The sequence below is a fragment of the Acinetobacter sp. NyZ410 genome, assembly GCF_022828975.1.
In the GTDB taxonomy this organism is placed as follows: Bacteria; Pseudomonadota; Gammaproteobacteria; order Pseudomonadales; family Moraxellaceae; genus Acinetobacter; species Acinetobacter guillouiae.
The window spans coordinates 1,903,161-2,364,533 of record NZ_CP094620.1 but is presented as its reverse complement, the minus strand read 5'-3'; the positions used below and the strand labels follow the sequence as shown (position 1 = coordinate 2,364,533).

Annotated in this window: 439 protein-coding genes, 2 tRNA genes, 6 pseudogenes and 1 CRISPR repeat array (2 of these 448 running past the window's edge); of the genes and pseudogenes, 170 read left to right on the top strand and 277 right to left on the bottom strand. The window is 37.3% G+C overall.

Annotated features, from left to right (window positions below):
- Both MTO68_RS11115 and MTO68_RS11110 read left to right on the top strand, forming a co-directional pair.
- Positions 1-31, top strand: partial view of an ATP-binding protein gene (locus tag MTO68_RS11115; RefSeq protein WP_096734050.1) — the 3' end only. 1,010 nt of this gene lie to the left of the window's left edge; only the last 31 of its 1,041 coding nucleotides appear in the window; its start codon lies beyond the left edge, outside the window; it ends in the stop codon at positions 29-31.
- Between the two features lie 40 nt (positions 32-71).
- Positions 72-614, top strand: coding sequence for a CbrC family protein (locus MTO68_RS11110; RefSeq protein ID WP_244015900.1), 543 nt, complete (start codon positions 72-74; stop codon positions 612-614).
- A gap of 22 nt (positions 615-636) precedes the next feature.
- Here the strand turns inward: MTO68_RS11110 and MTO68_RS11105 are convergent, their stop codons facing one another.
- The 6 genes from MTO68_RS11105 to MTO68_RS11080 form a co-directional block, all read right to left on the bottom strand.
- Positions 637-1,248, bottom strand: a complete 612-nt coding sequence (locus tag MTO68_RS11105; RefSeq protein WP_244015899.1) for a GNAT family protein — start codon at positions 1,246-1,248, stop codon at positions 637-639.
- Positions 1,249-1,398: 150 nt separating this feature from the next.
- Complete coding sequence (locus tag MTO68_RS11100) at positions 1,399-2,007, bottom strand: GNAT family N-acetyltransferase (protein ID WP_244015898.1); 609 nt, start codon at positions 2,005-2,007, stop codon at positions 1,399-1,401.
- 104 nt (positions 2,008-2,111) lie between these two features.
- Positions 2,112-2,963, bottom strand: a complete 852-nt coding sequence (locus MTO68_RS11095) for a DMT family transporter (protein WP_004821356.1) — start codon at positions 2,961-2,963, stop codon at positions 2,112-2,114.
- A 116-nt stretch (positions 2,964-3,079) separates the two neighbouring features.
- On the bottom strand, positions 3,080-4,117 hold the full coding sequence (fba, locus tag MTO68_RS11090; RefSeq protein ID WP_004720677.1) for a class II fructose-bisphosphate aldolase: 1,038 nt from the start codon (positions 4,115-4,117) through the stop codon (positions 3,080-3,082).
- A 128-nt stretch (positions 4,118-4,245) separates the two neighbouring features.
- The gene (locus MTO68_RS11085; RefSeq protein WP_151803120.1) at positions 4,246-4,524 is read right to left on the bottom strand and encodes a hypothetical protein; all 279 of its coding nucleotides are present in this window, start codon (positions 4,522-4,524) and stop codon (positions 4,246-4,248) included.
- A 148-nt stretch (positions 4,525-4,672) separates the two neighbouring features.
- Entirely contained in the window at positions 4,673-5,860 is a 1,188-nt protein-coding gene (locus MTO68_RS11080) for a phosphoglycerate kinase (protein WP_004720679.1), read from the bottom strand.
- A 139-nt stretch (positions 5,861-5,999) separates the two neighbouring features.
- On the opposite strand from MTO68_RS11080, the gene MTO68_RS11075 reads away from it, so the two are divergent.
- A complete protein-coding gene (locus MTO68_RS11075; RefSeq protein ID WP_004720680.1) occupies positions 6,000-6,383 on the top strand; it encodes a DUF2237 domain-containing protein in 384 nt (127 codons plus the stop codon).
- A 21-nt stretch (positions 6,384-6,404) separates the two neighbouring features.
- Complete coding sequence (locus tag MTO68_RS11070; RefSeq protein WP_244015969.1) at positions 6,405-6,998, top strand: Maf family protein; 594 nt, start codon at positions 6,405-6,407, stop codon at positions 6,996-6,998.
- Positions 6,999-7,590: 592 nt separating this feature from the next.
- On the opposite strand, the gene MTO68_RS11065 is transcribed toward MTO68_RS11070, so the two are convergent.
- From MTO68_RS11065 to MTO68_RS11055, 3 genes and pseudogenes are all read right to left on the bottom strand, one after another.
- Positions 7,591-7,884 carry a type II toxin-antitoxin system RelE/ParE family toxin gene (locus MTO68_RS11065; protein ID WP_056510969.1) on the bottom strand — a complete coding sequence of 98 codons (294 nt, stop codon included), beginning with the start codon at positions 7,882-7,884 and terminating at the stop codon, positions 7,591-7,593.
- Positions 7,877-8,119, bottom strand: coding sequence for a type II toxin-antitoxin system ParD family antitoxin (locus MTO68_RS11060; RefSeq protein WP_004821348.1), 243 nt, complete (start codon positions 8,117-8,119; stop codon positions 7,877-7,879). The genes MTO68_RS11065 and MTO68_RS11060 overlap by 8 nt, the downstream gene beginning before the upstream one ends.
- A gap of 560 nt (positions 8,120-8,679) precedes the next feature.
- Positions 8,680-9,112 (bottom strand): annotated as a pseudogene (locus MTO68_RS11055) (contractile injection system protein, VgrG/Pvc8 family); the annotation flags it as partial.
- A gap of 321 nt (positions 9,113-9,433) precedes the next feature.
- On the opposite strand from MTO68_RS11055, the gene MTO68_RS11050 reads away from it, so the two are divergent.
- On the top strand, positions 9,434-10,597 hold the full coding sequence (locus MTO68_RS11050) for a cupin domain-containing protein (protein WP_244015897.1): 1,164 nt from the start codon (positions 9,434-9,436) through the stop codon (positions 10,595-10,597).
- Positions 10,598-10,657: 60 nt separating this feature from the next.
- On the opposite strand, the gene MTO68_RS11045 is transcribed toward MTO68_RS11050, so the two are convergent.
- From MTO68_RS11045 to MTO68_RS11035, 3 genes are all read right to left on the bottom strand, one after another.
- A protein-coding gene (locus MTO68_RS11045) for an IS3 family transposase (protein ID WP_244012906.1) occupies positions 10,658-11,874 on the bottom strand; the annotation gives its coding sequence in 2 pieces (ribosomal slippage) (positions 10,658-11,529 and positions 11,529-11,874; 1,218 coding nt in all).
- A gap of 258 nt (positions 11,875-12,132) precedes the next feature.
- Entirely contained in the window at positions 12,133-12,588 is a 456-nt protein-coding gene (locus MTO68_RS11040; protein ID WP_004821343.1) for a hypothetical protein, read from the bottom strand.
- Positions 12,589-12,687: 99 nt separating this feature from the next.
- A complete protein-coding gene (locus MTO68_RS11035; protein ID WP_244015896.1) occupies positions 12,688-12,903 on the bottom strand; it encodes a hypothetical protein in 216 nt (71 codons plus the stop codon).
- A gap of 186 nt (positions 12,904-13,089) precedes the next feature.
- Between MTO68_RS11035 and MTO68_RS11030 the strand changes: the two genes are divergently transcribed.
- The 3 genes from MTO68_RS11030 to MTO68_RS11020 all read left to right on the top strand — a co-directional run bounded on the left by MTO68_RS11030 (position 13,090) and on the right by MTO68_RS11020 (position 16,193).
- Positions 13,090-14,760: an FMN-binding glutamate synthase family protein gene (locus MTO68_RS11030; protein WP_004821337.1), complete on the top strand. Its 1,671-nt coding sequence runs from the start codon at positions 13,090-13,092 to the stop codon at positions 14,758-14,760.
- Between the two features lie 209 nt (positions 14,761-14,969).
- Positions 14,970-15,593 carry a hypothetical protein gene (locus tag MTO68_RS11025; RefSeq protein ID WP_244015895.1) on the top strand — a complete coding sequence of 208 codons (624 nt, stop codon included), beginning with the start codon at positions 14,970-14,972 and terminating at the stop codon, positions 15,591-15,593.
- Positions 15,594-15,605: 12 nt separating this feature from the next.
- Entirely contained in the window at positions 15,606-16,193 is a 588-nt protein-coding gene (locus tag MTO68_RS11020; RefSeq protein ID WP_244015894.1) for a hypothetical protein, read from the top strand.
- A 56-nt stretch (positions 16,194-16,249) separates the two neighbouring features.
- Here MTO68_RS11020 and prpC read toward each other — a convergent pair whose 3' ends face one another.
- On the bottom strand, positions 16,250-17,386 hold the full coding sequence (gene prpC, locus MTO68_RS11015) for a 2-methylcitrate synthase (protein WP_244015893.1): 1,137 nt from the start codon (positions 17,384-17,386) through the stop codon (positions 16,250-16,252).
- A gap of 4 nt (positions 17,387-17,390) precedes the next feature.
- Positions 17,391-18,275 (bottom strand): methylisocitrate lyase, encoded by an 885-nt coding sequence (prpB, locus tag MTO68_RS11010; RefSeq protein ID WP_004720700.1) that lies wholly within the window; start codon positions 18,273-18,275, stop codon positions 17,391-17,393.
- A 236-nt stretch (positions 18,276-18,511) separates the two neighbouring features.
- Between prpB and MTO68_RS11005 the strand changes: the two genes are divergently transcribed.
- The 4 genes from MTO68_RS11005 (at position 18,512) to ppk1 (ending at position 23,093) form a co-directional block, all read left to right on the top strand.
- Positions 18,512-19,165, top strand: coding sequence for a TetR/AcrR family transcriptional regulator (locus MTO68_RS11005; RefSeq protein WP_004720703.1), 654 nt, complete (start codon positions 18,512-18,514; stop codon positions 19,163-19,165).
- A gap of 128 nt (positions 19,166-19,293) precedes the next feature.
- Complete coding sequence (gene argF / locus MTO68_RS11000) at positions 19,294-20,214, top strand: ornithine carbamoyltransferase (RefSeq protein WP_004720705.1); 921 nt, start codon at positions 19,294-19,296, stop codon at positions 20,212-20,214.
- A gap of 95 nt (positions 20,215-20,309) precedes the next feature.
- Entirely contained in the window at positions 20,310-20,780 is a 471-nt protein-coding gene (locus MTO68_RS10995) for a hypothetical protein (RefSeq protein ID WP_347814810.1), read from the top strand.
- Positions 20,781-20,987: 207 nt separating this feature from the next.
- The gene (gene ppk1 / locus MTO68_RS10990; RefSeq protein WP_004821325.1) at positions 20,988-23,093 is read left to right on the top strand and encodes a polyphosphate kinase 1; all 2,106 of its coding nucleotides are present in this window, start codon (positions 20,988-20,990) and stop codon (positions 23,091-23,093) included.
- A 149-nt stretch (positions 23,094-23,242) separates the two neighbouring features.
- On the opposite strand, the gene MTO68_RS10985 is transcribed toward ppk1, so the two are convergent.
- The 3 genes from MTO68_RS10985 to MTO68_RS10975 all read right to left on the bottom strand — a co-directional run bounded on the left by MTO68_RS10985 (position 23,243) and on the right by MTO68_RS10975 (position 27,337).
- The gene (locus MTO68_RS10985) at positions 23,243-24,472 is read right to left on the bottom strand and encodes a CaiB/BaiF CoA-transferase family protein (RefSeq protein WP_244015891.1); all 1,230 of its coding nucleotides are present in this window, start codon (positions 24,470-24,472) and stop codon (positions 23,243-23,245) included.
- A 77-nt stretch (positions 24,473-24,549) separates the two neighbouring features.
- Positions 24,550-25,866 (bottom strand): MFS transporter, encoded by a 1,317-nt coding sequence (locus tag MTO68_RS10980; RefSeq protein ID WP_244015890.1) that lies wholly within the window; start codon positions 25,864-25,866, stop codon positions 24,550-24,552.
- A gap of 247 nt (positions 25,867-26,113) precedes the next feature.
- The gene (locus MTO68_RS10975; RefSeq protein WP_004821319.1) at positions 26,114-27,337 is read right to left on the bottom strand and encodes an acyl-CoA dehydrogenase; all 1,224 of its coding nucleotides are present in this window, start codon (positions 27,335-27,337) and stop codon (positions 26,114-26,116) included.
- A gap of 345 nt (positions 27,338-27,682) precedes the next feature.
- Here MTO68_RS10975 and MTO68_RS10970 point away from each other — a divergent pair, with 345 nt between their 5' ends.
- Positions 27,683-28,636 (top strand): LysR substrate-binding domain-containing protein, encoded by a 954-nt coding sequence (locus MTO68_RS10970; protein WP_151803114.1) that lies wholly within the window; start codon positions 27,683-27,685, stop codon positions 28,634-28,636.
- A 210-nt stretch (positions 28,637-28,846) separates the two neighbouring features.
- Here MTO68_RS10970 and MTO68_RS10965 read toward each other — a convergent pair whose 3' ends face one another.
- On the bottom strand, positions 28,847-29,182 hold the full coding sequence (locus MTO68_RS10965; RefSeq protein WP_244015889.1) for a hypothetical protein: 336 nt from the start codon (positions 29,180-29,182) through the stop codon (positions 28,847-28,849).
- Between the two features lie 121 nt (positions 29,183-29,303).
- Between MTO68_RS10965 and MTO68_RS10960 the strand changes: the two genes are divergently transcribed.
- The 5 genes from MTO68_RS10960 to MTO68_RS10940 all read left to right on the top strand — a co-directional run bounded on the left by MTO68_RS10960 (position 29,304) and on the right by MTO68_RS10940 (position 33,640).
- Positions 29,304-29,732, top strand: coding sequence for an HD domain-containing protein (locus MTO68_RS10960; protein ID WP_004720720.1), 429 nt, complete (start codon positions 29,304-29,306; stop codon positions 29,730-29,732).
- A gap of 88 nt (positions 29,733-29,820) precedes the next feature.
- A complete protein-coding gene (locus tag MTO68_RS10955) occupies positions 29,821-30,720 on the top strand; it encodes a LysR family transcriptional regulator (RefSeq protein ID WP_004821316.1) in 900 nt (299 codons plus the stop codon).
- 162 nt (positions 30,721-30,882) lie between these two features.
- Positions 30,883-31,965: a tRNA (uridine(54)-C5)-methyltransferase TrmA gene (gene trmA, locus MTO68_RS10950; protein WP_244015888.1), complete on the top strand. Its 1,083-nt coding sequence runs from the start codon at positions 30,883-30,885 to the stop codon at positions 31,963-31,965.
- Between the two features lie 242 nt (positions 31,966-32,207).
- Positions 32,208-32,438, top strand: coding sequence for a hypothetical protein (locus MTO68_RS10945; protein ID WP_004720727.1), 231 nt, complete (start codon positions 32,208-32,210; stop codon positions 32,436-32,438).
- 134 nt (positions 32,439-32,572) lie between these two features.
- A complete protein-coding gene (locus tag MTO68_RS10940) occupies positions 32,573-33,640 on the top strand; it encodes a hypothetical protein (RefSeq protein WP_244015887.1) in 1,068 nt (355 codons plus the stop codon).
- A 13-nt stretch (positions 33,641-33,653) separates the two neighbouring features.
- Here MTO68_RS10940 and MTO68_RS10935 read toward each other — a convergent pair whose 3' ends face one another.
- Positions 33,654-34,007 carry a YnfA family protein gene (locus MTO68_RS10935; RefSeq protein ID WP_004720731.1) on the bottom strand — a complete coding sequence of 118 codons (354 nt, stop codon included), beginning with the start codon at positions 34,005-34,007 and terminating at the stop codon, positions 33,654-33,656.
- Between the two features lie 220 nt (positions 34,008-34,227).
- Here MTO68_RS10935 and MTO68_RS10930 point away from each other — a divergent pair, with 220 nt between their 5' ends.
- Positions 34,228-35,136: an alpha/beta hydrolase gene (locus MTO68_RS10930; protein WP_004821308.1), complete on the top strand. Its 909-nt coding sequence runs from the start codon at positions 34,228-34,230 to the stop codon at positions 35,134-35,136.
- Between the two features lie 60 nt (positions 35,137-35,196).
- On the opposite strand, the gene clpA is transcribed toward MTO68_RS10930, so the two are convergent.
- The 5 genes from clpA to MTO68_RS10905 form a co-directional block, all read right to left on the bottom strand.
- Positions 35,197-37,473, bottom strand: a complete 2,277-nt coding sequence (gene clpA / locus MTO68_RS10925; protein ID WP_004720735.1) for an ATP-dependent Clp protease ATP-binding subunit ClpA — start codon at positions 37,471-37,473, stop codon at positions 35,197-35,199.
- Positions 37,474-37,482: 9 nt separating this feature from the next.
- Entirely contained in the window at positions 37,483-37,908 is a 426-nt protein-coding gene (gene clpS, locus MTO68_RS10920; protein WP_004720737.1) for an ATP-dependent Clp protease adapter ClpS, read from the bottom strand.
- 21 nt (positions 37,909-37,929) lie between these two features.
- Positions 37,930-38,673, bottom strand: coding sequence for a DUF6776 family protein (locus tag MTO68_RS10915; protein ID WP_244015886.1), 744 nt, complete (start codon positions 38,671-38,673; stop codon positions 37,930-37,932).
- Between the two features lie 82 nt (positions 38,674-38,755).
- On the bottom strand, positions 38,756-39,805 hold the full coding sequence (gene argC / locus MTO68_RS10910; protein WP_224965425.1) for an N-acetyl-gamma-glutamyl-phosphate reductase: 1,050 nt from the start codon (positions 39,803-39,805) through the stop codon (positions 38,756-38,758).
- A 120-nt stretch (positions 39,806-39,925) separates the two neighbouring features.
- On the bottom strand, positions 39,926-40,915 hold the full coding sequence (locus MTO68_RS10905) for a GGDEF domain-containing protein (protein ID WP_244015885.1): 990 nt from the start codon (positions 40,913-40,915) through the stop codon (positions 39,926-39,928).
- Positions 40,916-40,982: 67 nt separating this feature from the next.
- On the opposite strand from MTO68_RS10905, the gene MTO68_RS10900 reads away from it, so the two are divergent.
- Both MTO68_RS10900 and MTO68_RS10895 read left to right on the top strand, forming a co-directional pair.
- Positions 40,983-41,387, top strand: a complete 405-nt coding sequence (locus MTO68_RS10900; RefSeq protein ID WP_008942454.1) for a transposase family protein — start codon at positions 40,983-40,985, stop codon at positions 41,385-41,387.
- 37 nt (positions 41,388-41,424) lie between these two features.
- Positions 41,425-41,817, top strand: a pseudogene (locus MTO68_RS10895) (transposase family protein); the annotation flags it as partial.
- A 26-nt stretch (positions 41,818-41,843) separates the two neighbouring features.
- Here MTO68_RS10895 and MTO68_RS10890 read toward each other — a convergent pair.
- Positions 41,844-41,978, bottom strand: a pseudogene (locus MTO68_RS10890) (GGDEF domain-containing protein); the annotation flags it as partial.
- Positions 41,979-42,569: 591 nt separating this feature from the next.
- Between MTO68_RS10890 and MTO68_RS10885 the strand changes: the two are divergent.
- Positions 42,570-43,322, top strand: coding sequence for an HD domain-containing protein (locus MTO68_RS10885; protein WP_244015884.1), 753 nt, complete (start codon positions 42,570-42,572; stop codon positions 43,320-43,322).
- Between the two features lie 3 nt (positions 43,323-43,325).
- Positions 43,326-44,147, top strand: coding sequence for an alpha/beta fold hydrolase (locus MTO68_RS10880; RefSeq protein ID WP_244015883.1), 822 nt, complete (start codon positions 43,326-43,328; stop codon positions 44,145-44,147).
- On the opposite strand, the gene MTO68_RS10875 is transcribed toward MTO68_RS10880, so the two are convergent.
- The 5 genes from MTO68_RS10875 to rpiA form a co-directional block, all read right to left on the bottom strand.
- Positions 44,137-44,568, bottom strand: a complete 432-nt coding sequence (locus MTO68_RS10875) for a GNAT family N-acetyltransferase (protein ID WP_244015882.1) — start codon at positions 44,566-44,568, stop codon at positions 44,137-44,139. The genes MTO68_RS10880 and MTO68_RS10875 overlap by 11 nt on opposite strands.
- Positions 44,569-44,622: 54 nt before the next feature.
- A complete protein-coding gene (locus MTO68_RS10870) occupies positions 44,623-45,045 on the bottom strand; it encodes a VOC family protein (protein WP_244015881.1) in 423 nt (140 codons plus the stop codon).
- Between the two features lie 29 nt (positions 45,046-45,074).
- The gene (locus MTO68_RS10865; protein ID WP_004821295.1) at positions 45,075-45,431 is read right to left on the bottom strand and encodes a VOC family protein; all 357 of its coding nucleotides are present in this window, start codon (positions 45,429-45,431) and stop codon (positions 45,075-45,077) included.
- A 53-nt stretch (positions 45,432-45,484) separates the two neighbouring features.
- Positions 45,485-46,156: a YgjP-like metallopeptidase domain-containing protein gene (locus tag MTO68_RS10860; protein WP_244015880.1), complete on the bottom strand. Its 672-nt coding sequence runs from the start codon at positions 46,154-46,156 to the stop codon at positions 45,485-45,487.
- 100 nt (positions 46,157-46,256) lie between these two features.
- Complete coding sequence (gene rpiA / locus MTO68_RS10855) at positions 46,257-46,928, bottom strand: ribose-5-phosphate isomerase RpiA (protein ID WP_244015879.1); 672 nt, start codon at positions 46,926-46,928, stop codon at positions 46,257-46,259.
- A gap of 115 nt (positions 46,929-47,043) precedes the next feature.
- Here rpiA and ilvA point away from each other — a divergent pair, with 115 nt between their 5' ends.
- Entirely contained in the window at positions 47,044-48,582 is a 1,539-nt protein-coding gene (gene ilvA / locus MTO68_RS10850; protein WP_004821288.1) for a threonine ammonia-lyase, biosynthetic, read from the top strand.
- 83 nt (positions 48,583-48,665) lie between these two features.
- Here the strand turns inward: ilvA and MTO68_RS10845 are convergent, their stop codons facing one another.
- Entirely contained in the window at positions 48,666-49,163 is a 498-nt protein-coding gene (locus MTO68_RS10845; RefSeq protein WP_244015878.1) for a hypothetical protein, read from the bottom strand.
- Between the two features lie 48 nt (positions 49,164-49,211).
- Positions 49,212-49,757 (bottom strand): hypothetical protein, encoded by a 546-nt coding sequence (locus tag MTO68_RS10840; protein ID WP_004821284.1) that lies wholly within the window; start codon positions 49,755-49,757, stop codon positions 49,212-49,214.
- A 245-nt stretch (positions 49,758-50,002) separates the two neighbouring features.
- On the opposite strand from MTO68_RS10840, the gene MTO68_RS10835 reads away from it, so the two are divergent.
- Positions 50,003-50,653, top strand: coding sequence for a TrkA family potassium uptake protein (locus MTO68_RS10835; protein ID WP_004821282.1), 651 nt, complete (start codon positions 50,003-50,005; stop codon positions 50,651-50,653).
- 8 nt (positions 50,654-50,661) lie between these two features.
- The gene (locus MTO68_RS10830) at positions 50,662-52,014 is read left to right on the top strand and encodes a potassium transporter TrkG (RefSeq protein ID WP_004720769.1); all 1,353 of its coding nucleotides are present in this window, start codon (positions 50,662-50,664) and stop codon (positions 52,012-52,014) included.
- 203 nt (positions 52,015-52,217) lie between these two features.
- Here MTO68_RS10830 and zapE read toward each other — a convergent pair whose 3' ends face one another.
- Positions 52,218-53,366, bottom strand: a complete 1,149-nt coding sequence (zapE, locus tag MTO68_RS10825) for a cell division protein ZapE (protein ID WP_004720770.1) — start codon at positions 53,364-53,366, stop codon at positions 52,218-52,220.
- A 108-nt stretch (positions 53,367-53,474) separates the two neighbouring features.
- Positions 53,475-54,485, bottom strand: coding sequence for an AraC family transcriptional regulator (locus MTO68_RS10820; RefSeq protein ID WP_244015877.1), 1,011 nt, complete (start codon positions 54,483-54,485; stop codon positions 53,475-53,477).
- Between the two features lie 154 nt (positions 54,486-54,639).
- Here MTO68_RS10820 and MTO68_RS10815 point away from each other — a divergent pair, with 154 nt between their 5' ends.
- Positions 54,640-56,163: an NAD(P)/FAD-dependent oxidoreductase gene (locus MTO68_RS10815; RefSeq protein ID WP_244015876.1), complete on the top strand. Its 1,524-nt coding sequence runs from the start codon at positions 54,640-54,642 to the stop codon at positions 56,161-56,163.
- A gap of 88 nt (positions 56,164-56,251) precedes the next feature.
- On the top strand, positions 56,252-57,160 hold the full coding sequence (locus MTO68_RS10810) for a lysine exporter LysO family protein (protein ID WP_034610237.1): 909 nt from the start codon (positions 56,252-56,254) through the stop codon (positions 57,158-57,160).
- Positions 57,161-57,364: 204 nt separating this feature from the next.
- Here the strand turns inward: MTO68_RS10810 and pyrF are convergent, their stop codons facing one another.
- Complete coding sequence (pyrF, locus tag MTO68_RS10805; RefSeq protein WP_004821273.1) at positions 57,365-58,060, bottom strand: orotidine-5'-phosphate decarboxylase; 696 nt, start codon at positions 58,058-58,060, stop codon at positions 57,365-57,367.
- Between the two features lie 103 nt (positions 58,061-58,163).
- Complete coding sequence (locus MTO68_RS10800) at positions 58,164-58,712, bottom strand: XRE family transcriptional regulator (protein WP_004821271.1); 549 nt, start codon at positions 58,710-58,712, stop codon at positions 58,164-58,166.
- A gap of 116 nt (positions 58,713-58,828) precedes the next feature.
- Here MTO68_RS10800 and MTO68_RS10795 point away from each other — a divergent pair, with 116 nt between their 5' ends.
- The 3 genes from MTO68_RS10795 to MTO68_RS10785 all read left to right on the top strand — a co-directional run bounded on the left by MTO68_RS10795 (position 58,829) and on the right by MTO68_RS10785 (position 61,350).
- Complete coding sequence (locus MTO68_RS10795) at positions 58,829-59,491, top strand: AzlC family ABC transporter permease (protein WP_244015875.1); 663 nt, start codon at positions 58,829-58,831, stop codon at positions 59,489-59,491.
- 1 nt (position 59,492) lies between these two features.
- On the top strand, positions 59,493-59,828 hold the full coding sequence (locus tag MTO68_RS10790) for an AzlD domain-containing protein (RefSeq protein WP_034610229.1): 336 nt from the start codon (positions 59,493-59,495) through the stop codon (positions 59,826-59,828).
- Positions 59,829-60,909: 1,081 nt separating this feature from the next.
- Positions 60,910-61,350, top strand: coding sequence for a fimbrial protein (locus MTO68_RS10785; RefSeq protein ID WP_244015874.1), 441 nt, complete (start codon positions 60,910-60,912; stop codon positions 61,348-61,350).
- Positions 61,351-61,389: 39 nt separating this feature from the next.
- Here the strand turns inward: MTO68_RS10785 and MTO68_RS10780 are convergent.
- Positions 61,390-62,522 (bottom strand): IS3 family transposase gene (locus tag MTO68_RS10780; RefSeq protein ID WP_223235881.1). Its coding sequence is split into 2 segments (ribosomal slippage): positions 61,390-62,270 and positions 62,270-62,522, totalling 1,134 coding nucleotides; the frame shifts between segments, so codons are not numbered across the junction.
- A 59-nt stretch (positions 62,523-62,581) separates the two neighbouring features.
- Here MTO68_RS10780 and MTO68_RS10775 point away from each other — a divergent pair.
- The 4 genes from MTO68_RS10775 to MTO68_RS10760 all read left to right on the top strand — a co-directional run bounded on the left by MTO68_RS10775 (position 62,582) and on the right by MTO68_RS10760 (position 67,135).
- On the top strand, positions 62,582-62,731 hold the full coding sequence (locus MTO68_RS10775; protein WP_244015873.1) for a hypothetical protein: 150 nt from the start codon (positions 62,582-62,584) through the stop codon (positions 62,729-62,731).
- An 87-nt stretch (positions 62,732-62,818) separates the two neighbouring features.
- Positions 62,819-63,523 carry a molecular chaperone gene (locus tag MTO68_RS10770; RefSeq protein WP_239045722.1) on the top strand — a complete coding sequence of 235 codons (705 nt, stop codon included), beginning with the start codon at positions 62,819-62,821 and terminating at the stop codon, positions 63,521-63,523.
- Positions 63,524-63,547: 24 nt separating this feature from the next.
- Positions 63,548-66,052, top strand: coding sequence for a fimbria/pilus outer membrane usher protein (locus MTO68_RS10765; protein ID WP_244015872.1), 2,505 nt, complete (start codon positions 63,548-63,550; stop codon positions 66,050-66,052).
- Positions 66,053-66,067: 15 nt separating this feature from the next.
- Positions 66,068-67,135 carry a fimbrial protein gene (locus MTO68_RS10760; RefSeq protein ID WP_244015871.1) on the top strand — a complete coding sequence of 356 codons (1,068 nt, stop codon included), beginning with the start codon at positions 66,068-66,070 and terminating at the stop codon, positions 67,133-67,135.
- A 140-nt stretch (positions 67,136-67,275) separates the two neighbouring features.
- Here MTO68_RS10760 and MTO68_RS10755 read toward each other — a convergent pair whose 3' ends face one another.
- The 27 genes from MTO68_RS10755 to MTO68_RS10625 all read right to left on the bottom strand — a co-directional run bounded on the left by MTO68_RS10755 (position 67,276) and on the right by MTO68_RS10625 (position 88,705).
- The gene (locus tag MTO68_RS10755) at positions 67,276-67,641 is read right to left on the bottom strand and encodes a lipopolysaccharide assembly protein LapA domain-containing protein (protein WP_004821255.1); all 366 of its coding nucleotides are present in this window, start codon (positions 67,639-67,641) and stop codon (positions 67,276-67,278) included.
- Between the two features lie 21 nt (positions 67,642-67,662).
- Entirely contained in the window at positions 67,663-67,965 is a 303-nt protein-coding gene (locus tag MTO68_RS10750) for an integration host factor subunit beta (protein WP_004720793.1), read from the bottom strand.
- A 159-nt stretch (positions 67,966-68,124) separates the two neighbouring features.
- Positions 68,125-69,807: a 30S ribosomal protein S1 gene (rpsA, locus tag MTO68_RS10745; RefSeq protein ID WP_004821252.1), complete on the bottom strand. Its 1,683-nt coding sequence runs from the start codon at positions 69,805-69,807 to the stop codon at positions 68,125-68,127.
- Positions 69,808-69,925: 118 nt separating this feature from the next.
- On the bottom strand, positions 69,926-70,615 hold the full coding sequence (gene cmk / locus MTO68_RS10740; RefSeq protein ID WP_004821249.1) for a (d)CMP kinase: 690 nt from the start codon (positions 70,613-70,615) through the stop codon (positions 69,926-69,928).
- 11 nt (positions 70,616-70,626) lie between these two features.
- Complete coding sequence (locus tag MTO68_RS10735; protein ID WP_004821248.1) at positions 70,627-71,061, bottom strand: SRPBCC family protein; 435 nt, start codon at positions 71,059-71,061, stop codon at positions 70,627-70,629.
- A gap of 86 nt (positions 71,062-71,147) precedes the next feature.
- A complete protein-coding gene (gene tadA / locus MTO68_RS10730) occupies positions 71,148-71,672 on the bottom strand; it encodes a tRNA adenosine(34) deaminase TadA (RefSeq protein ID WP_034610219.1) in 525 nt (174 codons plus the stop codon).
- A gap of 6 nt (positions 71,673-71,678) precedes the next feature.
- Positions 71,679-72,800, bottom strand: coding sequence for an enoyl-CoA hydratase/isomerase family protein (locus tag MTO68_RS10725; RefSeq protein WP_034610216.1), 1,122 nt, complete (start codon positions 72,798-72,800; stop codon positions 71,679-71,681).
- Entirely contained in the window at positions 72,797-73,510 is a 714-nt protein-coding gene (ung, locus tag MTO68_RS10720) for a uracil-DNA glycosylase (protein WP_004821244.1), read from the bottom strand. The genes MTO68_RS10725 and ung overlap by 4 nt, the downstream gene beginning before the upstream one ends.
- A 74-nt stretch (positions 73,511-73,584) precedes the next feature.
- The gene (locus tag MTO68_RS10715; protein ID WP_244015870.1) at positions 73,585-74,181 is read right to left on the bottom strand and encodes a 6-carboxytetrahydropterin synthase; all 597 of its coding nucleotides are present in this window, start codon (positions 74,179-74,181) and stop codon (positions 73,585-73,587) included.
- Between the two features lie 232 nt (positions 74,182-74,413).
- The gene (gene gspK / locus MTO68_RS10710) at positions 74,414-75,370 is read right to left on the bottom strand and encodes a type II secretion system minor pseudopilin GspK (RefSeq protein WP_244015869.1); all 957 of its coding nucleotides are present in this window, start codon (positions 75,368-75,370) and stop codon (positions 74,414-74,416) included.
- A gap of 47 nt (positions 75,371-75,417) precedes the next feature.
- A complete protein-coding gene (gspJ, locus tag MTO68_RS10705; RefSeq protein WP_081407352.1) occupies positions 75,418-76,074 on the bottom strand; it encodes a type II secretion system minor pseudopilin GspJ in 657 nt (218 codons plus the stop codon).
- Entirely contained in the window at positions 76,074-76,457 is a 384-nt protein-coding gene (gene gspI / locus MTO68_RS10700) for a type II secretion system minor pseudopilin GspI (RefSeq protein WP_004821236.1), read from the bottom strand. The genes gspJ and gspI overlap by 1 nt, the downstream gene beginning before the upstream one ends.
- Entirely contained in the window at positions 76,444-77,010 is a 567-nt protein-coding gene (locus MTO68_RS10695) for a prepilin-type N-terminal cleavage/methylation domain-containing protein (protein WP_004720822.1), read from the bottom strand. The genes gspI and MTO68_RS10695 overlap by 14 nt, the downstream gene beginning before the upstream one ends.
- Positions 77,011-77,015: 5 nt before the next feature.
- The gene (locus MTO68_RS10690) at positions 77,016-77,630 is read right to left on the bottom strand and encodes a TetR/AcrR family transcriptional regulator (protein ID WP_004821232.1); all 615 of its coding nucleotides are present in this window, start codon (positions 77,628-77,630) and stop codon (positions 77,016-77,018) included.
- 87 nt (positions 77,631-77,717) lie between these two features.
- Positions 77,718-78,491, bottom strand: a complete 774-nt coding sequence (locus tag MTO68_RS10685) for a TatD family hydrolase (protein ID WP_004720827.1) — start codon at positions 78,489-78,491, stop codon at positions 77,718-77,720.
- 27 nt (positions 78,492-78,518) lie between these two features.
- The gene (locus MTO68_RS10680; protein ID WP_004821228.1) at positions 78,519-78,860 is read right to left on the bottom strand and encodes a PilZ domain-containing protein; all 342 of its coding nucleotides are present in this window, start codon (positions 78,858-78,860) and stop codon (positions 78,519-78,521) included.
- 26 nt (positions 78,861-78,886) lie between these two features.
- Positions 78,887-79,867 carry a DNA polymerase III subunit delta' gene (locus MTO68_RS10675; RefSeq protein WP_244015868.1) on the bottom strand — a complete coding sequence of 327 codons (981 nt, stop codon included), beginning with the start codon at positions 79,865-79,867 and terminating at the stop codon, positions 78,887-78,889.
- A 65-nt stretch (positions 79,868-79,932) separates the two neighbouring features.
- On the bottom strand, positions 79,933-80,694 hold the full coding sequence (gene kdsB, locus MTO68_RS10670) for a 3-deoxy-manno-octulosonate cytidylyltransferase (RefSeq protein WP_004821225.1): 762 nt from the start codon (positions 80,692-80,694) through the stop codon (positions 79,933-79,935).
- Between the two features lie 4 nt (positions 80,695-80,698).
- Complete coding sequence (gene lpxK, locus MTO68_RS10665; RefSeq protein WP_004821223.1) at positions 80,699-81,715, bottom strand: tetraacyldisaccharide 4'-kinase; 1,017 nt, start codon at positions 81,713-81,715, stop codon at positions 80,699-80,701.
- 6 nt (positions 81,716-81,721) lie between these two features.
- Positions 81,722-83,452 (bottom strand): lipid A export permease/ATP-binding protein MsbA, encoded by a 1,731-nt coding sequence (gene msbA, locus MTO68_RS10660; RefSeq protein ID WP_244015867.1) that lies wholly within the window; start codon positions 83,450-83,452, stop codon positions 81,722-81,724.
- Between the two features lie 3 nt (positions 83,453-83,455).
- Entirely contained in the window at positions 83,456-83,878 is a 423-nt protein-coding gene (locus MTO68_RS10655; protein WP_004821219.1) for a biopolymer transporter ExbD, read from the bottom strand.
- 20 nt (positions 83,879-83,898) lie between these two features.
- Entirely contained in the window at positions 83,899-84,531 is a 633-nt protein-coding gene (locus tag MTO68_RS10650; RefSeq protein WP_004720849.1) for a MotA/TolQ/ExbB proton channel family protein, read from the bottom strand.
- Positions 84,532-84,566: 35 nt separating this feature from the next.
- Complete coding sequence (locus MTO68_RS10645; RefSeq protein WP_004720851.1) at positions 84,567-85,457, bottom strand: ParB/RepB/Spo0J family partition protein; 891 nt, start codon at positions 85,455-85,457, stop codon at positions 84,567-84,569.
- Positions 85,454-86,236, bottom strand: coding sequence for a ParA family protein (locus MTO68_RS10640; RefSeq protein ID WP_004720853.1), 783 nt, complete (start codon positions 86,234-86,236; stop codon positions 85,454-85,456). Before MTO68_RS10640 ends, MTO68_RS10645 begins: the two co-directional genes overlap by 4 nt.
- 24 nt (positions 86,237-86,260) lie before the next feature.
- A complete protein-coding gene (rsmG, locus tag MTO68_RS10635; protein WP_004821214.1) occupies positions 86,261-86,893 on the bottom strand; it encodes a 16S rRNA (guanine(527)-N(7))-methyltransferase RsmG in 633 nt (210 codons plus the stop codon).
- 106 nt (positions 86,894-86,999) lie between these two features.
- On the bottom strand, positions 87,000-87,689 hold the full coding sequence (gene murU / locus MTO68_RS10630) for an N-acetylmuramate alpha-1-phosphate uridylyltransferase MurU (protein WP_004821212.1): 690 nt from the start codon (positions 87,687-87,689) through the stop codon (positions 87,000-87,002).
- Positions 87,686-88,705, bottom strand: a complete 1,020-nt coding sequence (locus MTO68_RS10625; RefSeq protein ID WP_151801683.1) for a phosphotransferase — start codon at positions 88,703-88,705, stop codon at positions 87,686-87,688. Before MTO68_RS10625 ends, murU begins: the two co-directional genes overlap by 4 nt.
- A 119-nt stretch (positions 88,706-88,824) precedes the next feature.
- Between MTO68_RS10625 and MTO68_RS10620 the strand changes: the two genes are divergently transcribed.
- Positions 88,825-91,251, top strand: coding sequence for an LPS-assembly protein LptD (locus MTO68_RS10620; RefSeq protein WP_244015866.1), 2,427 nt, complete (start codon positions 88,825-88,827; stop codon positions 91,249-91,251).
- Positions 91,252-91,274: 23 nt separating this feature from the next.
- Positions 91,275-92,591, top strand: a complete 1,317-nt coding sequence (locus MTO68_RS10615; protein WP_004821208.1) for a peptidylprolyl isomerase — start codon at positions 91,275-91,277, stop codon at positions 92,589-92,591.
- A gap of 133 nt (positions 92,592-92,724) precedes the next feature.
- Here the strand turns inward: MTO68_RS10615 and hfq are convergent, their stop codons facing one another.
- The 4 genes from hfq to tsaE form a co-directional block, all read right to left on the bottom strand.
- On the bottom strand, positions 92,725-93,240 hold the full coding sequence (gene hfq / locus MTO68_RS10610; protein ID WP_004720864.1) for an RNA chaperone Hfq: 516 nt from the start codon (positions 93,238-93,240) through the stop codon (positions 92,725-92,727).
- 90 nt (positions 93,241-93,330) lie between these two features.
- Positions 93,331-94,275, bottom strand: a complete 945-nt coding sequence (gene miaA / locus MTO68_RS10605; RefSeq protein ID WP_244015865.1) for a tRNA (adenosine(37)-N6)-dimethylallyltransferase MiaA — start codon at positions 94,273-94,275, stop codon at positions 93,331-93,333.
- A gap of 6 nt (positions 94,276-94,281) precedes the next feature.
- Positions 94,282-96,291, bottom strand: coding sequence for a DNA mismatch repair endonuclease MutL (gene mutL, locus MTO68_RS10600; protein ID WP_244015864.1), 2,010 nt, complete (start codon positions 96,289-96,291; stop codon positions 94,282-94,284).
- A gap of 65 nt (positions 96,292-96,356) precedes the next feature.
- Positions 96,357-96,815, bottom strand: a complete 459-nt coding sequence (gene tsaE, locus MTO68_RS10595; RefSeq protein ID WP_004720868.1) for a tRNA (adenosine(37)-N6)-threonylcarbamoyltransferase complex ATPase subunit type 1 TsaE — start codon at positions 96,813-96,815, stop codon at positions 96,357-96,359.
- A gap of 147 nt (positions 96,816-96,962) precedes the next feature.
- Between tsaE and MTO68_RS10590 the strand changes: the two genes are divergently transcribed.
- The 3 genes from MTO68_RS10590 to MTO68_RS10580 all read left to right on the top strand — a co-directional run bounded on the left by MTO68_RS10590 (position 96,963) and on the right by MTO68_RS10580 (position 98,837).
- Complete coding sequence (locus MTO68_RS10590; RefSeq protein WP_244015863.1) at positions 96,963-97,880, top strand: pseudouridine synthase; 918 nt, start codon at positions 96,963-96,965, stop codon at positions 97,878-97,880.
- A gap of 107 nt (positions 97,881-97,987) precedes the next feature.
- Positions 97,988-98,299 carry a type II toxin-antitoxin system RelB/DinJ family antitoxin gene (locus MTO68_RS10585; protein ID WP_004720870.1) on the top strand — a complete coding sequence of 104 codons (312 nt, stop codon included), beginning with the start codon at positions 97,988-97,990 and terminating at the stop codon, positions 98,297-98,299.
- A gap of 94 nt (positions 98,300-98,393) precedes the next feature.
- Positions 98,394-98,837, top strand: coding sequence for a GNAT family N-acetyltransferase (locus MTO68_RS10580; RefSeq protein WP_004821200.1), 444 nt, complete (start codon positions 98,394-98,396; stop codon positions 98,835-98,837).
- A 22-nt stretch (positions 98,838-98,859) separates the two neighbouring features.
- Here MTO68_RS10580 and MTO68_RS10575 read toward each other — a convergent pair whose 3' ends face one another.
- The 3 genes from MTO68_RS10575 to MTO68_RS10565 form a co-directional block, all read right to left on the bottom strand.
- Positions 98,860-99,195, bottom strand: coding sequence for a peptidyl-tRNA hydrolase (locus MTO68_RS10575; RefSeq protein ID WP_004821198.1), 336 nt, complete (start codon positions 99,193-99,195; stop codon positions 98,860-98,862).
- A 2-nt stretch (positions 99,196-99,197) separates the two neighbouring features.
- Complete coding sequence (locus MTO68_RS10570; protein ID WP_151957096.1) at positions 99,198-99,920, bottom strand: pseudouridine synthase; 723 nt, start codon at positions 99,918-99,920, stop codon at positions 99,198-99,200.
- 107 nt (positions 99,921-100,027) lie between these two features.
- Complete coding sequence (locus MTO68_RS10565; RefSeq protein WP_244015862.1) at positions 100,028-100,936, bottom strand: NAD(P)/FAD-dependent oxidoreductase; 909 nt, start codon at positions 100,934-100,936, stop codon at positions 100,028-100,030.
- A 101-nt stretch (positions 100,937-101,037) separates the two neighbouring features.
- Between MTO68_RS10565 and MTO68_RS10560 the strand changes: the two genes are divergently transcribed.
- From MTO68_RS10560 to MTO68_RS10550, 3 genes are all read left to right on the top strand, one after another.
- Entirely contained in the window at positions 101,038-101,496 is a 459-nt protein-coding gene (locus MTO68_RS10560) for an Rrf2 family transcriptional regulator (protein ID WP_244015861.1), read from the top strand.
- Positions 101,497-101,604: 108 nt separating this feature from the next.
- On the top strand, positions 101,605-102,063 hold the full coding sequence (locus MTO68_RS10555; RefSeq protein WP_244015860.1) for a DUF441 domain-containing protein: 459 nt from the start codon (positions 101,605-101,607) through the stop codon (positions 102,061-102,063).
- Positions 102,064-102,666: 603 nt separating this feature from the next.
- The gene (locus tag MTO68_RS10550) at positions 102,667-103,575 is read left to right on the top strand and encodes an alpha/beta hydrolase (protein WP_244015859.1); all 909 of its coding nucleotides are present in this window, start codon (positions 102,667-102,669) and stop codon (positions 103,573-103,575) included.
- A gap of 223 nt (positions 103,576-103,798) precedes the next feature.
- Here MTO68_RS10550 and MTO68_RS10545 read toward each other — a convergent pair whose 3' ends face one another.
- From MTO68_RS10545 to MTO68_RS10530, 4 genes are all read right to left on the bottom strand, one after another.
- Entirely contained in the window at positions 103,799-104,812 is a 1,014-nt protein-coding gene (locus MTO68_RS10545) for a sensor domain-containing diguanylate cyclase (protein ID WP_244015858.1), read from the bottom strand.
- Between the two features lie 459 nt (positions 104,813-105,271).
- The gene (gene gltS / locus MTO68_RS10540) at positions 105,272-106,492 is read right to left on the bottom strand and encodes a sodium/glutamate symporter (RefSeq protein ID WP_004720888.1); all 1,221 of its coding nucleotides are present in this window, start codon (positions 106,490-106,492) and stop codon (positions 105,272-105,274) included.
- Between the two features lie 301 nt (positions 106,493-106,793).
- Positions 106,794-107,393: a hypothetical protein gene (locus MTO68_RS10535; RefSeq protein ID WP_244015857.1), complete on the bottom strand. Its 600-nt coding sequence runs from the start codon at positions 107,391-107,393 to the stop codon at positions 106,794-106,796.
- 8 nt (positions 107,394-107,401) lie between these two features.
- Positions 107,402-108,385 (bottom strand): ion transporter, encoded by a 984-nt coding sequence (locus MTO68_RS10530; protein ID WP_244015856.1) that lies wholly within the window; start codon positions 108,383-108,385, stop codon positions 107,402-107,404.
- An 808-nt stretch (positions 108,386-109,193) separates the two neighbouring features.
- On the opposite strand from MTO68_RS10530, the gene MTO68_RS10525 reads away from it, so the two are divergent.
- Together MTO68_RS10525 and mqo are read left to right on the top strand one after the other, a co-directional pair.
- Complete coding sequence (locus tag MTO68_RS10525) at positions 109,194-109,679, top strand: Lrp/AsnC family transcriptional regulator (RefSeq protein WP_004720894.1); 486 nt, start codon at positions 109,194-109,196, stop codon at positions 109,677-109,679.
- 320 nt (positions 109,680-109,999) lie between these two features.
- On the top strand, positions 110,000-111,646 hold the full coding sequence (gene mqo / locus MTO68_RS10520; RefSeq protein WP_244015855.1) for a malate dehydrogenase (quinone): 1,647 nt from the start codon (positions 110,000-110,002) through the stop codon (positions 111,644-111,646).
- A gap of 354 nt (positions 111,647-112,000) precedes the next feature.
- Here the strand turns inward: mqo and MTO68_RS10515 are convergent, their stop codons facing one another.
- Positions 112,001-112,333 (bottom strand): helix-turn-helix transcriptional regulator, encoded by a 333-nt coding sequence (locus MTO68_RS10515; protein WP_244015854.1) that lies wholly within the window; start codon positions 112,331-112,333, stop codon positions 112,001-112,003.
- Positions 112,334-112,461: 128 nt separating this feature from the next.
- Here MTO68_RS10515 and MTO68_RS10510 point away from each other — a divergent pair, with 128 nt between their 5' ends.
- Positions 112,462-112,890, top strand: coding sequence for a hypothetical protein (locus tag MTO68_RS10510; RefSeq protein ID WP_244015853.1), 429 nt, complete (start codon positions 112,462-112,464; stop codon positions 112,888-112,890).
- A gap of 649 nt (positions 112,891-113,539) precedes the next feature.
- Here MTO68_RS10510 and MTO68_RS10505 read toward each other — a convergent pair.
- From MTO68_RS10505 to MTO68_RS10490, 4 genes are all read right to left on the bottom strand, one after another.
- Positions 113,540-116,179: a bifunctional aconitate hydratase 2/2-methylisocitrate dehydratase gene (locus MTO68_RS10505; RefSeq protein ID WP_004720906.1), complete on the bottom strand. Its 2,640-nt coding sequence runs from the start codon at positions 116,177-116,179 to the stop codon at positions 113,540-113,542.
- 384 nt (positions 116,180-116,563) lie between these two features.
- Positions 116,564-116,833 (bottom strand): hypothetical protein, encoded by a 270-nt coding sequence (locus tag MTO68_RS10500; RefSeq protein WP_004720907.1) that lies wholly within the window; start codon positions 116,831-116,833, stop codon positions 116,564-116,566.
- A 318-nt stretch (positions 116,834-117,151) separates the two neighbouring features.
- Positions 117,152-117,526 (bottom strand): hypothetical protein, encoded by a 375-nt coding sequence (locus tag MTO68_RS10495; protein WP_004720910.1) that lies wholly within the window; start codon positions 117,524-117,526, stop codon positions 117,152-117,154.
- 71 nt (positions 117,527-117,597) lie between these two features.
- Positions 117,598-118,362: a glutathione S-transferase gene (locus MTO68_RS10490; RefSeq protein WP_004821170.1), complete on the bottom strand. Its 765-nt coding sequence runs from the start codon at positions 118,360-118,362 to the stop codon at positions 117,598-117,600.
- Positions 118,363-118,758: 396 nt separating this feature from the next.
- On the opposite strand from MTO68_RS10490, the gene MTO68_RS10485 reads away from it, so the two are divergent.
- From MTO68_RS10485 to MTO68_RS10445, 9 genes are all read left to right on the top strand, one after another.
- On the top strand, positions 118,759-119,964 hold the full coding sequence (locus tag MTO68_RS10485; protein WP_244015852.1) for an SfnB family sulfur acquisition oxidoreductase: 1,206 nt from the start codon (positions 118,759-118,761) through the stop codon (positions 119,962-119,964).
- 35 nt (positions 119,965-119,999) lie between these two features.
- The gene (locus MTO68_RS10480) at positions 120,000-121,232 is read left to right on the top strand and encodes an SfnB family sulfur acquisition oxidoreductase (RefSeq protein WP_244015851.1); all 1,233 of its coding nucleotides are present in this window, start codon (positions 120,000-120,002) and stop codon (positions 121,230-121,232) included.
- The gene (locus tag MTO68_RS10475; RefSeq protein WP_244015850.1) at positions 121,232-122,665 is read left to right on the top strand and encodes an LLM class flavin-dependent oxidoreductase; all 1,434 of its coding nucleotides are present in this window, start codon (positions 121,232-121,234) and stop codon (positions 122,663-122,665) included. Before MTO68_RS10480 ends, MTO68_RS10475 begins: the two co-directional genes overlap by 1 nt.
- A 55-nt stretch (positions 122,666-122,720) precedes the next feature.
- Entirely contained in the window at positions 122,721-123,602 is an 882-nt protein-coding gene (locus MTO68_RS10470) for a MetQ/NlpA family ABC transporter substrate-binding protein (protein WP_244015849.1), read from the top strand.
- A 10-nt stretch (positions 123,603-123,612) separates the two neighbouring features.
- Complete coding sequence (locus MTO68_RS10465; protein WP_244015848.1) at positions 123,613-124,449, top strand: MetQ/NlpA family ABC transporter substrate-binding protein; 837 nt, start codon at positions 123,613-123,615, stop codon at positions 124,447-124,449.
- An 11-nt stretch (positions 124,450-124,460) separates the two neighbouring features.
- On the top strand, positions 124,461-125,531 hold the full coding sequence (locus tag MTO68_RS10460) for an ATP-binding cassette domain-containing protein (RefSeq protein WP_244015847.1): 1,071 nt from the start codon (positions 124,461-124,463) through the stop codon (positions 125,529-125,531).
- Positions 125,512-126,171, top strand: a complete 660-nt coding sequence (locus MTO68_RS10455) for a methionine ABC transporter permease (protein WP_244015846.1) — start codon at positions 125,512-125,514, stop codon at positions 126,169-126,171. The genes MTO68_RS10460 and MTO68_RS10455 overlap by 20 nt, the downstream gene beginning before the upstream one ends.
- Positions 126,172-126,521: 350 nt before the next feature.
- Positions 126,522-127,613: a redox-regulated ATPase YchF gene (ychF, locus tag MTO68_RS10450; protein ID WP_004720929.1), complete on the top strand. Its 1,092-nt coding sequence runs from the start codon at positions 126,522-126,524 to the stop codon at positions 127,611-127,613.
- A 463-nt stretch (positions 127,614-128,076) separates the two neighbouring features.
- The gene (locus MTO68_RS10445; protein WP_239045752.1) at positions 128,077-128,688 is read left to right on the top strand and encodes a superoxide dismutase; all 612 of its coding nucleotides are present in this window, start codon (positions 128,077-128,079) and stop codon (positions 128,686-128,688) included.
- A 222-nt stretch (positions 128,689-128,910) separates the two neighbouring features.
- On the opposite strand, the gene MTO68_RS10440 is transcribed toward MTO68_RS10445, so the two are convergent.
- Positions 128,911-129,453 (bottom strand): Mpo1-like protein, encoded by a 543-nt coding sequence (locus tag MTO68_RS10440; RefSeq protein ID WP_244015845.1) that lies wholly within the window; start codon positions 129,451-129,453, stop codon positions 128,911-128,913.
- 333 nt (positions 129,454-129,786) lie between these two features.
- Between MTO68_RS10440 and MTO68_RS10435 the strand changes: the two genes are divergently transcribed.
- Both MTO68_RS10435 and MTO68_RS10430 read left to right on the top strand, forming a co-directional pair.
- Positions 129,787-130,488 (top strand): Crp/Fnr family transcriptional regulator, encoded by a 702-nt coding sequence (locus MTO68_RS10435; RefSeq protein WP_209826274.1) that lies wholly within the window; start codon positions 129,787-129,789, stop codon positions 130,486-130,488.
- A gap of 168 nt (positions 130,489-130,656) precedes the next feature.
- A complete protein-coding gene (locus MTO68_RS10430; protein ID WP_004720938.1) occupies positions 130,657-131,064 on the top strand; it encodes a hypothetical protein in 408 nt (135 codons plus the stop codon).
- Positions 131,065-131,139: 75 nt separating this feature from the next.
- On the opposite strand, the gene MTO68_RS10425 is transcribed toward MTO68_RS10430, so the two are convergent.
- Entirely contained in the window at positions 131,140-131,622 is a 483-nt protein-coding gene (locus MTO68_RS10425) for a hypothetical protein (RefSeq protein WP_209826275.1), read from the bottom strand.
- Positions 131,623-131,724: 102 nt separating this feature from the next.
- Between MTO68_RS10425 and MTO68_RS10420 the strand changes: the two genes are divergently transcribed.
- The 6 genes from MTO68_RS10420 (at position 131,725) to dapC (ending at position 138,755) form a co-directional block, all read left to right on the top strand.
- Positions 131,725-132,462, top strand: a complete 738-nt coding sequence (locus MTO68_RS10420) for an AzlC family ABC transporter permease (RefSeq protein ID WP_004720941.1) — start codon at positions 131,725-131,727, stop codon at positions 132,460-132,462.
- A gap of 1 nt (position 132,463) precedes the next feature.
- A complete protein-coding gene (ygaH, locus tag MTO68_RS10415) occupies positions 132,464-132,799 on the top strand; it encodes an L-valine transporter subunit YgaH (protein WP_004821146.1) in 336 nt (111 codons plus the stop codon).
- Positions 132,800-132,967: 168 nt separating this feature from the next.
- Positions 132,968-133,465: a metal-dependent hydrolase gene (locus MTO68_RS10410; RefSeq protein ID WP_244015844.1), complete on the top strand. Its 498-nt coding sequence runs from the start codon at positions 132,968-132,970 to the stop codon at positions 133,463-133,465.
- Positions 133,466-133,655: 190 nt separating this feature from the next.
- Positions 133,656-134,864, top strand: a complete 1,209-nt coding sequence (gene purT / locus MTO68_RS10405) for a formate-dependent phosphoribosylglycinamide formyltransferase (RefSeq protein ID WP_244015843.1) — start codon at positions 133,656-133,658, stop codon at positions 134,862-134,864.
- 26 nt (positions 134,865-134,890) lie between these two features.
- The gene (glnD, locus tag MTO68_RS10400; RefSeq protein ID WP_004821140.1) at positions 134,891-137,557 is read left to right on the top strand and encodes a [protein-PII] uridylyltransferase; all 2,667 of its coding nucleotides are present in this window, start codon (positions 134,891-134,893) and stop codon (positions 137,555-137,557) included.
- A 28-nt stretch (positions 137,558-137,585) separates the two neighbouring features.
- Positions 137,586-138,755, top strand: a complete 1,170-nt coding sequence (gene dapC, locus MTO68_RS10395; RefSeq protein WP_244015842.1) for a succinyldiaminopimelate transaminase — start codon at positions 137,586-137,588, stop codon at positions 138,753-138,755.
- A 53-nt stretch (positions 138,756-138,808) separates the two neighbouring features.
- Here dapC and MTO68_RS10390 read toward each other — a convergent pair whose 3' ends face one another.
- The gene (locus MTO68_RS10390) at positions 138,809-141,031 is read right to left on the bottom strand and encodes a TonB-dependent receptor (protein WP_244015841.1); all 2,223 of its coding nucleotides are present in this window, start codon (positions 141,029-141,031) and stop codon (positions 138,809-138,811) included.
- Between the two features lie 413 nt (positions 141,032-141,444).
- On the opposite strand from MTO68_RS10390, the gene MTO68_RS10385 reads away from it, so the two are divergent.
- Complete coding sequence (locus MTO68_RS10385) at positions 141,445-142,638, top strand: efflux RND transporter periplasmic adaptor subunit (protein WP_244015840.1); 1,194 nt, start codon at positions 141,445-141,447, stop codon at positions 142,636-142,638.
- 1 nt (position 142,639) lies between these two features.
- Positions 142,640-145,810 carry an efflux RND transporter permease subunit gene (locus MTO68_RS10380; protein WP_244015839.1) on the top strand — a complete coding sequence of 1,057 codons (3,171 nt, stop codon included), beginning with the start codon at positions 142,640-142,642 and terminating at the stop codon, positions 145,808-145,810.
- Between the two features lie 245 nt (positions 145,811-146,055).
- Here MTO68_RS10380 and MTO68_RS10375 read toward each other — a convergent pair whose 3' ends face one another.
- The 4 genes from MTO68_RS10375 to msrB form a co-directional block, all read right to left on the bottom strand.
- On the bottom strand, positions 146,056-146,676 hold the full coding sequence (locus tag MTO68_RS10375) for a LysE family translocator (protein ID WP_244015838.1): 621 nt from the start codon (positions 146,674-146,676) through the stop codon (positions 146,056-146,058).
- A 72-nt stretch (positions 146,677-146,748) separates the two neighbouring features.
- Complete coding sequence (locus tag MTO68_RS10370) at positions 146,749-147,594, bottom strand: AraC family transcriptional regulator (protein ID WP_244015968.1); 846 nt, start codon at positions 147,592-147,594, stop codon at positions 146,749-146,751.
- Positions 147,595-147,629: 35 nt separating this feature from the next.
- A complete protein-coding gene (locus tag MTO68_RS10365; RefSeq protein ID WP_096733977.1) occupies positions 147,630-148,112 on the bottom strand; it encodes a glutathione peroxidase in 483 nt (160 codons plus the stop codon).
- Positions 148,109-148,528, bottom strand: a complete 420-nt coding sequence (gene msrB, locus MTO68_RS10360) for a peptide-methionine (R)-S-oxide reductase MsrB (protein ID WP_004720961.1) — start codon at positions 148,526-148,528, stop codon at positions 148,109-148,111. The genes MTO68_RS10365 and msrB overlap by 4 nt, the downstream gene beginning before the upstream one ends.
- A 151-nt stretch (positions 148,529-148,679) precedes the next feature.
- Between msrB and MTO68_RS10355 the strand changes: the two genes are divergently transcribed.
- Together MTO68_RS10355 and MTO68_RS10350 are read left to right on the top strand one after the other, a co-directional pair.
- On the top strand, positions 148,680-149,915 hold the full coding sequence (locus tag MTO68_RS10355) for a pyridoxal phosphate-dependent aminotransferase (protein WP_004720962.1): 1,236 nt from the start codon (positions 148,680-148,682) through the stop codon (positions 149,913-149,915).
- Positions 149,916-150,221: 306 nt separating this feature from the next.
- Complete coding sequence (locus MTO68_RS10350) at positions 150,222-151,280, top strand: type II asparaginase (protein ID WP_004720964.1); 1,059 nt, start codon at positions 150,222-150,224, stop codon at positions 151,278-151,280.
- A gap of 127 nt (positions 151,281-151,407) precedes the next feature.
- Here MTO68_RS10350 and MTO68_RS10345 read toward each other — a convergent pair whose 3' ends face one another.
- A complete protein-coding gene (locus MTO68_RS10345) occupies positions 151,408-152,754 on the bottom strand; it encodes an esterase-like activity of phytase family protein (protein ID WP_244015837.1) in 1,347 nt (448 codons plus the stop codon).
- A gap of 110 nt (positions 152,755-152,864) precedes the next feature.
- On the opposite strand from MTO68_RS10345, the gene MTO68_RS10340 reads away from it, so the two are divergent.
- A complete protein-coding gene (locus MTO68_RS10340) occupies positions 152,865-153,404 on the top strand; it encodes a hypothetical protein (protein WP_244015836.1) in 540 nt (179 codons plus the stop codon).
- A gap of 69 nt (positions 153,405-153,473) precedes the next feature.
- Here the strand turns inward: MTO68_RS10340 and tsaD are convergent, their stop codons facing one another.
- Positions 153,474-154,490, bottom strand: a complete 1,017-nt coding sequence (gene tsaD, locus MTO68_RS10335) for a tRNA (adenosine(37)-N6)-threonylcarbamoyltransferase complex transferase subunit TsaD (RefSeq protein WP_004720969.1) — start codon at positions 154,488-154,490, stop codon at positions 153,474-153,476.
- Between the two features lie 145 nt (positions 154,491-154,635).
- On the opposite strand from tsaD, the gene rpsU reads away from it, so the two are divergent.
- A complete protein-coding gene (gene rpsU, locus MTO68_RS10330; RefSeq protein WP_001136722.1) occupies positions 154,636-154,851 on the top strand; it encodes a 30S ribosomal protein S21 in 216 nt (71 codons plus the stop codon).
- A 38-nt stretch (positions 154,852-154,889) separates the two neighbouring features.
- On the top strand, positions 154,890-155,336 hold the full coding sequence (locus tag MTO68_RS10325; protein ID WP_004720970.1) for a GatB/YqeY domain-containing protein: 447 nt from the start codon (positions 154,890-154,892) through the stop codon (positions 155,334-155,336).
- 125 nt (positions 155,337-155,461) lie between these two features.
- Here the strand turns inward: MTO68_RS10325 and MTO68_RS10320 are convergent, their stop codons facing one another.
- The 6 genes from MTO68_RS10320 to MTO68_RS10295 all read right to left on the bottom strand — a co-directional run bounded on the left by MTO68_RS10320 (position 155,462) and on the right by MTO68_RS10295 (position 160,213).
- Positions 155,462-156,022, bottom strand: coding sequence for a GNAT family protein (locus tag MTO68_RS10320; protein ID WP_244015835.1), 561 nt, complete (start codon positions 156,020-156,022; stop codon positions 155,462-155,464).
- Between the two features lie 38 nt (positions 156,023-156,060).
- The gene (locus MTO68_RS10315; protein WP_034612790.1) at positions 156,061-156,420 is read right to left on the bottom strand and encodes a hypothetical protein; all 360 of its coding nucleotides are present in this window, start codon (positions 156,418-156,420) and stop codon (positions 156,061-156,063) included.
- Positions 156,421-156,570: 150 nt separating this feature from the next.
- A complete protein-coding gene (locus MTO68_RS10310; protein ID WP_224965516.1) occupies positions 156,571-157,968 on the bottom strand; it encodes a M48 family metalloprotease in 1,398 nt (465 codons plus the stop codon).
- 172 nt (positions 157,969-158,140) lie between these two features.
- On the bottom strand, positions 158,141-159,106 hold the full coding sequence (locus MTO68_RS10305; RefSeq protein ID WP_244015834.1) for a D-glycerate dehydrogenase: 966 nt from the start codon (positions 159,104-159,106) through the stop codon (positions 158,141-158,143).
- A gap of 34 nt (positions 159,107-159,140) precedes the next feature.
- Complete coding sequence (locus MTO68_RS10300; protein WP_244015833.1) at positions 159,141-159,848, bottom strand: hypothetical protein; 708 nt, start codon at positions 159,846-159,848, stop codon at positions 159,141-159,143.
- A gap of 152 nt (positions 159,849-160,000) precedes the next feature.
- Positions 160,001-160,213, bottom strand: a complete 213-nt coding sequence (locus tag MTO68_RS10295) for a hypothetical protein (RefSeq protein WP_004821110.1) — start codon at positions 160,211-160,213, stop codon at positions 160,001-160,003.
- A 735-nt stretch (positions 160,214-160,948) separates the two neighbouring features.
- Between MTO68_RS10295 and MTO68_RS10290 the strand changes: the two genes are divergently transcribed.
- Positions 160,949-162,577, top strand: coding sequence for a long-chain-fatty-acid--CoA ligase (locus MTO68_RS10290; RefSeq protein WP_244015832.1), 1,629 nt, complete (start codon positions 160,949-160,951; stop codon positions 162,575-162,577).
- A 358-nt stretch (positions 162,578-162,935) separates the two neighbouring features.
- On the opposite strand, the gene MTO68_RS10285 is transcribed toward MTO68_RS10290, so the two are convergent.
- On the bottom strand, positions 162,936-167,477 hold the full coding sequence (locus MTO68_RS10285) for a translocation/assembly module TamB domain-containing protein (protein WP_244015831.1): 4,542 nt from the start codon (positions 167,475-167,477) through the stop codon (positions 162,936-162,938).
- Positions 167,478-167,512: 35 nt separating this feature from the next.
- Positions 167,513-170,257, bottom strand: coding sequence for a BamA/TamA family outer membrane protein (locus MTO68_RS10280; RefSeq protein WP_244015830.1), 2,745 nt, complete (start codon positions 170,255-170,257; stop codon positions 167,513-167,515).
- 175 nt (positions 170,258-170,432) lie between these two features.
- Between MTO68_RS10280 and MTO68_RS10275 the strand changes: the two genes are divergently transcribed.
- A complete protein-coding gene (locus MTO68_RS10275; RefSeq protein ID WP_244015829.1) occupies positions 170,433-171,752 on the top strand; it encodes an MFS transporter in 1,320 nt (439 codons plus the stop codon).
- A gap of 1 nt (position 171,753) precedes the next feature.
- Positions 171,754-172,389, top strand: coding sequence for a 2-polyprenyl-3-methyl-6-methoxy-1,4-benzoquinone monooxygenase (gene coq7 / locus MTO68_RS10270; protein ID WP_244015828.1), 636 nt, complete (start codon positions 171,754-171,756; stop codon positions 172,387-172,389).
- Between the two features lie 120 nt (positions 172,390-172,509).
- On the opposite strand, the gene MTO68_RS10265 is transcribed toward coq7, so the two are convergent.
- From MTO68_RS10265 to MTO68_RS10245, 5 genes are all read right to left on the bottom strand, one after another.
- A complete protein-coding gene (locus MTO68_RS10265) occupies positions 172,510-173,034 on the bottom strand; it encodes a hypothetical protein (RefSeq protein WP_244015827.1) in 525 nt (174 codons plus the stop codon).
- Between the two features lie 26 nt (positions 173,035-173,060).
- Positions 173,061-173,492, bottom strand: a complete 432-nt coding sequence (locus tag MTO68_RS10260; RefSeq protein ID WP_244015826.1) for a 2-amino-4-hydroxy-6-hydroxymethyldihydropteridine diphosphokinase — start codon at positions 173,490-173,492, stop codon at positions 173,061-173,063.
- On the bottom strand, positions 173,449-173,829 hold the full coding sequence (gene folB, locus MTO68_RS10255) for a dihydroneopterin aldolase (protein WP_004720998.1): 381 nt from the start codon (positions 173,827-173,829) through the stop codon (positions 173,449-173,451). The genes MTO68_RS10260 and folB overlap by 44 nt, the downstream gene beginning before the upstream one ends.
- Positions 173,830-173,937: 108 nt before the next feature.
- A complete protein-coding gene (locus MTO68_RS10250; RefSeq protein WP_004721001.1) occupies positions 173,938-175,236 on the bottom strand; it encodes an AarF/UbiB family protein in 1,299 nt (432 codons plus the stop codon).
- Between the two features lie 39 nt (positions 175,237-175,275).
- The gene (locus MTO68_RS10245) at positions 175,276-176,058 is read right to left on the bottom strand and encodes a HesA/MoeB/ThiF family protein (RefSeq protein WP_244015825.1); all 783 of its coding nucleotides are present in this window, start codon (positions 176,056-176,058) and stop codon (positions 175,276-175,278) included.
- Between the two features lie 299 nt (positions 176,059-176,357).
- Between MTO68_RS10245 and MTO68_RS10240 the strand changes: the two genes are divergently transcribed.
- Both MTO68_RS10240 and MTO68_RS10235 read left to right on the top strand, forming a co-directional pair.
- On the top strand, positions 176,358-176,831 hold the full coding sequence (locus MTO68_RS10240; RefSeq protein WP_004721004.1) for an Lrp/AsnC family transcriptional regulator: 474 nt from the start codon (positions 176,358-176,360) through the stop codon (positions 176,829-176,831).
- A 164-nt stretch (positions 176,832-176,995) separates the two neighbouring features.
- The gene (locus MTO68_RS10235; protein WP_244015824.1) at positions 176,996-177,469 is read left to right on the top strand and encodes a GrpB family protein; all 474 of its coding nucleotides are present in this window, start codon (positions 176,996-176,998) and stop codon (positions 177,467-177,469) included.
- A 245-nt stretch (positions 177,470-177,714) separates the two neighbouring features.
- Here the strand turns inward: MTO68_RS10235 and MTO68_RS10230 are convergent, their stop codons facing one another.
- From MTO68_RS10230 to MTO68_RS10220, 3 genes are all read right to left on the bottom strand, one after another.
- Positions 177,715-179,169 carry a hypothetical protein gene (locus MTO68_RS10230; protein WP_034612843.1) on the bottom strand — a complete coding sequence of 485 codons (1,455 nt, stop codon included), beginning with the start codon at positions 179,167-179,169 and terminating at the stop codon, positions 177,715-177,717.
- Between the two features lie 560 nt (positions 179,170-179,729).
- Positions 179,730-180,479, bottom strand: a complete 750-nt coding sequence (locus MTO68_RS10225) for a YebC/PmpR family DNA-binding transcriptional regulator (protein WP_004821088.1) — start codon at positions 180,477-180,479, stop codon at positions 179,730-179,732.
- Positions 180,480-180,585: 106 nt separating this feature from the next.
- A complete protein-coding gene (locus MTO68_RS10220; protein ID WP_004721021.1) occupies positions 180,586-181,149 on the bottom strand; it encodes a 1-acyl-sn-glycerol-3-phosphate acyltransferase in 564 nt (187 codons plus the stop codon).
- 694 nt (positions 181,150-181,843) lie between these two features.
- Between MTO68_RS10220 and MTO68_RS10215 the strand changes: the two genes are divergently transcribed.
- From MTO68_RS10215 to MTO68_RS10205, 3 genes are all read left to right on the top strand, one after another.
- Entirely contained in the window at positions 181,844-182,272 is a 429-nt protein-coding gene (locus tag MTO68_RS10215; protein ID WP_244015823.1) for an MAPEG family protein, read from the top strand.
- Positions 182,273-182,738: 466 nt separating this feature from the next.
- Positions 182,739-183,845, top strand: coding sequence for an OmpW family outer membrane protein (locus tag MTO68_RS10210; RefSeq protein ID WP_004821080.1), 1,107 nt, complete (start codon positions 182,739-182,741; stop codon positions 183,843-183,845).
- 211 nt (positions 183,846-184,056) lie between these two features.
- Positions 184,057-184,290, top strand: a complete 234-nt coding sequence (locus MTO68_RS10205) for a DUF2171 domain-containing protein (RefSeq protein WP_244015822.1) — start codon at positions 184,057-184,059, stop codon at positions 184,288-184,290.
- Positions 184,291-184,717: 427 nt separating this feature from the next.
- On the opposite strand, the gene MTO68_RS10200 is transcribed toward MTO68_RS10205, so the two are convergent.
- Positions 184,718-184,888, bottom strand: coding sequence for a hypothetical protein (locus tag MTO68_RS10200; protein WP_004821078.1), 171 nt, complete (start codon positions 184,886-184,888; stop codon positions 184,718-184,720).
- Between the two features lie 311 nt (positions 184,889-185,199).
- Here MTO68_RS10200 and MTO68_RS10195 point away from each other — a divergent pair, with 311 nt between their 5' ends.
- The 5 genes from MTO68_RS10195 to MTO68_RS10175 all read left to right on the top strand — a co-directional run bounded on the left by MTO68_RS10195 (position 185,200) and on the right by MTO68_RS10175 (position 188,889).
- The gene (locus MTO68_RS10195; protein ID WP_167468940.1) at positions 185,200-185,346 is read left to right on the top strand and encodes a hypothetical protein; all 147 of its coding nucleotides are present in this window, start codon (positions 185,200-185,202) and stop codon (positions 185,344-185,346) included.
- Between the two features lie 595 nt (positions 185,347-185,941).
- Positions 185,942-186,018, top strand: a tRNA-Ile gene (locus tag MTO68_RS10190).
- Positions 186,019-186,242: 224 nt separating this feature from the next.
- Positions 186,243-186,887, top strand: a complete 645-nt coding sequence (locus tag MTO68_RS10185) for an SOS response-associated peptidase family protein (RefSeq protein WP_234623963.1) — start codon at positions 186,243-186,245, stop codon at positions 186,885-186,887.
- A 92-nt stretch (positions 186,888-186,979) separates the two neighbouring features.
- On the top strand, positions 186,980-187,597 hold the full coding sequence (umuD, locus tag MTO68_RS10180; RefSeq protein WP_234623962.1) for a translesion error-prone DNA polymerase V autoproteolytic subunit: 618 nt from the start codon (positions 186,980-186,982) through the stop codon (positions 187,595-187,597).
- Entirely contained in the window at positions 187,594-188,889 is a 1,296-nt protein-coding gene (locus MTO68_RS10175; RefSeq protein WP_244015821.1) for a Y-family DNA polymerase, read from the top strand. The genes umuD and MTO68_RS10175 overlap by 4 nt, the downstream gene beginning before the upstream one ends.
- 186 nt (positions 188,890-189,075) lie before the next feature.
- Here MTO68_RS10175 and MTO68_RS10170 read toward each other — a convergent pair whose 3' ends face one another.
- From MTO68_RS10170 to MTO68_RS09930, 49 genes are all read right to left on the bottom strand, one after another.
- Positions 189,076-189,741, bottom strand: a complete 666-nt coding sequence (locus MTO68_RS10170) for an HNH endonuclease (RefSeq protein ID WP_244015820.1) — start codon at positions 189,739-189,741, stop codon at positions 189,076-189,078.
- Positions 189,734-191,008, bottom strand: a complete 1,275-nt coding sequence (locus tag MTO68_RS10165) for an AAA family ATPase (RefSeq protein ID WP_244015819.1) — start codon at positions 191,006-191,008, stop codon at positions 189,734-189,736. Before MTO68_RS10165 ends, MTO68_RS10170 begins: the two co-directional genes overlap by 8 nt.
- 131 nt (positions 191,009-191,139) lie before the next feature.
- Positions 191,140-191,580: a hypothetical protein gene (locus tag MTO68_RS10160; RefSeq protein ID WP_244015818.1), complete on the bottom strand. Its 441-nt coding sequence runs from the start codon at positions 191,578-191,580 to the stop codon at positions 191,140-191,142.
- Positions 191,581-191,638: 58 nt separating this feature from the next.
- Positions 191,639-192,142 carry a lysozyme gene (locus MTO68_RS10155; RefSeq protein WP_244015817.1) on the bottom strand — a complete coding sequence of 168 codons (504 nt, stop codon included), beginning with the start codon at positions 192,140-192,142 and terminating at the stop codon, positions 191,639-191,641.
- Entirely contained in the window at positions 192,129-192,401 is a 273-nt protein-coding gene (locus MTO68_RS10150; protein ID WP_004823278.1) for a holin, read from the bottom strand. Before MTO68_RS10150 ends, MTO68_RS10155 begins: the two co-directional genes overlap by 14 nt.
- A 58-nt stretch (positions 192,402-192,459) precedes the next feature.
- A complete protein-coding gene (locus MTO68_RS10145; RefSeq protein ID WP_244015816.1) occupies positions 192,460-192,690 on the bottom strand; it encodes a hypothetical protein in 231 nt (76 codons plus the stop codon).
- On the bottom strand, positions 192,683-194,698 hold the full coding sequence (locus MTO68_RS10140; protein ID WP_244015815.1) for a hypothetical protein: 2,016 nt from the start codon (positions 194,696-194,698) through the stop codon (positions 192,683-192,685). Before MTO68_RS10140 ends, MTO68_RS10145 begins: the two co-directional genes overlap by 8 nt.
- Positions 194,699-194,710: 12 nt before the next feature.
- Positions 194,711-195,112, bottom strand: coding sequence for a hypothetical protein (locus MTO68_RS10135; protein ID WP_244015814.1), 402 nt, complete (start codon positions 195,110-195,112; stop codon positions 194,711-194,713).
- The gene (locus MTO68_RS10130) at positions 195,109-195,369 is read right to left on the bottom strand and encodes a hypothetical protein (RefSeq protein ID WP_244015473.1); all 261 of its coding nucleotides are present in this window, start codon (positions 195,367-195,369) and stop codon (positions 195,109-195,111) included. The genes MTO68_RS10135 and MTO68_RS10130 overlap by 4 nt, the downstream gene beginning before the upstream one ends.
- Positions 195,366-196,616 (bottom strand): hypothetical protein, encoded by a 1,251-nt coding sequence (locus tag MTO68_RS10125; protein WP_244015813.1) that lies wholly within the window; start codon positions 196,614-196,616, stop codon positions 195,366-195,368. The genes MTO68_RS10130 and MTO68_RS10125 overlap by 4 nt, the downstream gene beginning before the upstream one ends.
- Positions 196,617-196,666: 50 nt before the next feature.
- Positions 196,667-198,283 (bottom strand): hypothetical protein, encoded by a 1,617-nt coding sequence (locus MTO68_RS10120; RefSeq protein ID WP_244015812.1) that lies wholly within the window; start codon positions 198,281-198,283, stop codon positions 196,667-196,669.
- Between the two features lie 2 nt (positions 198,284-198,285).
- Entirely contained in the window at positions 198,286-200,244 is a 1,959-nt protein-coding gene (locus tag MTO68_RS10115; RefSeq protein ID WP_244015811.1) for a hypothetical protein, read from the bottom strand.
- Positions 200,234-200,647 carry a hypothetical protein gene (locus MTO68_RS10110; RefSeq protein WP_244015810.1) on the bottom strand — a complete coding sequence of 138 codons (414 nt, stop codon included), beginning with the start codon at positions 200,645-200,647 and terminating at the stop codon, positions 200,234-200,236. The genes MTO68_RS10115 and MTO68_RS10110 overlap by 11 nt, the downstream gene beginning before the upstream one ends.
- Before the next feature lie 3 nt (positions 200,648-200,650).
- A complete protein-coding gene (locus tag MTO68_RS10105) occupies positions 200,651-203,764 on the bottom strand; it encodes a tape measure protein (protein ID WP_244015809.1) in 3,114 nt (1,037 codons plus the stop codon).
- Between the two features lie 178 nt (positions 203,765-203,942).
- Positions 203,943-204,494: a hypothetical protein gene (locus MTO68_RS10100; RefSeq protein WP_244015808.1), complete on the bottom strand. Its 552-nt coding sequence runs from the start codon at positions 204,492-204,494 to the stop codon at positions 203,943-203,945.
- 2 nt (positions 204,495-204,496) lie between these two features.
- Entirely contained in the window at positions 204,497-204,781 is a 285-nt protein-coding gene (locus MTO68_RS10095) for a hypothetical protein (protein WP_244015807.1), read from the bottom strand.
- Between the two features lie 60 nt (positions 204,782-204,841).
- Positions 204,842-205,396 (bottom strand): hypothetical protein, encoded by a 555-nt coding sequence (locus MTO68_RS10090; protein WP_244015806.1) that lies wholly within the window; start codon positions 205,394-205,396, stop codon positions 204,842-204,844.
- A gap of 62 nt (positions 205,397-205,458) precedes the next feature.
- The gene (locus MTO68_RS10085) at positions 205,459-206,193 is read right to left on the bottom strand and encodes a hypothetical protein (protein ID WP_244015805.1); all 735 of its coding nucleotides are present in this window, start codon (positions 206,191-206,193) and stop codon (positions 205,459-205,461) included.
- Positions 206,186-206,353, bottom strand: coding sequence for a hypothetical protein (locus MTO68_RS10080; RefSeq protein ID WP_171501869.1), 168 nt, complete (start codon positions 206,351-206,353; stop codon positions 206,186-206,188). Before MTO68_RS10080 ends, MTO68_RS10085 begins: the two co-directional genes overlap by 8 nt.
- A 2-nt stretch (positions 206,354-206,355) precedes the next feature.
- Positions 206,356-206,808, bottom strand: coding sequence for a hypothetical protein (locus MTO68_RS10075; protein WP_244015804.1), 453 nt, complete (start codon positions 206,806-206,808; stop codon positions 206,356-206,358).
- Positions 206,795-207,295, bottom strand: a complete 501-nt coding sequence (locus MTO68_RS10070; protein ID WP_244015803.1) for a phage virion morphogenesis protein — start codon at positions 207,293-207,295, stop codon at positions 206,795-206,797. The genes MTO68_RS10075 and MTO68_RS10070 overlap by 14 nt, the downstream gene beginning before the upstream one ends.
- Position 207,296: 1 nt before the next feature.
- A complete protein-coding gene (locus tag MTO68_RS10065) occupies positions 207,297-207,746 on the bottom strand; it encodes a phage protein Gp36 family protein (protein ID WP_244015802.1) in 450 nt (149 codons plus the stop codon).
- A 7-nt stretch (positions 207,747-207,753) separates the two neighbouring features.
- On the bottom strand, positions 207,754-208,089 hold the full coding sequence (locus tag MTO68_RS10060) for a hypothetical protein (RefSeq protein ID WP_244015801.1): 336 nt from the start codon (positions 208,087-208,089) through the stop codon (positions 207,754-207,756).
- Positions 208,090-208,099: 10 nt separating this feature from the next.
- Positions 208,100-209,173, bottom strand: a complete 1,074-nt coding sequence (locus MTO68_RS10055; protein ID WP_244015800.1) for a major capsid protein — start codon at positions 209,171-209,173, stop codon at positions 208,100-208,102.
- A 2-nt stretch (positions 209,174-209,175) separates the two neighbouring features.
- Positions 209,176-209,562, bottom strand: a complete 387-nt coding sequence (locus MTO68_RS10050) for a hypothetical protein (protein WP_244015799.1) — start codon at positions 209,560-209,562, stop codon at positions 209,176-209,178.
- Positions 209,563-209,576: 14 nt separating this feature from the next.
- Positions 209,577-210,524, bottom strand: coding sequence for a hypothetical protein (locus MTO68_RS10045; protein WP_244015798.1), 948 nt, complete (start codon positions 210,522-210,524; stop codon positions 209,577-209,579).
- Positions 210,525-210,578: 54 nt separating this feature from the next.
- Positions 210,579-211,838: a phage minor head protein gene (locus MTO68_RS10040; RefSeq protein ID WP_244015797.1), complete on the bottom strand. Its 1,260-nt coding sequence runs from the start codon at positions 211,836-211,838 to the stop codon at positions 210,579-210,581.
- A 2-nt stretch (positions 211,839-211,840) separates the two neighbouring features.
- Positions 211,841-213,340 carry a DUF935 family protein gene (locus tag MTO68_RS10035; protein ID WP_244015796.1) on the bottom strand — a complete coding sequence of 500 codons (1,500 nt, stop codon included), beginning with the start codon at positions 213,338-213,340 and terminating at the stop codon, positions 211,841-211,843.
- A gap of 1 nt (position 213,341) precedes the next feature.
- Positions 213,342-214,880, bottom strand: a complete 1,539-nt coding sequence (terL, locus tag MTO68_RS10030; protein ID WP_244015795.1) for a phage terminase large subunit — start codon at positions 214,878-214,880, stop codon at positions 213,342-213,344.
- The gene (locus MTO68_RS10025; RefSeq protein ID WP_154130593.1) at positions 214,881-215,348 is read right to left on the bottom strand and encodes a DUF2280 domain-containing protein; all 468 of its coding nucleotides are present in this window, start codon (positions 215,346-215,348) and stop codon (positions 214,881-214,883) included.
- 238 nt (positions 215,349-215,586) lie between these two features.
- Positions 215,587-216,528 (bottom strand): Hint domain-containing protein, encoded by a 942-nt coding sequence (locus MTO68_RS10020; RefSeq protein ID WP_244015794.1) that lies wholly within the window; start codon positions 216,526-216,528, stop codon positions 215,587-215,589.
- 23 nt (positions 216,529-216,551) lie between these two features.
- Entirely contained in the window at positions 216,552-217,067 is a 516-nt protein-coding gene (locus MTO68_RS10015) for a hypothetical protein (protein WP_244015793.1), read from the bottom strand.
- Between the two features lie 135 nt (positions 217,068-217,202).
- Positions 217,203-217,844 (bottom strand): putative metallopeptidase, encoded by a 642-nt coding sequence (locus MTO68_RS10010; protein ID WP_244015792.1) that lies wholly within the window; start codon positions 217,842-217,844, stop codon positions 217,203-217,205.
- Between the two features lie 161 nt (positions 217,845-218,005).
- The gene (locus MTO68_RS10005; protein ID WP_244015791.1) at positions 218,006-218,395 is read right to left on the bottom strand and encodes a hypothetical protein; all 390 of its coding nucleotides are present in this window, start codon (positions 218,393-218,395) and stop codon (positions 218,006-218,008) included.
- A 35-nt stretch (positions 218,396-218,430) separates the two neighbouring features.
- A complete protein-coding gene (locus MTO68_RS10000) occupies positions 218,431-219,120 on the bottom strand; it encodes a hypothetical protein (RefSeq protein ID WP_244015790.1) in 690 nt (229 codons plus the stop codon).
- 72 nt (positions 219,121-219,192) lie between these two features.
- Entirely contained in the window at positions 219,193-219,363 is a 171-nt protein-coding gene (locus tag MTO68_RS09995; RefSeq protein ID WP_244015789.1) for a hypothetical protein, read from the bottom strand.
- Entirely contained in the window at positions 219,363-219,548 is a 186-nt protein-coding gene (locus MTO68_RS09990; protein WP_244015788.1) for a hypothetical protein, read from the bottom strand. The genes MTO68_RS09995 and MTO68_RS09990 overlap by 1 nt, the downstream gene beginning before the upstream one ends.
- Before the next feature lie 64 nt (positions 219,549-219,612).
- On the bottom strand, positions 219,613-219,984 hold the full coding sequence (locus MTO68_RS09985; protein WP_244015787.1) for a Gp49 family protein: 372 nt from the start codon (positions 219,982-219,984) through the stop codon (positions 219,613-219,615).
- 72 nt (positions 219,985-220,056) lie between these two features.
- Positions 220,057-220,860, bottom strand: a complete 804-nt coding sequence (locus MTO68_RS09980) for a hypothetical protein (protein ID WP_244015786.1) — start codon at positions 220,858-220,860, stop codon at positions 220,057-220,059.
- A gap of 103 nt (positions 220,861-220,963) precedes the next feature.
- Complete coding sequence (locus tag MTO68_RS09975) at positions 220,964-221,137, bottom strand: hypothetical protein (protein ID WP_234622618.1); 174 nt, start codon at positions 221,135-221,137, stop codon at positions 220,964-220,966.
- A gap of 296 nt (positions 221,138-221,433) precedes the next feature.
- Positions 221,434-221,622: a hypothetical protein gene (locus MTO68_RS09970; protein ID WP_244015785.1), complete on the bottom strand. Its 189-nt coding sequence runs from the start codon at positions 221,620-221,622 to the stop codon at positions 221,434-221,436.
- A 181-nt stretch (positions 221,623-221,803) separates the two neighbouring features.
- Positions 221,804-222,223, bottom strand: coding sequence for a hypothetical protein (locus MTO68_RS09965; protein WP_244015784.1), 420 nt, complete (start codon positions 222,221-222,223; stop codon positions 221,804-221,806).
- Between the two features lie 225 nt (positions 222,224-222,448).
- Positions 222,449-222,955 (bottom strand): hypothetical protein, encoded by a 507-nt coding sequence (locus MTO68_RS09960; RefSeq protein WP_244015783.1) that lies wholly within the window; start codon positions 222,953-222,955, stop codon positions 222,449-222,451.
- A gap of 2 nt (positions 222,956-222,957) precedes the next feature.
- Positions 222,958-223,371: a DUF559 domain-containing protein gene (locus MTO68_RS09955; protein WP_244015782.1), complete on the bottom strand. Its 414-nt coding sequence runs from the start codon at positions 223,369-223,371 to the stop codon at positions 222,958-222,960.
- Positions 223,372-224,292 carry a helix-turn-helix domain-containing protein gene (locus MTO68_RS09950; RefSeq protein ID WP_244015781.1) on the bottom strand — a complete coding sequence of 307 codons (921 nt, stop codon included), beginning with the start codon at positions 224,290-224,292 and terminating at the stop codon, positions 223,372-223,374.
- Complete coding sequence (locus MTO68_RS09945; protein WP_244015780.1) at positions 224,289-224,585, bottom strand: hypothetical protein; 297 nt, start codon at positions 224,583-224,585, stop codon at positions 224,289-224,291. The genes MTO68_RS09950 and MTO68_RS09945 overlap by 4 nt, the downstream gene beginning before the upstream one ends.
- Positions 224,582-224,827 carry a hypothetical protein gene (locus MTO68_RS09940; RefSeq protein WP_244015779.1) on the bottom strand — a complete coding sequence of 82 codons (246 nt, stop codon included), beginning with the start codon at positions 224,825-224,827 and terminating at the stop codon, positions 224,582-224,584. The genes MTO68_RS09945 and MTO68_RS09940 overlap by 4 nt, the downstream gene beginning before the upstream one ends.
- 167 nt (positions 224,828-224,994) lie before the next feature.
- Complete coding sequence (locus MTO68_RS09935) at positions 224,995-225,492, bottom strand: phage regulatory CII family protein (RefSeq protein ID WP_244015778.1); 498 nt, start codon at positions 225,490-225,492, stop codon at positions 224,995-224,997.
- 42 nt (positions 225,493-225,534) lie between these two features.
- The gene (locus MTO68_RS09930; RefSeq protein ID WP_244015777.1) at positions 225,535-225,798 is read right to left on the bottom strand and encodes a helix-turn-helix domain-containing protein; all 264 of its coding nucleotides are present in this window, start codon (positions 225,796-225,798) and stop codon (positions 225,535-225,537) included.
- 116 nt (positions 225,799-225,914) lie between these two features.
- Between MTO68_RS09930 and MTO68_RS09925 the strand changes: the two genes are divergently transcribed.
- From MTO68_RS09925 to MTO68_RS09870, 12 genes are all read left to right on the top strand, one after another.
- Positions 225,915-226,682 carry a S24 family peptidase gene (locus tag MTO68_RS09925; RefSeq protein ID WP_244015776.1) on the top strand — a complete coding sequence of 256 codons (768 nt, stop codon included), beginning with the start codon at positions 225,915-225,917 and terminating at the stop codon, positions 226,680-226,682.
- A 52-nt stretch (positions 226,683-226,734) separates the two neighbouring features.
- On the top strand, positions 226,735-227,733 hold the full coding sequence (locus MTO68_RS09920; protein ID WP_244015775.1) for a hypothetical protein: 999 nt from the start codon (positions 226,735-226,737) through the stop codon (positions 227,731-227,733).
- A 26-nt stretch (positions 227,734-227,759) separates the two neighbouring features.
- Entirely contained in the window at positions 227,760-228,362 is a 603-nt protein-coding gene (locus MTO68_RS09915) for a hypothetical protein (protein ID WP_244015774.1), read from the top strand.
- 199 nt (positions 228,363-228,561) lie between these two features.
- Entirely contained in the window at positions 228,562-229,029 is a 468-nt protein-coding gene (locus MTO68_RS09910) for a hypothetical protein (protein ID WP_244015773.1), read from the top strand.
- Entirely contained in the window at positions 229,029-229,337 is a 309-nt protein-coding gene (locus MTO68_RS09905) for a hypothetical protein (RefSeq protein ID WP_244015772.1), read from the top strand. Before MTO68_RS09910 ends, MTO68_RS09905 begins: the two co-directional genes overlap by 1 nt.
- A gap of 12 nt (positions 229,338-229,349) precedes the next feature.
- Positions 229,350-230,468, top strand: a complete 1,119-nt coding sequence (locus MTO68_RS09900) for an ATP-binding protein (protein ID WP_234623916.1) — start codon at positions 229,350-229,352, stop codon at positions 230,466-230,468.
- Positions 230,465-231,151, top strand: coding sequence for a 3'-5' exonuclease (locus MTO68_RS09895; protein WP_234623915.1), 687 nt, complete (start codon positions 230,465-230,467; stop codon positions 231,149-231,151). The genes MTO68_RS09900 and MTO68_RS09895 overlap by 4 nt, the downstream gene beginning before the upstream one ends.
- Positions 231,151-232,239 carry a hypothetical protein gene (locus MTO68_RS09890; RefSeq protein ID WP_234623914.1) on the top strand — a complete coding sequence of 363 codons (1,089 nt, stop codon included), beginning with the start codon at positions 231,151-231,153 and terminating at the stop codon, positions 232,237-232,239. The genes MTO68_RS09895 and MTO68_RS09890 overlap by 1 nt, the downstream gene beginning before the upstream one ends.
- Positions 232,236-232,475, top strand: a complete 240-nt coding sequence (locus MTO68_RS09885; RefSeq protein WP_234623913.1) for a hypothetical protein — start codon at positions 232,236-232,238, stop codon at positions 232,473-232,475. Before MTO68_RS09890 ends, MTO68_RS09885 begins: the two co-directional genes overlap by 4 nt.
- Positions 232,476-232,478: 3 nt before the next feature.
- Positions 232,479-233,078: an HNH endonuclease signature motif containing protein gene (locus tag MTO68_RS09880; protein ID WP_234623912.1), complete on the top strand. Its 600-nt coding sequence runs from the start codon at positions 232,479-232,481 to the stop codon at positions 233,076-233,078.
- Complete coding sequence (locus MTO68_RS09875) at positions 233,078-233,356, top strand: response regulator (protein ID WP_234623911.1); 279 nt, start codon at positions 233,078-233,080, stop codon at positions 233,354-233,356. Before MTO68_RS09880 ends, MTO68_RS09875 begins: the two co-directional genes overlap by 1 nt.
- A gap of 144 nt (positions 233,357-233,500) precedes the next feature.
- On the top strand, positions 233,501-233,719 hold the full coding sequence (locus tag MTO68_RS09870) for a helix-turn-helix domain-containing protein (protein WP_234623910.1): 219 nt from the start codon (positions 233,501-233,503) through the stop codon (positions 233,717-233,719).
- Here MTO68_RS09870 and MTO68_RS09865 read toward each other — a convergent pair.
- Positions 233,716-234,336: a hypothetical protein gene (locus MTO68_RS09865; protein WP_244015771.1), complete on the bottom strand. Its 621-nt coding sequence runs from the start codon at positions 234,334-234,336 to the stop codon at positions 233,716-233,718. The two genes, MTO68_RS09870 and MTO68_RS09865, sit on opposite strands and share 4 nt — an antisense overlap.
- Before the next feature lie 77 nt (positions 234,337-234,413).
- On the opposite strand from MTO68_RS09865, the gene MTO68_RS09860 reads away from it, so the two are divergent.
- A complete protein-coding gene (locus tag MTO68_RS09860) occupies positions 234,414-235,382 on the top strand; it encodes an IS30 family transposase (protein ID WP_235663160.1) in 969 nt (322 codons plus the stop codon).
- A 75-nt stretch (positions 235,383-235,457) separates the two neighbouring features.
- Here the strand turns inward: MTO68_RS09860 and MTO68_RS09855 are convergent, their stop codons facing one another.
- Positions 235,458-236,741 carry an integrase family protein gene (locus tag MTO68_RS09855; protein ID WP_244015770.1) on the bottom strand — a complete coding sequence of 428 codons (1,284 nt, stop codon included), beginning with the start codon at positions 236,739-236,741 and terminating at the stop codon, positions 235,458-235,460.
- 501 nt (positions 236,742-237,242) lie between these two features.
- Between MTO68_RS09855 and MTO68_RS09850 the strand changes: the two genes are divergently transcribed.
- Positions 237,243-237,515, top strand: a complete 273-nt coding sequence (locus tag MTO68_RS09850; RefSeq protein WP_244015769.1) for an antibiotic biosynthesis monooxygenase — start codon at positions 237,243-237,245, stop codon at positions 237,513-237,515.
- Positions 237,516-237,562: 47 nt separating this feature from the next.
- On the opposite strand, the gene MTO68_RS09845 is transcribed toward MTO68_RS09850, so the two are convergent.
- Entirely contained in the window at positions 237,563-238,102 is a 540-nt protein-coding gene (locus MTO68_RS09845; RefSeq protein ID WP_244015768.1) for a type 1 glutamine amidotransferase domain-containing protein, read from the bottom strand.
- A 278-nt stretch (positions 238,103-238,380) separates the two neighbouring features.
- Here MTO68_RS09845 and dctA point away from each other — a divergent pair, with 278 nt between their 5' ends.
- On the top strand, positions 238,381-239,664 hold the full coding sequence (gene dctA, locus MTO68_RS09840) for a C4-dicarboxylate transporter DctA (protein ID WP_244015767.1): 1,284 nt from the start codon (positions 238,381-238,383) through the stop codon (positions 239,662-239,664).
- A 262-nt stretch (positions 239,665-239,926) separates the two neighbouring features.
- Here the strand turns inward: dctA and MTO68_RS09835 are convergent, their stop codons facing one another.
- The gene (locus MTO68_RS09835) at positions 239,927-241,138 is read right to left on the bottom strand and encodes an MFS transporter (RefSeq protein WP_244015766.1); all 1,212 of its coding nucleotides are present in this window, start codon (positions 241,136-241,138) and stop codon (positions 239,927-239,929) included.
- Positions 241,139-241,272: 134 nt separating this feature from the next.
- On the opposite strand from MTO68_RS09835, the gene MTO68_RS09830 reads away from it, so the two are divergent.
- The 3 genes from MTO68_RS09830 (at position 241,273) to MTO68_RS09820 (ending at position 243,542) form a co-directional block, all read left to right on the top strand.
- A complete protein-coding gene (locus tag MTO68_RS09830; RefSeq protein WP_244015765.1) occupies positions 241,273-241,866 on the top strand; it encodes a TetR/AcrR family transcriptional regulator in 594 nt (197 codons plus the stop codon).
- Positions 241,867-242,065: 199 nt separating this feature from the next.
- Positions 242,066-242,581: a GNAT family N-acetyltransferase gene (locus MTO68_RS09825; RefSeq protein ID WP_244015764.1), complete on the top strand. Its 516-nt coding sequence runs from the start codon at positions 242,066-242,068 to the stop codon at positions 242,579-242,581.
- A 151-nt stretch (positions 242,582-242,732) separates the two neighbouring features.
- Positions 242,733-243,542, top strand: coding sequence for a siderophore-interacting protein (locus MTO68_RS09820; RefSeq protein ID WP_244015763.1), 810 nt, complete (start codon positions 242,733-242,735; stop codon positions 243,540-243,542).
- A gap of 127 nt (positions 243,543-243,669) precedes the next feature.
- Here the strand turns inward: MTO68_RS09820 and MTO68_RS09815 are convergent, their stop codons facing one another.
- From MTO68_RS09815 to MTO68_RS09795, 5 genes are all read right to left on the bottom strand, one after another.
- A complete protein-coding gene (locus MTO68_RS09815) occupies positions 243,670-244,857 on the bottom strand; it encodes a glycosyltransferase (protein WP_244015762.1) in 1,188 nt (395 codons plus the stop codon).
- Positions 244,858-244,958: 101 nt separating this feature from the next.
- Positions 244,959-248,873, bottom strand: coding sequence for an autotransporter outer membrane beta-barrel domain-containing protein (locus MTO68_RS09810; protein WP_244015761.1), 3,915 nt, complete (start codon positions 248,871-248,873; stop codon positions 244,959-244,961).
- Positions 248,874-249,362: 489 nt separating this feature from the next.
- Entirely contained in the window at positions 249,363-250,142 is a 780-nt protein-coding gene (locus MTO68_RS09805) for a TIGR03915 family putative DNA repair protein (protein ID WP_244015760.1), read from the bottom strand.
- Positions 250,143-251,402, bottom strand: coding sequence for a putative DNA modification/repair radical SAM protein (locus tag MTO68_RS09800; protein ID WP_244015759.1), 1,260 nt, complete (start codon positions 251,400-251,402; stop codon positions 250,143-250,145).
- 200 nt (positions 251,403-251,602) lie between these two features.
- Positions 251,603-252,025 carry a PACE efflux transporter gene (locus tag MTO68_RS09795; RefSeq protein WP_004821026.1) on the bottom strand — a complete coding sequence of 141 codons (423 nt, stop codon included), beginning with the start codon at positions 252,023-252,025 and terminating at the stop codon, positions 251,603-251,605.
- Positions 252,026-252,118: 93 nt separating this feature from the next.
- On the opposite strand from MTO68_RS09795, the gene MTO68_RS09790 reads away from it, so the two are divergent.
- Together MTO68_RS09790 and trmB are read left to right on the top strand one after the other, a co-directional pair.
- Positions 252,119-253,042 carry a LysR family transcriptional regulator gene (locus MTO68_RS09790; RefSeq protein ID WP_244015758.1) on the top strand — a complete coding sequence of 308 codons (924 nt, stop codon included), beginning with the start codon at positions 252,119-252,121 and terminating at the stop codon, positions 253,040-253,042.
- 139 nt (positions 253,043-253,181) lie between these two features.
- A complete protein-coding gene (trmB, locus tag MTO68_RS09785; RefSeq protein WP_004821023.1) occupies positions 253,182-253,898 on the top strand; it encodes a tRNA (guanosine(46)-N7)-methyltransferase TrmB in 717 nt (238 codons plus the stop codon).
- A gap of 126 nt (positions 253,899-254,024) precedes the next feature.
- On the opposite strand, the gene MTO68_RS09780 is transcribed toward trmB, so the two are convergent.
- From MTO68_RS09780 to MTO68_RS09755, 6 genes are all read right to left on the bottom strand, one after another.
- Positions 254,025-255,287 (bottom strand): carbohydrate porin, encoded by a 1,263-nt coding sequence (locus MTO68_RS09780; protein ID WP_244015757.1) that lies wholly within the window; start codon positions 255,285-255,287, stop codon positions 254,025-254,027.
- 267 nt (positions 255,288-255,554) lie between these two features.
- Positions 255,555-256,262 carry a YoaK family protein gene (locus MTO68_RS09775; protein ID WP_004821011.1) on the bottom strand — a complete coding sequence of 236 codons (708 nt, stop codon included), beginning with the start codon at positions 256,260-256,262 and terminating at the stop codon, positions 255,555-255,557.
- 48 nt (positions 256,263-256,310) lie between these two features.
- Positions 256,311-256,988, bottom strand: a complete 678-nt coding sequence (locus MTO68_RS09770) for a YoaK family protein (protein ID WP_004821010.1) — start codon at positions 256,986-256,988, stop codon at positions 256,311-256,313.
- 39 nt (positions 256,989-257,027) lie between these two features.
- Positions 257,028-257,192, bottom strand: a complete 165-nt coding sequence (locus MTO68_RS09765; RefSeq protein ID WP_004721074.1) for a DUF1427 family protein — start codon at positions 257,190-257,192, stop codon at positions 257,028-257,030.
- Positions 257,193-257,248: 56 nt separating this feature from the next.
- Positions 257,249-259,123: an amidohydrolase gene (locus MTO68_RS09760; RefSeq protein WP_244015756.1), complete on the bottom strand. Its 1,875-nt coding sequence runs from the start codon at positions 259,121-259,123 to the stop codon at positions 257,249-257,251.
- Positions 259,124-259,162: 39 nt separating this feature from the next.
- Complete coding sequence (locus tag MTO68_RS09755; RefSeq protein ID WP_244015755.1) at positions 259,163-259,849, bottom strand: hydrolase; 687 nt, start codon at positions 259,847-259,849, stop codon at positions 259,163-259,165.
- 167 nt (positions 259,850-260,016) lie between these two features.
- Here MTO68_RS09755 and MTO68_RS09750 point away from each other — a divergent pair, with 167 nt between their 5' ends.
- On the top strand, positions 260,017-260,901 hold the full coding sequence (locus MTO68_RS09750; RefSeq protein ID WP_244015754.1) for a LysR family transcriptional regulator: 885 nt from the start codon (positions 260,017-260,019) through the stop codon (positions 260,899-260,901).
- A gap of 118 nt (positions 260,902-261,019) precedes the next feature.
- Here MTO68_RS09750 and MTO68_RS09745 read toward each other — a convergent pair whose 3' ends face one another.
- Positions 261,020-261,874, bottom strand: coding sequence for a hypothetical protein (locus MTO68_RS09745; RefSeq protein WP_244015753.1), 855 nt, complete (start codon positions 261,872-261,874; stop codon positions 261,020-261,022).
- A 155-nt stretch (positions 261,875-262,029) separates the two neighbouring features.
- On the opposite strand from MTO68_RS09745, the gene MTO68_RS09740 reads away from it, so the two are divergent.
- Both MTO68_RS09740 and MTO68_RS09735 read left to right on the top strand, forming a co-directional pair.
- A complete protein-coding gene (locus MTO68_RS09740; protein WP_004721084.1) occupies positions 262,030-263,433 on the top strand; it encodes a PLP-dependent aminotransferase family protein in 1,404 nt (467 codons plus the stop codon).
- A gap of 129 nt (positions 263,434-263,562) precedes the next feature.
- Complete coding sequence (locus MTO68_RS09735) at positions 263,563-263,721, top strand: hypothetical protein (RefSeq protein WP_004721086.1); 159 nt, start codon at positions 263,563-263,565, stop codon at positions 263,719-263,721.
- A 42-nt stretch (positions 263,722-263,763) separates the two neighbouring features.
- Here MTO68_RS09735 and MTO68_RS09730 read toward each other — a convergent pair whose 3' ends face one another.
- From MTO68_RS09730 to MTO68_RS09695, 8 genes are all read right to left on the bottom strand, one after another.
- Positions 263,764-264,543: a Rossmann-like and DUF2520 domain-containing protein gene (locus MTO68_RS09730; RefSeq protein WP_244015752.1), complete on the bottom strand. Its 780-nt coding sequence runs from the start codon at positions 264,541-264,543 to the stop codon at positions 263,764-263,766.
- 91 nt (positions 264,544-264,634) lie between these two features.
- A complete protein-coding gene (locus MTO68_RS09725) occupies positions 264,635-265,669 on the bottom strand; it encodes a DUF1311 domain-containing protein (protein WP_244015751.1) in 1,035 nt (344 codons plus the stop codon).
- A 144-nt stretch (positions 265,670-265,813) separates the two neighbouring features.
- The gene (locus MTO68_RS09720) at positions 265,814-267,364 is read right to left on the bottom strand and encodes an OmpA family protein (RefSeq protein ID WP_244015750.1); all 1,551 of its coding nucleotides are present in this window, start codon (positions 267,362-267,364) and stop codon (positions 265,814-265,816) included.
- 193 nt (positions 267,365-267,557) lie between these two features.
- Positions 267,558-268,793: a dihydroorotase gene (locus MTO68_RS09715; RefSeq protein ID WP_244015749.1), complete on the bottom strand. Its 1,236-nt coding sequence runs from the start codon at positions 268,791-268,793 to the stop codon at positions 267,558-267,560.
- 16 nt (positions 268,794-268,809) lie between these two features.
- The gene (locus MTO68_RS09710; RefSeq protein ID WP_034612902.1) at positions 268,810-269,826 is read right to left on the bottom strand and encodes an aspartate carbamoyltransferase catalytic subunit; all 1,017 of its coding nucleotides are present in this window, start codon (positions 269,824-269,826) and stop codon (positions 268,810-268,812) included.
- A gap of 94 nt (positions 269,827-269,920) precedes the next feature.
- Positions 269,921-270,514: a hypothetical protein gene (locus MTO68_RS09705; RefSeq protein WP_244015748.1), complete on the bottom strand. Its 594-nt coding sequence runs from the start codon at positions 270,512-270,514 to the stop codon at positions 269,921-269,923.
- Positions 270,515-270,625: 111 nt separating this feature from the next.
- A complete protein-coding gene (locus tag MTO68_RS09700) occupies positions 270,626-270,985 on the bottom strand; it encodes a hypothetical protein (protein ID WP_004820990.1) in 360 nt (119 codons plus the stop codon).
- Positions 270,986-271,773: 788 nt separating this feature from the next.
- The gene (locus tag MTO68_RS09695; RefSeq protein ID WP_244015747.1) at positions 271,774-272,385 is read right to left on the bottom strand and encodes a LysE family translocator; all 612 of its coding nucleotides are present in this window, start codon (positions 272,383-272,385) and stop codon (positions 271,774-271,776) included.
- A 189-nt stretch (positions 272,386-272,574) separates the two neighbouring features.
- Between MTO68_RS09695 and rlmKL the strand changes: the two genes are divergently transcribed.
- Positions 272,575-274,779 carry a bifunctional 23S rRNA (guanine(2069)-N(7))-methyltransferase RlmK/23S rRNA (guanine(2445)-N(2))-methyltransferase RlmL gene (gene rlmKL / locus MTO68_RS09690; RefSeq protein WP_244015746.1) on the top strand — a complete coding sequence of 735 codons (2,205 nt, stop codon included), beginning with the start codon at positions 272,575-272,577 and terminating at the stop codon, positions 274,777-274,779.
- 18 nt (positions 274,780-274,797) lie between these two features.
- Here rlmKL and MTO68_RS09685 read toward each other — a convergent pair whose 3' ends face one another.
- Positions 274,798-275,262, bottom strand: a complete 465-nt coding sequence (locus MTO68_RS09685) for a hypothetical protein (protein WP_004820988.1) — start codon at positions 275,260-275,262, stop codon at positions 274,798-274,800.
- A gap of 506 nt (positions 275,263-275,768) precedes the next feature.
- Entirely contained in the window at positions 275,769-278,348 is a 2,580-nt protein-coding gene (clpB, locus tag MTO68_RS09680) for an ATP-dependent chaperone ClpB (protein WP_004820987.1), read from the bottom strand.
- 267 nt (positions 278,349-278,615) lie between these two features.
- Between clpB and MTO68_RS09675 the strand changes: the two genes are divergently transcribed.
- Entirely contained in the window at positions 278,616-279,764 is a 1,149-nt protein-coding gene (locus MTO68_RS09675) for a hypothetical protein (protein WP_244015745.1), read from the top strand.
- A gap of 57 nt (positions 279,765-279,821) precedes the next feature.
- On the opposite strand, the gene epsC is transcribed toward MTO68_RS09675, so the two are convergent.
- Positions 279,822-280,730: a serine O-acetyltransferase EpsC gene (gene epsC, locus MTO68_RS09670; protein ID WP_004820985.1), complete on the bottom strand. Its 909-nt coding sequence runs from the start codon at positions 280,728-280,730 to the stop codon at positions 279,822-279,824.
- A gap of 605 nt (positions 280,731-281,335) precedes the next feature.
- On the opposite strand from epsC, the gene MTO68_RS09665 reads away from it, so the two are divergent.
- From MTO68_RS09665 to MTO68_RS09650, 4 genes are all read left to right on the top strand, one after another.
- Positions 281,336-281,824, top strand: coding sequence for a rhodanese-like domain-containing protein (locus tag MTO68_RS09665; protein ID WP_004820984.1), 489 nt, complete (start codon positions 281,336-281,338; stop codon positions 281,822-281,824).
- A gap of 210 nt (positions 281,825-282,034) precedes the next feature.
- Complete coding sequence (locus MTO68_RS09660; protein WP_004721119.1) at positions 282,035-282,967, top strand: family 2A encapsulin nanocompartment shell protein; 933 nt, start codon at positions 282,035-282,037, stop codon at positions 282,965-282,967.
- Complete coding sequence (locus MTO68_RS09655) at positions 282,942-284,909, top strand: family 2A encapsulin nanocompartment cargo protein cysteine desulfurase (protein WP_244015744.1); 1,968 nt, start codon at positions 282,942-282,944, stop codon at positions 284,907-284,909. The genes MTO68_RS09660 and MTO68_RS09655 overlap by 26 nt, the downstream gene beginning before the upstream one ends.
- 233 nt (positions 284,910-285,142) lie before the next feature.
- The gene (locus tag MTO68_RS09650; protein WP_244015743.1) at positions 285,143-285,955 is read left to right on the top strand and encodes a peptidoglycan DD-metalloendopeptidase family protein; all 813 of its coding nucleotides are present in this window, start codon (positions 285,143-285,145) and stop codon (positions 285,953-285,955) included.
- A 184-nt stretch (positions 285,956-286,139) separates the two neighbouring features.
- Here the strand turns inward: MTO68_RS09650 and MTO68_RS09645 are convergent, their stop codons facing one another.
- Entirely contained in the window at positions 286,140-286,562 is a 423-nt protein-coding gene (locus tag MTO68_RS09645) for an OsmC family protein (RefSeq protein WP_004721138.1), read from the bottom strand.
- 151 nt (positions 286,563-286,713) lie between these two features.
- On the opposite strand from MTO68_RS09645, the gene crp reads away from it, so the two are divergent.
- Both crp and MTO68_RS09635 read left to right on the top strand, forming a co-directional pair.
- Positions 286,714-287,424, top strand: coding sequence for a cAMP-activated global transcriptional regulator CRP (gene crp, locus MTO68_RS09640; RefSeq protein ID WP_004721139.1), 711 nt, complete (start codon positions 286,714-286,716; stop codon positions 287,422-287,424).
- Between the two features lie 329 nt (positions 287,425-287,753).
- Positions 287,754-288,803 (top strand): NADP(H)-dependent aldo-keto reductase, encoded by a 1,050-nt coding sequence (locus MTO68_RS09635; protein ID WP_244015742.1) that lies wholly within the window; start codon positions 287,754-287,756, stop codon positions 288,801-288,803.
- 94 nt (positions 288,804-288,897) lie between these two features.
- Here MTO68_RS09635 and MTO68_RS09630 read toward each other — a convergent pair whose 3' ends face one another.
- From MTO68_RS09630 to MTO68_RS09610, 5 genes are all read right to left on the bottom strand, one after another.
- Positions 288,898-289,683, bottom strand: coding sequence for a M48 family metallopeptidase (locus MTO68_RS09630; RefSeq protein ID WP_004721143.1), 786 nt, complete (start codon positions 289,681-289,683; stop codon positions 288,898-288,900).
- 111 nt (positions 289,684-289,794) lie between these two features.
- Positions 289,795-290,100 (bottom strand): hypothetical protein, encoded by a 306-nt coding sequence (locus tag MTO68_RS09625; protein WP_239045800.1) that lies wholly within the window; start codon positions 290,098-290,100, stop codon positions 289,795-289,797.
- A gap of 140 nt (positions 290,101-290,240) precedes the next feature.
- Positions 290,241-291,032 carry a M48 family metallopeptidase gene (locus MTO68_RS09620; RefSeq protein WP_004820958.1) on the bottom strand — a complete coding sequence of 264 codons (792 nt, stop codon included), beginning with the start codon at positions 291,030-291,032 and terminating at the stop codon, positions 290,241-290,243.
- Between the two features lie 176 nt (positions 291,033-291,208).
- On the bottom strand, positions 291,209-292,528 hold the full coding sequence (locus MTO68_RS09615) for an adenylosuccinate synthase (protein ID WP_004721148.1): 1,320 nt from the start codon (positions 292,526-292,528) through the stop codon (positions 291,209-291,211).
- A gap of 70 nt (positions 292,529-292,598) precedes the next feature.
- Positions 292,599-293,765, bottom strand: coding sequence for an ATP phosphoribosyltransferase regulatory subunit (locus MTO68_RS09610; RefSeq protein ID WP_004820956.1), 1,167 nt, complete (start codon positions 293,763-293,765; stop codon positions 292,599-292,601).
- 316 nt (positions 293,766-294,081) lie between these two features.
- Between MTO68_RS09610 and MTO68_RS09605 the strand changes: the two genes are divergently transcribed.
- Positions 294,082-294,591, top strand: coding sequence for a hypothetical protein (locus tag MTO68_RS09605; RefSeq protein WP_244015741.1), 510 nt, complete (start codon positions 294,082-294,084; stop codon positions 294,589-294,591).
- A 71-nt stretch (positions 294,592-294,662) separates the two neighbouring features.
- On the opposite strand, the gene MTO68_RS09600 is transcribed toward MTO68_RS09605, so the two are convergent.
- Positions 294,663-295,205: a cysteine hydrolase family protein gene (locus tag MTO68_RS09600; protein WP_244015740.1), complete on the bottom strand. Its 543-nt coding sequence runs from the start codon at positions 295,203-295,205 to the stop codon at positions 294,663-294,665.
- Between the two features lie 124 nt (positions 295,206-295,329).
- Here MTO68_RS09600 and MTO68_RS09595 point away from each other — a divergent pair, with 124 nt between their 5' ends.
- Both MTO68_RS09595 and MTO68_RS09590 read left to right on the top strand, forming a co-directional pair.
- The gene (locus tag MTO68_RS09595) at positions 295,330-295,740 is read left to right on the top strand and encodes an AsnC family transcriptional regulator (protein WP_004820950.1); all 411 of its coding nucleotides are present in this window, start codon (positions 295,330-295,332) and stop codon (positions 295,738-295,740) included.
- A gap of 37 nt (positions 295,741-295,777) precedes the next feature.
- Positions 295,778-296,350, top strand: a complete 573-nt coding sequence (locus MTO68_RS09590; protein WP_244015739.1) for an RNA 2'-phosphotransferase — start codon at positions 295,778-295,780, stop codon at positions 296,348-296,350.
- On the opposite strand, the gene MTO68_RS09585 is transcribed toward MTO68_RS09590, so the two are convergent.
- Entirely contained in the window at positions 296,347-296,808 is a 462-nt protein-coding gene (locus MTO68_RS09585) for an Lrp/AsnC family transcriptional regulator (RefSeq protein ID WP_244015738.1), read from the bottom strand. The genes MTO68_RS09590 and MTO68_RS09585 overlap by 4 nt on opposite strands.
- A gap of 151 nt (positions 296,809-296,959) precedes the next feature.
- Here MTO68_RS09585 and MTO68_RS09580 point away from each other — a divergent pair, with 151 nt between their 5' ends.
- On the top strand, positions 296,960-297,703 hold the full coding sequence (locus tag MTO68_RS09580) for an AzlC family ABC transporter permease (protein ID WP_209826327.1): 744 nt from the start codon (positions 296,960-296,962) through the stop codon (positions 297,701-297,703).
- Complete coding sequence (locus MTO68_RS09575; RefSeq protein WP_004721162.1) at positions 297,700-297,999, top strand: AzlD family protein; 300 nt, start codon at positions 297,700-297,702, stop codon at positions 297,997-297,999. Before MTO68_RS09580 ends, MTO68_RS09575 begins: the two co-directional genes overlap by 4 nt.
- A gap of 49 nt (positions 298,000-298,048) precedes the next feature.
- Here MTO68_RS09575 and MTO68_RS09570 read toward each other — a convergent pair whose 3' ends face one another.
- Both MTO68_RS09570 and MTO68_RS09565 read right to left on the bottom strand, forming a co-directional pair.
- A complete protein-coding gene (locus MTO68_RS09570) occupies positions 298,049-298,345 on the bottom strand; it encodes a hypothetical protein (RefSeq protein WP_347814812.1) in 297 nt (98 codons plus the stop codon).
- A gap of 83 nt (positions 298,346-298,428) precedes the next feature.
- Positions 298,429-299,451, bottom strand: coding sequence for a type I glyceraldehyde-3-phosphate dehydrogenase (locus tag MTO68_RS09565; protein ID WP_244015736.1), 1,023 nt, complete (start codon positions 299,449-299,451; stop codon positions 298,429-298,431).
- A 136-nt stretch (positions 299,452-299,587) separates the two neighbouring features.
- On the opposite strand from MTO68_RS09565, the gene MTO68_RS09560 reads away from it, so the two are divergent.
- The 5 genes from MTO68_RS09560 to csrA all read left to right on the top strand — a co-directional run bounded on the left by MTO68_RS09560 (position 299,588) and on the right by csrA (position 305,972).
- Positions 299,588-300,391 carry a hypothetical protein gene (locus MTO68_RS09560; protein ID WP_244015735.1) on the top strand — a complete coding sequence of 268 codons (804 nt, stop codon included), beginning with the start codon at positions 299,588-299,590 and terminating at the stop codon, positions 300,389-300,391.
- 29 nt (positions 300,392-300,420) lie between these two features.
- Entirely contained in the window at positions 300,421-301,197 is a 777-nt protein-coding gene (locus tag MTO68_RS09555; RefSeq protein ID WP_244015734.1) for a hypothetical protein, read from the top strand.
- 243 nt (positions 301,198-301,440) lie between these two features.
- Positions 301,441-304,134 (top strand): alanine--tRNA ligase, encoded by a 2,694-nt coding sequence (gene alaS / locus MTO68_RS09550; protein WP_244015733.1) that lies wholly within the window; start codon positions 301,441-301,443, stop codon positions 304,132-304,134.
- Positions 304,135-304,197: 63 nt separating this feature from the next.
- Positions 304,198-305,478: an aspartate kinase gene (locus MTO68_RS09545; RefSeq protein WP_004721171.1), complete on the top strand. Its 1,281-nt coding sequence runs from the start codon at positions 304,198-304,200 to the stop codon at positions 305,476-305,478.
- Positions 305,479-305,720: 242 nt separating this feature from the next.
- Positions 305,721-305,972, top strand: a complete 252-nt coding sequence (gene csrA, locus MTO68_RS09540; protein WP_004721174.1) for a carbon storage regulator CsrA — start codon at positions 305,721-305,723, stop codon at positions 305,970-305,972.
- Between the two features lie 79 nt (positions 305,973-306,051).
- Here csrA and rnhB read toward each other — a convergent pair whose 3' ends face one another.
- Both rnhB and MTO68_RS09530 read right to left on the bottom strand, forming a co-directional pair.
- Positions 306,052-306,621 (bottom strand): ribonuclease HII, encoded by a 570-nt coding sequence (gene rnhB, locus MTO68_RS09535; RefSeq protein WP_004820802.1) that lies wholly within the window; start codon positions 306,619-306,621, stop codon positions 306,052-306,054.
- Between the two features lie 249 nt (positions 306,622-306,870).
- Positions 306,871-307,248 (bottom strand): hypothetical protein, encoded by a 378-nt coding sequence (locus MTO68_RS09530; RefSeq protein WP_004820799.1) that lies wholly within the window; start codon positions 307,246-307,248, stop codon positions 306,871-306,873.
- 224 nt (positions 307,249-307,472) lie between these two features.
- Here MTO68_RS09530 and MTO68_RS09525 point away from each other — a divergent pair, with 224 nt between their 5' ends.
- Complete coding sequence (locus tag MTO68_RS09525) at positions 307,473-308,024, top strand: cytochrome b (protein ID WP_004721181.1); 552 nt, start codon at positions 307,473-307,475, stop codon at positions 308,022-308,024.
- Between the two features lie 99 nt (positions 308,025-308,123).
- On the opposite strand, the gene MTO68_RS09520 is transcribed toward MTO68_RS09525, so the two are convergent.
- The 7 genes from MTO68_RS09520 to MTO68_RS09490 all read right to left on the bottom strand — a co-directional run bounded on the left by MTO68_RS09520 (position 308,124) and on the right by MTO68_RS09490 (position 320,708).
- Complete coding sequence (locus tag MTO68_RS09520) at positions 308,124-308,477, bottom strand: hypothetical protein (protein ID WP_034611944.1); 354 nt, start codon at positions 308,475-308,477, stop codon at positions 308,124-308,126.
- 70 nt (positions 308,478-308,547) lie between these two features.
- Positions 308,548-309,549, bottom strand: coding sequence for an adenosine deaminase (locus MTO68_RS09515; protein WP_004721186.1), 1,002 nt, complete (start codon positions 309,547-309,549; stop codon positions 308,548-308,550).
- 121 nt (positions 309,550-309,670) lie between these two features.
- Positions 309,671-310,990: an NCS2 family permease gene (locus MTO68_RS09510; protein ID WP_004721188.1), complete on the bottom strand. Its 1,320-nt coding sequence runs from the start codon at positions 310,988-310,990 to the stop codon at positions 309,671-309,673.
- An 884-nt stretch (positions 310,991-311,874) separates the two neighbouring features.
- Complete coding sequence (locus tag MTO68_RS09505; RefSeq protein WP_244015732.1) at positions 311,875-313,272, bottom strand: efflux transporter outer membrane subunit; 1,398 nt, start codon at positions 313,270-313,272, stop codon at positions 311,875-311,877.
- An 18-nt stretch (positions 313,273-313,290) separates the two neighbouring features.
- On the bottom strand, positions 313,291-316,386 hold the full coding sequence (locus MTO68_RS09500) for an efflux RND transporter permease subunit (RefSeq protein WP_244015731.1): 3,096 nt from the start codon (positions 316,384-316,386) through the stop codon (positions 313,291-313,293).
- Positions 316,383-319,496: a multidrug efflux RND transporter permease subunit gene (locus MTO68_RS09495; RefSeq protein ID WP_244015730.1), complete on the bottom strand. Its 3,114-nt coding sequence runs from the start codon at positions 319,494-319,496 to the stop codon at positions 316,383-316,385. Before MTO68_RS09495 ends, MTO68_RS09500 begins: the two co-directional genes overlap by 4 nt.
- A gap of 3 nt (positions 319,497-319,499) precedes the next feature.
- Positions 319,500-320,708, bottom strand: a complete 1,209-nt coding sequence (locus MTO68_RS09490) for an efflux RND transporter periplasmic adaptor subunit (protein ID WP_244015729.1) — start codon at positions 320,706-320,708, stop codon at positions 319,500-319,502.
- A gap of 297 nt (positions 320,709-321,005) precedes the next feature.
- On the opposite strand from MTO68_RS09490, the pseudogene MTO68_RS09485 reads away from it, so the two are divergent.
- Positions 321,006-321,526: pseudogene (locus MTO68_RS09485) on the top strand (RNA polymerase sigma factor).
- A gap of 254 nt (positions 321,527-321,780) precedes the next feature.
- Entirely contained in the window at positions 321,781-323,997 is a 2,217-nt protein-coding gene (locus tag MTO68_RS09480; RefSeq protein WP_244015728.1) for a TonB-dependent siderophore receptor, read from the top strand.
- Between the two features lie 325 nt (positions 323,998-324,322).
- Positions 324,323-325,790: direct repeats of the CRISPR family, unit length 28 nt; unit sequence TTTCTAAGCTGCCTATATGGCAGTGAAC.
- Between the two features lie 326 nt (positions 325,791-326,116).
- Here the strand turns inward: MTO68_RS09480 and MTO68_RS09475 are convergent.
- From MTO68_RS09475 to MTO68_RS09465, 3 genes are all read right to left on the bottom strand, one after another.
- On the bottom strand, positions 326,117-328,174 hold the full coding sequence (locus MTO68_RS09475) for a TonB-dependent receptor (protein WP_244015727.1): 2,058 nt from the start codon (positions 328,172-328,174) through the stop codon (positions 326,117-326,119).
- A gap of 505 nt (positions 328,175-328,679) precedes the next feature.
- On the bottom strand, positions 328,680-328,859 hold the full coding sequence (locus tag MTO68_RS09470; protein WP_004721206.1) for a ribbon-helix-helix protein, CopG family: 180 nt from the start codon (positions 328,857-328,859) through the stop codon (positions 328,680-328,682).
- A 262-nt stretch (positions 328,860-329,121) separates the two neighbouring features.
- On the bottom strand, positions 329,122-329,478 hold the full coding sequence (locus MTO68_RS09465; RefSeq protein WP_004721210.1) for a hypothetical protein: 357 nt from the start codon (positions 329,476-329,478) through the stop codon (positions 329,122-329,124).
- A gap of 1,129 nt (positions 329,479-330,607) precedes the next feature.
- Here MTO68_RS09465 and MTO68_RS09460 point away from each other — a divergent pair.
- Positions 330,608-331,159 carry a DUF2799 domain-containing protein gene (locus MTO68_RS09460; protein ID WP_244015726.1) on the top strand — a complete coding sequence of 184 codons (552 nt, stop codon included), beginning with the start codon at positions 330,608-330,610 and terminating at the stop codon, positions 331,157-331,159.
- A 235-nt stretch (positions 331,160-331,394) separates the two neighbouring features.
- Here the strand turns inward: MTO68_RS09460 and MTO68_RS09455 are convergent, their stop codons facing one another.
- The 3 genes from MTO68_RS09455 to MTO68_RS09445 form a co-directional block, all read right to left on the bottom strand.
- Positions 331,395-331,802 carry a hypothetical protein gene (locus MTO68_RS09455; protein ID WP_244015725.1) on the bottom strand — a complete coding sequence of 136 codons (408 nt, stop codon included), beginning with the start codon at positions 331,800-331,802 and terminating at the stop codon, positions 331,395-331,397.
- Between the two features lie 81 nt (positions 331,803-331,883).
- Positions 331,884-332,087: a hypothetical protein gene (locus MTO68_RS09450; RefSeq protein WP_035371157.1), complete on the bottom strand. Its 204-nt coding sequence runs from the start codon at positions 332,085-332,087 to the stop codon at positions 331,884-331,886.
- 355 nt (positions 332,088-332,442) lie between these two features.
- Positions 332,443-332,703, bottom strand: a complete 261-nt coding sequence (locus tag MTO68_RS09445) for a hypothetical protein (protein ID WP_004820770.1) — start codon at positions 332,701-332,703, stop codon at positions 332,443-332,445.
- Between the two features lie 1,736 nt (positions 332,704-334,439).
- Between MTO68_RS09445 and MTO68_RS09440 the strand changes: the two genes are divergently transcribed.
- The gene (locus MTO68_RS09440) at positions 334,440-335,318 is read left to right on the top strand and encodes an ATP-grasp fold amidoligase family protein (protein WP_239045815.1); all 879 of its coding nucleotides are present in this window, start codon (positions 334,440-334,442) and stop codon (positions 335,316-335,318) included.
- A 123-nt stretch (positions 335,319-335,441) separates the two neighbouring features.
- On the opposite strand, the gene MTO68_RS09435 is transcribed toward MTO68_RS09440, so the two are convergent.
- The 6 genes from MTO68_RS09435 to MTO68_RS09410 form a co-directional block, all read right to left on the bottom strand.
- Positions 335,442-335,699, bottom strand: coding sequence for a hypothetical protein (locus tag MTO68_RS09435; protein ID WP_004820762.1), 258 nt, complete (start codon positions 335,697-335,699; stop codon positions 335,442-335,444).
- 1,297 nt (positions 335,700-336,996) lie between these two features.
- Positions 336,997-337,608 carry an NAD(P)-dependent oxidoreductase gene (locus MTO68_RS09430; protein WP_004820758.1) on the bottom strand — a complete coding sequence of 204 codons (612 nt, stop codon included), beginning with the start codon at positions 337,606-337,608 and terminating at the stop codon, positions 336,997-336,999.
- 585 nt (positions 337,609-338,193) lie between these two features.
- On the bottom strand, positions 338,194-338,394 hold the full coding sequence (locus MTO68_RS09425; protein WP_004820756.1) for a hypothetical protein: 201 nt from the start codon (positions 338,392-338,394) through the stop codon (positions 338,194-338,196).
- Between the two features lie 23 nt (positions 338,395-338,417).
- Positions 338,418-338,687 (bottom strand): hypothetical protein, encoded by a 270-nt coding sequence (locus MTO68_RS09420; protein ID WP_004721225.1) that lies wholly within the window; start codon positions 338,685-338,687, stop codon positions 338,418-338,420.
- Between the two features lie 102 nt (positions 338,688-338,789).
- Entirely contained in the window at positions 338,790-338,948 is a 159-nt protein-coding gene (locus MTO68_RS09415; protein WP_239045817.1) for a DUF1328 domain-containing protein, read from the bottom strand.
- Positions 338,949-339,136: 188 nt separating this feature from the next.
- The gene (locus MTO68_RS09410; protein WP_004820751.1) at positions 339,137-339,481 is read right to left on the bottom strand and encodes a hypothetical protein; all 345 of its coding nucleotides are present in this window, start codon (positions 339,479-339,481) and stop codon (positions 339,137-339,139) included.
- Between the two features lie 566 nt (positions 339,482-340,047).
- Between MTO68_RS09410 and MTO68_RS09405 the strand changes: the two genes are divergently transcribed.
- Together MTO68_RS09405 and MTO68_RS09400 are read left to right on the top strand one after the other, a co-directional pair.
- The gene (locus tag MTO68_RS09405; RefSeq protein ID WP_244015724.1) at positions 340,048-340,497 is read left to right on the top strand and encodes a BLUF domain-containing protein; all 450 of its coding nucleotides are present in this window, start codon (positions 340,048-340,050) and stop codon (positions 340,495-340,497) included.
- A gap of 39 nt (positions 340,498-340,536) precedes the next feature.
- Positions 340,537-341,004 carry a BLUF domain-containing protein gene (locus MTO68_RS09400; RefSeq protein WP_004820747.1) on the top strand — a complete coding sequence of 156 codons (468 nt, stop codon included), beginning with the start codon at positions 340,537-340,539 and terminating at the stop codon, positions 341,002-341,004.
- Between the two features lie 329 nt (positions 341,005-341,333).
- Here MTO68_RS09400 and MTO68_RS09395 read toward each other — a convergent pair whose 3' ends face one another.
- The 10 genes and pseudogenes from MTO68_RS09395 to efp all read right to left on the bottom strand — a co-directional run bounded on the left by MTO68_RS09395 (position 341,334) and on the right by efp (position 350,722).
- Positions 341,334-341,594 carry a hypothetical protein gene (locus tag MTO68_RS09395; protein WP_244015723.1) on the bottom strand — a complete coding sequence of 87 codons (261 nt, stop codon included), beginning with the start codon at positions 341,592-341,594 and terminating at the stop codon, positions 341,334-341,336.
- A 336-nt stretch (positions 341,595-341,930) separates the two neighbouring features.
- A tRNA-Val gene (locus tag MTO68_RS09390) sits at positions 341,931-342,007 on the bottom strand.
- A 44-nt stretch (positions 342,008-342,051) separates the two neighbouring features.
- Entirely contained in the window at positions 342,052-344,067 is a 2,016-nt protein-coding gene (locus tag MTO68_RS09385) for a DUF3488 and transglutaminase-like domain-containing protein (RefSeq protein WP_244015722.1), read from the bottom strand.
- 9 nt (positions 344,068-344,076) lie between these two features.
- Positions 344,077-344,985, bottom strand: a complete 909-nt coding sequence (locus MTO68_RS09380; protein ID WP_244015721.1) for a DUF58 domain-containing protein — start codon at positions 344,983-344,985, stop codon at positions 344,077-344,079.
- A 12-nt stretch (positions 344,986-344,997) separates the two neighbouring features.
- Positions 344,998-345,957, bottom strand: a complete 960-nt coding sequence (locus MTO68_RS09375; protein ID WP_244015720.1) for an AAA family ATPase — start codon at positions 345,955-345,957, stop codon at positions 344,998-345,000.
- A gap of 141 nt (positions 345,958-346,098) precedes the next feature.
- Positions 346,099-346,596, bottom strand: a complete 498-nt coding sequence (locus MTO68_RS09370; RefSeq protein ID WP_244015967.1) for a ketopantoate reductase C-terminal domain-containing protein — start codon at positions 346,594-346,596, stop codon at positions 346,099-346,101.
- Between the two features lie 126 nt (positions 346,597-346,722).
- Positions 346,723-347,123: pseudogene (locus tag MTO68_RS09365) on the bottom strand (2-dehydropantoate 2-reductase N-terminal domain-containing protein); the annotation flags it as partial.
- A gap of 196 nt (positions 347,124-347,319) precedes the next feature.
- Positions 347,320-347,622: a YbdD/YjiX family protein gene (locus tag MTO68_RS09360; RefSeq protein WP_004721243.1), complete on the bottom strand. Its 303-nt coding sequence runs from the start codon at positions 347,620-347,622 to the stop codon at positions 347,320-347,322.
- 32 nt (positions 347,623-347,654) lie between these two features.
- On the bottom strand, positions 347,655-349,754 hold the full coding sequence (locus tag MTO68_RS09355) for a carbon starvation CstA family protein (RefSeq protein ID WP_244015719.1): 2,100 nt from the start codon (positions 349,752-349,754) through the stop codon (positions 347,655-347,657).
- Positions 349,755-350,152: 398 nt separating this feature from the next.
- Entirely contained in the window at positions 350,153-350,722 is a 570-nt protein-coding gene (efp, locus tag MTO68_RS09350; protein WP_004721246.1) for an elongation factor P, read from the bottom strand.
- A 340-nt stretch (positions 350,723-351,062) separates the two neighbouring features.
- On the opposite strand from efp, the gene epmB reads away from it, so the two are divergent.
- Genes epmB through MTO68_RS09335 form a run of 3 tightly spaced genes read left to right on the top strand, consistent with a single transcriptional unit; the run spans position 351,063 to position 356,064 of the window.
- Positions 351,063-352,079 (top strand): EF-P beta-lysylation protein EpmB, encoded by a 1,017-nt coding sequence (gene epmB / locus MTO68_RS09345; protein ID WP_034611889.1) that lies wholly within the window; start codon positions 351,063-351,065, stop codon positions 352,077-352,079.
- A 14-nt stretch (positions 352,080-352,093) separates the two neighbouring features.
- Positions 352,094-353,845 (top strand): hypothetical protein, encoded by a 1,752-nt coding sequence (locus MTO68_RS09340; protein ID WP_034612070.1) that lies wholly within the window; start codon positions 352,094-352,096, stop codon positions 353,843-353,845.
- The gene (locus tag MTO68_RS09335; protein ID WP_244015718.1) at positions 353,827-356,064 is read left to right on the top strand and encodes an EAL domain-containing protein; all 2,238 of its coding nucleotides are present in this window, start codon (positions 353,827-353,829) and stop codon (positions 356,062-356,064) included. Before MTO68_RS09340 ends, MTO68_RS09335 begins: the two co-directional genes overlap by 19 nt.
- Positions 356,065-356,208: 144 nt before the next feature.
- Here the strand turns inward: MTO68_RS09335 and rpmE are convergent, their stop codons facing one another.
- The 4 genes from rpmE to MTO68_RS09315 form a co-directional block, all read right to left on the bottom strand.
- Positions 356,209-356,433: a 50S ribosomal protein L31 gene (gene rpmE, locus MTO68_RS09330; protein WP_004721254.1), complete on the bottom strand. Its 225-nt coding sequence runs from the start codon at positions 356,431-356,433 to the stop codon at positions 356,209-356,211.
- A 238-nt stretch (positions 356,434-356,671) separates the two neighbouring features.
- Positions 356,672-357,652 carry a bile acid:sodium symporter family protein gene (locus MTO68_RS09325; RefSeq protein WP_244015717.1) on the bottom strand — a complete coding sequence of 327 codons (981 nt, stop codon included), beginning with the start codon at positions 357,650-357,652 and terminating at the stop codon, positions 356,672-356,674.
- Positions 357,653-358,001: 349 nt separating this feature from the next.
- Positions 358,002-358,403: a lactoylglutathione lyase gene (gloA, locus tag MTO68_RS09320; protein ID WP_004820725.1), complete on the bottom strand. Its 402-nt coding sequence runs from the start codon at positions 358,401-358,403 to the stop codon at positions 358,002-358,004.
- 289 nt (positions 358,404-358,692) lie between these two features.
- On the bottom strand, positions 358,693-360,888 hold the full coding sequence (locus MTO68_RS09315; protein WP_244015716.1) for an MFS transporter: 2,196 nt from the start codon (positions 360,886-360,888) through the stop codon (positions 358,693-358,695).
- Between the two features lie 181 nt (positions 360,889-361,069).
- Between MTO68_RS09315 and MTO68_RS09310 the strand changes: the two genes are divergently transcribed.
- Entirely contained in the window at positions 361,070-363,709 is a 2,640-nt protein-coding gene (locus MTO68_RS09310; RefSeq protein WP_244015715.1) for an ATP-binding protein, read from the top strand.
- 238 nt (positions 363,710-363,947) lie between these two features.
- Here MTO68_RS09310 and grxD read toward each other — a convergent pair whose 3' ends face one another.
- A complete protein-coding gene (grxD, locus tag MTO68_RS09305; protein WP_004820720.1) occupies positions 363,948-364,289 on the bottom strand; it encodes a Grx4 family monothiol glutaredoxin in 342 nt (113 codons plus the stop codon).
- Between the two features lie 165 nt (positions 364,290-364,454).
- On the opposite strand from grxD, the gene MTO68_RS09300 reads away from it, so the two are divergent.
- Entirely contained in the window at positions 364,455-365,666 is a 1,212-nt protein-coding gene (locus MTO68_RS09300; RefSeq protein ID WP_244015714.1) for an aspartate aminotransferase family protein, read from the top strand.
- Positions 365,667-365,797: 131 nt separating this feature from the next.
- On the opposite strand, the gene MTO68_RS09295 is transcribed toward MTO68_RS09300, so the two are convergent.
- The 3 genes from MTO68_RS09295 to surE form a co-directional block, all read right to left on the bottom strand.
- A complete protein-coding gene (locus MTO68_RS09295) occupies positions 365,798-366,730 on the bottom strand; it encodes a LysR substrate-binding domain-containing protein (RefSeq protein ID WP_004721269.1) in 933 nt (310 codons plus the stop codon).
- Positions 366,731-366,825: 95 nt separating this feature from the next.
- The gene (locus tag MTO68_RS09290) at positions 366,826-367,662 is read right to left on the bottom strand and encodes a peptidoglycan DD-metalloendopeptidase family protein (RefSeq protein ID WP_004820715.1); all 837 of its coding nucleotides are present in this window, start codon (positions 367,660-367,662) and stop codon (positions 366,826-366,828) included.
- Positions 367,663-367,768: 106 nt separating this feature from the next.
- On the bottom strand, positions 367,769-368,554 hold the full coding sequence (gene surE / locus MTO68_RS09285) for a 5'/3'-nucleotidase SurE (protein WP_244015713.1): 786 nt from the start codon (positions 368,552-368,554) through the stop codon (positions 367,769-367,771).
- A gap of 116 nt (positions 368,555-368,670) precedes the next feature.
- Here surE and MTO68_RS09280 point away from each other — a divergent pair, with 116 nt between their 5' ends.
- From MTO68_RS09280 to MTO68_RS09265, 4 genes are all read left to right on the top strand, one after another.
- A complete protein-coding gene (locus tag MTO68_RS09280; RefSeq protein ID WP_034613664.1) occupies positions 368,671-369,036 on the top strand; it encodes a hypothetical protein in 366 nt (121 codons plus the stop codon).
- Positions 369,037-369,219: 183 nt separating this feature from the next.
- Positions 369,220-369,594: a hypothetical protein gene (locus MTO68_RS09275; RefSeq protein WP_004721274.1), complete on the top strand. Its 375-nt coding sequence runs from the start codon at positions 369,220-369,222 to the stop codon at positions 369,592-369,594.
- Between the two features lie 141 nt (positions 369,595-369,735).
- Entirely contained in the window at positions 369,736-370,884 is a 1,149-nt protein-coding gene (gene dacC / locus MTO68_RS09270; protein WP_004820709.1) for a D-alanyl-D-alanine carboxypeptidase PBP5/6, read from the top strand.
- Positions 370,885-371,018: 134 nt separating this feature from the next.
- Positions 371,019-371,561, top strand: coding sequence for a gamma carbonic anhydrase family protein (locus tag MTO68_RS09265; protein ID WP_034613668.1), 543 nt, complete (start codon positions 371,019-371,021; stop codon positions 371,559-371,561).
- 127 nt (positions 371,562-371,688) lie between these two features.
- Here the strand turns inward: MTO68_RS09265 and MTO68_RS09260 are convergent, their stop codons facing one another.
- On the bottom strand, positions 371,689-372,171 hold the full coding sequence (locus MTO68_RS09260) for a hypothetical protein (protein ID WP_004820707.1): 483 nt from the start codon (positions 372,169-372,171) through the stop codon (positions 371,689-371,691).
- Between the two features lie 607 nt (positions 372,172-372,778).
- Between MTO68_RS09260 and MTO68_RS09255 the strand changes: the two genes are divergently transcribed.
- The 5 genes from MTO68_RS09255 to MTO68_RS09235 all read left to right on the top strand — a co-directional run bounded on the left by MTO68_RS09255 (position 372,779) and on the right by MTO68_RS09235 (position 377,358).
- Complete coding sequence (locus tag MTO68_RS09255) at positions 372,779-373,264, top strand: NUDIX hydrolase (protein ID WP_004820704.1); 486 nt, start codon at positions 372,779-372,781, stop codon at positions 373,262-373,264.
- Between the two features lie 4 nt (positions 373,265-373,268).
- Positions 373,269-374,405, top strand: a complete 1,137-nt coding sequence (gene mnmA / locus MTO68_RS09250) for a tRNA 2-thiouridine(34) synthase MnmA (RefSeq protein WP_034613669.1) — start codon at positions 373,269-373,271, stop codon at positions 374,403-374,405.
- A 30-nt stretch (positions 374,406-374,435) separates the two neighbouring features.
- Positions 374,436-375,167 (top strand): high frequency lysogenization protein HflD, encoded by a 732-nt coding sequence (gene hflD, locus MTO68_RS09245; protein WP_244015712.1) that lies wholly within the window; start codon positions 374,436-374,438, stop codon positions 375,165-375,167.
- A 56-nt stretch (positions 375,168-375,223) separates the two neighbouring features.
- Positions 375,224-376,612, top strand: coding sequence for an adenylosuccinate lyase (gene purB, locus MTO68_RS09240; protein ID WP_244015711.1), 1,389 nt, complete (start codon positions 375,224-375,226; stop codon positions 376,610-376,612).
- 101 nt (positions 376,613-376,713) lie between these two features.
- A complete protein-coding gene (locus MTO68_RS09235) occupies positions 376,714-377,358 on the top strand; it encodes a DUF2238 domain-containing protein (RefSeq protein ID WP_244015710.1) in 645 nt (214 codons plus the stop codon).
- Positions 377,359-377,426: 68 nt separating this feature from the next.
- On the opposite strand, the gene MTO68_RS09230 is transcribed toward MTO68_RS09235, so the two are convergent.
- The gene (locus tag MTO68_RS09230) at positions 377,427-377,801 is read right to left on the bottom strand and encodes a helix-turn-helix domain-containing protein (RefSeq protein WP_004721299.1); all 375 of its coding nucleotides are present in this window, start codon (positions 377,799-377,801) and stop codon (positions 377,427-377,429) included.
- A gap of 126 nt (positions 377,802-377,927) precedes the next feature.
- Here MTO68_RS09230 and MTO68_RS09225 point away from each other — a divergent pair, with 126 nt between their 5' ends.
- Positions 377,928-378,779, top strand: coding sequence for an SDR family oxidoreductase (locus tag MTO68_RS09225; RefSeq protein WP_244015709.1), 852 nt, complete (start codon positions 377,928-377,930; stop codon positions 378,777-378,779).
- Positions 378,780-378,839: 60 nt separating this feature from the next.
- Here MTO68_RS09225 and MTO68_RS09220 read toward each other — a convergent pair whose 3' ends face one another.
- The 9 genes from MTO68_RS09220 to uvrB all read right to left on the bottom strand — a co-directional run bounded on the left by MTO68_RS09220 (position 378,840) and on the right by uvrB (position 389,216).
- Positions 378,840-379,520, bottom strand: a complete 681-nt coding sequence (locus tag MTO68_RS09220) for a hypothetical protein (protein WP_096733850.1) — start codon at positions 379,518-379,520, stop codon at positions 378,840-378,842.
- Positions 379,521-379,532: 12 nt separating this feature from the next.
- Complete coding sequence (locus MTO68_RS09215) at positions 379,533-380,267, bottom strand: hypothetical protein (RefSeq protein ID WP_056512445.1); 735 nt, start codon at positions 380,265-380,267, stop codon at positions 379,533-379,535.
- A gap of 130 nt (positions 380,268-380,397) precedes the next feature.
- Positions 380,398-380,859, bottom strand: coding sequence for a hypothetical protein (locus MTO68_RS09210; protein ID WP_244015708.1), 462 nt, complete (start codon positions 380,857-380,859; stop codon positions 380,398-380,400).
- 274 nt (positions 380,860-381,133) lie between these two features.
- On the bottom strand, positions 381,134-381,619 hold the full coding sequence (locus MTO68_RS09205; protein ID WP_244015707.1) for a hypothetical protein: 486 nt from the start codon (positions 381,617-381,619) through the stop codon (positions 381,134-381,136).
- Positions 381,620-381,767: 148 nt separating this feature from the next.
- Entirely contained in the window at positions 381,768-383,225 is a 1,458-nt protein-coding gene (locus MTO68_RS09200) for a glyceraldehyde-3-phosphate dehydrogenase (RefSeq protein ID WP_004721304.1), read from the bottom strand.
- A 354-nt stretch (positions 383,226-383,579) separates the two neighbouring features.
- Positions 383,580-385,280 (bottom strand): hypothetical protein, encoded by a 1,701-nt coding sequence (locus MTO68_RS09195; protein WP_244015706.1) that lies wholly within the window; start codon positions 385,278-385,280, stop codon positions 383,580-383,582.
- 112 nt (positions 385,281-385,392) lie between these two features.
- Positions 385,393-386,322: an EamA family transporter RarD gene (gene rarD / locus MTO68_RS09190; RefSeq protein ID WP_244015705.1), complete on the bottom strand. Its 930-nt coding sequence runs from the start codon at positions 386,320-386,322 to the stop codon at positions 385,393-385,395.
- Positions 386,323-386,466: 144 nt separating this feature from the next.
- Positions 386,467-387,057, bottom strand: a complete 591-nt coding sequence (locus tag MTO68_RS09185; protein WP_239045892.1) for a lipocalin family protein — start codon at positions 387,055-387,057, stop codon at positions 386,467-386,469.
- Between the two features lie 137 nt (positions 387,058-387,194).
- Positions 387,195-389,216, bottom strand: a complete 2,022-nt coding sequence (gene uvrB, locus MTO68_RS09180; protein WP_244015704.1) for an excinuclease ABC subunit UvrB — start codon at positions 389,214-389,216, stop codon at positions 387,195-387,197.
- A gap of 129 nt (positions 389,217-389,345) precedes the next feature.
- Between uvrB and MTO68_RS09175 the strand changes: the two genes are divergently transcribed.
- From MTO68_RS09175 to MTO68_RS09150, 6 genes are all read left to right on the top strand, one after another.
- Positions 389,346-390,281 carry a hypothetical protein gene (locus MTO68_RS09175; RefSeq protein WP_244015703.1) on the top strand — a complete coding sequence of 312 codons (936 nt, stop codon included), beginning with the start codon at positions 389,346-389,348 and terminating at the stop codon, positions 390,279-390,281.
- 734 nt (positions 390,282-391,015) lie between these two features.
- Entirely contained in the window at positions 391,016-391,684 is a 669-nt protein-coding gene (locus MTO68_RS09170; RefSeq protein ID WP_244015702.1) for an acyltransferase, read from the top strand.
- Positions 391,572-392,222 carry an acyltransferase family protein gene (locus MTO68_RS09165; protein WP_347814809.1) on the top strand — a complete coding sequence of 217 codons (651 nt, stop codon included), beginning with the start codon at positions 391,572-391,574 and terminating at the stop codon, positions 392,220-392,222. Before MTO68_RS09170 ends, MTO68_RS09165 begins: the two co-directional genes overlap by 113 nt.
- A 307-nt stretch (positions 392,223-392,529) precedes the next feature.
- A complete protein-coding gene (locus MTO68_RS09160; protein WP_004721311.1) occupies positions 392,530-393,309 on the top strand; it encodes a hypothetical protein in 780 nt (259 codons plus the stop codon).
- Positions 393,310-393,417: 108 nt separating this feature from the next.
- Positions 393,418-394,821, top strand: a complete 1,404-nt coding sequence (locus MTO68_RS09155) for a GGDEF domain-containing protein (RefSeq protein WP_244015700.1) — start codon at positions 393,418-393,420, stop codon at positions 394,819-394,821.
- Between the two features lie 187 nt (positions 394,822-395,008).
- A complete protein-coding gene (locus tag MTO68_RS09150; RefSeq protein ID WP_105712947.1) occupies positions 395,009-396,460 on the top strand; it encodes a GGDEF domain-containing protein in 1,452 nt (483 codons plus the stop codon).
- A 101-nt stretch (positions 396,461-396,561) separates the two neighbouring features.
- On the opposite strand, the gene MTO68_RS09145 is transcribed toward MTO68_RS09150, so the two are convergent.
- On the bottom strand, positions 396,562-396,741 hold the full coding sequence (locus MTO68_RS09145) for a hypothetical protein (RefSeq protein ID WP_004721316.1): 180 nt from the start codon (positions 396,739-396,741) through the stop codon (positions 396,562-396,564).
- 221 nt (positions 396,742-396,962) lie between these two features.
- Between MTO68_RS09145 and MTO68_RS09140 the strand changes: the two genes are divergently transcribed.
- Positions 396,963-398,198: a pyridoxal phosphate-dependent aminotransferase gene (locus MTO68_RS09140; RefSeq protein WP_004820670.1), complete on the top strand. Its 1,236-nt coding sequence runs from the start codon at positions 396,963-396,965 to the stop codon at positions 398,196-398,198.
- A gap of 98 nt (positions 398,199-398,296) precedes the next feature.
- On the opposite strand, the gene MTO68_RS09135 is transcribed toward MTO68_RS09140, so the two are convergent.
- Together MTO68_RS09135 and MTO68_RS09130 are read right to left on the bottom strand one after the other, a co-directional pair.
- Positions 398,297-398,674 carry a hypothetical protein gene (locus MTO68_RS09135; protein WP_244015699.1) on the bottom strand — a complete coding sequence of 126 codons (378 nt, stop codon included), beginning with the start codon at positions 398,672-398,674 and terminating at the stop codon, positions 398,297-398,299.
- Positions 398,675-398,904: 230 nt separating this feature from the next.
- Positions 398,905-399,801, bottom strand: a complete 897-nt coding sequence (locus MTO68_RS09130) for an AraC family transcriptional regulator (RefSeq protein ID WP_244015698.1) — start codon at positions 399,799-399,801, stop codon at positions 398,905-398,907.
- 201 nt (positions 399,802-400,002) lie between these two features.
- On the opposite strand from MTO68_RS09130, the gene MTO68_RS09125 reads away from it, so the two are divergent.
- On the top strand, positions 400,003-400,698 hold the full coding sequence (locus MTO68_RS09125) for an alpha/beta hydrolase (RefSeq protein ID WP_244015697.1): 696 nt from the start codon (positions 400,003-400,005) through the stop codon (positions 400,696-400,698).
- A gap of 173 nt (positions 400,699-400,871) precedes the next feature.
- On the opposite strand, the gene MTO68_RS09120 is transcribed toward MTO68_RS09125, so the two are convergent.
- The 11 genes from MTO68_RS09120 to MTO68_RS09070 form a co-directional block, all read right to left on the bottom strand.
- Positions 400,872-402,362, bottom strand: a complete 1,491-nt coding sequence (locus tag MTO68_RS09120; protein WP_244015696.1) for a surface lipoprotein assembly modifier — start codon at positions 402,360-402,362, stop codon at positions 400,872-400,874.
- Between the two features lie 67 nt (positions 402,363-402,429).
- Positions 402,430-403,191: a Slam-dependent surface lipoprotein gene (locus tag MTO68_RS09115; RefSeq protein ID WP_004820661.1), complete on the bottom strand. Its 762-nt coding sequence runs from the start codon at positions 403,189-403,191 to the stop codon at positions 402,430-402,432.
- 202 nt (positions 403,192-403,393) lie between these two features.
- Positions 403,394-406,528, bottom strand: a complete 3,135-nt coding sequence (locus tag MTO68_RS09110; protein WP_244015695.1) for a TonB-dependent receptor — start codon at positions 406,526-406,528, stop codon at positions 403,394-403,396.
- Between the two features lie 263 nt (positions 406,529-406,791).
- Positions 406,792-407,805, bottom strand: a complete 1,014-nt coding sequence (locus tag MTO68_RS09105; RefSeq protein ID WP_244015694.1) for a FecR domain-containing protein — start codon at positions 407,803-407,805, stop codon at positions 406,792-406,794.
- A complete protein-coding gene (locus tag MTO68_RS09100) occupies positions 407,806-408,327 on the bottom strand; it encodes a sigma-70 family RNA polymerase sigma factor (RefSeq protein WP_209826368.1) in 522 nt (173 codons plus the stop codon).
- 277 nt (positions 408,328-408,604) lie between these two features.
- A complete protein-coding gene (locus tag MTO68_RS09095; RefSeq protein WP_244015693.1) occupies positions 408,605-409,042 on the bottom strand; it encodes a transcriptional repressor in 438 nt (145 codons plus the stop codon).
- 17 nt (positions 409,043-409,059) lie between these two features.
- Positions 409,060-409,485 carry a YbaN family protein gene (locus MTO68_RS09090; RefSeq protein ID WP_034615170.1) on the bottom strand — a complete coding sequence of 142 codons (426 nt, stop codon included), beginning with the start codon at positions 409,483-409,485 and terminating at the stop codon, positions 409,060-409,062.
- Positions 409,486-409,516: 31 nt separating this feature from the next.
- Positions 409,517-410,113: a biliverdin-producing heme oxygenase gene (locus MTO68_RS09085; RefSeq protein WP_004721344.1), complete on the bottom strand. Its 597-nt coding sequence runs from the start codon at positions 410,111-410,113 to the stop codon at positions 409,517-409,519.
- Between the two features lie 41 nt (positions 410,114-410,154).
- On the bottom strand, positions 410,155-411,012 hold the full coding sequence (locus tag MTO68_RS09080) for an energy transducer TonB (protein WP_244015692.1): 858 nt from the start codon (positions 411,010-411,012) through the stop codon (positions 410,155-410,157).
- Between the two features lie 890 nt (positions 411,013-411,902).
- On the bottom strand, positions 411,903-415,019 hold the full coding sequence (locus MTO68_RS09075) for an efflux RND transporter permease subunit (RefSeq protein ID WP_279578605.1): 3,117 nt from the start codon (positions 415,017-415,019) through the stop codon (positions 411,903-411,905).
- Positions 415,016-416,260: an efflux RND transporter periplasmic adaptor subunit gene (locus MTO68_RS09070; RefSeq protein WP_244015691.1), complete on the bottom strand. Its 1,245-nt coding sequence runs from the start codon at positions 416,258-416,260 to the stop codon at positions 415,016-415,018. The genes MTO68_RS09075 and MTO68_RS09070 overlap by 4 nt, the downstream gene beginning before the upstream one ends.
- Before the next feature lie 136 nt (positions 416,261-416,396).
- Here MTO68_RS09070 and adeR point away from each other — a divergent pair, with 136 nt between their 5' ends.
- Both adeR and adeS read left to right on the top strand, forming a co-directional pair.
- Positions 416,397-417,128 carry an efflux system response regulator transcription factor AdeR gene (gene adeR / locus MTO68_RS09065; RefSeq protein WP_244015690.1) on the top strand — a complete coding sequence of 244 codons (732 nt, stop codon included), beginning with the start codon at positions 416,397-416,399 and terminating at the stop codon, positions 417,126-417,128.
- The gene (gene adeS, locus MTO68_RS09060) at positions 417,118-418,209 is read left to right on the top strand and encodes a two-component sensor histidine kinase AdeS (protein ID WP_244015689.1); all 1,092 of its coding nucleotides are present in this window, start codon (positions 417,118-417,120) and stop codon (positions 418,207-418,209) included. The genes adeR and adeS overlap by 11 nt, the downstream gene beginning before the upstream one ends.
- 176 nt (positions 418,210-418,385) lie before the next feature.
- Here adeS and mobR read toward each other — a convergent pair whose 3' ends face one another.
- Positions 418,386-420,068, bottom strand: a complete 1,683-nt coding sequence (gene mobR, locus MTO68_RS09055) for a phenol degradation transcriptional regulator MobR (RefSeq protein WP_244015688.1) — start codon at positions 420,066-420,068, stop codon at positions 418,386-418,388.
- Between the two features lie 404 nt (positions 420,069-420,472).
- Between mobR and MTO68_RS09050 the strand changes: the two genes are divergently transcribed.
- From MTO68_RS09050 to MTO68_RS09015, 8 genes are all read left to right on the top strand, one after another.
- The gene (locus MTO68_RS09050) at positions 420,473-420,763 is read left to right on the top strand and encodes a phenol hydroxylase subunit (RefSeq protein ID WP_004820638.1); all 291 of its coding nucleotides are present in this window, start codon (positions 420,473-420,475) and stop codon (positions 420,761-420,763) included.
- Between the two features lie 18 nt (positions 420,764-420,781).
- Entirely contained in the window at positions 420,782-421,783 is a 1,002-nt protein-coding gene (locus tag MTO68_RS09045) for an aromatic/alkene monooxygenase hydroxylase subunit beta (protein ID WP_244015687.1), read from the top strand.
- Between the two features lie 12 nt (positions 421,784-421,795).
- Positions 421,796-422,065: an MmoB/DmpM family protein gene (locus tag MTO68_RS09040; protein WP_004721361.1), complete on the top strand. Its 270-nt coding sequence runs from the start codon at positions 421,796-421,798 to the stop codon at positions 422,063-422,065.
- Between the two features lie 67 nt (positions 422,066-422,132).
- Complete coding sequence (locus MTO68_RS09035; RefSeq protein ID WP_004820631.1) at positions 422,133-423,659, top strand: aromatic/alkene/methane monooxygenase hydroxylase/oxygenase subunit alpha; 1,527 nt, start codon at positions 422,133-422,135, stop codon at positions 423,657-423,659.
- A gap of 94 nt (positions 423,660-423,753) precedes the next feature.
- Entirely contained in the window at positions 423,754-424,116 is a 363-nt protein-coding gene (locus tag MTO68_RS09030; RefSeq protein WP_244015686.1) for a phenol hydroxylase subunit P4, read from the top strand.
- Between the two features lie 11 nt (positions 424,117-424,127).
- Positions 424,128-425,189 carry a phenol 2-monooxygenase domain-containing protein gene (locus tag MTO68_RS09025; RefSeq protein WP_096733830.1) on the top strand — a complete coding sequence of 354 codons (1,062 nt, stop codon included), beginning with the start codon at positions 424,128-424,130 and terminating at the stop codon, positions 425,187-425,189.
- 124 nt (positions 425,190-425,313) lie between these two features.
- Positions 425,314-426,234, top strand: a complete 921-nt coding sequence (catA, locus tag MTO68_RS09020; RefSeq protein ID WP_244015685.1) for a catechol 1,2-dioxygenase — start codon at positions 425,314-425,316, stop codon at positions 426,232-426,234.
- Between the two features lie 74 nt (positions 426,235-426,308).
- Positions 426,309-427,190 carry a transporter gene (locus MTO68_RS09015; RefSeq protein ID WP_244015684.1) on the top strand — a complete coding sequence of 294 codons (882 nt, stop codon included), beginning with the start codon at positions 426,309-426,311 and terminating at the stop codon, positions 427,188-427,190.
- 192 nt (positions 427,191-427,382) lie between these two features.
- On the opposite strand, the gene cntB is transcribed toward MTO68_RS09015, so the two are convergent.
- The 6 genes from cntB to MTO68_RS08985 all read right to left on the bottom strand — a co-directional run bounded on the left by cntB (position 427,383) and on the right by MTO68_RS08985 (position 434,972).
- Positions 427,383-428,339, bottom strand: a complete 957-nt coding sequence (cntB, locus tag MTO68_RS09010) for a carnitine monooxygenase, reductase subunit CntB (protein ID WP_244015683.1) — start codon at positions 428,337-428,339, stop codon at positions 427,383-427,385.
- Between the two features lie 111 nt (positions 428,340-428,450).
- Entirely contained in the window at positions 428,451-429,902 is a 1,452-nt protein-coding gene (locus tag MTO68_RS09005) for an NAD-dependent succinate-semialdehyde dehydrogenase (RefSeq protein WP_004721374.1), read from the bottom strand.
- A gap of 127 nt (positions 429,903-430,029) precedes the next feature.
- Positions 430,030-431,145 carry a carnitine monooxygenase subunit alpha gene (cntA, locus tag MTO68_RS09000; protein ID WP_004721375.1) on the bottom strand — a complete coding sequence of 372 codons (1,116 nt, stop codon included), beginning with the start codon at positions 431,143-431,145 and terminating at the stop codon, positions 430,030-430,032.
- Between the two features lie 66 nt (positions 431,146-431,211).
- Positions 431,212-432,165, bottom strand: a complete 954-nt coding sequence (locus tag MTO68_RS08995; protein WP_244015682.1) for an alpha/beta hydrolase — start codon at positions 432,163-432,165, stop codon at positions 431,212-431,214.
- Positions 432,162-433,817, bottom strand: a complete 1,656-nt coding sequence (locus MTO68_RS08990; RefSeq protein ID WP_244015681.1) for a BCCT family transporter — start codon at positions 433,815-433,817, stop codon at positions 432,162-432,164. Before MTO68_RS08990 ends, MTO68_RS08995 begins: the two co-directional genes overlap by 4 nt.
- Before the next feature lie 42 nt (positions 433,818-433,859).
- Complete coding sequence (locus MTO68_RS08985) at positions 433,860-434,972, bottom strand: tartrate dehydrogenase (protein WP_004721382.1); 1,113 nt, start codon at positions 434,970-434,972, stop codon at positions 433,860-433,862.
- A gap of 100 nt (positions 434,973-435,072) precedes the next feature.
- On the opposite strand from MTO68_RS08985, the gene MTO68_RS08980 reads away from it, so the two are divergent.
- Together MTO68_RS08980 and MTO68_RS08975 are read left to right on the top strand one after the other, a co-directional pair.
- Positions 435,073-436,053 carry a LysR substrate-binding domain-containing protein gene (locus tag MTO68_RS08980; RefSeq protein ID WP_004721384.1) on the top strand — a complete coding sequence of 327 codons (981 nt, stop codon included), beginning with the start codon at positions 435,073-435,075 and terminating at the stop codon, positions 436,051-436,053.
- 75 nt (positions 436,054-436,128) lie between these two features.
- Complete coding sequence (locus tag MTO68_RS08975) at positions 436,129-436,962, top strand: DMT family transporter (protein ID WP_244015680.1); 834 nt, start codon at positions 436,129-436,131, stop codon at positions 436,960-436,962.
- Between the two features lie 112 nt (positions 436,963-437,074).
- Here MTO68_RS08975 and MTO68_RS08970 read toward each other — a convergent pair whose 3' ends face one another.
- From MTO68_RS08970 to MTO68_RS08905, 14 genes and pseudogenes are all read right to left on the bottom strand, one after another.
- Positions 437,075-438,259 carry a hypothetical protein gene (locus MTO68_RS08970; RefSeq protein ID WP_244015679.1) on the bottom strand — a complete coding sequence of 395 codons (1,185 nt, stop codon included), beginning with the start codon at positions 438,257-438,259 and terminating at the stop codon, positions 437,075-437,077.
- Between the two features lie 376 nt (positions 438,260-438,635).
- Positions 438,636-438,998, bottom strand: coding sequence for a hypothetical protein (locus MTO68_RS08965; RefSeq protein ID WP_244015678.1), 363 nt, complete (start codon positions 438,996-438,998; stop codon positions 438,636-438,638).
- Positions 438,999-439,029: 31 nt separating this feature from the next.
- Positions 439,030-439,371, bottom strand: a complete 342-nt coding sequence (locus MTO68_RS08960) for a hypothetical protein (protein ID WP_244015677.1) — start codon at positions 439,369-439,371, stop codon at positions 439,030-439,032.
- Entirely contained in the window at positions 439,371-439,850 is a 480-nt protein-coding gene (locus tag MTO68_RS08955; RefSeq protein ID WP_244015676.1) for a hypothetical protein, read from the bottom strand. The genes MTO68_RS08960 and MTO68_RS08955 overlap by 1 nt, the downstream gene beginning before the upstream one ends.
- A 109-nt stretch (positions 439,851-439,959) precedes the next feature.
- Complete coding sequence (locus tag MTO68_RS08950) at positions 439,960-440,394, bottom strand: hypothetical protein (RefSeq protein ID WP_244015675.1); 435 nt, start codon at positions 440,392-440,394, stop codon at positions 439,960-439,962.
- Between the two features lie 39 nt (positions 440,395-440,433).
- Positions 440,434-440,688, bottom strand: coding sequence for a hypothetical protein (locus MTO68_RS08945; RefSeq protein ID WP_244015674.1), 255 nt, complete (start codon positions 440,686-440,688; stop codon positions 440,434-440,436).
- A 293-nt stretch (positions 440,689-440,981) separates the two neighbouring features.
- Positions 440,982-441,449: a hypothetical protein gene (locus tag MTO68_RS08940; RefSeq protein ID WP_244015673.1), complete on the bottom strand. Its 468-nt coding sequence runs from the start codon at positions 441,447-441,449 to the stop codon at positions 440,982-440,984.
- Between the two features lie 658 nt (positions 441,450-442,107).
- Complete coding sequence (locus MTO68_RS08935; RefSeq protein WP_244015672.1) at positions 442,108-443,277, bottom strand: tetratricopeptide repeat protein; 1,170 nt, start codon at positions 443,275-443,277, stop codon at positions 442,108-442,110.
- 178 nt (positions 443,278-443,455) lie between these two features.
- The gene (locus MTO68_RS08930) at positions 443,456-444,607 is read right to left on the bottom strand and encodes a tetratricopeptide repeat protein (RefSeq protein WP_244015671.1); all 1,152 of its coding nucleotides are present in this window, start codon (positions 444,605-444,607) and stop codon (positions 443,456-443,458) included.
- A gap of 141 nt (positions 444,608-444,748) precedes the next feature.
- Positions 444,749-445,885: a tetratricopeptide repeat protein gene (locus MTO68_RS08925; protein ID WP_244015670.1), complete on the bottom strand. Its 1,137-nt coding sequence runs from the start codon at positions 445,883-445,885 to the stop codon at positions 444,749-444,751.
- 176 nt (positions 445,886-446,061) lie between these two features.
- Complete coding sequence (locus MTO68_RS08920; protein WP_244015669.1) at positions 446,062-446,517, bottom strand: hypothetical protein; 456 nt, start codon at positions 446,515-446,517, stop codon at positions 446,062-446,064.
- A gap of 229 nt (positions 446,518-446,746) precedes the next feature.
- Positions 446,747-447,493, bottom strand: a complete 747-nt coding sequence (locus MTO68_RS08915) for a tetratricopeptide repeat protein (protein ID WP_244015668.1) — start codon at positions 447,491-447,493, stop codon at positions 446,747-446,749.
- 294 nt (positions 447,494-447,787) lie between these two features.
- Positions 447,788-452,569 (bottom strand): annotated as a pseudogene (locus tag MTO68_RS08910) (RHS repeat-associated core domain-containing protein).
- A 69-nt stretch (positions 452,570-452,638) separates the two neighbouring features.
- A complete protein-coding gene (locus tag MTO68_RS08905) occupies positions 452,639-456,223 on the bottom strand; it encodes a type VI secretion system Vgr family protein (protein WP_244015667.1) in 3,585 nt (1,194 codons plus the stop codon).
- Between the two features lie 702 nt (positions 456,224-456,925).
- On the opposite strand from MTO68_RS08905, the gene sbnA reads away from it, so the two are divergent.
- The 4 genes in view from sbnA to MTO68_RS08885 are tightly spaced (at most 22 nt apart) and all read left to right on the top strand, a layout consistent with a single transcriptional unit that may run on beyond the window.
- Positions 456,926-457,930 (top strand): 2,3-diaminopropionate biosynthesis protein SbnA, encoded by a 1,005-nt coding sequence (gene sbnA / locus MTO68_RS08900; RefSeq protein WP_004820582.1) that lies wholly within the window; start codon positions 456,926-456,928, stop codon positions 457,928-457,930.
- A 22-nt stretch (positions 457,931-457,952) separates the two neighbouring features.
- Positions 457,953-458,966 (top strand): 2,3-diaminopropionate biosynthesis protein SbnB, encoded by a 1,014-nt coding sequence (sbnB, locus tag MTO68_RS08895; protein ID WP_004820581.1) that lies wholly within the window; start codon positions 457,953-457,955, stop codon positions 458,964-458,966.
- Between the two features lie 17 nt (positions 458,967-458,983).
- Positions 458,984-460,678 carry an IucA/IucC family protein gene (locus MTO68_RS08890; protein WP_244015666.1) on the top strand — a complete coding sequence of 565 codons (1,695 nt, stop codon included), beginning with the start codon at positions 458,984-458,986 and terminating at the stop codon, positions 460,676-460,678.
- A gap of 3 nt (positions 460,679-460,681) precedes the next feature.
- Positions 460,682-461,373: the 5' portion of an MFS transporter gene (locus MTO68_RS08885; protein WP_244015665.1), read on the top strand. 514 nt of this gene lie beyond the right edge of the window; only the first 692 of its 1,206 coding nucleotides appear in the window; it begins with the start codon at positions 460,682-460,684; the stop codon falls past the right edge of the window.

Sequence of the window (461,373 nt, the reverse complement as noted above, 5' to 3'; positions counted from 1 at the left end):
TGAAAGTTTTCGTGTAGAATTTTATTGTTAGCATTCAATAGTTAAAATCTCTACCTAGAAGAATCAAAAATATGAATTATCCTCAGTTTAAATATCATCCCAATGCATACAAACTTGATCTGTTTGAAAAAGAAGATGGCATTTGTTCAATTTGCAATCAACAACGCGATTTAAAGTACGTATGTTCTTTCTATAGCGTAGATGAACCCGATTATATCTGTCCGTGGTGTATTGCCAATGGTGCAGCAGCGCAAAAATACGATGGAGAATACAATGACTATTGTGGCATTGAAGGTGTTTCTTCAAACCCAAATGATCCATCCGAAAAAATCAACTCTGAATTTTTAGATGAAATCTGCTTAAAAACGCCAAGTTATCATAGTTGGCAACAAGAAGTTTGGCTGGTGCATTGCAATGAACCATGTCAGTTTATCGCTTATGCGGATAGTGAAACGCTTAAACCAATTTGGGATGAGGTCAAAGCCGATATCGAAGAAAATGGTTATCCAGTAGAGCTTATCCAAGATCACCTCAGTATCGACGGTGATTTAACAGGCTATCTGTTTCAATGCATTCATTGCCAACAACATCGCTTGCATATAGATTGTAGTTAAATACATAATCAAAACTTATAGGTCAAACCTTATAGCTTTGGCTAAGTAACTGGCTTAAATGCTGTTTAATGCCCTGCCATTCATCTTTGATTATGCTGTATATAACAGTATCTCGGACAGTTCCATCTTTTCGTAGCGCATCTTGACGTAACACACCATCATAATGCGCACCTAGACGCTCAATAGCACTTTGACTTTTAATATTGCGAATATCCGTCCTTAATACAACCGAGTTAGCTTGTAGTTTTTCAAATGCATACTCAAGCAACAACAACTTACAACTGCTATTGATATGACTGCGTTGTGCTGATTGTGCATACCATGTATAGCCAATCTCAACACGGCGCACCTCCCAAATAAAATCACGAAAACTGGTGGTTCCTACAATACGACCATTTCGCTGATTTAAAACAACAAAAGGTACGCGTATTCCCAAAGATTTTTGTTCAAGTGCCTTGGCAATATAAGCCTTGATCTGAGAATAATGTGGAACCGATGTATATTCCAATTCCCACAAGCGGCCATCTTTACATACCTCAACTAAAGCATTTTCATGTTCTATTTGTAGTGGTAAAAGCTGCACTTTATGGGTTTGTAATGATGTATAAAGCGTTGAAAAGATATCTTGATTCATAGCAATTACACCAATGTAAAGAATGCTCCTCCATTGTCCGCTATGTTTTTGAAAGTTTTATGATCAAAATATGAAATCACCATGACGATCTTTCAAATGATTTCAAAGGCATTTGCATGCCCTTGAATCGAATATAATTCAACAAAATAGTTATTTTTTATAATGTGCCAACATGTCTTGTAAATGTGCTTTTACATTGTTCCACTCACCTTGAGCAATACTGTACAACACCGTATCTCGAATCGTACCATCTTTACGCATTTGATCACCCCGAATAATGCCATCTTTTTTAGCACCTAAACGTTCAATGGCTTTTTGGCTTTTAAAATTAAATTGATCAGTCCGCAACGCCACGGTATTGGCTTGAAGTTGTTCAAAAGCGAACCCTAATAGCAATAGTTTACAGCTTGTATTGACATGGGTCCGTTGTGCCGATTGTGCATACCATGTATAGCCAATTTCAAAACGTTTTACGTTTAATAAAATATCGTGATAACTGGTCGTTCCCAAGACTTTCCCTGAACTTTGCTCTATGACAACAAAGGGATAACGGCTGCCCTGTGCTTTTTGGATTAGTGCTTTTTTAATATAATTTTTAACTTCTGTGTAATGTGGTGTAGAGGTAATTCGTAAATTCCACAATTCACCATCACGACACGCTTCAGCGAGTCCTTGCTCGTGTTCAAAAGACAGTGGTACTAAGCGAATATTATTTAGTTGTAAATCTAAATGAATAAATAATTGTTCAAATGCATCCATCTCATAATATCCACCAAGTTAATCTATAAAGTTACCGTTTGATGTCATTCTAAAGTGATCAGCATCAATCGTATTAACAACGAAGCTTTCTTACTGTTAAGTCATTATATTGCCAAGGCTAAACATACCACTCCAGCCAAACCTAAAACCAGTCCTAGAGCGGTAATCACTTTAAGCTTTTCTTTAAAAATTAACAGCCCTGCAATGACCCCAAATAACACCACAAGGATATTCATCCCTGCAAAAACGATGGCTGGAGAATCTTTTAATAAAATATGCGCCTTGACATATAAAGCAATATTGGCAAAATTTATGATCCCCAAGGCCAAACCAGCAATACAGTTCTGAAGCTTCCACTGAGTTTTTCGAATCAGTAAGTAACCGACAGATAATAGGAATGAACAGATAAACATCAAGGTTAATGTAACTGGAAACTGTAAGCCCAAGCTGGTTGTATATTTCAATAAAACATCAACCAAAGCATAACCTACCCAAACACTGAGTAAATAAAGGATCCCTTTCTGATTGAGGGATGAATTTGATGGGCTCGACTGGGAAAGTACAATACATAAAACTGCCACGATACCTAAACCAATACCAAGCATTTTTAATTGGTTAAATTGTTCTTGGAATAAAAAATATGCAGCCAATAATGATAAAACCACAGATAATCGCTGTGCAATTTCAGTTTTTAAAATTCCTGCACTATGTAATGATTTTGCTAGACATAAAAAAATACTGGGTAATACAACGCCTAAACCAAGAATCAACCACCATGGTGTATTTGAGATTGAAATATGGGCCAAATCAGGCTTAAACCAAATATAGCTCAATACACTGGCGATTGCGTAATTCCAAGCAATCATTTGCAATGCATCAAAACCTTTTTGTTTGGTCCATTTTAAAAGCATTGAAACCAGCACACTACAAAGTGCTGCTGAAAATATGAGTTCCATAATTTACTTCTTATCTTACCAATCACTGCAAAATTTATGCGGAACCGAGTCCCTATGATTCAAGAAAAAGCCCACTAGTATGAGTGGGCTTTTAGGTGATCAACAACCATCAAAGATTATTTATAACGATCAACCATTTTTTCTAAAGAAATTGGGCGAATCTTGTCTGCATTGCCCGCAGTACCAAATGCTGTATAGCGATCTACACAGATTTGTTTCATTGCTTCAACAGTTTCACCGAAGAATTTACGTGGGTCAAATTCACTTGGTTTTTCAGCCATCATACGGCGCATTGCACCTGTAGATGCTAAGCGTAAATCTGTATCGATGTTGATTTTACGTACACCATGCTTGATTGCTTCAACCAATTGCTCAACTGGAACACCATAAGTTTCTTTGATGTCACCACCATATTGGTTAATGATTGCTAACCATTCTTGTGGTACTGAGCTTGAACCATGCATAACAAGATGAGTATTTGGAAGTGCCGCATGAATTTCTTTAATACGGTCAATTGCCAAGATATCGCCTGTAGGTGGACGAGTAAACTTGTACGCACCATGAGAAGTACCGACTGCAATTGCTAAAGCATCAACATTGGTATCTGCAACGAATTGACGAGCTTCTTCAACAGAAGTGAGAAGTTGAGAATGATCAAGTACACCTTCTGCACCAACACCATCTTCTTCACCAGCCAAACCTGTTTCAAGACTACCCAAACAGCCAATTTCGCCTTCTACAGAAACACCACATGCATGTGCCATTTCAACAGTACGACGTGTTACATCAACGTTATATTCATAAGACGTTGGTGTTTTACCATCTGCACCTAAAGAACCATCCATCATTACAGATGAAAATCCAAGCTGGATCGAACGTTGACAAACATCTGGGCTTGTACCGTGATCTTGATGCATTACCACTGGAATATGTGGCCATTCTTCAATTGCAGCTAAAATTAAATGACGTAAAAATGGAGCACCTGCATATTTTCGTGCACCAGCAGAAGCTTGCACAATTACAGGTGAATTTGTTGCGTCAGCGGCTAACATAATTGCGCGCATTTGTTCTAAGTTGTTCACATTAAACGCTGGAACGCCGTAACTATGTTCACCGGCATGATCCAAGAGTTGGCGCAATGAGATAAGAGCCATAATATCCTCCCAAGTAATGCCCCATATTCTACATGTTGCTTTATTTCAATTCAGCAACAATATTGACTATTTCATAAAAAATCCCCGCGTTTGCGGGGACTTTTAACAAATAACAACATTTAGAAAGATTATTGAGCTTTAGGTGCTTCTTCTTCAGTCGCTGGCGTAGCCGCATCTGCTGGAGCATTTGCTTTTTCAGCAGCTACATCTGTATTTTTTTCATCCAAAACAGGTTGATCAAGCGCATCAATCACAGCTTGTTGTTCTGCAGATGTATTTGCTGATTCTGCTGAAGTAGCTTCAGAAGAAGATGTTTGTTCTGAGGCTGGTGCTTTTTCTTGTTTAGAACATGCAGTAAATGCCAAAGGAGCAATAAGAAGTGCTGCAAGTGTAAATTTAAATTTCATCACATTTCCCAGTGTTGGTGATTGGATTGGATCTAGTTTATTGCAGTTATATTTCATTTTTATTACTTTACAATGAATCTCTCAGATAAAAAAGGCTGACACGAGGTCAGCCTTTCATATAAACGTCACAATTAAAATAATTTTTCAATTAAGCACGTTCAAGCAATACCGCTACAGCAGGAAGTGTTTTGCCTTCAACAAATTCAAGGAATGCACCACCACCAGTTGAAATATAACCAATTTTGTCTGCAACTTGGTATTTATCAATCGCTGCCAAAGTATCACCACCACCAGCGATAGAGAATCCTTCAGATTCTGCAATCGCCAAAGAAAGTGTTTTTGTACCTTCGCCAAATTGATCCACTTCAAATACGCCAACTGGACCATTCCAAAGGATCGTTTTAGACGTTTTTAAGATTTCAGCAAAAGCTTTCGCAGTTTCAGGACCGACATCCAAAATCATGTCATTGTCTGCAACATCTTCAACTTTTTTTACAGTTGCTTTAGCATTTGCCAATGAACCTAAGAAATCTGCAAAATCGATTGCAGATGCATCTGCCACAACAACATCGGTTGGAAGTGGAACTGATACTTTTGCCGCAATCGCTTTCGCTGTGTCAATCAAATCATGTTCACACAATGATTTACCGACATTGAAGCCAGCTGCGGCTAAGAATGTATTGGCAATACCACCACCAACAATCAATTGATCACAAATATCAGAAAGTGAAGTTAAAACATCAAGTTTAGTAGAAACTTTAGAACCAGCAACAATTGCAACCATTGGTTTTTCAGGTGTTTGCAACGCACGACCTAAAGCATCTAATTCAGCTGCAAGCAAAGGGCCCGCTGCTGCAACTTTTGCTAAGCGTGCTACGCCTTCAGTTGATGCTTCTGCACGATGCGCTGTACCAAATGCGTCCATCACAAATACATCACAAAGCGCTGCATATTTTGCCGAAAGTTCAGCATTATTTTTCTTTTCACCCACATTGAAACGACAGTTTTCAAGTAATACCACTTGCCCTGCTGCAACTTCAACACCATCTAAATAATCTGTAAATAATTTAACGTCTTGACCAAGTGCCTCAGTTAAATAAGCTGCTACAGGAGCTAATGATTGTTCCGCTTTTGGCTCACCTTCAACGGGACGACCAAGATGAGAATACACCATGACCGCAGCACCTTTCTCAAGTGCCAATTTAATTGTCGGTAATGCAGCACGTAAACGTGCATCACTCGTAATCACACCATTTTTAACAGGTACGTTTAAGTCTTCACGAATAAGTACACGCTTGCCTGCTAAATCGAGGTCAGTCATACGCTGAAAATTCATGTATAGCTCTCTTATAGATATTAAAAATCGCGTAGATTCTAAATGATTACACAAAAAAAGGTTAGATACTTTTGTAGAAAAGCTGTAGAAAAGTTGAGATTTGATTATTATAGGGCGAACTTTTAAATTCTATACGCTTATGTCTTTTCATCCCGATCCTAAAATCAATGGTTTAAATGTCTTAGGTGAACCTTTAGCAAGTTGTTGTTTTTCTCCAATCACAGGTTATTTTCGTAATGGTTTCTGCCATACAGCAACAACCGACCTCGGCCAGCACACTGTATGCGCTGAAATGACTTCAGAATTTTTAAATTTTTCACAAAAAGTGGGAAATGACCTAATTACACCGCTGCCAGAACACGGCTTTCCGGGACTACAACCTGGTGATTTTTGGTGTTTATGTGTGACGCGTTGGGTTGAGGCCTATCAAAACGATATGGCACCTCGTGTAAAACTACAAGCCTGTCATCAAGCTGTTTTGGCGTATGTTCCCTTAGATCTCTTGATGGAATATGCAGTATAACTAGGCATGAATTATTCAAAGATGAATCACCCTGAAATTATTTTGGCTTCATCGAGCCAAACCCGTAAAGATTTAATGAATCGTTTGCGCTTAGACTATCATTGTATCTCTCCTGAAATCGATGAATCACCACAGGGTGAATCTCATGCCGATGATTTGGCTAAACGCTTGGCTTTTGAAAAAGCCCAAGTCATTGCACAAGATCATCCAAATGCAATTGTGATTGGGTCAGATCAGGTGGCTTGGCGTGAACATGCGCCACAAGATTTTATTGGAAAACCTCTATCTGTAGAAAAAGCCATTCAACAGCTACAAGCCAATTCAGGCAAAAATGTCTTTTTTAGTACTGCCTTAAGTGTGCAACATTTGGCTTCAGATTTTGAACAAACCTTGGTCGAGCATTATCATGTGAAATTTCGTGACTTAACTTTGGCTGAAATTGAGCGTTATATCGAAATTGATCAACCTCTGCATTGTGCGGGTAGCTTTAAGTGTGAAAGTCTTGGTATTGGTTTATTTGAACAAATGATTGGGCAAGACCAAACCACTTTGATGGGTATGCCAATGATTCAGTTATGTGTAATTTTAAGGAAGTTGGGAATTCAACTACCTTAATCATAGTTTTTGATCATTAATTTTCTATGAGTTTAAAGGTGCTAGCATTATTGTAAATTTACCCAGCCTTTTACTGTTGAGGTTTTTTCTGCTTTCCATACACGTTTAGAGGAAAACCCTCGAAAATTAATGTACATACTCCAACTGCTCTCCAGCACCCCTGCTTGATAGTCTAATAAAACATAACCCTCTTTAGTTCGATTACCATCTATCAGTCCCGTATTAGATCGAAATTGAATATATTGATAAGGAACTAAAAAGCGAAGTGTTCTTTCAGAGTTGGACTTAACAATAAAATAGTTGGGATTGCTTAAAGTAACATCAAATGGTCCTACATTTTTTAAATGTCAGAATTACTTCTAAACCTTCTTTTTAGGAATAATATTGGTTGACCCATAAAAATCAGCAACTTTAACTAAAAGGTGTCTACAAAATCAGTGGCTATTCATAGTTTCTACTAAAATTTACATAAATAGATTGGAATAATAACTGAAATAAGCAAGAGTACCTTGCAAATTTCTATAAATAACCAAGAGTTGATATCAGCAGTTCTAGGGTAATTAGCTAGGTAACCTCACTCTAATCTCTTATTCTATAGATCAAAAAAGTGCTTCATTGGGTGCATTTGCTGATGAAGTATTCTAATAATAAAAATATTTTGATCTTGGATGCGATAAAAAACAGCATGTTGATGATGATCATGCCGACGTACACTCGCTCCTATTTCTGCGCATTCATACCCTATTAGTGGTGAAGTGGCTAAAAGGTTAAATGTACTCTCTAAATGTTCAGTGTACTTATCAGCTTGCATGACACCAAAGTTAAGCAATGTATATTCATAAATTGCTGTAAAGTCTTCTACCGCCAAATTAGATAGTTTATACATTGTGTTTCAGTTTAACTTTGGCAGCTATATCTTTTAAGTTGAGATCACTTTCTCCACTTTCATCACCCGCTTCAATAGCCCTTCTTAGAGCCATCGCTTGATTCTCTTGGTGTTCTAATAACCGTAATGCTGAACGCATAACTTCACTCGTTGAGCCATAACGCCCCGATTCAATGAGTCTGGTGACAAACTCATCAAGTTGTGAGCCAATAGTTACACTTGTTGTTCTAGGCATAAGACTCTTCTTTTGTGTTAATAGATAACACAATTTAGCATGTATAGTGGTCAATTAAAAGAGAGTAGGCACTCCAATCTAATTTATTTGTGTAATCGCTTATTTATTGCCGTAACTGATACTAACGACTAACCCAAACTGAGTAATCACCTAATCATAATCAATTATAATATATTAAAAATCAATTATTTAAAGTTTATTAATTTGCATTAAAGCTTTAAACCATATAGTTACTAAAGAAAGCCAAAACACTCTTCTTTTGGATTTTTTGTTAAAATAGTCATTGATATTTAGCTTTCAACATTTGCTGGTGGGTGTTGAATCACAACTACACTGTTAAATTTTAACTTTGGTAAAAATTATTATTTAAACACAATATTCCAACTCATATTAGGTGTCAAAATATGCCGCTCATCAAAATTTCATCTTATGTATCGTTTTCCTCACAAAATGTTATCTTATTAGTCGTATTTTCATGAAACTGGTTGTCGCGAAGCTATCTAACTATCTGTTTTATAGAACACACCGATGTCAGCTCATGTGTCGCCTGACGTGAAATCCGATACTTTAAGCTGTGCTTCATCAATCAACCAGCTAATATTTTCACTTCTCATCAAACGAGTAAGGAAATCTATGTCTCGTTCATTATAGTGCTGTTGGGTCTTCTACAGTCAGGCGAAAAATTGTAAGAGATCCATCACTTGCACCCACTTCAGCTTGGGTCACAATCCCTGAAATTCGATTGAGTTCAGATTTATCATTCACAATACCCACAGCCACTTGGCTACCGATAAATTTCTTTAAGGAAATATTCATTGACGTAGACAAACAAATCAGTTGTAAACTGACCCCATTGTTAATGGCATGTGTTCCATCAATACGTTGAAGGAACACTTGGGCTGTCAAATCAGGATTGCTAAACTGGATATGCAAAACTCGTTTTTGGGCAGATAACCCAAGTTGCTCTAAAGCAGAGTAAATATTATTCGACATCAGTTATTGTTAAGTTTTCTAAATCTTACTCAGTAGACTTAAAAGTTTATTTGTTTATCTATACAGATCTGTATATATCTTATTTGTTATTTAAGTAGCAATAAAGTTAATTAAACTTCATAAGCGAAACCGATTGATTCAGCTTGTAGCAAATCGTAATTTCAATTTGGATGATTTGGAAACAACTCAACTTTTGAATGTATATGTAACAAAACCTGCTATCAACATTTAAAAATTATGGTTTAGAAATCAACTTGCACCCTTTTACTTAACATAAGACAATAGCCATATTATAGATTCAAATTTGCTTAGGCTATTTTCATGTCCCTACCTTTAGATGTTCTTGGCGGAATTACTGCTGAACTATTCCTCTCAGAATACTGGCAAAAAAAACCTTTATTGGTTCGTAATGCTTTACCTGAAATTGCCAATATCCTTGTTCCAGATGATGTCATGGAGCTTGCTCTGGATGAAAACATCACAGCACGCCTGATTAAGCAAAAAGACAAAGATCCAAATCAATGGTCAGTAAAATCATCACCACTCATCAAAGGTGATTTTCAAAAAATGCCAAAGCTTTGGACCTTATTGATTCAAGCTGTTGATCACTATTCATTTGATTTAGCAGAGCTTTGGAAGAAATTTCCTTTTATTCCACAGTGGCGTCGTGATGACATTATGGTCTCTTATGCTGCTAAAGGTGGTTCTGTAGGTCAGCATTTTGACTTTTATGATGTATTTCTTGTACAAGGTTATGGACACCGCCGTTGGCAACTTGGACAAATGTGTGATGCTGAATCTGAATTTGTTGAAGGACAGCCGTTAAAGCTACTTCCAGAAATGGAGATCAATTTTGATGAAGTTTTAGCGCCAGGCGATTTACTTTATGTCCCACCAGGATTGTCGCATTACGGTGTCGCAGAAGACGATTGCCTAACCTACTCTTTTGGTTTCCGTATGCCAAATATTGCCGACATGATGGACCGTGTCAGCGATAAATTTGTCGAAGACCAGCAACTACGTAATCCGCTTATCGACATCTTACGGAATAAACAAAACCCGATTGGGCAAGTGACACAAGTTGAACTCGATTATTTAAAAACTGAATTGTTGGCAAAATTAAATAATTCTAAAGTGTTAGAAGATGCCATTATGAGTCTAATGGCTGAAGCAAAGTACCCTGAAAATATTCCAGATGCTGAAGCGATTGGCACTGGAGATTTAGAAGAAGTTCTTGAACAAGGCTATTTACTACAAATTGAGCCAGCCTCTCGATTAATTTATCTTGAACAGGATCATGAATTATTATTCTGGGCAAATGGTGAATCGATCTGTATTTCTGAACAATTTGCACCCCATTTAAAGCAGATTGCAGATGGACAAAGTGTCAAACTCAATCATGAATTGTCTGATGATGAAATATTAGAGGACATTGCTGGATTATTAAATGAATCTATCTTGATGCTTGTTCCAACTGACGAATAAAATTCGTAATCTAACTCTAACAATGTAACTGTCTAGTCCTGAAATAGGTTGACACTTATTTCATACAAACGCTCGATGCATTTCATCGGGCGTTTTGTATTTTAGCGACATATGCGGTCTACGGACATTATAAATTTCTATAGACTCTGCAACCATTCGCCTAGCTTCTTCAAGATTCTTTGGTTTATGAAGTAAATATTCATTCTTCAATATACCGTTGACCCTTTCAGCTAAAGCATTCTGATAACAATCATATCCATCGGTCATAGAACATCGAATATTATGTTTCTGATGTAATTCCTGATATTTCTTTGAACAATATTGTATGCCTCGATCTGAATGATGAATTAGTGAATATTGTGGTGCTTTACGTTCCTTTAATGCCTTGATATATGCTTGGCTAACAGCTTCCGCACCTAAATTGTCATCCACATGATAACCCACTATTTTTCTAGACCAAGCATCAGTGATTAGGCTCAGATAAGCTTCTCCTGTTTCTATAGGAAGATAGGTTATATCTGCAACCCAAAGTTGCTCTGGTTTCTGTGGTATCACTTGCCCAATTCCAAACTTAACCAAGTTAGGATGCTTGTGAAAACGATGGTGGCTATTTGTTGTCTTATGATATGCGCGTTTAGGTTGTACTAATAAACGATGATCTCTGAGTAAATCAAACAATCGATCTCTACCAATAGTGATACCTATTATCGTATTCAGTAAATAATGGAGTTTCCTTGTTCCAATACGAGGCTGAAACATTCTTTCTTGTCGAACTTGCTTTAATACATTTTGTTCATATCTATATCTTAGGTTCGATTGCTGGCATTGTTTGTAATAAGCTTGTCGAGTGATATCAAGATAATGGCAACATTCAGTGATACTAAAACCTATCGCTTGTTTTTCTTTAATGGCTTGCCTTGTGGCTTTTTTGTAGTGCTTACTCCGTAATCTCGTTCGAGTATATTTATAATGGATTCAAATAACTCTGCTTTTCTTTTTGTTTCATATAACTGTTGTTCAAGCTCTTTGATTCTTTGTTCGGGTGTGAGTGGTAAAGGATCAGACATTTGTTTTTCTCCATGACGTAATGGGGTGCCTTGACTCCAATCTAATCTACCATGCTTTCTTAACCAAGCTAAAACAGTTGAACGCCCTTGAATACCATATCTACTCTGAGCTTGTTTATAAGTCATTTCACCTTTTTCAACTTGATCTACGACTGATAATTTAAAAGCTAAGCTGTAATCTCTTTGTGTTCTTTTAACTATTGTTTTCATTACACTCTCCAAATTTAAGTTTAGAAAGTGTCAACCTTATCTAGGACGGGACAAACGCTTAAATAAAGCCTGAAAATTCAGGCTTTATTTCTATCAATTTACTTTCAGCATAATTTTAAGAAATAACTCCCTCATCCTTGCTCAAGCTGATATTTGAGTGAGCTTGAGGACTTAACCAAAGTAAAATTAAACACTTCATCCCACTAGAGATAAAGACTTTGCTGTGACTTTATTGTCCTTTTATCAGACTATTTTTTCTCATAGTTTTCGATAAACTCCGAAATCTATTGTCAATATTTTTTGTCGTTCAAGTTTTTCAAAAAAGTCTAAAGTACTACTAAAGGGATTAACGAAGTATTTTGTTAAGTGATTGAATTCAACTGTTGTCTTGAGAAAATTATAAAAGAAATATGGGTCAAGATTGCCAATACTTTCTTTGTTTCCAAGCGAAACTTCAAGAATTTGTCCTGTTATTAAATTCTCAAACATACAGTGTTCTCCATGCACAAAAAAAGACCAATCTTCCGATAGCGTTTTTTGTCCATTTAAAAAATCAGCATCTTGTATTTCGTAATAGTGTCCTGCGTTAATTTTTTCTTTTTCAGGCTGGTCTGTTTCTGTAATTAATTTATCAATAAGCACTTCAGCAATGGCTTTATAGTTGTCCATTGCTGTTAATAATTCCTGTTCTACATCAGAAGTAAGGTCGATCATATAATTACTGTCAAAATTTCAAAGCTAAATAATTAAAACTTATCAAATAAAGCCTGAAAATTCAGGCTTTATTTCTATCAATTTACTTTCAGCATAATTTTAAGAAATAATTCCCTCATCCTTACTCAAGCTGATATTTGAGTGAGCTTGAGAACTTAACTGATGCTTTAATGTCTCATTTTCCTGCTTTAGATTTTTTATTTTAAAAAACTGGAAGAACAGCCCGATATAAGCAATAGCAACGATCACAGAAACATAAATGGCTAAAAAACTGATACTAGGGTTTAACAATTTTGTCAGAAACTCTTCAAACATTTTCGATTCCTTTTTGTTTTCATCGCATATTGAATAAATATTTCAGTTAAATTAACTCAAATTGTTTAGAAAATAAATCATTCAATTATTAATCTAGAACCATTCTCAAGTCTAACAAATCATTACTTGAGCTTTTTCATCAATTTGGGCAATTTAGCGCTATATAAAGAATGAGATATTTACTTCATGGCAAGTCCTGCTCAAGCAATTCGACATCAACTTCTCAATACTTTTTTCTCCCGTTATTCCGTTTGGTTCCTTTGTATATTTGTATCTTTATATTTGACTTGGATTATTTTCTTTAACGAAGGTCATTATATTTATTACTTTTTTTCAGATACTGTACTGAATTTAGCTTGGATTATTTCATCCATATTGGCCGCAATTGGCTTTGCCGATATCATCCAAACACAGCATTCTATTTTAAGAAATTACCCTTTAATGGGACATTTCCGATTTTTCTTTGAAGATATACGTCCTGAAATTCGTCAATATTTCATTGAATCTGATGATGATGCCTTACCTTTTTCACGTGCACAAAGAAGCTTAGTCTATCAACGTGCTAAAAATGAAAATGCAGATAAGCCTTTTGGTTCAATTATTGATGTCTATCAAGATGACTATCGTTTTTTAACCCATTCGATGACACCCAAAACACCTGCTGATTTTAATACATTTAGAATTAGTATTGGTAATGATCAGTGCTCACAACCTTATAGCGCTTCGATCATGAATATCTCAGCAATGAGTTTTGGTAGTTTGAGTGCAAATGCCATTCTTGCTTTAAATACTGGTGCAAAAAAAGGCAACTTTTATCATGACACAGGTGAAGGCAGCTTAAGTCCTTATCACCTTGAACCGGGTGGTGATATTGTTTGGGAAATTGCCAGTGGCTATTTTGGTTGCCGTACTTTAGATGGTAAGTTTGATCCTGAAAAATTTAAGCAACAAGCGGCTTTGCCTCAGATCAAAATGATCGAAATCAAACTATCACAAGGGGCAAAACCAGGGCACGGCGGTATTCTTCCTAAAGATAAAATCACCAAAGAAATTGCCGAAATACGCGGGGTTTCTATGGATGTGGATTGTATTTCTCCAGCAACACATTCTGCTTTTAGCAACCCTATTGAAATGATGCATTTTATTCAGCAATTACGTGAGCTATCCAACGGTAAACCGGTTGGTTTTAAATTGTGTATCGGGCAACCTTGGCAATTTATGAGCATTGTAAAAGCCATGCTGCTGACCAAAATCACCCCAGATTTTATTGTAGTTGATGGTTCAGAGGGCGGTACAGGTGCTGCCCCTATTGAACTGATTGATCATATGGGTACGCCTTTACGTGAAGGCCTGCTATTTGTAAACAATACCTTAATTGGCGCAGGTTTACGTTCGCAAATCAAGATTGGTGCAAGTGGTAAAATTATCAGTGCCTTTGATATTGCCAGTACGATGGCTATGGGTGCCGACTGGGTCAATTCTGCACGTGGCTTTATGTTTGCGGTGGGTTGTATCCAAGCACAAAGTTGTCATACCAACCAATGTCCTGTTGGCGTTGCAACACAGAACAAAGAACGTCAAAAAGCACTTGATGTGCCATCTAAAGCAGACCGTGTGTTTAGTTTCCAAAAAAACACCTTAAAAGCGCTTGCGGAAATGATTGCTGCAGCTGGCTTACAACATCCTGCTGAGATTAAAGCACATCATTTGGCACAACGAATTAATGACCGTGAAATCAAAAACTATGCTCAATTGCACTTTTGGATGAAAGACGGCGAATTGCTCAGTTGTGAAAATAAAGATGAAGAAAACTTCTATTTTAGAATGTGGAACTTAGCAACTGCTGAACATTTCTAATTATTTGCAAGCGAAATTTCATTAAGGAGATCATCATGATCTCCTTTTTTTATATCTAGCATTTATATAGTTAAAAGAAGCCTAATCTTCTGTTTTTGATTCTTCCGCATTTTTTAAGTTTATATTGGCTTTTATTTTTACTCAAACACCATTTTAATTTAAACAATATTTAAGCAAGATATCTTAAAACACATCAAGAATATTTGCGGATGAAATTTCTAAAACACATAATCACCACCACTATCCTTACAACGTCATTACATTGTTATGCAACTGTCGGTGGTGGACAAACAATAGAAGTATTGGGTTATGAAGCAAAACAACAAAAACTTTATCTGTTAAGACACTATGAAGATGAGCGTGGGCGCTTGCCGCAGTTATACTATTATCAGCTCAACAGTAAAACACCTGACAAGTTGATTGAAGTACAATCGTTATATATCAATCCCAAAACGCATCAAATTGACTATGATCAAGATGCTATCCAGTTTGAAAAAGACCTAAATAAAATTAAAAAGCGTTTAACACCGTTACTTATAGGAAATGCCAATACTGCAAAAGTTCAGATCATCAAAAATCAAACCAAAAAAATCAGTGCATGGTACGATGATTCGCAGAAGATTACAGAATATAAAACCACATACAACCTTAAATCAGCATCTCTGCAAAGTCATAACCAAGTCGCTTTAAACTATGGCAATGCAGTGAAGATTTCTCAAACTTATAGTGTACCAAAACAAAATAAGCTACTGATTGTGGTTAAATATTTCGGCATTCCAGAAGAAACAGGCTATGATGTTGAAGATGCTATTTTGCTCTTACCAATACAATAATGAGGATAAATCGTGTTAAAAATAATCACATCAACGCTCTTACTTAGTTTTAGCGCTCTCGCTTTTGCAAAAAGTGATAGCAATATTTCACTTGAAGTCCTCGGCTATGATTCAGATAAAAAAGCGGTTTTAATTCTTGAAAACTCAGCAAGCTATGACATTCCAAAAGTTTATCGCTATTCACTGAGTGAAAAACGCTATGATCTGCTCAAATATGATGAAAATTTTACAGGTATTACAGATCAACAAAGCTTTCAGCAAAAACTTTCAAGCATAAAGACTCAGCTCAAACCGCTAAAAAAAATCGCGCTTCAAGACTTTAACGTTAATCTACTCGAACAAAGACCTTCTGATACTGAAAGCTCTGACTCATTTAAAACAATTTATGGCTCGATATTTACAATATCCAGTCCGCAATATCAAAGTATTCAACAGAATTTAACCAGTTACAGTCCAGAAATTAAACTTAAACAGGCTTTTGAACTGCCAAAAAACAAAGGGGCGCTGATTACTTTTGAATCACTCAGCTTACCTTTTGATGAAGGATATAGCCGTGAAGAAGCTGTTGTTTTATTTCCTACCGGTCAACTTCCCCAATAAATAAAGCCTCTTAGGAGGCTTTATTTTTACTGCTTTTATCAATCTTGATTAATGGACTATGCTGCTGAACGTTCAGTGATCGGTACAACTTTACGGAGCTCTGGACCAGTATAATCTGCGCTTGGACGAATAATACGATTGTCAGCACGTTGTTCCATTACATGCGCTGCCCAACCCGTAACACGAGACATCACAAAAATTGGTGTGAATAGTTTTGTTGCAATATCCATGAAATGATATGCAGATGCATGGAAGAAATCTGCATTACAGAACAATTTCTTCTCACGCCACATCACTTCTTCACAACGTACTGATACTGGGTAAAGCACTGTATCACCAACATCTTTTGCTAAACGCTCAGCCCAAATTTTGATGATGCCATTACGTGGGTCATTGTCTTTATAGATCGCATGACCAAAGCCCATGATCTTTTCTTTACGTTCAAGTTTACCCAGCATTTCACGCTCAGCTTGTTCTGGAGATGTCCAGTTTTCAATCATTTCCATCGCAGCTTCATTTGCGCCACCATGCAAAGGACCACGCAGTGAACCAATTGCGCCAGTAATACACGAGTGCATATCAGACAATGTTGAAGCACATACACGTGCAGTAAATGTTGAAGCGTTAAACTCATGCTCAACATAAAGAATTAATGAAACATTCATTACTTGTTCATGTAATTCATTTGGCTTTTCGCCACGTAGTAAATGCAAGAATTGTGCACCGATTGAATCGTCATCGGTATTTTCTTCAATACGTACACCATCATGACTAAAACGGTACCAATAACAAATGATCGCTGGCAAAGTTGCAAGAATACGATCTGCCACATCTTGCTGTTGATCAAATGATTTTTCAGTTTCCAGATTTCCTAACATTGAAACCCCTGTACGCATCACATCCATTGGATGTGAATCAGCAGGAATACGTTCCAACACTTCTTTTAAAGCTTGCGGTAACTGGCGAAGTGATTTTAATTTGGCTTTATATGTCGCCAACTGTTCTGCTGTAGGCAATTCACCAAAGAAAATAAGGTATGCAACTTCTTCAAATTGGCAATTTTCCGCAAGGTCTTGCACATCATAACCACGATAAGTTAAGCCTGCGCCACTCTTACCTACTGTAGAAAGTGCTGTTTTACCTGCAACTTGACCGCGCAATCCAGCGCCTGTAAGTACTTTTCCTTCAGCCATTTTATTATTTCTCCTGCGTGAACAGTTTGTCTAGGGTGTTTTCGAAAGTGTGATAATCAAGGAATTCGTAAAGTTCTTTTCGTTGTTGCATGCTATCCAGTACATTAACTTGTGTACCATTTTCACGAATTGAACGAAAAACTTCGAGGGCTGCTTTTTGCATTGCACGTGTTGCAGACAATGGATATAGCACCATGCTGATGCCCTGTTCAGCTAACTCTTGGGTGGTGTAATAAGGTGTATCACCAAACTCTGTAATATTTGCAAGAACAGGGACACCTACTGCATCACAGACTGTTTTATACATGGTAATGTCGGTCATTGCTTCAGCAAAGATCGCATCTGCACCCGCCTCGACACATGCACAAGCACGATCAATCACGGCTTGCAAACCTTCTTTTTGCAATGCATCTGTACGTGCCATCACAACAAAGTTTGAATCTGTTTTTGCATCAACTGCTGCTTTAATGCGATCAACCATTTCTTGTTGAGAAACAATTTCTTTATTTGGACGATGGCCACAACGCTTTTGTGCAACTTGATCCTCAATATGGACAGCTGCCGCACCCGCACTAATCATTTGTTTAATTGTCCGTGCAATATTAAATGCACCACCCCAACCTGTATCGATATCAACAAGTAATGGTGTATCTACACGTTCTGTAATACGACGAACATCTTCCAATACGTTGTCTAAGCTGGTCATCCCTAAATCAGGTAAACCATAAGAATAGTTTGCCACACCAGCACCTGAAAGATAGATGGCTTTATAACCCACCTGTTTCGCCATCATCGCTGCATAAGCGTTGACTGTACCAATGATTTGTAATGGTTTTTCCACTTCTAGAGCTTGTCTAAATCTTAAGCCTGCAGACGTCTGTTGTGTCATATTCCCTTCCACAGTGGTCACTTGTTTATTGAGTTTTGAGTATAGCCATAATTTATATTTCGCATATGACCATTTAGGTATATTACTCTAAAACTTTAGTCAAAGAAAAATGAATTTTGATTCATTTTTTCATTTTTATGCACTTTTTTTAATCATTTTTTCCAATAGCACGTTTGCTAAGAAATTTATTGACATCTTTGATATAATAGTGACAACCCATTTTTCCTCAGTAATTTATGAACGAAGATTTAGCACAAGTTGAAGCTACAGGATGTGATTTTCCACAAACTAAACGTGGGCATGAGCGTCGCTTGGCATTACTGATTAGTGCAAACGATCTTTTTTTAGAGCACGGTTATGATGCGGTATCTTTAGATGACATCGTGAATCATGCAGGCGGATCAAAAGCCTCGATTTACAAATATTTTGGTAGTAAAGAAGGTCTATTTACAGCGATCTGTGACTATCGTCGTGATTTATTCTTTAAAGATATCTGCATTCCATTTAACCCCGCGTTGAATGAGCTCAGAGCATATTTGATCAATACCTTGATTAACTTTTATAAGCATATGATCATTCCGGAAAATATTGCTTTTATACGCTTGGTCTTAGAACGTTCACAAAAAGACCCTCAATTGGCCGTCTATATTCATGAAAAAGGACCAAAGCAAGTACAACACTCTATTGCATGTGCCTTGGAACGTTGTGTAGAAAATCAAATATTAACCTGTGCAAATCCTTTATTTTCAGCACAATTTTATTTTGGAATTCTTAGAAATTTGGAATGGCGAATTTTAATGGGGATTGAAATCAAAGAATCTGATCAAGAAATATTCAATTGCGTAAGTTATTGTGTAGATCGCTTCTTAGAGGGCCATCAAAAGGTCTAATTTTTTTGCGTTTTCATATTCATATAGTATATTAGCTGATTCTCCTTTTTATTTTCATCAACCACCAACAATGAATTGTTGGTCAATTTCCCTATTGGTTTTGACTAAACAATTATTGTGGAGTAACCATGGCTCTACGACATTTTCTTACTTTACGTGATTTATCCACTGCTGAACTTAACCGTATCATTGAACGTGCTCAAGAGTTAAAGCGAAAACAACACAACAACGAAGTATTTCAACCCTTTGTTGGAAAAGTCATGGGGATGATTTTTGAAAAGTCGAGTACCCGTACTCGTGTATCTTTCGAAGCTGGTATGAGCCAATTTGGAGGCAGTGCAATTTTCCTTTCATCACGCGACACTCAATTGGGTCGTGGTGAGCCAATTGAAGATTCTGCACGTGTGATCTCGAGCATGCTTGATATCGTGATGATTCGTACATTTGGTCATGATATTGTTGAACGTTTTGCTGAATATTCAACAGTCCCGGTTATCAATGCATTAACTGATGACCACCACCCTTGCCAGTTACTTGCGGATGTACAAACATTTGTTGAACATCGTGGTTCGATCAATGGTAAAACTGTGGCTTGGATTGGCGATGGCAATAATATGTGTAATTCATATATTGAAGCTGCGCATATGTGGGGCTTTAAGTTAAAAATCGCGTCACCGAAAGGTTATGAACCAAAACCTGAATTTCTTTCAGAATTTGCACATTGCGTAGAACTTTTTGAATCAGCAGAAGACGCAGCGGTCAATGCAGATCTGATCGTGACGGATGTTTGGGCAAGTATGGGCCAAGAAGAAGAACAAAAAATTCGTGAAAAAGCGTTTGCTGCGTATCAAGTGAATGAAAAATTAATGGATTTAGCACATCCAGATTGTCTATTTATGCATTGCCTACCTGCACATCGCGGTGAAGAAGTTTCTGAAAATATGCTGGATCACAAAAATGCTGTGGTTTGGGATGAAGCAGAAAATCGCCTACACGCACAAAAAGCCTTAGTTGAATTTTTAATCAATGAAAATTTAAACAAAGACTAATTTGTTTTGTTTTAAGATAAATAAGCACCAACTATGGTGCTTATTTTTTGTTTCAGTATAATAAAATCCATATTTTTAATATGTGTATAATTCAAATGAAATTTAAAATAATTTCTTTATTCGCAATGTCAGTGTACATGCTCATTTCTCAAAGTAGTTATGCAACTGAATTAGATGATTATTTGATTCAAAAGAGTTTGGTTGGACAGGATTATAAAATTTTAGATCAACAAAATTTAGATGATGTTTTAACTGCGTTAAGTGAAGAAGACTCTCGCGTGCTGCCTGTACAAGTCGACCAAAACACAGTGATTGAGAAAATTCATATGTATCATGATCATGTTGATTTGCAAGGTTTAATTACATCTAAAGATTTTAATCAGTTTTCAAATAGTATGGGTAAAGAAAAAACTCAGCAACTTTTGATGGAAGGAATGCTTGAAAATTGTCATTTACTTTTTGAAAATGAATTCCAACGCCAAAATCCTTATTATGTAAAAATAAAACTGATGTCTGAACAGAAAGCATATGAGCTAAAACTCAAAAATGAGCAATGCAAATTTTAATTTGTAATAATATTGTCTTGGTGCATTGTATCAGTTCACATTTTGTCTAAGCAGATTCGGTTTTTTTTCAAGTTGATCTAACGATTAAAAAATTAATATTTTTTAATCGTTTAAGATTAAGACAATTTTCAAAATTTTAACTATCTGTAACAATTTTGTCATGTAGAATACTTACTATGCCCTTCAAGGTCGTTAAGACAGTTTCAAATGACGCAGATCATGCCCGCTTCAAAAAGTTTAACCACGCCTGAATTTCAACATAGCTCTAGCAGCTATATTAATCGTGAAATTTCCTTACTGGAATTTCATAAACGTGTGTTAGCCCAAGCAAAAGATGAAACTCATCCTTTGCTTGAACGATTGAATTTTCTCATTATTTTTTCACGTAATTTAGATGAGTTTTTTGAAATTCGTGTCGCTGGACTAATGAAACAACTGGACTTCAAAACCATTACCACAGCGCCAGATGGTATTCCAAACGAAGTCATTCTTGAGCAAATTTCACATAACGCACATCTTGCGATTCAAGAGCAATACGACACCTTAAACCATGTGTTATTGCCTGAGTTAGAAAACTATGGCGTCAAATTCATCCAATATAATGATATTTTAGAAAAACACGCGGAATGGATTAAAAATTACTTTTTTAAACAAGTACAACCTGTTGTAACACCAATTAGCTTAGATCCTGCTCACCCTTTCCCGCGTTTGGTCAATAAAAGCTTAAACTTTATTGTCACCTTAGAAGGAAAAGATGCTTTTGGTCGTCAGATTGAACTGGCCATTGTACCCGCACCTCGTTCCTTACCGCGTGTTGTACGCTTACCAAACGAGCTCACAGACGGCGCAGAACATTACATTTTATTGTCAGCCATTATCCAACAGCATATCAGTGATTTATTCCCCGGCATGACGGCAACGGGATGCTATCAATTCCGTGTTACCCGTAATGCTGACTTAACGTTGGCAGAAGATGTCGATGATTTGGCAGTCGCATTGAAAGATGAATTATCTTCACGTCGTTTTGGTCGTGCAGTTCGTTTAGAAATCGCAGATAATTGCCCAAATTCAATTAATAATTATTTACTAGAACAATTTGATTTAGATCCACAACATCTTTATCAAGTGAATGGTCCTGTCAATTTAACACGTCTGATCACTGATTTTGATATTCCAGAATTAAGGTTTAAGCCGTATCAAGCCGTTATTCCCAAAGCCTTAAGAAATTCAAATAAAATATTTGAAATACTAAGCAAGCAAGATTTGCTATTACATCATCCATTTGATTCTTTCCAGCCCGTTATCAATCTACTCAAAGAAGCGGCAAAAGACCCCAATGTTTTAGCAATTAAACAAACTTTATATCGTAGTGGTCCAGACTCAGAAATTGTACAAGTGCTGGCAGAAGCTGCTCGCAATGGGAAAGAAGTTACAGCGATTATCGAATTACGTGCGCGTTTTGATGAAGAATCCAATATTATCGTCGCAAATCTTCTACAAGAAGCTGGCGCAGTTGTGGTGTATGGTATTGTCGGTTATAAAACCCATGCCAAAATGATTTTAATTGTGCGACGTGAAATCGACAAACTTAAACGTTATGTACACCTTGGCACAGGCAACTACCATGCTGGAAATGCACGGATGTATACCGACTATGGTTTACTGACTACAAATGATGAAATTTGTGAAGACGTACATAAGATCTTCCAAGAGCTGACAGGTATGGGTAAATTGTTAAAGTTAAAAAAACTCTTTCATGCCCCCTTCACCTTACACTCTCAGCTGTTACATTTGATTGAGCAAGAAACAGCACATGCAAAAGCGGGTAAAAAAGCCCGTATCATCATTAAAGTCAATGCATTGACTGAACCTAAGCTGATTACAGCTTTGTATAAAGCATCTCAAGCTGGGGTTAAAATAGAGCTGATTATTCGTTCGATTTGTTGTTTAAGACCACAAATTGAAGGACTTTCGGAAAATATTAAAGTTCGTTCTATTGTCGGGCGCTTCCTAGAACATACTCGTGTTTATTATTTTTATAATGATGCCAATGAGGACTTATACTGCGCAAGTGCTGACTGGATGGGTCGAAACTTATTTTCTCGGGTCGAAACTTGCTTTCCAATTGAAGATAAAAAGCTTAAAAAACAGATTATTGAATATGGGCTACTCAGTTATTTAAAGGACAATATTCGTGCTTGGGAACTCGATGCCAATGATCAATGGCATGCAGTTCAACCTAAAGATGATGAAAAACCTTATATTGCGCAACAGGTGTTGATGCAACAACGGATTATTCCCACTACAGCGTAATTCTTTCATATTGTTATTATCAATAATTCATAACAACCCTCCTTAAAAAGGAGGGTTTGAATGATTAATGCGGCATTGCAGCACCCTAATCAAGCTATTACTTTGATTGATCCTATGCGTTGATTTCAATATTCTTTAAAATCAGCTGACTATAAGCCAATACCCTCAATAACCCCTTGTTGCTTTAACTGTAACAATTCATCATCTGAACAAAATTCTTCTAAAATCGCTTTGGTATGCTCCCCTAAGCGTGGCGGTGCATTACGATATTCAACAGGTGTTCCTGTCATTTTAATCGGTGAGCCAATCACATTAAAATCAGGATTATCTGTATGTGGAATATTGACCACCATTTTACGATATTGAATTTGCGGTTCATCTAAAGCATCTGCAACTGAATTAATCACGCCAACAGGTACTTTCATCGCATGAATTGCATCGACCCAATGCTTCGCGGTATTTGATAAAAAATATTCAGACAACAAAGCAACCAATTCTTGACGATATTTCACCCGATCTTGATTACGGAGATAGTTTGGTTGATCTAACAATTCAGGTTTTCCAATCGCAATACATAAATCTTTAAATTGTTTATCATTGCCACAGGCCAGAATAAACTCCTTATCTCGCGCTTTAAAAGTCTGATAAGGCACAATATTGGGATGATGATTGCCCATTCGTTGAGGTGCGATACCTGAACTTAAATAGTTCATACCTTGGTTGGCGAGTCCAGCAACCTGTACATCTAACAACGACATATCAATATACTGCCCAACACCTGTTTGCTGACGAGAAATCAGTGCTGCCTGAATCGCAATTGTTGCATATAGCCCAGTCTGAATATCAACCACCGCCACACCAACTTTTTGTGAACTTGCCCCTAACTCTCCTTCTTTCTCGCCAGTAATACTCATCAAGCCAGACATACCTTGAATGATAAAGTCATAACCCGGTTCTTCTGCACGTGGCCCATCTTGACCAAAACCAGTGATAGAGCAATAGATCAATTTTGGATTAATATGCTTGAGGGTTTCATAATCCAATCCATATTTTTTCAATGAACCTGCTTTAAAGTTTTCAATCACAATATCTGCAGTTTTCACCATGTGTTGTAGTAATCGCTGCCCATCCTGCGTTGCCATATCAATTGCCACTGAGGATTTATTGCGATTCGCAGATTGATAGTATCCAGATTCTCGTGTCGCTTTACCCTGTTGATCAAGCATCCACGGCGGGCCCCACATACGGGTGTCATCACCAACTTTAGGGCGTTCAATCTTAATCACTTCGGCGCCTAGATCTGCAAGAACTTGTCCACACCACGGACCTGCCAGTACTCGACTCAGATCTAAAACTCGAATTCCTTGTAATGCACCCATATGTTTACCTCTATGTCAGGAGTAAGTGAATACTCCTCAATTTTACGATTTACTGAATCTGTTTAAACAAGCGTTGACTATTGTTGTTGTGGGTCATATTGACGATCTTTGATAAATAAGCCAGGCAGTACCCCTGCAACAAAGTAAGCTGCGCCCATCACGATAAATGCCGTCATAAATGTACCTCCCGAAGCAAGGAAACCAATGGTTGCTGGGGCAATAGCTGCACCTACTCGCCCAATGTTATATGCACCACCAATTGCTGTACCTCGGACATCGGTAGAAAATGATTCCGCCATATAGGTCGCATTTACGCCATAAGGAATGCCATATAAGAAACCAAAAGTGATCAATAAGTACAAAATATTGTCTGGTGTATTAAAGATAATAATCACAGGTAAGAAGACAGCGCTGGCTATGGTACCGAACACAAATACTGCACGACGATTAAATTTATCTGCCAAATATCCCGCTAAGATCTTGCCTAGAATCATCGCTGTATATGAACCCACCATATAACTGGTCATGTTTTTAAAGTTCATATGCACTTCTGTTTCTAGATAACTTGGCATCCAATTGTTGATTCCGTAGTAACCAAATTGTAAGAAGAAGGCCGTAGTCATCCACAATAAAAACATTTTACGGTGCTTAAAGTTGGCAAAAATTTGTTTATAAATACTGCTACTTTTTGCTTTCTCGGGAACTGTGGCTTCAACTGGTTTCTTGCCTTGAAGCTGATTGATTTTGTTGAGCTGCCAAGACTTTGGTTCAGGTACAAAGCGTTGCAAGAAAATATTGATGAATGCTGGAATAACCGTGATAAAAAACAAGACTCTCCAACCATGATCAGGAATAATCGCACCTGCTAATAATGTAGCAACAATATATCCAACGGTTTGCCCGGTTTGTAATGTACCCAATACCGTAGTTCTATATGTTGTAGGAACATATTCAGCCATAAGAGTATTGCATGCCATATAAAGCGCCCCAATCCCTAGTGCACCAATAAATCGTAATGCCATAAATTGTTCAAAACTTTGGGTAAAGCCTAACAAACATGTTGCAACTGAGAAAAACGATACAGAATTGGCAATGGTACGTACGCGGCCAAACTTATCACAGGCCCATCCACCTAGAATCCCACCAATCCCCATACCTGCCAGAGAGGCACTGCCTAAGGCGCCAGCCTGAAAAGTAGATAATGCAAACTCACCTTTTAAACTGGTTAAGCTATAGGACAACAACATGATATCTACGCCATCGACGACCATAGCGAAATAGGCGAATAAAAGTGCCCATTTCCAAGTATTTGGGCCTATTTTTTCAAAGGTTCCAATATTGGATGGCATGGATAATTTTGTTGAAGTTGTAACTGATCGAACATCATTGTTCATTTTTCCTCTACCTCATTTTCCCAAATGAGTCATCGGTCACTTTTTATCTTTCTCTCTACTTATTTCTTTGTTATTTTTATTGCATCAATCTAGAGTTAAGTATGAGAGTTAAAAGAATAATCAGATATTTTTCACGATGAATCCTTTTATCATTGATTTATTTTTACCTTAGTTTTTATAAAATTTAAGGCAAAAAATCCTACAAGGGATGCTAGATTTAAGCATCCCTGTTTTAAAACAGTTGATTTTAGTTACTAAAGGCAGCAATACCAGTTTGTGCACGCCCGAGAATTAAGGCATGTACATCATGGGTACCTTCATAGGTGTTGACCACTTCCAGATTGACTAAATGACGAGCGACACCGAATTCATCACTGATGCCATTACCCCCCATCATGTCTCGAGCAACACGCGCAATATCTAAAGCTTTACCACAATTGTTGCGTTTAATCAGTGAAGTGCCTTCAACAGAAGCAATGCCTTCATCTTTCATACGACCAAAACGTAATGCGATTTGCAGCCCTAAAGCAATTTCAGTTTGCATATCTGCAAGTTTCTTTTGCACCAATTGATTCGCAGCCAATGGGCGTCCAAATTGTTTACGATCCATCGTATATTGATGTGCAGTGTGCCAGCAAAACTCTGCCGCCCCCATCGCGCCCCATGCAATACCGTAACGTGCACTATTTAAACAAGTAAATGGTCCACGCAAACCACGAATTTCAGGAAATGCATTTTCTTCAGGGACAAAAACATTGTCCATCACAATTTCACCAGTAATCGATGCACGCAAACCGACTTTGCCATGAATCGCAGGCGCAGAAAGTCCTTCCCAACCTTTTTCTAGGATAAAACCACGAATTTCACCGACATTGCCTTCAGCAGAAACTTCTTTGGCCCAGACCACAAATACATCAGCGATTGGACTATTGGTAATCCACATTTTTGCGCCAGTTAGACGATAACCACCTTCAACCTTTTTGGCACGGGTGATCATACTGCCTGGATCTGAACCATGATCAGGTTCTGTTAAACCAAAACATCCAATAAACTCGCCAGTAGCTAATTTAGGTAAGTACTTTTGTTTTTGCTCTTCAGAACCAAATTCATTGATAGGCACCATCACCAATGAGCTTTGTACACTTGCCATTGAACGATAACCCGAATCTACGCGTTCAATTTCACGGGCAATAAGACCGTAACTGACATAGTTTAGACCTGCACCACCGTATTCTTCAGGGATTGTCGGTCCCAGCAAACCTAGCTCACCCATTTCACGAAAAATAGAAGCATCTGTTTTTTCATGGCGGAATTGTTCCAAAACTCTTGGCATCAGTTTGTCTTGTGAATAGGCATAAGCAGCATCACGAATCATGCGTTCTTCAGAACTGAGTTGCTGTTCCAATAAAAATGGGTCTTGCCAGTTAAATTGAACGCGTGCCGTTTTTGTAGAATTAACCATTTGATTCATAGCATCCTTTGCTGAACATATCTTGTTGTCTTAGTAGTGATGTTAGGTGTGAAAATTCATACTTTCAAACGATTAATTCTCACTCAGATATTCCATTTACGCATATCTTGTGTTTTTATAATATGGCTCGCTCAATGACTACGGTTCAAGTATGCGGGTATTAAACGAGGCTTTTTAACAGATTTTTATCATCTTTACATCCTCTTATAAATTTCCATTCGAGATAAAACCAAGTGGTTTGATGGAAGATTCATTACATACATCTGCTTTGCTTTAAGTTCTTTTTGCTAGATATGAATAGATTAAATTTAGTCTTAACTAAACTTTGATATTCAAGGAATGAATATGCGTAGAATGATTCCCTCATTACAATCATTGATATGTTTTGAAGCGGCGGCCAAGCATCTAAGCTATACCTTTGCAGCTCAAGAGCTGCATCTTACTCAAAGTGCCATCTCTCGCCAAGTACAACAACTCGAAGATTTTTTAGGACTCAATCTATTTAACAGAACACGGCATGGCGTTGAATTAACACAAGCGGGTGAACATTATTATAAAAACATCAAAGCTCATTTATTGGGTATTGAGCAAAGCACACTCGATTTAATGAGCCATAAAGGTTTAGGCGGTACGCTAAAATTAGGGGTTGTACCGACATTTGCAACACGCTGGCTGTTACCCCGACTGTATAAGTTCAATGAAATATACCCTGAAATTACCATTCATTTAGAGACCAGTACCAAACCCTTTTTATTCAGTGAGCATATTTTTGATGCAGCAATATATACAGGTACACCTGCGCAAATTGAAAATTGGCCAGGTGCAAAAGTCCACTATTTAATGAATGAAGATGTTGTTCCTGTGTGTTCTGCTGAGTTAATTTTTAAGCATTTTCCAGAGCTAAGAGGGCCTTCCGGAGATTTACGTCGAAGCTTAACGGCGGAAGAGATTGCCACGCTGCCCTTACTCCAACAAACCACACGCCCCTATATTTGGAAAGAGTGGTTTGAAGTTTCTGGTTATGAGCATCCTTTTGCATTAGAAGGACAACGGCATGAATTATTTTCGATGCTTGCGGTGGCAGCCATACATCATATGGGGGTTGCACTTATTCCACAAAAACTACTGGAAAAAGAATTGCGCTCAGGTGATTTAATTATCGCCTCAGAAATTAAGCTAAAAGGTTCACGTGCCTATTATTTTGTCTATGCAGAACAACAGCAAACACCTCTCATTGCTAAATTTGTTGAATGGTTATTGGCAGAAGTTGAACAATCACAAAGTACTTTTTTAAAATAACGCGATTTCAAGTTAAACAATAGTTTGTTGAAGATTTATAGAATGCAGTTTAGCTTCTATATTGTGATGAAAAAACTCAAACAGTAGGAGATGAAAGGAACAGCGCCTACAACAGAAAATACAAGCCTACTCCGCTATTTTTAATACCTATACAGCATTTTTAATAAGGATAGGCTAAAGAAACAAATGAATGACAACCGATCTTAAAATTTAAGCGCTAAATCCAATATAACGATAAAAATCTTGATCCCCTACAACACCTAAGCTTGTTTTATAAATCAGGTAATGAGGATAATTACTCTCAGATAATTCATTGAAAATATTCAATCCCTGATCATCATGAGCATGGATTTCATCGACGTTACGGGGCATGGTCGCTTCAAATTCATCGGAAATATATTCAAAGCCCAAATCCATCGCAATAAACAAGGTATGTATACACGGTTGTAGATATTGTTCTTCATTCCAATCAATGACCGCATGTTGGCAATGTGGGCATGTAACATTTTCTTGAGAATTTTCTAAAGTGATCAGTTGAAATGGCATACGCTTTGGAACAGAATAAAATTGTATTTTAAACGAGTTAGGGAAATTAAACACTCGTTTTAGATAAATCTAAAACTGCTTTTCATATTTTATAAATACACGAAACAAAGCTAAGGATATTATGTCAACGATTGAAAAAGCGATTGCTTTAGCAGCTCGTAAACACGCAGGCCAAAAAGATAAAGCGCAACAGCCTTATATTTTTCACCCTCTGAGGTTGATGTTCAAAGTTAAAACACCCAATCAACAGATTGTTGCTGTATTACACGACATCTTAGAAGATACCGACACCACTGTGGTCGATTTAATCTCACTTGGCTTTAGTCAAGAAATTGTCGATGCCGTTGTTGCCTTGACCAAAAAAGAAGGTGAATCTAGAATCGAAGCCGCCTACCGTGCAGTAAAAAATCCAATTGCACGTGTGGTAAAACTGGCAGATGTTGCTGATAACATGGATATCACCCGTATTCCACATCCGACCACTAAAGACCTTTTAAGATTAGAAGAATATAAGCAAGTTCAAAATATTCTCATGACAGGCAATGCCTAATCTTAGAAAATTTTCACAATTAACAAGTTGACTTGATGCAACAATTAAGTTTAATAGTGCGTCATTGTTGCAATTATGGAATGTATTTATGCTCACTGATTTGGATGACTTTTACTGCTTTGGTTTGGTTGTAGAGCATGGGGGATTTAGTGCGGCTGAACGTGCAACGGATATTCCTAAATCCAAGCTCAGTCGCCGTGTATATAATTTAGAAGAAAAATTAGGGGTTCGTTTAATTCAACGAAGTTCACGTCATTTCGCAGTTACAGACATTGGCATGAATATTTACCGCCATGCCCAAGTGATGATGAATGCAGCACAATCAGCACATGATCTGGTCGATCATCTCAGTGAACAACCACGTGGTGTGATTAAAGTCAGTGTACCTGTGACCGTTGCGCAAAGTGAATTGTCAAAAATCCTTCCTGACTTTTTAAAAACTTATCCTGAAATCAGAGTACAACTTTTAGTCAGTAATCGTCGAGTAGATATCATCAATGAAGGTTTTGATGTTGCCTTGCGTGTGCGCGCAAATCTGGACGATGACCCGAGCTTAGTGCTGAGAAAGTTTGGACATATTGAACAGCACCTTCTTGCAAGCCAAGCCTATTTAAATGAATTTGGTATGCTCAAAAAACCAGAAGATTTATCTGAACACCGAATTTTAAGTATGGTTGATGAGCACTTAGATCAACAAATGGTGTTACATGATAGTGAAAATCAACAGAAAAAAATTAAAGTTAACCCGATACTCATGGGATCGGATTTAATGATGCTGGCAAAATTAGCCAGTCAAAATTGTGGTATTGCTTTACTTCCAGATACGATTGCTAATGATTTTGTCGCCACAGGTGAATTGGTTCGTGTCTTACCTGAATGGAAAGCACCGCACGGGATCTTTCACGCTGTTTACCCTTCTCGCCGAGGCTTACTCCCTGCGGTAAGAGTCTTTATTGACTATTTGGTTAAGCACTTAAGTAAGTGTTGAGTAACTTATCTTCATCGTCACTTTGATTAAAGAATCCTAGGATTATTTCAATAGACAAACCGATCTAAATAAATTGACAAAGATGGACTGCAATCTGGTGTCCATCTGGTGCTATTTTTGATACCATCGCTACTGCTTAATTCCAATGTTTTTCTGATTTATATGACTTCATCTTATCAACAACAGCTTGATGCCAAAATTGAACGAATCCAAACTCAATTCGCAGAATTTAATCCACCTTCGTTAGAAGTATTTGCTTCACCTGAACAAAACTTCCGTATGCGTGCAGAATTCCGAATTTGGCATACTGAAGATGATATGTTCTATGCCATGTTTGAACGAGATGAAAATCAACAAAAAACTGTTGCTCGTATCGATGAATTTCCGATCGCAGATCAAAGTATAAATCAGCTTATGCCAGTTTTATTGGCTGAGCTAAAAGCCAATTCAATCTTATCAAAACGGCTTTTTGAAGTGCATTTTCTAGCAACGCTCAAGGGCGAAATGCTGGTTTCATTGATTTACCGTGCGCCACTGAGTGAAGAATGGGAAGTTTTAGCAAAACAATTGGCTGATAAGCTGAATGTTAAAATCATTGGTCGCAGTCGCGGACAAAAAGTTGTCTTAACCGATGAATTTGTTGTTGAAGAATTACAAGTCTTTGAGCGTAAATTTCAATATAAGCAAATTGAAAGTAGCTTTACTCAACCCAATGCACAAGTTTGCCAAAAAATGTTGCAATGGGCGTGTCAGTCCGTTGCAGGTAAAAATAAAGACTTACTCGAATTGTACTGTGGTAATGGTAACTTTACCCTTCCCTTATCTTTGAGTTTTAACCGTGTTTTGGCAACTGAATTAGCGAAATCTTCGGTCTATGCGGCACAGTGGAATATTCAACAAAATCAGATCAACAATATTCAAGTTGCACGCCTGTCAGCAGAAGAGTTTACTCAGGCCTATAACGGCGAACGTGAATTCCGTCGTTTACAAGAAGCAGAAATAGACATTCAGGGCTATGAGTTTGATACAGTTTTTGTTGATCCACCACGAGCAGGGATTGATGACGATACCTTAATGCTATTGCAAGGTTTTCAACGTATTCTTTATATTTCATGCAATCCAGACACATTACATGATAATTTAAAAACCTTGCTTAAAACCCATAAAATTGTGAAATTTGCGATGTTTGATCAATTCCCCTACACCCATCATGTAGAATCTGGGGTTCTTCTCGAAAAAATTTAAACAATTTATTACAAGATTAGACTGCCATGTAAATTAGCATGGCAGCTACTTCTTTAAATTATTTATTGATATATCATTAAGTTATAAATCATTTAAAACATGGCCTTTTAACAAACCGTTTAAAACATATCAAATCATCGAAAAAATCAGCCTATAACTCGACCATCTATTTCGCTCAGATCTTGTATTTTATTAAAAAACGGCTATATTTCGAACTATGTTAGGTTGTGTATGAAGGCTCTATGAGTTTTTGGCAAAAGCTGTTTACGGCTGAAGATACATTGCAAAATGAACATAAAAATCAAATTGCATGTGTTGAAAATGATTGCTCTTGTAAATCCAATGATCAACTTTTATCAGCGTTGATGAAAGCGACAGATCAGGATGTAATTACTGGGATTAAAAAGGTACTTATCTCTAGAGGTTTCAGTAAAAAAGAGTTAAACCAATTACAGCATCCACCTATTCAATAGTCATGGATGACCGCTAAGAAAGAAAAAGCATTCAGTTTACTGGATGCTTTTTTAATTCCAATAGAACAACTTTTGATGTTTTTCCTTGGCTTGTATACAATTATTTCAAAGAATAGATAAATGCAGAATCAACAATGAAAATTAAAATTCTAATTTTTTTATTATCACTCAACGCTTCAATTAGCTATGCAGATATCAACAATGATGAGATTCAAGCCATAGAAGATTTAAGTGATCAAGTATTGGCAACCAAAAATCTAGCCAAACTTGAACCACAGATTAAGGCTCAAATCCAGAAAGCCCAACCCAATGTGCAAAAACTGTTAAAAGCCAAAGACATTGAATATAACGATTCTGTCTATTTACACAACTATGCGATTCTGACTTCTGGATACGCTGAATATTTGCTTGAACAACACTGCACCACGCTCTCTCAGCCTTTTCAAGAACTTACTGAGCAGGCGTATTTTGCGTTAAAAAAACGTGATCCTAACGATACAATCGCAATCAATAATTTAGGGTTATTCTACGCGCAAATGTCGGTGTATTATCGGAAAAACATAGACCCAACGCCACGTCTAAACTATTTGCTAAAGGCTGAACAACTATTTGAGACCTTAATGAAGTTACAACCAGACAATGAGGAGTATGAGAAAAATTATTATGCTGTACTCAGTGACAAGCTGATGCTGTTACAGAAATATCATCGTGATGAGAATGAGCAAAAACGCCTCATCAATATACTTAAAAAGCCTTTATTTCACTATTTATCTGATCCCAATCAAGCTTTCGATGCAGGAAATTTTATTATTTTAGCGCAACAGTATTTTAAATATCTCTATCGTGAAGACCCGAAACTTGCTGAAAAATGGTTGCGTGATAATCAGGCTAAAATTGAAGCTGTGGTGAATAAGAATCGTAAGCAAACTCAGCGAGAAAAGGAATTCCTCGCTGAATTCTATGCGCTGCTTGGTCAAACGGATCGAGCATTGTCCTACTTAAAACAATTAGAATTTTCTGATGAGAACAATACAGAACCATCCTCATTTGAAAATGAACCCAATCTTGCCAATTTAAGGCTAAATCCTGAATATCAGAAATGGTTTAAACAATATAAACAGGATTATGCTGCATATCGTAAAGCAATTCCCAAAGTATGTAAGATCAATCAACTTGAAACAATACAAGATACGTTAGAATAATGCTGTTGGAGACTTAACGAATCAAACCTTGCGGTTGCAGAATAATCACCAAAGCCCCAATGATTACAATACATCCACCAAACAAATCCCAGCGAGTTAAGCTGACTTGATCGACAAATTTCAGCCACATCAGTGCACTAAAGATATAGATACCGCCATATGCGGCGTAAATACGCCCTGAAGCAGCCGGGTGCAAGGTTAATAGCCAAACAAATACCGCCAAACTTAAAACGGTAGGTATCCATAACCAATGACTTTTATTTTGATTCAGAATCAAATAAGGAAAATAACAACCTAAAATTTCTGCAACAGCTGTGACAAGAAATAATAAAATCGTAGTTAAAATTTTAGTAAATGCAATGTCCATTGATACTCAAAGAATAATCATGAAGTTAGAGTATATGTGATTTTCACACGAGCTAAGCAATAAAATTTTGAGCAGACTAAAACAACTAAGCTTTTATCTATAAATTGTAGTTGTTGTTTGCCTCATCCACAAAAGCATACATTTTTAAAATATGTTGATGAATGTGCCTTGTTTAAAATAGGATAAAATATCAGCATCTACATTTTTTGGTTTTTTATGGATGAAAATAAATCATTTCGTGTTTAATTTCTTCATTTTCCTCTGGCTTAGCCAAAATGTAGATGCAGCAACACTGAGTCTTCCCCTGTGGCCCAATAGTGCAACACTGGCACCATCCAGTGAACAATATACGATAAATAAGCATGGTGCTATTGAGTATATCACCTCTCCTCAACTGCGCGTATATTCCCCCAAACAGAGCAATCACATCGCTATTTTAGTTATTAGTGGTGGGGGTTATGCCAGAGAGGAATTGGCCAAAGAAAGCACGCCAACTGCACAGTTTTTACAAGAACAGGGATTTACCGTATTTGAATTAATCTACCGCTTACCTAATCAGGATGGCAATAATCTGCTTGCGCCCTTTCAAGATGGCCAAAGAGCCCTGCGTATCATTCGTTATCATGCACATCAATTCAACATTGATCCAGACAAAATTGGTGTATTGGGTTTCTCCGCAGGTGGGCATTTAGCTGGAATCATTGCGACACAATGGCAACAACAATTTTCGAGTTTAAATGATCCGATTGATCAAATTTCCGCTCGGCCTAATTTTGTGGCGCTACTCTATCCAATCATTAGTATGCAAGCGCCGCTAGATCATACCCATGCTTATAAAAGCTTATTTGGATCAAAACATGATTTAGCCAAACAAATCTTGTTTTCAGTAGATTTACAAGTCAAACAGAATACACCTCCAACCTTTTTAGCCCACGCCATTGATGATCCGATTTCACCTGTTCAGAATAGCCTCAATATGCAAACCGCTTTGCAGCAACACAAGATCGCTTATGAATTACATCTTTTCAAAAATGGTGGACATGGTTGGGGCTTAGGCAAAGCCAATACTGAAACAACACAATGGCCGACATTATTCTTAACTTGGTTAAAGAAAATTGATATTTTATAAGCGTCTAATTCAAAAAAATAACCCGCAATCAATGCGGGTTATTTTAAAGCTCATTCACAACTATGCTGGTTCAGCAGTCTGATCTTCAAAGACTTCTAATGTAAGCCCTACCGCCTTACCATTTTCTTTCTTCACAGAGACAGCAACGTTACCACCATGATCTGCAAGCTCACCAAATAGAATCATCTCAGCAAGTGGTTTCTTCAAATGTTCTTGAATCAAACGTTGCATTGGGCGAGCACCCATTAAACGGTCATAGCCATTCTCAGCCATCCAATCGCGAGCAGATTGATCAACTTCCAGTACCACTTTTTTATCATCTAACTGCGCTTGGAGTTCGGTTAAGAATTTATCAACAACAGACTCAATCACTGTGGTAGGCAATGCTTTAAACTGAATTACACCATCTAAACGATTGCGGAACTCTGGTGCAAATGCACGTTTCATCGCTTCTTGATTGTCATTACTATTGTCTTGCTCAGTAAAACCGATACTGTTACGAGAAATACTTTCAGCACCGATATTGGTAGTCAATACAATAATCACATTACGGAAATCAGACTTACGTCCATTGTTATCGGTTAAAGCACCATGATCCATAACTTGTAATAACAAGTTAAAGACATCTGGATGTGCTTTTTCAATTTCATCTAATAACAAGACACAGTGCGGATTCTTATGAATCGCGTCAGTCAGTAAACCACCTTGATCATAACCAACATAACCTGGAGGCGCACCAATCAAACGAGAAACCGCATGACGTTCCATATATTCAGACATATCGAAACGAACAAGCTCTACACCCAACAATTTTGCCAATTGCTTGGTCACTTCTGTTTTACCAACACCTGTAGGACCAGCAAAAACAAAACTACCCACTGGTTTATCTGGCGCTTTCAAGCCTGCACGTGACAGTTTAATCGCAGAAGCCAAAGCTGTAATCGCTTCATCTTGACCAAATACCACACGTTTAAGATCACGCTCTAGATATTCAAGTACCGATTTATCATCTTTAGATACTGTTTTTGGCGGGATACGTGCAATCTTCGAAATAATATCTTCGATATTTTCAACTGTAATCAAGGTATCATCTTGTTCAGCTTTTAAACGACGCTGTGCACCAGCTTCATCAATCACATCAATCGCCTTATCTGGCAAGAAACGATCATTAATAAACTTAGCAGACAACTCAACCGCTGAAACTAGCGCAGTATCTTCATATTTAACATGATGGAAATCTTCAAACTTGCTTTTCAAACCACGCAAAATATCAATTGTCTCTGAAATAGAAGGCTCATTCACATCAATTTTTTGGAAACGACGTGATAGTGCATGATCTTTTTCAAATACTTGACGATATTCTTGGAAAGTGGTTGAACCAATACAACGTAAACTACCATTCGCCAACGCAGGTTTGATTAAATTCGATGCATCCATGGTACTGCCCATACTTGAGCCAGCACCAATGATCATATGAATTTCATCAATAAATAAAATTGCTTCTGGTTTCTTTTTCAAAGCATTGAGAAGCTGTTTCAAGCGTTTTTCAAAGTCACCACGGTATTTTGTACCTGCAACCAATGCACCAATGTCTAAACTAAACACTTCAGCAGTCGCAAGTGGTTTAGGTGCTTTACCATTCACAATCAACCATGCCAGACCTTCAGCAATGGATGTTTTACCCACACCAGGATCACCCACAAGCAATGGGTTGTTTTTACGTCGACGGCAAAGAATTTGAGCAGTTCGTTCAATTTCTTTTTCACGCCCGATTAAAGGATCAGTTTTGCCTTTTTGCGCTTCAATATTCAAATTCAAAGTATAAAGTTCAAGTGGTCCAGCATTTGCTGAAGCATTTGATTCACCTTCTAAATCATCAGATTCTTCTTCAACTTGAATTTCTTCTTTACGCGCACCGTGTGACAAATATTGGGTTAAAGTCAAACGATTGATTTGATGTCGTTTTAGCAAATAAACGGCAAAAGAATCTCGCTCAGAGTACATCGCAACCAGTACATCTGCACCCTCTACTGTGCGATCACCGCCACTTGACTGAACGTGGAAAATTGCACGTTGTAAGATACGGTCAAAACTTTCAGTTGGATGAGGGGCTTGGTCGTTGTTTTCTCCTAGTTTAGGGGTATGTTGTTCTACATACTCCTCTAACTCTTTGCGCAAACTGATAATTTCAGCACCGCATGCTTTTAAGGCATTTACCGCTGAATCGTTATCAAGTAAAGCCAATAATAAATGTTCAACCGTAAGAAACTCATGTCTCTTTTGACGAGCCATGCTAACAGCCAAACGGAGTGAAACTTCTAATTGACGACTGAGCATGAAACCCCCTTATTCTTTTGGCTCAATCTGACAAAGCAATGGATGACCTTGAGATCGAGCGTAGTTATTAACTTGGTTGGCTTTAGTCTCCGCAATGTCTCTTGGATAAACACCAGCTTCACCTTTTCCTTCATAATGTACTGTTAACATTACTTGAGTGGCTTGGTCAAGATTCAAAGCAAAGTATTGTTGTAAAATTTCAATAACAAAGTCCATCGGAGTGTAATCATCGTTCAATAAAACGACAGAATACATCGGTGGTCGCTTCACTTCAGGTGGTGCAGTTTGTACTGCAACATCTGCTTGATCATGGTCTGGATGGTTTGGATCTTCTGAATTACTTATACGAATACTCAAGTGCCAATCTATAAATCCTGAATCACGGAATGATGATTTCACTTCATTTAAACTCATTTGACGTTTATTAGTTCGCATATTTTTCAAAATACTTATGATTTATTGAGAATTAGCCGCAGCTTGAGGAACCTCTGCAGCAAACGCTGCTGCACTGTCTACAGCTTGCCCACGTGACCAACTAAAGCGTTTAACCACTGGCGTGGCACCATTTAGACGGATTTCGATAAATTGTGGATTAAAGCCCTTAGGCATGGTCCAACGACCAGTTAAGCGCTCATAATCAGTAAAGTTATAATTCTCATCTGCCATTGGCACTGTTAACACCTCAGTACCGCTAATCAAACGAATTTCAACAGAACCCGTCGCACGTCTTGGACTGACTTGAATAAGATCAAGCTGATATTCATAAGCGTTTTCTGGTAATGGCTTAACGGCCAAGTTTTGAATGGTTAAACTCAAACCGCCACGTTGTTTTAACACTTCACGATAAATCGCACTCATCACATCAACTTGTGATTTTTCAGCATTGGCTTTGTTCAATGACTCTAATAAATCGTTAGAGTTCGAAACAGCCACGTCTCGTTCCTGTACAGCAGCATTTAGGCTTTTATTTAAATTAGCCAGCGTTGTTTTTTGTTGCTTCACAACTTCTACCAACTGTTCTGCATCTGCATCAAAACCGACTACCGTTAGCCCTTGGCGATGTCCAACCGTATAACCTAAAAGTACACTGCCAGCACATAATACAACCCCACCGATCACCAAAGGCATATTCCCTTTTAAAAAAGGCTTTTTCGGTGCTTGAGCTGGTTGTGACGCGGTATTTGTTTCTGTGTTCTGCATCATCATCTCTAAGTATTATTGATAGAATCAAAACACACATTTAACCGCAAAGTTATATGTGTGTGAAGCCATAAAGCGTTTTTTATGGTAATAATCCGATACCTTGTAAACCAGCATCTTCAGCAAAACCAAACATTAAGTTCATATTTTGTACAGCCTGTCCTGCCGCACCTTTGACTAAATTGTCTTGAACAGACAAAACAATTAACTTGTTCGGATGCGGTTTATACAGTGCAATTCTGAGTTGGTTTGCACCACGTACAGAACGTGTTTCTGGTGAACTATTTGCAGGCATTACGTCTACAAATATTTCATTTGCATAAAATTTTTCATAAAGACTTTGTAAATCTGCTGCTGCACCTTGCTCTGTCAAATCAACATAGATTGTACTGAACATACCACGAATCATCGGAACCAAATGCGGTACAAAAAGAATCTGATCAAATACATTTTTTTGACCCGAAATATTTTCTAATGCTTCTACAATTTCAGGATGATGACGATGTCCAGCAACGCCATAGGCTTTAAAATTATCTGCATTTTCAGAATAAATCATGCCTAGACTAGCTTTACGCCCTGCACCTGATACACCCGATTTCGCATCAATGATAATACTTTCTGGTTTAACCAATGTTTCAGCTTGCTTAAAAAGTGGCGCTAATCCCAACTGAACAGTTGTTGGGTAACAACCCGGGTTACCGACAACATTGGCATTTTTAATTTGTTCACGATTAAGTTCAGATAAACCATAAACAGAGTCTTTCAGTATCTCTGGGCAGGCATGCTGCATCCCATACCATTTTTCAAACTGTGCTAAATTCTGCAAGCGAAAATCAGCGGCTAAATCGATAACTTTGGTATTTGCTGCCAAAAGTTGTTGTGCATGCTGCATTGCCACACCATGTGGGGTCGCAAAAAACACAACATCACATTTTTTTAATTCATCAATGTTTAAATCTGAATACTTAAGCTCGGTGTGCCCACGTAAGCTTGGAAACATATCATCTACACGGCGACCATCTTCGGTACGTGATGTCAGTACATTCACTTGAACATTTGGATGTCGTAGTAAAAGACGCAACAATTCAACGCCTGTATAACCTGTTCCACCGACAATACCCACTGAAATCACGTTTTTTACCTCGATTTAAAAGTATCCATTTTGTAGTGCTGTAGTATGACAGGAAGTTGATGCTTTCTAAACTATTTTACTGGGTTTTTATGATATTTTAGCATTATGACAAAGTTAAATTCACATAAGTTCGATTGATGAATCTTGCGCAATACAGTTGCGCCCTCTACGTTTGGCAACATACAAAAGTTTGTCAGCAGCTTCTATACCACTCGCTAAATTACGATGTCTCACTTGTGTTAAGCCAAAGCTGGCTGTCAATACGATGGATTGAGTTAAAAATTGCTCAGTTTCAATAGCAGTCCGCATACGCTCAGCAATTTTATAGGCATAATCGAGATCTTCAACTTGTAATAAAACAATAAACTCTTCACCACCAAAACGCCCCACTAAGCCCTTTTCAACGACATGCTGACTAACAAGACGACCTACGCTTTGCAAAATCTGATCACCGACCAGATGCCCATGGGTATCATTAATTTTCTTAAAATGATCGACATCACACATCAGCAAAAAATATTGTTTTTCTGGCAAATCGATTAAATTGATTTTAGCTGCATCATAAAAGCCACGGCGATTGAGTAAATGTGTTAATGGATCTCTAGAACGTTCATCATTTAATTTTAAAATAATGTCTCGTACTAATGTCCCTAAAAGTACGATCGCAAACCACATGCTCAGGATAATACTGGCAGCAAGCATCATTAACCACCATACTGAATTTACAAGCATGCTGGCTTCAATATTTTTCAAAAACAAGAAAATAATAATGACGCGGACAAAAGTATATAAAACAATAAAAAGGTAAGAATAATCGACCAGCTTATTTAACCAATCACTTTGCTTATCATCTTTAAAAATAGATACTAAAACTAAGGATTCAACTGTGGCAATGCTCAGGTTTAAAATTAGCATTCGCATCCATAGCTGTTCATCGACAAAAGAATAATAGACCAGCAGACATATTGTGATAAGGATCAAAATGAAAGCCACTAAAGTGTGCGCACTGGCTTTCTTTCTCAATGCCATAGTATATGCACTGGCCCATGCACCAAATAGGTATAAACCACCAACAACAGGGGCAGAGAATAGACTTCCGTCATAAATCAAAAAACGTACAATTTATTTGATCTTAAATTAATCAGCAAAATTATTTAATTCAAGGGATAATCCTTGGATGAAATTCAAAGATATTCAAAAATTATCAGACGTTAAGTTTCGTAGGCTTACCGGTGTTAGTTGGGCTACATTTAACCTCATGTTGGCCGAGCTAAATAAGCATTTACCTCGTCATATTGGTAAAGGACGACCGCATAAATTACCGTTGGAAGATCGCTTGCTCTTATGTATAGAATATTGGAGAGAATATCGAACATTTTTCCATCTTGGTATGAGTTACGGTGTATCTGAAACGAGTGCAATTCGTATCACACGTGTTATTGAAGATACCTTAATCCGTTCTGGAAAATTTAACTTGCCAAAACAACTTCCTAATCGAGATGAAGTGGATTGGGAAGTTGTTGTGATTGATGCAACTGAAATATTAGTTCAACGTCCAAAAAAAACAGAAGAAATGGTATAGCGGTAAAAAAAAGCGACATACCTTTAAATTTCAGCTATCTATGCACTATACAACAGGTGAAATACTGAGTGTATGTGGAAGTCATGGAAGCATGCATGATTTTAAAATATTTAAAAAAAGTATGAGGAAATTAAAATTTAAGCCCTTTTTTATCGTTGATAAGGGGTATTTAGGGATAAAAAAATTGGGTTTTGGATGCCTCATGCCATCTAAAGCAAAGAAAACTGAAAAATTAGATTCTGAATTAAAAAAGTTAAATAGAGAGATTGGTCGTAGACGAATTCAAGTAGAGCATGTATTTGGAAGGATGAAATGTTTTAAGATTTTATCTTGTGTATATAGAAATCGTCGTAAAAGATTAAACCTGCGGTTTAATTTACTTGCTGGCATATACAATTTAGATTGGGTGAAAGATAAACAATTAAATTGATTGAAAAATGATTTATGAAGGAAGTCTAATGTTAATTGTTGGTTAGACATAAAACTTTGTGCAGCTAAAGCAAAAGACGGCACGATATATCCAAGACCCAACCAAAATAAATAAGTAGGTGCTTTAAAAAAATAATGGCAGATCAAAAGTAAACTGCCCATTAATATCAGGCAGATCGGTACAATCAAAATAAAGTAATGAGTATCTGCAAAATTCACGTCTGATATCTTTATGATAAGAAATAGGAAATATTGGCAAGTCGCCAAGTTTAGTGTATTTTTTTATTCACTCCCAACTTATGCTTAAAATAATCAGACTATTTTGTAATTTAACTGTTTTTATTAAGAAATACTTTTAAGGCATTATACCCTTACTTAAAATTTATGATGATCAATATACACACGCAGACTATTCAATGACATTGTCATAAATCTATCAACTTAAATGTCTAAGAAAAATAGGTTTCGTTCATCAGTCCTTTTTAAGACCTAAATCAACATAAAAACCTCATCCTAACTTTCGTCCAAAAGGAGAAGCAACGTTCAATACCAATATTAATAAGTTCACTTGAGCGCTGTTTGATTTATGAAAAAATTTGATGATAAGGAAACAAACCTTTTCATTTTAATTCTCGTTTTTGGCATAAAAGACTATTCAAACAAATTCAAAGAAAACGGTCTTGTCTTGCTAAATGATCTATGCATAATAATTTAGAGTAATTACTCTAAAGTTAACAAAAGGACGCATTGGTCATGATTGGATCACGAGCGTGGATGAATACAAGTAATGGAAAACTTAGCTTTAAAGAAAAAACTCAGCTTATAAAACAAGTTCTAATCCCTGTCACATTAAACTATGGCAAAACATTTCTCAAAGCACATCATGATTCAACTTCATTTACACTGGATAATTTTCAGATTCCTGACACAGCAATTGTCAAAGAAGCGATGGACGAATTAGAGCAAACAGCCTCTCAAGCGATCATCAATCATTCTTGGCGGAGCTATTTTTGGGCTGTTGCTATCGCCCACACCAAACAATGGCAATTTGATCAAGAGAGTCTTGTTATTTCATGTTTGATGCATGATTTAGGACTGGTTAATCATTTGGATCAATATGCATGTCAATGTTTTAGCTTTGAAAGCGCCTTAAGAGCTGAAACACTCTGTAGCAAACACCATTATCCCGAAGACAAAATGGTTAATATTTCAAATGCGATTTGTTTACATATGAATGGCAGTTTAGATGAAAGTGATCACAGTCTTTCTAAAGAAGTGCTATTACTACAAAAAGCCACTTCCTGTGATGTAATTGGGACTGATCTCTACTTATTTTCAAACAGTTTTAAAAACCAAATTTTAAACCAATATCCACGGGTACATTTTAATTCAGAAATGCGTAAACTTATCTCAATTGAAGCAAAAGGAAACCCTCAATCACGGACTGCTTTAATGCACAAACTCGGACTTTCAAACATGATTCAAATGAATATTTTTAAGGACTAAATCATGAAAAATACCTCTTTTACCCAAAAGAATATTAATTTTGGTCAATATCCAATTGTAGTCGATATTTATTCAAACCCTGAAAACAGCCATAGTGTTATTTTGCTGGCTGCGCTAGGCATAGCAATCAGTAAATACGAGGTGCTCATTACCGCTTTAAGCCAAAGTGGCTTAAATGTTATTGTGGCTGATTATCCACATTGTGGGCGTAATACTCCGCCTGTTTCAGCAAAGATTGATTATGGTTATGCTGATTTACTCAATGACTTTATTCCTCAACTGGAAAAGCTGGCCTTAGAACTAAACCAACAAGTTCCAATCTTATTTGGACATAGTTTAGGTGGACATTTAGCAACACTTTATGCACAAAATTATGCAAACAAAGTCATTGGTGTTGCCACAGGCAATATCGGTTTAAAAAATTGGGACTTAAAAGGTAAAATCAATATTTTAAAAGCAGTCACAGTGATCAACGCCATGATTTTAAAAGATGGTTATTTTGCAGGCTATAAAATTGCTTTTGGGAATAAAGAGACAAAATCCTTAATGCGTGATTGGTCTAAAGTTATCTTTACAGGAAATTATGCACATATTATTGGGCAAGAAAACGTGGTGAATAACGCTGCCTTATTTGTCTATTTAAATGGCGATGATTTTGCACCAATGTCTTCAATGCTTGGCCTCAGTGGTTATTTTAAAAACCCACAAATAAACACGCTGGATTTAACCCATAAAACCCAAGGCAATCAACATAGTGCATGGATTAAACAGCCTGATCAAGTCGTCGAAATAATTATAGAATGGATCAATAGTTTTACTGAATAAGTTTTGCCTTTGACATCAAAATATATCCACCTTCTTCACTTTCTCCAGTGCTGATTGCTTCCCAGCCATGACCTAAATAAAAAGACAAAGCTTTTTTATTTTCTGATAAACATTTGAGATAGCCTGTACCCGTAAACAGTTGTTCTGCTGCGTGTAGCAATGCTGTTCCTACACCCTGATTTTGAGCATTTGGGGCAATAAATAGATGATGTAAAAAGTTCTCTTGCAGAAAAATAGATGCAAATCCCAAATATTCTTGGTCTTTTTCAGCCACTAAAATCATTTCATTTTCGGTATATTTTTCAAAATCACTCAGTCCCCATTTTGAAGAATCTAACCACGACCAACTTAATTTTCTGGTATTTAAAAAAAGTTCACTCAATGGTGCTCGGTCATGATTTTGAAAAGATCTGATGTGCATCACTGTACCTCAATTAAAGTCCTTATAACCTTAGCTTATTTAAGCCAGCCTTATTTAATCTAACGTTATTGCTCTTTCTCCAATCACCTCAACAATGCGCAATAAATAACCATCTGGATCTTGAACTAAAAATTGCCTTTGCCCATGCTCTATATTTTCTGCACGGTACCAACGTTCTTCTAACGCTTCAAACAGCGGCCATTGTGCGACATCCAAACGATTTAAAATACTGTCGAGTTGGTCTACTTCAAACTGAAAGTTAATCCCTCTTCCCAATGGGTAGGCCAATACTCCTGTTAACCATTGCCCTTGTTGTTGTTGCTCCAACATAAACTGAACACCATCAAGTTCCACATAGATAAATTTTTCTTCAGCCCGTTGATACATTACAGAAAAACCCAGTATTTCCACCCAAAAATGATAACTTTTATCTAAATCGGTGACGATCAATTCTGGAACCAATTTATTCCACTGCATTTAAAAATCCTACTTAATTCATTAATTTTTTAATATTCAATATGTTGCAAAATATTTACAACCTTTCCAAATGGATCTTTGACATAGAATCGTCTAACACCCCAGTCTTCATTGGTTAAGGGATAGAGAATGTCTAAATCTAATTTTTTGGCTTTTTCATAAAGTTCATCCACATTGTCAACCTCGATTGAAAAATCGGGTACATCTGTTTTATTTCCCCCTTCCGAAGCAATACTGATTTGTGGATGCATGATTTCCTGACTGGCAAATGTTTTGATCCAGCCGTGATCCATCACCAAATCCATCGCTAAAAAATCACCATAAAAAGCTTGGGCACTGGCTAAATCTAAAGCTTTAATATTACTTATGATTCTTTTTACACTCATACGCTTTTCCTCATTTTTTTGTTTTAATGCAATCTAGAAATTTAATTATTTTATTAGACCCACCACCAAGGCATTACGCTACTTTTTAAAACTTTACGATGCTGCTGATAGTGTTGATCATGCTTTTCAACTTCAGACCAAAAAGCAGCGCTATGATCAAAATGTTTGGTATGTGCCAATTCATGTACACAGACATAACGGGTAATTTGTTGATCACATAAAACCAAGGCACTATTGAGCATAATATCATGACGGGCTGTACAACTTCCCCAACGCGTTTTCGGGTGTCGAACAGCACACTGTCCAAATTTTAAACGGGTTTCATCACTGACTTGCTTTAAATAGATTGGTAAATAATGCTTTGCATAAGCAATCACAAAAGCTTTTAAGTAGCTTTCAGGCTGACGCTCGCTGATAAATAACTGATGCTTTTGCTCATCTAAAATATAGCTATTTTTCTGAGTTTTATAAATAATTTCTAAGGGCTGTTTTAAATTAAACAGTTGCAAGCTTGTCGGTAATATCTGATCAACTTGCTGTATTTTTTCCTGCTGTTTATGCCATGTCTCAATCATCCATTGTTCAGACTCGTGTAAAAAATGCTGAATCTGACGTTGGGTACAATATTTGGGCACAGTTAGGCGAATCTGCGTGGGTTCAACACGTAAACGCAAGCGTGTTGCACGTGCATGATGTGTGATTTTTATTTCAGGAAGATTTGCCATCTTAATACGCTTATTTTTAGAATCTCCCCCAACGCTTACTTAAAAAAGGTAGGTAGTAAACCTCGTCTTTACTCAAGCAGAAGTTAGGGGAAATTTTTTCTTATCCTGCGGTACGCTCTTCAATACCATCATTGGTGGCGACTACAGCGACATCAGCTTTATTGATCGCAAAAATACCATTACACACCACACCAGGAATATCGTTAATGGTTTTTTCGACCTCTAATGCATTCAAAATATTTAAGTTATACACATCTAGAATGACATTACCGTTATCCGTTACCACACTTTCACGATAAACTGGGTCACCGCCTAAAGATACAATTTTACGCGCAACTGCTGAACGTGCCATAGGAATCACTTCGATAGGCAATGGAAATTCACGGCCTAATTGATCGACCCATTTCGAGTCATCGACAATACATACAAACTTTTTCGCAATAGATGCCACGATTTTTTCACGTGTGAGTGCAGCACCACCGCCTTTAATCATATGTAAATGACGATCAATTTCATCAGCACCATCTACATAAGCATCTAAACCACCAACATGGTTCATATCAACCACTTCAATGCCTAATTTCTTAAGACGTTGAGCTGTTGCTTCTGAACTAGCTACGGCTGCTTCAAGTTGTAACTGAGGTAATAATTCAATTAAGAAGTTCACTGTACTACCAGTACCGACTCCCAAAATGCCCCCTCTTGGTAAGTGTTTTAAAGCGGCTTGGGCTGCAGCTTGTTTTTTCTCGTCCTGGGTTGCATAAAGGCTCATGACATCTCTCAATAAAATTTCAATTTCCTGCACATTTTGCATAATTTTAAAACGCAAAGGTACAACGGTTTGTTACAATGAGCGCTCATTTTAAACTGTTAGATGGAAAATTAACATGCTGTCTCGTTTGGTTCGACAAATATTACAGGCAACGGTGTATGACGTTGCAATCGAAACCCCACTCGAAGCAGCGCCACGAATTAGTGAAAAACTAAACAATAACATTCGCTTTAAACGCGAAGATTTACAACCTGTCTTTTCCTTCAAACTACGCGGTGCGTATAACCGTATTAGTCAATTACCGAAATCTCAGTTGGAACGTGGCGTTATTACTGCTTCAGCAGGTAACCATGCTCAGGGCGTGGCTTTATCTGGTCAAAAGTTAGGTATTCGCGCCATTATTGTGATGCCGAAAACCACCCCTGACATTAAAGTTCAAGCAGTAAAGCGTTTGGGTGGTGATGTTGTGCTTCACGGCGACTCATTTGATGTTGCTAACAAATATGCCATTCAACGTGCAAATGACGAAGGTTTAACCTTTATTCCGCCTTATGACGATGAACTGGTTATGGCCGGCCAAGGTACAATTGCCAATGAAATATTGCGTCAATGGCGTGATGTTGAATATGTATTTGTTGCTGTGGGCGGTGGTGGTTTAATTGCTGGTGTAGCAGCATATCTTGGTGATGTTGCCCCGCATGTCAAAGTTATTCCTGTCGAATATGATGAATCTGCATGTTTAAAAGCAGCATTTGAAGCCAATCAACGTGTGATACTCCCTTCTGTAGGCTTATTTGCAGATGGTACAGCCGTTGCTCAAATCGGTGAAAAGCCATTTGAAGTCATTCAACTACAAAAATCTGATAACTCAGGTCCAATTGTTGAACGTGATGTGGTACTGGTCAATACAGATGAAATCTGTACGGCAATCAAAGACACTTATGATGAATGTCGTAGTATTGTTGAACCATCAGGTGCTATGGCGCTCGCTGGTATTAAAAAATACGTCGCGGCACACGGTCTTGAAGGCAAAAATATGGTGTCGATTGTTTGCGGTGCCAACATGAACTTTGACCGTTTACGTTATATTGCTGAACGTACCGAACTCGGTGAACGTAAAGAAGCCATTTTTGCAGTAACCATTCCAGAAGAAAAAGGTTCTTTCCTGAATTTCTGTCGTGCTTTGCAAGGGCGTAATATTACGGAATTTAACTACCGTGCCAGTGATGCATCTGCCGCTCAAGTCTTTGTCGGTATTAGCTTAAAGGCAGGTGAAAAAGAACGCCATGACATCTATGAAGCAATGAAATTACATTATGATGTCGATGATTTATCGGATGATGAAGTTGCAAAATTGCATATCCGTTATTTGATTGGTGGTCATGCCGATATTGCCAATGAACGTCTGTTCCGTGTTGAGTTTCCAGAACGCCCAGGTGCTTTATTAACATTCTTAGAGCGTCTTGGTCCAACCCATAACATTAGCTTATTCCATTATCGTAATCACGGTGCAGCAGAAGGACGTGTTTTGGTTGGCTTGGATGCAGAAGATGCGGTACAGAACCCAGATGGACTGATTGAGACGTTGGAAAATATCAATTACCCATATCAAGAAATTACCAATAACTTAGGTTATCAACGTTTCTTAAAATAGAAATAGCTTCAAAATAGAAATAGCCTATAAATTTTTTATGGGCTATTTTTTTATAAAATCAGAACAATTCGAAAAAAGTTAACTTAATAGACCGCCATATTTAAATCACCATCATCATTAAATGCGTCATTAAAAGCATCCACAATCTGATTTAATTGTTGCTCATCTTGTGTGGGCACAAGCATCCAATACGGATTTTCACGATATATAACCAATAAAGAAAGCTGATACTGATTTGCAACCAGTTTAATTTGATCAAAAATGATTTCTTCTGTTTGTTGCATTGCGTCCATTTGATCAGCTAATGAAACATCATCATCTTCATCGTATTGATCAAATACTTCAGCTATTGCGACTTCGATTTCATTTTGCAATTGCTCAGCATCAATATTGTGCTGGTTAAAGTAGAAATCGTTTTCAATTCCATTGTCATAATATTCTTTTAATTCAATATAATGCAAGAAATCATGCTGTTGATTTATCCATTCACTAAAACTATAAAATTCAGTATCTTGAGGAATTTGTTGTGCATTTAGCTCGGGAGTTAAATGTTGAAGTAATGAATATATTTTCTGTGACATGGATATCCCTCTATTTTATTATCAATATGTTGAATTAATCGCAAAAAACTAAGTCGATCTTGAACAATCAAATAATGCGTAATGTTCTATACTGACATCTTCATCATGAAATTGTTTGTTAAAACACTTGCAGAACTTTTCAATTTTATATTCATGATTTGGTACGATCAACCAATAATAATCTTCAGCATAAATCAGCAACAGTTCATGATCATGTTGTCTGGCTTGTTTTAATATTTCCTCGAATACAACATCATAAACCTGATCTTGAACATTATAATAGCGCCCAATAACATCTTTGTGTACTTCATAATGATCAAATAAAGGCTTCACTCTTTCGCGAATTTGAGTTTGAATTCCCAAGCTATCGACTGCATATTCATGAAAAATCGCACAACGCTCAATCTCATTTTCATGAAATTGCATACGGTCAATTTTCATTAAATATCCACGAAATCGCCCACCAAACTTTTCAGCTTCGATCCAATTGAGGAACTCGACAAAACGTTTACGATGTTTCTTTTTGGGAATATCTCTTTGCTCCAACGCTGGGAACCAATGTTGGAGAATTTTAAAAATTTTCTTATCATCCATTTTTTTATCATCCATTTTTTATTCTTGGATCGAAAGCTCAATCTTGGCTTTGCATTTTTAAATTTCAAAGCAATGATATCGGATCAATTTTAAGTTTTTATGACATAAATCTGGTTTTATTTACATTTATCGCTTTTTATTCTCAGTTTGTAGATTGGCGTTGCAATACTTTAAAGATAAAATATATAAAAATTGAATATGATCATACCAACACAAAATCAGTGTCGGGATAAGGACTTTGTAGAATGGCGCAATTCGCTGTCATCGGTTTAGGCAGTTTTGGTGAAGCAGTTGCACTAGAACTCACCAACTTAAATCACGATGTAATAGGTATTGATACATTAAAGAAAAATGTAGAAAACATTGCCGATAAAATCAGTCATGCAGTTATTGCAGATGCTACCGATGAACATGTGTTAGATGAACTGAATATCAAAAATTGTGATGCCGTGGTGGTTGCCATTGGTGAAGATATTGAAGCCAGTATTCTATGCGTATTGCATTTAAAAAATTTGGGTATCGAAAAAATCTTTGTAAAAGCCAAATCTAAATCACATCATATGATTTTGTCTCATTTAGGCATTACAAAAATCATTCACCCTGAAGAAGACATGGGGATTCGTGTTGCGCAATCACTCAGTTATCCAATGGTGAGACGTTATATGGCATTAAATAATGATCGCTATATCGTCAAAATTGAAATAGGTGCAAATTTACAAGGCGCGCAATTTCAAACGGTCATGGAAAATACCCCCGAAATTACAACCTTGTTATTACAACGCGGTTCACATGTACTGTATGATATTGCACCGGGGACGATTTTACAGGAAAAGGATATTTTAATTCTTGAAGGTCCTGTAGAAATGTTAAGACAATTTTCGATTCGTTTCTTATAGTTATAACTATGCGTTTATCTAAAAAAGAACTAATCAACAAAAAACACAACAGTATTAATCTCAGTCCACCGAGCTTACTTGCTTTAGGTTTTTTAAGCTTTATTATCATCGGAACATTGTTACTTAAACTTCCTTTTGCTAATCAAGGCAATTTGACATGGCTAGAGGCCCTGTTTACTGCCACGTCTGCTGTAACCATTACTGGGCTGTCTGTCGTCAATATTGGCGACTCCTTAACCACTTTTGGTCAAGTTGTGGTGATGATCCTGATCCAATGCGGCGGCTTAGGTTTTATGACGTTTGCAATCTTAGCTGCTTTGAGTCTTTCCTCAAAAGTTGGTATTCGGCAGCAAGTTATGGCACAGGAAACCATTGGTCAAACCAGTTTAGCCAAAGCAACCTTTACAGTAAAAGGGGTTTTTCTTTACTCATTGTTCTTTGAAGCGATTGGTACAGGGATTCTAACCATGGCTTGGTCACATCACTACGACCTTGAACATGCATTTTTCTACGCACTGTTTTATAGTATTTCTGCGTTTAACAATGGTGGATTTTCATTATTTCCCAATAGCTTAATGAGTTTCTCTGACCAGTATATGGTGACATTTACCATCAGTATGCTGTATATCATCGGTGGGATTGGTTTTGTTGTGTTGATGGATATTAAAAGAGCCAAGCGTTGGAAGAAACTCTCTACCAATAGTAAGTTAATTCTGTCTACGATTGCGGGCTTAAACCTTTTTGCCTTTATTGTTATTTGGGCAATAGAAGCGTCCAATCCTTTAACACTGGCTCCAATGTCTGTTGGTGATCAAGCTTTAAACGCGTGGTTCCATGCTACCGTACCTCGTTCATCAGGTTTTAACAGCTTGGAAGTCAGCAGCATGACCAATGCATCAACCTTAATTACCATGGTATTGATGTTTATTGGTGGTGGTTCTTTAAGTACTGCTGGTGGAATTAAAGTCGGCACATTTATTATTATGATTTTAAGTGTCATTACCTTCTTAAAACGTTCAGATGAAATTACCATTTTTGGGCATTCTGTTTCTCATCAGGCCACCTTTAAGGCAATGGCGGTCATTTCAATTACTTCACTGCTGATCCTGATTGGCTTTTTTACTCTACTGATCCTTGAGCCTGATAAAAAGTTTTTAGACTTATTATTTGAAGCCGTTTCTGCAGCTTGTACTGTCGGCTTATCACGCGGAATCACTGAAAATTTACATGCTGGCAGCCAAATTGCTTTAATTTGTCTAATGTTTGCTGGACGCTTAGGACCACTAACACTGGCTTATTTGATTGCTACACCGAATAAAAGTCGTGTTCGTCATCCAAATACTGAAATTCAGGTGGGTTAATTGTTTTTAGTCATCAGACGAATACAACTTAAATAGCTTTGTGGGATCATTTTAATCTTATCGCATATATCTAATATTGGCTGAGACTCCTTAAATAGATTGCTCAGACAATCCTTGCAAAATGCATACTGATGACAGTACCACCCATAAAAAAGCGATCTTATCAATGATAGGATCGCTTTTTTACATCTTTCTAAGAATGATTATTCTACTTCTAACTCACTATTGCCTTTAATCAAACGATGCTCTGACTGCAAATATTCATCTGATTGCATTTCGAGTAAACGAGAGCGTGTACGTTCAATTTCGAAAGCCAGCTTCTCTCCGTCATAAATCTCAATAATCGAGTCTTGAGATGTCAGTAGCAGTTTTACGCCACGGTCATAAAACTCATCTACCAGATAAATAAAACGACGTGTACCTTCTGACAACAAATCAGTTAAGTGCGGAACATTACTCACTAAAACAGTATTATAAATATTTGCAATTTCAATAAAGTCCGATGGGCTACGCGGTTTCATACAGAGTTCTCTAAACTCACACCACAATACATCTTCTGTATGGCCTAAAGTTTCAACAACACGGTTATTAATCGTAATTGGTTCTTCTGACACTGTCTGCGATGTGGTTAATGCATTAAAACGCTTTGCCATCCAGACTTTATTGTCATCTGTCAGTGGCGATTTAAACAATTGCGCTTGTTTTAATACCCGTAAACGATAGTCAACACCCGCATCAACATTCAATACCACACAATGTTTTTTTACCATTTCAATCGTTGGAATAAAACGATCACGATGGATTCCATTTTTATATAAACCATCTGGGGCAATATTGGATGTGGCAATCAAGGTAATGCCACGGGTAAATAATTTTTGGAATAAATCACTGAGAATCATTGCATCAGTTACATTTGATACAAAGAACTCATCAAAACAAATCACCACAGCTTCTTTATAAATTTGATCTGCAACGATATCTAAAGGATTACGCTGTCCAGAAAGCTTGTTTAACTCTTTATGCACAAATTGCATAAAGTGATGGAAATGCATACGGGTTTTACGGCGAAAAGGAATCGAATCGTAAAATTGATCCATGAGCCATGTCTTTCCACGCCCTACACCGCCCCACATATATACACCTCTCGGTGCAGTTTGACGGCGGAAACGACGAAAAGCTTTTTTTGATGCTTTATAACGATTGATCAATTCTTGCCATACCCGCTCCAACTCATGTACTGCTTGAGCCTGAGCATCATCTGGTAAAAACTGTCCAGATGACAATGCTTTTGCATAACGCTCAGCGGGTGATACGGGAGTAAATGCTGTTGAAGTTGTATTCTGATCTAACATATCATTTTGTTACTTTTAAAGGCTAAAGGAAGTATATCGAATATTCATTTTTGATAAATAAAACTTTGGGATAATTCTAACTCTATATCTCATATCAGCACTACCTGTTTATTTACCATATTGACGCGGGCTTTGCCCAAACCAACGTTTAAAAGCATGATTAAATGCAGCGGGTTCTGAGTAGCCGAGTAATTCCGCAATCACCTCAATTGAGTATTCCTTATATTCAATCAAGCGCAAAGCTTTGTGCTTAATCAGCTGTTCCCGAATTTGTTTATAGCTGGTATTTAATTGCTGCAACTGATGGCGTAAGGTTCTTTCAGGCACATTCAACGCCTGAGCCACTTCGGCCATCGAAGGAATAATCCCTTGCTGTAATTCCAAATAATCATTTACCCGTTGAATCAACGGCGCAATTTTCTGTTCTTCGGCATTCAATCGCTCGATTTCAGCAATACACTTGGCTTCGTAAACCCGATGTGTAATTGGATCTGCGGATGGAATCGGCAGTTGCATCACATCTTCATTGATCCAAAAAGCGGCTTTTTCACAATTAAAATGTAAATCTGAACCGTAATAATCATGATATTGCTTTAATACACTTAAATCCTGAGGCTGCTGAAAGGGTAACTCGATTCTCACGCTGGGCGCTGTAAGTCCCATCATTTTATAAATATCATCCAGAAATTTATAAGTTCCAGAGATTTCATATTGCGCTCTCAACAAACCCATTTCTGTTTCTAAATCTACAGGCTTATAGGTTAATGCGACTTGATGATCGCCTTTCTCAAGCCCTAAGACACCATATAAATAGGTTAAACCCTGATAATGCACACCATTTTGAATCGCATCACCAACATTACTACATGTCACCAAGAGCATAAGCAACGGGCCATAGCCCGCTAAAGAATAATGCTGGCCGATAAACAAGCCTGTTTCTGGCTGTACACCCTGCCCAATCACTTTTTGTATATCCCACTCTAAGCTGGGATGAATGATAGAGCTCGGATCAAGTGCATCTGCTTTGATCCCAATACTTGCAAGTCGTGAATCTACATCGATTCCAGCATTACGCATACCATGAATTAAATACATTAAACCGAGAATCGAGCGTTTCATTGGATCATCATTTGATTTCTACCCAAACTTTGTACTACAAAGTCGGTTTTTTGCAAATTGCCGAATATATCAATTTTTGTGTCAGTGCAATCATATTTCAAGCGCTGCATTTCCGATATTCTATGCAAAACTGGAAAAGTCAGAGCGAACTAAAATGAGTACAGCCCCTACGACTGAAGTAAAAACTCAATCAACGCAAGTTGCAATTATTGGATCTGGATTTGGTGGTTTAGCCATGGCAATCCGTCTATTGCAAGCCAATATTCATGATTTTATCATTTTAGAAAAAGCAGATAATGTTGGTGGTACATGGCGTGAGAACCAGTACCCAGGTGCGGCTTGTGATGTTCAATCACATATGTACTCGCTTTCCTTTGCAGCAAAAACAGATTGGTCAAAACGTTATGCCGAAGCGCCTGAAATTTTTGACTATATACAAGATTTAATTCAGCAATTCAATTTAAAGAAATACATCCAATTTAATCAAGAAGTGGTGTCTACACGTTATGATGAGCACAATTTCAATTGGCATTTAACACTAAAAAGTGGACAAAAAATTGATGCTCAATTTGTTATTTTTGCATCAGGGCCATTGCATGTACCACAGATTCCTAAAATTAAAGGGGTTGAAAAATTCAAAGGTGAAGTTTTCCATTCATCACACTGGAAGCATGACTATAATTTAAATCAAAAAAATGTAGCATCCATTGGTACTGGTGGTAGTGCAATTCAATATATTCCTGAAATTGCTGCAAAAGTTCAAAATCTTTATGTATTTCAAAGAACCCCTGCTTGGGTGATTCCTCGTGATGAACGCGCCTATAATGCACTTGATAAAAAACTATTTAGTCGCTTTGAATGGTTTAGAAAATTACACCGTGCTCGTTTGTACTGGTCAAATGAATCACGTGTCGTCCCCATTGTAAAACCACAAATCATGAAATATGGTCAGAAACTTGCTGAAGCTTATATAAAATTCCAAGTCAAAGACAAAGAAATCGCCAAAAAACTGACCCCTGATTATATTATGGGCTGTAAGCGCATTCTGATTTCCAACAAATACTTTCCAACATTTAATCGTAAAAATGTCGAATTAATCACCGATGGAATTCAGGAAATTACAGAAAATAGCATCATCACTAAGGATGGCAAAGAACGTCAAATTGATTGTTTAATTTATGGTACTGGTTTTATTACAGACCCACGCATCTATTTAAAATCATTCGATTGCTATGGTGAACACGGCGTTGAATTAAAAACCGCATGGAAAGACGGTGCAGAAAGTTTTTATGGGATCAGCACCAAAGGCTTTCCTAATCTATTTCAATTGCTTGGTCCAAATACCGTACTGGGTCATAACTCTGTAATTTTCATGATTGAATCTCAAGTGAATTATATTTTGCAATTGATTCAAATGGTTGCAAAAACACAGACGCAAGCGGTAGCGGTAAAAGCTGAAGTACAAGATCAATTTAATGAAGATGTACAGCAACAGCTTGCAGGCACGGTATGGCAATCAGGCTGTGTCAGTTGGTACCAACAAGATGGCGGTAAAAACTTTGCATTATGGCCAACCTATACCTGGAAATTTTGGCTCAACACCCGCAAAGTAAACCCAGCAGATTTTCGCTTATTAGGCCGTGAGCAAAGTGCCAAGCAAAAGTCAAAAGCTGCATAAACTTGCTTGATATTCTTCTATAAATTTTCAACCGCTTTTCTTCGCTTCGACTATAATAGATAGGTATCCATTGCCTATCTATTTTTTCATGCAATCACTTTGGCTTATTTTCCAACTTTTATTTTGTTTATGTTTAGGGTTTATTTTAGCCCGCAGAATTCCACAATCCATTGAAAAAATAGCTTTTAAAATACTGCCTTATTTTACCTATATTCTTTTAATTGCGATTGCAATGGAGTTTTCTCAAACAATTCATAATATTGCCAGCCCTGCACAGATTCTCACCAGTTCAATCACAATTGCATTCACCACATCAATGGGTGCATTTTTTTGTTGTTATCTAGTATTTACAGCGATTGGCTACAAACCATCACAAGGTAAAGTTTCTGCTGAATTATTGATGGGTTCATTACTCAACATCAGCTATGCATTTATTGCACTAGCTGTAGGTTATGGCTTAGCAGAGTTGGCCCACCTTTTCCATGTTCCACTACATGTCAGCACATGGAATTTACTTTTAGTTTACATGTTACTGATCGGCTTGGATCTGGCTTACTCGCCACTGGATCGTTCTTGGTTAAACTGGAAAATTATGCTGGTACCGATTGCCTGCGTGATTGGCTCACTATTGGGTGCTGTTGCGGCATTTTTCTTGATTCAAGACATCAGTATGAAAGATTTAATCATGCTATCGCAAGGTTACGGCTTCTATTCGATGACAGGGATTGTGGTGACTGAATTAAAGAATGCCCATCTGGGAAGTATTGCGTTAATGAACGATTTATTTAGGGAGATTTTTGCCATTTTATTTATGTATATGATTGGATGGCGTTATCCACGTTCAGCAATTTCTTCTGCTGGTGCAACCGCAATGGATGTCACCTTACCTATGGTGAAACAAGCTTGCGGCAATGATTATATTCCACATGCAATGGTCAGCGGTTTTGTTCTGTCAGTATTGGCGCCAATTGCGGTAAGTGTTCTGGCTGCACTTTAAAATTAAGTGCTGAATGTGGCATCCATCGTGCTTTATCTGACAAAATAGTAATACTGATCAATAGAATCACTGGAATAAAAAGTTTTTTAAACTTCTGAAAAAAAGATCTAGTAGCGCAGGTACACTACAGTGTATACACAGCAATTTTTATTATATAAATTAAAGAAATCACCCTCTTGATCAACTGAAAAAGAGGGTTTGTTTTTATAGAGTCGCTAAAATATCTTGCAGGGTTTTACTTGGATGTTCAGATTGAGTAATTGGACGACCAATTACTAAATGAGTAGAACCGTCAAGCATGGCCTGCTTAGGCGTTACAATACGCTTTTGATCATCTGCATTTGCACCAGCTGGACGAATCCCTGGTGTTACCAAAGCAAATTCAGCACCCAAATCCTGACGTAACATTTTGGCTTCCTGAGCCGAGCATACCACGCCATCCAAACCACTCTGTTGCGTCAATTTAGCCAGACGTTTCACTTGTTCAAATGGCTCTATGTCTAAACCAATATCACGCAAGTCTTCACGTTCCATTGAAGTAAGTACAGTAACCGCAATCAATTGAGTTTTATAGTTACCTGCTTTTAAGCGTTCTACGCAAGTTTCCATCATTCTACGCCCACCTGAAGCATGGACATTGACCATCCATACGCCCAAATCAGCCGCAGCACAAACTGCCTGCGCAGTTGTGTTCGGAATATCATGAAATTTTAAATCGAGGAATACTTCAAAGCCCTTATCATGTAGTGCTTTCACAACCAGAGGGCCTTCATGGGTAAATAATTCTTTACCGACTTTTAAACGACATAGTGATGGGTCAAGCTGATCAGCAATTGCTAGGGCGTCATATTGGCTTTTTGCATCTAAGGCAACAATAATACTCACGAATCTCAGTTCCATCACATAAATTTGCGCTCATTATAAAGTGATTCACGCCATGTACAAAGCCAGAAAATCGACTTCAGCACAAAACAATCAACTATTCTTAGATCTTGCTCATAATTTATCTCTGCTCTGAGATCAAAATTGCACGTGTGTCTTGCTCCAGTGCTTCAAAAATATGCGCTTGATCTGCTGGATAGGAAATATAGTCCCCTGCTTGAAGTAACTCAGCACTGTCTAATAAACCGACTTTGGCAGAGCCCTGCATGATAATAATATGCTCCACACTGCCAATAGGATGCGGTTTACTGCAACGCGGCTCACCCGGTTGGGTTGTAAGCATATACACGTCTCGTCGTGCATTGGGTGGGCATGTCGCCAACAAAACAGCCTGATAATTTGATATTTCAGAAACAACTGAAGCGCCCTCGCCATAACGAATCACTTGTGTAGCTTGGGTTTGTGCTTCCATAAGTTTGGCAAATGGAATATTTAAAGCCACGCAAAGTGCCCATAAAGTTTCTAGACTCGGATTACCCTGCCCAGATTCAAGTTGCGAAAGTGTGGATTTCGCAATGCCTGCACGTCGAGCAACTTCTCCCAAAGATAATGCAGCACTTTTTCTTTCTTTTTGCAGATTATTTGCAATGATTTCAATTGGTATAGACATTACCCTTCCAAAAAATACGATCGTTCGATTTGACGAACAACAATAATAAAACTATTATAACAAATGATCGTTCACTTTATCGAACGATCTTATTACCCCAAGCAAGGCTCATCTCAATGAAGTATAAAGAAATAAAAAATTTACCCAAGCCCCTGATAAAATCAATCATGATTCTCTGCATCGCAACCGCATTGATCGGGATTTCATTAGGTACGCTTGCAGTCAATTATCAACTGCCGATCTGGATACCTTTACTACTTTCAATCTGTGTCTTGGCTGGTGCTGCCGAGTTTACTTTCATTGGCATGATTGCTACTGGAAGCAGTCCGATTACAGCTGCGATTGTCGGATTACTGATTAATTTACGACATCTGCCTTTTGGTTTAGCGATTACCCATTTTATAGAAAAAAATAAATTAAAATATTTTGCTACACATATTATGAATGATGAAAGTGTTTTATTTGGTTTAAGCCAATCTTCAAATGAACTAAAACTGAGTGCTTATTGGCTGTGCGGTATCGGAATTTTATTTGCTTGGCCCATAGGCGTTTTAAGCGGTTATATATTGGGAAGTCATTTAGCTTATGCAAAATTACTGGGTATCGATACGATTTTTCCTGTCGTACTGTTTGCACTTACCTTTAAAGCATTAAAAAGAAAATCTGCTCGAAAATCGGCAATGACTGGTGCAGTCATCAGCCTCGCTACTTTTCCATTTCTACCCTTAGGGATTCCGATACTTATGTCATTATTTGGCTTGCTTGTAGGAAGAAAATAACATGCATCAGCAATTTATCATTTTAATCGGGATCATGCTGCTGGCGATGGGGACTTATCTGATCCGATATGCAGGACTTTCACTCGGCCAATATTTTACGATCACTCAACAACGCGAGCAACTTTTTAATGATGCCGCAACAACTTTACTGTTTTCTATTGCGATTCTCAGCACTTTTTTTGAAGGTGCGGATTGGGCAGACTTAGGCAAAATCATGGGGGTATTGGTAGGCTTATTTCTGATTTGGAAAAACCACTCACTTATCACGACAATTGTAATAGCAATGCTGGTCACCACAATATTCCGCTTTGCTGAATTTTTCTGGTTAGCCCAATAGAATTGTTAAAGCTTACAAAAAGCGTTTTACAACAATCAAAGCGCTTTTTTTAACAGCATAATGCAAGTATTACGCATGCTTAATTATTGATTAAAGATAATGTTTTAATCTCTATGCTTATTTTTTATGGATACTTAATCAATCAATCTTAAAGCGCTTAAAATTCATTTTATATTTGATCATTGTGAAACACGTCACTCACTCCAACAAATAAAAAAACAAAACACAGTCTTCTATTTATCATTCTTTATGCTTACAACAGATAAATTCTTTTTCATATATTTAAAAACCTATAAAAACTTAAAACAATATTAAATTAAAATTATATTTTTCTCATTCATTGCATCCATGTTTACACTAAATTTTTTATTTTTAATTTATCTATCTGCGCTATTTCTAAATATATTCTTTATAACTAAACAAACATTACATCATAACTAAACAATCAATCTCTTTGATAAATCAAAAAAGTAATTATATTAAGTGAAGCAAAGTCGCATTAAAAAACCTTCTGTTTTTAAAAGCAATCTAGGATGAACGCGATTTTATGTTGATTTAAGCATTTAAAAATAATTTACAAATAAGCTAAATAAATATTAAAGAAAATCCTTTAAATTCAATCTTATAAAATTTATTGATGAAAATGATCAATTACAGTGCAGCGTATTAAAATAAAATCCAATATTTAATTAACCATGATAATAAATTATTTTAGAAAATCTTAAAAACATACTCACGCTTAATATAAGCAGATCAAAATAATTTGCTATAATATGACGTTATTCACAAAAAGTGACATTTTTTGTCACTTTTTGGTAAACAGAACCAAATTTTCCTTTAATTAAATAAACATGTTAATTATAAATATACTCTTGTATTTAAATAATAAAAAACAAATCTAAAACAAATAACATTATATTGTGCTTATAAGATAAAAATAATGTGATATTTGTCTCTTTTTTTCATTGTTTTTATTTAGGAAAAATTTATAGTAGCCCTTATTGTTTAGCTCCTAAACACTTCCCCTTTATTAGGAAAGTACCAGTAAAGGGCAAATCAACGCAGTATTGAGAGAAATTCTATGAAAAATATTCAATTGGGTTTAGCGATCATTGGCTTAGGTTTAGCATCTTCAACAGTTTTTGCGGCTGCTGATGGTACAGTAACAGTTACAGGTAAAATCGTTGATCAAACCTGTACAGTTGGTGGTACTGCTGGTAACTACACTGTTGTTTTACCGACTGTAGGTAAATCAACTTTAGCGACAGCGGCGACAACAAATGGCGACACTAAATTTACGATTAATTTAACAGCATGCCCTGTAGGTAATGTGGGTGTTTATTATGACAATACCAATGCAAATATTAATACTGCAGGTCGTCTAAACAACACCGTAACCACTGGCGGTGCAACAAACGTAAATATTCAATTATTAAACTCTGCAAAAGCAGTGATTGACCTAACTAAAGATCGTACAGGTCAAAACATTGTGACTTCAAAAGAGGTGGTCCCACATGTTTGAACAACTAAAAGCTTATTTATAAGTGATACTCTGCTCTAGTTAAGCTACCTTATTTTGTTGTGGTAGCTGGTCATAGTAAAACTCATCTGGAGTCATTTTGTCCAGACTCGAATGAGGTCGTTTCAAATTATAAAATTCAAAATATGCGTTTAATTGCTTCTTCGCATCCAAAACATTGCTGTAGGCTTTGAGATACACCTCTTCATATTTAACGCTCCGCCATAATCGTTCAACCATCACATTATCAACCCATCGACCTTTACCATCCATACTGATTTGAATGCCATTTGATTTCAATACATCAATAAATGCATCACTGGTAAACTGACTGCCTTGGTCTGTATTAAATATTTCAGGTCGACCATATTTTTCAATAGCTTCATTTAATGTTTCTATGCAAAATGTAACCTCCATACTAATCGATACTCTATGCGCAAGTACCTTGCGGCTATGCCAATCAATCACAGCACATAAATAAACAAAGCCTTTTGCCATAGGGATATACGTTATATCCGTAGACCACACTTGATTACTGCGCTGAATAGCCAATCCTTTGAGCAGATATGGATATTTGCGGTGAGCTTGATTAGCCTGGCTTAAATTTGGTTTGCAATATAACGCATTAATGCCCATTTTCTTCATTAAAGTACGTGTATGACGTCGTCCTATATGATGTCCTTGACGATTCAACAAATCACGCATCATCCGGCTACCTGCAAAAGGGTATTGCATATGTAACTCATCCATACACCGCATTAGCTTCAGATCTGATGCACTCACAGGTTTTGGGCGATAGTAATAACAACCACGGGAGACTTTCAGCAGCTGAGCTTGCTTAGATACTGAAATCTGAAGTGAGTCATCGATTAACTTTTGTGGTTGAAGCGGCCCAGTTTCTTCAACACACCTTCTAAAAAATCAATTTCTAATGCCTGCTCACCGATTTTTGCATGTAGTTTTTTTAGATCGATGGGTGGTTCTGTTGGAGCTTTTGATTGATCGAAAGCTTGCGAGGAAGCTGAAATCAGTTGATTTTTCCAGTCGATAATTTGGTTTTGATGAACATCAAATTCAGCACTCAATTCAGCAAGTGTTTTTTCTGCTTTAATCGCAGCAAGTGCTACCTTAGCTTTAAAATCATTTGAATGATTTCTTCTTGGTCTACGTGCCATAAAATACTCCATATATTGATGTTTATAACATCATTTGGGGAGCAAAATATCACTTATAAGTGTTGTTCAAATTTCCTGATCCACCTCTAAATGTTGCAACTGCAAACGGTTCTGCAAATCTTGATTTTTATGCACGTTACTATGCAACAGGTGCAACAACTGCTGGTGATGTAAGCACGACTGCAACTTACTATGTTGTATATCAATAATTAAACATTTGGGTCTGTAAGTTTTTTAAACAGGTCTGGTTAATTTTCACATCTTAACCAGACTTGCATCTCCCCAAGGGTCTTTCAATGAAAAAACCATTTTTTATTTCTAGCTTGTTAATGCTCAGTACTTTGATCACATCCGCGCATGCTGGTATTGTGATTACAGGTACCCGTGTAATTTACCCAAGTGATAAAGAATTTGTATCTGTGCAATTAACCAATGTAGGTGATCAAATTGCATTAGTACAATCATGGGTGGACAGTAAAGACATTATTGCAGATCCAACCACAACCCAAGCCCCATTTATTGTTACCCCTCCGATAACGACGATTGAAGCAGCGAAAGGACAATCTTTACGCGTCATTTTCAATCAAAAACAAAAGCTTGCTACTGATCGAGAAACATTATTTTGGCTTAACGTGCTTGATATCCCTGCCAAGCCAACAGCTGAAGCAAATTATTTACAATTTGCGATACGTAATCGCTTAAAACTGTTTTACCGACCAACTGGCATCAAAATGGAACAGCAACAAGCGTTTCAAAAAGTTGAAGTACAGCGTGTAAACAGCCAACTACAAATCAATAATCCAACACCTTATTACTTAAATTTTGGTAAATCGAATCTGGTTTTAAAAAATGGTACGCCAAGCGAAATTAAAAATCTAAGCTTTATAGAACCGTTTTCAAAACAACAAATTGAGGTCGAAAATTTATCAGACGCTAAGTCCGTACAGCTTTATTTAATCAATGACTACGGCAGTTTATCGACAATAGAGAAACAGTTTTAATCTAAATTATTGGGAGAATTGTGCTTGAAACATTTCACACTTAGGTATAGTGTTTTGGCGCTAAGTCTATATCTATGCAATCAAAATGTTATAGCGCAAGCACCACAATTCGATAATAGTTTTTTATACGGCCAAAATTCTAAAACCATTGATCTTGAAAAGTTTGTTTCAAGCGATAAAGTCGCGCCAAATGATTACATCCTCGATATTTACCTAAATGATCGTTATATCACCCGCTCTATTGTGCATATTTCAGATGATCCCGAATCACCTGAAAAGCAACGTTATTGTATTCCACGCAGTACTGTTAAGCAGCTTGATTTCAATCATAAACTTATCGATTTAGATAAAGTCACTGGTGACTGTATCGATACACGCTTAATGAATCATGTCGTGTTCTGGAAGCTGAATATAGCGGAACAACGAGTGGATGTTTCAAGCCCTCAATCGATGTTAAATGAACGACCATTTGGCTATATAGATCCATCACTTTGGGAAACTGGTGGAAATAGCGCTTTTCTCAAATATTACTACAATTACTATAATTCAAATTATGGTCAGGACAATAAACAAGATTCTAGCTTTCTGAATATTAATTCTGGTATCAATATTGATGATTGGCAATTCCGTCATTCTGGTAGTACTAGTATGGGAGACAGCAATCATTCAGGCCAATATACCAGCTATGAAAACAAGCTTATGCGAGTACTACCTAGTTTAAAAACTCAGCTTACTCTTGGTGATTTCTATACCAATACCAAAACCATCAATAGTAATTCGAGTATCGCCATTCGTGGGGTACAACTTGCCAGCGATGACAGAATGCTTCCGGTTTCATTGCAAAGTTACGCACCCACAATTTCAGGTTATGCAAAAAGTAATGCTTTAATACGCGTTCGCCAAAATCAACAAATTATTATGGAACGCACTGTTCCTGCCGGCGCATTTAATATTACAGACCTCCAAACACCTGGGACGGGTGGTACATTAAATGTAGATATTATTGAAGCAAATGGTGAAATCCGTAGTTTTGATTTGCCTTATAATAATTTTATTCAATCTATCCGCGCAAAGCAGTATCGTTATCAAATTGCAGCAGGTACTTTTCGTCAAAATAGCAAATCCTATGATGAGAAGTTAATCAATGCATCTTTTGATTATGGATTAAATGATTTTATCTCAGTGAGCAGTTCAGCGCTGGTCAGTGATCATTATCAATCCTATATTCTAGGAACCGCGTTAAATACCAAACTCGGTGGTATCGCTTTAGAAAGTAATTTTGTTAAAGCAGATATTAACCAATCCAACCAAAATTTAGACAGTTCTTTGCTTACGCTGCGCTATAACCTTGCTCTAAACGGTGCAAAAACAAATATCAGTTTAAACAGTACTGTTTATGGAAATGATCAATATTATTCCTTCGATGAAGCTATGCAGAATCGTTATATTCAAAACAACAGTTCTGCATTAGTACTTAATGGTCGGCCCAAGTCATCAAACTATATTCAACTGAGCCAGAACCTAGGTCATCAGTTTGGTGCTGTTTCAGCCAGTTTTTCACAGTATGAATTCTGGCATCAAATCAATACACAAAAATTTTATCAAATTAGCTATAGCAATAGTTATAAAGGCATCAGTTACTATGTGGGTATGCAACATACTCAAAATGATCAATACAAGTTAGATAAAGACACTCAATACTTTGTGAATGTGAATATTCCTCTATCGTTTAAAAAGAAAAATAGTAATTTACGCCTAAGTAGTGAAGTCTATCCAGATAATAATGCACTCAATACCAATCAAGTCGGCATATTTGGAAATTTAGGTGAAAATCAGCAGTTCGGCTATAACTTCAATTATTCAAATAGTAAAGATAAAGATCTCTTCAGCAGTTCTTTGAGTTATCGAACCAATCCGGTTTATTTAGCATCGACTTATGCAACCGACTTTGATCAACAACGTCAATACTCTTTACAAGCTCAAGGTGCAATTGTTGCACATCAACACGGCATTACCTTAGCCAATGATTTAAATGATACTTTTGCAATTATTCATGCCAAAGGTTTAGAGGGAACCAGCCTCTCCAATGGAAATAATATTAAAATTGATCGCTGGGGCAATGCGATTATTCCCTATCTAAATCCTTACCAATACAATAGTATCAACTTAAACCCAAATACAATTCCATTAAATACCGATGTTGATGCAACCCAATTGCAAGTTGTACCTAAATCGAACGCAAGTATTTTAGTGGATTTTAAAGCGTTAAAAACCACAAAAGCCTTAATTGAACTTAAACACGCAAATGAAGTGCTCATTCCAATGGGTGCTCAAGTGAAAGATGCTTTGGGTAATGCAGTGACTACAGTAGGACAAGGTCAGCAAATTTTTATGCAAAATATAAATCCTGGACGCTATAGCGTCTCTTGGAGTAATACTGATTCTTGTCAATTCGATATTTCAAAAGAAATATTGCAACAAAGTAAAACTCAAATCCCTTTTGCAAGCTTTAGCCTAAATTGCAAATAAGCACGGAGTAATTTTATGCTGAAATATAAATTGTTATTTATGTTATCTACACTCCCTGCAAGTTTTGCAGTATTTGCAGATTGCAGTGTAGGCAGCAATTTCACCAGCGGCTATAGCATGCCAACGATGAATGCCAGTACCATGAATATCAATAAATATGAAGGGACATCAGTACAGTCCAATGTATATTCCCGCGAAGTTGCTTCAGCAAATTTTGATATTTTCCGTGTTTACACTGGATGTACTGTTGGCACAAATAGAACCATTTTTGGGAATGTTTTTGCTGCCAATGTGACTCCTTATGATGCCAATATTTCGCGTTTAAATGCTTACCCAGCTTTAGGGATTAAAGTTGAAATGGGCGATGCACCGGCGAGTGGTACATTAAAAACACTAAATACCACTGAATTAGCAATTTATAGTTATAGTGGTGATACGCATGGTGTAAAAATGAGGGTGACATTATATGTTTTACCTAGAACATCAACAATGACCTCATACCCCACAACGATCAATGTTTCGAATCTAAGAATAGCAACCATCAGTTTAAGACGTGTTAGTGATAATGTTCTTATTCCTGCAAATACACAAATTCCCGTATATTTAAATGCAACAGTCAATATCTCTGAATCCACATGCTCACTGAGTCAAAGTAGCTACACCATTGCACTGCCTGATGTTAGTGTACGAAACTTGGGTTTAGTCGGAAATGAGACCGCATTAAGCTCAAGCAATACAGCAACCCTCAGTATAAATTGTGCAAATTTAAATGATGGCGCAGGTCGTGAAATAAAGGCTTATACCACGGATGCCTTAAATCAATCCAATGCAACAAATATATTAGAGAATCAAGTCGGTGCAGGTTATGCGACCGGTGTAGGTATTCGTTTACGTGATAAAAATAATGCGATAATTAGTCTAGATCCAAACCAATCAAAGAGCACCAACAAATGGACCTTTGGTAATTTAAGCACTGCTCAGCTGATTCAACATGTGATTAAAGCCAATTACGTAAGAACAGCAAATACGGTGACACCTGGTCTGGTCAGATCTCAAGCTTATTTAAATATCGTATATGATTAAAAAATAGCGAACTTATATTCTTTTATTTGTTTGATGATATTGAACAAAGTTTTTGATGTTGAATAATCGACACAGTCAAAAATCATTACCAACAAAAAAGCGCTTTACACTGATGGTAAAGCGCTTTTTTATCATAATGATTAAAGCGTATTGATATTCTTATTTTCTGGTTGAATATCTAATACTGTCTTTTCATGACGAGCACTTGCGGCAGCTTCAGCAGCGGCCAATTGTGCTGTCTGTATTTGTTCTTTTCGGAGATGATCAATATCTTTACGAAGACGCTTAACTTCCCATGCGTTTTGGAATACACGGAAAACCTGTACACCAAGCAACAATCCAAGAACAATCCCAAGCACTAAAGTTAATAGTAGCAATAACCCTAAACGCATTGCTGGTACTTGAGTAAACAATAAATCTACAGGTAGTTCAGCTGGATTCTGCAAGACTAATGCTAAAGCATAACCAAAGACTACCAGTAGTAATGCAACTAAGAAATAGCGCATACTCACCTCATTCGAATTTTATTAATTAGCAGATTCGTTTACTGCATCACGGAGTGCTTTACCAGGTTTAAAGTGAGGTACAGCTTTTGCTGCAACTTCTACTGATTTACCTGTTTTAGGATTACGACCCACACGTGGCTCACGGTGATGTAAAGCAAAACTACCAAACCCACGAATTTCAATACGGTCATCTGAAGATAATGATGCAATCATTTGATCGATCATAATCTTAACTGCTTCTTCGACTAATGGCTCTGCTAAATGCGGATTTTTAAGAGCAATTCTTTCTATTAAGTCAGACTTATTAAGTGCTTCAGTTGTCATTTAAGACCTCATTAATTTTAATGCTAATTGATATACACCAGATAATATCCTTTTTAAATACAAAAAGGTAGCGCAGTAATCATATACTACGCTACCTTTTACACTATTTGAATAAAAAATATTAATTAATTACATTAAATAATACTTCTTAACAATCACTTAGTGGTTCATCTGTGCTTTGATCAAATCACCAATTGTCTTAGGACCATTGTCTTGACCAGTAGGCGCAGTTGTAGTTTTCAAGTTTGCTACAGCTTCTTTCTCTTCAGCTTCGTCTTTTGCTTTAATCGACAAGTTGATAGAACGTGATTTACGATCTACATTGATGATTTTAGCTTCAACTTCTTGACCAACTTCTAAGAATTTAGTTGCATCTTCAACGCGATCGCGGTTGATTTCAGATGCTTTCAAAGAAGCTTCAACTTCGTCAGCTAACTTAATTGTTGCGCCTTTAGCATCAACAGCAGTTACTGTACCTTTAACCAACGCACCGCGTTCGTTAGCAGCTAAGAAGTCATTGAACGGATCGCTGTTCATTTGTTTGATACCAAGACTGATACGGTTGCCTTCAGCATCTACAGACAAGATAACTGCTTCAACTGTATCACCTTTCTTGTAACGACGAATAGCGTCTTCGCCTTGTTCGTTCCAAGAAATATCAGACAAGTGAACTAGACCATCGATACCGCCAGGTAAACCGATGAAGATACCGAAGTCAGTGATAGACTTGATCGTACCAGAAACTTTTTCACCTTTGTCGTGTGACTTAGAGAACTCTTCCCATGGGTTCGCACGAGTTTGCTTGATACCCAATGAAATACGACGACGTTCTTCATCAACTTCAAGAACCATAACATCAACTTCATCACCAATCTGAACAACTTTAGATGGGTGGATGTTTTTGTTAGTGTGATCCATTTCTGAAACGTGTACTAAGCCTTCAACGCCTTCAGCGATTTCAGCAAAACAACCGTAGTCAGTTAAGTTTGTAACACGTGCTTTAACGATAGAACCTTTAGGATAACGGTTCATGATCGCTAACCATGGATCTTCGCCTAATTGCTTAAGACCTAAAGATACACGATTACGTTCTTTGTCAAACTTAAGTACTTTAACAGTAACTTCTTGACCCACTTCAACAACTTCTGAAGGGTGTTTGATGCGTTTCCAAGCCATATCTGTGATATGTAGAAGACCATCAATACCGCCAAGGTCAACGAATGCACCGTAATCAGTAAGATTTTTGATCGTACCAGTAACTGTTTGGCCTTCTTCCAATTGAGAAAGAAGCGCTTCACGGTCAGCTGAAGATTCAGCTTCCATTACAGCACGACGAGATACAACAACGTTGTTACGTTTAGCATCAAGTTTGATTACTTTGAATTCTAACTCTTTGCCTTCAAGGTGAGTTGTATCACGAATAGGGCGAGTATCTACCAATGAACCTGGTAAGAATGCACGAACTGGACCGATGTCAACAGTGAAACCGCCTTTAACCTTACCAGAAATAACACCAGTAACGATTTCGCCGTCTTCAAAGATTTTTTCAAGTTTAGTCCAAGTTTCAGCACGTTTCGCTTTTTCACGTGATAAAACTGTTTGACCCATACCGTTGTCAAGCGCTTCAACAACAACATCAACTTCATCGCCAACTTGAACTTCAAGTTCGCGTTGTTCGTTTAAGAATTCTGAACGTGCAACAACACCTTCAGATTTAAGGCCAGTGTCAACAGTAACCCAGTCAGAGTCGATGCTAACAACGATACCTTTAATAACGGCACCTTTGTCGATATTGAGAGTTGATTCGCTTTCTTCAAAGAGGGCTGCAAAAGATTCGGTCATGATATACCTAGTAAAGTCAACGGTCTTGGATCAGACAAGGCCGGTTTAGTTAAGCCATCCACATAGTCCGTATAAACTGATCAAGCTATGCTTTGGCTAATATTTGGTTAAATATTCTTTATTTAGCTAAATGTAACTCGACATAATCAGTCATCAGTTTAAACACTTCATCGATGTTCATTTCTGAGCTATCAATGATATAAGCGTCTTCTGCTGGCTTGAGTGGAGCGACTGTGCGTTCCATATCTCTTTTATCTCGAGCTTGTATATTTGCTAAAATGTCGCTTATTTTAACATCCAGCCCCATTCCCTGCAACTGTTTTACACGACGCTCTGCACGGGACTCAGCTGAGGCAGTGAGATAAATCTTTGCTTGTGCTTGTGGAAAAATAGAAGTGCCCATATCACGCCCATCGGCAACCAAGCCAGGCAACTGGGCAAAAGCATGTTGTCGATCTACCAATGCCGCTCTAAGCGCTGGAATTGCTGCGACTTTTGAAGCAAATTCACCAACGCGTTCAGTACGAATCGTTTGTGAGACATCTTCACCATCCAACAAAATCATGATTCCGTTGTCAGCACTCTTAAATACGATATCTAAATTTGTTGCAATCGTCACACTTTGTTGCAATACAGATTCAGTGTCTAATGCGTCCAACAATTCTTTTTGATGCAATGACAATCCAAGCAAACGATACAGCGCACCAGAGTCTAATAAATGGAATTGATAGTGATGCGCAAGCTTTGCTGCAAGTGTTCCTTTACCAGAACCACTTGGCCCATCGATTGTGATAATTTGAATTGTCATTGAATTTCCAATTAAGCTACAGACTTAGCAAGTTTCTTAAATCCAAGTGTAATCGCTAGTTTAAGCTGTGCAAGTATTAATTTACTCACAAATGGTGCACGTGCTTGTAATTCGATCGTATAGTCAACACGCGTTTTGTTTGCAGCAAGCGCTGTAAACTCAATAATTCCAATATGATGTTTAATCAATGGATTGTTAATTAACTTATATTCGATACGTTTATTGACATCCAGATGCGTAATTTGCTCTTGAATCGGCTTGATCGGACCGAACCCCATACGACGGATAGAACCCAATCCATCTGGGCGTTCAGGATCAGCAGCATCTTTTACCCGTACAACTTGAATGGGAGCAAAAGCCACATTATAGGTTGAATGTTTTGATAACAAGTCAAAGACCTGATCGATTGGTGCATTAAACTCTTGTTTTACTTGAATAGAATTCATTGTTATACCCTTTTAAACTTTAACTATATTTTTAAAACCCTTATTTTGACAATTTTCATTGTCACTAAAATCTTGTGTATTCTAGATCATTTTAATGAGTCATTTAAGGTCTTTTGTTGTAACTTTAATTGTTTTTTTTGCTCACGGCGCATTTTAAAAAAATCAGACAGTTGGCTTGAGCACTGCGTTTGTAAACAACCACCTTCAAACTGAAATATATGATTGTAATAGCCAATCTCTAACAGTTGACGACTACTGATGAGTGAACCCGCTTTAGGTTCGGTCGCACCAAAAACCACACGTTTGATTCTTGCATGAATTAATGCGCCGACACACATGGTACAAGGTTCAAGTGTAACGTATAACGTTGCATCTTCTGGTAGGCGATAATTTTCAATCTTTTGACACGCATTGCGCAGTGCCTGAATTTCCGCATGGGCTGTTGGATCATGCTGAGCAATCGGTTGATTATAACCTTCACCGATGACTTGGCCCTGACTTACAATCACAGCTCCTACTGGAATTTCACCGATAGATGCAGCAAATGCAGCTTGCTCTAAAGCCAGCTGCATCCATTGTTGATCTATGTAGTGTTGAGTTTCTTCAGTCATACGACCTTAAATAATACCGTACTGACTTAGCAACGTATTCCAACTGTCAATTGTTGTTACAGGTGGGTTTTTCGCAAGGATTCCACGCAATGTTCGCGACTCAACCTGTTCCCACTCTGGTGATAAATCTTTATCCACCAAGCGTGCGCGTACACCTTCAACAAAATCAGGATGACGAATTTTCCAATCAGAAATTTGTTTTTCTAACTCAAAAACCTCAGACCACGGATGAACTTGACGTCCCCACTGCCATAACAACCAAGTAATCGCAGCAGTACTTGGTGAACCTTTTTGTAGATTCTCACTGGCTTGACGCAACCAATCACTACGCGCATCACTTAGACCAATAATCGCTTCATAATCATGTTCAAAGTTTACACCACGACAAACACTATGAATCACATCCAAAGAGTTTTGCAACGGTCCAGGTGAAACAGGACGATGTAAACTATTTAAGGTGTCATCTAAAGCACGGAAATCGCCAGCAGGATAATGATCCCAATCGATATCAATCAGTTTCTGTAAAACCACATCACGTTGGGCATCACAAATATGGGTTGCCCAACCAATCCCATAACCACCCGCTGCAGTCATGATCGATCCAGTTAAACCCGTAAATAAACCAATCGGACCACGATCTGCTAAGAAACGTGTAGCACCTACATCTGGGTATAGACCGATATTCACTTCAGGCATAGCAAGACGCGAATACGGTGTAACTAAACGGAAAGGCGCTGCCATGAATAAGCCTAAGCCACCACCCATGACATAACCTTCACCCCAAACCACTACAGGTTTAGCATAATTATGCAACAGTAAATCTAAAGCATATTCGGTTTCAAAAAACTTATTGGCTGTTTCAACTTCATTGTTGATCACCAATTGACGCAATTTACGAACGTCACCGCCTGCACAAAAAGCTTTAGGCGTGGTTGAATCTAACCAAATTGCCTTAACTGAGTCATCATGATGAAAATCCTCAAACAGCTTCAATAATGCCGCAACGATAGATTCATCAAGTGCATGAAGCGACTTAGGACGATTTAAGCGAATAATTCGCCATCCCTTTTTCGCTTCTTCGATAATCAGATCTGGGTGATAATTATTTATTTCGGGAGAGTTTGTCATGCGTCCAGCTGCCAGTCGATTGGCTCAATGCCATATTGTTTCAGATAATTATTTGTTTTTGAAAAAACCTTACAACCAAAAAAGCCACCACGATTTGCTGCCAATGGAGATGGGTGCGCAGCTTTTAATACCAGATGCTTCGTTTGGTCTATACGTTGTCCTTTTTTCTGAGCATATGCGCCCCAAAGTATAAATACAATGTGCTCTCTATGCTCATTCAACACATCAATCACATGATCTGTAAAATTTTCCCAACCGCGTTTTTGATGTGATGTCGGTTGCCCAGCTTCCACTGTCAACACACTATTTAAAAGTAATACACCTTGTTGAGCCCATTTGGTGAGATCACCATGACGGGATACAGGTACAGCTAAATCTGTATTTAATTCATGAAAGATATTACGTAAAGACGGAGGCAATGCAACGCCTTTTTGTACGGAAAAACTCAACCCATGCGCTTGATCAGGACCGTGATAAGGATCTTGTCCTAAAATCACCACTTTTACATGATTCAATGGCGTTGTGTCTAATGCATTGAAAATAAGTGAGCTCGGTGGGTAAATGGTTTTATTTGCATTTTTTTCAGCAACTAAAAAAGAACGCAAATCATCCATTTGCTGACTCAAAAGAAACTCAGCTAAACCTTCTTTCCAACTTTGATCTAACCGAACTTGATTTAATTTTGTTTGTTCGAGTTCAGATAATTGCATCAACTTTCATCCTAAATTTCATTTTCCTAAAAATTTATTTGTCCTAAAGATGGATTTCACTCAAGAATCATCATTTAAATTTTAACCTGTAAATCCACTTCAGGGTTTTGAAACGGAATGCCCTGTTTCAATTTTTCATACATTTCTGCGTCAGACCATTCAGATGTGACCTGCTCAGAAAAAATAATTTTATCCAGACTCAACAGTCCCATCTGAGCATTTTCAATATCTTCTTGAAAACTTTGCGCATAACCTGTATCGGTTTCATGCACAATCACAGAATAGACTTCAACATCCCCTTCCCCATTTTGGGTAATGGTTGATTTTAAAATCTGTTGCGCGAGGAAAAAGAATATCCGTGAAAACTGTTCAGCTGATGGAGAAACTGGCAAAGCCACCCAACGAGCACTAAAAGTTTTACACGCCTGAATATATTCAGGGTTATCTTCTTGCCAAAAACAGATCGCATGGTCAAAACTGTCGAAAATTTCTTTGATTACACCTTTAAGCAAGCCAAAGTCATATACCATTTGACCATGATCAAGTTTTGAAGCTTTAAGTAGTAATTCAACTTTATAGCTGTGCCCGTGTATAGACCGTTTGCAACGATCTGACGTGCAATTCCGCACAATATGTGCATTTTCAAACTTAAATAACTTACGAATTAACATGAGCCAAATTTTATAAACAAATCGGTAAAGAATCTCGATTATAAAGCAAAACTCGAACCCTGAGCATTAATTTTCACGTTGATTGCAATTAGCCAAAAGGATGATCTGCTTTTTTAGGCCTATTTAGCTTATCGAATCATGTTTAGTCAATCAACCAACCTTTTAACTACCTTTTAACTATCTTTTATAGTTATTTAAAATCATATAGTTAAAAAAATATTCACTGAAATTTTCAAAATGGTGCAAGGCTACGCGAATAAACATAAACTTGTGATTTATCATTACGCATAAAGCGTGTAGTAAATTGACGCTTGCGATTGCTTAAAGATACTTCGATCTTGGCTTTAAAATAACTGGATGTTACTCCAAAAATCTTGTCTGCCTCTGTTTTGCTTGCAGCTTCCAAGCTGTCAAATGGTGCGATTTTCATTAGCTCGCCCACATTGGCAAAATGCTCAAGTTTTTCTTGTCGCGCTTTTAAAGCTGTTTGTACGCTATTTACGTCTAGTTTCTCATCCATGGCTGCCAAAACCATTGCAGGTGCAGTATTGACATTAATTTTTGTTGCAATATCAGGCAGTGCAGATATATAGGGTGCAATTAAATCATACTTCTTTTCTTCAAAACCACGTACTTGTTTAAGTTCTTCAACACTGGAAAATTTTCGATTTGCAGCCAAATATGGTTTAGGCAAACCTTGGTAATAACTTGTTTCAGCGCCATATGAACCTATGGTTTCATTGTCTGGATCTTGCCAATCAATCACTGCTTGAACAGCATCAGCAGGTAAACCGACACGAACCAAAAGCTTAGAAAAATATTTCTGTGCCGCGTCGTTGGGCTTACCTTCATTATTTAATAAACTGTTTAAATTGAATTTACCTGACTCATCTTCCAACACACCTGTGACATATCCATCTTCAACCGGAAATGCTGGCATTGGTTTTGCCCATGTTTCTTGTAAGTAATCTGCCTCTTTGCTGTTTTCGCTGTCTTGTACCAATATCTCAGAATAAAATGCTTCCGCACTCTTTGCATAAAAAAGTGCTTGGCTTTGCCGTTTTAAAAACCCTGTACTTTCATTGGTGTAATTTTGACGTTTAGCAATCGTCGCAGCAATGATGGTTGCCAAAGCGACCATCACTAAAATCGTAATTAATGCGATACCTTTTTGCTGCTTTAATTGCATGAATGATTTACCTAAATTTATTGATCCGCATCGACCACAATACTGATTTAATTAGCTGCGCCGTTATTGATCAGATAGTCAGAATTGAGCAAACTAAAAATCCATTCATATTCTATATCACGAATCGTGACTTTAATTTTAATCCCACGCGGTAATTGCCTATCATTTTTAATCATATCATTTGGCCAACGATCTAATTCTGTTGGATTTAAAACATCAATACGATACTGATCCACATCTGCCAATAACACACTCGACAAGGGCTGTTCTGAATTATTTCGATTTAAATTTGAATATTTTAACCGATAAAGTTTTTTCTCTTGCGCATTGTAAACATATTCAATTCGTTCATAGGGTGACAACCCCTGTTTAAGCGGGTCGGTTACACCTGTTTTACTGAAAGAAAGTTTTTGATTATCTAAACCTAAAGCAGGTTCAATTTCCTCACCACTTCTTGCAGAAATCGGAACAATCTGTAAGGTATCACGCTGAATCTGTTGATACGCACCTTGTAATTGGCCTAAATTTTCCTCATGTATGACATTACGATCTTTAACTTTAATCAGGTAGTCAAATATTTTCCAGCCCAATGCTGACAAAACAGCAAAGATTGCTATGGCCACCAAAAGTTCAATTAAGGTAAAGCCTGTGCTTTTCTGTGCATACACAGTTTGATTTTTTTTATGCTTGATTAGATTCATCATTATTTTTCTTTGATCGGATAATTAAAGAACACCATATTGGTAATCCCTGCTTCTACTTTACCCGTATCAGGATTAAAAAGGCTCACTTGCACATCTATTTTTTGTACATTTGGGCTCAGTGTAGATTCTGCTTTTTTATCTACCTGCCAAGTTTCACCTTGTGTGGTGACTTGTTTGGATGACGTTCCTGACAGCCATTCACGATTAATCATCATCATTGAGATTTCATTCTGTGCAACAAACTGAGCCTTGGTTCGTAAAATCGCATTGGCTGTCGACTGCGTATATTGCATCGCGACTTTGGTCAAAGCCATTGCTGCGACTGCAAAAATCGCCAAAGCCACAACTACCTCAATTAAAGTAAAGCCTTTATTTTTCTTCATCTACTTTACCCAAATAATCAACTCGAATTACCCCACCCACTGGCTTTTGCTGATAATACATTTGAATTGTGACAGGTTTGACCTCACCATTTCCAAACCAAATCAATTTAGGTGCATTATTTCCCAAGAGTTCTGAGTTATTTGCATTTTGGAATTGATGATCTTCCGTTTCAATAGAAAATGAAACGTATTCTGGCAATGCTCTTTTAGGAAAGTCCGTCACTTCTTTCCATGGTTTATTGTCAACCACTCGAATACGTTGCTCAGCGTCTTCTTTGACTGGAATATACTCAATAACACCATACTGTGCAGCTGCAACATCGGTAGCATTGTGTAAATCAAGTGCATAAATACGCGCTTGATCATTGGCTTCACGATTAATCTGCTTTAAATCGAGCAATAACATCTCACGTGCTTGCATAGCTTTACGCTGATCTACGCCATCAATATTTAAAATGATCAATGAGGCAATAATACTGATGATGACGATCACCACCATCACCTCAATTAAGGTAAAACCTCGCATTTTTTGAGATGATCGTAGATTTTTCATTGCAGCTAAGCCACCTGTTCTGAGGCTTGTGGATGTTTTGGCACAGCCAATGCCTGATCAATCAATGCGACACGTAAGGTATCTCGACAACCTAAATAACGCTGATAGAAGCTGGAATTCAGTATCGCTGCTCCACCATGCGTAATTGACCAAATCGAAGCCAAATAATCACGTACCGACATCAAACTTTGAATCGATTCTAGATAGCTCTCTGTCATGCGAATAATGATACGTAACCGTTGTTTACGCACTTGATAGAGTTCGCTAAATAAATGATGGATGCCTTGTCCAGTGGTGGATAATCGCTCTTCGATCTGATGGAATAACACTGCACGTTCAGGATGATGTAAATGGTGCAACATAAAAAAAGCCAAATGCTCAGGAAATGCTTTTTCAGTATCACGTACCATTTCAAGTAACATACGTTCATTACGAATGATGAGCAGTATATACAACTCATCTTTACTCTGAAAATGCTTATAAAGTGTTCCCTTGGCTAGATCTAATTCTGCAGCTAGGGCATCCAATGTCATCCCTGCTTCACCATTTTCTAAAAGCAGTTGTTCAGCAACCTGAAAAATCAATGCTTCTCTTGCTCTAAACTGAGCCTGTCGATCCATCTTCACCCGATAAACTCTCTTGTTAATTCTATCCGTTAATAAATTGACGCACTTCTATTGATTGCTTTTTAAATCAGTGCTTTTCAATCACTTTTGTTGAAGCAGATTTTCAAAATTTTGTGTGGTAATGAAAGCAATCTCTTCAAGCGTTTTATCATATACATCACTCAGCGCTTTGGCTACATAAGGAACGTATTTTGGTTCATTCGGTTTGCCACGATAAGGCATCGGTGCCAAATAAGGACTATCCGTTTCAATCAACAAGCGATCTAAAGGCACTTGCTTAGCAACATCTCTTAAATCTTGCGCATTTTTAAATGAAACAATTCCAGAGAAGGAAATATAGTAGCCACAATCTAAAACGGCCTTTGCAGTCTCCCAATCTTCTGTAAAACAATGCAAAATACCATGTGTTGATTTTTCAGCCCGAATAATATCTACGGTTTCATGCTTTGCTGAACGGGTATGCACAACTACAGGTTTTTTAAGCTGTTGCGATGCGTGAATATGTCGTGCAAAACAGGCTTTTTGTTCAGCAATAAATTCAGTACTATGAAAATAATCCAAGCCTGTTTCACCCAAGGCCCAAACTTTTTCAGCTTGCGCCAGTTCAACCAGTTTTTCAACACTTGCACGTTGCATCACAGCTGGATCTTCACATGGGTGTACACCGACACTATAGCCCACATCTGAATGTCTTGCGGCAATTTCTGCAAGTGCGATATGGTCATCCAAATCTACAGAAATCCCCATAAACTTGGACACACCAGCATCTCTTGCTTGTTGTAATGCGGCATCGAGATCCCCAGCATAAGGTTCAAGATTTAACATGGTTAAATGGCAATGCGTATCAACAAACACAGAAATTCCTAAATATTGAAAATTGGCTTACATTGTAAAGCTAGGACGGTCCAAAGACATACTGCCTGCGAGTAATTTTTCTGCTTCCATTTTGTAATAGATGCCTTTTTCACCAGTAAGTTGAATTGCAAAACCTTGTGGCTTAATTCCATTTTGCTTTTGCGAAATCCAAATGACTTTCCCTGTTAAAGGAACTTTCTGTGATTGATCTGGCAAACCTGCCAATACAAACACTTCATCGCCCATTTTTACAGGATTCTTTGATGGTACAAATAAGCCACCGCCTAGAATATAAGGCATATAACTGGCTTGTAAAGTTGCACGATCATTGATGTTGACTTGAATCAAACCGCCCATACGTGGTTGCATGATTATTCCCCCTGAATATTCAAATTTTATGTCACATTCATTAACTGAATCGACAATTGATCAATAATTAGATTTGTTTGTACATTTTGATCAACTTTTAGCTTCGATTGTTGTAAATCTTCATAAATAGAGAACAAGCTTTGCAATTGATACTGCGCAGCAAGCTCATCTAATTGCAAATCTGAATTCTTTACAACTTGATTCAGCTTGACACAAATTATATCTGACAACAAGTATTCAAACATTTGTAAAAAATCATAAAAGCTCAGTTCTTTATTCCATTTTGAAGCAAACTGTAAAGGCATGCTTTTTTGACTGACCAATTTTTGCCAATCTTGTAAAAACTCCCCACGTCGGTTTAACCAATCTAGCTCAGCAAGCGCCAATGCTTGCAATGGCATATTATTGGATAAATTCATCAACAAGTTAATTTTAGAATGCATTTCAGCAGGTAAATGTTGTTGCAAATATTGTTCTGAAAGCGTGGGGCTAATACGATCCATGGCAAAGTGCTGTAATCGACTACGAATCGTTGCTGGGAGCTTTAGATAATGTTCCGCAAGTAAAATAATCTGTACCCGATCACCTGGCTCTTCTAGCGTTTTTAATAATGCATTTGCAGAAGCAATGTTTAAAGCTTCTGCAGGTTCAATCACAATAACGCGCCAACCATCTACTGTTTGCTGCACAAATGGTAGTAAATCACGGATCTTCTCGATCTTAATTTTCGCGTTTTGCTTCTTATTCTCTTCATCGGTCGTGATATTAACATAGTTAGGATGGGTATCCGATTTGAGCCACTGGCAACTTGCGCACTCGCCACAAGCAGCTTGTGGTGTTTTATTTAAACACAAAACCCATGATAAAAAATGTTGGGTAAATGCATGTTTACCACAGCCTTTTTTACCATAGAACAATAAACCATGCCCTAATTTTGGAAAGCGACCAGTTAAGGTTTCCCATGTTTGTTGCTGCCAAGGATAAACCTGAGAATTAGAAGCATCCATGAATCAAAAACCTAAATACAAGTGAGGTAAAAACAAGTGACGCAATATAAATAACGCAAGACAAACTATTCAAAAACCGCTACATCTAAAGCGTTTAAACGATCCAAATCTGCTTGAGTATCAACACCAGGTGGTAAGTTTACTTGTGCGATATCAATCGCAATACGATGTCCATTTTCTAAAACACGTAATTGCTCTAAACTTTCCAACTGTTCTAAAATCCCCATATCCCAAGTGACATATTCTTGTAAAAGCTTGACACGGTAAGCATATAAGCCCAAATGGCGATAAGCATGCTGATGTAGCTTTTGCTCAACCTGTTTAACACCCTCTCGATCGTAAGGAATTTGTGCACGACTGAAATAAAGCGCTTCGTTGAACTTTGACATCACCACTTTGACGATGCTGTCACGCTGAAACTCGTCAAACTGATGTATCGGCTCACATAAGGTCGACATTGAACAATCCGCTTTCTGTGCCAGCAACTCAGCAACTTGAATCACCAATTGTGCAGGCAACAAAGGCTCATCCCCTTGTACATTCACAATAATATCCTCAGCATCCCAACCTTTGACCCGAGCAACTTCACTTAAACGGTCTGTGCCCGAAGGATGATTCGGATCAGTCATCACAACATCCACACCTTCTGCTCGGCATAGCGCTGCAATACGTGGGTCATCTGTCGCCACACAAAGATCATCAAATCCCTGTACTTTTTTTGCTTGATCGACCACACGTAAAATCATGGCTCGCCCATGAATTTCTAAAAGAGGCTTACCGGGAAGGCGTGAACTGGCAAAACGCGCAGGAATAACAATATGTTTCATCAAATTAACCTTGTATTAGATCAATACCAAGTTGAGTAAGTTGTTGGTTGAGCAATAGATAACATTCATCAGACAAGACCGCTCCCACCGGAACCACCCAAATCTCACGACTAAATGTAGAATGATTTTTCAATAATGGTAAAAGCTTTACCGCATCTTTTTCAGTGGTAATAATTGGATTGTTATCTTCAAACTGCAAATCATCAATTTCATAATCATAATGGTCTGGAAATTCATGACATTGAAATTGAGTTACACCAATACTTTCCAAGGTGTTATAAAAGCGTTGCGGAAAACCAATTCCAACGACTGCATAATAATCAAGTGCAGGATCAAACTGTTCAGATTGGTCAAAACTTGGATTTAATAGATAAGGTTCAGTCACTTCTAAATGCATATTGAGAGCTGAATGCGGCTGATGCGCATGCTCAATCACGGTACCGTGTTTTAAGCGGCTCACAGGCTCGCGTAAATAACCTTCAGGAAGTAGCTTCTGATTGCCCAAACCTCGGTTATTATCCAGTACAATCCATTCGATTTGACGCGCCAAAGCCCAATGCTGTAAACCATCATCACTGATGATTAAATCAAGTTCATAATGTTGCAGTAGTAACTCAATATTGGCTTGGCGATTACCACCCACCACCATGGGAACCTCAGTAGACTGAACAATCAAACAGGGTTCATCGCCCACTTGATCAGGCACAGAATCTAAAGTAACCAGTGCAGGGAAAGGCCCTTGCCCCCCATAACCACGACTAATCACGCCAACGCGAACATGGTGATGTTGCAAATATTTCACCAACTGGATCAATAACGGTGTCTTTCCACTCCCGCCCACAGTAATATTTCCAATAATCATCACGGGGACAGGTGCTTGATAGGTTTTTTTTATACCTTTTTGATACAGTTGCTTATTTACCGTAAAACCGAACTGATATAACCATGACAATGGCCGCAATGCAATCAACCACTTGGACTGTTTATTCCAAGCATCTTGAATGATTTGCGCAATAGACATGTTCGATTATTCCTCAAAGTTACGTTCATACAATTGATAGTAAGCGCCATGCTTCGCCAATAACTCAGTATGAGTACCTTGCTCTATGATACGCCCTTTATCCATAACCACAATCTTATCCGCTTTTTCGATCGTGGATAGACGGTGAGCAATCACTATCGTGGTTCGATTTTGATCAAGCATCGCTTCATCAAATGCTTTTTGAATAAAGTGTTCAGACTCATTATCCAAAGCACTGGTGGCTTCATCAAGGATAAGAATTGGTGCATTTTTAAGGATTGCACGTGCAATGGCGATACGTTGACGTTGACCACCTGAAAGACTTAAGCCCTGCGCACCTAAAGGTGTGTCATAACCTTTTGGTAACTCCATAATAAAGTCATGTGCATAAGCTGCTTTAGCAGCGGCAATAATGGCTTCCTCAGAGGCTTTTTCTAATTGGCCGTATGCAATATTTTCACGCACTGTTCGATCAAATAACACAACTTGCTGGTTGACCATCGCAACTTGGGTACGCAAACAACTGAGTTCAATATCTTGAATAGGCAGTTGATCTAGATAAATCTGCCCTGCACTAATTTCTTGAAAGCGCACTAACATATTCACCAAAGATGACTTACCAGCACCTGAACGCCCAACCAAAGCAATGGTTTGGCCTGCTTGTATGTCTAATGAGAAATCATCAATCCCTTTTACATTATTTTTATAAATCAAAGACACATGATCAAACTTAATATTACCCAACAATTTTGGCGTTAAAGTTCCAGTATTTTCTTCTTGAGGCAGGTCTAGAACTTCAAATACAGAATATGCAGCCGCAATACCACGTTGTAATTTTTCATTGATATCTGTTAAATTTTTAATAGGCTTCGCCAATAACCCAGCTGCTGTAATATAAGCAACAAACTCGCCAGCTGAAGTATCGCCTAAAATTTGTGGACGTAATGCCAACCAAATAATGATACCTAGAGCAAAAGCCATGACCAATTGTACAAGTGGACTATTTAAGTTTTGTACAACCACCATTTTCAAACCACGTTTTAAGTTTTCTTCTGAAGACTTATAGAAACGTTTTTGTTCATTTTCCTCGCCAGCAAAGCTTTTGACAACCGCATTCGCACTGACTGTTTCTTGCACAATATGATTGACATCCCCCATGGTATTTTGCACTTGAATAGACAGCTTACGCATGCGTTTTGAAGCTTTACGCACCAATAAACCAATAATCGGCATAAAGATAAAAATACACAAGGTTAAACGCCAATTGGTATACAGCAAATAACCCAATAAACCTAAAGCAATTGCACCATCACGAATTAATGTTTTTAACGATTCAGAGGAAGCTGCGGTTAACTGCTCCACGTTATACATGATTTTTGCAGTGATGTGACCTGATGAATTATCCAAATAATACTGTGCGGGTAGTTTTAACAGTTTGGCATAAACTTCTTGACGAATACTAAATACCAAACTTCTTGAGATGACTGCAGTAAAGTAGCCACCCATAAACAATCCTAAGCCACGGAAAAAAATCAACAAGATAATTAGCGCTGGAAACCAATCAAGATCTCCACGATTACCATCTTGAATTGCATCAATAATATATTTAAGTAATTTCGCTACAGAAACTTCAGTTGCCGCATTTACGCCAAATCCAATAATAACGAGTAAGGCTGCCCCCCAGTACGGCTTTAAATACGCCAAAAGACGGACATAGACCTTAAAATCTTGATTCACTAATTAATAACCTCGAGATGGAACTTTGGTACTGATATTGATGTTAACGAAACCGAGCTGTCCTGCGACATCCATCACTCGTATAACATCTTGATGCGTCGCTTTGGCATCTGCAGCAATCACAAACATCAGATCACGATTGTCATTTGCTGCTTGCTTAATTGCAGTACTTAAATCAGCCGACTCTTTACTCGAAAGTGCCTGCCCATTTACTGCATAATGCCCTGCCGAGTCTACCATGACTTCAATTTTATTTTTGTATTCTTTTGGCGGAACACCTTGTGCATCCGGTAAAGAAAGATTGATCCGACTTTGCTGGTTAAAGGTGGTGGTCAGTAATAAAATCACCAATATAAATAACAAGCAATCAATCAATGGCGTAAGATTGATATGAATATCTTCAACTGTTCTGCGTCTAAATTTCATGAAACACCCCTAAAACGGATTTAACCAGCTTTCTTTTTTTCATTTTCAAGGTGTTTCTGAAAAAATAAGGCGGCATGAAATAAAGTCGACTGTTGCTCGAGTTCAGCCACATATTCCTGAACTAGGCGCTGAAAATAACGGTAGGCAAATAGTGCTGGAATAGCAATTACCATACCCGCAGCTGTGGTAATTAATGCCTTAGAAATACCTGGAATCATCATGGTTGGATTGGCATTCGTACCTAAATCAATCACCAAAAAGGATTCGATAATCCCAATCACTGTACCCAATAGTCCCAATAACGGTGCAACAGCGCTCAATGTACCTAAGAAATTGATATTTTTTTCTAAATATCCAATTTCGCGCGAAGCAGTCGCTTCCATCTGAGCACGTGCAAATGCCTCGCCTTGAGCGTAAGCATCAATACCATCTTTAAAAATATAGCCCAATGCCGTTTGGCAAACCGCTTGATCTTGTTCCATTTCATCTAAAACATCGTCAACATTGCGGCCTTTTTGCATCATAAGCGACTTAGGTAGAACTAAAGATCGTTTCAGCCGTATAAATCTCTCGATTGAAATCGCAACAGTAAAAATTGAACATAAAACCAATGGCAGCATTAACCAACCGCCGGCTTTAACAAGTTCCCACATCTTTAGTTCCCCAAATTAATTAAATCGCTTAAACATTATTGTTCTGGTAAACAGATATTTAAAATTCCATCTAACTCATCAAGCGAGTTATAACTGATGACCAGCTTGCCTTTACCCTGTTTGTTATAGTCTAATTTTACACTGGCACTAAAGCGCTCTGACAGTTTCTGAGTCAGTTGTTGCACATCTGGCGCAAGTGGATCTTTAGATTTTTCCTGCTTTGGCGTATTCCAATCACGCACCAACTGCTCGGTTTGACGAACAGACAAACTCTTATCAATCACGATTTTTGCAATTTGCAATTGATCTTTAGCTTTTAGGGTCAATATCGCACGAGCGTGCCCCATGTCTAACAGGCCTTGTTGCATTAAATCTTTAATTTCATCTTCAAGACTTAATAAACGCAATAAATTACTTACGGTAGTCCGTGCTTTACCTACAGTGTCTGCAATTTCTTGATGACTTAAGCCAAATTCTTCATGAAAGCGTTGTAATGCCAGTGCTTGATCAACTGGGTTTAAATCTTGACGCTGAATGTTTTCGATCAATGCCAAGGCAATCGCAACTTGATCGGTCAAATCACGCACAATTGCAGGGATTTCAGTCAAACCCGCCAATTGAGCAGCACGCCAGCGACGTTCACCTGCAATGATTTCATAGGGAGTTTCGTCATTTTCAATCGGACGAATCACAATCGGCTGCATTACACCATGTTTTTTAATTGACGCTGCAAGTTCTTGTAAATCTTGCTCACCAATAAAACGACGGGGTTGATATGCGCCGCGTTTTAATTGGGTTACATCCATCTGTTTTAATTGGCCATGATCCAATGCTTGAACTTCAAGTTGTAATTTTTCTTTTTGGATTGAACCTAATAATGCATCTAAGCCACGACCCTTTGCCAACCCTCTTTTTTTCACGGTCATGCTTTATTTCCTTTTTTCACTTTACTCTTTTTCAACATTTCAGCTGCTAAATTTAAATATGCAATTGCACCTTTAGAGCTTTTCTCAAAATAAATAATCGGTAATCCATGTGCTGGCGCTTCGGCCAAGCGCACATTACGCGGAATCACTGTATCATAAAGTTTCTTACCAAAATATTGTTCTAATTCGGCAGAAACATCACGGGTGAGTGCATTACGTGCATCATACATGGTACGAAGCACCCCAATAATTTCCAATTCAGGGTTTAACGCCTGTTGAATTTTATCAATGGTCTGGGTCAGATCTGCTAATCCTTCTAATGCATAATACTCACATTGCATTGGAATAATCACTGCATCGACTGCGGCTAAAGCATTGACTGTAATTAAACTTAAACTTGGTGCACAATCAACAATAATATAATCAAAGTCTTTTTCAATTTGCTGTAAAGCGTTACGCAAAATAAACTCACGTCCATCTTGCTCTGCGATTGCCAGTTCAACACCTGCCAAATCACGATTTGAGCCAAGCACTTTATAACCGACTTCAGCTTTACTAATTGCAGTTTCAATCGGCACTTCACCCAGAAGTACATCGGTGACTGAATACAACAAATCATTTTTTTGAATACCAGACCCCATGGTAGCATTACCCTGAGAGTCCATATCCACCAATAAAACACGCTTTTTCAACACTGCCAAAGAGGCAGCCAAATTCACGGCTGTCGTGGTTTTACCTACGCCACCTTTCTGGTTTGCGATAGCAATAATTTGAGCCATGGTAACCCCAACCCTTAGTCTGTTTTAAATCTGTTTTAATAAAAGTAAATGACGTTGTTCGTCCAACCGAGGTACATGCAATTCAATAATGTCACAACTCCACTTGTCTTTTAAAGCATCAACTTCTTCAGTGGGAATCAAACCTTTCATTGACGCAATGATACTGCGTTCATGCATATAAGGTTTTGAAGCTGTCACAAAATCTGTCAATGAAGCAAATGCACGACTGGTGATCACATCAAATTGCCCTAGATCATGGATACTATCTTCATTTTCTACACGTGTCTGAACTGCGACAACATTTTTTAGTTTTAAATCTGCAATAAACTGTTTCAGAAAACGAATTTTCTTACCATTTGAATCCAACAAAACACATTGACGTTCAGGTTGGCACAGTGCAATGATCATCCCTGGCATACCCCCGCCTGTACCAATATCGAGTAAACGACCAGCGGGTAAATCATTTAAAATACTTAAGCTATCCAATAAATGTTTAACCAACATTTCTTTTGGATCGCGAATCGCCGTTAAGTTATAAGCTTTGTTCCACAGGACGAGTGCATCTTGATATTGTAACAATAATCCTAATGCTTCATCACTAAGTTTTAAGCCAAGCTTTAGACTGCCTTGCTTTAACTCTTGAAAAAATGGATGCATGATCAAATAACATCTCTAAAAAGTTAGCTGAAAGTATACCTATTTCTCGCCCGTGGAACAGTAGTTAACGATGAGTTAATACGCACTTAAGCGTATTTATCCTCACTTAACTATACTCACCCTGTCTTATTTGCCAATCCAAGGCTGTTAAACGCTCAGGTGTACCCACATCAACCCATGCTGCCTGCATTTTCTCAGCCGAGATTTTACCGTCTAGCATGCCTTGTTTAAGCAAGGGTGCAAGCGGTCTTTTACCCTGTTCCAGACCATCAAACATTTTTGGGTTAATCACAGCGACACCACTATAAGTTAAATTTTCACCTTGCTGATTTTGCTCAAAGGTATAAGCACGACCATTTGCCAAGGTAAAATCGCCCTGAGGATGCTGTTCAGGATTATTGACAAAAACCAAATGTGCAAGATCATCGGCAAGATTGATATCTAATAATGATGCAAAATCAAAAGTGGTCCATACATCACCATTGACCAGAATAAAAGGTTGATCACCGAGAAGCGCTAAAGCATTGATAATCCCACCTGCGGTTTCCAAGCCCTCATCTTCACGCGTCCAGCGAATAGTCACACCAAATTGTGAGCCATCACCCAAGGTACCAATCAGAATATCCGCTAACCATGCAGAATTAATCACGATTTCAGTCACACCAATTTTTTTTAATTTTTCTATATGCCATACAATCAGTGCTTTGCCGCCAACTTCTAATAAAGGCTTTGGCTTATAAAGGGTCAAAGGTCGCATTCTATTGCCGAGCCCCGCAGCTAAAATCATTGCTTTCATGCTGCAATCACCTCATATACACCATATTTTTCTTCAAATTTTGGTAAAACCCGTGCATGAATAAAATGCATAAACGGTTGTAATTCTGGGTAAGGTTTTGATTCTTCCAATAAATACCACATGACACGAGGCAAGTCTTTGAGATAACCAGATTTACCATCACGCTCAAACAAACGCACAAAAATACCTAAAATTTTGATATGGCGCTGAATTGCCATAAAGTCAGCATCTTGTTTGAATTGATCAAAATCACGATCTTGCTTGGCAGATTCAGGTAACAAGTCATAAAACACTTTAAACCATCCATACACACGCTCAGGACCCCACTGTACGTAGGCATCACGGGTAATCGAAATCAAGTCATAGGTGTCCGCACCAATCACTGCATCTTGAAAATCAATCACGCCTTGGTCTTTCTCAGCTTCAAGAATCATCAGATTACGACTATGGAAATCACGATGTACGATTACTTGAGGTTGTGCCAAAGCTGCATTGGCAAGAATAGCAAAAGTTCGTTTAATTAACCCAAGCTCTTCATCTGTTACTTGAATAGCTAATGATGGCAACAACCAATCCGTTAACAATTCCATTTCTGAGATCAGCTTTTCATAGGCATATGCTGGCAAGTGCGATGAATCAGCAGCAATAGACTGCAACTGCACCAACTGCTTAAAACTTTGCGCATAATGTGCATCTACCGTTTGATCATTCAATTGTGTAGATAGCAAGACATCGCCAAAATCTTCAAGTAACAACAAACCTTGATCTAAATCCTTGGCAACAATATGAGGTACACGCACCCCATTTGTGTCAAAGAATTCATCAATCGCAACAAAAGGACGACAATCTTCCTTCTCAGGAGGTGCATCCATAAGCATAAATGTTTTATTATTCAAGGTAATTCGTGCATAACGACGGAAACTCGCATCGCCTGCTAAAAAATTGATTTCAAATTGATCTGAACTGAGTACAGATGTTAACCATGTTTGTATCAATTGTTCACGTTGTGTATTCATTTGCAATTTAATCTAATTCAGGCTGAATTTTTGAAGTGCTAAGTGTAGCTACTTATCGACTTTTTCTCTATGATGCGACAATAATTAATTGCGATTAGCATATTTGGTTAACGAGACAAATGAAGCATCAGTTTAAATTTAATCCTTTAGCGACTGCTATTTTGACACTTCTTTGTGGAAGTTCAGTATCCAGCTATGCTGAATCGACAGACACTGTTTCTGAAGTTAATAATAAGCAACTGAATGCAGCCATCAAAGAAAGCTTTGCAGGGCAAAATTTCTTTGAACAATATTATGTGGACAAAAACTCACCTGAAGCACAGGTACGTGATTTAAAAAATCCAAGTACCCGTTATTGTGAAGGTGTCTGGGTTACACCTTTTAGCACTCAAGCTAAATCAACAAACCCAGAAGAAGCGTCATCTGTGATTACCGCAGATAATGGTTATTACAATCCCAATGGTGACTCTTTCCTGTCTGGTGATGTAGTCATTGATCAATCTGGACGTATGATTCGTGCCGATGAAGTGACCATTGATAAAACACAAACTTTCGCCAAAGCGAAAGGCAATGTACAAATGGCACAAGGTGGTATCATCGCGCAAAGTGATCAGATTGATTACAACCTGAAAGATGAAACTGGGCAGCTAAATAATAGTTTCTATATTGCAGAATTGACCCACGCACATGGTCATGCAGAAAAAATAGAAAGAACTTCGCCAACCAATATCGTCCTTGAAAATGCCACCTATACCACCTGCCCACCCGATGAAAAACCCACTTGGAAAATTCAGGCCAATAAAATTGAATTGGATCAAGACACTGGTCGAGGTGTAACGCGTGGCACCAAACTCTATGTTAAGGATGTGCCTGTACTCGCAGTTCCATATTTTAACTTCCCGATCGATGACCGCCGTACTACAGGGATTTTAAATCCTAGTTTTGGCTTTACCAATGATGGTGGTTTTGAACTCGCAGTTCCCGTTTATTTAAATTTGGCGCCCAACTATGATGCCACCATTACACCACGGCTGATTACTGACCGTGGTCTTATGGCTCAAGGTGAGTTTCGTTATTTAACTGAGAACTTTGGTGCTGGTAGCGTTTGGGGAAGTTACTTACCTTCTGACCGTGATTATAATGATGAAGATCGTAAAGACCTGCATTTCCTACACAAGTGGGATATCACTAAACAATGGTCAACCAATTTAGAATATAACTACGTTTCTGATAAAGATTTTTTCTCAGATCTAGATAACAACCCAAACACTCGTACAGAGCTGAACCAACGTCGCGCATGGGAACTCAACTACAATCACGGTATTCCAGGCTTAAAAGCTCAACTTAAAGTTGAGGACTTCCAAACCCTTGATAAAACCATCAAAGATGTAGATAAACCATACGCCCGCCTACCTCAGTTTTTACTGAACTATGTCGCTGGAAATCCGCAAGGTTTGGAATACGAATTTAACAACGATACTGCGTATTTCCAAAAAGACATCAATGATGCCGATTATAACAACCAGCCAAGTGGTACACGTTTATATAACCAATTTGCGACACGTTATAATTTCCGTAATCCATGGTCTTTTGTGATTCCCGAAGTCTCTGTTCGGAGTTTAAATACTTTCTATGATCAAACCACTGTAGATCAACTTAATTTAAATAACCAAAGCCAAGATAGCAAAAATAAATCCGTTGTTGTTCCTCAATTTACCTTGGATACGGGTCTAACTTTTGAAAAGGACGGAAAATTCCTCCAGACCATTACACCTCGCGCTTTCTATGCGTATGCACCATATAAAAATCAAACAGGTTATCCAAACTTTGATTCAACTACAGCTTCTATCAGCTATGATCAATTGTTTAGCCCATACCGCTTTTATGGACATGACCGTTTAGAAGACAATAACTTTTTATCTCTTGGTTTAAGTTATAGCTTATTTGATACAGTCGGCTTAGAGCGCTTAAGAGCCAGTATTGGTCAAAGTTATTATTTTGATGATCGAAAAGTTACTTTACTCAACAATACAGATGATTTAGACAGAGAAAAACATACTGGTCCTGTGCTGAGTCTTTCTAGCCAACTTTCACAAAACTTCACACTAAGTACCAATTCAGCGTGGATGTCAAATGGTGATAGCGCTCAACATGACTTCCAATTGTATTATACAGGCCAACGCGGAAACCTTTATAACGTTGGTTATTTTTATCGCAACAACCTCCCTGACCGTCAACGTGCATATGATCAAGCAGTTGCATCATTTATACAGCCTGTAAAAGACAACTGGCGTATTATGGGACATGTTCAATATGACCTTGACAACCATGTCGCACGTGAATATTTATTGGGTGTGAATTATGAATCTTGTTGTTGGGGAATTTCCGTCTATGGTCGCTCGTACTTTAATGATCTAGATGACGTTTCTCTTCCTGATACAAAGCCAAAACGCGCAGTGATGGCTGAGATCACACTAAAAGGACTTGGTGGTTTGAACAACAAGTTAAGTTCATTACTTGAAAATCGTATTTTAGGTTTTGATTAAGCTAATCAATCTTGGACATATTAATGAAGACGCAAAAATTTAAAAAATTATTTAAAGCATCAACCTTAGCTTTACTCATCTCCACCTCGGTATCAGTTTATGCTGCTCCGCAGGACCAAATCATTGCAATTGTTGGTTCTACAGCAATTTTAAAAAGTGATTTAGACCAAGGTGTTGCTGAAGCGACACATCGACTTCAGGCACAAAAGAAAGAAATCCCACCACAAAACATTCTGCAACAGCAAGTACTGAGTCAGCTCATCACCCATGATGCACAGCTTGAACAAGTGAAGAAGTATGGCTTAAAAGCAGATGAAAAAAGCTTAAATGAAGCCGTATTGAAAGTTGCCCAACAATCTGGTGCAAATTCTTTAGAAGCTTTTCAAAAAAAATTAGATGCTGTTGCACCGGGTACCTATGAATTACTGCGTAACCGTGTTGCAGAAGATTTACTCATTCAACGATTGAGTCAACAACAAGTGATGTCTCGTATCAAGATCACTGACCTTGATGTTGAAAACTTCTTAAAATCACCTGAAGGTCAAGCTGCTGTTGGTAGTCAAGTCCATGTACTACATATGCGTATTTCAGGAGAAGCGCCTGCAAGCGAGTTAGAAAGTATTGCAAAAGCAGTCCGTACTGACTTAAAAGATAGCAATGACGTTAAAAGCATAGAAAAGAAATTTAGCACAGCTCAAGTTAAAGTTGATGGTGCTGATATGGGCTTCCGTCCGCTTTCAGATATTCCAACAGATCTTGCTGCACGTGTTACTACCCTTGAGCCAGGACAAACCACTGACTTAATTCCAGCAAAAGACGGCGTTCATGTTTTAAAATTATTAGAAAAAAAATCGAATGAGCAAAAAGCTTTAGTTCCGCAATTTAATACGCGTCATATTTTGATTAAAACATCAGAAGTTGTTAGCCCTGAAAATGCAAAGCAAACCATTGACAGTATTTATAACCGCTTAAAAGCGGGCGATGATTTTGCTACGCTTGCTTCAACCTATTCAAATGACCCTGGTTCTGCTCGTGATGGCGGAAGTCTTGGCTGGGTAAGCCCTGGCATGATGGTTCCTGAATTTGACAAACTCATGCAGAGTTCACCAGTCAACGAAATCAGCAAACCATTTCAAACTCAGTTTGGCTGGCATATTCTCCAAGTTACAGGCACACGTCAACAAGATATGACCTCAGAGTACCAAAAGCGTATGGCTCGCCAAATTTTAGGAGAACGTCAATTCGAATCAGAATATGACGGCTGGTTAAGAGAGTTACGTGCAAATACTTACATTGAAATCAAAGACCCAAGCCTAGATCCAAAGAAAAATGAAAGTTAAGTCTATGCTAAGTCGTTAAATTAAAAACCAGTGCTTTTGCACTGGTTTTTTTCTCTCTAAATTTAGCAGCACCAATAAAAAAGAGACGCCAATTTGGCGTCTCTTTTACAATCGTTCTTGTTAAATCAAGAAATTAACGATTGTTTTCATCTTCTTGTGAATCTTCAAATTTTGTTTCGCCGCCAAAGTCAGTACCTTGACCGCCGAAGCCACCTTGACCACCGAAGCCACCTTGACCACCGAAGCCACCTTGACCGCCGAAGCCACCTTGGCTACCGAAACCACCTTGACCACCGAAACCGCCTTGTTGACCACCAAAGCCGCCTTGTTGACCACCGAAGCCACCTTGACCACCGAAGCCACCAGCTTGACCGCCGAAGCCGCCAGCTTGACCGCCGAAGCCACCAGCAGCGCCTTGAGCACCAGCAGGAGCACCAGCTGGACGTGGATTACGTGCAGGTACTACAGTTGAAATAGCATGCTTATAAACCATTTGGCTTACTGTGTTTTTCAACAAAACAACATACTGGTCAAAAGATTCAATATGACCTTGTAATTTAATACCGTTTACAAGAAAAATAGAAACAGGAATACGTTCTTTACGGAGAGAATTTAAGAACGGATCTTGTAAAGTTTGACCTTTAGACATTTTATACTCCAAAAAAAATTAAAATCAGCGCAAAAACTACCTTTATTTTTCAATTAAAATTTATAAAAAAGGTAGTTGTTAAATTTTGCTTTATCCGTATAAGTTTCGCAAGTCTTCTTGTGCTTGGTTTATCGTAAAAAAAGTTTGAAAAGAGTGTGTTTCTTGCAAAGATCGTAACCATGTGTATTGACGTTTTGCTAATTGTCGTGTCGCAAATAGTGCTTTATCCTTCATTTGACGCTCACTTTCTTGACTCAAATCACTGTTTTTTAAAAAATCTATCGCTTGTCGGTATCCAACAGAGCGTGAAGAAGGTAAATTTTCTTCGAGATCGTATTTTTTCATAAGATTTTCAACCTCATTTAAAAATCCGATTTCCCACATTTTTTCCAAACGAAATTCAATTCGCTTGTGCAGCTCTAGGCGATCAGGCAATAAAGCATAATTATGAAAATCATATCGGTACGGTTGATTCTTCGGTTGTTCCGCCTGTAGTTGAGTAATCGGACGACCAGTAATTTTATACACTTCTAAAGCGCGAATGATTCTTTGCTTATCACTGACTTTAAATTTTTCACCTGCCAATACATCAACAGATTTTAATTCATCATACACCGATTGCCAGCCTTCCGTTTCACCTTTTAACTCAATCGCAGCACGAATCGCGTAATCAGCACTCGGTAAATTTGTAGAAAGCCCCTCAAGCAACGCTTTAAAATATAGCATTGTACCGCCAACTAAAATAGGTGTTTTACCGCGTGCATGGATATCATCAATCAGTTGACAAGCATCCTCGACAAATTCAGCAGCGGAATAAACCTCAAGTGGGGTAATAATATCAATCAAATGATGCGGATAACGCTCCTGCTCCGCTTTGGTTGGCTTTGCTGTACCAATATCCATATCTTTATAGACCAAGGCAGAATCTACAGAAATGAGCTCATAATTCCCATGATCATACAATTCACATGCCAAAGCAGTTTTACCGCTTGCGGTTGGTCCCATTAAATTGATGACGGGCAATTGATTTGACATGTACAACTACTCTCCTCGAGCAAATAATTTATCTAATTGGGGTAATGGAAATGCACGCCATGTTGGTCGACCATGATTACACTGACTGGCAAATTCTGTGTGTTCCATTTGACGCAACAAAGCATTCATTTCGGAAAGACTCAGCATTCGATGAGCACGCACTGCACCATGGCATGCCATGCCTGCTAAAATTTGATCACGTTTTTGCTGTAGCGCCTGCGCTTCATCATTTGGATCTAAATCATTGAGTAATTCAGGTACCAAGGATTCAAAATCTGCTTTATGTAAAATCGCAGGCACACCACGTACAATCACTTGATCATCACCATATTGATCGATTTCTAGGCCTAAGCGTTCCAACTGTGGTTTTAAATCATCAACACGGGTTGCCTGCATACGGGTAATCGAAATGACTTTAGGAATAAGCAACTGCTGTGAGGTCCAAAATTCTGGTTTATCCCATGCAGATTTCATTTGTTGTAGCAAAATACGTTCATGCGCTGCATGCATATCAACAATAATCAGGCCTTCCGTATTCTGTGCAAGAATATAAATTCCATGTAATTGCGCTATTGCAATTCCCAACGGATATTCATCAACCTGATGGGCCTGTTTATTTTGAATCTCTTGTACAGATCGCTCATAGGACGCTTGATCTGTTAATTCTTGATCAGCATCCCCAGACTCACGTAAGGGGGCTAAATAGCTTTTCAAGGCGTTATTGAGTTGCTGAGTACCACGATACTGCTGTTGTGGTTCATAGTGGGAATAATTGACTGTTTGGGCTTGTGTATCACTAAAATCTGTTAAACCACTATGCTGTATAGACCCATCTGAATTGCTTCGGCTATTTAGATCACTTACATGTTGCTCAGTTGGTACATTGCGATGTAAAGGAAATTGTTCCTGATAACGTGGCTGCGCTGGCAATGCTTGATTTTCTGTTGCTCCATCCTGCTTCATTGCAGAAGATAAATCCGCAGTTGCAGTTTGGAATTGAGATAAGGTGTCTTTAGCAAAATGTCGCACAAACTCATGCACTTCACGCTGGTTGAGGAAGCGGATTTCATGTTTAGTTGGATGCACATTCACATCAATATTTTCAGGATCAACTTCTAAAAACAGCAAATACGCAGCATGTTGATGCCCATGCAAAATACCATCGTATGCCATACGCAAAGCATGAGAAATGGTTTTATCTTTGACGATACGACCATTCACATAGACATATTGCAAATCGGCTTGTGCACGCGCATCTGAAGGATGTCCTAACCAGCCTGATAAACGCATACTAATACTGTCTGCGTCTATCCAATAAGCATTTTCAGTGAATTGGCGACCTAATAATTGCTGTACCCGTTGAAATCTTAACTCACCACTATCTGCAATCGGCAAATTAAGGCGAATATTGTCATTATGTTCTAAAACAAAGCGGATATCGAAATGCGTAAGCGCCATTCGACGTACAATTTCTTCAATATGACCAAATTCAGTACTTGGTTTCTTTAAAAATTTACGCCGCGCAGGCACATTAAAAAACAAATCCTGAATACGGATATGTGTACCTTGTTGGGTTGCTACCGCTTGAATATCTTGATGGTCAAATGCTGTACCATTAACTTCCAGTTGGTAACCGACACCTGAATCATCCTGACTACTGGTTAAGGTTAAACGCGAAACCGCTGCGATTGAGGCAAGCGCCTCTCCACGAAAACCCAAACTCACAATTGCATGTAAATCTTCAGCAGATTGAATTTTACTGGTTGCATGACGTGTGACTGAAAGTGCTAGATCCTCAGCGTGAATACCTCGACCATTGTCAATAATTTCAATCAGGGTACTGCCGCCATTTGCCACACGAATAATCAGCTCAGTCGCACCTGCATCAATCGAGTTTTCAAGCAACTCTTTTACTACAGATGATGGTCGCTCAATCACCTCACCTGCAGCAATTTGGTTGGCCAGTGCTGGATCTAAGTTTTGGATACGTCTTAAACTGATATCTTCGCGTTGCATTCAATTAACCTAAAAATTTAAATAAATTAAAATATATGATGGGCTTAAAATGCTGAAAACATTGATCAAGTCAACGCTTCAATCAATTCAGCAGAAATACTTTCAATGACCACTTCTCGTGCAGCTTCATCTTCTGTTTTTAAAATGCGAATGACATGATCTGGCTGTGGAATTTCATCACCGCCCTTAGAAGGCCATTCAAACAAGAATAAAGCATTCTCGACCTCTAAATAATCACGAATACCCATCAATTCAAGCTCATAAGGATCATTTAAACGGTATAAGTCAAAATGAAACACCTCTTTCGCATTGATATTATAAGGTTCCACCAAGGTATATGTTGGACTTTTAACCGCACCCTGATGACCTAAACTTTGCAACCAATAGCGTGTAAGTGTGGTTTTACCTGCCCCCAAGTCACCGATTAAATAAATCACGCCTTTTGCAATATGTTGAGCTAACTTTTGTGCCAACATTTGGGTGTCTTGTTCATTGCTCAGACTTAATTTATATGAATATTGCATAACGCTCACGACATGATTCAAACCAGACAATATGATAGCATTGCGTGACTTTAAAACCTATGTTGCATTGTTTAGAAATCATGTTTTGATACTTTCCAACACGCTTAGACCACTCACTTTAAACTTATCTGCATAAAAAATACGCTTATGAAACCCGCCACCCCTGTTTCAGAATATCAACCGCCAATGAGAGATGGTGTAACTGCATCAAAAGTTTATCTCCCCAAGCGAGCAGATTTACCTAAAAATTTATTCAGTTATTTATGTGAGCATTTTCCACATATTTCAGCCAATGAATGGCAACAACGTTTTCAAGACCAACTCATCATCGATATGCAAGGTCAAGCATTAACCGTTGATCAGCCTTATCTAGAAAATACCCATCTTTACTACTATCGATTTCTCCCCCATGAAATTCATGTGTCATTTCAAGAAAAGATATTGTTTGAAAATGAAGATTTAATCGTGGTAGACAAGCCTCACTTTTTAACCATCAGTCCTTCTGGGCAATATCTACAAGAAACCTTATTAGTTCGTTTAAAAAAAACCACAAACAACCCAGACCTTACCCCAATCCATCGCTTAGATCGGGAAACTGCTGGCGTTGTATTGTTCTCAAAACGGTCTCAAACACGTGGTTTATATCAACAAATGTTTGCTGAGCGACAAGTCAAGAAAACCTATCAAGCGATTGCTCAATTCAATGCTAATTTAAAATTTCCATGTGCTGTGGACTTGAGAATGGAAAAGGGCGAACCCTTTTACACCATGAAAGTTGTTGAGGGAAAATCAAACTCATATACCGAAATTGATCTGATTGAACACAATCAAATTTGGGCAAAATACTTATTAAAGCCGACTACAGGTAAACAACATCAATTACGGGTGCATTTAAATTGGTTAAATATTCCAATTAAAAACGATCCTTTTTATCCGCAAGTTCTACATAAAGATGCTGCTGATTTTTCACAACCTTTACAGCTATTAGCCAAGAAAATTGAGTTCCTTGATCCGATTACACAAGCCGAATATTGCTTTTGTTCTGACTATGAATTGACACTGTAATTTTGACGTAATGACAAATATATGACTTTTTGACGATTAAGCATTGAAATTCCGAAAGCTTTGATTAAAATAAGCATTCAAACTCAAATTTTGTTTGGTCACTATTCATGAGAAAAACCGAAGTCTATCAAGTACGTCTTGATTCACAAGAAAAAAAACTAGCATTTGCTGTTTTTAAACAATTGGGGATTACGCCTGCACAAGCAGTTCGACTGTTTTTTAAACAAGTTGTCATTACAAAATCCATCCCTTTCGCCATAGAAAATCAAAATATCAATATGGATCAGTTATTCAAGCTGAGAAAACTTAAGCAAGACCAACAAAACGGACAACTGAATTCTTCTGTTGATTTAAATGATGACGATGAAGATCTATTTGCAGAGTTAAATGCCATCTTGGGTGAAAGTGACAAAAAATAACACTGTCGCATTTTTAAACAAATAATTAAGTTTACTTTTCTATTTTTTGGTTATGCTCTTTTGCAAAGATAAAAATCATTGCAAGGAGTAATAAATGATCGTTAGACGAGCGACCAAAGAAGATTTAAATCAACTTGCTACTTTATTTGATGAATATCGCCAATTTTACGGTGCATCTTCCAATATCCAACAGTCCTTTAATTTTTTAAAACAACGTTTTGAAAATAAAGAAAGTGTTATCTTCATCCATGTAAAAGATGATGTTTTTACAGGCTTTGTGTTGTTATACCAAGGCTTTTCATCTGTTTCCTGTTCAAAGTACTATATTTTAGATGATGTGTATGTAACACCTGTTTTTCGTCGACAAGGTTCTGCCAAACAACTGATTGATACTGCAATTCTGTTTGCACGCCATGAAGATGCGCAACGAATCAGTTTAGAAACCCAGAAAAACAATTACCATTCACATCAGCTCTATGAGCAAATGGGCTTTGTTAAAGACAATGAATTCCAGACATTTCATTGTTTCCTCAAGTAGTTTTTTACAATGCATTTTTTAATCAATTCAACATAGGTTTCCACATCTTTGCGAATTTAAGTACATTGGGTATCGTATCCTGTGAAATAGGAAAAACCACAGCACAGGATTTTTTAGCATCCAATACTGTACTTTCATGTCCTAAATAACACTTTAATTGAGCAATTTTATCAAATTCTTTTTGATTCACCTTGACCACAACTTTACGAAAAGAATGTTCTAACCAATTTTTATAACTTTCAGCATCAGCATCTTGAACAAATTGTAAGTGCGCAGCCAAGACTGCATGCGCAACAAGGGTTGGAACCATAAAGTCTGGCATTTCATCTAAAACAGCAATATAGAGCTTTAAAGCCATGATCAAATCACTATTTGTTCATTTTGACTATTTCTAGCAGCATTCACCTGATCTTCTGTCAAATAAACCCACTCACCTTCAACTAATTCTTTGAGTGCTAATTGCCCGACTTGTGCACGATGCAAGCTTTCAACCTTATTCCCCACAGCAGCCAACATCCGTTTGACTTGATGATAAACCCCTTGGTGCACAGTGATTTGTAATGCATATTCAGCCAAGCGCTGTACATCTGTTGCTGCAAATGTACCCTTTTCATTGCGTAATTCTACACCCTGTTCAAGTTGTTGAATCTGATCATCTGTAATCGGATCCGCTGTTTGTATTTGATAAACTTTAGCCACATGCTTTTTAGGATGAGTCAATGCTTGCAAAAACTGTCCATCATCCGTCAGTAGCAATAGCCCCGTCGTGTCCTGATCTAAACGACCAACAGTTTGTAAACCACGGTTCATAAGGACATCATCGAATAAATCAAAAACACTAAAATGGTGTGTTGATTGATGGGAACATTCGTAGTCCTGCGGTTTATTTAAGGCAATATAGACTTTTTCACGGTATTGAAATGTTTCGGTATACACTGAAAATACTAGGTTTTGAGTATCAAGTTTAAATTTGGGGTCAGTAACAACCTCGTTTTGGATTTGAATTGCACCATTTTTAATGAGTTGTTGGCAATGCTTACGTGAGCCAAAGCCTTGTGATTGCAACATTTTTTCCAAGAACATAAATCAATACCTTAAAAATTCACGATACATTTTAAAGTATCATGAATTGAAACCCAAACAACATTCAGGCTTTTTTAGCCTTATTGATTAATCAATAGATGCTTTTATCAGGTATTAAAGATAAATGACTTATGTACAGCAACACCTGCTAATGCCCCATCTGCGACTGAGAAAGCAACTGACCCACCTGAACGGGTAATATCGCCACAAGCATATATCCCTTTAAGATTGGTTTCTTTCATGGCTGTGGTTTGAATGGCTTCACTATATTCATTTACATCAAGCACTATCCCCAGTTTTTTAATCCAAGGCGCGCTGATACGCATAAAAGTGGAGACGAATAATCCATCTAATTGAACCTGCTCACCATCTTCAAAGACTAAATCACAATGATTGTGTATTTTGACAATTTTGCGTGTATCCAATTTCACATTTCTTTGTTTAAGCTGCTCAAGTGTGACGGGATCTAATTCAGCTTGTGAAATTACATCATTTAAAAATAAAGTGGTATTGCCCCAGTCGGGCAACATCAATGCCATATGAATCGAATGTAGACCTGAACATAACATTCCAAGTGTTCCAAGATTTAACTCATAGCCATCACAGTATGGACAATGAAAAATGCTTTTCCCCCACCGTTCTGCTAAACCATCGATTTCAGGCAAATCATCTTGAATACCTGTAGCAATAATTATTTTTTTGACTTGAATGGTTGCAAACCTGTCATCGGCTTGGTCTATTTGAACCTCATATTGCTGTCCGACAGCGCCCACATCGGTGACGGATGCGTTAATACATGACAAAGTTTGGTATTTGTCTAACTGTAATTTTGCATCACGAATAATTGCTGCTGGCGTATTGCCATCTTGGGTTAAGAAATTATGAGAATGTTCAGCAAAACGATTACGACGCATGCCTGCATCAATCATTAACACTTTTTTTCTAGCACGAAGCAATGGTAATGCTGCGGATAAACCTGCATAACTCCCACCAATAATTACGACGTCATAGTTCATTTTCAACACCAATAGGTAACTTTTAAAGTTACTATATTGAGTTATTTTTATAATTGCAACTTTTAATGTTACAATTAAAAAAAGAGCGTTGACTAAAAACTATGCGTAAAGACAGTAAGCTTTCTCGGATGTTGCATGTGCTATTACATATAGCCCGTGAAAAAAAACCGTTCACCTCTGAACAAATTTCAATCATGTTAGACACCAATCCTGTCGTAGTACGTCGTACCATGTCTGGTTTAAAAAAAGCAGGCTTTGTGCATGCAGACAAAGGCCCCGGTGGTGGCTGGACCTTAGTACAAGCTTTAGAGGAAATATCTTTATTTGATATTTATCAGGCTGTTGGAGAACCTACTATTTTTGCCATTGGCAATGAACAAGAAACACCCAACTGTCTGGTTGAATTGGTGGTGAATAAAGCTTTAAACCAAGCCATGCAAGAAGCACAAAACATTTTAATACAACAACTTAAATCAACAAATCTGTCTAAACTGGCCCAAGACTTTGAGTATGAATGGAATTTATTGGGTGCTGAAACTCAAAAATTTATTGTTCACTAAATCCACACTCGACTGAATTTAAATGTGAATCATTGCCAGACAAGGCAAATTCACATACCGCTTTTTAGTATAATGAATGGATATATTAATTTTTAATGCTGAATATTGATGAGTCTTTCTAGTCTAGACCTAAATTTAATTGTGCTCCTTGTTTTATTGGCCTGCGGCATTTTTAGTCACAATACTGCGGTCACCATTGCAGCTGGTGTTTTGATCATCTTTAGAATCACACCTTTAAGTGAATTTTTCCCATTACTACAAACCCACGGTTTAGAAGTCGGCATTATTATTTTAACTATTGGCGTGCTTACTCCAATTGCCAGTGGCAAAATCCCCGGTGATGTCATCTTAAAATCATTTATGCACTGGAAATCATTAACAGCCATTGCGATCGGTTTATTGGTCGCATGGTTAGGTGGTCGTGGCGTTTCTTTAATGACCAGCCAACCCAATGTCGTTGCAGGCTTATTGATTGGAACAGTTGCTGGAGTTGCATTACTCAGAGGTGTTCCTGTGGGTCCTTTGATTGCTGCAGGAATCCTATCTTTACTGATTGGAAAAACTTAAAGTTTTTTAAAATCACCAATTGTGTATCTAAAAATCATGTGCTCGCTGAACTTTATCAATGGACTTACTTTCGCCAGTAATTCTATTGATAAAGCACAAATTTAGAATTTTTCACACATCATTGATCATCCTTCCACTGCTTTAATAAGATTAATTTTTTAAAATTTACTTATTATATTTGGACTCTTGCATAAGTCCTTTTTAAAACCAAAGCTCAGCATAAAATCCCCGCATCCTAGCCTTCTCCCAAGGGAAAAAAGAACGTTCAATCCCCATACAACTTACTTTCCATGAACACTTTCTGATTTTTAAAAGATCTCTACTCATTAGATAAATAACAATCTGTTATCATAAAATAAGTGAACAAATCACCGTTTTCAAAATAGAAACTCAAGATATTTTAATCAAACAATTACAAGTCATTGCTACGTTTGATTTTTTCTTAGCCCATTCATCGGGTTTATCATCTGGTATAAATAAGCTACTATATAAGCTTGTATAAAAATACTTTTTAAAAATCAGAATCAATACAGAAACATTTCTAGATTGGTTCACCTTACCATTTTTTGATTTGCTCAAATAAAATGAGGCACCATATTGGACATGAAAAATAATGAAAATTCGATAGAAATACAGTCTTCTACGCTGCAATCAGCAAATTATAAGACACAAATGCAAAGCAACATTGTCGATCATAATGGAAATACTTTATTTAGTAATGTTTATCCAAATCCAGACAAAGAGACACTAATTTTATTGCATGGAGGACCAGGTTTTCCAAGTGATCTCTCTGCCGTTGCCGATCTTTTAAAAGATCATTTCCAAGTGATCACATTTCATCAAAGAGGAACCCAAAAATCTCCTTGTCTTGATAAAGACTATTCTATGCAGGCTTATTTAAGCGATATAGAAACTGTTCGAGAGTTCTATAAAATCAATAAGTTTCATTTATGGGGCCACTCTTGGGGTGGACTTTATGCACAAATCTATGCTGAAAAACATCCCGAAAACTTACTCAGTCTTTTTTTATGTAGCCCAGGTTCAGGTACCAATACGCAATGGAAACAAACTGAGAAAGAAGTCATGCAACTCAACAAGTCCAAAACAAGTGCTTGGGCATGGACAAAAATGGGATTAAATAGCCTTTTAGGCGCACTTGGAAGCGATGAAGCTTATAAACGTCTCTTTAAACAAGTCATGAAAAACTATAATGAAGGATTTATAGCAACAGATCATTCAGATCTCACTGATGATTTTGATTTACTGAAAGCAGAGCCGATCAATAAAACCAGACCTGAAATCATCAAGTATCCACTGTTAACTGGATTAGAAAAACCAGATTTTAAGATTACCATTGTCTATGGGGATCAGGACATTTATACAACAAGTAAAAACTTCGTGATCAATCGATACCCTACAGCACATTTATTTACACTTTCAAACTCAGGGCATATTCCTTGGTTACATCATCCAGAGGCTTATAACGATGTAGTGAGGAATCATTATCAGTAATGAGTTATTATCAGCGCTAATATGTATAGCTCAAACCTGATCTGACAGTTACCGATATTTGATTGAGACTGTCAGGTTAAATTTGAGCTACATTCAATTCATAAAATTGATAAATGCGTGTACATAATGATTGCAGATACTTTCAATGCATATACTCAACATAAATGATATTGATGAGATCCAAACCTCACTAAAACTTATTCCCTATCAAAGATCTTAAATTTCAAGTGTTTAGATTAATCATTTTTCTAGAACGTTTATGTTCATACATTTTAAGGTCTGCAAATTCAATCAACTTATTGAGTTCAATACCATCTTCAGGAAATAAAGCCAGACCTACACTTGCACCCATGGTTAATTTGACATTTTCAAATACAAACGGTAATCCACACGCCTCAACAATACGATTCATGACTTTTTTTGCCAGCTCTTGATCGCCAAGACTACTTAATATCACTGCAAACTCATCACCACCTAAACGCGCAACCAAATCATCGTGTCGGGTAATATTGACGATACGTTTACCTATTTCTTTTAATGCCTCATCACCTAAACGATGTCCATATTGATCATTGATTGGTTTCAAACCATCCATATCAATGATCAAGATTCCAAGTAACTTTTGTGTACGTTTAGCTTGTTCAACACCTTGTCTTAAACAATCGAGGAACAAGGCACGGTTGGCAAGTCCTGTTAACTGATCCTGTGTCGCAAGCTTATAGAGTTCTTGAGCACCAAACTTACTGGCATGATACATTGCTGCAGCAATCAGCTCAGACATGAGTGTAAGTAAATTGATATCACTTTCTTTAAAGGCATTTACCTGTTCTGAATAAATTTTTAATACACCAATCGGTTCATCACAATGAATTAGCGGTACAACAGCCATAGAACGCAGTCCAACCCGTCTACATGCTTCACGATCTACCCGCTCATCAGTTTCACTGTCTTTGCAATATAAAGTCGTATTCTGCGCAATACAAAGCCCTGAAAGGCTAGAATCCATCTTTAAGCGTAGGCCTAGAAATTGATTTGCACCATTCGAAACGGCACGATAGACCATATCACCTTCTTCAGCGAGCTCTACAATTGCACCTTTTGCATGGGTAATCAATTGAACTTGCTCTGCCACTAAGGTCATGACAGCATTGATATCTAAGCCTAATTTTGCAATTGCTGTCTGTGTTTGAATCACTGACAGTAATTGTTTTGAGGTTGGTTGTTTCGTTTTAGACATACATCATCCTAGACGAGTGTGATCCAATTTAAGTATATAAGCTCAAACTCTACACTGATGAAATAAATGCAAGTGTCTAGCGCTGACTTAATTTCAAAGCTTGAACACGTAAAATATATCAAATACAGAGTTTGTGGCATACATATTATGATGATTCATATTTAAAGTATATTACTGTGTTCATTAAATTTTTGAGTAAAACTTCAATCCGTTACATCCTTTAAGCGTTGATCTCGCTCAAATATTCAATTCCTCATCTAAGTGTTTTTGAAAGTTTAAAGTCACTAACAGAAAACCTTAGTCTAAATCACGATTTATTGCAGCCATATGAATTGTATAAAACAGTGTGAGATTCAAAAGAATAATGATCAAACTGATTTAAATACAAAAAAAACAGCCACTTTTTGTGGCTGTTTCCCAAATGCCTAAGTCATCACATCGCTTTTTCTAACAGAACATTTAAAAGAACTTTGTAATGGTTTGAATAACAACGGCATTCACAATATCAACAAAAAATGCGCCAGTTAGAGGAATAATTAAAAATGCTTTATGCGATGGCCCATAAGTATTAGTTACAGCTTGAATATTGGCAATAGCAGTCGGTGTTGCGCCTAAATTTACCCCACACTGACCTGCACACAATACTGCTGCATCATAATTTTTACCCATAACTCGGAAAGTAACAAAAAACAGATATAAAGCAAGAAAAACCGTCTGAACGATCAGAATGATCACCAATGGACCAGCTAAATCAGCAAGTAACCACAATTGCAAAGACATCAAGGCGATAGCTAAAAATAAAGCCAACGAGGCATTACCAAATACATCGATACAACGGTCAAACAGTTCAATTTTAAATACATATTCCAGTGTATTCCTTAAAAACACCCCACAACCCAATGCCCATACAAAAGTCGGCAACTCAAACCATTGTCCTTTGGCAACACCGGTCATGAAATTAGCAAAGACGATACACAGTGCAAACATTCCTATGGTTTTAACCGCATCATCAGCGGTAATCAAACGGGTTTTTTCTGGATATTCAAATGGCGCTGTTTCAGCAGATGGAGGAGCTTGCATACGCGCTGCAGATGGTGCTATTTCTTCAGCCAATTGATAACGACGAATCAGAAATTTTGCAACTGGACCACCCATCATTCCACCAATGACCAGACCAAATGTCGCACTCGCCATTCCTAAAACAATCGCACCTTTGATACCATAATTTTCTTCAAAAATACTGCCCCATGCTCCAGCTGTACCATGCCCACCAGTTAAAGTGACGGATCCTGCAATCAAGCCAATCAAAGGATTTAAATCGAGTGCGGTTGCCAAACTTATCCCAACAGCATTTTGCAGTAGCACATAAATCACTACGCAGACCATAAAAAGAAGCAGCGACTTGCCCCCTTCTTTTAACTTAAGCAGACTTGCACTCAGTCCAACAGAAGTAAAAAACATCAACATAAAACTTTGTTGAATATTGGCATTAAAATTTACGGTTAAATTAAATTGCTTAAAAAGCACAAAAGTTACAGCGGCAGCAATTAACCCACCCACGACAGGTTCAGGAATATTATATTGCTTCAATATACTGATCTTATTTACAAGAAAATAACCAATAAAAAGAACGGCTACAGCAATTGCAATCGTGCCAAAAATATCAACATTAATGTTCATTGTTAACCATTCAAAACTTTTATGGCGTTATTAATACTTAAATTACTCAATAATTCATTAAAAAATATGTAAAAAATAAATTTAAAACTCTTATTCGGCTATTCGTTGTTCAAAATATTTAGAAGAATTTTCATCATTATATAGATTGAATTTATCGTTGTTATTGTGAAGCACTCAGCGCAAATAAAGCGAGCATTGATTCGTCTCAGCCAAATTAAGAATGGATAGTGCTATGCAGATGATGACTACGGATCCAAGATAATTCACTACTTATATTTTTATAAATGACGGTCACTCATCTTCATTTTAGGGTCAATTCATTATTAAAAAAATTTTCACGCTGAATCAATTGACTCCATTCACGATAGCTGTACAACTTCAAATTTTCGACTTTATTACCTGTTAACAAATAACGCCCATCCCATGACAATACTTCGCGACAATCATCAGGTCGAATTTCCGAAAATTTCGGTAATTGAAATAAATGCTGTTCTAAAATCATTCCTAATTCTAATAGCTCTTTGAGAGTTTTCACATTTTTGGGAATCATTGAAAACAAAGGACACAAAGTTAAAATCTCTGCTACGATTTCGATTGGTTCTTCATACAAATCATCTAGACACCAGTTTCCATCCAAAGTTCTCCAGATATAGATATTCCAATGTCCTATACCAATACTTAATGTTTCAGGATCGGCATCAGGTTCTTGACAATACACTTGATATTTTAAAGATGCTGTAGACACGATATTCATTTGAGGAAGTTTTAAATATGAATAATTTTGAAAAACTTCCTCAAAAAATGATTGCAATCGGTTTTGTAAAATATCTAGACCTAAACTTTCAGAAAAAATACTCACGAATTTAGCTTTCTGCTGTTCTGAAAGATTAAGTTGATTCATCTAAATACTCACTCAGGTAACTTATAACCGCAATTTGGACAGAAACAATACTTGTTTTTTTCTCTTTCCAATTCCTGTTCTTTACGTTCACGAATCAGTTGTAAAACAATATCTCGCGTCTGTTCAGCAGATAAGCCAACATCTCTACGAATATCATCAATCTTGTCTTCATCATGAATAATGTCAATTTCACAGCTTTCTAACAGATCTCGAAACTTTAACTCCAGTTGTTGCTTTCTTAATTCCAACTCATTGGCTAAACCATTTGCCAAGATACCAGCGGGTAAAGCAGCCAATCCAACACCGAGTATGGTAATCAAAGCACCAAGGAAACGTCCAAGTGGGGTAATTGGCGTTACATCACCATAACCCACAGTAGTGAGCGTCACCACCGCCCACCACATAGATGCAGGGATTGAGCTAAAGACATCGGGTTGCGCACGACCTTCGACAACATAAATGCCTGCTGCCGCCATCACGATCATAATCACCAAAATAAAAATCACGGCTTGAAATGAACCCTTTTCACGTTCTATAACGCGCAGTAGAATCTGTAATGAAATAAAATATCGGGTAAGTTTTAATAAGCGCAGTAAGCGCAGAATCCGCAAAAATCTCAAATCAATATGTACAAAGAAGTTGATATATGCTGGTAAAATCGCCAGTAAATCGATAATCGCAGCACCACTGGTCGCATATTTCCAGCGTACTCTCCACTCAGAATCAAACGGTTCTTTTTCTGCAACACTCCAAAAACGTAAAATATATTCAACGGTAAAGACAATGATTGAAAAATCCTCAAATGCATCGAAGTAAAGCTGATAGGCTTTATAAACATCATTGATTGACTCTAAAAGTACCGCGACAACATTACCAATGATTAGAAAAATCAAAGAGAAATTGATCGCACGACTAAACCACGTTTCATAATCTTCATTATGCAAATTGTCATATACAAATTTTCGGAGTGTGTACCAAGCTGTGAATCGCATGCATTATTCTTTATTTTAAAGATAAATCATCTTAATACTTCTCGATTTAATTGCACATCTTCAGCTGCTTGAGTTTACAATTTTGTTGATTATTTTGACTGTTTAAGCATCGAACTCAAAGTATAAATATATCTTATTCATTGTATAATTTTTTGTTATACAATAGGGTCTGTTGACAATTCGTCTATGTTTGCGACTACGTGTGTTTTTTAGGCGATACTAGGCGCGAAATACGAAATTTAGTCATTCTAAATGATGAGAAACACTGTTTCGCAAGGTAACGACGTAGCGGTAAAAAACACGCTAGTCCCCCGCTGCGCCTTGCGCTGCAAACAAAGCAGTACTTTGTTCTTGCTCAGGGTTGTGGCTAAAATTATCTCAGCCTTCGTTATGAAACTCGAAAATAGTCTCGCTATTCTCTTCGTTTCATGCCTTGCCTGCTCAATTTTAACCTACAACGCAAGCCATTTATGAAATGTCTACAGACCCTAAATAAGATTACAATGTCTTATTTGAATCATATGCAATTTGTGAAGGCGCGGTTGAATTTTATCGTTTTAAAGCTATTTTTATAATTTTTTTAAAGCGTAGAATAAGGTCGCGGACAGTATCGTTAAAGGCACCCTTTCCTCTAAAGATACTATCCGCTAAATCAAAGCCAGTCTCCCAAATGTCTTTGATTTGATAAGTTTATTCTAGCGTTCTACTGAATAGAATGTTTCCCGTATTTAATATAAATCTCCAGTATTTTCGGAATGATTTTTCATATATTCCATTATTCTCGAAAATATTTTCTGTGGTAAAGCTCATGAATGAAAGTCAGTACACTTTAGATAGGATTGATCGCAAAATTTTATCGGCACTTCGAAAAGATGGTCGTTTAACGGTCGCTCAGCTCTCTGAACTGGTTGGGCTCTCCTCTTCGCCATGTTGGACACGTGTTAAACGTCTAGAATCTTTAAATGTCATTGAAGGCTATACTGCAACCATAAATGCCAAAGCCATCGGGATTAATGAACTATTTTTTATTGAGATCACCTTAGAACGTCATGATGACGAGATCTTAGAGCAATTTAGTGATGCACTTAGTCAAATGCCTGAAGTTGTAGAAGCGCATTTGGTAACAGGTGATTATGATTATTTGGTCAAAGTTGCGGTGAAAAATGCTGAACATTATGAGCGCTTTTTACGTAAAAATTTATATTCAATGAAAGGTATTCGTCATACCCGCTCTATTTTTGCTTTACGCCCTTTAAAGCTTGAAAATAAATCAGACCTCATGATGATTGAATAAGCAAAAAAATCTTAAGAAGAGTTTTCATATTGAGGCTGGAAAACTCTTCTATTCAGTGTATTTTTTAGCCAATTTAAAGTTACAAAAAGCTTAACACCTACAAAAAATAGTACTTTAGTCTAAGACTTTTTTGAATATTTATTACACAAAAATACTAATCAAATTTTAATCTGATTGTTTTTTGTACACATCTTTACAAATTTAAAAACAAATTATTTCATATATTTAAATCATTTACGAAAAAAATCATTACACAAACTAACATTTATGTAACTTTTCTACATTACAATATTATTAAAACTTGATGAAACAGGAAATATATGAAGAGATTTTTTAAATACCTACTGATTGCCATCGGGGTTATATTTGTTATTGGATTGATCTTTTTATTCAGACCAATTGCTTCTAAAAAAGTCAACACAACAGCAGATGAACCAGTTGTAGATGTGGTACTTGTTGGTGGCGGTATTATGAGTGCAACCTTGGGGACTTACCTCAATGAAGTTGAACCAGACTGGACCATCAATATGTATGAGCGTTTGGATCAGGTAGGTCAAGAAAGTTCTGCAGGATTCAACAACGCAGGAACGGGACACTCTGGCTTTATGGAAATGAACTATACCCCTGAGAAAGACGGTAAAGTTGATATTAAAAAAGCCATTGATACTGCTTCACAATTTGAAGTAAGTAAACAATTCTGGGCTTATCAGGTCAAAAATGGCGTGCTGGGTCAACCAAACAGCTTTATTAATCCTGTACCACATATTGCCTTTGTTTGGGGCGATAGCGTGAACTACATGAAAAAACGTTATGAAGCGATGAGCCAAAGTCCAATGTTCGAAGGATTAAAATATACTGAAAATCCTGCTGAAATTAAGCAATGGGCGCCTTTAGTTATGCAAGGCCGTGATGCAAACCAAAAAGTTGCTGCAACACGTATGGACGTAGGTTCTGATGTAAATTATGGTTCAATTACAACCCAATTAATTGATCATTTGAAAAAACAACCTAAATTCAAACTTGAAACTTCATCTGAAGTAACAGGTATTAGTCAAAATGCAGACAAAACTTGGACTGTATCGTTTAAAAATCTAAAAACCAACACAACCAGCCATGTTAAAACTCGTCATGTGTTTATTGGTGCGGGCGGTGCTGCGATTAGATTATTGCAAATGACAGGTCTGGAAGAGACTAAGCAATATGCTGGCTTCCCGATCGGTGGTATTTTCTTGATGACAGACAATCCAGCTGTTACATCGCAACATACTGCAAAAGTATATGGTAAGCCTGAATTAGGTGCACCTCCAATGTCTGTACCACACATTGATACTCGTTATGTTGATGGTAAAAAGTATGTATTGTTTGGTCCATTCGCAACCTATTCAAACAAGTTCCTAAAAAATGGTTCTCAGTTTGATTTGATTGATGCGACCAACAAAAACAATGTGATTCCAATGGCAACCATTGGTATGGAAAATCTGGACTTGGTGAAATATTTAGTCAGCCAAGTGGCAATGTCTAAGCAAGATCAGTTCAATGAATTGAAAAAGTATTATCCAGATGCAAAAATTGAAGACTGGACTTTAAGCCAAGCTGGCCAACGTGTTCAAATCATCAAAAAAGCACCGGGTAAACCTGCAACACTTCAATTCGGTACAGAGATCTTCACCTCTAAAGATGGTTCAATCACTGGCCTTCTTGGTGCTTCACCAGGTGCATCAACCTCTCCATACATTATGTTGAGCTTGATGGAAAAAGCATTCCCTGAGCAAGTGAAAGGTAAATGGAATCCAAAATTGCATGAGATTGTGAAGTCTTATCAACAGGATTTAAATACCAACCCGGCTCTGCTTGATCAAGTGCGTACATATACCAGCTCGACTTTAGGTTTAAACTACACACCTACTCGTAAAGCTGCAAATGATGCGACAGCCGCTGCTGCACCTGCTGTAGCAAATGCACATTAATTTTCTTGTGTAAAAAAGATGAGCTACGGCTCATCTTTTTTATGGCTGAATATCTCATTTTGTGTTTTAATACAACCAGTATGAGATGAGCCTTATATAAGTATAGAGTGATCTATACGACTAGCCCCTGAATAAGGGGCTTTTTATTGTCTGATCATTTGATCAATAAGTTAAATGAGTATTATTATTTTAAAACGCAGTTAGTATATAAAAGTGATAAATTTCAAAGACACATACCGGGTTGATTTCAATTATATCAAGTTAGATTAAATTGCTTAAAATCATTATGCATAATGAAATAACTATAGAAGCTGAAGATCAATCGTATAATATTAATAAATATGAGATATAGAATTAGGACTTATTTTTAATCAAGCTATGTATAAGCTGTTTTAAATTATCTTGAATATCTTTAGGCAGTTGTATAAATAGTGCATCTATGGGCATCTGATCCCAGTTCTCAGCAATGTTTTCATCATCATCTAAGCTTTCTGCCAATAAAAACAATTGCGCTACAGTGCAATTAAAAGCCCCAGCAAGGTACTGGAGTATTGCAGGACTGTACCCTTGATTGCCATTCTCAAGATTGGAAATATTACTTTTTGAAGTATTGGAAAAATCGGCTAATTGCTGCTGAGTCCAGCCTTTCCGTTTTCTCAAATAACGTATTGCATGACCTATATTCATTCTTTGATATTAGCTTAACAAAGTATCTTAGACGTATTGCAATGCAATATATTCTGCACCATAAGTATTGTTTTACAAAACAATAGTTTTGCAATACAATACCCATTGATTCACTAAAACTTAAAAAAATGATGACGTATTCTAATATTATTCAAAATTTATCTGCGGATTTAGCAAGTTCATTTGCCTTGATTCAAAGTATGCTAAAAAACTATTTTATGGATTTAAATATTTTAGTGGTTAATAAAGATGAGTTTGACTACTTCTGTATGGCATTATTATTTACCATATGTTCAAAAAATCTAAGCAATGATGATCAACAACTCATTTTATCTGGTTTTAAATACTCAGAATATGCAAAAATAAAAGTTAATTATTATATTGAGTATTTTAATTTAGATTCATCTTGTCTTGTCGATGACCTAGAAATCAACTCACTAACAAATGCATTATTTGATTCTGTAAACACTGATTTTGATTCATCGAGCATCAATCATTATGTCGTTATTTTAGATTTTAAAAATATGATGGCTGATATTTTAAAAATGTATAGTTAAAAATTATTATTTTTATCAAAAAATATCTGTACTAAATTCCTAAATGAACAATATACAATTGCCCCTTTGAATCAATGACTTGTTTAATACATCCTTTCAGTTGGTCAAACTGGTCGTCGACCACATTATATTTCTGAAATATTAATTTTTCTTGCCCTTCAACAAATTTATAAGTATATCCTTTACTAAATTTTAGAAATTTCGGAGATAGTTTTATAACATTTACAATACTGCTGATTATGTTATATGCGACTAAGGCCCCTTCAGAATCAATAATCGTTATACCATAGTAATTTAAACCAGTATGTCTAATCTTTTTAGATGGATTATAAGTTGGTATCTGTTGTAAAAAAACATAATTAGATCATCATGTATAGATACATCATAAGGTACTTGATTAACCAGTTGCATATGATCTTCATATGCATATGTTTCTTTATTTAAAACAACAAAATCATGTACTTGAGCCGTTTCTCACCAGTTTATATAAAATTGATGCAATTCCTTTACCCTATTATATAAACCATTCGAATATCATTTTAGCCATTATATTTAAGTAAATAGCACATATAAGCTTTTTTATACATAAAACTAAGGGCTGAATAATCAGCCCTTAGTTTTAACTCAATTCAATCTATTTTTCAATAGATTAGCTTAATTGAGCAGCAGCAATTTTCTTAGTATCGATGTCTTTAGCAGCATCTGTATACTCGCCCATCTTGTCGAAGTTCAAATATTGATAGATGTCAGCAGACATGCTGTCGATTTGAGCAGCATATTGTTGATACTCTTCTGGAGAAGGTAATTTACCAAGTACCGCAGCAACAGATGCAAGCTCAGCAGAAGCTAAGTAAACATTTGCGCCTTGACCTAAACGGTTCGGGAAGTTACGTGTAGAAGTCGATACACAAGTAGTGTTCGGAGCTACACGTGCTTGGTTACCCATACATAATGAACAACCTGGCATTTCAGTACGCGCGCCAGCTTTACCATAAATGTTATAGAAACCTTCTTCCATCAATTGATGCTCGTCCATACGTGTTGGTGGAGCCAACCATAAACGAGTAGACAATGAACCACCTGGTACTTTATCAAGTAATTTACCAGCAGCACGGAAGTGACCAATGTTCGTCATACAAGAACCAACGAACACTTCATCGATCTTAACGCCTTGAACGTCAGAAAGAAGTTTAGCGTCATCTGGATCGTTCGGGCAGCAAAGAACTGGTTCTTTAATGTCAGCAAGGTCAATTTCATACACTTTAGTGTATTCAGCATCAGCATCAGCTTGAAGAAGTGATGGATTCGCTAACCATTTTTCCATGTTCTCAACACGGCGCGCCATAGTACGTGCATCGCCATAACCTTGAGAAATCATCCACTTCAACATGGTGATGTTAGAGTTCAAGTATTCAGCAACTTTCGTTTCAGAAAGTGTGATTGAACAACCAGCAGCAGAACGTTCAGCAGAAGCATCAGAAAGTTCGAATGCTTGCTCTACAGTTAAGTCAGTTTCCATTTCTGTTAAGTCGATTTCTAAGATACGACCAGAGAAAATGTTTTTCTTACCTTTTTTCTCTACAGTTAAGTCACCCGCTTGAATCGCGTAGTAAGGAATTGCATGTACAAGGTCACGTAGCGTGATACCAGGTTGCATTTTACCTTTGAACTTAACAAGTACAGACTCAGGCATATCCAACGGCATAACACCAGTTGCAGCAGCAAACGCGACAAGACCAGAACCCGCTGGGAATGAAATACCAATTGGGAAACGTGTATGTGAGTCACCACCAGTACCAACTGTATCTGGAAGAAGCATACGGTTTAACCAAGAGTGAATAATACCGTCACCTGGACGTAATGAAACACCACCACGGTTCATGATGAAATCAGGAAGCGTATGTTGCATTTGAACGTCAACTGGTTTTGGATATGCAGCTGTGTGACAGAAAGATTGCATCACAAGATCAGCAGAGAAACCTAAGCAAGCTAAGTCTTTCAATTCATCACGAGTCATCGGACCAGTCGTATCTTGCGAACCAACAGTCGTCATTTTCGGTTCACAGTAAGTACCTGGACGAACGCCTTGACCTTCTGGAAGACCACAAGCACGACCAACCATTTTCTGAGCTTGAGTAAAGCCTTTACCAGTGTTTTCAGGTTGAACTGGAACACGGAATAAAGTAGATGCTGGAAGACCTAAAGCTTCACGCGCTTTAGTTGTCAAACCACGACCAACGATTAAGTTGATACGACCACCCGCACGAACTTCGTCAAGAAGAACAGGCGTTTTCAACTCAGATTCAGCGATTTGCTCGCCTGCTTTAAATGCAGTGACTTTTGCAGCAGCATGATCAATTTTAAGAACGATTTCATCGCCCATGTTCATGTTAGCAACATCAATTTCTACAGGTAACGCACCAGCATCTTCCATTGTATTGAAGAAAATTGGAGCGATTTTAGAACCTAAGCAGTAACCACCGTCTTTTTTGTTCGGGATGTGAGCAATGTCATCACCAAAGAACCAAAGCACTGAGTTAGTCGCAGATTTACGAGAAGAACCCGTACCAACAACGTCACCAACATAAGCAACTTGGTTGCCTTTTGCGATGAGTTCTTTGATTTGGTTTAATGGACCAACTTCACCAGGAACTTCTGGGTTGATACCATCACGTACGTTTTTAAGCATTGCATTTGCATGCAATGGGATATCTGGGCGGCTCCAAGCATCTTGTGCAGGAGACAAATCATCAGTATTTGTTTCGCCAGTTACTTTGAAAACAGTAAGTTTGATTTCTTCTGGAACATCTTTACGGCTAGTAAACCATTCAGCATCAGCCCAAGATTGCATAACGGCTTGTGCATTTGCATTACCCGCTTTGGCTTTTTCAGCAACGTCATGGAACGCATCAAATACAAGAAGCGTTTTTTTCAATGCTTCAGCAGCTAAGCTTGAAAGTGCAGCATCATCAAGTAATTCAACCAAAGGTGCTACGTTATAACCACCAAGCATAGTACCTAGTAAGTAAACCGCACGCTCTTTAGAAACCAATGGAGAAGTCGCTTCACCTTTAGCTACAGCAGTCAAGAAAGCAGCTTTTACATATGCAGCTTGGTCAACACCTGCTGGAACACGGTTTTCAAGCAAATCTACTAAAAATGCTTCTTCACCCGCTGGTGGATTTTTTAGTAATTCAACCAAGTCAGCAGTTTGAGCATCGTCAAGTGGCTTCGGTGGGACTCCGAGTGCGGCACGTTCTGCAACGTGTTGGCGGTAAGCTTCTAGCACGGTGTAATTCCTCTTTTTAAAAATTTACCTGTGAATTCCTGCTTATTAAAGCTTCACAGGCAATATGGACTGTCAAATTTTACTAAAAATCAAGCCAAAAGTTAATGCAATGAGCGTATTAATTCGTGATGACCATTATTTTATAAATAAATACTCATCACTTTTTGCTTCATTTAACTACAGATCTACACAGTACGCTTTCATCAGACGTTTATGTAAATTATTTCTCAAATTAATTTGAAAAAGCTCTAAAAATATTATCTTTGTAAAACATGAACTTCACTTTAATAAGATTGAAGTTATGTTTACCTTGCCTTTAGACTGTTTCAGCCATAAAAAAAGCAACATATGTTGCCTTTTTTTTAGAACAAAGTACATTCCACCTTAGTGGACTGTCGTACTGTCTACATACTTTTGGAATTCCGTACGACAACCTTCAAATTTCATTTGCACTTCATCTTCATGAAACATTGAATGTTCAGTACACGCAAATGAAATTTTTACTTGGTATAACTTCGCTCGTTCATCAATGACTTCCTGAAAAAAAACTTGATCGCCTAAACTCAGCACATAATGACTTCCGCTAATCACAGCGACACCATTGTCATCTTCTAAGAGCAAATCTGCATTATGTAAATAAGCAACTACTTCCATTGTCTCACTCCTATGCTACTTTTTATTTTCTATTTCTATAGTGTATATATGCTTTTCAATTTTTATGCTAATCATTTTTTGTGACGAGGTTTGACGATTACTTATATTTTTTCGATAACTCAACATAAAAAACCATGTCATCGTGAACTTCATGCCAAAAACACACATAAACGATTTAAAGGGATGGACACTCAAAAGTGTGCATGTCTTGACCATTCACGATTCGGATTTCTAATTTACACAAATCGTATTCTTTCATTGTCTGCTAACCAAGCATATCGCCTGCTGTAGTGCTTTAAGCCATAAAAAAACCGCTCCTTAGAACGGTTTATAATCTGGCATTTTTGTCGGATCATGGGGGGTATTTAAACACTGTTCAAATGCTTCGTTCTTAAACTTTGCTTGAACTGCATCTTTATCCGCTTTTAGCTCTGCATCTGATAATGCATAGACTTTCTCTAAATACTCAAGTACAAAGCCCTTAGTTGTTGGATCAGTGACTTTATTTGCATATTCAATTGCTTCTTTCTTGGTAATCCCATTTTGACGATCTAAAGTAATAGAACGTGCAGCATTACCAATACTGGTACAGTAACCTTTCCAAATTTCTTCAGGAGTTGCAGGCTTTTTCTCAGTACAACCCGCCATCAATAAAACAGTGCTTATCGCACCTAAAATTACGAACTTCTGCATTAAAAAATCTCCAATTCCACACTATGATACTTAATTTTTCAGTAAATTGGAGAGTTTCTTGCTTTGAAATCTTACATTCCTCGCCAATCCACACGTGCATTGCGCTCAGTGGCGTAAATTCTTTTCACGTATTGCCCTAAAGGCAGTTCTAACAAATGTTGGCTAAATTCGGTAAATTCTTGAGAAATATTTTCTGCATATTCCTTTTCCCATGGTGTCGCAGGTAATTCTAATAACGGTGCAAGGATTGAACATACTGAAATATCTGCCAAACCAAGACGATCGCCAACAAAATAACGGCAACCGTTATCAATCAAAATCTTATTTAAACTGTCGATAGTCAGCTCTAAATTGTATTTAGATTCTTCGACTTTTTCTTTGTCCAATTGATAACTTTTTGAAACCATGGTTTTTAGAATAGGCTTTGAAATTTTTTCAAATTGACGTAAATAGCCTTTTTCACCAATCATAATTTCTAGCGGTTCATCGCCTTCTGCTAAAGCATGTGCCAATCCCCAACGACGTACATGAATACCTAGCTCATTGGCGATCAAATCAATTTCTAAGGTTTTTTCACGAAGCGTGTGATCTGTACGAAGCAGTCGATGTTCAGGATAAACGTCATCTAAATACAATGCGATTTGAGTCGACCCCGCAATAAAGCGTTCTCCATCTTTTAAAATAGGCAACTTGTTTTGCCCTGTTTTAAGTTGTGCAAATGCACGATGGACACCTGGGATTAAATTCTGCGCAACAAAATCCAATTCTTTATGATCAAGCAACCAACGGGCTTTTTCACAGTAATGCGAGAGTGGGAATTGGTACAACGTACGCATGTAATCTCCAAATTATTTTTTTAATTAAAAGCTTAGATAAATCTAAAAGTTAAGATTAATCCTGAGTAATCTTGTGTACTTTAGACATTCATCGCTTGAATTACAATGTACTTTTTACTTCAATCGCTCGTCATATGACCCAATGCTTATTCTATGGTTATATCAGTTTCTTTATTCTTTATTCGTGATAGGAATAACAAAGCTGCTTCAGACTAAGAGCTCGACCAGAGGAATTCAAAACAAGTTATAAATTTCAATTATTTAACATATATTCAATATTAAAAAACTTTGCGATTTTTATCCTAACAATATTTTTAGATAAGTTAAGCACAATAGTTCGTTTAATTTTTACCGCAATATTGCTTAGCGTTTTGGTATCTATTGAAAGGTGCCAATATGTCTAGTTTGAATTCTTCTACCTCAGCCTTTGTGATCCAAAACGATCAACAAGCAATAAATGCAGCTTACCAAGTTGCTGATTTTGCTTTGGTAGAACGAAATATACGTGATCAACAACGAATTTTACCTGTTGATGTCATACAAGAATTAAGTCTCAAAGGATTAGGCGGAATTCGTATTGCCAAAAAATATGGTGGCGCTCAAGTTTCAAATAAAACCCTTGCGCATGTTTTCCGTATTTTATCCAAGGCAGATGCCAGTGTTGGTCAGATTCCTCAAAATCAATTTGGCTTGTTAAATGCCATTGAGCATATTGCCAATGAACAGCAAAAACAGTTTATTTATACTGAAATTTTAACTGGTAAACGGCTTTCTAATGGTGGCCCAGAACGCAATACCAAAGATACCCGCACCATTGAAACACGTTTAGAACAGATCAATGGTCAATACCTTTTAAATGGTGAGAAGTTTTATTCAACGGGTTCATATTTTGCCGATTGGTTGGCGATACGTGCAATTCACCCAGATGGTCATATTGTTTTAACGATTATTGATGCAAAAGCTGACGGTGTTGAAATTGTTGATGATTGGGATGGCTTTGGACAACGTACAACAGCAAGTGGCACAGTGCGTTTAAAGAATGTTGTGGTTCATCCAGATCTTATTATGGATGAAAAACCACTTGCCGATGCGTCAAAATATCGTGGTGCGTACTCACAACTGATTCAGGTTGCGATTGATGTGGGCATTGCAGAAGCTGCATTTGCAGATACTTTATCTGCAATCCATAAAGCGCGCCCAATCATTGATGCCAATGTGGATAAAGCCAGTTTTGAAGCATATACCCTACAAGAAGTCGGTAAGCTCAATATCTTACTCGATGCATCGATTTTATTGCTTGATGAAGCCGCAGAATATTTAGATCAGTTAGATTCACAAGACATCGTCAGTCCTGAACAAGCCAGTAAAGCCTCCATTATCGTTGCTGAGGCAAAAGTGTATGCCAATGATGCAGCACTACTTATTTCTGAAAAATTACTTGAATTGGGTGGTAGTCGTTCAAGCCTAGAAACTCATAATCTCGATCAACACTGGCGTAATGCTCGTGTGCATACCTTACATGACCCTGTGCGTTGGAAACTTCATGCCATTGGAAACTATTACTTAAATGGTACGCAAAATCAGCGCCATGCGTGGATTTAAAGTTAAACGACTTTGTTACTCATCAGGGAAATATTATGACAACTTATCAAGATATCAATAAAACATTGGATGTACACAATCATCCCTTTGCGCAAGCACATATTATTCAAAATGATCAAGAAGCTTTAGAAATCGCGCAACAGTTGAGTCAGCAATTTAAACAAAATGCGGTACTCCGTGATGCTGAAAGAATTTTACCATTTGATGAGGTTGAAGCTTTTAGTCAATCAGGGTTATGGGCGATCACAGTACCGCGGCAATATGGTGGTGCAGAAGTATCTAGTCACACTGTTGCTAAAATAATTGCATTATTCAGTGGCGTAGATGGCTCTATTGGTCAAATCCCACAAAACCATTTTTATGCATTGGAAGTATTACGTAATACGGGTACAGAGCAGCAAAAGGAAAAACTCTATAGCGAAGTACTTCAAGGCGCACGTTTTGGCAATGCCCTCGCTGAATTTAAGACCAAGACTGCTGCACAAAAGCATACCCAAATTAGTCAAACTGAACATGGTTATGTGGTCAATGGGGAAAAGTTCTATTGCACGGGCAGTCTATTTGCCCATCGCATTCCGACATTAGTCCGTGATGCTGAAGAACGTGAATATTTAGCTTTTATTTCTGCCGATGCACAAGGCTTACAACGTATCAATGATTGGTCAGGCTTTGGACAAAAAACCACAGGCAGTGGCACCGTTAAATTCAATCAAGTTTTTGTGGAATCTGAATATGTCATTCGTTTTGACACCGCATTTTCTGAACCCACCCTCGTTGGGCCATTTGCACAAATTATGCATGCTGCGATTGAAACAGGCATTGCGCGTGCAGCATTTGAAGAAACGATAGAACGGGTTAAAAAAGCGCGCGCATGGATTGATGCCAATGTAGAACATGCAGACCAAGATCCACTGACCATTTATGAATTAGGCCGTGTTGCTGCGGATGTAAGAGCAAGTGAGGTTTTATTAAAACAAGCTGCTCAATCTATTGATGCAGCAAAACCACAACCTACAGTTGAAAATATTGCCAAAGCCTCACTAGATGTGGCTAAAGTCCGTGCACACAGTACTGAAACAGCATTAAAAGCCTCATCCAAGCTAATTGAACTTGCGGGAAGTCGCGGTAGTCAACGTGCCGATGGCTTAGATCGACATTGGCGCAATGTACGGGTACATACACTGCATGATGCATCACGCTGGAAATATTATTTTATTGGAAACTATGTATTAAACAACATCCTTCCACCACGCAGAGGGACATTGTAATGACAAATACATCTCAACATACAGCACCTAAAAAACAAATCTTACTCAATGCTTTTGACATGAACAGTGTCGGCCATATCAATCACGGCTTGTGGACCCATCCGCGTGATGAATCTCATCGTTTTAATGAGCTCAATTACTGGACTGATCTCGCTAAGACCTTGGAGCAAGGTTTATTTGATGGGTTGTTTATCGCAGACATTACTGGTGTTTATGATGTCTACCAGAATGGTATAGATTTAACATTAAAAGAGTCGATTCAACTGCCGAGTCATGACCCATCTACCCTGATTTCAGCAATGGCAGCGGTAACCCAAAATCTAGGTTTTGGCGTGACCGTAAACTTAAGTTATGAAACACCGTACCAATTCGCACGGCGCTTCGCGAGTTTAGATCATCTGACACAAGGTCGGATTGGCTGGAATATTGTGACGGGGTATTTGGACAGTGCTGAACGCTTAATTGGGCAAAAAGGTTTAAAAGATCATGACTTACGTTATGAACAAGCTGAAGAATTTTTAGAGCTTTGCTATAAGTTTTGGGAAGGTTCTTGGGAAAATGATGCGGTACAAAAAGATAAGCAAAAGCGTATTTTTACTGATCCTAAAAAAGTTCATCAAATTAACCATCAAGGGCGCTTTTATCAAAGCCAAGGTGTTTTCCAAGTCTCACCTTCACCACAGCGTACTCCTGTGCTCTTTCAAGCAGGCGCTTCACCACGCGGTTTAGCATTTTCCACACGTCATGCGGAATGTGTCTTTATTGGAGGTGATCAACCTGCAAAAATCAAACAACAAGTGGATAAGATTCGAGAATTGGCTGTGCAGCAAGGCCGTAATCCAGAAGATATTAAAATCTTTGTGGGAATCACAGTGGTTACAGCAGAAACAGATGAATTAGCTCAAGAGAAATTAGCTGAATATGCCCGCTATGCAAGTCCAGAAGCAGGTTTAGCACATTTCTCAAGTTCAGTCGGTATCGACCTATCCAAATATGCTGATGATGAGGCCATCCCATATCAACAAACCAATAGTATTGCTTCAGTCAATAATAAATTTAAGGAAAACCAGATCACGCCTAACGATCTTAAAGCACAGCATCAACTCGGTGGTCGTTATCCACTGATTGTTGGAAGTGGTGAAACAATTGCTGAAAAATTAATTCAGTTGATTGATGAAACAGGTATTGATGGTTTTAACCTGACTCGTACTGTTGCGCCTGAATCACATCATGACTTTATTCGTTTTGTGATTCCTGAACTGCAACAACGTGGCAGATTTAAAACCAAATATGAAAATGGTTCTTTACGCAACAAAATCTTTAAACAGGGTGATCATTTAACCCAACAACACCCTGCTGCTGATTTTCGATGTCAAAACTCAAATCATAACAACAGCATCGAAACGGCAGATCAGCAAAAGCAAACTGCCTAAATATCCTAATCAGCAAACATGATGAATTGAATAATTTCACTTTAAGGGGTGTCACATGACTCAAATAAACTCACCTGCAAATGGTAAGCCATCCAAAAAATCAGGCTCCAAGAATAAATTTATTTTGCTTGGCGTGATCATTATTGCCGTGATTGCAGGACTTTTTTATTGGAACCAACATAAAAAAGCCGGTTCAGAAGAAATCACCATTGGTATTAGCCCACCCTTTGCCAAGCCTTTACAAGTTGCAGCAGAGGAAGCCAAGAAACAAGGGATTCATATTAAACTGGTGGAATTTTCAGATTGGAACACACCGAATATCACACTGAATCATGGTGATATTGATGCAAACTATTTCCAACACCAACCATTTTTAACCAATGCGTTAAAAGAAACTGATTTTAAACTGAAACCGATTGCCACAGGTGTTGCAACTCATGTGGGTTTGTATTCTAAAAAATATGATTCTTTAGCGGCGGTACCTGAAAATGCACGTGTGGTGATTCCAAATGACCCAGTCAACCAAGGTCGCGCACTGTTGCTTTTACAACAGGCAAAACTCATCACCTTGAAAGATCCAAATAACCACTTATCAAACTTACAAGACATTAGCTCAAATCCTAAAAACTTTAAATTTATTGAAGTTGAAGGACCTCAAACTGCGCGTGCTGTAGATGATGCTGATTTAGTATTTAGCTACCCGCTTTATTTACGTCTTGCAAAAACCATTGATCCAAACAAAGCATTATTACTCGATGATAATACCAATACACGTTATGCGATCTTGTTTGTTGTAAAAGATGACTATGAGCAAAAGCACCCAGAAAAAGCCAAACAGTTAAAAGAGTTCATAAAAATTTACCAAACTTCAGACAAGGTCAAACAGGCTTTAAATGATGATATTGGTGAAAATTTATGGTTCCCTGGTTGGAAATAAGGAATAACTCATGTCCCAAGTTTCCAAGCTCAAAAAAAAGAACCTGCTGATTGGTCTTGCTGTTGTCATCGTATTATTAGGACTTTTTGCCTATCGTTATGTACAAAATCAACAAAAGGATAATGTACTCACGATTGGCATTAGCCCACCTTATGCCGAATTACTACAAACGGTTGCCAAAGAGGTAGAGAAAGATGGTATCCATGTCAAACTGGTCGAATTTTCAGATTGGCAAGCACCCAATGTTGCGGTACAAAACCGTGACATTGACGCTAACTTTTTCCAACAAAGTGTTTTTTTAAAGAATGCCATTAAACAAACCAATTACGATTTGCATGCTTTTGGTACAGGTAGCGGCAGTCATGTTGGTTTATATTCAAAACATTATAAATCCTTAGCGGCTTTACCTCAAAATGCTCGTGCTGTCATCCCGAGTGACCCCGTCAACTCTGCGCGTGCTTTGATCTTGTTACACCGTGCGGGGTTAATTCAAATCAAAAACATCAACAATGAACTTTCCACACTTCAAGATATTGTTTCAAACCCAAAACAGTTGAAGTTTTTAGAAGTTGAAGGTCCACAAACAGCTTTAGCTTATGATGATGCAGATCTAATTTTTGGTTTTCCGCATTACTTAAATATGGCAAAAAAAGCCGATCCGCATAGTGCCCTGTTTTTAGATCCCGTTGATAAAAAGTACGCCATTCTTTTTGTGACACGTACCGATTATCAAGACAAAAATCAAAAGTTAGAGAAATTTATTCAAGCTTTCCAAAACTCACAGCAAGTTCGAGATATTTTAGATAAAGATTTCGGCAAAGATATGTGGTTTGCAGGCTGGAAATAAGGAGAATAGAAATGGTGAGTTTCGGTTCGCATGTTGATTTTTCAGTCCCTCATATCAAAATTCGTGATTTGAATAAATACTATGATGGGCAAGATCAACAGATCCATGCATTAAAAAATATCAACTTAGATATCCCTCAAGGCAAGATTTTCGGCATCATCGGTAAAAGTGGCGCAGGTAAATCTTCCCTAATCCGAACCTTAAATGGTTTAGAAGGTATTTCTGAAGGCAGTATTCATATTCATCAACAGAATTTGGCTGAACTCAGTCATGCTGAATTGATTCAAACACGTCAAAGAATTGGGATGATTTTTCAGCATTTTAATTTAATGTCTGCCAAAACAGTTTGGGACAATGTGGCATTGCCTTTAAAAATTGCCCATGTCGATAAAGCTGAAATTGAAACACGTGTTAACGATGTTTTAGAACTGGTCGGTTTGGGAAATAAAGCACATAACTACCCTTCACAACTGTCTGGTGGTCAAAAGCAACGTGTTGGTATTGCTCGTGCGCTGGTACATCATCCTGAAATTTTATTGTGTGATGAAGCAACGTCTGCACTTGATCCTGAAAGTACCTCAGTGGTGTTATCCTTGCTGAAAAAAATCAATCGAGAATTGGGGATTACCATTGTTTTAATTACCCATGAGATGCAAGTGATTCGTGAAATTTGCGATCAAGTGGTGGTAATTGAACATGGTGAAATCGTAGAGTCAGGACAAGTCTGGTCCGTGTTTTCACAGCCTCAGCAGAAAATCACACAAGAATTGTTAAACCTAGAACAACTCGATTTGCCCTTTCCAGTGCATACAGCGTTGCAACAAGATTCAACCCATAGCATTTTAAAACTACGTTATGAAACCGATCCAAAAAACTCACCTGATTTAGTTGAACTTTTTCAGGTTTTTGAAAAATCGGTACATTTATATCAAAGTCATATCGACAATATCCAAAACCATTTGATTGGAACGCTGATTGTCGGTACTGAACAAACCCATTTAGACCTGCATAATTTACAAGAAAGGTTAAAACATCAAATTGCGCAAATAGAGGTACTTGGCTATGCAAGACCAACTCATTGATTTATTGCTGACAGGAACCATAGATACCTTACTGATGGTTGGCGTATCTGCCTTTGTTGCTTTTTTGATTGGCTTACCTTTGGCGGTAATTTTGGTCAATACATCTGAACAAGGGATTTATCCATCTAAAAAGATTAATCATGCATTGGGCACGGTGATTAATATTACCCGATCGGTTCCCTTTTTGATTTTAATGGTGGCGCTGATTCCTTTAACCCGATGGATTGTCGGAACCAGTTATGGAGTCTGGTCAGCTGTTGTTCCCTTAACTTTAGCAGCGACACCTTTCTTTGCCCGTATTGCAGAAGTTAGCTTACGTGAAGTCGATCAAGGTCTAATTGAAGCTGCACAAGCGATGGGCTGTAATCGTAAGCAAATCGTTTGGCATGTGCTTTTACCTGAAGCGTTACCCGGCATTGTGGCAGGTTTTACAGTTACAATTGTCACCATGATTAACTCCTCTGCAATTGCGGGTGCAATTGGTGCTGGTGGCTTAGGTGATATTGCCTACCGTTATGGTTATCAACGCTTTGATATGCAAATGATGTTTGCTGTGATTGTGGTCTTGGTGGCTTTGGTTATGATCGTTCAAGCATTTGGTGACAGTTTGGCAAGCCAGTTGGATAAGCGGAAGATTTAAGTTTTTCCAATTAACTTCATTTGCATCAATATAAATAAAATAGATTCCGCTTTTGCCTTGTTGAATTATACAAGGCTCATCCATCTGTAGGGCGACATGGATGTCGTTGTTGGATGCAGGACAGTAACTTTACTTAATTTGATCCACTTATAAAAATCATATTAAAACTATTGTCACTCCCCTAGAATGCTCATTTTGTTCAATAAAAGTGCTGATCTCAGGCAAATATGTAGCACTTGATATATTTGAGATGATCTGATTTTAAAACTTATAGGTCGCAGACCTGACTTTGTCATGGCTTTCATGTAAAATCATCCGCAATTTTTATATAACACTTTGTGAGTTATTTCATGGGTTTTAATTGCGGTATTGTCGGCTTGCCGAACGTTGGTAAATCTACACTTTTCAATGCATTGACTAAAGCTGCTATTGCTGCGGAAAACTTCCCATTCTGTACCATTGAACCAAATACAGGTATCGTACCTGTACCTGATCCACGTTTAGACAAATTAACTGCCATTGTTAAACCACAACGTGTTATTCCAACTACGATGGAATTTGTGGATATTGCAGGTTTAGTTGCAGGTGCATCTAAAGGCGAAGGTTTGGGTAACCAATTCCTTGCAAACATCCGTGAAACTGATGCAATTGCACACGTTGTACGTTGTTTTGAAGATGAAAACGTAATTCATGTAAATGGTAAAATTGATCCATTAGATGATATTGCAACGATTAATACTGAACTTGCACTTGCTGACTTAGAAACCGTAACGAAAGCAGTTACCCGTTTGGCAAAATCAGCTAAAAGCGGTGATAAAGAAGCGCTTGCAACAAAAGCAGTTTTAGAAAAAATTCTACCTTTACTTGATGAAGGCAAGCCAGCTCGTGCAGCTGATTTAGATGATGATGAACGTAAACTTGTGCGTGGTTTTGGTTTAATGACATTAAAACCGACCATGTATATCGCAAACGTTGCAGAAGATGGTTTTGAAAACAACCCACATCTTGAAGCTGTGAAAAAGTTAGCTGCTGAGGAAAATGCAATCGTTGTTCCGCTTTGCAACCAAATCGAAGCTGAAATTTCATTGTTGGATGATGAAGATCGTGCTGAATTCCTTGAAGCATTAGGCATGGAAGAACCAGGTCTAAATGTGGTAATTCGTGCAGGTTATAGCTTACTTGGCTTACAAACTTACTTTACAGCGGGTGTTCAAGAAGTTCGTGCTTGGACTGTAAAAGTGGGAGCAACTGCACCTCAAGCTGCGGGTGTAATCCACACTGACTTTGAAAAAGGCTTTATTCGTGCAGAATGTATTGCATATGATGATTTCATCCAATACAACGGTGAAAACGGCGCTAAAGAAGCAGGAAAATGGCGTTTAGAAGGTAAAACTTACATCGTTCAAGATGGTGATGTATTGCACTTCCGTTTTAACGTATAAACGGATCTCATGCTTTAATGAGACAGGTTGAAGACTTCTTCAACCTGTTTTTTTCGTCATAGAATCTTTCGCTGGTTTTCGTTTAGTTTATAAATGTCTGACGAATATTTAAAACTTGTTTTCTAAGTGCAGATTCAACGATCTATTGATTAATTTGTGGACCATCTCGATCATTCATCTCATCTCTATAAGGTCAGCCCTGTTTTTTAATGAAATACGTATTCAGGTTTTTATAAAAAATTATCAACATTTAAAATTATAATATTCCAGTAAATATACAAGATATTTATTTACATCTTAAAACGCGCCAAACGTCTATTGCTAAACCCTGCCTCAATTCAGCATCTCTATTTTGAAATCAGCTACACAATAATAAAGTTAAGTAGGTTGCACTTTTGATGCTCATATATAATAATGATAATTATTAGCATTATCACTATACTTAACACCACAGGATTGCTTCATGGCTTACTCTCTACCACAACTGCCTTATGCATACGATGCACTTGAACCTAATATTGATACAAAAACAATGGAAATCCACCATACCAAACACCATCAGACCTATATCAATAATATCAATGCCACAGTTGAAGGCACAGCATGGGAAAAGTTGTCGATTGAAGAACTGGTTTCAAAAGTGAATGAAGTTCCTACTGATCTTAAAAATAGCGTGATTAATAATGGCGGTGGTCATGCCAATCACTCTTTATTCTGGACAGTAATGAGCCCTCAAGGCGGTGGAGAGCCAATTAAACAAATCGCTGAAGCAATTGACAGAGATATTGGTGGTTTTGAAAAATTTAAAGAAGCCTTTACCAAAGCAGCACTGACACGATTTGGTAGTGGCTGGGCATGGTTAAGCGTAACCCCTGAAAAGAAAGTCATCGTAGAAAGCAGTGCCAATCAAGATTCACCACTGATGAATGGCAATATCCCGATTCTGGCTTTAGATGTCTGGGAACATGCTTATTATTTAAAATACCAAAACCGTCGTCCCGAATATATTGCGGCATTTTATAATGTTGTGAATTGGGAAGAAGTAAATCGCCGTTATTTAGAAGCAATCCAATGAAATACTATACAGACCATATGACGATGCCAATGTTCAACTCTATACTGATTAAAAAAATAAAATTTTATATTGGTTGCGCCATTTTTTTCTTTGGTTTAGTGATATTTATCAAAGAATTCTTATTCTAAAATAAACAAAAATATAGAAGTCGATACCCTTTAAGCCAGTTTAAATTACTGACTTAAAGGGTTTTATCTTGATTTGGATTGGTTATCTTTCAGATTATTTCGCGTGTAAAGCCTGTAATGATTTTTCATCCATTGCAGTACGTTGCTTTCTGGCTTCTGCTAGCATTTTTTCTTGTAGATCTTTACGAAAACCCAGCAAGAATACAAATTCAGCCAAGACAAATAATGGACCAATCGCTAAACCAACTAAATCGTCAACAAATGCAGGTTTTTTCTTTTCATAAAAATGCCCTACAAATTGGAATACCCATCCTACAACAAAGGTACCAATGCTGATACTTAGCCAAGTTCCCATGCCTAATTGGGCAATTTTATAGGCAAATGGATAGGCCACTGCATAAATAAGCAACATTAAAAAGCCGAATGATTTATCCAGACTTAAATAATAAATCACACTTAAAACCAGTAGAATCAATGCCAAAGTGATTTCAAAACCCGAAAACATCACCCCTGCTCTAGCCATTAAACACATAATTGAAAATACGATCATCGGAATACCAATAAAATGCGTAAATACATTTTTATGGTCTAAATGATAAGCTGCGTACTGGCTAAGAAGTTGTTCTAATCTGTTCATTTTCAGCGTCCTTGTTAATCTCTTCATTTCACTATATAAAAACGCTAAGATAAAAGTTGTCGTCTAGCTGACAAGTTGAATTGATTTTTCATTTAAATTTGCAAAGAAGTAGATAACAACAGCTTTCACAATAAATTTATTGATACATTATGCCCAGTGACTCTGTCATATTCACGCTAAATTGTTGCTCTTAAAGGAGGATTGTAAATGGTTCTACTCTGCGCTTATCGCCACTGATTTTATCTAATGTAATTTCTACCCTACTAACTATGCAGTTAGATATATTTAGAAAATCAAAGCAAAGATTAACAATGATACATAAAAGGATATATTGTGCTGAATTCAACGGACCTTGAATTATTATCAAAGAATTTATGGTATTCACAACTGCCTATTCCTTTTCAACAATTGATTCAACAACAAGCCCATTATCAAAAATTTGAGCGTGACCAAGCGATTTTCAGATCTGGCGATCTATTTAATGGTATCTATGCGGTCTTAGATGGTCGGGTACGCTTAGGCTATATTGATATTGAAGGAAATGAATCCGTTGCTGCTATTGCAGAACCGATTATGTGGTTTGGAGAAATTTCTTTGGTGGATCAGCAACCACGTTCTCATGATGCCATTGCTGTTGGAAAATGTTTAATTTTACATTTACCCAGCCAAGCGATTCAGAAAATTCTAAATGACTATCCACAATATTGGTTCCATATCGCCCAATTAACCAGTCAAAAACTTCGCTTTGCTTTTTTAGAACTCATTTCAATTCAAACCCAGCATATACAACAACGATTGGCTCAGCGTTTGATGTTTATCTTAAACGGCTACGGCAATCATATCCGTATTGAAAATAACATCATTCATTTATCTCAAGAACAATTGGCATTGCTGCTCAAATGCTCACGTCAAACTATTAACCAAGAATTACATTTACTCGAACAACAAGGTGTTTTAAAAATTGCCTTTAAAAAAATAGAAATATTAGATATCAATCAATTACATTCTATCGCCCACTCACTCGGCCAACTCTAATTTAACATATCACTTTTCTACTTTTAGACAAATATTAAATTCACCTTAAACGGCTGGAATATATAATCATTTTATAAATAAAATATACAAATTATTTATTCTACTTTGTGAAAAATACAATTATATTTTAGCTAGGCGCTAATGCCATCTTAATAAAAGTTGAAATAAATGAAAAAAATCACAACATTGCTCACAGCGGGATTATTCACTGTACTTAGCGCTTCTGCATTTGCATGCCCTAAAGGTACAACATTGGTTGGTGGTACAGGCCCAAACCATAAAGGCGGCAAATGTGTTGCGGCAAATCCTGCAGCTCAAGCGACTCAAAAAGCGACGGCTGCAAGTACAAAAGCCAAAGCTGATGCAACTCAAGCAAAAGACAAAAGTGTAGCTGCAACCAAAGCTGTTGAAGCGAAACCGAAAGAAGCAGCGACAAAGCTAAAAACTGAAACTGCTGCAAGCAAAGCAAAAGCTGAAGCAACAACCAAAGCAGTAAAAAATGACGCTGCTGCAAAATCAACTGCTGCCAAAGACAAAGCAGTGAAAACTGCATCAACCAACCCATTAAAACCTTAAGTAACACTGAACGTACTTAACCTAGATCTGTATCAATAAAAAATGGCGCATATTTGCGCCATTTTCTAGGGTCTGTTAAAAAATATTATTATTTGCTTTGGTATTACCTAAACTTGGATTTTCAATTGCATCTTTGCACTGGGCTTTATCACGTTCATATTGCGCTTGATTTTTTTGCATTTCACCATCTTTTTCCAATGTCGATCTTGCCCAAGTATCTAAACTGGTCATGGCCTTACGACACAACGCGTATTTACCTTCTGTCACCGAATCGGTCATTTTGACATTGATACGCCAGTCTGTACTGAGTTTCCGTAAAGGTTTACGTACATTGTCTTCAATCAAATTTAATTGCTTACGATAGACAAAGGGCTCCACCTGATTAATCAATTTCCATGCTTCGTTGGCATAGGTTGTCGCATCATTGGTTAGTTTTGGCGCAGCTTTAATTTCAACTTTTTCTTTAGGTTCAGAAGATGAATTACCACATGCTTGTAAACCTAAAATACCTAACACCAAGGTCATACTCAATAATAATTTCGACTGATTTGCGAACATAAAGTTACGCCTAAATAAACATTTCGCTACTATGCTAGTAAATTCGGGTAGAATACACAATCTTGATTTTACCTTTTGTTTTACTCTCGTTTTAGGTGTCCTGTGTCAGAGCACAATCCCTCAGTCCAAACTGCTGGCTTTTGGCAAGGCGCTAAAGACAGTCAAGCCATCATCTTTACTTATCTGCCTGTATCTTTTGCCTTTGGTGTATCCGCGACCCAATTTGGTTTTAGTGCATGGGAAGCCTTATTTCTGTCTTGCTCTATGTACGCTGGTGCTAGCCAATTTCTTGTGGTTGCATTATTGGGCAGTGGTACATCTATTTGGATGACAGCACTTACAGTCATTGCACTGGATATTCGCCACGTACTTTATGGGCCAGCCTTACAAAACCTGATTCAAGACCGTTTAAACCTAAAAAAGACCGCAGTATGGGCATGGGGTTTAACCGACGAAGTTTTTGCGGCTGGAATGATTAAACTTTCCCAACGTCGTCAAGAATGGTCAGAGTCTTGGATGCTCGGACTCAGCTTGTTTAGCTGGATGTCATGGGCCTTGGGTTCATTTTTAGGTGGTTTATTTGCAGATCAAGTCAGCGACTTGCCGCAATTTTTACAAGCCGCTTTAGACTTCTTGTTACCTGCATTGTTCTTAAGCTTCTTACTGGCAGCTTTTGAGAAAAAACATACTTTTGTGGTTGCTGTATCTTTAGTGGTTTCCGCATTGGCCTGTTATTTTATCAACATGTCTGCTGCAATTTTTATTGGTATTGCATCTGGGATTTTAGCGGGATTATTTAAACATTATGTTTTAAAGCAAACTGATGAAGTGAGTATTTAAAATGGATTTACAGATTATCTTGGTGGGGATATTGGTCGGTATTGCAAATTTTGCTTCACGCTTTGGTCCATTCTATCTGCTGCAAAAAAGCCAACAACACACACAATCTCGTGGCGCAACATGGTTAAAAATTGCATTAGGCAGTATCGGAATTGCAGCAATCAGTTCAATGTTAATTGTCGCCACTCTCCCACCATTGATCGAAACGCCAAATAAAAGTTTTGCGATGCTGGTGGGCTTTATCGTACTCACAGGATTGTATTTTAAATTTAAAAGAATTGTTTTAGCGACACTTACAGCAGCATTGGCCTATGGTTTGGTCTACACCTATCTGTAGTTTTGTTGTTTGAAATATATTTTAATGCATTAGCAAATCAGCGTTTAAATTTAAAGTCTCTAGGATTTAAAATGCTTTTATCTAATCAATTTACAATAATAAACTATGTAAATTAATTAGTTGTGTATGATTGCTTTCAAATATAATATTTAAAATACGCAACTCGATATGTTTATCGCACACTTACCTTCTGGCTATATCTTGGCTAAACTTTTACTCAAGAAATTTAAACAGACAAAAATCACCAATAAAGCTTTTTTTACGCTGATTATGCTTGGTGCAGTTTTTCCTGATATTGATCTATTCTATTTCTATTTATTCGATCATAGGTCGGTACATCACCATAAATATTTTTTACATTGGTTTTCATTTTGGATTCCAATCTTTCTAATCGCTTTATGTTATTTCATCCATTCTAAATACACGGCTAAACCTGCCCTGATGATCAGTCTTTTTTCGGGTGCTGCCCTGCTACATATCGGCTTGGATACTTTTGTAGGTGATGTTTGGCTTTTTGCACCGTTTATTGACCAACCCTATGTGTTTTTTGAAGTCAGCTCACGTTATCAGCCGTGGTGGCTAAACTTTATTCTGCATTGGTCGTTTTTTGTAGAATTATTGATCTGCCTCATTGCGTTGATTCTATGGGTTCGTAAAAAGAATTAATTAAAAACTCTTAATCAGTTTTCTTGCGCAAATTCAAAGCCACTTCATTTGTAGTGGCAAACCACCGATAAGCTAAAAACTTTATAAAAAAATCTGTTAGACAATATCATTATTTTATGTCAATCAGCCCTTAACACACGCCTGAGTTCTGCTATGCTAACAGTCCATAAGACAAGCATGGAAGAATAGCATGAGCGTTACTATTGGTACCCCACTTCAATCATCTGCATTTAAAGTTTTACTATTAGGTTCAGGAGAGCTTGGTAAAGAAGTGGTGATTTCATTACAACGACTTGGTGTCGAAGTTCACGCGGCAGACCGCTACGAAAACGCACCTGCCATGCAAGTTGCTCATTTCTCTTATGCCTTAAACATGGCAGATGCAACAGAATTAAAAGCTTTAATTGAAAAAGTAAAACCCAATCTTATTGTTCCAGAAATTGAAGCGATTGCTACTCAAGTATTAGTCGAAATCGAACAACAAAATATTGCAACCGTGATCCCTTCGGCAAAAGCAGTGAATTTAACCATGAACCGTGAAGGGATTCGTCGCTTAGCGGCGGAAGAACTTGGTTTACCGACTTCCGCTTACCGTTTTGCCAATACTTTAGAAAGCTTCCGTTCTGCATGTGATGACATTGGTTATCCGAACTTTGTTAAACCTGTAATGTCTTCTTCTGGTAAGGGGCAATCTCGTGTCAAAGAATATGCAGAAGTAGATGCGGCTTGGGAATATGCTCAAACGGGTGGTCGGGTAAATCAAGGTACGGTCATCGTTGAGTCACAAATTGACTTTGATTTTGAAATTACCTTACTCACTGTACGTTCGAAAAACCCAGAAACAGGTGAGATTGAAACCGCTTATTGTGATCCAATTGGGCATCGTCAAGATTCAGGCGACTATGTAGAAAGTTGGCAGCCTCAAGCAATGACTGAAACAGCTTTAAATGAAGCCAAACGCATTGCCAATAAAGTCACTGTAGCACTTGGTGGCTGTGGAATTTTTGGGGTAGAACTGTTTGTAAAAGGTGATAAAGTATGGTTTAGTGAAGTATCACCGCGTCCACACGATACAGGCTTAGTCACACTTGCATCACAATTCCAAAGTGAATTTGAATTACATGCACGTGCGATTTTGGGTTTACCTGTCAATACTGAACGGCATAGTATTGCTGCAAGTGCTGTAATCTATGCAGGTATGGATGCAAACAATCTTTTATACTCTGGCTTAGATCTTGCTTTGCAAAATCCTGCTACAGACTTACGCCTGTTTGGTAAACCAGAAGGATTTAAACGTCGTCGTATGGGCGTGGCAACAGCGCGTGCTGAAACAACAGACCAAGCACGTGAACTTGCACAAGAAACGGCTGCAAAAGTCACTGTTCATTTAAACAACTAGCCAATATATTTGCGGACAAGACATCCATGATCAACACCTCTCCTCTGTTGGAATATGTAACTGATATACATGACATTAAAGCGATTAATCAATGGCGTAGCGATGTCGAACAACAGTTAAATGAGGCCTATGATCATGGTACAACGATACGCGAAATTGTGCGTACCCGTTCAAATGTGGTGGATGAAGCCCTTATGTTTCTATGGAAGCATTCAGGGCTAGATCAAACAGATCTCGGTTTATTTGCTGTTGGTGGCTATGGGCGACGCGAAATGTTGCCCTATTCCGATGTCGACATCATGATTCTTTCAGAAGAAGATCTTTCTCCTGAACAAGAACAAACGGTGACGCAATTTATTTCCACACTTTGGGATGTGGGGAATTTTAAACCGGGTGTCAGTGTACGGAGTATCCGTAGTTGTTTTGAACAAGCCACCAATGATCTTACTGTGGCAACCTCGCTGATTGAAGCGCGATTAATTATTGGCAATCAACATCTGGCAAGATGGCCTCGTCGTGTCGTTTCCCAAACTTGGACAGATAAGACGTTCTTTGATGCCAAGATGGATGAACAAGCGCAACGCTATGCGCAACATAACAATACTGAAAGCAATTTAGAACCCGATATTAAAAATGCACCCGGTGGTATTCGGGACATTAACCAAATTGGCTGGATTGCTAAACGGCATTTTCGGGTCAATCGTATTTACGACTTGGTTCATTTGGGTTTTATTTCTGAATTTGAATTGGGCGTCCTAGAAGAAGCTGAAAACTTTCTTTGGGAAATCCGCCATCATTTACACCGTTTAACCAAACGTGATGAAAATCGCCTATTGTTTGATTATCAACGTGATATTGCAGCTAAATTTGGCTATACACGAGAAGATGATCATCATCCAAATTATCCAATTGAACAGTTCATGAAGCGTTATTATCGTACCGCGCAACAGGTTTCGACCTTAAATGAAATGTTATTGGCTTATTTTAATGAATCGGTGATTACCCCACGTTTACCCGACTATGAACGTAAAATCGAAAATATTAACGAACATTTTAAATTGGTTGATGGCAAGCTTGCCGTTCAACAACATAAAACCTTTTCCGAAAATCCAAGCGCTATTTTAGAGATTTTTTATATCTTGGCGAATCGCCCTGAAATCGAGGGTATTCGTGCACGTACATTGCGTCTTTTGACTTTAGCAGCAAAACGCATTGATCAAGCATTTCGTGATAATCCGACCCATCAAGCATTATTCATGGCGATCATTCGCTCTCCATATCGTTTATATGAAACCATGGTGGCAATGAAACGTTATGGTGTATTAGGAAATTATATCCCTGCATTTGGGCAAATCATGGGACTGATGCAATATGACTTGTTCCATATTTATACCGTCGATGCACATACCTTACTGTTAATTCGTAATTTAAATCGTTTTAAAGAACCCGGCTTTGCCAAAGACTACCCTGTTGTCAGTTCTGTATTTCAACGCTTAGTCCGCCGTGACATCGTATTCCTTGCTGCATTATTCCATGATATTGCCAAAGGCCGTGGTGGAGATCACAGTGAACTTGGCGCCGAAGATGCAATTGAATTCTGTCTTGCGCATGGATTTACTGAGCGCGAATGTAATCTGGTTGCTTGGCTCATCCAAAACCATTTATTGATGTCGATGACCGCACAGAAAAAAGATATTTCAGATCCAGATGTGGTGAAAGAGTTTGCTGAAAAGCTTGGTGATATGGAGCATTTAGATTATCTCTATACGCTGACGGTTGCCGATATCAATGCCACCAATCCAAAACTTTGGAATACATGGCGCTCTTCTTTGATGCGTCAACTCTATACCCATGCGCGCGATGTAATTCGTTCTGGTTTGGGTCGTCCTGTTGATTATCAAATGCTGATTGAAGATACCAAATTCTCTGCAAGCGAAGTCTTGGTAGATGAGTTTCCACTTGATCAAGTTGAAAAGGTTTGGCAAGAGCTTGGGGACGAATACTTCCTTAAAGAATCCGCAGATGAAATTGCATGGCATACCCGCGCGATTTTGCAACACGGCGACAACCCTGCACCATTAGTGCTCATGCGTGCGCACCGTAAAGCAGCACAAGATGCTGTACAGATCTTTATTTATACTCAAGACCAACCCAATCTGTTTGCCACCACAGTGGCAATTTTGGATCGTATGAATCTGGATGTCCAAGATGCACGGATTATCACTGCAACCAAAGCCTTTAGTTTAGATACTTATGTGGTCTTGGATCGTTTCGGTACCTTATTAACCGATCCTGAACGTGAAGAAACAGTCAAACAGGCGTTAATTAAAGCCTTAAGCGAATCAGATAAATATCCGGGTTTGATGCAACGTCGTATTCCACGTCAACTTCGCCACTTCGATATTGAAAATACCGTGGATGTAACACTTAACGAAGCTTTGCAGCAAAATATGGTAGAAATCTCTACCCTCGACCAACCGGGCTTACTTGCACGCGTTGGGGGTTTATTTATGATGCAAGGTTTAGACATACATTCTGCTAGAATCGCCACGCTGGGTGAAAAAGCAGAAGATATTTTCTTTGTCACCAAAAAAGATGGCACCCCCCTCACTGAAGCTGAGGCTGAAGTCTTTACCGCAAAATTAAAAGCGGCATTAGATGAAGCATCCAATCAAATCTGTGGGCAACATTAATCTTACTTTCTATCGTGGTAATTGTTTCATGAACTCTAGTTTGTCTTTATTACATCCTTATCCATTTGAAAAGTTAAGCCAGCTTTTTCAGGATGTAAAACCTGCAGATTTACCTTTGATCCCACTTTCAATTGGAGAACCAAAGCATCCTGCTCCTGAGTTTGTGAAGCAAGCGATCATTGATAATTTTCAGCACCTTTCAACTTATCCAAACAGCAAAGGTTTACCAGAACTTCGTGAAAGTATTGCTCAGTGGCTAACCCGTCGTTTTAAACTGAATGCAATCAGTGCCGAAGATCATGTCCTTCCAGTAACAGGTACACGTGAAGGGATTTTCTCTTTTGTACAAGCCTTGATTAATCGTGATGACGCACCTTATGTGGTAATGCCTAATCCGTTCTATCAGATTTATGAAGGTGCAACACTTTTAGCTGGCGCCAAGCCATACTTTGTTAACTGTACCGAAGATAACAATTATCTCGGTGATTTTGATGCTGTACCTGCTGAAGTTTGGGAAAAAACTGCACTTTTGTTTGTTTGTACGCCGGGAAATCCTACTGGTGCGGTACTTTCAAAAGCACAATTTAAAAAGCTAATTGCACTTTCTGACCAATATGACTTTGTGATTGCCTCTGATGAATGTTACTCAGAATTGTGGTTTGATGAAGCACCGATCGGTTTATTGGAAGTCTGTGCTGAATTAGGTCGTGACGATTATAAAAATTGTATCGTATTCCATTCTCTGTCTAAGCGTTCAAACCTACCGGGTATGCGCTCAGGTTTTGTTGCTGGGGATGCAAACTTACTTAAACCTTATTTAAAATTTCGTACTTATCACGGCGCTGCAATGCCAGTCCAACATCAATTGGCTTCAATTGTTGCTTGGAACGATGAAACACATGTTGAAGAAAATCGCAGACTGTATCGTGCCAAATTTGATTTGTTCCAAAATGAACTCGGTCATCTTTTAGCATTACAAAAGCCCGATGCTGGTTTCTATTATTGGTTAAAAGTCGATCATGATGAAAACTTTGCCAAAATGTTAATGGAAAAAGCCAACATTAAAGTTTTACCGGGGCGTTATTTGTCTCGTGATACTGAACAAGGCAATCCTGGTGAAGGTCATGTTCGTATGGCATTGGTCGCAGATATTGCTCAATGTGAACAAGTGATTCAACGTCTAAAAACCATTTTATAAAAATATACTGTTATAAAAAAATGCCCCAAATTTGGGGCATTTTTTTATGGTGTTTAAAAATCAAATGCCGCACTTAACATGAATGTACGAGGTTGCCCAGCAACCAAATAGCCGTTCTCGGTATTGGAGCTACTATTGATGTTGTCGAATAGACCAACTGATGACCAATAGTTTTTATCGAAGACATTATTTACACGGAAATTAAAAGTTGTCGGTGTCTGCCCCAACTGAGTTTTATATGTCGCGCCAAGATCTAAAGTCGTCCAATCACCTACTTTCAATTTATTGTTTAAACTCGCATAAGTCGAACCTGTATAAGTAACTTGAGCATTTAAAGACACATCTTGAACTGTTGGCAATTTCCAATCAGCACCAACATTTGCTTGAAATTCTGCAACACCCACTTCCTTTTTATTATCGTAGTTAGCATTACCTGTATTTTTTTGCTTTGCATCAATCCAAGTTGCACCACCCAACACTTTTAAAGAATCCGTCAATTGACCAAAAGTATTGAGTTCAACACCACGATGTACATATTTACCCGCATCACTAAAAACACTGTTTTCAAGTACTGCACGCTGCTTATCGATATCAAACAAACTTAGGCTTGCGCCAAACTGATCATTTTCATATTTGGCACCAATTTCTTTTTGTTTAGCAACGAATGGTTTGAGTGTTGTAGTTTCTTTCGTCGTTGAATTGGTATTACTCAAACCTTTAGCTAAAGATTCAATATAATTTGCATAAACCGAAACTTCAGGCAGAATTTTATAACTTAGCCCCAAAGCAGGGGTAAACTTACTTTCATCATACCCACCTGATTTAATTGAAGTTCCATAATTATAATTTTCTTGCATGATGGTTTGATAACGTCCACCGAGCATGACTGTTAATTTATCATCTAAGGCTTTGAGGTTATCGCCAATGGCAATACTTCTTAAACGCGTCCGAGTCGTTAATTTAGGTGTATCTAAATTATTCCCAAACAACGCATTTTGTGAATAAGCAGGTTGATCATACTGGATTGGATTATAGATATTGTTGGCTAACGTATTGTTATAGTCCATCACATAAGCATTGCGGGTGTTCTGTTGAAATGCCGATGCAGATAGCACTAAATTATGTTCAATTGAACCTGTGTTTACTTTACTACGCACACCAACTTCACCAGTATTGACCATATCTACACGCGCATTGTCAAATCGATAAATGGTTCCCGCACCTGTTGTCTGATTGGTCAATGTCATATTTGCTAAACTGTTTTGCTCTTCGCCATGTCGAAAACCATAAGCAGCATAAGCTGTTAAATTATCTGCTAAATCATATTCAGCACGATAACTTCCGAATACATCCTCTTCATTTGAATACGTCCATTTTTGTGCAAAGTTATCTGAGCCATCAATTGCTTTCGGAATCTCGGTAATACCCGCGCCTAAAGTCACGTTTGGACGAGTCGCTTTTAAACGATTATTCACATAACCCATATCGCCAGAAAGACGTAAACGATCACCACGGTAATCCAAACCTATAGAAGCTAAGCCTAAAGATGCTTCTTCATTATCAACAGCAGTATCACCGCCATGATATGCTGTGTTTACTCGTACGCCGAATTGTTGATCTTCACCAAAACGGCGAGAAATATCATTGGCAATATAACCGCCATTAAAGTCCGTACCTACTGTGACACGATTAAGTGGTTCGTTACTTGCACGTTTCGGCAATAAGTTAATTGCACCACCAATCCCACCATTACTTGGCATTGCTCCATTTAAAAATGAGGATGCCCCTTTTAATACTTCAACACGTTCAAACAGCTCTGCAGGAATATACTGACGTGGTAAAATTGAATATAAGCCATTATAGGCTGTGTCGTCTGAGCCCAAGTTAAAGCCACGAATATAATAATTTTCTTGGAAATTACCAAAACCGCGTCCGACACGAACACTTGGATCCGCTTTTAAAACATCCCCAACACTTTTTGCTTGTCGCTCTTGAATATATTGATTGGTATAGCTGGTTAGATTAAACGGTGTATCTATATTTTTCTGATTGCCAAATATCCCAACTTTACCACCAGAAGCCACCTGTCCTCCAGCAAATGCTGGCATTAAACCCTCTGCTGATGCATCTGCACTTGCGACTACTGTAATCGTACTCAGTTGTTTTGCATTACCATTGCTCGACTGAGACAATGAAGCATCTTGTTGTTCAGCATGCGCAATTGCAGCACTTGTCGCCACTGCCATCATCACAATTAAGGGTTTAATTTTTCGCATAGGAGGCTCTAAAACAGTCATCTAAATTAAGCCGCCATATTAAATGATAATCACTCTTACTTAAACTTGCTTTCTCATTTTATAAGCGTGATTTTTTAAATAAAAAAGCAATATCTCATGGTATTTATTTATTAAAAAATATTATAAATTGTGAATGGTCTTGTAGTTTTTATACAAAATTATGCTGATCTTGATGGTTTCTATATTAAAAACATATAAATAATTTTAACCGCTCAAGCCATCTAATAATCAAGGCCTTAAAACAACAATTATCACTAACTTCAACGGCCTCTCTATAGCAAAATTTAACCGCTTAACTTTCAAAAAATCACATTAAGCGCTGTATTGCAACTTGACCAAACATAGAGCCTTTAGAGATACTCAACTTATCTCTACTCATTTAAAAAACTAAAATGAAATCGCATGACCCAATGAAAAAAAAGCGCATAAACTCAAAACTCGGGATCATTATTGCAATTATTTTTATTGTGCTAATCGTGGCTTTTATTGGATGGAAATCTTCAAATAAAAAGCAGCCTTCTCCAGAAAATGCAGCAACATCCGCTTCTAGCGCAAAACCAGCACTGACTGTAACGGTGATACAACCCGAGCTACAAAACTGGAAGCAAAACTTTACAGCCAATGGCAATATTGCTGCATGGCAAGAAGTGGTGATTGGCAGTGAACTTTCGGGGCAACGAATTACCAAAGTCAATGTCAACGTTGGAGATAGCGTACAACGTGGGCAAGTTTTGGCTGAAATTAACAGTGAAAGTATTCGTGCTGAATTGGCGACAGCAAAGGCCAATTATGCAGAAGCGAAAGCTGTTCTAGATGATGCCAGTATCAATAATCAACGTATTCAACAACTCAAAAATACTGGTGCAATTTCACAACAAGAAGCGACAAAATACCTGACTTCTCAAAGTACAGCACAAGCCCGTTTAGATGCTGCCAAAGCCCAAATTGACAGTAATCAGCTTCGTTTAACACAAACCCAAGTGATTGCACCCGATCATGGGGTTATTTCAGCACGTACAGCAACAGTTGGCTCATTGGCACAAACAGGGCAAGAACTGTTTCGCTTGATCCGTGATAACCGTTTGGAATGGCGTGCCGAAGTAACCTCGACAGACTTATATAAACTTAAAAAAGGCATGACAGCGCATATCACCTCACCTGATCCTAGCCGTTCAGCCGTTTCAGGTAGCGTTCGGATGATTGCACCAGTCATTGACCCGCAAACACGTTATGGCTTGGTCTATGTGGATATACCTACCACTGATGCTGTTCGTATGGGTATGTTTGTCAAAGGTGAGTTTGATCTAGGCGAAAAGCCAGCACTAACAGTGCCTCAAACCGCAGTACTTTTACGTGATGGTTTCTCTTATGTGTTTATTGTCAATAAAGATAATCGAGTAACTCAACAGAAAGTCACACTTGGTCGACGTTTAAATGATCGTGTTGAAATTGTTGATTTAGCAGCAAACACTCAACTGGTTGCATCTGGAACAGGATTCTTGTCAGATGGTGATTTAATCAAACGTGGGCAAGCGATTCCAGATACACCATTGACCAAACAACTCGTTAGCACGCAGGAGAAATAACATGAATTTCTCCGCTTGGTCGATTAAAAATCCGATTCCCGGTATCTTGCTTTTTATCATGCTTGGTTTAGCGGGTTTGATGTGTTTCCATTGGATGAAAATACAACAATTTCCCGATATTGAATTACCAATGGTCACGGTCACAGCGGCTTTACCCGGTGCAGCACCGCCGCAACTGGAAACAGAAGTTGCACGTAAAATTGAGAACTCGATTGCAACTTTACAAGGACTTAAAAATCAATATACCAATATCCAAGATGGTGTAGTCACCGTAACTGCAGAGTTTCAACTGGAAAAACCACTGCAAGAAGCTGTTGATGATGTCCGTAATGCGGTTTCACAAGTACGTTCAGATTTACCCGCAGATCTTCGTGATCCAATTGTCAGTAAAATCAACCTTTCAGGTTCACCAATTCTCACCTATACCATTCAGTCCCCTCGTATGGATGAGGAAGCGTTGTCTTGGTTTGTGGATTACGATGTTGCACGTGCAATGTTAAAAGTCAAAGGCGTTGGTGCGGTTTCTCGTGTAGGCGGCGTCACGCGTCAAGTTGATGTTGAATTAGATCCTGAAAAACTCTTAGCATTAAATGCCACAGCAACAGACATCACCCGACAATTACGCCTTGTTCAACAAGATGCATCTGGCGGACAAACCAAAATAGGCGGCAGTGAACAGTCTATTCGTACCATTGCCACAGTAAAAACTGCTGCTGAAATTGCAGCAATGGATATTGCCTTGAGTGATGGTCGCCATATTCGGCTGGATCAAGTTGCTAGCATTCGCGACGGCATTGCTGAACGACGTTCTGCTGCACTGTTAAATGGCCACCCTGTGATTGGCTTTGAAATTACTCGCAGTAAAGGTGCAAGTGAAGTTGATGTTGAAATCGGAGTAAAAGAGGCACTTGAAACATTAAAAGCGGCGCATCCTGATATTAAAATCACTGAAGCATTTAACTTTGTAAATCCTGTGGTTGATAACTATAAAGGCTCAATGTCCTTGCTGTATGAAGGCGCACTTCTTGCAATCTTGGTGGTTTGGTTATTTTTACGAGATTGGCGTGCCACGATCATTGCGGCTACTGCCCTGCCTTTGTCCATTCTACCTGCCCTAATTGGCATGTATTACTTAGGTTTTACTTTAAATATTGTCACACTGTTAGCCATGTCGTTGGTTGTGGGAATACTGGTCGATGATGCCATTGTAGAAATTGAAAATATCATACGGCATCTTCGAATGGGGAAAACGCCTTATGAAGCGGCCATGGAGGCAGCCGATGAAATTGGTTTAGCCGTGATTGCCACCACTTTCACCTTGATTGCAGTGTTCTTACCCACTGCCTTTATGAGTGGTATTGCAGGTAAATTCTTTGTGCAATTTGGCTGGACAGCGGCTTTGGCTATTTTTGCCTCACTTTTGGTGGCACGCTTACTGACACCTATGATGTCAGCCTATATTCTTAAACCTTGGGTTGGCAAAGTTGAAAGTCATCATGACAACCAAGTATTAGATGATCAAAGCCAAGCAATCAAAGATCATGGTGATCTTGAACTTCAACATGATCGTGCCAAAGATGGTCGGGTGATGCGCGCCTATATGCGGATGGTGACTTGGTGTTTAAATCATCGTTGGATCACCTTAAGCAGTGCCATCATATTTTTTATTGCTTCACTGATGCTCATTCCATTACTCCCTACAGGCTTTGTTCCACCACCTGACACTGGGCAGACCCAAGTGCGTGTCGAGCTTCCACCAGGTTCACAATTTCCAGATACCTTAAAAGCAGCAGAATACGCGCGTAGTTTAATTAAGGATCATCCTGAAATTAAAAGTGTCTATACCACGATTGGTGGTGGTTCAGCAGGTACAGATCCTTTTGCGGGTGGTGCATCAAGTGAACCAAGAAAAGCAACCTTAACCATTCAAGTCACAGCACGTTCAGACCGTGCTGCAAGTTTGCAAAAAATTGAAAACGACTTGCGCCAACGTTTAGCTCCATTGCCTGGTGCACGGATTCAAGTCGGTATTGCAGGCAATAACAGCCAATATCAAATTGCCCTGTCAGGTGATGACCCAGATGTATTAATCAGTACAGCACGTCAAGTAGAACGAGAAATCCGGACTATTCCAAATATTGGTAGTATTACCTCAAGCGCAGCATTGATTCGCCCTGAATTGGTGATTCGCCCTGACTTTGCAAAAGCTGCGGATTTAGGCATTACCACACAAAATATCGCTGAAACTGTGCGTATTGCCACGGCGGGAGATTTTGATCAGAATTTGGCAAAATTAAACCTTTCGCAACGGCAAATTCCGATCGTCATCAAACTGCCCCTGTCTGCACGTCAAGACCAAGACCTGATTAAACGCTTGATGATTACAGGCAGTAAAGGTCCAGTGATGTTAGGCACCATTGCACAAGTTAATATTGAAAGTGGTCCTTCACAAATTGACCGCTTTAACCGTTTACGTAACATCAACTTTAATATTGAGCTCAATGATCAGCCTTTAGGCGATGTTGCGGCTGCTGTAGATAAACTTCCAACCATCAAAAACTTACCTCCGACGGTAAAACGTACCAATCTGGGTGATGCCGATGTGATGGAACAGCTCTTTGCAAGCTTTGGTTTAGCTATGCTCACAGGCGTATTGTGTATCTATGTGGTCTTGGTGCTCTTGTTTAAAGACTTCTTACAACCAATCACCATTTTAGTAGCATTGCCTTTGGCACTGGGTGGTGCGTTTGTGCTACTGCTTTTAGCAAAAAGTAGTTTTTCGATGCCAAGTTTGATTGGCTTAATCATGTTGATGGGAATTGCCAGTAAAAACTCGATTCTTTTGGTCGATTATGCAATTATCGCCCGCAATGAACGGCAGTATTCACGTATGAATGCGCTCTTAGATGCCTGCCATAAGCGTGCACGACCGATTATTATGACCACTTTAGCGATGGGCGCAGGTATGTTTCCGATTGCGTTAGGAATAGGTACAGATCCAAGTTTTAGAGCACCGATGGCAATCTCTGTAATTGGTGGACTGATTACCAGTACCTTCTTGTCGTTATTGGTTATTCCTGTTGTGTATACCTTTATTGATGATATTCACAACATGTTATTTAAGCCCAATAAAGCCAATAAATCGAAAGAAGCAAGCGTATCTCATTCTTGATTTTTAAAATTGAATGAGATGACAACATAATGTAAAAGAGAAAGCCTATCTAGATCTTTATTAGACTTCTTTCATAAGTCCTTTTTAAAACCATAAATCAACATAAAAGCGCCCTCATCCTAGCCTTCTCCCAAAGGGAGAAGGAACTTTCAATACCAATATGATTCACTCCACATGATCATTTTTTGATTTATCAAAGATCTTTATTAGATAGACATTTTTTTATTTGGGCTAATTTTATTTGATTAATTCAGCAACAAAACTGCGGCAAATAAGCCAAAGCATAAGGATGAAAGATAATAAATATATTTGATTTTGGTTTTAAACCAATGCATAGCTTTATTTTGAGTCATCAATCGCACCAGAAACAAGTTCCAGATCAAAACTACACTCACCATCCACAGACAGGTTAAAGTCAGTTGAACAACATTATAGTGTTGATAAATTGCCATAATAATACTGCTATAAAACAGAATATTTTTAGGATTTAATAAACTCGACTGTATCCCCAGTAAGACATATTTTATCCATGCAAAAGTGGGTTTATTTTGGTGCTCTAGATGGTAATCCACTGTTAGCTTAGCTTGTTGTGCAAATATGAAACACCGATAAGACAAATAACTTAAATAAGCAATACAGCCCCATTTTACCAACTTTAAAATTTCATCATCGAGTTTGCCAAGAAAAAACAATGAGCTCAAAATAAGACCAATCACGGCAACATTTCCCAAGACGATCCCTAAGCAAACAGCCCTCGCTGCATGTGGTCCATTTCGAAACAACGAAGTTAAAATAAGAAAAAAATCAGGGCCCGGCGAAAGCAAAGCAATGAAATGGGTGACAATCACAATAATGAACAGTTGCATTACTCGATCCAAAAAATATTTAGATAAGCTTAAATATTTTTAGAACCTATTATCTTGTAGATAATTGCGCAGTTAGAGCATGACAAACTGAGCTTGAAACTGCTTTGGTGTGATTCCAGTATGCGATTTAAACACATGATGAAAATGACTTTGGTCTGTAAATCCCAAATCATGTGCAACTTGAATAATTGCTTCTCCAGACTTCAAACGCTTTCTGGCTATATTTATTTTTTGATTTAATTGATACGCATGTGGTGTTAAACCAAAATTATTTTTAAACAAGCGAATAATGGCATAACGACTAATCCCGAGGCTTTGACTGAGATCTTCTAAAGAAAGCATCTGTTTACTGTGATTCATATCATCAATTATTGCACCCAAATGCTTTTGAAAATAATCAGACTGCTTTAATAAGGTAAATTCAAAATTGGGCAATAATATTTCACTCAGCACTTCAATTAATTGTTGTTGTTTGAATAAAATCGATATGGTTGGATCAAATAACAGCTGATTTAACTGCGTAAATGCTTGGTATATATGTGGGTTTGTTAAAATTTGTGGTTTTAGCAACGGAATATGATGAGGATAAAGCTGCTCAATATCTTTGACTAATTCTGAAACGAGTTGAGCAACCCAATGTGCATCTAAATGCATCATCTGATAACTCCATGCTTGATTTTCCAGTGGATTACATGCGTGTTCCACCTCAGCAGGAATGATCACTACGCTTCCTGTTTGAATTTGCTCCTCACTGGCAAAATAGCTACTAAAGCGGCTTATCCCACAATCTACAGCACCAATCGAAAAGGTCGGATGGCTATGTGATTTATAGCAAATACGGCTTTGACATGCCCTACGTGTTTCGACATAGGGCATTTGCGGATCAGTCCAAAATTCAACTGCAGTGTCTAATTGCATCATATCCTCAGTCTTATTTTGGTCTGTACAACAGGTTATTCTGCTAAAGCTTTTTCAATATCCTGTTCTATATCCTCAGGCTTCGTGGTTGGTGCATAGCGGTTAATCACTTCACCTTTCTTATTTATTAAGAATTTGGTGAAATTCCACTTAATGCCACTGCCGAGTATGCCCTTACTGTTATTGGTTAAATAACGGAATATCACATGCGCTTCAGGTCCTTTTACATTCACTTTAGCGAACATTGGAAAAGAAACACCATAATTGCGTTGGCAATAAGCGCCGATTTGCTCATTTGTACCGGGGTCTTGTCCACCGAACTGGTTACAAGGAAATCCTAAAACTTCAAGACCTTGGTCTTTATATTTCTCGTAAACCTTTTCTAATCCTGCAAATTGTGGAGTAAAGCCACATTTACTTGCAGTATTTACAATCAATAAAACTTTTCCTTCATAATCAGAAAAAGATTTATTTTCACCCTCTAACAGCTCAGCCTCAAACTGATAAATGTTGGTCATGGATACGTTTCCTCGTCGCCTTTTTCTTGTGATTTTAATTCTAAAGAAGCGGAATTTACGCAGTAGCGTAAGCCCGTTGGTTGTGGTCCATCTTCAAATACATGCCCCAAATGAGCGTCGCAATGATGGCATATAATTTCTACACGTTCCATACCATGCGAATGATCATCTTGTTCTTCTATAACAGTATTATTGATCGGTTTAAAAAAGCTCGGCCAACCACAACCACTGTCATATTTGGTTTCTGAAGAGAATAATTCTTCCCCACAACATCGACATACATAGGTTCCATGCTGCTTGGAATTCCAATACTTTCCAGTAAAGGCAGGTTCAGTGCCCTTTTGTCGAGTGATTTTAAATTCCTCTGGTGATAACTCTCTTTGCCATTCTCGGTCTGTTTTATTGAGTTTTCCCATCATTAAACTCCTTTAAATCTTTGACATTCAATGTCATGCTTCAGTACTTCCATATTTACGCTAGAGCTTGGAAAATTTCTAGCTAAATTTCAACATAGATTGTGATATTTCAGTAATCTATTTTTTTAACTCAAAATAATTGGATAAAATTATGTCCGTTTTAGGTAACACAACCCCACGTGAAATCAAGAAATCGTCAAAGCTAGAGCATGTTTGCTACGACATTCGTGGACCAGTGTTACGAGCGGCCAATGAGATGGAAGAAGCCGGTCATAAAATTATTAAATTAAATATCGGTAACCCCGCCCCGTTCGGCTTTGAAGCCCCGCAAGAAATTATCAATGATGTGGCTTTAAATTTGCCTAATGCTGTCGGTTATACAGATTCAAAAGGAATCTTCCCTGCGCGTAAAGCCATCTGTCAGTATTATCAGCAAAAAGGTATCTTAGATTTACATGTCAAAGATGTGTATATCGGGAATGGTGTATCTGAACTGATCGTTATGGCGATGCAAGGTTTATTGGATGATGGCGATGAAATGCTGGTTCCAATGCCGGATTACCCATTATGGACGGCAGCCGTCAACCTATCAGGTGGTACAGCGATTCACTATAAATGTGATGACCAAAACTACTGGTATCCTGATATGGCGGATATGGAAAGTAAAATTACCCCAAATACTCGTGGTATTGTGGTGATTAACCCAAATAATCCAACGGGTTCAGTCTATCCGCGCCATGTTTTAGAACAGATCGTCGCATTAGCAAAAAAACATGATCTAATTTTATTTGCAGATGAAATTTACGACAAAATTGTGTATGACGGTATCGAACATGTCTCTGTTGCAGCATTAGCAGGAAACCATTTATGTGTTTCTTTTAATGGTTTATCTAAAGCCTATCGTATTGCCGGCTACCGTTCTGGTTGGATGGCGATTACGGGTGATAAGTCACGTGCAATGGATTACATCGAAGGCTTGGACATGCTTGCCTCAATGCGTTTATGTGCCAACCATCAAGCCCAATATGCGATTCAAACTGCTTTAGGTGGCTATCAATCAATTAATGATTTGATCCGCCCAGGTGGTCGTTTATATGAACAACGCAATATTGCTTGGGAAATGCTTAACGATATTCCTGGCGTGTCGTGCGTAAAACCAGAAGGTGCAATGTATTGTTTCCCTAGGCTAGATCCTGAAATCTATCCAATTGAAGATGATGAAAAATTCATGTTAGATTTCCTCAAAGCTGAAAAAGTTTTACTGGTTCAAGGTACAGGTTTTAACTGGCCTACACCTGATCATTTCCGTGTGGTATTCCTCCCCGCAGAAAATGAATTACGTGAAGCAATGAACCGCTTAAGTCGTTTCTTGGCAAAAATGCGTTAATCTTTATAAAGTAAAGATAAGCTCAAAAAGGCATTCAAAATTGAATGCCTTTTTTATTGCTCAAGCATCTGTACAACTAAAAACTTAGTCATTGACGTTATATTGCACAACATCTTCATTGAATGCTGAAAAAACACACTGGCAAGCACTTTATCCAGTTTTAATAGTATGTAACTATAAATTTGAGTGATTATTTGAAAAATTACATTTTTAAATAAGTATGGGCAACAGCTCAGTATTTATATAGATTGAAAAACTGGTACAAAAAATGCTTATGACCAGAACAATGATTGAAAAGGATAGTTTATGAAAAAGACGGTTACTGCACTTACACTTGCAATTGGCATGCTTTTACCCTTTACGAGTTATGCAAAAAATAATGTCGTTGTCGTCGCAACTGGCGGTACGATCGCGGGTGCTGGAGCAAGTTCTACAAATAGCGCAACATATACTGCTGCGAAAGTTCCTGTAGATGATTTGTTGAATGCAGTTCCGCAAATTCAAAATCTTGCTAATGTTACAGGCGTACAGGCTTTACAGGTTGCTTCAGAAAGCATCACTGACAAAGAGCTTTTAACCATTGCACGTAAAGTAAATGAATTGGTTAAAAAGCCTGATGTGAATGGCGTGGTGATTACCCATGGTACAGATACTTTAGAAGAAACTGCTTATTTTCTAAGTCTTACGGTTCATACAGATAAACCAATTGTCGTTGTTGGTTCTATGCGTCCACCTTCAGCGCTTTCAGCTGACGGCCCTTTGAACCTGTATAGTGCTGTTGCGCTTGCTGCCGCAGACAGTGCCAAAGGCAAAGGCGTTTTTGTGTTAATGAATGATGATATTTTTGCAGCACGTGATGTGTCAAAGACCATCAATATTCATACCGATGCTTTTGTCAGCCAATGGGGTGCTTTAGGTACACTGGTTGAAGGTAAACCTTATTGGTTTAGAAACGTTGCAAAACGTTTTAACAATAGTTCTGAGTTTAATATTGAAAACATTCAGGGTGATGCGTTACCAATCGTTCAAATCGTTTATGGTTCAGGCAATATGCTTCCAGATGCCTATGTGGCCTATGCGAAAGCGGGTGCTAAAGCCATTATTCATGCGGGTACAGGTAATGGTTCCGTTGCCAACTATATTGTTCCGACATTAAACCAACTCCAGCAACAAGGTGTACAGATCATTCGTTCTTCACGCGTTCCACAAGGTTTTGTGTTACGTAATGCTGAACAGCCTGATGATAAATATGGTTGGGTGGTTGCTCACGATTTAAATCCGCAAAAAGCAAAACTTTTAGCCGCTTTGGCACTCACTAAAACCAAAGATGCAAAAGAAATTCAACGGATGTTCTGGGAATACTAAGTTTAATCTTTGAATCAAGCTTAATACTTGAATCAACTTTAAAACCAGCACAAAGTTAAGCGTGAAACTATGCATTAAACCGTCAAATAAATTTGGCGGTTTAATTTTATCTTGAATGGATAATGATTTAATCCGCTGTTAAATCCAATTGATCAAGGATATAAAGTGTATTGCCATCGATGATAGTTTTATCTTGATCCAAATACTTTTGTTCCAGTACCCCATCTGTTTCAGAAAAAGCATAATCATCATCATTGAGCACTGCTAAATGCTGTTCATCAATCACCCATAGACCTTCAATTTTATCGTGCGGATACTGTAAACGCGCAACCAAATCCACCACTAAGGTTTTTTCTACCGGATAGATACCCTGTTGAGCCAGACCACTCCAGCCTGCTGTTAACACATATTGTTCTAAGGTTTGTTCCGCTATCAACAGGCCGAATTGTTCATCTTGCCGAATCGTCGAAGTTGGCTTTAGCTTTTCCAAATCAGTGGCATGTTGCAAATTGATTTTATAAATCCGTTTAAATGCTTGAGAATTATCTTTATAGAAATCATCATCACGTTCTGCGACTAGAAATTGAGTGGAACTCAAGGCTGTAATTGCTGTATTTGAATAGGTCTTTGCACCCCCTTCTTGTTGATACAAATACTGAGAAACGACTTTGCTTTCTAAATCAATCGTCACAATACGCACAAGATCTGATTTGCTTACCGATGCATCGGGATTGCTCATGGTGGATTGCATGATGCCCACCAGCTTTTTTTGATCAGGTGTAATGGTTAAACCTTCCATCCCTCGATTTTGGCGTCGATTGGCATATTCTTGGGGCAATAAATACCCCGATGTTCTGCGCTCATCTAAGACATAGGCATTGATCCGGTCGATTTCCAGCCCATCTGCATTAAAATGCACAATATGAGGACCATATTCATCACTGACCCAGAAAGTACCATCTTTGAGTGCAACCAAACCTTCAGCATCCAATCCAAATTCATCTGTGCCTATGGCTAATTTCTTGCCATCTTGGTCATAGGCGATTTCTTTACTTGCACCAAAATGCTGATTAGGCAAACCAGTAATATTTCTGCCCGTTGGATCTTTTAATAAAATTTCTTTTATTTTCTGAATAGTTCCATCTTTTTTTAACTCAAATAATCCAATTTTAGGGGTATAGTCAGGCTCTAAAAAGATTTTGCCATGATCCTGATTGACGTTATACGTGGTATTCGGCCCACGATCTGTAAGTGCATAGAATTGATACTTTTCTGTAGGGTGTGCTGAAATTTCTGAACCAAACCCACCACAACGAACCTCGATAAAATGGCCTGGTTTTGCACCATCAGGAATATTGTGAATGTTTAAAACTTCATAAGGTAAACGCACGCCTTGGCTAAATTTTTTATAAAGCTGAGGATCTGTACCAATATTGTTTGGGTGGATATGCTGTTCAGAAGACAATAAGTCCATGTTCCAATCTCATTTTTTAATATTCTGATTATTTTTTATCATGAAATCAGATAAACCACAGTAAAAGAAATGCGATAAACTGTGTAGAAACACCTTCAAAGTCAATATAAATGAAAAGATTTTTCGCCCTATCACTGATTGTTTGTTCTGCATCGCTACAATTGGCATATGCTGGGACGACGTTTAAAAAAGTTTCTGAGTGTCAGAGTGATTATTTTAATGGCGATTATTGTTCTAAAGCCAATCTTGCCAAATATAAAAATGCGCTTAAAACAATGCAGCCCAATTTCGATAAAAAATATATTTTACTCAATACGGGAACTCCAGATTCTTTAGAAATGGTTGCTTTAGATACCCAAACGGGTATTGCCTATCCACTCAATTATCAGTTTACGGGTTGGGAAGATAATGAAGGCAATGTCAAAAAGAAGCCCACTTATACATTTTCATTGAATGATGCCAAATTATGCTTAATGGGTTCACAATTCGATGGTGATCACCCTGGCACACATGAAACCTATAGCAATATTAAAAATTGTTTTAGCATCAATCATCAATATGGCCATACAAACTTTGAATCAAATTACGATGATCAGGTTCAATATCACTATGATAACAAAAGCAAAACATGGAAGCCTTATTCGCGTTAAATTTTAGATCCATAAAAAAAAGAGGCTTTCGCCTCTTTGCTAAATTTAACAATCCGTTCAATATCGGACTTAAACTAATTCAGGTTTCGTCAATTCAGTCATTGGCCAGCGTGGTGTTGTCGTCACCGATAAACCATCTTTTTGTCCAGCTTTTAAACGCTGATAACCTGCAAACGCAATCATTGCGCCATTATCTGTACATAAAGCAGGTTCTGCATAATAAACTGTTGCTTTAATTTTAGCTAAGTCTGCTTCTAAGCGCTCTCTTAAACGTTTATTGGCACTGACACCGCCCGCAATCACCAAACGTCTTAAACCCGATTGTTTTAAGGCTTTAATCGACTTTTTAACCAAAGTATCCACTAAAGCTTCTTGGAATGAAGCTGCAATATCTGCATCACGTTGTTCTTCACCTAATTTTTTTAACTGCACTGAAACAGCAGTTTTTAGACCACTAAATGAAAAATCTAGCCCTTGATGCAACATTGGACGTGGAAATTCAAACGCGTTTTTGTCACCTTGTTCCGCCAATTTTGAAATATTTGGACCACCCGGATAAGGTAATTTCAACATTTTTGCGACTTTATCAAAAGCTTCACCAGCGGCATCGTCAATCGACTCACCTAGAATTTCGTACTCACCTATTGCATGTGCTGCCATCAATTGAGTGTGTCCACCTGACACTAATAATGCGACAAACGGAAATTCAGGTGGATTTTCGGATAATAATGGAGCAAGCATATGACCTTCCATATGATGCACGCCAATTGCGGGTTTATTCAGCGCAAAAGCCAAGGTGCGACCAAATAATGCCCCTGTCATCAGTGCGCCCATTAAGCCAGGGCCGCGCGTATACGCCACTGCATCGATCTCTGATTTTTTTACACCGCTTTGCTCAAGCAACTGATTAATCAAAGGAATTAACTTACGAACATGATCACGAGAGGCCAACTCAGGGACCACACCACCATACTCTGCATGCAATTTAATTTGACTATATAACACCTGTCCTCTTAAGCCGACTTCATTGTCATAGAGCGCTAATCCTGTTTCATCACATGAAGTTTCTAAGCCCAGAACGATCATTAAATTGCCTTTTACCCATTTCAAAATATTGCTAAAGCTATTATAGACTTGTGGTATGAGATGTAAATGAGTAAAATACTGACCTTCACTTGTGATCTAGGGTAATTCGACCCTGATCTTATCCATAACTTAATGAGGATTCTTCATGCCACAAGTTAAATTGAAAGAAGGCGAACCAGTAGACGTAGCTATCCGTCGTTTCAAACGTTCATGCGAAAAAGCTGGTGTTTTAGCTGATGTTCGTAAACGTGAATTCTACGAGAAACCTACTCAAGAACGTAAACGTAAAAAAGCTGCTGCTGTTAAACGCTACCAAAAGAAATTGGCGCGTGAATCAGTACGTACTACTCGCCTTTACTAAGATTAATTTGTGATTGATTGACTCACCTGGACAGATAAATGACTACTTTAAAAAACCAAATAACTGATGTTTTAAAAGCAACAATGCGTGCTAAAGAAATGGGTAAGTTAACGGTAATTCGTGGTCTACAGGCAGCAATCAAGCAAATCGAAGTCGATGAGCGCATAGAGCTTGACGATACTCAGGTTCTTGCGGTCATTGAAAAGCAAATCAAACAACGTAAAGAATCGGTCAAAGCCTTTGAAGGTGCAGGCCGTGAAGATTTAGCTAGTAAAGAACAAGCCGAAATTGAGGTGTTATCTCAGTTTCTACCTGAAGCTATGTCAGAGGACGAGCTTGATTCTCTCATTGCGCAAACTATTACTGCGCAAGGTGCAACTAGCATGAAAGATATGGGTAAGGTGATGAATTCTCTACGTCCGATCATAGCCGGACGTGCCGATCCAGCACAAGTTTCTGCAAAAATTAAAGCAAAACTTGGCTAAACCCAACGTTCTTAAATCTGAATTTCTGTTTGATTTGGTCTATTTAACAACTTAAATAAAAATTATTTTGCAATGAAATAGTTTCTTGTTAAATAGCCCAAAATCGTCAATCTACAAATCTCACTTCATTTATTTTCTATCTGATAATGGCAAATATCTCTAAAGCCACCATCGACTGGATTCTGTACAGATTGATATTGAATATCTTTAAGCAAAAACCCTGCTTTTTCACATAATTTTCGTGCCAATATATTTTCTACATCGACATAAGCATTTAAACCCAAAAAATTCCATTTCGAGAATAAACTACCTACAAATAGTGTTAGCGCTTGTGCCATATAACCTTTTTGTTTAAATTTTGAGTTTCCCCAAAACCCAATAGATGCAGTATTTTGCAACCAATCAATTGCATGGATATCGATCACCCCTAAAAAATCATCAGTTTCTTTTAAACGGATAATAAATACAAAGTTCTCTTTATTTAACAACGCCACCAAACGAGATTGGCAGAATGCCATTGAAGCTGGCAAATTAGGCTCTTCCAATGCCCATGCGAGACTTGCAGGAAACTTTCTAAGCTCGGTTAAAGTATTTTTTATTGCACTATATAAATCTTCAGCATCAGATACTTGAATGATGTTGAGAACAATCTGCTCATTCTCAATTTGAAATTGGGTAAAATCCATAAATGATGTGGCTCAGATGTAAGATGTTAAAGATAAACCTATTTCAAATCACACTGAATATTATATTTTTTTAGTAACTGCATTTCAGGTGACAACATCACTTTATCAATCACATTTTGTTTGGTCATAGATTGCGCTGATGGTGGGAGGTATCGACGATTTTCATCTGTCGTTTTATACATATCATCGACATATTTTTTAACAATGCCACAGAATTGTGACTCTTGTTGCGGGTTAAACTGACTCAATTTAGGATCTAGACTACGCAAAAAAAATTTCATGTCGGCACTGTATTGCGTCGAAATACGCTCAACTTCTCGAACATAGCTTTCTGGTACTGCTGCAAATGTTGAGTGAGCATAGAAAAAAATGCTGCATGCGATTAAAATTTTCTTCATGTGAATCAAATACTTTATTATAACTTTAAGTGATTTTAGCTTAACCTGTTCACGCAAGAATAGAAAGTAAATTTTCTTTAATGGTACATTTAAAATCACCCATTATTTTTAGTTTTTTAACTCAAGCTTTAAGTTCTTTAAATCTTATTTTTAAATTTTTAACTTCCGCTCATCTTGCATCACTTTTAAGCGTGTATCGATACGGGCACTCATCGCATTGTTCTCTTTAGCCAAGCGCTTGGCATGTAAAAGTGATTTAATTGCATTTTCTTCATCACCAGACCAATATTGAACTTCCGCCCGATTTCTCAGCACATTGACTGTACGCATTGGATTCTTTTTATCTAAATTTGCCGCTTGTTGTAACAGTTGCCAGCCAATAATATCTTTATTATTTTTATTCACAAAACGATTAACCAATTGCTCAGCTTCTTTGGGCTTCTGCTGTCGAATATAAACTTCGGCTAATTTATAACTTAATGCACGATTTTCTGGGGTTATGATTTGCTTACTGATGATGGTTTGATAGGCATCATCTAATTTATTTCGCCCTAAATAAATATCAGTTTGAATCAAAGTAACCAAAGTATGCTCAGCGTTGACCTTCTTGGCTAAATTCAGCTGCGTCTGCGCATTGTCATAATCACCTTGCAGCAAATAAAATTCACTTAAAGCCAATAAACCCGCTAAATTATTCGATTGTGCTAAAGCCAGCAATTGACGGTCAGTGGCTTGTCCCGAAATCACTGCGGTATACCATTTAATAATATCAAAATCAGATTGCTGAGCACGAAAAGGAACTTTTGGAAATTGATTTGCCCTTAATCTGGCTTCACTCATACGCTCTGTTGTTAAGGGATGGGTTAACCAAAAATCAGGTAAAAAACTTAACCGACTGGTAGAACGATGCATGGTTTCAAAGAAATCAGCCATACTTTCTGGGTCATATCCAGCCCCATACATAAACTGCATCCCGATCCGATCAGCTTCACGTTCTTGATTTCGGCTATAACTGAGCTGCTTGTCCATCAATGCAGCTTGTGTACCCATCATCACCGCACCACCAATATCACCATCCGCTTTGGACGCCAATGCAGCGCCAACAATGATTCCAGCAAGCGCCAACAAACCTTGACCTTTAAATGCTTCCTGTGAACGGCTGTAATGACGTTGTGTGACATGGGCAATTTCATGTCCCATTACACTGGCAACTTCATCCATGTTACTTGAAGCTGTAATCATCCCACTATTTAGGGCAAACATGCCCCCAGGTACTGCAAATGCATTGATCTGAGCATCTTTAATCACCACCAAGCCTACTGGCTGTGAAAGCTGGGTCTGACTGAGAATTTTTGAAAAAACCAGCATAAACTGATCTTCCAGCCAAGGATCTTGCAGAACTGGCATTTGCTGTTGCACTTGACGATAAACTTTTTCACCAATGGTTTTTTCTTTTTGTTGATCAATAAACCCCACCCCACTGCCAATCTCAGGTACTTCAAATTGAGTACTATTCTGAGTTTGCAGAAAATCATCAGCTGAGCTAATTGAAGTGCTTAAGCAGAGACAAAGGCTGAGGAAGGTCTTGTTCAATTGATCGTCCCAATTATTTTAATATTCTAAATATAACATTGAATTTAGTACAAATTCGCAATGAAGTGTTAGGTGGCTGTAAACACTTCATATGTAATTTGCATTGTCAGCAAACATTCAACATCAACTAGAAGTTTTCATTGACTAAATATCTTGGTGTGCGTTGTTCCAAAGCATCGGCTAAATTTTGAAAAGCCAGTTCCGCCATTTTCTTGCGCGTCTCGGCGGTTGCTGAACCGATATGCGGTAAAGTCACGACATTATCCAACTCAAACAATGGCGATTGTTGCAACGGTTCTTTTTGGTATACGTCTAGACCCGCAGCAAAAATTTGGCGGTTCTGTAAAGCCTCTGTTAATGCCTGTTCATCCACCACCGAACCACGTGCAATATTGACAAAAACAGCATGCTTTTGCATCAAAGCAAATTCTTGAGCACCGATTAAGGCTTTAGATTGGCTATTTAAATCTACCGCAACCACAACAAAATCAGCTTGTTTTAACAGTGCTTCAAGACTTTTATATTGTGCATTAAACTGTTGTGCAACTTCGATTTTTTCACGGCGATTATGATACACAATATTCATATTAAAGCCATAAAATCCACGTCGTGCAATTGCCGCACCGATATGACCTAAACCGATTATTCCTAAAGTTTTACCAAAAATTTCTTGACCAAATTGTGTCGCATTGACTGTACGTTGCCACTCACCTTGTTTGGTCCAGTGATCTAAACTCGGTACTTTACGTGCAGCACTCATCAACAAAGTAAAGGCTAAATCCGCTGTCGTTTCGGTTAATACGTGTGGTGTATTCGACAACCAGATTTTCTTTTGATTTAAATAATCAACATCGTAATTATCATAGCCCACACTGACAGAGGAGATAATTTTTAATTTTTCTGCAGTGGCTATATTACTTTCATTAAGCAAACGACCCGCACCAATCATTGCATCTGCATCAACAACCGCTTGACGAATTTGTGCATTGATATCGCCTTGCTTAGGATTCAATACAACCAACTGATATTTTTCTGCTAATTTTGCTTGAACTTCTGAGTCGATTTGACTAAATACAACCACTTTTTTATTCATATCCCAGAAAACCTCTCAGTACAGATCTTGAAAACTAATTCAGTTTATTTTGCATAAATTGCCATAGACGGCGTTTTAATAAAGGTTGCTCAATCATCTCTTGTAAACTTGCCAATTCAAACATTTCAGTATTGTTTAAATAAGGCAATTGACCAAGACTGATGACTTTACGCTCTTGCCTTAAAGCATCAACAAATCCTTGGATATACATCGCAGCCCCTCTTCCATCTTGAAGTTGCAACATTGGAAAAGGCCATTTTAAATCATAAAACTGACCTACAAGCGCCTGCTGTATATTGCCCCATAGCGTGAATTGGTCAGCGCTGATTTGAGTACAATCGACAAAAATGACACAGCTTTCAATGCAATAGGCTTGGATTTCAAATGGCGCAATTTGTAATGCAGGCTCAACAGTAAAGTTTGTCTGTTGCTGAATTTGCTCAGGTGCCGAAACTTCTTCAGTTTGCTGTGTTTCTGGATTGCGTTTTAATAAAGAAACTTCAGGCTGATGAGCTTTTTCAATCTGTGGCGGCTGTACTTTTTGATTTTCTAATTTTGCATCTGATTGAGTTGAATACGTGTTCAACTCAGGCACAACAGCAATATCCTGTTCAACTTGAGCAATATCACGGTATAGCGCATTTTCATAATGACGTGTTTGAACATCAACCTTGGGGATCCAAAGCTCTATTCCCATCGTAGCCAAAATGCTACGCTGATGTTCTGATACATTCATATTCATTATGGATTCAATACACACTATTCAAGCTATATTTTAGCTGTGTTTTGCCTTTTTTGTCGCACTAATCAAAGTAAAAAAACACGATAAATTAAATTTAAACGCAAGAATATGTTACATGCTGATTTTAGCGACAATCATTGAGCACCAATTCACTATAAGGATGTGATTAAAATTCCGTACTTTGCCGTAAGATACATCCCCTGACGAATGATATCTGTACCATTGGCATGATGAACTTTGAGTTCTTGAGTCAACACATCAAATTGAAAAGCATCATAACAATCTTGATGTTGGCATAACCAATTTAAAGTATCAGCAAGATGTTCATCGACAATATAATTTTCAGCTAAAAAATTTTTAGACATTATGATTCAAAGACAATAAAACAAGAATAGGGTTATTCTAACGTAAATTTAACCATACTGAAAAAACCAAGACAGCCTTAAACAATAAAATAGAACAATCATAAGCAATCAAACAATGACATCTATCAGCATAAGATTGAATGAATCAGCTTGCAAAACTAGATTTTTATTATTTTCATTTAGAGATATAACGCTTTCTAAATATCACCATATTTTATCCAATGATCATAATATAGTGATATTTTGAGATCGCTTCTAGAAAATTAATGATGAGCACCACACTTACGGCACTCTTTAACCACAATATTATGTCCAATTTCATATTCAAAACTGTGGATACACAATAATTTTCTGATTTTTTGAAACATTCTAAAACTCCTTTTAATATCTCACGTCAATATAGTTTCATCCTAAAACATCAATGCCTTAACAAGACATGTAATATGTTTAGCACATATACATATATCTGAGTAATACTTTTCCCTAGTTCTTTAGTCTGATACCCCACATTTCTTGATCAAATTTTCAAATCGTGATAATCGAACTAAGCTATTGTTTTTTATTGGTTAAAATAATAAAAATGTTGCAAAAATATATTGTTTTTAAGCTTGATTTAATCTGACTTTTATATAGGATGAAATGATAGCTTTTTCTATTTAACAATTTTTTTCACTTAGAAAGCTTCTGAGAAAAATACAATTTAAGCCTATCAACAAGATTATAAAGGAATTTTATATGCAAGGACGTATGATGCAGCAACCATTATTAATCAGTAGCCTCATTGAGCATGCTACGCGTTATCATGGTGATACTGCGATTATTTCAAAAAATACCGATGGCACGATTACAAAGACAGATTGGACACATGTAAGTGAAAACGCGAAACGCTTTGCCAATGCACTTGCTGGACTGGGTTTAGGCTTAGGCGACCGAGTTGCAACGATTGCATGGAATAATCATCGTCATCTTGAATCTTGGTATGCAATTTCCGGAAGTGGCTTGGTCTGTCACACCATCAACCCTAGACTTTTTCCTGAACAATTGATCTTTATTATCAATGATGCTCAAGACAAAGTGGTGTTATTTGATAAAACCTTTTTACCGCTAATCAAAGCAGTGAAAGCCCTTACCCCTCATGTCGAACATTTCGTTTATCTGGGTGCTTTTGACCAAGATATTGCCGATGCCCTCCCAGGTGTTAAATTCTATGATGTGCTGATTGCAGAACATTCTGTACAGTACGAGTGGCCAAATTTTGAGGAAAATACCGCAAGCTCGCTTTGCTATACCTCAGGAACAACGGGCAATCCAAAAGGCGCTTTGTATAGTCATCGCTCAACCATTTTACACACCTATGCGATCGCACTACCCGACTCACTAAATTTATCTGCAAAAGATATTATGTTACCTGTGGTTCCCATGTTCCATGTCAATGCTTGGGGTACACCTTATGCCGCAGCAATGGTCGGTTGTACATTGATACTCCCGGGGCCGGGTTTAGATGGTGCCAGCTTAGTACAAATGATTGATGAATATAAAGTCAGTATTGCGCTCGGTGTACCAACGATTTGGCAAGGCTTGCTTGCCGCAGCAAAACAATCTGGTAGCGCTCTTGAAAGCCTTAAACGCAATGTCGTTGGCGGTTCAGCTTGCCCACCTGCGATGATGAAAGCATTTAGAGACATCTATCATTGCGAAACTATTCATGCATGGGGCATGACTGAAATGAGCCCATTGGGCACAGGCAACCAACTTAAAGCCAAACACCTAAATTTAAGTGAAGAAGAACAATTTAAAGTTCGCTTGTCTCAAGGTCGCCCACCTTTTGGCGTAGATTTACGTATTACCGATGAAGAAAATGGCACACATGAAGTTGCTCGTGATGGACATAGTACGGGGAATCTGCAAGTCAAAGGCCATTGGATTATTGAATCTTATTATGGCAAATCTGAAAAAGCGTTAAGTGCTGATGGTTGGTTTGATACCGGTGATATCGCCACGATTAATGAGGACGGCTATCTGCTGTTAAGTGATCGTGCCAAAGATTTAATTAAATCAGGAGGTGAGTGGATTTCTTCTGTTGAACTTGAAAACATTGCCATGAATCATCCTGAAATTGCGATGGCTGCTGTGATTGCAGCAAACCACCCGAAATGGGATGAACGCCCAGTGGTGATTGCGATTAAACAGCAAGGTAGTCACATTACTGAGCATGAACTATTGGATTACTATGCAGATAAGATTGCGAAATGGCAAATCCCAGACAAAGTTATTTTTGTTGAATCCATTCCTTTAACAGGTACCGGTAAAATGTTAAAGCGTGATTTACGTGAACAATATGGTGATGTGCTATTAACTGAATAACGCCATTGAAGCGTGTAACGCCTTCCTCAAATCAGTTTTGAAAGCCCAATATTTCATTGGGCTTTTCTACTTCTAAAAAATTAAATATTCAACCCATGATCAGTCTTAAACAATCAGTATAAATCAGCAAGACAAGTGCAATATAAAGATCTTTAATATACTCGCCTATTGGCTTTTAATAGCTATGTACAAGATCTTTGCGCTGCTCACATTCCAAGCATTTTACGATGCGCTTTGTTTAGCTCAATGATTCATCTCATTTGATTTAAGCATAAAAAACTCGGATCGTAATCCGAGTTTTTCAATATTGATCAACTACATTTCAATACCGATTGCATTTAAAATGTTTTATCCATGGCTAGAATCTCCAATGATAGAACACATCAATGGCTTTTTCTAAAGACTGGCTAGCTTCCAGATATAAACGTTTATTCATTTGATAACGTAAAGTCAGTTTATTCACTGGTGTAAATACCCCCACACCATAGCGAATATACAAGTCAGGGGTAATATAACCCGTCAAACTGACCTGCGTATCATCCCCAGTCCCTTGTGCATCAAAAGACAAACCACTTAAACCAAATGTACGTCCAATTTGATTGGTAAATGCGCGCGTTCCCCCTAGCCCCAAACTGATCCCTGCTGCTGCAATCGTATTGTTTACATCCGATTTAAATCCTTCAGCATTACTTAAGCCACTAGAACCTTCATTAATACGTCCTGTAATTAAAGCATTCATCGCTTCCTGATCTGACAAACCAGCATCATTATAAACTTGAATATTTGGACTAGAAGCTGTGCCTGTAATACGTAGACCTACGGTACTTCCAGAAATACTCTTATTGGTATCAACATCCAATGTAGGATTAGACAATGGACCATTAAAACGAGCAATGGCACGATTTAAGTCTAAGCGCTGACCATAAGCTTCAACGGTTACTTTTTGACTGACACCAATCGCACCATTGGCACGCATTGCAGTTTCCAAACCACGTTGAGAAAGGTAAAGACGGCCCACCAATGGAATACGACTATTAAAGCCTTGGAAAATAACTTTATCGCCCAAGTTTACTGAAACATCTGCACGTATAGACCACGGCTGTGCTGCTTTAAGCACTGCTAGCTGATTTTGACCTTCTTTTACAATACGGACATCAGGTGACACATTGACTACGGTTGCACTGGATTCAGGCATTGAAATTAATGCACTAGGTACATCAACTTTACCTTTAACCGTAAGTTTCTTACTTAAAGGTAAAGCATCCAATTCAATATCAGTATCGACAACTGCAGTGATCAACGGTGCTTGACGAATCAGCAATTTATCGCCATTGAGACGTAATTGTATATGTGGATCATTTTTCCAATCGATACTGCCATTAATTTTACCGACACCACGACCACTGTTAAATGCACCATTAATTGTTGCAACGTCTTGACGAATTGAAGTGTAAATCTGAACATTATTCAAATTCACAGGCAGTGAAATCATACTAATTTCACCATTTTTCAAGCGCATTTCACCATCAAACAATGGTTGTGTCAGCGTACCGTTAATTTTTCCTGCAAGTGATAAAGTCCCATCAAGCTTACGTACATCAGCAATAAATGGTTTTAAGATTTTCAGCTGAACTTCATTAAATGCCACCTCACCACGCATCGGCTTAGACTCGACATATGGATTGACAATGACACTGGCATAACCTGTTCCAACATTCGGCGCTTTTAAATCAACACGCAATAGCAAACCATCTTTTATGCTTTTTGCAATTACGCTGGCTTCGTCATAGTTCATTGAAGTTGAAGGATCATTCGGATCTTCTGCCGCAATACCAATTTGCCCATTACGAGTAACCAGCTTGGCATCTAATTTAGGCTGTGCACCTTTCGCCCATGATGCTTTTGCATAACCATTTAATTTCCCCGTCAGTGCCAAACCTTCTGGCATAAACGCAGCAAAATCATTCAGATCTAGGTTTTTAGTAACAAAAGAAACATTACCATTTTGCTGACTTGCGCGGATCGGTTGATCAAAACACAATTGGCTTTGCTGACTTGACCAACAATGCTGCCCAACATATAACTCCGATTTTGACGCGTTAAAAATAACCGGCGCATTTTGTTGTTGTAATAAGTGCGCTCTTACTGAGTCAAACTCACCTTTTTGAATCTGACCCAACCAATCATTTTGCGCATTAAATCCACCTGCAAGCTGCACATAGAACTTAGAATAATAGTTCCATGCCTGAAGCTGTAATAAATGTGCTTTACGTGTGCCAGAAAGTGTAATCCCTGCATGCTGAATCTCACGGTTTCCACTGCGCAAAGTATCCATTTGCGCCACCATTTTCGACGCTACAGTTTCAGAAGTTGGTAATTCACCTTTTAAGCTTAATTTTTTAATGCTTAGGCTATCATTAAAACTAAAATTATCGACTGTGAGGTTTGCAGTTGCACTCAGACGTGGCTGTGCTTGTAGATTCAAATAACCATATGCTGTGCCACGTAATCCCGGATAAAGCTCATATAATGCAGGTGCATTGACTTTTAATCGTAGATTCTGTGCATTTCCTGTCGCTTGAACTTGGTTATTGGCATAAGACAAAAATAAGTTGTTGGCTTCAAATTGCTGTGGCATCAAGCCTTTTAAATCAGAATTTAAAACAACTGCAAGGTTACCTCGTCCTCTTAAGGGTTTGTTATTGATCATGCCTGCAATATTCAATTGTTGAATATTAATTCTCTTCAGACGATCTGACCAATTCCCCTGAGTCTTCACATTCCCAGAAACTTCACCACGGACAGAAGAAACAAAATATTGTGGTTTAAAACGCACCAAAGATGCGTTGATATCCCAACCGATGCCATTGCTGATATGCACCAAGCCATTGGCTAAGATTTTTCCAGCAACACCATCATGCTGTAGCTCAGATATTTTAATTAGCTCTGGTGTACCTGCAACTCTGATCTTTAACAAGCCACTGCCTTGTTTTAGCTGTGACGCATTTAATGCCCCGTCATAATTCACAGCAAAGCCTTTAAACGCTCCACCAGCATTAGCATCATTGAAAATAACTGCGGCTGTACTTTTACCTGTCAATTGGATTGTTTCAGGGTTGGCTTGATTTGCAAGTCGCCCAGTTAAATTAATCGCATCAAAATTAATCAATTGTTGATTTGGTTTTGCATAACCATTGGCTTTTATCTGCCCATTGATTAAATCTACTGGTGCAGTTGCGACAATACTTTGTGGATTAAAATCTTTTGCATTGAGTAAGGCATTCCATTTTAACTGGCGTTTTTCAGTAGGTAATTCAACAACTGCGTTTCCAGATAAACTGCCTTTCGTTGCCACATATTCAAATGCTGGTACGTGTAAATCATTGCCTTTTAGGTCTAACTGAGCTGTGTATTTGCCCTCAGGTAAACTGCCTTTTTCATGTTGACGTACAACGGTTGCCACATGAATATTTTGCTGATCGTCAACCAGTGCAACTTCAACCTGACCTTGTTCACTGCTCAACCAGCCCACATAAGGCACTGCTCGGTCAATATTTTCCCAGTTAACGCCCAATAACATCGGTTCAGGCTTTTTACCCTTTTGTTCAGCTTGATCTAATTTAACGTTCCAAGCTTCATATTTATCAAAATCAACATTGGCGGTTAAATGCATGCCTTGTTTTAATTCGCCCACTGAACCAATTTTGGCATCAAGGGAAACAGGTAAAAAGTCTTGAATCACTTGTGGGATAATTTTATCTTTTGGATTGATTCGATCTAAACGGCCTTGCACATCCCAATGCACATGATCTTGCCAGCTGACCAAACCTGCAAGATTTAAAGCACCACCCATCAATTGACCATTTAAATTATTAATATTCAACTGATTGGTTAAATCGGTATGTGCTAAAGCGGTATATTGACCTTGTGGGATATTTTTACCACTAATGTCTGTATTGATATCTAAGCTTAAGCCTTTAACATCGCCTTGAAATTTCGCCAAGCCATTTTTAGACAGTAATTCTTGTTCCTGCAACAACGGCCAATGATAATCTTTAAAAACCAAAGCACCATTCATTGGAACATCATGACGCATCGGATGGATCACTGCCCAACCCGTTAAAAGATCGGGCGTTTTAGTCGCAACACCTGCTTTAATTGTGTCGAGTGAGCCACGCGCATGTACATAAATATCTTCAACATTTAAACTTTTTAAACTTGGGATCCGCAAAATTGCCTTGGCATTCAGCGGATAATCGCCTTGTTTAAAGTTCATATTACCTGTCGCGTCTTTTACAGATAAATAGCCCATGTCCATTTTAGAGTTTTCAAACTTCAACTCTGTACCCGACCACAATGCATTTTCTAAATGAATATCGTTAAAATCAATTTTTGTAGAGGCAGTTTGCAACTGCATATGATCTACATTCGCTTCATCTAAACGTAAAACAAAGGGTAACTTGATTTCGCTAAACTTAAAGGGTTCATCGCTTGGTGGTGTTTTGCTGATAATTCTTAAATTGTTAACATCAGCATGGCTCAAATGAATTTCTTTATCTAATATTGCGCGCCAACCCAAGGAAACATCCGCACGATCAATTTTGACATCAACCGCAGCGAGAGTGACCAAAACATTTTTAAGTATGATCCCTTGAAGCAAGTTACCGCTTTCATATTGGTAATCAATAATTTTCTGGCTTGAAGCAACCCGATCCAATAAAAACTTACTGCCTTTATCGGTACTAAACATCACAGCCAATGCAGCAATCAATAAAATAATGACCAAAAGCAATGACATCAGAATATTACGCAATATATTGCGCTTCTTCGGTGTCTGCTCTTGCTTTAGTTGATCATTTTGCTGTTCATTTTGAACATCTTGATGTTCTTCATCAGCCATAATATTTCCAGTAATTCTCTTATATTTTTAGTTAATTAAAGTTGTGAACCAATAAAGAAGTGCAGTCGAATTGGGCGAGCAGGATCTGAAACACCTGATGCAACATCAATTCGAATCGGACCAATTGGTGACTTCCAACGGATTCCTAAGCCTAAGCTATATTGGGTATCGTTACTAAATGATTTATCGTAAGCATTACCAAAGTCACTGAATATTGCGCCACGCCAACCCTCTTTAAATTGGTAATTGTATTCCACTGAACCGACAGCCAAACCTTGACCACCGACTTTATAGCCATATTCCGTTGGGGATAGACTCTTATAATCGAAGCCTCGTAAACTCTGATCCCCACCAGCGAAATATCTTAAATTATAAGGAACTTGTTCAAAATCTTTGGCAAAAATATAGCCGACATTCAAACCACCAACCACCTGATGATTATCATTTTGACCAAAAGAATATAAACCTTTCCAATCTGCACTGGTGATCGCCATATCTGTATCTGAAAGTAAAGACTGACTGCCAAGCTGAATTTTATAGCTTTGCTTATATCCGCGTGTTGGATTGATCCGATTATCACTGGTTGTTTTGGTTGCTTCATAACCCAACAACAATGATTGCTGTTCTTGATTTGAACCAGGAATTAAAAAAGCATCAGGAATATTGGCAATATCTACAGGACCATTTTGAGTAACACGGTCTAAACGGTAACGCACGCCAAGAATATGCTGCCACTCTTTTCTGGAACCTTTAATAATACGGTCTACCCCAGCTACCGCAGATTCAATGACCAAATCCATGTCATTACCAATACCATCACGGGTTTCTCGTTCATAACCCGCAACCAAACTGAAGTAATCATTTAATGGATGTTTATAAGGAATGTTATAGCGAGCATCAATGGCTTGACGAATTTGTGATAATTCCATATTGGCATCAAAAGAATGCCCTAAATGGTTGACGATCGCACGTCTATATTGGCTACGTAAACGTACCCCTGTATCAGTCCCATAACCAATACCTGTTTCTAAACTGTTTAAGCGATCCGCATTTAAAGTCACAATCACAGGAATCTTTTTATTCTCACGTGCCTGATCTTTTAATAGATCATCATCAGATTCTTTTTCTTTCTGTTGTGCTTGAAGCTGCTTTAAGTTCGGATTGACTTCTTCACCTTGCGTTCCCGCAAACTGATTTTCATTGACCACATTTTGGGTTACTTCTTTATCTGACAAATGCGCTTTATCGGCATTGGTTTGCGCAGACAATGTCGTTTCAGTGATTTTTTGCTGATCTACTAAAGCTTGCAGATCTGCGGGAAGCTCAAGTGGTTTTACGATTGCATCCGGTTTAATCGCATCAACCAAGGTATAGTTAAAATAACGTGAGTTGGTTAAGTTATTGGCCAAACCATTGACACGCCATGCGGTGTAATCCGCACCATCTTCCCACGGCGCTAAGGTTTTTAAGATTTTTAAATCGATCGGAAGTGGCTTAGAAGGATCACTCATTCTAAATTCAACATCTTGCAATTTATAACGATCGCCCGTTTCGTACTTTAAATCAATTTTGGCTTTGTTTTGCGGTTGTTCAACTTTGACATCATGTAAACGCCAATAACCATCAAAAAACCCGTTATTCGATGCTGCATCTACTATTCGGCTTTTGGTAGACTCATAAGCACCATGATTGAGAATATCACCTTCTTCTAAATCAGGAAGTACGCCAATAACTTGGAACTGTGCCAGTTTAGCACCTGCCCCTGTAAACTCGATATTTTGTTCAGTCACTTTGACTGGATCATGTGGGGTGACTTTGACCCCTAAATGGGTATCATCGATTTTAGTAAACTTAAATTCTGCATTGTAATAACCTACTGCTTGGGCAGCTTGTACTGCCAGTGTTCTTAACTGCGGCACCGAGCCATTAAAGTCAGAATATGCTTCTTGGGTAAAGGTTCCTAATTTTGCTTTTAAGTTAGTTGCAAGAACCGTAGGCGCCCCCGTCACGGAAACACTGATTTTTGGAATTGGTACGCCGTTGTCTTGCGGCCCACGGATTTTATTGACTAAACTTTTAAAGAAACCAGGTTTAGCCTTTTCTTCATCGCTATTACTCTGTGTATTATCAACCAAGGTTTTACCCGATTGATTTTCCTCTACAGAAATTTTATTGTCCGCACGAATCGTTTGTATAAGCTGATCAACATTGACTGGCGCTTGCGTAATTTCATTCAATTCTTGCTGGGTCGCATTAGTCACTTCAACTTGAGGTGCTTTGGTCACCCCATTACGAAAATTCTGCGCATCCGTTTTTGCATCTTCTGCAACTTTATAAATTTCATTTGCTAAAGACTGATCCACAGCAACAGCAGGTAACTCTTCAAGATCTTCAAATTGGATCGGCTTAAAATCATCTTGCACCCCCATATTTTTTTCTTGTTGCTCAAGCATTTTAACGCTATCGACTTGATCAGTTTGTTGAGCTTGTTGAATTTTCTGATCTAACTGGTCGATCTTTTCGTTGGGTACACCTTGTTGAATGGCTGCTGATTCTAATTGTTCTTGAGTATTGCTGATTTTTTCAGAACTTGTACCGATGGTTTCAGAGCTTGATGGCAAGTTCTGATTGCTTTGTATTTGATCGGCATAACTGACAGGGATCGCAAAAACACTTAAAAAAACACTTGAACATATCAGTTTATTGATATGATAACGGTCAAAGTGTAAATGTACACTATGTGAAAGCACAGATTTTTTAAAATTAATTTTTGCTGGCATACCAAGCTCGAATGACCTAAATTTATTTGTAGAAAGATCAATTATTAAAAATCTTTCAAATACCCAAACCAATTGGTTTTACACATGATTTAAGTTAAAAACATGATACATGATTTTGAGAGATAGTTACCATTTCAACACATTTCTTATATATAACTAAATGAAGTCGTCTACAATGGAAAAAAATGAGCATATTTTAGGGACCCGACGTTTTTTACCGATGTTCCTTACCCAGTTTTTTGGCGCCCTGAATGATAATGTTTATAAACAATCATTATTACTCGTCATTACCTATGGTTGGATTCATCATCAGTCTGCCAATATCAGCACACTCAACAATCTCGCTGCGTTATTGTTTATTCTACCCTATTTCATCTTCTCTGCGACCGCGGGTCAAATTGCAGATAAATACGAACGCTCATTTTTAGTCCGAAATATTAAAATTTTAGAAATCATCATCATGCTGATCGCCTCGGCGGGTTTTTTATTGGGCAATCTTTGGATTTTACTCTTCGCCTTATTTTTAATGGGTACGCACAGCACTTTTTTTGGGCCAATCAAATATGCGATTTTGCCTGAAATCTTAAAACCCAATGAATTGATGTCTGGTAATGCCCTATTTCAGTCAGGTACATCAATTGCAATTCTAATTGGGATGATTTTAGGCGGTGCAGTTATTTCGCTGTCACAAGGCAATATGATCTGGATTTGCTTAACCATCGTCTCTATTGCAGTGGTGGGTTATTTATCCAGTCGTTTTGTCCTTAAACAGTCTACTTCAAATGAAGATTTAGAAATCGATTGGAATTTCTTCCGGACCAGTTTCCAAACCATTCGTTATGCTAAAAGTTTACCGTTAATTTTTATCGTACTTTTAGGCAATTCTTGGTATTGGTTTTATGGTGCAACATACCTCACCCAAATCCCCCAGTTAACCCAGCAAAACCTGCATGCCAATGAAAATGTCGTTAGTTTATTGCTTACCTTTTTTTCTGTCGGCATTGGTGTAGGCTCGTTACTGTGCCGTAAAATTGGCGGTGCTGAGGTGAATATCAAAATGGTACCGCTTGGTGCAGTTGGCTTAACGGTATTTGCGCTCTATTTAGCAGGCAGTTTGGCCTTTGTTCCAGAACGAACGGGTGATCTGATTGCAATTCCTGATATGTTTAACTCAGGGGCAATTTATTATCATGTCATGCTTGCGGTGACCTTATTGGGTATAAGTGGAGGTTTTTATATCGTTCCCCTTTATGCCATGATGCAAGCCTATGCCCCAAAATCACACCGTGCGCGTGTGGTTGCGGCAAACAATATTTTTAATGCAATATTCATGGTTTCATCGGCAATTTTTTCTATTCTCATCTTAAGTATTTTGAAAATAGATATTAAAATCTTATTCTGTATCACAGCTGTGCTGAGTGCTATTTTTAGTACTTGGTTATTAATTCGTTTAAAACCATTAATAGCGACAACTCAGGTTTCTTTGGAGGACTAATATGCGTCAATATACTGGCATCGATAAATTGATCAATTCATTTGACCAAGCTTTAAGAAGTTTAGTACCTGGTGCAACTTCGGCACAAAGAAGCAATCCGTCCAATGCAGTCGAAACCAAACTGGCTGTCAGTGAAGCACGCCATGTTGCAGGCTTAATGCGCGTCAACCATAGTGGTGAAGTCTGTGCTCAAGCGCTTTATCATGGGCAAGCATTAACGGCCAAACTTCCAAATGTACGTCGTGAAATGGAATTTGCAGCAATTGAAGAACAAGATCATTTGGCTTGGTGTGAAGATCGTTTAAAGGAACTCGACAGTCATACTAGTTTGCTGAATCCTGTATGGTATGGTCTTTCTTTTGGTATGGGTGCGCTTGCTGGCATTGCAGGCGATAAATACAGTTTAGGTTTTGTGGCTGAAACTGAACACCAAGTCAGCTTACATTTACAACACCATATCAGTCAGCTTCCAGCTCAAGACGAACGCTCACGTAAAATATTGGTGCAGATGAATGAAGATGAACTGCATCATCGTGATACAGCATTAACTGCTGGTGGTATAGAGCTGCCTATTCCAGTAAAGATCACCATGACTGCTATTTCTAAACTGATGACCAAGACCAGTTATTTTATCTAATTTATCTAACAGTATGATTTAACTGATTTACAAGCCCACTTGCTGGCCTTGTTTTTTAGCATTTTACTAGGGTCTGCCTAACTCACATTTTGATGTAGCAATGTGGATTAAAATAAAAAATTACTCAGCATCGCCCAAAAGTAATTTAGCTGTATTCGGTGCCAACTTTACAGTTGCAACAGGCAATAAAGATGGATTAAGCGGATATCGAGTTCCATCAAATTTCAACATCACTTGTCCATGCTTTCGGCTATAAACCAGCAATTGCTTCCAACCATTATGCAGATATGTTGTGGCGTAAACTGGCGTATCCACCAAGGTTGTTTTACTTAAAAAGTCAAACTGTTGATTGGGTTTGCCTTGAAAGATCAGCATTGTACAACCACCGGACCCACACCAATCTTGTCCTTTTAAAAGCACGATGGCTTCATCTTGCCCATCTTGATTGAGATCATCAAATGCCACATCCAATAAAGCTTGATCTTGTGTATAAGCATTCACTTTTTGCTTAAGATTGTTATCTCGCTGTTGTAAGATTTGTACTTCACTTACAGCTTGTGCTGGTGTAACGGATTGTTCAGGTAAATGGCGACATGCACTGAATAAAAGTACGCAACTGAATAATGCCAAGGGCTTAAAATACATTGTTTTTAACCGAGTTATTTTAAAGACTATAAAATGATAACTGGAAATTGATCTGTGGAATGTGTGAATAATGCATCTTCCCAAAGATCATACATCGGCACTTTAACATCCAACGCCAAGGGTAGTTTCTTTGGATTAAATTGCATTGCAGTTAAATGAGATCCCCATGCAATGAGATCAATATCCAAGGAAATTTGATGTGATGGGCGTACACGACCTGAGTCTGCTTCCATCTTTTTTAATAAAGATAGCATTTCATCTACAGACAGCTGGCTTTGAACCAAACATGCAGCATTCCAATAATCTGCACCAATTCCATCACGGCATGGAATTAAATAGATTGGAGAAAATGACACCATTCCCAAAAGGGCAATCTGAGCAAATGCTTTTTGAAAATTTTGTTGTGGATCGCGATTACTCGCTAGAGCTAGGGCGAATATCATTTCGGTGTCGTTCAAGACGAATTCCTACAGAATTGGCTTGCGGGATAATGGCAGGCTTACGGATCGTAATCATAATCGATTCAATAGGCGGAAAGGTAGAGAAAAGCGTATTCAACACCAATTTGGCTGCATGTTCGATCAATTTTGGCGCAGCATCCTGAATCACTTTGGCAGAAATTTCACAAATTTCAGCATAGTTCAACGTATCGACCAATTCATCTGAGTTAGACGCTTGTTCTAAACTGGTTTGAATGTGGAGATCCAACATTAAAGGTTGGATAATTTGCCGTTCCCAATTGAAGCAGCCAATCACCGTCTCAACTTTCAACCCTTCAATGATAATTGCATCCATGACGTTTATAAATTCTCAATGTAAATAAAAAAATGCCCTTTTAAAAAGGGCCAAGTAAGATTTTACAATCAAACTCAACCAGCTTTTCACAAAGGGAAAACATCTATATCAATGTTTTAACAGCGACACAGGATCAATATTTTGCACCATCTGTAAACGTTGGTCAGCATAAATATCGGTATATGGCGCAAGAACACGCATAAAACGATCAAAATAAAGCATTTGCTTAAATAATAAAGCGAAGTCACGTGGGAAACGAATACCATGACGCTCGCCCACACCCACCATGTCCATCATGATGTCATTTAAATCCGATGGATTAGACGTCATAATTTTTTGTGGATCTGCAAGCAGTACTCCACTAAATAAACGTTCTAAATCTTCTGCCAAAACCTGCGTATCGACTTGAGTGCTGGTCATGCCCATACCCAACATATTTTCAGCCATCAATTTGTAATCAGTCTTTTGCAAAGCATCCATAAATGCCATACATGCTTGCCAAACTTCAGGTTTTAACTGCCCAACGATACCAAAATCAATAAAACCAATACGGCCATCTTCAAGCAACATTAGATTACCTGCATGCAAATCGGCATGGAAAGACTGGCATAACATCAAACTACCAAACCAAGTATTCATGGCGGTAATCAGCACTTGAGATGGATCTTTCGCGACCTTTCTCACCACATCAAAATCAGTCAATGGCACACCATACAAGCGTTGCATGGTAAGTACCCGACGTGTTGAAAATTGATGATAGACCTTTGGTGCGGTTGCTGCGGTGTTTTGCGACACATTAAGATAATTCACAAAATCATCTAAATTTTGTGCTTCTTCAATAAAATCAACTTCACGTACCATCCGAGTTTTAATTTCATCAACAATATCTGCCAATGAAGCGAATTTTACTTTTGGAATCGCTTTTTCCAACACCTTTGTTGCCCAGTGCAATACATTTAAATCAGTATAAAGAATAGTTTCTACACCTGGTTTTTGCACTTTAATTACAACATCTTCACCGGTCACCAATTTGGCCGCATGAACCTGAGCAATAGACGCTGAAGCAAGAGGCTTTTCATCAATAGATGCAAAGATTTCACTTAAATTACGTCCAGCAAACTCTTGTTCCAACACGTCCTGAACATAGCTAAATGGTAAATAAGGCGTTTGATCTAAACAGCCTTGAAACTCTTCAACATATTCACGAGGAAATAAAGATGGTGTGCTGGCAATAAATTGACCCAATTTAATATAAGTTGAGCCTAATGATTCAAAGGTTTCACGCATCAATTTGGCATTACTTGGTTTTTCAGTGGCGTATTTAATGCCAGCTTTGGCAGCGATGACAGCAGTTTCCCCAACTCGGGCAACTGAACGCAGACCATCTAAAAAGATATTATTTTTCATAATGTCAACATTAAATTGAATTTGTATAAGTGTAGCAAATTAATCAGCATTTGCAGTATGGCTTGCCTGACAGTTTGTACAATCTCTATCTTTTTCAAAGGCTAAAATTCGTTGTTTCATTGTTAATCCATCCCAAATCATCAGTTTTTGTTTCAGTGGGGTTTTCGCCAAACCTAAATATAGAAGTGCATGATGTGCCTGTAAACTTGCCATGACATTGGGTGTAGTGGCCAATACACCAGAGTCAGCACAACGCAGACTTTCATTATGCTGTTGCGCTTTGGGAAATAAACATTCATAACAAGCTGAATCACCGTCAACCATAAAAAGCTGACCTTGGAAACCAATCGCGGACGCACTAATCAACGGGATATGCATTTGGGTACAGATATGGTTCACTAGATAACGGGTGGTAAAGTTATCGCAACCATCTAAGACTAAATCTTGCTGAGCAATCAATGCTTGCGCATTATTTTCATCCAATTTACTGGTATAGCTTTCCACTTGGATAAAAGGATTAATTGTTTGTAATCTCTTGGCCAAGATCTCCGATTTATAAAACCCGACATCTTGCGCAACATAGGCAATTTGTCTTTGTAAATTACTAATTTCAACCGTATCAGCATCAATCAGACTAATTTTTCCAACACCTGCTCGCGCCAACAATTCGGCAGTGGTACACCCTATTCCACCGCAACCAACAATCAGTACATTGGCGAGTTTTAATTTTTCCTGCGCCTCAATATCCCAACCATCCAGCAGAATTTGACGGGAATAGAGATGCATTTCAGATTCTGTAAGTTCTAGATCGTGTTCAAGCATGGGTGGATAAACTTTTCAATTTTAATCAGTATAAAGTAAAAATTTTATAGAGGAGCAATAACTAAAAATAATCTTTAATCCTTTGGGTTAAGTTTTAGCAATTCGCTCAATGTTTTCAACAGGTCATTTGCAAAATCATCATGATATGGTTCAACACAGTATACAATCAGATTTAAACTGTTTCATTTTCCATAACCTAGCGTTTTATGATATTTATTCTCAAAAATGATTCAAATATTGAAAAACTATAAAAATCAATCTACATTAATACAGAAAATTTTTTCAAGCTGGATAAAAATATGGAACTGGATCGTTACGATAAACAAATTTTAGAAATTTTAACCCATGAAGACATCAATCTAAATGAATTGTCAGAACGTATTAACCTATCGGTAAGTTCTGTCCATCGTCGTATCAAACACTTGATCGAAACCGATATCATGACCAATCTAAAGCGTGATATTAATTTTGAAAAATTAGGCTTTAAATTACATGTCATTTTACAAATTTCCCTAAGCAAACATGACACAGATACCTTTGCTAAATTTTTAGAAGAACTCGAAAACATCCCAGAAGTGATTAACGCCTTTTTAGTCACTGGGCAAACCGCTGATTTCCTTGTCGAAGTTATCGCAAAAGATATGGAGAATTACAGTGAAATTTTACTCAAACGGATTGGTAAAATTGAGCATGTGGTTGCACTACATTCAAGCTTTGTGATTAAAGAATATAAACGCGTGTTTAATTGTACTGGCCTACTCAATCGAATTTAAATTATGTATTGAACCAGTTTAGTTTCTACACGATGAATAGAATGCACTTAAAAGTCTACGAAGCAAAGCTACTCTCATTGGTCTTAAACATTGGTTTTATGATGTTTTAAATAAGTAAAATTTAAAAATCAAAGATATCAGATTGTATTTGAATGGGTCTTTTTATGAGATTTTATTTTGCCGAAGAATATCAACCACAATGCAATGCACGGTTTGCGTATTATCAAACTCAAATCAAAGCACTTTTAACCAATGCAGAGATTGAGCACATTGGCGCCTCTTCGATTCCAAATGCAATCTCTAAAGGAGATTTAGATATTTATATTGCAGTGGATCAATCTGAATTCAATGATGCAATTCAAAAACTTTATGGCTTAAATTTTCAAGAAAAATTAGCAACACTGAGAACGGATCAACTGTGTATGTTGGAATCACTTAATGGTGATGATGTCGCCTTTCAATTGGTTGTCAAAGGTTCTGAATTTGAGTCATTTATTCAGTTTAGAGATAAACTCAGACAATCGCCTGAACTAGTGCAAACGTACAATGATCTAAAAAAGCGTTGTGAAAATTTAGATATGATCGATTATCGGATTAAAAAAAATAAATTTATTTCCGCAATTTTAAATCAGCAATAAATTCTCTCAATAAAAAACGCACCCAAAGGTGCGATTAACATTCAATTAAATCAATATGTTGCATTTTTGTTGCACTCAATATTTTCATTTATTAAATTAAAAAAATAATCATGTTTTATTAAAAATTTATCATTATTGCACTGCCTGAATCACTCTTAACCAGATAAGATTTATTACTGATGCTCAGATTGTCAGTATCCGTAATGTTCTCTTTTAAATTCTGTACGAATTCCAGTAAATTAAGATTAACAAAATTTAAGACTACCATAACAATTTGGGGCAAAATTTTGCCCATTAAGCTGAAGGTTAGATAGATTCATTTGTAGGGGAGCAACATTTGATAAATTTACATTTCCAATATTTGCATCAAGTCCATTTCCACTAATAATTCCACCAAGATCATTGGTTCTAGCAGGATATTGCTGTAAATAATCTCCAGCTTTCGTAGCAAATTGACCAAGCAATGGCTCAATACTTAATTTTTGGGTTGGTTCTACTCGACCTATACTGATAGGATCTGCAAGTGCTAACCACCAACCTGGCTGTGCAATATTTAAGGATTCAGAACCTGGCCACAATAAACTCTGATTTTGTAAGCTTAAAGATGCAGCCGAATTCACCTGTAAGCTATGAATAAAGCCAAGAGCTTCTTGAAAATTTACAGTCGCTTTCGCACCACTTACTGAACCACTCATTTTGATATTAGTAAATTGACGCCCTGTTGGTGCTGCTAAACAAGCTGGAATTAAAAAAACCGTGTTTTGACATCCTGTTATCTTAGCGTCTACGGGATTACCAGCTGTGTATACTGCTGTTGTGGTTCCATTTGCATCAAAGGTTGTTCTACCTATTGCTGGATAATCATTTCCTGTCCCTAAATTGATAGTTGGAATATCAACAGATGCAGATAAACCAACTGATGTCTTACGATTTCCTACAACAACAATTTGGGAGGTTTCAAAAGGAAGGTTATTCATTTCTGGAATACTGAATCCCCCTCCAGTTGTGATGAAACTTGCATTTGCTAATCCAATTGCAACTAAGTTGCCTTTAATTGGATATGTAGCTAGATTCATAAACTGTGCAGCAGTATCGGCATATCCTTTAATTTTACTTTGTTCTGCAACAGTAGTACCAATACCTGACTGTACTTTCATGTATCCAGAGAAACTATTTAGTCCATTAGCAACAGATGAATTTTCTGTTCCCAAAGTCATCAGACCTAGTATTTTCTCGGCACTCAGCCTCAATCCTACCATTTCTCTTGTTGATGACTGACCAGGATTTTTAATTGCAAACTCAATGAAAGGGTTGGTTAATTTTGCACTCGAACTTGCTCTACCAGAATTAGTATCAGAAATACCACTTAAACTTAAATTATCAATATCAATGTCACATCCACCAGCCCCGTTCAATCCCCCACAACCTAGCTGTAATTTTTTAATATTAGCATTCAACTCTAGTTCTGCTTCCAAACCTAAGCGATAAAAACCGATATTCTGGCTACCGCCAGTACGCTGTCTTTCCAAGTTATCTGAATCATTAGGTGCAATAAAAGACATACTCATTAAAGCCTGACCAGTAGTCGCTGACATTTCACTTTCTGACATAGGTTGAAAAGTTTCAGAACTTGCATAAACTAAATGGTTGCTAAAACAGATTAACCCCAAAAAAGCATTTGATAAAAATACCTTTTTCATTATAAAAATCCTTTTTTCATTGTAAGAATACTTATTAGTTTAAAAATTCAAACAATTACTTTTATTAATAATTGCAATGTAATTTTGATGTAATTGTATACTTTTTTTTATTCTTCTCAAACTCTTTTTAATTTACCTAAACATTCTAATGTATAAAAATTTTGACTATTGAAGACTGTGGTCCATAACTAAAAAGAGAACTCCAGCATTGCCCACCGTGAGTGGGTTTTCATCTCAAAATCCGATCTTAAATTCACCATACGCAAGCTTTATAATTGTTTTGGCAAAATTTTCAGTGTTAACTAAAATCGACAGTGCATCAGAAATTTCATTCAGGCTAAAAGAGTATTCAAATCGTCCAATTTCCATTAAATCTTTGATTGATTGATCAACAGAAGCAATATTGATCTCATCTTGTTGAAGGATTTTATTTAAGTAATTTAAATTTAGTCAAATGAAAAATAACTTATAAATTATTGTTTTTTATTTAATAAATTAATTTTAAACACGTAATAATAAAAAACGCACCCAAAGGTGCGTTTTATCAACTCAAATCAGACTTAACTGTCTAATTCAGCCAATACTTCATCTGTGAATTCAACGTTGGTATATACGTTTTGAACATCATCAAGATCTTCAAACATATCAATCATTTTCACAATGAGTTTTGCTTGATCCACATCAGCAATCAATGCTTTTGTTGATGGGCTCATAACCACTTCTGCATTATCAGATTTTAAACCAGCAGCAGTCAAAGCATCTTGTACATCACCAAAACTTTCTGGTGTAGTGATCACTAAGATTTCATCTTCGTTCACTTCGATATCTTCAGCGCCAGCTTCCAAAGCCACATCCATGATTTTGTCTTCTAAAGAAACATCTTCAAAAGTAATCTCACCACGTTTGGTAAACAAGTATGCCACTGAACCCGCAGTACCTAAGTTACCATTGGTTTTAGAAAAACAATGACGTACATCAGGCACAGTACGATTAAGGTTATCTGTCATGGTTTCTACGATAACCGCAACACCACCCACACCATAACCTTCATAAGTGACTTCTTTTAAATCATCGTTGTCTTCACCACCAGCACCACGTTGGATAGCACGGTTGATCGTGTCACGTGTCATATTCACTGAAAGTGCTTTTTCGACAACAGCACGTAGACGAGGGTTACTTCCCACATCAGGACCGCCAAGTCTTGCTGCTGTGGTTAATTCACGAATATATTTGGTAAAAACTTTACCACGACTTGCATCTTGTTTTGCTTTGCGATGCTTAATATTGGCCCACTTGGAATGACCCGCCATGCGAAATATGCTCCTGTAGATTGGCTTTATGCCATATCAAATTGCGGCAATTCTACCATAAGCACTTTTTTATGAGAAAGTGCTTATTTTTTAGATTTAATGCAAATTAAGAATTTTTTGCTTCAGGAATCACAATATCGAGCCCTGTATGTTGTTTATATAGACGTTTAATTTCTGCTAAGTCTTGATCTAGATCTGTTGGGTAAATTTTACCAAAGATTCCACCCTGTTTTGTTTTTGAGTTTGCATACATCAAAACAATAGGAACACCAGCTGCTTTTGCGATATGCCAAAAACCAGTACGGATCGGTTTACGTGCTTGCCCACGTTCTGCGCGAGTCGCTTCTGGCGCAATCACCAAATTAAATTCTTCATTACTCTGAAACAGATCAACCATTTGTGAAACGATGTCTTTGTTTGACTTTCGATCTACAGGAATACCACCAATTTTTTCTAAAATCGGTTTCAATGGCCCTTTAAATAGTTCTTTTTTAATTAAAGTATGGATTTTAATGTCATGAATTTGAAAAATTGCTAATGACAATACAGCATCCATCATGGATGTATGTTCAAAACCGATAATGACTTGTTTTTTTTCTAATACACTTTGATCAACTTCATATGACCAACCTGAGAGCTTAAAAGTAAGTTCTCCCAACATCTTTTTCATAAATACCTAACATCATAAAATCATAATTTGCGAATTGTCCGAGTAAAAGCTTAAAAAGACAATCTCTATTGTGCTTATTTTTTACATTTGTATATTTATTTTTGTCATTTTAAAGACTTGTTTTGCTATACCGAAATGGGTGATTAAAATGTAAAGTCGTTAAATGCACCAATGTCATCTAACTCACTTTAGAACAAAAATATAAATTCTTCATAAAAAACATTCATATAAATCATAGTCTCAGTAATAAAACTCAAATCAATATTTTTTATCTTGTTAAAATCATTTAGACTTTAGTCTTAATTGCGCCATAAGCTCCAAAATTTTATCTGCAAAAGGATTGCAATATGTTGATGCCTCTCTTTGGCGTAAGTGCCTTAGTCTTTGTTTTGATTTGCACATGGAGTGTATTTGAAATTTATTTAGAAAAACGAAAAAAGTAATACTGCATATTATTCCCGCTCAATAGCCACAAACTTCGCTAGATCATCGTTAAAAGCACTCGATTAATTTTCAATTGTGGTTAAGTTTCTAATCATTCGACTCTATTTCAGTCATTCTCACCAAAAAATAAATCAGAGTCATCAAGCATTAAAACTGCTTCTAAAAATTTCGCTCGACAAAGTTAAAAAATCACTTTAAATAGATACACTTAATTAAGTACTTCTAAAGCATATAAAATAAATGGGGATCTATGAATAATTTACTACATATCTATGCATTTTGTGTGGTTTTGCTTTTTTTTAAAATGCTTGCAATCTCTTGTTATCAAGGATTTTATCGTATAAAGAATAAAGCGTTTAAAAATACCGAAGATGCTAATTTTGTCAGTGTTCAAGCCAGACCTGAAGAACTACCACAAGTGAGCAGAGCCAGCCAAGCTTGGGCAAATGATCTAGAAAATATTCCCGTGTTTTGGGTGCTTGGAGGGCTTTGTATAGCATTAAATCTTAGCAGTGATTTTATTGTCTGGATCTTTTGTATTTTTACGATTGCAAGAATCACACATACAGTCACCTATCTCAGTGCAATTCAACCATGGCGCAGTATTTCTTATGCTGTTGGAATAATCTGCCTTATTATTTTGGCAATTCAAATCGTAATCACATGTATTGCATTTTAAACAAATGCAAATCAATAGGCATTAACTGATATTTTTATGCTTTATTCGCTGTTTTATAACCGTTCATTTCTTTATAAGTTGTATTTTATAGCTAGGAAAATAATACAACTTATATCAATAATTCATCCAAAATATCCTATGAATAATAATTAAATTTAGATTTACTAATTTATCTTATAATTTTTTCAATATAATCAAAAGTAAAGTAAATTTATCAAAAAGTAAAACTATGTCACTATTTTGTAATACTTTATTTATATGAAAAATATAATTAAAAATACATTATTTTCAAACAACTCTATGATTTTATGTTTTTTATATTACTTTTCAATCATTATTTATTAACTTTTAAGTCTTAATACCATTTTTAAATTAGAGTTTCTACTCTACTTATTGGTTGTTTTATGTAATTTTAATAATCTCATTGTCAAGAAGACAGTGATTGTATTTAAAAGGATGAATCAAAGTGAAAATAAAAAAGATCTTTCAAAAAGCCATCGTTACTACCTCACTCTTGTGTATTGCCGGAATAAGCCAAGCTGAAGATTTTAAACGCTTCTCGGTTTCTTCGGGTTGGTTGCATATGTCATCAATGGGGAAAGCACAACCTTTTAGGATTAATACCTCTGTGGGTAATGGTACTAAAGCTGCTGTGGGGGTAATTACAGGCCAAACCATTTTAAATAATGTCGATCAATCTCGTATTGATGCAATGGATCCCAACCTAATTAGCTTGCTCAATGCACCAAGTAATGAAGAAGGACGATATTTATTTGATGACCTGCTGGATGTAATCATGGCAGACGACCCAACCTTAATCGACCAATTAACAGGAATTGCTGAAATCAATGGGATTGCCAATTGGTCAGCGGATGCTGGTTTGGAAGTTGAGGATGTAGACACGCTAGGTATGATGTTTACTTATAATGTCACTGACAATGTTGCCGTTCAATTGATTGCAGGGATTCCACCAAAAGTTGATCTAAAAGGAAAAGGTACTGTCTATGCACCCTTTTCAGCAACATCTCAGCCACTTCAGGGCTTAGTAGGTGATTTGTATTTAAAAAACAATCTTTTGATTACAGATTTGGATAGTTATAACACTGCTGCATCTGCTAGAGCTTGGACGCCTGCCATACAAGCGCAGTACTATTTTGGTAAATCTGGTGTCAATAAGTTCAGACCATTTGTAGGTGCTGGTTTAATGTATGCCTACTTCAACGAGATCGAAATCAATTCAGGGATTGAAAATGATTTGATACGTGCTGGACATATGATTCAAAACATTCATGATGGTAAAGCAGGTGCTTCTCTAGAAGGAAAGCAATCAAGCGGCAACATGAAAGTTAAGGTAGATGCTACTGATGCCATTGCACCGATTGTTACTGCTGGTTTTACCTATGACTTTAAACAAAACTGGTTTGCGACTGCCTCTATTTCGTATGCGAAGTTAGACAATACTGCAACCATTACAGTCCTCAACACCAACAACAATGCAAAGCTTATTCAGGCTAAAACTAAAATTGAGATCGACCCACTAATCACTTACCTTGGTGTAGGTTATCGTTTCTAAGTCTATCTGTTAAAACCTGCGGCCATTACAGCAACTTAAATACTGTAATGGCTTCATTTATCATTAATTTCAAAAAATTACCATGTATAAAATTTAATTCATTAAGTAATTATTTTGGCTGTCTTGTAGCCTTTTCATTTCAGACCAAGACTCACCTACCTATTTCATATAAGGTAAATATTCAAATCACATTTCAATAGGAAAGTATCAAATGACTTCTATCAATGTTGAAAGTATTAAGAATCATACCGATGTTATTGCGTCTTGTGGAACCAAAGTTGGTGAGGTAGATCACCTTGTTGGAGCAGACCAAATTAAGCTGACCAAACATGGCGATGGACATCACCATCTCATCCCAACATCTTGGGTTGGTGAGATAAAAGGCGAAAAAGTTATCTTAACTAAAGATTCTCAAGAGGTTAAAGACACTTGGCTAGAAGTATAGATTTGGCCTATTACAACTGAGTTATATTCAATTTTATAGGTGTCTCGTTCCGAAGTAGATTGACACTTATTTCATATAAAACGCTCGATGAATTTCATCGAGCGTTTTATATTTGATTAAATCTTATTTTTTAAGACTTTCGTATCTTCATCTAACCTTAATTGGCGTTGTCTTTCGCCTTCATTGATAAGATCAAGGCGTTTGCCCCAGTATTGAATTGCATATTGATATTCACTCTTTTTGCTTGTTGATATATTTTCTATTCTAGAATTTATAAGTAGTAATATGGATAATGACTAACGGTGTAATATTTCAAATAACCCTATAAGTAAACTTTAAAAATCATCTTTAGGATGCTCTCATTTAGTTTTTGGAAATTAATAGTTTATTTAGCAAATAAAAAATCCACCGAGATGGATTTAATCAGTTAAGAATGCTGCGTTTTTCTTTTCCCACCACCATCCTGCTTATTTACAGTCGCCCAAGCAATACGTTCTGCATCTTCATCTGAGCGACCTTGTTTTTTCTCACTTTCATAAATATGTTGTGCTTGTCTTTTCTGCTTTGCTGTATATGCTGATTTATCACCTACAGACATAATCACTTCTCCATATAATGTTAAATAAAAGCATTGTTTTTATAGCATGGATTATTTTATTCGCTGTTTAGTGTTGTAAGTACTTGTGAATTTAAACCCTGCTTGTTTATTTTAACTCAATATATAATACCAATTAACACTATGTTTTTATTTTAAAAATAACTAGCCATTATTTTAAAGCAACATTTCATTTAATACTTAATCTTTCATTTAATCTACATTGATCACTTTTGAACAACATTTATTCACACAGTATTGATGAGATTAGTCCACCATATAAATTAATCACTTGATAAATCTTAGAGGTTAATATGCAACATGATAACAACCCATCAACCGCTCAAGAAAGATCTGAAAAAGCACAAGAAAAGCGTAGAATCCCTAAATATATTTTACTCTTAGTGGGTCTATTTTTAATTGCGATTGTGATCTATATGCTTGCGAGCTGGCAGGGCTAAGTTAGAGTAATGTGCAGCTATTTTTAAACGACCTATTTTTGATTGTATTGTATAGTCCATAATTGATCTTGATTGAAGAGGCTTTACATTGAGGTAATCCATAAAAGCTTGGTTTGCTATAGCTACTGTAGACTTCTTTTTCTCGATATTTAATTGTTGTTGCTGCTCTAATATTTTTTGCTTTTTATGGTTGGGATTTATTCCTTATGCCATTTGTAGCAATTTCCCCTGTGCTAAGTCATGCGCTTTCCCTAGACTGATATTTCCATATAATCCAAAGTCGTGTGCACAGATTTACCAAGAACTTTCTTTCAGCGATAGTAAGTTTTATCGCTGTTATGTACACGTACAACAAAGCCAATCAACTCCTTGTCTCGATAAATCGCAGATCTAAGCTCCAATTGATCAATAAATGTCTTTGTCAGCTTTACTCTTGGTGTTGACCTATATAGAATCTCTAGCTGTCGCAATGCTAAACACTATATCAAGCTATTCTCTACAGTCTACTTGTAAAAAAAACTTGATAAACTCTAAAATCTTAGATAGTATTGCACACGTTCCAAGTAGTTGATAATTAATCAATTCACTTGATGAAGGGCCTGTAGCTCAGTTGGTTAGAGCAGCGGACTCATAATCCGTTGGTCCCCAGTTCAAGTCTGGGCGGGCCCACCAATTAAAACAACCACTTAGGATGATTATCACCAAGTGGTTTTTTTGTGCCTACAACCATGTAAGCATTATGTAAGCAATAAAAATAATTATGGAATTATCTAAAAAATGAAAAACTGGCTCTACTTCTACATTAAATACGTTTTACAAATTGGTGTACCTTTCAAACAATATCAAGGCTATGGTATTTATAACGAATTGTTTGTTTTTTGGTTGGAGAATAAGAAATGTGCTCAAACTATGAAATTCCCACCAGAGAAGCCCTCGCCTTACTTGATGTCGAAGTTGATCAGTTAGAGCTTGATCTAAAATCACATGTTTATCCCGGTTACCATGCCCCGATTATTATGAAAGGTTTTGATTTAGATTTTGGCAAGTTTGGGCTTTTACCTCAATGGGCCAAAGATTTCAAATTCAGCTCTTATACTTATAATGCCCGAACTGAAACTGTCGCAGAAAAACCAAGCTTTCGACACGCATGGAAGTACAGCAAATTTTGTCTTGTGCCTGTGCAAGAATTTTACGAGCCAAAATATATCGATGGCAAGGCTCACTGGTACACGATCAAGCGTGAAGATGGTCAACCGTTTACAGTTGCAGCGATTTATGATGACGCAGTGATTAAGGACTCAAAAGTCAGGTCGTTTTCAATGCTTACGATCAATTCAGATAATCATCCATTCATGAAGCAATTTCACGCCCCTGCCGATGAAAAAAGATCAATCATAGTTATACCAGAAGAATATAGGAACGATTGGCTAAACGTGGATCGTGAAAACGCACATGAATATTTCTTTGAAATGCGTGATGAGTTTGTCACTTTTCCGCGTGACCATTCATCGGATGAGACAAAACAAAGTGACCTATTTTAGATCAAGTATGATTATCCACAGCTTTTAAATTTGAAATTTTAAAACATACAAACTAAACTCTTGAATATGTAACGTAATCAAGTGGTGTTTTTATGGATATTAAATTAGATGACGGCTCATCAAAAGCTAAACTTCAAAGGCTTAAAGATGCAAATCTAGATCACTTGAAAAATTCAAAAGTTATTGATATCAAATCATATTCATCTAAAGCGCCATGTCTGTCTGACATATCAAGAATATCGTCATTTCAGGCAATCACGAAGTATTCTATTCCACTTGTTTTAAACAAAATTGCTGCAGGTTTCCCCTCCCCGGCAGAAGACTATATAGATAAAACTGTCGATATGAATGATCTGCTTATTTCAAATAAAGAAGCGACATTCATTGTTCAGGTTGAGTCTTTATCAATGAAAGATGTAGGTATAGATATAAATGATTATTTGATCGTTGATAGAAGCATACGTTCACAGCATCAAGATATTGTTATCGCATTCATTGATAATGATTTCACTGTAAAAAGAATGATGATTACACAGCGAATGTCTCATGATGAATTGTTTAATATTTTTCATAATGAAAATGATCTTAGAAATTTACCAGCTGTTTGGCTCAAACCTGAAAACATCGAATACAAACCAATTCTCCCCCGCAATGAGCAAGAATTAGTAATTTGGGGTGTTGTCACAAAAGTTATTAAGAACTTCAAATGAAACATGAAGAAAAGATATTTGCTCTTATTGATATCAATAATTGCTATGTCTCGTGTGAACGGTTTTTTAATCCCAAGTTGAATAATGTCCCTGTAATCGTTCTTTCTAACAATGACGGTTGCGCAGTTGCCCGTAGCAATGAAGCTAAACAAATGGGGATTAAAATGGGTGTTCCGCTATTTCAGATAAAGGATGTAGTCCAAAAAAATAACCTTCAAGTACTTTCAAGCAACTATGCGATATATGCGGAAATGTCGCGTCGATTTCACTCAATCTTAGCCGGGTATGTTGCACCACACGAACAAGAGATTTACAGCATAGATGAATGCTTTCTAGATCTGACAAGCTTTAAACATAACTATGATTTGGTCGAATATTGCCAAGGCATGCGCGAACGTATTCAGGAGTGGATCGGATTGCCTGTGTCAATTGGAATTGGCCGTAGTAAAACCGAAGCCAAAATCGCCAATCATATGGCCAAGAAAGGAAAAAGATTTAATGGGGTGTGTGACCTAGCGACCATGGATCCAAAATATCGTGATTATTTTTGGTCGTTGGTTGAGGTCGGTGAAGTATGGGGTGTAGGCAGAAAGCAGAATAAAAAGCTTAATGATATGGGGATTAAAACTGTTTTAGATTTATCAAAATCGAATCCACCTATCATGGGAAAAATGTTCACTGTCTGCATACAAAGAACAGTGTTAGAGCTTCAAGGCATTTCTTGCATGCCCATCGATGACCAACCTAAGCCAAAGCAGCAAATTGTAGCAAGCCGTTCATTTGGTGTGAAAATCACTGAGCTGCAAGACTTAAAAGAAGCAATGTCAAAATATGTTCAAGATGCAGTTGGTAGGTTGAGAAAAGAAAAACTTCTATGTGGTGTTATTACTGCTTTTATTCAATCAAATCCTTTTGATGCATCCGTGCCGTATTACAGCAAAGCTCAAACTTATAAGTTTGCAGAACCCACCGATTGTGTTCTTGATCTTGTTGAGGTTGCTTACTTACTACTGGAAAGAATTTATAAACCAGACGTCAAATATAAGAAATGCGGTGTGTTTTATTCAGAGTTAATTCTGAAATCAAATCATATCCCCGACTTGCTTTCAGTTCATGAAACAAGAGCACTAAATGAAAATTTAATGCAAGCCTATGAAGAAATACAAACAAAGTTTGGCAAAGCAAAGATCTCTGTAGGTCCGTGTTACTTTAAAGATCGTAAGTGGTCTATGAGTAGAGATATGTTGTCTAAGAATTTTTTTACAAAGAATGGGATGATTAAAGTTCGATAAATATTTAGATAAATTCAACTTACTCATTGAATAATGTTAAAAGAATATGCGAGAAACGTTAATAGTCACAAAAAAACCATGATGGTGTTTTAAACTCCATCATGGTTTAATGTAAATTATTTATACTTATGTTGAAGTACAAACTATTTTCCTTAAGCCTTATTATTTTAATATTTCTAACAAAACCTATGTCACAATGTCTTTAGGTAGATTAGATTTAATTTGCATAATAAAAGATCTAACCATAGCAGTATACTCACTAGAACTATCTGCTTCCTGTGTTACCAAGTCGTTATAAATATTTTGTCGAACAGACTGAGGAAGGGACAAATTAATAGTATTTTGGAATATCAACTTTATTTTTTCCAACCTTTCTAGTCTTCGCTCAACTAAATCATCTCGATTTAATTTCAATATGCTTTCAGTACATATACCTATTGTGTTTAAACCTACAACTAAAGTACCTGCAAATAAAAAACTTTTTTCAGGATCAGAAACATATGGATCTTGAATATGAGTTAGCAAAGGATCTTTATTAGATTTATATTGATTACATATTTCACATGCTAAGGTTAAATTATTCCATTCAAATCGTTTAGTTTCATCTAGAGACTTTGGAAAAATATGCTCAATATCTCCATGGTGAACATGTCTCAATTTACTTTCACAGTATGCACACTTTCCATGAGTTTCTTTAACTATTTGATATTTAATATCTTTATGATTATATCTGGATTTCAAATAGGCTGAAGATTCTACGCCATTAGCAATATTTTCTAGATGTTGTCTTGTCCATTCGCTACCATTATCAATAAGAATTTGAGGCTCATTAAGTTTATTGATCTTAATCATGAACTTTCCCTTTAACAACGGTGTTTAATGCTTCTGGATAAAACTCTCCTAAACCTGCTTGATTTAATAAATTTCGTAACCGCTCCAATCCATCAGTCTTAAAGTCTTCTACTGTAAAACTAGAACAAATTGTCTGTAAATCATCAGCAGCCCATTTAGGGAGAGTTACAGGCACTCCTAAAACATCACGTAAGATCTCACTTGCTGTGGCCGCTTTTTGATTAAGGTCTAATTTTTGAGACACAACTTTTTTTATAGCTTTGTTTTCATCATCATGAAAATTTTCATATTTTAATGCGTACACATTCGATTCACGAATAGATGAAACGATAAATGGGCTATGTGTTACTACAATAAATTGGGCATTAGGGAATGCTCTAACAAAATCATTGAGCAGAGAGCGCTGCATAGATGGATGCAAATGGTTTTCGGGTTCATCAATTGTGATAACAAATTCTTTTTTATCATGTGAATAAAGAAATATTTGCCACGCTAAATCAATAATAGACATAATGCCTCCAGAAGAAGCATCTAATAAAAAATCACCAGAATCAGTTTCTAAGACAATATCAGGCATTCTAATACTTAAATCTTTAAATCCTAATTCATCAGGCAAAATCTGCTTTAATATTTCCTTAAAATCATAAAATTGTTTTTCAATTTTTTCATTTTTTTGTACGAATTGATTTCCTGGACCAAATGCTGCCATGGAAACTATAGCTTCTTTCATCCTATAAGTAGGAGAATGTTGCGTATAATTACTAGTAAATAAACTTAGAGTTTCTTGCAGATAACTATTAAAAGCTTGTGACGCATCCATAGGATTAGTAGGAATGTTTTTCAATCTTTCATATCTAGGTACAGGTCGATGAGAGTTAATGTGCACTCCATCAATCTGTAATTGATTTTCTATATGTAGTTCAAACTGAACGTTTTCTTGTACCTGTTGATTAACAAAAATATCTGCTATAACATTGTTTGAATAAATGATTTTACCTAGTAACTCACCAGAATGATGATAATTACTTTCATTTGATTTCTTTAATGGTTTAAAAAAAGATTTATATTGAAAAACACCTCGTTCTTTAGATAAAAATGGCGTCCCTAAAAATGGATGATGCCATCCAAAATGTTTAGATAATAATTTTAATATTGTAGATTTACCTGCACCATTTGCACCGGTAATGATTGTCACGTTAGGATGAAAGTCAATGTCTATCTTAGAAAATTGTCGCCATTCTGTAAGAATAATTTTTTCAAATTTCATTTTGAAGCTCTCTATAAAAGATATTTTAATAACTATATGAATCTATTTATTTTACATTAAATTAATATTATTTTTTTAGTCTTTTATAGATCATAACTATTTAGCAGGAAATCTCTTATAAGAATTAGCCCTCACTCAGAGGGCCAAGCTTCCCTCAATCTATCTGCATCAGCTGCGTGTCCATCAGCTTTTTCTGCCACTGTTCGATATTCAGTGATGCAGTTTTCGAGTATGTCACTGTTGGCAATGGTGTACTCAATGATGGTTTCTTTGGTAGCACTGGACAAGCGACTGCTTGCAACTTTGAGTTGCTTTGACAAGCTGTCAGCACTGGCACTAGCAAGACGACTATCAGACTCAATTTGTTTAATTTTGGCATTATAGTTTTGCTCCGCTTTTAACTGTTGATCAGACCATTGTTTTTCTTTGATTGCTGCAGAAGATTTTGCTTGTTCTGCCAATGCTTTGGCTTCAGCAACTTCTGTTTTGTATTTTGCATCCAGCAATGTAAATTCACTTTTAAAATGATTTACGCGCCATGATTGGATGCCAAAAGCCGTTATGGCCAACAATAAAAAACCGCCAATATAATAATGACGGTTTCATAAAATTTCGCTAAGAATGCTTGCATTACTGCACCCCTATACACTTGCTATAACGATCTTGTTGGCGTGTCCAAACACCATAGCAACCATTAGATCGGATTGAGCAATCACGCTTGGCAACGTATTTGTATTTAAGTAAAGATGAACAAGCTTGCATATATTGCTCTGCTTTCAAATTACGAAGCATCGATGACCCACTCCAATTTGCTTGACCGTAGTTGTAAACGAAGTCTAAGTACAGATCATATTCAGTCTGAGTAAGCTTCACGCCTTGTAATGACTTACGAAATGCTACTTCATCTTTAGCTATGTGAGCCTTGGCAATTTGAACTGCACGTTCTTTATTGATCGGCTTGTCAGTCATTTTGACTTTTGTGCCGTTTTCATATGATGTGGACCCAATACCGATTGTTGCCACTTTTGCACTATCTAAATATGGCTTTGGCTCATAGCCCTCATACTTAATTAAAGACGTAAAAAAAGCAGCACCGGCTGCTAGACCAACCGCCCAAACTTTAGTTTTTGACATTGCATTCGTCCTTTAATTTTAAGATTCGTAATTGATGTTCTGCTTTACGCATTTCGTGCTCTACTTTTTCACGTCTATTTTTAGCTATCGCAAAGTACAGCTGAATAAATAAGCCTATCAATGCCACGCATAAACCGCCCCAAGCGATTACATCAACCTTGGCCAAGAATGCGAAGAATGATGTAGCACCACTTGTAACTGTAACTTTCTGAGTAATTGCGACCGCACTCGCTTCAATTGCTGCCTGTGTTTCAGACATGTAACCCCCTATTTTTGGCAATAAAAAAGCACCCGAAGGTGCCTGTATCTGATTAATTTCATACTTCTATCTGAACCACAGTGCCCTCCGGTGCGGATCTTTTGATTTCATTATTTGAGATAAATACTCGATCACCAGTTTTGTATTCAACTGAACTGGTGCACATCACTAGACCTGAGTTATCAGAAACCAATACTTTGTAATTTGGGTGATTTGATGAAGTGATTACACCAACGAATTCAGGATTCTGCGGCAACAAAGCTAGAAATCTTGTGTAAATATTACTCATTCACTATCCTTTCAACACTTATTGATTGATTGACTGTTGAATAGGTAAAAGAAACACTTACTGAGTCAACAATCCCCCACCACTCACCATTAAATACAATAACTTCACCTGGCACACATTCGCCTATTTCTTCAATCAGTGGTAATTCAAAATCATGACTTTGAACTTGAGCTGACTTTGCTAACTTTGCTTTACCAAAACCACCCATACTGACAGCATTAAAAAGAGGATTACTAACAGGCTCCAACAAGACATCTCCTGCAGTATCTCTTCTTTTGACCTGCCCAACATTCCCATTCCTTGGATTGGTTAGTGTGATTGCATTGAAATTGAGTAACTCCTCATAACTATCAGAATGTTTTAAAACCAAACTTTCAGGCAACAAGCGATCATAATCTAATGTCTTAAGTTTCTCCCAAAATGCTTTTTTATATAGTGGGCGAATTGAAAGTCTATTGTCTTTCTTTTCACTATATATAAATCCTCCACCAGCTTCAGCGATAAGCTTAATCGCATCTATTGGAGGAAGATTTGTATAACTCAGACTCTCAGTTTCAACAATCCAACCAAGATCATCGATTAACTGCCAATCCAGAACAACATCACTGTTTACTCGATCTAATTCCGCTTGAACAAGTTGAACTGATGATCTTTCATTTTCTTGAAGATATGAACGAACAGGTGAATATTTTGATTCAAGCAAAGCGGTTTGACTTCGACCAGTCAAGGTGAATGTAATCGTTGGAAATTGGCGACTGCGAGAATATTCCTCATACATCATGTGATGTACTGAACCATTGACTTTGATCTCTAAGATATCGAATTTTTCAATTTTCGAGATTTCAGTTTGAGGAACCAATAAGCTATATGACCAACACCATTGGCTTCGGTCAGTGCTATAACTGCCACTAATGACTTTAATTTCTTCCCCAGTTCGAAGACTGACTACAGATATATTGTTCACGATGTACCACCATTTTTTATTTTCAACTTGAGGTAGTGAGGGTTTGGGTTTGCAATGATCAACATCAAAATTGAGTAGTATATTGCTTCGCCTTACATTTGATCTTTTGCAACAAAAGTTTAGATTAAACTTTTTGCTCTTCGTATCGGGATTTTCAGGCTTTGGCCAAGGATCAATTTTAGATTTTCGATAGTAAATTGAACTCGCTATCTCCCAATTCAATGCGTATTGAGAAATAATCTCTAAGCCATCATCCCAATGAAAGCGATACACAGAAGTAATTTTTTGTGTAACCTCATGAGAGAATGTTAGATTTTTGCGCTTTCTAACAAGCTCTTTCCATTGATCATCAATATTTACTCTCAAGCTGATTGCTTGTTCTTGGGAAAACAGAAGATTTAGATATCGCTTCTCTGTTTCATTCCAAGCTGTATTTAATGAATTAAGTCTTTTATAGGTTTCATCAAAATCGGTTTTGAGTGCAGTGTTTATCGAAATACCACGCTCAAAATTCAAATCTCTTGAAAAACTTATTTCTATACTTGGGTCATAAGAAAATACTGAACTTAATGCTTTTAATATCGGTTTTGAGAACCTTACCCTTTCGTTAAATAAAATCGCTGAAGCAACTAAATAATCAGTTTTAAGCTCACTAAAGACACCAATATTAAAATTAATATCAAAGCGAGCTGATACACTTGCATCAAAGTGAGTATTGATTTCTGAATTTACGCTACAAAACTGGCTAATTTTTACAGCTTCAATATTCGAAATAACTGAACTTGAAATGAATGAATTCAGTTGAGCTAACTGACCATTTTGAGCTAATATTTCAGCATCTAAACTAGTACTTAATACTACTTTTAATTGATTAAAAGTATCTACATGGGTGAATAATAATGAGGAGAATGAAGTGTTAAAAACTGCATTTAATTCAGCCTTGTTAAGCTCATTCTCTCCAAAGTTTAAATTATTTGTCCCAGTATCTTGCTTTGAAAAACTCAGTTCGACATTGGTTTTTCTTTGCGGTTGGTACTTCGACACATGACCACCTCTTTATACAGGTAATGGAGTGGGCTTTAAAACAATTGAATTTAACATGAGTGTTGATCCTTCAATTAAATTTGGCTCCGCTATGGTTATATCTGTTCCCACTAAAAAATCTGTAACTGCAACTCCAGCACCGCTATAAAGCCTAGCCCATTTTGCCGCCCCACTCTTCACTACTAGCGCTGCATCAGTCTGATTCAATTCTATGCTATCTGCATTTAGCTTTTTAAAGCATGGCTTTGGAAGTGACAGAGTAACAAGCCTTTTGCTTTCATCGGCAGCTATAGAAACATTCACTGGTTTAGTATCACTATAAAAAACAAAGGTAGCAAATGCGCTACCTTGATCCAAATATTCAGTAATGGCTTTAAGCTGAATTAACCCAACTTCAATAGATGTAAAATTCATTGAATATTATCCCCTGTTGCTAAGTTATATTCATTATCAGGATCAATAGCTACAACATAATTTGCAGAAGTGTTTGATCCAAAAATAATGTATGAACCGTCCTTTTTAGACTTGGCTTGACTTAGCAACTCTCCTGTTTCCCTGTCATAGGCTCTTACTTGACATGAAATTGGTTTATTTAATTTAGTTGTTTTCCCATATATTAATGAAAGAGCTCTACTTGCTTTAGCCAGCGCAATATTCCTGTTTAAGTTCATAAATCACCTACCTTAAAAATGAATGCTCCCTCATTATTTGCTTGCGCAACTTTTTTAAGCAAAAAACACTCACTCTCCTCAACAAAAACATGCAAATCACCATAGCCGCTGCTTGAGGTTTGCATGCTATAAAGTAGCGGGTACGCCCCCATATATGAATTGTATGAAGAGTGAAGCATAATTTTGCTAAAATAAATTCCTGCTTCAGGGTTGGTGAAAACTAGATACCCTGATCTCATTATAGTTTCATCTGTAGCCTTACTAGGCAAGTAATACTGTGGATACGCTTGTAAATCTTGACTATAGGTGCCGCTATTCGTTGTCATTGTAATAGTGTTTGGGCTCCAGCTATACCGCAACGGATTGCTATTAAAGAAGAATTCACTTGAATTCGCAGCTACATTTCTCATATGGGCCAAAAGAAACGGAACTTTAAACCCCTTTTTTTCGGACACTCCAAATCCATACAAATAGGTTGCAATAATCTTAGAAGTATTGGTTTTATTTATAGGAGTAGTTACTATATAGAAAGAACTCCCATTCCCCACCACAACCCACTCGCCTTGAGTCATGGATGGTGAAAACGTTTCATTAATTTGGCTCGATGGTGCCGATTCACTAATAGCGTGATACCATTTCGCCCATCCATTAATTGCTGATGTGCCAGAACCAGTCCCAACCCAATTTTTATTAGGATTTGAACTGTCAAATGGGACTTGATTTCCACTAAAATCTTCAATTCCATTACATGATTCTAAAATTCCAACTTTTGCGTATTTAGCATAAGTATCTGTGTATACTGGATCTCGACTATTATCTACACGCAAGTAATAGGGGTTTGCAGTTTTATCTTTTGCTTGAAATACAGCTTTCTGTGTTCCAGCAAATGCTTTAGTCCAGCCTAGTGATGCTAATTTTGCAGAAATTGTTCCTGTGACAGTCTGATCTGGTAAATTAACAATAAATTCAATTTTGTTAGATGTAATTCCAGGAATTTTGAATTCTTTATTTAACTCTGGAATTGTTGAGCCATTAAATTCAATAACTTGGAATTGCTTAAAGTTATGATTTGAGCCAAATGTTGCGGTCCCAACACCATCTATAATTTTTAAGTTTGACACGAGCTGTGAACCAAATCCACTAATAAGGCAAGCATCAAGTACATCAATTAAACCTCCCCATGTATTTGTTAATTGTGGGGCGTTTGTATTGTCGAAACTAAACCATTTAATATCTGTATTTGCCATTATATCGAATCCATAAAAAAGACCGCGAATGCGGTCTTTGTAAAATACGCTTAGATCTCTCGATCAATATCACCACGAAGCATGATTTGAAACTGATCAGTTAATTCTGTCGGTTCTGATTGTTTAACAGTACGTATCACCCAAACTGGAAACATTGCTGCATGAGTATCAAAAAACACCACATTGTTATTTAACCAACCTGAGCCCCACCCTTCTTTTTTGATTTTGAAGTACGGAACACCTGTAACTGGGTTAATTGGTTCACAATCTGTATTAATATTTGCTGTGCCAATTTGTCCAGAATATTGCCCAATAATTCGAAAATTCGTATTGTCTGTAAATACCAATGCCCAACGCTCTTGAATAGCCCCCTTATTGGTTGTTGCAATCGGGTAAAGCGCATCATTATAACGAGCTGAAATTGGTGCTCCTGTTGGCTCTTCAACCCACACATTACCCCACGTTCCCTGTGAAAACATATTGGAATAACGTGCTTGCATGTCACCAATAACCAACGCAGAACCGACGATTGTATTTTCAGCACTGTAATTGTGGGTCAATGGCTTGGTGAAGGTTACCTGTCCACTGATCTGCACATCTCTAATTAGCCCCATATCTTGATAGCGATATTTGATATTTAAAGGTGGTGTTAGAGAATTCAAGGCAAAATCACCGCTTAAAGTGACTTCGCCATAGTCGTGATTCACGATATACATATCAAAAGGAACCTTCACGCCTTTACTATCTTGAAGCTCACACCAAGAAATGCGCTTATCATCTAAAATATAGGTTTTGCCCGCAATGTGATCGGGCATCACCATAGATTTGGCAGCACTGACGATGCCAATATCACCAACTCTGAAAATAGGTACACGACCATTCGGGGGCAAGCGTGTTGCGGATAAACCTAAAATCGATGCATCAAGCGGAATATAGGTATAAGCCACGGCATTGTATTTCACCGAGTCAGGAACAACCCAAACAGGTACATTAATGTACTTCTTATTCAGTTCTTCATATTCTAAAAGTACGTCATACCAGTCTTTAGCTTCAATTCCCGGTCTATTTGCTGCAGTGATTTCTGTTTTTGTATAAAAGAATATATCTACAAATCCAGTTTCATAATTCACAGAACCATGTGCTTTTGATGTTTCAACTTTTCCTTGCTCATCAAACTGCAAGTTTAAAGTGCCAAATTCAACAGTGCTCAAAACCACAGTAACTGAAGATGGTCGAACAGGGATAACTGGAATTCTAAAGCTTATATGATTGATTTCAATTGCATCTGTAGTGGTTGTTAATGACTGTAGAGAAACCGTGCTTTCAGTTAAAGGTGTCCAAGAATCAATTTCAACCATACCAGTGCCATAGTTCACAGAGCCAGCAGTAATACCTGTATTAGTAGAATTATTGATATTTCTATAGATTATTCCATCTCGATCAAGATAAACATCACTCCCAAGCTTAAAGCGTACTGAATTTGTCAGCACCAGTTCGGTAAACTGGGGTGTTAAATCAATTTTAAGTTTATCTGCAGTCATCTGCTTGACATTCGGACTTATATCGGGAGAATCACGATATTTAATATTAATGTTAGTTGGAAAATAAGGTCTTAATTTCTTCTTTTCAGAAGCTATTGATTCAGTTTGCGGTGAATAAAAACTCATGATTAATTACTCGCAAATACTTGAGGTGTATACATTTTTTGATAAACCATTACTTCTAAATATGGCTTTATCACGACAACACCTGAGCTGTAATTGATTGTTCCGTGAATATTGCCTAACTTGTCGTGTAAGTTACCTACAGTGTTATCAACCTTGGAATCTGTCAGGACCAATTCACTCAAATTCTGGTTAAGCTGATCTTGTAACTCCATTCTTAATTCAATACTACCTGGTTGAAGTGCATTACCTGTTCCCACATTAAAACTTAACTCTTGCTCAACAGTAGGAGTGATTATTGCGCTTTGATTTAATGGGAAACCCGTGTTGTAGTTAATTGTAAAAACTGTGCCCTTTTGGGGTAGGACTTTGGGTATAAATCTACCAACTCCAGTTGCATAGTTTATAGATCCCGTTGCATCTCCATTAAACTTGCCCTGAGCATTACTTGTAGCGGTTTTCTCAATGTCACCTACATTCCACTTCACGACAACACTATTTGCTGCAACGGCTTCACCCAACAGTAACTCGAATGAAGGGCTTTCAAGAGTTAGATTTGAGCGTACAAAAGTTGAAATCGGTGTACACCACAACACCAGAATATTACTCCCCACGTCCGCAAGCTCACCTGTAGTCAGTAACCATGATCCTGTTTCATAATTGATTGAGCCAGATCCAATAGACGTTGCACCAGCTTTAAGTTGCCCAGATCCATCGTCTTTAAGTTCATAAAACTTACCTTTCACCATGAATGACACAGAAACACTGCCTGGTGCAGGTGGAGGAATTAAAACTCCTGTCCAATTTGATCCTTGATTATTTTGTGTCACTTGAATCGATTGGCTTTGGGTGTTTTGTAAAGGTGTCGAAGCTGGCTTAAATGCAATGTTTAAAGTCGTATTCCCTGAACCTGCAGCAGTGGTCCATTGAATCAAACCTTTTTGATAATCGATCGTTCCCACTTGAGTGCCAGCATTAGTTTTTAATAATCCACCACTATCGTTTACTTGTTGATTAAATAGAGAAAAACTTAGAGTAGAAGGCATGATGCTTGAACCTAAGTAAAAATTTTGAGATGGTGAAATAACAACTTGATAGCTTGCAGATACAACTCCATCATTACCTGAAACTAAAGTAGACTTCTCACCTGAAGCATTTACATCAATGATCGCTGTTTCGCTTTGAGCGCTAGGGATAATCTGAGTAAAAACATCTTTTACATTTATTGTAAACTGGCCTAATTGAGCATCCTCAGTAGCTTGAGTTGAAGAGTAATATTTACCCGTATCAGCGACCAAAGAATCATGGATTTCTGTTGTAGATTTTTGGCCTGCATACCAGTTTTTTGCAGATAACCCTATAAAATCAATTTCTAATGGGTCGCTAATACTATAGGTTGCAATCTTATATTCAATCTCTTTTTGATCAATAACGATTTTTGAAATACGGGTTTCAACTTTTAGTATTCGAACATATTGCTCATGGCTATTTATAAGCCCACCATTTGAAACCAATACGATCGCATCACCCACATTACTTTCTATTTCACTGGTAAACATACAGACCTGAATCTGTTTCATACCCTGCCAAAGTGTATCTAGTGGCGTTCCTGCAATTTGAGTGCCCTTTGATAAATATGACTCAACTCGATTTTGCGCAGATTTACGTTGATCCGTATAACTTCCAGTGCTAAATAAAAGTGCAGAAACAGCAGGATCTTTAGGATTCTCAGATATAAACACGGTTGATCCCATCAATAAATCAGTATCAATAGTTGTTACCGCAGGAAATATCTTTCGCATTGATACATCGCCAAGGCTTCGATCTAATTCTGAAATATCATTAAACAAGTTGTTACTCTGTCCATCAATGATGACTTGCCCATTGTATTTACCACCCCCGTCATCATTATCACTTAAGCGCTCAGATTCATATAAAACTAAATCTTTAGTTTCAATCGGCATCGTTTATCTCCAAAAATCTTAGTGTCACGTTATATTCGTCATCGTCAGAAACAGTCGGATGCTCAAGCACAGGATTTGCTTCTATTGCTTTATCTTGATGATTAAAAACTACTTTAAACGTGCGCTTGTCATGAAAATAGTTAAATTGAAGTTCAAATTTTTCTGGAAGAATTGACCAGTCTTTTAACTTGCTAACAATATGTCGTTTAAGCCATGCCATGTTTTTATCAGCTATCAAAGTAACTGGACGACCCGATTTCTTTTTACCCTCCTGAATAATCAAAGCTCCGTCTACTGCGCGATCTTGTTTTTGCTCAATAGGATTCCAGTCAAATTCATCAGACCATAAAAAACCGTCAGACAAAGTGACGGTTTCTGAAGTTGAGATACGTTTTAATTTCATGTTTTAACCACTCTTTTTAAGTGTTTCAAGCTGTCTAAACAGTTCATTCAATGTGCCTTCTTGACTCGCATTTCCTATCAAAGAAACATCCTGCCCATTAAAATTAAAACTATATTTAACTGTTTTGCTTGGATCAGAATTGCTTGAAAGCGCAGCTGAGGTATTCTTTTGAGTGTCTGCATAAACATTTGGCGCCAATGCTTGCATTGTAGATTGCCCTTTTCCGTCAGAATAACGCTGTAATGCTTGTTCGATATACCTTGAACCGTCATAGCCTGCTAATCCTTTCTTTCTTAGCTCTTGATACAACATACCTGAAATATCCGTAAGCCCACCAAGACTGCGATTCTTTTGCAGAACGTCTTGGTCTTTTGCGAGTGCGGTACCAAAAATATTTTGAGCAATTGACTCAGCTTGAGCATCGTCATAACCCATTTTTTTAAGCTCATCCCGGACATAACTCTTCGTATAGGATGTACTTGAAACAGCATTTGATTTTTTGGATTTTTCTTCTTTCGTTTTGGCCTCTGCCTCAGATTTTGCACTTAAAGCCTCATTCCATGCATCAATTGAATTTTGAGCCTCTTCTCTGGCAACCGCACCCATTTCACGATAGGCACTTGTTACACCGCTTGAAACAGTTGAAGCATGAGACGAAGCAGCTTTATTCATTTCATCATAAGACTGTACAACTGCCTTTCCTGTATCATCAATTTGAACAGATAAACCAAGTGATGCAGCTTTTGCTTGAGTATGAGCAATTACAGCTTGATCACCTGAAGCAATCGCTGCTTGAATGGTTCTTTCATAAGCTTGTCTTAAACTTTCAGCCGTGGCTTGGCCACTACTTTGAATGGTATTAAAATCTGCCAAAGCTGATTGGGCTGCAAGCTTTAACTGTTCTTTAGTTTTAATCCCCAGACGTTCAAATGCTTGCTCAACAGGATTAAGATCACCTGGTAATTTCTGAACAACTTGTCGGATGGCTTGCACTCCCATTGCGACCTGTTCAGTAGATAGTTTTCCTTGTACACCAAATTCTTGAAGTTTTGATTTTGCATAATCAATTTCAGTTTGTGACTTTGCTGTTTCTAACCATTTTACCCACACTTGATATGTGACTTCGCCAGCTTGCTTGCCCTGAACACCCAAAGCTGTGAGATTTTTTGAGAAGTTAACAACATTTACTTCCCCAGCTTTGAACTTTTCTGAAATTCTACTTAATAGAATATCTAAGTCTAGATCTAAAGCAGTAGCTGCTTTCCTTGCAACATCAACGGAAGATTTCAAACCTGATGCAACCTCGGCTGAACGCGATTTTCGAGCTATATTTAATTCTTCTTCCTTTGTGTTAATAGCTGCCAATGCATCTTGCGCAGATTTTAAAGCATTTAAATCCCCAGTTTTTCTGGCTTCTTCAAATTGCTTTGTTAAGCTAATTCTTTCAGCCGCACTACTCTTAACAAAAGTTTGATAATCCTCCTCAGCTTTAATTGATTGTTTCTTGGCTAACTCGATAGCTTTTGCATTATCTTCAGTTGCCTTTTTTGCCTCGAGCATTGATGTAACTACAACCTTACCTGATGCCTCTAAAGTCACCATGTAACCTTTACTAATTAAATCAGCTTGCAATACACCATCCATTACACCTTTGTTAGCTTGAATGGCTGCTTCAGCATATGTTTGAACAGCTTTTAGTTTTTCATCCTCACTTGCTTTTTTACCTGTCGTTTCAGTTTGTTGGTCAGCTAGAATTTGATCAAGTTTCACTTTTGAAGAAGCAACAGCTTCTGCATCTTTTTGTTTTTGAGTTTTAGAAATTGACTCAAGAGCTTCAATTCCTTTGGATTTAAATTCTAGTGCTCCTTCTGAAGCTTTTTGATAATAGCCTTGAGCTTTTTGAGATAATTCTTCATATTCTTTTAAAGCGGCATCTTTGTATTCACCAAAAAGAAGTTTAGATTTCCAATAGGTAAATGCAGCAGCCACATCATATACAGCACCAGCCAATAAACTAATACCAATTTTTAGACCACTAAATCCATCACTTATAAAGCCAATTACGACATTTAATGCTTGAAATAGTTTGGTTAGACCGTTGGTTTTATCGGTTAAACCATCAACACCACTTTCGAAATCAAACACACTTGAAAGTGCCGTATTAAGTAAATCAAAAGTGACTTCAAAAGTACTGCCTAAAACACTTCCTATATTTTTTAATGCTTCATAAGCTGAAAGCAATGCAGTTTTTAGTGCCTCAATTGTTGCAGGGTCAATTTTTTTAAGTTGATCACCAACCCAAACAAATCCCTCCCCAATGTCATAAAGCACAACATCTAGATCTTGAATATTATCGGCAAGTATTACAAGCCACTGAGCAACGGTAGATGAAGCACCATTTGCCTGATCCATTTGACCAATTAGAATCTCCCAACTTGTAGATATTCGTTGTAAAGCATTACTGATCGTTGTTGGGAATTTATCATATGTTGCTTGCACTGATACGGATTGACTTTGAAGCGCCTTTACTACACGTTCAGAAGAAAGCTCGCCAGCTTCAGCCATCTTGCGAAGCTCACCTGTAGTTACACCTAAGCCTCTAGCTAAAGCTTCAGCTAATCCATAACCACCTTCCATGATGCTGTTAAATTCTTCACCTCGAAGAACACCACCTTGCATTGCTTGAATAAATTGAGTGACTGCACCATCTGCAGCTTCTGCTGTGCCACCACCAATCTTAATCGCCTGGGTAACCGTCTTTGTTAGTTCTAACGCTTGTTGTTGCGTCATCCCCATATCTTTACCCACAGTGTTTAAACGAGTGAATAAATCAGCTGTTGTGGTCAGATTTGAATTGGTAGCTAAAGCAACTTGATGGACACCAGCCATTGCTTGGTTAAAGTTACCACTATCTTTAGTGGCAATATTTATACGTGCTGATAAGCTTGTATATGAATCGGCAGCCTGAGCTATTCCTTGTACACTTAGGCCAACTCCCACAGCAGCCATTGCAGCAACTAGTGCATTTACAGCGAACTTAGCACCATTCATTCCCTGCTGTAAGCCAGTAGTATTGGCTAACAGGTTTAAGCGAAAATCCATTGATCCTGAAGCCATATATTCCTCAACTTTTTAGCAGGCAATAAAAAACCACCCGAAGGTGGTTATTGTTTTTATGTATAAAAAACGTATCAAATAGGATAGGTAAATATACAAGTAGGTGTATTTTAAGTATTAAATTAAAATACTTGCTTTAAAATACTTAAAAAAAATGGGGTACTCATCATCATTTGTGCTACTTATAACAATACTCAGTTAAGATTAAAGAATTGTTCATGTACTTTGAACTTAACTCGCTACTCAATTCTGATTTAAACTTATTGTCTCGCATAAAATCTATGAATCCATCTACACCATAGTCAAACGACTTATAGAGGTTCTGCTTAATAGTCTCATCACAATAATTGGTAGTTTGTCTTACTTCTAAATCTCTTCGTATATTTTGTAATTCCTTAACAGGTTGAGCCAAGGCCATTCTAGGCGTAGATGCTGCGATCTTAACTGCATCAGCCCAACGTCCAGCTAAATCTGAATAGAATTTTCTACCTTCGCTAGAAATTTTTTCAGATTCAATTATCTTCTTTGCTTCATTTTGATCAATATCGATTTTTGATTGAATCTCTTTTATTTTAAGATTTAGTTCAGCGGTATATTTCTCATTCTTAATTTTTTGCTGTTGATCAACCTCAGCTTGCTTTAATCGTGCCATATCCTCTTTATTACTTTTGTTGATAAAATAACCAACAAATAAAACAATAATAATTAGAGCACCTACAAGGTATTTCACAATTAACGCTCCCAAACAATTCTAGTTATAACTCCACCAATAACTGTAAGCGTGTACCTCACACCATCAATCGTATAGTGGTAATCTGTAGCAAAAGCTAAACGCCCGTTTGCATCCCTTGTTTTATATTCATAAGAAGATTCAGGATTACCTAGTGTTTGAATCATATTGCCTTGAGAATCACCTTTACTCACAAAACTATTTGATGATCTAACACTTTGTGCTTCAGTAGCAGCATATATATTGGTAGAAGCTAAAAATAAAAAAGCTAAAAGTAATTTTTTCATGATATTCCCCTCATTATTTGAACAGAATATATATTGCTTAGAGGTTGTGCAATGTGAAATTCAGAATTTATTCATACTATCTATATACTTACTAAATCCATTTTTGTCAGCGTGATAAGCAACACGCATGTTATTTCCCATGCTTAGCAAGCTATTTCTTTCATTTCGTTGTGCTGCCTTGAGGTACTCTTTAAAAGTTCCAAAGCTATAATTTAAAATATCTAAATGTCTATGCCCTTTACTTATTAAAAACTGAAATGAATCAAACCAGGTGTAGTTCTCTTTAGAATCGATTTTCTTATTATTTTCTTGGTTGAAATATGCATTGTTTACCCTGATCACGTTTTTAAATAGCTCAAGTAACTCGCCTTCATTTTCTAATAATTTAGGATCTAAATCTGAAACATTTGTTGCTAATGAAGCAACCATGATTACTTGAAATTTAAGTTTTTTAAAAACATCAGCAAATACTTCATCACTAAAATTATTGTTAAACATAATTCTAATTGGCTCAGCAAATTCGGACCACTGATCAAAATCTTTCATTAAAACTTGTCGAATTTCAATTTCGTCATTAAATACTGATCTGTTTGAAGCTAAGAAGAACTCATTCATTTTTAATCCTAAACGCAGGCACAAAAAAAGACGCTTATGCGCCCCTGTGCCTGTTGTCTTAATTACGCTGCTGGAATTGTCACAACATGGCCATATAAACCAAGTGTAGGATCTAAGCCTTTTTCAGTGTCTGAAAGTGATTGACCTGAGATTTCGTATTGACCTAACTCTTCATGGATCAATGGGAAAGTTGTTTCAGGTGATTTTTTAGTACGCCACAAACGTACAGCAATATTTTCACCTGTTGCAGTATTAATTCCTTTAAAGAACAACTCGTATTCTTTATTGAATTCACTCGCGATCGTTGTGTGACTTACTTTACCAGTAGTGAAGCTGGCTGTTACTGGGTCCGCAATTAACTCATTAAATGTAATCGTACCAAATACTGCATCAAGCGTATATTTATCAGCTGCGATCGTCGTAGATCCCGTTTTAAAAGATACTTGAGTTAAGTTGTAGCCATCAAGTTTAATTTCTTGGCCTACTTTAATTGTTCCAAGTCCTTGGTCTGTAACTGTAACACTGGCAACCTCCGATTTCATACCTGACAAGATGTATTGCAGATTTACTTCATCTACTTCTTCAAGTTGCCCTTTGAAATTAACACCTGTTGTCTTGGTTAATACAAAATCGGTGGTCCGTTGTCCTGATGTGCTTTCTTGGTGTTCAACTTGGTCTGTAGTGATTTCAAGTTCGAATTCAGGAACGTTACCAAGATGACGCATACCCCCAGCAACACCATTCGCAATCTCAGATAGATAAAATTTACCCTGAAGCGAAATATATTTTTTAGCCATCTGTTTTGACCTCTTTAGCTGGTTTTGTTTGTGCAGATGGTTTCACTTCTTCAATGATCTTATCTGCTTCTAATCGTTTAATTTGGTCATCTGAAAGACCACCAATAGTGTCACCTTTTACAAAGCGGCCTACAGGCTGTAAAGCTTTATATGTTTTCATAGTCACCATGATTTAATCATCTGTGCTTCAAATAAGAATGGGAAAAATGCCCGTCCTGCAGTTGTCTTACCTATAGGCACTCCAGCATCCACACGCAGAAATCGTTTGTATCCGACAATCTGCGGTTGGTAACCTTGCATTGCCGTAAGAATTTTTCTGATATATGGGTCAGCTAATTGGCGAATCGACATAGTTTCACTAAGTTGAGCTGATGCATCAGAAACACCAAGCGCGATCAACCACTGTTGATAAATTGCATTGGCTTTGCCATCTCCTGATGTATCAGAGATGCGGTCACCAACATAGATAATGCCTATACCCACATCACCAATAAGACATTCAAAAAGATCATCCACATTGAACGGCGTAACAACTTCATCAATATCAGGTAGTTCAGTTTTAATACGCTTCAAAATATCCTCTTCAAGCGCAAAATAGTTATCAATGATTTGCATCAGTTAAAACCTTGTATAAATATTCTTCAATTTCAAAGAGAATTTCTTGTGAATCATCAACAGAAATTCCCATAAATGGACGAGGCGGAATATAAACGGACTTAACCTTTACCCAACCACCTGTTGGTGTTTTAAAAGTTAAATACTTACCTGATTTTGGTTTAATCGTGCCCCCAAAATGCAAAATAGGTGCATATTTAACATTTGTTCCAACACTAATCGTATTACCCTGAACCTTTGCGATAATTGAATTATGCAATCGACCAGTATCACGTAGAGTTTGCCCACCTTGGACTTTAGCTCGCCATGACTTTTTCCAAGGCTTATCATCAGTACCAATTCCTGTGCGAATTCTTTGTTGCACATTAAATTCGAGAATATCTGAGATATCCTGCCAAAGTCCCGATGGATCCTCTACACGATCAACAACTCTTCGCATAAACTCCTGCAACTTATTTTGACCATGCATCTGTATAGAGTCAGTCATATCAAATACTCGGCATGTTATCTAAAATACAGTCTGAGAAAACTCCCCCTTTATACGTTGTACCAATTGGCATAGTTTTCGGTGATGTATCTGCAATAGCCGTCTCTTCTTCACCAGATTCATTGATGATTTTGATCGTCAGAATCCCCCGACCTACTGATACTCGCTCTAGAAACGAAATTGCATCTTCATAGCGTTGACGCACTTCTTCACTAGCCTTCGTCTTCCAAAGCAAGTATCGGGCAATATCACAGATATAAATTTTGAGATTTTCAGGAACTTCAGGTAATGGGATTGGATACTTCAAACCAATATATCCGTCGGCAATATTTGAAGCATCTTGAATTGCTGATTTAACAGACTCATTAGTTGTTAAAGCTTTTTCTAATCTACTGATCTCTAACTCACCGAAGCGCAAGACGAGATCTTCACGACTTGCATACTCAGACATATATCACCTATTTAGCTGATTCCTTTGGCTTCGCAGCAGGTTTGTTATCTGCAGGTTGAGATTTTTCAAACTCGGCAACTTTAGCTTTCAACTCTGCATTTTCAGCTTCTGCTTTATTTTTAGCTTCTGTAAGCGAAAGTTCATTTGCTTTCAACTCTGCATTTTCTGCAGCAAGAATAGCCATTTGAGATGCATAGCTATTCTCTTTAGGCTGTTCAATGGCTTGCTCTTCTTCAATAGCCCCAGATGCTAAAAGGGCCTGAAGTTGTTTAGCTTCAAGCCCTTTGATTTCATCACCCGGTCGAAAGTGACCGATGGATTGTTTTGCGATGAACTTTGGCATGTAATTCCCCTTATACAAATCCATGACCACCCACCAAGCCATTTTTGTTGTTTGGCACGGCTAGAGGTGATGATTCAGCAAGAAGCTCAATGCTTGATGGATTCTTTTTCTGATCTTGTGTTAAGAAGAATTCAAGTGCTTGACCGAATGCCTCAAGATTTTGGATGGCGCAATGAGCAATCCATCCATTTGCATCATTGATCATTCCGAAGAAATCTTCAGGAATAAAACGACCTGCAGCACCATACATATTATGTTGAACGTCATAAGTCCAGATTTCAATATTGTCGACAGTTCCACGAAATTGAGGTTTATCTTTATGATCAAAAGAAGGTGTTAGCGGAACACTAATACCTGCAAATGGGGCAATAAATTTTTCCTTGAACTCAGGATCTTGTCGCATTGCATTAAAGACTTTAGAGCTCGTCACAATCATGTGAGGGGAACTACCACCATGCTCGATTGAAATATCAATCATGGCTTGCAGATCATCCATCACTTTGGCACCAACTTGTCCCCATTTAATCAATGGAGAAAAATTACAAGCAGGGTTACGGCGATAATCGACTTCATATTTTGGAAAATCCGCTGACGCAAATGTTGTTTTTCCATAGAGAAGAACATCACGCGCAATCAACAATTTACGATTTTCAATGGATTGACGTAAATAAATTGCTTTCTGAGCTTGATCAATAAGAAGAAGATCTGCATCACTTAAACGATTGGAACCTGTTGCAATGATCCCATGTTGACGCAATTGGTTGACTAAAGCTGAATCCTGAATTGTCGCAGGGGTTACCGTCATCATTGGTTTTAGATAAGCAGGTTTAACAAAATCTACTTGCGCTGTTTCAGCTACATCAATAGGTCGAGCACCTGTGCTTGGGGTTACAAACGGTGCTAGTGGGGTAGCTGTGTTTAGCTCACCTACTGGAACAACTGTCTTATTGTAGGCAACACGTTGAGGATAAAAGCGATCTATAATCCAAGTGTCCACTTTCTTCATCTTGTCAGTGATTAAAACCAATTGAGGAATATCAAGTAACTCAACAGGGGCATTTTGAAATGTAAAAGTTTGGCTCATTATTAATTCCCTACCACTTTTCGTAATTCAATTTTGTTTTTCAATGCTTGTGCTCGCACTGAGTCTATTTGTGCAGTGGTTAAAGAAACGCCATTAACCGTGACCACAGCCACATCAAATGGTCCTTGCACGTATAAAGGCATTTCAAGATTATTTGCTGCGTGGTATGTCGATTGATCTTGAGAAAAATCTTCAACCACAATCGCATCCCAGTCGCCTAACTTATCTCCCGTAAAAGTAGGATGAGTAACCATGTTATTTTCATCAACATGAACTAAGTCACCACGCTTATAGGCAATTCCTGAAGTTGGCTTCGCATTTTCTGTACGAACCCCATTACCGACAATGAGTTGACGGCTTTCGATTTTTTCTGTAATTGTCTTACCCATGATTAATCACCTTTTTATTTGGCTGCAGCAAATTTATTAAATGCATTATCAAGTGCTGAACCTTGTGCTTGCCCATTTCCACCCTGCCCACCATTCGCTTGATGACTGAATAAATGAGCAAATTGATTAGAAATATTATTTCCCTTTGATTGCTCTGTAGGTGGTTGTGTACCTGCTGAAAATTGTTTTAATTGCTGAGATAAGAAATTAAAAGATACGTCATCCATATCTGTATAGGACTTCTTTTCTTCAGCGCTAAATTGCTTGTTTAGAGATGTTTCCAAAGCTGCAATATCATCAGCACGTTTATCAACTTTGAACTTTTTAAGTTCATTTTGTGCCGCGTCGCGCTCTTCTTCAGCTTTCTTTTGAGCGGCTTTCGCCTGTTCGAGTTCAGTCACGTTAGTGTCCTCTTTGTTGAAAGTTTTTGATTTTGGGTTGTGGTTTGCTGCTACGGCGTTTGTATTATCATCAGCACCTAATGCACAAAACGATACTTCACGAATGCGACCACTACGAAAAACAGTAATTGGCCCTTGATGAATTTTTCCATTTACTGCGACCGATGCGCCTGCTTGAATCTCTTCTATTGCAGATGGCTCGATACGAACAGACATTTGCCATGGAAAACCATCATCTGAGTCTTGAGCAACCTGAGTACCAAACTCATTACTCATCAAATCACCAGTAACCTTTAATCCTGTTTGATGATCTATGGAATGTGTATTGATTGCGCCTGCTCTTTGACTGGATCGGTGTTCCAGTAATGCAGGTATTCGACCTTTTAACTGCATTGAATCAAGATCAAAGATGATTCGATCCCAAAACCAGTGGTCAGTAATAACTTCACCGCTATAAGCGACTCCTGAAAACGTTCTTTTCTTTTTGCCATCCTCAGCACTGTCAACACTCAGTTGCCCGAGCTGGAAACAATACTGATTAGGCTTTTCAACTTCTGGCATTTTCATGCTCCAATAAAAGACCACCTATTAAGGTGGTCTTGAATTTTCAATAATTTAAACACTGTATATTGTATTTCGGGCTATAAATAACCGAGTAGCTTTCTCTTCAGTGCGCTTGAGTATGATTGATTCACTGGTCACATCAACCACTTGTAGATTCAAATCAGGTGCTAACAGAGCACCATCTAATCCTTGAATTTTCGATAGATCAATTGCATGGCCTTTCATATCCAAAATTGTGATTGTTTTACCTGCATTTTCAGCTGTTTTAAACAAAGTAGGTGTTTGAATACCGATCACATTATCCTTCTGCAAATTGAATGAATCAAAACCTTTGATATTGTTTCCAGTGATCTTATTTTTAAGGTTCTTTGCAAATCCAAGCATTGATTGAAATGAATCATTCATCCAATCCCAAATAGATTTAGATTTTCTATCAGTGCCTTTCTTGGTTACAGCATCTTTCAATAGTTTGGTTAGATTCTCATCTTCAGCTGCAAGCTCCACAACAAAGCGCGGTGCAGATGGTGCTATATCTTTGCCACTATCAATCACTGTATCTAAAAAATCATCTAAGATTTTTCGGTTAGATTCCTCAAGTGGTTTAAATGAATCAACAATTGCTTTTTCAACATCTTGCTCAAGCAAAGCAGTATTCTTAATATCAAGAATTTCAGATGTGTATGGAAGATCTAAAAGATTGTCTGCTATTTTTTGATCAAGCACTTCATTTAAATTCGAGCCCCAAGTCGCAGGATTAAAACTCCAACCTAAATTGCGTGCAACTTCTGGTAGATCTTCATCTGAGGTAATACCGTATTTCTCTGCTTGCTTCTTAGTTAAAGCAATTACATGGCAACGACACATAAAATCCCACGGCGGGTAATACAGAGTCCAAAGTGGATCATCAATGTGCCTAATGATGTTGTTTAACTTAAGGTGAGTTGGTCTTACCCGGCTATCATTAATCGCAACATACATCAAATATGGTCGTGATTCCTTGTTAGCCTGTTGCTGTGTCCATCTCCCATGTGCATAGGCCATCTGCATGTTAGTACGATAGATATTTGCTAGATGATGATCTGAGAGATCAATGCCCTCCTTAGCTATAAGTTTCTTAAACTCATCAAAAGTTGAACCATCTTCAGTTGATTTATTTACCAGCTCCAAAACAGTCTTGATTTGATCGATAGAAGCCAATCGACTTACTGTAGCTGAGTAATGCCTTGTTTTAAGATCAAGCAAGTAAAACTCTTCAGGTAAAACGACATTGCGACTGCGCGCATACTTCAAGGCTTCTACATAATCAGTCATGTCTATTTTCCTTGCCTGGCATGTATATATCCCATCACATCAGACATAAATAATGCTCTCGACATCGTGAGTTCGAAATCTTCCACTGATGAACCTTTAGTTGCTGAATACAACTTAGATACCAAATCGTTTGTGTCCGCTGATTCAGATACGATTAATTCAAGTTCTGATTCAGATAAAAGAACCTTAGACTGATTTTTAGCAATATCTTCAAGCTCAATCTGCTCAGGCTTTAAGTTTTGACTATGAGCTTTAAAATTGAATGAATTTTTAGGGAGTGCATGAAATTGAGGAGTAGGCAAAGTGTTGGTTTCACTTGCAACAGCCACATCACCGTCAATCAGATCATATTCACGTTGGAAATACTGATTCGTTAAATTTGCCCCAGCATTTTTAAGTTTTACATCACGCTCAGCTTGATCTGCTTTTAATGATTTTTCATCACCAATCACTACCGTATGACGTTCCCATCCATTCAATGCACATAGTGCATCTATGATTGCTTGAATCGTCGATGTAATCATTCGAATGTCAGCATTGACTTTATTGTTTTGGACTTCTAAGTGAACCTCTCCTAGTGCTCTAGATCCTGCACCATCTGTACCACTCGTAAGAGTTTGTCCCAATACAACTTTTTGAATGCTTCTCTCAATCTTCTTATCAAATGATTCAAAGGCCGCAGATCCACCATTACCACTTGAAGCAGATGAAAGTAACTCAACTGATTCATTGTTGTTTATCGATAAAACAGAGCTTGCATGAGCATTTAATAATGCTGACATCATTTCTTTGACTTGTGCTGATTTACCCAATAGCAATGGATTACCAAAGCGCTCAACAAATTTAGCCCAAAACTTAGTCGTTCCATTTTTAAAAAACCACAACCAGTACAAACGACTGAAAAGTGCCTCACCTAACGGATTCTCATAAGTAGGCTTACATTGAGTTAAAAAATGTTTGAATTGTTGATTACACTCAATATCACGATTTTGATCATTAAAATTTTGCAATAGTAATAATCTTCCATCATTCTTAGGATCGAACCATTGCATAGGCTTTACGCCTATCCATTTCCATCCAACGAAAGGCGTAATCACATCACCTTCAACATGTAGCATATCCTTATCATATACAGCTTCAATTACCGAAAAACCGTACCACCGCGCATTCTGAGTGCCTAAAACTAACTCAGACCACCATCTGGTCAATTGTTGAATCAGAATTTTGGTTTGAATACCGTCTTTTACACCGCTTTCAGGGTCTAGTCTAAACGGCGAACTCTCAAGTTTATCCTGACGCTTTTCGACACACTGATAAATTTCATCATCGTACATCAACACAGATAAACGATGACGAGATACGCCAGCCTTTCTTAATACTTCATCAACATCTGGCATACGTGTTAAGAAGTTTAAAAATGCTGTTTCCGCTTGTTGAGTGTATAAATGCCCACCAACAGATAGAGGGCTATCTACTTCCTTTTTCTTACTTTTCTTAGCCATTTTAGCCTGCCATTGGAGGTTGATAATTCAGCATGACTGTTGCCTCTTCGACTGCATCGATTAAGGTATCAACTTGGTCATCATGATCGTGAGTCATCGCAGCATTGAATGCCTCACACTCTTCAGTGAAATCAGCAATCCATTTTGAGTTCATTGGTAGCATTACGAACCGGTCTTCTGGTTTATTTTCATAGTCATGTTCAAGTGGTACCTGTATATCCATAAAGCGAGTCAATTTATCCGTACCGCGCTGCACAGGTAATACTGGAACACCTGAATAAGTACCTAGATTTTGAATAAGTTGAGTTCCATGGGCTTTATCTTCGACCTTCATCCAGCGGATTGGTCTTAACTCATAGGTATAATCTTTGTGTTTATCGATAAACTTCTGCGCCTGACGGTTCATTTCAGGGGCTTCCCATTTACCACGTAAAAGATCTATCAAATAGAGCTTCCCATCAATCCCAAGCCCAACGAGTAGAAAGACGGTATAGTCGTTATGCTCTTTAGTTTTTTGAGCTGTATCGACATAGATTGCACGCCACTGTAACGGCGGTAATTCTTTGTAATAACCGAACCATTCTGCTTTGATTAAATCACCACCTAATTTCTTAGGTTGTTGCTGGTATTGACTGCCAAATGTATATCTAGAAACGATTGCACCATCTTTATCCTTGCCACCTTTCTCAAGTTGCAGTAAGGAATTTAATGATTCTTTTTGTGGCCAATAGCTTTGTCGGCCCTTTTCATCCCTTTCAACATTTCTAGGGACAAGCATTTGAATATGATTAGGCAGTGACTGAATGTATTCATCATCAATCAAAGCGGGAATCGAAACTTGAGCCCAATCCCCTGGTACATTTCCAGACATAACGAAATTTGTAGGATCTTCTGAATGAAGACGCTGCATGATCATAATGATTGGTGTTCCTGACTTTGCTTTTCGTGAATTGACGGTGTTAAGAATTTTTCGATTAGCCTTATCTCTTGCAGGCTTACTAAATGCGTCTTCAGGCTTTAACGGATCATCTAGAATGATGCAGCCAGTAAAACCATCATCAGCTAAGGTCCCAGCACGGCGACCCGTTACCTGACCACCCATTGAAGCAGCATAAATATGTCCTGCTTCATAACCATCTACAGTGGTTTTCCAGCTTGCCTTAGCATCTGTGCTTGTCGATATATTTGTCTTCCACATTTGCTGGAAATCATCTGATTTCACTATGTTTCGAGCTGTGGATGAAACATCCTCCACCAGCGACTGAGAATAAGATAAATACAAGAACCTTGAGCGTGGATTTAAACCAATACCCCGTGCAATTAGATTTGTAGTTAATTCGGTTTTACCAGCACCTGGTGGAACGTTAATAACAAGGTTTGCAATGTTACCCTTAACTACCTCATCTATAAGCCAAGCAACATATTCATGGTGCCAATTCACAATGAACTTAAACCCCATTCTTGGTTTGAAAAAACGGCGTGTGAAATACAAATGCTCTTGCTCGCACAAAGTCTTTTCTACATGTGTTTGCAGATTCATTTAATACTCCTCTTGTGCCCTCCTAACCGCTTCATTTACTTGTTCTTGGGTAGCTTGCACTAGAGAGGTTTGAAGTGGCTCACCTCCCTTACCAGTGATTTCTTGACGATTGGTATATTTACCACCCACATCTTCTGCAGCTTGTTTAAGAATATTTAAAGCAGCTACTCGATTCTTTGAGTGCTTTTGGTATTGATTCTCTAATCGTTGAAGTCGCACTGCTAAATTTGCTATAGGAATACTTTCAGGTTTACCTAAAAACATTTCACGCGTCTTTTCAAAATCTTTTTTTAATTCTTCACTCAGATTCTCGCCAGCCCGTTTTGTTGGGTCATATTTTTCACATTGCTGTTTAGTAACAACTACCCCGTATTCTTGGTTGACGAGCTCTACTGTTTCAGTTGGTGTGTTAAATACGGCAAGTGAACGAACTATAAAAAGTTTTACCTCTTTTTTTAGTGCCGCCATAACCTTTATCCTGTCAACCTACGTCAACCAAAATAGATAAAAAAAATCCCCTATTAAGGGGGTGCTTGATAAATAATAGACCTCTTACAAAAGTCAAAAAATGATCAGGCGTCAATGTTGATTTTATTAAGTTTCATCAATTCTAAAGCTATCATTTATCCAATATTTCATTACGGCAGGAAACAATTTCTGAAAGTTTTCAACAGTTAGACTTTTCGAAAAATGTTTCCTATCCTCCTCAGTTGTGCACCCAAATTCCCGCATCACCGACAAAGTAAGTATGAGTGTCCTCAACTTCAATATTATAAACCGTCATGGTGAGAGGGCCTTCACCTTCACTCCATTCTACTGTATCTGGGTCGCGCCAATGACCCTGTCTAAATCCATAAAATTCAGCATCTTCTCGATGTTCTTCTGGAGTCTGATCAATTAAACGTTGTTCCCATTCATGATCATTTATCCAGAGTTTATCAATTATTGGTCTATAGGCTGGGTCACTGTAGTCTCTCTCACCTGTGATTAAATCAATAAAGCGTCCTCCTGATTGCCCAGTCTCATCACTATAGTCAACAATATAACCAAAACCGGCTTTATTCGTTTTTAGTAACGGAGTTATGCCTTTATATTTACCATCATAACCGCCTCCACCATAGCTAATAAATTTGTTACCATCTTTAATCACCATAGGATCTTGAGGAGTTAAATTTTCTGCTGGTAACCAGCCTTGATTAATTGTCCAAAATGGGTGACAAGCTGTAACAAATAATGAAGATGGTATTGCCTGTTGATCTAGAGTTCTTCTTAATTTAAAACGCTCTTTAATCGGTAGCTTCGGATCAACGTAGTGATCAAACTCCATAAGGAATATTGGAACATTATCTGTAGTCGTGGTTTTACGAATTCGTTTATAAACAAGTTCACCACTACCATCTGCAGCCTTAGATAAAACTTTATCTCCAACCTTAAGTTGTTCAATAGCGATAAGCCCTTGCTCAGTATGTACCATAGTGCCCGCAGCAAAACAGGTATGTGATTTATTATTGTCCCCAACGTTACTATCCTTGATTGGTACTACCCCCCTGTCAGTTTGAACCAATCTACCTCCATTAAAAGAGGTTTGGTCAGGTATTATCGAAGCTTGTACTTTCTGATAATTGATTGTTAATTTATTTTTTTTCATCTCTAACAATACCTATTTAAACATTAGAACAATCCAAAAAAACGCTTTTTAGGTTTAATCAACTCTTCTATGACGATTGTAATAATCAGGGTGTTTTCATTTTCAATTCTTGCACCTTTAAAATACTGGTAAAAAGTTTTACTTGGATCAACCATATTAAATTTTACATTGGTATCAGTAAACTTCATTAATTCTTCAGCTAAGGTTTTCATTAATAAATCATCATTGGGAAGAAAACCAAGCTTTTCATTAATCTTATCGATTGCGTAATAAGAGTCAGAGCCCCTTTGCATTGTTTCAACTGCATCTGGAGTCACAGCAAAAAGTTGGTGATTAGCAAAATCAGTACCGCACAATTGATGTAAGAATTCTTTTAGTTCAATCAACTGTTGGTCACTAAGTTGTTCTAAACGTGAGGTTTTCAGGAAGTGAGAATGTGAGGTTATTTTCCCAGTATAATTTATCCAGTTATCAAATACTTGAGCTTTAATCGTCCCAGCTAAAGAAAGATATTCACAACTTTCAACATCATATTTCATTAATAAATCCAAAGATCTTTTAAAGGCGATTATTTAATAAATGCTTTACAAATACAATCTCATTTTTTCTATATAAATCAAACTCAAATGATTTTAAGTCCAGAAGTTCAAAAATTAGAAATTAATTTGAATATTTCATTTAATCAAACATGTTCCACAGCACTTGGAAATATTTAAATCTGATACAAACGGCGGGTTATTAGCGACTTCTACCATTCGCTTGACGTTTTCGCTTGCTCCCCAGCGTTTGACAACGCCTATAAACTCTTCTACATCATGGCCAGCTAAATAATGCTTAGGTAAGCCTGTATGATCGCTGTAAAGGATTTCCCCATCCTCATCACGCTCTACACCGATATGGTAAAGCTCATGCTCAATCAAAGCACAAAATTCACGGTCGTTCGCACGTTCACAAAAACTGGCATCGACAGTTATTAAATAAATAGGAACAAATCCAAACCAGTCGCGCATTTGCTGCTCTTGCCGAGCTTTGCGCCATCCCCCCTGGTTAAACATCACCTTTTCACACTGGCCTAACACCATCCGTTTTTTAGCTACGGCGGCAGATGACGCCCAAGCGAAAGCTAAAAAGGTTTCATCGTCGTGTAATAGCTCTGCTATGTGGTCATGGTCGGGATTATGAAGTGTACCGCCAAGCATAAGAAAGTTGTTTACCACCCATTCTTTTAGATCCACGGCAGGTGCCAAGCGAATCGCTTCTTCTTCCTCAGCTTGATCAATAAAATCAGTCGGTGGAAATGGTCTGATCTGTTCCATACATCACCCATAAAAAAACCCACAATCTTGGGGAAGCCTGTGGGTATAAAATTATATAGGCAATTGGGGAATTACCTATACCAAGTATGTTACTAGGAATTAAACGCACTTAAAATAGCAAATTAAATCATGTAATAAAATTTAACAAAGGATATAAAATATTAATCAAATTTATTACTGATAAATTTTATAACGTAACCAGATAGGATTTGATCAGGATGAAAGCGCTCAATCTTATAGCCCATATCTTCAGCCAAATCATATTTGTTAAATGAATTTGCTATCTTCTTACCGCCACGACCCATTGCCCAAGGGCTACCAACTATTTCAATGAGTAAATTCAGTTTCACAATATAAAAATCAAACCGCCAATTCCGAGTTGATTCGAACTGAAATTTACGGCGATAACCAATTAAGTACTCTTCTAGTTCCTGAAATAGAGTTTCTTCAGCTTCTAAATACTTTTGAGTTGCCTTAGGTAAAGGTCTTGTTCTAAGTTTTGTTTTAAGTGGCTTCTTTTTAGTAAGGTTGGTGTATTGGTTAATTTCCATAAATAAGACCCAATAAAAAACCTCCCGGAGGAGGCTTATTTTAAATGACCATCTGTATAATATTTTTCCACCCTAGCCCTTATTTCAGGATCTACATCTTGATCTAGATAAAAACAATTTCTATATTTTTCATGAAGGTAATGTATGAATTTCTGTTTATCTGGAACTGTAAGAGTAAGCATAATTTGTGCAGCAGCAGTCACTAGATTATTAGATTGCTTCATTAATATAATTTGCATCTCATCTTTAACACCCATAATGCCTCTAGTAAATGACTGTTTACCTGTATGCACAAAAGAGTTTAACTGCTTAAGATGGTATTTTTTAAAGTCGCACAAATGATCTATAACTGGCTTTGCAGGTAAATTTGCTTTACTCAATTTATCTAACATTTCAGTAAGCCCAGGACAAGTATCACTTATAAACTGCTCTTCGAATGTGTTGCTAAAGTTCAACTTTGAAACTTGGTTTTCTGATGCTAAGAAAAATAACCAATAAGCACGAACAACAGATTCAAACTGAGCCCTAAGCAGAACCATAGCTTGAATAGGTAAATTAAATGCTAAAAGATTATTTACCCCAATCCCATGGTCAAAAGAAATATAAATACACTGTTCTACCAATTCCAATCTTGGCCCACAATCTACTACATCGCTGCAAATAATTTCTTCTTTGAGTTCACTAATCATTTCTAGCGATGATTCAAAAAGTTTTATTTTATCCATTTAAGTTTTATAAGAATAATGACTTGTCTATATTAATATATTTTTCAGCCATATATCCACACATTCGACCTCTTACATTCTTAGACTTTCCTCTAGATTGCGTATGCATTCATTAATCGGCTTCACTCTCAACTCACACTGATTCTTAAACGCCCAAGTGGAATTGAGATGATTAAGTGAGAGTAAGCGTGCTTTATCTTCTTCGAGTAGTTTGAGGTTCTTTTGTGCTTCGACTCGATTCATCACAACCGACCTTGACGTTTATACTTACGTCTTTTGGCTTGAGATACCTTGTTGGGTTTTGATTTAGTTTCTTGGCTTGGTGAACGAAGAAAGACTGGTGAATAACTTGTCAAACCTGAATATGTAGCACTCATGCCTAAACTACTAGCAGCCAATCCAATCAATGAAGCAATTTTTGAACGCATGACTTTCTCCAAGACAAAATAAAACCCCTTTCGGGGCAAAGTAAACGTAGCTAAAGGTTCTGAATTATTTATTTAATTCAGCCTGATACAGCTTTTCTTTAAGAAGATAGCCTTCCAGTTGCCAAATCTTGTTACGGGAATTTTCGTACGCAATCTTTTTGCCAATTTCAGGATCAAAGTTTTCAGGACTTGCACATGCAGACTCACCAGTAACTGTGAAACCATTCTTTAAAATCAAAACACAGAAAGTTAATGTTTCAAGTTGCTTATGCATCCCAATCAAGGCTGTCGTATTTGGATCAGCACCCCATTGTGCATTTGCAGCTGTAAAGAAATATTTATCAACAATCACACTATCAATAAGATCAGGCGTTAATCGTGGTGCGTTCAGACCTTTGTCTTGAATTTCTTGTTCAATTTGCTTTTCGTTTGGCATCTTTACTTTCCTCTAGGCATTAAAAAACCCCTCGGAAGGGGTTGATATTCAAAATTAATATTAAACTTAACTTTATTTCAGTTTATATAAATCCGATTTGACACACTCAATTCCGTCTAAATCAACAAGTTTTAAGACTTTTTCTACTAGATCATGAAACAAAGGACTTGCTGTAGGCGAAATATAGATTTTTTTAACCAATTGAATGACATTAATATCTAAGCAAAATCCATCTTCATTTATTCTTTTCAGATTTTCTTTAGAGGGTATTTTGTGATTTGGCCAACTTAAACATTTTAGTCCATCATTTAAAACAAATAAGGCTCTGAATTCATTTTCATGTGCAAAACTTTCTCGCTTTTCAAACATTGGTTTTAACCAATTTTTTGGACTAGGTTGAGAGGAATGATTTATGTAATCCACTTTTTGTAAATACAAACAGCCAGTTTCTACTTCTTCATTATTTTCGTCCAATGTTACTGCTAAATCATTTACGGTACTACAAATAGCAATACAGTCTGAAGTAGCACCATACAATTTCCACATAGCCGCTGATTCAGAAACACCCAAATACCAACAACTTGCATATGAGTTCAAAGGGATTAACTCTAAACCATTAAAATGACTCGAGACTAAAGATTTATGTTCATCATCTCGAAGGTTTAAATCGGTTTTAATTTCTAGGTAATCTTTTTCCACTCCTGCTTTATAGGCATCCCTAATGTATCCTTCATAGGGGTCTTCAAATAAATCAATTCGTCTAAAGTAAAGTCTTTGATTAATAATTAAATCTAAAAATTTAGTAAAATCCATGTATCGCCAAATTTTAGTATTGTTATCTAGCTTGTGATTTTGTAATTCAGGTATAACTTTCATGCTAACTTCTACATTTTCTATGTAGATTAATTATACATAAATCCCGAAATTAAAAGATAAAATTGGGAGTATTCAATAAAAAGACGCCTAAGCGCCCTTTATTTCAACCCTGCCTTGCCAGCTTCTCAGCCTCAACAAACGCATCATGAAAACTTACTTTATCTGAAAACCAAAACTTATATGTCTTTTCACCAATTACGATTGACTGTTGAAAGTAATCGTTCGGGCTTTTCTCTACAACTTGACCGTTCTGTTCGCCACCGATGCAAATGTTCATGTGTTTTCCTATTTATCGGTGGGAGTTTAACATTAATGTTTTTATTGATTCGTCTAAAATATAAATTAAAGGAAATGTATTCCTATCGCAAAAGCTAGCAATATCAAGGATAAAAACAAATATGTATTAATACAATTAAAACTTTTGATGAAATTCCACATAAAACACCCCAAAAAACTTGGCGCATTTTACATAAAACCAACTATAATGCAAACCAATTCTTACTATACGTGGCAAAAAAAGCCCACTTAAAGTGAGCTTTTAAATAGTAATCACTTATGTGATAACTAGTTGGGTTATCCATACATGGATTTGTATTCTTCATCCATCAAAACCGAAACAAAATCATCATTAACTACAACCCATCTATTGACTGGAACTAGAAGCATTTTGCCTTCTTGTAATGTAATAATGAAGTGTTCTGGATAATCAACACTCATTGCTAGATCAATACCCAATGTCATTGCAGCATTTAGAATATTCATGTTCTGTCTAACAAAAAAGGATTTCATTATCTCACCAAAAAAATACCCACTAGAGATGGACTTAGTGGGTTTGAAAATCAACTTTTAAACTGTGTGGATTACCATAACTTCGTCCACTATAGCTGAAATATGCCATATACATTGATCAAGGTCAAGCCAATAAAAACAAAACCAAAATCAATTATTTCATTTTGATTGATTCAGCTATTTGTACAGCGGATAGAGCAGAACCGAAGAAAACAAATACTAAAACACCTATTGTTAATGTGATGATAAAGCAGTATTCAATTGCTATTTTTCGATCTATATCCCATATATCCATTACCATTATTTTATCTGATGTTTTTACTACAGTTGGTAGTTTTGATTTTATGTAATTTTGGAATGCTCCAACAAAATCTTTGTAACTACAAACTATCCATAATGCGAATAGTGCCCATAAGAAAGATGTAAAGCCATAAAATACAAAAGTTCTAAATTCTATTGGTAATTGTACAGCTCTATATAAAACTAACAGTGAAATTCCACCAAACAAAATTTGGGAAAGTACTGTTGTCATAAATTTATTAAAAGCATCTCGACCTTCTCCTAAAATAAACATAAAACCTCCAAAATAGTTATAAATTTCAATATTTTAAAAAATGTAATACTTGCAAGTATTTTTATAAGTTATTTTAATTTTTATAGTTTTTCAATTGATTAGCACCCCCTTTGAATAACAAAAACAATCAAAAATACAACTGAAAAACAATAATATTTTTGCTTTAATCATAAGATAAGGCGCCTATTTTTCGAAATCGGCGCTTTTTATTTTTACAAATCTTTTTTATTTTTTTCTAAATTTTATAAAAACATATCTGCTGTGCAACACAGCTAAACCACATCTAACATCAAATTTTGCATCAACACCCGTTCTTTTTTCAGTTACCATCTCTGACCAGGAGCAACTATAAAAATATCTACTGATCACGGCATCCATCCAATCATCCAATATTTCAGATTGCCCTTGTAGGTCTAAAATTAAACGTTGTACGGCTCTTGCTTCATTGTCATTGATTTCGCAAGTAAGGCGTGTTTTTCTAGGTTTTGGCTGTTCAAAATCATCTAACATGTAACCAGCAATAATTTTTAATTTTTGCTCTGCATTTAACTTTTTATATTTCTTTACCTTTACAGCATTATCCATTGCCACAGCGATCGGATTTACACTTTTTCCTGATTGAGATGTATTGATATATAACCAAGCACCAAACTGGTATAACCAGCCTTCTAAGTCAAAACGGGACCAATCAACTGCCTGTAAAATATGTTGTGATGCAACTACAGTACCCATCGTTATAAATCCCCTACCATTGCTTCTATCTGTTGAACCGCTAAACCTGATTTCACTTGCTCTGTACTAAACCGTAATACCTGGTATCCCATTACCACAGCAGCATTGTATTTCTCCATGTCACCGATATAACCTTTTCCTCGTGTATGACGCCCACCGCTCCATACACCGCCTTCAACCTCAACCAATATCTTCTTGCCCACAATGTGAAAATCAGCACGCCACTTACGTTTAGGATGGAATTTATATTCTTGCTCAAAACCAATTTTCAAAACTCGTAATTGGTTGGCCAATGTTGATTCACCGATACTTTCACCTTGATGAGTTTTAACTCGAGTACTGCGCTTCGAGTTAGATTTCTTCTTGGTTCTACCACCGCAAAGTTTTTGGTATTCAGCGATTGAGATACTTTCCACCTACGCAGCACCTCTGCCCTTAGGTTTAAATCCAACTGCCTGCAGATGTGATTTCCAGTTTTGGAGTTCATTTGGATCTGAGAGTTTTGCAGCAATGCGGCTTGCTAGTTTTTCAAAGGATTCACCAGGCATACTGAATTTATCGATGACATCAGGAAGTTGAGCAAGTTTGTTTGCAAACACGTAAATCTGTTGAGGTGATGAGAAAAATACTAAATCAGATTCACCGCTTGATTTGCCATTTTGCGCTTTGTCGTATTTGTGACGGTTTTTCAAAAGAGTGTCAGCAAAGTGGTAAATCAAAAGATCATCACAAAGATTATTTCCAGCATTGAAAAGTTCGAATGCTTTTTTCTCGCGTTCAAACCAACTTGCTTCGATAATCGACTTTGGCACTACCGTGGGATCGGCTTGATCTAATTCAGAACGAAGTTTTTTCAAACAAAGCCAGTCTTTTTTATTTTTAGATTCTAATGAGAGATTCCTTGGGAGGTTCTGTGTCCCAAAATTGGTACTGGTCTCGGTACCAATATCGGTACTGGTTCCAGTTCCATTATTGGTACTAGTACCGTTTTTGGAACCAGTGCCTAAATCAACACCAGTGTCATTTTTGGTACTAGTCCCCTTTTTGGTATTGGTATCTGAACTATCTTCACGTCCAAATACACCAATTAATTGATAGACTTTTACGCCATTCCCTTTAATTTCACCTGTAAATTTAATCAACTTTTTAAGCTCAAGTTCGTCTAAAACTTTGATAATCGTTTTTCGATTTAAAGTGGTGTCTTTCTCTAACCGTTTTAAACTTGGAAAGCACTTATGGTCGTCACCAGCTCGATCAGCAAGTGATAGAAGTACTAGCTTTTGACTAGCACCATCTACAGTTGTTTTCCAAGCCCATACAGTTGCGTCAAGGCTCATAATTCACCGACCTTAGGCTTTACGTACCCACCAAATGAAATGACCTGTTCAGCTTTGATCAAGCTCGTAATAACCTGATGCGCTAACCAAATCGTGATCTTGAATCGATAAGCCATCTTTTGGGCCAATTCTTCCTTGGTTACAGCTGCATTCTCTTCGTTGTAACCACGCATTCTTAAATTTCCTTTTTTGATGTCATGAATGTGGTCCAACAAAAGCAAAGTTGGTTCATAAAATGATTGGATTTCCTGTGTCTGCTTATGCTCAGGTTTAATTTGAAAATGGCTATTCATGGAACCTCCGCAATCGATTGCTCGATTTCATCTAAACGGCGTTTATGAAATAGCTCTGGCAAAGTGGCTGTACGTATATCAGCTTCCTTTACCAACTTACCGCTTTCTAACCAGTAATGATTGTTCGGTTGATACGCTTCTACCGTTTGTAAGTCTTTTATTTTGATGTGATTCAAATACACAACCACATCGCCATTCATGTATTTGCCTGGCTCTTTTTCTTGTGCTAGATTGATGTCCATTCGATACTCCGAAAAGTCGTTTAGGGTGTATTGGGTACGCGGTGAATTACGGGAAGCCTGATCTGATACATCAGGCTTCTTCTTTAAAATGAGTGAAATTTGTGCTAAATTTGAACTCATATTCATTCCACCTCGTTATGGATATAGGAAAGCCTGGGATATGAGCCTCAGGCTTTTTCTTTTTCAGGGCCTGATGTATATCTTTTCATTTGTTTTAAAGCTGCTTGGTCTACAGCTGTAGCCAATTCAATTAAATGCAATGTCAATTGATGGATCTCTTCATATTCTTGTGGTGTTACTACACCATCCTCATACGCTTCATATACAGCTTTGTTAGTCTTTCCTGACTTAATGTTGTGCTGCATCATTGCTTCAAAGATTGACAATTCGTGGTGTTTACTGCGGTCACATGTCACAGGAACTAATGCAAAGCCAAGTTCATGAGCCCAAATTTTTAAAAGCGCTGGGTTTTGGGTGTAATAAAGAATTGCTTCTAACTTTTTAATACTGGGTAAATGGTTGGGCATATTGATATTTGCGTAATTGCAAATAGTGTTGTGCGAATCACCCAATACCTGCGAAATATCTTTGGGCGTGAAGCCTGGTGTATTGCTTATCATTTGCCAGATTGCGTTTTGAGCTTCTCGGCTTAAATTGATTTCCATATGTGAATCCTTTTATTTCTTCACGTTTATTAATTTTTCTGCCTAAGAGATACTTAATAAAGGGGTTGGATTTTGATGTCTGATGTAATTGAAGTCAGCATCTGGGCAAAGCAGATCACAACTAACCAACCCATTGCTCTCTTTATCAATCTTGATCGCAAGTGATGCGCTGCATTTGCTGTTGCCGTACATGATTTGGTTTAAGTAACCCACCGTTGTTGAGCACTGCTTGGCAAAAGCATCTTTTCCCTGAGGAGTAAGATTTGCTAAAAAAGATTTGAGTTGATGTGTGTTTCTAGAAGACATCTGGATCTCCTTTTTGGTTATATTTAGTAAATACTAATTTCAATCATTAAATATGTCAACACATATTTAGCAAATGCGAATTTACTTTTTACTAAAAACTATATGAAATATTACCCATGGATATAACTGCTTTAAGACGCACAAATTTGCGCACAGCTATCAATGCTGTTCTTGCCTCGAAGGGGTTTAAGTCAGATGTTGCTTTTTGCGAACACTATGACTTAAATCCTAGCCACATCTCTCAACTATTAAATGGGCATGGTAGTTTTGGTGAAAGAGCTGCTCGAAATTTAGAGCGCAAGGTTGGCTGGGAGGAGGGTTTGCTGGATAGAGATCAAGCTAAAGCTGAAAGCTCAGCACATTTCAAAAAGCTAGATATCGAAGCGTTCAAAAAGCAATACAACATCCCCGATAGTGAAGATGCTGTTTTATTCTCCAATGTTATTGAAAAGCCTTTAGTTATAAGAAAAAGATGGGTTCCAGTTAAAGCCTATAGCAAGATGGGTATGGACGGTTTTTTCACAGATATGGGATATGATGGCAATGGTGGGGATGGTTATGTTCCAACCCACTCTGCTGGCGAGAAGGCCTACGGTATTAAAGGTACTGGTGATTCAATGTATCCAGCGATCCGCAATGGCTGGTACGTTGTATGTGATCCAGATGCCGAGCTAACACCGACTGAATTTGTTCAAGTTTGCTTAAAAGATGGGCGTTGTACGATTAAAGAATTCATTGGAATAAACAACAATGTTCTTAATTTACTTGCAGTCAACGGCGGCGACAGGTTGACTTTTGACATGGATGAAGTTGAAAGCATCACAGCTATCACTGATATTGTCCCACCAAGTCAACACAAACAAGAACATCCAGACGCTAATTAACATAAACTGCGAACCCGAAGCAGTCTCTATAATAGATCGGGAGGGGGAAAATATGGCTGTTAATATTAGATTTGATTATTATCATTTGCGAGCCGATAAATCGCGACTACGCAGAAAAGATAATGCTCAGTATTTTTTTGGAGAAATTTCAATTTTAGATTTTTGCCAAAAACTCGAATCATATTTAACGCTCAATAAAAAAGACTTTAATATTCATGGAAAAATAATTAAAGAATTTAATAGTGGTAAAAAGTGGATAAAATGGGTTTCAATTGACAAAATTAAAGATGGTTATAAACTTTTATTTACTTTTAATGATTTAGAAGTTGATCCTCGAATACTTGAAAATGCGAAAAATAATGTTTTAACTCAAAAAATTCCAAAAGAACATGGTCTTAGAACACTATTACATGTAATTATAAAAACGAATCCCGTATCAAAAACAGAATCTAATTTATGTGTTCAAGCAGTTGCGGGAATGAGCTTTAAATTTCTACCTGCTCTAATAACTGAACTATTTAATCTAATCTATCCTGATAATTTTTGGTCTGCGAAAGATCCAATGAGTCAAGAAAATATTAAGTGTAAACCTCAAGTCGATATTTCGGCTGTAACTACTAGTAGCATCATTGAGGCGGTAAATCGTGGTCTTCTTCAGAGTATTACTCTAGTTGAGGAAACAAAAGTTACTCAATCCTTTGATCAAAATAGTGTATTAAAAAAACAGACTAAGAGCGTTGGGATAACTGTTGAGGATAACCACTCATTTTTAAGTAAGCTCACTCCTATAACTTTTAAAAAATGGTTAGATCAGACAAAGAATAACTATAAAAAAGAATTTAGTTCGTCACCAAAAACCTATCTTATGATCAAAAATCTTCATAATGATAGTGAAACTAAGTATGAGTTTATTGATGATGTAACATTAGGATTAACCAAAAGAGCTTATCTTAATTGGGCAGATCGTGATATAAATACGATCAATGGATTGGAATCTGAGCAACCAAATTCAATCAGACAATGCTTCGCAATTATGCAGTCTAATTTTTGAAGTGTGTTAAATTTTAAGGAGGTCTTATGTTAAATCAAGCGATTAGAGTGTTTGATTTTCTTAAGATAAAATATCCTGATAACTCTCATTTGAAGGCAATATTATATTTACCTCTAGGATTAGCATTGGTGTTTAGCATTCTTTCAACATGGGGTGCTTTTAATCTAAAGAACGGTAATTATTTTACAAATGAACGTTTTGGAGATTTATTTACATTGTTAGCAATATTGCCGGGGTTTTATATTGCTTCATTGTCTGCAATTGCTGCAATTAATAAAAGAGCAATTGATCGAATCATTAATGAGAAAAACGCCCCATATATCTTAAAGATAGAGCCAGACCGTTCAGAAAATTTTAAACAAAAATTAACTAGACGTGTTTTTCTTACAATGCTTTTTGCTTACCTAGCAAGTATAAGTTTATTGCTAGCTTTAACCTTGGCTCTTTTAAGATTTTTATTTTTCTTAAATCAAGATGTTGGTCTGATAGAGTTTGTATGTTCAGATACGTTAGCGATATGCATTTATTTCCTTGTTAGTTTTATACCCTTATTTTTTATTTTCCAAATTTTAATTCTCACTTTAATTGGTGTTAATTATCTAGGATACAAAGGACTGGTTGATAACTAGGCATTTCAATGTTGTAAAACCCACCTTGTGTGGGTTTTCTTTTGGCTTTTAAAACATAAAAATAAATTTATTTGCTAAGTATTTAGTAAATACTATTGACATTATAATTAGTAAATACTAAATTAAATATCACCAGACAATAAAAAAGCACATTGGACCTCTAAATCAAATGTGCTTTTACTCAATGAGTGAGATTAGTATGAACACAAATCCAAATTCTATCAACCCTGCTGTTACACATCGTGTACAGCCATCCAGCTTTATTAAAGTAGCAGCAATTAGTGGTTTATTCACTGTTGGCGTTATAGGTCTTGCATACGACCAAAAAGCCACTGAATACAAACCTGCAGTAGTTATTCCAAACACTGCCCCTTCTTCATATAGCATCCAAGCTTTAAAGGTCATTTCTGATTCATCTGGCCTGGCCGTTATAAAACTTGATAGCTTCTTACTTAAAGTTAGCTTTGATTTTGAAACTCATCCCGATAACTACGGAGTTCCTGGTTCCGAATTTACTGCAGTTGATATCACCAACTTAGCAATTGATGAGATCCACGACATTAACGGCAAGGAATATAACGACTTCACTGATTACAACGATCACCGAATGATTAATCAAATTATTGTCGGATATATAGAACGTAATAAATTAGTGGAGGCAATCTAATGAATACATCTACTCCAAAAAAATCAGAATTCATAAGCGATGAAAACGGCGAGTTCCGCATGCGTATTTATTCATCTGAATATATACAGAAAAATGGCGAAATTTACCGGGTTAGTAAATCAGGCTATTTGTTTCTTATTGAATTCGCAGAGCACTTAGAGAAACCTTGGATTCTTATAAATTTCGAACGTGAACGCAAATTCCAAAAACTTAAAGCTAAAGCTGAATTATTCAACAAACCTTGCTTTAAGCGCACTCCATATTCCGCAAATCAACGCATTGCTCACAACAATGCTAAATATAATTAAGGGGTTAATACCATGGCTCTAAATATTATTACACCAGCTCAACCTATAGTAGTTAATGCAATTAAGGTTTACTTCTATGGTGACCCTGGTATGTACAAAACAACACTGGGTATGACTGCAAATAAACCTTTAGTTATTGATGCAGATAAAGGTGCTTATCGTACTGGTGCAAATCGTCGCGGTGATGTTGTTGTTGCTGAAAGCTGGATGGATATTGCAAATATTACTGAGGCAGATTTGGCACCATACAATACAGTGGTATTTGACACCATAGGTCGTGTGCTTGATTTAATTAAATCACACCTTGCTAACAATAATAAAAATACTAAGAGTGACGGTTCGTTAAAGCTAAATGTTCAAGGTGTAGCTAATAATATGTTCAGCTTGTTTGTAAATAAGCTGATTGGTTATGGCAAAGATGTAGTTTTTATTGCACATGCAACTGAGGATAAAAACGACACTTTAACTCTTGTACGTCCCGATTTAGGTGGTAAGAACCGTCAGGAAATTTATCGCCTTGCTGATGCTATGGCTTACTTGGCAGAGGAAACAGATAGCCGTGGTAATTCCAATAGAGTTCTTAAGTTCAAAGGTGGTGAAGGCTTTCATACAAAGGATTCAGGAAATTTGGGGAATGTGATTGTTCCTGATTTACGTAAACCTGAAAATTCTCAATTTATGGCTAATCTTATTCAAGCGACCAAAGATCATCTAAATACCTTAACACCTGAACAACAACAAACCATGAAGCTTCAAATGGAATGGGAGCAATGGCAGAAATCTTGTAGCGAGGCTCAGTACCCTTCTGAATTTAATGTTCTATTAGAGGGTTTGGACCAGCAACACCCATTCTTTAAAGATATGTGGGAATGTATGAAGCATTTTGCGTATCAAATAGGCCTAACCTATAACAAAGAAAAGAAAAAATGGCTGGAGTTGGAAGTTTTACCTTCAATCATTTCAGATGCACAGCGCGATGAGCTTCAAACATTTATATCTGAACGTGGTTTAGATATTAAAGATATCTGTGAGCATTTTGGCTTAGATGCACTCACCCAAATTGAAGCAAGCAAACTGGAAGCCGTTAAAGCTGAAATCGATCAAATGGCTAAAACGAGTATGTCTGCATGAGCGCATTAATTTTAGATACTGAAACCAATAGCTTAAATGGCTATCCAATTGAAATTGCACATATCTCCTGTTCTTTTGAACAAGGGATATTGCGGATCGATGGTAATTCGGCCTTTGATGAGTATTTTTCTTGCCCTGAGCCTATCGAATTAGGTTCCATGGCCACTCACCATATTTTGGAAACTGATATCACAGGCAAACCAAGTTATGAAGTATTTCGCTTACCAGAGAATACAGAGTACTTGATTGGCCACAATATTGATTACGACATTCAAGCAATCAAGCTTTGTGATCCATCAATTAGTGTTAAGGGTATTTGTACATTGGCTTTGGCTCGAATGGTTTGGGATGAATTAGAAACTCATAACCTTACAGCAATGTATTACCACGTTATGAGTGCTGATTTAGAAAAAGCTCGTAAGCATTTACGTAATGCGCATAACGCTCGCTGGGATATTTATTTCACTGGTGTGGTTCTACAAGCAATCGTCGAAAAGCTTGCAATTAAAGACATGAATTCACTTTATCAAATGTCTGAAATTGCCCGCATTCCTAAGCGTATTAACTTTGGTAAACACAGAGGTGAGCTCATCGATGAGTTACCAGATTCATATATTGATTGGCTACTCAAACAACCCGAACTGGATCCATATTTTATCAAAGCTTTAAAAGGACAAAAATAATGCATACTTTTAATGGTGTTGAAGCAATATCTGCATTGCAATCAGGAAAAAAAGTTTTATGTCGCCATATTGGTGGATTGCTAGATTTTGATGAGCTAAATCAATTCCCTGCTACAGTGTTTTTTACAAATGATCATGAATTCTGTATTAAACGAGAACATCTAACTTTAGCAGATATTCAATTTACTAAACCTGTTCAACCGCATGATTTAGAAACTGGCCAAGAAATTTTTATTGTGATGCCTACCTGTATTCTCCGTACTAAGTATGATCATGAACATGGTGATATTTGTCTAAGCATAGCTAATGGCTTCGCTCAGCTTGACGAAGAAAATGCGAAATTACAGCTGCAGGCGTTTGGTAAGACTTTTGGCAATATGATCACAGAAATTGAAGTCAAAGACGGTTTTAGTGAAAAGCCAAAAAAAGCTAGAAACACCAAGAAGAATGTTGAGCAAGAATCGCCACAAATAGTGGAGACAAAGCCTGTTATATCTATAGAAACCGAATTGCAGCTTTACCTAGATGGCTTGCGTGCCTGCTCTACTGCTGCTGAGGTTGAAAGCACTTTATTGAATGTTGATAAGGTGGATTTTTCAGCAGAACAAATTCTTGAAATTACGATGACCAAAGAAAGCAAATTAGCTGAATTTAGCCAACCTACCACAATCGTGTCTCAGGAAAATTTGACCACCTCAGAAGACTCATTAATTACAGATGTTAGTTCGCCTGTATTGCATCCCTATCAATCTGTTCTTGATGAGTTATTAGAGCGATTAAAGATAGTCAAAACTCCTAAGGAAGCCAACGCCCTTTATAAATATACCTTGCACTGGACTGAGGAAGAGCGCAAGCCAGCTATGGATGCTATTCACAAACGTTTAGCTGAATTCAACCCACCAGAAAAATCACAATCATCATTAATGGTAAGGATTGAAGAAGCCAAAACTTTAATTGACCTTTCCAAACTTGAAGAAGAAATAAACGAATGTGATCCGCTAATTCAGGAACGTTTAACAAGCTATGTAAGTCAACGGCGATCAGATTTGACAATGGCAAGCGATACACCGTGGGAGATACAACAATGAATACACCTATAGATTTAAATTCTATTTTATTTGCACAACTTGATCGTTTAAGTAATCCAGATCTTAAAGGCGATGACCTACAAGCGGAAATCCAAAAAGCCGGTGCAGTTGAAAAAATCAGTAAACAGGTTATTGAGAACAATAATATGCGCTTAAGTGCTGCCAAGCTTGTTGCTGAACATAAGGGATTGAAAAATGTCGATCCAATTGAAGTTCCTCAAAATCTGATTGGGTGATTTATGTCAAAAGGTATTGCGGTTAAATATACCCAAGCTCAATTGGATTTTATTAAATCAAATTCCATCTTGGGGCGAAAAGAGTTAACTGAGAAGACTAATGCCCTATTCGGTACATCTTTCAGTGTTGAACAAATCAAATCCCTTTGTAAGAGAAAAAAATGGAGCACAGGTAGAACCGGTTGCTTCGAGAAAGGCTCTAAACCGTGGAATACTGGTACCAAGGGCCTAACCAGCGCAAACAAAACTAGTTTTAAAAAAGGCCGTCCCACTTGGAATGCTAAGCCCATCGGCTATGAAAGAATTTGCTCTAAAGATGGTTATGTCCTGGTTAAAACATCTGAGCCAAGCGTGTTTGAATTAAAACATAGAATAGTTTGGGAAAAGGAAAAAGGCCTTATTCCTGAAGGCTATGTTGTGGCCTTTAAGAACCAGGATAAAACAGATTGTCGAATTGAAAATTTGATTCTAATGAGCAAGGCTGAAATGGTTAGATATAGTCAAAGCTATCATGAATTGGCTACACCAGATAGCAATGAATCCTGCCTATTACTGGCTAAGATCAAAAACTTGAAACATCAATTACATAAGCAGGTGGACTGATGAATCAAACAGTAGTGAAGACGAAAAACCTACTTGCTTTCAAAATTTGGTTGGAAAAGCTTGGCTATGAAGTTAAAAATCTCAAATTTAAAGGTTTCACGGCCCGCACTAGCGATCGTGGAATCAAAAAGAAACATCACTATGTATTGGTAACAGATGCCCTAAATGGGAACACTGCTGCTTTCGAATTAGGTAAGGAATTCGAGGAGCATTTAGCTTCACCCGATTACATAACAGCAGAGGTAAATCCTAATGGAAATATTTCTCTTGTTGCTTGAAATCATGATTTATACGAACAGTTTAGTAATTATTAAATTTGAAATGTGGAGTTGGTGGGATGAATTCAGCTGCAGAATTAAAAAGACATAATGAATCACAGGCATTTGCACAAGCCAAAAGAACGGATAGTTGAGGAGAATAGTATGGGAGCAATTAAACTAAAGCCTGAAGAAAAATTAGCCCAACTCATTAATTCAGGCGCTAGTCTTGTAAGCACCACGGATGCAGCAACTATACTTGGTTATAAGCCAAACACTCTTAGAGTCTGGGCAAGCCAAGGTAAAGGTGATTTAAAACCTGTAATGACAGGAAATGGCGCTAAGTGGCGATTGACAGATATTCGAAATTTGGTAGGGGCTTAAAGCCCCTTTTTTATATTTATTTTATTAATTATTTTCGAAACCTCACCCACATTGATTATATGAAACATTGAAACTAAAGATGTAATTGATGCTAACGAGAAAATTACGGTGATTAATATGTATGAACTTATAAAATTTAAATCACTTTTTCCTGTTGAAAATGTCTCTAGGTACCAGCTGTAAGTTTGTATAAGATAAACTGCAATACACCCAAAGATCATATACAGAACACCCCAAAAAGCTCCCTTTTTAAATAATACTTTTTCTGTATATTTACAGCTAATAACATTATCATTTACCTCAAAATACCTTGAAGTCCTTTTTAGTTTTGAAACTAAATAAAAGTATTCAGACGCATATTTTGTTGTCAAACTATCAGTAATTTCTAGTGGTAGATCTACACCATCGTTAAAAGATAACATTGCAGTTTTTTTAAGTAATTCGTTAGTTTTTATACTTGGTGGGATATTTATAAAATTTCTATAATATGCTTCAATTTCTAAATATTTCTTTCCTGTATCTTTTTTAGAATTTGTTGATAAAAAATAAGATAAATACGTATATAAAGCAGCAAATATACCTGGGCAGAGTAAAACTTGAAGTGCGACATAAACCACCTAATTAATTTAAAGGGTTTATGGAGTATATAAAATTGTCATACCATCATCTTAACTTTGAAGATCGTACTGCATTAATGCTTGAATCAAGAAAAGAAGGCTTTTCACCCAGAAAATTTGCTGAACTTATTAAAAGACATCCTAGTACGATCTATCGTGAACTTAAAAGAAATAGCATCAATGACGTTTATCAAGCCCGATATGCTTCTGATCACACCTTCGCTAGACGTAGACGTGGTCATAGAAAACTCAAAATCGATTCAATCCTTTGGAAATTTATTGTTGAAGCGATCCGTTGTTTATGGTCTCCTCAGCAAATAGCAAAGCGTTTAAAGACATTTCCTGATTTGGATCAAACAATGAATGTAAGCCATACAACGATTTACTCAACTATACGAGCATTACCAAAGGGTGAGTTGAAAAAAGACTTATTATCCTGTCTGCGTCATGAAAATAAAAAGCGAAAAGCTAACGGTGAACCTAAAAAAGATTCTATATTACAGGATATTAAAACTATTCATGAGCGCCCAGCCGAAGTTCAAGAAAGAAAAATACCGGGTCATTGGGAAGCCGATTTAATTAAAGGTAAAGACAATAAAAGTTCGATAGCAACACTTATTGAACGAAATACACGGCTCTGTATCTTGGCAACATTACCTGATGCAAAGGCAGAATCCGTGCGCAAGGCTTTAACTGAAGCTCTGAAATATTTACCTGCAGAACTGCGTAAAACGTTGACCTATGACCGTGGACGTGAGATGTCAGAACATAAAAAACTCGAAGAAGATTTAGGCATAGATGTATATTTCTGTGACCCACATTCACCCTGGCAAAAAGGCACATGCGAAAATATGAATGGTTTAATTAGGCAATATTTACCTAAAGGGATTGATTTAAATCAGGCAGATCAGCATTATTTAAATCAAGTTGCCATGTCACTGAATACTCGTCCTAGAAAAGCGTTAGATTGGCTTACACCATTAGAGAAGTTTGCTCAGCTTGTTGATTATCATAAGGCTTTTGAAACTGTCGCACCTCATGTTTGAATTCGCCCTGCTAAACAAGACATAATCGTTAAAAATAAAGTTATATACTCAAATGATGAAAATGATGGAAATAAATCAGGCATTTTTGTCTCTCATGTTATATATCTTAGCTTCTTCTAGAATCCAATTTTCTATTTTTGTATGATGCATTCTCAAAAGATCGACTGGTCTATCTTTATAATGCTTCTCTGCTGTGGCACTTGGCTTATGCCCCATAATTTGAGCAACCACACCAGTTGGTATATCTAACCACTCTGCTAAGTTTGAAAATGATCTACGCAAATCATGGATAGTAAATTTTGGTAGGCCCTTTTCTGCGAGAGCTGCATAATAACTGTTTCGAATATCTGTAATATGTCCTGACTCTGATAGCTCAGACCAAAAGACAAAATCTGACTCAGGGTGTTTTGGCAATTGTGATAAAAGCTTTTCAACATAAGGAGTCATCGGGATAATACGATTTTCCTGCTCTACTTTGTCCCAAATGCTTATTGTTTTCCATTTAAAATCAACTTGCGCATAGGTCAAAGAACGCATTGATTCAGAACGAGGCCCACATAAAATACTAATTTGTAGAAAAGTTTTATGCATTATGTTTGGGATTTCATTTACAGCTAAAAACCAATCTTTTAATTGATTGCGCTGCACAGAATTTTTTACAGGCTTCAAAACTGGCACTGCTCGACGCACTCGTTTGGCTTGATGCACTTTAGCATCGATCAAGTGCATATATATGTCATGCTCTTGACACCAATTTATACAAGATCTAGCAATTCTAAATCCTAATGCTGCCCTTCCAGGTCTTGATTCTGCTTCCTTTGTTTGCCAAGCAATCAATGTATCTGATGATACCTTTACTAGTGGCACATCAAGTATTGAAGCCAAAACCCCTGGTATTGTTAAACCTTTTCCGCGTACTTTTTCTTCACCACCACGGTGTGAAAGATCAAGATGATCTCTAAGGTGCCTCTCCGACCACAGGTGCTTATTTGCGGTAACATATTCAAAAAAGACATCACCAAAAGTTATTTTTTCATTTTGCTTTTCTTGAGCAAAATTTTCATTTTTCTGATCTTCTTCAGCCTTGTTTCTTCTTGGATCTATCCCTTGATCGCAAAGTTGCTGTAAGCGTCTTGCTTCTTTTCGTGCATCATCTAGTGACCAGACATTTACATCACCCACAGTTATGCGTAAACTTTTGCCTGTAACTCGACTTTGAAAAATGTAAGATCTATTCTCGTTTTGGGTAACACGCACAGAAAGACCCGGCGTATCAATATCCCAGTAAAAAACTTGATTCCTACCTTCTCCTGGTTTTTCTAGCTTAGCTACCTTATTTGTTGTGAATTTTAGCTTCATTTGCTTACATCGAACTCTGTGTAAGCGGTATGTAAGCAAATTAAATCAATATCAGTCAACACTGATAAATACAGATATCAAGTAAACAATTAATATTAAAGATAAAATATAATTTTAATCAACACTCGTAAACAGTAGTAAACTCGAAAAATTCAGGACTCATAATCCGTTGGTCCCCAGTTCAAGTCTGGGCGGGCCCACCAAATAAGACAACCACTTAGGTGCATTAATCCTAAGTGGTTTTTTAATATCTGCTTCTTTATTAAGTTATCTATAAACAATTCAATAGGCTTCTTTCATAAGTCATTTCTAAACCATAGATCAACACACTCCTTGATTCTAACCATCAATACCAATATAAATCACTCAACATGATCATTTTTGATTTATGAAAGATCGAATAAAATGCGCATTAAATTTTTACGCAAAGAATAATAATATATGCAAGACTAGTACTACGCCTACATAAAACAACAGCTATATTTTATCAATGAGAATGCGATGGTTAAGCTATGTGGTCAATTAATCTGTGTGTCTGAACAAGAATTAAATATCGTAATCAAGTATCTTCCAGAATATATCAAGTTAACCAGACAAGAACAAGGTTGTGTTTCTTTTGAGGTCAAACAGAGTCAAAATCTCTTAATTTGGGATGTCTATGAAGTTTTTGAGAATCGACAAAGTTTTGAAAACCATCAACATAGAATATCAGGTTCTGTGTGGGGAATTAAAACCCAACATATTCAAAGATTTTATGAAATAACCCTCGATTAAAGGGCTATCTCAAAAAATTTAAACTCTGCCTAGCCTTGCCCTATTACTTATTCCAACTCTTTTAATATCGCCTCATTAAAGGCAGGAATATCATCTGGACTACGCGATGTAATGAGTACCCATCCACCTGTATTACAACGATGAACTTCTTCATCTACCCAATTTGCACCAGCATTCTCTAAATCTATGCGAATACTTTTATATGAAGTCAAATTTTTATCTTTAATTCTTTCTGCATTGATTAAAGCCCATGGTCCATGACATATGGCAGCAATCGGTTTCTTATGTTCTGTAAAGGATTGAATGATTTTCTTAGCATTGTCATCAATTCTCAATTGATCGGCATTGACCGTTCCCCCTGGAATAACCAGCAGATCATAATCACTTGGATCTACTTTTTCCAAAATCGCATGCGGACTATATGACACCGATTTTTCATCATCATGAACTACGGTTCGTACATCTTTTAATTCAATTGCAGCGTGAATGCTTTCTATGCCCTTGCTCGTCAAAAAGTCTAAAGGTTTTTTAAGCTCATCATGCTCAACGCCAGAATTTGAAGTGATGAATAGTACTTTTTTAGTCATTTTCTTACTCCAACAATACGGTATATTTCAAGCTAACAAAAAATACGATTGTAGATGTACAAGTTTTAGCTTCTTATTGTTAAATGTTTTAGGATATTGTTTTAAGGCTTGTTAGATATCCTTTTTGTTATTCTATCTATACTGCTATTAAGCAACCTATGTATCAAACGATCAAATAACACTACAACAAAAACTACAGAAAAGACCAAAAATTATTCATTCAAAAAATGGCATAACTATTGCTTTTTCAAGTGACCTTTTAGTTATGAATCTCCTCAATGAAGCTCATTAAACGCTCTTTATTTTTACAAGTAATGATTGCATTGGTGATTGGCTGTTTATTCGGTTACTTTTTGCCTCATATTGCGATCAATTTTCAAGTGTTTGGTAATGGCTTTGTCAAACTTGTCAAAATGTTGATTGCTCCACTTATATTCTGCGTCATTGTGTTAGGAATCTATGGTGCAGGAGACTTAAAAAAAGCTGGGAAAGTGGGAATAAAAACGCTGATTTATTTTGAAATCATGACCACTATCGCTCTAATTTTAGGCTTAGCCGCAGCCTATATATTTAAACCTGGGCATGGTATGCACGTGGATATTTCGACTTTAGATGCGTCCCAAATGACCAAGTACAATGAAAATATCCATGCAGTTACAGGTGTATCTGATTTCTTTTTAAATATGATTCCTCAAACTGCTGTGGGTGCATTTACGGGGAATGATATTCTGCAAGTGGTTGTCTTTTCAATTTTATTTGGCGTTGCATTATCTATGCTGTCTAAAGATGTCAGTGAACCTGTCGCCTCTTTTATCGATAAAATATCTCAAGTTATCTTTAAAATCATGTCCATTATCATCAAATTGGCCCCTATTGGCGTTTTTGGTGCAATTTCTTTTACCGTGGCAAAATTTGGAATAGAAACCTTACTTAATCTGGGCTATTTGGTCTTAATTTATTATGTAACTGTGATTTTCTTTGTGATCGTCATACTTGGTCTGGTATTAAAATTCTTAGGCTTCAATATTTTTAAGCTCATTCGCTATTTTAGAGAAGAAATCACCATCGTATGTGGAACATCATCTTCTGATTCTGTGCTACCGCAAGTGATGTATAAACTAAAAAAATTAGGGATAAAAGACTCCACGGTAAGTCTGGTCATTCCATCGGGCTACTCTTTTAACTTAGATGGCTTTTCAATTTATCTCACCCTTGCTGTTGTATTTATTGCACAAGCGACAGGCGTTCATCTAACAATTTCAGACCTTATCATGATTCTTTTAATCACCTTGTTTACCTCAAAAGGAGCACATGGCATCCCCGCATCAGCGATCGTTGTACTCGCTGCGACCTTATCCAGTTTTCCTGTTATACCGGCCATTGGCTTGGTATTGATCCTTTCAGTGGATTGGCTGATTGGTATTTTAAGAGCAGTAAGCAACTTGATTGGTAATTGTGTCGCAACTTTAGTGATTGGTGTATGGGAAAATGATGTTGATAAGAAACGTGTCCATCAAATGTTAGATGCCCCAAACTGGGCAAAAAGTGAATTGGGCAGTTAAAACCGAAATTAACACATAGTCATGGTAAAAATTAGAGTTTTATCTTACAGCAAAACCAACGCGCTATTACCAACATACTATAACCAACAGAATACGCTTTAGATAAAATCATTTAACGCTATCTTAAGCACACATATTTCATAAAAACCATTTCCGCATTGAATCGCTGAAATAGTTTTTATGAATCATGGCATTTACTTAAACTAAAGTCCTCAATCGAAGACCTCTCCAGAAAGCACAGCAAAAAGAATCGTACTGATCATCATGACGGATCATTTGATATGGCTATGCTGTCATTAGCCATATGATAATGTGCCCATAACACAACCACCAACACCATACCTCCTGCGCATAATGCAACGAGAAAACCTGATCTTAGCCCATAGCCATCAACCATCTGTCCAGAGATTGCTGCGCCTAGTGCCACGCCAACATTTAACCCAGCCAGTAACCATGTCATACCTTCCGTCAGGCGATGTTTTGGCACAATGCGCTCAACCAGTGCCATTGCGACGATCATCGTCGGTGCAAAAAATACCCCTGCAAGTAAAACACTACTTGCCAACATCGTAATACTATTCACCCATAATAAGGGTAATGTACTCGCTGCAGTTGCCACGCCTCCGAATAATAAAAGATGCTGTAAAGACATTTTCAATTTAACTGCACCAAATAATAAGCCAGCTAAACATGAACTTAACGCATATGCAGAAAGCACCAAACTGGCAGCTGCAGGCTGACCAAGATGTTCAGCAAAGGCGACACTAACGATATCAATCGTGCCTACAATGATCCCCATTCCAACCATTAACAATGTCAGCAAGCGTATCTGAACAGGCATAGTGATTGAGCCTGAACGCTTATGAGTTAAATCTTGTGTGTCGATTTGGGGTTCTGTACCCCGTTGTAACACCAGTAAAAATACACCGATAATCAACAACAATGTTGCAACCAGTAAACTTGCTTGTGCTAACACTGCTACCGATAAACCAACAGACAATGGCGGACCGATAATAAAGGTGACTTCATCTAGTACTGTTTCTAGTGAGTAAGCGGTTTGTAATTGAGCTTGTCCAGCATATATTGCTGTCCAACGCGCCCTTACCATGGCAGATATACTGGGCATAAAACCCGCCAATAATGCCCCCACAAACAACGTCCAATCAGCAGCCTGCCACCATGAAGCAAATACCAATATCAATAAACCAATACTGCTGATCGTTGTTACGATAGGCAGTATGCAACTTTGTCCATATTGATCAACTAACTTTGATACTTGTGGCGACACTAAAGCGTATGTCAATACGAATACCGCAGACACGGCACCAGCCAGCGCATAGCTCCCCCTCAGTTGAGATAACATAACAATGATACCAATGCCGGTCATCGGTAAGGCAATCCGAGCCAATAAGCCAGCCAAAGCAAAACCTTGGGTACCCGCGACACAAAATAGTTCTCTATATGGACCAATCATCAGACTCTCCTGAATACAATCTCTTGCAAACATATAAGGATTCAGCAAAAATACATACACTTCGTATGAATAAAGCATACATTCATACGAAGTGTATGTAAATAATCATACGAAACGTATGTAAGGAGAAGTTGATGGTTCGTCGTACACGTATTGAAATGGAAGAAACCCGTGCTGCACTGATCGCAATGGCTCGAAAAGTCTTTAGTGAACGCGGTTATGCCGATACCTCAATGGATGATCTCACCGCACAAGCAGGTTTCACTCGTGGTGCGTTGTATCACCATTTTGGTGATAAAAAAGGATTACTGGCTGCAGTCGTCGCACAAATCGATCATGAAATGGATCAACGTTTAGATGTGATCTCCGAACAAGCTAAAGACATTTGGTCAGGATTTAGTCAGCGTTGTCATATTTATCTGGACATGGCAATAGAATCAGAATATCAACGCATCGTACTGCGCGATGCACGAGCGGTATTGGGTAGTGCATCTATAGATTCGCAACAACACTGTATTGATTCGATGCAAAGACAGATAGCGCAACTTATCCAGCAAGGAATCATTGAGCAAGCTGATCCACAAGCACTCGCCTGCTTAATTTATGGCAGTTTAGCTGAAGCCGCGTTTTGGATAGCTGATGGTGAAGACCATAATCAAAGACTCAAGTCTGGAAGAACAGCACTAAACCTTTTACTCCGCGGGTTATTGATTAAAGTAGATCAATAAAAGTTCTGATTGCTATGAGTACAAGCATTAAATTGAAACTCGATATTCAGAATAATAAAGTCAGAGAATTAGGATCGATATCCCTATTGATGACTTCAATTTAAGATAGTTTTTAGCTTAAACCGATCCTGATTTTAACCATGTATCTTTTGTCTGCTATACGATAAATTAACTGTAATTTTGAATTTTCGAGGTTTTTTTGAACTGGAATAATATAGAGATCCATTTTTTTCAAGTTGTTTTAAAACCATTTACATCTTTAGATGCTGATGAGGTATTTCAGTATATTACTCCCACCTTGACTCGATATATGGCTTGGGATCTTCCGCAAAGCCGTCAAGAGTTTGATGAGATTTGGCATAAATGGCTAGAGAATATTAAAGATGGGAATGAGTTAATTTTCGTCGTCAGAAACATTGCTAATCATGAGTTTCTTGGCCTTGCAGGATTGCATCAAATACAAACGGAAACACCTGAATTAGGCATTTGGATTCGAGAAGATCGACATAAGTTAGGATTTGGTAAAGATGCGGTAACAAGCATGGTTCATTGGGCTTCAGTCAACTTGAGTTTTAAAAATTTTATTTATCCTGTAGCTGTCGAAAATTATGCCAGTCGCCATATCGCGGAATCTTTAGGTGGGGTTATTTCTGAGTATAAAAAGAAACCTAAATATGATTCTGTAACCTATACTATTCCCCCTCATACTGAATAATACAAAAGATAGATTAAATTGTTTATGATTTATTGATGCAGGATATAGAGCATCTTTGCAGTTTTATCATCAACTCTCGCGGTAATAGTGGCATTTTCATGTAAAAGCCGATACGATAATGAGAATTATTGTTATTTATATGGAATAAATCATGGCGCTGAATGCACATCGCACTTTTATTCAAGTGAAAGAGAAAATATATCTAGGTCCAAACTATGTTCGTATTATTTTTGACTGTGCAGATGTAGAGAAATTCAAATACACCAGTATTGGTGATAACAATAAAATTTTTATTCCAAGGCATGATCAAACTGCGATAGAAATTCCTGATTTTGATTTTAATCAGCGTAAATGGATTGTCAGTAATCCTGAGATGATGCCAGAAATTCGGACTTATACCCATCGAGATATTGATTTAGTCAACAAAACCCTAACCATCGAGTTTGCAATGCATGGTACAGATACCGTGGCTTGTCACTGGGCAGATCGTGCTCAACCTGGAGATCAAATTGGCGTAACCATGTCTACTGCCGCTAAAAATTCAATCCCTACAGGGCTGAATCATTATCTCATTATCACTGATGGGACTGGACTTGCAGTTACTCAAGCGATCTTAGAAAAATTAACAGCTGATGCCAAAGTATATGTCATTGCAGAAGTAGCAACTGTAGAAGATCAAATCGAACTACATACACAAGCTGATTTAGAGCAAACATGGCTGTTCAATCCGAACCCGCTTCAGCAAAGTTTATTGGCTGACGAATTGTTACGCCATCCTGAATTCATTAATCTACCAGCAAGCCGTTTTGCACATATTACCGCCGAACTACAAGCCGTACGGGCATGTCGTAATATCTTAAGAAAGCAAAGTGATTGGGGCAAAGAAGATTGCTATGCCTGTTCTTACTGGCAGATTGGGAAAGCAGATAATGAACGACAGTCTAAAGTGCTAGATGATTAAGCCCAAAGTGAATAAATGATCAATCCCGAAATCTGATTTATATTATTCTGAGTAGATGCGTTAAAACCTTATAAACTAGGGTTTATAAGGTTTTTCATTTAACTTACTCAACAATGAATATCGGTTTTTAATTCCCGTTTAAAATTTTTTCTAATAACGCTTTTTTTCCAACTCGATGTAAATTCAGTGCCAACAACTGCCCCTCATAAAAAGAGTCTTGCATAATAAAACAACGATATTCATTGATTTGATCTGTTAAACGATTGACAAGGTCTTCTGGACAATGTTCAACTAATTTTTTAAAGGCTTGATAGGACTCTTCAATTTTTCCAAGTTTGTATGCATTTAAGCACCATTCATATAGTGACCAAAATTTATAAATATCTTTCTTTAAAAATAAACGATTACCTTCCGGCATTTTTATTTCACTGGCTTGTTTGGCAAAACAGTAAGCCAATTCAGGATGATGATCCCAACTATGCCGTCTAGCCAAATGATACCAACACTCAGCTCTATGTGGATCATGGGCTATTCCCATCTGCCAATACGATAGTGCATCTTTGTAATTTTTTTCACTTTCATAAAGTAAACCCAATTGCTCAAAACTACAGTATTTTTCATCATACCAACCTGTATCTAATTCAGCCCGCTTTAGATACCATTCTATTGCTTTATCTATCTGTCCTGCATCTTTATATGATTGTGCACAATAGAATGCATAACGTGGTAATAAATCTGGATCATCACCAGAGATATAAGCCATTTCAAGGATTTTGGCATCTTTTAAGTATTTGTCTTTATCTAAACTCCGATTACCCTTTCGACCTGAAATAACGACATAAGCGCCTTGAACTTCCCCTACCTCTTGCTCATTTTTATTTTCTAAATATTCATGTAAAACACCGCGCCAATGATACTGAGCATTATTTTTAATAATGAGTTTTCTTAAATATTTTACCGAGAGATCTTCATTGGAAAGTTGAAAATAATAAGCATCTTTCTGTAAAGTCGGTAGACTTAACTCACCTGTTACTGAATCATCTGCATCAAAAATAAGAATGTAATCACTTTTTCCAAGACAAGCTTTTAAAGCAATATTACGGTTATAACTAAAATTTTGCCAAGCTTCATAAATTATCTCACCTTGAATATTTTTCGCTTTAAAAAAGTTTTCGATAATCTCTGGTGTACGATCACTAGATCCAGTATCTGAGATCACCCAGTAATCCAACTTAAAATGTTGACATATATTTTCTAATGTTTGTTCAATGATATGACTTTCATCTTTTACAATCATATTTAAGCAAAGTGTCATATTTTTTCTCTTTGATTCTATTTACATACTTCTATATGAAAGAAACCTTGCATTGCAAGGCTTCTTGATGGATTTCTTTTAAGAACACTTAAATACTAGAATTAGAAATTCACTTTCCAACCAATATTTCCAATGAAATCGCTATAGTTATTACTACCCATCTGATATGAAAGATTAAACCATGCATAACTGTTTTTGCTTGTTTGCCCTTCAACACCAAATTTAACTTCACCCAAATTTGAGTTGCCAGAAATACCATAGTAACTATTATCTAACTTCACAAGTTTGTCTTCAGAATTATAAATCCAATTTAATGCGACGTATGGGCGATAGTTTGAGCTAGCTGCAATATCTGTAGGGACCACAAGAAAGGCTTTTGCTCCAAGACGAGTTTGAATATTGCCCTTGCCTTCATCAATTAACGTACCTGTAGATTTTTCTTTAAATGAATCTAATCGAACATCTTGGTAAATAAATTGACCTTGTGGTTGAATCCAATAACTAACGCCTTCACTTTGTCCAAGTTTATAGCTAGAACCTGCTTCTATTGAGGCCGTAATTCCTGAAGAATCATATTTTTCTGTTCCAAAATCTTGTCCAGATACTTCATTTTTAAACTTACTCCACATTGCCCATGTATCGACATATGCACCAGTTTTTTCAGTCGGATTTTCAAACCAGGTTCCATATAAACCAAAGCCATAACCATCGAGTTTTGAAGATGATTTGTAATTTGTAATTGATGATTTGGAATCACTGCCTGCATTACCATAAGCAGCCATTAAGCCGACATTATATTCATCTTTTTCGCCAAAGTTTGCCAAACCTAAACCTGCATGTAAAACATAATGATGACCATCGGTATCAATCTGTCCAGATTTATCTTCAAATTCATTATAGCCCCCTACAGCTCTTAACCAGAGTTGACCGACATCATCTTTATTCATATTGGTGTATTCACTTGCACCAATACGATCTTCTAAACGATGGACAAATAAGTTATTGGCAATATTGGCATTAAAAGTATAACTACCAACCTCTGGGCGAATGACTGGTTGATGTGGACCTGTACTGCCTGTTGGACCAGTTGCTCCTGTATCCCCAGTTGCACCTGTAGAACCTGTGGCTCCAGTATCACCCGTTGCACCTGTAGAACCAGTTGCGCCCGTAGAACCTGTGGCTCCAGTATCACCCGTTGCACCTGTAGAACCTGTGGCTCCAGTATCACCTGTTGCACCTGTAGAACCAGTCGCTCCAGTATCACCCGTTGCACCTGTAGAACCTGTGGCTCCAGTATCACCAGTCGCTCCGGTAGAACCAGTCGCTCCGGTAGAACCCGTTGCACCGGTAGAACCTGTGGCTCCAGTATCACCCGTTGCACCTGTAGAACCTGTGGCTCCAGTTGCACCTGTAGAACCAGTTGCGCCCGTAGAACCTGTGGCTCCAGTATCACCCGTTGCGCCCGTAGAACCAGTCGCTCCCGTAGAACCCGTTGCGCCCGTAGAACCTGTTGCACCCGTAGAACCCGTTGCACCTGTAGAACCAGTAGAACCTGTGGCTCCAGTAGAACCCGTTGCACCTGTAGAACCAGTCGCTCCCGTAGAACCCGTTGCACCTGTAGAACCTGTCGCCCCAGTAGAACCTGTGGCTCCAGTATCACCCGTTGCGCCTGTAGAACCCGTTGCGCCCGTAGAACCAGTCGCTCCAGTAGAACCAGTCGCTCCAGTATCACCCGTTGCGCCCGTAGAACCCGTTGCACCTGTAGAACCAGTTGCGCCCGTAGAACCTGTGGCTCCAGTATCACCCGTTGCGCCCGTAGAACCTGTTGCGCCTGTAGAACCTGTGGCTCCAGTATCACCTGTTGCTCCAGTAGAACCCGTTGCGCCCGTAGAACCCGTTGCACCTGTAGAACCTGTGGCTCCAGTATCACCCGTTGCGCCCGTAGAACCTGTTGCGCCTGTAGAACCTGTGGCTCCAGTATCACCCGTTGCGCCAGTAGAACCCGTCGCTCCAGTATCACCCGTTTCACCTTTCATATTGAAACTTTCAAGATACCAGTCACCATTCGCATGCTTATTTAACAGATATTCATAGCCGCCTTTTACAACACGGCGTTGTAAAAGAAATTCACCATTAGATGCACCATCGATGTCATACATCAAAATGGATTCTTTTCCAGTTGGATCAACCAGATTTAAGTTATTGACCCAAACCCAATCAATACCTTTATCAATCACATTACCCGTAATTTTGACGTTATCTGTATATGATTTACCATCTACACCTAAATCACCACTCTGTCCAAGACCCGTTAAATAAGAGTCCATTAGCCAAGTATTATTTCCAGTTGTATAGTCGCCAGTAATGGTTAATTTGTCTCCAGCCACACCATTAGCCAGATCAATTTGAGAGTTGGATGCAACAACGTTTCCTTTTAAGTTAAAAGCAGATTGTGTATTTGTAAGTAGATTACTGCGATTCACATCATGAGCAACAAGTTGTGAATTTATTAAATTTAATGTTGTAAAGTTCGCTTGAGTACTATTTCCATTCGCTTCCAATTGCCAAGTCGCGTTATTTTTTAAATTGAGATTTAAAGTAGAGCTGTCTGTTTTATTTACAAGTCCCTGCATATATCCGTTTTCAAAATGATAATTGACTTGGCTTGGCGTTGTACTTGCTCCTTGAACATCAATCAAATACGCATTATTTCCCGTATTAGAAATCAGTGATGTGTTATCACCTCTAGCAGAGAAAATATAGTTTTTTTGGTTTGTTCCTACAGTAATTAAACTTGCCGTACTTGTAGCTGTTTTATTAATGATTAAATTATTAAATGTTGTAATTGTTTGATCTGTAGCTTGACTTGAATTACCACTAATATTAATAGCTTCCCTGCCTGCTTTAATCTCAGTACTAGAGGTAGCGGCATTGGCATCCAGTAAAGCGCCCTGCCAAATAATATCAATTGCAGAATCATTAAGCGCTTTAGTCGTATCTATGATCATTTTTCCTTTGGAGTATAAACGACCTTCGCCTGTACCAATTGCTGCTGTTTTCCCTAAACGAATAGCGTTTGCGCGAGTGGATGTACTCTCAATACTGATATTGCTATTATTTAAATGAACTTCTGGTACCATGCCACCTTGTTCAGAACCAGAAATATAAATTCCTATTGCATCATTTTTTTGATTTTTAATATCAATGTTTAAATCTTTATTCACCTCTACATAGCCAGCAGCACCATTACCAGAAGATTGTGGTGCTCCTTGAATTGCACGAATACCGACAACTAACGGATAATTTGATAAAAAGGATGGGTTATTATTTGCACTCATTTTAATATTTAAATTATCAAATATAGCTTTGGACCTCATCCCATTAAAAGCAGCTGTTTCTGCAGAATTAACACTTGACCCCACAACTACACCATAGTGCTCAAATCGTTCATTAAATGTTGGCCCTTTGGGTAAATCTAGCATGGTAAGATTCAATGTACCAATAGTTGAAGTACCCCCATGCGATACTCCCAGTCCTATTTTTGCAATATTATCCCCATTTGGATTGCTACTATTACTATCTAAATTTGTAATCGTGAGATCGAGTTTTTTCCCAGCGGCATTAAAAGAAGATGTAAAATTAGGTGCAGTTCCATAGACTGAAATCCCCCCCGATCCCTTGAGTGTTGTGGTTAAATCATTGGTCAGCGTTATGCTTCTGTTGGCATTTTGGCTATAAACTAAAAACCCCGTATTCCAAATACTTGTATTTCCTATTTCAGGTAAAATAGTAGATACCTCACAGTTAATATTTGCTCCAGTATTATTTGTATTATTAACCGTAACAGAGCCATTTGTTCCTTGCGTACACTCTACAGCTAAACTCGCTGAGGAAATCAGAACACCACCAATCAATAAAGTCACTTTCGATGATGATTTCCCTTTTCTCCCAAGCTCTGAACATACTACCCAAGCATTTAGGCTTACATTCCATATTAGTTTATAAATTCTATTCATGTGGTATTTCCTTGTATATTATTCTGTGATGTATTTTGCATTTTATAATTAACATATCAACAAAATAAAAACAACACAAATCACATACCACTATAAAATCAACATAAATTACAATTGCTTATACATGAATAAATTATACCATTTGATAGTATTTTCAAATAAAATAGAAAGCTGAAAAAATAAAAAAACTGTATAAGATTTATTCAAAAAATAAACATAAAACCTTTGCCTGTGTAAAGAGTGAAGACCTTAAATCATAAGCATTACAGTGTTTAAAATAGACAGCACACATGTTTTTTGTATTCATGTAATCGCTCCCTCTTTTGAGACGTATAAAGATTAAATAAAAAATTCGGGAAGAAATAACTGTTGTGGCGCCGCTCATATAATCCATAGCAATACCATAGACAAAGCCAGCTAAACATCAAAACCAAAACTATATTATTCAAGATCCAGCTATAGATACAGGCGATATCATTAATTTAATCTTTAAACCGTTTTCTCATTCATATAACGCCAATATCGCTTTGGTACATATTGAATATGTAGTTTAATGTTTTTCCGCGCTGAAATATTTACACTGTTAAAATAATCTTTCCAAAGCTGATCATATAGAACCTCTTGATGATCTAATTCAACACTAAAATCTTGACTAGAACCTTGATGAATCTTTTGATCAATCTCTAAGACATTCATATTGACTTGATGAACCTGTCTTAAATCATAATAGATACCAAAATCTCGTTTTTCATCATAAATAAGCCAGCGCTGGTCTTGATATCTGGCTTTAAAATGCTTTTCGATCAAAGGCAAAACATTGAAATCTGGCTTAACCAAGCTTAAAAATAATTCATCTTTACATTTTTTAAAGCGAACAAAAGCTTCCATACGGTGCTTTTCTCTTCCCACTTGTTTGGCCCATTTTGACAGTGCCAAAACATCTTGATGACCAAAATCTCGATCAATCGCTTTTTGAGCGAAGAATGCATAAACACTAAAATTAAACAGATGTTGAAAAGCATCTTCCTGTTCAGATAAAAAAGTATAGTAAAAGTTACGTAACCCACTTGCTGAAACTTTTAACTTTAGGCCTTGCCAAACTCTGTTGGCTTGAGCGTCATTGGATTCAACAAAAATCGTTTCATCAAATAAAGCGGCTTGAGTGTTGTTTTCACTTGAGACAATGACATCAAACTCTTTAAATTGAAATGCACGAAATACACAGCACAAAACCCCTGTCATGGTCCCATCAAAAATATATTTCGCCATTTAGAATAACAAATCCAACTGGGGTGAAAGTTGTTGAGTATATTTTGAATGTCCTGTCTGTAATATTTTCTGGCGAATTTGGCTGGGTAATTGATCTTTTAAAAATGGAGGGGTATCAGCACAACGAATAAAATGCATTGCCCTGTTATACGCAATTCCCAGTTTTTTGATTTGATCAATATGAATTTTACCAAAGCGACGTGCTTGAACAATCTTTTTAGCTGAACGTACCCCAATTCCAGGAACTCTTAAGATCATCCGATATTCAGCTTGATTGATATCGATAGGAAATTGTTCAGGATGACGTAATGCCCAACTCAGTTTTGGGTCGATATCTAAATCTAAATTTGGATGCGTTGCATTAACAATTTCATTTGCTTCAAAGCCATAAAATCGCATTAACCAATCCGATTGATACAATCTATTTTCACGCAGTAATGGCGGTGCTGAACCCACTGAAGGCAATGCTTTTTCTTCATCATTAATCGGAATATAGCCCGAAAAATATACCCGTTTGAGTTTAAATTCTTTGTAGTGATGATCAGCCATTAAGATAATATCCTGATCCGTTTCATTATGTGCGCCCACCACCATTTGAGTTGTTTGTCCTGCTGGAACAAACTTCGGCACAGTTTTTATAATTTTTCTTTCATCTTTAAATTGAATCAAACGATCTCGAACAATGCCCAAATCTTTTTGCACTTCATCATGGGTTTTTTCAGGAGCAAACTTTTTAAGGCCTTCCGCGGTAGGCATTTCTAAATTGATACTCATCCGATCTACATAAAGCCCTGCCTCATGGATAATCTCCTGTGAAGCACCTGGAATCGTTTTAAGATGAATATAGCCATTAAAGTTTTCTTCTAATCGTAGCTTTTTAACGACTTGTAGCATGCGCTCCATGGTATAGTCTGCTGACTTAAAAATTCCTGAACTTAGAAAAAGGCCTTCGATATAATTTCTTCTATAAAAATTAATAGTTAAATCAACAACTTCTTGTACCGTAAAAGCAGCTCGTTTGACATCATTAGAACGGCGAGAAACACAATATGAGCAATCAAAAATACACACATTGGAAAATAAGATTTTAAGCAGCGACACACATCGACCATCTTCGGTATAACTATGGCAAATTCCAGCCCCCGTATTGCCTAGCCCAATGTCTTTGTTTTTACGGTTACTGCCACTGGATGAACATGACACATCATACTTCGCAGCATCTGCTAAAATTTGCAGCTTTTCTCTAATACGCTCTGTCATCACTCACACCTAATTTTCCGAATGAACTTTAGTGATTATATAAATTATGAGCGGTCAACAACGGCGATTTCTTTATTGTTGCGACATGAGCTGTCGTATAAATTTAAAGCGTTAAATAGAAATTATTGTGCTAGAAAAAACCTAAATTATTGCCCATTCAATTGAATGGGCAAATAACTTAAGCAGAAACAATTACATTTTTAAGCTTGAGCGGAAAGTGGAACACCAAATAATCGATCAAAAGACCAATTAAAAATAAAGGTATAAATTGGAATGATAACAATTAAAGCCGCATCTAATAAAAATGCCTCTAGAAAACTAATATTCATCCACCATGCAATCAATGGAATAAGAAAAACTACTAAGGTTAATTGAAATCCGATCGCATGAGCTACACGGCGTTTTACTGTACGTTGACGTAAAGTTTGGCGTTTTTCCCATGCTTCAAAAATTAAGTTATAAATAAAGTTCCAGCTCACAGCAATCGTGGTAATCAGGAAAGCCAAAGGCCCTGTATGGGTTAATTGTGTACCCGAAAGTAGTGCCAGCCCCAAAGAAGAAATACCCAGTCCAATGATTTCATAGGTACTTACATAAATTACTCTACGTTTAAGACCTTGCATAAACTTACCCAAACAGATTTTCAAAAAAGCCATTTTAATTTCAGTTATAATAATAGATAAAGACAATAGCTTTCAGTTTGACTGATACCAATTATGAATTTCACCAGCGAAAATATAGAATTATTTGTAAAAGTACTGGATACAGGCTCTTTTTCTGCTGCGGCTCGTGCCTTAAATCGAGTACCATCAGCCGTCAGTATGGGTATCGCAAATATTGAAGCAGAATTAGGCTTACAACTGTTTGAAAGAACACCCCGCAAAGTGATTCCAACAGCGTCAGCACTTGCCTTAGCCCCACAAGCAAGAATCATCTCAGAACAATTAAAACAATTAAGTAAACATGCTTATGAACTGTCCTTAGGTTTGGAGAGTACTTTAAAAATAGGTGTTGTATCGGATGTAAACAATCAAAAACTTTTACAATCTATTGATAAACTTGCAGCAAAATACCCACTGCTCAATATCGAAATCATTACTGCACCACAAGATGATATTTTGCATTTACTGTATTCAGAACAAATCACAATTTGTTTAGCGGGTTCAGGGCAACATATTAAAATGCAAGAACATTTACAGTTAGTCAGCATGGAGGTTGTTGTTGCAACGATATCTGCAAATCATGCTTTGATGAATCAAGCAGTTCATCCTATTTATATCGAGGATTTGGTTAATGTTCGGCAAATTGTTGTTGCGAGTAGTGCGCTTGATATTGCAGATTTGAGATCGGTAATTGCTGCATCTTATTGGCGAACCAATGATCTACAAACGGCGATTGATATGGTTGAGATCGGCTTAGGATGGGGAAATTTCCCATATTCATTGGTCAAATCACATATTGATGCTGGGCGTTTAATCCAAATTGATTTTAAAAATACCTACAATCAACTTTCTGTTCCGATTTATCTGATTTGGTTAAAAGATAAAGCGCTACCTAAAGCATCCCGTGAATTAATCGAGTTAATTAGACAAAGTCTAAATGAACATAACGACGTATTGAATAACAAGAATAGTCTTTGACTCAGTGCTCGATAATGATTTTATTTTATCCAGTTTTCATTGTAAATTTATTAGAATTGAATGAAATTCTATAAAAAATTTGACTTGCGAAGCTCAGCACTTACAATACGCCTTTTAGATTTCTAGTATTACCTAAATCATGTCAAACGATCAAATTGAAGCACAAATTGTAGAATTAGACAATTTGCAAGAACACCGTGAAATTGTGACATTTATGCGTAGATCGTCACCGCTCAATACTTCACAACGTACTGCGCTTGAACAACATCGTGATTTAATTTTGGAATACCCTGTCGGCGATTTACGTCAACACTTTGAACATCCTGAACGCCCACTTACGGTAGAAATTGGTTTTGGTATGGGCCGCTCTTTGGTTCTGATGGCAAAAGCCAATCCTGAACGTAATTTTGTTGGAATCGAAGTGCATGTGCCTGGTATTGCGCAATGTGTTTATGAAGCAGGTATGGCAGAAGTTAAAAACCTCCGTGTTTTAGATGCAGATGCAATCCAAGTTCTGCGTGAAATGCCTGACAATAGTATCAATACAGTTCAACTTTATTTCCCTGATCCTTGGCAGAAAAAACGTCATTTTAAACGCCGTTTTGTTTCTCATGATCGTATGCCATTGGTTGAAGAAAAACTCGAAATCGGTGGTACATTCCATGCTGCAACAGACTGGGAACCGTATGCTGAATGGATGCTCGATGTTTTAGACAATCGTCCTCGTTTAGAAAACTTAGCAGGCAAAGGCAATAGCTATCCTCGTCCTGAATGGCGTCCACAAACCAAGTTTGAACGTCGTGGTATTGAGGCAGGTCATAAGATTAATGACTTTATTTTTAAGAAAATAAATTAATCCAAATCACCCTCCTTCTAAATTTATCTATAGCATTAAATATCAAATATTTAATGCTATTTTTTTGTCTAATGTTGTCTATTTAAATTGGACTCATCCTAAAATATTTTAGCTAGATTTTTTATGCTAAAAGTTAAGCTTTGTTCCCAATGCCAAGACCCAAGCATTGTTGACATCATGTGTTGCACCAGGATGAACGATATATTGCAGGCTTGGGCGTAACATCAGCCATTTTGTTGGATAATAACTATAATTTAATTCAATATTATATTCGGCATCAGCATTAAATTGTTTCTTGTCTTCTGCAAAACGATCATTGATATGAATACGATTAAGCGCAAAACCCAAATTATCCTCAGCTCGGCTGCTTATCACCCCATAATACTTTAAACCGATCTGTTGAGACTGATCCACCTTGTTGGTGGTACGGCTATGGAATGTAAAATTGGCAAAACTATGTAAGCCCTGCTTTCCTACACCAACTGAAGTAAGTTGCTGGTCAAAATTAAACCAAGCGCCATAAGTATGATTTTGTTGCTGTCCCGTCCGTATATCCTTTTGATTTTTAGCTTCATCTGCGCTGTTATACATTGCACCTACACGATAAGTCCCTGCTAATCCATTGATCAATGATTTCGGTTGCCAGATCATCTCTATGGGAATGGTGACACCATCGGCGTGATGGGTACTCAGATTCCAGCCATGACGTTCTAAAGCATTTTGAGGGTTATATTCATAAACGCCGATTTGTACGGCCAGATCTGGGTGAAATTGATATTTTAAACGACCACCCCATTGAGAAATTGGAGAGTTATACCAAATTCCGCTTTGCCATTTCCCCATTTGCGCAGCACAAAATGAATTATTTTGAAATTCACAAGACATCACATTGAAATCGGTACCCATTCCCAAACGCCCTAATTTAATACTGAGCCCCTGTTGTTTAAAGTTTTTCTCCAAAGAAAACTCGGTCAGTCGACTTTTACTGTTGCCACGACCATAATTTGCTTGAACATTGGCAAGCTGTGGTGCAGATGGATCAGAAATATCTTCCAAAGATAAACTTTGTCCTTGTCTTGCTGTGATTGTTACTTTTAATGTCATCCCCTCCCAATTTGCCAGCTTTTCTAAATCTAAAGTTGAACCAATTAAAAATTGACTGGCATATTTAGGATCATTCCCCGAATTGTAGCCACCATCGGCTAAATAAGCGCTGTCTACAATCAAGTTTGCATCTAATTTAATCCCTTGCGTTAAAAGTTCAGTCCGCATCCCCTGCCAATCACCAAACAAATAAGGACTATTTTTGTCTAAGCTTTGTTGAGCAGCGTGCAACTGCATACTGAGCATTGAAACAAAAGGAATCATACATTTAATTAAATTTGACATAGGTTTACCTTAATTTTGCAAAGTCCATAATTAAAATAAATGACAGATGCTGGCTTTGCTGTTTGACAAGACATGGCTTAATTTTTGGATTTTTCAAAAATGTGGATGATGAATACGAGTTAAATTAATCAAGGTTTGATTTAACTAAAAAATGATTGTTCCAATAAATATTTGAAGGAATTTTTAAGCGCCGACATGGTCACAATAATCATGACAAAAACACCATCAAGCATGATTACTCATTGAAGTTTATTCATCATTAAGCCACTAGCTTGGTTGGACAAATCTTTGCTGGGCTGCGAGATAAGACAGATACAACACGGGTGCGACAAAGAAAGCGACACTCCAAAAATCTAGATACACATATAAAAAAGCACCTAAAAATGCGCCAATCACAAACCCCACCACAATGCTGAAACTATGCTGTAGCTTTTGCATATTGTTAGGGTTCCGATCTCTTAAATAATTAGAAATATCTATACCTAACTGTGTTGTATTTCCCGTCATCATGGTACTCGGACTAATATGTTTAATTAAGGTTTTACTTGAAGTGTTACGAATAGCTAAGGCGATCAGCCCTAAACCACCTGTAATTGCGACAGTGACACTATTGGCATCTTTAAACGGTTCAAAATATAAACCCGTAAGCATAAACCCAATTAAAAAAATTGCTTCCCCCAAAAATAAATAACTTAAAGTGGTATGTTTCTCTACGCTGCGATCAATCCAATATTTGGTAATGGCAACAGTCAGAATAAATAAGGGAATTGCCCCAAGCTTAATCCAAATCCCAGGCCCACCTTTGACCCAAGCAGCACCAGCTAAGACTAAGTTTCCTGTGACATGCGCAGTAAAAAAACCAAACAGTGCGATAAAGCCAATGGTATCAATTGCGCCACCCACAATTGTCAATAACAAAGGATCTCGACATGTTTTCCAAAACCCACTCGGTGGCGTCGTTTGTATATTTTCCATGTTCTACTCGTCATTCAATAATTAATTAGAATTAGGATCTGTCAAAACCTAAGCTTTTTTATAGTTGTCCCGATTGATGAAAATCATCAGTAACAAAACTGGGGGAAGCAAAAATAACCATAGCAATGCAAATTTATATACGATTGCAGCAACTGCGCACCCCAGTGCAAAACTCAACATGGTTGGGAAAATTGCAACAATACTCTGTCGAATTTGCAGTCTTTTTTCCTGAGAAGGTTTAGAAAAAAGCTCAGCAATATTTAACATCAATTGCGTTGTAGCACCCGTCATCACAGTTGTTGGTGATTCTTTCGTCCAATGGATACGATGCATCGCATTTTGAATCGCCATAGCCGCCACTAATAACATACCGACAGAGAAACTCATGACGGTATCGTATTTAGGAAAGGGTAAATAAAAATAGGAGCATACGGCGACAATACTAAGAAGCAAAAACATCAGCTTGAGAAAAAACGCATATGAACTGTTTTGATGGCGGATAAACTTTTGATCCAACAATTTGACCGATAAAACTGTAATACAGAACATCGGTAGTGCTGCCAATTTGGCCCAAGCACCTGTTTGGCTCTCGGAGACTAAAGCCGCGCCTAATGTTACAAAATTACCTGTCACGTGGGCAGAAAATAAGCCATGCAATGCGAGAAAGCTTGCAGTATCGACATAGCCTGCATTGAAGCTCAATAACTTACTTAGTCTAAATTGCATCGTTTGCCCCCTTTCTCCTGTTATTACTTCACCCTATCGTTAGGATAATAAGTTTTTAATCATTGGCATGAGTTGTTCGCCAATAACCATCCCCAATAAACCGCATAGGGCCACAAAAGGCGGGGCTGGAGATTTCACATTTAATAGGTAATACAACACGCCAACCAACAACCCAACGGCCAAAGAGATCAGATAGATTTTCATAAATTTCTCCCCAATAAAATTCCACCTAGTTTCAGATGGAATTTTTTAGGTTGGTTTTAAAAAGCAAAACAAGAACAGCCTAATGCGCCCCAAAATGATTTTTTATCCTGATCATTGATAGGAACGTCAAGCATCCATGCATGCGAATGTCCATGCATGCCACAGCTGCTAGAACATGCACACACTGCTGAATCTTTTTGTAAGGGTTGTAAGGAAGGCGCATTACGATTTTCAAAGTGGCGCCACTGCCCGCCAAATCGCTTGACTGGTGACCAATCAGGCGATGCGGGTGGAATCGGTGGATCTTGTTGCTTAAATTCGGCACCCGCATAGACCACTTTACCGTCCATCACCGTCATGACTGATTCAATAAATTGAATTTCATCGCCCTCAACAGAAAGATAGTCATCTGAAAGTACAACAAGGTCCGCATGTTCACCTGAGACTAAAGCGCCTTTATTACTTTGCTCGCCTGAAAACCAAGCCGATCCTTTGGTCCATAGTCTTAGCGCTGTCTGACGATCAAGTAAGTCTTTCTCATCATATAAAGCAAAGCCACCCACAGTTTTACCTGTGGTTAACCATGCCAAACAGACCCAAGGATTGTATGATGCAACACGCGTCGCATCTGTTCCTGCTCCCACTGGCACACCCAACTCAAGCATTTTTTTTACCGGAGGCGTGTCTTTGGCTGCATCAGCACCATAACGCTGAACAAAGATTTCGCCTTGATATGCCATACGGTGTTGAATGGCAATTCCACCACCAAGTGCACCGATCCGTTCTATGTTTTTTTCTGAAACCGTCTCTGCATGGTCAATAATAAAACGGGTTTCAAATGGCTTTTTACCATTGACACGTTCAAAAACACTGAGCAATCGACTAATGCTTTCATCATAGGTGGCGTGAATTCGAAACGGCCATTTCTTCTCAGACAAATGTTCAACAATGGCTTCTAATTCCGTTTCCATTTTTTCTGGAAGATCTGGGCGAGGTTCATAAAAATCCTCAAAATCACCAGCTGACCAAGTCAGGTTTTCCCCCGCACCATTCATCATCAATAATGCATCGCCATCACCGGGAAACGTCATTTCTGTCCATCGTTGATAATCTTCTAACTCTTCACCGGCTTTTTGTGCAAAGAGGTTATAAGCAATACGAACGGTCATTTGATCTTTTTCATGCAATTGATTGATCACTGCATAATCATCTGGATAGTTTTGCCCGCCTCCTCCGGCATCAATCGCAGAAGTGACACCGAGTCGATTTAACTCACGCATAAAATGTCGGGTAGAATTCACTTGATCTTCGACAGGTAATTTGGGTGCCTTACCTAGTGTTGAATACAGAATTGCAGCAGAAGGCGTTGCCAATAATAAACCTGTTGGCTCACCTTTTTCATTGCGTTCTATTCTACCCCCGGGTGGATCAGGAGTATCTTTATTAAAACCTAAGACATCTAATGCTGCTCTGTTCAGCATTGCGCTTGCATATAAGTGCAGAATAAAAACTGGAGTATCAGGTGCAGCTTTATTGATTTCAGCTAAAGTTGGTAAACGCTTTTCTGCAAATTGGAATTCAGTCCACCCACCGACAACACGGACCCACTGTGGTGCTGGCGTATTTTCTGCCTGCTCTTTGAGTAAGTTTAAAGCATCTTTAACAGTCGGTACCCCTTCCCAACGCAACTCCATATTATAGTTAAGCCCGCCACGGATAATATGGAGATGGCTATCATTTAAACCGGGAATAACGCGACGACCATTTAAATCAATCACTTTTGTCGAGGCTTTGGCCAACTTCATGATGCTATTTTCATCACCCGTGGCAAACACTTTTCCGTCAACGATCGCAATTGCAGCTATTTCTGGTTGTTTCGGGTCGAGTGTAGTAATTTTGCCGTTCTTAAGAATTAACTGTACATCTGTCATGATCATCTCCATGTAGATGAATATTTATATCCATAAGGTTTATTTTGCTGACACAGGTGCAATAACTTCATGTTGCGTTGTGGTTCTTTCTGGCGCTTTATGTACCATAGTATATGCATAATCTACGCCCATACCGTATGCACCCGAATGTTCACGCACAATGTCCATCACTGCATCATAAGTTTCACGATGTGCCCAATCACGTTGCCACTCAAGTAAAACTTGTTGCCAGGTTACAGGAACCACGCCTGCTTGAATCATCCGTTGCATCGCATAATCATGTGCTTCTTTTGAAGTTCCACCTGAAGCATCGGCAACCATATAAATTTCATAATCACCTTCCAGCATCGCGCCAAAAGCGAATGTAATATTGCAAACTTCAGTCCATAAACCAGATACGATAATTTTTTTACGATGATTGGCTGCCAATGCATCACGAACCTTTTGGTCATCCCATGAGTTCATAGAGGTTCTTTCGAGCAAAGGTGCTTCAGGGAACATATTTAATAATTCTGGAAAAGTGTGTCCCGAAAAACTTTCTGTTTCTACTGTTGTAATGGTGGTTGGAATATTAAAAACCTGAGCGGCTTTAGCCAACCCCACCACATTATTTTTTAAAGTTTGACGATCAATCGACTGTACGCCAAAAGCCATTTGTGGTTGTTGATCAATAAAGATGATTTGACAGTTTTGAGGTGTAAGTTGTTCTAAAAATGCTTTATTCATTTTGATTCGCAACACATTTATAAAGGAATTTATATAAAAGCAAAAATACACGTAAACCACTAGACACTATTTTAAATACAAACTGTATCCTAAAAAGATACAATGATTGATCAGCATAGGATGATGCGTTACTTTAATCATTCAAGTGAAGAGTACTTTAAAATTAAATGGATAAATTAGACTGTATCAATACGTTTATTAGTGTCGTTGAATATGGAAATTTCAGCAGTGCATCACGTCACTTAGGCATTACCAGAGATCAAGTTGCGAAAAGAATTTGTCATCTGGAAACTATTTTTAATACAGTCCTGTTCATCCGCAATACCCGCAAAATGGATTTAACTCATTCAGGTGAAAAATTTTATCAACACTCTAAAGTCATTATGAGTGAGTTTGAATGGGCAACCAGTGACTTTACCCATGACCAGAAATATCCTGAAGGTAAACTCAGAATCAATGCACCTCATTCATTTAGACATGCGCATCTTACCGAGATCATTTCTAAATTTATGACACAGTATCCCAACATCAAAATAGACTTGTTTCTTTCAGATAAGTTCTTAAATATCAGTGAAGATCAATATGATATTGTGCTCAGAATCAGTCAAGATATTGATCAGCGTAATGCCCACCTGTTTAGTACCTATCATCGACATTTTTATGCAACTACAGCTTATTTTGAAAAATTTGGCGTACCCAATACAATTGATGAGTTAAAACAGCACAGTCTATTGTTGTATTCACAAACCGATTCAAGCACTAAAATTGTGTTGAGTAAGAATAAAAAAGAAGAAACTATTTACTGTACGCCAAAATTGACATGCAACAGTGGCGATTTCCTTTTAGATTTTTGTAAACAAGATCAAGGCATTATATTTTTGCCCGATTTTTTAGCCAAAAAAGATCAAGATGCCGGAAAAATTATGCGTTGTTTAGAGGATTATCATTCAAAGCAACTTTATTTTTATGCAATTACGCCTTCTCAACAAAAGATTCCAAAAAAAGTGAAGCTCTTTTTAGATCATCTCAAAAAATATTTATCTGATCGCTAATATATAAAGCTTTAGACCAGACTTTTACCTAAGAACTAAGTATTCACGGCTCATATTGTATCTTTATACAAGACATAAAGCAGTTCAATAAAGCGTTGTGTATGCAAATACTCAGCATCTAAGCTTGCAAACTTGACAGAGATTTGAATTTTGGACTAAACACATTGTTCTGTAATCGGGTCTGCATATACTCAGCATAAACCGATAATTTTTCATAAATATGTTCAGAATAAAACATATCTTCGACTAAGTTTTGCGCTTGAGCTAGATCATAAAGACCTGATAAATTTAAAATTTTAGCATTTATTTCTGAAAATTTACGACATAAAGCCACATGAAAATCATCTTTATATTTAAACAAAAGCTTCTGCATATTTAATTTATGATCATGATGATCTAATCGCAGATTTAGACCATCTTGATCATTTTCGGGATTTACCAAGAAAATTCGAACCTTAAAAAAACATTCTATTTCAAACAAATAATCTGGATTGATCCGCTGATCTGTAATTAAAAAGATACGATCAACTTCTGCCTGAGTCAGTGCTTTGAACAACTGAAAATAAACAAATTCCTGCGCATCCCATGTTTGATCTTGTAGATCTAAAAATAAGTTTAAACTTTCTAACACGACATCATCCTTGGTCAAGTTCATGGTTTTTTCAACCTGATAATAAGGTTTTAAAATATCTTGAACTTGTGCAGTCAGAAGCGTTGAGTAAAGCACTGTTTGATTTAAATTCGCCAAAATAAACGGTGAAAACAAATAAGCCAGACTTAAATGATTTGAAGCAATTGCAGATTGGATAATCGCTGTACTTTTCTTTTTTGAAAATTCACGTAAGACTTTGGCACGCAACAATGTTGCTTCTAAGTTTACAAATCTTTGATTGAGATGCTCTATCACATTTTCAGAGCAACCATGCTCACATAAAACTTGTGTGAGCACATTCAACTGAGTCGTCACAAACATATCCCTGCCTCATTCTATACTGCATCGCGTGCGACTATTTTGGAAAGAAATCAAAAAGAAATATAGCCACAAAATTTTAGAAAAAATATATAACAGATAGAGCTGTGCTGATTGCTTCTGTTATAGTTATTTTAAATACCCACTTGCATTGACCTATGTATAAATCTGAACAACTGGCCCATAGCCTAAAATTATTGATTGAAAATGGGACGTGGAAAGCACATGAAAAGTTACCCTCACTACGTCAACAGGTTGAACAGTCAGGTTTAAGTCTGATTACGGTGATGAATGCTTATCAAGAGCTCGAAGCGCAAGGTCTGATTTATTCAAAAGAAAAGTCAGGGTATTTTGTTGTAGAACAAAGCTCAGATCACCCGACTACATTACATGTGATTAATGAAACAGTTGAAATTAACTCCGTTGTTTTTAAATATTTAAAATCAACCCAGTCTGAACACATTATCCCTTTAGGTTCTGCCTTTCCCAATAGCCAATTGCTCTACTCCGCTAAACTGATACAAACGCTTGGACAACTTGCTCGACAACGGCGTAGCTATGAACAAACACCCAGTCTACCACCCGGAAATTATCAACTGAGAAAAATTATTGCTCAAAAATATGCTATGCAAGGCATCCCCACGGATCCATCTGATATTGTGATTACGTCTGGAGGTTTAGATGCATTAAATCTTTCATTGCAAGCACTTACACAAGCTGGGGACTATATTTTATTACAGCAGACGATTTTTTATGGGGCATGGCAAGCGGCTGAACGACTTGGATTAAAAGTAATTACCATCCCAGAACATCCTGAACATGGCATTGATTTAGACGCATTCGAACAGGCAATTTTAAAATATCCAATTAAAGTATGTTTGATGATGTTAAACGGTCAGAATCCAATTGGCTTTACCGTGAGTGATGAAATTAAATTAAAATTGGCGAAGTTACTCAACCAATATCAGATTTATTTGATTGAAGATGATGTCTATGAAGAACTTTACTATGATCAGAAAAAACCCCTCTCGATGAAGTATTTTGATCAACAAAATTGGGTACTACATTGTTCTTCTTTTTCCAAAACATTAGGTGCAGGTTTTCGTATCGGTTGGGTCTATGCAGGTAAATTCTCTGAACATATTCAGCACACTCAACTTATGAGCACCCTTTCAGTCAACTCATTTATCCAAAATGCCTTAGTTGAATACCTCTCTCATCGTCATTATGAAAAACATTTAAAAACTTTACGATCCACCTTACAACGCTATAAAAAACAATATTTTAATTATTTAAAAACCCATTTACCTGAGCAATGTCATGTCAATTATTATCCTTCAGGGTACTTTTTATGGATTGAATTGCCTGAACAAGTCGATAGTAATGAGATCTATCAGCACATGTTAGAACACGGTGTTAGTGTCGCGCCGAGCAGCTTATTTAATATTAGCAATCAACAAAATCACTTTATTCGGATGAATTGTTCATTTGAAATGAATGAAAAGATTCAAAATGCATTAAACCAATTGATTTATATTATTGGTAAATCAGTGACGACATAAGCTGAATTTTTATAACAGATTCATCATTGCTTACTTATCTGTTATAGTTTTTTTCTAATTTTTTGTATCTACAGTGTGAATATGTTTCTATCCATAATGAACCTATATTAAGCAGAAAGAGATTTTGCGATGAATGATGACAAAAGCCCTAAAAAACCACAATATGCTGATAGCTCGATTTCAGACAAAGCTTTTAAACGCATGATCATCTGGTTTTTTATCTACTGTAGCCTGTTTTGTATTGGTGTTATTGTCACAATCGGTGCAGATCACGCTGCTTTAAACTAGATCTCAATTGATTTCAAAAGATACGATTGATAAAACACTCACTTAATCAAGTGAGTGTTTTTTCTGTATCTGTTGGCTTAAAAGTGTATAGGCATCTTTAAGATCTTCCCGCCCCATATCCTGTAACATACGCTGATGCATATCTAAAATATTCACATCTCCACGTCTTGCAGGACCCGTCTGCATTGTTTCAGGATCATTTTGAGTGGCTTTTTTTGCTGTTTCCAAAATTAATGGATACAGTAAATTAAAATCGACCTGCTGTGCATCGACCACTTGTTTAGCCATGTCATAACAATAATTTGTAAAATTACAGGCAAATACTCCTGCTAGATGTAAGCTCAGCCGCTGCGCTGAATTATATGGATAAACCTGATTACTTAGACTATTTGCTAGCGTCGTTAAAATAGACAAATCTTCTTGCAAAGCCGTTTCAATAAACAACGGGGTATTCTGCCAATCCACTTCACGTTCAAAGCTAAAAGTCTGTAAGGGATAAAAAACCCCAGATTTTACATGGTGTTCAGTCAATATATTGAGATTGGTACTGCCAGAAGTATGAACAATCAAAACATCCGAAAGTTGTGAATGAATCGTTTGGATGACTTGAGCAATGGCCTGGTCACTTACCGCAATAATTAATAAATCAATTTCAGGTTCTATACAATGCACAGCATCAATAGCCTGAGCATTCACCTGCTGGGCTAAGCGTTGTGCATTGTTTAAATCACGACTATAAATCTGAACAATATGATGTTGTTTTGACAATGCTTTTGCAAAATGTGTAGCAACACGACCTGAACCAACAATACTAATACGCATATCAACATCTAAAACTTTAAATATATGTACAGCATGCCAATAAAAAAGGGATGAATCAATTCATCCCTCTCAGATTATTTTGATGACTACATCAATTTAAGGCATTGTTTAAATAAATAATTCGCTCAGCGGTACGTTTATTAAAACACTTGGTATATTGCATCTCTTTATTTTGTTGAGACATCGCATCATCCCAATATTGACGTTGTTGCTGATAGGTTTCAATTTCACTGTCTGGAATATCACCAAAACTTTTCTGTGAAATGACTTTACAATCAACATCACGTTTTTCAAACCATTCTGTTTGATCTTGCTTAAATTGTGCTTTTTGTTCATCACTCAAACTATCCCAAGTCTGGTTTAAACGATCAACTTGTTTGAGCTTTTCTTCATCTAGCTCTTTTTTACGGATATCCATGGCTTTTTGTGCAAGCGCTGTTTGCTCTGCATTTTCAATTTGGTTGACCTGCTCGCGTTCACGCATATCTTTATTTTCTTTCATATAGGCTGCGTATTGCACCGCTTTTACCGTAACAAAAGTTACCCCTTGAATAACTGCATCCTGATTAAGCACATCAAGGGTTAAACCATCTTTGTCTGTTTTCACAACATTGTAATTAAACTTGCCTTTTAACTGATCATTGGCTAGTACCAATTTAGATTCACCAGCTTCGATATACTCACGTATACTGCGATAGCCATCACCTTCACATCCCTCCTCACAATCTTGCCCAAATTCTGCATATGAATTTTCAGCACGCTGTTGTAAGCCTTTCGGGAATTGAACCACTAACTGACTTTCACATTCCAGTTGATTGGTTTTAGACGAGTCTTCAGTAATCGTACGAACATTCTTCACTTCAAACTTTAAAGCATTGTTAATTTTCTGAAGTAGTGCTTGGTCAGCTTCATAACCAGAATTTTTAATATTGTCTGCGACTTCACGCGAATACTCATCTTTCAAATATTTCTGAATTTGATTGATATTATCTTGATTGGTACAGCTCCACTCTGCAAGTTCAGCATTACCTTCATCTTTTTTCTTTTTGAAGTAATCACAGCCTGACAGCATCAAAGTACTAGAAATTGCAGCAATCATAAATAATGGGTTTAATGATTTATTCATTGTTTATCCGATCATATTTTTATGTGGCTCATTTAACCAAATAATTGAAGAATTTTCGAGTAAAAAATAAAAAGCTTCTGGATATTCAGAAGCTTTTTATACAATTTATGCCTGTTTTAGCACCGAACATACCACTTTAAAAGATTATGGTGTCGTTGCACCAAGTACTTCAAACTCAATACGACGGTTTTTAAATTGCCCTTCTTTGGTTGAATTATCTGCAATTGGATTGTCTTGACCATGTCCTTCAGCAGTTAACTGTGAGGTATGTACGCCCTTTTCAACCAAATATGCAACAACCGATTTTGCACGTTTTTCAGATAATTTTTTGTTTGAATCCGCATTCCCAACATTATCGGTATAGCCTTTAACCACGAGTTTTGCATCTGGTAGTTGTTTTAACAAATTCGCTGCTTTATCCAAAATCGCTTTATTGGCTTCTGGAATACCTGAAGAACCTGTCGCAAAATTAATTACCTGTAAATTCAATGCAGCTGCAATATCATTTACATTGGCTTTATCTGCCTGAATGCTTGACAGTGCTTGGTCTGCTTGTGAGTTACTTGTATCTACATTTGCAGCACTGCTTGTTGCAGCTGCATTTGCATCGGCTGTTTGCTCTACAGAAATATGTAGATTAGGAGCAATAGCTTTTAACTCATCTGCCAATTTTTGTGCTTGCGCTAAATCTGCTGTTTGAATGGTAAGTTGATCACCGATCCAAGCCAATGAAATGTTTGGAATACCTTTAATTTTAGCCAACACCTGATCTACAGCATTTTGATCCGGCAAATCAGCGGCATAAGCACTGCTGGCTGTGAGTTGACAATGATCGGTTTGACCAAACACAGAGGCAATACTGGTTTTTAAACTGTCCAATAAAGATTGACTGCTCGATTGTGCCTGACAACTTGCTAATTTACCTTCAGCATCTGTTGAAATTTGCAGTTCAGCGGCTTGCACATCAGCAACAGCTTGTGAAGCTCCACTGCTTACTGGATCACCCCCTACTGGTGGTTTGCTACTGCATTGTTTAAATAACAATGCGGCCAATCCTGCAATCACCAACAAAGCAATAATTGGCAATAACCAATTGGATTTTTTAGGTTCATCTTGGATCGAATTTGTTGTGATTGTAGACGTATCAAGGGGTACTGGTGTTGGAGATACACTTTGTACAGGTATCGGTGCCACAGGTTCTACAGGGGGAATAACTGCCTCAGCCACGGGTGCAGCTTGAGTCGTGGCTGCGAAACCAAGACCACCTACACTTAAACCCAATGTGGCAAATAATCCTGTTGCCCAAGCTGGCAAAGCATCCTGAATATTGTTCCATTGCGCTTTGATAAAATCAAAAATTTCATGCTTATCATCTGAGCCTGCTTGATCTGCAAGCAATGATAAAGTTGGAGCAATAGAGTGGTTTAATGTGGTTTCAATTTCTTGGGTTGGTGCATTGCCCGCAACCAGTCCTAAAAAATGTGTGACTGTTTCTGGTTGATGACTGAAAATATCGCCTAAGCGAGGATTTAGATTTTGTTGAAGTGTATTAATAAGTTCTGGTTTTGATTTTAAAACAGAGAGGAGAATGGGATAAAAGGCACTTAAAGCACCGATTTTTTCATCTTGAAACTGAAGATCACCCTGTAAAACTTTTGTGGTCACCCGTTCTTTTAGAAGCTCAATAATATTCATAATTTTGGACACTCCGATTTCATTGTTGTATTTGTCACATTAAAAATCATTTTATTGATCATTTTTTATTCTAGTGATTAAGTTCTAATAGTTATAATAGCTTTTTGTAGCACAGCGTGTTCAATATCTATTTGAAAAGCCAGCTTATGCTGGCTTTTTGTTTCAATTTTTGCGCTTATGTAAATTTTACAGCTTATGCAGTAAACGTTTGCAGTACTTTACCGACCATTTTTTGATTGATTAATGGCGTATTTTTTCCATGAGATAAAATACTGTCATTGTTAACAACCCATTCTAGATCTGGATCAACCAAAGCCCAACCCGACTCTTTGACCCAACGATCCGTCATATTGGCCACTTTTGCAGGGGCAAGCGTAACTTTTTCAACCCATTCTAAAGGTTCAAACAAACTTTCACGAACCAATTGCACCCCAAAAGACACATAGGTATCAAATGCGCTAATACCGGGTAAAGTCTCAGCAAAAGGTGCTAATTTCGCAGAACCACTCAAAGGTTCATGATGGGTACAAATCGCATCAATCACACCGTCTTTGACACCTTGACGCAGTAATTCTTTGTCTTTTTCAGCACGCAATGGTGGGCGCACATGTGCCAAAGAATTAAAACCATCAATCAAGTGTTCTGTTAAATGCAATTGATGCATTGCAACATCTGCCGTCACAGGCAAACCTTTGCTTTTTGCAATTTTAATCAACTCTACAGATGCACCACTTGAAAGCAAACCAAAGTGCGCTTGGACACCTGTTGCTTCAATCATCAATAGGTATTTCGCAATAGCAACTGTTTCAGCCAGTGCTGGAATCATCGGTAGTCCCTGACGTGAGGCAATAAACCCCTCATGTACACAACCATCTTTTGCGATCTGGTGCTCTTCTGGATAAAACACCACGGTCATGTCTAAACCAGCTGCATATTCCAAGGTACGCAGAACCACATCATCATCTTTAAAAGTTGCATAGGCGTTTGAAACGGCAGTACAACCACCCTTTTTTAAACCTGCCATATTTGCGGGTTGTTTACCATTTAAACCTTGAGTTTGCGCACCAATCACTTGTAAATGAATACCACCATCTAACATGGCTTTTTCTACAAGTCCATGAATCAAAGCGCCATTGTCTTGCACGATTGGCTTTGAATCAGGTGGAGTAAATACATGCAAAATACCATTTTCACGTGCCGCTTTACCTTCTGATTTCAAGGTACCATGCTGTTGCTGACCTGGTTCACGTAATCGTGCACACAAATCCACCATGGTCGGTATCAACCATTTTCCTTGTCCGTCAATGGTATCTACGACATTGGCAGATGATTCGACTATTTTTCCATGTTCAACATAAACCGTTTGTACAGTGTCAATTTTTTTAATTGGGTCTAAGACACGTACATTTTCAATTTTTACACTACTCATGACTTTATCCTTAACCTTAAACCGCAATTGCTTCTAACAAACCTTTCTCTTGCAACTGACCTTGCATTGCCAAAGCCAAAACAGCCATTCGCACTGCAATACCATTGGTCACTTGATGCAAAATTACCGACTGTGCACCATCAGCAATACTAGAATCAATCTCTACACCGCGGTTCATCGGTCCCGGATGCATAACAATACAATCAGGTTTAGCCATGGCAAGCCGATCTTTATTTAAACCATACATTTTGTAAAATTCAGCTTGTGACGACAAAGCTGGTGAATCAATACGTTCATTTTGAATACGTAGAGTAATGATCACATCACAGTCTTTAATGCCTTCATCCATTTTATTGAACAAGCGAACGCCTTCACCATACTCATCAAAACCACACGGAAGCAAAGTATTTGGTGCAATTACACGGATATCTTTACAACCTAAAGTCTGTAACGCTGCGATATCTGAACGTGCAACACGCGAATGCTTAATATCACCAATAATCGCCAGACTAATGTCTTCAAAATTCTTTTCCGTTTCACGGCGAATGGTTAACATATCTAACATTGCTTGAGTTGGATGAGCATGACGCCCATCTCCAGCATTGATGATTGCAACATGCGGACAAACTGTTTCAGCAATAAAATGTGCTGCGCCTGATGAAGAGTGGCGTACAACAAAAATATCTGCTGCCATCGCTTCGAGGTTCCATAGTGTATCGCGCAATGTTTCCCCTTTTGAAGTACTTGATCGTGCGATATCAATGTTCAATACATTTGCAGATAAGCGTTTTGCAGCCGCTTCAAAAGTAGTTCGTGTACGTGTGGAATTTTCAAAGAATAAGTTCATCACTGTACGACCTTCTAAAAGTGGTGTCGTTATCAGTTGATTTTGATCATTTATAAAGGAATGGGCTGTATCTAGAATTTTGGTGAGGGTTGCTTTAGAAAGACCTTCGATGGTCAGGAAATGCTTTAAGTTTCCGTCATTATTGAGTTGAATCTGACTCGGTGTATGCAATGCCGCCAAGTGCATGAGAGATTCCTTAGAGGTTAAGTTAACGTATTATACAGATTTTCTTTTTCTTTGGCAGTTGAAGTTTTGGACAAATAGTCATAAAAGTCAGCGATCAAATTTTAAATTTGATCTGCTTTAAATCTGCCAGTTTGAGCGTTAAGTTGATCAATTTTTCTCGAAGTTGCTGAATCATATTGAGGTAGTCAATATCTGATTGATCTTTTAACAGCTCAATATAAGCATCTATTCTCAGCAAGGCTTGATTACGCCATTTAAGTAATTCTGCTATTGGATGATACTTCTGTGAATCAAAATCATGCAGTTGATATTCCGATATTTGTATATTGGTTAATGTCACATCATATTCATTTACATGTTTTAAGCACTTTAAGGTATCTTCTAAACGAAAGCGGATCTCGTGTTCACAAAGAAATTTTAAATGTGGCAAATCCTGTTGAGCAGCAAAATATTGTGCCAATGGCAGAGTAAAATCCTCATAAGGATACCAACGCCCGTGCGCACAGGAGATCAATTCTTTATATTTTTTCTGTTCAATCCACAGTTTAAACACAGCAGCCTTTGCCTGATGATAATGACTTAATCGCAGTTCAGTTTGCTGTTCCGACTCATCAGCTGTACCCACGTAAATCATTTGGTTGTTTTTTAAATATTTGCTAATTTCTGCATTGAATTTCGTATAACTCAAGTGATTGTCTCACAGCTTATCCTCAGCTTAAAAATACTATAAATGAGTTTTAATTTTAATCACACTGTATCAATTAAGCTCTAACGCTATAGTTAGAGCTTATTGCCCGACTTATCTCAATGCACCAATATAGTGATGTGAAACTTGTGCTCGATAAATTTCTTCTTCTGTTGCACCAGAAACATATGCTTCCTCGCTTTGTTCAACTTGGGTTGTCGTTACTGTATTCACAGAGGAAGCTGGTTGTTCCTGTTCTAATAAATGCTGTAAGCGCAAGGCATGACGATTTAATTCTGGATCTTGAGTCGCCAATGACATATCAATCACATACTGTGCATAGCTTTTATTATCCACTAAATACATCACATCAATCACACGCCCTGTCACACGTCTTAATCGCGTTAAGATTAATGCCCCAATGGAAAACGCATCTGCATGTGCAATAAATCTGCTGTTGTTAAGATCTTGCATAGAAATCCCCGTATTTATTAATTCATTAAAAATTCAATTAAATTTCTGAGCCAATACGATGAATAATTAAGCAAATTGTGTACCAAAATCACGCCATTAAATGAATTAATAATGCATACACATTATTCTCTATTTAAAAGTTTACCGACTAGAACTCAACCCACATATTGAGGACCTTTAAATAGATCTAGAAATTGCCCCGTATGCACTTTGCGTTCATCATGAACTATATTCAATCTGTCAAAAAACTCAGACACAAGAATATAATTTCTCTTAATCAATATTTTAAATTAAATCAATTACATGAGAAAAATAAATTGTTTAATTCTAAAAATCTTGCAATGCCACACCTTATATTCAAAGTTTAAATAGCTTTGCGTAGGCGATGCCTCACTTTTCAGAGATGAAAAGTGACAAAAATCTTCCGTCGTGCGAGGGGTACGTCCTATACCCCCGCCCAACGGCGACATCCCTGTCGCCTCACGATAGGATCACCATCTATGATTCAAAAGTACAAAAATGAATTGATAACCAAGAGTTTCTAAAAGTTCATACAAAAACATAAGCTTCATTTATGATCAATGACTTGATGCAAATCAGTAATACCTCAAATATTTCAGAGCTTTGCTCAATGTTTCGATTTTTTTGCTTTTTAGTCATTTGACCTAGCCGATCAACTAAAGCATCATGATTATCAGCGACACTATTCTGTTCAATACATCAGTGCAATTGTAAAAATAAATCCATGTTTAAGCCTTACATTGAATGTAAGAAAGTTAAATCAAATTTTAATGATAAAAATAGCGCCAACACATTTCCAATGAAATCAAAATTAATAACACACCCATCACGATATTAAAAAGACGCGCCCGATTTCCTGTATTTAAAAAACTTGCTAACTTTTCACCAGCAATCCCCCACAGCAATAAAGATAGATAACAGACAACAAAATAAATCGCTACAAAAACCAATAAAACAGCATGGATATGCCCCGTTGAAAATAGCCCTGTACCCGCCACTGCGGCAATCCATGCTTTAGGATTTAGCCATTGCATCAATGCACCTTGTATAAAGGTTGGTATTTTTGCTTCATCATGGGGTTGACTTGAGATAACAGTCCCTTTTGCACGTAGAATATTGAGTCCAATCCACAACAATAAAACTGTACCCAAGATCGTGATCACATCAAGAAGTACAGGATAGATCACAATCATTTGATACAAACCAAAACAGACTGATGCCAATAACAAGGTAAAACCAATGGTCGCCCCTGAAATAAATGTAAAAGTTGCTTTTACACCATAATTCATACTGCTGGTTAAAATGGTCAAATTCACAGGTCCCGGTGAAATCGACATAGACAGCGAAAAAATAAACATTGAAACAATAAGACTGAGCATTTTTTAAAATCGTTATTTGATCTTATCTACATATTGATATTTGAATATATTTCAAGCAAAAAAACCGAATTTTTAACTGAATTTAGTACTTTTTATAAAATTTCGGACTTAAAAGGCCATTCTATAAGTTTTCGTCATCAAAATACGCTAAAATACGCGATTGCTTTTTTAATGTCTTTGGAAATATTCATGAATTCGAAACCACGTCTTTCTACATATTGGGTTACCTGTGCAGATGGACTAGAAACCTTACTGCAAGAAGAAATTCAAGGTTTAGGGATTCAAGATATTGAAAAATTTCCTGGGCGTTTGATCTTTAAAGGCAAACTCGAAGATGCATACCGTGTTTGTATGTGGTCACGTTTGGCTTCTCGTGTACTAACACCGATTCATGTTCATGAACTTGAATTTACCCATGACGCACGTGACGTTGCAGAAGAACTTTATGAAGGTGCGATCAATTTTGATTGGTCACTTATTTTTGCACCACAAAGTACTTTCGCAATTCGTCTTCACGTAGAACGTGATATTAAAGTCAACACACAGTTTGCGACTTTACGTGTTAAAGATGGTGTGGTTGATTCCTTCATGGAAGCTGTAGGAAAACGTCCAAGTATCGACATTAAACAGCCTGAAATTACTCTGTATGTGCTTGCTGGAAAAACTGAACACACCTATTGTTTAGATTTATCTGGAGATTCTTTACATAAGCGTGGCTATCGTCGTTTTATGACAGATGCGCCGATTAAAGAAAACCTAGCCGCCGCTATCCTACAAAAAGCACAGCTTAAACAACGCAATCCAGAAATTATTCTTGACCCAATGTGTGGTTCAGGAACCTTTATTATTGAATCATTGATGATCCTAACTGATCGTGCACCTGGTTTGGTGCGCCGTTTTGGCTTTAATGGCTGGAATGGGCATGATCATGAGTTATGGATGTCGATTAAAGCTGAAGCAGCTGAACGTCATAAAGTTGCCCTAGAACAACCTTTACCTAAATTCTATGCCTATGATGCAGATTGGGAAGCAGTAAAAGCAACCAAACAAAATATTATTGCTGCTGGATTTGAGCAACAACTGGATCAAATTCAAATTGAAGAGCGTACTTTAGCAGATTGGCCTGATTTCCAAGCTGAAGGCAAAACTTCATTTATTGTCACCAACCCACCTTATGGTGAGCGTTTAGGGGAAAAAGCCTCTAACCGAGCTTTATATCTGGGTCTGTCAGCACTTCTACAAAAGAATTTCCCCAATCAACATGCTGCCGTTATCGCAGCGGCTGTTGAACAAGCTGATGTATTGGCATTTAACAATCCACAAATCTTACGTTTAATGAATGGTAAATTGCCAATTTATATTCGTTTTGGTGATATTAAGCCAGCAGCTGTGGTTAAACCTTTCCTTGCAGATTGGCAACCTCAACAATTTGAAAAAATTGAAGGTGCAGAAGACTTTACCAATCGTTTGCAAAAAAATATGCAAGCTTTGAAAAAATGGGCTGTAAAAGAAGATATTTATTGTTTACGTCTCTATGATGCAGATTTACCAGACTTTAATGTCGCTGTAGATTTGTATGGTGATCGTTTACATGTTCAAGAATATGCACCACCAAAAACCATTGACCCAGAAAAAGCCAAAAAACGTTTTAACCTTGCTTTGGCTTCAATCCGAGCTGTGACTGGTTTAGGTCGTGATGCGATCTTTATCAAAACTCGTGCCCGTCAAGAAGGTAAAACTCAGTACGCAAAACAAAGTACTGCATCTAAACGTTTTATTGTGCAAGAAGGTAAAGCCAAAATTTTAATCAACTTGACTGATTATCTGGATACTGGATTATTCCTAGATCACCGTCAAATGCGTCTACGTATTGCAGCTGAAGCTAAAGGAAAGCATTTCCTGAATCTGTATAGTTATACCTCTACAGCAAGTCTACACGCTGCTTTAGGTGGTGCTGCAAGTACGACAAGTGTTGACTTATCCAATACTTATCTAAATTGGTCTAAAGAAAACTTTGTCTTGAATGGCTTAACGGTTGATCACCCAGATGAACAGCATCAATTCTTCTCAAGTGATTGTTTTGAATGGTTAAAAGAAGGTCATGAACAATATGACATGATTTTTATTGACCCACCAACCTTCTCAAACTCAAAGAAATTCTACGGTACTTTTGACGTGCAACGTGACCATATTTCTTTACTTAAACGTGCAATGAATCGTCTAACCACAGAGGGAACGTTGTATTTCTCAAATAACTATCGTGGTTTTGAGATGGACGAAGAAATCGAGGCAATGTTTGATGTACAAGAGATCACCAATGAAACGATTGGCTTAGATTTCAAACGTAATCAAAAAATCCATAGAGCATGGAAAATTAAACACTTCCCTGTTTAATCATACTAGACCTCGGGCTTATTTATAAGCCACGGGGTCAATTTCATGTCCTATATAAAGTGTGACACGATCTTGGGTTGTAATTCGAACATCATGGCGTTGATATGGATTATAGCCAACCTCAATTATTCTATATTTTTCAAGTGGTTTTAAATATTTATCCCCAGGTTGATTTGGATCTGGGTCTTTTTTCTGCCACTCGAAATCAGTTAATACAGTAGAATAAATTTCATCTTTTTTAGCATCGTCTGACCTTTCCTGAGCAACTTGTTTATGCAGGTTATTTTGCTCTTCGACAGGTTGTTGTGCATTATCCTTGACAGCTTTAATAATAATGGGTGACAGTTTAACCACACCTACAGATTGCTCCGCAAGATCTTGATCATCTAATTTATCTGCCAATGCCTCTATCGAACTAAATGCCATCAAGAGAAAACCGAGTATTTTTAAATAATCAGATTTGTCCTTATCTTTGATCATCATGATCAACTTTTCCTTTCTTATTATTCCTCATTGAAAAACTATCAATTTTTGACCGTTTTTTCAATAAATTCATGAAAAACCCGATAATAGGTAAAACCTAAATAAACACGCATAAATATCTGATGATTAAAATAATATGATGAAGAGCCAAGGCTATGCCGATTGCTGGTTTGGGATGGTTTATAAATCTATGCATCCCTAATAGCTCTGGATGCTTGATTGGGGGAATTAAACAGGCACTAAACCTTTGCATCAATTCTATGATGTGTAGTGTTTTCCCTATTATGCGAAAGTCTTAATGTGGCATTCTGCTGCTCAATCAACCTCATTTCCCCTTCTCAAGTGCTATCCATCAAGATTACTTCCCCTTGCACCAATGCTTACACTTATGTAGAACGCGAAAGTCCTACTGATCGGAATCTGTAACACGCAAAAATATAAATGCTTATCCAATAAAAAAGCCAACCACCTTACGGTAGTTGGCTTCGGTTATACTGCTGGATAAATTAACTTAATTTTAATTTACCAAAATCAAGTTGACCATTTTCAGCACTGATTAAGATGGTATCACCTGCTGTAAATTGACCGGCAAGGATTTGCTGAGCCAATGGATTTTCAACCTGTTGTTGAATTGCACGTTTAAGTGGACGCGCACCATATACAGGATCAAAACCAGCATCAATCAGAATATCAAAGGCCTGATCATCGACTTTCAATCCAATGTCTCGTTCAGATAAACGTGAACGTAAACGATCCAATTGAATATCCGCAATGCCACGAATTTGTGATTTTTTCAACGAGTGGAACACCACCAATTCATCGATACGGTTAATAAACTCAGGACGGAAATGTTGTGATACGGCATTCATCACCGTTAAACGAACATCTTCATCACTAGCACCTTCACCGAGTTCACGTACATCACTTGAACCTAAGTTCGATGTCATCACAATCACGGTATTTTTAAAGTCAATCACACGGCCTTGTGAGTCTGTTAATCGACCATCATCCAACACTTGTAATAAGATGTTGAATACATCTGGATGGGCTTTTTCAACTTCATCAAATAACACCACACTGTACGGTTTGCGGCGTACTGCTTCAGTTAAAACACCACCTTCTTCATAACCCACATAACCCGGAGGCGCACCCACCAAGCGACTCACCGAATGCTTTTCCATAAACTCTGACATATCGATACGAATAATCGCATCATCACTGTCAAATAAGAAGTTACCTAAAGCCTTGGTTAACTCAGTTTTACCCACCCCTGTTGGTCCAAGGAATAAGAACGAACCACTTGGACGATTTGGATCAGATAAGCCCGCACGTGAACGGCGAACTGCATTTGAAACAGCTACTACAGCTTCATCTTGTCCCACCACACGGTTGTGTAAGAAATCTTCCATATGAAGCAATTTCTCACGCTCGCCTTGTAGCATTTTTGACACAGGAATACCGGTTGCAGCACTAACCACTTCTGCAATTTCATTTTCAGTCACTTTGGTACGAATCAGTTTCGGCTCTTCATTGACTTCCGCAACCTCTTCTTCATTTAAGCGTTTTTGCAACTCTGGAATCACGCCATATTGCAAACGACTTGCTTCTGCCAAATCACCTTCACGTTGCGCTTTTTCAAATGCAGTACGTGCTTTATCAAGTTCGATTTGCGCCTGATTTGTACCATCGACTAGACGCTTTTCTGCAATCCAAATTTCTTCCAAATCACTATATTCTTTTTCAACATCTGCAATTTGTTTTTCCAAATGCTCAACTTCAGCTTTACTGACTGAATCTGCATCTTTTTTCACCGCTTCCAATTGCATTTTTAATTGGATTAAACGGCGGTCTAAACGGTCAAGTGGCTCAGGTTTTGAGTCAATTTCCATTTTGATACGTGATGCTGCTTCATCAATCAAATCAATCGCCTTATCTGGCAATTGACGATCTGTAATATAGCGATGTGACATTTTCGCGGCTGCAATGATTGCAGAATCGAGAATTTGCACACCATGATGCGTTGCATATTTGTCTTTTAGACCACGTAAAATTGCAATGGTGTCTTCAACACTTGGTTCATCCACCAGAACTTTTTGGAAACGACGTTCCAAAGCTGCATCTTTTTCAATAAATTGGCGATACTCATCCAGTGTTGTTGCACCGACACAACGTAATTCACCACGTGCCAATGCAGGTTTTAACATATTACCTGCATCCATTGCGCCATCACCTTTACCCGCACCAACAAGCGTATGTAGCTCATCAATAAACAGGATGATTTCGCCATCAAATTTAGCTAAATCTTTGAGTACTGCTTTTAAACGTTCTTCAAACTCACCACGGTATTTTGCACCAGCCAACAACGAGCCTAAGTCTAACGATAAAACACGTTTACCCTTTAAGCCTTCAGGCACTTCACCATTGATAATACGCTGTGCCAAACCTTCCACAATCGCTGTTTTACCGACACCCGGTTCACCAATCAATACAGGATTATTTTTAGTTCGACGTGACAACACTTGGATGGTACGACGAATTTCTTCATCACGGCCAATTACAGGGTCGAGTTTGCCTTCCGCAGCACGTGCCGTAAGATCTACAGTATATTTATTGAGTGAATCTCGCTGATCTTCATGGTTATTTGCCATAACTTGTTCGCCACCTCGAATATTTTCAATTGCTTTGCGTAGTTTGTCAGTTGTTACACCTACACTGGTTAACAATGTTTTGGTTGCACCTGTTTCAGCAAGTGCCAAGATCACCCAATCCGTAGATAAAAATTCATCTCCGGCTTTTTGAGCAAAACTGTCTGCCAAATTAAGCGCACGCACAGCTTCAGGATTTAAATTGATATCCCCAGTTGGTGTTCCAATTTTTGGCGCGTCTGTTAAGGCTTTTTGCAGTTTTGTTTTTAACTCAGGTAGATTGGCGCCTGACTGTTGCAACAGGCTAAGATTGGATGGTTCTTCCAATAAAACAGAAAGAATATGAATACCCTCAATTGCGGTATTATCATTACCCATTGCCTGAGATTGTGCATCAGATAAGGCTTGCTGCAGGCGGTTCGTAAATTTTTCAAATCGCATTCTTGTTATTCCTCACAACAAATTTTGTACTTGAATAATAAATGGGAACGTTTTTTTCGATTTCAATAGCAATAGTGAATTAATTTATATATTTTTCAAAAGCTTACCAAAACACTTGGAATAGATTTCAGTATTAATATCTGTGCTGAAACGTTATTTTTCAAGTAAGATGATAGAAAAATATAGAAGATTAGTTTTTTAAGCGTTTGTATTTTCAACGATATGCTTTTAGAGTAAGGAGTATTGAGAGATTTTAGTATAAGAACAATGTTGACTTTCGGTAAATCATTATCTGTATTAATTGCAGCATCTGCACTGTATGCCTGTGGCTACAAATCGCCAAATAGTGAAAAATTTCCGCACCAACATATCCAGCAATTAACACCGAATATATCAGGCATAGAATTCACATGGTTTAAAACGTCTGATGATATGAATAGAAAAGCCATCAATGAAAATTTTATTGTCTACAATTGCCCTGAAAGTCATGTAAAACAGAACCCTGTAAAGAATTTTAAAATATGTACTTACGATCTAAATCATGATCAACAGATTCAGCCTCATTTCATTGCTGCACAAACAAATCAATTGATCGATCAAATTGTCACCTTAAATCACAATCACTTTCTCATCACTATAAAAACCTTTCAATCTGGTGTGAATGATCCAATGCAAGCTTATTTGTTCAATGCACAGACACAAAATTCAACGGCCATGACTTCATTTTCCTATACTGCATTTGCTCAGACAATTTTAGAGCAAATGGTGCAAGAAAAAACATATCAAAAGAAAGTCTTAGAATATGGCACAACGGGTTATTTTGATCCTCAATATATTTCGGCCAAAGCAGCCGCACAAGCTCAAAAAGAACTTAAACAACAGCAGCAATCTGTAATCGAAAATTTCAAAGATATTTTTAGAGACAAGCCTGAACAACCAAAACGTGATTTTTCACCAGATGATTATACTGCTCAACCTGCCGAACCTTTTAATTTAAAACTAATTCAACAGTTAAAGCTTTATCTACAACAGCACCAAGCAGAATGTTATTTAATTCTTGATCACGAAACACAGCTCTTAAAAACACCACAAAGTTATCTCTATAGTCGCGATTTTTCCAAATTTCTGCCGCAGTTGGAAGATGAGATAAGACTGCCTGAATGCAAAAAGCCAGTAGAGTTATCCACTGTAAATACCAAATATCTAAAATATCAAAGTATTGATGACGTTCAAGGTTCAGGAAATCATTATATATTCTGGTTTACACCGATTGGCTATGATGTATTTGAAATCAAACAACATGGGCAAAATAAACAATTTAAGCTGCCCATTGACACTGCTTGGATATATCAAATTAGAAATAAACTGATCATCTCGGTTGATCAAACTTACTACATCATTCCACTTTCTGAATGAAGCATTTTAACCGCATAAAAATTTTAAGCCACGCAACCTATTAAGCTTTCAATGCATTTACACTTCTGACTTGGTTGCAGAACTTTGAGAAACCGCACTATTTGCTGCAACGCTTTGAGTAATCCATACATTCCCACCGATTACAGCGCCTTGACCAATAGTAATACGCCCAAGAATAGTTGCACCTGCATAGATCACCACATTGTCTTCTACGATTGGGTGACGTGCATATTCTTTCTGTAAACGCCCAGAATCATCAATTTCAAAACGTTTAGCACCAAGCGTTACGGCTTGGTAAATCCGCACATTTTTACCAATAATACAGGTTTCACCAATCACCACACCTGTACCATGATCAATAAAGAAACCTTGATCAACTTGTGCACCCGGATGTATATCTATGCCAGTTTTTGAATGTGCAATCTCAGCAATTAAACGTGCCAACAGTGACAAGTCTTTTTTATAAAACTCATGTGCAATACGATGGTAAATAATTGCCAAAATACCCGGATAACACAATAAAACCTCATCGACACTTCGCGCTGCTGGATCACCATCATAGGCCGCAATCACATCTGTATCTAAAATACGGCGTAAATCTGGTAATTTTTGCGCAAATTCACTGACGATACTTTGTGCCAATACCTCAATCACATCAGCATTTTCGTTGTGCTTTTTATATTTATAATCATAGGTTAAATTGAGTTTGACTTGCTCCAATAATGAGTGCAAAGTTTTCTCAAGTGCATGTGCAATATAAAAATTTTCACTTTGTTGGCGTAGGTCAGGTGGCCCCAGTCGCATGGGGAACAAGATGCCACACAGATCATTCATGATTTTCTTAATTTCATCTTTTGAAGGTAATTCCCTACCGCCAAAGTCTTTTAAGCTTTTACGTTGAGTACGCCATTCATTTCGAGCTTGTTGTAGCTCATCCACAATATTGGGGATATTCCATTGGGTCATATATTTACCTACTGAAATGACTTTTCACAATCCATGCGCTTAACATGAAATTTTATTATTCACTTTGAATGAACAGGGTCTGTTGGCAATTCGTTTATGTTTGCGAAGACGAGTGTTTTTTAGGCGATCCGAGGCACGAAATACTAAATTTAGTCATCTAAATGGGTAGTTCGTAACGAAGTAGCGGCAAAAAACACTCTAGTCTCTCAACTACGCTTTAGACTGCAAACAAAGCAGTGCTTTGTTCTTACTCTCGGTTATCGTTAAAATTATCTCAGCCTACATTATAAAACGCAGAAATAAGCTGGCTATTCTCCTTATCCCATGCGTTACGACATATACGCCTCATGCTCATTTTAACCTACAACGCAAACTATAATATGAAATGCTAGCAGACCCTTGATACTATTTTATTAGCAATCTTGTAGATAAACATTCTTCGTATAAAGATATCTTTAAAAATCATTTAAACCTTATTTCAAAATAAGAATAAGCAATTCAATTTTTATTAATTTATTGAATATATAAAATCATTATAGTTGTTATCAATACATCTGATACATGATGACTTAGACGTGATTTAAGTCTGAAAAAAGGCAAATGAAATGACAAGTTTAAATCAACAACACTTTACCGAATTAACAACGGCTCAAATTGAAAATATCTTTGAACAAGCAAAACAACGTGTTGAAGATCATTATCTAGAATTTACGGGAACGATTTTGCCTCATGAAGCATGGGCTTTGTTTAAAGCAGGACATGTGGTGATTGTCGACGTACGCACCAACGAAGAACGTAAATTTGTCGGCTATGTAGAAGATACCGTGCATATCCCTTGGGCAACAGGAACTGCGCTGAACCGCAATCCACGCTTTGCCAAAGAACTTGAAACTAAAATTGGAAAAGACAAAATCATTCTACTGCTTTGTCGCAGTGGTAAACGTTCCGCTGCTGCTGCAAATGTGGCTTTTAATGCGGGTTTTGAAAATATTTACAATATTGAACAAGGCTTTGAAGGCGACCTTGATGAAAATGATCATCGTGGTTCTTTTAATGGATGGCGTTTCCACAACTTACCTTGGCGTCAGGAATAAGGCTTTTGCTTTATTCCCTTTATGATTTTTTATCAATCCTCGAAAATGGCAATAAAACGCACGCAATAAACCTCAAATTAATCCAATAAATATACAGCGCAATTAAACCCCAAGAGCAAAATTTTTACTTTATTGGAGAAGATAACAACAGCATTTTTAAATCAAACCAGTAATCAATAATTAATTTCCAATACCACCAAGGATTAAAACATGGCTAAGAACCAAGAAGTCACACGCCAAGCGTTGAATGATCAAGCAGCTCGTCAACTTGCCAATGCGACAAAAACAGTACCACAACTCTCCACCATTACACCACGTTGGCTAACACATTTATTGCAATGGACCCCTGTTGAAGCGGGTATTTACCGTGTCAACAAAGTCAGCAATACCGATGACATTCAGGTGGCGTGTACACAACGTGATGAAGCAACACTTCCACAAACTTTTGTCGATTATGAAGTTAATCCACGTGAATACTTTTTAAATGGTGTCTCTACAGTTCTGGATATTCATACCCGTGTTTCTGACTTATATAGTAGTCCTCACGATCAAATCAAAGAACAGTTACGCTTAACCATCGAAACTATTAAAGAACGTCAAGAAAGTGAATTGATCAATAATCCTGAATACGGCTTATTGGCAAGTGTTGCAGATGAACAACGTATTTCCACTTTGACAGGTGCACCCACACCAGATGATTTTGATGATTTATTGCGCAAAGTTTGGAAAGAACCGGGCTTCTTCTTAGCACATCCCGATGCGATAGCTGCTTTTGGACGTGAATGTACCCGTCGTGGTGTTCCACCACCAACCGTAAGCCTATTTGGTTCACAGTTCATCACTTGGCGCGGTATTCCACTGATTCCTTCAAATAAAATTCCAGTTGAAGACGGCAAAACCAAAATTATCTTGTTACGTGTCGGTGAAAAGCGTCAAGGTGTTGTTGGCTTATTCCAACCAGGTCTTGCAGGTGAACAGGCACCGGGCCTATCTGTACGCTTTATGGGCATCAATCGTAATGCAATCGCCTCTTACTTAATCTCCTTATATTGTTCTCTTGCTGTGTTGACAGATGATGCACTCGCTGTGCTCGAAGATGTGGAGGTAGACAAGTACCATGACTATCCAACAACTTACAAATAATCAAGCCACTCCAGATATTTCTTCTGATCATATTGCTGATGCACCCATCAGTGAATCTGTCATTGCTCAATTGGCTGCTGAATTTTTTTCGGCTTTACCCAAACAAAACCCACAAGGTTTTAACTTTGATCTACCCGATCAACGATCTCAAGGTGTTAGCCATCAACCACAGCCTAAAGATCCTATTGCTGCATTGTCTGGACGTATACCTGCCATTGTGCAACAGGCAAATTTAAATCCAGATTCTACACATCACTATGTAGAACCGACCGCCGATCATCCTGAGCGTAGAATTCTATCTTCTTCGCCCATCGTTGGTGGTGCAAATACTCCTGATCCATTTGCTATCGGACAAAAGCTAGATTTGTCATTGAATCCTACACCAATCACACAACAGACTGCTCCATCAAACCTAACAACGACTGCGCCACATCAAACGCAATCGAGTTATTACTTTTTGGATCTGCCTCACCCTGAAGTTGCCAGCGCCCAAACAGTAAATACAAATGTGGCTCAAACTGATGTGCTTAAAAATCCATATGCGTTTGATGATTATCATGTGACAGATGATCAGCAATTAAAAAGTGTATTACAAGATCGTAATGACAAACCTGCAACAGCAGCATCTGGTTATTATTTTCTTCAATCACCTTCCATTGAAGCTGTTCGTCCGCATTCAGATGTGCAAATACCAGCGAATACTCAGAACTATCAACCCATTGATATTTTGCAAATCCGTCGGGATTTTCCCATCCTACAAGAGCGTGTAAATGGTAAGCAATTAGTTTGGTTGGATAATGCAGCCACCACCCATAAACCTCAGGCGGTCATCGATCGAATTTCATATTTCTATCAACATGAAAATTCGAATATTCACCGTGCAGCACATGAACTTGCAGCACGGGCCAGTGATGCTTATGAGCATGCACGTGATGTTGTTGCTCGCTTTATTGGGGCCGCTTCAGCAAAAAATATCGTCTTTGTTCGAGGTACAACAGAAGGCATCAACTTAATCGCAAAATCGTGGGGTAAACAGAATATTCAAGCGGGAGACGAAATTATTGTGTCCCATCTTGAGCATCATGCCAATATTGTGCCTTGGTACCAACTCAGTAAAGAAACTGGTGCAAAACTCCGTGTAATTCCTGTAGATGATACTGGTCAGATTCAGATTGAGGAATTTGTAAAATTGCTCAATCCTAGAACCAAACTGGTTTCAATTACACAGGTTTCTAATGCCTTGGGTACTGTAACGCCTACTCAAGAAATTATTGCATTGGCGCATGCAGCAGGTGTGCGAGTTTTGATTGATGGTGCTCAGTCTGTTTCGCACATGCCCACCAATGTTACTGCCTTAGATGCCGACTTCTTTGTGTTTTCTGGACATAAAGTTTTTGGCCCAACGGGTATTGGCGCTGTCTATGCCAAGTCTGAATTACTTGATAGCATGCCTGTATGGGAAGGCGGCGGAAATATGATTCAGGATGTGACGTTTGAGAATGTGGTCTATCAACCTGCACCAAATAAATTTGAAGCAGGTACAGGGAATATTGCTGATGCTGTTGGCTTAGGTGCTGCTTTAGAATATGTAGAAAGTATTGGAATCCATAACATTGCACGTTATGAACATGACTTGCTTGAATATGGTCAACATGCACTACAAAGTGTTTCTGGTCTACGTCTGATAGGTACTGCATTAAATAAAGCCAGTGTGATGTCTTTTACACTAGCAGGCTATGAAACGGAAGAGGTCGGGAAAGTACTCAACCAATATGGTATCGCCGTGCGTACAGGGCATCATTGTGCTCAACCGATCTTACGCCGTTTCGGTGTTGAACGTACGGTACGCCCTTCTCTTGCGTTTTATAATACCACTGAGGAAATTGATTTATTGGTTTCAGTATTACATCAGCTGCGCCGTGCTAAACCTTATAAATCCTAATTTTAAACTTTAGCGTTTAATTTTTAGTTCTTAATGATTTTATTGATCGATCATAATCACATGCTTAATTAATTAGGCATGCGATTTTTCGAAGTGAAACTCGTATAGTCCATCTTTAAGACTTGATGCTTTGATGAAATTAGTGATTTAAAAATACTCTACTTATAATTTAACAATCACATGCTTGAGCATCTGAATAAAAAAGCGAGATACTACAAAAAATTAAACCTTGTATGTTATTTATGCCTTCAATCAAAAAACTTTTCCTACTATCTAGCTTAATTATAGCAACTCAAGCCTTCGCCTTACCTCAAGACTCACGTCGTGCAGGTGGCATAGCGGTTATTCCTGTTGCTAAAACTGTGTTAAATGTCACTTACCAAGATAAACCTGTCTTGGTCGTGGATGGTGAAAATTCAGTAAACCATATTGTTTTTGGTATTCCGCTTTCAGCACCATTGGGTACACTGCAATTACAGAGCTCTACAGGCCCAATTAATATTGAAGTGAAGCCATTTAAATATGCTGAGCAGCGCCTCAATGTAAAAAATCAGGATTATGTCAATCCAAATCAAGAACAACTTGATCGTTATAGCCAAGAAGCGAAAGAACAAAACAGTGTTTACAGCTCTTTTAGCCCTGCTCAATGGAAAGACTTTCCAAAATTCATTAGACCTACAGCAGGAAAATTTAGTAATTCATTTGGTCGTAAACGTTTTTTTAATGGTGAAGAACGTGCTCCACATTCTGGTTTAGATATCCCTGCCCCCATCGGACAAAAAGTTGTTGCGCCAGCTGCGGGAACGGTGGTTGCGACAGGCAATTATTTCTTTAATGGGAATACCGTCATGATTGATCACGGACAAGGTCTGATCAGTATGTTTTGCCACCTCAGTAAAATCAATGTAGAAAAAGGGCAAATCTTGAAACAAGGTGAATTATTGGGATTGGTGGGTAAAACAGGGCGAGTAACAGGTCCACATCTACACTGGGGAATGAGCTTAAATAATGCCAGAGTTGACCCACAATTATTTTTATCACCTTAATTTAGCAAGAAAAATGCTAAGAATCCGTTGAACGGTTGTTCCAAAAATGCTTATTTTTGAACAAATACACATTTTGTAATAATTTATTTTTTTTAATTTTGATCGGATAAGTCACCAACTTAAGCAGCCAAAACGCGTTAAAAAAAAGCCAATCTTTTGATTGGCTTTTTTAAAATTAATTCAGTTATTCCGCGGAAATAATTTCAAAATCATGGGTGATTTCAACACCACCATCGGACAGCATTTTACTTGCTGAGCAATACTTTTCGGCTGATAATTCAACAGCTTTAGCTACTTGCTTCTCTTTTACATCATGCCCTGTTACCACAAAATGTAAATGTATCTTCGTGAATACAGCTGGAATCGTGTCTGCGCGATCCGCTTTGAGCTGACAAACAACATTTGTTACATTTTGCCTAGATTTCTTTAAAATGGTCACAATATCGAATGAAGCACACCCACCAAGTCCCATTAATATGAGTTCCATAGGACGTGGTCCACGGTTTTCACCACCATATTCAGCAGAACCATCCATCACAATTTGATGACCACTTTCTGATTTTGCTTCGAAAGCAACATTCTCTAACCAATGAACGCTAGTTTGCATTGCAACTACCTAAAAAAAGCTATAAATTTACGGGGTACCTGTACACTAGCATAAAATGAGTTGATAAGGAATTTCATCTCTACTGCTTCTACGTGACGAGTTCAATTTAGATCAACAGATCTAGTTATTATCCAATTCGGAATTTTTAAGCATGTCTTCTAATTTTGCACAACTTAGTACAGATGCTTTGTCTCCTGGTCAACTACCTGAGTCAGTCAAAGCTTTGCTCAAAAGAGCCCACATCAATCGTTTTCCAAAACGCTCAACGATTATTGATGCAGGTTCAGAGTCAAAATCACTGTATTTAATTTTAAAAGGTTCAGTTTCAATTATTTTACGTGAAGATGATGAGCGTGAAATTGTTGTTGCATATTTGAACCCTGGGGACTTTTTCGGGGAAATGGGATTATTTGAGCAAAATCCACAACGTACTGCGGAAGTAAGAACCCGTGACGTATGTGAAATTGCTGAAATTTCATATGATAATTTCCACGAAATTAGTAAACAATATCCTGACTTAAGTTATGCTGTATTTGCACAACTTGTTCGTCGTTTAAAAAATACAACACGCAAAGTAACTGACCTTGCATTTATTGATGTATCTGGTCGTATTGCGCGTTGTTTAATTGATCTTTCAGCACAGCCTGAAGCGATGATCTTGCCAAACGGCCGTCAAATCCGCATTACTCGCCAAGAAATTGGTCGTATCGTGGGTTGTTCCCGTGAAATGGTTGGTCGTGTTCTAAAAACACTTGAAGAACAAGGCATGATCGAAACCGACGGTAAAGCCATCCTTATATTTGATGTATCTTTGGAAGAATCTAATTTTTCTGAAGACGAACTAAGCACAGATGATGAATAAAGCTTGAGAACAAATTTGAGAATTTAATTCCTTAAAGAATTATGTTGAATGGGATAAATATCAAATATTGTTAAAAAGTTAAAATATAGTTTAAAAGCAAACTCCCGAGTTTGCTTTTTTCATGTTGCGATAAATACACAGAGAATTACTGTGAGCTGGTCTCATGACCATGTTATAAAACAAGACCAAGCTAAAATGAGCATTTTATAAAAGAATCAGATAACTTTATCTTATTTTGATAATTAGAAACATTCTTTCACTTAGTTATCAAATTTAAATTACGTTATTATTCTCATAAGATACTGAATATTAATTTTGAAGGACATAAAATGAAGTCAAATCGTTTAGGGCATTCTGATCTTGTGGTCCCTGAAATTTGTTTAGGTACCATGACCTTTGGTGAACAAAATAATCAGAATGAAGCATTTGAACAACTTGCTTATGCACTCGATCAAAATATTCATTTCTGGGATACTGCTGAAATGTATCCCGTACCCCCTAAACCAGAGACACAGGGGTCGACTGAAAGCATCATTGGGAATTGGATTGCTCAAAACGGTCAGCGTGACAAACTTATCATTGCCACAAAAATTGCAGGCCCCCAACAAGGTGGTAGTCAAATTCGTGATGGGCATACCAAGTTTATAGAAGCAGAAATCAGTAGTGCTATTGATAGCTCGCTCAAGCGCTTACAAACAGACTATATAGACCTTTATCAACTGCATTGGCCACAACGCCCTGTTAACTTCTTTGGCACGTTGGGCTACAGCAATCAGCTTGCGGCACGTACACAAGACATCACCCCGCTTGCTGAAACCTTAGAAGCACTCTCGAAAGAAGTTAAAAAAGGGCGTATTCGTCATATTGGCTTATCCAATGAGACACCTTGGGGTACCTTAAAGTTTTTACATCTAGCTGAACAATTGGGCTTAGAAAAAATAGTGAGCGTACAAAACCCTTATAGTTTACTTAATCGTACTTATGAAATTGGGATGTCTGAGATCGCACAACACGAGGGCGTTGGCTTACTCGCTTACTCCCCCTTAGCCTTTGGTTACTTAACTGGAAAGTATCGCCACGGCGCACGCCCTGAAAAAGGACGTATTACGCTTTTTTCTCGCTTTAGCCGCTATAGCAATCCACAAAGTGATTGGGCAACTGAACAATATGCACAGCTTGCAGAAAAACATGGTTTAACACTTACCCAATTGGCTTTAGCATTTATTAAACAACAATTTTTTGTGAGTAGTACCATTATTGGTGCGACTACGCTCGACCAACTAAAAGAGAATATTCAGGCCTTTGATACCCAATTGTCTGAAGAAATTTTATTGGAAATAGATGCGATTCATCAGCAGCAGCCAAACCCCGCACCTTAAGTACTGGTTTTAAAACACGTGTTGTTCTACATTGTTTTCAATAAAAAAGGATGCATAAGCATCCTTTTCTATTCGATAGGTTTTATCAAAAAACTTATCTTCCGCCTCGCGCAGTATAAACTGCCATTGCAGCAGGTAAATTCTTTTTCATTGCATTGATACGATTGACATCAGATGGATGTGTTGACAGTAATGCAGAACCTTTTCCTCCACCCTGTTTCGCCATTTTTTCCCACAAGGTAATTGCCGCTTGAGGATTATAGCCAGCTTTCGCCATCATCATTAAGCCGCCCTCATCTGCACGACTTTCTAAACTACGTGAGTATGGTAAGCCTACCCCGACTTGGCTTCCCAAATCGAGCGCCGCATTGCCTAATTCACCAATTTGGCTGCCTGCATAAGATTTACCAATACCAACTGCAAGATTGGTCAACGCTTGCGCACCTAATTTTTGTTTAGAATGTTCCTCTAAAGCATGGGTCATTTCGTGGCCCATCACCGCAGCAACTTCAGCTTCAGATAAATTGAGTCGATTTACAATCCCTGTGTAAAAAACCACTTTACCACCAGGTGCAACATAAGCATTGATTTCATCTGACTTAAGTACTGCCAATTGCCAGTCAAATCTTTGACCCGTTTGGTTCATTTGATCAGCAAAAGGTTTTAATCGAATAAATGCTGCATTCACTTTTTTATAAGTTGCAGAAGTTGTATCTAGAGTCTTATTCAAACGTGCTTCTTGCACTGTTTTATTAAAGCCTTGTGTTGCATTTAAATTAAGCGTTGCAGAATCAGCACCTGCCATATCCGCAATAGTTGAGCACCCTGAAATTGAAATGGCAGTCGCCGCACAAAGACTAAGCATTAATTTATTGTTCATTATAATCAACTCCATGGAGAACAAATAAAAGCATTGTGGATTATATGCAAATGTTACATAAGGATAAATCAATAAAATCCATTAATTCATATTAATTATGTAAGTGAAATATCACAAAAATTGAATTGCCAACCAATATATGAGACAAATTACATTCAGCGTCAAATATATGTTTTTCAATGGAATAATCTTTTGTTCTAAATATTGATCATTTCTTTTGATAAACAAAAATGCATTCTGGATCAAAATAATAGGAACCAGTACGCATGCAACCATCACACTCAGACCAAGCAATGCATTATTGATGATATTCAGATCATTGGTTTGAGCCTGAATAATCAGCATTGCGATCGTTGGAGCACCGCCCATAGCAAAAATCAGAGAATAAAATATCGTGCTCGATATATTCTTTTGCATCCTACAAACTCAATGTGTATCTAAAAATACATTTTAACAAGCTAAACTTGAAAACCTAGTCTAATTGATATCGACTTTAGTCTTTTTTAGCTGTAAATAAAAAGCCCGATTTACATCGGGCTTAGCGTTCTACAATCAAATTACTTTTTAATCACAGATTGATAGATTTGCTTTGCTTCAACCATGTTTTTGTTTAAATCTGAAATACGGTCGTTATTTGATGGGTGTGTTGAAGTGAACTTCTGTACTCCATTATTACTGCCGCCATCGATCTTGTTCATTTTTTGCCAAACACTGATTGCTGCTTCAGGATTATAGCCAGCTTTCGCCATAAGCATTAATCCACCACGGTCAGCAGATGACTCTAAACTACGTGAATATGGCAAACCTACACCATATTTACTTCCGATATCTAAAGCTTGAGTGCCGACTGAGCCCAATTTATCGCCCGCATAAGTTTTGCCCATTTTCACAGCAAAATCTGTAATTGCAGTTGCGCCAGCACCACGTTTAGAATGCTCTTCTAAGGCATGGGTCATTTCATGTCCCATAATGGCAGCAATTTCAGCATCAGTCAGTTTCAATTGATTGACAATACCTGTAAAGAACACAACCTTACCGCCAGGCATGACAAATGCATTGAGTTCATTGGATTTAAGCACGCTCAATTGCCAGTCAAATTTTTGACCCGTTTGATTTGCTTGATCAGCAAAAGGTTTCATCTTTAAGAAAACAGCATTGACTCGTTTATATGTTGCAGATGTTGTATCAAGTGCTTTTTGTGCCTTTGCATCTTCAACAAGAAGTTTATAATCTGCTGCTGCATTGAGGTTTAAAGTCGCAGAATCATTACCCGTTAATTCAGCAACAGTGGTACACCCTGTTAAGCCTATAGCCAACCCTAAGCCAAGTAATAGTTTCTTGTTAATCATTATTTTCACCAAATTTCATAGATCTTATTGCAAGCTTCAAAACGAAGCTCAGCTCTTAGCGGCTGAATTATGTTGTATTTTACAAAAAAAATCAAAATATAATCACACTTTATTTAAAACACCTAAAAAGAATAACAAAAAAAGCTCCCGAAGGAGCTTTTTAAAGATTGAATCAATTAAGCATCAAATGGATGACGCATCACAATTGTTTCATCACGATCTGGACCTGTTGAAATGATGTCGATAGGACATTCAATCAACTGCTCAATACGTTTTACATAGTTAATTGCATTTTGTGGCAATTGATCCAATGATTTCGCACCAAACGTAGACTCAGACCAACCAGGCATAGTTTCATAAATTGGTTTTAATGTTTCAAATGCAAGCGCATCTGTAGAACCCACACAACCTGAATCCGCAGCTTCATAACCGATACAGATTTTTACTTCTTCCAAACCATCTAAAACATCAAGTTTAGTTAAGCAAATACCTGATAATGAGTTTACATCTACAGAACGACGTAAGATTTCAGCATCAAACCAACCACAACGACGCTGACGACCAGTCGACGCACCGAATTCTGAACCCACAGTACCCAAATGTTTACCAACTGCATCGCCAACATCATTGGCAGCATCATAAACAAGCTCAGTTGGGAATGGACCTGCACCTACACGAGTTGTATAGGCTTTGGTGATTCCCAAAACATAGTCAAGATGCAATGGACCAAGACCTGAACCAGAACTTACCCCACCAGCAGTAGTGTTCGATGAAGTTACATACGGATATGTACCATGATCGACATCAAGAAGTGAGCCTTGCGCACCTTCAAACATGATGTTTGCACCATCTTTACGATAGTCATGCAATGTTGTAATCACATCTAAAACTAATGGCTTAACCACTTCGCGCCATTGATCACAAAGTGCCAACACATCTTCAACTTTAACTGCTTCAACACCGAAGAATTGAGTCAATTGGAAGTTATGGTATTCAAGAAGCTCTTCAAGCTGTGCTTTAAGATGTTCGCCACCACGAACTAAATCCGCAACACGGATCGCACGACGCGCTACTTTATCTTCATAAGCAGGACCAATACCACGACCTGTTGTACCGATTTTGGCATTACCACGTTTCTTCTCACGCGCTTGATCAAGTGCAATATGGTGAGGAAGAATCAACGGACAGTTTGGAGAAATACGCAGACGTTCACGAACGGGTACGCCTTCTTTCTCAAGAATATCCATCTCTTTGATCAATGCTTCAGGTGAAAGTACAACACCATTACCAATTAAGCAAAGTACGTTTTCACGTAAAATACCTGATGGAATGAGGTGAAGAACTGTTTTCTTACCACCAACGACGAGCGTATGCCCTGCGTTATGTCCGCCTTGATAACGTACTACCGCAGCTGCTTGATCTGTGAGCAGGTCAACGATTTTACCTTTACCTTCGTCGCCCCATTGGGTACCGAGTACCACAACACTTTTGCCCATAATAGCCTCATTACATCATGCTGTTAAAATAGAAAACCAAATCGAATGACATGAACATTCAATCTGATACTTAAATTGTTTCGATTTTCCACTCACCTGCAACATTCACCATCTGGTGGGTTGCATTTGGAACTGAGTTTAAATCGTCATTACCCAATAACTGAATTACACTTAAACCTTGTTGACGTGCTACGGCAATCGCATCCAGCAAAGTGGATTCGGTACCTTTCGGTGCAACCACTTTTTCAATCTGCTGACGTTGACCCGCACTTAAGGAATACAAGTCACAAGAAAAGCCTGTTGCAGGACGCGCGCGTCCAAAGTGTTCACCAATACCATCATAACGACCACCTTGTGCCAACGGTGCAGCACGGTTCGGTGCATACACGGCATACATTAACCCAGTGTGGTAATGGTACGAACGAAGCTCTACAACATCGATACCAATATTGAGTTTTGGCCAACGTGCTTGAATTTCTGTATATGTTGTTTTAAGTACCTCAAAAGCATTTTTAAATGCTTCATCAGCAAAAATCTCTGCGCTAATATTCGCTTGCAATGCATCCAGATCACTTGCATAACGACCTAAAGCATAAAAATCAGAACCGAATTCTAAATCTTGAGTGAATTCAGCAAGTTCTGGTAGTGCTTTGCGCTGATACAAATCAGATAAGTGGCTTTCTGTTGATTTGTTTAAACCCACATGTTTTACCAGACTTCTAAACAGTCCTACATGCCCTAAATCAAGATGGATACCATCAGCTAAACCCGCAGTATTAAGCAGATTGAGCATCACGTCGATCATTTCAACGTCTGCGTCAATACTGTCTGAACCAAATAACTCTGCACCTAACTGAAGTGGTGCACGCGTGGTATTAAAACCTTGTGGTTTAGTATGAAGTACAGTTCCTGCATAGCAGTAACGCGCCACACCTTGTACTTGATGTACATGGGCATCAATACGAGCCACTTGTGGTGTCATATCGGCACGCACACCAAGTAAACGACCTGAAAGTTGGTCGATGACTTTAAAAGTGGCTAAGTCTAAATCTTGATTCGATTCGGAGAGAGAAGAAAGAGATTCGATGTATTCGATGAATGGCGTATACACCAGCTGATAACCTCGTGATGCGAGGAAATCTAAAGCTTCACGGCGCAATTTTTCAATTACTTGCGCTTGCTCTGGTAATACATCAGCTACACCATCAGGTAATAACCATGTCTCTGAAATGGGCATGTTGTAAACCTAAATCCTGTCAGCGCGGAAGTAATCCGCATAAAAAAATCGGGAACACACCCGATTTCTCTTATTTTAGCACGATCATCTGCGCCATGCATTAATAAAATAACTTTTGATGCCTAGATAATTTGACCACTTATGCATAATTTAGGCAAAAAACCATCTATTACACACTATCCCACTTCAATTCTTTGTATTTATTTAACTTTTCACACAAGTGTTGATTGCTATTTGCGTTGTTGAAAATATAATTTATTCGTTTAGAAAAACAGCATCTATTTAAAGCAACTGAAATACTAAAAACTGGGGAAGTATGGAACTACATAGCAACTTATATTACACGCATCCAAATACGGAAATCATGCAAAAGCTAGGCCGTTTATTTCAAGAGCATCGCGGTGAACAAGATAGATTTATTGCTGTTGCAGTTGAGCTAAACTCACAATTGGGGCAAGAACTTGCAAAAGATCTTTTAAATACAGTTGACAATATTGAGTTTGATTTGGGTCCTGAATCATTACACGCTATTGCAGGCTATTCAGTTGCCCATTTTGTGCATGGTTCTTCGGGTGATGAGTTTATCGAAGCAATCCTACTTTTCTTAAAAGCATTGCTCCCTGAAATTCACACACTGGCTTGGGGTTGTGGAGATGATGACCCGTGGGAATTCTGGTTTAAATTTGAAGACGATGAATTGATTCGCGAAGATGATGAACCTTTCAATGATCCTGAACAAGATGACGAAATAAAATCCTCCATTTATACATGGTGGCATACAGGTTTACCTGAAAAAATCAAAGAAGGTTTCTTAAACCAAGCATAAATTTTTATTCAGATTTAAAGGGAAGTACAAAATCGAATCGCTGTACTTCCCTGTTATTTTGACTCTTTCAACTATTTTAAATAGCCCTCAATAGTGACCACTTGTGAAAACATTTGAAAGGCTGACAAACAGGCTGTTTGTACATCTTCTGCCTCAACCGTTCTGCCTGAATAGCTCAATGGACGCGTCGCTGTCGCATCTGCAATGATCGTCGGTTGATAAGCGAATTCTGCTGCTGCACGTGACGTCGCATCAACACACATATGCGTCATCATGCCACTAATCACCAATTTATCAACATTCAGTCGCTCTAATTCTGCTTTTAAAGTGGTTTGAAAAAAGCTATTGGGATAGTGTTTTTCAATCACAATTGAATCGGTCTTAACGCGTAAACCCGAATGTAGTGCTACACCCGACGTTCCTGCTTGAAAAAATGTAGCATTAGGTTGATTGGCAATATGCTGTATATAAATAATCGGCTGCTCACGCTTTATAAATAGATCTTCCAAACGATTGATGTGTTTTAAAGCCTGTTCCGCACAGAACAACTCCATCTTCCCTTGAGGAAAATAATCGTTTTGTACATCTATCACTAATAATGCTGTTTGACTCATGGTGTATCCCTAACCCTTGTGTTGATGTTTTTATAAGATTAATCAAAACAGCTGGCGATTTGCAGTCACTCATGAAAGAATAATCGATTAGAAACTTTCAAACTGAAAATTTGTTCAATTCACTATGTTGCCAAATGACCCAATTGATCTCAAAATTTTAAAAATACTAAAAACTGATTCTCGCTTAAGCAATAAAGAGATCGGAAAATTAGTACACCGTACAGGGCAAGCTGTAGGAAGTCGCATTGCGCGAATGCAAGATGAAGGAACGATTCAGAAATATACGATTACGCTACAGCATCAATCTACACAATTTATACGTGTGATGATGCAGAATAATGAATTTGAACAGTTTGAAGCATTTATCGCTCAATTTGAGTCAATTGAAAGTTGCTATAAAGTCTGTGGTTCCGCTTGCTATATGCTGGTTGCGCATTTTGATAGTCATGCAATCAATTTATTTATCGAGCAACTCTCTGAATGGGGACAATATTCAGTAGATAGTGTCGTAAGAGCAATTGAAACTCAGCCTTAATTTTTATACCCAAATCTAAATCATGTAAGAATAACAAATGAAATCTTCAGAAAAAACATTACGCGAACATAGTAAATTTCTAAGTTTAGTACTTCGACATCAACCAGAAACCATTGCAATCCAACTCGATTCCGAAGGCTGGACGGATGTACATATCCTTTTGCAGCAAATGATCAAACACAAAAGACCGCTTAAACTCGTAGAGTTGATCGAGATTGTTGAAAGCAGTGATAAAAAACGCTTCCAGCTCGCACCTGACCAAAGCAAAATCCGCGCAGTACAAGGTCACTCTAGTGCTCAAGTTCAACGTGAGTATGCTGCTATCACGCCGCCCGATACACTTTTTCATGGCACAGCAACTCGCTTTGTCGACAGCATTTTAGAAAAAGGCTTAATTTCAGGCGAACGTCATCATGTGCATTTATCTGCTGATTTAGTCACAGCACAAAAAGTGGGACAACGACATGGCAAAGTCATCATTTTCATATTAGACACCAAACAGATGCATCAAGATGGTTTCCGATTTTATTGTGCTGAAAATGGGGTTTGGTTGACGGAACAAGTGCCGATAAAATATTTAAAGTTATTCGAAAACGAATCAAAAAACTAATCCAGCGGTAAGGCTGTGGTCTGTTTAATCTTCTGTAAAGGGATTTCAGTTTTGACATTCTGGATCCCTGGAATTTTATTCAAATGATTAATTTGAAATTTACGATATGCCTCTAAATCAGAAACCACAATACGTAAGAAAAAATCACAATCACCTGCCATAAGTTGACATTCAACAATTTCAGAAATATTCATAATGCTTTCGATAAATTGATTGACCGCTTGTTCATCCTGACTCTTTAACCAAATTCGTGCAAAGACTGTCAAACTAAGATCTACTTTGTGTGGATTGACCAATGCAACATATTGGTCAATGACCCCCTCATCCTCCAGTTGCTTTACTCGTCTTAAACAAGGTGAAGCGGATAAACCTATCTGTTCTGCCAATTCATTATTTTGTAGTTTTCCATTACGTTGTAATGCACACAGAATACGCCGATCTATCTGATCCAATTTCATAAAATTATTTCTAGCAGATAAAACTAAAAAATAACATATTCCAGCAATAATATTGCAAAAATTATTTTACAGGCAGCAAGTTTAGCGAAATATAGCGAATCATTTGGCATAAAATAAAAATCACCTTGTTTTAGCGACCATTGAGCGACTCATGTTAAGTTTTAAGAACACTACGACTGAACTGACCTATTCAATTGAATTTAGAGAGTTTGTACGTGGGCTTAAAACCTCTATTCCAATGCTACTGGGTATTATCCCTTTTGCACTGGTTTTAGGAACACAAGCAGCGCAAAAAGGATTTTCTGCCTTAGAAGTTCCATTGTTAACAGGACTCAATTTTGCTGGTGGTTCTGAGTTCGCCATTATTGAAGTTTGGACGCAGCCTCCTCAATTATTGTTTTTAATTCTGATCACTTTTCTGGTCAACAGTCGCCATATTTTAATGGGCGCAAGTTTAGCACCCTATATTCGACATTTGCCCAATCGCAAAGCCCTTCCATTATTATTTTTTATGTGTGATGAGAGTTGGGCCCTTAGCATTACGGATGCACACAAACAAAACCCTCGCAATCCCTATGCAGGATTTAGTGTGTTTTTTTATATCGGCCTTTGTTTTGCGTTATATGTGATGTGGGTGGTTTTTACCACGATGGGAGTCGGCATTGGTTCTTTCCTTGGTGATGTCACAAAGTTTGGTTTTGACATGGCATTCCCCGCAGTTTTCCTGGTGCTTTTACGTGGAATGTGGAAGGGCTTTAAACCCGCTCTGCCTTGGTTGATTAGCCTGATCGCGGCAGCACTGGCCTATTATTATCTACCCAAAGGCTGGTATGTATTGATTGGTTCTATTTCAGGAATTTTTGCTGCTTTTTTACTGATTGGAGATGAAGAATGATTCATATGACGACATTCATCGCCATTGTTTGTGTAGGATTAACAACCTATTTAACTCGAATCTTAGGTTATTTACTGTTAAAAAATAAACACCTCAGCAAAAGAACCACGCGAATTTTACAGGTTATTCCCGGCTGTGTTTTGATTTCAGTGATTGCCCCCTACTTTGTTACGGACCAACCAGCCAACTTGATTGCAATTATCATCACACTGTTCGCAGCTTGTTATTTTTCATTATTGCCCACTGTACTGATCAGTATTATTGCAACAGGGATCTTGCGATACTTTATGCTTTAAGTGATCTGAATAGCCAATATCCCTGACTTGATGCAATTCAAAACCTCAATTAAGGTTTTGAATTTTGCTGTAATATTTTAATTAATTCAGCGTTTTGAAACTCAACTTGAGTCAAACGTGTTGAGGTATTGTCTAAAACTTGCTGCTGTACATGCATTTTTTTAGCCAAATCTTGCATAATTTGTAAGGTCTGTTTGAGATGTTGCTCTTGTGCATGGATCTGTTGCTCATGATTCTGCACATGCTTAAGCCATTCAAGGTTTTCTTTCTTTAACTTTCCCATTTGCCAAATCACAAACATCATGGCCAGATAAAGAATCACAATAACCAAATATATATAAAACATCATTCACCCCCAACAAAACACGTCAATCTTCGTCTCGATTAAACTCAAGTCATTAAAGTTATTTTAAAGTGATAAATATTAGATTAATAAAATGATTCACACAAATCTAGCAAGCGATTTGCATAGCCCCATTCGTTATCGTACCAAGCAAACACTTTCGCCTGTTGCCCCACGACCATGGTTTGAGTCAGATCAACAATCAGTGAATAAGGTGAATGATTAAAATCACTTGAAACCAATTGCTCATCTGTGACAGACATAATTTCAGCATAATCATATTTTGCTGCTTGAATTAAGGTTTGGTTAATTAAATGAGCTGTTACTGGCGCTTTAGCAATAAATGTTAAATCAATGGCGGCAACATTAATTGTTGGTACGCGGATTGAAAAACCATCAATACGGTTTTCCATTTTGGGCATGACTTGTTTTAATGCACCCAAAGCAGAAGATGTAGTTGGAATAATATTTTGTCCTGAAGCACGTGCGCGGCGTAAATCTCGATGTGCATGATCCAATACAGATTGATCCGCAGTGACCGCATGGATTTCAGTCATTAATGCACTGTCAATTCCAAATGCATCATCAATAATTTTGACCAAAGGAACTAAAGCCTGTGTGGTACATGACACACCCGAAATAATTTGATCACTAGCTTTAACATCATGATGATTTACCCCATAAACAATGGCAGCATCAACAGTATCAAAAGGTGCTGCACCGATAATCACGCGTTTTGCACCTGCTGTTATATGCTGCGTTGCAGCAGCTCTTGATCGAAACAGCCCTGTACATTCTAAAACAACATCAATATTTAAATCTTTCCAAGGCAATAATTCAGGATTGGCTTGTCTTAAAATTTGCACTTTCAGTTTAATTTGTCGCGCGTCAATCGACATATAAAGCTGTCCATGTTCTTGTACGATATTCACTGCACCGTCAAAGCGACCATGGGTAGTATCGTATTTAAATAAATGAACCAGCGTTTCAACATCTGCAATATCGTTAATGGCAACAATTTCAAAATGGAAGTTTTTCGGATTTTCAAACCAAGCGCGTAATACATTCCGTCCAATTCGCCCGAATCCGTTTATTGCCACACGTTGCATCAGATGTCCTTTTACAGCCAAACTACTTTATGCGCTATATGTTATAAGATTTAGCGTGACTACTGTTAGAATATGCTTTATTTAGTCATAAAAATTTCTCAAAAATAATTTTTTGATTCAGCTAGGATAAAAATAAATGTATCCATCCATTAAAAATATTTTTAAACTAAATCAATTATTTTATCTTTACTACATGATTTTACTAGCCTTTCTATATACACAACCAACACATGCACAAAATCTCTATTCAAACTGCTCAGAAACACTGACTCAACAACTCATTCAAAAATTCAACTTAAACACACAACAAAATTTAGATGCACGTTATCCTGTATTCCAAACCTGCTTAACGATCAGTAAACACCAACAGATTATTGCAATCAGCAATCCTGTTGCTATGCAATCTGACTTTGCGGATTATGATTTAAATTTATATTTGATCGATACCGCATCTTCAAAAATTTTAAATCATTATACTTATCCGAAAACCGTCTCTTCAGATGCCAGTCAGTTTGAAAATTTAAAATTTGATATCAATCCTTACTCTAAAACTCCTGATACTCATGTTATTGGATTGGCCTTAACTTATGGGCATTCTGGGGGAATGTATTATACAATTCGTGAATTAAAACTATTTCAAATCAATTCTGCTAAAGTTCAGCTCGTTTTAGATAATTTTATGACTAATTTTTCAGGTGGTAATACGCCGTCTATATGTGAAAATAATGCACAAACCGAGACTCAAATTTTGCTTAATCCCTTAAAACAGCAAAGTCATGGTTTAGCAGATATTCAATTAACTGAAAAATCCGAACGTATAACACTTGATGAGAAAAACTGTAAAACACACCGTATCGTCAAAAAACAAAACCATATTATGAAATTCGATGGGAAAAAATATCGTTTTAAACATCTTAAATTTTTAGACTTTGGAATTTGATTAAATTTTGCAATTAAAAAGGTTAGATCATGAAAAGATTACAAATTGTATTAAACACTGCACTGCTTTTGATTGCTGGAAATAGTTTTGCAGCACCTTACCAAACTTGCTCAGAACAATTACAAGACTCTTTAATTCAAAAATTTAAACTAACCAACCCACGTTTTGCCAATACTGAAGCCAAAACATATCAAAGCTGTATCCATTTAGACAATCAACAAAAAATTCAGCTTATTGCGATCAGTCAACCGATTGCTTATAAATCTTATGATGATATGGAACATGATCTATATTTATACTTAATTGATTCTTATCAGGGTAAAATTCTGCAAAAGTATAAAGCACCAGAAACTTTTTACTCAGATGCAGATCATTATGATGGTGCACAACTCCATACGACCCGTTTTTCAACATTAACTGATATTGATGTCGTGGGAATTGAAACTTCATCGTCGCATCAAGGTGGTTTCACTTATAGTCACAGTAATTTAACTTTATTTAAAGTTAATCCTAAACACCCCATTAAAGAAATTGGCGGTATCAGTATGAATGATAGCGGCGATGAACGAATTGGAAACTGTCCAGAGAATAGTAATTCAGAGGTCAGAAGTATCCTCATTTTATCAAATAAAACGACACATGGCTTACAGGACATGATTTTAAAAGAAACCAAAAACCAGACCAAAACCAACTATAAAACCTGCACTTCGGTGAAAAAACAATATAAGCAACAACAAACGCTTAAATTTAATGGTCAAGTATATAAATTTCAGCATCATAACTTTTTAAGTATTGATCCTTTTTAAGCAAGCTTAAATCCGATAATGGCAATGTGGCTATGTTTTAAATTTATACAACCAAAATTTACCCCAGACGAAAGTTGAAAATGTATAGAAATACCAATAATTCACCTTAAAATCATTGGTGGACACTACATTTTCCGTTATACTTTGGCGTTTTTAAAAATAAGCCCGTGTGGTGACTGAGCGCAAAAATCAGACTCAGCAACGCACTTTTAGCCAATACGAAAATTAAGGAGTGACTTGGTTGTGAGTACTCGTTTTATGACAACTGCTGAAATACGTGAAGCATTTTTGCGCTACTTTGAATCGCAAGGACATACACGTGTCGCGTCAAGTTCACTTGTACCTGCCAATGACCCTACTCTGCTTTTTACCAACGCAGGGATGAACCAGTTTAAAGACTGTTTCCTTGGATTAGAAAAACGTGACTATGTTCGTGCAACGACGTCGCAAAAATGTGTCCGTGCAGGCGGTAAGCACAACGACTTAGATAATGTCGGTTATACAGCACGTCACCATACATTTTTTGAAATGTTAGGTAACTTCTCTTTTGGTGATTACTTTAAGCGTGACGCGATTCGTTTTGCTTGGGATTTCCTTACAGGCGAAGAATGGTTAGCACTCCCTAAAGATAAATTATACGCCACTGTTTATCATTCAGATGATGAAGCGTTTGACATTTGGAACAAAGAAATTGGCTTAGCTGCAGATCGTATTATCCGTATTGGTGACAATAAGGGCGAAAAATACGCTTCTGATAACTTCTGGGCAATGGGTGATACTGGCCCATGTGGTCCTTGTTCTGAAATTTTCTTTGACCATGGCGATCATATTTGGGGTGGCTTACCGGGCACACCAGAAGAAGATGGCGACCGTTTTATTGAAATCTGGAACAACGTTTTCATGCAGTTTAACCGCACTGCTGATGGCGTACTGCATAATCTTCCTGCACCATCTGTAGATACAGGCATGGGCTTGGAACGTATTTCTGCTGTTTTACAGCATGTCAATTCAAACTATGAAATTGATCTGTTTCAAGACCTATTAAAGTCTGCTGCTGAAATTATTGGTGTTGATACATCTGAAGCGGTTGCAACAGCACAAGCAAACAATAAACCCATTGAATACCCTGCTTCACTTAAAGTGGTCGCAGACCATGCACGTTCATGCTGTTTCTTGATTGCAGATGGCGTTAACCCTTCAAATGAAGGTCGTGGTTATGTATTGCGTCGTATTATTCGTCGCGCAGTACGTCATGGCAATAAAATGGGCGCAACGGGTACATTCTTCTACAAAATGTTGCAACCTTTAATCGATGCCATGGGCACTGCTTATCCTGAGCTTGAACAACGTCGTAATGTGATTGAAGCAGCTTTGATTCGCGAAGAAGAATTATTTGCCAAAACGCTTGAACAAGGTTTAAAGCTGCTTGAAGGTGAGTTAGCCAACCTCAAAGGTAAAACCATTCCGGGCGAAACCGTCTTTAAACTTTACGACACTTATGGCTTCCCTGCTGATTTAACCGCAGATATCGCACGTGAACGTGAACTGGAAATTGACGAAGCTGGTTTTGAAGTTGAAATGGCAGCACAACGTCAACGTGCACGCGATGCAGGCAAGTTTGCTGTTGACTATAACAGCATTGTGAAAGTAGATAGCGAAACTCAGTTTGATGGCTATGAAGCAACTCAAGGTCAAGGTCAAATTATTGCGATCTATAAAGATGGCGTACAAGTTGATGAAGTCGTTGAAGGCGATGAAGCACTAATCGTATTGAACCAAACACCGTTCTATGCAGAAAGCGGTGGTCAGATTGGTGATACAGGTCTGTTCAAAAACGATACTGGTATTTTTGAAGTTCAAGATACTAAAAAATCTGGTGGCGCGTTTGTTCACCAAGGTATCGTGACAATGGGAAGCCTAAAAGCGACTCAAAATGTTGAAGCAATTGTAAAAGCAGATCTTCGTGAAGCAACTGCACGCAACCACTCTGCAACTCACCTTTTACATGCTGCTTTACGTCAAGTATTGGGCGAGCACGTACAACAAAAAGGTTCGTTGGTCGCTTCTGACATTTTACGTTTTGACTTTGCCAATGACCAACCAGTGACATTCGAACAAATTCAACAGGTTGAACGTATTGTAAACCGCGAAGTGATTGCAAACACCGCCGTTTCTACTGAACTTTTAGACATCGATGCTGCCAAAGAAAAAGGCGCAATGATGTTGTTCGGTGAAAAATATGGTGATGAAGTTCGTGTACTTTCTATGGGTTCAATCCAAGATGAGAAAAATTTCTCTATCGAACTTTGTGGTGGTATCCATGTAAAACGTACTGGCGATATTGGTCTGTTTAAAATCACTTCTGAAAGTGGTGTTGCAGCAGGTGTTCGCCGTATTGAAGCTGTTACAGGTACCAAAGCGCTTGAAATCGTTCAAAAATTTGATGCAGATATTTTGCATATCAACGATTTATTAAAAGCACAGAAAGATCAAACTGTTGAAAAAGTTCAATCAACGCTAGAAACAGCACATCAATTGCAAAAACAAATTGAGCAATTGAATCAAAAATTGGCGAATTTCCAAGCCTCTGATTTAATCAGTCAAGTGACGGAAATTGCGGGTCGCCAAACACTTATTGCCACAGTTCAAGGACAAGATGCGAAGTCTGTTCGTCATCTTCATGACAGTGTCAAATCAAAATTAGATAATGCAGTGATTGTGCTTGCGGCTGTAGAAGGTGACAAAGTTAGTCTTATCGCATCTGTAGCTAAAGATTTCACTGCAAATCTAAAAGCGGGTGACATCATCAAACACTTAGCAACTGAGCTTGGTGGTAAAGGTGGTGGTAAACCTGACTTAGCACAAGGTGGCGCGCCACTAAACGAGAAGTTTGAACAAGTGATGGCAGATTTAACTGCTTGGCTTGCTCAAAAATAATACTTCACCTTTTGTGTAACTGACCCTAATGCCGATTAGGGTCATGGCTTATATGGAACAACTATGGCATTAATCGTTCAAAAATATGGCGGTACTTCTATGGGTACTCCCGAGCGCATTTTAAATGTTGCTCGTCGTGTAAAGCGTTGGCATGACCACGGCCACAAGGTTGTAGTGGTTGTATCCGCAATGAGTGGTGAAACAAACCGCTTATTGGCTTTAGCGAAAGCCATTACCGAAACCCCTGATCCTCGTGAACTAGACCAAATGGTGTCTACGGGTGAACAGGTAACGATTTCAATGTTAGCAATGGCGCTCAATTCAATTGGTGTTGAAGCTAAGTCACTCACAGGTCGCCAAGTCGGTATCAAAACTGACAGCGCGTTTACCAAAGCCCGTATCGAATCTATTGATACAGATGTGATGACAAATCATTTGGATGCAGGTCGTGTCATTGTTGTTGCAGGCTTCCAAGGTTTCGACATTGATGGCAATACAACAACTTTAGGCCGTGGCGGTTCTGATACTTCTGGTGTTGCACTTGCTGCGGCATTAAAAGCAGATGAATGTCAGATTTATACAGATGTGGATGGGGTTTATACCACTGATCCCCGTGTTGCACCTAAAGCAAAAAAAGTTGATCGTATTTCATTTGAAGAAATGCTTGAAATGGCATCTCTCGGTTCTAAAGTATTGCAAATTCGTTCTGTTGAATTTGCAGGAAAATACCAAGTGCCTTTACGCGTATTATCAAGTTTTGATAATGACAATGATGGCGCATTCGACGAAGATTTCAAAAACAATGTCGGAACACTAATCACTACTGAAGCGGAAGACAATATGGAACAGCCAATTATTTCTGGTATCGCATTTAACCGTGACGAAGCTAAATTAACAATTTTAGGTGTACCTGATGAACCAGGTATTGCGTCTAAAATCTTATCGCCTATTGGTGCTGCAAACGTTGAAGTGGATATGATCATCCAAAACGTTGAAGAAGATGGCACAACTGACTTCACTTTTACCGTGAATCGTGGTGAACTTAAAAAAGCCAAAGCAATCCTAGAAGAAACGGCTACAGCGATTGGTGCGCGTGAAGTTGCTACGCGTGATGACATTGTTAAAGTGTCGATTGTTGGCGTTGGTATGCGTTCTCATGCAGGTGTTGCAAGTAAAATGTTTACTGCACTTGCAGATGAAGGGATTAATATCCTGATGATCTCGACTTCTGAAATCAAAATTTCTGTGATTATTGAAGAAAATTACTTAGAACTTGCGGTTCGTTCACTCCATACAGCCTTCGGTTTAGACCGTGAACATGGCGAATCGAGTGCGCGTGCATAATTTTTGATCAAATATAGCTACTTATTCGCTGTTTTGACCAAGAAAAAATCAGAGCCACTATAGTGTTTTCTATAGTGGCTCTGTTATATTAGTTTTGAGGTTTTAGAGAAATTTCAATAGAGCAATGTGAAAATGAAAAACTTGTCACATTATTCTGTTAAAATTATCGGTGCTATTTAAAGTTGTGTTTTCTAGTTTTTAGAAATTCATCGCAGGTTTAGCGTTTAAGCAAGGAGATAAACATGCTGATTCTGACCCGCCGTGTCGGAGAAACTTTGATGATTGGGGATCAAGTCAGTGTTACTGTGCTTGGTGTTAAAGGCAACCAAGTTCGTATTGGTGTAAATGCCCCAAAAGAAGTTTCTGTGCATCGCGAAGAAATTTATCAACGTATTCAACATGAGCGTGCTATGCACGAGCATTTGCAACATATTGATCAAGATTATCAGCCTTCTTTTGAAGATGATAATTCGCAAAACACCTATAATCGTTAAGATTATAGTGGTTTTGGAAACTAAAGCGGCTTTTAAGCCGCTTTAAATTTTTATTGATCAGTAAAAAACATCATCCGTTTTATTCAAGACCTAGTGCTTTTCTGACTGGTGAATAGCTACGACGATGTTGATCAATCACACCATGTTCAGCAATGGCTTCAAAGTGTGCTTTGGTTGGATAACCTTTATGTTTTGCAAAACCAAATTGCGGATATTGTTTATCTAATTCAACCATTTCATGATCACGCGTTACTTTGGCCAAAATACTTGCCGCACTGATCTCAGCATGTAAAGCATCCCCGCCTACCACCGCATCACAGCTCATGCTTAAGCCTTTAGGAACTTTATTGCCATCTACAAGCACATGTTCTGGTACCGTTTTAAGTGCCTCTACAGCACGTCGCATCGCCAATAATGAAGCTTGTAAAATATTCAGTTCATCAATTTCTTGATGTGTTGCTTCAGCAATTGCCCAAGCAATCGCTTTTTCCTGAATTTCAATGAATAACTTTTCACGTTTTTTTTCAGTTAATTTTTTAGAATCATTTAAGCCTTGAATTGGCTTGTTTGGATCTAAAATTACTGCAGCCGCGACCACAGAGCCAACCAATGGACCTCGTCCTGCTTCATCTACACCAGCAACTAACATTTTCTTTCCTATCATAAAAGAAGCTCAACAGGTTTTATCTGAGTTTATACATCATCATCTTGAAATGATGACAGATTGAAAGCCCTTTTCTTTGTACATAAATTCAATCGGCTGATCAAAATTTAGAATATTTTGCTTCATGTGAATGACGCCATATAAAGAAAACAGCATCACTCCTAAGACCATGAATTTATCAATATAGAAAAATCTGTATCAATAAATTCATATGTCTTTGATACTTTAATGCAATTATCTCATCGCTTCCGCAACACATGCATTAATTGTTTTTGTCACCACATTTGAAACAATCGTAGCACGTGCTTGAGGGTCTAAAGCAGCTGTTGCCAAATCTACAGTGCTGACACTTTGTGGTGCTTTTTCACTGACACAACCACAAATTTCACTTTGTACATTGTTTTTCTGATCTGCAGTCATGACTTTTGTTGCAGTCTTCCAAGCAGGTAAATTATTCAGTTCAGTTGTGCATTTCGCATTGATCGCAATTTTAAGCGCAACACCACCTAACTGCTGAGTTGTTGACGCTGCTGCAGCACCTGTTGGGTCATTGGTCGCGCAAGCCGATAGAGCTAAAGCGATTGAAGCAAGAAAGACAACGCGTTTTTTCACAATTTTTTCCTTTTTATGAGATAAAGCTGGACTATTTTGCCTAAACTTATACTTGGATTAAACTAAAAATTTGAATAATCACCTCATTAGACGCTAAATGGATAAATATTTCACAATTATTGCTTTAAGCGTTGCAAATTTAAAACAATACGTTGAGTTTTTAGAACTGATTTCTTTTAATAAAATCCATATTATAAGCACTAAATTAAATCGGAATCTGTGTCATGCAACAAAAATCACAATACTATACAAGGACAGCACAATGGTTGCATTGGATTATGGCAATCATCTTTATTACCGCTTGGGTCATTGGTTTTTATAGTGGCAATTTTTTAAGCTATGATGTCGATGGGCCGTTTAAAGGTGATGTCATTACCTTACATAAGAATATTGCATCGGTGATTATCTTTTTGGTGATTATCCGCATCTTTTGGCGTTACACCCACCCTGCACCTGAACTACCTGAAACCATGTCACCATTGATGAAAACTTTGGCTCATTTAGGTCATTTGGGTTTATATTTCATGTTATTGGCATTGCCAATCACAGGATGTTTATTTAGCTGGAGTGCTGGTCATCCCGTACCAGTATTGTACTTATTTGAGATTCCAAGACTTGTACAAGATAACCCCGATTTAACAGCGATTGTAAAACCTTTACATATTTATATTTCATGGGCTGCAGGCTTACTTCTTGTCGGACATGTTCTGGCCGCGCTCAAACACCATTTCATTGATAAAGACAATGTATTGAAAAGTATGACACGACAAGGTTAGTCGAATATAAATTAAAAAATCTAGCAAGGCACATCAAAACGGTGTGCTTTTTTATATTTTTATTGTGGTTTAAATTTATGCTGCTTAAATTCTAGATCTTTACTTTAATGCTTCCTTTGCACAACCTTTTAAACTATTCATCACCGCTTGTTGAATCAACTTATTTTTTGCAGCTTCATTAAACGTTGCCATAACCAGCTGTTTAGCAGGGACATCATTCAAAGCATTCTCACTGACACAGCCACAGATTTTTTGCTGTGCATGTTGCTGTTGTGCAGCTGTCCATAAAAATGAGGATACTTGCCAAATCTTTGACGCTTTTAATTCACTGGCACACTGCTGTTCGATTAAAGGTTTTAACATCTTATGCGTAATCGTTTCTGTACTTGAATCAGCACATGCAACAGTCACAGGTAAAATAATGAATAAGGTTAAACTTGTTAAAAATTTCATTCTATTTTCCTCATGAAAAAAAAGCAGTGTTCACACACTGCTTTTATAGGCTTAAAGAATATAGCTTGATTTAAGCCAATTGATCAATTTGATTGTTCCATTTTTGCTTTTCTTCATTTGAAATAAATGATGCTTCAAATGAATTTTTTGCCAATTGCTTTAACTCTGTATTGGAAAGATCTAGCGCTTCAGCAATCGAAATAAAATTATCATTCATATAGCCACCAAAATAAGATGGGTCATCTGAATTGACAGTCACATGTACACCTTTTTGCAATAAACGGTGAATATTATGCTGTGCCATATCATCCACCACACATAATTTTAAATTGCTCAGTGGGCAAACAGTCAAAGGCATCTTTTCTGCAATTAAACGTTGCATCAGTGCTGGGTCTTCTTCTGAACGCACCCCGTGGTCAATACGGTTTACTTTTAATAAATCTAAAGCTTCCCATACATATTCAGCAGGCCCTTCTTCTCCCGCATGCGCAACCACCAAGAAACCTTCTTTACGTGCTTGAGCAAAAACTCGTTCAAACTTAGCTGGTGGATGCCCAACTTCGCTTGAATCTAAACCTACAGCAATAATTTGATCTTTATATGGCAAGGCTTGCTTTAACGTTTCAAATGCTGCTTCTTCACTTAAGTGACGTAGGAAACACATGATCAAATGAGAGCTTATACCCAACTTTGTTTGAGCATCATCGCATGCGCGCTGTAAGCCATTGATCACCGTTTCAAAGGCAACCCCACGGTCGGTATGTGTTTGTGGATCAAAGAACATTTCAGTATGTACAACTTTATCCTCTGCACATTTTTCAAAATATGCCCAAGCTAAATCATAAAAGTCTTGTTCATTGATCAGTACATTGGCACCTGCATAATAAATATCAAGGAAAGACTGTAGATTATGAAAGTTATATGCTTGTTTGACTTCTTCTACAGATTTATACGGGATATCAATTTGATTACGCTGAGCTATCGCAAACATCAGCTCAGGCTCAAACGTGCCTTCGATATGTACATGGAGTTCTGCCTTGGGTAAGGCACGAATAAGTTCTAATCTATTCACGTTTTTCCTCAAACTTATTAAATTAAATTTCAATCATCCAAATCGCTTGGATTCATTTCAATCTGATTAAAACAAAAAAGGGTGCAAACTTGAGTTTACACCCTTTTCTTACTTAAATTTATTAACCACCAAATGCAACGAATTTAATCACCCAGAGCACAGCAATGATCCAAACCATATATGGAACTGTTTTGGCTTTACCTGTAAATAATTTAACCAATGCATAGCTGATAAAGCCCATTGCAATACCGTCTGCAATAGAATAAGCAAATGGCATAAATACAATGGTTAAAAATGCTGGAACTGCCTCGGTAATATCATCCCATTCAATATTGATGATGCCTTGAATCATCAACACACCAACGAATAATAATGCTGGAGCAGTCGCAAATCCAGGAACAGATTGAGCCAGTGGTGCTAAAAATAAACACGCTAAAAATAAAATACCGACAACAACTGCAGTTAAACCTGTACGACCGCCTGCAGCAACGCCCGCAGATGACTCAATATAAGGCGTTGTTGATGATGTACCCAAAGCAGCACCGGCAACAATTGCAGTTGAATCTGCAAATAGCGCTTTTTTCAAACGTGGTAATTTACCGTCTTTCAATAAGCCAGCACGATGTGAAACCCCGACCAATGTTCCTGTTGAGTCAAATAAATCAACCAAGAAAAATACGAAAATCACGCCGACTAAACTTACCGTAAATAAGTTTTCAAAATTCATTTGCATGAATGTTGGTGCAATAGAAGGGATTGAACCAACAACCCCTTTAAATTCATTTAAACCTAAAGCTGTTGCAATACCAGTGATTGCTAAAATACTGATAATAATTGCGCCACGAATTTTATAGTGGTGCATAATCACGATCAGGAAAAAACCCAATAAAGTCAGTAAGACTGTAGGTTGTTTTAAATCACCCAAACCCACCAAAGTTGCTTGATTTGCAACAATAATGCCTGAGTTTTTCAATGCAACCAGTGCAAGGAATAATCCAATACCACCACCGATTGCAAATTTCAATGACATTGGAATCGCATTGACAATGGCTTCACGGATTTTAAACATGCTAATTGCGATGAAGACAAGTCCGGAAACAAATACAGCAGCCAAAGCGGTTTGCCATTCAACGCCCATACCTAAACAAACGGAATAGGTAAAATAAGCATTCAGCCCCATACCTGGTGCAAGTGCAATCGGATAGTTTGCAACAACCCCCATGACCAAACAACCAATCGCAGCGGCCAAACACGTTGCCACAAATACGGCGCCATGATCCATACCTGTTTCTGAAAGAATCAATGGGTTAACAATGATGATGTAGCACATTGTTAAAAATGTCGTTAAACCTGCCAGTATTTCGGTTCTAAACGTTGTTTTGTTTTCGCTCAGTTTAAATAAGCGTTCAAGCAAACCCGCTGAAGGATTTGGATTCGTCATTGTTGAGCCCCTGTTAAGTTTGAGCTATTCGTTGATAAAATCGAGTTCATTTAAAAAAATGCTAAATGCCGTCAATTAAGGCCATAATTCAGCATTCAATAAACATACCAAAATGACATTTCCGATAAAAAACTTGAATTAAAAAAGCTGCAGATTAGCAGCTTTCGTTTTCTAGAAGGTTTAACGGTCGTTATCGATTACATATTACAAATTATAACATACAGTTTAAATAATTTTATCAATCTGACGCTTTTAGTCATCCAATTCATGTGAACTCAGAAGTTTAATGCTTTAAGGATATACAGTGCCTAAATCAAATCACAGTATTACTTACTTTGAGATGATTGTGATTATTAGGATTAGACTCAATTTTCCGAATGGTTAAATTCGCATCTTTGATAATATCTTGCATTTCTTGTTGTTTTTTTTGTTGCGAATCGACATAAGAAAAATAGCCTAGAAATATCACACTACTCAACACGAAAAAAGTTACAAGCTTTACCATTTCAAAATCAAATCAAGGTATAAATTTCGCTGATTATACACATAAACGTGACATAAATAACACTTTAACAATAAAATTGTCTGACAAATCACAAGTATTAACTTGCGCTTTCATAGTGCATACTAAATTTTAGAGCCTGCTATACATCTAAAATGGTGCTATTTATTTTAAATAATGATTAAAAAACAACATTAAACTTAATCAATCAAAGACAGCTTTTAAATACATAAAGTTTTCAATAACAATAGCTTAGACGGCTTAGCTTACACACTTTAAAATGCATGTAAGCTTTTAAAGTGTGTAAGCTTTTAAATCAGTAATGTTTAAATACGCTATTCAAAGATTTAAGCCAAGTCACTTAAGTTTTTACATCGTGCCTTCAACTTATATTGCCACCTAAGGCTGCAATCAGTTGGGCTGTATTTTTTAACTGCAACTGCTTGAGCTGTAAAGTTGCCTGTTCCGCCTGTAAGGTTAAATTCTGTGCTGTAACCACCTCTAAATAACTGACTAAGCCGGCATTATAGCGACGAGTTACAACTTGTTCATTTTCTAAAGCAAGTTTAAATAGTTGAGCCTGCTCAGATTGTTGCTGTTTAAAACTGGATGACTGTAAAAGCGCGTCTTCCACCTCTTTCCAGCCCGTTAAAACAGCCTGTCTATACGCTGCTGCTTTTTCAGCATAACTCGCTTGTGCTTGTGCAATCTCAGCCTTACGTTTTCCACCGTCAAATATCAATGCCGTTGTTTGTAAGCCCGTTGACCACAAATACTGTGGTGCTTGAAACAGTTGACTCAACACGCGGCTATTTAATTCACCGGTTAAACCAATACTGAGATCAGGTAACCATGCTGTTTGAGCCAAGCCCAATTGGGCATGTGTTGCCGCCAATTCACGTTCAGCACGGATTACATCAGGACGCTGGATCAGCATCCGACTTGGTAATTGAGTGGGTAATAGTGGAACTTGAAAGTGCTGTTCCTGTTTGGCCAATTGAAATTGAGCAACTGTTTTACCTTGTACCACAGCTAAAATATTTTCTTGTAAATCACGTTCCCGCTGGGTTTCTATCTGCTGGATTTGCACTTGCTTGAGCTGTGTTTCAGCCTGTATCACATCCGCGCGCGCGATCATCCCTGCAATATATTGGTTATTTAAAATTTTGACGGAACGCTGATAACTGTGTTGGGTTTGTCGTAAAACATCTAATTGTGCATCCAGTACTCGGATATTCCAATAGGTTTCTGTGCCCAATAATTGTTGATTGAGTTTAATTGCGGCTAAGTCAGCCTGTGAAGCCTCTAAATTTGCCTGTTGCCCTTCAATCGCTTTAGCGACTCTGCCCCATAAATCAGGAATCCAACTGACCTGAACACCCGTCGTAAATTGGTTGTTTGGCGTACTGTCCTTTGTTCCACTCCGTTGTGCAGAACCATTTAACTTTAAATTTGGCAAACGGTTAGCGCGTTGCTGCTCAAGTAAGGCATTGGCTTGTTGATAGCGTGCTTCAGCTTGTTTCAGACTCAAATTTTCTTGATTCAATTGTTGCATCAATTGACTGAGAATAGGATCTTGAAAGATTTCCCACCAAGTGTTGGCATTGACGTCTAAGCTCGAGGTTTTTTTCCAATTTAGAACAGCATATTTATAATGATCATCCGTTTGAAGGACTGGCACTTTATATTCAGGTGGATGCAACACAACAGTAGAATTGCATGCAGTCAATATCAAGAACACACTAAGGCACATGACATTTTTAACGATTAAACTCTGCATTATATTTTCCTATTTACCTCAATGAAGTGCGTATTTATTTTTTAATTTCAAACAAGATTCAGCACATTTTTCCAACACCAAATACAAGACAGGCGTTGTATACAACGTCAACAATTGACCCAAGGCTAAACCACCTACAATGACCACCCCCAAAGGCTGACGTAGCTCTGCCCCTTCTCCCCAGCTAACTGCCAATGGAATTGCACCCAGCAACGCTGCGGTATTGGTCATCAGAATTGGACGGAAACGGAGAGCTGCGGCAGACAAAATAGCCTGATATGCAGTCTTGCCTGCTCTTCTTTCTAATAAAGTAAAATCAATTAAAAGAATGGCATTTTTTACAACAATTCCGATCAATAAAAACATGCCCAAGAGCGCAATTAAGGTGAATTGGAAATTAAATAACCATAAAGTCAGCAAAGCCCCCAAAGCCACTGCGGGTACTGTCGATAAAATTGTCAACGGATGAACCAGACTTTCATAGGTAACCCCGAGAACGATATAAATAAGTAAGATCACCACACAGACAAGTAACGGCGTAGATAAACCAGCCTGCAAACTTTCTGCCTCGACATCTTTATCTGTCATGATAAAAATTTCATTGGGTAACATCACTTCGGGTAAAACACTACGAATAGCTGCATCCGCTTGTTCATAGCTATAGGCTTGTTTAACCACATAACCAATCCCCATTGCGGCATATTGGTTGCGTCGATAAACCCGATCATTGGTAATACCATAAGACCATGTGGCAAAATTACTGAGTGGTACAGCAATACCTTGTTGGTTTGGAATGCGTACATTTGCCAGCGCTTCAGGATGTTCAGTAAAGTGTTTATCGACTTCCATCACCACATAAAACTGTTGGGTTTGATCATAAATAGTCGAAATTTGGCGCTGTGAAAATGAGTTATTGAGTACGCTTGAAATATTGTCTATATCCACACCCAAACGACGTGCTGCTTCACGGTCAATGTCTAAAGTCACATGCTGGGCACCTTCATCGCCCATGGTTTCAACTTCTTCTAACTCTGGAAGCTTCTGCATTGCCTGAGCAACTTTAGGTACCCACTGACGTAGCAACGCAACATCATCAGATTGCAGTAACAACAAATAATCTTGCCCACTTCCACTTGAAAAGGGATCATCCAATTCTAGCTCCTGTTTGACTTGTGCAGAAAAAATCGCACCTGCCAGCCATGGGGCATTTTTTTTAATTCTATCTACAATTTCATGTGAAGATTTGCCATCTCGCTCTGCTTTGGGTTTTAAACTCACCATTAAAAAAGAATTGGTGATTCCGCCAGCACCACCAGACGTACCAATCACATCTTTGACTGCGGGATCCTTTAATACACTTTCACTAAAGGTGGCGATTTTAGGCTGCATAATTTGAAAGGAGAAGCCGTCATCCCCCCGAATAAAAGCTTCAACCCGTCCAGTATCTTGCTCAGGTAATACCCGTTTGGGTAATGTTTGATAGACATATACAGAAGCAGCGATTGCACCGCCCCATAGCAGAATGACCAAATAACCATGTTTAATCATCCATTTCAGTGAATGTAAATAAAGCTGACTCAAGCCTTGCATCAAACGATGGCTATAGCGATATAAAGCCTGATGTTGATAACGCTCCAATGGTTTTAAACAGCGTGCAGATAAACTTGGCGTAAGGACAAGGGAGACAAATACAGATAAAATAATGATAAAAATCAGTGTTAAAGAAAACTCCCTAAATAATCGTTCGATCACACCACCCATAAATAGCACTGAAATAAAGATCACCACCAAAGCCAAATTCATTGCCAGCAAGGTCAGACCAACTTCTCGAATACCATTTAAGGCAGCTTGTATAGGCTGTTCACCTTGTTCTATATGACGTTCTATGTTTTCCAAAACCACAATTGCATCATCAACCACAAGTCCAATTGCAACAATCACCGCCATAATCGACAAGTTATTCAATGAAAATCCAGCGAGATAAACCAGACTGCATGCGCCAATCAAAGTCACCAGCAAAGCAATACTTGGAACAAGAGCACTTTGCAGACGACCTAACATCAGTGCGACCACAATAATCACCAAAAGCATGGAAAATAATAAAGTATCCCTCGCCTCATTTAAGCCTGCCCGAATAATTTCAGATCCATCCATCACTGTGGTCAGTTGCGAATCTGCTGGAATTAATCTGCTTAACTCAGGTAGTTTTTCTTTGATCTTTTCAATTGTGGCAACGGTATTTGCATTGGGCTGACGGCTGATTTTGATAATGACCGCGGGTTTACCATTGTGAAAACCACTTACATAACGGTTTTCGACCGAATCCTGTACCTCAGCCACATCTTTTAAACGAACAACTGTCTGACCATTTTGATGTACGATCAAATTGGCAAAATCACCCGCTTTTTTTAAACGACTTGGAAGCTCAACTTGCCAACGCAACTGTTCAGTTTCAATTACCCCTAAGGCTTGTACTGTATTACTTTTTACAATCGCTTCACGAACTTGCTCCAAAGACACCCCTTGTGAAATCAAGGCATTTGGATTGAGCCGAATCCGCACAGCTGGCATAGACGCCCCGTCAATGACAACTTCCCCAACCCCATTAATTTGCGCAAGATTTGGCTGCAGTTGATTGCTGGCAATTTCATAGAGTTTGCCCGCAGAAAGATGTTCTGAACTCAATGCCAAATAAAAAATTGGACTCTGGCTTGGATTGATCTTGAAATATTCAGGAGGGCTTGGCATTCCAGAAGGCAGCTGTGACATCGCAGCATTGATTGCAGCTTGGACCTCTCTGGCGGCTTCATTGATGTCAGTGTTTAAATCAAAATGCAAAACCACTTGGGTTGCGCTTTGATTACTTGAAGAATTAATCGCTTTTACCCCTGAAACGCCCATCATGGCACGCTCTAATGGCGTCGCCACGGTGGCAGACATACTTTCAGGACTTGCACCCGGTAAACTTGCTCGCACCACAATCGTTGGAATATCTGCCTGTGGTAAAGCGGCTACAGGTAAGCGGAAATAGGCCAATACACCCAATAATACAATTGCGATTCCCAGTAAAATACTGGCAACAGGTCGGTGAATAAAGGTCGAGAGAAAGGTCAAAACTCTCTCCTTGTCGTATCATGATCTGTGGGTAAATCATCTACAGATAAATCTGAATTGGTATGTTGCAATGAATATTGCAGACGATCAAAAAATAAATAAACCACTGGAGTCGTAAATAACGTCAGGACTTGGCTTAAAATCAAACCACCCACCATGACGATCCCAAGAGGCTGACGTAATTCAGCCCCTGAACCCGATGCAAGCATCAATGGAATTGCCCCAACCAGTGCCGCAAGTGTGGTCATTAAAATTGGGCGAAAACGCATCAGTGCGGCTTGATAAATCGCTTGCTGTGGTGACAATCCGTCATTACGTTGTGCAGCCAAAGCAAAATCCACCATCATGATGCCATTTTTTTTGACCAGACCAATCAATAAAATGATCCCAATCAAGGCAATCATGTCCAACGGCCGATTAACCATAAACAATGCCAACAAAGCACCAATTGCAGCAGATGGCAAGGTAGAAAGAATGGTTATCGGGTGAATAAAACTTTCGTACAGAATGCCTAACACAATGTACATGGTCACTATTGCTGCAATCACCAACCAAAAAGTATGTTGTTGCGAGTTCTCATAGGCAGCGGCTGCACCTTGCAGTTTTACTTTGACTTCTGTTGGTAGATTTAGACGCTGTTGTACGCGATCAATCGCTTTGATCGCATCCCCGAGCGCGACCCCTGATGCAAGATTAAAAGATACCCCATTGGCTGGAAATTGTGATTGCTGTTGCAGAATAATAGGCACGCGTTTTTGCACAATATTGGCAACAGAACTGAGTAATATCGGTTCTCCTTGCTTATTGTGAATATAGGTTTGCCCTAAAGCATCTATACCTTGAGTGAATGTTGGGTCAAGTTCTAAAACAATACGATATTGATTAGATTGCGTGTATAAAGTTGCAATCTGGCGCTGCGCAAATAAATTTTGTAAAGCTAAACTGATATCTTCAATGTTTAAACCCAAACGTGCTGCAGCATCTCGATTGACATCAATAAATGCTTGTAAGCCTTGTCCACCCTCTTCACTGGTGACTTGGGCAAATTCAGGTTGTTGTCGTAAAGCATCAACAAATATAGGGGTCCATTCGGCTAAATCTGTCGTTTTAGCAGCGCTTATACTTAGTTGATATTGAGTACGACTAATTTTATCTTCAATACTCAACTCTTGTACTGGTTGCATCCAGCCTTGAATCCCTTCAACTTGAGCGAACTGTCCTCTAAGTCGTGCCATAATTTGATCTACAGGATCTCTTTCAGCATGCGGCTTTAGATTAATTAAAATACGCCCATTACTCAGTTTTGGATTATTGGTATCTATACCAATAAATGAAGACAAACTTTCCACAGCAGGATCTTTTAATATCTGCCCCGCGAGTGCTTGTTGACGCTCACTCATGGCTTGGAATGAAATATCATCAGGCGCTTCAGTCACCACCTGTATGACCCCACTGTCCTGTACAGGGAAAAAGCCTTTGGGAATCATCCAATACAGCAGACCCGCTAAAATGACGGTACTCAACATCACCGCAAGAGTCAGTACTTGATGCCGAAAAACCCACTGTAAAGCTTTACCGTATTGCTGGATAATTCGGTCTAGACTCCAGCGACTGTGTGAACTGGGATGTTCGGCATTTTTTAATAAATATGCGCACATCATTGGCGTCAATGTGAGTGATACCACCAATGAAATTGCGATTGCTGCTGCTAAAGTGACAGCAAATTCATGGAACAGACGCCCAACCACATCCCCCATAAACAGTAATGGGATTAATACTGCGATTAGGGAAATCGTCAGGGAAATTAAGGTAAAGCCGATTTCTTTAGACCCTTTAAGCGCGGCTTGCAATAAGCTTTCGCCGGCCTCTCGATGTCGTGCAATATTTTCCAACATCACAATTGCATCATCGACTACAAAACCTGTCGCAATGGTGAGTGCCATTAAAGTCAGATTATTGACAGAAAAGCCTAAAAAATACATGACGACAAAAGTACCAATAATCGACAGTGGTACGGCAATGCTGGGAATAATCGTAGCGGATAAATTTCTTAAAAATAAAAAAGTCACCATCACCACCAAGCACACGGCAAAAACCAATTCTTTTTGCACATCATCAATGGAGCTGCGAATACTCTCAGTTCGATCGGTTAACACTCGAATTTTGACATTTTCAGGCAGATTTTTTTGTAGCTCAGGCAATATTTGCTTAATCTGATCTGCAACTTGAATCACATTGGCATTCGGTTGGCGCTGTACATTGACCAAGATTGCAGCTTGACTGCCTGCCCAAGCCGCCATATAGCGATCTTCGCTCCCTTCTATGACTTTTGCCACATCTCTAAGACGTATCGGTGCGCCATTGTTCCAGCGTAAAATTAGATTTTCATAATCTGCAATCGAACGAATTTGATCATTGGCATCCAACATGGTGGTGCGATATGGTCCATCAAAGCTGCCTTTGGGTTGATTTGCATTGGCAGAATTAATTGCGGTTCGCACATCTTCAGCACTCATTTTATAGGCAGCGAGTGCCGCAGCATTCATTTGCACGCGTATTGCTGGACGTTGCCCACCCGCAAGGCTAACCATCCCGACACCTGAATGCTGAGAAAGCTTTTGTGCAACTCGGGTGTCCACCATGTCGTAGACTGTTGTTAAAGGTAAAGTTTCTGAGCTGATGGCAAGGGTAATCACAGGAACATCAGCCGGATTTACTTTACGATAAATCGGTGGTGCTGGTAGATCATTGGGTAATTTACTGCTGGCGGTACTGAGTGCTGACTGTACTTCTTGTTCAACGACACCAAGCTCTGCGCTCAGTTCAAACTGCAAGGTAATAACAGATGCGCCCACTGAACTACTGGAAGACATTTGCTTTAAACCAGCAATTTTGCCCATTTCTCGTTCGAGTGGTGCGGTGATTGTGCGTTGTACCGTATCGGGATTGGCACCAGGTTGAAAAGTATAGACTTGAATAATTGGATAATCGACCTGTGGCAAGGCAGAAACAGGTAGCAATCGCCAAACCAAGAAACCACTCAACAGCAGTGCTAACATCAATAATGTGGTTGCGACTGGACGTAAAATAAAGAACCGTGAAATATTCATGATTTATCCAGCAGTTGGCTTGGCCGTAGAAATTGGCTGTTGATTTTCTGCAACAATTTGAACTTCTTTGCCTTCCGAAAGACGATCAATTCCTTCAAGTACTACTTTTTCGCTCCCCTTTAATCCGTCTAAAACTTCAATTTGACCATTTGAGGTCACCCCCAGTTTTAACATGCGAATTTCGGCTTTGTTTTGCGGATTGATAATATAAACATAGCTGCCTTTTGCACCATGTTGTACGGCATCACTTGGGATACTGATTGCATTTTGAATGGTTTGAGTCTTTAAACGCACATTGACAAACTGATTTGGAAATAAAGCATCATCCTGATTTGTAAAAATTGCTTTTATTTTTAAAGTTCCAGTACTGATATCAATCTGATTATCTATTGCTTGTACATGCCCTAGCGCAAGTTGTTTTTGTTCTGTTTTATCCCAAGCACTTGCCAACACCTTATCGCCATTTTTTAAGGATTGACGCAGATTTACTAAATGGTTTTCTGCCACTGCAAATTGCACAAAAATTGGATGCACTTGAGTGATACTGACTAAACCAGCACTTTCATTGGCTTGAATAAGGTTGCCAGCATCTTTCTGTCTAAATCCAACCCGCCCCTCAATAGGTGCATAAATTTTAGTATAAGACAGCTGTAGTTTTGCAGCATCTACTTGCGCCTTGTTCGCCTGTATCTGACCTTTAAGCTGGTTGACCAGCGCCAATTGCTGTTCTACTTGTTGTTTCGCAATCGAATCTTGTTTAAACAGCAATTGATAGCGCTGCAACTCTGTTTCAGCATTATGCAACTGTGCTAAATTCTGCTGCCGTGTTCCTTCAGCCTGTGCAAGTGCAACCTGAAATGGCGCTGGATCAATTTGTGCAAGGAGCTGTCCTTTTTTTACGGTTTGCCCTTCTTTAAAATAAATCTGCTGTAAAACCCCAGCAACCTGACTTTGTACATTCACAGTATGCGTAGGAATGACTGTACCAATTGCTTTGATTTCAACCTGTAAATCTTGTCGTTGTACTGGCACAGTTCGTACGGGTACAGGTTTACTCCATTGGCTATATTCCTCTGCGGGTTTGGATGAGGTTTTTTTCCAATAGAAGCCTGCTAGTCCGAAAATAATCAGCAGCATAAATCCAATTAAATATTTAAACTTACGGCCAATAAAACTTTTTTTTGGGTTTACATTTACAGATGGCTTACTCATAAAAACTCTTATTCATACAGTCGCAGAACGATCAAAATTTACAATTGCGAAATAAATAAAGTGAAATTTCAAAGTTATTCATCATTTATCAATTAGATAATAATGTGAAATTTCACAATTACTAACCCCCATCTCATTAATAATCAAGAAGAAATAGTCTTTTAGATCGCTAATTATCATGTTGCATTTTGTAATTCTTATTATTGCATTTAATAATCATTATCACTATCATTATTTTCAACACCTCCTTTAACCAATAAAACTCCATGTTGTTGGCTTTTCAAACAGGCAACGCTTATGAATTTGAAAGTACAAAAGCAGCAATGGTTTGATCATATTTATCAAGACCATCAAAATACTTTACTTTTGTGGTTCAAACATAAACTTCACAACCATCACCACTCTGAAGATCTTAGTCAGGAAGTTTTTTATCGTGCATTAAAAGTAACTACTGTTTTGAAAATATTAAAGAACCCAAAGCATGGTTATTGGGAATTGCGAAACACGTGATTATTGATCATTGGCGCCACCAACAAGTTGAACACTTATATCTAGATGCACTAATACATACACCACAGGATGGCTATCCATCTGTAGAACATGAAATATGTATTCGAGAAAGTGTCTATCAAGTTCAACAAACGCTAGAAAAGCTACCCGAACGCGTCGCACAGGTTTTTTTATTATCACAAATGGAAGATATGACTTACCGTGCAATCGGTGAAAAACTTAATATTTCTGAAGCCACAGTAAAACGAGATATGAAACAAGCTTTTTTAGCCTGTTCTAGTATTTATACTACGACATTTAACTCATAATCTTTTTACTTATAAAACAAACGATTCAATAAAAATAAGTAGATAAAGCCGATTAGGTATATTTAAAAATCCATCTCGAACTTACATGACATCGATCTATTGATCATACAAATAGTTATAACCCTCTCCCCTATTCGCGCCTGCTCGCTATTGTTGTTACATCCAACGATATCTCTCATTTAAATCATAAAAAAATGAGCTTTTTTTAAAATAAAAACGACTAAGTAGATGAATATGACTCATACGAGAATCTAATGAAGGAACATCAAAGTAAACATGCATTAGCAATTGCAATTCGAACTGCAATTTGGGGCGGATCTATTTTTTTAATACATGGATCTGTAGTTGCAGCACCGAACCCATCTGATGGCCAAGAACAAAACTCTACTCAGCTTCCTACCATCACTGTATCTGCCAATAATACCAATAGCCTTACAACCGAAGGCTCTGGTTTATATACCGCTAAAGCTACTACCGCATCAACAGGCTTGGCACTCAGCCTAAAAGAAACACCGCAATCGGTTAGTGTGATGACCCAGCAAAGAATGCAAGATCAAAACCTTACACAACTGACTGATGTTGCAAACCAAGTTGCAGGATTAACCGTTAGCCAGTCTGGAAATGTAGGTTCCGATACTTCACCAATTTATTCACGCGGTAAAAGTGTAGATAGCTATTTACTTGATGGTGTAAAACTCCTAAGTACCTACTCTTCTATTTTTCAAAGCCAAGACACTGCACTTTTCGATAGAATTGAAGTGGTACGAGGAGCGACAGGTTTAATGACTGGTGCAGGTTCCGCCAGTGCTAGTATTAATATGGTTCGGAAAAAACCATTACAAGATTTTAAAGCATCAATCAGTACAGATCTTAGTTCATGGGATTCATACCGTTTCGATGGCGATATCTCAACACCTCTTAATCAATCGGGTACGCTTCGTGGACGTGCTGTCGTTGCTTATCAGAACTCGGACTCATACATAGACCGCTTCAATGAAGAACGCAAAGTGGCCTATGCGGTTGTTGACACTGATTTGTCAGATAAGACTCAAGCAAGTCTAGGCTTAAGCTATCAACAAATTTATATTACTGGACAAGCTCGTGGTGGTTTGCCTGCTTTTTATAGTGATGGGACACGAACAAACTGGTCGCGATCAGATTCAGCAGCACCCAGTTGGTCTTACTCAGATCGAACAACCACTTCACTCTTTGCCGATGTCAATCATCAATTTAATGATAACTGGAAATTAAAGGCTTCATTAGCACGTATCATTACGGACTCAGATGAATTAGTTGGCTATGCAAGTGGTGGAACACCCAACAAACAAACTGGTAGTGGGGTTTCGATTTATTCTACTCACTGGGCTTATAAACCAATTCAAGACTTGTTTAATGTCAGCTTAAACGGCTCATTTGATTTATTGAATCAAACCCATGATGTGATCTTTGGTTCAACATTAACCAGAAGTGAAAATAGCCAGCCGTACTTTACCAATTGGTGGATTGATGGTTGGAGTGGAAATATTGATAATATATATAAATGGGATGGGAATACACCGGAACGTCCAAATAACCCTGCCGTAGGATGGACCAAAGAAAATAATACAAGTTCATCATTTTATACCGCAGCTCGGTTTAAATTAAGTGATGATTTAGCACTGTTGTTGGGATCACGCTTAGAAAATTGGAAGTTAAAAAAAGAAGACAATAGCTATGAGAAAAACACAATTACAATAACCAATCGAAAAGAAGAGAATAAACTGATCCCTTATATTGGCGTAGTTTATGATCTCAATCAAAATTGGTCTGCTTATGCAAGTTATACAAATATATTTTCTCCACAAGATCTAAAAACAAGAGCTGGGGATTATATAGACCCATTAGAGGGAAATAGTACAGAACTTGGAATCAAGGGTGCTTTTTTTGACAATCAACTTAATCTAAGTGCAGCAATCTATGAAAATAAAGAAGATAATTTTGCGGTCGCGATTCCTGAACAGCCAGATGGCTCGCATTTAGCACCTGATGGATCTCAAGCATATATAGCAGAATCTGGAACCAAGAGTCGCGGTATTGAATTAGAAGCCACAGGAAAACTCTCAGATACTTGGCAAATCTCCTCAAGCTTTGCCCGAAATTTAAGCCGAGACCGTAATGGCAAGCTATTAAACTCTAATATTCCAAGTAATACTGCCAAACTTTATACAACCTATAAACTTCCTTATCTTAATGAAGCAATAACCGTTGGCGGAGGTATTCGTTGGCAAAGTGAAATTCAATCAGCAGATCAGAAATTTACCCAGAGTGAATACAGTGTTGTTGATTTAATGGCACGTTATAAAATAAACAATAAATTAACAGCCAATCTCAATATAAATAATCTTTTTGATAAAAAGTATTATTTAACAACAGGTAATAGCTACTACGGTGCACCAATTAATTTTAGAGTGGGGTTAAAATACGATTGGTAATTCTGAAGTCTATTTATAATTAGTTAAACATTAGACTTCTTTCATAAGCCCATTTTAAAACATAGATTGAGATAAAATCCCCCTCATCCTAGCCTTCTCCCAGTGGGAGAAGGGACTTTCAATACCAATATGATTCACTCTACATGATCATTTTTTGATTTATGAAAGATCTTTATTGATTTAGCTTTAAATAAACCAATGAGTTAGATGAAGAGAAAGTTAGCTTAAAGGGGGCTTTCTCTACAAACTCAAATGTTATCAATATAACTAAAATTAACTCCTCTGCTGGTCTAGTAGTAAACCTCATCTATTGTTTTTCCATTGATTGTTAAACTACCTATATGGCAGTGAACGATCCCAAGAAGACCAACCCAGAACAGAAATATTTCTAAGCTGCCTATATGGCAGTGAACTTTGACATGCTGAACCCCTAAATTTAAAAAAGTTTCTAAGCTGCCTATATGGCAGTGAACAACAGATTCGCAAGTAACTGAACTAAATCAGTTTTCTAAGCTGCCCATATGGCAGTGAACAATCACGCTTGATTCAGGCAAATTAATGTTGATTTCTAAGCTGCTTATATGGCAGTGAACTACATTCTTCTGAGCTAAGTTCTCCAGTAGTCTTTCTAAGCTGCCTATATGGCAGTGAACTTACAACGGCTTTGGATATTTTGATAGCAGATTTTCTAAGCTGCCTATATGGCAGTGAACAGAATCTGCGACACAGGTAATTGTTACGCAGCTTTCTAAGCTGCCTATATGGCAGTGAACTCCCAATCGAATACCTCACTCAAGGCGAACTTTTTCTAAGCTGCCTATATGGCAGTGAACTTGCTCCTGCTCTTCGCGCCGCGCCAATGCCTTTTCTAAGCTGCCTATATGGCAGTGAACGGGCAATACCTCATCTGGTCAGATTGATGCTTTTTCTAAGCTGCCTATATGGCAGTGAACAAGCAATTGCAACAGGTTTAGGGGTGAATATTTTTCTAAGCTGCCTATATGGCAGTGAACCATCGCAAGTGTGACAGTTGGATAAACACCAATTTCTAAGCTGCCTATATGGCAGTGAACGTCCATCTGAGATGTTTTATCCATACGAATAATTTCTAAGCTGCCTATATGGCAGTGAACTCGTGAGTTCTTCAACATTGCATTCGTCGTAATTTCTAAGCTGCCTATATGGCAGTGAACTTGGGGGCATTATGATTAAACTGCCTTTAGTTTTTCTAAGCTGCCTATATGGCAGTGAACCTTGAGCAACCTCTAAATCTAATGTCATGGGTTTTCTAAGCTGCCTATATGGCAGTGAACCTGGAGAGCTTTCATCAGAAGAATGCAGAAAATTTCTAAGCTGCCTATATGGCAGTGAACATCAAGTTAAGAATGATTTGTCCTCATTGTGATTTCTAAGCTGCCTATATGGCAGTGAACGACAGAATTGATTCTGTTGATGATCTATTTCATTTCTAAGCTGCCTATATGGCAGTGAACTTTTAAACCCAGCACCACCTTTTTCTAATAATTTTCTAAGCTGCCTATATGGCAGTGAACTCTGTCTAAAACCCATCTTGATTATTTCGAGTTTTCTAAGCTGCCTATATGGCAGTGAACGCTCGTCAATGTAAGCATGCCTAATGCTTTAATTTCTAAGCTGCCTATATGGCAGTGAACGTGCGGCCACAAGATCGCCACGGAAGAGGGCATTTCTAAGCTGCCTATATGGCAGTGAACAAGTGATGCGCGTTGGTTACGTCGTACCCGTTTTTCTAAGCTGCCTATATGGCAGTGAACTATAATTTTAAATCAAAAAATACGCTGATAACAGCAAGTTAAATATAAAAACCATAAAATACCCAAAGTTTTTTAAAAAATATATAACCTACTGATTTTATTAAACTATAAAATTATCAAAAAAATATTGGGGGAAATTTTTGGTGCGAACAAAAAATTCCTAAATACTGAAGATCATTCTTTACTATTTTATATACAGCACTTGATTCATCGAAATAAAATCACTTCCTAATAAAAATACATAACAAAAAACCATCCGAAGATGGTTTTTCTAACGCATGATTTATTAATTGAAGTGAAGTCAATCTTCATTTCAATATAATTGATTAAAATTTAAAGGTTGCACCTACAAATACTTTTTGACGCTCAACGAAGTATGCATCTGCACCATTTGACAATTTTTTATCAAGTAAATTAGTAAAACCACCACGTACAGTGAGCTTATCATTGACTTGATAATTGCTTGCTAGATTTACAATCGTATGCGGTTTTTGCATCGTAGGAGTAGCACTTTTATCAGTTAAATATTGCTTACCTAAATATTGCGCAGACAATTCTACATTGAGTGGATCTATCGGTTGCCAATTTAGGGCTGAATTTACCGTTAATTTTGAAGTGGTCAGTAAGGTTGCACCAGTATCTTCATTTTTTGCTTTTAAGAAATACGTTGCATTATTATTCCATTTTAGATTGTCTAAAACTGGGAAATTTACAACCATTTCTAGACCACGCGTTACTGCATTTTGAATATTTTCATTTCGAGTAAACCAAATACCACCTTCGTGACCTAACGGCGAATAAGTGATTTTATTTTTAAAACCTGTATGGAAGAATGTCAAACCTAGGTCTGTACCAAAACCAGTATAATTTACACCAATTTCATAGTTTGTGCTTTCCTCAGGCTTAAGGTTTGGATTACCTGTCATAAAGCAGCTACCACCCGTATAGGTATCTGGCTTTTGCTTACTGTCATACCAAATTTTACCTCTTAACCCATTGCAACCATTTCCACCAGATTCAGTTGCCCCACCAGGAGATGATTCTTTCACAGTTGGTGCACGAAAACCTTTTGCGATCCCCCCTTTAATCACAAGATCATCCATTGGACTATAAACTAAATAACCTCTTGGACTATGATGCTCACCATATTTATCATCATGATCTAAACGATTCCCTACTGTTAATGTCAAATTATCGAGAAGTGAAATATTGTCTTCAAGAAATAATGCCCAATTTTTATTATCCACCTTAGGGTCGGTATAGCTTTTCCCATCCCAACTGCCACCAGGTAGAGTACCAATCGTATCAGTATTGGTTAATTCTTGTTTTTTCCATTGACCGCCAACAGTTAAGACTTGCTTAAACATTAGCTCAAATGGCATGGTTAAGCTACCCTCAACAATCAATTCATTTGATTTACTCGTAACCTTATTAATACTTGAATCATAATCATTGTAATATGCGCTTAACTTAGATTTACCAATTGCCCACTCACCATCATGCGATACGCTAAATGAATTATGTTCTAATTTTTTAGCCCCCCAACTAGTCTCCTGTTCTGCACCTGTTTTGGCGTTAATTTGAGAACCTTTTTCATTCTTTTGGATACTGTGCCCTGCTTCAAAACTGAATGACTGTTTATCTGTTGGCTGATAATGCAACATCGCATTGTAATTTTGATCTTGAGAACCTGTGGTTCCGTTACCTGCTGAATATTTCTTATCTGCCTCTCGTTCAGTCATCCCTGCCGTCAAGCGTAAACCTAAGGTGTCAGTTAATGGACCAGCAGCCATGACACCTGTTTGTATAGAAGTGCCTAAATCAGACGAAGTTGTTGGCTGAGTATAATTTAAAGTGACATTACCGCCCCAAGCATTGGGAATCTTCTTAGTAATAATATTAATTACACCTCCCATGGCATCTGAACCATATAAGGAAGACATTGGACCACGAACGACTTCAATTCTTTCAATCATATCGGGTGTAATCCAGTTTAAATCCTGACGACCTAAATCTGGACGATAACTTACATCTCTTGAAGACCCGATGCGTTTACCATCAACTAAAATCAATGTGTAATTGTCTGGTAAACCACGCAATTTAATCTTAGAACCTTCCTTCGAAGGACTAATTCCACCTGTTACCCCAGGAACTTTACTCAATAACTCTCCAAGACTACCCACAGGTTGTTTTTCGATATCTTCGCTTGTAATAACACTAATACTTGCTGGTGCTTCTTTAACATCTACTGCCTGACTACTCGCAGTCACTACAATTGTTTTTAACTTTGTCGCATCTTCAGAAGTATCTTTTGCATATGCTGAAATTGACATTGCGGTGAGTATAGAAATTGACAGCGTTTGAAATCTTAATTGTTTATTCATGTTAATACGCAACTTAAATTAAGGAGGAATTGTGAAAGAATTGTTGCGTATTGTATTTGAGCAAAACCTCAAATGCAATTGCTAATAATAATAATTATCATTTATTTAATTTTAATTTATGGTCAATTAACAGAAAAACACTTAATCATAATCATATGAAAAACAATGCTATAAAGGTCAAAACTAAGCTGAAGTTTTGTCAAAAAAGAATTCAAAAAATCTATTTATCGTATTGTTTCTAGGCTTTATTTTCAAAAAAGAGCTTACAAGCCATAAAACGGCCTGTAAGCTCTCTTTTGCTTATTTACTCAATATCATCAAGCTCAAATTGGTCAGCTTTACAGAATCAAATATATTAAAAATTTATAAATATCAAAATCATCAATAATTAGTACAACATTTTTGATCAATCTTACTCAGTTTTCTCTGATTCAATATAAATAAGACCCGCTTTTCCCCCTAAAAAGCACAGTCCCATTTCTTGATAAAATTGATAATTTAAATATTACTTTTTTGGTAAAGTCGGTTTAGTCGCGTAATCAACACCATGCTTTTCTAAATACTCACGAATCAATTGGCGAACCACTTGTGAAGGCTTTAGATCCTGACGGTTGCACAATTCTTCAAAAGCTTCCTTTTTGTTCGGGTCTATCAAAATAGTTAATCTTGCTGTTTTATTTTCCATATCCCCAATCTCTTAATTTATTTAGAAATAGAATTCTAATAACATTTATGAGATTTTCAATGATATTTTTTTATTTTATGGTATTCATATTTATAACTTTACATTCATAGACTTAAGTCGACTATTTCACTCAAGATTTAACATCTTTATATAGCCTATATTCGGGCTGTATTTATATGCTAAATATGCATTCTATTTTCTTAGTATTGATGATTTAAAATGGCTATTACATCGTATCCAATATAATAGCCAATTGCTGCTTTTAAGAAAAATCTAACTCTTTTTCAAAAATTCGAAGTTCATGTCTTGCCATCGCTAAGTTCGATTTTTGGCGATCCAATACTAGATATAAAAATAAATCGCTATTCTTTTCAAGTGGACGTAATAAATGGTACTGCTTCCCGAGTGTGATCAAAACATCATCAATCGTATCTTTCAAATCTAGTGCTTTTGCTGTTTTAATTTTTGCTCTTAAAACTTCCGTATTTCCAGCAGCAGCAAGCTCTAAATCGATCCCCGTTCCTTGAGCGGCAAGTGATAATCCGCTTGTATAGTCGACAAGTGCTGCTGCTGTGAAGCCATCAATCTCAGCCAATGGATTTAAGTCAATTTTAGCCATTATTTTTTACCCCTTTTTTTCAATATAAGATGATTTATATAGATTTATAACACTATATAACAACATAAAAATATCATAAAATGATAATAAAGTATTATATTATTATAATAATATGTGATTTTTTTAATATTTTTCAGCACCTTGACACAAAAAAGCCCTCCAATGAGGGCTCTATCAAACTTTTGTACTTTTTAACTCAGTGCTTACATCCTTATAGTAGAATTAGATCTTGCTCTTTTAGCGACTTTGATAATTTTTGTTTGTTTTATTTTTCTTAGGCAAATAGTAAATAAGAAACCAGAGAAAATAATTACAGACCCAAAATATCCAATTAATTTTTAAATCCAACACCATGATTGCATAGCATTTTTTGACAATAAAAAACAGCCAAAAGTACTCTTACTCAAAACCACAAAATTAGTCGTCATTCTGCTTGAATGATATTTTCATTTGTTTAAAAACCAAGCCCGATGCGATAAAACCAAGGCATCCAATAACGATAAACTCAACAATAGCTTCCGTTAAACCGAGAACAAAAAAAACTATGGATAAGACTACCGATACAGTAAAAACGATCTTCCCAAACATTAGAATTAAGCCACTTTAAAGATCAATGTTAATTTAACTATAAAATCATAGTATATAAGTTTTATGAAATTAAATAAGTAACTATAAATTTCTGTGTAATCGTTACTGAACTGAGCTCAATGATTGTCTATGTTTTGGATTTGTAGTCTTGCTTTAATCCGCTTTATTTTTATAGCGTTAGATGAAAATCCTATTTTTAGAAAAAATCTGAATAAATTATCAATCTATTAAATTTAACTGCCCATCCGTTATTTTTAAATTAAATGAAGTTAAGAATTTAGTAGTTCTGTTCTTTTGAAGATGAATCCTTGGGTTTATATCTATCAACTTCAATACAAACATTATGCACAATCTGAAAATACGCCAAAGTTAAAAGACGATATCGGCAATAGCTGCAGAATCATGATAAAAACACTTTTTTATCTCAAATTTTAGATGCACTTTTCATGTAAATCCGTATTGATGATCAGGAAATTATTGACCTTGTCATGATAAAATCTTTTTTTAAAAGAAATTCAAAAATCGTTTGGAAGAATTTTTCATGAAACTTATAGTAATTTTATCTACTTTTACGGTTTTACTTTCCGGTTGTGCTGCAATGAGTGTTGAACAATGTAAAACTGCAAATTGGTTTAACGTTGGTGAAAAAGATGGCGCTGTTGGAAATAAATCCCACATAGATAAATACTATTCCTCTTGTAAAAAAGCCAATATTATTCCTAGTCAAAATCTTTATGAAATGGGTTACCTAAAAGGTTTAGGGGCTTACTGTCAACCTGAAAATATCTTTTATGAAGCTTTAGAAGGTCGCGGTAATTTTAGAGTTTGCCCTGCAGAGAAACGTGAATCCTTACGTCATTATTATCAAGTGGCCAGTAACTTTTATCATGCGAATTCAGAATTTAATACTTCACAAAACAATCTAGATTACTATCTTGGAAAATTAGACAGCAAAGATCTATCTGCCAAAGATCGCGACGACTATAAAAAGAAATTATCTGATCTTCGTAGCAATAGCAGTCAAGTACGCTCACGTTATCAAGACGCACTTCGGAATCTGGAACGCTTTAAAGCTGAGCATGATCTCTATTAGTTTTAAACAAAGTCACAAACAACGACTCACGAGCGATTTCGAACACTGCTTTGGAATAAGTTATTCGAATAAAAAAGCCTCACATCACTGTGAGGCTTCCCCTTAATTTTGCGCTGATTAAGGATTATTGTATGTTTATTCACTATAATGAATTAACAATCACAGTTTTACTAAATAACGTGAAATGTGTCAATTTTAAATCATAGAATAAACATACTTTTTCAACTATTCACCATCATTCAATGATACAGACTTGTTTTCTTAATGGACTATCTCCTGCAAGATCGTCATTAGATGAACCAATACCATGTGTAATGCCATTTTCATCATAAAATGACAAAAATGTATAAGTTTTATTTTTATCACAGTCTACATAATTGATCATTTTCATATACTTAAAAGAATTACCCTGCCTATCCTTAGCGACTCTTAGCATAACTGCTTTATATTTAGGCTGGTCCAATTTCGGCTCTCTTTTTACAAGAAAAAGCGACTTTTTTATTTTAGATGTATGTTTATCATCTAGCTCTTTTTTAAACTTTTCAATATCTAATTTTTCTTCAAGAAAAGTTGGTTTTATTGGATCAGCAAAGCTAAATTTCGAATTCAATATAAGAAATGCCAAGAGAATTTTTTTCATCATTGATTTAAGTGTCATCTGCAAAAAAGTTCAATCACTTAATTTAAAACCCCAACTTTTGATGGGTACATTTGCGAATTAATTTTAAAGACTTATATCAATATCAATGTTGTCAGCAATATCAGAAACAATATCTTTACTCGTATTCACAATCAACCGACCTGTTTCCAAGATCAGATCAACGGCATCCAAAGGATTGATCGAATTCACGATATCATTCATTACGCTAGAATCTTTTTGCTCTGGTTGAGATTGCTGTTCTAAATCTTGATTTTCTAAATTATTCACTTTGTTCTCCCATAAGCCTCGCATAAGAATTCCACAGTGAATTCAGGGGCTATCGACTACATCACACAATAGCAGAACTATGCCATATTGCCTTTACGCGGCCAATAGCTGACATCTATTCAGTGACTTAATCCTGCAAGTGCAGAGTCTTAGATTGATCTTGTTGATATGTATCTTATTTTCGACATATGATTCAACCCACAATAAAACGAGACAGACTATTGAAATGATTTTCATCGTTGGGACTGCCTTGATTGAAAAATTAAACCCTAGAAAAAAGTAAAATTTGGTTCGTTTAGGTGATGGAATAAAGTTGTGGTTATTTCCTTCAGGAGACATTAAAACTTACAGTGTTTTAATTCCAAAAAACAGAAAATATTTTTTCTTTACCTGCATTTTTGATACTCACCTTGTAGCCCGCTTTCTTAAATTCTTCACCCAGATTAACGATGTCATGTTGTGCGAAATCTGTAGTGATATATTCACTTACAAACAACTCTCCTTCATCGGCTTTTAATCTAATTTGTGTTTTCAAAAATCTTTTAAGCTGCTCAATTGAAAAATATGGCGCTTGATTGGAATCTGTTTTAGTCTCATTCATTTTAGGTATTGGCATTTAAAAACTCACACTCGCAAAGTAAAAAAATATTATGAACAGCTTAACTTTGAATTGAGTATAAAAATTGAAATATCATGTATTCCATGTCATTTCATTTACATGATTATTTTTTAACAACTTTTAGACAATGATGACACACCGCCAACTCTCCGTCTTTACAATAATGCGTATCAATCACACGATGAAAGCCAAACATACATTTTAATAACTGGATCAAAATCTATCCCTCCATAAAGTAAAAAGCCCATCTCAAGATGAGCTTTTCCATTGAGCAGTTTTATTTTGGAAACCATACGCCAGTTGGCACATTTCCCAACAGGTGTACCAGTAAAGTTAAGGCAATAAATACGGAAAAGAAAAAAACGATGTTTATTGATTTGTCTATCATGATTTCACCCTCATTTTATTGTTGTTTCTTTTTTATACAATAAATTATGTAAAATATCAAACAATTTAAGTAACTTAAAATATATTTTTTACCATTTGTTAAAATAAATTATCAAACAATCAGAATAAAAAAATCATGGATTATCCAAAATGATCACCATTTCACTGTAACCCAAATGCAGCAAGGCAAAATTAAAAAATATAAAAAAAGACGCCTTAGCATCTTTCATTTATATGAAGTTTATTTAAACAATAATATTTAATTTTTTAAGTAAAAAATTTTTAATAATTTCATTCTCATCTAATAACATCAGTTCATCAGATACCCAAAAAATATAAAATACGTTTTTAAACTGAATCTTTCTTTTAAAATAGTTTGTTGTTGAATTGGGTAATTTGCCTTTTACTTTAAAAGACTTTTTATTATCATTTCCTAGCAACTTACTTCCATGCCAGGGACCGCCTATACAAATATTCATAAGAATTAATTTTAAAGATGTTGTTCTGAATTTACATCAAATCTATAAATAAACAACCCATACCTTCGTATAAATTTTAAGCAAAACAATAATAGGCCACATCATTGGATCAAATAGCGCATTATTTGAACTCCAATGATGTCAAGTTAGAAAGCAGAACATCCGTTTACAGTAGCTATTCCAAATATGAATTCATTCATATTTATTAAAAGTGTGCTTAAAATCACATTAAATCCTCAATATTCTTTCAATAAAGCTTAACTATTCAGCTTTCCATCGATACTAATATTCATTTTTCAAATCGTTTTATGCTTTTAGATAGAAGCCAGATACTTATCATTTATTGATTAGGCTAAAATTAATAAACCCACCTAAAAAGTAGGTGGGTTTATTAAAGACTTAAATACCAAGTCAAAGTGAAAAGCACAACCTTCTTCACTGGTTAAATTTTACACAATTCATATTAAGATTCAAGAAAATATTTTACCTTTTGGTAAAGCTTGATATATGTATCGTAAATTTTATGTAACAGGCTGCTTAAATACTTAGCAAATCGCTTAAGGATTATCGGTCTAAGCGATCTAAAGCTTAAATTTTCATGGATTACAATAACCACGCGCTTGATTCAAATATGTCATATCACACATATAAAAACTGGATTCAACATATTGATTAAATATAATAATTTATAATTCAAAAACGTAGCCCGATAAATTTTCCAATCGCTCCGTAAGTGAAAGTAAATATGAAATATTTAGAGGAATAAGCCTATTACTATAATACTCATACATAAAGTCATTCGCTTTTTAAAATTTTTTTAAGCTTTGGTTATTTATACTTATACGATCATTAATTGGGTTTTGACAAATGATTGACAATCTCACCTATTTTGCAAAAGTTATAAGAGCATATTTTGTCTCAGATAAGCAATATTTAACCAAACGTTTTATTAATAAACTTGGTTATATTCCCAATTTTGATCAACCCAAAAGTTTTAATGAAAAAGTTACAGCAAGAATGATTTTTGAAAGAGATCCATTACATACCTTATTGGCTGATAAATTGGCTGTAAGAGAAGTGATCAGCAATAAAATTTGTTCCTCTCATCTAGTTCCATTGATCGGTGTATACCAATCTTTCAATGAAATTGACTTTAATCGACTGCCCGATAGATTTGTTTTGAAATGCAATCATGATAGCGGCAGCGCAATCGTCTGCAATGATAAGTGTCAATTTGATCAAAGAAATGCGCAAAACAAATTAACGCATCATTTAAAGCAAAATATGTATTTCAGGAAAAGAGAATGGCATTACAAAAATATTAAGCCATCAATTTTAGCTGAGCAATATGTTGAATTATTGATTGACCAAGAAACTAAATTAACCATTACCACATGTAGAGTCCATTGCTTTGAAGGTCAACCCAAATTTATCGAAGTCGATGTACAAGATAGTCTCAAAAATGAATATTCAAATATTTACGATACATCGTGGACACTCCAACCATTTACAGTTGATTTAAAAAGCAATAGCCCTGCATATTTAAAGAAACCAGCTCGGCTAGGTATTTTAATTGAGTTATCACAAACGCTCTGCCTGAAATATGGTTATAGCCGAATAGATTTTTTGATATCAAAAAATAATATCTATTTCAGTGAAATAACCCTAACACCTAATGCTGGAAGAATGGTCATTGAGCCCAAAGAGTGGGATATGAAACTTGGTAGTTATTGGCATTTATTTTAAAATAATGTAAAAAATACCCACAAAGAGCTGGACTTGTGGGTATATAAATCATAAAAAATGAGTAAAACACACACGAAGTTTAGTTCAATAAACTATGACTTATTGCATGTAGTCTTTGTATCGCTACACAATAAATTTAAACTCAAATTTTCCTTTATAATCAATAGTATCTAAATAATCTTTAATGTCATGTGCTATATTCTTAAAGGTTTCTAAAACATCACTTGGTGGATCAATAACGACTTCAATTTTATAATTTTCATCTTCTTTTTTTGTAGTATGTGTATATACGCCATCACAACTCATTTTTAATTTTAGATAATCCTCTAGTGTTTTAGTTAAATGATTTGTTACCAGCTCAATTTTTGAAAATTTGTGCATATCCCCTCTTTCCTAAATCACTAGTCATAACCAGATAAAGAATCTCGTATCTCCCCAATCAAATACTCTTTAACTTATCAGAAAGACCAGTTATCCAGACGTTGGTGCTTAAGTTACGATTCACTATATCGTATTTTATAGATATACTAATTCAATCTTAGGTTGAAAATCAACTACTATTCTTTTGAAATTTCTACTATTTTGAGATTTAATGCCAATAAAAAAACAATTTTAAGTTATTTCCCCCTTCTATTCTTATATTTCCTAGTATATTTATACCCATGTAGTTCTTAAAAAAGATCTTTCATAAATCAAAAAAGTGATCATGTTGAGTGAATCAGATTGATATTGAAAGTTCCTTCTCGCTTTGGGAGAAAGCTAGGATGAGGAGGATTTTATGTTGATCTATGGTTTTAAAAAGGACTTATTCAGATGTCTAAAGTATAAAACTAAAAGTCATATCTACAATGGTTGCAACTGTTCATATTATTTTACTTAGCCTTAATCTAAGTGCGAGCCAGTCCATGTATGACCTAATTTAAGTACAACCTAATCTAAGTTTGATGAATAAACATGAAAATATTTTATCTTCAAATGACAACAAAATCAAAAATGTTATTGATTTAAATGAATTAATATTTAGAAAACTCAGAATAGTGATTTTAAAACCAATGACAATAAATCATTTATCATCATGCGTTCATCTATTTTCATACAAGACTCATTTAGAGACGATTATAACAATATCTTAAAATTCTTATAACCAATAGACACTTAAATAAAAATTACTGATTAAATTAAGAAACTGATAGACATTTTTTAAAGTTTTTTAAATGAATACTTTTTGTTTCATAACATTTCCAGCATATAAGTCTATCCATAAAAGTGTTATAGTATAACAATTCAAAAAAGAGCTTTTCATGACAAATCCATATATCAATAGCAAGTTCTATATTTTAATTTTGGTCTTATTTATATCAATTATGACCACTAATGTAATCCACAATGACTTTTCAGACACCTTATTAACCATAATTAACTGTTTTATCATCATAAAAATATTACATGTATTGTCCATTCAACTTTTAAACACAATCTTTAAAATTTGCAATCCTTAATTCATTTAAACTATATAGTTATATTTATTCAATATAGATAAATAAAATGACATACAGCAATGACCAAAATATTTAAAATAAAATACTTATAAGTACAAATAAGTTTAGGAAATGCTAAAATCGTCAATTTAATTTTTATAGAAAAAAACCCTCAAATGAGGGCTCTTATACACTTCTTCTTAGTATCCAACAGTAAAACGTTGATTAATATGGTTGTTATTTTCAATTTCATCAGATAATGCTATTGCAAAATCTTCAGCTGAAATTTTACTGCCGTCTTTACCAATTATAAGTTCATCTTTGCCTAAACGAAATTCTCCTGTACGTTTTCCTGGACCAAACTCTGCCGAAGGTGATATAAAAGTCCATTCAATATCATCGACTTGTTTAAGTTTTTCAAGGAAATTTACAGCAGCTTCTGCTTCAGGTTTATACGCAGCAGGAAAGTCATCTGTATCCAATAAGCGTACATTTTTGTTGGGAATAGTCAGTCCACCAGCACCACCAACAACCAAATAACGCTTAACTTTAGAATCCCGAATTGTGTTAATCAATGCATTCGCGTCTAAGCCATGAAAAGGAACAGCACTTATCACAACATCTTGCCCTTTTAGTGCTTCTACAAGCGCTTCATGATCATTTAAGTCCACATCTACGGATAAGACACGCTCTGTATCTGGTACTTTATGTGTATTACGTGCGATGGCTTTAACGTAATGACCACGTGAAACAAGCTCTTCTAAAATACGTGAACCCGCCATACCTGTTGCACCAATTAAAGCAATCTTCATAATCGTTCCTCACTTATTTAAGATAATTCAAAAATCTTAATCAAATAGCTTTATAAACCATTAAATATAAAACTTATAATGTTTAAAATTTTATAAATAATTTACACATGAAATAATTAACAATTTATAGATTAAGATTAATAATCCATTATCACCTAAATAGTTTTATTATAAATCATTAGTTAAGTTTATTTTCTGTCAAAATCATGTAAACATTGTCACTTTTTAATAGCTCTCATGTATAGGTATTTATTTTAAGTATAATGATTTTAGTAACTGGGTTTCACTTGAATAAAGTTTATGCCTTATTTTAAAATATACCTATTAAGATGGCTGAGTTGCCTTAGCTTCCCCCATTAAAGGTGGTCAAGAAACAGAAAAACGTTATGATTATTCACTTCGGGGATCTAAACACGCAGCCCTAAATTTTTGCATCTTTAAAAACTACCATGAGTGTAGCATCTTATATTCAGGATGTAGTTTTGATTAGTTAAGTTATTTTATGAGGTGACTCTTAATCACTTTAGACCGATTAAATTAAGGCTAAAATTATAAAAATGAATTGGGAAGCTTAGAATATTTGATTCAACTGCTTCTCATCATTTGTCGTTGCTGGCGAACTAATCCTAGCTGCATCTTTCTCTCAAGTATTTCTTCTTCAGAGAATGATAAAGAATCTTTTAATATTTCAATAGGTAATGAACTATTTTCAATCAAATAGCAGTCTTGATCAGTTGACCATTCTGAAATCAATGCTGCTTTTTTTCGCTTATGTCTATGATGCATATAGATACCCTTAATCAAAAAACTTATAGATTTATTTGCCGATCAACCCATTCCAAAAATTTATTTTTATTATTTATTTCAGGTGCGTTGACTATTACTATATTTTTTTTACTGCCAAATTTACCCGAGATTTTGTTTGGTTTCTCAAAATTGAACTCATCATCTGTGCCCTCATTTAAAGCTCTGAAATATTCAGCGATCTTCTCAAAATTTGTTTTACTATTAAAGTCAGGTCTTAAAAGTAAAAAATTATAAATTTGTTCTAAAACAAAATCATAGTTAATATTTTTCATAATGTGCTCAGTTCAAATTTATTTAAATGATTTAAGTACTTTCAAATTAATTATATCTAACGATAGAATGACTAAATTCTATCGTTAGATGATTTATAGTGACTATACCCTTCCACGTGAAATAAAACCAATCACTGTAAGAATAACAGCGACAACCAATAGAATAACTGCAAAATCTTTTGAAAGACCTGCTACACCACCAAATCCTAAAAGACTCGCTATAAGTGCTATTACAGCAAAGATAATCGCCCAACGAAACATACTATATTACTCCCTAAAATATATTCTGATTTAAAATAACACTATAAATTAATATTTTAATCCAAGTGTTATTTTATGTGATTAAAATGTTCTAGTTTATAATATTTACAACTCAAAATAACATTAACACTTAAATCCACCAATTAAGATCAACTTTGAATAAAAAAATAAAAAGTAATCATTAAAACTTACTTTTTATATAATTTATTAAAAATAAAAAATCGATCGACACGTGTATCCTTTAATTTCGGCATAATCATTTTTATAATCATTAAAACAGTGCAAGAAATAAAAAGCATGACGATGACTTCAACAGAATAACTTATCATGAATAAAAGGCTATAGAATCCTAAGAAGTAAGATAGACTTAGGAATACCTTTTGCAAATAAATTGTGATGAATACCCCATACAGTAAAGCTGATAAAAACAAGTTGAGTTTTTTATTCATCCCCAATTGATCAAAAATAATAATAAGCAATGAAATACTTAAAACAGAGACAATAAAAATAACAATATTTTTTAAAATTTGCATTTCATCCTCTCTCATTTCATATTTATAAAAATGCTCCCCCCTTAGTTGTCCAACTAAGGGGGAAGACTCCCCCAATACACAACACTTTTTATTCAACACATCATTTTTATAATGAATTATTTTAATTTAAGCGTTAGCGACAATCACCTTAAATTAATATTCAGATTTATAATAATGATGAGCACTTGTGGTGTATCTAGGCAGTATAAATAATATGAAATTTAGCGATATAATCCATGGCTTACATGATTGTGAGAAATTTCGTACATTTGTACGTTTTTTAACCACACGAAATTAAAAATATATTTATTAAATCTATTATTTTCAAATATTTAATTTTAACAATAGGCTAAATTTATTTTATAAAGTAACAAAACACTCAAACAGTGTTAAAAAACTTTACATTTCCTGTTTCGACCCATTGGTACGATTTGTTAGCTTTTGATTAATTATCAATGTATTGTAGTCATCGTTACTAATCTTTCTATGTGAATACATAAAGCTTATTAATAAAATTAAAGCGTTAGCACTAGTTCGAAGTAATTATTTATCGTGGAAGCCTTCTAATGGAATTTGTAAGAGTTTTATATGCAAGTAAAGCTACGAGTACTCATCCAGATCTTAAGAATGATTTGATAGAAATTCTTAACACAGCTGTTGATTTCAACTCTCGCAATGAAATCACAGGTGTTCTTTACTATGGACATGGATATTTTGTTCAATGTCTTGAAGGGCATAAAAGTAAGGTTGATGATCTGTTTTATAATCAAATTTTAAAAGATCAACGTCATCAAAATTGTGAAATTTTATATTACGAAAAATGTGACATAGCTTTGTTTAAGCATTGGAATATGAAATTTGCCCCTGTCAATAAAAGACTTGGTGACTTTTTCCTAGAAAATCATCGTGATGATTTCAATCCATTTCTTCTTTCTAGTGAGACAATCCCTTCTTTTATCGACCTTTTAGCTGGGGAATACGCTATTGAGCCATATAATTTTGATATCAATGAATAAGGTTTTTTATACGAATCTACGCAACTTGAGGAAAGATGTATGCTAATTCGATTGTGCTATGCGAGTACTCGAAATGAATTAGCCAATGACCTTATTGAAGATTTAAATGCTATCTTAAATACTGCGCGTGATTTTAATGGAAAAAATAAAATTTTTGGTGTTCTATACTATGCCAATAATCATTTTTTTCAATGTCTTGAAGGTGAAAAGTCTATAGTTCAAGCGTTATTTCAAAGTATAAAAAATGACGCTAGGCATAATAGCATTATTGAATTTGAAATCATGGATATTGACAAAATTAGTTTTAAAAACTGGTCAATGAAATACGTGCAAAAGTGCTCAAAAGTTGATTTATTTTTTAATCAGCTTGGATATGACTCATTTACGCCAGCTGCCCTCAATAATGCTCATTTAAATAGCTTATTAAATGAGCTTTTGAAAGAAAAGCAAACTCGAGTGCGTAAAAAGGTCGGTTTAAATCAGCGAGGAATCTCCTCTTTTCTTTAAATATCAAATGAGAGGGTTATGGACCCTCTCTTTTAAAGAATTTTAGAGTTTGACCGATTGACTCGCACCCAGTTGCTCTGATTCACCAGATATAGATGCTTTCACTAATTTAAAAAAGCGACAAGCTTCCCAGCGCCATTACAAACCGAGACTAATTAATGAATGGATTAATCTCTTGATGGCCGCTTGTTAAGTTTTCACTTTTAATTTCCTATACCTATAGAGATGTATTGTTACCATCCCTAAATAGATAAAATTAAATCGTTTTTTACATTAGGTTCATGTTTTAAATTATTATGAAAATTATTTATCTTTAATATAATTAAGTTTTATGAGTAATTCATTTTATTGTTATTATTAATACTAACTACTTTAAAGTTACAATTTTTATAATTAATATTTACGTTTATTCTTGCATGATCAAGTTCATCCCATAATTCAAAGTAAAAAAATTCAGATGTGTCTGAGTAAATCCAAAACCATAAAGTAGACTCATCTTTTTTGACTGGGTCATAAATACTATCTTTAACTTTGACAAGTTTATGTAAATGAAATTTATCATCTTGAAGTACTATTTCATGAATACTCAATAGTGTGATTCCTGCAATTTAAAATCATTTAGACTATAACTCATTTTTATTTCTTTTTTTTATTATGATTTTTTTAAAAATGTAATTTAATGATTAAATGTACATATATCTTTATATATGTAAGTTAAATTTAAGGTAGGTTTGAAGCACCTTAGTACTTAACTTAAATACGCCAAGCATTGCTACATGATCTCGATATTTTTATTTTGTTGCTAACTTATTGCAAACATGTTGAATATACCGCCTTTTTCTGAATTCACGAATAATAGAGATGCAACAAAAGCAAAAAAAAGACTTATAAGCATTTGATTCGCTTATAAGTCTTTGAAAAATATATGGTAGGTATATCCAGACTCGAACTGGAGACCTCTACGATGTCAACGTAGCGCTCTAACCAACTGAGCTATACACCTGAAGTGCTGAGAATATTATTCATTTTTTAATAAGATGACAAGCCTTATTTCTTCACTTTTAATGCATTCGCACACTCTTTAAGCAATTTCTTGATATTTTGAATATCCTGTTGATTTTCATTACCTAAATAGACAATTTTTTGAAAAATCTGATTCACTTGTTCAAACAGATGGTTTTGTTCAGTCTGCAAGGCTAAACGCTGCATCCATTGTTGAAAGGTTTCTGACTCTGCTTTTTGATCAACCTCAGATAATTGATGATTAAATTGAGCAATGATTCGCTCAAGCGCTGACATTTCACGAGTCCGCCAAAATTGCGTCACACCCCAATAGATCAACAGTAATCCAAGAATTCCAAAAATTAAAACCAAACCATAACTATAAGCTGATGTTAAGCCAAGCTTCTTCATCCAGCCACTTTGCTTCTCTGCATCGTAACCGACAACCTTACTCTGCCATTGAAAACTAGCATAGTCACTCCAAACACGCAGCGTTCTAAGCAGCGATGAATGCTGAAAACGCAAATTTGAATAACCCGCATCACCAAAAATCGAACGATCGTCATTCATCACATTTTGCATACCACGATCAATACGCATCGGTGCAATGATGGCCGTTGGATCAATGCGTTGCCATTGCCCGTGTTGATAAACCTCAGCCCAAGCATGTGCATCTAACTGACGTACTTCCCAACTTTGACCATCAGGAGACAGCTCACCACCTTGGTAGCCTGTGACTACACGCGCTGGAATTCCAACATAACGCATAAGCAAGACAAAGCTTGAGGCATAATGTTCACAAAACCCCTGCCGAGATTGAAACAAGAACTCATCAACGCGGTTATTCCCCAACCTTCCTGGTGCAAGTGTATAAACAAACTTTTCTTTCTTGTACCAGTTCAATACATTCTGAATATAAGCTTCAGGATTAGACTGGCTCTGCTGATACAGATTTAAAGCAAACTTCTGAGCTTGTAGATCACTCTTTTTCGCATAACTGAGGTTATTTTTCAGCATCATCTGTTCAAAATGTGCATCCTGAATATCTCGAACCCGATTCCCCACCCACTGCAATTCAATTGGCTGGGTACGCTGTACCAGTCGTTTAGGTGTAATCGACCAGTCTTGGTGTAACTCAAAACGCTGTTCTATTGGAATCGACTTTTCCAAACCGGTAATCCATTGCTGACTTGGATCACTGGCCAGATATTGATAATGAAATCCATCAATCTGCCCTGCGATCTTGGAATAAGCTTTTACCTGTTTATTGGCAAACTCACTTGTCCACGTTGTACCATCATAACGATCAAGCACCATCGCTCGCCAATACAGCTCATTACGATTTGGCAATTGCTTCATATTGCCAATAATTCGAAATGCCAATGCACTTGACTGTGAAAGCTCAGCAATATCACCCGGTGACATGTGATCACTCAATCCCGTTACCGCTTTATTATTGGGAATGGGGATTCGCCAAAGTGGTGGCAAACGCGGGAAAAACATAAACAGTAAAATAAAGAATGGCAAAGCCAAAGCAATAAATTTAAGAATATGCAATGAATCACTTTTAAGTGACTGAAAAACCGGTTGCTCTATTTCAAAATTGGCGATTTGTACACGATACAGTCCAACCAAACAGCTGATTAAACAACATAAAACCAACAGTGCCATCCAAAAGGCTTGACTGTGTAAAAATAAACTGGCACTGACGAACAAAGCAAAGTTAAACAGAATAATAAAGTCACGCTTTGATTTGGTTTCTAGTGCTTTCGCAAATAAAAATGTGGAGAGAACCGCTGTACCTGCTTCTACGCCTAAAAAAGTGCGGGAATCAAAGTAAATGATAACTAAGGCTAAAAGTGCAAAAACTAATTTTGGGGTTTGTGCAAATAATCGATGCAGATTATAGACTTGATGTTTATTGGTTTTGTCATAATACAGCGCCAAAGCCACGATATTCATGAGGAATAAAATAGACAATGCAATAGGCATATAAGCCAGCTGTGCCAACCAAATCAAACTCAGCACAACTAAAATTGAAATTTGTATCGATTTATTCATTGTTCATCCTCACGCTTGCGCCAATAAGGTTTTGATATGAATATAGTGCTGTTCTCCAATCCCATTTTCAGTTTGTGCATGCGGTAAAATAATGCTGTACGGCGTTTCCGTCTGATGACATCGATCGACCAACTCCATCATAAAACTCAGCTTCTCTTCATGGTCTGCGCTTGGCATTTTGCTATATTCAATTTGCATCGCATGGGTATCAACCAAATCATCGAATTGCTTTACAAATAATCCTTGTCCACGCGCGGCCTGTTTCCAAGAAATGCTTTGCAATGAATCACCTGATTTAAAAGTCCTTAACTCTTTAAATTCATCTAAATCAGGCTCACCTGTATTGGAATAATTCTGCGATTGATGCTCTAAAGACTTCGCTTCAGGGGCAATCCAGTAACTTTCAGTTAAATAAATATAGGTCCATGCTCGCACTAAACCAAGCGGATATGTGGAGTAAATTTGAATTGGGGGAACTGAAAATTCACCACGTTGTTGTGGGATAAAATTCAATTCAAAACTTTGTTGTTTTTCTTCAAATAGAAAAGATTGTAATTGTTCATCAATTTTAAAGTTTAAAAACTTAGGCGTAGCACGATCTTGTTGTAGGTTAATTCTCACCTTAAAAGCTTCATTGACCTTACCCACTTCATCGACAACCACATCTAATGTAATCGCATGTAATTGTTTAAAACTGAGATAGAAACTAAGACATAAAATTGCACTGATTAAAAAACAAAAACCAAGAATTAAATTGTTGGCATAATTAATCCCAGCGATAAAAGTAATCAAAATAAGAACCAGATATAAAAAACCCTGCTGGTACATAAACACCAACACTTGGTTTTGTTTCAGTGTACGGGTTCCTGTATAGCGAAACCGAAGATGCAGCCATTTAACAAATCGTTGACCTAACATAAGCGTTTCCAATTAGCCCTTTACAGGAACTTTTTGCATAAGTGCTCGTGTCTCAGATTCACCTAATCCTATACGATGCGACACCACAGCAACAAACACTGCTTGTACATCATCTGCAATTACAAATTGTCTTTTTTCAATCAAGGCATAGGCTTGTGCTGATTTTTTTAATGCCAATAACCCACGTGGAGATAAGCCATGACGACCTTTACGTGTTTCTTCTGCTAGATCAAGCATATATTCAAAAACAACATCGTTCAATGTAATTTGATTTACCACACATTGTAATTGCAAAATTTCCTGATGTTGGAAAATCGCTTGCAACTTTTCAATCAAATCATGGCGCGAGCTTTGCTGCAATAATAGTTTTTCTGCTGCGCGTGATGGGTAACCTAAAGACAGTCGCATCAAGAAACGGTCAAGTTGTGATTCAGGCAAACTATAGGTTCCACTTTGAAAAAGTGGGTTCTGCGTTGCAATCACCCAAAATGGTTGTGGTAAAGGGTAACGTGTACCATCTATAGTGACATTGCCCTCCTCCATTGCTTCAAGCAAAGCACTTTGGGTTTTAGGGCTACAGCGGTTAATTTCATCTGCAAGCAGAATTTGGGTAAAGATTGGACCATGTTTAAACTCAAATTGATGCTCTTTTTGATTAAACATATTGATCCCAATCACATCACTTGCCAGCATATCATTGGTAAACTGAATCCGTTGAAAATCGAGACCTGCAAGACGAGACAAGCTGCTGGCTAAGGTGGTTTTTCCAAGTCCGGGTAAGTCTTCAAAAAGTAAATGTCCACCAGCCAATAGACTACAGAGTGCCAGTTTAGTCTGATGACTTTTATCTAAAATAATTTGGTTGATTTGACTTAAAAAATCATCAATTTTTGGGTAAAACTGAGTGAGGTCTAAATTTGATACAGTGCTATGTTGTTCTGATGCTTTTACTTGTGTTGTTCCCCAAATCACCTTTTATTTCCCCAATAAAATTATTGTAACTTCCTTAACATACACGGTTTTAAGGAATACTCAATCTTGACTGCGATAAATCCTTATTTTCATTTGCTGAATACACTTCAAAATTTATAGCTTCCCCCATCAACCAAAATTTTAAACTTTTAATTTTGCGGCATGTTCTAACTTTGTTTTTAAATCGTGCGCACCAATTGAAAATTCACTTCCTGAAATTTCAGCCTGTTTAATCAATTCGATTAAGGTTTTATTGATAGGAGCTTGTTTACCTAGCTGTTGGGCGAGCTGAACAACTTCCCCATTGATCCAGTCCACTTCTGTTGTTCGCCCTGCCATTAAATCATCTTGCATAGATGAACGCGCCAAGGGATCGATCGCCAACATTTTACGGCTTAATATTTTAAAAATGAAATTGGGCAAACTGATTATTTTAGGCAATAGATGTGCCGAAATTGCTGTGAGTTTTGCTGGCTTAATTTGTGCTAAATCTAAGAGATATAACGTTTCTTGTTGCGCCATAGCAAGGCATTGTCGATATTGATAATTAGACAATTGTTGTTTTAATGGTAGCTTTGACAAAGCATTGATTGAATTATTTAAATTCAGCAAAATTTTTGCCCATTGCACCGCAAGCATATCCTGATCAAAAACAATCTCTAATTCAGCTTGTTTAAAAAGCTTGGCTAAATCCTGTTGCTGTGCATACGCTTTCACATGCAACGCACCAGATGTCCCTTGATGAAAATGCCCAACTTTTTGAACTGCAACATTAAAAGGCACCATACCTTCTAAAATCGAATGATGTTTTAAAATCTGCTTTAAAATTGGAACATTACTCAACCCGTTTTGAAAACTCACAATATAGGGTCTGTGTGCGCCCAAGTTGTTATAAAGTTCCTTGGCAACTTGCTCAGTCGCAGCCGATTTACACATACAAAAATAATATCGGCATCTGTGACTATTTTAGGATCAACACTAAGCTGTAAATCTTTTGCCGCGATTTTTATCGTTTTACCAGTATAATCTGTCAGTTTTAAACCAGACGTCCTCAATTCTTCATATACACGAGGACGTGTAATAAAGCTCACATCAGCACCTACCGCTGCTAATCGACCGCCAATATAACATCCAATACTACCCGCACCATAAATACAGATTTTCATAGCAGTCTCCTTTTTATTTATATGTATTGCATGATTCTAGCGGAGTTAGGCTTTGCCAACTGTCAGTTATACGACAAGTCTAATCATGAAGTGTGCTGTTATTGCGTTAAACCGATAAATCACTTCGCTCATCTTAAATAGAAACGGCACCCAAGTGCCGTTTCTATTTAAGCTTTAAATCAACTTATCCCTTCCATCAACATGGACACTTCTTCATTGTTCCACCAGCCGTTGGATAGCGGGCATCTACACAATAGCGATGAAAAGTCTTTTCATCCATTGCATCCATATCGGGATGATGCTTTTTCATATGTTCCAGATAATTTTGATAATCTGGAACACCCACCATCAAACGGAAACTTTGCTGTAAGCGTGTCCATAATGTTGCAATTCTAGACCAATTTTTAGGATTAAAAATTAGCTCCTTTTGCGACATGATGGTCATCTTGATGATTTTATAAATCACCGTTTTACCACCTTGAGCAAATTTAAGCTTCATCACTCACCTCTCACTCTATCTGCAATATCAACTTAGTGTGATTTAGAAACAGACACTTCTTCAGGATCTGCATACACCGCTGGAGCTTCATTTACTGTTGGTGTAGGACTTGCCAATGCACGACGAATTGCGCCAATAGCAGCAAACAGCATCACAATCGCAACAATCATAAAGAATGCACACAGTGCAGCATTGATTTGATTGGACAATACAATGGTTTGCATTTCTTCAAGTGTTTTGGCTGGTTTTAAAATTTCACCATTGGCAATTGCTGTTGAAAATTTATCTGCCTGAGCCAAGAAACCGATCTTAGGATTGGTATGGAAGATTTTTTGCCAACCCGCAGTCATACAGGTAATGAATAAGAAAATTGTTGGGATAATGGTAACCCATACATATTTCTCTTTCTTCATTTTAAATAAAATCACTGTACCTAAGATCAAAGCCATTGCCGCAAGCATTTGGTTACCGATACCAAACAAAGGCCATAAGCTGTTAATACCACCAAGTGGGTCGACTACACCTTGATAAACAAAGAAGCCCCATCCAGCGACAGCAACCGCTGTACCGATCATATTCCCCACAAAGTTGTGTGAGTTTTTAAGTGCTGGAACAACGATACCCACCGTATCCTGTACCATAAAACGGCATGCACGTGTTCCTGCATCGACAGCAGTTAAGATAAACAGCGCTTCAAATAAGATCGCAAAATGATACCAGAACGCCATCATTGAACGATTATTAAAAATATCCGTGATGATGTGAGCCATACCAATTGCAAATGTTGGCGCACCACCAGTACGCGAAAGAATCGTACTTTCACCCACTTCTTTTGCCAGCAAGCTCAAAGTTTCAGGTGTAACCACAAAACCAAGTGTACGTACTGCTTCTGCTGCGCTTTCTACCGTAGTACCCAATACTGCCGCTGGCGCATTAATCGCAAAATAAACACCAGGTTCAAGCACTGTTGCACAAATCATTGCCATGATTGCAACAAATGACTCCATCAACATACCACCATAACCAATGACACGAATATTGACTTCGTTATCAATCAGTTTAGGTGTAGTTCCAGACGAGACTAAGGCATGGAAACCAGAAATCGCACCACAAGCAATGGTAATAAATAAAAATGGGAACATAGATCCAGCAAATACAGGACCAGTACCATCAACAAAATGCGTAACAGCTGGCATTTTTAACATTGGCATTGCAACAATAATACCCACTGCTAAACCTGCAATTACTCCAATTTTTAAGAATGTTGATAAATAATCACGCGGTGCTAATAACAACCAAACAGGTAGAACCGAAGCCACGAATCCATAAATGATGAGTGCCCAAGTAAGTTGTGTTCCAGTTAAGGTGAAAAATGGTCCCCAATAAGGATCAGCAGCAACATTTCCACCATAAACAATTGCAGCCATCATCAACACAAAACCAATGATAGAAACTTCTGCAATCTTGCCCGGACGGATATAACGCATATAGATGCCCATAAATAAGGCAATTGGTATCGTCGCTGCAATACTAAACACACCCCATGGACTATGTGCCAGTGCTTTCACTACCACCAGTGCCAATACGGCAAGGATGATAATCATCACACCTAATGCACTAAGCATCACCACCACACCAGCAAATGAACCCAGCTCTTGCTTTGCCATTTCACCAAGTGAGCGCCCATCTCGTCGTGTAGAGATAAATAAAACCAAGAAATCCTGAACTGCACCAGCAAGAACAACCCCGACCAAAAGCCAAATTGTTCCTGGTAGATAACCCATTTGGGCAGCAAGAATAGGCCCAACTAATGGCCCCGCTCCTGCAATAGCAGCAAAATGGTGACCAAAAAGTACATATTTATTGGTCGGGACATAATCCAAGCCATCTGCTAAACGATGTGCTGGCGTTAATCGCCGAGGATTCAGTTCAAAAACTTTGGTCGCAATAAATAAACTATAAAAACGATAGGCGATGCTATAGACACATATCGCTGCAAGCACTAGCCAAACCGCATTGACATGCTCACCCTTGCTGACCGCAAGTATTCCAAAAGATACTGCACCAATTATGGCGACAATCACCCAGATCAATTTTGATAAGGGTGATGATTTTGTTTGAATATTTTCCATTAAAACCTCACATCTTGATTACAAAAAGCAGTTCCATTGTTTTTATAAAGCGTAATGCATTTCCGTGACTCATTCCTTGGTGACTCTACTCCTCATTTTTTTGTTTTCATCTAAGACTTTGGCATTAAAACTGGTCTGAATATGTACTATTAGCATGACATCACAGTGACTTAAATCGCGACTTTGTTATTTTTATCATCAATGTAATCATCTGACTCTCTGACTCTACTATTAATTATAGGCTGTCGATCTACGACTTTAGTCGAAAATTTAGTCGATGTTCGCTATTTTTATAAAGGCTTGTACTTTTAAAAAGCCGTATACCAATTCAATCTATGCGCAATAAAAAAGGGATGATTTTCATCATCCCTCAGCGTCATCATTTTTCAATAAAATGATTAAGCACGCTCTAAGTAATCACCAGTACGGGTGTCTACACGAACGCTTTCTTCTTGCTGTACAAATAATGGAACACGTACAACTGCACCTGTTTCAAGTTTAGCTGGTTTACCACCACCACCTGAAGTATCACCACGGACACCTGGATCAGTTTCAACGATTTTCAATACAACGAAGTTTGGTGCACTAACGTTTAATGGAATACCATTAAATAGCATAATTGTGCATTTTTCGTTTGAATCGTCTTTTAACCATTTTGCAGCATCGCCCATTGCAACTTTATCAGCAGCAATTTGTTCGAAAGATACTGGATCCATGAAGTTCCACAATTCGCCATCGTTGTAGAGATAATCCATTTCTACTTCTACAATATCAGCTGCTTCTAAAGATTCACCTGATTTAAAAGTTTTTTCTAATACTTTGCCAGATCTTAGGTTACGTAGTTTTACACGGTTAAACGCTTGACCTTTACCTGGTTTTACATATTCGTTTTCCATGATTGAACATGGGTTACCATCAAGCATAACCTTTAGGCCAGCTTTGAAATCATTTGTAGAATAATAGGCCATGAAAGGCACACTCCGAACTTACTAATTTAAATCTCTACTGCGATGCTATCAGCAAATCACCCGATTTGTGACAGTGATCATTCCAAACAGCAAAGAATGTATTTTACATTTTTCGTATTCTAAATGAGCAATACATCGTGAAGCAATGAAAAATTACCCATGTTCGGTCAGATTGAGGGTAAAATCTTCGATTCATTGGTGATTCACAGCTGTTCAATACAAATCAGCTGTACTGAAAGCATTTTTCCAGTGAAACATTTCAGATTGAGCCTGACAGATTCAATCTGAACAAGCAATACCATCCGCTTTCCCCTATCTTCAACTATTTATCGCACGTGGCATGTTAAATTACTTATATCAAGAGCAAAATTGGCAATCTCAACTCAGTGATTTAATTACTGATCCATTAGAACTGTTAGAAATACTCGAACTTTCTAAAGCACAGTTATTGTCTGGTGCAATCCTTGCATCTGGACAATTTAAGCTACGTGTGCCCCGTGCATTTGTCAGAAAGATGGAAGTTGGCAATCCCCTAGATCCACTTTTACTGCAAGTTTTACCACATCATCTGGAAATGGAAGAACACGAAGGCTTTGTTACAGATCCGCTTGATGAAGAACAAGCCAATCAAATTCCTGGGGTTTTACATAAGTATAAATCACGTTTTTTACTGACCCTCACTGGTGCATGTGCCGTGCACTGCCGTTATTGCTTCCGTCGTCATTTTCCATACCAAGAAAATTTACCTAAAAATGAAGACTGGTTGAACATTAAAGGTTATTTAGAAGCTCATCCTGAAATCAATGAAGTGATTTTAAGTGGTGGCGATCCATTAACTTTATCTAACCGAAAATTAGCCACTTGGATAGAACGTCTAGAATCTCTCAGTCAGATTAAGATCTTGAGAATTCATTCACGTGTTCCAATTGTAATTCCAGAAAGAATCGATGAAGAGCTGGTTTCTTTATTGAAAAACAGTAGGCTACGTGTAATTCTAGTGGTACACTCGAACCATCCTGCAGAATTAGATAATTTGACTTGTGCAAAGTTATCTCATTTAGCAAAACAAAATATTCTTGTGTTGAATCAAGCCGTTTTACTTAAAGGTGTGAATGATTCTGCACAAACTCTTGTTAATTTAAGTCAACGACTTTTTGAAGCACAAATTTTACCGTATTATCTTCATGTTTTAGATAAAGTAAAAGGTGCTCATCATTTCGATTTAGGGGCGGAAAAAATTGATCAGATTTATAAGGATGTATTGGCCAGTTTACCGGGTTATCTAGTTCCTAAATTGGTTCGAGAAGTCGCGGGAGAAAATAATAAAACACCGCTGTTTGGAGTCACAACCTTTTAAGAGTTGAAATGCTCATGATAAATAAAGAAATTTCAGAAATTTTTCAAAATATCACGGTTCTACAACGAGAAAGTCTAAGTTTTGCAGAAAATTCGGTGGCATCTGTCAATGCATGGGTGGCCACACTGTCTATTATGCAACTTGGCGATACCTCAGAGTCGGTCTTAAAAGCGATTTGTGAAATCAGCGAGCTGGATTGTAGCGAAATGCTACGCTTTGATTTAATTCAAGTTTTACACCCAATTACCGAAAGCATTTTATCAAGCCTTGAAAAAAACATCTTAAATCAAGGTCTTTCTCAAAATGCGCGTATTGAACATATTATTGATTTATCCTCTAGAATTCGTACCTATTTTGCCAACGTCTATATCAATATTGTGCGAAGAAGTCATCAGACACTGGTTTCAAATAAATTCTCATTTTTTAATTTTAAACAAAAACGAAATTTACAAACAGCGCGTACACTTGCAACCTTTTATGCTTTAGAACAACTTGGTTTATTGTTGGTTCAACAGCAAATGCTCTACAGTGGTCCATTGACCCATCAATGGCTCACCACACATCATCTTTATGAGCTTGCGGTTAAAAACCAAGAATTTAATATCAATATCAACCAATTACAAGGCACACATTTTACCATTCAAAATATCCAGCAAGCCTATGCACAAGTGCTGCTTTTGGATATTTTTAATACGCATCAGATTCGCCCTTCAGAAACACAAGCGCTTTATCAATGTACTTTTGATTGGGTCAAACTGATCCAAATTTTACCAAGAGAAACCAGCTTATCGCGTTATGTGATTGATGGCTCTAAAGACGTTCCACCAATTTATAATCGCAAACAACATGCGAATTTCCGTACTTCTTTATATATTTCTACACAGAATCTGCTCGAACATATTAATTCAACGATTCATAAAGACGAATATCTGTCTAAAAATGAACAAATCTATTTATCTGCTGCGTTAAAATTTCATGTGCAAAATGTCTTGGGTACAACAACTGAACGTCAACATGAGCGTTATGAATACTCCGCACAACTTCAAATTTGTTTTAGCTTACAAACTGCACACTTCTATTTATCCAAAGCTAAGAATTTCTATGAAACACTTAATTTAAATAATAATTATGCATTTCAGTCTGAGTCCAATATTCATTCATCGATTTCAACAGGCTCAAGCACAGCATCGAACTTAGGACAAATCAAAACTTTAGACCGTGAAGCAAAACAGATCTATCAAACCCAAGTACTGGATATTAGTGTAAACGGTTATCGTATTCGCTGGTCAGATGAAACCCCACGAAATTTACGCACGGGTGAATTTATCTTGGTCAATGAAAGCCTCAATGACAAATGGAAAGGTGCGATCATTCGTTGGATCAAACAATCTGTTAAAAAAACCTATGAAGTGGGTTTAGAGGTTTTAGCTCAAGACATCTACCCATGTGCGGTAAAAGTTCCAGCGGATCGTTCGACGATTAACTACCACCCTTGCCTTATGGTTCAAGTGCAAAATTTAAATGAATCCAACGTTTCTATTATTTTGCCAAATTTACCGTTCTTCAAAGAACAGCAAGCAATTTATCTACGTTTAGACACTGAAGAAATTAAGGTGTATTTAACAAAAACATTGTTAATTACCCAGAGCTTTATTCAGTACGAATTTGAACTGATCAATGATGAAGAAAATGACCGCATTGATCAGTTCATTCAACACCAATCTGCCAATTTGAATAATCAAGATGTATGGGAAGCTTTAAAGTGAGAAATTTATTATTATCGAAAAAATTAAAACTCTCTGAAACTAGATTACTCATTATTGATGATAACCAGATTCGTTATAATCAAATTATTGATCTTTTTCAAAGTAAGAATCATCAAGTACAAGCACTTTTATTGGATGATTTAAAAAGTTTTGAAAAACAACTCAATACTTCATGGGACTTGATTATTTTTGGCCGTGCTTATGACATCAAGATTGAGCAAGCCATTACCTTAATTCAAGCCTCTGCTGATATTGATCTGCCTGTTTTGTTCTTAAAACCTGAAGATTATCAAACCAACCAATATCAGTCCTATATTCAAAAAGGCATCTATGATGTTGTTAATTTAGAATATACCGATCGTTTTTATATTAGCCTAATCCGTGCGTTGTCATATAGCCGTACCTTGCAAGCGAAAAAGCACCTTTTAAACGATCTTGAAAGTGCAAAAAATCAAGCTCAAGCCTTGGTTGAAGAACAACATAAAGCGATTGCCTTAATTCAGGAAGGTATCCATACCCAAGCCAATGCTGAATATTTAAAATTGTTTGGTCTAAAAGATGAAGCAGAAATTATCGGATTGCCTGTATTAGATATTTTAAAACCGAAGAATATCAATGATTTTAAACAACGTTTTAAAAAGATTTCTCAAGGTAATTTTGATTTAGCACGTTTTGAAATTGATACACTGAATAGCAATGCTAAATCTGAAAATCCATTAAAAATTGAATTTCTTCCTTCAGATGAAGAAGACTGTATTCAAATCACCATTGAGATCAATTCGGCAAGTCAAAAACCGCAAGCACAATCATCCGAATCAAATAAGAAAAACATCAGCGCTGTCGCAACTAGTTTGCAAAAAATTCAGTACGCTTTAATTAATCAACCTGCCAAATCGAATGCATTGGTACTGTTTAGCTTTGCCGCTTGTCCTGAGAATATTTTAACTTCTCCTTGGAAAACAGCCGTTCAATACTTAGAAGGCTTTAAAAACTTTATTCAAGAACAAACCAATACCACGGTATATCAAATTGATATGTTGTTGTATGCAGTGATTTTACAAGCTGAGTCTGACACCATTTTAGAATCTCGTATTCATGGGCTGCATGCTTTAGAAAAACCTCAATTATTGGAAATTGATGGTCATACCTACCCACTGAATATTAAGATTGGCTATTCAAACATACAGCAAAACAGCTTTACAGAAGCAAGTTTTAACGACGTTTTAGAACAAGCTTATAATCATCGTCTGGCAAAAAAAGACTCTGTATCCGAGCAACAATTAACGGCGACTTTACAAGACACTAAAATTGAATTGTCATTGCTTGAACCCAAATTAGATCAAGCAGAACCGCTGCAAATACAAAGTAACTCCATTGAATTTGCCCCGAAACCTCAAGTTGAAAATACAGCTGTAGAGAAACCAGTTCAAATTCAAGAAACGCCAGCGCCACATATCTTTAAAACCTCCGCGATTCTTGGTCAAATTGCCCAATCGCTTGAAAAAGGTGAGATTCAGCTAAAATACCAACAGCTTTATGACAAACAAGATAGCAATTTAAATACTTATGAAGTCAGTAGCGGTTTTATTTTTGAAAATCAGTGGAAAAAAGTAAGTAATTTAATTGATTTAGATGATGATATTGAGCTTTCAATTAAACTAGATCGCTGGATTTTAGTTGAAGCATGTAAGCAATTACATAACTTTATCACTCAATATCCAGAAGCAAAATTAATCGTCAATTTAAATCGTCATGTGCTGTTCCATGACAAACAGTTCCCTGAGCTTATTTCTAAACTATTGACCATTGTTGGAAGCCGCCAATCTCATCCACTGATTTTACAATTTGATGAGGAAGATATTGCAAAAAATATCTTAGAAACTCAAAAGCAAATTGGCGTTTTACGTGATCATGGTGCCGAAATTTCAATTCGACGTTTTGGTTCGAGCATTTCAAGTGAAGCCATCTTAAAACAATTGGATGTGAGCTTAGTAACGCTGGATGAGAAGTTTACAAAGCAGCTCAATAGTGATGCGACTATGACGCAATTCCAGCACACCCTTGAAAAATATCATGCAATCAAGCCAATTGAATTACTATTGAAAAATCTAAATGATATGAACTCTTTTGCAAATGCATGGAATGTAGATGTCAGATTCTTGCAAGGTGAATATTTCCAGAAGAAACTGGATCACTTGACTGATGTTCAAGATCAATAAAGCCTAATACTAAAAAAGGTTGAGCATTTAAAATGCTCAACCTTTTTAAATCTATCACTTAGTCTGATCCTGAAATAAATCAACACGAGATAAAATTCAGCAACAAAAAAACGGGCTAAAGCCCGTTTTTTATGTTTTGTCGTATTAACGCTTAACAGAACGTGACATACCAGCAAAACGTTGTTTGAATTTATCAATACGGCCGCCAGTATCAACATTCTTCTGTTTACCAGTATAGAATGGGTGGCAAGCTGAACATACGTCTAGATAAAGTGTTTCTTTACCTAAAGCTGAACGAGTTTCGATAACGTTACCACATGAACAAGTAGCAACTAATTTTTCGTATTTTGGGTGAATATCGGCACGCATGGTCGATTCTCCTAAGTTAAGAAAGGTTTAGCTGTCATCGCAATTAACCACTCTCAAAATCTAATAAAACTTTGAGGAAAGCAGATTTAAATTAAAAACCAGCAGGTTAACACCACAACAGACCATTTCTTTTGGCCCACCGAGACTATAAGCGTCAGAGCTAAGCACAACAAGTGGGCAAGATTATACTCGAAATATTTATAAATTGCGAGCCAATCGATTAACAATCAATACTAATTTATTCGTCAGAATGTTTTTGCTTTGACCAGTAGTTTGCAATCACCCCACAAACCATTAACTGGATTTGATGGAAAATCATAATCGGTAACACAATCATACCTAAAGGCTGCCCAATAAATAAAATCTGCGCCATAGGCACACCACTGGCAAGGGTTTTCTTCGATCCACAGAAGAAGATTGAAATCTGATCTGCTTTGCTAAATCCAAGCCATTTTGGAACATACAACGCCAATAGCATAATTATCGTAAGTAGAATCGAACATGCCAAGGTGAGATAAATCAATGTAGATAAGCTGACCTGATGCCATAAACCTGCCACCACTGCCCCACTAAATGCACCATAAACCACCATCAATATCGAGCCTTGATCAAAAACTTTGACGATCTTTGGCATTTTCTGCATCAATGGAAATACATAAGGGCGTAATACCTGCCCTAGAACAAATGGAACCAACAACAACAAGGTGATTTCGATAATAGACGAGGTTGGATCGTAATTATGCTTAGATTGACCGAATATAAATATGCTCACCAAAATCGGAGTAATAAACATACCGATCAGGTTTGAAAATGAGGCACTGCATACAGCCGCTGCCACGTTCCCTTTTGCAACTGAGGTAAATGCAATTGACGATTGTACTGTCGAAGGCAAAAAGCACATAAACAGAAAACCCCAATACAACTGTTGACCCAGCAAAGGTTCAAGCACAGGTTTTGCCATGAGTCCCAATAAAGGAAAAACCAAGAAGGTAAAAGCAAAAACCAATCCATGCAATTTCCAATGCAAAATCCCCTCAATCACGGCTTCACGTGATAATTTTGCGCCATGTAGGAAAAATAAAATTGCAATCGCAATTGTGGTGATTTTTCCAAAGATAAGCGCTGCCTGACCTGAAATCGGTAAAATAGAAGCTAAAACCACCATCGCGATTAAAAGTATCGTAAAGCGATCCAATGCTAATAATTTCAACATTTTCATAAGCAACGTCCTGTATTTTAAACATGAAAAAGCCCAGTAGTTAAATTTTACTATCGGGTAAAATTCAATCTTACTGAGCGAAATAAATAAAGCTACTCATTTGGCTAAATGTTCACTATTTATTTACGACACATATCAAGTTAATTTAAGGTCTATTAGACTTCTTTCATCAGTCCTTTTTAAAACCATAAATCAACATAAAAGCACCCTCATCCTAACCTTGTTCCATAGGGAGAAGGAACTTTCAATACCAATATAATTCACTCCACATGATCATTTTTTGATTTATGAAAGATCTTTATTGATATGTCTTTGCCAAATAAACAATAGCCCCATCACTTTTAAATCATCAATTATTTCGTGCATCTTGATCTTGTTGGATCAATTCAATTTTATAACCATCTGGATCTTCAACAAAAGCAATGACTGTGACACCACCTTTCATAGGACCTGCTTCACGTACCACATTACCACCACGTGCTTTGATCTCGTCACAGGCTTTATAGGCATCGTCGACACCAATCGCAATATGTCCATAAGCATTACCTAATTCATAACTTGCAGTATCCCAGTTATGAGTAAGTTCTAACACGGTATGATGCTCTTCATCACCATAACCCACGAATGCTAAAGTAAACCGCCCTTCTTCATAATCACGTTTACGAAGTAATGTCATACCGAGAACTTCAGTATAGAACGCTAAAGATTGTTCTAAATTGCCTACTCGTAACATGGTATGCAACATGCGCATGATTTATTTTCCTGTTTGATCAGATATCATCTGCCAATATAGGCAATACAGTTCAATATTTCAATTTATCTATATTTCAGCTGCTCAATGATGCCGTCTTCTGGATTATTTTTAAGCAATAACCGCTTATTTTAGATAAACACTACAGCTTTATCTTTCGAGTAAGCTGTTTGAATGTGTTAGCAATCCAATGATTCAAACCACCTTCCGATAAAAAAGCCTACTTTATCTATAAGATAAAATAGGCTTCTTGTGATCATCATAAAGCTATCTTGAGTAATTCAGTCGCTTACTCGATAGATTGACTCACCTTTTGTGCTTGATGTTCTCGCAATAATTTTCCTACCCATAACACAAGTAATAGGATCGGAATACCAATTAAGGTGGTCATTAAAAAGAATTTAGGATAACCAATGTGGGTAACAATTGTTCCAGAATAACCACCTAAAATCTTAGGTGTAAGCGTCATCAATGAGCTAAAGATCGCATATTGAACTGCTGTAAATGACACACTGGTCAAACTAGACAAGAACGCAATAAATGCTGCACCCGCTAAACCAGAAGCTAAATTATCGACAACAATGGCAAAATACAGCCAACCAGAACTATATTTTTCAATCACTTTCCCCTTAATTTCAACGGCTGCAGAGGAATCCGCTTTGATCACTGGAAGTGGTTGAATATCCACATCGATATCACTTTTTATCGTTGTTAATTGATAGCTTTGTTGAGTACTTAATGCTGCTTGTGCGTGTTGATAATTGACCACCGCTATCACGTTTTTTGAGCCAGAAGCATATAAGGCTTTACCGTCAATCGCACCACTAAACAAACCATCTTTATCTAATTTTGCAGGATATGTTTTGCCATCAAGTTTAAGGGTTATCGGCTGATCTGGATTAAGTTCAGATACAGGTATTCCCGCAATCTGCCCCTTAACCACAATACTTTGCTTCGCTTCTGTTGCAGACAATTGATTGTCACTGGTAATAGGCAATAATTGAATTTGGGGCTTAGCATTGTCTTTTAAATAGGGCACCGTATATTCATTCGCGACAGCCTGTTCAACCAATGCTGCTTTGATATGAATGGTATTTTCCCCTACCAAATCCTGACGAGGCACAGAAACTTTCCAATAGCCGACTTCATCAGGTTGAGCTTGAAATTTCTTATCGCCAATCTGTACAGATACAGCTTGCATCGGTGCACCAGATTTTACCAATCCAATAAAGATCAAATTGGTTGAACTTGCCAAAACTGCACCGACAAACATCAATTTCATAATGTTCATGCGTTGTGCAAGTAAGCCACCTAAAAAACCACCCAATAGGCTAAAAATAACCCCGTAAATTTTAACGGCTTCTGCAATTTGCTCTTTGGTGAAGTTTAAATCTTGATAGAAAACATTCGAAATAACACCCGCAATAATGTCTGAAATTCGATAGAAACCGATCAATAACAGTAGAACCAATGCCAGCTTTACCCCATAACGCTTAAAAAAATCAGCAATCGGGTTAACCCAAGTCTCATAGGCCATCTTTTTATTGACGACACCAAAACGAATCAACGATGTTGCAACAAGAATTGCACCAAAACCTGAGCCTAAAAAGCGTACCGCTTCCATTAAAAACTTCAGCAAGTTGTCTTCGACTTTCCAAGTCGCTTGCAGATATTGAACCATGTCATCGGAGTAAATATATAAACAAACAAAACTCGCCACAGCCAAGATAAAGACCAAAACTAAACGATAGTAATCAATATTTTTATAGTGTTTATCAACTCGATTAACCAAAGGTTCTCGGATCACTAAAGTGGTGATAATGCCCACTAGCATCACCAGCGCCATCGTTAAATAAGTATATTTCCACGCTTCATAAATATAGTTCCCTTTTGCAGTCCCCAAAGAAGCAGCAAGAAATAAAGCCCCCGCACCAGCGAGAATCATCCCTAAACGGTAACCTGCGTTATAGGTCGATGCCAACACCGTTTGCATCTCGGTTTCAGCCAGCTCGATTCGATAGGCATCAATCACAATGTCCTGTGTCGCTGCGGAAAAACCCAGTAATACCGCCCCCACAGCCATTTGGTAAATATAACTTTGGCCCAAAGCGGGATCAGAAAACGCCATAATACAGATCGCACAGATAATCAGTACTTGTGCAATCAACAACCAAGCACGGCGCCGACCCAGTTTTTTGGTGAGTATCGGGACGGGTAATTCATCAATCAGTGGTGCCCATACAAATTTAAAAGAATAGCCCAGCGCAGCCCAACTAAAAAAAGTCACTGCACTTTTTTCAATTCCGGCCTCACCTAACCATAAAGATAAACTTGAAAAAATGAGCAGAATAGGAATACCTGCTGAAAACCCAAGAAAGAGCATAATTGCAGCACGCCGATCGATAAAAGCGGCAAAAGCAGATTTCCATCCATTTTTTGCTGTGGAATTCTGCTCAGCTGATTGCTGAGATAGTTGCGTTGTCATTGCGTTGTTATTTTCTGAAAAATGAAATAGTGCTATTCAACCGCTTAATGCTTAGAGTTTCAATCACTTTTATGCAACTGATGAGCGCTTTTACAGATATTTCCGCTTTTGGCGCTTGATCTTTACCCCCAATCCTGTATACCTTTAACTTTTCAACCCATATAAGTTTTGGATTTCACCTGTGACCCAAAGACACGATCAATTAAGCTCTACTACTGTTTCAATTACGACGACTGCAACCCCAATACAAAAAACTGAAACGATTTTTCCATCTGCTTTTGATCAAACGGAAATTCAAAACACGTTGACACAAACCGCACTAAAATCAGAACAACTGACGCATATCCCTAATCTGAGCAAGATTCCTACCTCAACCAAGCGAATCAAGCCTTTAAATAATTTCTTAGGGCAAGATCGCGCCAGAGCCTCTGTAGAAGCAGGAATTGCTTTACCTTATTCAGGCTACAACATTTTTGCTGTGGGGACGGCAGGTCTTGGCAAAAGAACCATGATCAAGCGTTTATTACAACAGCATGCCAAAACCATGCAAACGCCTGATGATTGGGTCTATGTTTATAATTTTAAAAATGCGCGACAACCGATTGCACTGCGTTTTCAAGCGGGTCAAGGCAGTAAGTTTCAAGCTTTAATCCACCAAGCATGGCAAACCATTCTCAAGCAACTTGAACGTCGCTTTAGTGCTGAAACTTATCACAATCGTATTGAACGTATTCGTCAAATCACGGGAAATGAGCAACAACTCGCTTTGGTTGAACTGACCAAAGAAGGCGAAGACCTCGACCTAAAACTGATTAATCGTAACGATGAACATATTTTTGTGCCGATCCATGTCAAAGATGACAAAGTATTGGAAATGTCACAGGAAGATATTAATGCGCTCGACAGTAAACAACGCGCAGAAATTAATTCCAATATGCGTTATATGGATAAAAAGCTTGAACGGCTTGGTCTTCAGTTAGGTGATTTGGAAGATGATGCACGTGATCAAGTTTCTGAATTGAATCGTGATATTGCCAAACAAGTGGTGATTCCTCGTATAGATTTGATTTTAAGTAAATTTAAAACCGTACACGGACTCGATCAATACTTAAAGCATTTTGCTGCAGATATCATTGAAAATGTTGAAACGATTTTAGATCAAGAAGGCGAAGAATTCTCTCCTGCTTTATTTAATCGGGTTCCTTCACGTTACCAAGCCAATGTCGTGGTCAGCAATAAGCCAAACTCTGGTGCACCAGTTATTTTTGAAGACTTCCCAACACACTATAATTTACTGGGACATGTTGAACAGCTGACGCAAAATGGCACCATCACCACTGACTTTACTCTGATTCGCCCAGGTTCATTGCATCAAGCCAATGGTGGTTTTTTAATTTTAGAAGCAGAACAGCTGTTAGAACAGCCTTATGCATGGCAAGGGCTAAAACGTGCATTAAAATCAGGACAATTAAAGCTGTCTTCTCTTGAGCACATGCTGACTTTAACTGGCAGTATTTCAATTGAGCCTGCATCTGTGCCACTCAACTTAAAAGTGGTTTTATTGGCAGAACCTGAAATTTATTATGAAATTTTAGAATTAGAGCCAGAATTAGGCAGTGTGTTTAAAATTCGTGCTGATTTTACCGATACCCTGCAACGTAATGATGATAATGAACAAGCCTATATGCAACTGATTGCAGACTATGTTCAACAAGACAAATTACTGCCTTTTGATCGCTCAGCATTGGCGGCATTACTAACAGATTCAAGTCGCCAAGCTGAAGACCAGAGTTCATTGTCTTTACATGCTTTGACCCTAGGTGACTTGATCCGTGAATCTCATCATCACGCTGCACAGTCAGATGAAAAGTTAGTCACCTCTCATCATATCAACACTGCCCTAAAACATCGTCAATATCGCTTAGGCTATTTAAGAGAGCTTTATTGGCAAGACTTGTCACGTGGTACGCAACTGATAGAGACACGCGGCCATCGTTTAGGTCAGATCAATGCTTTATCCGTGATCCACTATGCTGATGTTGAATTTGGTCTACCGTCACGCTTAACCGCTTCTGTATACCAAGGTGGTGGTGACATTTTAGATATTGAGCGCAGTGTAGAACTTGGTGGTTCATTACATGCCAAAGGTGTCTTGCTGATGTCGAGCTTCCTAAAAGCCCATTTTGGCCGTGAACAGATTTTGCATTTCTCTGCTGCCCTCGCCTTTGAACAAAGTTATGGTCAAGTGGATGGTGACAGTGCCACGGTTGCAGAACTATCTGCATTGATTTCCGCAATCTGCCAATTACCTATTGATCAATCGTGGGCGATCACAGGTTCGATGAACCAATTGGGTCAAGTTCAACCTATTGGTGGGGTCAATGCAAAAATTGAAGGATTCTTCGATGCTTGCAAACTCCAAGGATTGACAGGCAAACAAGGGGTGATTATTCCACGTCAGAATATGCAGCATTTAATGCTTCGCCATGATGTGATTGAGGCTGTCAATGAGGGACAATTCCATATACATGCAATAGACACCATTGACCAAGCTTTAGAAATCCTAATGGCACGTCCTGTTGGAACATTAGATAAAAAAGGGCGTTATACCAAAGGTTCAATCTATGCAGCAGTGATGGCACAGCTTGAATATTGGCAAGCCTTGGAAGATGGTGTTGAAATAGAGCACAAGCCAAAGAAAAAGAAAAAAAAGAACAAAGGGAAAAAACCGAAAAAGGCAGAAGCTGAATCAGCAAGTATCATTACTGACGAAAACCAAGCTGAAGTTGCAGCAAAGCAAAATAAGCGCAAGTCAGATTAAATTGCTTCTTGGTTAGACCTTAAATAGACAAAGCTTTGAATATTCAAAGCTTTGTCTTATGTATTTGGGTGGTTTACTAAATATCAAAACCCAATATGCAAAAAAACAAACATTGAAACAGCGCATCAGTCATGACGTAATCTCGTCTAGGCTGCAGATCAGCATAGCCAAGCGAAAACAAAATAATCTTAGCCAATAAAAAAGCACCTTCCGGTGCTTTTTCTACATCATCAACTTATTAAGCATCTGGTGCTGGGCTATATTGTTCAATCAATGGCTTTAATTCACCATTTTGGAACATTTCTAGCATAATGTCGCTACCGCCAATCAATTCGCCATTAATCCACAATTGCGGGAATGTAGGCCAATTTGCAATTTGTGGCAAAGTTGCACGAATATCTGGATTTTCCAAGATATTTACATAAGCAAATGGACGACCAATTTGGCTAAGTGCTTCAACTGCACGTGCAGAGAAACCACATTGTGGAAATTGCGGTGTACCTTTCATATAAAGAAGTACTGCATGTTTAGCTATTTGATCGCGAATTAACGCTTCTGTATCACGCGCTTGTTCAGTCATTGATTAAATCCTCAACTCATCTGCCTGCATTATACCTAAATCCACAATAAAGAATATGTCTAGACGATTATTTCCAATTTTATTTATATTAAAGCTTTAAATCTTGTGCATATTTTGGTTAGATAATCCTTTACCCTTTCCACTCCTAACAGATAAGAGTTAGTTATGAATAACATCACCCTCGCTCCGGTACAAACTGATCAACCTTCACATTTGATGCCTGTATTCAGCCGTCAACCGATCAGCTTTGTCCGAGGACGAGGTTCTTATCTTTATACTGAAAATGGTACTGAGTATTTAGATGCATTGACGGGTATTGCTGTGTGTGGCTTAGGACATGCTCATCCTGTGCTAGCAGAAGCTATTGCAGAACAAGCGGCTACATTAATCCATACCAGCAATATTTACGAAGTCGCTTGGCAAACTGCAGCAGCGCAAAAGCTGGCTGAAGTTTCGGGTATGGAAGAAATCTTTTTCTCAAACAGTGGTGCAGAATCAAATGAAGGTGCAATTAAAATTGCACGTAAATTTGGTCACTTACAGGGTGTTTCTCACCCAAAAATCATTGTTGCGGATCAATCATTCCATGGTCGTACCCTTGCAACGCTTTCAGCTACGGGCAATAAAAAGGTTCAAGAAGGCTTTGCACCACTGGTTGAAGGCTTTATTCGTGTGCCTTTTGGCGATGTAGAAGCCATTGAAGAAGCCGCTATTCAGCATCCTGACATTGTGGCAATTTTGGTCGAACCGATCCAAGGTGAAGGTGGTGTCAATACCGCACCTCAAGGCTTTAGCTACCTTGAAGATATTCGTCGTATTTGCAACCAACATAATTGGTTAATGATGCTAGATGAAGTTCAAACAGGTAATGGCCGTACCGGTAAATACTTTGCTTATCAACACACCAATATTATTCCAGATGTTTTAACCACAGCAAAAGGCCTCGGAAATGGTTTTCCAATCGGTGCTGTGATGACACAAGGTCGTGGTGTTGGAGTACTTGCTGCGGGAAATCATGGCTCTACTTATAGTGGTACGCATTTAGGCTCTCGTGTTGTCTACACAGTGATTGACTTGATCCAAAAAGAAAACATCGTTGCAAATGCTGCTAAAATTGGAGCATATCTGGTTGATCAGTTCCGTGCTCAACTTGTGGAGCAAAATGTGATTGTGCGCGGTTTCGGCATGATGATTGGTATCGAATTACCTAAAGATTGTGCCGAATTAGTAAACATTGCACGTGATAAGCATCATTTAATTATTAACGTTACTTCAGGCAATGTGGTGCGTTTACTGCCAGCTTTAAATATGAATCATGAGCAAGCAGATGATCTATTAAAACGCTTAGTACCTGCAATTAAGGAGTTCCTTGCCTAATTGTGAATAAATGCTTTAAGAGATTAACCCGTTAATCTCTTTTGGTTTTGTCATGAATGCTTATCAAATTGCAGATATAGAAAAGCCGCTTTAAAGCGGCTTTTTTATTAGAACTTATTAGAATTAGAACTTTATGAAGCTTCTTGGAAAATTCTACCACCAGGCAACTGGCTAAAATATTGTTTCAAAGCATCCAAACAACGATGAATTTTCATCGGCTGCTGTTCACGCTTTAAGGTCACAGCACTTAAAGTGAAAGTTGGTAATTTCCACTCAGGAAGCACTTCAACCAATGTTCCGTTCATTAATTCTTTTTGCACATCTAAATAAAGGATTCGCGCAATACCATGCCCATGTTGGCACAATGATTTTGCAACAAATACGTTATTTGTCTGAAGACGATGCTTCATTTCTAAATTAACAACTTCACCTGTTGCACCATGCTGAAATGAAAAATGTTGAGAATTTTTCATGATATTTATCGGAATCAAATCATGATTCTGTAAATCTTCAGGACGTGAAATAGGCGCTGTTTGATTTAAATAACTTGGCGATGCAACTAAGATCTGATCGACTCGTGCAAGTGGCATACAGCTCAAGTTATTCGCATCTTCGATTTTTGAAGACATGCGAATAGCAATATCTATACGCTCTTGAATCAAGTCGATATATTGGTTATCTGCTTCAAAATGAACCATCAAACCTCTATGTGCAGACATCCAATGCGATAAAGCAGGAACAACATGTGTTGCCCCTATTTCCGGGGTTGTCGCAATACGCAAATCCCCAACTAAATCATCGCGCAACTCATTAATGCGGATTTTTCCACGCTCTGCGGCAGCGAGCATTTCTTGACAACTGTGGAAAAAAGCTTGACCAGCCTCAGTTAAACTCAGCTTTCGCGTAGAACGATGTAGAAGTGTCACTTCCATTTCATGTTCTAGAGATCTAATTTGCTGACTAACCGCACTAGTCGTAATGCCAAGGTCACGCGCGGCACCACTAAAAGAGCTTTTTTCAACAACACAAGCAAATACACCCATTGCCCGAAGTTGATCTAACATAAATTTCCCTCTGAAATTATGAGCTGTTTCACACTTTTTTGTTCAAAACAACTCATTGTATTATACGAAGAAAATTACACTTTGCATTAAAATATTTAATTTATTGGTAAAATATTTGCTGGGTTTATCGGTTTTCCATCTAAACGTACCTGAAACTCCAACATGGTACTGCTAGCACCTGAAGATCCCATCTCTGCAATCTTCTGTCCTGCTGTCACAGTTTGACCACTTTTCACCAACATTTTGCTGTTATGAGCATATGCAGTAATGTAACCATCGATATGTTTTACTAAGACAAGATTACCATATTCTTTTAATCCATCTGCAGCATAAACCACCTGTCCATCCGCTGCGGCAAAAATTGGATCACCTTGATTCCCTCCAAAACGTATTCCTTTAATATTATTCGCAATATTATAATTTGCAATAACAGATCCATTTGATGGTTTTACCCATCTCAATTGGGTTGATTGTACTGTCGTCGTCGTTTGTACAGGCGGCGGCGTTACTGGCTGAGCCGTCGTTGTACCAGTTGGCGACGTCGGCTGCTGTGTTGGTAACTTAATCGTTTGACGTTGAATTTGCGGTTCATTGCTCGTCAACGGTTTCGTTGTAGATCGAGTGACATTGCCCCCACCTTTTTTCAAACGTAATGACTGACCTACATAAATTCGATAAGGCGCGGCAATATCATTCATTTCAGCAACACTGAGATAACTCAAACCATAACGCATAGAGATTGCACTTAGGGTATCACCAGAACGAACTGTGTAATAGTCAGGTGCAACAGCATAACGTGTAGGGTTATTAATTTGAGGCTTCGATGCACACCCAGTCACCACTATGGTAGAGGTGATTGCTATTGTGGACAAAATGATTTTCATCCATCGCTTAGGCATTTGAATTGGAAGTGTTGATCGAGCCAAAAGCATTGATTTCCCTCTCTACAATCTTAAAATTTAAAAATATTTGCTTAAGATTAGCAAAATACACACGTATTTCACTGTTTAACAGTGCTTTTTCACAAAGTTATAACACTCATACATCAAAATGACTATGTGAGAGTTGTGATTGTAGTGTTTCAAGAATTGTGTAATTGGTTGCATCCATCTGAATTGGCGTAATACTGACGTAACCATTGGCAATGGCAAAAAAGTCAGATTGCAGGTTTTGTGCGTTTTTTTGGGGATCTGTCACCGCTTCACCCGCCAAACCAATCCAATAGACTTGACGACCACGCGGGTCAACCTGACTGGTCATTGGTTTTGATTGTATACGACGACCCTGATACGTAATTTGAGCCCCTAAAATTTCTGCGACATCTGGAATATTGATATTTAAGATATGTCGTGGAGGCAGCTCGGGTAAGCCTTTGGCAATAAAGCTATAAACCCAATTTGCGGCTTGCGCATAATCTTCAGGGTTGTCATAGGAACGTACGTTACTGCCTGCCAATGAAACTGCGATTGCTGGCTGTTTCATTAAACGTCCTTCAAATGCCGCCCCTACGGTTCCAGAATAAAGGACATCGTCACCTAAATTCGCCCCACTATTGATTCCACTGACAACTAAATCAAACTCAAAATCAAATAAACCATTCATGGACAAATAAACACAATCAGCAGGTGTCCCATTGACTGCCCACATATCTGGTGCAACTTGAATCGGTCGAAGTGGACGATCTAGGGTTAATGCACTTGAATAACCACTGCGCTCACTTTCTGGCGCAACAATAACAACTCGACCTAGAGGTCGTAATGCTTTTGCTAAAGCTTGAATACCTGGTGCAAAAACACCATCATCATTGGCAATTAAAATATTCACTAAAAGGTTCTCTGACTAAAAATTATTAAATGACTACTGAGTAATTTAATTCAAATTTATTGAACAATTATATATAGTTACTTACTCAATTTTAAATCTAATTTGTGACTATAAAGATGATTACACGTTCTCTTACTCATACTATTTCTATCGCACTCATCACACTTTGTGCACAATCTGCATTTTCAGAAACATTAACTTCACAAGAATCTGATCGAATTGCGAAAGAAGATATTGCCGCAACACAGGTGCTTGCCGAAGTTTGCCCAGCGTTAATTGGAAACAACCCTGCATTTCAAACTAAAATTGCAAGTTTAACCCAAACCTTATTAAAGGATTTGTCCAAACCTACAACACTGACTCAGCTTCAACAAGATCCAGAATACCAAACTGTACTCAAAGAAGCACAAATCAGTGCCAAAGAAGTTGATCAAGCTGAACACAAAGCAGTATGTGCAGATGTACTTGAACTTCCACACTAAAATAAGATAAAAAACCTCCCCCCCAATGCGATGTTAAAAAATCCTTTTTTGACATCTTTTGCATTGTTCAGTGTGCGAAAATTTCAAATAAATCTACAACATCGATACACTTTCTCTATATTTTTCACAGTTTTTACGTTTAATCTATGCAGATTCTTAAATTAAAAATTGATTAGGTTATTTATGCGTATGACGTTAAAAATGCTTACATTAAGCCTTGTTTCAGCAAGTGGTTTATTTATGACCCATGCTTTTGCCGCATCTGACAAAATCGAAGTCACCCAGCAACAAGTCTCTAAAGAAGAATTGGCTGCAATTTATGTATTGTCGGATATCTGCCCGAGTCTAATCAAAACAGATGCTGCATTTAATAAAGGTTTTGATCACTTGCTTAAAGACTATATGCCAAATGACAAAGATCCTAAAGCAACCTTAAAATCACTTGCCAAGCAAAAAGATTTCCAAAGAGCTTTAAAAGAAGCAAAAAGTGATGCTAAAAAAGCGGGTGATACTGAAAACACAGCAATTTGTAATGACATTAGTAACTATCAGTCATAACGATTTCTGCAATTTATCCAACAAATATTGAATTAGTTACAATAAGTAAGAAATAAGCCGACTTTCCTTATAGAAGTCGGCTTTGCTTTGCCCTAAAATGCTAGCCTGTTTGTGCTCATATAACGATTGGAACGACCTAGAATGACTCGAAAAAGCGCCATTGCTGCATTATTACTTTTACCTTCATTTTCTTATGCAGCAACCGTCTTAACCACTCCGCCAGAATTAAATAATAAATCGTATGTCTTAATGGACTATGAGACAGGTCAAATTCTTGCATCGAAGAATGAAAATGAAAAATTAGCACCTGCTTCGATGACGAAAATGATGACGAGTTACATCATTGAGCAAAAACTTCTTAAAGGCGAACTGACCGAAAGTGAAAAAGTTCGCATGAATGAGTCTGCATGGTGTCGTGGTAGCAGTACTGAATCTTGTATGTATGTGCCGTTAAATGGTACTGCAACAGTTTTAGAAATGTTACGAGGCATTATTATCCAGTCGGGTAATGATGCATCTAAAGCAATGGCTGAACATATTTCAGGTAATGAGGGTTCATTTGCCTATGCAATGAACCAAGAAGCCAAACGTGTAGGTATGGTCAATACACACTTTATCAATGCAACGGGTATGCCTGCTGAGGGTCATTACTCAACTGCAAAAGATATGGCGGTACTTGCTAAACATATCATTCATGACAGTTCAAAATATTATCCTATTTATTCTGAAAAAGAATTTACCTTCAACGGGATTAAACAAGGTAACCGTAATGCCTTACTGTATACCGACCCAAGTGTTGATGGCTTAAAAACAGGTCATACCGATGAAGCAGGTTATTGCTTAACCACATCTTCAAAACGCGGCCCAATGCGTTTGATTTCTGTGATTTTTGGTGCACCATCGATGAATGAACGTGCCAGCCAAACACGCTCATTGTTAGCTTGGGGTTATTCAAACTTTGAAACAGTCAGTGTTCAACCTGCAAATCAAGTGCTTGCTAAAGCAAAAGTTTATTTTGGTAAAGAAAATGATGTACAAATTGGTTTAGCTGAAAACTTCAATGTGACCATGCCTAAAGGTCAAGCCAATGCCATCAAAACACAAGTCACTGTTCAACCCAACTTAAATGCACCATTAAAACAAGGTCAAGTTGTTGGTAAATTAACAGCAACTTTAGATGGTAAAGTGATTGCTGAAAAACCATTAGTGGCGTTAAAAGCTGTAGAAGAAGCAGGCTTCTTCTCTCGCTTGATCGACCATATCAAAATGTTCTTTAGCAACTTGTTCTAAGTTATCCGCTTAAACCTAATATTGAATTTATTAGACTAAAGCACAGGCATCCTGATCACAGATTTGGATGCCTTTTTAATTTATACTCAGTAAAAATACACTGGTTAAATTTTGCTTTTGACATGGAAGCCAACATGAAAAAAAATATTCGTTCGTATTTAGGCCATCATCCTAAAATTGATTCAACCTGTTATATCGATGATCTCTCAGTTGTAATCGGTGAAGTAACTTTGGCGGAGAATGTATCGGTTTGGCCTTTTGCGGTGATTCGTGCTGATGTCAATCACATTAAAATTGGCCGTTATTCTAATGTACAAGACCATTGCATGTTACATGTCAGTCATAAAAATGATGCTAAACCCAATGGCTCACCTTTAGTGATTGGAGAAGATGTGACCATTGGACATCATGTCACCTTACATGGTTGTACCATTGGCAACCGGGTTTTAGTGGGAATTAATACAATTGTTCTAGATGATGTGGTGATTGAAGATGATGTCATGATTGGTGCAGGCTCACTGGTTCCACCGCGTAAGCGCTTAGAAAGTGGTTATCTCTATGTAGGAAGCCCAGTGCAAAAGGTTCGCCCTTTAACTGACAAAGAAAAGGAATTTTTGCCTTATTCAGCAAGACACTATGTCAAAGTAGCAAATCATTATTTAGAAGCGAACGATTAACCATAGGATTAAAGCAAATACCTAGGCATGCTTAAAAGCGTACTTGTTATTTAAATACATGTTGCTCAAGTAAATCTAATTCCACTGAACTACAGTGGAATTAGGCATTACATTTTGGATCAAACCGCTATTCAGAGACCTTGTAGTATTTGGTTAATTCTTCAAATACTGGTGCTTTGACATTGTCTTTTAAAATATAGCGGGTAATCACACCTTGATCTGTATGTATTTCCATAAAGATATTTTGCGAGCCTTTGAAGTCCCCCATTAGGTTGACTGGAATAAGCACGCTGTTACGAGAACGATTTGCTTTAAATGCAAAATCAATTTCAGTTGGCCCAATCACATTAAATGAGTGACTTTTTGCACCATCACTAAATACAACTTTTTCAATATTATATTTGGTATAGGCGCTATTTAAGCTAAGTTTCACCTTTAAAAAGTCTTTATGTGTCTCATTCCACACCACAGTGACGATTGGACAAAGTTCACTTGGCTGGCAAATTAATAATCCCTGTGTACCTACATTTGAAGTGGCGTCATTAGGATTTGAAGCACACCCAGTGATCAGTAATACACCTAAAGGTATACATAATAATTTCTTTATCATACTTTTTAAATCCTATTGTATGCCCAAGAATTGGAATGGCTAAGCGATCTTAAAACAAGAACTGGCTTTACCTGTATAAAACGTTGCTTGATCAAGCCCCAATTCAAGCTTTTTTGATTTGACTATCTTTTATAGCCAATGTCTTTTAATTCTATCCAAAAAACATTCGACGATACAGTAGATTCAAACAAATAAAGTCTTTTATGTTTGAGTGGTGTACATCCGTAAATAGCGAATGTATTTAATTCTGTGTTGGGTATTAAGTCCAATAATCATACAAACATATCGCGTATTACACTTAACACATCTGCACATGAATATTCTAGTCGTATATTGAGCTGGATCGATAGAGCCAAATACATCAGTTTATATAGTAATTTTTATGTGAAACATTCTGACCTATAACAAGCTGATATAAAATAATAGATTAATCAGTTAAAGCGCTGAGATTTCAGCTCCAAATGCAAGATAAGCAAACTTGCCCAGAAGTATTTTGAGCATATTGTGGATACATCTCCGCTTAGGATGATCAAAGAAAATCCGCATGAACATAGCCACCACGTGCTAAATTTTGTAGAATAATGCTTTATCTCCCTTGGTGCTGGTCATGACCGCTTGGACACCCCACGTTACTGTTGCAACAGTTGTAGAAAAAGATGGAAAATTTCTTTTTGTAGAAGAATATACCGAAGGTGTAAGCCATACTGTGTTCAATCAACCCGCCGGGCATGTTGAATGTGGTGAAACTATTATTCAAGCTGCGTTACGTGAAACCATGGAAGAGACAGGATATGCAGTAGAAATCAATTCATTACTGGGGATCTATACCTATACCCCACCCATGTTTCCAGACCGCACTTATTTTAGATTTTGCTTTTTAGCACATGTGACTGAATACTTTCCAGACGCACAACTGGATACAGATATCATTGGTCCACAATGGATGACACTTGAAGAACTGCTTGAATCTGCTCGCGCCAGAAGTCCTTTGGTCATTAAAGCTGTACAAGATGCACTTTCTGGGCAAAAATACCCACTTTCGCTCATCTATGAGCACCAAAACTCTCCTTTAATTTCAAATTTGGATGCCTAATCCTATGCAACAACGTGTCATCGTCGGTATGTCGGGTGGTGTAGATTCATCTGTTTCTGCTGCACTTTTACTTCAACAAGGATATCAAGTTGAAGGGCTTTTCATGAAAAACTGGGAAGAAGATGATGGCACGGAATATTGTACCGCAATGGATGACCTTGCTGACGCACAAGCGGTGTGTGACAAAATTGGGATCAAACTTCATACTGCAAATTTTGCAATGGAATATTGGGATCGCGTTTTTGAACATTTCTTAGCAGAATATGCCGCTGGTCGTACACCAAACCCAGATATTCTATGTAATAAAGAAATTAAATTCCGCGCATTCTTAGATCATGCTGTTAATTTAGGCGCGGATTTTATTGCAACTGGACATTATTGTCGTCGTGGCGAAACAACCACCAATTCAAAAGGTGATCAATATGCGCCTTTATTACGTGGTGTAGACAATAACAAAGATCAAACTTATTTTCTTCACGCGGTTCATGGTCGTGAAATCAATAAGACCTTGTTCCCTGTTGGTGAGATTGAAAAACCACAAGTACGTAAAATTGCGGAAGAACTGGGTTTAGCCACTGCCAAGAAAAAAGATTCCACTGGGATTTGCTTTATTGGTGAACGCCGTTTTAATGACTTCTTAAAACAATATTTACCGGCTCAACCCGGGAAAATTGTCTTAGATACAGGAAAAGAGGTTGGTGATCATCACGGCTTAATGTACTATACGCTCGGTCAGCGTGGTGGTATTGGTTTAGGTGGACTCAAAGGCGCAGAAGAAGGTGCTTGGTTTGTTCTACATAAAGACATCGAAGGTAATCGTCTTGTGGTTGGACAAGGTCATGAACACCCACTGATGCAGAGTACCATTTTATGGTCTGAAACAATTGACTGGGTTGCAGGTGAACAAGCCATTCCAGACACAGGTTTCCGATGCACGGCAAAAACTCGTTACCGTCAACCTGATCAAGCATGTACAATTTATAAAGATGCAAACACGCCAAATGGTGTTCGTGTCGAATTTGATGAAGCACAGCGTGCCGTAACACCGGGACAAAGTGTTGTTTTCTATGTCGATGAAGTCTGTTTAGGTGGGGGTGTGATTCATCATACCAATGCACCAAAACCAGATTTTATTGAGTAATGATTAAAAATTATTTAAAGGAATTTAGGCATGGTTGAGTTGCCCTTTCAACAGCCTCAAACTTTGAATCAACGCCAAAACCGAGCTTTGGCGTTAGCAGCTGTGTTTCAAGCAACACAGCTGACGCATATGACTGCAATGTCAGGGCGTCAAAGTATTGGTGAAAGTGGTAATTTCTATTTTGAACAGCTCATCAAAGCCAGCCTCAATATCCGTGCCACTGCCAATTCATCAGGTCAAACTTTAGACTTCTTCAATCAATTGGCAGACATTTCCTTAGGTTTAAAAGCTTTAGAAAGTAGTATTATGCAACCTTTCTCGACATCACCGAAATCTAGAATTCCTAAAATTGCCAATGCAAAACTGCCAATGACTTATGCCATGTCATTATTGGCCTTGGAAAAAAAAGTTTATAGCAATCCAAAGTTTGTTGAAATTATTGAACAATCTCAACAAAAAATATTAAAACAGCTGTCTTTTTTTGATAATAACTATTTACATCCAAGTATCATTGCCAATTTAGCGCAAACCTATGTCGACACTGCTGGTCAAATTAACCCTCGAATTCTAGTCCGTGGTAATGCAGAAGCCTTTAAAGACTCTGCACATACCAATCGTATCCGTGCCAGTTTATTCACAGGCTTACAAATGGCTCACCTATGGCGTCAATTAGGTGGTAGTTCATGGAATATGATCTTTAGCAAACGTAAACTTCTTCAAGATATTCAAGATCTTGCTCGATTACAATATCAGGTTGTTTAATTTGATACTGTTCGAGTTACGCCATTCGCTCTAATTCCAAAATTTAAGGAATCTTTATGAACGCTTTAACCGCACTTTCTCCACTAGACGGACGCTATGCAAGCAAATGTGATGTATTACGCCCTTACCTCTCTGAGTTTGGTCTAATCCATGCTCGTGTGACTGTTGAAGTGCGATGGTTACAAGCGCTTGCAAATCGTCCTGAAATCACAGAAGTTCCAGCTTTTTCTACTGCAACCAATACAGCTTTAGATGCCATTGTTACTCAATTTTCGGAAGATGATGCTAACCGTATTAAAGAAATTGAACGCACCACTAACCATGATGTAAAAGCGGTTGAATATTTCTTAAAAGAAAAAATTGCACATATTGATGAGCTTAAAAATGCAGGCGAATTTATTCACTTTGCTTGTACTTCAGAAGACATCAACAACCTTTCTCACGCTTTGATGTTGAAAAATGGTCGTGAAGTGTTAGTTGTTGCTATGCAACAAATTGTTGATTCTATTGTGGCTTTAGCTGAAACACATGCAGAACAACCAATGCTATCACGTACCCATGGTCAAACTGCGAGCCCAACCACTTTGGGTAAAGAAATGGCCAACGTTGCATATCGTTTAGCGCGTCAAATCAAACAGTTTAAACAAGTTGAATTATTAGGCAAAATTAATGGTGCGGTAGGTAACTACAACGCGCACTACTCTGCTTATCCTGAAATCAACTGGCCTGCTCACTCGCAAGCATTTGTTGAATCACTCGGTTTAAGTTTCAACCCTTATACAACTCAAATCGAACCACACGATTACATCGCGGAATTGTTCGATGCTTTACGTCGTTTTAACACAATTTTAATCGACTTTAACCGTGACGTTTGGGGCTATATCTCTTTAGGCTTCTTTAAACAACGTTTAAAAGAAGGTGAAGTCGGTTCTTCTACAATGCCTCACAAAGTCAATCCAATTGATTTTGAAAACTCTGAAGGTAACTTGGGCATTGCCAATGCAGTATTAGCCCACTTAGGCGAAAAATTACCAATTTCTCGTTGGCAGCGTGATCTTACAGACTCGACTGTATTGCGTAACATGGGTGTTGGCTTGGCACAAAGTTTAATTGCTTTTGAAGCATGTTCAAAAGGTATTGGTAAACTTGAGCTTAATGCAACACGTATTCTTGAAGACCTTGATCATGCTCAAGAAGTATTGGCTGAACCAATCCAAACTGTAATGCGTCGTTATGCAGTTGAAAAACCATATGAAAAATTAAAAGCATTGACTCGCGGTCAAGCGATGACACGTGACATGATGGTTGATTTTGTCAATGGCACTGAACTTGAAGCCGTACCTGCTGCTGATCGCGCACGTTTGGCTGAAATGAGCCCTGCGACTTACACGGGTAATGCTGCGGATCAAGCCAAACAAATTAAAGATTTGATTGATAAAATCTAAGCTTTTAATCTTCTAAAAGACCTAAAAATGCGAAGCCAATGCTTCGCATTTTTTTGCTTTTTGATTACAATGCGCAGTAATAATTTTTAGAAAATACCATAATGATTTATCATGCCTTAACAAAAAAACATTGGCTTGTTCTTGCTATTCTTGCAATCGCAATCATTCTTGCCAGTATCAATCCTTTAGAATATCCATCCTACATGCTGCATCAGATTGGCACCTTGCTCATGCTGATTGTTCTATTTTTCTGTTTAAAGAAAATAGGGCTGACATTTTCATCATTTTTATTGTACATCCTCTTCTTGGTGATTCATGTGATTGCTGCACATTATCTTTATTCTTATGTGCCTTATAATGATTGGTCAATCAAATACTTACACTTTGATCTCAATCAAGCAATGGGGTGGACACGTAACATGTTTGACCGCTTTGTACACTTATTCTATGGCTTATTTCTTTACCCATTTTTCTACCGAATTTTCCAAGTGTGGTTACCAAGCTTAAAGCCTAAAACCTTATTTTTATTGGTCATTCAATTTGTTATGGCAACCAGTTTATTTTATGAATTGATTGAATGGTGGATTGCCATTGGCCTATCCCCAGAAGAAGCTGAAAACTACAATGGGCAACAAGGTGATATATGGGATGCGCATAAGGATATGTTCTTAGCCACCATTGGTGCAATCATAACAGGATTAGTCGCTTTAAAAGCTACGGCAAAAGAGAATCATCCTCAAGAATAAGGCCTCCCTCCCTTCCAATATACTCACTTAGCGATCAAGTTCTTGGTGAGTATAAAATCAACTGAGTTTTACTTTTGCAATCTCTGTTTATTCTCTAAGATATCGGGCAAACTGCGCTCGATCCAACCAATCAAATAGTTTAATTTTTCAGCCGCTTGTGCACCTAAAATCGTCAATTGATACTCTACTTTGGGTGGTACTTCAGGGTAAACCGTTCTCAATATAAAGCCATCTTGTTCAAGCACTTTTAATGTCTGTGCAAGCATTTTTTCGCTGATTCCCTCAATTCGATTACGCAGTTCGCTAAAACGTTGTACGCCATCATTTAAACAACGTAAAACCAATACAGACCATTTGCTAGTTAAATGCTCCAATATTTCTCTAGATGGGCACTGACTGGATAAAACTTGACCAATTAAATCACTTGAAGCATAGATGCTCATAAATTCTCTCTACACAGTAATTAGCTTACTTTTAGGTACGTACTTACATATAGTAAGTTTAATGATTATGATCATAACATCAAGTTTAAAAAACATCCAATTTAAATCATATTTAAAGGTGAAATTATGAAAATCGCAATTACAGGTGCAACGGGCCAACTTGGACAATTGGTGATCCAAGCCTTACTTCAACATACTGCCGCTGAAAATATTGTAGCGCTGGTTCGAAATATAGATAAAGCACAGTCGCTTAAACAACAAGGGATTGAACTTCGCCTATTTAACTATGATCAACCTGAAACATTGATACCTGCATTAAACCACATAGATAAATTACTTTTAATTTCAGCCAATGAAATTGGTCGTCGAACGCCTCAGCATAAAGCAGTTATAGAGGCAGCTGTCGCAGCCAAAGTTGAATACATTGCCTATACCAGCTTACTCAATGCAACAGATAACCCACTCGGTTTAGCACAAGAACATCGTGAAACAGAAGCTCTCATTCTGCAAAGCGGTTTGAAATATACTTTTTTACGCAACAATTGGTATAACGAAAATTATCTTGGCAACGTTAAGCATACTGCGGAAACAGGAACACTTTACGGCAGCGCTCAAAATGGAAAAATCAGTTCAGCTTCTCGTTTAGATTATGCCGAAGCTGCGGCCAAAGTCCTTGCTTCTGCAGGTCATGAAAATAAAACTTATGAGCTTGCAGGTTCAAATCATTTTACCCTTGCAGATTTAGCCTCTTATATCGCTTTGGCATCAGGTAAAACTATACAGTATCAAGATATCAGCCCAGAAGATTATACTCAGGCACTGCTTACGGCAGGGTTACCCCAAGCACTGGTAGCAGTTATTGTTGACGCAGATGTACAGACTGTAAATGGTGCAATGTATAGTGAAAGTAAAGACTTGGAACATTTGATTGGTCGTAAAACAACGCATATTCAGGATCAGGTTAAAGCTTTATTTTAGGTATTTTAAAGATGAGCATGGGCTTAAATACAAAATTTAAGCCCATGCTCTACTGAGTAATTAAGGATGAATATTTTTGATAGGAAAATCGATATTCATCTCCAGATCTGCGAGGGACTGTCTTTCTGTGTTGTACATGGTTGCACGGAACACCGCAATTTTTTTCATCGTCATTGGATCATTAATATTCAGTATTGGCTTAAGTTTATGCTTAACATATAAATGAATCACTTCATCAAATTCTAAATAAACAGGCCCATCAAACATAATTTTGATCGGAACTTGATAACGTCGTTTTAACTTAAATGGCACCGAAAGTTTAATCGGAATATCCACTTTTAAAGGAAATTGAGGCAACAGTTTATTTTGATAAACCAAATCCGTGGTTGTTTCTAATGGCATTAGTGTTTCAATTTGAATATCAGTCTCATAATCAAGCTCAACCTCAATCGGCGTTGTCACAACAAAGCTTAAATTAGCCAAATATTTGCCTTTTAAAGGTAAAGCCAACTCACGGTCAATCGTCAACTCAGTATCTAAAGCGCCTTGTGCATGTGTTTGTAAATAATTCCCCACATGGATTTTTGTCGGTAAAGATTCCGACAATTGAATTTGTGCGCTTTGTGCAGAAACCTGCATTGAGGCATGAATATTCAAATATAACCAAACGCACAGTGCAATGAGCAACACGACGCTGATAAAAGTGAACAACAAATTTCGTATAGATTTAAAGATCCACATTTCCATACCACCCTATTTTAAAACTTCGGACTGTGGTTGTTGTGGTTCTACTGGCGGATGATCGCGACGTGATAGCCTTAAACTATTGAGCGGAATTTTAAGCTGCCCTTTTTCAATTTTTACCGGTAATGTATTTTGAACATCTACTGTTGCTTGAAGTGCTGATTTAATTGGAACATTGAGGTGGCCTTGAATTGGAATATTGGTTTTTAATGTCGCATCAAGTGGCACATGTAAATTTTCTTTAAGTAAAACCTTTACAGGCGCATCAAACTTTAAATGAATATTTTGGTTGAGTGGTACTTGTAAATTAATCGGCACATCCATATGAATCGGGATGTTCCCTTTTAATGGTAAAGTAATATCTTTGCCTAAAACAGTGACTTTAACTTTGGTATCAATCGGCATATCCTGATTGATTTTGATCACTTCATTCACAGGAATTGTGGTTTGAATTGGGACTTCATTGTCAAAATACACATGTGGGGTTAAGGTTTGTGTAATCGGTAAGTTTAGCTTTTCATGAATAGGAATTTCAGCTTTCACTTTTCCTTTGACATCCACATCTAATGCGTCATGAATTTGTACCTTGGCTTGTAAAGGCTCTTTTAAATCGATACGTACAGCTTGATTTTCAAGTGGAATATAAATATTAAAATGTTTAAATACCCAGATTGCAATCAACACACCACACACTGTAGCAATAAGAATAAAGGCAACTCCTGCCATAACTTGCTTCAACTGCAAAATCCTGTCCTTAATTTTTATCCTTAATTATTTTTTATTTTAAATACTTATGTGAATTAATATGCGTTTTTATGTATAAAAGTCGAAGAATTTTGTTTAATTAATAAACAATTGATATTTAATCTACGGATTATTTCGAAAAATCAGCTAACCAATAGCACTGCACAATTGCTGTATTATTTTTATACTCAACACTCACATCACCTTTTTCATGATTTTGATTGAATTTTAGAGTTTTAAATCGCTGCTTTGCTGTTGTAGTACTCAGATCAAAATATAAATATTCATTGTATTGTTGCGCTGGACGACCAAAACTAAATTCTATTTTGCGAATAGGAATGTCAGCATAAGTGACATTTTTTAATTTATAAGTGGTTGAGTCATATACCTGTTTATCCACATATTTTACATCAATCGTATAGTATCCAAGTGGTGCAATCAGTTCTGTATCTTCATTATGAAAATCATATTGCTGCCGAATTGCACAGTTTTGTTCAAAACGGTCTTTTAATAAAGGACGTAATTCTAGGGATTTGGCATGTGTAGCTCCCGTTAGCAGTAACAGCATGCTCAGTAATATCTTTTTCTTCATGTGATTTTCCATTGATGCAAATTACTTTATATAAAATAGCTTTTATTAGACTTTTTGCATTAGTCAAAAATGAGCATTTAATACTTGTATCGTTTTAAATATTGATGAAACCATCGATAGTCTTTCTATCTTAAGGCATCACCTAAGCGAAGCAATTTAAACTTTAAATGTAAAGTTTGGCATTGCCAACTTGCTCGTCATACACCTATTTCTATGTGATAGTAAAAGTTTCATCACTTTTAGAAATCATCCCAAAACTTAATTCACAATAACGCTATTGATGTCCATTTTTATCAAGCCAAGAACAGATAGCAATTGCATCACTCTTGCCCTCTCCAGTCATTACAAAATTTGCAGCTTTAGCTGGTTGCTGTATATTGCTTTTAATCTTATTAAATTGCTGCTTGGCTGAAGCCGTTGGAAGATCAAAGTACAACGTCTCACTCAAAGTCAAACCACGTCCCCATAAAAACTCAATTTTATTTACGACTAATCCCCTATAAGTCGTATTTTTTAAACTAAAATTTCTGCTGACGTAAGCCGCTTGCTCTTCTACTTCATCCTTAACCACCTGATTCATTAAAATTGCCTGAATCTCATCATCATGAGTATAAAAATCGAACTGTTGACGAATCGCACAATTTTTTTCAAAACGATCCTGCAACATAGGTGTTAAATCAAGTGCAGTATTTGCTGATGCACTTGCCACAGTTAATGAGCCTATAACACCTAGCCCGAAAATAGATAAATTATTGTTCATTTAGCTTTTCTCTAATTTCTTAATCAATTTTTTTAGTCAAATTGCTGAGATAACTGGTAATTTTCATTTGAATTTAACCATATATCATCAATTTTGAATATAAAAAAAGGAGCTTCATTTGAAGCTCCTTTTCGACGACTCTTACAAATTATGCATTTGTTTCAGCCGGTACTTTCGGATAGCTTACGCCACATACTTGTTCAGCAATACGCAATACTTGGCAGCTATAACCAACTTCGTTATCGTACCAAACGTAAGCTGTTAAACGGTTACCAGAAGTAATTGTTGCTTGTGCATCAAATACACCCGCTGTACGCGAACCAATAAAGTCAGACGATACAACTTCTGTAGAGTTGGTATAGCCAATTTGACCTTGAAGGTTAGAGTTGATCGAGATTTGACGAATATATTCGTTCACTTCTTCACGATCTACTTCTTTCTCAAGTGTTAAGTTAAGAATAGCAAGTGAAACGTTCGGTGTTGGAACACGTACTGAATTACCTGTTAATTTACCTTGTAACTGAGGTAATGCTTTCGCAACAGCTTTTGCAGCACCTGTTTCTGTAATAACCATATTCAGTGTTGCAGCACGGCCACGGCGATCCGCTTTGTGGTAGTTGTCAATCAAGTTCTGGTCATTTGTAAATGAGTGAACAGTTTCCACATGACCATTAATCACTTTGTATTTGTCTTCTAACACTTTCAAAACTGGTGTGATCGCGTTAGTGGTACAGCTTGCAGCAGAAATGATTTTGTCTGAATCAATGATGTCCGCTTGGTTAACACCAAACACGACATTCTTCATGTCACCTTTACCAGGCGCTGTAAGCACAACACGACTTACGCCAGGACATTTAAGATGTTGAGATAAACCATCGATATCACGCCATTTACCTGTGTTATCAATCACTAGTGCATTGTCGATACCATAAGCTGTGTAATCAACTTCAGCAGGGCTAGACGCATAGATCACTTTGATAAAATTACCATTTGCAATGATTGCTTCATTTTGCTCATCAACAGAAATCGTTCCTGCAAATGGACCATGAATTGAGTCACGACGTAACAATGAAGCACGTTTTTCTAAATCACCATCAGATGATTTACGTACAACGATCGCTTTAAGGCTTAAACCACGGCCAAGACCTGATTGGCTAATGATTAAACGCGCTAAAATACGGCCAATACGACCAAAACCATAAAGAACAACATCTTTAGGCTCAACTTGCGCAGGACGACCTTCTAAAGATTGAACAGCTTGAGCAACAAATGCATCAATATCGCCGCCCTTTTCTTTGTATTCAACTGCAAGTTTACCTAAATCAACTTCAGCAGAACCAATATTATCTAATTTCGCTAAAGCTTCTAAAATAGGGAAAGTATGTACAACAGAAAGCTCAACATCCATCATACGTGTACGACGGTGCGCTTTAAGGATTTGAATTACTGAACGGTTCACTAAAGAACGACCGTACACAGAAGTCACAATGTTTTTTTCACGGTATAATTGACCGATTAATGCAATCATACGTTCCGCGATTTCTTCACGGTTTTTCCAGCGACCTTGGTGCTCTGCATGTAGGGCGATGATAGTGTCTTTGCTCACAGATACGTCCTCTATTTATGTATATCTAGACATGGATTTTTAAACCCCATAATTGTAATGTAATTCTCATTTAGTTGAAATCAAATCGTGATACATTTTTATAATATTTTGTCATACTGGCTATTTTATTTTAAATTATGCCTTGATCTCTAAACAATATTTCAGCCATTTTAGTTTTTTGCATCTATGTAGATTTTTACTATTGATATTGACTTTACCAGCGGAACTGGAAAAATAAAGTAGATTAGAACAAAATTAAACCAGACAAAAACAAAAATAAAGCTGATATTGTATCGTTAAAAACCCCATTATCGCGCTCAGTCTGAGCTTTCTACTCAGTCCCTAACACGCGCGTTAATCATCATTAATCGACGCATTAAACTCCTCCAAATCAAAATCAGCTAAATTTTCAGGCAGCTTCATTAAATAAGGAAAGCGAATAATGCCATTGTCCCCTGAAGGAAATGCGTAATGGCGCTCCAATTCACTCATTGAAGTCAGGCTTTCAAACTCAATAAATACACTATATTTTGCTAAACCTTTAGGAACAGTTAATACCTCTAAATAGGTTTGTTTTTTTATCAACATTGCGGCATGGTTTGCTTGAACAATATCCTTTTCAACTTTCCCGCCTTTGATCATTTTTTTTAACAGTGAGCCTTCTACTTCATGTTGTTCATTCTTTAATTGCTTAACATAGCTGTCTAAAGCCCTATAATCCTTCACTTGCTCAGCGATAATTTCTTGAAGTTTTCTAATCGGTTGTTGAGAGCGTTCATGCATCACTTGCCACTCTCGCTGACTCATTGGAATAAAAATTTCATCTTTACGCTTTTCCAATAGCTTTAGATATGCCAGCAAACGATATTCAAACAGTTGTACATGAGAATTAAAAAATAATGCGGGTTGTTCTTTAAAGTCACGATAATGCGATAAAATTTCAGAAAATATTCGATGCACACTCATAAACAAATATTCAAATTCTTCAATATGTGATAAATCACTTTTAACCGCATTTCTTAACGGCATCAATATATTGGCCGTGAGCAATTGTTCAATGGTTTTGATATGATTTTGTGCAACAGTATCACTATTTTTCCCCACCATTCCAAGTGGTTCCATTAAAAATGGCAAGAGTTTATTTTCTGTAAAATCCTCAAATTCTTCTACAATTTCAATCACATCCCTATGAACTTGATGCTGAATTGTGACCATTTTCTGAATCAAAAGATCAGTGCTATCTCGATATTCACTTTCACTCATTTGATCGGTATCAAGTACCAAACCCGTTACATAGACCTGATTTTTATATTCAATATTTTCTTCAAACAAAAAACGCCGAATTGAATAAGGATTCTGTTCAAAATTTTCAATTGGTGCGATTAAATAGATAAATTCAGAGGTTTTAACAATATCAAACTTACGAATCCGTTGTTCTCTTAAAATAAAATACTTAAAAAAAGGACGTTTCATTAATTCAGATGATTTGGTCAATAAGGGCTTAAACCAATAGCCCAATAATTGTTGTTTAATAAACACTTCAATAATAAAACATTTAATTTGATCAGAAGTTAAGTTACGGATACCTGCTGGCGCTTCAATATTTATTGTGCGGATCAATTTCGCCACATCTTGTAAAAAAACACGGCGAATCAGTAATTTCTCTCGCTGCAAATTTAGATGATCATCCACCGAAATCAAATCAATTTGATACAACGCATTTTCTAAATAGTCTGCGATCTGAATACTATCGGTAATATTTTTTAACCAATTGATTGAGTTGCTCAATTTGGTTGCAATGGAACGCATTCGCTCATTTTCAAAGCTATATTTTAAATTTTCTAATGAATTTATGATTTTAAATTCGAAGCTGTTATTGCCTTTGTTCCATTGAATTTCTTTCGGTCTTAAAATTTGACGCTCAATTTCTTCACGTACTTCGATATTGGCTTCATCAAAAACATCACACAAAACCTGTTCCCAGTTTAAATCGGTACTAGGCTCTAATTGCAATAAGGTTGCCCGTGTTTGATAGGGAATTATTGTTGTGTTCATAATATATTCAGCGTTTTTCTACTTAAAAACCAAATTAAAACATGGATTAATGAGATAAATTTAACACTTTTAAAAATTATAGTCCAACAATTATCAATTTATTTTCTTTTGATTAACTGATTCTTTCGTCTAATTTCTCGATATTCAAGGCTAAGTTTTTCCGTTTATTGTTTTGTTGATAGAGATGCCAAATCCCTTCCAATACCAAAACCCCCACAGCACACCAAATTGGAATATAGGTAAACCATTCATCTGCTGAAATAGATTCACCCAACGCCAAGGATGCTAAGGCCAACAAAACAGGTTCTAAATAACTTAACAATCCAAATAAGACCATCGGCAAATGACGACTCGCTAAAATATAGCTTCCTAAACCAATCGCACTCAGTATTCCAAGCCCTGCAACCACAACGATTAAAACGGGTGCATCAGCAAATTGGCTATATGCATCTAATCCGGTTTGCGTGAAATAAATTGCGATGGGAATGCAAATTAAAATATCCCACCAAAAGCCACCTAAATTATCGGTTTTAATGGTTTTTCGAACCAGAAAATAAAGCGAATAGCCCAATGCAACACTGAGGGTTTCCCATGCAATACTGCCCAAACGCCATAATTCGTGCCCTACCCCAAGAACAGCAAAAGCAACGGCAACCATCTGAAATTTTGATAATTTCTCTTTATAAAAAATGCTACCAGCAAGGACGAGAACCAAGGGTAAAAGAAAATATCCAAGCGATACTTGTAAGCCCCGCCCATTCATCGGCCCCCAAAGGAAAAGCCAGAGTTGGAAACAGGTCAAGATAGAAGTGATGATCAATAAAAGTAATAAAGCAGGTTGTTTGACCATTCGACGGTAAATGGTTTTGACATGAACAAAATCACCGCTCAATAACATAAATAAGGTCAGGAACGGTAAAGTGGCAATAATCCGCCAACCAAAGGTTTGTTGACTATCTAGATCGCCCAGCAATTTGGTATAAAAGTATAAAACCCCAAATGTTACAGATGCCAATACAGACAATACGACGCCCTTAAACATCTGTCGCCTCACGGTGATTTTCAAATAAATTCTTAGGCATTATAAACATCTTCACCCAAAATTAATTTGAATATTCAATTATTTTTCCAAACTCAAGATTTGCAAATATCGAAATATTCAAAATATATCGGCTTAAATTTCTGATTATTCTTGCGCGTTCTGCTTGGTTCGTATCAGATCTTTTAAGTTAAAACCAACAGTCTGTGCATAACGAAGAAATTCAGTTACTTTTGTTTCATCTGGATGAGGGTCTCTAGACAGCAACCACAAATATTTTCGCTTCGGTTCTCCCACCAAAGCCATTTGATAGTTTGAATCAATTTTTAATACCCAATAATCACCACGGCCCACGGGCATCCAACGAATCGCTTCTGGAATAAAACTCACTTTAAATTTTGAATTAAATGGCTCATTACTGATAAATGCTTCACCCAATGAACGTAATTCTTGTCCATTTTGATCTACACATCGATTATCAACTGCAACATTGCCATATTCATTCACGGTATATCGTGCAGTCACATCTGACTTACAATCTTTTTGAAAATACATTGGTTTACGGGCGATTTCATACCATAGCCCTAAATATTGACCCAATTCCAATTTTGGAATCGCAGCTAAAGTCGAATTTTCCGCATAGACTTTTGGATAAAAAAAGCTGGAAAAAACCACCCCGAATACGATTATTAATTTTTTAAAGTCATAAGAATTGGGTAATATTTTGAATAATTGCACCTTATACCCTCAGCATTACTTTTTACTATTTATTATAAAATAATCAGAAATTTAAACTTAGACTGTAGCTTTATGTATCCTTGTTCAAACTAAAGCTACAGCAAGTACCAAAGTGTAATCATCCCACAAAGAGACAATTACTTTAACATTCTGGTTTTTAAACGCACAATTTCGTCACGTAATCGCGCAGCTTGTTCAAATTGTAACTCTTTAGATGCTTTTAGCATTTCTTTTTCAAGCTTGCTAATGTGCTTCGTAAAGAGTTTTGGATCAGATAAAATGTGACGTTCATCCGCAGTTAACGCCTGATGCTGGTCACTTATACCTGCTTCAATTTCATCATCACTGATCACTTCACCAGTATCAATTTCTTTAATTGCTTGACGTACAGCACTGCGCGGAATAATGCCATGCTCTTCATTAAATTGAATTTGTTTGGCCCGACGACGATCAGTTTCATCTATGGCTTTCTGCATCGAATCAGTTATACGGTCAGCATATAGAATCGCCTTACCTTTTAAATGACGAGCAGCACGACCAATGGTTTGGATCAATGAGCGTTCAGAACGAAGAAAACCTTCTTTATCTGCGTCAAGAATGGCAACCAACGATACTTCTGGCATATCCAGACCTTCACGCAACAAGTTAATCCCGACCAGAACATCATGTACCCCTGTTCGTAATTCGTGAATAATTTTGACACGCTCAACGGTATCAATATCTGAATGTAAATAAGCCACCTTCACCCCATATTCTTTTAAATATGAAGTTAAGTCCTCTGCCATACGTTTGGTTAAGGTGGTGACTAAAACACGTTCATCGAGTTCTTTACGGATATTAATTTCTGAAAGCACATCATCCACTTGAGTCAATACAGGACGTATTTCAATTTCTGGATCGACTAATCCAGTTGGACGTACTACCTGCTCTGCAACTTGTTCAGATTTTTCCAGTTCGTATTTCGCAGGTGTTGCACTGACATAAATGGTGGTTGGAACAATACGCTCCCATTCCTCAAATTTCATCGGACGGTTATCCAATGCACTAGGTAAACGGAAACCATAATTGACCAAGTTTTCTTTACGTGAACGGTCACCTTTATACATTGCCCCAATTTGTGGAACAGTCACATGCGATTCATCAATAATCAGTAACGCATCATCTGGGATATAGTCAAATAATGTCGGAGGTGCTTCACCCGCTGGACGACCAGATAAATGCCGTGAGTAATTTTCAATACCATTGGTATAACCCAATTGTTGCATCATTTCTAAATCATAACGGGTTCGTTGTTCGATCCGCTGTGCTTCAAGGAGTTTTTCATGTTCTTTAAAGAACACTAAACGATCAGCCAATTCATCACGAATCGTTCCAATTGCACGCTGCAAATTGTCTTTTGGCGTTACATAATGACTTTTGGGGTAGATTGTTATACGTGGTGCTTTACGTACCATTTTGCCTGTAATTGGATCAAACCATCGAATTGAATCGACTTCATCATCAAACAACTCAACCCGAACTGCATGTTGGTCCGATTCAGCAGGGAAAATATCGATAATTTCGCCACGAATACGATAGGTACCACGTAAAAATTCCAGCTCATTACGGGTATATTGCATTTCAACAAGTCTGCGGATAATGTCATCACGACTAATTCTATCCCCTTGTACAATATGCAATAACATACTCATATAAGCATTGGGATCACCCAAACCATAGATCGCGGATACTGAAGCGACAATAATCGCATCACGACGTTCTAATAAAGCACGCGTAGCAGAGAGACGCATCTGGTCAATGTGATCATTGATTGCTGAATCTTTTTCAATAAAAGTATCCGAAGATGGTACATAAGCTTCAGGTTGATAATAGTCATAATAACTGACGAAGTATTCAACTGCATTGTTTGGGAAAAATGCTTTAAATTCGCCATATAATTGTGCAGCGAGGGTCTTGTTATGTGCCATGACAATGGTTGGACGTTGGGTTTGTGCAATCACATTTGCCATGGTATAGGTTTTCCCTGAACCCGTTACACCGAGTAGAAGTTGGTCGTGAAAACCTTTATTTATGCCTTCGACTAATTTTGCTATTGCCTGTGGTTGATCCCCAGCAGGTTGATAATTTGTAACAAGTTCAAAAGGTAAATTTTCGCTCACAGTGTGCTCTTAAATATTTGTATAAAGAAAATGCATTTAGGTTAAAAGAGTATACAAAAATATTGATTGTTCTGCTAAATGATATATATTCACAAAAATTCACTCAAATAAAAATTTAACGGAATACTCATGAGCAATAAATTAATTAAAACAATCAGCTTGGTATACTTGGCTTTAGCAACACAGGGCTGTGGTGGTGGAAATTCTTCTTCAACAGGGAGTACACCAACATTACCTCAAGCAAAACAAGATATTTATGTATTAGGAAGTAGTAGTCTGGAGTACATGAATAATGCCTTAACAAAAACAGCAAATCTAAATAATTATAACGTAATTAATTATGCTAAAGGTGGAGAGTATTTGTATAGTATGTGTTTAAGAGTCGGAGCATTTCCTGGAACAATCAAATTTAAAAATACTCAAATAGTACTCAATACAAAAAACTATCTGGATGCTGATTGGCCAACAGATTTTTATTTAAAACCATTCGATGTGAAAATAAATAATAATTTAGGTCAAATCGGCATTGATCAAAATGGTTATTATTTTATTCCAAAACAAGTTAATGATTTTTATGTGGACAAAAATATTTTCTATCCAATCCAAAGTCTTTTTCCAAAAGTTAAAAATAATTCAATTTTTATTGTAAACCTAGGTAAAAATAATTTACTAGGCAATGACCCTACACTAAGTACAACTCAATATGTTATTGAAAAGTCTAATCAATGTATCAGTTGGATCGATAAAAATTTAACCAGCAATATCTTAGTTGTAGGTTTTTTTACATCAACAAAACCATCTCTTAATCTTATAGATAAAGTTAATATTGTTAATAATAGTTTATCAAATACATATACAAATCATTACTTTAATATCAAAAGCTATATGGAAGGAGATCAAATTTGGAAAGATACAACGATTACACCTAGCACATTTGATTTACAGAGTCAAAAAAATCAAGCTGTACCTATGAGTCTATCTAAAGATGAAGTGCATGTGAACGAAAAAACTAACTTAGCACTCAGCAGTAAACTGATCCAGTTTATAAATAACAATTTTAAATGATTCTTTCATTCATGCACAAAGAATTTTCTTTACATAAAAATAGTAATTTTTATAACAAAACACAAAAAAGTTTTGTTTAGACATATTGCTCTTTGGTCAAAGTATACAATTAATATAAAAGACCCTTTACAATTCAAAATAGCGAGTAAGTAGAATTAGCAACCATCACAAATTTACTACTCGCTATACATCATACAATGCTGAATAATTGACACTCTTTTAAGTTTAAGAACTCTCAACTTAAGCTACAATATTTTTATCAAAAATCTAGTATTTGAAAATCGATCAAGTGAAATAGTTTGAAAATACATTTATTGCTACTATATTCATGGTGATCTAATTTAATCAATAATTACTGCTGATTCAATTCATAGTATGCAAATGATCTTATATTTAGTCTAAAAACTAGACATCAGTGAAACTAAAATTTTATATAGCTTTATGTCATTGACTCAGAATTATTAAGCAAAGCAACCGAATAAATCCGTCAATGCCCCACCCAACAGCAACCAATTAAAAATAAGCACAATAAATCAAACACTTAAAACATAAAACTTTTATATACTTAAAATAATTTGGATGAATGCAATCGTTTTAAATAAACAAAAAAATTAACTTACAGTAGTCATAGCCATCCTATCTATTTGGTTACCCTTAAGAATTATCGACATAGTCTATTATTTTTATGTTTTTTTATGTAAAATGTAATAATTATGAAATATTAGCTGCAAAGTATGATTTTATCAAAAAAAATTATTGGGTTAGACTTACTTCGATTTTCTATGGCTTTATTGATGGTTTTGTACCATATCCAAGGTTTAATAAATGATTCTATCCTAAATGAACTGATATTTAATGGTTTTTTTGGTACCAGTACTTTTTTTATATTATCTGGATTTATTCTAACACATGTCTATTATCGAAAAATTGAAGAAAAAAAATTTTCGAATACAAATTTCTTACTCAAAAGATTTTCTGCTTTATACCCTATTCATATTTTCACAATGTCTATGGCTATTATTACATTCTTTTCATTAAGTATTATTACCAAAAAATCATTTCCTGCTGAACTTCCAATTCAAGCATTACCATCAATCCAGTCAAATGAGGTTATGGAAATTTATTTTATTGATATTTTTAGATACATAATAGAAAGCATTACTTTGATTCAGGCATGGGACTATCATTTTCTATTTCTTAATCCAGCGGCATGGTCAGTTTCTGCATTATTTTTCTTTTATTTGACATTTCATTTTTTTGTTAAAATTCTGAAAAATCAAAAAAATTTTGATGGCTTTTTGGCTTTTTTCACTCATTCCAGCTATTTATTTTACATATACTCAAAATTTCTCTTCAGATATTATTGGTCTAATGCACAGAAATCCACTTCTAAGGCTTCCTGAATTCATTGCAGGCATTATTTTTTATTTGATTTGTTTAAATTCAAAAATATACTCAAAAAAATATCAAATCTTTTGTCTGTTTTTTGCTGGATTTGGATTTTTCCTTATGCATTATCTAGTCAAAACAGCACCTCAGCTATGGTTCTATCTATCACATAATGGGTTGTTTTTATTTCCACAGCTAGCGTTGATTTATTGTTTTTTAAGCATTAGCTTTAATAATCATAAAATCACGACCTTAATTGAAAGATTAGGAAAAGCTTCACTATCGATTTATATGTTACATCTTCCTTTGCTCTCTATTTATTTTATTCTTTACAAATTGATCATTGCAAGCACACAAGTTTCAACTATTAGCAAAATTATTGAAACTGCAAAAAGCATTGATCAATTAGATACGATTTCCACTCTGATATTTATTATTCTACTTATACCAATCAGCCTATATCTTCAGGAAAAACTTTTCACTCCAATCCAAGTTAAATTATCAAATAAATTAATTTGGATAAAAACTATGTTAAATCATAAAGAAACTTAATTTAATGAACAGGGAAATTTTCCCTGTTTGCCACACTCCCATTTTCACGACAAGATAAACAATCAAAAGATGCTATACAAACTTATGCATAATAATTTGTAACAAGTTCAAAAGGTTGATGTTCACTCACAATAATTCACTCTTTAACCAATCGGGAAGAAGCCACAGTAGTTTAACAGAAACCAATTAAACCCATACATTGACACCTATTCTAGATGGGGCTTTTTACACAATATTCAACAAATACCTTGACCCTTTTTTATTTCAATAGCAACATGGAAACAAGCCAATTAAAAGATTGAAAAACATGACATATCACTATCATGATGAAAGCATAATCAAAACTTTGCCAGAAGATACTGTGTTTGTTTTTGGTAGTAATATGGCGGGCACTCATCAAGGCGGTGCGGCAAAAACAGCACATTTACATTTTGGCGCAACCAAAGGTGTTGGACGTGGCTGGGCAGGACAAAGTTTTGCTATACCGACCATGAATGAACATTTACAACAAATGCCACTTTCGCAAATTCAACACTATATTGATGATTTTAAAATTTATACAAAAAATCACCCGAAGATGAAATATTTTATTACGTCGGTGGGTTGTGGTGTTGCAGGCTATAAAGTCGAAGAAATCGCGCCGATGTTTAAAGGTATTTCACGCAATGTGATCTTCCCTGCTTCATTCCGTCCATTTGTAGAAAAAACCTTGCCTAAGCTCACGCAAAAATTACTGCATAGTTTTTTAACTGATGACGTCATATTTAGTTCAGATATAGAGCAAAAGATTCAAAGCTTAGATTTAACTGAAGCTGAAAAAAGCCTTGCTACGATTATTCTCAATACGCCAATGTATCCTAACGACAGTAATGGTCGAGATCGTATTTTTGAAATACAAGATATTCTGCACAACTTAAATGGAAAAATATTTGAATTTCAGTCTAATTCAGAAGGTTCAATGATTTTTGGAGGGGCTATTTTAGCACTTTTAGAACTTTATAATTTAAATGAAACAGACTTTATTGCAGTATGGACTGGTCAGCGTACTATTGCTGCACCAAAAGCAGAACATCGGGCTAAAAAGTAAAATGCTTTGATTATTTTTAATTGAACAACTATTTATGTTAAGTTTTTACTTATGCTATATAGTTAAGATTAAATTAATAAACAATTTTTTGGAAAATATATGGAGCAAATGGATTTAACAATATTTGATTTGTCTCCAATTGCCATGTGGCTACAAGATTTTAGTGGTATAAAAAAAATATTTGATGAGTGGACTGCGCAAGGTATTTCCGATATTAAGCAACATCTATTGGAAGATACCAACCGTTTAAAACCCTGTTTGGCGGCGATTCGTACCATTCATATCAATAAAAGCACTCTGGTTTTATATGAAGCGCATGATTTAGCAGAGATTTTAGAAAAATTTCCGGAAATGCATACAGAAAATACTGAACTCTTACATATCCAGTTTTTTTCAGCGCTTTGGAATAAAGAAACAGATTGCTCAATTCAAGTGGTCAATCTTAGCTGTAAAGGCAAAAAAATTGATATCCAACTCAGAGCCAATATTTTAACGGATGCCAAACAAAGCTGGGATCGAGTTTTATTAACCACGGAAGATATCTCTCAGTGTCAAAATGCACGTCGGATTGCAGAATCCCTATTTTTGCATTCGCCCACTGCCCTCTGGGTCAAAGACTACAGCAAAATAAAATCATTATTTAATCAATTAGTAGCGAATAATGTCACGGACTTAGATCAATATATTCAGCAAAATCCAGATTTTCTATTTCTTTGTTTTGAAAGCATCCGATCAGTGGGTGTAAATCAAGCTTTACTGGACTTATTTAATGCCGACAATGAACAACATTTTTATCAGCATTTAAATCATATTTTTAGAGAGAATTATCAACAAAATTTTCACAAACAATTATTACACTTATGGAATAATCATCATCAACTTAAACGAGAATGTGAATACCAGTCAATCAATGGAGATTTGCTGCATGTACTCGAACAGTTTGTTATTTTCCCAGATTCAAAACATAACTGGGATACCGTGCAAATTGCCTTTACCGATTTAACTGAACGAAAAAAATTAGAAGATCACCTGCAACATGCCAATAAACATGATCAATTAACGCAGTTATATAATCGAACATTTTTTATCGGTGAAATTCAACGCTTACAATCTCAAAAAATTAATTCGCTGTCATGTATGTATTTAGACATCAATGGTTTAAAAAGAGTGAATGATTTACAGGGACACCATGTTGGCGACTTACTGATTCAACGTTTTGCACACCTGTTAAAAAAATCCACCATCAAAACACCTTATTCTGTTTCACGCATTGGGGGTGATGAATTTGTGATTCTTATGCCTGAATCAAATCATCTGCATATAGAAACATTACTGAAGATCATTCAACAAGAATTAGAGATAGATCGACTGAACAATCCTCAACATCCAATTCATGTGGCGATTGGTTATGCGACAACAAGCCATTATAAAAATATTGATGATTTATTAAAAAAAGCAGATCAAATTATGTATCAAGATAAGCAAGCATATTATTTATTAAATACGGATTAATGTCTTTTAAGAATTAAAGAAATTAATTGAAATTAACCAACATCAATGTAAACCCAATAAAAGGATAACCAGCGATCATAAAATACAATAAGTAATAAATAACTTGGATTTTATTATTTTATATCGCTCTTTTTTAGGATATATTTCAAACATTCTAGATCACCGCTCAACACACGAGAATCTTATAATGGAATTTTCTGATTCTTCTATTTTTGATATATCACCTACCCCGATGTGGATAGAGGACTATAGCGAAGTAAGAGAACAATTTAATCAGTGGAAAGGCCAAGGAATCACAAATCTTCAAAGCTTTTTAGAAGAAAATCCAGATCAGATTACGGCTTGCGCACATAAAATTAAGATTCTACATGTCAATAAAAAAACCTTAGATTTATTTGAAGCCAGAAATCAGCAACACCTGTATCAGAACTTAAATATTATTTTTCAGAAAGAAATGCTGCACTCACATATCAAAGAGCTGGTTGCACTTTGGAATGGAGAAGCTGAGTTTTCAAATACCACAGTCAATTACACGATTTCAGGCAAAAAATTAGACATCAAATTACGCGGTATCATCATGCCGGGTTCAGAAGTCAGTTTAGACCGGGTTTTAATCACCACTGAAGATATTACGGACTATCAAAATGCGCGCCGTTTAGAAGAAAAAAATCGCCAACTGGCAGAATCTCGCTTTATTTACTCGCCTACCTCGTTGTGGGTTGAAGATTTTAGTCGTGTAAGACTCCGCATAGACCAACTCCGTGAAATTGGTATCGAAGATTTTCGCACCTTCTTAGATGTACATACCGACTTTGTAAACCAGTGTATCGAAGACATCATCTTATTGGATGTCAATCAAGCAACCCTTGATTTATTTAAAGCCAAAGACAAAGAAACCCTGTTTAAAAACTTAAACAAAGTATTTGCAAAAGAGATGTATCAGACTTTCCGTGAGCAACTGATTGAACTCTGGAATGGTAAAATTCATCATCAACGTGAAGCTGTAAATTATGCATTGGATGGTTCAGTACGAAATGTATTGCTTCAATTTACTGTTTTCCCAGGTTATGAACATGACTGGAGTCTAGTGCAAGTTGCATTGACTGATATTACTGCACGGAAAAAAGCAGAAACGTATTTGGAATATTTAGGAAAACATGATGTTCTGACTAAATTATTCAATCGTTCGTTCTATACAGAGGAAATTAATCGTTTAGAGCGTGGTGTACTGCGTCCGACTTCAGCCATTTTTATTGATATGAACGGTTTAAAAGCCATCAATGATCAGTTGGGTCATGATGTCGGTGATGAATTGCTGCGACGAATGGGCAATATTCTGACTCGCACCATTGCCAATACAAGTTATACCGCTTCCCGTATTGGTGGAGATGAGTTTGTGATTCTTATGCCTGCGGCAAATGAACAGACCGTCGAATCGATGATTATGACCATTGAAGAATTACTCAATATCGACAATCAATATTATTCGTCACAGCCTATTAGTATTGCCATTGGTTATGCAACAACATCTGCAAATGAAAGTATAGACAATATGTTGAAACGTGCAGATTTATTGATGTATCAAAAGAAAAAAAATTATTATGAATATGTCACGGAAATGTTAAATGGTAGTGCTTAATATTCCACAAGGATAAATGCTATAGCGTTAAGTAAACGATTCTTTTTAATTCTTATTATAAAAATAGGTGCATCAAGCACCTATTTTTATATCTCAAACACTTAGCGTTTTCCCATCGAACGGCGTGTACCACGAGGTGGCATCCAAGTACGATCTGCATATTGCTCAGGTTTAGGACGGACGTTGTTGTGGGCAACATCATCATCATTTTCTAAAGATGATGGCATTGGAAATGGTAAATTCACCAATGGCTTCTTTTTGGGAGTATTTTGGGTGCTCATGTGATTCACTCAATTTTAACTGGCTATATTGTACGTAAATTTCAGCTTTGATGCGAGTGCTCTTAAACTTTCGCTTTTATTTGTATTCTCTTGATACATTAATTTCTGCTTTTGATGAATATTTATTGAATTTGCATAGATATTAGACGACCAAACATGAAAAATTAGGCTATGATAATGTGCTTTTTATTTTTTTAATCCCTATAAGAAGGAATAATGCCGTGGACGTACGTCTCTCTGATCGTGTAAATGCCATCAAACCGTCTCCAACGCTTGCTGTTACCAACAAAGCTGCTGAATTAAAAGCTGCGGGTAAAAATGTAATCGGATTGGGCGCTGGCGAACCAGATTTTGACACCCCACAACACATCAAAGATGCTGCTATTACAGCGATTAACAACGGTTTTACCAAATATACCGCTGTTGATGGTACACCAGGCCTTAAAAAAGCAATTATTGCGAAACTAAAACGTGATAACAATCTTGACTATGCTGCAAATCAGATTTTAGTGTCTTGTGGTGGTAAACAGTCTTTCTTTAACTTAGCACTTGCTTTGTTAAACAAAGGTGATGAAGTCATTATTCCAGCACCATATTGGGTAAGCTATCCAGATATGGTGATCATTGCTGAAGGTGTTCCTGTCATCGTGAAATGTGGTGAAGAACAACGTTTCAAGATTACACCTGCTCAACTAGAAGCTGCGATTACAGACAAAACACGTTTGGTGGTTTTAAATAGCCCTTCAAACCCAACAGGCATGATCTACAGCAAAGCTGAGCTTGAAGCTTTAGCAGAAGTGCTCCGTAAATATCCTCAAGTTTATGTTGCTTCTGATGATATGTATGAGCCGATCCGTTGGGATGATGAGTTCTACAATATTGCGACTGTAGCGCCTGATCTTTATGAGCGTGTTATCGTGCTTAACGGTGTATCTAAAGCATATGCAATGACTGGATGGCGTATCGGCTATGCAGCAGGACCTGCAAAATTGATTGGCGCAATGAAAAAAATCCAATCACAATCAACTTCAAACCCAACTTCGATTTCACAAGTTGCTGCTGAAGCTGCATTGAATGGTCCTCAGGATGTACTTCAACCGATGATTGAAGCATTCAAACGTCGTCATGATTTAGTTGTGAATGGTTTGAATGAAATTCAAGGGATTAGCTGCTTACCTGCTGATGGCGCATTCTATGCTTATGCCAACATTCGTCCTTTGATTCGTGCAAAAGGTTTAAAATCTTGCACAGAATTCTCAGAATGGTTGTTGGAAGAAACTGGTGTTGCTGTTGTTCCTGGTGATGCTTTTGGTTTAGGCGGCTATATGCGTATTTCTTATGCAACTGCTGATGAAGTACTTGTTGATGCACTTGCTCGTATTAAAAAAGCTGCAGATTCTATTGACGGTATTGATGCAGCAATTGCTTCAATCGCAGCTGAAAAAGCAGCACAATAATACTAGTTGGTTTAAATAAAAAATGGGTGTATTGATTACACCCATTTTTTTATCTTTGTTGATCTTACTTATCAACAAGCTTCTATATTTTTTGTAAATCAATCTTTGAGGAGCAAGCCCGTGGTATTGTCTCCATCATTTCCAGTACCGTAATGATCTATACGTACAGTATCAACTTGCACAGCAGATGTGTTTGCCACATAGTACTTTTCATGATCGACTAATAATAACCCTGTGGTATTGTCTCCATCATTGCCTGTGCCATAATGTTCAATTCGCGGCTCCTTATTTTGATCAAGCTTTGAATAAGGCACCAGTTTTATTGGCTCTTTCAATAAAAGACCTGACGTATTATCTCCATCGCTACCTGTACCAAAGTGATCAATGCGTATTTCTTGCGTATTTTGATGTGATGCAAAACTTAAACTTGAAACACTACAAAGACCAATAACAGCTAATCTGATTAAAGTTTTCATGTCATTCTTCCCATTGAGATATCATTTCATTCTAGAGGCCGAAACTATACAATTCACGGTCTTGGGAATTACATTTATGACATTAACCAATCTAAGCAAGTCTTTAATAAAAATCTAAAACCTAGCCTAAATCTTTAAGTTTTATTGCTGTTCCAGATCAGTTTGGCTAAGTACAATTCAGTGTTAAAGCGCGTTTTAAAGCATAAAAAACTAAAGTTGATCATTTGTATTTATAGATCACTTTGTATCAATGACGCTCTAAATACTTTCGGTGCGCATCCATATGTTTGTGTAAAAGCACGAGTGAATGCTGCTTGTGAGCTATACCCTACTAATTCAGCAATTTGAAAGATATTTTTGTCTGTCTCTTTTAGAAACTGACCTGCCAGTCTCATCCGCCAATTTTTTAAATATTGAATTGGTGAAACTCCCACCAGTTCTACAAATTTTTTAGCAAAACTTGAACGTGATTGATGGGTGGATTGAGCCAAATTTTCTACATCCCATGCATAAGCAGGACGATCATGCAGCAAAGATAATGCTTTACTAATCGTGGGATCACGTAAAGCAACAATCCAGCTTTTATGTTCAATGGTTGCCTTTGCCAACCAAAACCGTATTGACCATACCAATAGAAGATCAATGATACGTGAAAGCATCACTTGACTACCAAGGCTAGGATATTCAAGCTCAAGCTTTATCGCAGCAACAGTCATTGGCACCCATTCTGCAATTTTATCAGTATCATTGTGCGATGGGACATGGATATAGTGAGGCAACCCCTCGATTATGGCTTCGCCATAAATTCCACTAAGTTTAAAAATACAGCTAATCACAGCGGCTGCTTGGTTTTCAGCATCCAGCAATTCAATCGTGTGTTCTCCAGCCGAAGGTAGAACAATAATATCCCCTGCTTTTAAAACCAGATCTAGATTAGTGCATGCAACTTTAAGTCTGCATGTCGCCTGCTGAACGATATGGATATATGCGTAATCCTGTTTAAAGCTTAACTGTTGTTGATCTGTAAATCGTGCGAAGTCATAGATCTCACCAGATATTTTTGCAAACTGATAAATATCAAAGAATATATCCGTTAAAGCACTTTTTTCAGCATATTCATCTCTCATTTTTTGTCACAATTCCTAAAAAGTGTTTCTGCAAAAACATTGGTGTTTCTGTTATTGTTAAAGTGAATTTAAACATGAATAATCGTTTATAGAAGCTTTTTTGAGTATAAAAATTACATCCTATATCTATCCAATCTTTATACAGAAAGTCTTCAATCATTTAGCTCAACAAATACAATAGCATTTAGCTAGGAGACACACATGAGTAATAAACCGACAATTATATTCGTACACGGATTTTGGGGAGGCGCTGCTCATTGGAGTAAAGTGGTAACTGAGCTGGCTCACCGAGGATATGAATCATTACGTGCAGTAGAACTCCCGCTTAGCTCACTGGCTGAAGATGTTGAACGAACAAGAAAAATGATTGCGCAAGTTAAAGGAGATGTGCTTCTGGTTGGTCACTCATATGGTGGTGCTGTAATTACTGAAGTTGGCAATCAAGCAAATGTCGTAGGTCTGGTTTATATTGCTGCTTTTGCACCGGACTCAAACGAAAGCCCTGGCGGCATTACTCAACAACATTTACCTGAGGCTGCACCAAACTTAGAACCAGACAGTGATGGTTATCTCTGGCTTAAAGCAGATAAATTCCATGAAAGTTTCTGTCAGGATTTAACCAAAGATGAAGGGTTTGCAATGGGTGTCACCCAAAAAGCGCCAGTAGCAAGCACTTTTGCCGATACGATTTCAACGCCAGCATGGAAAACGAAACCATCTTGGTATCAAATCTCGACTCAAGATCGAATGATCCACCCTGAAAATCAAAAAATCATGTCGGCACGCTTAAATGCAAAAAAAGTGATTTCGTTAGATGCAAGCCATGCTTCTTTGGCATCACATCCAAAAGAAATTTCAGCCTTGATTGAGGAAGCTGTCAGTTTTCTTGCTCAATAAATGATGAATGAATAGAGGGAATCGAAGGATTTTCTCTATATCTTAGACCCATTTAAAATTTAGATTTATTGAAATTCAATTTGGCTATATAAATGTCTAAATTAGAATTCAGTAAGAAGACTGCTTTTGTACGGTTTCAATTCCTCAAATAGAAATAAAACCTCTACAATATTTTAAAACCGATGCTCCAGCTTTAAACTAACATTATGTTTACCATAAGAATATAGCCACTCTACATTGCTGTTATTTTGATTATATTGATAAGTGAGATTAGGTGTTAAACCATAAAAAGCCCAGCGTGGTGCACTTAGAATTAAAGTATAATTTTGTTCAAAATCATGTCGTCTAGCCTCCAACACTGGAGTAAATTTATCAAATTGACGCCAACGGAAAGAACTAAATAAATTTGCGTTAAAACCTGAGTCAAAGTTTTTGGAAAGGCCTAAACGCACGCCTTGTTGTTGATAAGCCGTAAAATATTGTTCTTGGGTATTATGGTCGACAAAATCCAGCCCGCCAAATAGCGTCCAGTTTTTCGGTAAAATTTTCCAAAAGGTTGAATAGACAGAATATTCCAAACCATCTTGGCCTTTATACTGGGAATAATTTATATCCTTCATTTCGGCTTCTAACTTGACAGCTTTGTCGTTGGAGATAAAACGCATCCACTCCCCCCTTAGCCCATAGGCACTATAGAGTGGGTCGTGGGCATAGTATTTATGTTCAAATACGGGTGCAATCAAGACTTGATTACGTTCGTTGTAATAACTATAACCCGCATTTAAATTAAAAGTTAATTCATTATAATCAGTCTGCTCTGGATAAACTTGACCATAGAATAATCCACGCAATGCAATGCCATGTTGTCCAGAAAGCGACCATCGTTTAGTTAAGGTGGCTTCATAATCCAAACCTTGCGCACTGATCGCGTCAGGTGTGCCACGCTTTACTTGTTCAATAGGAACGACCTTCTTAGTCTCAGGGTCAATGCCATAATACGTAATGATGTCGTATTTATCGGAAGCATTATTAACATTACTGGCATAACGTGAACCAAACGCCAATGAACCATGCCATTCATCTCGTTGTTTAAGCCCTTTGAGATACATCTCTACGGTTTGACCAATACCGTGGGCAGCGGGATCTGTAGACAGAGCAAGTTGAGATTGAATCTGCTGAAATAACTGTTGACCTTGCTGATTTTTTTGTTGTTCAGTATAGACACGAGCCAGTTCAAGTTGAGTCATTAAATTATTGGATTGAATCTCTAGACTGTGTTTTAGTTTAATCTCAGCTAAACTTAAATTCCCCTGTGTTCGTGCCATGACGCCCTCAGCGAACTCAGTCAAAGCCTGGTCATAATTTGGAAATTTTTTATATTTTTCAAGATAGCTTAAAGCCACTTGCCATTGTTTTTGCATCACTGCCAAGTAAAGTGCATATGCAACTTCTGCGGGTTCATCCTTAACCACATATTCTTGACCTTGTATGATCAGATTCGGTAATGCTTGTGTGTTCTTAGGGTCTTCTGATTTGAGTAGTTTCTTATCATTTTGATATTGCTGTTGGCTAATTTCCTGATTTAACCTGATACTGGTATCATCCGCTGCATAAACACATTGTCCACACTGCAATACGGCACCAAGCAATACTATTTTTTTCATCTATAAACTCACCAGATAGAATAAAAAAAGAAAGACTTACCGAAGTAAGCCTTTCTCATTTAAATCATTATTTTTTTCCACCAAAAGCAACGTCATGCACATTATTGTTAAATGTTGCAATTCCAGCTAAGCTGCTTTGGCTATTATAGAATTGACCTGAAACTGTCCCTGCACCAGCTGACGGATTAGTCGTCCAAGATGCATTTGAACCACTAATCGTTGCGTCGTTATTAATTGTTGCAGTACCCAAATTAAAGGTACGTGAACTATCGCTCAATGAACCCGTTAACTGTTTGGTTGCAAAGTTAGCGGTAAAAGTACCTGACAATAAATTAGAGCCATTATAATTATTGACACCTTGAACACTATAATTTGCAGTACCTGTAGACGGTACGCTGGTATCCGCATCTTTACCATTGTAATAAACAGTGTGTGTTGCTGGATCAACCGTACCTAAACGCTTACCGCTGGCATCTTTGGCTTCGGCATTCCACTCACCAAACCAAACGTCTTGTGTAGGCACTTGTTTATAGTTAGCATAACCAATCCCAGCATGAGACGCTGGAAGCCCAGGTAAGTACGGGCTTAGACGTACAACGCCATTGCCATCTGCATAGCCGTTAAAACCTGAGAATGCAACAATTGCACCGTTATAAAGAGTGTTAACACCAAAACCAACACCTGAGTTTGGATGAGTCGGTCCAAGTGAACCTGTAGAACCAACTACAATATTACCAATATCACTTGATTCACCTACAACAGCTGCTTGTGCAACACCCACTAAACCAACAGATAGTAAAATAGCCAATGAGATAGATTGAAGTTTCATTTTAAGTTCCTCTATATGAGTTTTAAAGTTTTATCATTAAGAATAAAAATAAAAGTCTTAATGATTATCATAAAAATAAAACATGTGCTGCACTGATTTTAATTTTTAAATTCAAGTGTAAAATCAAGGAGTACGTGTCTTATTTTCCACACATTTATTGCACACCAAGTGCAATAAATTTGGTTAATTACCTCTAAGTTCCTTAAAACTTATGGGTAATGCTTAGCTTAAATGTTCGACCTGGTGCTGCAATTGCCGAACGAGTTAATGGATCAATATAGAATTCGTCAGTGAGATTAGTCCCCACCAGTTCAAATAAGGTGTCTTGTTTAAGTCGATAATTGATATAAGCATCCACAATGGTCATTGAGTTCCATGCCAAAGGGGTATTGGCGTAATAACTCATCTCTATATCGTTATAGTTTTTCGTTTCAGGATTTTCATACTTATGGTGATAACTCGCACGAGTTCCGACTTCAAGTTTTTGATCAAAGAATCGTCCACCAAGTGTTAAATTAACTGAATATTTTGGGGTTGCCATACTGACTAAATATCCGCCTACAAATCCATCATCAACACAACGATTTAATAAAAACTGGTGGCTCGCCCCTAAAAGCATCGCTGAGTTTTCATCACAAACTTTATTTTTAAAACGATAATTGGCACTTAAGTCAGTAAAGAAACGCCCATTGTCAAAGCGACTTTGCAGTTCCAACCCTTCTGTAGTAAGACTATCGACATTACTAAATGCCAAAGTTGGACTACGCTCAATCGCATTCTTAGTTTTGTTATAGTAATAAGCCAATTTAATATCTGCATAACTGCTGTTTTTAAATAACTCAGATAGATTATGAACATAGGCAAGTTCATAATTTGATGCATGCTCTGGTTGTAACTTATAACCACTTAAGGTTCCAGAAAACCCAATCGTGCTTTCAAACATACTTGGCATTCTATAAGCTTCGCTATAACGTAAATACATTCGACTATTGGGGCTAAAATTAACCGTTGCTGACGCTGTCGGTGTCCAACCATGATCTTTGCTTTTTTGCACACCTGTTTTGGTTAAATCAATATCTTCATAACCGCTAGGAATGCCACTACCAGAATAATATCCATAATCCCGACCTTGTACTAAGGTCCCATTTAAAAAGGGATTATTGGCAATGGTTAATTTTCCACGGTTATCCATTTTGTAATCAATTTTATTAGATTTCTGATAAATTCGACTTAAAATTCGAGCCTGCTTGCGCTCCTCAGTCCAACCTTCCGCTAAAGCAAGAGCCTCAATACTTTCTCGTGTTTGCTGTTCAAGTTCTGGTGTCATATTTGGGCGTTTAGTAAAATAAGTCATACTTAATGCCGTGGCTTTTTTAATCAGGCTAAACTGGGGATCACCCGCATTGACTCGTTCATTAAGAAAATCATCAAAGGCCCAATAGTTTTGATATCTTGCACCTGCGTTTAAATTCAGCCATGAGACAGGTTGATAGTCAAAGTTAAAATTAAATTCTTTTTCTTCTCGACGACCTGCTCTCGGTAACATCCTATAACCCGAATTTGTTCCGTTAATATTCGGGTCTTTATAAATATCATCCGAACTAAGTTTTTCTTTTTGAAAACTCCCCCCAACAGTTAAACCCAGATTAGACAGCAATTTAAACTTATTACTTAAGGTCATTCCTTGGCGAGTATTGTCTGAGTTTGCGGTAGCACTGTTCACAAAAACACCCAAGTTTGCATTGGTATCATTGGGAAATCCACCTGAACTATAGGTATGACTCTTGGTATCAGTCCGCCAAATATTGCCGTAGAAATCGACTAAATTATTGTTTTGAGGTTGATATTTGTATTCCATATTATAGGCTTTGGAGTCGATATGACTTAAAGGCCATTGTGGTACCCCTGCTTTATTTTTGACGACTTCACCCCAAGCAATTCGAGATGGTAAAATTTCTCCATTGATGATTGAACTGTCCCGATAACCGAACTCTAAACGCTGTTCATCTGTGGGTTTCCACGCCGCTTTTAACAAATAAGATTCTGTTTCAAGGGATGTATTGGGAACTTCTGTACCTCCTGGGTAAACTTTGGCAAGGTATGGAACGTAATTAAATCGTCCTGTGGCAGGTTTATCATAAAAATCACTGCCATTTTTCCCTGCAAAGTGATTGCCTTTATTACGATAAGCATAAGCAGCCAAAACTTCAAAACTATCACTACGTCCTGCCAAAGCAATACGTGTTGCAACATCATCGCCTGAATAAATATTATTTTCTTTATTTTGTCGTGCTACTTTAAATAAGGATGGATCATAATAAGGCTCGAACACTGGATTGCCTTGCCAGTCCGTTCCTGTAGCTGGATAATTTGGATTATCGTAAATGCTTTGACCAGTTAATAGTTGTGGTTCTCTAGGTTTCACTGCATTGCTGCTGGTTTCTACTTTTATCTCCCCACCAAAATTTTTACCTTCCTTTAAAACATCATCTACAGCTAGAGTATGAATAACGACCGCACCACCCACACCTGTATTTACATTGCGTGTGATGGAAGGCCCCTTAATGACTTGTAGCCCACCGATTAAATTAGGGTCAATATAACTCCGATTATTCGCACCGTTATAGCCACGCCATACAGTGAGTGCCTGTTCTGTCCCATCAATAAGGACAGGAACACGGCCCGGTCCTTGAACACCACGGATACTTGGATCTAAAGCACCACTGTTTCGGGCATCACCACTGTATACGCCGACCATTCCCTTGAATAAGTCTGCTGGCTGAGCACCTTTATATCGTTCTATTTGCTCTTTGCTGGCATAGACGCTAGAAATATCTTGATCATAAACATCATTCTGCCCTTTTGTATCGCGACTGACTGTGCCAAAAACAGTCATTGGGCTAAGTTGTACGACATTTTCTTGATCAGCTATCATCGGCTGAGATTGTACTGGAATGGGTCTAATTTCAGCTTTATCCACATGTTTCAATATATAGCCATTTCCGACTTTCACCACAGTAAACTCGGTTGCTGCTAAAATATGTTGAAAGCCATTTTCTAAATTATATTGTCCGCTTAAACCTAAGCTACTTTTACCTTTAAGCTGATTTGCATCAATTGCAATCGAGGTCCCCGCTTGCTCGGCAAAGGTATTCAGAACACTGGCAAGTGAACCCGCTGGAATATGATATGACTGCGTTTCTGTACTGAGCGCATAACTGCTTTGTGTCGCGACTGTTGTTGCCACACCCACACAAACGACATGAATCGCCAATGCCAATGATGTCACTTTGAAAGAATATTTTGGATACTTTTGACCGCAGACAGCTTCACTCATTTTACGCCCCAATAAATGTAAATAAGAATCATTCAATATATTAAATTAAATGTATTCCTAATATTTGCTTCTACTTACTATGACGCTTCAGAATTGAAAAAGTGGAACCATTTATTCAAAATAAATTTAAATGATCTATCTTTTATTTTTCTAAGTTTATTATTAATTATATTTATCAAACAATTAGTAAAAAACGATATAAATTTTAGGCCTAATTTAAAGCTAAACAGCATGATTCAAACCAAGTGCTTAAATCATGCTGTTTATTGCAAAGTCACAACTGTGAAATATGGGGTGATTTGATAGACATTTAGCTGAGGGAATACACTGCTTAATAATTGCAATGCACTTTCGGTATGATCTAAAGGCAATACAGCATTGACCTTAATTTTCTCTAACTTAGCAGCGTTAAATATAATTTTTTCTTTGCTGTTTCGATTCAACTCATTTAGCACTTTTGACAAAGACATATTCTCAACAATCAAATGCCGTTGATTCCATTTCTGCTGTTCATTGTATAAATTAAAAGTATGTATAGGCTGTATACCATTTCGATCAAGTATGACTTCTTGCCCTGCTGTCACAATCACAGAAGATGCTTTGGTTTGATCTTCGTCTTGTTTCGAGGACTGCACTTTCACTTTGGAATGTAGCATTTTAAGCCCAGTCGCATCTGGCTGATATTGAACACTAAATGCAGTTCCCAATGCTTCAATTTGACCATGTTGGGTTTTGACAATAAAAGGACGGGCTTTGTCTTTGGCCACATCTACAAATATTTCCCCTTGAACCAACTCCACAACACGCTGATTTGATGAAAAGTCCAGATTAACCGCACTCTGACCGCTGAGTTTAAGTTGTGAACCGTCTGCTAAGGTTTGGGTTTTCCATTCTCCTGCATGATTTTTAATATCAGCGGTTAGATATGACACTGGATGATAAATAAAATAACTATAAATACCCCCTACACAACACAATATCACCGTCAAAATTCCACCATAGCGCATATTTTTTTGCTTACGAGCACTATGTAAACCAGTTTTTAATACAGATTGGGTCATTTTCTGTTGTTGTGGATTCTGCACCAGTTTTTGAATCGAAGTAATATATTGCTCAATATCTTGAGCAATTTTTTGGCGTTGTGGACTCTTGCTTTTCCAAGCATCAAAATCTGTTTGCGCTGTTCTTTTGAGTAACTCATCATCGGTACTCAGCAACACAATCCATTCCGCTGCTTCTTCGATTAATTGTTGCTTACTCTTCTCTTCTTCAATCATTTACTCAAACAAATCCTTCTCTTGTTTCAGTGCGTAGCATTGTACAAGGCAAGTTGCTAGATATTTTTGAATCATCTTGGTTGAAACACCAATGATTTCTGCAATTTCTTTATGGGTTAAACCTTCAAAATAATGGAGCACAAAAGCTTGTTGTGCTTTTTCAGAGACGCGTATCAAAGCCTGACAAATCTGGTCAATGGCTTGAACAATCTGAAGCTGATCTTCTGGTGAAGGAATTGTATCCAGAATATATTCCATCTGACTTAATTCATTCAGATAGGCTTGCTCTATGCGCTTTCGGCGCACCTGATCAATCATTAAATTTCTAGCAATAGTCACCAGATATGCACGAGGTTCTTTTACTCCAAAAAGTTCATCACGCGTTTGCAGAATTTTAATAAACGTATCTTGTACCAAATCTGCGGCTTGCTCACTATTGCCTACTTTTTTTCTAAGCCATTGATGCAACCAAGATTGGTGATTACGGTACAATTGATCTACAAATGCAGGATTTTTGTTCACAATAGGATCAACTCTTTGACGGTCTGTTAAATGATAATAATTATCATTTAAATGTCAAGACACCCTGAGAGAAAATCCCCGTATATATGATTATTTTTTAGTTTATGTACATCCTTATGTTCTATTTGATCATTTAATATACTTAAAAAATAAAGTTAAATTATCAATAGTTAATGCCCATTGAACCTCAATATCTTGGTTATCATTCAGTGTAAATCCCGATTTATTATTTATGGATATTTTTATCATAAAATAATCTACCCTTTGGTATGTTGTTTTAATGAATACAATAAGGACAAGAGGGTTTTTCTATAACAAGATGATATGAACTTGCACCATGTTCTAAAATAAGTCCTCGAATTTGCTGCTCTAAAGCCTCATCATTAATTTGTTGCAACTGACTACACTTTTTACAATATATTCTCATATTGGTTTGACTTCCCTTGAATGAATATAATGCTTGTTCACTGCCCAGCTTAAATTTAACTAACAATCCTGCTTTAACAAGCTGTTTCAGGGTTTGATAGACACCAGCAAAAGATAATTTTTTCACTTTTAAATCTGGACTATACAAAATTTCGGCTGCTGTCAGCTCTCGTTGTGCATTTCTTAAAATATTCAGTACAGTCAATCGTGTTGTAGTTACTTTTAAATTTGCTTGCAACAGCAAGCATTTAAGTTCTTCAGTATTTTTATAATATTCAAAGATTTCCATCCTGAGATTATCCTCATTTATGCTTTTAACCACATCCACAATTGCACACAAACCATCATCACAATAATGGTTCCTACTGCCCATGGATGAGGCACAGTCCAAATTAAAATGCCAGCAGCTACACTCATACTGGCCAAAGAAAATAGTTTTACTTTTACTGGCAAAGTTCGTTTGAGTTGCCATTGCTGTAAAATTGGAGCAATGACTTTATTATTGACAATCCACTGATGCATTCGCTGCGAACCCTTTGCAGCAAACAACGTCGCAAGAAAATAAAAATCAAACGTAGGCAAACCAGGAACCACCAAACCGATCGTTCCTAAGACCAGACATAACCCTGCCAGTGCAATACAGATCCAGCGAACCAACCATGACTTTGCCAGTCTCGGCTCCGACATAGAAATGCTGGTATTTAGATTGGTCTCTGACCCTGTTTGCTTCATTGCTTGATTTCCTTTATCTATCATCAATTATTTATTTCAGTGTTTTTAATTGTGCTAAAAGTTCACCAAAACGATGAAAGCCTTGCATAGCCCCCTCAATAATCAATTGCTGTTCCTCTAAACTAAAATTTGCATCATCTAGGGTTTGCTTGAAGCGCTTCCATACTAATCCACGACCCTCTGGATATGCTGCTAAGTTACGTGCAGCAAAATCAGCATTAAAGCCAAATCTAGCCTGCGCCTCTTTGAGTAAAAATGCTGCGCCTAAAGTTGAACCTTCTGAAACATAAATCCAGCCCAAAGATTGTGGAAAACTAATTTCATCGGTTGCAATACCTTGCTGCTGAGGCGTTAAACCTAAATCAGCCAAGTCTTGTAAAGCTGCATCGGAACGCCCACGCACATCTAAATCGGGAATCAATTGTTCAACCTGTGAATCTTGATAAAGATGTTCAACATCTTTCTGAAAATAATATTGCGACAGGGTGAATTGCGCATAATTCTCTTTACTCTCAAACGCGCCTGATTGCTGCATCAAGATTTCCATACGTTCATGCTCTGCCAGTGTTTCTTGTTTCAAGCGTTGCATTAAACTACTGCTGATCACTTTTTCTGTTGATGCGTTCATAAAAACTCCTAAATAAACCCTTTCATTGTTTAATGATCCAATCAGCGATTACGACCAAGCTTAAGCTGAATGGGAAAATCCACCACGATTGCCAATGCTTCACCATTGACAATATGTGGTTTAAATTTTGCTTTTTGTGCAGCTTGTATAGCTCTTTCATCCAAACTACTCATGCCTGAGCTTTGCTTTACTCTGACATCTATCGGCTGCCCTTGTGGATTAATTTTGATGGTGAGAACCAACAAGCGCTGCTGGTTTTGCAATTCGCGATCATCGTAATTAAGCTTGCCAAAGCTGAGTACATCGACCCGACTCACGGGAAGCGGTTGCTGTGGTTGAGAAGTAGAGGCAGCGTTTTGTTCTTTTTTATTGTCTTTGCCTGCTTCACCGCCTGCACGTTTGGCTATCTCATTTGACTGACCTGTAGCTGTCTGTTCAGTATTCGTAGATGATTTTGTTTCAGTGAATGTTTGCGTTGACTGACGATTTGATTCAGATTTACTTTCCGTCTGTTGATCGGTTGGTTTTTTTTCTTGTGCTTTTGTTGTCTGTTGTGTTGTTTGATCCATCTTCAACTTTTTTGACTCAGTACTATTTATCACTTTGACCTGTTGTTGATGTTGTACCGCTGTTGCTACTGTAGATTGAGGTTGTGCTTTTGATTGCGTTGCAGCTTGCTCTGATGCCGTCTGCAGCTTTGCACTGCTCTGTTGTACAACATCGGTTTTGTTCAAGCTGATAAAACGAATTTGAATCGCATTTTCAGGTGAATGTGATTCAATACGAACATCTGTTTTTAAATAAGACAAAGACCATAACAACAATATATGACTGATCACTACCCCACAAAGCGTAGAGTATTTTTGCTTATCATTTGAAGCGAGAATTACAGCAGACATAGGCTTAGATACAGCGCAAATAAATGTAGTGCATTTGCTGAGTGCTGAATAAAACCCTGTGCTTTTCTTGTCTGCTCAATCTATTGTATTGCGTTGTACTGTTCATGAATCCTTCCTGCTTCGTCTATCAAATCAATTGCCGTGAATTTAAAAAACACTGCCTTTATCTATATAGACGAATGAGAAGGCAAAAATGCCTAATGAGAAATGTAATTAAATGTAAATAAGAATGGTTTAGAGGGGATAATTTGACGATAAAACAGTGGGCTACTGAACGTATTTATTTAAATGTAAAAAATAAACTTATATAAATAATGCAGTTAAAACAACTGAACTGTATATCTAAAGAAAACAATACGAGATAAAAATAATGGGAAGAATAATTAGGGCATTTATTGTCACACCACCTAATTATTCATACAAGTGACTTCTATCAAGTCATTGATCATAAATGAAGCTTATGTTTTTGTATGAACTCTTAGAAACTGTTGGTTATCAATTCATTTTTGTGTTTTTGAATCATAGATGGTGATCCTACCGTGGGGCGACATGGATGTCGCTGTTGGGCGGGGGTACAGGACGTACCCCTCGCCCAACGGAAGATTTTTGTCATCTTTTCATCTCTGAAAAGTGAGGCATCGCCTACGCAAAGTAATTTAAACTTTGAATGTAGGCTGCGGCATTGCAAGCTTTTTTATAATCATATAGTTAGTTTCACATGTAATTGATTTAATTAAATATATCAATTCAGAAAAATTATATTCTTGGTCGGATTTTTGATAGGTTGACTATAAATGAATGCAATGGATGGCTTAGAAATATTGTAGAGGACAAATGCTTTATCCTCTACAAAACACAAGACTTAAAATTAAAAGCTTAACGCAGAGCGCTTAAGGCAGTTTACGTACAGGTAAAGCTTTGCCACGTAATTTCTCAACAGCACTGAGGATAAACACAAAAAATACTGGCACAAAAAAGATTGCAAGTATCGTCGCACTGACCATACCACCAAAAACCCCTGTACCAATCGCATGTTGAGTTTCAGAACTTGCGCCTGTAGCAATCACCAATGGAATCACACCAGCGGTAAAAGCCAAGGATGTCATCAAGATCGGTCTTAAACGAAGTTTGGCAGCCGCAACAGTGGCTTCAATCAGAGTCATTCCTTCTTCTTTTAGCATTTTGGCAAATTCAACAATCAAAATGGCATTTTTTGCAGATAATCCAATGATGGTAATTAAACCCACTTTAAAGAAAATATCATTGGGAATCCCTCGGATCCATACCGCAACCACTGCACCAATCATACCTAAAGGTACAACCAACATCACCGACAATGGAATCGACCAACTTTCATAAAGGGCAGCAAGGACGAGGAAAACCACTAACATTGACAATGCCAATAAAAAATTGGTTTGTGCTTCGGACTGTTTTTCCTCCAAGGATTGCCCTGTCCACTCATAACCAATTCCTTGTGGTAATTGCTCAATCAGTCGCTCCATTTCCTTCATCACTACCCCTGAAGAAACCCCTTCTGCGCCTGCCCCTGCAATACTCAATGATGGTCGTCCATTATAGCGATTGTATTGCTGCGGAGACTGTGTCCACACAGGTGTTACAATCTCAGACAGTTTAACCAGTGCTCCAGTCTTGTTAACCACATTCAAATTTAGAATATCAGTGACTTTCATCCGTGAATCGGCATCGACTTGAACAATCACTTGCTGCATTCGTCCTTGATTTGGAAAATCATTGACATACATTGAGCCCATTGAAGATGAAATGGTGTCTGTCACATCAGCAAAATTCACACCTAAAGCTTCTGCCTTATTACGATCAATTTTTAAATCGACATTACTGCCTGGTGGTAAACCCTCTGGATAAACATAAGCCAGTTTTTTACTGGTTGCTGCAAGACCAATCAACTGTGCTTGTGCCTCATTCAAAGCTTGCATTCCAAGATTACCGCGATCTTGTAAACGTAAAGTAAAGCCCGAAGTTGTTCCCATTTCTTCAATTGCAGGCGGTAAAACAGACATAATCGTACCTTCTGCACTGTCTGCCATGGCCGCATTTACAGCGTTAACTTCATCTGCAGCTGAGGTATTTCTGTCTTTGAAATCTTTTAAATTTGTAAAGGCAATGGCAGTGTTATTGCCAGAACCACTAAAGCCAAACCCAAGTACAGAGACATTTTCTTTAATACTTTCTCTGCTTTTTAAATGTTCCTCAAATGATTTTACAATGGTCAATGTCCGCTCTTGACTGGCATCTGCAGGTAATTGAAATGAGGTGATAAATGAGCCTTGGTCTTCTTCTGGTAAAAAAGCGGTTGGGATCGATTTAAACGCAAATAATAAGAAACCTGTCAGGACAACAAATACAATCATCACAGTAAAAATGTGTTTCAACAATTTCACTAAAATTGCTTCATACTTTTTATTGACGCGATCAAAAAAGCGATCAAACCACGCAAAGAAGCCTTTTTTCTGATGATCGGCTTCAATCGGTTTTAACAAGGTTGCACAAAGTGCAGGGGTTAAGGTCAGTGCTAAAAATGCTGAGAATGCAATGGATACCGTCATGGTCACGGTAAATTGTCTATAGATAATTCCGACTGAACCACTGGCAAAGGCCATCGGTAAAAATACCGCCACCAGTACCAAGGTTATCCCGATGATTGGACTGGTAATTTCTTGCATTGCTTTAGAAGTGGCATCAACAGGTGATAAACCCTCTGTTGCCATGATGCGTTCCACATTTTCAATCACCACAATCGCATCATCGACAATAATACCGATGGCTAAAACCATACCAAACATAGTTAAAACATTGACCGAAAAACCACTAATCAACATCACCGCAAATGTGCCTAGAAGTGCAATCGGTGCAACAATTGAAGGAATCAAGGTGTAACGAATGTTATGTAAAAATAAATACATAACAAGGAAAACCAACACCATTGCTTCCAGCAATGTCATGATTACTTTTTCAATCGAAATCTTAACAAACGGTGCAGTATCATAAGGAATCGAATATTGCATTCCCTTTGGTAAAACTTTACTGAGCTCCTCAACTTTTGCTTTGACCGCTTCAGAGGTCTTGACTGCATTCCCGCCTGGGCTCATTTGAATCGCCAAAGCGGTTGCTGGCTTTCCATTTTCTAAAATAGAAAAACTATAGGTTTGCGCCCCAAGCTCCACCCGTGCAACATCTTTAAGTGTGACTTGTGCGCCACTCTGATTGGCACGCAAAGTAATATTTTGAAATTCTTCGACTGTACTTAATTGTCCTTCAGCCGTTAATGGCAGTGTAATCATCTGTCCTTGGACCGCAGGCAAACTCCCGACACTTCCCGGAGATATCGGTGTATTTTGTGCTTGAATGGCATTTGTGACATCTTTTATCGACAGCTGATAAGACACCAGTTTGTTTGGATCTATCCAAATACGCATGGCTTTTTCAGATCCAAAGGATTGGATACGACCAACCCCTTCAACCCGTTTTAATTCTTCAACCACATTTCGAACCAAATAATCACTTAAATCAATTTCTTTAAATTGATCATTTGGTGAGTTGATTCCGACCATCATCAGAAATCCAGAAGATGCCGCTTCAACAATCAGGCCTTGCTGTCTAACTGATTGTGGCAATCTCGGTTCGATAGACTTTAGTTTATTTTGCACATCTACCTGAGCCAACTCTGGATCAGTCCCCGGTTTAAATGTGGCAGTGATACTCGCTTGACCACTGGCATCAGAGGTGGCGCTGTAATAAAGTAAATTCTTTACTCCCGATAACTCTCTCTCAATCAAGGTAACAACACTATCATTCAAGGTTTCTGGTGTTGCTCCCGGATAAGTTGCATAGATACTAATCGAAGGTGGTGCAACTGAAGGAAAACGAGAAATCGGCAACTTTGGAATACTTAAGACACCAAACAGAATAATAAAGAGTGCAATTACCCAAGCAAAGATTGGCCGTTTAATAAAGAACTGCGATATCATAATTTTTCTCCTGTATTCGGAGAAGACTGACCTGCAGTGCTTTGATCACTGCCCTTATTTTGCGTTTGTAAAGTCCCAACATCGGTTGAGTATTGCGACTTCCACTGGGTTATTTTTAAAGGCTGTTCTGGCTGTTGAATTCGATCATGCCCCTCAACGATGACTTTTTCACCTGCTTTAATTCCACTATTCACCACATAGAAACCTTTATATAACTGCCCTAAACTCACTGGACGTGTTTCAGCAGTCTGATTTGCTTTTACAATCATCAGTTGTGCTTGACCTGAAATATCTCTTTGCACAGCTTGCTCAGGTACAAGTAAGGCATTGGGTTGTGATGCTCTGTTTAAACCAACTCTGACATACATCCCTGGCAATAATTTCCGTTGAGGGTTATTTACTTCCACACGGATGGTGACATCACCCGTATTAGGATCTACGCTGGTATCTGAGAATAAAATCTTTCCAGTCACTGGATACAATTTACCCTGACTATTGGATATGCTGACATCAGCACCACCACGTTGTAATAACGAACCATCATTCAAACGATCTTGCAATTGCTCATATTCAGAAATTGATTGTTTAACATCAACATAGACTTTATCTAACTGATGCACCAAAGCCATTGGATTGGTATCGCTGGTGCTGACCAATGCACCTTCGGTTACCAGCAACTTACCAATTTGACCTGTAATCGGAGCGCGTACAGTCGCATAGCGTAAGTTTAAATTTTGTCGTGCCAATGCTGCCTTAGTTTGAGCAACTTCGGCCAAAGCCTGTTGATAAGCGGCTTCCGTATTATTAAATTCCTGTTTACTAATGGCATTGGAAGGAAGCAGTTGTCGATATCGCTCCTGTTGGGTTTTTAGACGCACCACTTCTGCCTGTGCTTTTGCCAATAAAGCCTGATTACTATTGACATCTGCTTGAAGAATTTCCGAATTGATCTTAAATAAGGGTTGTCCAGCCTTAACTTCACTGCCTTGGGTAAACAGCACCTTTTCAATAATTCCGCCAACTTGTGGGCGAATTTCTGAAATTCGATAGGCTTGTACACGTGCAGGTAAGTTTTCAATCAAATGAATATCTTGCTGTTGAACGGTATAAATACTGACTTTGGCTGGCGCAGCCTGTTGTGCTTGTTCTGCTTCAGCATTTCCTGAGCGATTACATCCAGTTAACGCACTCCCACTTAAAACAACCAATAAAATAATAAAAAAATAAGGCTTAGGCATCATCTGCACCCAGAGTTCTAGATATGACGATTATTGGCAATATTTGTGTACTTAGCGTCACTAAAGTGTGGAGATTGTGTGGATATAACCACTAAAAATAAATTATGATGGTGCTGTATCCATTTTAAAGTATCCAGCAATGGGCAATATTTCTTTTGCGTCTGATCCAGCCAGTAAACAAATTTTAGTCGTTGAAGATGATTATGATATCGGTGATATTGTGGAGCATTATCTGAAAAAAAATGGCTTCAATGTGCTTAGAGCACTTAATGGACAGCAAGCCATCGAAATACATGCGCAGCAACAGATTGATCTGGTGATTCTTGACGTGAAATTGCCGATCTTAAATGGTTGGGAAGTTTTAAATCATATTCGTCAATCCAAACAAACCCCTGTGATTATGCTGACCGCATTAGATCAAGAAGTGGATAAAGTCACAGCACTTAGAATCGGTGCTGATGACTTTGTGGTAAAACCATTCAATCCAAATGAAATTATTGCCAGAGTTGAGGCCGTATTGAGAAGAAGTGCGATGTCATCTCAGGCGAAAGCCCAAATCATTAGCTTTAAATCAATTGAAATTAATACAGAAACACTTTGTGTATACATTATCAAAGAAAATTCGAAAGCACTGTTAAACCTTACCTTAACGGAATTTAAGATCCTTGCGTTGATGTCGCAAGCACCCTACAAGGTTTTTACCCGATCAGAATTAATGAATCATTGCTTGCCTGATGGTGATGCCTTAGAGCGTACTGTAGACAGCCATATCAGTAAATTACGTAAAAAACTGGAAGATCATCATCAAACCGACTTACTGATCAATGTCCGTGGTGTTGGCTATCGTTTAAGGCAAAATGATGAAAAATAACATTGGAATTAGCCGCCAGCTGATTATCACCATGGCCAAAGTGAGCTTATTGACCACTTGTTTTTCCTTGATTTTTGGCTATTTGACTTATTTTGTTGCCATCGAGTTTAAATTGGTCTCACTTGAACAATTAAATTCCGAAGACTGGTCATTTAATTTTGTTGATCTCACTTGGATTTTATTGGTGACTTTATTCGGTTCACTAACTTCTGTTTATTTAGGATTAAAATTAGCGCAACGCTTTATCGCCCCGCTAAATTCTTTAGCCATTGCAGCAAGAGAAATTAGTTTGGGTAATCTTTCCGTAAGAGCACAATTGGACAATCCCTCTTCTGTCGCTGAAATCACAAAGATGATCAATGACTTTAATCGTATGGCAGAAAAACTGGAAATCTCAGTCAACAATGCATCTATTTGGAATGCCGCAATAGCACATGAATTAAGAACACCTGTGACTATCTTACAAGGTCGCTTACAAGGCGTGCTTGACGATATATTTACCCCAGATAAAGCCCTATTAAAAAATTTGCTCAATCAAGTTGAGCAGTTGTCATTTTTAATCGAAGATCTAAGAACCCTAAGTCTGGCGGATAATCAACAACTTCGACTTAACCTAGAGTCAGTTTGTCTATCTATCGTCATTACACAATCTGTAAACTTACTTCAAGACCGTTTTGATCAAGCAAAATTAATCATCGAAACCAATTTATCAGATCAAGCCTGCTTTTTTGACCGACAACGGCTTGAACAGATCTTAATTGCATTATTTGAAAATGAAATTCGTTATGCACAGGCAGGGATTTTACGGATTAGCACCCAAAAAAAATCAGAAGGATTGGTTTTAACCATTGAAGATCAAGGACCCGGTATTGCAGATCAGCATATTCCCTTTATATTTGATGCGTTTTATCGACTTGAAGAATCCAGAGGCAAAAAGAATGGTGGTAGTGGTTTAGGTCTATCTGTTGTCAATGCAATTATGATCGCGCATGAAGGTCGCATTGAATATTCCAAGTCACAAGCTTTAGGGGGAAGTTGTTTTAGTATTTTATTTAAGCCCGACGATTTAAATAAAATATGAGATCAGCACCCAAGTATAAAATTGACTTCATTGAAACAAGCATTCAACTCATCTGTTTTAAATTGACAACTATCAGCAACTATAAGCAGATAACCTAGCGGCCTGAAGCTGATCGAAGCGCTATCCAAGCACATTTCTATGGCTCTTGGTCTATGGTTATTGGGACCTATTTGATTTTAACCTAGCGTAATTTTCTTTAAACGGTAATCCAATGTTGCCCGACTAATTCCAAGCATACGTGCAGCTTCTGAGACATTCTGTTGGCTTTTATCCATTGCGCTACGAATAATATTTTGTTCAAGTTGATCTAAAGAGAAATTCTCACTAAATAAATCCTCTACATTGATCAGCGATTGTGCAGTTTCACTCACTGCTTCTAAATCCTTATGTTGAGGAAACAAACTGTCCAATTTAATTTCCTGTTGATGATCGGTCAGTAAGGTGGCTCTTTCCAATAAGTTTTCCAACTCACGAATATTGCCAGGCCAATCATATTTCATCATAAAGTTTTTCGCTTTATCACTGAGCCCTTTTAGGGTCTTGTTATACATATTTTCAAAGCGTGCCAAAAAGTGATTAATCAGCAAGGGAATATCTTCTCTTCGCTCACGCAAAGGTGGAATAATCACAGGAAAAATATTTAAGCGATAATATAAATCTGCACGGAATTTTCCATCTTTAACGGCCTGCTCTAAATCCTCATTGGTCGCAGCAACAAGTCTGACATCGACTTGGCGGGTGCGACTATCTCCTACCCGTTCAAATTCACCTTCTTGCAGCATACGTAATAACGCAGCTTGTGCACGCGGTGAAAGCTCGACCACTTCATCTAGAAAAATAGTTCCGCCATGGGCACGTTCAAATTTTCCCATTCGAGATTGAACCGCACCAGTAAATGCGCCTTTTTCCACCCCAAACAGTTCTGACTCAATCAGATCAGGAGGAATACAGGCACAATTCACAGCCACAAATGGTTGCGCTTGGCGCTGACTGCCATTATGAATACCTCGTGCAAATGCTTCTTTGCCAACGCCTGTTTCACCCTGTAATAAAACTGCGACTTTACTCCCTGCTGCTTTTTTAAGTAGATCACAGACTTTGCGGTAGGCGACCGACTCGCCAACCGCATTAAACATGGTGTAATCACTTTCAGCATCGGTATAGATATTTTTCTTTAATTGATTGAGTTCCGCCTGTAAGGCAATGATTTCATCTGAGACGGCATCGGGTGACATAAAGCGAATCAACTCATCGGCATTTTCCCATTCACTCAACGGCTTCCCAATGATTCGACAATGCTCATCACCTTGAGCAACGCAATGTGTCTCTTGATAGATAATGGTCTGCCCCATGACAAAGCTGCTATAGCCACAGGCATAGCCCAATAACATCCAACAAGCAGGTTGATCTGAAGCACCAAATTCACTTAAATGCACCTCTGCCTCAAATGAATTAAGCCAGTTAAAATCAGCATGAAACTGTTTTAAATCATGACTTAAATGCAGCTCATTGACGTCAACCTGCACCATACCACGGATGCCATGCATTTGTGGTCCAGCCATAAAAGCTTCTGCTTCATTTAAATTTGGTCGTAGTTTTGAGGTCACTTCTGCATCGCGCATGCCAGCTTGGTAACCACAACGAATAAAAAAGCGTTTGGTGCGTTCAAGCCCCAGCATTTGATAGAGATCTTTTCTTAAAAAGCCCAGAATACTGGTATGCATCAACAGCATTCGATTTTCATCAAACCAGATTTGTCCGTGTTGAGCATCAAAAACGATTTTATCGAGTAAATCTTGAATATCTTTGTTCTGTTCCAGTATTTTTTTATATACCTTCACATCTTTGGCTGGGGGCATGATATATCCATCCTTGGCTATATGTCTTTGTGAATGCAATCTTGATATTACCTAATTCTGAACCAAAAGCTTCACTACCTTTTCTTATATTTTCATACCTTTAAGGTATATTGTTTATATTTTAATCGATATCAAGTCGTTATTGGTTTTATAAACATTAACTCGACCTTTCCCATCAAAATCACTGTTTCATCTTTTGATGAAATCAGCATCTCTTTAGGTTCATTATTTGATGAAAATAATGCTGTCGTGCTTCATATCCTCATGAGCAAAAAATAATAAACATTTGAATTTTAATTAAATTTTAAAGTTGGCACGACTTTTGGAATGTCTAGAGCAAACCTAGCATATGAGCATGAAGCTCTACATCAAAATTGTTTTGATGTTGATAAAAGGATAAGCACATGATTGACGCTAAACAGCCTACCGCATTGGTCAAATATATCCGTATTACTGGTGAGCGGAATGCCAAATTTGTCGAGTTCGATTTTGCCATTCAAGACCCCACGCTTTTTGTTGAACTTATTCTCCCCCAACAGGCTTTCCAGCATTTTTGTGAAATTAATCATGTCATTGAAATGACCGCAGAACAACAAGCTTGGAACGATGCGCAGGAAGATAAATGGCGTTATGGCATTGAACCGACTGTTTTAAATCATGCTCGCCAACATTCTGATCAAGACGATCAGGCTTAATTCTACAAGGAGAAAGTAATGACTTTAGAAATTAAAACATCCAATTTGCAACCGATTCGTCAGACTTATGCGTATATCGAACGCCGTTTTGGAGCCAAGCCCGCAACACGCTATCAAGAAGTCAGCTTTGATATTCAAGCTTCGACAAATTTTCACTATCGCCCCTTATGGAAGCCAGATAAAACCTTAAATGATAAAACCCATACCGCTTTGCAAATGCAAGATTGGTATGCATTTAAAGACCCTCGCCAATTTTATTACGGTGCTTATGTGCAACATCGTGCACGTCTGCAAGATACCGCTGAAAGTCATTATGCTTTTTTTGAAAAACGTCAGTTGATCAATAATCTCAGTGATGAAGTGAAACAAAAAATCATCCAGTGTTTATTACCTTTTCGCTATGTCGAACAAACAGCCAACTTACATATGATGTCAGGCAGTGCCTATGGTTATGGCACTGTCATCACCCAAGCATGTATTTTTGCGGCTATGGATCGTCTAGGTATGGCGCAATACATTTCACGTATTGGCTTGATTCTTGATGGCAATACAGGTGAATCCTTACAACAAGCCAAACACGCTTGGCTAAATGATGAAACTTGGCAACCCTTACGTAAACTTTGTGAACAAAGCCTAACCGAACAAGACTGGTTCAAACTTTACATTCTGCAAAATCTGTTGATTGACAGCATGTTACAAGAGCTGGTTTTTGGACAGCTGGATGAATGGCTGGTTGAAAATGGCGGGCGTGATATTGCCATTCTTACTGAATTTATAAAGGACTGTTTAACTGATTTAGCGAAGTGGTCAGACAGTGTTTTAAAAACTGCAATTTCTGAATCTGAAGACAATAAAACCCTGATTCAATCATGGATCACGGAATTACTACCCCAAGTTAAACAAGCATTTAGTGCTTGGGCACAAACCGCACTCACGGATTCAGGGATTGATTCAGGTCTAAATAAGATCTCTGAACGTAGCAAAAAAGCCGGCAACATTTTACTCGATTTAGCAGCATAAGGATTTGCCATCATGACCTCTAAAGTTTATTTAGCATTGCAAGACAATGACACCTCACGCTACATCATTGAAGCGATTGAACAGGACAATCCTGAAGCAACAATTCAATATCTTCCCGCGATGATTCGGGTCGAAAGCACTGGCGAGCTGGTGGTACGTGCAGAGACAGTATCAGAAAAACTTGGGCAAAACTGGGATATCCAAGAACTACAACTCAACATGATTACCTTGGGTGGCAATGTTGATGAAGATGATGACAGTTTCACCTTGAAGTGGAACTAAGCCGCACTTCCCCTAGATTTAAAGCATAAATAGCAGGTAGCTGCATGTAAATTAAAGGATGATCAAAATGAATAGCCAAGCCAAAGTAAACAATAAAAAGCTCAATGCCAAAGAACGTTATCGGATACTCACTCGTGATCTAGATTGGGACTTTTCCTATGCAGATCGTAAAGATGCCTTTCCGTATGAAGAGTTTGAAGGCATCAAAATTACCGACTGGTCGAAATGGGAAGATCCTTTCCGTTTAACCATGGATAACTATTGGAAATACCAAGCAGAAAAAGAAAAGAAGCTATATGCCATTTTTGATGCTTTTGCACAAAACAATGGGCAAATGAATGTTTCGAATGAACGTTATGTCAACGCAATTAAACTGTTTTTAACCGCGGTAACCCCGCTTGAGTATCAAGCGTACCAAGGCTATGCACATGTTGGACGTCAGTTCAGTGGCATTGGTGCACGTATCGCCTCGCAAATGCAATCCATTGATGAATTACGTCATGTACAAACCCAGATTCATGCGATGAGCCATTACAACAAGTTCTTTGATGGCTTCCAAGACTGGGCACATATGCATGACCGTGTCTGGTACTTGTCTGTACCTAAATCATTCTTTGAAGATGCACGTTCAGCGGGGCCTTTTGAGTTTTTATTAGCAATCAGCTTTGCCTTTGAATATGTCCTAACTAACTTATTGTTTGTTCCTTTCATGTCGGGAGCAGCTTACAACGGTGATATGGCGACCGTAACATTTGGCTTTAGTGCACAATCAGACGAAGCACGCCACATGACGTTAGGACTGGAAATTGTAAAATTCTTACTGGAACAGCACGAAGATAATGTGCCAATCGTACAAGAATGGATTGATAAATGGTTCTGGCGAGGAACTCGCCTGCTGTCCATCGTCGGCATGATGATGGATTACATGCTGCCAAATAAAGTCATGTCATGGAAAGAAGCTTGGGAAACTTATTTTGAAGAAGCAGGTGGCGCTTTGTTTAAAGACTTAAGTCGCTACGGGATTCGTATGCCGAAATATAGTGAAGTGATTAGCAAAGAGAAAGAACATGTTTCGCATCAAGCATGGTGGATTTTCTATAACTTCGGTCATGCAGCAGGCTTCCATACGTGGATCCCAACAGATGAGGAAATGGATTGGCTCTCAGAAAAATATCCTGACACGTTTGATAAATACTACCGCCCACGTTGGGAACTTGCTCGAAAAATGGAAGCTGAAGGTAAACGCTTCTATAGCGCGGGTTTACCTCAATTGTGCCAAGTGTGCCAAATTCCAATGACCTTTACAGAAATGGATGGCGACCCAACACTATTTAGCTATCGTGATTCAATTTACAAAGATGAGCGTTATCACACTTGCTCTGATGGTTGTCATGACATTTTTGAACGCGAACCTGAGAAATACATCCAAGCGTGGTTACCTGTACATCAAATTTTGCAGGGTAACTGTGGTGGTCCAGATTTAGAAAGTATTTTAAGGGATTACTACAACTTTAATGTCGGTGCAGACAATCTCGATATTGAAGGTTCACCTGACCAACAGCGCTGGAAAAAGTGGAAAGGCAACGCAGCTTAACCCCTCATCCAAAAATTAAAAAATAAGCAATGGATGTTGTCTAACTCGACAGCATCCGCTCAAGGATTTATTCAAAAGTTTAAGGAAATACACCATGACTGTACAAGCGATTGTTGAAAAATATCAATTTGAACCACTAGATCTACAACAAAATTACGGCGAAAACATGTTGTTGTTTATTGGTTGGGATCATCACACCTTATTTTGTTCGGCACATGCTTTTGTGGTTTCACCAAAACAAAGCTTACAAGCCTTGATTGATGGGCAAATTCAGGCGGGTTTTGAGCAACATCCCGATTTTAAACATATTGATTGGTCTAAAGCTGAATTCCGTTTAAACCGCAATCTTTTACAGGCTGATTTTTCTAAGTCCTTAGAAGATTTGGGTTTTGATCATAAATCTCTCCTGCGCTTTGTAACGCCTGATTTAGTAGGTTACCAAGGCACACATGTTTAAGGAGAACACAGATGAGCTATCAAGTCACGATTGAACCAGCAGGAACCATCATTCAAGTTGAAGAGGATCAAACCATTTTAGATGCAGCATTGCGTCAAGGTGTTTGGTTGCCCTTTGCTTGCGGACATGGCACTTGTGGTACATGTAAAGTTCAAGTCACAGACGGTTTTTATGATGTAGGTGAAGCCTCGCCTTTTGCACTTATGGACATTGAACGTGAAGAAAATAAAGTGTTGGCTTGTTGTTGCAAGCCCGAATCTGACATGGTCATCGAAGCTGATGTGGATGAAGACGAGGATTTCTTAGGCTATTTAGTCCAAGACTACCAAGCTAAGGTTATTGAAATAACGGATTTATCGCCGACGATTAAAGGTGTCCGACTTCAACTTGATCGACCAATGCAGTTTCAAGCAGGCCAATACATCAATATCCAACTCCCTAATATTGAAGGAACCCGGGCATTTTCAATCGCCAATACACCGAGCGAAGCAAATCTGATCGAATTACATATTCGTAAAGTGCAAGGGGGTGCTGCAACACGCTATGTGCATGATGAACTGAGTGTTGGTGAAGAAATGGCGCTTTCAGGACCTTATGGACAATTTTTTGTGCGTAAGTCTGATCAGCAAAATGTCATTTTCATTGCAGGTGGTTCAGGTCTTTCAAGCCCTCAATCGATGATTCTGGATCTTTTAGAACAAGGTGACACCCGTATCATTTATTTGTTCCAAGGTGCACGGGATGTTGCTGAATTATATAACCGTGAAAAATTCGAACAGCTTGTCAAAGAATATCCAAATTTCAGATACATCCCTGCCTTAAATGCGCCTAAGCCAGAAGACCAATGGACAGGGTTTACAGGTTATGTACATGAAGCGGTTGCCAATTATTTTGAAAATAAATGCAGTGGGCACAAGGCATATTTATGTGGCCCGCCACCGATGATTGATGCCGCCATCTCCACCTTGATGCAAAGCCGTTTATTTGAAAAAGACATCCATACTGAACGCTTTTTAAGTGCGGCAGATGGTGCAAATGGGCAATCACGTTCGGCACTTTTTAGACACATCTAAAGTTGAGTGGTTGAACCCTTAAATTATCCAATATAGCAACACCAGCGTGAGTGATCTGCACCAATTCCAGATCGCTCTCAAGATACTCATGCCAAATACTCATATCAATCAAAGGAAGATGATGATGAATAGACAACAAATCGATAGCCTCGTTCAGCAAATGAATGTCGCGACAGCAACAGGTGAAGTCAATCTGCGTGTTCAGCAAATCGTTGTTCGTTTACTTGGTGATTTATTCCAAGCCATTGAAGACTTAGATATGTCTCAAACCGAGCTTTGGAAAGGCTTAGAATATTTGACAGATGCAGGTCAAGCCAATGAACTGGGACTTTTGGCAGCAGGTCTCGGGCTAGAACATTACTTAGATTTACGTGCAGATGAAGCAGATACTAAAGCCGGTATTACAGGTGGAACACTACGAACAATTGAAGGACCGCTTTATGTTGCAGGTGCGCCTGAGTCCGTTGGCTTTGCTCGTATGGATGATGGCTCTGAATCTGGGCACGTCGATACCTTAATCATTGAAGGCATTGTCACAGACACTGCTGGACAGATTATTCCCAATGCAAAAGTAGAAATCTGGCACGCCAACAGTTTAGGCAACTATTCATTCTTTGATAAATCTCAGTCTGCATTTAATTTACGCCGCAGTATTTTCACCGATACACAAGGTCAATATATCGCTCAAACCACCATGCCTGTCGGTTATGGCTGTCCACCTGAAGGTACAACACAAGCTTTACTCAATTTGTTGGGTCGACATGGTAACCGCCCTTCGCATGTTCACTACTTTGTCTCTGCGCCGGGTTATCGCAAACTGACCACTCAATTTAATATTGAAGGTGACAAATACCTTTGGGATGACTTTGCCTTTGCTACTCGTGATGGACTGATCGCTACTGCGCTGGATGTAACGGATCTCGCGAAAATTAAACAATACAATTTAAATAAAGCCTTTAAACACATCAAATTTAATTTCCAATTGGTCCAAGACGCTGATCAAGCCCCCTCTACAGAGGTTGATCGTCGTCGAGTAGCCGCTTAGTCAACAATGTTGTGATGCTTAATCCGTTTAACTACAGCTACCTGCAATAAAAATATCATTGAAAAGGATTTTCTATGAAACAATTGATGTTCAAACTTTCAGTTCCATTGATGCTCGGTTTAACCAGTAGCATTGCCTGTGCCACAGAAAATGGGGCTGACTCATTTGCCCTCGGTGCAGAAGGTATGATGGCGGGCGCACTACCACCCGCTGGCGTGTATCTATTAAGCTATTATCAAAATTACCATGCTGGAAGTTTTGACAACGGACCAGCGAATTTTCATTTAGATGTAAATGCCTTTATCCCCCGTTTGGTTTGGATGACAGAAAAAAACTATCTCGGTGGTCAACTGGGTTTCTATGCCATACAGCCTATGGTTGATCTCAGATTATCTGCAGCGGGGATGTCAGACCATAACACTGCCTTAGGTGATTTAATGTTGGGGTCAATGTTAGGTTGGCATCAAGGAGATCACCACTGGATTGCTGCGATAGAAACAGTACTCGCCACAGGTAAGTATGATAAGGCCACAGCACAACAGCCTTTGGTCGCCAATATTGGCAAAAACTATACTACTGTTCGACCGATTTTTGCCTACAGCTATGCGCCAAAAAATGGTTTAGATATTTCAACTAAAATTTCTTATAGCTTTAACACTGAAAATGATGATACCCAATACAAATCTGGCGAATATTTTGCTGGTGATTATAGTCTTGGATATAAACTTACTGATCAGGTTAAAGTGGCTGTTGAAGGCTACGCTTTTAAGCAAACCAAGTCAGATAAGCAACAGGGTGAAAATATTGCGATGCGTGGACAAGTTTTGGCAATTGGTCCTGCAATACAATATCAAGATAAAAACTGGTCAATTGAAGCAAAGTATTTAAAAGAAACTCATGTTGAGAATCGCCCTGAAGGCCATACCAGTGTATTAAAATTTGTTTGGGCTTTTTAGTGGCTATGCTTTGCACTCAGCAATATTTGGTTTTTTGCGCAGATGCTCAAATGTAGTTGTTAAATCATACTCATAATCAGTCATTAACGCCGAATGAAACTCATTCGGCGTTAATTTAGAAACCGTCAATTCAGGTTAAAGTAAAGCTGCAATATATCAACATAAATCACTTCGGTTTACGCCAAGGATTATTTATAAATCTAATACCAATCTTTTGCCTTTGGCACGAGATACACAGATCATCATCGATTGCTGTGATGCTTTTTCATCATCACTCAAATACTGATCAAAGTGCTCTGCTTCACCCTCTAGAATTGCAGTTTCACAGGTACCACACACCCCTTCACGACACAAACACTCAACATCGATATTCAATGCTTCAATCGCCTGTAAAATAGTCTGGTTGCCTTGAACTTCGACTTGCTGATTGGATTTCGCCAAAACCACAGTAAACGCTTCACCATCTTCAGGTACGGTTGAAGCAAATTGTTCCCAATGAATATATTCATCTCGATAACGATGAAAATTACAACGATCAATCACCGCATCAATCATTGGCTTTGGCCCACAGACATAAACGTGTGTGCCCTTTGGCTGTGCGGAAATTAATTGATCGAGATCAAGGCATTTCCCATCTGAATCGATATAACTAAAAATATGTTCAGCATGTTTTTGTTTGAGTTCTTGCAACAGTGCAGCATGCTCTGGCGAACGATAGGCATAATGCAATTCGTAATCTGCCCCACGTGCAGCCAACTCATCCATTTGCGGCACAAAAGGCGTAATCCCAATCCCACCTGCAATTAAAATATGTTTTGCGCCATTTTCAGCCAGTGGAAATAAATTTTTAGGTTCTGAAATCAGAATTTCACAGCCTTCATTGCATTGCTCATGCATATAGACCGAGCCACCTTTACCTTCTACATCTTTGCGTACGCATACTTGGTAAGTGCTAAGATCCTGAGCACAGCTCATCAGTGAATAGGCATTGGAAAGCTGATCATTCATTTTAACAATGATATGACTGCCCCCATTAAACTGAGGAAAATTTTGTCCATCCTGACGTTTAAATGTAAACCGTTTGATCAATGGTGTAAGTTGCTCTACCCCAGTGACCACTGATGCAAACATTTCATAATGACTTGCCATGTCTAAATCCTCTTTACCACATGTTGCTTTTTTAAGTACTTATTCAAGCGCTTTCTCATTGGAGGGCAGCGTGTTGGATGATCATCAATGAATGTCCAACACGCCTTTATCCTATAGCCCTAAACACATATATTTAATGGTCATGAATTCTTCTAAGCCATACTTAGAACCTTCACGGCCTACCCCTGATTGCTTCACACCGCCAAACGGGACCACTTCATTTGAAATTGCAGTTGAGTTCATCCCCACCATGCCATATTCAAGTTGTTCTGCGACACGCCAGATCCGTGAAATGCTTTCACTATACACATAGGCTGCCAAACCAAAGATGGTGTCATTGGCTTGGGCAACCACATCTGCTTCATCACTAAATCGAATCAGTGGTGCCACTGGCCCAAAGATTTCTTCTTTGACAATTTCCATGCTTTGATCCACATCAGTAAGCACGGTTGGTTCAAAAAAGGTCTGTCCAAGTGCATGCTGTTTACCACCACAAGCCACTTGTGCACCTTTTTTTCGTGCATCATCGATTAACTGTTGAGCCTTAAGGACGGCTTTTTCATTGATTAAAGGCCCTATCTGTACATTTTCTTCAAGACCATTACCAATCTTAAACTTTTCAACTTCTTGCACAAATTTCTCAGTAAATGCCTGATAAACCTTGTCATGTACATAAATACGGTTGGCACAAACACAGGTTTGCCCTGCATTACGGAATTTGGCAAAAATTGCACCTTGTACTGCTTTATCTAAATCCGCATCATCAAAAATAATCAATGGCGCATTTCCACCAAGTTCGAGCGCAAGTTTTTTAATCGTGTCTGAACATTGCTGCATCAATAAACGACCAACAGGTGTTGAGCCAGTAAAAGTCAGTTTTTTGACTTTTTCATGACTGGTAAATACTGCACCGATTTCTTGTGACTGACCTGTTACAACATTGATCACCCCAGCAGGAATCCCTGCCATTTCTGCAAGTTTGGCAATGGCCAAGGCGCAATAAGGCGTTTCATTGGCAGGTTTAATCACAATCGTACAACCCGCAGCTAAAGCTGGCGCAGCCTTACGAGTAATCATAGCGATTGGGAAATTCCAAGGTGTGATCGCTGCAACCACACCTACAGGTTCCTTGGTAATGATAAAACGCTGTTGATTGTTGGTGGTAGGAATCACATCACCATAAACTCGCTTGCCTTCTTCTGCGAACCATTGAATAAATGAAGCAGCATATTTCACTTCACCTAAGGCTTCAGCCAAAGGCTTGCCTTGTTCAATGGTCATGATACGAGCCAGTTCGTCAGCATGTGCCAATACCAACTGATACCAAGCCAATAATAAATCTGCACGTTTTTGTGCAGTTAAGGCTTTCCACGTTGCTAAGGCTTGATATGCAGCATCAACAGCGAGGCTTGCTTCTGCTGCCCCCATATTGGGAATAAGCCCAATCTCTTCACCTGTTGCTGGGTTGGTGACGGGTACAGTGGCATTGGATTGTGCATTGATCCACTGACCATTTACCCATCCGCGTTGTTGAAATAGCGGACTACCTTGCAAACTTGACATGTCATGATCCTATGGTTTGAAAGCAAGGTACGACTTTATTTGCCGTACCTTTAACTTGAGCGCTTCTCTAAAAAAACATGATCGAGCTGTTTACCCCAGTGATGTTTTGAGAGGCTCCCTTAAATGATTATTTGTGATATTGCGCAACGAGGTTTTGGAAATAAGCAATGCCGTGTTCACTAATCCCCGAACGTTGCTTATCCGTCATGATTCGCCCTTGACCGCGATAACCACGTGACTTTAAGCCACGTTGCACACTTTCAACCAGATTTAAATCTTCTGGGCGGAAGACATTACGATACCATTCAATCAAATCTTTTTGGTCTTGAGTCAGTTCTTCATTGGTAAAGTAAATATCATAATGTTGTAATGTCGTTTCAGCATCTACAGGAAATTCATAGATCACGGTCATAAAATTACCGCCTGGTGGCACATTAAACATGGTGCAAGGCCATGTCCAAAAACCACTAAAGGTTGGATCTTGTACCGATGGATCCAGCTTGAATGATTTTTCTGAAGAGCGTGCATAACCATATTGCAAGGTCCAGTTTTGATGTGTGGTATGCCAATATTTATCCACCTGAACAGAATCAGCAAAGCCTGGATGCGCAGGTCCGCAGTGATAACATTCCATATAGTTATCTACAATCACTTTCCAGTTCGCTGGTGTTTCCGTCACAAAGCGTGCTGCAAGTTTTAAATCTTTGATAACCGCACAAGTTTCATTGAGCTTTTGTGCAAACTCAGGCAATTGATCTTCAACACAAGTGGCATTTTCATCCATATTGATAAAGATAAAACCGGCATACTCTTCAACTTTTACAGGCACCATACTTGAGTTTTGTTTATCAAAGGATTCAACATGATCACAGTTACGTGCCAGTGCCAAACTTCCGTCTAGCTTAAATGTCCATGCATGATAAGGACAGGTAATCACATTCTTCGCTTTACCACTGCCACTTAATAACTCATGTCCACGATGCGGACAAACATTATAAAAAGCCCGTAATACGCTGTCTTTACCGCGAATCACAATAATATTTTCACCAATGACCTTACGGGTAATATAGTCATTGGCTTGTGCCACTTCACTGCCGTGTGCAACGCAAATCCAGCTTTTTGCAAAAATTTCTTCTTTTTCACGCTCGAAAACTTGAGACGATGTATAGAACACTTTGGGAAATGTCCAAGCAACGTCTGGGTTTGAACAGAAATCTTCTGGTAATTTTTCAACTGCATTCATGTTTTTACTCCATTAAACTCTTTTTTGTCCTAACGACCGTTTGTTTAAAATTGGCTGATGTTCAAATCAATTGAACATTGGCTTTAACGAACTCAGCATGCGCTGATATAAATCTTGCACCACAGGACAGTCACGTACTAAACGCAAACTGCCATGTAGTAATCCTTTACCGAGATAAAATTCGGTTGCAATATTGGCCTGTTTTAACTTGTCAGCAAAAATACGCCCATCATCACTGAGAGGGTCATACTCAGCGATGGCAATAAAACTACGGGGCATATCGGAAAAATCCTGTGCCAACAGTGGTGATAAACGTACGTCCTGCCAGTCGCATGTATTTGGCGCATAGGCTTGCAAGTAATCATGCATATCCGCTAGCGACAGTAACGGTGCATCTGCTTGCTGCTGACAAGATGCCGTATCAAAACCACTACTCAAACATGGGTAAATCATTGCCAGACCACAGGCTTGAGCCCCTGTATGTTGTAATTGCACTGCAAGTGCAGCCGCTAAATTACCGCCCGCACTGTCCCCCATCAAAACAATTTGATTTGGATTAATCTTCCATTGCAGGCCATGTTGATAGAGCCAGTGATATACCGTTTCACAGTCTTCATATGCAGCTGGAAAATGGTGTTCTGGTGTTAAGCGATAATCCACACTCAGCACAGCAACATTTAAATCACGACATAAATAGCGGGTGATGAACTCATGTGAATCAAGATTTCCCACCATCCAACCGCCACCATGAAGATATAAAATACATGGCCAACCTGTCGCTGGTGCTTCGCCCAATGGTGAATACAACCGAACATTGACTGGATGATTGAGCTGCGGCACAGTTTTATCTTCAATATTGACCGTACCATCACGTGGTAAGGTGTAATGTAAGCACATCGCATCATACGCAGCCCGAATAGAATCGATATCATTATCCGCAGGTGAATAAATGCTGCTCCAATACACCAGACTTTGCATTTCTTCACTCAATCTATAGTGCATGCTCGGTTGTTGTGTCATGACAATTCCTTTTGACTGGTTTTATCCGCAGTGGGTTCAATTGCAACATCAAGGTGCATATGTTTATTTGCGTCTGTTTGATCTAAAGATTCCAACTCACTAAAACTCATTTGCTCTATCAGATGGGATGGAACCTTTGAATAATCCTCTATCAACCATTTCACCAAGCCATAGGTCTGTATCAAAATAATCACAATGAATGGCAATGCAGTCACAATGGTCGCGGTCTTCATGGTGTCCAAAGGCGCTTTAGAGAAAATCATCGCAATCGGAACAAGGGTTAACATCACACACCAGAACAAACGTGCATTTGGTGATGGGTCTTGCCCCTCACGTAAACCACGGGTACAAGTTGCCGACACTGCATAGCCCACAGCATCCATATGTGCTGCAAGAAAAATCACCATAATTCCAAGGAAAATCCACATCATCAGCTTGCCAGCAGGCAATAAACCAAGCAGTTGGCTAATCGCAACTTCACCACCTTGTTGGCTTAAAACTTGTGGCACATTGACCATACCGTGAATAAAGTTATAGACACTGTAGTTTTCAAACACCCCAAAGATGAACCATAAACCAACGCTACCGCCGATGACCATGGCAAGAATCACTTCTTTGATAGTACGTCCCTTTGAAACACGCGTTACAAATAACGCCACACCCGGTGCATAAGAAATCCAACATAACCAATAAAATACGGTCCATTCACGGGTGAACTTTCCATCGCCCATTGGGTCGGTAAATAAACTCATATCGACAAAATTGGTTGCCATTAAGCCAAAGCTCATCAGCGAGTTATTCATAATAAATTGGGTCGGCCCAAAGCACAGCACATAAATCGCAAACAACACCACACCTAAACACACCATATGGCTGAGACGTTGCATGCCCTTATCCATCCCCACATAAGAACTCAGGGCGAATAAAATCGATACTGCAAAAATAATCACCACTTTGGTCATAAAGGTATTGGGGATACCTGTCAGCTGCGACAAAATATTGGTAAAAGTCACCGCAGTCAGCACCAAAGAAATTGTTAAAGCACCGAACATACACAACAAGAACATCAGATCGACAAGGCGCCCAACAGGTCCAGTTGCCTTAAAACCAGTGACCGCTTCAATCATTGACGCCAAACTTAAGCCTTTATTCTTTCTGACGTGGTAGCTATAACACAGTGAAATTGAAGCCAGCGCATAGATCGACCAAGCACTCAATCCCGAATGAAAGAACGAGTAAGCAACGCTATATTTCAGTGCTTCAGCAGATTCAGGAGTTAAATTTAAACCCGGTGTTTGATAATAATAAGCCCAGTCTAAGAAGCCCCAATATAAGGTTGAAGAACCAATACCCGATAAAATGAACATGAAAATCCATGATATGGTACTGTATTGCGGTTTGCCTTCACCTAACTTGATTTTTCCATACTTACTGAACGCCAAAGCAAAGGTAAAAATAATTGATAAAAATGCAAATAAAAGCACTGGTGTAGTAAAAACAGATGTTGTCCACTTCATCCATTGAGCAGCAAGCTGTATAGATTCAGTCGAGTAAATTGCTAAACCAGCCACCGAAATAAACACAACGGCAAGACTGGTTATTGCAAGTGTCTTATCTGTATAAAGTCTAGTATTTTGATTATCCATATCCATTCAATCCATCTTGGATCCTGATTGTTTATTCCCTAAGGGCGATTACTCCATCGCGAATAAGTCCATTTTTTGATGTGTTACAAATGCTGCTATCGCATCTCCAACATCGTCCGTCTTGGCTGTTCCACCCACATCTGGTGTTTTCGGGCCATGTAGCAATACATGTTCAATTGCCTGCATAATCTCTTGACCTGCTTGAACTACCTGTTCATCACCATCTGCCAAGAAATCCAACATCATTGCACCAGACCAAATTGCAGCAATTGGATTGGCAATTTTTTGACCATAAATATCGGGTGCAGAACCATGTACAGGTTCAAACAACGATGGGAAATTACGTTCTGGATTTAAGTTTGCAGAAGCAGCTAAACCAATCGTTCCTGTACATGCAGGCCCCAAATCCGACAAAATATCACCAAATAAGTTTGAAGCAACCACGACATCAAAACGTTCAGGCTGTAACACAAAACGCGCGGCCAAAATATCGACATGTTGTTTGTCTGCCTTGATTTGCGGATATTGTTTTGCCATCTCATCAACACGTTCATCCCAGTACGGCATACTGACTGCAATACCATTTGATTTGGTTGCAGCGGTAACTTTTTTAGCATCGCGTTGATTGGCAAACTCAAAAGCATATTTCAAAATGCGGTCTACACCATGACGAGTAAACACAGCTTCTTGTAAAACAAACTCACGCTCAGTACCTTCAAAAGCCTTACCACCAATCGCAGAGTATTCACCTTCGCTATTTTCACGTACCACGTAGAAATCAATATCCCCCGGTTTTTTACCTGCAAGTGGGCATTTCACCCCTGGCATTAAACGTACTGGACGTAAATTCACATATTGGTCAAAACGACGACGGAACTGTAGCAATGACCCCCAAAGAGAAATATGATCTGGCACTTTTTCAGGCCAACCCACTGCACCAAAGAAAATCGCATCGTATTGCTGTAAAATTTCAAACCAGTTGTCGGGCATCATTTTTCCGTGTTCAAGATAGTAATCACAACTTGCCCACTCAAACGCATCGAACTGTAGCGCTATGCCATATTTGTCTGCAGCTGCCTTTACAACCTTGATCCCTTCTGGTAGAACTTCTAACCCGATTCCATCGCCTGCAATCGTCGCAACTTTATACTTTTTTGCCATAACGCTCCCTTACACCTTTGGTTAATATCCTTAGCTGTAAACATGCTATTTTCAGCAAAAATGATCAATAATAAAACTATCACCCCAATGGACACGGATCGTGAATAATCTACCTAACCTATCGGATTTAAAGGTTTTTTGCACAGTCGCAAAACGTAAAAGTTTTGTTGATTCTGCTGAGGAACTGGGTGTTTCGCCTGCGTTTATTAGTAAGCGCATCAACATTTTAGAAAACAATTTAAACTGTAAATTGTTTCATCGCAGTACCCGTCATGTCAGTTTGACTGAAGATGGCAAACTGATTTTGGAGCGAGTCGCTCATATTTTGGATGAATTTGATGAAATCAGTGAGTTGGTCAATAACCCATTAAGTACCCCCACAGGGCATCTGGATATTGTCAGCAGCTTTGGTTTTGGGCGGAAACACGTTGCACCGATCCTGTCTAAACTGCTGACCATGTATCCAAAATTAGAAATTCAGTTTGATACGATTGATAATACGAAAGATTTAATTCAACACAGTATTGATCTGGATATTCGGATTGGTAATGAAATTGCACCCAATATGATTGCCAAAAAGATGGTTTCTAATTTCCGAATTTTTTGTGCTGCACCAAGTTATTTACTGAAAAATGGAATGCCTGAAAGTTTAGACGATTTGCGTAGTCATGATTGCTTAACCATCAGTGAACGAGATCAATCCTCGGTATTATGGAAATTACGCCACGCTTCAGAAGATATGTCGGTACATGTCACCCCACGTTTTATTTCCAATAATGGTGAAATTATTCACCAATTGGCAGTCGAAGGTCATGGCATTATCTTACGTTCAATTTGGGATGTTGCAGATGAGTTGATTAGCGGTCAGTTACAGCATATTTTGCCTGAATACTGGCAAGATGCCGATGTATGGGCAGTCTACCCGTCACGTTTAAAAAGCTCATCTAAATTACAGACCTGTATCCTGTTTATCCAAAATGAATTACAGAATCGATTGCAGCATGTTCAGAACCTATCACGTGGACAACTGATTCAACCGGTAGAATCGGTAACACAACACGCTGAAAAGGTTTTTTTATAATCGAGATCAGCTGCCTGCTTTCTTTTTTTAACAACATCATGCACATTAATTCAATCATGAACATGCAGGCAGCATATGAGCACGGCAATATTTGGCCTTATTTTAATCGCAGCGGCATTTCACGCCACATGGAATGCTATTGTCAAAGCAGGCTCAAATAAATTTTTAACCACTGTACTGGTGACTGCATCAGCAGCAGTTTTAGCAGCGCTACTACTGCCCTTTTTCCCGATACCACATCGCGCTAGTTGGCCTTATATTTTAGCCTCAACGGGAATACAGATTCTCTATTTTGGTATGGTTGCCAAAATCTATCGTGTCGCTGACATGGGACTAAGCTATCCACTGATGCGTGGTACTGCACCGCTTATTGTGGCAGTTTTAGGGACATTCTTGCTGCATGAAACATTAGAATTCAATGCTTGGCTTGGGATCATTACCATTTCCATCGGCATTTTATCTATGATCTTCGCGACCTCTCAAACAGGACGAAAAGGGATTGGCTTAGCCTTGCTCAATGCAGTTTTAATTGCTGGCTATACCTTGGTGGATGGTCATGGGATTCGTCTCTCAGGATCACCCATTTCTTATATCTTATGGAGCTTTGTGCTCTCGGGTCTGATCTTTTTTATGTTTGCCTTGAAAATGCAATATCACCAGATGGGTAATTATTTTCGTCATAATTGGCATTTCGGTTTAATTGGTGGGATTGGCTCATTTTTCTCTTATGGACTCGCATTGTGGGCGATGACACTTGCACCAGTTGCCATTGTTGCCGCACTGCGTGAAACCTCGATTTTATTTGCTACGCTAATTTCGATTTTTATTCTTAAAGAACAAGTTAATGCGATACGTATTATCTCGTCATGTATTATTTTAATCGGGGCATTGGTCCTAAGAGCTGCCTAACCCTAACAGCCGTTTATTCCTAAGTACCAACTATTCCTAAGAATGGCTGGCGTAGGCAGAATCGAAAGAACCAGCCTATTTTAAATAGACTGGTTGATCCTCAATGTTAATTTTAGAAGTAATAACCAAGTGATAAGTAAAATAATTTATTCCATTGATTACTGTCGCCTTGTGCAAGACCATTGGCACTACCGCCTGTCATTGGATCATTACGACTCCAAATATATTCGCCCTGAATCCCTACTGCTTTGTAATTAAAATACACCCCCGCAATTAAACGATCTGAATCTTGATAGCCCTTTTGATCTTTAAAGAAACGGCTATAGGACAGATAGGGTTTAATATTTTCTAACTGATAAAAGGGTTGAGCCAAGGTGTAATTAATTTCATTGGCCATAAATTTGCCTTTATTGGCCACTTGGTAGGGGTAATCAAATGCCCCGATGGTTGAGCTATTTGGCAGAAGATTATCGGCATTTTTAATGTTCTGTTCACCTGCAAGGAAAAGCCATTGCCATGCTTGATAATTGGTTGTACTAAATACACTCCATGTACTTCGATGACCATCTTGCTGCGTGCGATTATTTTCCAGATCTGAGTACCAGAATGAACCACCAATCTCAGTTGAAAACTTTTGCGCTGGGTCCAACTCAAATTTTTTAGATAAGCGCGTCACCCACATATTTTTTTCATCGATATCTGTGCCTTGGTTTAAATCATCGGCTTGAACAAAGTTACCACTATAGCGACTTGCATCTTTGGATGTCCCTGTATAATTACCGCCATCTGTTGGGTAAAAGCCTAAAATAAAATTGTATTGATCATTTTTAAACTGATACTTCGCACCTAGATTTTGAATATCTTCTAAGCCAACCGTATTTAGCAAGGTTTCATAATAGCTGTTGCCCCACAGTCGACCAAATCCAAAATCAACTGATTGAAAGCCCACGGTAAAGCGTTGCTGGTCTGAAATTTTATATCCAGCCCAAGCATCTTTTAGAAATAATCCATCACATAAACGGCTGTATTGATAACAGCGTAGATCTAATGAGGCAATCCAATTTGGGTTTTCGTAACTCAATACTGTTTTAATATCAGCAAGCTGCCAATCCTTGTTTTTAGAACCTTCATTTGCCTCAACGATATAATCTTTGTACATATATCGGGTACGAATTGCGCCAGAAAGTTTAAGTTCACCTGATTCTGTTTTAGGGTCACCTATACTTAAATCTGCTGCAAAACTAGGCATGCTGACCAAAAACCCCATTGAACCTATAAATAGAAATAACTTCTTCATTGTTGTACATCCTTGTTTAACCTCATATAAAAATGAAGAATTTATGTACAACAAACAATGGGCAAACTATAAAGTCGGAATTTACAGACTGTGTTTAATGCGGATTGATTCAATCACGATAAGGGGGTAAAAAGCTGTGATTTTTAGGTTTTATTGAAAAACCAAACTTATGGCAACGATTCAAATCAAAGCGTCTTAAAATCAATAAAATCGTTTGAATTTTGATTACATGCAGCTAACTTTGATGTACTGTTATAAACAGAAATCTGCCAGAAATTAATGTCATCATAGCTTAATGGAATACCTGCCGGAGTCTTTGCGAATTTTCCTAATGGATATAAAATAATTAGAGAAAAATCTTCTCTAAAAAACCTAACTATAAGTATTTTTTAATTCTATTTGGCACTTTGCTTAAAAGACCTAATTTTTTCATCTCTGCATAATATAGAGCGTAGTTTTTCCTAGCAAGCAGTTCATTTTTTTGTGCGACATATATATCGGCAATATTTAAGTAAGCTATTGCTCTACTTGGATCTAGCTTTATAACATGGTTTAAAATGCTTAAAGATTCATTGTAGTAACCTAATTTATATAAATAAAATGCAGAATCATTAAGCTCTAGAACATCATTTTTGCTATATACAGGCAATTGGCAATTTATGCTTTTGATTATTTCATCTATTTCTAATTTCTCAGATTTTTTCAATTTCTTTAAATTTTGGCTTGTTGAATAATTCATATAAACAACTGTGCCTCTTCCGCCTCCTACATCAGCCTCCTACATCAGCCTCCCAAATAGGTAGATCCTTTTGCTTATCCCACTTTCCAGCACACATATCGCTTAACATTGTTGGAATAGCATCGACAATCACTTTATTTTTATTATTGATAATTAAACAGTAGCGTTGATCTTGATCTGAAATCGGTAACGTCAAAAAGTTATAATTTTTAGTGATGTATGAATATTCAGGAAAGACATCTTTCGATGAAAGACTAAAATTTGCATCACTTAAATTTAGCGGACTACAATTTTTATAGCTTAAAAAATCAGGAGTTGCATGTACTGAAAAAATTGTACTATTTAGCAATATAAAAAGCATTTTCTTTAGCATTATCGTTGTCCTAATGTCGGTGTTAAATATTTACAATTATTCGTACCATCATCTTTAAACCTATAATACACAACCCAATAGTCTAGATATTTTTTTGTTATACTAAACCCATTCTTGCCATCTTTCGAAGAATAATTTTGTTTTGTAGAATATAAGATTGCCATTTCATTTTTTTCATCATAACAGTATATATCCTGATTCTCATAGGTTGATTTAACTTTTTTCCAACCCATATCTTTAATTCTTTTTGTTACAGCGCTATTATAAAAGTCAATACTCATGTCTTTTTTACTAACAAAAACATTATAATTTTCGACCTTATCCTTGACTATAACTTCAACAAAATTATATTTAACATCATAAAATAATTTTTCACTTACCAAAGAGAAATTTAAACTATCTTTATTTTCATACATATTTGTATTTGAGCTACACCCCACCATTAAAAAAAATAAAATACATATATATTTCAACACCATAAAACACTTCAACTTTCAGCCCTATTAATTAATCAGTACTTCAAACAAGAAAACTACTATCTTAATTTTCAATCACTCCAAATAATTTTAAATAAAAACTCCGTACAAATTACTCACACCCATCTACACCAGAATCACTATATGCATAATAAATCAACCAATTATCAAAATTACTAATTTTAATACTACTACCATCCTTATCCAAATATGCTTTCCTTTTTGGATATAAAATTCCTAATTTATTATAAATATCATAACAATATACATTAAATCCCTGATACTCATACTTCTTGACCCATCCTTCTTTTAATATTTTTTCTTCGATACCAAAAAAATTAGACTGACTCATAACAGATTTAGATATTACAATATTAGAAATTTCCGCACTAGGCTTCACTATTCCTGCCTCATATTTATATTGATATCCTTTAAAGACAATTTTTAAAAAATCTTGAATATCAACTCTTTTTTCATTTGGATTATTATTTACACAAGACACCAAGAAAAAGGATAATCCTAGTATAGAAAAGAATATTTTATACATTTTATTTCCTTAATTTTTGATTTTTTAACAACCTCAAAGCTATGTTTCACACTCATCAAACCCATGAAAGCTATAGATATAGGAAATCATCCATTTATCTAGATTTTCTTTTTTAATTGTTAAAGTATCCCCTTTTAAGTTTCTATAAATTTCTTTCGTAGGATAAACCACACTCATCATATTATTAGCACCAGAACAAAATAAATTTTGATCTTGAAACTCGGGACTAACTTGTTTCCAACCTTGATTTTTTATATTATCAACAACAGTATCATTAAAATAATTTTTCGTCATATCTGACTTTTTCACATACACTAAATTTATTTCTGATTTTTCTTTTTTAGAATATTCACATATTCATAATTCACATTCTTAAAAACCTTCGATGTAAAATTAACAGGATCTACATATTCTAGTCTTTCTGTCTTTTGGGTACAAGAAATTAAACTTAATATAAATAAAAAAATGACTAATCTCATTATTGTTTTCTTTGTTTTTTCTAACAAAAACATTCACCCACCTTATTAAAATTCACTCTAAACAACTAGAGAATTTTCGTTAAAAAATTATTAATTTTTAAACATATTTCACCTCAGGTTATTTTTAAAATAATTCTCACAATTTGTATTTCCATACATATTATACCTATATAAAATAATCCATTTATCTAAATTTTCCTTACTAACATCCATGCTATCACCGCTTTTGTTTACATAATGATCTTTAGTTGGATATATGATGCTTAATTCATTTTTTTCATCATAACAATAAATATTTTGATCATCAAATAGTGGGTGAATTTTTATCCAACCTTTTACTAATAGCTCTTTTTCAATATTAACTTCAAAGTTAGATTTTGACATTTTATTCTTTGGAATATAAGCATTACTAACATCAAGTTCTTTTTTGTAAAAGCTTACTTCAGTTTTATAGCTATATTTTGAAAATAACTCTTCCAATAGCTCTTCAAAATTTACTCTATCTAGCCTATCATTTTTTACAGTGCAACTACTAAGTAATATCGTAATACAAGTAAAAATTAAGCTTCTAAACATTTCAATCTACCCAACCATTTTTAGCTAATTCATCTTCTTCTAATGAAGTAAAATTACTTCTAGCACTATCAAAACGTTTTCCACAGGTTAAAAATATTGTCACTATCTATAATTTATATGTTTATCTTTCAACATTCTCTCGCCCTATCTCACAAATCCCAGCAATAAAACTTATTAACAGTCCAATAAATAAAGAACAACCGACCAACCAAGTTAAACTTTCCATTATTTCTTTCCCTTTGGGTTCAATAATAATTAAAAATAATGCCGTTATTAGACTAATAGTAACAGTCCTTATGAAAAAAGTTAGATATGGCTTATCCTCAATTCTTAAAAAGCTTGTGATAATCATCATTAAAATAATTATAACTGACCGCTAAAAAAAACCCTATCAGCCCCAATAAACATCCCTTTATAAAACAAAATAAATAGGGATGATTCTCTGCTTTCAGGTTAGATATAAATTGACCCAACACAACTTCAATAATTATAGTAAACATATAAAAACACTTTCTTATTTATTGTACTGTGGTTCATTTAACTTTAGACTCGATTTCTCTTGATAGACTTCGTTACAATGGCTTTTATGAGCTAGCAATCTCAAAAAATCTCTTAAATTATCCTATTTAAGAGATCTTAAAAATCAATTTAAAAAGATCTATAGTTCTTTTAACATATCCTTAGCAGGCTCATAACCTCCATTTGCAGCTATTTCCAAGAACTCTTTAGCTTTAATTTTATTTTTTGGTACACCCAAACCATTTAAATACATATATCCTATGTTTGAGGCAGAAACAACTTTAATATCTTTATCTGTAGAGTTAAATAACATTAAAAAAATATCCAAAGCTTGTCTATAGTTTTTATCACAATTTCCTCCTGTTAAGTATTCTGCACCTAAATTTATACCAGCAGGCATATACCCATTTTCAAAAGAATTTTTATATAATTTACAAATTTCAGGAGTTCTTAAATTTTGATAATGAAAAACTTTTGCTTTGACAAAATCACCAACGATCACATCATGTTCAATTAGTTTGTTCGCCAATAAATCAGCTTTTTTTAGATCACGATAATCTTCCAAGTTTGGCATTTCACCTAAATATAAAGAGGCTAAATCAACAAGTGCAAACCAATATTTTTTTTCAACTGCTATATTATTATTTTCAATAAAACCATCAACATCTCCTTTTTGTAAATCCAGTAATGCTATTTCCGAATAAGAGGCTGGAATAAATTCTTTTGATTGATTTAATAAAAATAATGCTTTTTCTGTATTTTTTTCAACACCACTCCCTCTAATATACCTTGCACCTAAATTATGCATTCCCAAAGGGCTACCCAAATCTGCCGCTATTTTTATGTATTTAATTGACTCTTGAATATCACCTTTTTTTGAAAAATAATCTCCTAACCATGCATTCGCCTCAGGATTATTATTATCTGCACAAAATTTTATAAGTTTAAATCCTTCACTTTCATTCTTAGTAAAATATTTACCATAATATTTCAAATTCCCTAAGATATATGCATCAGCAGGTCTATTATAGTTTTCTTCTAAGCATTTCTTTTCATTCTCAGTAAAATTATTAAAGTCTATATCGCAATTTGGATAAAGCTTTTTGTTTACCTCATCATTAATGCTAATAGGTACTTTACCACATCCTATTACTCCATTTGCATTGGTTATTTCACAAGGAACTTTTATAACATCAAAACGATTGGATTCAGTATTAGAATTTATACATCCATTTAAACCTCCCAATATTAAAAACAATGGGATTAACAATAAAACTTTCATAAACCCTCTATATAAATCATTCTTCATCTACAGAAATCAAAATCGTATTAGTCAAATTCTAATTTTAAATTTCCTATTAAATAAATATAATTTCTATTGTTCAAAATTAAAAACCTCAAACAATAGAAAAACAATAGAAAAACAATAGAAAAACAATAGAAAAACAATAGAAAAACAATAGAAAAACAATAGAAAAACAATAAAATTATTTTATTTTTTGCAACATATCTATAGCAGGCTGAAATCCATAGTTTTTAGCATATTCTAGATATTCTTTTGATTTATTTAAATCACGATTAACTCCCAATCCATTTAGATACATATAACCTAAATTTGAGGCTGCTACAACTTTTATGTCTTTATCTGACTCGCTATATAGTGAATTAAAAGTAGTTAATGCTAATTTATAATTTTTAGAACAATTATTACCTAACAAATATTCAGAACCAACGCTTAAACCAGCAGATAAATAACCTTTATCAAAAGATAATTTATACAAATCACAAATCTCAGGATTAGCAACTCCATCTGATTTATATTGTAATACTCTAGCCTTCAATGCATACCCTACAGCAACATTATGTTCTATTAATTTATTCGATAAATCAATAACTTTATCCAAATCACGATAACCTTCAAGATTTGGCATTTCTCCCAAGTATAAAACAGCTAAATCAGCATAAGAAAACCAATACTTTTTATCAATTGCAATGTTATTATATTTAATAAACCCCTCTATATTACCTTTTTGCAGTTCAATCAAAGCTATCTCTGAAAAAGAAGCAGGAATATATTCTTTAGATTGATTTAATAATAATAATGCTTGATCTAAATTTTTATCTACACCAATTCCTCTACTATATCTTGCACCTAAACTATGTATTGCCAGAGGATTTCCTAGATTAGCTGCTTCTTTTATTAATATTGTTGCAGAATTAATATTACCTTCTGCTTCAAATTTTTTAGCTAACCAGAATTTAGCTTGAGGATTCTGATGCTCTGCAGCATATTCGATATATTTTAATCCTTCTGCCTCATTTTTATCATAAAACTCTCCATAATATTTTAAATTTCCTAAGATATAGGCATCAGCAGGTCTTTTATCATTCTGTTCTAAGCACTTTTTACTACTATCATTAAAATTTTCAAAGTCTATTTGACAGTTTGGAAACAGTTTTTTGTTTACATCATCTCTGATACTAATCGGTATTTTTCCACAACCAATCGTTCCGTTGGCATTAGATATTTGACATGGAACTTGTATGAACTCCACATGATTAGATTCAGTATTATAATTTATACATCCATTTAGAATCCCTAATATTACAATTAGCGTAATTAATAAAAAAACTTTCATAAACGCCCTATATAACACATTCTTGCTCTGCAAAAATTAAAATCTTATTATTCAAATTCTATATTAAACTTATTTGTTAATTAGACAAATTAAGTTTCTATTGTTTGAATTAAAAAATTCAAACAATAGAAGGATAAAAAATTATTGTATTTGGCTCAACATATCAATAGCAGGTTGATATCCTAAATTTGAGGCATATTGTAAATACTCTTTCGACTTATTTAAATCGACTGGAACACCCAGCCCATTTAAATACATATAACCAAGATTTGTTGCTGACATAATTTTAGTCTCACCAATTGTATTTAAAAATATATTTCTAAATATTTTTAAAGCACTTTCATAATTTTTAGAACAATTATTACCCAACAAATACTCACTCGATAAATTTATACCTGCTAACATAAATCCACCATCATATGCCTGTTTGTAAAGTTCACATATTTTTGAATTAGGTATTTTATTGGATTCAATTTCCAGAATTTGAGCATCAATAAAATAACCAACTGAAATTTTTTTATTAATTAATTCTTGCGCATATTTTTTGGACTTTTGTAAGTCCCTATATCCTTCATAACCGGGAACACCTCCCAAATATAAAACAGCCAATTCAACATTCGCAAACCAATATTTCTCATCTAAAGCTTTATTATTATATTCAATAAACTTGTTAACATCACCATCATTTAAATATATTGTTGCCATTTCTGAATATGCCGCAGGCACATATTCCTTAGATTCATTTAACCATTTTAATGCAGTTTCCTTATCAGCATTAACACCAATTCCCTTACTATACCGAAACCCTAAACTGTACATAGCTAATGGATTTTCTAATTGAGCTGCTTCTTTAATTAATTTAAAACTTTTATCCGTCTCTCCTAAAGAATCATAAAACTTAGCTAACCAGACCATAGCCTCAGGATATTTTTGATCTGAAGAAAATTTAATTAGATCTAGACCATTTTTTATATCCTGATTTACATGATTACCATAAAACTCTATATTTCCTAACTTAAATGCCTCTAACGGTTTCTCTTTATACTTTCGTAGGCAATTTATATAATTATCATCAACACTTTTATTTTCAAACGGACATTCATCTTTAAATTTTTTACTTATCTCTTTATTAATACTTAAAGGAACTATTCCACACCCAATTGAACCATATTCATTCTGAACCTCACAAGACGTAGTTAGACTTTTTTGCTCTGTATTAGAATTAGCACAGGCACTTATACCTATTGAAATGACTAATATTGTTAATTTTCTAAACATATAAAATCTCACTAAATTTATCTAGGTGTACTATAAATTGCAATTTAAGAAAAAATAATAGATCTTATCCATATGCCTCTCTAATCTTAAAATAACTATCACAGCCTAATAATTTCAGATTAAATTCTACTGAATTAAAAAAGCAACCACTTTAAAATACACACCTTCATGTTAAATTATTTTTTAAAATTACTACAACTTGTCATTCCATACATATTATAATTAAAAGTCACAATCCATTTGTCCAAACTATCCTTATCAACATCAATACTATTCCCATTATCATCACCATAGTATTCTTTTGTTGGATATAAAACTTCCAATGCATTTTTTTTATCAAAACAATATATAAATTGATCATCGAAATCTGATGGTATTTCAACCCACCCCTTCTTCAACAAAACACTTTCAATATTTTTTTTAAAATAATTTTTTGTCATTTTAGATTTACTAATATAAATATTTATTAAATCCAATTCCTCTTTATGAAAAATTACTTTAGTTGTATAACCAAAAGATAAAAACAATTCTTTCGATAACTCTTCAAAATTTATTCTATCACTTTTATTATTTTTAACTGTACAACCACTAATGTATACTAAAGAAAAAATTATTAATAAATATTTTAACATTTCAATCACCTAAACCAAGTCTATTTTTTACTTTATTAACAATTTCTTCTAATGGAATAGAATTATTTCTAGTAATGTCAACTCCCTTTCCATTAGTTAATGATATTTCAACGCTTATAGTATTTTGCAACTAAACTGTACCCACCTACAATTTCCATAGTATAAATGAGGACAATATTATCCTCATTTAATTAATTCTAAAAAACACTATCATAAAACAACATTTACATTAAAATAAAATCTTATTTTCACTAGTATTATTTAGTTTATTTAAATTTTTAGTTGCTAATTCAAAACCATTCTCAGATGCTATTCGATACCAATATTTAGCTTTTTCTATATTTCTTTCTGTACCTTCACCATGTTCATACATCCATCCTAAATTATTTTGAGCTAATGGATCATTTTTTAAAGCAGATCTTTTAAAATATTCAAATGCTTTTTGTAAATCTTTTTCAACTAAAGTACCATCATAATAAATAACTCCTAATTCTGTAATAGAGGGTGTAAAACCATTACTTTCAGCAAACAATAAATTTTCCATCATTTTTTCTGTTTCTTTTTCATTTTTATAGATAGTGCCTAACAGATGCGCAGCTAAATTATCCCCAAGTTCCTTCGCCGAAATAAACCATTTTTTAGCACTTATTAAATCCCCTTGTAAATAATACAAATAACCTAGTGAATAGTGGGCTGGTGAAAAACAATAATTAGCGGATTTATTTAAATAAAACTCAGCAAGCTCATAATTTTTCAATCTATCTTTTCCAATCAAATATGAGTATCCATAATAATAATCCACATAATAACCATCTTTCATCTTTTGAATATCTTCATCAATTTTATTTTGATTTCCCTGCAAAGAATATAAACTCATTATAATTATTTTCTTTTCATTCAAATCATCAACTTTAATACATTTAGCATATAGAATATTAGACCACATTAAAAAAAACAAAATAACATATAATCTCATAAATCAACTCAGCATTAAAAAAAATGAAAAAACAAAAATCAATAAAAAACAAATCTGTATGAAATATAAAAATTTTAGCCTTTTTGCATAAAAATCACGATTATCAAAATTTTTAAAAACTATTTTATAAAGATACTTAGTATGTTGAAAACTTTTCAAGTTGAAATCCAAATAATCTTTTGCAATATTTTTACTAATAAAATATTTAAACAAATAAAATCGAACTATACAAAATAAAATAACATACAGAAGCAGTGATGATAAAAATAAAAATAAAATAAACCCATCTGACATTTATCTTAATCCCCCAAAATTTAAGGGAGCCCGTGGAAGCATTTGTTGATTTCTTTTTAATTGCTCATGATCGATTACTGTTTTTGGGGCTAAAGGATCATATGATCTTTTTTCTCCGCTAACTCCACTTAAAGATGCCCCTAACCCAACACCCAAGGCAATATTTCCATAAAAACCACCATTCATTGAATAACCTCCACAAACACTCACTGCCAATCCTGCGCCTGCACTTGCACATCCTTCATAATATTTCCCATCTTTTAAATTGCCAGCATTTAATACTTCTCTAGTTGTTGTTGCTTCCAATGCTATCCCATATGTATTCCCACCTTTCACACTATACTTTCCATTTCCATCATATGATGCTGAAGCACTAACTCCAACTAAAGCAGCAGCAGTAACATTTGCATTCATACCAGTTAAAACTCGATCTGTCATTTGAACTGCAGCCGGTTTATTTTTTAATCTACTCGGTACTTGTGAACCAGGTATCCTATCTACAAAAGCATCTTTCATCGCACTTCCGAGTGATTCATTTAACCCCATCGGATCCACCCATTGATTTGGATCACTTACATAAGCTGAATTATTTAATCCTCCAAATAATCCTATCGGATCTTTACTCACATACCTTGCACTATACGGTTCGTAATAACGATAACGGTTATAGTGTAAACCTGTTTCCTTATCGTAATATTGCCCCTGAAAACGAATATTACTTTGTTGCAATGGATTGTCTTGGTTTGTTGTATTTATTTCTAAAGCTGTGCCCCATGTGTCCTGTTTGATTTCCCAAACACACTCGCCTAACTCATTACTTAAAGTTTGTGGAGTACCGACTTGATCGCAGTGATAAAAGGCAACACGTTCTAATTCAGCTTTGTTTTTTCTGGTTTCTGTTTTCCATACAGGATCTTTATAAATCGAATAAGGTACGTTTTGGAATTGGCGATAGTCAGGTGTTTCTATCAGCTGAATAAAGCCAGCATAACCTGTCTGTAATAGTGGTACAAAACTATTCGGTTCATAGACATAGTGCTTAGTATAATCAGTTTGAGCTTTTGATGATTTCACTGATTCCCACACCATCACATCACCATCCCAACCAAATAATGTCAGACTATTTTCATTCGCATTATTCTTAAATAATCGTCTGCCAAAAACATCATAACCATAGTCTGTAATTTGACCATTGTTGTCACTTTGAATCAAACGATTTAAGTTATCCCACGTGAGTTTTAAAGTCTGACCTGCTTGAGTGGTTTCAATCACATTGCCCTGTGCATCATATTTATAATGTTTGCCTTGATACTGGCTAATCAAGTTATTTTTCACTTGCGCAGCTTGTGTAGCAATTGGATCAATTAAGTTCCCCGCAGGATCAAAACTAAAGCTTTCCGATTTATATGGGTTTTGGCTTTTGATTAAACGTCCGATTGGATCATATTGGTAATTTAACTTTCCTAGGCGACTATCATCGACTTGAGTCAGCAAATAGTTGTTATCATAGTGATAATGGCGTTCTGCTTGAAATTGTACCCTGTCCTTTGTTTCTTGCTCTGGGCGAATGACTTGTGAACTGAGTAAGCCCACATCATTATAATTCTTAGTTTGCACTAAACCATTGGCAAGCAGTCGAGTGGTTTCACGATGTAAATCATCGCGTTGAAATGCCACCATATCTTGTTGGTTAAAAGCAATACCATAAATATGCCCCGATCCATAACTTAGATTGGCTTGTACTTGTCCATCTGGTCGAATGGTTTGAGTCAAATTCCCCAATTCATCGTACTCATAACGTAATACTGCTGTGAGTGGGGTTAGATTTGCTACTTTATAGTGTTGATGCTCACGTACCAATTGTCCGAGTTGATTGCGATAAAAATCAATTTGGCTTTCTGTATTGGTCGCTTTACTGAGTTGATTATTTAAGTTGTATTCAAATTCTTCAACTTGACGATGTCGAGTTTGCAAATGGGTATAGGTTTTTGACGCAATCGAGCCATCCGTATGATAGCCGAATTGAGTCAGAATATTTGGTTGGCGGATTTGAAATAAAAATCCATTGTCATGATATGTAAAATGCTTTTCTTCACCATCAAAGGCTTGTTCACACACCAATTGCCCAAAACGATTATAGTCAAATAGATATTCGGCATGGTTTTGATTGCTTAGTTTTTGAATTCGACCTTGCTTATCCCACTGGTAGCCGATTTGGTGTCTATTGGCATCGACCCGTTGCGCTAATAGCCCGACTTGATTGTATTTATATTGGGTGATTAAGCCTTTACTATCAGTATGCTTAAGTAAACGCCCTTCTTCATCATGTTCAAATTGTTCTTTTAATCCATCAGGATAAATGATTGCTTGTAACTGCCCTCGGTCTTTACCTTGAGTACTGTAGAGATACTGAACCTGTTGTGCATCCGCAGCAGCTTGTGCGGTCAGTGTACCCTCTTTATCATATTCCCAAGCACTACTTTTCCCTGAACAGTCGGTATACGACACCATCTGTCCAAGATCATTATATTGAATTTTCTTTGAGCCGCCTTTGGCATCAATCACTTCAACCAATTGATTATCATTATTATATTTATACTGGGTGATATGTCCTAAAGGATTAATGTCTTTGCTGACATTGCCATCAGCATCATATTGTTTTTTCCAGATATTGCCTTCTGGGTCTTTGGTTTCAGTCAGATTACCATTTTCATCATAGGCAAACAGGATAATACCACCATTTGGCTGTACAATTTTCACCAATTGATCTTGATCGTTATAGACTTGCTCTGTTTCTAAGCCTGCAAAATCAATTTGACGCGTAATCCGTTTTTGACTATCTCGATATATCCACTTTTCACGACCGTCGGCTAAACGAGTACGCTAGGTAAAACCGTCTAAATCAAAATAATAATAGGTCGGAACATTATAAGCGTCATAGACGGCCACTTGACGCAAACGTGGATGCCATTCTAAACGGGTTTTAAAACTACCATCATCTGCCCATTCCTCAATCGCCTTGGCTTTGGGTGCGGTAGAGTCATATCGAATATTTTGCCCACGTCCAGTACGGTCTGTATAACGGGTCAATTGATGGGCATGGTTATATTCATAACTGCGTGTATGTCCATTTTGATCAATGGCTTTGATCAGATTGCCTTGTTGATCATATTCATAACGTGCCAATGCTTCCGCTTGTTCATCGACAAATGCGGCAATGACTTTGGCTTGTTCATTAAAAGCAAATTTAACTAAATGTTTAGCGCGCTTCAATTGGAAATCAATCGCCTGTAAATAGGCAAATTGTTCAAACAATAAATAGGTCAATACTACTTTTTCATCAGTCTGATCATTAAATTGTTGAACGAGGTGATAATGTTTTCCAGCATTAAAACTATGAAAATGGAAATTCCAGTCTGAACCAAAATTCAGCAATAAATCCCCATCGTCATGTGGTGCGACACTAAAGCCTTCAAAGGGTACCTGATATGTTTCATAGACGATCGAAGCAGGCAGCTGATGTTTACGTCCATTGCTGTCAATAAATAAATACCCATTTTGGTTTTGTATGATCACATTGGAAAATGGCATCATCCAACGTGCGCCGATCATACTGTGGTCAAACTCATTCATTTGAGAGTTATATTGACGACTAAAGGCAAAACCAACTTTAGGCAAGTAAAAGTCTGAATGATTAACCCGCTCAGCACCAATCGCATAACTGATACTATGTTTGGTTGCTGAGTCACTCGGCATTGAATCAGCTAGTTTGGTAGCACAAATCGGATCATTTAAAGCATCAGGTTGTAAGGTGACAAACTCTAAAATATCACCATTGATATGCTGCTCATGTTCGCCTGTTTGGTTTAACGGCACACTGGCTGTGGCTTTTTTACCTTGAGTTTGGATGGCTTTTAGGGTTTCTTGAATCAACCAAGCAAGGCTATATTGAGTTCCTGCATTGCTTTGTTGTTGAATCACTGTAGCAAGTTGTGGTGTCGCCTTAAGCACTTCTTCTGTTAATCGTGTTGCGATATTCGGGGTCATCTTTGCGGTCATATCAGCTTGTGCAGGTGTACCCAACAAATCAATCAATGGCTGTGCCCAGTTGCTAAACTGTTTGCTGGGATCACGTTTTTCAGCTGTGGCTCCCGCTGAAGCAACGCTGGGTAATCCAGCTACAGCACTGCTACTAAAAGCTTGCAGAATTGAAGTCCCTAATGTCGTAGCACTCGACAATAAACCTGATAATTTACTTTGTGTTTCTTGTAGGAATTTTTCTAAATCGCCGGCCATCTGCGCATTTAAGTGTAGCTGCATACGTCGTAAATCAGCTTCTTTGATTTTGCCATTGGCTGGGTATAAACATTCGGCCATTAAACCCAGCATTGGACGTAAAGCCATACGCACATGTGCTTCTGTATTCGGTTGTAAAAATAAACCGATTAAGTTCATGCTTAACAATGCCGATTGTTGTACGCCTGCCTCAGCTTGCTTGGGTTCAGTGGCAAATAGAATTAAATCCAATACACTGCCGGATAATGCAAAGATATTGGCGACTGTCGCTACATTGGCGCTTGCTTTGATCTGTTCTAGGCTGGTATTTCCACAAGCCTGTAAATAGTTTTGGATTTGATGGGCGATAAACTTATGGTCTTCTGTATGCGTCAGGCTGGCCAAATTAAATACTGCCAACTCTACCGCTGGCTTGGTCTCTTTAGCGGTTGATTGTTGCTGTGTATTTGACCCTGCGGTCTGATTTTTACTGTCTATAAATGCCATAAGCTTAACCTTAATACGTTCTAATTTTTAATTTAATTTCAATCAATTAAAATTCAAAAAAATGTTCAATTATTTATTTCGCGCGTTATATACATCTGGTTGTTCAGCAGCCGTTTTTCGCACAGTCACTTGTTTGGTGACATAACGCGACTCTTCCAGATCCATCCGTACCACATCCTTATCCATATCATAAATCGACTGCGGTTTTTTCACTTCGACTGGTGCTGTTGCTTGTGGAGTCTGTTGAGTCAAAATTGGCGCAGGCTGACTGACTTGTTGAGGAATGTTTTGCGGGATCGTGGGTACAGATGCATCGCCTTTTCGAGTGGTAATGCTATAGGTTAAGAAGCGAGAGAAATATTCATCTTTTTTAATAAAATCATCCACCACTTTCACTGGGACATCTAACCCATTTTGAGCAGCGCCAAATGACTCTGCAACAAAACCTTGCCCCAGTGACGACCCAAATCCTGTTCCAGCAGTTATATTAGAAACTAAACCACTGGTCTGTTGAGCAAACAATGCTGAGGCTTGGTCTTTAAAGAAATCGATGCCTTGATCTTTAATGTTTTGTAGGGATTGACTTGGATTAGCAATCATCTGGCCCACGTTCATCATCTGTGACGGAGATAAATTTAAATTCAATGCTGAAGAGACTGAACCTAATGCACTTTGAGTAAATTGTTCTTTAAATTGTCCCAAGCTTTGTGTGCCTAAGTCTTTTAAAGCGTTTTTGCCCATATCTTTCAATGAGTCAGCATTCAAAGAGAATAAATTGTTTTTGAGTTGGGACATCATATTTTGCCCCACTGAATTTAAAGCATTTTGTGCAAAACTTGTGGCACCACCGACCACTTCTTCTGACCAAGTATAATCACGGTTAAAATGACTTGCTTTATCCCATGCACTCCGTGGATCAGTTTCAAATTCAACTTTGGCAGGACCAGGTGCAATACCTGTCACTTGGGCAAAGCCATTGCCATCCAGCTTGCCAGACACTTGCTTGCCAAATGAGTCAATCACTTTAAAACCCGTTTGTTTAAAGAAGTCTTGCCCACCATAGCTTTTTAATAAATCGAGTGCGCCTTTGAGTGGATTCGATGGCGGCAGTTGTGCTGATTTACTCACACTGGCACCCGGCTTAAATGTGTGCTGCCCAGCATTGACCTCAAATTTCCCACCTGTTTTGGGGAAAATCCCTGAGCCATTTAGGGCAATCTGTGATGAACCACCAGTAATCAACACTTCTTTTGGACTACTGATTTCTATCCGATCTTCTGTAGATGAGATGGTAATCCCCAGTTTGGCAAATACATCTAAAGCATCGGACTGTGCTTGAATTTCAACTTTACTTTGCGCGGCAATGGCTTTAATACCACCTTGTGCAGCAAATAGGCTCACTTTGCCTAAAGCTTGTCCCAAAAGATTCTTTTGGGTGCTAAGGTTAATACTATCGCCCGCAGTATGGTTAATGATGCCTGTGGCTGAAAGATGGATATCTTCAGGGGTACTTAAGGCAATCCCATCAACAGAACTGAGTAACATGATGGCTTTTTTATACTTGGCAACATCTTTTTCAATTTCTTCTGCAAAAGCTTTGAGTTGCTCAATCGATTCTATTTCATCCGTCTTTTGATTCTTGGCAATATCGCTTAAAGCTTTACTGTTGGTCTGACTGCCTTCAAGTTGCTTTTTGGCAAACTCTGAATCAAGGTGATCACCTTTGGCTTGGTCTTGTTTATAGGTCGAAAGTAGTAAACCTTGCCCTGCCCGAACGGCTCCCCATTGGTCAGTCCTCAGCTCAAAGCCTTCACCACGATCATCACTTTCTGCTTTGTCTTTAGGATGACTCAGTTTGCCCAAGTTGAGTTGGCTGGCGGCATGACTACTCTGTAGCTGACTGCTGATTTGGCCAGTAGTATCGTCAAACCTTAGCTGATTGTAGCCACTGCCTTGATACTCTCGACTTTTGATTCCTGCCAGTTTCTTGGTGTCAGGCAGTTTACCTTTGTCATCAAATTTGCTTGGATGACGTTGTGCTTCATGGATGCGCCCAACCACAAATGGACGGTCAATGTTGCCATCAAAGAAATCAATAACAACAATCTCACCGATTCTCGGTAAGAATCGCGCCCCATAGCCTTCACCTGCCCACGGGGTCAGGACATCGACCCAAGCTGAATCTGTGTCATTGTCATTGGAACCCGCACCGCCATCATGGGTATTGTCTTCATTACGGCTAAACAGGAAACGAACTTTGATACGCCCCCATTCATCGACATGAATTTCTTCTCCACTTGGCCCCACTACTTTGGCCCGTTGTGCTGATGCCATCGGTCGGTGTTGTAATGGGTTATAGGCTGGAACCGTGCTGATATTACGACGTTGAATGATTAAATTACTGGCTTGACGTTCATCACTCGTGTTGCTGGTGATTTGACTTGTTTGCCAATTGCTTTGTTGGACTAAAGCGGTGACTTGATCGGTGAGATCTTTAGGTAAGTTATTTTGGTTATAAAAGCTTTTAGCCGTGATTAAAAACTCTTTGTCTGCACCTGAGTGTTGGTCAATCTCAGGGTGTTCATTCAGTTCAAACCAATAGCCAACATGTGCATCGCGCACTGTTGACGTTGCTGTAAATTGTTTGGCTTGTGAATCGTAGTAGTTGCTGAGGTTTTGGTTAAATTTTTCAATCTGACTGTTGCCCGATGGCGTTGCGCCATCTTCACCATTAAGGTCTTGTATCCATGCAGGGCTAAAGTGCCATGCTTGTTCTAAAGCTAGACTGGCATTGTCATAATTTTCACTATGGCTGTGTTTACTTTGGACACTGCCAGCGCCTTCATCAATATCCAATACATCAGCTTGCCAACGCTGGATATGTACCGAAGTCGGTTGAATGGAACGCTGACCAATAAAATTGGTAATTGAATCAGTTTTTTCTACGGCGCTGCTTCTATGGAAACGAATATTGCGGCGTTCTAAGGCACTAAATTGCGAATTATCATCAATTAAACGAAGCTTTTGTGCTTGGATTTGTTCTGTTGAACTCGACACTTTAAGTTGTGCTTCATCGATCAGCCAGTTAATCCCTTCACTTCTCATCAAACGGGTCAGGAAGTCAAAGTCGCTTTCAGATGCCTGCATAATGAATGGGCGCACATCATAGTCTTTGCTTAAACCACTCTTGTCCAATGTCAGACTTGAAGCAAACAGTGGACTGCGTTGTGCCCATTCTTGGAATACGGTTTGGATCACATCCACAACCGACTTATTCATAAATACTCGAGAGTTTCTACGGTGTTTCCAAAGTGCTGTTGGGTCTTCTACAGTCAGGCGATAGATGGTAAGAGAACCATCAGATGCGCCAATATCGGCTTGGGTCACAATCCCTGAAATACGGGTTAACTCAGATTTATCTGTGACGATATCAATCGCAGCTTGCGTTCCAATAAAGCTTTTTAAAGGGATGCTTGCTGACGTTGCAAGACAAATGAGTTGGAGCCGAACACCCTCATTGATTTGATGTGTTCCATCGATACGTTGTAAGAACACTTGTTGGCTCAACGCCGAATTAGAAAATTGTACGTGAATCGCACGTTTTTGTGCTGATAAGCCAAGCTGCTCCAAAGCAGCGTAAATATTGTTAGACATGCGTTATTATTTAATTCTAAATTGTGATCAATTGTACTAAAAAATTTAGGGCTTTGTCTATACAGACTAGTCTATCTTGTGGTTAATATTTAAGCAAAACTGCATCTATTTTTATTATAACTCATATAAAAGATAAAAATTTCTCATTGTTTTATCAAATATTTATTTAAAAATACGCTCCTGCTTAAAACACGATTATCACACTGAGCTGATGTTTGACTACCTTTATTTCGATTTGGTCGATTGGCATAATGTGTTTTAAACAGTATGAGTAAACTAAACAGCTTTGAACTGAGCTTATGCCACTACAATCTGCAAAAGTCCTAGAAATAGATCTGCCCTTTTTTAAGAATGCATCATAAATATGAATCACGATTTTCTATTATGATTTTTGGTCTCTATGGTTTTATAGCGGCAATTCTCTTTAATAAAAATAAATGTGATAGCGATCCGCTTTATAAATTTTTTCTAATGATTGATTAACAATTTTAATCAAATGGTCATCTAATTTCACTATAATTTAAGCCAATAATTAAATATAAACCATATTTATCAAAAATTTATAAAACAATATCATTACTTACTCCCCCAGTTTACTCTTCAATAAAATTACAAAACACAACAAATTTCACGTAAATTTTAATAATAACAAAACCAATAATGATTATCATTTGCAACAGATAAAACCAGAGAATTCTAACGATGATCCATAACAATATTCTCGATTGCATAGGTAAAACTCCTTTAATCAGACTCTCAAGGATGTTTACCGATCAATCCATCACCGTTGTCGCAAAAATGGAGTTACTCAATCCAGGTGGAAGTATCAAAGATCGACCTGCATTGTATATGTTACAAGAGGGGCTTAAATCTGGCCTCATTCATAAAGATAGCCACATTGTTGAAAGTTCATCGGGAAATCTAGCAATTGCACTTGCTATGGCATGCAAAATTTACGGCCTAAAATTCACTGCCGTGATTGACCCCAAAATTGCTTCAGCCAACTTACAAATGTTGAAGCTCTATAAAGCCAATATCGAAATGGTCTCTGAAAAAGATCAAAACGGCGGTTATTTAAAAACAAGAATCGATACAGTACAACGACTTTGCCGCCAATTGCCCAATGCTGTTTGGATCAACCAATATGCAAATCCCAACAATTGGAAAAGCCACTATTATGGTGAAGCGGAAGAGATCATAAATCAAATCGATCGCAGTATTGATTACTTGGTTGTTGGTGCAAGTACTTCTGGAACAATCATGGGCGTATCTCGTCGCTTAAAAGAAAAATTCCCACATTTAAAAGTTATTGCAGTCGATATCGTCGGTTCTGTTCTCTTTGGTGGTCACTCAGGCCCACGTGAAATTCCGGGTATCGGTGCAAGTACCGTTCCGGCCCTACTCTCCCCAGATGAAATAGATGATGTCATCTATGTTGATGATTATGAGTCAGCTTTAGGTTGCCGAGAACTCCTCGAACATGAAGGCATTTTTGCGGGTGGATCTAGCGGCTCATCTATTTCAGCAATAAAAAAACTTATCCCAACCATCCCGTCTGGGTCATGCGTTTTAACCCTTTTAGCAGATAGAGGCGATCGTTATTTAGATTTAGTTTATGACGAAGAATGGTTCGAAATGATCAAGAGAAGACATTTCAATAAAAATCATCTCAATCAAGAAAATTTTACTTTGCAATCCGTTGTTTAACTCCACTTTTTAGGAAATATTTATGAGTAATTTGGCTAGCCTTCGTTACCTTAGTCAATCAGATTTACTCCATCTTGGTGCAAATCACAGTAATTCATTTATCGAAGCAATTACTGAAGGCCTCACACTTCACGCAAATAAACAGTTTGTACAACCCTTAAAACCCTATTTACGTTGGCAAGGTGCGGACCATATTGCAGACCGAATTATTGCCATGCCGTGTTATTTGGCTGGAAATGATCCTATTGCAGGGATCAAATGGATTGGCTCTCGCCAACATAATCCTAAGAAATTTAATATTCCTCGTGCCAGTGCCTTAATTGTTTTAAATGACGCTGAAACAAATTACCCCGTGGCAATCATGGAAGGCAGCTTAATTAGTGCGATGAGAACAGCTGCAATTACTGGTGTATCAATTCAATATCTCGCCAAAAAAGACTTCTCAGATATCAGTGTGATTGGTTGTGGTCCGATTGCCCAAATGCAAATCAAAACGGTCTTAGAACAATACCCACAAGTTAAAAAAATACATTTATTTGATCTAAACCCAGAAGCTGCAGAAAAACTTAAAGCTTTATTTATTGGCGAATATCCGAATCTTCAAATCGAAATTCATGAAACTGCCAAGTCGGCGATCCAGCAAGCAGATGTCTTAATCACTTGCACAGTATCCGACAAACCCTATATCCCGTTTGAATGGCTTAAAAAAGGTTGCTTCGTTTCAAATATCTCAATCATGGATATTGAACCAGAAGTTTTCCTCAAAGTTGACAAAGTGATTGTGGATGACTGGGATCAATCCAATAGAGAAAAGAAAGTCATCAATGTGTTGGTTGAAGAAGGTTTATTTAGCCGTGAAAAACTACATGCTGAACTAGGTGACATCATTATTGGGCATAAAAATGGCCGTGAAAATGATGATGAAATCATTTTACTCAACCCAATGGGTATGGCGATCGACGATATTGTTTGTGCGAAATGGTTTTTCAATGCTGCACAAAAACAAAATATTGGCACAGTTTTGCCACTTTTATAATTATAGGAACAATGCACATGTTAGATCGGATTTACACAACACAACTTCAGAAAACTATAGATGCGCTCTATATGGAAAATTATGGTGAGTTCAGAAACCATATTGTCTATAAAAAGCCTTATCTTGTAATACATCTGAGTAGTGAGTTGGAACTATATTTCAACTGCTTAAAAGTAAATAGTGTAAATCCTTTCTATATCACAAAAGCAGAAGTTTTACTTCATAACACGTTGAGTCAACAGACCACTGAGATCGCGATTGCTGACGTTTTCAATTATTTAACTCAATCCTCATGGTGGCCATCAATCAACCACCAAAAGGCCATTGCATATTGGCATGATAATTTAGTTACTGCTGAAAAAATTCCTCAAATCTTACAATCCACACTTTCTTTTTCTTCGCCACTCATAATGAGTGAACAACTTTCGCTTGTCGCTGACCGTGCATTTCATCCATTTGCACATGCGAAAGGTGATCTCAGTCCACTCATTACTCAAAAAGAAATTGAAGTGTATTGGTGGGCATTTAAAAAAACAGATGTCATAAATAATATGGAATCCATTCCACATGATGAACTGGCTCTCCCTGCTGAGGAAAAAAATCTTATTATTGAAAAAATGCAGGCTCTCTCAAATGAATACCTTGCAATACCTGTACTTAAAACACAGCATGACTATTTAAGATTTCAAGAAAACAAATATCTAGGGATTGACCTCGGCCTCGCCACTGCAATTGGTTGCCCAACATCCTCGCTACGAACTTTAATCAATCACTTAAATTCAAATCAGCACTTAAAGCTCTCGACCAATGCCAAAACTTTGGGTGCTATTCGCTCTATGCCTGCTCGATATTTAGCCAACGGTCATGCGGCATATGATTTTCTCAATGATGTCATCGACAAAACACCATCATTAAAACATCAGCTCTTTTTAAGCAATGAAACCCATTGGTGGGTCTTGGGAAAACAAGAACCGCTGGTACAAAATTTAGGTGTTATCGGCTGTCAAGTGAGGCATTTACCTCATTTTTGCCAAGAAAAAAATATAGCACCAATTAGCATGTCTGCTTTAAGTTGCCCTTATATTGATCCATGGGAAGCTTTAGGTATAACAGGTGACAAATGGAACTTACTTAAAGATTTGAGTACCCATTTTATTCACACTTTTCTCACACTGTGGTCTTTTGGTGTTATGCCTGAGTGTCATGGTCAAAACACCCTTGTATGTTACCAAGACAATCAATTTAAATGCTTTATTCTGCGTGACCATGACACCTTAAGAATATGCACCCCTGCGATTCAGGACAGTGGTTTTGTTCCGCCAGTCTATAAAATTGATACCAGTACGCCAAACAATCTTATTTTTAATAAAAATGAGGATTTATTTAATTATTTTATAACCCTCGGGATACAAATCAATCTATACCCTATCGCATTAGCAACATTGAAATATACCGATCATACTGAAATTGATTTCTGGGAAATGATCCAAGCGATTATTGTCAACTTTATAGAAACTGCCACGATTTCTGAACAATCGAAAAACTGTATTCAAAAATATGTTTTTGAAAGTAGCCATTGGCCATTCAAACAATTACTCAACCCGTTATTAGCCCAACAAGGTGATTCAACAGGGATGCCAAGTAAAATTGGTATGACGTCAAATCCCTACCATGCTTTATTCCAATCTTGCTATGAGACCATGGATATCTAAATCATGCGTTCCTCTCGCCTAGATCATTTGATTATTTTACTGTGTCAATTTTTTTCGACTTTTGGCTTGATGGTCTTAATACCGATCATGCCGCTATATATGGAAAAATTAACGGCGCAAATGGCAACCCCCGCCATTTGGGCAGGTTTAGCGCTGTCAGCACCAGCTCTAGGGAGTCTATTTACAGCCCCCCTTATTGGTCATCTATCAGATACATTTGGGCATAAAAAAGCACTGTTACTTTCCTTGGCTGGTTTCTGCATTTCTATACTTTTAATGGCGGGAGCACAGCATCTATTTGTGTTTATTTTTGCCCGTATTCTATTAGGATTTTGCGGTCTATCCGTGATTCTTTATGCCTATACCTCTTACTTGTCTAGCGAGCGACAAAGAGGTCTTGCCTTTGGACAGCTCCAAAGCAGTGTCGCATTGGCCTGTTTATGTGGTCCGGTACTCGGGGGCATATTTATGGACCATTGGAAAGTTGAAACCTTACTCAATGCCACAGCATATATTGTCATCGTTTTAATCTTAGTTGCTGCTATTTTATTGAGCCAACCTGTACAGACATCTGTCACTGAACCCGATAAAAAACCATCAACACTGCAATCCTTTGATCGAACAATTTTTTCTTGGCTCAGTGCGGGAACCTTTGTCCAAGCTGGCGGGTTCGGGTTAGTGTCCTGTTTTATCTT

What these genes read in the sequence shown, in the direction of transcription:
- MTO68_RS10525 (WP_004720894.1), top strand. Translation starts at nt 109,194, where the DNA reads ATGAATGAAAGTCAGTACACTTTAGATAGGATTGATCGCAAAATTTTA.
- MTO68_RS09850 (WP_244015769.1), top strand. Translation starts at nt 237,243, where the DNA reads ATGGTTAAGCTATGTGGTCAATTAATCTGTGTGTCTGAACAAGAATTA.
- MTO68_RS08955 (WP_244015676.1), bottom strand. Translation starts at nt 439,850, where the DNA reads ATGGTGTTGAAATATATATGTATTTTATTTTTTTTAATGGTGGGGTGT.
- catA (WP_244015685.1), top strand. Translation starts at nt 425,314, where the DNA reads ATGAATAGACAACAAATCGATAGCCTCGTTCAGCAAATGAATGTCGCG.
- MTO68_RS10535 (WP_244015857.1), bottom strand. Translation starts at nt 107,393, where the DNA reads ATGAATCAACTTAATCTTTCAGAACAGCAGAAAGCTAAATTCGTGAGT.
- MTO68_RS09830 (WP_244015765.1), top strand. Translation starts at nt 241,273, where the DNA reads ATGGTTCGTCGTACACGTATTGAAATGGAAGAAACCCGTGCTGCACTG.
- MTO68_RS09710 (WP_034612902.1), bottom strand. Translation starts at nt 269,826, where the DNA reads ATGCACTTGGCGGCATTGCATACACCGAGTCAGATTCAACTCAATAAT.
- MTO68_RS10785 (WP_244015874.1), top strand. Translation starts at nt 60,910, where the DNA reads ATGAAAAATATTCAATTGGGTTTAGCGATCATTGGCTTAGGTTTAGCA.
- MTO68_RS09255 (WP_004820704.1), top strand. Translation starts at nt 372,779, where the DNA reads ATGACCGCTTGGACACCCCACGTTACTGTTGCAACAGTTGTAGAAAAA.
- MTO68_RS10365 (WP_096733977.1), bottom strand. Translation starts at nt 148,112, where the DNA reads ATGACCAACATTTATCAGTTTGAGGCTGAGCTGTTAGAGGGTGAAAAT.
- MTO68_RS09650 (WP_244015743.1), top strand. Translation starts at nt 285,143, where the DNA reads ATGTTATTTATGCCTTCAATCAAAAAACTTTTCCTACTATCTAGCTTA.
- kdsB (WP_004821225.1), bottom strand. Translation starts at nt 80,694, where the DNA reads ATGAAACATATTGTTATTCCTGCGCGTTTTGCCAGTTCACGCCTTCCC.
- MTO68_RS09780 (WP_244015757.1), bottom strand. Translation starts at nt 255,287, where the DNA reads ATGTCAAATTTAATTAAATGTATGATTCCTTTTGTTTCAATGCTCAGT.
- prpC (WP_244015893.1), bottom strand. Translation starts at nt 17,386, where the DNA reads ATGGCTGAAGGAAAAGTACTTACAGGCGCTGGATTGCGCGGTCAAGTT.
- MTO68_RS10315 (WP_034612790.1), bottom strand. Translation starts at nt 156,420, where the DNA reads ATGAAGAAAATTTTAATCGCATGCAGCATTTTTTTCTATGCTCACTCA.
- MTO68_RS09610 (WP_004820956.1), bottom strand. Translation starts at nt 293,765, where the DNA reads ATGCCCATTTCAGAGACATGGTTATTACCTGATGGTGTAGCTGATGTA.
- MTO68_RS10430 (WP_004720938.1), top strand. Translation starts at nt 130,657, where the DNA reads ATGAAAAAAATCACAACATTGCTCACAGCGGGATTATTCACTGTACTT.
- ppk1 (WP_004821325.1), top strand. Translation starts at nt 20,988, where the DNA reads ATGACGCAGATCATGCCCGCTTCAAAAAGTTTAACCACGCCTGAATTT.
- MTO68_RS10645 (WP_004720851.1), bottom strand. Translation starts at nt 85,457, where the DNA reads ATGACCGTGAAAAAAAGAGGGTTGGCAAAGGGTCGTGGCTTAGATGCA.
- MTO68_RS09795 (WP_004821026.1), bottom strand. Translation starts at nt 252,025, where the DNA reads ATGCAAGGTCTTAAACGTAGAGTAATTTATGTAAGTACCTATGAAATC.
- MTO68_RS09025 (WP_096733830.1), top strand. Translation starts at nt 424,128, where the DNA reads ATGAGCTATCAAGTCACGATTGAACCAGCAGGAACCATCATTCAAGTT.
- MTO68_RS09895 (WP_234623915.1), top strand. Translation starts at nt 230,465, where the DNA reads ATGAGCGCATTAATTTTAGATACTGAAACCAATAGCTTAAATGGCTAT.
- MTO68_RS09725 (WP_244015751.1), bottom strand. Translation starts at nt 265,669, where the DNA reads ATGAATAAATCATTAAACCCATTATTTATGATTGCTGCAATTTCTAGT.
- prpB (WP_004720700.1), bottom strand. Translation starts at nt 18,275, where the DNA reads ATGACACAACAGACGTCTGCAGGCTTAAGATTTAGACAAGCTCTAGAA.
- MTO68_RS09070 (WP_244015691.1), bottom strand. Translation starts at nt 416,260, where the DNA reads ATGATGCCTAAGCCTTATTTTTTTATTATTTTATTGGTTGTTTTAAGT.
- MTO68_RS09455 (WP_244015725.1), bottom strand. Translation starts at nt 331,802, where the DNA reads ATGATGAAAAAAATTCTCTTGGCATTTCTTATATTGAATTCGAAATTT.
- MTO68_RS10035 (WP_244015796.1), bottom strand. Translation starts at nt 213,340, where the DNA reads ATGGCTAAGAAAAGTAAGAAAAAGGAAGTAGATAGCCCTCTATCTGTT.
- MTO68_RS09730 (WP_244015752.1), bottom strand. Translation starts at nt 264,543, where the DNA reads ATGCGTATTAGTATTGTTGGTTCAGGTCGTGTTGCTACACATTTTGCA.
- MTO68_RS11060 (WP_004821348.1), bottom strand. Translation starts at nt 8,119, where the DNA reads ATGCCTAGAACAACAAGTGTAACTATTGGCTCACAACTTGATGAGTTT.
- MTO68_RS10570 (WP_151957096.1), bottom strand. Translation starts at nt 99,920, where the DNA reads ATGTTCTTGGAAAAAATGTTGCAATCACAAGGCTTTGGCTCACGTAAG.
- MTO68_RS10010 (WP_244015792.1), bottom strand. Translation starts at nt 217,844, where the DNA reads ATGGAACAGATCAGACCATTTCCACCGACTGATTTTATTGATCAAGCT.
- MTO68_RS09300 (WP_244015714.1), top strand. Translation starts at nt 364,455, where the DNA reads ATGAATAACATCACCCTCGCTCCGGTACAAACTGATCAACCTTCACAT.
- rpmE (WP_004721254.1), bottom strand. Translation starts at nt 356,433, where the DNA reads ATGCGTGCCGATATTCACCCAAAATACGAAAAATTAGTTGCTACTTGT.
- argF (WP_004720705.1), top strand. Translation starts at nt 19,294, where the DNA reads ATGGCTCTACGACATTTTCTTACTTTACGTGATTTATCCACTGCTGAA.
- MTO68_RS10550 (WP_244015859.1), top strand. Translation starts at nt 102,667, where the DNA reads ATGAAAAATAATGAAAATTCGATAGAAATACAGTCTTCTACGCTGCAA.
- gspJ (WP_081407352.1), bottom strand. Translation starts at nt 76,074, where the DNA reads ATGATGAATCTAATCAAGCATAAAAAAAATCAAACTGTGTATGCACAG.
- epmB (WP_034611889.1), top strand. Translation starts at nt 351,063, where the DNA reads ATGTTAAATTACTTATATCAAGAGCAAAATTGGCAATCTCAACTCAGT.
- MTO68_RS10845 (WP_244015878.1), bottom strand. Translation starts at nt 49,163, where the DNA reads ATGTCACAGAAAATATATTCATTACTTCAACATTTAACTCCCGAGCTA.
- MTO68_RS10650 (WP_004720849.1), bottom strand. Translation starts at nt 84,531, where the DNA reads ATGTGGGAACTTGTTAAAGCCGGCGGTTGGTTAATGCTGCCATTGGTT.
- pyrF (WP_004821273.1), bottom strand. Translation starts at nt 58,060, where the DNA reads ATGGAACTGAGATTCGTGAGTATTATTGTTGCCTTAGATGCAAAAAGC.
- MTO68_RS11070 (WP_244015969.1), top strand. Translation starts at nt 6,405, where the DNA reads ATGAATCACCCTGAAATTATTTTGGCTTCATCGAGCCAAACCCGTAAA.
- MTO68_RS10155 (WP_244015817.1), bottom strand. Translation starts at nt 192,142, where the DNA reads ATGTCAAAAACTAAAGTTTGGGCGGTTGGTCTAGCAGCCGGTGCTGCT.
- MTO68_RS10995 (WP_347814810.1), top strand. Translation starts at nt 20,310, where the DNA reads ATGAAATTTAAAATAATTTCTTTATTCGCAATGTCAGTGTACATGCTC.
- MTO68_RS10085 (WP_244015805.1), bottom strand. Translation starts at nt 206,193, where the DNA reads ATGGCTAAAAAATATATTTCGCTTCAGGGTAAATTTTATCTATCTGAG.
- MTO68_RS10965 (WP_244015889.1), bottom strand. Translation starts at nt 29,182, where the DNA reads ATGCCATTTCAACTGATCACTTTAGAAAATTCTCAAGAAAATGTTACA.
- MTO68_RS09605 (WP_244015741.1), top strand. Translation starts at nt 294,082, where the DNA reads ATGGAACTACATAGCAACTTATATTACACGCATCCAAATACGGAAATC.
- MTO68_RS10445 (WP_239045752.1), top strand. Translation starts at nt 128,077, where the DNA reads ATGGCTTACTCTCTACCACAACTGCCTTATGCATACGATGCACTTGAA.
- MTO68_RS09090 (WP_034615170.1), bottom strand. Translation starts at nt 409,485, where the DNA reads ATGAAGCAAACAGGGTCAGAGACCAATCTAAATACCAGCATTTCTATG.
- MTO68_RS10150 (WP_004823278.1), bottom strand. Translation starts at nt 192,401, where the DNA reads ATGTCTGAAACACAGGCAGCAATTGAAGCGAGTGCGGTCGCAATTACT.
- MTO68_RS09495 (WP_244015730.1), bottom strand. Translation starts at nt 319,496, where the DNA reads ATGAATATTTCACGGTTCTTTATTTTACGTCCAGTCGCAACCACATTA.
- MTO68_RS09635 (WP_244015742.1), top strand. Translation starts at nt 287,754, where the DNA reads ATGAAGTCAAATCGTTTAGGGCATTCTGATCTTGTGGTCCCTGAAATT.
- MTO68_RS10370 (WP_244015968.1), bottom strand. Translation starts at nt 147,594, where the DNA reads ATGCAATTAGACACTGCAGTTGAATTTTGGACTGATCCGCAAATGCCC.
- MTO68_RS10790 (WP_034610229.1), top strand. Translation starts at nt 59,493, where the DNA reads ATGCATCAGCAATTTATCATTTTAATCGGGATCATGCTGCTGGCGATG.
- MTO68_RS09050 (WP_004820638.1), top strand. Translation starts at nt 420,473, where the DNA reads ATGATTGACGCTAAACAGCCTACCGCATTGGTCAAATATATCCGTATT.
- MTO68_RS09585 (WP_244015738.1), bottom strand. Translation starts at nt 296,808, where the DNA reads ATGAAATTGGATCAGATAGATCGGCGTATTCTGTGTGCATTACAACGT.
- MTO68_RS09740 (WP_004721084.1), top strand. Translation starts at nt 262,030, where the DNA reads ATGTATAAATCTGAACAACTGGCCCATAGCCTAAAATTATTGATTGAA.
- MTO68_RS10735 (WP_004821248.1), bottom strand. Translation starts at nt 71,061, where the DNA reads ATGAATTCTATTCAAGTAAAACAAGAGTTTAATGCACCAATCGATCAG.
- MTO68_RS09965 (WP_244015784.1), bottom strand. Translation starts at nt 222,223, where the DNA reads ATGTTTATTTTAGGAGAAGGTCGAGATGCTTTTAATAAATTTATGACA.
- MTO68_RS09930 (WP_244015777.1), bottom strand. Translation starts at nt 225,798, where the DNA reads ATGTCTTCTAGAAACACACATCAACTCAAATCTTTTTTAGCAAATCTT.
- MTO68_RS10065 (WP_244015802.1), bottom strand. Translation starts at nt 207,746, where the DNA reads ATGTCTGAGTATGCAAGTCGTGAAGATCTCGTCTTGCGCTTCGGTGAG.
- MTO68_RS10565 (WP_244015862.1), bottom strand. Translation starts at nt 100,936, where the DNA reads ATGAACTATGACGTCGTAATTATTGGTGGGAGTTATGCAGGTTTATCC.
- MTO68_RS10130 (WP_244015473.1), bottom strand. Translation starts at nt 195,369, where the DNA reads ATGAACTTAAACAGGAATATTGCGCTGGCTAAAGCAAGTAGAGCTCTT.
- MTO68_RS10045 (WP_244015798.1), bottom strand. Translation starts at nt 210,524, where the DNA reads ATGCCAGAAGTTGAAAAGCCTAATCAGTATTGTTTCCAGCTCGGGCAA.
- umuD (WP_234623962.1), top strand. Translation starts at nt 186,980, where the DNA reads ATGGATATTAAATTAGATGACGGCTCATCAAAAGCTAAACTTCAAAGG.
- MTO68_RS09405 (WP_244015724.1), top strand. Translation starts at nt 340,048, where the DNA reads ATGGAATTTGTAAGAGTTTTATATGCAAGTAAAGCTACGAGTACTCAT.
- MTO68_RS10425 (WP_209826275.1), bottom strand. Translation starts at nt 131,622, where the DNA reads ATGTTCGCAAATCAGTCGAAATTATTATTGAGTATGACCTTGGTGTTA.
- MTO68_RS10175 (WP_244015821.1), top strand. Translation starts at nt 187,594, where the DNA reads ATGAAACATGAAGAAAAGATATTTGCTCTTATTGATATCAATAATTGC.
- MTO68_RS10170 (WP_244015820.1), bottom strand. Translation starts at nt 189,741, where the DNA reads ATGATTAAGATCAATAAACTTAATGAGCCTCAAATTCTTATTGATAAT.
- MTO68_RS10060 (WP_244015801.1), bottom strand. Translation starts at nt 208,089, where the DNA reads ATGCCAAAGTTCATCGCAAAACAATCCATCGGTCACTTTCGACCGGGT.
- gloA (WP_004820725.1), bottom strand. Translation starts at nt 358,403, where the DNA reads ATGCGCATGTTGCATACCATGTTACGAGTAGGCAATTTAGAACAATCT.
- dapC (WP_244015842.1), top strand. Translation starts at nt 137,586, where the DNA reads ATGAACTCTAGTTTGTCTTTATTACATCCTTATCCATTTGAAAAGTTA.
- MTO68_RS09015 (WP_244015684.1), top strand. Translation starts at nt 426,309, where the DNA reads ATGAAACAATTGATGTTCAAACTTTCAGTTCCATTGATGCTCGGTTTA.
- MTO68_RS11025 (WP_244015895.1), top strand. Translation starts at nt 14,970, where the DNA reads ATGAAATTTCTAAAACACATAATCACCACCACTATCCTTACAACGTCA.
- MTO68_RS11100 (WP_244015898.1), bottom strand. Translation starts at nt 2,007, where the DNA reads ATGGATGCATTTGAACAATTATTTATTCATTTAGATTTACAACTAAAT.
- MTO68_RS10350 (WP_004720964.1), top strand. Translation starts at nt 150,222, where the DNA reads ATGAAAAAGACGGTTACTGCACTTACACTTGCAATTGGCATGCTTTTA.
- MTO68_RS09325 (WP_244015717.1), bottom strand. Translation starts at nt 357,652, where the DNA reads ATGAAAATGTTGAAATTATTAGCATTGGATCGCTTTACGATACTTTTA.
- MTO68_RS10285 (WP_244015831.1), bottom strand. Translation starts at nt 167,477, where the DNA reads ATGGCTGATGAAGAACATCAAGATGTTCAAAATGAACAGCAAAATGAT.
- MTO68_RS09900 (WP_234623916.1), top strand. Translation starts at nt 229,350, where the DNA reads ATGGCTCTAAATATTATTACACCAGCTCAACCTATAGTAGTTAATGCA.
- MTO68_RS09415 (WP_239045817.1), bottom strand. Translation starts at nt 338,948, where the DNA reads ATGTTTCGTTGGGCGATTATCTTTGCTGTAATAGCACTTATAGCGAGT.
- MTO68_RS08970 (WP_244015679.1), bottom strand. Translation starts at nt 438,259, where the DNA reads ATGAAGAAGTTATTTCTATTTATAGGTTCAATGGGGTTTTTGGTCAGC.
- murU (WP_004821212.1), bottom strand. Translation starts at nt 87,689, where the DNA reads ATGAAAGCAATGATTTTAGCTGCGGGGCTCGGCAATAGAATGCGACCT.
- MTO68_RS09855 (WP_244015770.1), bottom strand. Translation starts at nt 236,741, where the DNA reads ATGAAGCTAAAATTCACAACAAATAAGGTAGCTAAGCTAGAAAAACCA.
- MTO68_RS08950 (WP_244015675.1), bottom strand. Translation starts at nt 440,394, where the DNA reads ATGTATAAAATATTCTTTTCTATACTAGGATTATCCTTTTTCTTGGTG.
- MTO68_RS10625 (WP_151801683.1), bottom strand. Translation starts at nt 88,705, where the DNA reads ATGAATACACAACGTGAACAATTGATACAAACATGGTTAACATCTGTA.
- MTO68_RS09440 (WP_239045815.1), top strand. Translation starts at nt 334,440, where the DNA reads ATGATTGACAATCTCACCTATTTTGCAAAAGTTATAAGAGCATATTTT.
- MTO68_RS10955 (WP_004821316.1), top strand. Translation starts at nt 29,821, where the DNA reads ATGCTCACTGATTTGGATGACTTTTACTGCTTTGGTTTGGTTGTAGAG.
- MTO68_RS09860 (WP_235663160.1), top strand. Translation starts at nt 234,414, where the DNA reads ATGCTTGAATCAAGAAAAGAAGGCTTTTCACCCAGAAAATTTGCTGAA.
- MTO68_RS09370 (WP_244015967.1), bottom strand. Translation starts at nt 346,596, where the DNA reads ATGCTTGCGGTGCAATGGGCAAAAATTTTGCTGAATTTAAATAATTCA.
- lpxK (WP_004821223.1), bottom strand. Translation starts at nt 81,715, where the DNA reads ATGTCTATTGCGCAAATCATTCAAGATGCTTGGAATAAACAGTCCAAG.
- MTO68_RS09145 (WP_004721316.1), bottom strand. Translation starts at nt 396,741, where the DNA reads ATGAGCACCCAAAATACTCCCAAAAAGAAGCCATTGGTGAATTTACCA.
- MTO68_RS10945 (WP_004720727.1), top strand. Translation starts at nt 32,208, where the DNA reads ATGAGTTTTTGGCAAAAGCTGTTTACGGCTGAAGATACATTGCAAAAT.
- ychF (WP_004720929.1), top strand. Translation starts at nt 126,522, where the DNA reads ATGGGTTTTAATTGCGGTATTGTCGGCTTGCCGAACGTTGGTAAATCT.
- MTO68_RS08995 (WP_244015682.1), bottom strand. Translation starts at nt 432,165, where the DNA reads ATGACACAACAACCGAGCATGCACTATAGATTGAGTGAAGAAATGCAA.
- MTO68_RS09665 (WP_004820984.1), top strand. Translation starts at nt 281,336, where the DNA reads ATGACAAGTTTAAATCAACAACACTTTACCGAATTAACAACGGCTCAA.
- MTO68_RS08930 (WP_244015671.1), bottom strand. Translation starts at nt 444,607, where the DNA reads ATGAAAGTTTTTTTATTAATTACGCTAATTGTAATATTAGGGATTCTA.
- MTO68_RS10215 (WP_244015823.1), top strand. Translation starts at nt 181,844, where the DNA reads ATGAATAATTTACTACATATCTATGCATTTTGTGTGGTTTTGCTTTTT.
- MTO68_RS09260 (WP_004820707.1), bottom strand. Translation starts at nt 372,171, where the DNA reads ATGATAAAGAAATTATTATGTATACCTTTAGGTGTATTACTGATCACT.
- MTO68_RS09755 (WP_244015755.1), bottom strand. Translation starts at nt 259,849, where the DNA reads ATGAATAAAGCATTTTTAGAACAACTTACACCTCAAAACTGTCAAATC.
- MTO68_RS10320 (WP_244015835.1), bottom strand. Translation starts at nt 156,022, where the DNA reads ATGGATTTTACCCAATTTCAAATTGAGAATGAGCAGATTGTTCTCAAC.
- zapE (WP_004720770.1), bottom strand. Translation starts at nt 53,366, where the DNA reads ATGTTAGATCAGAATACAACTTCAACAGCATTTACTCCCGTATCACCC.
- MTO68_RS10725 (WP_034610216.1), bottom strand. Translation starts at nt 72,800, where the DNA reads ATGACAAACTCTCCCGAAATAAATAATTATCACCCAGATCTGATTATC.
- MTO68_RS09805 (WP_244015760.1), bottom strand. Translation starts at nt 250,142, where the DNA reads ATGGCGAAATATATTTTTGATGGGACCATGACAGGGGTTTTGTGCTGT.
- dacC (WP_004820709.1), top strand. Translation starts at nt 369,736, where the DNA reads ATGACTCGAAAAAGCGCCATTGCTGCATTATTACTTTTACCTTCATTT.
- MTO68_RS10835 (WP_004821282.1), top strand. Translation starts at nt 50,003, where the DNA reads ATGGCGCAATTCGCTGTCATCGGTTTAGGCAGTTTTGGTGAAGCAGTT.
- MTO68_RS09810 (WP_244015761.1), bottom strand. Translation starts at nt 248,873, where the DNA reads ATGAATAGAATTTATAAACTAATATGGAATGTAAGCCTAAATGCTTGG.
- trmA (WP_244015888.1), top strand. Translation starts at nt 30,883, where the DNA reads ATGACTTCATCTTATCAACAACAGCTTGATGCCAAAATTGAACGAATC.
- MTO68_RS10460 (WP_244015847.1), top strand. Translation starts at nt 124,461, where the DNA reads ATGGTGAGTTTCGGTTCGCATGTTGATTTTTCAGTCCCTCATATCAAA.
- MTO68_RS10580 (WP_004821200.1), top strand. Translation starts at nt 98,394, where the DNA reads ATGATCGTTAGACGAGCGACCAAAGAAGATTTAAATCAACTTGCTACT.
- MTO68_RS09315 (WP_244015716.1), bottom strand. Translation starts at nt 360,888, where the DNA reads ATGACAACGCAACTATCTCAGCAATCAGCTGAGCAGAATTCCACAGCA.
- MTO68_RS10695 (WP_004720822.1), bottom strand. Translation starts at nt 77,010, where the DNA reads ATGAAAAATCTACGATCATCTCAAAAAATGCGAGGTTTTACCTTAATT.
- MTO68_RS10020 (WP_244015794.1), bottom strand. Translation starts at nt 216,528, where the DNA reads ATGAAAAAAAATAAATTAACAATCAATTATCAGAAAGTACAAGCTTCG.
- MTO68_RS08925 (WP_244015670.1), bottom strand. Translation starts at nt 445,885, where the DNA reads ATGTTTAGAAAATTAACAATATTAGTCATTTCAATAGGTATAAGTGCC.
- MTO68_RS11040 (WP_004821343.1), bottom strand. Translation starts at nt 12,588, where the DNA reads ATGATCGACCTTACTTCTGATGTAGAACAGGAATTATTAACAGCAATG.
- rpsA (WP_004821252.1), bottom strand. Translation starts at nt 69,807, where the DNA reads ATGACCGAATCTTTTGCAGCCCTCTTTGAAGAAAGCGAATCAACTCTC.
- MTO68_RS09880 (WP_234623912.1), top strand. Translation starts at nt 232,479, where the DNA reads ATGTCAAAAGGTATTGCGGTTAAATATACCCAAGCTCAATTGGATTTT.
- MTO68_RS10590 (WP_244015863.1), top strand. Translation starts at nt 96,963, where the DNA reads ATGAAACCCGCCACCCCTGTTTCAGAATATCAACCGCCAATGAGAGAT.
- MTO68_RS09800 (WP_244015759.1), bottom strand. Translation starts at nt 251,402, where the DNA reads ATGACAGAGCGTATTAGAGAAAAGCTGCAAATTTTAGCAGATGCTGCG.
- MTO68_RS09360 (WP_004721243.1), bottom strand. Translation starts at nt 347,622, where the DNA reads ATGAAGCTTAAATTTGCTCAAGGTGGTAAAACGGTGATTTATAAAATC.
- MTO68_RS09035 (WP_004820631.1), top strand. Translation starts at nt 422,133, where the DNA reads ATGAATAGCCAAGCCAAAGTAAACAATAAAAAGCTCAATGCCAAAGAA.
- MTO68_RS09790 (WP_244015758.1), top strand. Translation starts at nt 252,119, where the DNA reads ATGAATTTCACCAGCGAAAATATAGAATTATTTGTAAAAGTACTGGAT.
- MTO68_RS09600 (WP_244015740.1), bottom strand. Translation starts at nt 295,205, where the DNA reads ATGAGTCAAACAGCATTATTAGTGATAGATGTACAAAACGATTATTTT.
- MTO68_RS10410 (WP_244015844.1), top strand. Translation starts at nt 132,968, where the DNA reads ATGTTTATCGCACACTTACCTTCTGGCTATATCTTGGCTAAACTTTTA.
- MTO68_RS09960 (WP_244015783.1), bottom strand. Translation starts at nt 222,955, where the DNA reads ATGGGTACTGTAGTTGCATCACAACATATTTTACAGGCAGTTGATTGG.
- MTO68_RS10715 (WP_244015870.1), bottom strand. Translation starts at nt 74,181, where the DNA reads ATGTTAATTCGTAAGTTATTTAAGTTTGAAAATGCACATATTGTGCGG.
- MTO68_RS10055 (WP_244015800.1), bottom strand. Translation starts at nt 209,173, where the DNA reads ATGAGCCAAACTTTTACATTTCAAAATGCCCCTGTTGAGTTACTTGAT.
- MTO68_RS09885 (WP_234623913.1), top strand. Translation starts at nt 232,236, where the DNA reads ATGAATACACCTATAGATTTAAATTCTATTTTATTTGCACAACTTGAT.
- MTO68_RS09265 (WP_034613668.1), top strand. Translation starts at nt 371,019, where the DNA reads ATGAAAAAAAATATTCGTTCGTATTTAGGCCATCATCCTAAAATTGAT.
- MTO68_RS09775 (WP_004821011.1), bottom strand. Translation starts at nt 256,262, where the DNA reads ATGGAAAATATACAAACGACGCCACCGAGTGGGTTTTGGAAAACATGT.
- MTO68_RS10475 (WP_244015850.1), top strand. Translation starts at nt 121,232, where the DNA reads ATGACAAATACATCTCAACATACAGCACCTAAAAAACAAATCTTACTC.
- MTO68_RS09625 (WP_239045800.1), bottom strand. Translation starts at nt 290,100, where the DNA reads ATGCAAAAGAATATATCGAGCACGATATTTTATTCTCTGATTTTTGCT.
- hflD (WP_244015712.1), top strand. Translation starts at nt 374,436, where the DNA reads ATGGTTGAGTTGCCCTTTCAACAGCCTCAAACTTTGAATCAACGCCAA.
- MTO68_RS09890 (WP_234623914.1), top strand. Translation starts at nt 231,151, where the DNA reads ATGCATACTTTTAATGGTGTTGAAGCAATATCTGCATTGCAATCAGGA.
- MTO68_RS09175 (WP_244015703.1), top strand. Translation starts at nt 389,346, where the DNA reads ATGAGCAATAAATTAATTAAAACAATCAGCTTGGTATACTTGGCTTTA.
- MTO68_RS10115 (WP_244015811.1), bottom strand. Translation starts at nt 200,244, where the DNA reads ATGCCGATTGAAACTAAAGATTTAGTTTTATATGAATCTGAGCGCTTA.
- MTO68_RS11050 (WP_244015897.1), top strand. Translation starts at nt 9,434, where the DNA reads ATGTCCCTACCTTTAGATGTTCTTGGCGGAATTACTGCTGAACTATTC.
- purB (WP_244015711.1), top strand. Translation starts at nt 375,224, where the DNA reads ATGAACGCTTTAACCGCACTTTCTCCACTAGACGGACGCTATGCAAGC.
- MTO68_RS09135 (WP_244015699.1), bottom strand. Translation starts at nt 398,674, where the DNA reads ATGAAAACTTTAATCAGATTAGCTGTTATTGGTCTTTGTAGTGTTTCA.
- MTO68_RS09130 (WP_244015698.1), bottom strand. Translation starts at nt 399,801, where the DNA reads ATGAGAGATGAATATGCTGAAAAAAGTGCTTTAACGGATATATTCTTT.
- MTO68_RS10275 (WP_244015829.1), top strand. Translation starts at nt 170,433, where the DNA reads ATGGAAAAAAATGAGCATATTTTAGGGACCCGACGTTTTTTACCGATG.
- MTO68_RS09095 (WP_244015693.1), bottom strand. Translation starts at nt 409,042, where the DNA reads ATGGAAATCTTTGAATATTATAAAAATACTGAAGAACTTAAATGCTTG.
- MTO68_RS10515 (WP_244015854.1), bottom strand. Translation starts at nt 112,333, where the DNA reads ATGAATATAGGTCATGCAATACGTTATTTGAGAAAACGGAAAGGCTGG.
- MTO68_RS10870 (WP_244015881.1), bottom strand. Translation starts at nt 45,045, where the DNA reads ATGCAGTGGAATAAATTGGTTCCAGAATTGATCGTCACCGATTTAGAT.
- MTO68_RS10380 (WP_244015839.1), top strand. Translation starts at nt 142,640, where the DNA reads ATGAATTTCTCCGCTTGGTCGATTAAAAATCCGATTCCCGGTATCTTG.
- MTO68_RS09935 (WP_244015778.1), bottom strand. Translation starts at nt 225,492, where the DNA reads ATGGAAATCAATTTAAGCCGAGAAGCTCAAAACGCAATCTGGCAAATG.
- MTO68_RS10640 (WP_004720853.1), bottom strand. Translation starts at nt 86,236, where the DNA reads ATGGCTCAAATTATTGCTATCGCAAACCAGAAAGGTGGCGTAGGTAAA.
- MTO68_RS10800 (WP_004821271.1), bottom strand. Translation starts at nt 58,712, where the DNA reads ATGTCTATACCAATTGAAATCATTGCAAATAATCTGCAAAAAGAAAGA.
- sbnA (WP_004820582.1), top strand. Translation starts at nt 456,926, where the DNA reads ATGATCCATAACAATATTCTCGATTGCATAGGTAAAACTCCTTTAATC.
- folB (WP_004720998.1), bottom strand. Translation starts at nt 173,829, where the DNA reads ATGGATGCAATTATCATTGAAGGGTTGAAAGTTGAGACGGTGATTGGC.
- MTO68_RS09280 (WP_034613664.1), top strand. Translation starts at nt 368,671, where the DNA reads ATGATTACACGTTCTCTTACTCATACTATTTCTATCGCACTCATCACA.
- MTO68_RS09925 (WP_244015776.1), top strand. Translation starts at nt 225,915, where the DNA reads ATGGATATAACTGCTTTAAGACGCACAAATTTGCGCACAGCTATCAAT.
- mobR (WP_244015688.1), bottom strand. Translation starts at nt 420,068, where the DNA reads ATGCCCCCAGCCAAAGATGTGAAGGTATATAAAAAAATACTGGAACAG.
- MTO68_RS09845 (WP_244015768.1), bottom strand. Translation starts at nt 238,102, where the DNA reads ATGACTAAAAAAGTACTATTCATCACTTCAAATTCTGGCGTTGAGCAT.
- MTO68_RS10675 (WP_244015868.1), bottom strand. Translation starts at nt 79,867, where the DNA reads ATGGATGCTTCTAATTCTCAGGTTTATCCTTGGCAGCAACAAACATGG.
- rnhB (WP_004820802.1), bottom strand. Translation starts at nt 306,621, where the DNA reads ATGTTAGTTGCTGGTGTAGATGAAGCAGGACGAGGTCCATTGGTTGGC.
- MTO68_RS09210 (WP_244015708.1), bottom strand. Translation starts at nt 380,859, where the DNA reads ATGAAGAAAAAGATATTACTGAGCATGCTGTTACTGCTAACGGGAGCT.
- terL (WP_244015795.1), bottom strand. Translation starts at nt 214,880, where the DNA reads ATGAATCTGCAAACACATGTAGAAAAGACTTTGTGCGAGCAAGAGCAT.
- MTO68_RS10290 (WP_244015832.1), top strand. Translation starts at nt 160,949, where the DNA reads ATGCAAGGACGTATGATGCAGCAACCATTATTAATCAGTAGCCTCATT.
- MTO68_RS10195 (WP_167468940.1), top strand. Translation starts at nt 185,200, where the DNA reads ATGCAACATGATAACAACCCATCAACCGCTCAAGAAAGATCTGAAAAA.
- rpiA (WP_244015879.1), bottom strand. Translation starts at nt 46,928, where the DNA reads ATGAGCCTTTATGCAACCCAGGACGAGAAAAAACAAGCTGCAGCCCAA.
- MTO68_RS09945 (WP_244015780.1), bottom strand. Translation starts at nt 224,585, where the DNA reads ATGAATAGCCATTTTCAAATTAAACCTGAGCATAAGCAGACACAGGAA.
- MTO68_RS08945 (WP_244015674.1), bottom strand. Translation starts at nt 440,688, where the DNA reads ATGACGAAAAATTATTTTAATGATACTGTTGTTGATAATATAAAAAAT.
- MTO68_RS09275 (WP_004721274.1), top strand. Translation starts at nt 369,220, where the DNA reads ATGCGTATGACGTTAAAAATGCTTACATTAAGCCTTGTTTCAGCAAGT.
- MTO68_RS09150 (WP_105712947.1), top strand. Translation starts at nt 395,009, where the DNA reads ATGGAATTTTCTGATTCTTCTATTTTTGATATATCACCTACCCCGATG.
- MTO68_RS08915 (WP_244015668.1), bottom strand. Translation starts at nt 447,493, where the DNA reads ATGAGATTATATGTTATTTTGTTTTTTTTAATGTGGTCTAATATTCTA.
- MTO68_RS10930 (WP_004821308.1), top strand. Translation starts at nt 34,228, where the DNA reads ATGAAAATAAATCATTTCGTGTTTAATTTCTTCATTTTCCTCTGGCTT.
- MTO68_RS09995 (WP_244015789.1), bottom strand. Translation starts at nt 219,363, where the DNA reads ATGAATCGAGTCGAAGCACAAAAGAACCTCAAACTACTCGAAGAAGAT.
- MTO68_RS08905 (WP_244015667.1), bottom strand. Translation starts at nt 456,223, where the DNA reads ATGTCTAACAATATTTACGCTGCTTTGGAGCAGCTTGGCTTATCAGCA.
- MTO68_RS09460 (WP_244015726.1), top strand. Translation starts at nt 330,608, where the DNA reads ATGAAACTTATAGTAATTTTATCTACTTTTACGGTTTTACTTTCCGGT.
- sbnB (WP_004820581.1), top strand. Translation starts at nt 457,953, where the DNA reads ATGAGTAATTTGGCTAGCCTTCGTTACCTTAGTCAATCAGATTTACTC.
- ygaH (WP_004821146.1), top strand. Translation starts at nt 132,464, where the DNA reads ATGGATTTACAGATTATCTTGGTGGGGATATTGGTCGGTATTGCAAAT.
- MTO68_RS10810 (WP_034610237.1), top strand. Translation starts at nt 56,252, where the DNA reads ATGCAATCACTTTGGCTTATTTTCCAACTTTTATTTTGTTTATGTTTA.
- MTO68_RS10970 (WP_151803114.1), top strand. Translation starts at nt 27,683, where the DNA reads ATGCGTAGAATGATTCCCTCATTACAATCATTGATATGTTTTGAAGCG.
- MTO68_RS10280 (WP_244015830.1), bottom strand. Translation starts at nt 170,257, where the DNA reads ATGCCAGCAAAAATTAATTTTAAAAAATCTGTGCTTTCACATAGTGTA.
- MTO68_RS09985 (WP_244015787.1), bottom strand. Translation starts at nt 219,984, where the DNA reads ATGCCAAACGAAAAGCAAATTGAACAAGAAATTCAAGACAAAGGTCTG.
- crp (WP_004721139.1), top strand. Translation starts at nt 286,714, where the DNA reads ATGTCTTCTAATTTTGCACAACTTAGTACAGATGCTTTGTCTCCTGGT.
- MTO68_RS09385 (WP_244015722.1), bottom strand. Translation starts at nt 344,067, where the DNA reads ATGAATAAATCGATACAAATTTCAATTTTAGTTGTGCTGAGTTTGATT.
- MTO68_RS10830 (WP_004720769.1), top strand. Translation starts at nt 50,662, where the DNA reads ATGCGTTTATCTAAAAAAGAACTAATCAACAAAAAACACAACAGTATT.
- epsC (WP_004820985.1), bottom strand. Translation starts at nt 280,730, where the DNA reads ATGACCCAATGGAATATCCCCAATATTGTGGATGAGCTACAACAAGCT.
- MTO68_RS10245 (WP_244015825.1), bottom strand. Translation starts at nt 176,058, where the DNA reads ATGCTTGAACACGATCTAGAACTTACAGAATCTGAAATGCATCTCTAT.
- MTO68_RS09720 (WP_244015750.1), bottom strand. Translation starts at nt 267,364, where the DNA reads ATGAATATTATTGAGCTTCTAAAAGAACGGGTGACCACAAAAGTTTTA.
- MTO68_RS10470 (WP_244015849.1), top strand. Translation starts at nt 122,721, where the DNA reads ATGACTCAAATAAACTCACCTGCAAATGGTAAGCCATCCAAAAAATCA.
- MTO68_RS10750 (WP_004720793.1), bottom strand. Translation starts at nt 67,965, where the DNA reads ATGACAACTGAAGCACTTAATAAGTCTGACTTAATAGAAAGAATTGCT.
- cntB (WP_244015683.1), bottom strand. Translation starts at nt 428,339, where the DNA reads ATGGCAAGTCATTATGAAATGTTTGCATCAGTGGTCACTGGGGTAGAG.
- ung (WP_004821244.1), bottom strand. Translation starts at nt 73,510, where the DNA reads ATGCAATTATCTGAACTCGAACAAACAAAATTAAATCAAGTTCGGTTA.
- MTO68_RS10585 (WP_004720870.1), top strand. Translation starts at nt 97,988, where the DNA reads ATGAGAAAAACCGAAGTCTATCAAGTACGTCTTGATTCACAAGAAAAA.
- MTO68_RS09110 (WP_244015695.1), bottom strand. Translation starts at nt 406,528, where the DNA reads ATGAGTGAAGCTGTCTGCGGTCAAAAGTATCCAAAATATTCTTTCAAA.
- rlmKL (WP_244015746.1), top strand. Translation starts at nt 272,575, where the DNA reads ATGAATTCGAAACCACGTCTTTCTACATATTGGGTTACCTGTGCAGAT.
- MTO68_RS09430 (WP_004820758.1), bottom strand. Translation starts at nt 337,608, where the DNA reads ATGAAGATTGCTTTAATTGGTGCAACAGGTATGGCGGGTTCACGTATT.
- MTO68_RS09355 (WP_244015719.1), bottom strand. Translation starts at nt 349,754, where the DNA reads ATGGAAAATATTCAAACAAAATCATCACCCTTATCAAAATTGATCTGG.
- csrA (WP_004721174.1), top strand. Translation starts at nt 305,721, where the DNA reads ATGCTGATTCTGACCCGCCGTGTCGGAGAAACTTTGATGATTGGGGAT.
- MTO68_RS10760 (WP_244015871.1), top strand. Translation starts at nt 66,068, where the DNA reads ATGCTGAAATATAAATTGTTATTTATGTTATCTACACTCCCTGCAAGT.
- MTO68_RS09525 (WP_004721181.1), top strand. Translation starts at nt 307,473, where the DNA reads ATGCAACAAAAATCACAATACTATACAAGGACAGCACAATGGTTGCAT.
- MTO68_RS09520 (WP_034611944.1), bottom strand. Translation starts at nt 308,477, where the DNA reads ATGAAATTTTTAACAAGTTTAACCTTATTCATTATTTTACCTGTGACT.
- MTO68_RS10655 (WP_004821219.1), bottom strand. Translation starts at nt 83,878, where the DNA reads ATGAAATTTAGACGCAGAACAGTTGAAGATATTCATATCAATCTTACG.
- rsmG (WP_004821214.1), bottom strand. Translation starts at nt 86,893, where the DNA reads ATGCATCCATTTTTTCAAGAGTTAAAGCAAGGCAGTCTAAAGCTTGGC.
- MTO68_RS10575 (WP_004821198.1), bottom strand. Translation starts at nt 99,195, where the DNA reads ATGGCTTTAAAGCTCTATATTGCTGTTTTAGATGAAATGCCAGACTTT.
- ilvA (WP_004821288.1), top strand. Translation starts at nt 47,044, where the DNA reads ATGCTGTCTCGTTTGGTTCGACAAATATTACAGGCAACGGTGTATGAC.
- MTO68_RS09080 (WP_244015692.1), bottom strand. Translation starts at nt 411,012, where the DNA reads ATGTCTGCTGTAATTCTCGCTTCAAATGATAAGCAAAAATACTCTACG.
- MTO68_RS10345 (WP_244015837.1), bottom strand. Translation starts at nt 152,754, where the DNA reads ATGGACTTATTGTCTTCTGAACAGCATATCCACCCAAACAATATTGGT.
- MTO68_RS09030 (WP_244015686.1), top strand. Translation starts at nt 423,754, where the DNA reads ATGACTGTACAAGCGATTGTTGAAAAATATCAATTTGAACCACTAGAT.
- MTO68_RS10530 (WP_244015856.1), bottom strand. Translation starts at nt 108,385, where the DNA reads ATGCGATTCACAGCTTGGTACACACTCCGAAAATTTGTATATGACAAT.
- MTO68_RS09905 (WP_244015772.1), top strand. Translation starts at nt 229,029, where the DNA reads ATGAATACATCTACTCCAAAAAAATCAGAATTCATAAGCGATGAAAAC.
- MTO68_RS09220 (WP_096733850.1), bottom strand. Translation starts at nt 379,520, where the DNA reads ATGTGGATCTTTAAATCTATACGAAATTTGTTGTTCACTTTTATCAGC.
- MTO68_RS10185 (WP_234623963.1), top strand. Translation starts at nt 186,243, where the DNA reads ATGTGCTCAAACTATGAAATTCCCACCAGAGAAGCCCTCGCCTTACTT.
- MTO68_RS09195 (WP_244015706.1), bottom strand. Translation starts at nt 385,280, where the DNA reads ATGAACACAACAATAATTCCCTATCAAACACGGGCAACCTTATTGCAA.
- MTO68_RS09205 (WP_244015707.1), bottom strand. Translation starts at nt 381,619, where the DNA reads ATGAACAATAATTTATCTATTTTCGGGCTAGGTGTTATAGGCTCATTA.
- MTO68_RS09745 (WP_244015753.1), bottom strand. Translation starts at nt 261,874, where the DNA reads ATGTTTGTGACGACTCAGTTGAATGTGCTCACACAAGTTTTATGTGAG.
- MTO68_RS10840 (WP_004821284.1), bottom strand. Translation starts at nt 49,757, where the DNA reads ATGGATGATAAGAAAATTTTTAAAATTCTCCAACATTGGTTCCCAGCG.
- MTO68_RS10095 (WP_244015807.1), bottom strand. Translation starts at nt 204,781, where the DNA reads ATGAAAAAATTACTTTTAGCTTTTTTATTTTTAGCTTCTACCAATATA.
- MTO68_RS09970 (WP_244015785.1), bottom strand. Translation starts at nt 221,622, where the DNA reads ATGAATATTCTAAATGCTGCAATGACATTGGGTATTGATCTAGCAATG.
- MTO68_RS10145 (WP_244015816.1), bottom strand. Translation starts at nt 192,690, where the DNA reads ATGAGTAATATTTACACAAGATTTCTAGCTTTGTTGCCGCAGAATCCT.
- MTO68_RS10480 (WP_244015851.1), top strand. Translation starts at nt 120,000, where the DNA reads ATGACAACTTATCAAGATATCAATAAAACATTGGATGTACACAATCAT.
- MTO68_RS10615 (WP_004821208.1), top strand. Translation starts at nt 91,275, where the DNA reads ATGAAGACGCAAAAATTTAAAAAATTATTTAAAGCATCAACCTTAGCT.
- tsaE (WP_004720868.1), bottom strand. Translation starts at nt 96,815, where the DNA reads ATGCAATATTCATATAAATTAAGTCTGAGCAATGAACAAGACACCCAA.
- MTO68_RS10795 (WP_244015875.1), top strand. Translation starts at nt 58,829, where the DNA reads ATGAAGTATAAAGAAATAAAAAATTTACCCAAGCCCCTGATAAAATCA.
- MTO68_RS10225 (WP_004821088.1), bottom strand. Translation starts at nt 180,479, where the DNA reads ATGGCGGGTCATTCCAAGTGGGCCAATATTAAGCATCGCAAAGCAAAA.
- MTO68_RS09700 (WP_004820990.1), bottom strand. Translation starts at nt 270,985, where the DNA reads ATGCAAGATCTTAACAACAGCAGATTTATTGCACATGCAGATGCGTTT.
- MTO68_RS09630 (WP_004721143.1), bottom strand. Translation starts at nt 289,683, where the DNA reads ATGAACAATAAATTAATGCTTAGTCTTTGTGCGGCGACTGCCATTTCA.
- MTO68_RS09165 (WP_347814809.1), top strand. Translation starts at nt 391,572, where the DNA reads ATGGCTTTTTGGCTTTTTTCACTCATTCCAGCTATTTATTTTACATAT.
- MTO68_RS10205 (WP_244015822.1), top strand. Translation starts at nt 184,057, where the DNA reads ATGACTTCTATCAATGTTGAAAGTATTAAGAATCATACCGATGTTATT.
- MTO68_RS10940 (WP_244015887.1), top strand. Translation starts at nt 32,573, where the DNA reads ATGAAAATTAAAATTCTAATTTTTTTATTATCACTCAACGCTTCAATT.
- MTO68_RS09565 (WP_244015736.1), bottom strand. Translation starts at nt 299,451, where the DNA reads ATGCAACGTGTGGCAATAAACGGATTCGGGCGAATTGGACGGAATGTA.
- MTO68_RS11065 (WP_056510969.1), bottom strand. Translation starts at nt 7,884, where the DNA reads ATGTATAAACTATCTAATTTGGCGGTAGAAGACTTTACAGCAATTTAT.
- glnD (WP_004821140.1), top strand. Translation starts at nt 134,891, where the DNA reads ATGATCAACACCTCTCCTCTGTTGGAATATGTAACTGATATACATGAC.
- MTO68_RS09735 (WP_004721086.1), top strand. Translation starts at nt 263,563, where the DNA reads ATGAATGATGACAAAAGCCCTAAAAAACCACAATATGCTGATAGCTCG.
- MTO68_RS10865 (WP_004821295.1), bottom strand. Translation starts at nt 45,431, where the DNA reads ATGAGTGTAAAAAGAATCATAAGTAATATTAAAGCTTTAGATTTAGCC.
- MTO68_RS10230 (WP_034612843.1), bottom strand. Translation starts at nt 179,169, where the DNA reads ATGAAAAAGGTATTTTTATCAAATGCTTTTTTGGGGTTAATCTGTTTT.
- MTO68_RS09575 (WP_004721162.1), top strand. Translation starts at nt 297,700, where the DNA reads ATGATTCATATGACGACATTCATCGCCATTGTTTGTGTAGGATTAACA.
- MTO68_RS09105 (WP_244015694.1), bottom strand. Translation starts at nt 407,805, where the DNA reads ATGATTGAAGAAGAGAAGAGTAAGCAACAATTAATCGAAGAAGCAGCG.
- MTO68_RS09870 (WP_234623910.1), top strand. Translation starts at nt 233,501, where the DNA reads ATGGGAGCAATTAAACTAAAGCCTGAAGAAAAATTAGCCCAACTCATT.
- MTO68_RS10860 (WP_244015880.1), bottom strand. Translation starts at nt 46,156, where the DNA reads ATGGCAAATCTTCCTGAAATAAAAATCACACATCATGCACGTGCAACA.
- MTO68_RS10240 (WP_004721004.1), top strand. Translation starts at nt 176,358, where the DNA reads ATGGAACTGGATCGTTACGATAAACAAATTTTAGAAATTTTAACCCAT.
- MTO68_RS09765 (WP_004721074.1), bottom strand. Translation starts at nt 257,192, where the DNA reads ATGAAAATCTATCTGATCTCTTTGGCCGTTGGGTTGTTGGTTGGCGTG.
- MTO68_RS10440 (WP_244015845.1), bottom strand. Translation starts at nt 129,453, where the DNA reads ATGAACAGATTAGAACAACTTCTTAGCCAGTACGCAGCTTATCATTTA.
- tadA (WP_034610219.1), bottom strand. Translation starts at nt 71,672, where the DNA reads ATGACTGAAGAAACTCAACACTACATAGATCAACAATGGATGCAGCTG.
- MTO68_RS10960 (WP_004720720.1), top strand. Translation starts at nt 29,304, where the DNA reads ATGTCAACGATTGAAAAAGCGATTGCTTTAGCAGCTCGTAAACACGCA.
- MTO68_RS11095 (WP_004821356.1), bottom strand. Translation starts at nt 2,963, where the DNA reads ATGGAACTCATATTTTCAGCAGCACTTTGTAGTGTGCTGGTTTCAATG.
- MTO68_RS10325 (WP_004720970.1), top strand. Translation starts at nt 154,890, where the DNA reads ATGACTACTTTAAAAAACCAAATAACTGATGTTTTAAAAGCAACAATG.
- MTO68_RS10105 (WP_244015809.1), bottom strand. Translation starts at nt 203,764, where the DNA reads ATGGCTTCAGGATCAATGGATTTTCGCTTAAACCTGTTAGCCAATACT.
- MTO68_RS10490 (WP_004821170.1), bottom strand. Translation starts at nt 118,362, where the DNA reads ATGCGTACGTTGTACCAATTCCCACTCTCGCATTACTGTGAAAAAGCC.
- MTO68_RS08890 (WP_244015666.1), top strand. Translation starts at nt 458,984, where the DNA reads ATGTTAGATCGGATTTACACAACACAACTTCAGAAAACTATAGATGCG.
- mnmA (WP_034613669.1), top strand. Translation starts at nt 373,269, where the DNA reads ATGCAACAACGTGTCATCGTCGGTATGTCGGGTGGTGTAGATTCATCT.
- MTO68_RS09920 (WP_244015775.1), top strand. Translation starts at nt 226,735, where the DNA reads ATGGCTGTTAATATTAGATTTGATTATTATCATTTGCGAGCCGATAAA.
- clpS (WP_004720737.1), bottom strand. Translation starts at nt 37,908, where the DNA reads ATGCGAACTAATAAACGTCAAATGAGTTTAAATGAAGTGAAATCATCA.
- MTO68_RS10025 (WP_154130593.1), bottom strand. Translation starts at nt 215,348, where the DNA reads ATGGCGGCACTAAAAAAAGAGGTAAAACTTTTTATAGTTCGTTCACTT.
- MTO68_RS10820 (WP_244015877.1), bottom strand. Translation starts at nt 54,485, where the DNA reads ATGAAACGCTCGATTCTCGGTTTAATGTATTTAATTCATGGTATGCGT.
- MTO68_RS09295 (WP_004721269.1), bottom strand. Translation starts at nt 366,730, where the DNA reads ATGTTAGATCAACTTCGGGCAATGGGTGTATTTGCTTGTGTTGTTGAA.
- MTO68_RS09490 (WP_244015729.1), bottom strand. Translation starts at nt 320,708, where the DNA reads ATGAGTAAGCCATCTGTAAATGTAAACCCAAAAAAAAGTTTTATTGGC.
- MTO68_RS10620 (WP_244015866.1), top strand. Translation starts at nt 88,825, where the DNA reads ATGAAGCATCAGTTTAAATTTAATCCTTTAGCGACTGCTATTTTGACA.
- MTO68_RS09645 (WP_004721138.1), bottom strand. Translation starts at nt 286,562, where the DNA reads ATGCAAACTAGCGTTCATTGGTTAGAGAATGTTGCTTTCGAAGCAAAA.
- MTO68_RS09940 (WP_244015779.1), bottom strand. Translation starts at nt 224,827, where the DNA reads ATGGACATCAATCTAGCACAAGAAAAAGAGCCAGGCAAATACATGAAT.
- MTO68_RS09510 (WP_004721188.1), bottom strand. Translation starts at nt 310,990, where the DNA reads ATGACGAATCCAAATCCTTCAGCGGGTTTGCTTGAACGCTTATTTAAA.
- MTO68_RS09715 (WP_244015749.1), bottom strand. Translation starts at nt 268,793, where the DNA reads ATGAGTAGTGTAAAAATTGAAAATGTACGTGTCTTAGACCCAATTAAA.
- MTO68_RS09590 (WP_244015739.1), top strand. Translation starts at nt 295,778, where the DNA reads ATGAAATCTTCAGAAAAAACATTACGCGAACATAGTAAATTTCTAAGT.
- coq7 (WP_244015828.1), top strand. Translation starts at nt 171,754, where the DNA reads ATGCGTCAATATACTGGCATCGATAAATTGATCAATTCATTTGACCAA.
- msrB (WP_004720961.1), bottom strand. Translation starts at nt 148,528, where the DNA reads ATGGGAAAACTCAATAAAACAGACCGAGAATGGCAAAGAGAGTTATCA.
- MTO68_RS11030 (WP_004821337.1), top strand. Translation starts at nt 13,090, where the DNA reads ATGGCAAGTCCTGCTCAAGCAATTCGACATCAACTTCTCAATACTTTT.
- rpsU (WP_001136722.1), top strand. Translation starts at nt 154,636, where the DNA reads ATGCCACAAGTTAAATTGAAAGAAGGCGAACCAGTAGACGTAGCTATC.
- MTO68_RS10135 (WP_244015814.1), bottom strand. Translation starts at nt 195,112, where the DNA reads ATGAATTTTACATCTATTGAAGTTGGGTTAATTCAGCTTAAAGCCATT.
- MTO68_RS10455 (WP_244015846.1), top strand. Translation starts at nt 125,512, where the DNA reads ATGCAAGACCAACTCATTGATTTATTGCTGACAGGAACCATAGATACC.
- MTO68_RS09660 (WP_004721119.1), top strand. Translation starts at nt 282,035, where the DNA reads ATGGCTAAGAACCAAGAAGTCACACGCCAAGCGTTGAATGATCAAGCA.
- clpA (WP_004720735.1), bottom strand. Translation starts at nt 37,473, where the DNA reads ATGCTCAGTCGTCAATTAGAAGTTTCACTCCGTTTGGCTGTTAGCATG.
- MTO68_RS10070 (WP_244015803.1), bottom strand. Translation starts at nt 207,295, where the DNA reads ATGACTGACTCTATACAGATGCATGGTCAAAATAAGTTGCAGGAGTTT.
- MTO68_RS10165 (WP_244015819.1), bottom strand. Translation starts at nt 191,008, where the DNA reads ATGAAATTTGAAAAAATTATTCTTACAGAATGGCGACAATTTTCTAAG.
- MTO68_RS11075 (WP_004720680.1), top strand. Translation starts at nt 6,000, where the DNA reads ATGTCTTTTCATCCCGATCCTAAAATCAATGGTTTAAATGTCTTAGGT.
- rarD (WP_244015705.1), bottom strand. Translation starts at nt 386,322, where the DNA reads ATGTTTAAGGGCGTCGTATTGTCTGTATTGGCATCTGTAACATTTGGG.
- MTO68_RS09545 (WP_004721171.1), top strand. Translation starts at nt 304,198, where the DNA reads ATGGCATTAATCGTTCAAAAATATGGCGGTACTTCTATGGGTACTCCC.
- MTO68_RS09170 (WP_244015702.1), top strand. Translation starts at nt 391,016, where the DNA reads ATGATTTTATCAAAAAAAATTATTGGGTTAGACTTACTTCGATTTTCT.
- MTO68_RS09555 (WP_244015734.1), top strand. Translation starts at nt 300,421, where the DNA reads ATGAAAAGATTACAAATTGTATTAAACACTGCACTGCTTTTGATTGCT.
- MTO68_RS08960 (WP_244015677.1), bottom strand. Translation starts at nt 439,371, where the DNA reads ATGCTAAAGAAAATGCTTTTTATATTGCTAAATAGTACAATTTTTTCA.
- MTO68_RS09155 (WP_244015700.1), top strand. Translation starts at nt 393,418, where the DNA reads ATGGATTTAACAATATTTGATTTGTCTCCAATTGCCATGTGGCTACAA.
- MTO68_RS10050 (WP_244015799.1), bottom strand. Translation starts at nt 209,562, where the DNA reads ATGGGTAAGACAATTACAGAAAAAATCGAAAGCCGTCAACTCATTGTC.
- gltS (WP_004720888.1), bottom strand. Translation starts at nt 106,492, where the DNA reads ATGAACATTAATGTTGATATTTTTGGCACGATTGCAATTGCTGTAGCC.
- tsaD (WP_004720969.1), bottom strand. Translation starts at nt 154,490, where the DNA reads ATGATCGTTCTGGGCTTAGAAACTTCATGTGATGAAACAGGATTAGCG.
- MTO68_RS10875 (WP_244015882.1), bottom strand. Translation starts at nt 44,568, where the DNA reads ATGCACATCAGATCTTTTCAAAATCATGACCGAGCACCATTGAGTGAA.
- dctA (WP_244015767.1), top strand. Translation starts at nt 238,381, where the DNA reads ATGAAGCTCATTAAACGCTCTTTATTTTTACAAGTAATGATTGCATTG.
- MTO68_RS09595 (WP_004820950.1), top strand. Translation starts at nt 295,330, where the DNA reads ATGTTGCCAAATGACCCAATTGATCTCAAAATTTTAAAAATACTAAAA.
- MTO68_RS09445 (WP_004820770.1), bottom strand. Translation starts at nt 332,703, where the DNA reads ATGCCAATACCTAAAATGAATGAGACTAAAACAGATTCCAATCAAGCG.
- MTO68_RS10385 (WP_244015840.1), top strand. Translation starts at nt 141,445, where the DNA reads ATGAAATCGCATGACCCAATGAAAAAAAAGCGCATAAACTCAAAACTC.
- MTO68_RS09815 (WP_244015762.1), bottom strand. Translation starts at nt 244,857, where the DNA reads ATGACACTTTGCTTAAATATGATTGTAAAAGATGAAAGTCATATCATT.
- cntA (WP_004721375.1), bottom strand. Translation starts at nt 431,145, where the DNA reads ATGAATGCAGTTGAAAAATTACCAGAAGATTTCTGTTCAAACCCAGAC.
- MTO68_RS09425 (WP_004820756.1), bottom strand. Translation starts at nt 338,394, where the DNA reads ATGCATCATAGACATAAGCGAAAAAAAGCAGCATTGATTTCAGAATGG.
- MTO68_RS10340 (WP_244015836.1), top strand. Translation starts at nt 152,865, where the DNA reads ATGAAAAGATTTTTCGCCCTATCACTGATTGTTTGTTCTGCATCGCTA.
- MTO68_RS09410 (WP_004820751.1), bottom strand. Translation starts at nt 339,481, where the DNA reads ATGCAAATTTTAAAAAATATTGTTATTTTTATTGTCTCTGTTTTAAGT.
- MTO68_RS11105 (WP_244015899.1), bottom strand. Translation starts at nt 1,248, where the DNA reads ATGAATCAAGATATCTTTTCAACGCTTTATACATCATTACAAACCCAT.
- MTO68_RS10040 (WP_244015797.1), bottom strand. Translation starts at nt 211,838, where the DNA reads ATGACTGATTATGTAGAAGCCTTGAAGTATGCGCGCAGTCGCAATGTC.
- MTO68_RS09290 (WP_004820715.1), bottom strand. Translation starts at nt 367,662, where the DNA reads ATGCTTTTGGCTCGATCAACACTTCCAATTCAAATGCCTAAGCGATGG.
- MTO68_RS09160 (WP_004721311.1), top strand. Translation starts at nt 392,530, where the DNA reads ATGACATATCACTATCATGATGAAAGCATAATCAAAACTTTGCCAGAA.
- MTO68_RS10250 (WP_004721001.1), bottom strand. Translation starts at nt 175,236, where the DNA reads ATGAAAAATAATATCTTTTTAGATGGTCTGCGTTCAGTTGCCCGAGTT.
- MTO68_RS09750 (WP_244015754.1), top strand. Translation starts at nt 260,017, where the DNA reads ATGGATAAATTAGACTGTATCAATACGTTTATTAGTGTCGTTGAATAT.
- MTO68_RS10545 (WP_244015858.1), bottom strand. Translation starts at nt 104,812, where the DNA reads ATGTCTAAAACGAAACAACCAACCTCAAAACAATTACTGTCAGTGATT.
- MTO68_RS10900 (WP_008942454.1), top strand. Translation starts at nt 40,983, where the DNA reads ATGAAATTCAAAGATATTCAAAAATTATCAGACGTTAAGTTTCGTAGG.
- MTO68_RS09620 (WP_004820958.1), bottom strand. Translation starts at nt 291,032, where the DNA reads ATGATTAACAAGAAACTATTACTTGGCTTAGGGTTGGCTATAGGCTTA.
- MTO68_RS09580 (WP_209826327.1), top strand. Translation starts at nt 296,960, where the DNA reads ATGTTAAGTTTTAAGAACACTACGACTGAACTGACCTATTCAATTGAA.
- MTO68_RS09615 (WP_004721148.1), bottom strand. Translation starts at nt 292,528, where the DNA reads ATGGGCAAAAGTGTTGTGGTACTCGGTACCCAATGGGGCGACGAAGGT.
- MTO68_RS09420 (WP_004721225.1), bottom strand. Translation starts at nt 338,687, where the DNA reads ATGAAAAATATTAACTATGATTTTGTTTTAGAACAAATTTATAATTTT.
- MTO68_RS10015 (WP_244015793.1), bottom strand. Translation starts at nt 217,067, where the DNA reads ATGAAATATGATGTTGAAAGTTGTGAATATCTTTCTTTAGCTGGGACG.
- MTO68_RS09465 (WP_004721210.1), bottom strand. Translation starts at nt 329,478, where the DNA reads ATGGCTAAAATTGACTTAAATCCATTGGCTGAGATTGATGGCTTCACA.
- MTO68_RS09400 (WP_004820747.1), top strand. Translation starts at nt 340,537, where the DNA reads ATGCTAATTCGATTGTGCTATGCGAGTACTCGAAATGAATTAGCCAAT.
- mqo (WP_244015855.1), top strand. Translation starts at nt 110,000, where the DNA reads ATGAAGAGATTTTTTAAATACCTACTGATTGCCATCGGGGTTATATTT.
- MTO68_RS09685 (WP_004820988.1), bottom strand. Translation starts at nt 275,262, where the DNA reads ATGATGATCAAAGATAAGGACAAATCTGATTATTTAAAAATACTCGGT.
- MTO68_RS11080 (WP_004720679.1), bottom strand. Translation starts at nt 5,860, where the DNA reads ATGAATTTTCAGCGTATGACTGACCTCGATTTAGCAGGCAAGCGTGTA.
- MTO68_RS09230 (WP_004721299.1), bottom strand. Translation starts at nt 377,801, where the DNA reads ATGAGCATCTATGCTTCAAGTGATTTAATTGGTCAAGTTTTATCCAGT.
- MTO68_RS09075 (WP_279578605.1), bottom strand. Translation starts at nt 415,019, where the DNA reads ATGATATCGCAGTTCTTTATTAAACGGCCAATCTTTGCTTGGGTAATT.
- clpB (WP_004820987.1), bottom strand. Translation starts at nt 278,348, where the DNA reads ATGCGATTTGAAAAATTTACGAACCGCCTGCAGCAAGCCTTATCTGAT.
- MTO68_RS09915 (WP_244015774.1), top strand. Translation starts at nt 227,760, where the DNA reads ATGTTAAATCAAGCGATTAGAGTGTTTGATTTTCTTAAGATAAAATAT.
- MTO68_RS10770 (WP_239045722.1), top strand. Translation starts at nt 62,819, where the DNA reads ATGAAAAAACCATTTTTTATTTCTAGCTTGTTAATGCTCAGTACTTTG.
- MTO68_RS09820 (WP_244015763.1), top strand. Translation starts at nt 242,733, where the DNA reads ATGGCGCTGAATGCACATCGCACTTTTATTCAAGTGAAAGAGAAAATA.
- MTO68_RS10980 (WP_244015890.1), bottom strand. Translation starts at nt 25,866, where the DNA reads ATGAACAATGATGTTCGATCAGTTACAACTTCAACAAAATTATCCATG.
- MTO68_RS10000 (WP_244015790.1), bottom strand. Translation starts at nt 219,120, where the DNA reads ATGGATAAAATAAAACTTTTTGAATCATCGCTAGAAATGATTAGTGAA.
- MTO68_RS10885 (WP_244015884.1), top strand. Translation starts at nt 42,570, where the DNA reads ATGATTGGATCACGAGCGTGGATGAATACAAGTAATGGAAAACTTAGC.
- MTO68_RS10510 (WP_244015853.1), top strand. Translation starts at nt 112,462, where the DNA reads ATGATGACGTATTCTAATATTATTCAAAATTTATCTGCGGATTTAGCA.
- grxD (WP_004820720.1), bottom strand. Translation starts at nt 364,289, where the DNA reads ATGACTGAACAAGCGCGTGATACAGAAGCGTTAATTCGCGATCAAATA.
- MTO68_RS10125 (WP_244015813.1), bottom strand. Translation starts at nt 196,616, where the DNA reads ATGGCAAATACAGATATTAAATGGTTTAGTTTCGACAATACAAACGCC.
- MTO68_RS10500 (WP_004720907.1), bottom strand. Translation starts at nt 116,833, where the DNA reads ATGGAAGTAGTTGCTTATTTACATAATGCAGATTTGCTCTTAGAAGAT.
- MTO68_RS10300 (WP_244015833.1), bottom strand. Translation starts at nt 159,848, where the DNA reads ATGAATATGAATGTATCAGAACATCAGCGTAGCATTTTGGCTACGATG.
- MTO68_RS10915 (WP_244015886.1), bottom strand. Translation starts at nt 38,673, where the DNA reads ATGCAGAACACAGAAACAAATACCGCGTCACAACCAGCTCAAGCACCG.
- MTO68_RS10080 (WP_171501869.1), bottom strand. Translation starts at nt 206,353, where the DNA reads ATGAAAACATATAAAGCTTTACAGCCTGTAGGCCGCTTTGTAAAAGGT.
- MTO68_RS10110 (WP_244015810.1), bottom strand. Translation starts at nt 200,647, where the DNA reads ATGAAATTAAAACGTATCTCAACTTCAGAAACCGTCACTTTGTCTGAC.
- MTO68_RS10555 (WP_244015860.1), top strand. Translation starts at nt 101,605, where the DNA reads ATGAGTCTTTCTAGTCTAGACCTAAATTTAATTGTGCTCCTTGTTTTA.
- MTO68_RS11110 (WP_244015900.1), top strand. Translation starts at nt 72, where the DNA reads ATGAATTATCCTCAGTTTAAATATCATCCCAATGCATACAAACTTGAT.
- MTO68_RS08935 (WP_244015672.1), bottom strand. Translation starts at nt 443,277, where the DNA reads ATGAAGAATGATTTATATAGAGGGTTTATGAAAGTTTTATTGTTAATC.
- MTO68_RS10485 (WP_244015852.1), top strand. Translation starts at nt 118,759, where the DNA reads ATGTCTAGTTTGAATTCTTCTACCTCAGCCTTTGTGATCCAAAACGAT.
- MTO68_RS10560 (WP_244015861.1), top strand. Translation starts at nt 101,038, where the DNA reads ATGCGTAAAGACAGTAAGCTTTCTCGGATGTTGCATGTGCTATTACAT.
- MTO68_RS10495 (WP_004720910.1), bottom strand. Translation starts at nt 117,526, where the DNA reads ATGCAGAAGTTCGTAATTTTAGGTGCGATAAGCACTGTTTTATTGATG.
- cmk (WP_004821249.1), bottom strand. Translation starts at nt 70,615, where the DNA reads ATGACAATTCAAATTATCACAATCGATGGGCCAAGTGGTTCTGGTAAA.
- MTO68_RS10690 (WP_004821232.1), bottom strand. Translation starts at nt 77,630, where the DNA reads ATGGATCGACAGGCTCAGTTTAGAGCAAGAGAAGCATTGATTTTTCAG.
- MTO68_RS09910 (WP_244015773.1), top strand. Translation starts at nt 228,562, where the DNA reads ATGAACACAAATCCAAATTCTATCAACCCTGCTGTTACACATCGTGTA.
- MTO68_RS08985 (WP_004721382.1), bottom strand. Translation starts at nt 434,972, where the DNA reads ATGGCAAAAAAGTATAAAGTTGCGACGATTGCAGGCGATGGAATCGGG.
- MTO68_RS09990 (WP_244015788.1), bottom strand. Translation starts at nt 219,548, where the DNA reads ATGCGTTCAAAAATTGCTTCATTGATTGGATTGGCTGCTAGTAGTTTA.
- MTO68_RS10235 (WP_244015824.1), top strand. Translation starts at nt 176,996, where the DNA reads ATGAGATTTTATTTTGCCGAAGAATATCAACCACAATGCAATGCACGG.
- MTO68_RS10680 (WP_004821228.1), bottom strand. Translation starts at nt 78,860, where the DNA reads ATGCAACCACGTATGGGCGGTTTGATTCAAGTCAACATCAATGATCGT.
- MTO68_RS10075 (WP_244015804.1), bottom strand. Translation starts at nt 206,808, where the DNA reads ATGCAAATCATTGATAACTATTTTGCGCTTGAAGAGGATATTTTGAAG.
- MTO68_RS09675 (WP_244015745.1), top strand. Translation starts at nt 278,616, where the DNA reads ATGTTGACTTTCGGTAAATCATTATCTGTATTAATTGCAGCATCTGCA.
- MTO68_RS09120 (WP_244015696.1), bottom strand. Translation starts at nt 402,362, where the DNA reads ATGAAAAAAATAGTATTGCTTGGTGCCGTATTGCAGTGTGGACAATGT.
- MTO68_RS09235 (WP_244015710.1), top strand. Translation starts at nt 376,714, where the DNA reads ATGATTTATCATGCCTTAACAAAAAAACATTGGCTTGTTCTTGCTATT.
- MTO68_RS10465 (WP_244015848.1), top strand. Translation starts at nt 123,613, where the DNA reads ATGTCCCAAGTTTCCAAGCTCAAAAAAAAGAACCTGCTGATTGGTCTT.
- MTO68_RS10975 (WP_004821319.1), bottom strand. Translation starts at nt 27,337, where the DNA reads ATGAATCAAATGGTTAATTCTACAAAAACGGCACGCGTTCAATTTAAC.
- MTO68_RS10295 (WP_004821110.1), bottom strand. Translation starts at nt 160,213, where the DNA reads ATGTCTAAAAATTTTTTAGCTGAAAATTATATTGTCGATGAACATCTT.
- MTO68_RS08975 (WP_244015680.1), top strand. Translation starts at nt 436,129, where the DNA reads ATGAGCACGGCAATATTTGGCCTTATTTTAATCGCAGCGGCATTTCAC.
- trmB (WP_004821023.1), top strand. Translation starts at nt 253,182, where the DNA reads ATGTCAAACGATCAAATTGAAGCACAAATTGTAGAATTAGACAATTTG.
- MTO68_RS10200 (WP_004821078.1), bottom strand. Translation starts at nt 184,888, where the DNA reads ATGTCTGTAGGTGATAAATCAGCATATACAGCAAAGCAGAAAAGACAA.
- MTO68_RS09695 (WP_244015747.1), bottom strand. Translation starts at nt 272,385, where the DNA reads ATGCTCAGTCTTATTGTTTCAATGTTTATTTTTTCGCTGTCTATGTCG.
- MTO68_RS09770 (WP_004821010.1), bottom strand. Translation starts at nt 256,988, where the DNA reads ATGCAATTTAGACTAAGTAAGTTATTGAGCTTCAATGCAGGCTATGTC.
- MTO68_RS10880 (WP_244015883.1), top strand. Translation starts at nt 43,326, where the DNA reads ATGAAAAATACCTCTTTTACCCAAAAGAATATTAATTTTGGTCAATAT.
- MTO68_RS10355 (WP_004720962.1), top strand. Translation starts at nt 148,680, where the DNA reads ATGTCCGTTTTAGGTAACACAACCCCACGTGAAATCAAGAAATCGTCA.
- MTO68_RS08990 (WP_244015681.1), bottom strand. Translation starts at nt 433,817, where the DNA reads ATGGATATGGATAATCAAAATACTAGACTTTATACAGATAAGACACTT.
- MTO68_RS09125 (WP_244015697.1), top strand. Translation starts at nt 400,003, where the DNA reads ATGAGTAATAAACCGACAATTATATTCGTACACGGATTTTGGGGAGGC.
- MTO68_RS11085 (WP_151803120.1), bottom strand. Translation starts at nt 4,524, where the DNA reads ATGAAATTTAAATTTACACTTGCAGCACTTCTTATTGCTCCTTTGGCA.
- efp (WP_004721246.1), bottom strand. Translation starts at nt 350,722, where the DNA reads ATGGCCTATTATTCTACAAATGATTTCAAAGCTGGCCTAAAGGTTATG.
- MTO68_RS09480 (WP_244015728.1), top strand. Translation starts at nt 321,781, where the DNA reads ATGAAGGAACATCAAAGTAAACATGCATTAGCAATTGCAATTCGAACT.
- MTO68_RS10005 (WP_244015791.1), bottom strand. Translation starts at nt 218,395, where the DNA reads ATGGAAATTAACCAATACACCAACCTTACTAAAAAGAAGCCACTTAAA.
- gspI (WP_004821236.1), bottom strand. Translation starts at nt 76,457, where the DNA reads ATGAAGAAAAATAAAGGCTTTACTTTAATTGAGGTAGTTGTGGCTTTG.
- adeS (WP_244015689.1), top strand. Translation starts at nt 417,118, where the DNA reads ATGAAAAATAACATTGGAATTAGCCGCCAGCTGATTATCACCATGGCC.
- MTO68_RS09005 (WP_004721374.1), bottom strand. Translation starts at nt 429,902, where the DNA reads ATGTCAAGTTTGCAAGGTAGTCCGCTATTTCAACAACGCGGATGGGTA.
- MTO68_RS09470 (WP_004721206.1), bottom strand. Translation starts at nt 328,859, where the DNA reads ATGGAAAATAAAACAGCAAGATTAACTATTTTGATAGACCCGAACAAA.
- mutL (WP_244015864.1), bottom strand. Translation starts at nt 96,291, where the DNA reads ATGCAACGCGAAGATATCAGTTTAAGACGTATCCAAAACTTAGATCCA.
- MTO68_RS09085 (WP_004721344.1), bottom strand. Translation starts at nt 410,113, where the DNA reads ATGAACGCATCAACAGAAAAAGTGATCAGCAGTAGTTTAATGCAACGC.
- MTO68_RS10220 (WP_004721021.1), bottom strand. Translation starts at nt 181,149, where the DNA reads ATGAAAAAGATGTTGGGAGAACTTACTTTTAAGCTCTCAGGTTGGTCA.
- miaA (WP_244015865.1), bottom strand. Translation starts at nt 94,275, where the DNA reads ATGTCAAATCAATTGCCCGTCATCAATTTAATGGGACCAACCGCAAGC.
- MTO68_RS09475 (WP_244015727.1), bottom strand. Translation starts at nt 328,174, where the DNA reads ATGAATAAACAATTAAGATTTCAAACGCTGTCAATTTCTATACTCACC.
- MTO68_RS09950 (WP_244015781.1), bottom strand. Translation starts at nt 224,292, where the DNA reads ATGAGCCTTGACGCAACTGTATGGGCTTGGAAAACAACTGTAGATGGT.
- MTO68_RS09340 (WP_034612070.1), top strand. Translation starts at nt 352,094, where the DNA reads ATGATAAATAAAGAAATTTCAGAAATTTTTCAAAATATCACGGTTCTA.
- MTO68_RS09040 (WP_004721361.1), top strand. Translation starts at nt 421,796, where the DNA reads ATGACCTCTAAAGTTTATTTAGCATTGCAAGACAATGACACCTCACGC.
- MTO68_RS09655 (WP_244015744.1), top strand. Translation starts at nt 282,942, where the DNA reads ATGACTATCCAACAACTTACAAATAATCAAGCCACTCCAGATATTTCT.
- MTO68_RS09560 (WP_244015735.1), top strand. Translation starts at nt 299,588, where the DNA reads ATGTATCCATCCATTAAAAATATTTTTAAACTAAATCAATTATTTTAT.
- MTO68_RS10755 (WP_004821255.1), bottom strand. Translation starts at nt 67,641, where the DNA reads ATGCGCTATTTCTTAGTTGCATTACTACTGGTAGTCTTTGGTTATGCT.
- MTO68_RS10120 (WP_244015812.1), bottom strand. Translation starts at nt 198,283, where the DNA reads ATGAGTTTTTATTCACCGCAAACTGAATCAATAGCTTCTGAAAAGAAG.
- MTO68_RS09045 (WP_244015687.1), top strand. Translation starts at nt 420,782, where the DNA reads ATGACTTTAGAAATTAAAACATCCAATTTGCAACCGATTCGTCAGACT.
- MTO68_RS09225 (WP_244015709.1), top strand. Translation starts at nt 377,928, where the DNA reads ATGAAAATCGCAATTACAGGTGCAACGGGCCAACTTGGACAATTGGTG.
- MTO68_RS09975 (WP_234622618.1), bottom strand. Translation starts at nt 221,137, where the DNA reads ATGAACATTTGCATCGGTGGCGAACAGAACGGTCAAGTTGTAGAGAAA.
- MTO68_RS09980 (WP_244015786.1), bottom strand. Translation starts at nt 220,860, where the DNA reads ATGAAAGTTATACCTGAATTACAAAATCACAAGCTAGATAACAATACT.
- MTO68_RS10305 (WP_244015834.1), bottom strand. Translation starts at nt 159,106, where the DNA reads ATGAATAAAAAAGTGGTTGTATTTAGTCAAATCGACTCAGAAGTTCAA.
- fba (WP_004720677.1), bottom strand. Translation starts at nt 4,117, where the DNA reads ATGGCTCTTATCTCATTGCGCCAACTCTTGGATCATGCCGGTGAACAT.
- adeR (WP_244015690.1), top strand. Translation starts at nt 416,397, where the DNA reads ATGGGCAATATTTCTTTTGCGTCTGATCCAGCCAGTAAACAAATTTTA.
- MTO68_RS10935 (WP_004720731.1), bottom strand. Translation starts at nt 34,007, where the DNA reads ATGGACATTGCATTTACTAAAATTTTAACTACGATTTTATTATTTCTT.
- hfq (WP_004720864.1), bottom strand. Translation starts at nt 93,240, where the DNA reads ATGTCTAAAGGTCAAACTTTACAAGATCCGTTCTTAAATTCTCTCCGT.
- MTO68_RS10815 (WP_244015876.1), top strand. Translation starts at nt 54,640, where the DNA reads ATGAGTACAGCCCCTACGACTGAAGTAAAAACTCAATCAACGCAAGTT.
- MTO68_RS09835 (WP_244015766.1), bottom strand. Translation starts at nt 241,138, where the DNA reads ATGATTGGTCCATATAGAGAACTATTTTGTGTCGCGGGTACCCAAGGT.
- MTO68_RS09875 (WP_234623911.1), top strand. Translation starts at nt 233,078, where the DNA reads ATGAATCAAACAGTAGTGAAGACGAAAAACCTACTTGCTTTCAAAATT.
- MTO68_RS11005 (WP_004720703.1), top strand. Translation starts at nt 18,512, where the DNA reads ATGAACGAAGATTTAGCACAAGTTGAAGCTACAGGATGTGATTTTCCA.
- MTO68_RS09115 (WP_004820661.1), bottom strand. Translation starts at nt 403,191, where the DNA reads ATGAAACTTCAATCTATCTCATTGGCTATTTTACTATCTGTTGGTTTA.
- MTO68_RS09335 (WP_244015718.1), top strand. Translation starts at nt 353,827, where the DNA reads ATGGGAAGCTTTAAAGTGAGAAATTTATTATTATCGAAAAAATTAAAA.
- MTO68_RS11035 (WP_244015896.1), bottom strand. Translation starts at nt 12,903, where the DNA reads ATGTTTGAAGAGTTTCTGACAAAATTGTTAAACCCTAGTATCAGTTTT.
- MTO68_RS09435 (WP_004820762.1), bottom strand. Translation starts at nt 335,699, where the DNA reads ATGCACAAATTTTCAAAAATTGAGCTGGTAACAAATCATTTAACTAAA.
- MTO68_RS08940 (WP_244015673.1), bottom strand. Translation starts at nt 441,449, where the DNA reads ATGTTTAGAAGCTTAATTTTTACTTGTATTACGATATTACTTAGTAGT.
- purT (WP_244015843.1), top strand. Translation starts at nt 133,656, where the DNA reads ATGAGCGTTACTATTGGTACCCCACTTCAATCATCTGCATTTAAAGTT.
- MTO68_RS09570 (WP_347814812.1), bottom strand. Translation starts at nt 298,345, where the DNA reads ATGTTTTATATATATTTGGTTATTGTGATTCTTTATCTGGCCATGATG.
- MTO68_RS09380 (WP_244015721.1), bottom strand. Translation starts at nt 344,985, where the DNA reads ATGTTAGGTCAACGATTTGTTAAATGGCTGCATCTTCGGTTTCGCTAT.
- MTO68_RS10090 (WP_244015806.1), bottom strand. Translation starts at nt 205,396, where the DNA reads ATGAATGAGTTCTTCTTAGCTTCAAACAGATCAGTATTTAATGACGAA.
- MTO68_RS09505 (WP_244015732.1), bottom strand. Translation starts at nt 313,272, where the DNA reads ATGCAGAGTTTAATCGTTAAAAATGTCATGTGCCTTAGTGTGTTCTTG.
- MTO68_RS09760 (WP_244015756.1), bottom strand. Translation starts at nt 259,123, where the DNA reads ATGACAGATGTACAGTTAATTCTTAAGAACGGCAAAATTACTACACTC.
- MTO68_RS10985 (WP_244015891.1), bottom strand. Translation starts at nt 24,472, where the DNA reads ATGGGTGCATTACAAGGAATTCGAGTTTTAGATCTGAGTCGAGTACTG.
- MTO68_RS10265 (WP_244015827.1), bottom strand. Translation starts at nt 173,034, where the DNA reads ATGTATTTTAAGCCCTTGGCATTATTCAGTTGCGTACTTTTATTCAGT.
- MTO68_RS08920 (WP_244015669.1), bottom strand. Translation starts at nt 446,517, where the DNA reads ATGTTAAAATATTTATTAATAATTTTTTCTTTAGTATACATTAGTGGT.
- MTO68_RS10375 (WP_244015838.1), bottom strand. Translation starts at nt 146,676, where the DNA reads ATGCAACTGTTCATTATTGTGATTGTCACCCATTTCATTGCTTTGCTT.
- gspK (WP_244015869.1), bottom strand. Translation starts at nt 75,370, where the DNA reads ATGCAATTAAAGCAGCAAAAAGGTATCGCATTAATTACGATTTTAGTG.
- MTO68_RS10390 (WP_244015841.1), bottom strand. Translation starts at nt 141,031, where the DNA reads ATGCGAAAAATTAAACCCTTAATTGTGATGATGGCAGTGGCGACAAGT.
- MTO68_RS08965 (WP_244015678.1), bottom strand. Translation starts at nt 438,998, where the DNA reads ATGAATTATTCAACAAGCCAAAATTTAAAGAAATTGAAAAAATCTGAG.